The 461,373-nt window shown below is 50.4% G+C and carries 384 protein-coding genes, 2 pseudogenes and 2 riboswitches (1 of these 388 only partly in view); of the genes and pseudogenes, 81 read left to right on the forward strand and 305 right to left on the reverse strand.

Annotated features, from left to right (window positions below):
• Positions 1-321: 321 nt before the first annotated feature.
• From ligA to DCC85_RS19815, 17 genes are all read right to left on the reverse strand, one after another.
• Positions 322-2,334 (reverse strand): NAD-dependent DNA ligase LigA, encoded by a 2,013-nt coding sequence (gene ligA / locus DCC85_RS19735; RefSeq protein ID WP_108467087.1) that lies wholly within the window; start codon positions 2,332-2,334, stop codon positions 322-324.
• Between the two features lie 81 nt (positions 2,335-2,415).
• Entirely contained in the window at positions 2,416-4,719 is a 2,304-nt protein-coding gene (gene pcrA / locus DCC85_RS19740; protein WP_234414243.1) for a DNA helicase PcrA, read from the reverse strand.
• A gap of 62 nt (positions 4,720-4,781) precedes the next feature.
• Positions 4,782-5,474: a heptaprenylglyceryl phosphate synthase gene (locus tag DCC85_RS19745; RefSeq protein WP_442789552.1), complete on the reverse strand. Its 693-nt coding sequence runs from the start codon at positions 5,472-5,474 to the stop codon at positions 4,782-4,784.
• A gap of 299 nt (positions 5,475-5,773) precedes the next feature.
• A complete protein-coding gene (gene galU, locus DCC85_RS19750) occupies positions 5,774-6,649 on the reverse strand; it encodes a UTP--glucose-1-phosphate uridylyltransferase GalU (protein ID WP_108467089.1) in 876 nt (291 codons plus the stop codon).
• A 72-nt stretch (positions 6,650-6,721) separates the two neighbouring features.
• Entirely contained in the window at positions 6,722-7,456 is a 735-nt protein-coding gene (locus tag DCC85_RS19755) for a spore coat protein (protein WP_108467090.1), read from the reverse strand.
• Between the two features lie 159 nt (positions 7,457-7,615).
• Positions 7,616-7,801, reverse strand: coding sequence for a hypothetical protein (locus tag DCC85_RS19760; protein ID WP_108467091.1), 186 nt, complete (start codon positions 7,799-7,801; stop codon positions 7,616-7,618).
• Between the two features lie 199 nt (positions 7,802-8,000).
• Positions 8,001-9,407: an undecaprenyl-phosphate glucose phosphotransferase gene (locus tag DCC85_RS19765; RefSeq protein ID WP_108467092.1), complete on the reverse strand. Its 1,407-nt coding sequence runs from the start codon at positions 9,405-9,407 to the stop codon at positions 8,001-8,003.
• On the reverse strand, positions 9,404-10,336 hold the full coding sequence (locus tag DCC85_RS19770) for a glycosyltransferase family 2 protein (RefSeq protein ID WP_108467093.1): 933 nt from the start codon (positions 10,334-10,336) through the stop codon (positions 9,404-9,406). The genes DCC85_RS19765 and DCC85_RS19770 overlap by 4 nt, the downstream gene beginning before the upstream one ends.
• A gap of 76 nt (positions 10,337-10,412) precedes the next feature.
• A complete protein-coding gene (locus DCC85_RS19775) occupies positions 10,413-11,369 on the reverse strand; it encodes a glycosyltransferase family 2 protein (RefSeq protein WP_159081932.1) in 957 nt (318 codons plus the stop codon).
• A 93-nt stretch (positions 11,370-11,462) separates the two neighbouring features.
• A complete protein-coding gene (gene rfbD / locus DCC85_RS19780; protein WP_108467095.1) occupies positions 11,463-12,320 on the reverse strand; it encodes a dTDP-4-dehydrorhamnose reductase in 858 nt (285 codons plus the stop codon).
• The gene (rfbB, locus tag DCC85_RS19785; protein ID WP_108467096.1) at positions 12,317-13,339 is read right to left on the reverse strand and encodes a dTDP-glucose 4,6-dehydratase; all 1,023 of its coding nucleotides are present in this window, start codon (positions 13,337-13,339) and stop codon (positions 12,317-12,319) included. Before rfbB ends, rfbD begins: the two co-directional genes overlap by 4 nt.
• A gap of 34 nt (positions 13,340-13,373) precedes the next feature.
• On the reverse strand, positions 13,374-13,922 hold the full coding sequence (rfbC, locus tag DCC85_RS19790) for a dTDP-4-dehydrorhamnose 3,5-epimerase (protein ID WP_108467097.1): 549 nt from the start codon (positions 13,920-13,922) through the stop codon (positions 13,374-13,376).
• A gap of 17 nt (positions 13,923-13,939) precedes the next feature.
• Complete coding sequence (locus tag DCC85_RS19795; RefSeq protein ID WP_108467098.1) at positions 13,940-14,683, reverse strand: sugar phosphate nucleotidyltransferase; 744 nt, start codon at positions 14,681-14,683, stop codon at positions 13,940-13,942.
• Positions 14,684-14,724: 41 nt separating this feature from the next.
• A complete protein-coding gene (locus DCC85_RS19800) occupies positions 14,725-16,047 on the reverse strand; it encodes a glycosyltransferase family protein (RefSeq protein WP_108467099.1) in 1,323 nt (440 codons plus the stop codon).
• 46 nt (positions 16,048-16,093) lie between these two features.
• A complete protein-coding gene (locus DCC85_RS19805) occupies positions 16,094-19,480 on the reverse strand; it encodes an HAD family hydrolase (RefSeq protein ID WP_108467100.1) in 3,387 nt (1,128 codons plus the stop codon).
• 16 nt (positions 19,481-19,496) lie between these two features.
• A complete protein-coding gene (locus DCC85_RS19810; protein ID WP_108467101.1) occupies positions 19,497-20,732 on the reverse strand; it encodes an ABC transporter ATP-binding protein in 1,236 nt (411 codons plus the stop codon).
• 18 nt (positions 20,733-20,750) lie between these two features.
• Positions 20,751-21,530 carry an ABC transporter permease gene (locus tag DCC85_RS19815; RefSeq protein WP_108467102.1) on the reverse strand — a complete coding sequence of 260 codons (780 nt, stop codon included), beginning with the start codon at positions 21,528-21,530 and terminating at the stop codon, positions 20,751-20,753.
• A 467-nt stretch (positions 21,531-21,997) separates the two neighbouring features.
• Between DCC85_RS19815 and DCC85_RS19820 the strand changes: the two genes are divergently transcribed.
• Complete coding sequence (locus DCC85_RS19820) at positions 21,998-24,454, forward strand: O-antigen ligase family protein (protein ID WP_108467103.1); 2,457 nt, start codon at positions 21,998-22,000, stop codon at positions 24,452-24,454.
• A 60-nt stretch (positions 24,455-24,514) separates the two neighbouring features.
• On the opposite strand, the gene DCC85_RS19825 is transcribed toward DCC85_RS19820, so the two are convergent.
• The 3 genes from DCC85_RS19825 to DCC85_RS19835 form a co-directional block, all read right to left on the reverse strand.
• Positions 24,515-27,028, reverse strand: a complete 2,514-nt coding sequence (locus DCC85_RS19825) for a U32 family peptidase (protein ID WP_108467104.1) — start codon at positions 27,026-27,028, stop codon at positions 24,515-24,517.
• Positions 27,029-27,446: 418 nt separating this feature from the next.
• A complete protein-coding gene (locus DCC85_RS19830) occupies positions 27,447-29,426 on the reverse strand; it encodes a stalk domain-containing protein (protein ID WP_234414487.1) in 1,980 nt (659 codons plus the stop codon).
• 77 nt (positions 29,427-29,503) lie between these two features.
• On the reverse strand, positions 29,504-30,691 hold the full coding sequence (locus DCC85_RS19835; RefSeq protein ID WP_108467106.1) for a S1C family serine protease: 1,188 nt from the start codon (positions 30,689-30,691) through the stop codon (positions 29,504-29,506).
• A 294-nt stretch (positions 30,692-30,985) separates the two neighbouring features.
• Between DCC85_RS19835 and treR the strand changes: the two genes are divergently transcribed.
• Positions 30,986-31,702 (forward strand): trehalose operon repressor, encoded by a 717-nt coding sequence (gene treR / locus DCC85_RS19840; RefSeq protein WP_108467107.1) that lies wholly within the window; start codon positions 30,986-30,988, stop codon positions 31,700-31,702.
• Between the two features lie 129 nt (positions 31,703-31,831).
• Here the strand turns inward: treR and uvrA are convergent, their stop codons facing one another.
• Positions 31,832-34,687 carry an excinuclease ABC subunit UvrA gene (gene uvrA, locus DCC85_RS19845; RefSeq protein ID WP_108467108.1) on the reverse strand — a complete coding sequence of 952 codons (2,856 nt, stop codon included), beginning with the start codon at positions 34,685-34,687 and terminating at the stop codon, positions 31,832-31,834.
• A 12-nt stretch (positions 34,688-34,699) separates the two neighbouring features.
• Positions 34,700-36,694: an excinuclease ABC subunit UvrB gene (gene uvrB / locus DCC85_RS19850; RefSeq protein ID WP_108467109.1), complete on the reverse strand. Its 1,995-nt coding sequence runs from the start codon at positions 36,692-36,694 to the stop codon at positions 34,700-34,702.
• A gap of 230 nt (positions 36,695-36,924) precedes the next feature.
• Here uvrB and DCC85_RS19855 point away from each other — a divergent pair, with 230 nt between their 5' ends.
• Both DCC85_RS19855 and DCC85_RS19860 read left to right on the forward strand, forming a co-directional pair.
• Positions 36,925-37,707 (forward strand): flagellar motor protein, encoded by a 783-nt coding sequence (locus DCC85_RS19855; RefSeq protein ID WP_108467110.1) that lies wholly within the window; start codon positions 36,925-36,927, stop codon positions 37,705-37,707.
• Positions 37,704-38,501: a flagellar motor protein MotB gene (locus tag DCC85_RS19860; RefSeq protein WP_108467111.1), complete on the forward strand. Its 798-nt coding sequence runs from the start codon at positions 37,704-37,706 to the stop codon at positions 38,499-38,501. Before DCC85_RS19855 ends, DCC85_RS19860 begins: the two co-directional genes overlap by 4 nt.
• A gap of 71 nt (positions 38,502-38,572) precedes the next feature.
• Here the strand turns inward: DCC85_RS19860 and DCC85_RS19865 are convergent, their stop codons facing one another.
• From DCC85_RS19865 to ftsE, 6 genes are all read right to left on the reverse strand, one after another.
• Positions 38,573-39,202 (reverse strand): nitroreductase family protein, encoded by a 630-nt coding sequence (locus tag DCC85_RS19865; RefSeq protein ID WP_108467112.1) that lies wholly within the window; start codon positions 39,200-39,202, stop codon positions 38,573-38,575.
• Positions 39,203-39,498: 296 nt separating this feature from the next.
• Positions 39,499-40,827 carry a PDZ domain-containing protein gene (locus tag DCC85_RS19870; protein ID WP_159081961.1) on the reverse strand — a complete coding sequence of 443 codons (1,329 nt, stop codon included), beginning with the start codon at positions 40,825-40,827 and terminating at the stop codon, positions 39,499-39,501.
• Positions 40,828-40,925: 98 nt separating this feature from the next.
• Positions 40,926-42,398 (reverse strand): S41 family peptidase, encoded by a 1,473-nt coding sequence (locus DCC85_RS19875; protein WP_108467113.1) that lies wholly within the window; start codon positions 42,396-42,398, stop codon positions 40,926-40,928.
• Positions 42,399-42,580: 182 nt separating this feature from the next.
• Positions 42,581-43,858, reverse strand: a complete 1,278-nt coding sequence (locus DCC85_RS19880; RefSeq protein WP_108467974.1) for a murein hydrolase activator EnvC family protein — start codon at positions 43,856-43,858, stop codon at positions 42,581-42,583.
• 39 nt (positions 43,859-43,897) lie between these two features.
• Positions 43,898-44,812 (reverse strand): permease-like cell division protein FtsX, encoded by a 915-nt coding sequence (gene ftsX, locus DCC85_RS19885; RefSeq protein ID WP_108467114.1) that lies wholly within the window; start codon positions 44,810-44,812, stop codon positions 43,898-43,900.
• Positions 44,802-45,488, reverse strand: coding sequence for a cell division ATP-binding protein FtsE (gene ftsE, locus DCC85_RS19890; RefSeq protein WP_108467115.1), 687 nt, complete (start codon positions 45,486-45,488; stop codon positions 44,802-44,804). Before ftsE ends, ftsX begins: the two co-directional genes overlap by 11 nt.
• Before the next feature lie 228 nt (positions 45,489-45,716).
• Between ftsE and DCC85_RS19895 the strand changes: the two genes are divergently transcribed.
• The 3 genes from DCC85_RS19895 (at position 45,717) to DCC85_RS19905 (ending at position 49,248) form a co-directional block, all read left to right on the forward strand.
• Positions 45,717-47,147, forward strand: a complete 1,431-nt coding sequence (locus DCC85_RS19895) for a VanW family protein (RefSeq protein WP_108467116.1) — start codon at positions 45,717-45,719, stop codon at positions 47,145-47,147.
• A 154-nt stretch (positions 47,148-47,301) separates the two neighbouring features.
• Positions 47,302-48,000: a FadR/GntR family transcriptional regulator gene (locus DCC85_RS19900; RefSeq protein WP_108467117.1), complete on the forward strand. Its 699-nt coding sequence runs from the start codon at positions 47,302-47,304 to the stop codon at positions 47,998-48,000.
• Positions 48,001-48,033: 33 nt separating this feature from the next.
• The gene (locus tag DCC85_RS19905) at positions 48,034-49,248 is read left to right on the forward strand and encodes a CynX/NimT family MFS transporter (RefSeq protein WP_108467118.1); all 1,215 of its coding nucleotides are present in this window, start codon (positions 48,034-48,036) and stop codon (positions 49,246-49,248) included.
• 108 nt (positions 49,249-49,356) lie between these two features.
• Here the strand turns inward: DCC85_RS19905 and DCC85_RS19910 are convergent, their stop codons facing one another.
• The 10 genes from DCC85_RS19910 to DCC85_RS19955 form a co-directional block, all read right to left on the reverse strand.
• The gene (locus tag DCC85_RS19910) at positions 49,357-50,037 is read right to left on the reverse strand and encodes a hypothetical protein (RefSeq protein ID WP_108467119.1); all 681 of its coding nucleotides are present in this window, start codon (positions 50,035-50,037) and stop codon (positions 49,357-49,359) included.
• 41 nt (positions 50,038-50,078) lie between these two features.
• On the reverse strand, positions 50,079-50,804 hold the full coding sequence (locus DCC85_RS19915; protein ID WP_234414244.1) for a bactofilin family protein: 726 nt from the start codon (positions 50,802-50,804) through the stop codon (positions 50,079-50,081).
• A complete protein-coding gene (locus tag DCC85_RS19920; protein ID WP_108467121.1) occupies positions 50,804-51,442 on the reverse strand; it encodes a YhbD family protein in 639 nt (212 codons plus the stop codon). The genes DCC85_RS19915 and DCC85_RS19920 overlap by 1 nt, the downstream gene beginning before the upstream one ends.
• A 621-nt stretch (positions 51,443-52,063) precedes the next feature.
• Entirely contained in the window at positions 52,064-54,325 is a 2,262-nt protein-coding gene (locus DCC85_RS19925) for an alpha-glucuronidase family glycosyl hydrolase (protein ID WP_234414245.1), read from the reverse strand.
• Positions 54,322-55,332 carry an endo-1,4-beta-xylanase gene (locus DCC85_RS19930; protein WP_108467122.1) on the reverse strand — a complete coding sequence of 337 codons (1,011 nt, stop codon included), beginning with the start codon at positions 55,330-55,332 and terminating at the stop codon, positions 54,322-54,324. The genes DCC85_RS19925 and DCC85_RS19930 overlap by 4 nt, the downstream gene beginning before the upstream one ends.
• A 62-nt stretch (positions 55,333-55,394) precedes the next feature.
• On the reverse strand, positions 55,395-56,321 hold the full coding sequence (locus DCC85_RS19935) for a carbohydrate ABC transporter permease (protein ID WP_108467123.1): 927 nt from the start codon (positions 56,319-56,321) through the stop codon (positions 55,395-55,397).
• A gap of 40 nt (positions 56,322-56,361) precedes the next feature.
• A complete protein-coding gene (locus tag DCC85_RS19940) occupies positions 56,362-57,249 on the reverse strand; it encodes an ABC transporter permease (protein ID WP_108467976.1) in 888 nt (295 codons plus the stop codon).
• 171 nt (positions 57,250-57,420) lie between these two features.
• Positions 57,421-59,109, reverse strand: a complete 1,689-nt coding sequence (locus DCC85_RS19945; RefSeq protein WP_108467124.1) for an ABC transporter substrate-binding protein — start codon at positions 59,107-59,109, stop codon at positions 57,421-57,423.
• A gap of 113 nt (positions 59,110-59,222) precedes the next feature.
• On the reverse strand, positions 59,223-60,968 hold the full coding sequence (locus DCC85_RS19950) for a sensor histidine kinase (RefSeq protein ID WP_108467125.1): 1,746 nt from the start codon (positions 60,966-60,968) through the stop codon (positions 59,223-59,225).
• Positions 60,965-62,581: a response regulator transcription factor gene (locus DCC85_RS19955; protein WP_108467126.1), complete on the reverse strand. Its 1,617-nt coding sequence runs from the start codon at positions 62,579-62,581 to the stop codon at positions 60,965-60,967. The genes DCC85_RS19950 and DCC85_RS19955 overlap by 4 nt, the downstream gene beginning before the upstream one ends.
• 339 nt (positions 62,582-62,920) lie before the next feature.
• On the opposite strand from DCC85_RS19955, the gene DCC85_RS19960 reads away from it, so the two are divergent.
• From DCC85_RS19960 to DCC85_RS19970, 3 genes are all read left to right on the forward strand, one after another.
• Positions 62,921-63,613 (forward strand): GntR family transcriptional regulator, encoded by a 693-nt coding sequence (locus DCC85_RS19960; RefSeq protein ID WP_108467127.1) that lies wholly within the window; start codon positions 62,921-62,923, stop codon positions 63,611-63,613.
• Between the two features lie 66 nt (positions 63,614-63,679).
• The gene (gene uxuA, locus DCC85_RS19965) at positions 63,680-64,795 is read left to right on the forward strand and encodes a mannonate dehydratase (RefSeq protein WP_108467128.1); all 1,116 of its coding nucleotides are present in this window, start codon (positions 63,680-63,682) and stop codon (positions 64,793-64,795) included.
• Positions 64,773-65,627 carry an SDR family oxidoreductase gene (locus tag DCC85_RS19970; protein WP_108467129.1) on the forward strand — a complete coding sequence of 285 codons (855 nt, stop codon included), beginning with the start codon at positions 64,773-64,775 and terminating at the stop codon, positions 65,625-65,627. The genes uxuA and DCC85_RS19970 overlap by 23 nt, the downstream gene beginning before the upstream one ends.
• A gap of 100 nt (positions 65,628-65,727) precedes the next feature.
• Here the strand turns inward: DCC85_RS19970 and ltrA are convergent, their stop codons facing one another.
• The 59 genes from ltrA to spoIID all read right to left on the reverse strand — a co-directional run bounded on the left by ltrA (position 65,728) and on the right by spoIID (position 145,136).
• Positions 65,728-67,128 carry a group II intron reverse transcriptase/maturase gene (gene ltrA / locus DCC85_RS19975; protein WP_108467130.1) on the reverse strand — a complete coding sequence of 467 codons (1,401 nt, stop codon included), beginning with the start codon at positions 67,126-67,128 and terminating at the stop codon, positions 65,728-65,730.
• A gap of 570 nt (positions 67,129-67,698) precedes the next feature.
• On the reverse strand, positions 67,699-69,117 hold the full coding sequence (gene argH, locus DCC85_RS19980; protein ID WP_108467977.1) for an argininosuccinate lyase: 1,419 nt from the start codon (positions 69,115-69,117) through the stop codon (positions 67,699-67,701).
• A 163-nt stretch (positions 69,118-69,280) separates the two neighbouring features.
• Positions 69,281-70,516: an argininosuccinate synthase gene (locus tag DCC85_RS19985; RefSeq protein WP_108467131.1), complete on the reverse strand. Its 1,236-nt coding sequence runs from the start codon at positions 70,514-70,516 to the stop codon at positions 69,281-69,283.
• A gap of 54 nt (positions 70,517-70,570) precedes the next feature.
• On the reverse strand, positions 70,571-71,527 hold the full coding sequence (gene argF / locus DCC85_RS19990; protein WP_199909945.1) for an ornithine carbamoyltransferase: 957 nt from the start codon (positions 71,525-71,527) through the stop codon (positions 70,571-70,573).
• 4 nt (positions 71,528-71,531) lie between these two features.
• Positions 71,532-72,737, reverse strand: a complete 1,206-nt coding sequence (locus DCC85_RS19995; protein ID WP_108467979.1) for an acetylornithine transaminase — start codon at positions 72,735-72,737, stop codon at positions 71,532-71,534.
• Positions 72,738-72,910: 173 nt separating this feature from the next.
• Positions 72,911-73,756 carry an acetylglutamate kinase gene (argB, locus tag DCC85_RS20000; protein WP_108467980.1) on the reverse strand — a complete coding sequence of 282 codons (846 nt, stop codon included), beginning with the start codon at positions 73,754-73,756 and terminating at the stop codon, positions 72,911-72,913.
• 59 nt (positions 73,757-73,815) lie between these two features.
• Positions 73,816-75,045 carry a bifunctional glutamate N-acetyltransferase/amino-acid acetyltransferase ArgJ gene (gene argJ / locus DCC85_RS20005; RefSeq protein ID WP_108467132.1) on the reverse strand — a complete coding sequence of 410 codons (1,230 nt, stop codon included), beginning with the start codon at positions 75,043-75,045 and terminating at the stop codon, positions 73,816-73,818.
• Positions 75,046-75,063: 18 nt separating this feature from the next.
• Positions 75,064-76,116 (reverse strand): N-acetyl-gamma-glutamyl-phosphate reductase, encoded by a 1,053-nt coding sequence (gene argC / locus DCC85_RS20010; protein WP_108467133.1) that lies wholly within the window; start codon positions 76,114-76,116, stop codon positions 75,064-75,066.
• Positions 76,117-76,721: 605 nt separating this feature from the next.
• A complete protein-coding gene (locus DCC85_RS20015) occupies positions 76,722-77,609 on the reverse strand; it encodes a YitT family protein (protein ID WP_108467134.1) in 888 nt (295 codons plus the stop codon).
• 100 nt (positions 77,610-77,709) lie between these two features.
• Positions 77,710-78,826 (reverse strand): peptide chain release factor 2 gene (prfB, locus tag DCC85_RS20020; protein WP_108467135.1). Its coding sequence is split into 2 segments (ribosomal slippage): positions 77,710-78,750 and positions 78,752-78,826, totalling 1,116 coding nucleotides; the frame shifts between segments, so codons are not numbered across the junction.
• Positions 78,827-78,938: 112 nt separating this feature from the next.
• Complete coding sequence (gene secA, locus DCC85_RS20025; RefSeq protein WP_108467136.1) at positions 78,939-81,443, reverse strand: preprotein translocase subunit SecA; 2,505 nt, start codon at positions 81,441-81,443, stop codon at positions 78,939-78,941.
• 228 nt (positions 81,444-81,671) lie between these two features.
• Complete coding sequence (gene hpf, locus DCC85_RS20030; protein ID WP_108467137.1) at positions 81,672-82,238, reverse strand: ribosome hibernation-promoting factor, HPF/YfiA family; 567 nt, start codon at positions 82,236-82,238, stop codon at positions 81,672-81,674.
• 153 nt (positions 82,239-82,391) lie between these two features.
• Positions 82,392-82,589: a cold shock domain-containing protein gene (locus tag DCC85_RS20035; RefSeq protein ID WP_018887618.1), complete on the reverse strand. Its 198-nt coding sequence runs from the start codon at positions 82,587-82,589 to the stop codon at positions 82,392-82,394.
• 236 nt (positions 82,590-82,825) lie between these two features.
• Positions 82,826-83,611, reverse strand: coding sequence for an FkbM family methyltransferase (locus DCC85_RS20040; RefSeq protein WP_108467138.1), 786 nt, complete (start codon positions 83,609-83,611; stop codon positions 82,826-82,828).
• Positions 83,612-83,626: 15 nt separating this feature from the next.
• A complete protein-coding gene (locus tag DCC85_RS20045; protein WP_108467139.1) occupies positions 83,627-85,360 on the reverse strand; it encodes a glycosyltransferase family 4 protein in 1,734 nt (577 codons plus the stop codon).
• A gap of 919 nt (positions 85,361-86,279) precedes the next feature.
• Positions 86,280-88,130 (reverse strand): glycosyltransferase, encoded by a 1,851-nt coding sequence (locus DCC85_RS20050; protein ID WP_159081933.1) that lies wholly within the window; start codon positions 88,128-88,130, stop codon positions 86,280-86,282.
• Between the two features lie 38 nt (positions 88,131-88,168).
• Positions 88,169-89,266 (reverse strand): tetratricopeptide repeat-containing glycosyltransferase family 2 protein, encoded by a 1,098-nt coding sequence (locus tag DCC85_RS20055; protein WP_108467141.1) that lies wholly within the window; start codon positions 89,264-89,266, stop codon positions 88,169-88,171.
• A gap of 78 nt (positions 89,267-89,344) precedes the next feature.
• Positions 89,345-94,582, reverse strand: a complete 5,238-nt coding sequence (locus DCC85_RS20060) for an IPT/TIG domain-containing protein (RefSeq protein WP_234414246.1) — start codon at positions 94,580-94,582, stop codon at positions 89,345-89,347.
• Between the two features lie 86 nt (positions 94,583-94,668).
• Positions 94,669-95,007 (reverse strand): hypothetical protein, encoded by a 339-nt coding sequence (locus tag DCC85_RS20065; protein ID WP_108467143.1) that lies wholly within the window; start codon positions 95,005-95,007, stop codon positions 94,669-94,671.
• Positions 95,000-95,386 carry a flagellar export chaperone FliS gene (fliS, locus tag DCC85_RS20070; RefSeq protein ID WP_108467144.1) on the reverse strand — a complete coding sequence of 129 codons (387 nt, stop codon included), beginning with the start codon at positions 95,384-95,386 and terminating at the stop codon, positions 95,000-95,002. Before fliS ends, DCC85_RS20065 begins: the two co-directional genes overlap by 8 nt.
• Positions 95,387-95,450: 64 nt before the next feature.
• Positions 95,451-96,893, reverse strand: a complete 1,443-nt coding sequence (fliD, locus tag DCC85_RS20075; protein ID WP_108467145.1) for a flagellar filament capping protein FliD — start codon at positions 96,891-96,893, stop codon at positions 95,451-95,453.
• A gap of 12 nt (positions 96,894-96,905) precedes the next feature.
• Positions 96,906-97,247, reverse strand: a complete 342-nt coding sequence (locus DCC85_RS20080; protein ID WP_108467146.1) for a flagellar protein FlaG — start codon at positions 97,245-97,247, stop codon at positions 96,906-96,908.
• A gap of 72 nt (positions 97,248-97,319) precedes the next feature.
• Positions 97,320-98,165 (reverse strand): flagellin N-terminal helical domain-containing protein, encoded by an 846-nt coding sequence (locus DCC85_RS20085; RefSeq protein WP_108467147.1) that lies wholly within the window; start codon positions 98,163-98,165, stop codon positions 97,320-97,322.
• 168 nt (positions 98,166-98,333) lie between these two features.
• The gene (gene csrA, locus DCC85_RS20090) at positions 98,334-98,570 is read right to left on the reverse strand and encodes a carbon storage regulator CsrA (protein ID WP_108467148.1); all 237 of its coding nucleotides are present in this window, start codon (positions 98,568-98,570) and stop codon (positions 98,334-98,336) included.
• Position 98,571: 1 nt separating this feature from the next.
• A complete protein-coding gene (gene fliW, locus DCC85_RS20095) occupies positions 98,572-99,012 on the reverse strand; it encodes a flagellar assembly protein FliW (RefSeq protein WP_108467149.1) in 441 nt (146 codons plus the stop codon).
• Positions 99,013-99,086: 74 nt separating this feature from the next.
• Positions 99,087-99,662, reverse strand: a complete 576-nt coding sequence (locus DCC85_RS20100; protein WP_108467150.1) for a DUF6470 family protein — start codon at positions 99,660-99,662, stop codon at positions 99,087-99,089.
• A gap of 16 nt (positions 99,663-99,678) precedes the next feature.
• Positions 99,679-100,572 (reverse strand): flagellar hook-associated protein FlgL, encoded by an 894-nt coding sequence (gene flgL, locus DCC85_RS20105; RefSeq protein ID WP_108467151.1) that lies wholly within the window; start codon positions 100,570-100,572, stop codon positions 99,679-99,681.
• A gap of 13 nt (positions 100,573-100,585) precedes the next feature.
• Positions 100,586-102,160, reverse strand: a complete 1,575-nt coding sequence (gene flgK / locus DCC85_RS20110; RefSeq protein WP_108467152.1) for a flagellar hook-associated protein FlgK — start codon at positions 102,158-102,160, stop codon at positions 100,586-100,588.
• A 20-nt stretch (positions 102,161-102,180) separates the two neighbouring features.
• On the reverse strand, positions 102,181-102,681 hold the full coding sequence (locus tag DCC85_RS20115; RefSeq protein WP_108467153.1) for a flagellar protein FlgN: 501 nt from the start codon (positions 102,679-102,681) through the stop codon (positions 102,181-102,183).
• Complete coding sequence (locus DCC85_RS20120; RefSeq protein WP_108467154.1) at positions 102,678-102,968, reverse strand: flagellar biosynthesis anti-sigma factor FlgM; 291 nt, start codon at positions 102,966-102,968, stop codon at positions 102,678-102,680. Before DCC85_RS20120 ends, DCC85_RS20115 begins: the two co-directional genes overlap by 4 nt.
• A 111-nt stretch (positions 102,969-103,079) precedes the next feature.
• Positions 103,080-103,487: a TIGR03826 family flagellar region protein gene (locus DCC85_RS20125; RefSeq protein WP_108467155.1), complete on the reverse strand. Its 408-nt coding sequence runs from the start codon at positions 103,485-103,487 to the stop codon at positions 103,080-103,082.
• 78 nt (positions 103,488-103,565) lie between these two features.
• Positions 103,566-104,702 carry a hypothetical protein gene (locus DCC85_RS20130; protein ID WP_108467156.1) on the reverse strand — a complete coding sequence of 379 codons (1,137 nt, stop codon included), beginning with the start codon at positions 104,700-104,702 and terminating at the stop codon, positions 103,566-103,568.
• A 120-nt stretch (positions 104,703-104,822) separates the two neighbouring features.
• Entirely contained in the window at positions 104,823-105,674 is an 852-nt protein-coding gene (locus tag DCC85_RS20135) for a ComFC family protein (RefSeq protein ID WP_108467157.1), read from the reverse strand.
• Positions 105,671-107,863 carry an ATP-dependent helicase ComFA gene (locus DCC85_RS20140; protein WP_108467158.1) on the reverse strand — a complete coding sequence of 731 codons (2,193 nt, stop codon included), beginning with the start codon at positions 107,861-107,863 and terminating at the stop codon, positions 105,671-105,673. The genes DCC85_RS20135 and DCC85_RS20140 overlap by 4 nt, the downstream gene beginning before the upstream one ends.
• Before the next feature lie 327 nt (positions 107,864-108,190).
• Entirely contained in the window at positions 108,191-108,628 is a 438-nt protein-coding gene (locus tag DCC85_RS20145) for a hypothetical protein (RefSeq protein ID WP_108467159.1), read from the reverse strand.
• 245 nt (positions 108,629-108,873) lie between these two features.
• Entirely contained in the window at positions 108,874-109,599 is a 726-nt protein-coding gene (locus tag DCC85_RS20150) for a response regulator (protein WP_108467160.1), read from the reverse strand.
• 3 nt (positions 109,600-109,602) lie between these two features.
• The gene (locus tag DCC85_RS20155; RefSeq protein ID WP_108467161.1) at positions 109,603-110,766 is read right to left on the reverse strand and encodes a sensor histidine kinase; all 1,164 of its coding nucleotides are present in this window, start codon (positions 110,764-110,766) and stop codon (positions 109,603-109,605) included.
• Positions 110,767-110,816: 50 nt separating this feature from the next.
• Positions 110,817-113,510, reverse strand: coding sequence for a stalk domain-containing protein (locus DCC85_RS20160; RefSeq protein WP_108467162.1), 2,694 nt, complete (start codon positions 113,508-113,510; stop codon positions 110,817-110,819).
• Between the two features lie 258 nt (positions 113,511-113,768).
• Positions 113,769-117,782: an Ig-like domain-containing protein gene (locus DCC85_RS20165; RefSeq protein WP_108467163.1), complete on the reverse strand. Its 4,014-nt coding sequence runs from the start codon at positions 117,780-117,782 to the stop codon at positions 113,769-113,771.
• Between the two features lie 219 nt (positions 117,783-118,001).
• Complete coding sequence (gene metK, locus DCC85_RS20170) at positions 118,002-119,204, reverse strand: methionine adenosyltransferase (protein ID WP_108467164.1); 1,203 nt, start codon at positions 119,202-119,204, stop codon at positions 118,002-118,004.
• 191 nt (positions 119,205-119,395) lie between these two features.
• Entirely contained in the window at positions 119,396-119,665 is a 270-nt protein-coding gene (locus DCC85_RS20175; RefSeq protein WP_108467165.1) for an alpha/beta-type small acid-soluble spore protein, read from the reverse strand.
• Between the two features lie 118 nt (positions 119,666-119,783).
• Positions 119,784-120,314 (reverse strand): hypothetical protein, encoded by a 531-nt coding sequence (locus tag DCC85_RS20180; RefSeq protein ID WP_108467166.1) that lies wholly within the window; start codon positions 120,312-120,314, stop codon positions 119,784-119,786.
• 128 nt (positions 120,315-120,442) lie between these two features.
• A complete protein-coding gene (locus tag DCC85_RS20185; RefSeq protein ID WP_108467167.1) occupies positions 120,443-122,989 on the reverse strand; it encodes a hypothetical protein in 2,547 nt (848 codons plus the stop codon).
• Between the two features lie 142 nt (positions 122,990-123,131).
• Positions 123,132-126,170 carry an S-layer homology domain-containing protein gene (locus DCC85_RS20190; protein WP_108467168.1) on the reverse strand — a complete coding sequence of 1,013 codons (3,039 nt, stop codon included), beginning with the start codon at positions 126,168-126,170 and terminating at the stop codon, positions 123,132-123,134.
• Positions 126,171-126,672: 502 nt separating this feature from the next.
• On the reverse strand, positions 126,673-127,014 hold the full coding sequence (locus DCC85_RS20195; RefSeq protein WP_108467169.1) for a hypothetical protein: 342 nt from the start codon (positions 127,012-127,014) through the stop codon (positions 126,673-126,675).
• A 150-nt stretch (positions 127,015-127,164) separates the two neighbouring features.
• Positions 127,165-131,133 carry an S-layer homology domain-containing protein gene (locus tag DCC85_RS20200; protein ID WP_108467170.1) on the reverse strand — a complete coding sequence of 1,323 codons (3,969 nt, stop codon included), beginning with the start codon at positions 131,131-131,133 and terminating at the stop codon, positions 127,165-127,167.
• A 191-nt stretch (positions 131,134-131,324) separates the two neighbouring features.
• Positions 131,325-132,449: a glycosyltransferase family 4 protein gene (locus tag DCC85_RS20205; RefSeq protein ID WP_108467171.1), complete on the reverse strand. Its 1,125-nt coding sequence runs from the start codon at positions 132,447-132,449 to the stop codon at positions 131,325-131,327.
• Between the two features lie 121 nt (positions 132,450-132,570).
• Positions 132,571-133,329 (reverse strand): WecB/TagA/CpsF family glycosyltransferase, encoded by a 759-nt coding sequence (locus DCC85_RS20210; RefSeq protein WP_108467172.1) that lies wholly within the window; start codon positions 133,327-133,329, stop codon positions 132,571-132,573.
• Positions 133,326-134,486 (reverse strand): polysaccharide pyruvyl transferase CsaB, encoded by a 1,161-nt coding sequence (gene csaB, locus DCC85_RS20215; protein ID WP_108467173.1) that lies wholly within the window; start codon positions 134,484-134,486, stop codon positions 133,326-133,328. Before csaB ends, DCC85_RS20210 begins: the two co-directional genes overlap by 4 nt.
• The gene (locus tag DCC85_RS20220) at positions 134,459-136,477 is read right to left on the reverse strand and encodes a DUF5693 family protein (protein WP_108467174.1); all 2,019 of its coding nucleotides are present in this window, start codon (positions 136,475-136,477) and stop codon (positions 134,459-134,461) included. Before DCC85_RS20220 ends, csaB begins: the two co-directional genes overlap by 28 nt.
• A 35-nt stretch (positions 136,478-136,512) precedes the next feature.
• The gene (locus DCC85_RS20225) at positions 136,513-138,228 is read right to left on the reverse strand and encodes a phospho-sugar mutase (RefSeq protein ID WP_108467175.1); all 1,716 of its coding nucleotides are present in this window, start codon (positions 138,226-138,228) and stop codon (positions 136,513-136,515) included.
• A 78-nt stretch (positions 138,229-138,306) separates the two neighbouring features.
• Positions 138,307-138,729: a 3-hydroxyacyl-ACP dehydratase FabZ gene (gene fabZ, locus DCC85_RS20230; RefSeq protein WP_108467981.1), complete on the reverse strand. Its 423-nt coding sequence runs from the start codon at positions 138,727-138,729 to the stop codon at positions 138,307-138,309.
• 362 nt (positions 138,730-139,091) lie between these two features.
• Complete coding sequence (locus DCC85_RS20235; protein WP_108467176.1) at positions 139,092-139,301, reverse strand: DNA-directed RNA polymerase subunit beta; 210 nt, start codon at positions 139,299-139,301, stop codon at positions 139,092-139,094.
• 13 nt (positions 139,302-139,314) lie between these two features.
• Positions 139,315-140,139: a flagellar hook-basal body protein gene (locus DCC85_RS20240; protein WP_108467177.1), complete on the reverse strand. Its 825-nt coding sequence runs from the start codon at positions 140,137-140,139 to the stop codon at positions 139,315-139,317.
• A gap of 14 nt (positions 140,140-140,153) precedes the next feature.
• Positions 140,154-141,044 (reverse strand): flagellar hook-basal body protein, encoded by an 891-nt coding sequence (locus tag DCC85_RS20245; protein ID WP_108467178.1) that lies wholly within the window; start codon positions 141,042-141,044, stop codon positions 140,154-140,156.
• A 120-nt stretch (positions 141,045-141,164) separates the two neighbouring features.
• Positions 141,165-142,160: a rod shape-determining protein gene (locus tag DCC85_RS20250; protein ID WP_108467179.1), complete on the reverse strand. Its 996-nt coding sequence runs from the start codon at positions 142,158-142,160 to the stop codon at positions 141,165-141,167.
• A gap of 225 nt (positions 142,161-142,385) precedes the next feature.
• Complete coding sequence (gene spoIIID, locus DCC85_RS20255) at positions 142,386-142,670, reverse strand: sporulation transcriptional regulator SpoIIID (protein ID WP_108467180.1); 285 nt, start codon at positions 142,668-142,670, stop codon at positions 142,386-142,388.
• Between the two features lie 266 nt (positions 142,671-142,936).
• Complete coding sequence (locus tag DCC85_RS20260; RefSeq protein ID WP_108467181.1) at positions 142,937-143,686, reverse strand: M23 family metallopeptidase; 750 nt, start codon at positions 143,684-143,686, stop codon at positions 142,937-142,939.
• Positions 143,687-143,765: 79 nt separating this feature from the next.
• Entirely contained in the window at positions 143,766-145,136 is a 1,371-nt protein-coding gene (gene spoIID, locus DCC85_RS20265) for a stage II sporulation protein D (RefSeq protein ID WP_234414247.1), read from the reverse strand.
• 257 nt (positions 145,137-145,393) lie between these two features.
• Here spoIID and DCC85_RS20270 point away from each other — a divergent pair, with 257 nt between their 5' ends.
• On the forward strand, positions 145,394-145,780 hold the full coding sequence (locus tag DCC85_RS20270) for a DoxX family protein (RefSeq protein ID WP_108467183.1): 387 nt from the start codon (positions 145,394-145,396) through the stop codon (positions 145,778-145,780).
• Between the two features lie 91 nt (positions 145,781-145,871).
• On the opposite strand, the gene DCC85_RS20275 is transcribed toward DCC85_RS20270, so the two are convergent.
• From DCC85_RS20275 to cls, 30 genes and pseudogenes are all read right to left on the reverse strand, one after another.
• On the reverse strand, positions 145,872-146,660 hold the full coding sequence (locus tag DCC85_RS20275; RefSeq protein ID WP_108467184.1) for an alpha/beta hydrolase: 789 nt from the start codon (positions 146,658-146,660) through the stop codon (positions 145,872-145,874).
• Between the two features lie 221 nt (positions 146,661-146,881).
• Positions 146,882-148,222, reverse strand: a complete 1,341-nt coding sequence (gene murA, locus DCC85_RS20280; protein WP_108467185.1) for a UDP-N-acetylglucosamine 1-carboxyvinyltransferase — start codon at positions 148,220-148,222, stop codon at positions 146,882-146,884.
• A gap of 280 nt (positions 148,223-148,502) precedes the next feature.
• On the reverse strand, positions 148,503-148,736 hold the full coding sequence (locus tag DCC85_RS20285) for a DUF1146 family protein (RefSeq protein WP_199910031.1): 234 nt from the start codon (positions 148,734-148,736) through the stop codon (positions 148,503-148,505).
• A 346-nt stretch (positions 148,737-149,082) separates the two neighbouring features.
• Positions 149,083-149,496, reverse strand: a complete 414-nt coding sequence (locus tag DCC85_RS20290) for a F0F1 ATP synthase subunit epsilon (RefSeq protein ID WP_108467186.1) — start codon at positions 149,494-149,496, stop codon at positions 149,083-149,085.
• A gap of 58 nt (positions 149,497-149,554) precedes the next feature.
• The gene (gene atpD, locus DCC85_RS20295) at positions 149,555-150,955 is read right to left on the reverse strand and encodes a F0F1 ATP synthase subunit beta (RefSeq protein ID WP_108467187.1); all 1,401 of its coding nucleotides are present in this window, start codon (positions 150,953-150,955) and stop codon (positions 149,555-149,557) included.
• 145 nt (positions 150,956-151,100) lie between these two features.
• Positions 151,101-151,973, reverse strand: a complete 873-nt coding sequence (atpG, locus tag DCC85_RS20300) for an ATP synthase F1 subunit gamma (protein ID WP_108467188.1) — start codon at positions 151,971-151,973, stop codon at positions 151,101-151,103.
• Positions 151,974-152,123: 150 nt separating this feature from the next.
• Complete coding sequence (atpA, locus tag DCC85_RS20305) at positions 152,124-153,638, reverse strand: F0F1 ATP synthase subunit alpha (RefSeq protein WP_108467189.1); 1,515 nt, start codon at positions 153,636-153,638, stop codon at positions 152,124-152,126.
• Between the two features lie 15 nt (positions 153,639-153,653).
• Positions 153,654-154,202: a F0F1 ATP synthase subunit delta gene (locus DCC85_RS20310; RefSeq protein ID WP_108467190.1), complete on the reverse strand. Its 549-nt coding sequence runs from the start codon at positions 154,200-154,202 to the stop codon at positions 153,654-153,656.
• On the reverse strand, positions 154,199-154,687 hold the full coding sequence (gene atpF / locus DCC85_RS20315) for a F0F1 ATP synthase subunit B (RefSeq protein ID WP_108467191.1): 489 nt from the start codon (positions 154,685-154,687) through the stop codon (positions 154,199-154,201). The genes DCC85_RS20310 and atpF overlap by 4 nt, the downstream gene beginning before the upstream one ends.
• A gap of 128 nt (positions 154,688-154,815) precedes the next feature.
• A complete protein-coding gene (atpE, locus tag DCC85_RS20320; RefSeq protein WP_108467192.1) occupies positions 154,816-155,040 on the reverse strand; it encodes a F0F1 ATP synthase subunit C in 225 nt (74 codons plus the stop codon).
• 110 nt (positions 155,041-155,150) lie between these two features.
• Positions 155,151-155,984, reverse strand: coding sequence for a F0F1 ATP synthase subunit A (gene atpB, locus DCC85_RS20325; protein WP_108467193.1), 834 nt, complete (start codon positions 155,982-155,984; stop codon positions 155,151-155,153).
• Between the two features lie 7 nt (positions 155,985-155,991).
• On the reverse strand, positions 155,992-156,387 hold the full coding sequence (locus DCC85_RS20330; RefSeq protein ID WP_108467194.1) for an ATP synthase subunit I: 396 nt from the start codon (positions 156,385-156,387) through the stop codon (positions 155,992-155,994).
• Positions 156,380-156,643, reverse strand: coding sequence for an AtpZ/AtpI family protein (locus tag DCC85_RS20335; protein ID WP_108467195.1), 264 nt, complete (start codon positions 156,641-156,643; stop codon positions 156,380-156,382). The genes DCC85_RS20330 and DCC85_RS20335 overlap by 8 nt, the downstream gene beginning before the upstream one ends.
• 180 nt (positions 156,644-156,823) lie before the next feature.
• Positions 156,824-157,993, reverse strand: coding sequence for a non-hydrolyzing UDP-N-acetylglucosamine 2-epimerase (gene wecB / locus DCC85_RS20340; protein ID WP_108467196.1), 1,170 nt, complete (start codon positions 157,991-157,993; stop codon positions 156,824-156,826).
• A gap of 96 nt (positions 157,994-158,089) precedes the next feature.
• Positions 158,090-158,719 carry a uracil phosphoribosyltransferase gene (gene upp, locus DCC85_RS20345; protein WP_108467197.1) on the reverse strand — a complete coding sequence of 210 codons (630 nt, stop codon included), beginning with the start codon at positions 158,717-158,719 and terminating at the stop codon, positions 158,090-158,092.
• A 229-nt stretch (positions 158,720-158,948) separates the two neighbouring features.
• Entirely contained in the window at positions 158,949-160,199 is a 1,251-nt protein-coding gene (glyA, locus tag DCC85_RS20350; RefSeq protein ID WP_108467983.1) for a serine hydroxymethyltransferase, read from the reverse strand.
• A gap of 42 nt (positions 160,200-160,241) precedes the next feature.
• Positions 160,242-160,841 (reverse strand): TIGR01440 family protein, encoded by a 600-nt coding sequence (locus tag DCC85_RS20355; protein WP_108467198.1) that lies wholly within the window; start codon positions 160,839-160,841, stop codon positions 160,242-160,244.
• A 134-nt stretch (positions 160,842-160,975) separates the two neighbouring features.
• Positions 160,976-161,057, reverse strand: a riboswitch (ZMP/ZTP riboswitch).
• A 50-nt stretch (positions 161,058-161,107) separates the two neighbouring features.
• Positions 161,108-161,695 carry a low molecular weight protein arginine phosphatase gene (locus DCC85_RS20360; RefSeq protein ID WP_108467984.1) on the reverse strand — a complete coding sequence of 196 codons (588 nt, stop codon included), beginning with the start codon at positions 161,693-161,695 and terminating at the stop codon, positions 161,108-161,110.
• Between the two features lie 69 nt (positions 161,696-161,764).
• Positions 161,765-162,325 carry a manganese efflux pump MntP gene (locus DCC85_RS20365; RefSeq protein ID WP_108467199.1) on the reverse strand — a complete coding sequence of 187 codons (561 nt, stop codon included), beginning with the start codon at positions 162,323-162,325 and terminating at the stop codon, positions 161,765-161,767.
• A gap of 62 nt (positions 162,326-162,387) precedes the next feature.
• Positions 162,388-163,248: a DUF72 domain-containing protein gene (locus tag DCC85_RS20370; protein WP_108467200.1), complete on the reverse strand. Its 861-nt coding sequence runs from the start codon at positions 163,246-163,248 to the stop codon at positions 162,388-162,390.
• Positions 163,249-163,286: 38 nt separating this feature from the next.
• Positions 163,287-164,411, reverse strand: coding sequence for an L-threonylcarbamoyladenylate synthase (locus tag DCC85_RS20375; RefSeq protein ID WP_108467201.1), 1,125 nt, complete (start codon positions 164,409-164,411; stop codon positions 163,287-163,289).
• 134 nt (positions 164,412-164,545) lie between these two features.
• Positions 164,546-165,217, reverse strand: coding sequence for a stage II sporulation protein R (gene spoIIR / locus DCC85_RS20380; protein ID WP_234414249.1), 672 nt, complete (start codon positions 165,215-165,217; stop codon positions 164,546-164,548).
• A 133-nt stretch (positions 165,218-165,350) separates the two neighbouring features.
• A complete protein-coding gene (locus DCC85_RS20385; protein WP_108467202.1) occupies positions 165,351-166,511 on the reverse strand; it encodes an FtsW/RodA/SpoVE family cell cycle protein in 1,161 nt (386 codons plus the stop codon).
• A gap of 146 nt (positions 166,512-166,657) precedes the next feature.
• The gene (locus tag DCC85_RS20390) at positions 166,658-167,827 is read right to left on the reverse strand and encodes an FtsW/RodA/SpoVE family cell cycle protein (protein WP_108467203.1); all 1,170 of its coding nucleotides are present in this window, start codon (positions 167,825-167,827) and stop codon (positions 166,658-166,660) included.
• An 83-nt stretch (positions 167,828-167,910) separates the two neighbouring features.
• Positions 167,911-168,762, reverse strand: a complete 852-nt coding sequence (prmC, locus tag DCC85_RS20395) for a peptide chain release factor N(5)-glutamine methyltransferase (RefSeq protein ID WP_108467986.1) — start codon at positions 168,760-168,762, stop codon at positions 167,911-167,913.
• A 37-nt stretch (positions 168,763-168,799) separates the two neighbouring features.
• Positions 168,800-169,867, reverse strand: a complete 1,068-nt coding sequence (gene prfA / locus DCC85_RS20400; protein WP_108467204.1) for a peptide chain release factor 1 — start codon at positions 169,865-169,867, stop codon at positions 168,800-168,802.
• A 219-nt stretch (positions 169,868-170,086) separates the two neighbouring features.
• Positions 170,087-171,187, reverse strand: a complete 1,101-nt coding sequence (gene ychF / locus DCC85_RS20405) for a redox-regulated ATPase YchF (protein WP_108467205.1) — start codon at positions 171,185-171,187, stop codon at positions 170,087-170,089.
• 777 nt (positions 171,188-171,964) lie between these two features.
• Positions 171,965-172,288: pseudogene (locus tag DCC85_RS20410) on the reverse strand (AAA family ATPase); the annotation flags it as partial.
• Between the two features lie 48 nt (positions 172,289-172,336).
• On the reverse strand, positions 172,337-173,410 hold the full coding sequence (gene fni / locus DCC85_RS20415; protein WP_234414488.1) for a type 2 isopentenyl-diphosphate Delta-isomerase: 1,074 nt from the start codon (positions 173,408-173,410) through the stop codon (positions 172,337-172,339).
• 445 nt (positions 173,411-173,855) lie between these two features.
• On the reverse strand, positions 173,856-175,364 hold the full coding sequence (cls, locus tag DCC85_RS20420; RefSeq protein ID WP_108467208.1) for a cardiolipin synthase: 1,509 nt from the start codon (positions 175,362-175,364) through the stop codon (positions 173,856-173,858).
• Between the two features lie 181 nt (positions 175,365-175,545).
• On the opposite strand from cls, the gene DCC85_RS20425 reads away from it, so the two are divergent.
• The 5 genes from DCC85_RS20425 (at position 175,546) to DCC85_RS20445 (ending at position 181,046) form a co-directional block, all read left to right on the forward strand.
• On the forward strand, positions 175,546-176,127 hold the full coding sequence (locus DCC85_RS20425; RefSeq protein ID WP_108467209.1) for a TetR/AcrR family transcriptional regulator: 582 nt from the start codon (positions 175,546-175,548) through the stop codon (positions 176,125-176,127).
• Between the two features lie 35 nt (positions 176,128-176,162).
• Positions 176,163-176,501 (forward strand): DMT family transporter, encoded by a 339-nt coding sequence (locus tag DCC85_RS20430; protein WP_108467210.1) that lies wholly within the window; start codon positions 176,163-176,165, stop codon positions 176,499-176,501.
• Positions 176,501-176,815, forward strand: a complete 315-nt coding sequence (locus tag DCC85_RS20435) for a DMT family transporter (protein WP_108467211.1) — start codon at positions 176,501-176,503, stop codon at positions 176,813-176,815. The genes DCC85_RS20430 and DCC85_RS20435 overlap by 1 nt, the downstream gene beginning before the upstream one ends.
• Positions 176,816-176,931: 116 nt before the next feature.
• Positions 176,932-177,834 carry a TetR/AcrR family transcriptional regulator gene (locus DCC85_RS20440; RefSeq protein WP_108467212.1) on the forward strand — a complete coding sequence of 301 codons (903 nt, stop codon included), beginning with the start codon at positions 176,932-176,934 and terminating at the stop codon, positions 177,832-177,834.
• Between the two features lie 59 nt (positions 177,835-177,893).
• Complete coding sequence (locus DCC85_RS20445) at positions 177,894-181,046, forward strand: efflux RND transporter permease subunit (protein WP_108467213.1); 3,153 nt, start codon at positions 177,894-177,896, stop codon at positions 181,044-181,046.
• Positions 181,047-181,152: 106 nt separating this feature from the next.
• On the opposite strand, the gene DCC85_RS20450 is transcribed toward DCC85_RS20445, so the two are convergent.
• Together DCC85_RS20450 and mobA are read right to left on the reverse strand one after the other, a co-directional pair.
• Positions 181,153-181,842 carry a TorD/DmsD family molecular chaperone gene (locus DCC85_RS20450; protein WP_108467214.1) on the reverse strand — a complete coding sequence of 230 codons (690 nt, stop codon included), beginning with the start codon at positions 181,840-181,842 and terminating at the stop codon, positions 181,153-181,155.
• Positions 181,843-182,041: 199 nt separating this feature from the next.
• Positions 182,042-182,641 (reverse strand): molybdenum cofactor guanylyltransferase, encoded by a 600-nt coding sequence (gene mobA, locus DCC85_RS20455; protein ID WP_108467215.1) that lies wholly within the window; start codon positions 182,639-182,641, stop codon positions 182,042-182,044.
• 180 nt (positions 182,642-182,821) lie between these two features.
• Between mobA and DCC85_RS20460 the strand changes: the two genes are divergently transcribed.
• Positions 182,822-183,991, forward strand: a complete 1,170-nt coding sequence (locus DCC85_RS20460) for an MFS transporter (protein WP_108467216.1) — start codon at positions 182,822-182,824, stop codon at positions 183,989-183,991.
• A gap of 110 nt (positions 183,992-184,101) precedes the next feature.
• Here DCC85_RS20460 and DCC85_RS20465 read toward each other — a convergent pair whose 3' ends face one another.
• The 11 genes from DCC85_RS20465 to DCC85_RS20515 form a co-directional block, all read right to left on the reverse strand.
• Positions 184,102-184,803 carry an HAD family hydrolase gene (locus DCC85_RS20465; RefSeq protein ID WP_108467217.1) on the reverse strand — a complete coding sequence of 234 codons (702 nt, stop codon included), beginning with the start codon at positions 184,801-184,803 and terminating at the stop codon, positions 184,102-184,104.
• Entirely contained in the window at positions 184,804-185,322 is a 519-nt protein-coding gene (locus DCC85_RS20470) for a metallophosphoesterase family protein (RefSeq protein WP_108467218.1), read from the reverse strand.
• Between the two features lie 149 nt (positions 185,323-185,471).
• Complete coding sequence (locus DCC85_RS20475; RefSeq protein ID WP_108467219.1) at positions 185,472-187,148, reverse strand: glutamine--tRNA ligase/YqeY domain fusion protein; 1,677 nt, start codon at positions 187,146-187,148, stop codon at positions 185,472-185,474.
• Between the two features lie 245 nt (positions 187,149-187,393).
• Positions 187,394-188,179: an SDR family oxidoreductase gene (locus tag DCC85_RS20480; protein ID WP_108467220.1), complete on the reverse strand. Its 786-nt coding sequence runs from the start codon at positions 188,177-188,179 to the stop codon at positions 187,394-187,396.
• Between the two features lie 83 nt (positions 188,180-188,262).
• A complete protein-coding gene (locus tag DCC85_RS20485) occupies positions 188,263-188,640 on the reverse strand; it encodes a hypothetical protein (protein WP_108467221.1) in 378 nt (125 codons plus the stop codon).
• Positions 188,637-189,143 (reverse strand): GNAT family N-acetyltransferase, encoded by a 507-nt coding sequence (locus DCC85_RS20490; RefSeq protein WP_108467222.1) that lies wholly within the window; start codon positions 189,141-189,143, stop codon positions 188,637-188,639. The genes DCC85_RS20485 and DCC85_RS20490 overlap by 4 nt, the downstream gene beginning before the upstream one ends.
• A 45-nt stretch (positions 189,144-189,188) precedes the next feature.
• Positions 189,189-190,418 carry an MFS transporter gene (locus tag DCC85_RS20495; RefSeq protein ID WP_108467223.1) on the reverse strand — a complete coding sequence of 410 codons (1,230 nt, stop codon included), beginning with the start codon at positions 190,416-190,418 and terminating at the stop codon, positions 189,189-189,191.
• Between the two features lie 165 nt (positions 190,419-190,583).
• Entirely contained in the window at positions 190,584-192,650 is a 2,067-nt protein-coding gene (locus tag DCC85_RS20500; RefSeq protein WP_108467224.1) for a molybdopterin-containing oxidoreductase family protein, read from the reverse strand.
• Between the two features lie 341 nt (positions 192,651-192,991).
• Positions 192,992-193,819: a formate/nitrite transporter family protein gene (locus DCC85_RS20505; RefSeq protein ID WP_108467225.1), complete on the reverse strand. Its 828-nt coding sequence runs from the start codon at positions 193,817-193,819 to the stop codon at positions 192,992-192,994.
• Positions 193,820-193,975: 156 nt separating this feature from the next.
• A complete protein-coding gene (locus DCC85_RS20510; protein WP_442789503.1) occupies positions 193,976-194,632 on the reverse strand; it encodes a phosphatase PAP2 family protein in 657 nt (218 codons plus the stop codon).
• 175 nt (positions 194,633-194,807) lie between these two features.
• Positions 194,808-196,166, reverse strand: coding sequence for an FAD-dependent oxidoreductase (locus DCC85_RS20515; RefSeq protein WP_108467227.1), 1,359 nt, complete (start codon positions 196,164-196,166; stop codon positions 194,808-194,810).
• A gap of 328 nt (positions 196,167-196,494) precedes the next feature.
• Between DCC85_RS20515 and DCC85_RS20520 the strand changes: the two genes are divergently transcribed.
• Positions 196,495-197,133: an SDR family oxidoreductase gene (locus tag DCC85_RS20520; RefSeq protein WP_108467228.1), complete on the forward strand. Its 639-nt coding sequence runs from the start codon at positions 196,495-196,497 to the stop codon at positions 197,131-197,133.
• 147 nt (positions 197,134-197,280) lie between these two features.
• On the opposite strand, the gene DCC85_RS20525 is transcribed toward DCC85_RS20520, so the two are convergent.
• From DCC85_RS20525 to DCC85_RS20535, 3 genes are all read right to left on the reverse strand, one after another.
• Positions 197,281-197,697, reverse strand: a complete 417-nt coding sequence (locus tag DCC85_RS20525) for a YjdF family protein (protein ID WP_108467229.1) — start codon at positions 197,695-197,697, stop codon at positions 197,281-197,283.
• Positions 197,698-198,056: 359 nt separating this feature from the next.
• Positions 198,057-198,851, reverse strand: a complete 795-nt coding sequence (locus DCC85_RS20530; protein WP_108467230.1) for a (2Fe-2S)-binding protein — start codon at positions 198,849-198,851, stop codon at positions 198,057-198,059.
• A 58-nt stretch (positions 198,852-198,909) separates the two neighbouring features.
• Entirely contained in the window at positions 198,910-199,770 is an 861-nt protein-coding gene (locus DCC85_RS20535) for an ABC transporter ATP-binding protein (protein ID WP_108467231.1), read from the reverse strand.
• Positions 199,771-200,085: 315 nt separating this feature from the next.
• Here DCC85_RS20535 and DCC85_RS20540 point away from each other — a divergent pair, with 315 nt between their 5' ends.
• From DCC85_RS20540 to DCC85_RS20550, 3 genes are read left to right on the forward strand one after another with little or no spacing between them, the layout of a single operon-like run.
• Positions 200,086-201,786 carry a molecular chaperone HscC gene (locus DCC85_RS20540; RefSeq protein ID WP_108467232.1) on the forward strand — a complete coding sequence of 567 codons (1,701 nt, stop codon included), beginning with the start codon at positions 200,086-200,088 and terminating at the stop codon, positions 201,784-201,786.
• Positions 201,786-203,864: a tetratricopeptide repeat protein gene (locus tag DCC85_RS20545; protein WP_108467233.1), complete on the forward strand. Its 2,079-nt coding sequence runs from the start codon at positions 201,786-201,788 to the stop codon at positions 203,862-203,864. Before DCC85_RS20540 ends, DCC85_RS20545 begins: the two co-directional genes overlap by 1 nt.
• Positions 203,865-203,883: 19 nt before the next feature.
• Positions 203,884-204,516: a DUF1266 domain-containing protein gene (locus tag DCC85_RS20550; RefSeq protein WP_108467234.1), complete on the forward strand. Its 633-nt coding sequence runs from the start codon at positions 203,884-203,886 to the stop codon at positions 204,514-204,516.
• A 90-nt stretch (positions 204,517-204,606) separates the two neighbouring features.
• On the opposite strand, the gene DCC85_RS20555 is transcribed toward DCC85_RS20550, so the two are convergent.
• The 9 genes and pseudogenes from DCC85_RS20555 to DCC85_RS20595 all read right to left on the reverse strand — a co-directional run bounded on the left by DCC85_RS20555 (position 204,607) and on the right by DCC85_RS20595 (position 212,856).
• Positions 204,607-204,951: a DUF3243 domain-containing protein gene (locus DCC85_RS20555; RefSeq protein WP_108467235.1), complete on the reverse strand. Its 345-nt coding sequence runs from the start codon at positions 204,949-204,951 to the stop codon at positions 204,607-204,609.
• A gap of 220 nt (positions 204,952-205,171) precedes the next feature.
• Positions 205,172-206,092 (reverse strand): M15 family metallopeptidase, encoded by a 921-nt coding sequence (locus DCC85_RS20560; RefSeq protein WP_108467236.1) that lies wholly within the window; start codon positions 206,090-206,092, stop codon positions 205,172-205,174.
• A 111-nt stretch (positions 206,093-206,203) separates the two neighbouring features.
• Entirely contained in the window at positions 206,204-207,640 is a 1,437-nt protein-coding gene (locus DCC85_RS20565) for a DEAD/DEAH box helicase (RefSeq protein ID WP_108467237.1), read from the reverse strand.
• Positions 207,641-207,760: 120 nt separating this feature from the next.
• Positions 207,761-209,434, reverse strand: a complete 1,674-nt coding sequence (locus DCC85_RS20570; RefSeq protein WP_108467238.1) for an ABC1 kinase family protein — start codon at positions 209,432-209,434, stop codon at positions 207,761-207,763.
• Between the two features lie 3 nt (positions 209,435-209,437).
• A complete protein-coding gene (locus DCC85_RS20575; RefSeq protein ID WP_108467239.1) occupies positions 209,438-209,752 on the reverse strand; it encodes a phasin family protein in 315 nt (104 codons plus the stop codon).
• Positions 209,753-209,916: 164 nt separating this feature from the next.
• Positions 209,917-210,555, reverse strand: coding sequence for a ThuA domain-containing protein (locus DCC85_RS20580; protein ID WP_108467987.1), 639 nt, complete (start codon positions 210,553-210,555; stop codon positions 209,917-209,919).
• 75 nt (positions 210,556-210,630) lie between these two features.
• Positions 210,631-211,447 (reverse strand): annotated as a pseudogene (locus DCC85_RS20585) (uroporphyrinogen-III synthase).
• Between the two features lie 243 nt (positions 211,448-211,690).
• The gene (locus DCC85_RS20590; RefSeq protein WP_234414250.1) at positions 211,691-212,422 is read right to left on the reverse strand and encodes a winged helix-turn-helix transcriptional regulator; all 732 of its coding nucleotides are present in this window, start codon (positions 212,420-212,422) and stop codon (positions 211,691-211,693) included.
• A 44-nt stretch (positions 212,423-212,466) separates the two neighbouring features.
• On the reverse strand, positions 212,467-212,856 hold the full coding sequence (locus DCC85_RS20595; RefSeq protein WP_108467241.1) for a Fur family transcriptional regulator: 390 nt from the start codon (positions 212,854-212,856) through the stop codon (positions 212,467-212,469).
• Positions 212,857-213,037: 181 nt separating this feature from the next.
• Between DCC85_RS20595 and DCC85_RS20600 the strand changes: the two genes are divergently transcribed.
• On the forward strand, positions 213,038-213,271 hold the full coding sequence (locus tag DCC85_RS20600; RefSeq protein WP_108467242.1) for a hypothetical protein: 234 nt from the start codon (positions 213,038-213,040) through the stop codon (positions 213,269-213,271).
• Here the strand turns inward: DCC85_RS20600 and DCC85_RS20605 are convergent.
• The 3 genes from DCC85_RS20605 to DCC85_RS20615 are packed head-to-tail and all read right to left on the reverse strand — an operon-like array spanning position 213,257 to position 217,227.
• A complete protein-coding gene (locus DCC85_RS20605; protein ID WP_108467243.1) occupies positions 213,257-214,354 on the reverse strand; it encodes a GerAB/ArcD/ProY family transporter in 1,098 nt (365 codons plus the stop codon). The genes DCC85_RS20600 and DCC85_RS20605 overlap by 15 nt on opposite strands.
• A 32-nt stretch (positions 214,355-214,386) precedes the next feature.
• Positions 214,387-215,613 (reverse strand): Ger(x)C family spore germination protein, encoded by a 1,227-nt coding sequence (locus DCC85_RS20610; RefSeq protein ID WP_108467244.1) that lies wholly within the window; start codon positions 215,611-215,613, stop codon positions 214,387-214,389.
• 3 nt (positions 215,614-215,616) lie between these two features.
• Positions 215,617-217,227, reverse strand: coding sequence for a spore germination protein (locus DCC85_RS20615; protein ID WP_108467245.1), 1,611 nt, complete (start codon positions 217,225-217,227; stop codon positions 215,617-215,619).
• A gap of 182 nt (positions 217,228-217,409) precedes the next feature.
• On the opposite strand from DCC85_RS20615, the gene DCC85_RS20620 reads away from it, so the two are divergent.
• The 4 genes from DCC85_RS20620 to DCC85_RS20635 all read left to right on the forward strand — a co-directional run bounded on the left by DCC85_RS20620 (position 217,410) and on the right by DCC85_RS20635 (position 221,035).
• Positions 217,410-218,975: an FAD-dependent oxidoreductase gene (locus tag DCC85_RS20620; RefSeq protein WP_108467246.1), complete on the forward strand. Its 1,566-nt coding sequence runs from the start codon at positions 217,410-217,412 to the stop codon at positions 218,973-218,975.
• Between the two features lie 184 nt (positions 218,976-219,159).
• Positions 219,160-219,486: a PadR family transcriptional regulator gene (locus DCC85_RS20625; protein WP_108467247.1), complete on the forward strand. Its 327-nt coding sequence runs from the start codon at positions 219,160-219,162 to the stop codon at positions 219,484-219,486.
• Complete coding sequence (locus DCC85_RS20630) at positions 219,483-220,091, forward strand: DUF1700 domain-containing protein (RefSeq protein WP_108467248.1); 609 nt, start codon at positions 219,483-219,485, stop codon at positions 220,089-220,091. The genes DCC85_RS20625 and DCC85_RS20630 overlap by 4 nt, the downstream gene beginning before the upstream one ends.
• On the forward strand, positions 220,088-221,035 hold the full coding sequence (locus DCC85_RS20635; RefSeq protein WP_159081934.1) for a DUF4097 family beta strand repeat-containing protein: 948 nt from the start codon (positions 220,088-220,090) through the stop codon (positions 221,033-221,035). The genes DCC85_RS20630 and DCC85_RS20635 overlap by 4 nt, the downstream gene beginning before the upstream one ends.
• A gap of 70 nt (positions 221,036-221,105) precedes the next feature.
• Here DCC85_RS20635 and DCC85_RS20640 read toward each other — a convergent pair whose 3' ends face one another.
• From DCC85_RS20640 to cidR, 7 genes are all read right to left on the reverse strand, one after another.
• Entirely contained in the window at positions 221,106-221,558 is a 453-nt protein-coding gene (locus DCC85_RS20640; RefSeq protein ID WP_108467250.1) for a hypothetical protein, read from the reverse strand.
• A gap of 423 nt (positions 221,559-221,981) precedes the next feature.
• Positions 221,982-224,210 (reverse strand): MMPL family transporter, encoded by a 2,229-nt coding sequence (locus DCC85_RS20645; RefSeq protein WP_108467251.1) that lies wholly within the window; start codon positions 224,208-224,210, stop codon positions 221,982-221,984.
• A 268-nt stretch (positions 224,211-224,478) separates the two neighbouring features.
• Positions 224,479-226,353 (reverse strand): ABC transporter ATP-binding protein, encoded by a 1,875-nt coding sequence (locus tag DCC85_RS20650; RefSeq protein ID WP_108467252.1) that lies wholly within the window; start codon positions 226,351-226,353, stop codon positions 224,479-224,481.
• Positions 226,350-228,077, reverse strand: a complete 1,728-nt coding sequence (locus DCC85_RS20655; protein ID WP_108467253.1) for an ABC transporter ATP-binding protein — start codon at positions 228,075-228,077, stop codon at positions 226,350-226,352. The genes DCC85_RS20650 and DCC85_RS20655 overlap by 4 nt, the downstream gene beginning before the upstream one ends.
• Positions 228,078-228,098: 21 nt before the next feature.
• Complete coding sequence (locus tag DCC85_RS20660; RefSeq protein WP_108467254.1) at positions 228,099-228,566, reverse strand: MarR family winged helix-turn-helix transcriptional regulator; 468 nt, start codon at positions 228,564-228,566, stop codon at positions 228,099-228,101.
• Between the two features lie 253 nt (positions 228,567-228,819).
• Positions 228,820-229,638, reverse strand: coding sequence for a delta-lactam-biosynthetic de-N-acetylase (gene pdaA / locus DCC85_RS20665; protein ID WP_108467255.1), 819 nt, complete (start codon positions 229,636-229,638; stop codon positions 228,820-228,822).
• A 66-nt stretch (positions 229,639-229,704) separates the two neighbouring features.
• The gene (gene cidR, locus DCC85_RS20670; RefSeq protein ID WP_199909947.1) at positions 229,705-230,604 is read right to left on the reverse strand and encodes a cidABC operon transcriptional activator CidR; all 900 of its coding nucleotides are present in this window, start codon (positions 230,602-230,604) and stop codon (positions 229,705-229,707) included.
• Between the two features lie 154 nt (positions 230,605-230,758).
• Here cidR and DCC85_RS20675 point away from each other — a divergent pair, with 154 nt between their 5' ends.
• Together DCC85_RS20675 and DCC85_RS20680 are read left to right on the forward strand one after the other, a co-directional pair.
• Positions 230,759-231,130, forward strand: coding sequence for a CidA/LrgA family holin-like protein (locus tag DCC85_RS20675; protein WP_108467988.1), 372 nt, complete (start codon positions 230,759-230,761; stop codon positions 231,128-231,130).
• Positions 231,127-231,810, forward strand: coding sequence for a CidB/LrgB family autolysis modulator (locus DCC85_RS20680; protein ID WP_108467257.1), 684 nt, complete (start codon positions 231,127-231,129; stop codon positions 231,808-231,810). The genes DCC85_RS20675 and DCC85_RS20680 overlap by 4 nt, the downstream gene beginning before the upstream one ends.
• 56 nt (positions 231,811-231,866) lie before the next feature.
• On the opposite strand, the gene DCC85_RS20685 is transcribed toward DCC85_RS20680, so the two are convergent.
• From DCC85_RS20685 to DCC85_RS20695, 3 genes are all read right to left on the reverse strand, one after another.
• On the reverse strand, positions 231,867-232,043 hold the full coding sequence (locus tag DCC85_RS20685) for an aspartyl-phosphate phosphatase Spo0E family protein (protein WP_108467258.1): 177 nt from the start codon (positions 232,041-232,043) through the stop codon (positions 231,867-231,869).
• 266 nt (positions 232,044-232,309) lie between these two features.
• Positions 232,310-233,689: a helix-turn-helix domain-containing protein gene (locus DCC85_RS20690; RefSeq protein WP_234414251.1), complete on the reverse strand. Its 1,380-nt coding sequence runs from the start codon at positions 233,687-233,689 to the stop codon at positions 232,310-232,312.
• 116 nt (positions 233,690-233,805) lie between these two features.
• Positions 233,806-234,213, reverse strand: a complete 408-nt coding sequence (locus DCC85_RS20695; RefSeq protein ID WP_108467259.1) for an exosporium protein C — start codon at positions 234,211-234,213, stop codon at positions 233,806-233,808.
• Positions 234,214-234,398: 185 nt separating this feature from the next.
• Here DCC85_RS20695 and DCC85_RS20700 point away from each other — a divergent pair, with 185 nt between their 5' ends.
• The 5 genes from DCC85_RS20700 (at position 234,399) to DCC85_RS20720 (ending at position 240,761) form a co-directional block, all read left to right on the forward strand.
• Positions 234,399-235,352: a carbohydrate ABC transporter permease gene (locus DCC85_RS20700; protein WP_108467260.1), complete on the forward strand. Its 954-nt coding sequence runs from the start codon at positions 234,399-234,401 to the stop codon at positions 235,350-235,352.
• Positions 235,349-236,176, forward strand: coding sequence for a carbohydrate ABC transporter permease (locus DCC85_RS20705; protein ID WP_108467261.1), 828 nt, complete (start codon positions 235,349-235,351; stop codon positions 236,174-236,176). The genes DCC85_RS20700 and DCC85_RS20705 overlap by 4 nt, the downstream gene beginning before the upstream one ends.
• Before the next feature lie 103 nt (positions 236,177-236,279).
• The gene (locus DCC85_RS20710) at positions 236,280-237,656 is read left to right on the forward strand and encodes an ABC transporter substrate-binding protein (RefSeq protein ID WP_108467262.1); all 1,377 of its coding nucleotides are present in this window, start codon (positions 236,280-236,282) and stop codon (positions 237,654-237,656) included.
• Positions 237,657-237,896: 240 nt separating this feature from the next.
• Positions 237,897-239,291, forward strand: a complete 1,395-nt coding sequence (locus tag DCC85_RS20715) for an MBOAT family O-acyltransferase (RefSeq protein ID WP_108467263.1) — start codon at positions 237,897-237,899, stop codon at positions 239,289-239,291.
• A gap of 36 nt (positions 239,292-239,327) precedes the next feature.
• On the forward strand, positions 239,328-240,761 hold the full coding sequence (locus tag DCC85_RS20720) for a copper amine oxidase N-terminal domain-containing protein (protein WP_108467264.1): 1,434 nt from the start codon (positions 239,328-239,330) through the stop codon (positions 240,759-240,761).
• Positions 240,762-240,834: 73 nt separating this feature from the next.
• Here DCC85_RS20720 and DCC85_RS20725 read toward each other — a convergent pair whose 3' ends face one another.
• Both DCC85_RS20725 and DCC85_RS20730 read right to left on the reverse strand, forming a co-directional pair.
• Positions 240,835-241,344 (reverse strand): hypothetical protein, encoded by a 510-nt coding sequence (locus DCC85_RS20725; RefSeq protein WP_108467265.1) that lies wholly within the window; start codon positions 241,342-241,344, stop codon positions 240,835-240,837.
• 10 nt (positions 241,345-241,354) lie between these two features.
• Positions 241,355-241,903 carry an NAD(P)H-dependent oxidoreductase gene (locus tag DCC85_RS20730; RefSeq protein WP_108467266.1) on the reverse strand — a complete coding sequence of 183 codons (549 nt, stop codon included), beginning with the start codon at positions 241,901-241,903 and terminating at the stop codon, positions 241,355-241,357.
• Positions 241,904-242,052: 149 nt separating this feature from the next.
• Here DCC85_RS20730 and DCC85_RS20735 point away from each other — a divergent pair, with 149 nt between their 5' ends.
• From DCC85_RS20735 to DCC85_RS20775, 10 genes are all read left to right on the forward strand, one after another.
• Positions 242,053-242,688 carry an HlyD family secretion protein gene (locus DCC85_RS20735; RefSeq protein WP_108467267.1) on the forward strand — a complete coding sequence of 212 codons (636 nt, stop codon included), beginning with the start codon at positions 242,053-242,055 and terminating at the stop codon, positions 242,686-242,688.
• 9 nt (positions 242,689-242,697) lie between these two features.
• Positions 242,698-244,239 (forward strand): DHA2 family efflux MFS transporter permease subunit, encoded by a 1,542-nt coding sequence (locus DCC85_RS20740; protein ID WP_108467268.1) that lies wholly within the window; start codon positions 242,698-242,700, stop codon positions 244,237-244,239.
• Between the two features lie 98 nt (positions 244,240-244,337).
• Positions 244,338-244,766 (forward strand): Rrf2 family transcriptional regulator, encoded by a 429-nt coding sequence (locus DCC85_RS20745; RefSeq protein ID WP_108467990.1) that lies wholly within the window; start codon positions 244,338-244,340, stop codon positions 244,764-244,766.
• 72 nt (positions 244,767-244,838) lie between these two features.
• The gene (locus DCC85_RS20750) at positions 244,839-245,483 is read left to right on the forward strand and encodes a nitroreductase family protein (RefSeq protein ID WP_108467269.1); all 645 of its coding nucleotides are present in this window, start codon (positions 244,839-244,841) and stop codon (positions 245,481-245,483) included.
• Positions 245,484-245,736: 253 nt separating this feature from the next.
• Positions 245,737-246,099, forward strand: a complete 363-nt coding sequence (locus DCC85_RS20755) for a TM2 domain-containing protein (protein ID WP_325048393.1) — start codon at positions 245,737-245,739, stop codon at positions 246,097-246,099.
• Positions 246,086-246,508 (forward strand): TM2 domain-containing protein, encoded by a 423-nt coding sequence (locus DCC85_RS20760; protein ID WP_234414252.1) that lies wholly within the window; start codon positions 246,086-246,088, stop codon positions 246,506-246,508. The genes DCC85_RS20755 and DCC85_RS20760 overlap by 14 nt, the downstream gene beginning before the upstream one ends.
• 110 nt (positions 246,509-246,618) lie before the next feature.
• Complete coding sequence (locus DCC85_RS20765; protein WP_108467270.1) at positions 246,619-247,215, forward strand: DUF1349 domain-containing protein; 597 nt, start codon at positions 246,619-246,621, stop codon at positions 247,213-247,215.
• Positions 247,216-247,272: 57 nt separating this feature from the next.
• Positions 247,273-247,428, forward strand: a complete 156-nt coding sequence (locus DCC85_RS23205) for a hypothetical protein (RefSeq protein WP_199909948.1) — start codon at positions 247,273-247,275, stop codon at positions 247,426-247,428.
• A gap of 154 nt (positions 247,429-247,582) precedes the next feature.
• On the forward strand, positions 247,583-248,593 hold the full coding sequence (locus DCC85_RS20770; RefSeq protein ID WP_108467271.1) for an iron-hydroxamate ABC transporter substrate-binding protein: 1,011 nt from the start codon (positions 247,583-247,585) through the stop codon (positions 248,591-248,593).
• A 631-nt stretch (positions 248,594-249,224) separates the two neighbouring features.
• Positions 249,225-252,545, forward strand: a complete 3,321-nt coding sequence (locus DCC85_RS20775; protein WP_108467993.1) for a X2-like carbohydrate binding domain-containing protein — start codon at positions 249,225-249,227, stop codon at positions 252,543-252,545.
• Positions 252,546-252,894: 349 nt separating this feature from the next.
• Here the strand turns inward: DCC85_RS20775 and DCC85_RS20780 are convergent, their stop codons facing one another.
• From DCC85_RS20780 to DCC85_RS20835, 13 genes are all read right to left on the reverse strand, one after another.
• On the reverse strand, positions 252,895-253,479 hold the full coding sequence (locus DCC85_RS20780; protein ID WP_108467272.1) for a GNAT family N-acetyltransferase: 585 nt from the start codon (positions 253,477-253,479) through the stop codon (positions 252,895-252,897).
• A 3-nt stretch (positions 253,480-253,482) separates the two neighbouring features.
• A complete protein-coding gene (locus DCC85_RS20785) occupies positions 253,483-254,229 on the reverse strand; it encodes a spermidine synthase (RefSeq protein WP_108467273.1) in 747 nt (248 codons plus the stop codon).
• The gene (locus DCC85_RS23605) at positions 254,229-254,354 is read right to left on the reverse strand and encodes a hypothetical protein (RefSeq protein WP_267896065.1); all 126 of its coding nucleotides are present in this window, start codon (positions 254,352-254,354) and stop codon (positions 254,229-254,231) included. Before DCC85_RS23605 ends, DCC85_RS20785 begins: the two co-directional genes overlap by 1 nt.
• A gap of 85 nt (positions 254,355-254,439) precedes the next feature.
• On the reverse strand, positions 254,440-256,179 hold the full coding sequence (gene cydC, locus DCC85_RS20790; RefSeq protein WP_108467274.1) for a thiol reductant ABC exporter subunit CydC: 1,740 nt from the start codon (positions 256,177-256,179) through the stop codon (positions 254,440-254,442).
• Positions 256,176-257,915 (reverse strand): thiol reductant ABC exporter subunit CydD, encoded by a 1,740-nt coding sequence (cydD, locus tag DCC85_RS20795; protein WP_108467275.1) that lies wholly within the window; start codon positions 257,913-257,915, stop codon positions 256,176-256,178. The genes cydC and cydD overlap by 4 nt, the downstream gene beginning before the upstream one ends.
• Positions 257,915-258,931, reverse strand: a complete 1,017-nt coding sequence (cydB, locus tag DCC85_RS20800) for a cytochrome d ubiquinol oxidase subunit II (RefSeq protein WP_108467276.1) — start codon at positions 258,929-258,931, stop codon at positions 257,915-257,917. Before cydB ends, cydD begins: the two co-directional genes overlap by 1 nt.
• A complete protein-coding gene (locus DCC85_RS20805; RefSeq protein WP_108467277.1) occupies positions 258,918-260,321 on the reverse strand; it encodes a cytochrome ubiquinol oxidase subunit I in 1,404 nt (467 codons plus the stop codon). The genes cydB and DCC85_RS20805 overlap by 14 nt, the downstream gene beginning before the upstream one ends.
• Before the next feature lie 604 nt (positions 260,322-260,925).
• Positions 260,926-262,722 carry an adenine deaminase gene (ade, locus tag DCC85_RS20810; RefSeq protein WP_108467278.1) on the reverse strand — a complete coding sequence of 599 codons (1,797 nt, stop codon included), beginning with the start codon at positions 262,720-262,722 and terminating at the stop codon, positions 260,926-260,928.
• A gap of 178 nt (positions 262,723-262,900) precedes the next feature.
• Positions 262,901-263,002, reverse strand: a riboswitch (purine riboswitch).
• 53 nt (positions 263,003-263,055) lie between these two features.
• Positions 263,056-263,451, reverse strand: a complete 396-nt coding sequence (locus tag DCC85_RS20815) for a nitrous oxide-stimulated promoter family protein (protein WP_234414253.1) — start codon at positions 263,449-263,451, stop codon at positions 263,056-263,058.
• A gap of 171 nt (positions 263,452-263,622) precedes the next feature.
• Positions 263,623-265,605: a S9 family peptidase gene (locus tag DCC85_RS20820; protein WP_108467279.1), complete on the reverse strand. Its 1,983-nt coding sequence runs from the start codon at positions 265,603-265,605 to the stop codon at positions 263,623-263,625.
• Positions 265,606-265,777: 172 nt separating this feature from the next.
• Positions 265,778-267,508, reverse strand: a complete 1,731-nt coding sequence (locus tag DCC85_RS20825) for an ABC-2 family transporter permease (RefSeq protein ID WP_108467280.1) — start codon at positions 267,506-267,508, stop codon at positions 265,778-265,780.
• Positions 267,505-268,296 carry an ABC transporter ATP-binding protein gene (locus tag DCC85_RS20830; RefSeq protein WP_108467281.1) on the reverse strand — a complete coding sequence of 264 codons (792 nt, stop codon included), beginning with the start codon at positions 268,294-268,296 and terminating at the stop codon, positions 267,505-267,507. Before DCC85_RS20830 ends, DCC85_RS20825 begins: the two co-directional genes overlap by 4 nt.
• A 156-nt stretch (positions 268,297-268,452) precedes the next feature.
• Positions 268,453-269,898, reverse strand: a complete 1,446-nt coding sequence (locus tag DCC85_RS20835) for an alpha/beta hydrolase family protein (RefSeq protein ID WP_108467282.1) — start codon at positions 269,896-269,898, stop codon at positions 268,453-268,455.
• Positions 269,899-270,056: 158 nt separating this feature from the next.
• Here DCC85_RS20835 and DCC85_RS20840 point away from each other — a divergent pair, with 158 nt between their 5' ends.
• Both DCC85_RS20840 and DCC85_RS20845 read left to right on the forward strand, forming a co-directional pair.
• The gene (locus tag DCC85_RS20840; RefSeq protein ID WP_108467283.1) at positions 270,057-270,776 is read left to right on the forward strand and encodes a response regulator transcription factor; all 720 of its coding nucleotides are present in this window, start codon (positions 270,057-270,059) and stop codon (positions 270,774-270,776) included.
• Positions 270,773-272,185 carry a HAMP domain-containing sensor histidine kinase gene (locus tag DCC85_RS20845; RefSeq protein WP_108467284.1) on the forward strand — a complete coding sequence of 471 codons (1,413 nt, stop codon included), beginning with the start codon at positions 270,773-270,775 and terminating at the stop codon, positions 272,183-272,185. Before DCC85_RS20840 ends, DCC85_RS20845 begins: the two co-directional genes overlap by 4 nt.
• Before the next feature lie 124 nt (positions 272,186-272,309).
• Here DCC85_RS20845 and DCC85_RS20850 read toward each other — a convergent pair whose 3' ends face one another.
• Together DCC85_RS20850 and DCC85_RS20855 are read right to left on the reverse strand one after the other, a co-directional pair.
• Positions 272,310-273,773: a catalase gene (locus tag DCC85_RS20850; RefSeq protein ID WP_108467285.1), complete on the reverse strand. Its 1,464-nt coding sequence runs from the start codon at positions 273,771-273,773 to the stop codon at positions 272,310-272,312.
• 198 nt (positions 273,774-273,971) lie between these two features.
• Positions 273,972-274,841 carry a LysR family transcriptional regulator gene (locus DCC85_RS20855; RefSeq protein ID WP_108467286.1) on the reverse strand — a complete coding sequence of 290 codons (870 nt, stop codon included), beginning with the start codon at positions 274,839-274,841 and terminating at the stop codon, positions 273,972-273,974.
• Positions 274,842-274,983: 142 nt separating this feature from the next.
• Here DCC85_RS20855 and DCC85_RS20860 point away from each other — a divergent pair, with 142 nt between their 5' ends.
• Complete coding sequence (locus tag DCC85_RS20860) at positions 274,984-276,069, forward strand: YeiH family protein (RefSeq protein ID WP_108467287.1); 1,086 nt, start codon at positions 274,984-274,986, stop codon at positions 276,067-276,069.
• 66 nt (positions 276,070-276,135) lie between these two features.
• On the opposite strand, the gene DCC85_RS20865 is transcribed toward DCC85_RS20860, so the two are convergent.
• Genes DCC85_RS20865 through DCC85_RS20880 form a run of 4 tightly spaced genes read right to left on the reverse strand, consistent with a single transcriptional unit; the run spans position 276,136 to position 279,826 of the window.
• A complete protein-coding gene (locus DCC85_RS20865) occupies positions 276,136-277,104 on the reverse strand; it encodes a siderophore ABC transporter substrate-binding protein (RefSeq protein WP_199910034.1) in 969 nt (322 codons plus the stop codon).
• A 60-nt stretch (positions 277,105-277,164) separates the two neighbouring features.
• A complete protein-coding gene (locus tag DCC85_RS20870) occupies positions 277,165-277,923 on the reverse strand; it encodes an iron ABC transporter ATP-binding protein (protein ID WP_108467288.1) in 759 nt (252 codons plus the stop codon).
• On the reverse strand, positions 277,917-278,876 hold the full coding sequence (locus DCC85_RS20875; RefSeq protein ID WP_108467289.1) for an iron chelate uptake ABC transporter family permease subunit: 960 nt from the start codon (positions 278,874-278,876) through the stop codon (positions 277,917-277,919). Before DCC85_RS20875 ends, DCC85_RS20870 begins: the two co-directional genes overlap by 7 nt.
• Positions 278,873-279,826, reverse strand: coding sequence for an ABC transporter permease (locus tag DCC85_RS20880; RefSeq protein ID WP_108467290.1), 954 nt, complete (start codon positions 279,824-279,826; stop codon positions 278,873-278,875). Before DCC85_RS20880 ends, DCC85_RS20875 begins: the two co-directional genes overlap by 4 nt.
• Before the next feature lie 212 nt (positions 279,827-280,038).
• On the opposite strand from DCC85_RS20880, the gene DCC85_RS20885 reads away from it, so the two are divergent.
• Positions 280,039-280,170, forward strand: a complete 132-nt coding sequence (locus tag DCC85_RS20885) for a DUF4023 domain-containing protein (protein WP_108467291.1) — start codon at positions 280,039-280,041, stop codon at positions 280,168-280,170.
• Between the two features lie 56 nt (positions 280,171-280,226).
• On the opposite strand, the gene DCC85_RS20890 is transcribed toward DCC85_RS20885, so the two are convergent.
• The 7 genes from DCC85_RS20890 to DCC85_RS20920 form a co-directional block, all read right to left on the reverse strand.
• Entirely contained in the window at positions 280,227-280,409 is a 183-nt protein-coding gene (locus tag DCC85_RS20890; protein WP_108467292.1) for a hypothetical protein, read from the reverse strand.
• A gap of 87 nt (positions 280,410-280,496) precedes the next feature.
• Positions 280,497-282,059 (reverse strand): histidine kinase N-terminal 7TM domain-containing diguanylate cyclase, encoded by a 1,563-nt coding sequence (locus DCC85_RS20895; protein ID WP_108467293.1) that lies wholly within the window; start codon positions 282,057-282,059, stop codon positions 280,497-280,499.
• Between the two features lie 248 nt (positions 282,060-282,307).
• Positions 282,308-283,267 carry an acetylxylan esterase gene (locus DCC85_RS20900; protein WP_108467294.1) on the reverse strand — a complete coding sequence of 320 codons (960 nt, stop codon included), beginning with the start codon at positions 283,265-283,267 and terminating at the stop codon, positions 282,308-282,310.
• Positions 283,268-283,377: 110 nt separating this feature from the next.
• On the reverse strand, positions 283,378-284,400 hold the full coding sequence (locus DCC85_RS20905; RefSeq protein WP_108467295.1) for a glycoside hydrolase family 130 protein: 1,023 nt from the start codon (positions 284,398-284,400) through the stop codon (positions 283,378-283,380).
• Positions 284,401-284,511: 111 nt separating this feature from the next.
• Positions 284,512-285,345 (reverse strand): carbohydrate ABC transporter permease, encoded by an 834-nt coding sequence (locus DCC85_RS20910; RefSeq protein WP_108467296.1) that lies wholly within the window; start codon positions 285,343-285,345, stop codon positions 284,512-284,514.
• 2 nt (positions 285,346-285,347) lie between these two features.
• Positions 285,348-286,211, reverse strand: coding sequence for a carbohydrate ABC transporter permease (locus DCC85_RS20915; RefSeq protein WP_442789553.1), 864 nt, complete (start codon positions 286,209-286,211; stop codon positions 285,348-285,350).
• A 110-nt stretch (positions 286,212-286,321) separates the two neighbouring features.
• A complete protein-coding gene (locus tag DCC85_RS20920) occupies positions 286,322-287,644 on the reverse strand; it encodes an ABC transporter substrate-binding protein (protein WP_108467298.1) in 1,323 nt (440 codons plus the stop codon).
• 354 nt (positions 287,645-287,998) lie between these two features.
• Here DCC85_RS20920 and DCC85_RS20925 point away from each other — a divergent pair, with 354 nt between their 5' ends.
• Complete coding sequence (locus tag DCC85_RS20925; protein WP_108467299.1) at positions 287,999-289,177, forward strand: glycoside hydrolase family 130 protein; 1,179 nt, start codon at positions 287,999-288,001, stop codon at positions 289,175-289,177.
• 155 nt (positions 289,178-289,332) lie between these two features.
• Positions 289,333-290,370 (forward strand): LacI family DNA-binding transcriptional regulator, encoded by a 1,038-nt coding sequence (locus DCC85_RS20930; protein ID WP_108467300.1) that lies wholly within the window; start codon positions 289,333-289,335, stop codon positions 290,368-290,370.
• A 127-nt stretch (positions 290,371-290,497) separates the two neighbouring features.
• On the opposite strand, the gene DCC85_RS20935 is transcribed toward DCC85_RS20930, so the two are convergent.
• The 5 genes from DCC85_RS20935 to infC form a co-directional block, all read right to left on the reverse strand.
• Positions 290,498-291,454 (reverse strand): 1,4-dihydroxy-2-naphthoate polyprenyltransferase, encoded by a 957-nt coding sequence (locus tag DCC85_RS20935; protein ID WP_108467301.1) that lies wholly within the window; start codon positions 291,452-291,454, stop codon positions 290,498-290,500.
• Positions 291,455-291,622: 168 nt separating this feature from the next.
• Positions 291,623-292,213 (reverse strand): TetR/AcrR family transcriptional regulator, encoded by a 591-nt coding sequence (locus DCC85_RS20940; protein ID WP_108467302.1) that lies wholly within the window; start codon positions 292,211-292,213, stop codon positions 291,623-291,625.
• 176 nt (positions 292,214-292,389) lie between these two features.
• A complete protein-coding gene (locus DCC85_RS20945; protein ID WP_108467303.1) occupies positions 292,390-294,153 on the reverse strand; it encodes a methyl-accepting chemotaxis protein in 1,764 nt (587 codons plus the stop codon).
• A gap of 162 nt (positions 294,154-294,315) precedes the next feature.
• On the reverse strand, positions 294,316-295,464 hold the full coding sequence (locus DCC85_RS20950) for a PrsW family glutamic-type intramembrane protease (RefSeq protein WP_108467304.1): 1,149 nt from the start codon (positions 295,462-295,464) through the stop codon (positions 294,316-294,318).
• Positions 295,461-295,946, reverse strand: coding sequence for a translation initiation factor IF-3 (gene infC / locus DCC85_RS20955; RefSeq protein WP_108467996.1), 486 nt, complete (start codon positions 295,944-295,946; stop codon positions 295,461-295,463). The genes DCC85_RS20950 and infC overlap by 4 nt, the downstream gene beginning before the upstream one ends.
• Before the next feature lie 106 nt (positions 295,947-296,052).
• On the opposite strand from infC, the gene DCC85_RS20960 reads away from it, so the two are divergent.
• From DCC85_RS20960 to DCC85_RS20970, 3 genes are all read left to right on the forward strand, one after another.
• Positions 296,053-296,352 (forward strand): hypothetical protein, encoded by a 300-nt coding sequence (locus tag DCC85_RS20960; protein WP_108467305.1) that lies wholly within the window; start codon positions 296,053-296,055, stop codon positions 296,350-296,352.
• A 110-nt stretch (positions 296,353-296,462) separates the two neighbouring features.
• The gene (locus tag DCC85_RS20965; RefSeq protein WP_108467306.1) at positions 296,463-296,939 is read left to right on the forward strand and encodes a DsrE/DsrF/DrsH-like family protein; all 477 of its coding nucleotides are present in this window, start codon (positions 296,463-296,465) and stop codon (positions 296,937-296,939) included.
• Between the two features lie 95 nt (positions 296,940-297,034).
• Positions 297,035-298,561 (forward strand): aminotransferase class V-fold PLP-dependent enzyme, encoded by a 1,527-nt coding sequence (locus DCC85_RS20970; RefSeq protein WP_108467307.1) that lies wholly within the window; start codon positions 297,035-297,037, stop codon positions 298,559-298,561.
• Positions 298,562-298,563: 2 nt separating this feature from the next.
• Here the strand turns inward: DCC85_RS20970 and DCC85_RS20975 are convergent, their stop codons facing one another.
• From DCC85_RS20975 to DCC85_RS20990, 4 genes are all read right to left on the reverse strand, one after another.
• Positions 298,564-300,546: a GTP-binding protein gene (locus tag DCC85_RS20975; RefSeq protein ID WP_108467308.1), complete on the reverse strand. Its 1,983-nt coding sequence runs from the start codon at positions 300,544-300,546 to the stop codon at positions 298,564-298,566.
• A 135-nt stretch (positions 300,547-300,681) separates the two neighbouring features.
• Positions 300,682-301,863, reverse strand: coding sequence for an NAD(P)/FAD-dependent oxidoreductase (locus DCC85_RS20980; RefSeq protein ID WP_108467309.1), 1,182 nt, complete (start codon positions 301,861-301,863; stop codon positions 300,682-300,684).
• Positions 301,864-301,909: 46 nt separating this feature from the next.
• Positions 301,910-302,347 carry a DUF1641 domain-containing protein gene (locus tag DCC85_RS20985; protein WP_108467310.1) on the reverse strand — a complete coding sequence of 146 codons (438 nt, stop codon included), beginning with the start codon at positions 302,345-302,347 and terminating at the stop codon, positions 301,910-301,912.
• Positions 302,348-302,898: 551 nt separating this feature from the next.
• The gene (locus DCC85_RS20990; RefSeq protein ID WP_159081937.1) at positions 302,899-304,782 is read right to left on the reverse strand and encodes a tetratricopeptide repeat protein; all 1,884 of its coding nucleotides are present in this window, start codon (positions 304,780-304,782) and stop codon (positions 302,899-302,901) included.
• A 265-nt stretch (positions 304,783-305,047) separates the two neighbouring features.
• On the opposite strand from DCC85_RS20990, the gene DCC85_RS20995 reads away from it, so the two are divergent.
• On the forward strand, positions 305,048-305,374 hold the full coding sequence (locus DCC85_RS20995; protein ID WP_108467312.1) for a thioredoxin family protein: 327 nt from the start codon (positions 305,048-305,050) through the stop codon (positions 305,372-305,374).
• Positions 305,375-305,449: 75 nt separating this feature from the next.
• Here the strand turns inward: DCC85_RS20995 and DCC85_RS21000 are convergent, their stop codons facing one another.
• Positions 305,450-305,986 (reverse strand): hypothetical protein, encoded by a 537-nt coding sequence (locus DCC85_RS21000; protein ID WP_108467313.1) that lies wholly within the window; start codon positions 305,984-305,986, stop codon positions 305,450-305,452.
• A gap of 213 nt (positions 305,987-306,199) precedes the next feature.
• On the opposite strand from DCC85_RS21000, the gene DCC85_RS21005 reads away from it, so the two are divergent.
• Positions 306,200-306,709, forward strand: a complete 510-nt coding sequence (locus DCC85_RS21005) for a cupin domain-containing protein (RefSeq protein WP_234414254.1) — start codon at positions 306,200-306,202, stop codon at positions 306,707-306,709.
• A gap of 72 nt (positions 306,710-306,781) precedes the next feature.
• On the opposite strand, the gene DCC85_RS21010 is transcribed toward DCC85_RS21005, so the two are convergent.
• Both DCC85_RS21010 and DCC85_RS21015 read right to left on the reverse strand, forming a co-directional pair.
• Positions 306,782-307,615, reverse strand: a complete 834-nt coding sequence (locus tag DCC85_RS21010) for a DUF4362 domain-containing protein (protein ID WP_108467315.1) — start codon at positions 307,613-307,615, stop codon at positions 306,782-306,784.
• A 79-nt stretch (positions 307,616-307,694) separates the two neighbouring features.
• Positions 307,695-308,465, reverse strand: coding sequence for an HNH endonuclease (locus tag DCC85_RS21015; RefSeq protein ID WP_234414255.1), 771 nt, complete (start codon positions 308,463-308,465; stop codon positions 307,695-307,697).
• A gap of 351 nt (positions 308,466-308,816) precedes the next feature.
• On the opposite strand from DCC85_RS21015, the gene DCC85_RS21020 reads away from it, so the two are divergent.
• Positions 308,817-310,295, forward strand: coding sequence for an alpha-amylase (locus DCC85_RS21020; RefSeq protein ID WP_108467317.1), 1,479 nt, complete (start codon positions 308,817-308,819; stop codon positions 310,293-310,295).
• Here the strand turns inward: DCC85_RS21020 and DCC85_RS21025 are convergent.
• The 15 genes from DCC85_RS21025 to DCC85_RS23680 all read right to left on the reverse strand — a co-directional run bounded on the left by DCC85_RS21025 (position 310,190) and on the right by DCC85_RS23680 (position 327,997).
• A complete protein-coding gene (locus DCC85_RS21025) occupies positions 310,190-311,194 on the reverse strand; it encodes an NAD-dependent epimerase/dehydratase family protein (protein ID WP_108467318.1) in 1,005 nt (334 codons plus the stop codon). The two genes, DCC85_RS21020 and DCC85_RS21025, sit on opposite strands and share 106 nt — an antisense overlap.
• Positions 311,195-311,336: 142 nt before the next feature.
• Entirely contained in the window at positions 311,337-312,347 is a 1,011-nt protein-coding gene (locus DCC85_RS21030; RefSeq protein WP_108467319.1) for an LCP family protein, read from the reverse strand.
• On the reverse strand, positions 312,347-313,717 hold the full coding sequence (locus tag DCC85_RS21035) for a sugar transferase (RefSeq protein ID WP_108467320.1): 1,371 nt from the start codon (positions 313,715-313,717) through the stop codon (positions 312,347-312,349). Before DCC85_RS21035 ends, DCC85_RS21030 begins: the two co-directional genes overlap by 1 nt.
• The gene (locus DCC85_RS21040) at positions 313,714-314,871 is read right to left on the reverse strand and encodes a glycosyltransferase family 4 protein (RefSeq protein WP_108467321.1); all 1,158 of its coding nucleotides are present in this window, start codon (positions 314,869-314,871) and stop codon (positions 313,714-313,716) included. The genes DCC85_RS21035 and DCC85_RS21040 overlap by 4 nt, the downstream gene beginning before the upstream one ends.
• Positions 314,872-314,882: 11 nt before the next feature.
• The gene (locus DCC85_RS21045; protein WP_199909949.1) at positions 314,883-316,019 is read right to left on the reverse strand and encodes a glycosyltransferase; all 1,137 of its coding nucleotides are present in this window, start codon (positions 316,017-316,019) and stop codon (positions 314,883-314,885) included.
• Positions 315,931-317,649 (reverse strand): O-antigen ligase family protein, encoded by a 1,719-nt coding sequence (locus DCC85_RS21050; protein ID WP_108467322.1) that lies wholly within the window; start codon positions 317,647-317,649, stop codon positions 315,931-315,933. Before DCC85_RS21050 ends, DCC85_RS21045 begins: the two co-directional genes overlap by 89 nt.
• Entirely contained in the window at positions 317,643-318,791 is a 1,149-nt protein-coding gene (locus DCC85_RS21055; RefSeq protein WP_108467323.1) for a glycosyltransferase, read from the reverse strand. The genes DCC85_RS21050 and DCC85_RS21055 overlap by 7 nt, the downstream gene beginning before the upstream one ends.
• 50 nt (positions 318,792-318,841) lie before the next feature.
• Entirely contained in the window at positions 318,842-320,227 is a 1,386-nt protein-coding gene (locus DCC85_RS21060) for a polysaccharide deacetylase family protein (RefSeq protein WP_108467324.1), read from the reverse strand.
• Between the two features lie 5 nt (positions 320,228-320,232).
• A complete protein-coding gene (locus DCC85_RS21065) occupies positions 320,233-321,555 on the reverse strand; it encodes a lipopolysaccharide biosynthesis protein (protein ID WP_108467325.1) in 1,323 nt (440 codons plus the stop codon).
• 12 nt (positions 321,556-321,567) lie between these two features.
• The gene (locus tag DCC85_RS21070; protein WP_108467326.1) at positions 321,568-322,701 is read right to left on the reverse strand and encodes a DegT/DnrJ/EryC1/StrS family aminotransferase; all 1,134 of its coding nucleotides are present in this window, start codon (positions 322,699-322,701) and stop codon (positions 321,568-321,570) included.
• Positions 322,691-323,290 carry an acyltransferase gene (locus tag DCC85_RS21075; RefSeq protein ID WP_108467327.1) on the reverse strand — a complete coding sequence of 200 codons (600 nt, stop codon included), beginning with the start codon at positions 323,288-323,290 and terminating at the stop codon, positions 322,691-322,693. The genes DCC85_RS21070 and DCC85_RS21075 overlap by 11 nt, the downstream gene beginning before the upstream one ends.
• An 18-nt stretch (positions 323,291-323,308) precedes the next feature.
• Positions 323,309-324,655 carry a nucleotide sugar dehydrogenase gene (locus DCC85_RS21080; RefSeq protein ID WP_108467328.1) on the reverse strand — a complete coding sequence of 449 codons (1,347 nt, stop codon included), beginning with the start codon at positions 324,653-324,655 and terminating at the stop codon, positions 323,309-323,311.
• Positions 324,652-325,686, reverse strand: coding sequence for a Gfo/Idh/MocA family protein (locus DCC85_RS21085; RefSeq protein ID WP_108467329.1), 1,035 nt, complete (start codon positions 325,684-325,686; stop codon positions 324,652-324,654). The genes DCC85_RS21080 and DCC85_RS21085 overlap by 4 nt, the downstream gene beginning before the upstream one ends.
• On the reverse strand, positions 325,683-326,369 hold the full coding sequence (locus DCC85_RS21090; protein WP_108467330.1) for a YveK family protein: 687 nt from the start codon (positions 326,367-326,369) through the stop codon (positions 325,683-325,685). Before DCC85_RS21090 ends, DCC85_RS21085 begins: the two co-directional genes overlap by 4 nt.
• Positions 326,370-326,614: 245 nt before the next feature.
• Complete coding sequence (locus tag DCC85_RS23680; protein ID WP_108467331.1) at positions 326,615-327,997, reverse strand: glycosyl hydrolase family 28-related protein; 1,383 nt, start codon at positions 327,995-327,997, stop codon at positions 326,615-326,617.
• A gap of 172 nt (positions 327,998-328,169) precedes the next feature.
• Here DCC85_RS23680 and DCC85_RS21100 point away from each other — a divergent pair, with 172 nt between their 5' ends.
• A complete protein-coding gene (locus DCC85_RS21100; protein ID WP_108467332.1) occupies positions 328,170-329,093 on the forward strand; it encodes a GNAT family N-acetyltransferase in 924 nt (307 codons plus the stop codon).
• Positions 329,094-329,189: 96 nt separating this feature from the next.
• On the opposite strand, the gene DCC85_RS21105 is transcribed toward DCC85_RS21100, so the two are convergent.
• The 6 genes from DCC85_RS21105 to pcp form a co-directional block, all read right to left on the reverse strand.
• Complete coding sequence (locus DCC85_RS21105) at positions 329,190-329,861, reverse strand: NAD(P)H-dependent oxidoreductase (RefSeq protein WP_108467333.1); 672 nt, start codon at positions 329,859-329,861, stop codon at positions 329,190-329,192.
• Positions 329,862-329,989: 128 nt separating this feature from the next.
• Complete coding sequence (locus tag DCC85_RS21110) at positions 329,990-331,135, reverse strand: response regulator (protein ID WP_108467334.1); 1,146 nt, start codon at positions 331,133-331,135, stop codon at positions 329,990-329,992.
• Positions 331,136-331,150: 15 nt separating this feature from the next.
• On the reverse strand, positions 331,151-331,546 hold the full coding sequence (locus DCC85_RS21115) for a response regulator (RefSeq protein ID WP_159081938.1): 396 nt from the start codon (positions 331,544-331,546) through the stop codon (positions 331,151-331,153).
• 153 nt (positions 331,547-331,699) lie between these two features.
• Positions 331,700-334,759: an ATP-binding protein gene (locus DCC85_RS21120; RefSeq protein WP_234414256.1), complete on the reverse strand. Its 3,060-nt coding sequence runs from the start codon at positions 334,757-334,759 to the stop codon at positions 331,700-331,702.
• Positions 334,760-334,929: 170 nt separating this feature from the next.
• Positions 334,930-335,292: a FlxA-like family protein gene (locus DCC85_RS21125; protein WP_108467337.1), complete on the reverse strand. Its 363-nt coding sequence runs from the start codon at positions 335,290-335,292 to the stop codon at positions 334,930-334,932.
• A 111-nt stretch (positions 335,293-335,403) separates the two neighbouring features.
• Entirely contained in the window at positions 335,404-336,036 is a 633-nt protein-coding gene (pcp, locus tag DCC85_RS21130) for a pyroglutamyl-peptidase I (RefSeq protein ID WP_108467338.1), read from the reverse strand.
• Between the two features lie 442 nt (positions 336,037-336,478).
• Here pcp and DCC85_RS21135 point away from each other — a divergent pair, with 442 nt between their 5' ends.
• Complete coding sequence (locus DCC85_RS21135; protein ID WP_108467339.1) at positions 336,479-337,633, forward strand: aminotransferase A; 1,155 nt, start codon at positions 336,479-336,481, stop codon at positions 337,631-337,633.
• A 69-nt stretch (positions 337,634-337,702) separates the two neighbouring features.
• Here DCC85_RS21135 and DCC85_RS21140 read toward each other — a convergent pair whose 3' ends face one another.
• The 5 genes from DCC85_RS21140 to DCC85_RS21160 all read right to left on the reverse strand — a co-directional run bounded on the left by DCC85_RS21140 (position 337,703) and on the right by DCC85_RS21160 (position 342,464).
• Positions 337,703-338,839: an N-acetyldiaminopimelate deacetylase gene (locus DCC85_RS21140; RefSeq protein WP_108467340.1), complete on the reverse strand. Its 1,137-nt coding sequence runs from the start codon at positions 338,837-338,839 to the stop codon at positions 337,703-337,705.
• 128 nt (positions 338,840-338,967) lie between these two features.
• Positions 338,968-339,681 carry a 2,3,4,5-tetrahydropyridine-2,6-dicarboxylate N-acetyltransferase gene (dapD, locus tag DCC85_RS21145; RefSeq protein ID WP_108467341.1) on the reverse strand — a complete coding sequence of 238 codons (714 nt, stop codon included), beginning with the start codon at positions 339,679-339,681 and terminating at the stop codon, positions 338,968-338,970.
• A gap of 114 nt (positions 339,682-339,795) precedes the next feature.
• Complete coding sequence (locus tag DCC85_RS21150; RefSeq protein ID WP_159081939.1) at positions 339,796-340,497, reverse strand: glycosyltransferase; 702 nt, start codon at positions 340,495-340,497, stop codon at positions 339,796-339,798.
• Between the two features lie 123 nt (positions 340,498-340,620).
• Complete coding sequence (locus DCC85_RS21155; RefSeq protein ID WP_108467343.1) at positions 340,621-341,271, reverse strand: response regulator; 651 nt, start codon at positions 341,269-341,271, stop codon at positions 340,621-340,623.
• The gene (locus DCC85_RS21160) at positions 341,268-342,464 is read right to left on the reverse strand and encodes a sensor histidine kinase (protein WP_159081940.1); all 1,197 of its coding nucleotides are present in this window, start codon (positions 342,462-342,464) and stop codon (positions 341,268-341,270) included. Before DCC85_RS21160 ends, DCC85_RS21155 begins: the two co-directional genes overlap by 4 nt.
• Before the next feature lie 251 nt (positions 342,465-342,715).
• Here DCC85_RS21160 and DCC85_RS21165 point away from each other — a divergent pair, with 251 nt between their 5' ends.
• Complete coding sequence (locus DCC85_RS21165) at positions 342,716-344,938, forward strand: MMPL family transporter (RefSeq protein WP_108467345.1); 2,223 nt, start codon at positions 342,716-342,718, stop codon at positions 344,936-344,938.
• A gap of 554 nt (positions 344,939-345,492) precedes the next feature.
• Here the strand turns inward: DCC85_RS21165 and DCC85_RS21175 are convergent.
• From DCC85_RS21175 to DCC85_RS21185, 3 genes are all read right to left on the reverse strand, one after another.
• Complete coding sequence (locus DCC85_RS21175) at positions 345,493-346,908, reverse strand: helix-turn-helix domain-containing protein (RefSeq protein ID WP_108467347.1); 1,416 nt, start codon at positions 346,906-346,908, stop codon at positions 345,493-345,495.
• Positions 346,909-347,117: 209 nt separating this feature from the next.
• Positions 347,118-347,354, reverse strand: coding sequence for a hypothetical protein (locus tag DCC85_RS23500; RefSeq protein WP_234414257.1), 237 nt, complete (start codon positions 347,352-347,354; stop codon positions 347,118-347,120).
• A 158-nt stretch (positions 347,355-347,512) separates the two neighbouring features.
• Complete coding sequence (locus tag DCC85_RS21185; RefSeq protein WP_108467349.1) at positions 347,513-347,992, reverse strand: GyrI-like domain-containing protein; 480 nt, start codon at positions 347,990-347,992, stop codon at positions 347,513-347,515.
• Positions 347,993-348,307: 315 nt separating this feature from the next.
• Here DCC85_RS21185 and pepT point away from each other — a divergent pair, with 315 nt between their 5' ends.
• On the forward strand, positions 348,308-349,546 hold the full coding sequence (pepT, locus tag DCC85_RS21190) for a peptidase T (RefSeq protein WP_108467350.1): 1,239 nt from the start codon (positions 348,308-348,310) through the stop codon (positions 349,544-349,546).
• Between the two features lie 59 nt (positions 349,547-349,605).
• Here the strand turns inward: pepT and DCC85_RS21195 are convergent, their stop codons facing one another.
• Positions 349,606-350,067, reverse strand: a complete 462-nt coding sequence (locus tag DCC85_RS21195) for a DinB family protein (RefSeq protein ID WP_442789554.1) — start codon at positions 350,065-350,067, stop codon at positions 349,606-349,608.
• Positions 350,068-350,351: 284 nt separating this feature from the next.
• Here DCC85_RS21195 and DCC85_RS21200 point away from each other — a divergent pair, with 284 nt between their 5' ends.
• The 4 genes from DCC85_RS21200 (at position 350,352) to DCC85_RS21220 (ending at position 354,668) form a co-directional block, all read left to right on the forward strand.
• Entirely contained in the window at positions 350,352-351,290 is a 939-nt protein-coding gene (locus DCC85_RS21200; RefSeq protein ID WP_108467352.1) for an aldo/keto reductase, read from the forward strand.
• 230 nt (positions 351,291-351,520) lie between these two features.
• On the forward strand, positions 351,521-352,939 hold the full coding sequence (locus DCC85_RS21205) for an MATE family efflux transporter (RefSeq protein WP_108467998.1): 1,419 nt from the start codon (positions 351,521-351,523) through the stop codon (positions 352,937-352,939).
• A gap of 317 nt (positions 352,940-353,256) precedes the next feature.
• Positions 353,257-354,102 (forward strand): methyl-accepting chemotaxis protein, encoded by an 846-nt coding sequence (locus DCC85_RS21210; protein WP_108467353.1) that lies wholly within the window; start codon positions 353,257-353,259, stop codon positions 354,100-354,102.
• A gap of 275 nt (positions 354,103-354,377) precedes the next feature.
• Positions 354,378-354,668, forward strand: a complete 291-nt coding sequence (locus tag DCC85_RS21220; RefSeq protein WP_108467355.1) for a hypothetical protein — start codon at positions 354,378-354,380, stop codon at positions 354,666-354,668.
• Between the two features lie 128 nt (positions 354,669-354,796).
• On the opposite strand, the gene DCC85_RS21225 is transcribed toward DCC85_RS21220, so the two are convergent.
• From DCC85_RS21225 to DCC85_RS21240, 4 genes are all read right to left on the reverse strand, one after another.
• Positions 354,797-356,890 (reverse strand): alpha-galactosidase, encoded by a 2,094-nt coding sequence (locus DCC85_RS21225; protein ID WP_108467356.1) that lies wholly within the window; start codon positions 356,888-356,890, stop codon positions 354,797-354,799.
• Between the two features lie 106 nt (positions 356,891-356,996).
• Positions 356,997-358,307 (reverse strand): extracellular solute-binding protein, encoded by a 1,311-nt coding sequence (locus tag DCC85_RS21230; RefSeq protein ID WP_108467357.1) that lies wholly within the window; start codon positions 358,305-358,307, stop codon positions 356,997-356,999.
• A gap of 127 nt (positions 358,308-358,434) precedes the next feature.
• Positions 358,435-360,069, reverse strand: a complete 1,635-nt coding sequence (locus DCC85_RS21235) for a response regulator (RefSeq protein ID WP_108467358.1) — start codon at positions 360,067-360,069, stop codon at positions 358,435-358,437.
• Complete coding sequence (locus tag DCC85_RS21240) at positions 360,062-361,900, reverse strand: cache domain-containing sensor histidine kinase (protein WP_108467359.1); 1,839 nt, start codon at positions 361,898-361,900, stop codon at positions 360,062-360,064. The genes DCC85_RS21235 and DCC85_RS21240 overlap by 8 nt, the downstream gene beginning before the upstream one ends.
• A 178-nt stretch (positions 361,901-362,078) precedes the next feature.
• Here DCC85_RS21240 and DCC85_RS21245 point away from each other — a divergent pair, with 178 nt between their 5' ends.
• Both DCC85_RS21245 and DCC85_RS21250 read left to right on the forward strand, forming a co-directional pair.
• Entirely contained in the window at positions 362,079-362,966 is an 888-nt protein-coding gene (locus DCC85_RS21245; protein ID WP_108467360.1) for a carbohydrate ABC transporter permease, read from the forward strand.
• Positions 362,966-363,796 (forward strand): carbohydrate ABC transporter permease, encoded by an 831-nt coding sequence (locus tag DCC85_RS21250; RefSeq protein ID WP_108467361.1) that lies wholly within the window; start codon positions 362,966-362,968, stop codon positions 363,794-363,796. The genes DCC85_RS21245 and DCC85_RS21250 overlap by 1 nt, the downstream gene beginning before the upstream one ends.
• Positions 363,797-363,887: 91 nt before the next feature.
• On the opposite strand, the gene DCC85_RS21255 is transcribed toward DCC85_RS21250, so the two are convergent.
• From DCC85_RS21255 to DCC85_RS21310, 12 genes are all read right to left on the reverse strand, one after another.
• Positions 363,888-364,442 (reverse strand): DinB family protein, encoded by a 555-nt coding sequence (locus DCC85_RS21255; protein WP_325048394.1) that lies wholly within the window; start codon positions 364,440-364,442, stop codon positions 363,888-363,890.
• A 117-nt stretch (positions 364,443-364,559) separates the two neighbouring features.
• Positions 364,560-365,924 carry a serine hydrolase gene (locus DCC85_RS21260; protein ID WP_108467362.1) on the reverse strand — a complete coding sequence of 455 codons (1,365 nt, stop codon included), beginning with the start codon at positions 365,922-365,924 and terminating at the stop codon, positions 364,560-364,562.
• 75 nt (positions 365,925-365,999) lie between these two features.
• On the reverse strand, positions 366,000-367,160 hold the full coding sequence (locus tag DCC85_RS21265; RefSeq protein ID WP_108467363.1) for a GGDEF domain-containing protein: 1,161 nt from the start codon (positions 367,158-367,160) through the stop codon (positions 366,000-366,002).
• A gap of 161 nt (positions 367,161-367,321) precedes the next feature.
• Positions 367,322-368,713 (reverse strand): alanine/glycine:cation symporter family protein, encoded by a 1,392-nt coding sequence (locus tag DCC85_RS21270; RefSeq protein WP_108467364.1) that lies wholly within the window; start codon positions 368,711-368,713, stop codon positions 367,322-367,324.
• 195 nt (positions 368,714-368,908) lie between these two features.
• Positions 368,909-369,109, reverse strand: a complete 201-nt coding sequence (locus DCC85_RS21275; protein ID WP_108467365.1) for a cold-shock protein — start codon at positions 369,107-369,109, stop codon at positions 368,909-368,911.
• Positions 369,110-369,211: 102 nt separating this feature from the next.
• Positions 369,212-370,030 (reverse strand): GNAT family N-acetyltransferase, encoded by an 819-nt coding sequence (locus DCC85_RS21280; protein ID WP_108467366.1) that lies wholly within the window; start codon positions 370,028-370,030, stop codon positions 369,212-369,214.
• A 158-nt stretch (positions 370,031-370,188) separates the two neighbouring features.
• Positions 370,189-370,467 carry a hypothetical protein gene (locus tag DCC85_RS21285; RefSeq protein ID WP_108467367.1) on the reverse strand — a complete coding sequence of 93 codons (279 nt, stop codon included), beginning with the start codon at positions 370,465-370,467 and terminating at the stop codon, positions 370,189-370,191.
• Between the two features lie 101 nt (positions 370,468-370,568).
• Positions 370,569-373,238 carry an S-layer homology domain-containing protein gene (locus DCC85_RS21290; protein ID WP_234414258.1) on the reverse strand — a complete coding sequence of 890 codons (2,670 nt, stop codon included), beginning with the start codon at positions 373,236-373,238 and terminating at the stop codon, positions 370,569-370,571.
• A 533-nt stretch (positions 373,239-373,771) separates the two neighbouring features.
• Complete coding sequence (locus DCC85_RS21295; RefSeq protein WP_234414259.1) at positions 373,772-374,875, reverse strand: MBL fold metallo-hydrolase; 1,104 nt, start codon at positions 374,873-374,875, stop codon at positions 373,772-373,774.
• 50 nt (positions 374,876-374,925) lie between these two features.
• Positions 374,926-375,474, reverse strand: a complete 549-nt coding sequence (locus DCC85_RS21300) for a class I SAM-dependent methyltransferase (RefSeq protein WP_108467369.1) — start codon at positions 375,472-375,474, stop codon at positions 374,926-374,928.
• A 179-nt stretch (positions 375,475-375,653) separates the two neighbouring features.
• The gene (locus DCC85_RS21305) at positions 375,654-379,925 is read right to left on the reverse strand and encodes an InlB B-repeat-containing protein (protein ID WP_108467370.1); all 4,272 of its coding nucleotides are present in this window, start codon (positions 379,923-379,925) and stop codon (positions 375,654-375,656) included.
• Positions 379,926-380,292: 367 nt separating this feature from the next.
• Complete coding sequence (locus DCC85_RS21310; RefSeq protein ID WP_108467371.1) at positions 380,293-380,787, reverse strand: glutathione peroxidase; 495 nt, start codon at positions 380,785-380,787, stop codon at positions 380,293-380,295.
• 288 nt (positions 380,788-381,075) lie between these two features.
• Here DCC85_RS21310 and DCC85_RS21315 point away from each other — a divergent pair, with 288 nt between their 5' ends.
• On the forward strand, positions 381,076-381,645 hold the full coding sequence (locus DCC85_RS21315) for a hypothetical protein (RefSeq protein WP_325048424.1): 570 nt from the start codon (positions 381,076-381,078) through the stop codon (positions 381,643-381,645).
• A gap of 71 nt (positions 381,646-381,716) precedes the next feature.
• Positions 381,717-382,616, forward strand: a complete 900-nt coding sequence (locus tag DCC85_RS21320) for a hypothetical protein (RefSeq protein WP_159081942.1) — start codon at positions 381,717-381,719, stop codon at positions 382,614-382,616.
• Positions 382,617-382,712: 96 nt separating this feature from the next.
• On the opposite strand, the gene DCC85_RS21325 is transcribed toward DCC85_RS21320, so the two are convergent.
• The 12 genes from DCC85_RS21325 to DCC85_RS21380 all read right to left on the reverse strand — a co-directional run bounded on the left by DCC85_RS21325 (position 382,713) and on the right by DCC85_RS21380 (position 397,719).
• Entirely contained in the window at positions 382,713-383,567 is an 855-nt protein-coding gene (locus DCC85_RS21325) for a GGDEF domain-containing protein (protein ID WP_108467374.1), read from the reverse strand.
• On the reverse strand, positions 383,564-385,645 hold the full coding sequence (locus DCC85_RS21330) for a cellulose biosynthesis cyclic di-GMP-binding regulatory protein BcsB (RefSeq protein ID WP_159081943.1): 2,082 nt from the start codon (positions 385,643-385,645) through the stop codon (positions 383,564-383,566). The genes DCC85_RS21325 and DCC85_RS21330 overlap by 4 nt, the downstream gene beginning before the upstream one ends.
• A gap of 17 nt (positions 385,646-385,662) precedes the next feature.
• The gene (locus DCC85_RS21335) at positions 385,663-386,913 is read right to left on the reverse strand and encodes a glycosyltransferase family 2 protein (RefSeq protein WP_108467376.1); all 1,251 of its coding nucleotides are present in this window, start codon (positions 386,911-386,913) and stop codon (positions 385,663-385,665) included.
• A gap of 11 nt (positions 386,914-386,924) precedes the next feature.
• Positions 386,925-388,493, reverse strand: a complete 1,569-nt coding sequence (locus DCC85_RS21340; RefSeq protein ID WP_108467377.1) for a hypothetical protein — start codon at positions 388,491-388,493, stop codon at positions 386,925-386,927.
• Positions 388,490-389,998 carry a glycan biosynthesis hexose transferase WsfD gene (gene wsfD, locus DCC85_RS21345; RefSeq protein ID WP_108467378.1) on the reverse strand — a complete coding sequence of 503 codons (1,509 nt, stop codon included), beginning with the start codon at positions 389,996-389,998 and terminating at the stop codon, positions 388,490-388,492. Before wsfD ends, DCC85_RS21340 begins: the two co-directional genes overlap by 4 nt.
• Before the next feature lie 33 nt (positions 389,999-390,031).
• A complete protein-coding gene (locus tag DCC85_RS21350; RefSeq protein ID WP_108467379.1) occupies positions 390,032-391,159 on the reverse strand; it encodes a hypothetical protein in 1,128 nt (375 codons plus the stop codon).
• A 364-nt stretch (positions 391,160-391,523) separates the two neighbouring features.
• Positions 391,524-392,354 (reverse strand): energy-coupling factor transporter transmembrane component T family protein, encoded by an 831-nt coding sequence (locus DCC85_RS21355; protein ID WP_108467380.1) that lies wholly within the window; start codon positions 392,352-392,354, stop codon positions 391,524-391,526.
• Positions 392,351-394,057: an ABC transporter ATP-binding protein gene (locus DCC85_RS21360; protein ID WP_108467381.1), complete on the reverse strand. Its 1,707-nt coding sequence runs from the start codon at positions 394,055-394,057 to the stop codon at positions 392,351-392,353. The genes DCC85_RS21355 and DCC85_RS21360 overlap by 4 nt, the downstream gene beginning before the upstream one ends.
• Positions 394,058-394,158: 101 nt before the next feature.
• Complete coding sequence (locus DCC85_RS21365; protein WP_108467382.1) at positions 394,159-394,722, reverse strand: ECF-type riboflavin transporter substrate-binding protein; 564 nt, start codon at positions 394,720-394,722, stop codon at positions 394,159-394,161.
• Between the two features lie 161 nt (positions 394,723-394,883).
• On the reverse strand, positions 394,884-395,816 hold the full coding sequence (locus DCC85_RS21370) for a M23 family metallopeptidase (RefSeq protein ID WP_199910036.1): 933 nt from the start codon (positions 395,814-395,816) through the stop codon (positions 394,884-394,886).
• Positions 395,817-395,930: 114 nt separating this feature from the next.
• Positions 395,931-397,028 (reverse strand): sensor histidine kinase, encoded by a 1,098-nt coding sequence (locus DCC85_RS21375; protein ID WP_159081944.1) that lies wholly within the window; start codon positions 397,026-397,028, stop codon positions 395,931-395,933.
• A complete protein-coding gene (locus tag DCC85_RS21380; protein WP_108467385.1) occupies positions 397,000-397,719 on the reverse strand; it encodes a response regulator transcription factor in 720 nt (239 codons plus the stop codon). Before DCC85_RS21380 ends, DCC85_RS21375 begins: the two co-directional genes overlap by 29 nt.
• Before the next feature lie 183 nt (positions 397,720-397,902).
• Between DCC85_RS21380 and DCC85_RS21385 the strand changes: the two genes are divergently transcribed.
• Entirely contained in the window at positions 397,903-398,667 is a 765-nt protein-coding gene (locus DCC85_RS21385; RefSeq protein ID WP_108467386.1) for a nucleotidyltransferase family protein, read from the forward strand.
• An 80-nt stretch (positions 398,668-398,747) separates the two neighbouring features.
• Here the strand turns inward: DCC85_RS21385 and DCC85_RS21390 are convergent, their stop codons facing one another.
• The 9 genes from DCC85_RS21390 to DCC85_RS21430 all read right to left on the reverse strand — a co-directional run bounded on the left by DCC85_RS21390 (position 398,748) and on the right by DCC85_RS21430 (position 409,122).
• A complete protein-coding gene (locus DCC85_RS21390; RefSeq protein ID WP_108467387.1) occupies positions 398,748-401,294 on the reverse strand; it encodes an ABC transporter permease in 2,547 nt (848 codons plus the stop codon).
• Entirely contained in the window at positions 401,291-401,989 is a 699-nt protein-coding gene (locus DCC85_RS21395) for an ABC transporter ATP-binding protein (RefSeq protein ID WP_108467388.1), read from the reverse strand. The genes DCC85_RS21390 and DCC85_RS21395 overlap by 4 nt, the downstream gene beginning before the upstream one ends.
• Before the next feature lie 98 nt (positions 401,990-402,087).
• Positions 402,088-403,119 carry a sensor histidine kinase gene (locus tag DCC85_RS21400; protein WP_108467389.1) on the reverse strand — a complete coding sequence of 344 codons (1,032 nt, stop codon included), beginning with the start codon at positions 403,117-403,119 and terminating at the stop codon, positions 402,088-402,090.
• Positions 403,109-403,801 carry a response regulator transcription factor gene (locus DCC85_RS21405; RefSeq protein WP_108467390.1) on the reverse strand — a complete coding sequence of 231 codons (693 nt, stop codon included), beginning with the start codon at positions 403,799-403,801 and terminating at the stop codon, positions 403,109-403,111. Before DCC85_RS21405 ends, DCC85_RS21400 begins: the two co-directional genes overlap by 11 nt.
• 65 nt (positions 403,802-403,866) lie before the next feature.
• Positions 403,867-404,970, reverse strand: a complete 1,104-nt coding sequence (locus DCC85_RS21410; protein WP_159081945.1) for a GerAB/ArcD/ProY family transporter — start codon at positions 404,968-404,970, stop codon at positions 403,867-403,869.
• Positions 404,971-404,999: 29 nt separating this feature from the next.
• Positions 405,000-406,124: a GerAB/ArcD/ProY family transporter gene (locus tag DCC85_RS21415; protein WP_108467392.1), complete on the reverse strand. Its 1,125-nt coding sequence runs from the start codon at positions 406,122-406,124 to the stop codon at positions 405,000-405,002.
• On the reverse strand, positions 406,124-406,354 hold the full coding sequence (locus DCC85_RS21420) for a hypothetical protein (RefSeq protein WP_108467393.1): 231 nt from the start codon (positions 406,352-406,354) through the stop codon (positions 406,124-406,126). The genes DCC85_RS21415 and DCC85_RS21420 overlap by 1 nt, the downstream gene beginning before the upstream one ends.
• 6 nt (positions 406,355-406,360) lie before the next feature.
• The gene (locus tag DCC85_RS21425; protein ID WP_108467394.1) at positions 406,361-407,578 is read right to left on the reverse strand and encodes a Ger(x)C family spore germination protein; all 1,218 of its coding nucleotides are present in this window, start codon (positions 407,576-407,578) and stop codon (positions 406,361-406,363) included.
• Complete coding sequence (locus DCC85_RS21430; protein WP_234414260.1) at positions 407,575-409,122, reverse strand: spore germination protein; 1,548 nt, start codon at positions 409,120-409,122, stop codon at positions 407,575-407,577. Before DCC85_RS21430 ends, DCC85_RS21425 begins: the two co-directional genes overlap by 4 nt.
• A gap of 210 nt (positions 409,123-409,332) precedes the next feature.
• Between DCC85_RS21430 and DCC85_RS21435 the strand changes: the two genes are divergently transcribed.
• Positions 409,333-409,839: a hypothetical protein gene (locus DCC85_RS21435; RefSeq protein ID WP_108468002.1), complete on the forward strand. Its 507-nt coding sequence runs from the start codon at positions 409,333-409,335 to the stop codon at positions 409,837-409,839.
• 65 nt (positions 409,840-409,904) lie between these two features.
• Here the strand turns inward: DCC85_RS21435 and greA are convergent, their stop codons facing one another.
• From greA to rlmN, 6 genes are all read right to left on the reverse strand, one after another.
• The gene (gene greA / locus DCC85_RS21440) at positions 409,905-410,387 is read right to left on the reverse strand and encodes a transcription elongation factor GreA (protein ID WP_108467395.1); all 483 of its coding nucleotides are present in this window, start codon (positions 410,385-410,387) and stop codon (positions 409,905-409,907) included.
• A 353-nt stretch (positions 410,388-410,740) separates the two neighbouring features.
• Positions 410,741-412,135: a helix-turn-helix domain-containing protein gene (locus DCC85_RS21445; protein ID WP_234414261.1), complete on the reverse strand. Its 1,395-nt coding sequence runs from the start codon at positions 412,133-412,135 to the stop codon at positions 410,741-410,743.
• A 239-nt stretch (positions 412,136-412,374) separates the two neighbouring features.
• Positions 412,375-413,175 (reverse strand): S-layer homology domain-containing protein, encoded by an 801-nt coding sequence (locus tag DCC85_RS21450; protein WP_234414262.1) that lies wholly within the window; start codon positions 413,173-413,175, stop codon positions 412,375-412,377.
• Positions 413,176-413,212: 37 nt separating this feature from the next.
• Positions 413,213-413,629: a hypothetical protein gene (locus tag DCC85_RS21455; protein ID WP_159081947.1), complete on the reverse strand. Its 417-nt coding sequence runs from the start codon at positions 413,627-413,629 to the stop codon at positions 413,213-413,215.
• A gap of 101 nt (positions 413,630-413,730) precedes the next feature.
• Positions 413,731-414,021 carry a DUF6509 family protein gene (locus DCC85_RS21460; RefSeq protein ID WP_108467398.1) on the reverse strand — a complete coding sequence of 97 codons (291 nt, stop codon included), beginning with the start codon at positions 414,019-414,021 and terminating at the stop codon, positions 413,731-413,733.
• A gap of 5 nt (positions 414,022-414,026) precedes the next feature.
• The gene (gene rlmN / locus DCC85_RS21465) at positions 414,027-415,091 is read right to left on the reverse strand and encodes a dual-specificity RNA methyltransferase RlmN (protein WP_108467399.1); all 1,065 of its coding nucleotides are present in this window, start codon (positions 415,089-415,091) and stop codon (positions 414,027-414,029) included.
• Positions 415,092-415,335: 244 nt separating this feature from the next.
• On the opposite strand from rlmN, the gene DCC85_RS21470 reads away from it, so the two are divergent.
• Positions 415,336-416,247, forward strand: coding sequence for a YwqG family protein (locus tag DCC85_RS21470; protein ID WP_108467400.1), 912 nt, complete (start codon positions 415,336-415,338; stop codon positions 416,245-416,247).
• A 127-nt stretch (positions 416,248-416,374) separates the two neighbouring features.
• Here DCC85_RS21470 and fabZ (DCC85_RS21475) read toward each other — a convergent pair whose 3' ends face one another.
• Positions 416,375-416,815, reverse strand: a complete 441-nt coding sequence (gene fabZ, locus DCC85_RS21475; RefSeq protein ID WP_108467401.1) for a 3-hydroxyacyl-ACP dehydratase FabZ — start codon at positions 416,813-416,815, stop codon at positions 416,375-416,377.
• A 103-nt stretch (positions 416,816-416,918) separates the two neighbouring features.
• Positions 416,919-417,389: a 2-thiouracil desulfurase family protein gene (locus DCC85_RS21480; protein WP_108467402.1), complete on the reverse strand. Its 471-nt coding sequence runs from the start codon at positions 417,387-417,389 to the stop codon at positions 416,919-416,921.
• A gap of 333 nt (positions 417,390-417,722) precedes the next feature.
• On the opposite strand from DCC85_RS21480, the gene DCC85_RS21485 reads away from it, so the two are divergent.
• The 3 genes from DCC85_RS21485 (at position 417,723) to DCC85_RS21495 (ending at position 421,237) form a co-directional block, all read left to right on the forward strand.
• Positions 417,723-419,024 (forward strand): GntP family permease, encoded by a 1,302-nt coding sequence (locus tag DCC85_RS21485; RefSeq protein WP_108467403.1) that lies wholly within the window; start codon positions 417,723-417,725, stop codon positions 419,022-419,024.
• Between the two features lie 33 nt (positions 419,025-419,057).
• Entirely contained in the window at positions 419,058-420,209 is a 1,152-nt protein-coding gene (locus DCC85_RS21490) for a glycerate kinase family protein (protein WP_234414491.1), read from the forward strand.
• Positions 420,210-420,292: 83 nt separating this feature from the next.
• Complete coding sequence (locus tag DCC85_RS21495) at positions 420,293-421,237, forward strand: CdaR family transcriptional regulator (protein WP_234414263.1); 945 nt, start codon at positions 420,293-420,295, stop codon at positions 421,235-421,237.
• Positions 421,238-421,786: 549 nt separating this feature from the next.
• Here DCC85_RS21495 and DCC85_RS21500 read toward each other — a convergent pair.
• A complete protein-coding gene (locus DCC85_RS21500) occupies positions 421,787-422,395 on the reverse strand; it encodes an acyl-CoA-like ligand-binding transcription factor (protein ID WP_442789505.1) in 609 nt (202 codons plus the stop codon).
• A 267-nt stretch (positions 422,396-422,662) separates the two neighbouring features.
• Here DCC85_RS21500 and DCC85_RS23080 point away from each other — a divergent pair, with 267 nt between their 5' ends.
• Positions 422,663-422,833, forward strand: a complete 171-nt coding sequence (locus tag DCC85_RS23080; RefSeq protein WP_234414265.1) for a hypothetical protein — start codon at positions 422,663-422,665, stop codon at positions 422,831-422,833.
• 171 nt (positions 422,834-423,004) lie between these two features.
• A complete protein-coding gene (locus tag DCC85_RS21505; protein ID WP_108467405.1) occupies positions 423,005-423,919 on the forward strand; it encodes an SDR family NAD(P)-dependent oxidoreductase in 915 nt (304 codons plus the stop codon).
• A 6-nt stretch (positions 423,920-423,925) separates the two neighbouring features.
• Here DCC85_RS21505 and DCC85_RS21510 read toward each other — a convergent pair whose 3' ends face one another.
• Positions 423,926-426,322 carry a PEP/pyruvate-binding domain-containing protein gene (locus tag DCC85_RS21510; RefSeq protein ID WP_234414266.1) on the reverse strand — a complete coding sequence of 799 codons (2,397 nt, stop codon included), beginning with the start codon at positions 426,320-426,322 and terminating at the stop codon, positions 423,926-423,928.
• A 206-nt stretch (positions 426,323-426,528) separates the two neighbouring features.
• Entirely contained in the window at positions 426,529-427,722 is a 1,194-nt protein-coding gene (locus DCC85_RS21515; protein ID WP_234414267.1) for an MFS transporter, read from the reverse strand.
• Positions 427,723-427,987: 265 nt separating this feature from the next.
• On the opposite strand from DCC85_RS21515, the gene DCC85_RS21520 reads away from it, so the two are divergent.
• A complete protein-coding gene (locus DCC85_RS21520) occupies positions 427,988-430,111 on the forward strand; it encodes an S-layer homology domain-containing protein (protein WP_108467406.1) in 2,124 nt (707 codons plus the stop codon).
• 122 nt (positions 430,112-430,233) lie between these two features.
• On the opposite strand, the gene DCC85_RS21525 is transcribed toward DCC85_RS21520, so the two are convergent.
• Positions 430,234-430,992 (reverse strand): MBL fold metallo-hydrolase, encoded by a 759-nt coding sequence (locus DCC85_RS21525; protein WP_108467407.1) that lies wholly within the window; start codon positions 430,990-430,992, stop codon positions 430,234-430,236.
• Between the two features lie 142 nt (positions 430,993-431,134).
• Between DCC85_RS21525 and DCC85_RS21530 the strand changes: the two genes are divergently transcribed.
• Positions 431,135-431,545, forward strand: coding sequence for an Lrp/AsnC family transcriptional regulator (locus DCC85_RS21530; RefSeq protein ID WP_108467408.1), 411 nt, complete (start codon positions 431,135-431,137; stop codon positions 431,543-431,545).
• Between the two features lie 68 nt (positions 431,546-431,613).
• On the opposite strand, the gene DCC85_RS21535 is transcribed toward DCC85_RS21530, so the two are convergent.
• Positions 431,614-433,515 (reverse strand): amidase family protein, encoded by a 1,902-nt coding sequence (locus tag DCC85_RS21535; RefSeq protein WP_108467409.1) that lies wholly within the window; start codon positions 433,513-433,515, stop codon positions 431,614-431,616.
• 223 nt (positions 433,516-433,738) lie between these two features.
• Positions 433,739-434,629, reverse strand: a complete 891-nt coding sequence (locus DCC85_RS21540; protein ID WP_108467410.1) for a LysR family transcriptional regulator — start codon at positions 434,627-434,629, stop codon at positions 433,739-433,741.
• 172 nt (positions 434,630-434,801) lie between these two features.
• On the opposite strand from DCC85_RS21540, the gene DCC85_RS21545 reads away from it, so the two are divergent.
• Complete coding sequence (locus DCC85_RS21545; protein WP_108467411.1) at positions 434,802-435,542, forward strand: SDR family NAD(P)-dependent oxidoreductase; 741 nt, start codon at positions 434,802-434,804, stop codon at positions 435,540-435,542.
• 244 nt (positions 435,543-435,786) lie between these two features.
• Here DCC85_RS21545 and DCC85_RS21550 read toward each other — a convergent pair whose 3' ends face one another.
• A complete protein-coding gene (locus DCC85_RS21550) occupies positions 435,787-437,595 on the reverse strand; it encodes an LTA synthase family protein (RefSeq protein ID WP_108467412.1) in 1,809 nt (602 codons plus the stop codon).
• A gap of 295 nt (positions 437,596-437,890) precedes the next feature.
• Here DCC85_RS21550 and DCC85_RS21555 point away from each other — a divergent pair, with 295 nt between their 5' ends.
• On the forward strand, positions 437,891-439,921 hold the full coding sequence (locus tag DCC85_RS21555) for a methyl-accepting chemotaxis protein (RefSeq protein ID WP_108467413.1): 2,031 nt from the start codon (positions 437,891-437,893) through the stop codon (positions 439,919-439,921).
• A 108-nt stretch (positions 439,922-440,029) separates the two neighbouring features.
• Here DCC85_RS21555 and DCC85_RS21560 read toward each other — a convergent pair whose 3' ends face one another.
• Entirely contained in the window at positions 440,030-440,872 is an 843-nt protein-coding gene (locus DCC85_RS21560) for a CPBP family intramembrane glutamic endopeptidase (RefSeq protein WP_159081949.1), read from the reverse strand.
• Positions 440,873-441,045: 173 nt separating this feature from the next.
• On the opposite strand from DCC85_RS21560, the gene DCC85_RS21565 reads away from it, so the two are divergent.
• Positions 441,046-442,215 (forward strand): sensor histidine kinase, encoded by a 1,170-nt coding sequence (locus tag DCC85_RS21565; protein ID WP_108467415.1) that lies wholly within the window; start codon positions 441,046-441,048, stop codon positions 442,213-442,215.
• Positions 442,216-442,218: 3 nt separating this feature from the next.
• Positions 442,219-442,866: a response regulator transcription factor gene (locus DCC85_RS21570; RefSeq protein ID WP_199910037.1), complete on the forward strand. Its 648-nt coding sequence runs from the start codon at positions 442,219-442,221 to the stop codon at positions 442,864-442,866.
• 120 nt (positions 442,867-442,986) lie between these two features.
• On the opposite strand, the gene DCC85_RS21575 is transcribed toward DCC85_RS21570, so the two are convergent.
• From DCC85_RS21575 to DCC85_RS21655, 17 genes are all read right to left on the reverse strand, one after another.
• Entirely contained in the window at positions 442,987-444,399 is a 1,413-nt protein-coding gene (locus tag DCC85_RS21575) for a hypothetical protein (protein ID WP_108468007.1), read from the reverse strand.
• Between the two features lie 172 nt (positions 444,400-444,571).
• Positions 444,572-445,387 (reverse strand): TolB-like translocation protein, encoded by an 816-nt coding sequence (locus DCC85_RS21580; protein WP_108467417.1) that lies wholly within the window; start codon positions 445,385-445,387, stop codon positions 444,572-444,574.
• A 118-nt stretch (positions 445,388-445,505) separates the two neighbouring features.
• Positions 445,506-446,354 (reverse strand): KPN_02809 family neutral zinc metallopeptidase, encoded by an 849-nt coding sequence (gene ypfJ, locus DCC85_RS21585; protein WP_108467418.1) that lies wholly within the window; start codon positions 446,352-446,354, stop codon positions 445,506-445,508.
• A gap of 105 nt (positions 446,355-446,459) precedes the next feature.
• On the reverse strand, positions 446,460-447,635 hold the full coding sequence (locus DCC85_RS21590) for an MFS transporter (RefSeq protein ID WP_108467419.1): 1,176 nt from the start codon (positions 447,633-447,635) through the stop codon (positions 446,460-446,462).
• A 69-nt stretch (positions 447,636-447,704) separates the two neighbouring features.
• A complete protein-coding gene (locus DCC85_RS21595) occupies positions 447,705-447,983 on the reverse strand; it encodes an ArsR/SmtB family transcription factor (RefSeq protein ID WP_108467420.1) in 279 nt (92 codons plus the stop codon).
• A 587-nt stretch (positions 447,984-448,570) separates the two neighbouring features.
• Complete coding sequence (locus DCC85_RS21600) at positions 448,571-448,981, reverse strand: sensory rhodopsin transducer (RefSeq protein WP_108467421.1); 411 nt, start codon at positions 448,979-448,981, stop codon at positions 448,571-448,573.
• Positions 448,974-450,008, reverse strand: coding sequence for a glycoside hydrolase family 88/105 protein (locus DCC85_RS21605; RefSeq protein ID WP_108467422.1), 1,035 nt, complete (start codon positions 450,006-450,008; stop codon positions 448,974-448,976). Before DCC85_RS21605 ends, DCC85_RS21600 begins: the two co-directional genes overlap by 8 nt.
• Positions 449,989-451,287: a rhamnogalacturonan acetylesterase gene (locus DCC85_RS21610; protein ID WP_108467423.1), complete on the reverse strand. Its 1,299-nt coding sequence runs from the start codon at positions 451,285-451,287 to the stop codon at positions 449,989-449,991. Before DCC85_RS21610 ends, DCC85_RS21605 begins: the two co-directional genes overlap by 20 nt.
• 38 nt (positions 451,288-451,325) lie before the next feature.
• Positions 451,326-452,165 carry a carbohydrate ABC transporter permease gene (locus DCC85_RS21615; RefSeq protein ID WP_108467424.1) on the reverse strand — a complete coding sequence of 280 codons (840 nt, stop codon included), beginning with the start codon at positions 452,163-452,165 and terminating at the stop codon, positions 451,326-451,328.
• Positions 452,166-452,171: 6 nt separating this feature from the next.
• Positions 452,172-453,044: a carbohydrate ABC transporter permease gene (locus DCC85_RS21620; protein WP_108468008.1), complete on the reverse strand. Its 873-nt coding sequence runs from the start codon at positions 453,042-453,044 to the stop codon at positions 452,172-452,174.
• A 131-nt stretch (positions 453,045-453,175) separates the two neighbouring features.
• Positions 453,176-454,462, reverse strand: a complete 1,287-nt coding sequence (locus tag DCC85_RS21625; protein WP_108467425.1) for an ABC transporter substrate-binding protein — start codon at positions 454,460-454,462, stop codon at positions 453,176-453,178.
• Between the two features lie 181 nt (positions 454,463-454,643).
• Positions 454,644-456,209, reverse strand: a complete 1,566-nt coding sequence (locus tag DCC85_RS21630) for a response regulator transcription factor (protein ID WP_108467426.1) — start codon at positions 456,207-456,209, stop codon at positions 454,644-454,646.
• The gene (locus DCC85_RS21635; protein ID WP_108467427.1) at positions 456,187-457,974 is read right to left on the reverse strand and encodes a cache domain-containing sensor histidine kinase; all 1,788 of its coding nucleotides are present in this window, start codon (positions 457,972-457,974) and stop codon (positions 456,187-456,189) included. The genes DCC85_RS21630 and DCC85_RS21635 overlap by 23 nt, the downstream gene beginning before the upstream one ends.
• A gap of 197 nt (positions 457,975-458,171) precedes the next feature.
• The gene (locus DCC85_RS21640) at positions 458,172-458,441 is read right to left on the reverse strand and encodes a hypothetical protein (RefSeq protein ID WP_108467428.1); all 270 of its coding nucleotides are present in this window, start codon (positions 458,439-458,441) and stop codon (positions 458,172-458,174) included.
• 86 nt (positions 458,442-458,527) lie between these two features.
• Positions 458,528-458,971 carry a GNAT family N-acetyltransferase gene (locus tag DCC85_RS21645; RefSeq protein ID WP_108467429.1) on the reverse strand — a complete coding sequence of 148 codons (444 nt, stop codon included), beginning with the start codon at positions 458,969-458,971 and terminating at the stop codon, positions 458,528-458,530.
• A gap of 153 nt (positions 458,972-459,124) precedes the next feature.
• On the reverse strand, positions 459,125-461,074 hold the full coding sequence (locus DCC85_RS21650; protein ID WP_108467430.1) for a serine hydrolase domain-containing protein: 1,950 nt from the start codon (positions 461,072-461,074) through the stop codon (positions 459,125-459,127).
• 11 nt (positions 461,075-461,085) lie between these two features.
• Positions 461,086-461,373, reverse strand: partial view of an ABC transporter permease gene (locus DCC85_RS21655; protein WP_108468009.1) — the 3' end only. 2,049 nt of this gene lie beyond the right edge of the window; the window shows 288 of its 2,337 coding nt (coding positions 2,050-2,337); its start codon lies off the right edge, out of view — the gene reads right to left on this strand; its stop codon occupies positions 461,086-461,088.

Genomic DNA, 461,373 nt, shown 5'->3' on the forward strand with positions numbered 1-461,373 from the left:
GTCACATCGAAAAACTGGACAGGATGCCAAATGACCGAATAGGTGCTATTGGTTAGACTGTTGATTTGGGCATAGTATTTGCCATCGCTTGCAGCGGCATCCTATTCTGTTACTTAAAATTTATAATAAAAGAATCGTAGACTTGCGTAAAGTTACCAAATGCCGTTTTCTGTCGATTTTTATCGAAATATCTACCGAATACTCCCTTCATACAACTCTTCTAAAAGCCCACAAACAAAAACAACCTTCCAAACAGGCCGCCTAAGCCTAATTCGGAAGGTTATTCTAAATTAGTTCCCTACAATACTAAGGCAAGGAAGGTTACAGCTCAAGCAAGCGAATCAACTCATCCTCATCCTCAATAACATCGATACCCAGCTGCTGGGCTTTGGCGAGTTTACTGCCCGCTTTCTCGCCGGCAATGACCAGATCAGTCTTCTTGGATACACTGCCGGTCACCTTGGCGCCTAATGTCTCCAACCGAGCCGACGCTTCGTCACGCGTCAACTTATGCAGAGTTCCTGTAAGCACTACCGTCTTACCGCTGAAGAAGGAATCACTTCTTGCGGCCTCCTGCTTTTCCGGTGCTTTTGCCTGTACGCCTAGCTCAATCATTTTCTGGATCCCTGCACGATTAAACGGGTCTGCAAAGAAAGCAACAATGCTCTCGGCCACAATTCCGCCTACATCTGGCAGTGCCGTCAGCTCCTCCACCGTAGCATTCATCACAGCCTCCAGAGAGCCAAGCTCATCTGCGAGCATTTTGGTAGTCGATTTCCCTGTATTCGGAATCCCCAAAGCGAACAGGAAAGAGGCCAAGTCGCGAGACTTGCTGACTTCAATCGCATCGAGCAGATTCTTTGCTTTTTTCTCGCCAAAGCGCTCCAGCTTCACCAGACTCTCAAAACTCAGGCTATACAACTCAGCAGGCTCCCTTACACTCAGCTCATCATACAGCTGGCCTGCGGTCTTATCGCTAAAGGTCTCAATGTCCATGGCATCGCGAGAAGCAAAATGACTGATGCGCCCAATGATCTGAGGACGGCAGCCGAACCGGTTGTTGCAGAACAAATGCGCGCCGCGCTGTTCCAGAGGGAAGCCGCAGGCCGGGCACTTGTCAGGATACAGGATTTCATCCCCGTCGTTCTCCTCCGTCACTTTGCCCAGAATTTCCGGGATGACGTCATTGGAGCGGCGAATGAACACGCGAGTCCCTAATGCAAACTTTAAGTTCTTGCGTTCAATATCCCCCACGTTATTAAGCGTGCAATTCTGAACCGTCACTCCCGCCAGCTCTACAGGTTCAACCCGTGCAAGCGGGGTGATTTTGCCAGTACGGCCAACATTCCAGGTCACCGACTGGAGAACCGTCGTCGTCTCCTCGGCTTCAAACTTGAAGGCGACCGCCCAGCGCGGAAACTTATCGGTATAGCCCAGCACTTCGCGGGTGCGCATATCAGTGATTTTAATAACAGCCCCATCAATTAAATAATCAAGCGAGCTTCGTTGTTCCTGGATACGGCCCAGCTCCGCCATGACCTGACTGAAATCATCACAATACGAAATAAACGGGTTCACCTTGAAGCGGTTCTCCCTTAAGAAATCCATCATTTCTTGATGGCTCGTGAATGAAAGATTCTCCGCATAACCTACATTATAGAAAAAGGCATTCAGCTTGCGTTCCGCAGTCACCTTGGGATTCAAGTTACGCAGAGCTCCGGCAGCTGCATTGCGGGCATTCTTAAGCGGCTCGGCCGCTTTCTGGTTATAGGCTTCAAGGACAGATAAATTCATAATCCCTTCACCCTGAACCTCGATAGTCCCCTCCTGAAACGGAATGGTTAACGGCACGGATTTGATCGTCTTCACTTGAGCCAAAATTCCTTCACCAACCACACCGTTACCGCGTGTTGCCGCTTGAACCAGCTTGCCGTCCGTATAGGTCAAATTGAGCGTCAAGCCGTCAAACTTCAGTTCGATCGCATAAGTGGGGTCAGGCAGTGGTGTATCAGGATTTTTCGAGTTGTAGTCGGCTACCAGCTTGAGTACCCGGTTATTCCAGCTTGTGAGATGATCCTCATTCTGCGCCTTATCCAGACTCCACAGAGGGGTGAGGTGCCGGTGTGGGACGAAACCCTTCAGCAGCTCTCCCCCCACCCGCTGGGTCGGAGAATCGGGCAGAACTACACCAGTCTCTGCTTCAAGCGCTGTTAGCTGATCATAGAGCGCATCATACTCCTTGTCGCTCACCAAAGGCTGGTCCATCGTATAGTAATGGTAGTTGTACTTATTGAGCTCATCCACGAGCTGTCGCATGCTCTGCATCGGATCCATTCAGGGACAACCCTCCGTTTACGTAGTTTTCCTCTTCACATTGTAAGCGAAAAGAGAAGGGATTAGCCGCATTCGCAGCATTTACTCTTGAACCTTAGTAATAGGGGCGAAACCTGCTAGAAGCCGCTTAACCCCTACCGGTGCGGGAAAAGCAATCTGCAGCTCCGTATCGTTACCGGAGCCCTTGATGGACACAATGGTGCCTATGCCCCATTTGCCATGCGAAACCTTGTCGCCGGCCTTCAGTTCGCCAGGGGAAGAAATGGGAGCCGTTGCTGCCGCCGTCTTCGGCGCTCCAGCCGTGACGGTGACACGCCCGGCAGAGGGAGCCGAAGGCTCTCGCCGTGCGCCACCGAAGTTGCTGCCCCCGCCGCCAAAGCCGCGGCCTCCATAAGCGCCGCCATGACCTGATCCCCGGCGGTAACGATCGCGGGCAATATCCGTGTCCTCCTTCAGCTCGTCCGGAATCTCGCTAAGGAAGCGTGAAGGCGGGTTGGCTGTTGTGCGGCCAAACAAGGTACGCATTTGCGCACAGGTGAGGAACAGCTGCTCCTCCGCCCGCGTAATTCCCACGTAAGCCAGCCGGCGTTCCTCTTCAAGCTCCTCGTTGTCCAGAAAAGCACGGCTGTGCGGAAATACGCCCTCCTCCATGCCGATGATAAATACGACCGGGAATTCCAGACCCTTGGCACTGTGCATGGTCATCAAGATCACAGCATCCGACGGATCCTCATCCTCTTCATCGTTCATACTGTCGATATCCGCAATCAGGGCAAGATCCGTGAGGAAGGAAACAAGTGACTTATCCTCATTATTCTTCTCGAATTCCATCGTTACAGACAGAAATTCATCGATATTCTCCACCCTTGCTTTGGACTCAATCGTATTCTCACGTTCAAGCTCAAGACGGTAATGGGTCACCTCAAGCATCTTCTCCGTGAGCTCTGTCACCGACAAGAATTCCACCATACGATGAAGGCCTGCGATCATATCGTAGAACTCAACCAGACCGTTGCGGGTACGCGTGTTGAAGCCCAGATCGTCCACTACCTCAAGTACTCGAAAAATAGAGGTTCCCCGTTCTGCGGCGGCTGCCGCCAGCTTTGCAACGGTTGTATCCCCAAGTCCCCGCTTAGGCACATTGATAATCCGGGTCAGACTGATGTCATCATCCGGGTTAGATAACAGTCTCAGATAGGCCAGCAGGTCTTTGATTTCTTTGCGATCATAGAACTTAATGCCGCCAACAATCTGGTAAGGGATATCCGACTTAATCAGAATTTCCTCGATCACCCGGGACTGGGCATTCGTCCGGTACAAAATGGCATGATCCCGGTAAGACTTGCCCTCCTTGATGTTCTTGTGAATCTCCGAGGTTACAAAATACCCCTCGTCATGCTCCGAGTCGCCCCGGTAAACCTTGATCTTGTTACCTTCCCCTTTGTCCGTCCACAGCTTCTTAGCTTTACGCCCCGTGTTCTGGCCAATCACTTCATTCGCTGCATTCAGGATGGTTGAGGTCGAGCGATAGTTCTGCTCCAGCAGGATCGTCTTGGCCTCAGGGTAATCCTCTTCAAAATTCAAAATATTGCTGATATCCGCTCCGCGCCAGCGATAAATCGACTGGTCGCTATCCCCGACGACGCATAGGCGGCGGTGGCTGTCTGCAAGCATCTGACAAAGCATGTACTGCGCCCGGTTCGTATCCTGGTATTCATCAACATGGATATATTTGAATTTCTTTTGATAGAAATCGAGCACTTCAGGCACAGTCTTAAACAATTCAATCGTCTTCATAATCAAATCGTCAAAGTCAAGAGAGTTATTGTTTCTCAGCCGCTTCTGATACATGGTGTACACTTTGGCTGCAATGCCTTCAAAATAGTCCGCCGCCTTCTGTTCAAGCTGCTGGGGGGTAATCAGTTCGTTCTTAGCGTTGCTGATGATCGCTTGAACTGCCTTGGGTTCAAACTTCTTCGTATCGATATTAAGATCCTTCATACAGTTACGAACCACGGACAGCTGGTCGGTTGAATCAAGAATCGAGAAATTCGATGTAAACCCAATGCGTTCAATATCCTTACGAAGAATCCGCACACACATGGAGTGGAAAGTAGAAACCCAGATGTCCCTGCCTTCAGGTCCAACCAGACTCGACACCCGTTCCTGCATCTCGCGCGCAGCTTTATTCGTAAAGGTGATCGCCAGAATGCTCCATGGCGGCGCCTTGCGTGACGCGATAATATACGCGATCCGGTGAGTCAGCACCCGGGTCTTGCCGCTGCCCGCTCCGGCCATAATGAGCAAGGGGCCCTCTGTAGTCAGGGCTGCTTCTTTTTGCTGAGGGTTGAGCTTGTTAATCGCTAATTCTATGTCAACAGGCATGGTAAAATGCATGCTCCTTTCCTTGTTATAAATAGTTCGATACCTTCCTAATCTTTCGCGGCTTAAGCTAGCGCACGTCCTTTGACGGCCGCTACAGTCTTAAGGGCAGACTCTAGGTCCTGATACACGGCATTGCCTACAATCACTGTATCACTCACCTTCGCTGCCTTGAGCGCGGTCTCCTCATCGGTAATCCCTCCGCCATAGAACAGGCGGGCTTGTCCCAGCGAACGCTGTACCTGAGCAACCAGCTCCATGTCTCCAAAGCTTCCGCTGTATTCAATATAGATAATCGGCAGGGAGAGAAGACGCTCGGCGGTCTGCGCATAAGCAGCTGCCTCAGAGGCATCAAGCTTACTATTAGCTTCTGTCAGATGGCCAGCGGTGGAGTCAGGGTTCAGAATAATATACCCTTCCGGTACGACCAGCTCCCAAGGAATCATGTAGCCATATCGCTCTACCGCCTGTTGATGCCGGCCAATCAGCCACTGGGAATGCTCAGTATTCAGCACCATAGGAATCATGTAAAGATCAAATCCCGGAACCACAGCTTCGAGATCGGATACCTCAAGCACACATGGAAGCTCAAATTTGCGGATCCGCGACATCAAATCAACCGTATTCTCATAGGTAACCCCGCTGGAGCCTCCGACCATAATCGCATCGGTTCCGGACAGACAAACGGCTTCCAACGCTTCATCACTCAGCTCCCGGTCCGGGTCAAGCTTAAAAACATGTCTCCATGTCTCCATCATCCGCTTCACATGAATTCCTCCAAGTTCATGCAGGCTAAAGTGCAGCCCGATCAATTCAAAAAACGGGGCCATCCATGCCCCGCAATGTTCCTTATGCAAAATGCTCCATTTACGCTCTTCAGAAGCGTCAAAAAGCACTACTTTCTAGTCTATGTTACGCGCTAGAGAGTGTCAATGTTCGCATGAAAGGCGAACACAAAAAAACAGGCCAATATGGAAGCTAAATCCATAGCTGGCCTGTTAGGCAGCATCAAATATACATTTAAAGCCAAAAGCTACGTTCCACAGCAAAGTTTGAATTACTGCTGGTAGTCCGTAAGCATCCGCTTCATGGTGCGCAGCAAATCATCCCGAAGCTCTTCGTGCTGCAGCGCATAGTGCAGGGTTGTCTCAATAAAACCCAGCTTCTCTCCTACATCATGGCGGGAACCATCGAAATGGTAAGCCAAAATATTCTCGCTCTCCCCAAGGCGGGAAATAGCATCCGTTAATTGGATTTCACCGCCAACGCCTTCCTGCTGAGCCTCCAAGACATCAAAGATGCCTGGTGTTAATATGTACCGCCCCATGATCGCCAGATCCGACGGAGCCTCTTCCGGGCGGGGCTTCTCCACAAGCCGCTTAGCCCGATAAATCCGCTCCTCCAGCTTGTCTGCATCCACAATCCCATAGCGGGACACTTCCTCATGGCCTACCGGCTGAACCCCAACAATGGAGCGCCCATAACGTTCATAGACGTCAATCATTTGCTTCAGGCAAGGAACCTGTGCCTCGACAATATCGTCACCCAGCAGCACTGCAAACGGCTCGTTTCCGATAAATTTGCGGGCGCACCACACAGCATGGCCGAGCCCCTTAGGCTCTTTCTGACGGATATAGTGAATATCGGCCATTTCCGACGGACGACGAACTTCTTCGAGTAGCGACCATTTGCTCTTTTCCGAAAGGTGGTGCTCTAATTCAAAGGAATTGTCGAAGTGATCCTCAATAGCCCGTTTGCCCTTACCAGTTACAATGATGATATCTTCAATTCCCGAGGCGACTGCCTCTTCAATAATATATTGAATCGTAGGTTTATCTACGATAGGCAGCATTTCTTTAGGCATGGCTTTGGTCGCCGGCAGAAATCTAGTACCTAGGCCGGCTGCGGGAATAATGGCTTTGCGAATTTTCACGAAACAGCGCCTCCTTTCCTATTTTCTGTATACAAAAGTGATTTCTATTATAACACCCTATCCATGCTTAACCTAGGAAACATTTGCTCCGTATATAGAGAACCACTGCTGCACCATTGTCCATCCCGCACCGTTCCAACGCAGCACTGTGGTCATGTAGCCGAACCGGTCTGCCCGGTACCTCCCGCTGACAGCCTGCAGCAGCATAAGCTCATAAGTCCCGTCCCGCTCCAAATCGACTGGGAACAGGCCGCTCACCGGCTCAACCATCCCTTGGATCGGTTGCTTCAAGGTTCCATCCGGATTGTAAATTTCATTCAAATAGTCTGGGCCCCTTCCCGTAATATCTATTACAAATACCAATCCCGCATGCTCACTAGTTACCTTCAGCTTGTAATTGTCCAAATACTCCACTTGATAGTTCCACTGGCTGTTGAAATACTCTGAATCGAAAATAAGCCGCGCCTCACCGCCCGTAAACGTGTAGATATCATTATAAGTAATAGCCCCAGATCCTCCAGAATCAATGCTGACCAGCACGTCATCCACCTTGTCCCCTGTAAAATCCCCTATAAATAAAGTCGGGTGGTAGCCTGCATTCGTAGGAAGCGGAATCACATATCTGTCCGGCGTGGCACCAACTGTTACAATCAGCGTAATCTCGGTCAGAAAAGGACTATCCCCGCTTGGCGGATAACCTCGCAGAACGATCGTGTCGGCAATGCCGTCTCCAGTTACATCGGCCATGGCTTCTGCTAGAATCATCTCTGATCTATAGAGAGGCTGCGGTCTGAATAAAATATTCATAATTACCTCCTGGGCTGGTTATTTTACCTATACAATATGTGCGGGTGCCCTAGAGAGTGACGAACAGTGAAAAAGCCGCCTCATGGCAACCATGACTAGCGGCTTAAGTATATGAAGCTTATACAATTAAGATTCTATGTGTACAGCGACAATCTAACCTTAGTGGTTGAGCATGAACATCAGCCGGGCTGCTTCTTCCTCTTTCACACGGTTCATCAGCTCGGAAGTTTGGAGATGCCGCCCAGCGCTGTACTCAATTCTGCGGTACTCTTCATCCCCCACAAAGCCGATTCTTTCATTCGAGCGTGTAAATAGATTTTGCATTTCCCGGATTCCTTCCAACATCACATTCATCCTCCTTGGATGGACAAAAGTTTGATGAATCTCCTACCTTTGGTTACGCTTACATTATAGCATTGACAAGGATCTCTGGGAATAGTCAGCACCCTCAAAAAACATGCATTTGAGCATTGTTCATCAATTCTTAAGAATTTGTATTATCAAAAAAGAAGATTGTCTCCTAGAGAGAGACAATCTTCGGGAATTAATACGCATTCTTATTAATGAGGCCATTATGAATGGTCTTCATAATTATTTTTAGATCAAATAATAAAGTCCAGTTCTCAATATAGAAGATATCATGCTTGATCCGTTCCTCAATTGAAGTATCCCCGCGTAAGCCATTGCTCTGAGCCCAGCCGGTTATCCCAGGACGAACGTGGTGCTTCACCATGTACTTCGGAATTTCATCGCGAAATTGATCCACAAAGTAAGGTCGTTCAGGTCTCGGACCGACAACACTCATATCTCCCTTAAGCACATTGAAGAATTGGGGCAGTTCGTCCAGACTCGTCTTCCGGATAAAGGAGCCAAACTTGGTTTTACGCGGATCATTCTTCACCGTCCATCCGGTATCCACCGTCCCTTCCGGCAGCTCCTGCATGGAACGGAATTTGTACATGTGAAAATGGCGCCGATTCATGCCAACCCGTTCCTGCTTAAAGATAATCGGTCCCTTCGATGTAACCTTGACTCCTATTGCAATAATCAGCATGATTGGCGAAGTAAGCAGAATCGCAAACAGAGAAAACACGATATCAAATAGTCGTTTGAAGAACCGATTCCCCATCAAATCAAGGGGAACCTCACGAACATTAATCATGGGCATTCCCGCAAAATTGTCAAAGTAAGGACGAGCCGGCAAATAATCAAAGAAATCTGGAATGATCAGCGTCCTTACCCCTGCCTTCTCACAAGCAGCAATGATGGCCGGATATCGATGATGAGCGTCCAGAGGCAAAGCCAGGATCACTTCGTCAATCAGATACTCCTCTAGCTTCTCGGACAGCTTATTAATGGACCCTAGAATGGGTTTATAATGTTTGGCTTCATCAGAGTCCCACTTCTGTAAGTCGTCTAAGAATCCAATAACTTCATAACCCAGCTCAGGATATTGCTTAAGATTATTATAGAACCGCTTCCCTAACGTTCCTGCACCTAAGATCAGCACAAACTGACGATTGAAGCCCTTTTGCCGGATTCGCTTCAGCGACATTTTTAAAATGTAACGATAAAACAAAATAAACAGCAGATTGCCTATCATATAAATCGCAAGATAATACCGTGAAATATTGACCTCTTTCACAAAGAACATTAAACTCAGCAATACGAATAAACCTATAATATGTGTGTGGATAATTTTTAATAATTCATCAGCAAACCTTTTCTTCCGCTTAGGTGAATAAAGTGATAATAAAAATCCTACGATGACAGCAATGATGCCGTATACCAAGCTCCAGAAGGCATAAGTTTCAATAGGTAGCGGACGCTCATAAGGGATAAAGCCGCTTTCGAATTTCAGCCACCATGCGAAGAAGAAGGAAGCCTGAATAACAATAAAGTCAGCTGTTGCATATAGCTGGGTTAGAAACCGTTGGTTACTTCGTATCATAATCTCACCTCAGTGCCCGATTCTGTTGAAGATCCAGGTTTGGGACCAACCTGCGAAGGTGCCGGCCTAAGGGGTTTAACCCAATTTGTAATTAAGGATAATGTGAACTTGATCGCAATTCCCATATATACGGCTGTATTGATAGCCCAGTTGTACTGCTGCTGATAATGTTTGCGATGAAATAAAGCCATAGCTCTATGAAACTCGTACACAATCTTAAGCGGACGTCTTCTTGCACTTCCACCTTTGTAGTGAACGATATACGTATCACCCTTGTAATAAACGTTCCAACCAGCCTGTTTAATCCGGTAACACCAATCTATATCTTCACCGTACATGAAGTACTCTTCATCCAGTCCCCCAACTTGCTCAATGACTTCCTTGCGCACTATCATAAACGCGCCTACCAGACAGTCCACCGGATAGGAATCATTAGGGTCCAGATAGCCCAATTGATATTGATTGAACTTAGGAACCTTCGGGAACATCTTAGAGAATCCAAAGGCATAGTAAAACGAAGCCGATGGAGTAGGGTTCCCCCGCTTACACGCTCTATCAAGCGAACCGTCCGGCAAAATAACCTTGCAGCCCGCTGCCCCTACGTCAGGTGCGTTATCCATGAACCTAATCATGTTCTGAAAAGTATCCGGCTGGACGATGGTGTCGGAATTAAGCAGCAGTACATACCGGCCGCTAGCTATGCCCATCCCTTGATTGTTGGCTTTGGCAAATCCAAGATTATCCTTGTTCGCTATAAACTTCACTTGGGGATACTGCTTCGGAATCATTTCAGGAGAACCATCTGACGAATGATTATCGACTAAAATAACTTCGTAATTAAACTCTATCTTTGAGTTATAAACCGAGTTCAAACAATCCATGGTCATGTCACAGGTGTTAAAGTTGACGATTATAATGCTCAAATCCATTTTAAGACTCCTGACAAAATTAGTAATCTAATGACATTATAACAGGTTTAACCTTATATGGTTAACAAAAAGCTGCTCATACTCTTTTCAACAAGTACATGGCCTTAAGCAGGTAATTATCAATTATGGAATGTCTATAGATCGGCGATTTTTTAACAAAACGTATACGATGGACAATTCCTTTATTAATTCCTTCAATAAATTCTATGACCAATGATTCTTGATCCTCTTGGAGAAGCCCCTTATAGCAATTTAAAAACTCTATTGCTTGTCTGCTAAACTTATTGTTAATGACCTTGCCATTAATCATTTTATTAGTCCGTTGAACCCAGAACTTTAGACCACTATTTGCCTGCCCGCCTTGTACATTCTCTTGATGCTGACGATACAAAATGTGAGGCTCTGAATCAAACAGCACTTTTCCGAAAGCAGAAATGACAAGATAGACCCACCAATCGTGCATAATTACATGATCTAAGTTATTAGGCTGATGTTCCTTCATTAAATTCATTGCAGCTCGATTTATAACCATGGTACAACCAACGGCAATGTTCTCTACCAATGCATTGTGTATTGAAATCGGTAAACGAGGCGCCTTTGGCCATACCTGTAACGGCACTAGGTTAGAATCAACCATTTGCGTGGATGAGCAATACATAAGCGGTCTGTCTAAGTCACCTTCAGACTCCAGACATTGTATAGCACGTTGCAGCTTATCTTTGGCCCAAATATCGTCCTGATCGCAGAATGCATAATAATCCTTGTTTGGATTTGCCATTTGTATGAGTTTAAAAAAACTTCCTTTAGCCCCTAGGTTATCCCCTTCTATATAATGATATAGTTGAGGATATTGATCTGAATATTGCTTTAAAATAGAACTCGTAGCATCCTTGGATCCATCATCTCGAATAAGAACTGTAAGGTCTATATTGGTTAATCGCTGGCTTTCCAAACTATCTAATTGTTCGTGAATATATTTCTCACCATTATAAGAAGATAGAAGCACCTGTACCTCTTTGTTTTTAATCAACACCACTGCTCCCCTCCTTCTAACTCACCAATTCCATTATAAACGAAAAACTCCCAACCTTTGAATTTAGATTAGGAGTTAATCAAACGTTAAGTTTTAGTAAGAATTTAGAAAGTCTTCAAGTCCTTCCCGCCATGGCCTTAAATCCTTGAACCCATTACTTCGGATAGATAGATGGTCCAAAACCGAATTAGCGGGACGGAGAGCAGGACGAGGGAACTGAGCACTTGTACAAGGTTCAAGCCTAGCTAATGGCTTAATGCCCATAATATCTACCGCTTCTTGCAGAATAGCCTCTGTGAACTCATACCAGGTGCAGGCCCCTTGATTGGAAGCGTGATAAATTCCATACTTTTCTGTCATAGTTAACGACAACAAGAATTTGGCCAAATCTATGGTATATGTGGGAGAGCCCTTCTGATCATGTACTACTTGAAGCAAAGGTTTGTTTTGAATGAGCTGCAGCATGGTTTTGACAAAATTATTGCCATGCTTGCCATACACCCAGGAGGTTCTCACCACAAAATAGCGGGAAGACAGCGTTTGGGTCAGAACCTCTCCTGCCCGCTTAGACTTTCCATAAACAGTTTGTGGATTAGGCGTATCGTATTCCTGATAAGGAAGCTGAGAAGTCCCGTCAAATACATAATCCGTACTGATATATACAAGCTTAGCCCCACACTTTTCTGAGGCTACGGCCACATTTCGAGTACCTGATGCATTCACTTGAAAAGCACCATCTACATCCGTCTCCGCAGCATCCACAGCGGTATAAGCAGCACAATGTATCACAACGTCGGGAGCAGTAGCTCCTATCACATGGTCACATTGCTGCTGGTCTGTAATATCAAGCTCATTACGGCTATAAGAAAAAACTTGGTGCTCTGCGGCTTCAAATATACTAGCTACATCTCTACCCAGTTGGCCGCTCCCACCAGTAATTAATACCTTCACGGCTGACCACCTAACCGGTTCCCGTATTGACTGTTATAGTACTCCTGATAAGCACCAGACTGAATATGCTCCCACCATTCCTGGTGACCCAGATACCAGTCAATCGTAGTCTTTATTCCACGTTCAAAGTCATACTTAGGCTTCCAGCCTAACTGCTTGATCAACTTTGTTGGATCTATCCCGTATCTCCGGTCATGTCCAGGCCGATCCTCAACATAACTAATCAAGGAATGTGGCTTACCTAGCTGATCCAAGATGGTTCTAACAATCTCTAGGTTGGTTCTCTCGTTATTTCCACCGATATTATAAACTTCACCATTCCGGCCCTGGTGAATAACCAAATCGATGGCGCTGCAGTGATCCTCCACATAAAGCCAATCTCGGATATTGAGTCCATCTCCATAAACCGGCAGTTTCTGATCACTTAAGGCACGAGAAATCATGAGGGGAATGAGCTTTTCCGGGAATTGATAGGGGCCATAGTTATTGGAGCAGCGGGTTATATTAACTGGAAGTCCAAACGTTTCATGATAAGCGCGTACTAACAGATCTCCACCAGCTTTAGAAGCTGAATAAGGACTGTTTGGTGCCAGTGGAGTATCTTCTGTAAAGAGCCCTGTTTCCCCAAGCGATCCATATACCTCATCTGTTGAGACCTGAACAAACTTGCTTACCCCATATGTCTTAGCTGCATCTAGCAGTACCTGAGTCCCCATTACATTTGTTCGCACAAAAATACCAGGGTCTAGAATACTTCGATCTACATGAGATTCTGCAGCAAAATTAACGACGACATCAATGCCTTCTTGAAATACCCGCCCTATGGCGCTACTATCCTGGATATCTGCTTTAATAAATCTGTGTCGCGGCTCCCCTTCGATCGCCTTAAGGTTCTCCAGGTTGCCTGCATAAGTCAAATTGTCAATATTAACGATCGTGTATTCCGGGTGCCGATTCAACATATACAGCACAAAGTTGCTGCCTATGAACCCCGCTCCTCCGGTAACGAGCAGCTTCATATTAACTAAATCCCCCTATCTACGTGACTATAACCTACTCGAAGTTCATTTCTGCATGACGAAATTGAGGGTGTCCCTTATCCTTGTCCGATAGAATTGGATGGGAAGTAGGCCAGTCGATCTTAAGCTCAGGGTCATTCCAAAGTATTCCCCTGTCATTCTCAGGTGAGTAATACTCATCTACTTTATATAGAACTTGAGTATTCGGTACCAATGTACAGAAACCATGGGCAAAGCCCTTGGGCACAAGTAGCTGGCGATAATTAAACTCACTAAGAATAACCCCTTCCCATTGTCCAAAGGTCGGAGAACTCCGCCGAATATCTACAATTACATCGTAAATCGCTCCCGATATAACCCGAATGAGCTTGGTTTGAGCTTTGGGGGTTAACTGATAGTGGAGACCACGAATAACCCCAGCTTGGGCTGATAGCGATTGATTATCTTGAATAAAATGGTGATTCAGCCCAACCTGCTGCATAACGAGCTCATTATAACTTTCCATAAAAAAACCGCGATGGTCACCATGGACAACCGGTTCCAGTAAATTTGCTCCCTCTAGCTTCAAAGGAGTCACCTTCATGTATAGCTCCTCCTGACCTAAAGTTTCAACTTGCCGAACTCTTCACCAAACAGAATATCCTTTGCTAACTCATTAGCTCTAGCTAAAGAGGCATGCGTTCCTGCATCGGTCCACCAGCCTTGAAGAATATCATAAGTCAGTAAACCCCTCTTAATATATGCATTATTAACATCAGTGATTTCAAGCTCTCCGCGTGCGGATGGCTTAAGCGACTTAATAATTTCAAAAACTGTGTGGTCAAACATATATATGCCGGTTACCGCATAATTGCTTTTGGGCTGCTGCGGTTTTTCCTCAATGTAGATGATATGGTTGTCCTGTAATTCTGGAACACCAAATCGTGAGGGATCGGGAACCTCTTGGATAAGAAGCTTTGCTCCTTCTTTTTGGTTGATGAATTTGGCGACGTATGGAGAAATATCGTCAGCAAACACGTTATCACCCAGGATAACAACCATCTGATCTTCTCCCACAAATTGCTCGGCAAGACCCAAGGCTTGAGCAATGCCTCCTGCCTCATCTTGAACTTTAAAGGTGAACGACAATCCCATATCGCTCCCGCTCCCCAGCAGACTGACCACGTCTCCCATATGCTCTTTACCAGTAATTACGAGAATGTCAGTTAATCCCGCCTGCTTAAGCTTATGTATCGCGTGAAAAATCATAGGGTAGCGGCCTACGGGAAGCAAGTGCTTATTCGTAACCTTAGTTAAAGGAAAAAGGCGGGAGCCTGTCCCGCCTGCTAAAATGATGGCTTTCATAACCCTCTCAACCCTTCAAAATTATATAAATATAATTAACACTATTTTATTTTAGTAAATCTTCTCAACTTATTCATTAGTAAGCGGTATTGCTTAGATTTTATAAGCTGGAAAGTTTTATGAAAAACAAATGAAATTTTGGACATACGTTTTATCTTGAATATATTACGCTTGCCTGTTGAAAAACGAGGATTCATGCAATACTCAACTAGCGGCTTAACCGCCTCTTGCCATTGCAACTCCTTTTGTAAGGTACTAAAGCCAACTTCGTATTCGGTCTTACCGTCAAAACTTAAAATCGAATCAACCAACTCATTAACATTATTATGCTTTATAACTCTGCCAATGGAATGCTGTGTAATCAGATCTGCGAATATATCACCTTCTGTCGATATTACTGGCAACCCGCACCAAATATAATCGGTAATTCTAGTTCGGTAAGAAAATCGTGTTTCAATATGATTATGATGCAAACTAAGACCAATATCAGCTTCCAATAAATAATTATGTCTATCATTGAAATCCACCCAGTCGTTAAAAAACACCAGTTCATCAGTTATACCGTGTCTATTACTTAACTCCTGCATCATAGTTAAATTTTTCATACTTTGAAGGAGAGGGTTTGGAGATTTCACACCCATAAAGAACAATTTTACATAGTCAATACCGCGGCTCTTTAAAACGACCATAGCTTCAATTGCTGTAATTGGATCTAGCCAATCCCAAACACCACCACCCCAAATTATAAGAATATCGTCTTTGTGTATTGCAGGGTGCACTCCTTTTAAAACTTGCCGCGTCTTCTTCGGTCTTTCACCAGTTACACCAAAAGGTATGACCTGAATAAGATGATTAAGTGTCTCATCAATTTCATATTCCTTTGCATTCACTCGGTTCAAACTCGATAGCATTCCTAACCAAAAGTCCTTCTGCTTCTCAGACGCGCATAGAAAAAAGTCACCTACCTCCAGCTGTTCCAATAACATGGAAAGTGAAGCTTGATGTACCTTCTCATTATGAGCTTTATACTTGTTTAACTCCAAATTTTCAAATATAAACGGGTCATATAAATCAACAACAAGTGGTATACCGATTTTTTTAAGATAAGCGTTTTCCCAAATCGTTCTACCTTGTGTAATAAGTATTGCCTCTCTCTTAACATGCCTCATAACATTTTGCTTTGTAAAATGCACAACTTCGAAATTATAATTGTTTTTCAGTTCTAATTCCGGAATGTTCGGACTAAACAATATTACTTTAAAGCATTTGGCTAGTTCTATAGCAAAATTCAAATATCTTATCCCTGGTCCTGACATTCTTTTCCCAATCTCATCAGGTGATATAATTAATATCTTTGTCTCCATGTGCATTCACCTCAACTGGAAGAACAATCCACAAGTATCGAAGAGGTCATTTCTTTCTTTTTTTTCTCCAATAGTTATACAGATGTACTAGACCAGGTATTTTACTATTGACAAGAGATCCCTGTTTCCAGAAGGCCTGTCCCAACTTACTTTTCATTCTATTTTTACTAAATAGAGTTGTCCAACCTATGTTTTTAGCTACTAATTGCAGACTGTTGCTAGCCCCCCAATCCTCGCTATGGTTAAGTTGCTCAAAGATTCGAACTTCGGCCGGACGCGGATTCCGAATAAATCTCTCTACACTATCCAAAGCTGTTTTCTTAACAGCATTATAGTCGAGATAAACGCTATTATTTAATTCAACAAATTCATCTACGTAGTCTAAAATGCCCTTCTGAATTTGTTGAATAATATAATTTTGTTTTTCTTCAGTTTTTCTGTCCTCTCCCTCTTGCTTAAGAACAGGAATGATTCTCCCTTCTTTCTCCTCATAACCAATTGTAGAACCGTGAGGAGCGGTGGCAGCCTGCTCAAACAATTGAGGAAACTCGGTAATGAAATCAGTCTCTTTAAAGTGTTCAAAGTCATAAGAGTAGCCTGGTTCAAAGAGAAGCTTCGGGTGCATCAGATATCGTAAATGATAATCAAAGTTTCTCCCGAAATAGTACCCAAAAAGATGAGGAAAATACTCGTCGTCTATAAAAGCTCGTCCAATGTTATGCTGAATGGTCCCACTCCAGCCAATATCCACAAAAACGGCCTTTTTTCGCAAACCGAAAAATCCCAACTGCGTTAAGTACTTTTTCAGCAAATCTATTTCAGTCTCTTTTTGAGCTTCAATTAATTTTTGGACACGATAGTCATCGATAAAATTATGGAGCCGAATATCATTTAGAGGGTCATAAATTGGCTCCTGCATATGACCAAAGCCATATACCTTAGCGTACTCTTCAAAATCCTCGGGATTCAGATTAAACGTTTTTAAAATGGAGTACAGCCCTTTGGGGTCAATTTTCCAGAGTCCCATACGAATCTCCCGTATACCAAAGCGATACACTGAAGGTAACGAAGAAGACAGTCTACTAATGTACATGTAGGTTCCCTCTGGTAATTCATTCAAGGAGTATTTTTTTACTTTTTTTAATCTTTCATAAACTTGAATGAATAAATATCCTTCTCTTGCAAGAAAAAAAATATTCGTCATCTTCTTTTGAATAACCAGATTTATTAATCCATCAATATAGTTAGTAAATATAGGTCCTAAAATTTCAAAGCCCAGTTGATAAAACTCATTTAAATTTTCTTTATCCTTTGATGGATTTTTTTTTTGTCTCAAAAATTCTACTATGTTACCATTTTGTAGTTCTTTGGAAATACGATTTCTACGATTAAGATTTTCCTTCGAGTAGTACCATACTGCATCCACACCAATTTTTCTCGGCATCTTATAGTCCGAGACAAAATTATCCCCCGTATGAAGAATGTCTTCAAGTTGAATATGCTCCAACTCAGCAAGCTTTTGGAATAATCTCCCTGAGCCCTTACTTAGGTTGAATGTATTAGACACAAACAAATCGTCGATATGATTCAATAATCCGCAATTATCTAGGATTCGTTGTAACACATCTTTCTCAAGATACATGTCCGAAATCACTATTATTTTTTTGCCAAGTGCCTTAAGCTTTTCTAGCACTTCCAGAGCTTCTGGGTTAGTATACAAAACTGACAATTCACTATTCACTTCAAACTCTTTAACTTCTTTAATATATTTATCAGAAAACTCTTCCCCGTTTAAACGGTTAAGATACAATTCCATCAAATCGTTAAAACAACATTCAAGGTCAAGTCCCTTATTTAATTGTTCGGAGCGAAGTACCCACTCAAGCTCATATCTTGTATTCAAGATTTGATCGACGTTGAGATGATACACACCCTCTCTAACCAAAATATTATAAATAAATTCTGCTGTCAGCTTATGAACAAGTTCGGGAGGCTCTACCGTTCTAAAAACAAGAGTATCGAACATATCAAAGCTGATTGTCGAGTATTTATTCAAATCCATAGTTAATAGTTCAGTCAATTTATGAACCTTTTTAGCTTTTAAATGCTCCATCACTACTACGGCCTTTTTAGCTGCACGCTTTGGCACTTTTTTCACCAATTTAGCTTTAGCCCCCATATAGCGTAAAGGTCTTGTAATCTTCCACGAGGTCGATTGATCATACAGTTGCTGCGTATGTCTGAGATACTCAATATTTCTATCTCGTTCAATTAACTGTGCTCGTGTTCTTTCAAGCTCATCTTTAAGATCCGCAACTCTCTCATCTTTCTCCATTATTTCATCTTTTAGATGAGCAACTCTCTTATTTTTCTGCATCAATTCATCTTTAAGATCCGCAGTCTTCTCCTTTTCTTCCACCAATTCCTCTGCGATCTGATTCTTCTCTTCAAATTGTATCTTCAGTTGCTTTTTCATCCCTTCTAATTCAGCGGTGATACCTTTAATTTTCATTTGCATTTCTAACACATATTGATTTAATTTATTTTTCTCTTGTCTGTCTTCTAAATTTATTTGCTGTAGTTCCTGAGCTACGCTATCCTTCGCTATATTTAATTCAGTAATCAAGTCCCAATATAAATGAGAAAACTGACTCCAAACTTCAAGTGGAAGGTCTTTTATCGAATAGCATTCCTGCAACTCTGAAGGTATCTCAGCTTCTTTATAAATTGTTATTATCATTCTATAGCTTCCATCTTCCGATGGATTCCAATCATACTTAGAAATCTGCTGATTATAGAACTTATTCAGCTGATTAAAGCGTTTATATACATTTTCATATTTCCAGTTAAAAAAGACTATGTGGTGAGAAAGATTAAGCATGAAGTTCCATAATGGTAACCAGCCCATAAAAGTCATTTTATAGTTTAGGTTCCCTTTATTTAGAATATCCTCCATAGCCCGAGAAATAGGAAGCCCGTTTTCATTGTGCTCATCCAACCATCTATAGGATTCCCCACCGCTCATTTGTTTATATTTCTCTAATATATCTTTCTCTTCTAAAGAAGCCTGCTTACTATAATGTGGCGCGATAATCATAGAGGCTATTTTGGCACATCGTGCATGTTCAAGTATAAACTTCTCACGATCATTATTCTGAATATGTTCCAGAACATCTGCAGAAACAACAAAATCAAATTCATTATCCTCAAAAGGCATGTTAAGTGCGTTGCCAAGGATAAAGTTTTCACCTGAAAGAACTTCCGTATCAAGGCAGTAGACTGTATCAGAAGGAAGAAGCTTTGGAAGCCAGGAATCTCTTCCGCCTACCTCAAGAATTTTAAACGATTCCTTATGATGCCTGAAAGAGTTAACATAATCCTCAATAACTTTATATTTTTGGTATATATCAAAGCTAACTTCTTCAAAAATCAAAAAAAAGCAACTCCTCTCAAAAATCCCAATCACAATCAATGTGAACCAGACAAGGCATCTGCTCGCTATTGTTAATGATTTCTAGATGATAATATTGGTGCCTATGGTCATAAGGAATTTGACATGTCTCGTCATATAAAACAATACTTACCAAGTACTCTCCTGCGAGAAATGGTATGCTTTTAATCGTAAATGATACATTTGTAGTCTTATTTCCTGACATTTCAAGAACTTTCCCATCTAAATAACAGTTTCGATCTGCCAAATATACGGGTTCGCTACCAATACCCTTAGCGAAGACTGCAAACCCAAGAACGGCTTTATCTATATTGTCATTATTAACAATTGAGACTTCTACTAGAATATCATCGTTAGTTACAAACAAATTGCTTGTTCTTCCATCGGTAGGGTTAGTAAATGTGACACTTTCAATTTCCAGCGCCCTACTACCCCACCTTTGTGAATCATCAAAAATCACTACATTATTCTCTTCTCTTTGGTTAGATGATTGATAAACATTCGATAAATATAAATTAACCATCTTGTCAGGACTTCCGTATTCAATAGTTCCATCCTTTTTTAGATAAATGACATGGTCACATATTCTTCTTACAACATTTAAGTCATGAGAAACAAAGACTATGGTCTTCTTCTTTTTCCGAAGCTCTTCAATTTTATTCATACATTTTTTTTGAAATACTTCGTCTCCGACAGCGAGAACCTCATCTACCAAAAGAATGTCAGGATCAACGTGAATCGCTACAGAAAAAGCCAGTCTCATATACATCCCTGATGAATAATATTTAACGGCCGTGTCCATAAACTCCCCAATTTCGGAAAAGGCGACAATATCGTCGTATTTCTCTCTAATTTCCTGCTTCGATAAACCGAGAATTGAACCGTACAGAAAAACATTTTCTTTCCCAGTAAGATCGGCTTGAAATCCAACCCCAATCTCCAGTAACGAAGACACCTTCCCAGTTACTTGCACGGTACCTTTATCAGGAAGATAAATGTTTGAGATTATTTTCAGTATAGTACTCTTCCCATTACCGTTTTCGCCAATCACTCCTGTAGTAGTTCCCTCTTTAATAGAAAAACTAACATCGTTTAATATTTGAAACGTTCTCGACTCTCTCTTTACCTTATTCTTTCTAAACCATCCAATAACAATTTCTTTTAATGAACTAGCTGCATTAGCGTTTTCGTGGAAAGCCTTAGATACATTCTCAAATTTAATCACTTCAGTCACTTTATTTCACCTACACATTTATAATTTTTCCACAATTCCCATCTCACCCTTTTTGAACATTGTGTATCCAATTAAAAAGACAATTATTGATAAACATGTAAAAATGGATAATTGGTCCCAATGCAAATCTACTGTAGGCAAAAAAACAGCTCTGTGAAGATTAACCATTTCTGTTATTGGATTTCCATTTATAATACTTGCATACTCTTTAGGTACCAACTCATTACTGTAAACAATAGGTGTCAAATAAAACAAAAATAGAAGAATAACGTCCACCAGATAAGATATATCTCTAAATTTAACCGTCAAAATAGAAACAATGAATGAGATTCCTGTTGTAAACAAAACCGTAGTGACTAGCACCAAAGGGTACAAGTAGATATAAACTGACAATCCCCCTTCAACTATCACTGTAGCAACTACAATAATCACCGACATAATAAAGTAGTTCAACAAGTTAGATAATACGATACTTAACGGGATAATTTCTCTTGGAAAGTAAACCTTCTTCAATAAGTTTCCTTGGTAGATAAGAGAATTTGCAGACGTGTTAATTGAAATATTAAAGAAGTTCCATGCGAGCAGTCCTGCAAAAAGGAATAGTTCAAAGTTTTCTATTTGAAACTTAAGTATGTGCTTAAATACAAAAGTATAGATAAAAAGCATAATCAAAGGATTCATAAAGGACCAAATGAAACCAAGTACTGAATCCTTATACTTTAATTTTATTTCCTTCGACACAAAATTCATTAATAAAGAACGGTAGTTAAATAACTGAGTCATTTTATGAAAAATCATGAATAATTCGATACTCCTTTATTATATTTTGGAGGATTTTATTAAATTGGCTTTAACTAATCCATTTGAATTTAAGATTAAAATCAAGATGAATATTAACAACTGCAGAATAATAAGGATTCTTAGAGTTCTCTAAGTTATTACAAGACCTATTTTTTTATTGAAAAGATATTTGAAATAGTCTCGAAGATCTAATGGTAATTAATGCACTCCTCTAACTCCCCCTCATTTTCTATACCTCTAATATGAGATATGGAGGCAACTTCTATAATTGTTTTTTCACCCATAATACTTGATTAGAATAGCAGCTGTTTATGTCAACAGTTCGTCCAAGAGATACTATGGCACTATGTGTTAATCCAAATGCTTTCTATGTATGATATTATTGGGCGTGTATAGATTTAATTTATTACTCATAGTCTATATGCTAAAATATTGTCGTATCTACAAGAAAAGGAGATAAACAAGTGTCGAATCCAGTATACGGGAAAAGTATTGATACGTCGAGAAACCACGAGAAAACACCTGCCATGCTATGGCTGCTTTCAATAGGAATAATAGTATTTTTACTATGGTCTCCATTCCAAGCGGCTTTATTTAATGGTCAGCAATTAATCTTTGAGAGGCCTCTTTATTGGGCATTGTTGGCTTCCTGCTTACTAATGTTACTAGGAATTGCCTCATTATTCAAAATGTTTAAATTGGAAGATGCGCGGGATGGGTTAGCGTTTGCGGTTCTATTAATCCCTTTAACTTTCGTCCTTTCGCTAATTTCCGCAGCATCTAGTTATTATGCCCTTAATCAGGTGTTGATTCAATGCATTTACGCATTCCTGTTCATCATCTCGATTTATTTACTACGGGATCGTAAGGCGAATCGGATAATAGAAACGGCGATCATAACGGTAGCTTATATCATTGTCATGTTTGGTCTATTAAACTGGCTCGGTCAAACGAAATTCACCGGTGCATTGGTAGGCTGGTTCACCAAGACGGTTGTAAACGGCCAGTACGTACAGGCGGTATGGATTGATGCCAATGGTCCACGGCTTGCTTCTGTATTCCAATATCCGAATACCTATGCAGCATTTCTTATGGCCTTCTTCTTCGTTTCTGTCTTTGCGATTACCCGATCAAAGAAGGGATACGCCCAAGCCATCCATGCATTTATGCTGGTGCCTATGATCGTTTCGCTGCTGCTCACTCTATCGCGCGGCGGATTGGTATTTCTTCCGATCGTATTCATTGTGTTGCTGCTCTTCCTTAAGCCGGCTCAGCAGCTGCTATGGGCTTGCTACAGTCTAATCTCAGGAATTGCTGCTTTAGTGATTTCCAAGCCTGTGACCAACATCGGCCAACAATTCTACCAAGGCACAAACACAGAGCCCCCGGTGAAAGGGTGGATTTATGTACTAGCGGCTTCAGCAATAGTCGCTGTGATCATTTGGCTGATTCAATCCTATGTTGCTCCTAGATTAGAATCTGCTCTTGATAAATGGTCCCGACGCAAGCTCTCCAATCTCTGGCTTCCGCTAGGATCGGTTGTTGTCGTAGGAGTTCTAGCGGCGCTGTTCATCGGTACAAGCCTTCGCCATATTCTGCCGGGTAACATCGGGGAACGGCTTGAGACGATCAATCTGAAGCAGCATAGTGTGCTGGAGCGCTTTACCTTTTATAAGGATGCGCTAAAGGTGGTTAAGGATTACCCTGTGATTGGTGCCGGTGGTGGAGCGTGGGCATCGCTGTATGAAAAATATCAGAACAATCCTTATTCGAGCCGTCAGGCGCACAGCTTTTTAGCACAGTATCTTGTTGAGATTGGGATCCTTGGATTTATTATCTTCATGGCCTTTATCCTATACATTTTCTATAAATATATTAGAGGTTATATTCAATCCGACAAAGAAAAACGGGATTCCTATTTTGTTTACTTTATCCTAGCGTTATCTCTTCTGATTCACAGTACGATGGACTTTAACCTTAGCTTTGTATTCATCGGTATGCTTGTTTTCCTAGGGCTTGCCGGAATGGCCGCAAGTATGGAAGCCAAGCCATTTGCTAAAATAAATATAAAAGCTAATACAGTGCGGGCTTCTCTCAGTATTGTCCTTGGAATTGCATCCATCGTGTTGCTCGTAGTGGCTGGTCGATTCATCCAAGCTAACAGTGACATCCTCAAAGGCCAGGAATTGATGAGAAGCAGTACAAATTATAAAGAGATCAAAGAACCTATAGACAAGGGGCTTTCTATTCGGGGATCACATCCCGATGCGGCTATCTTCGAAACGTCTTTACTTCTTACAGCTTACCGGCAAACACAGAATGAGGAATTCTATACAGAGGCGCATAACCTTATCACCAAGGTGCTGAAGAAGGAACCCTATAACAAGGATCTATATAAACAACTGATCTCCGCCTATGAACTAAAAGGAGAACCCGCACAGGCCTATCAAGTCCTGGCTGATAACGCCGATAAATATGCTTGGGACATTGAATGGTATGAGAAGCTAATCTCTCAATCCTATGATCTTGGATACCAGGCACTAGGACAGGGAGATAGCGCGAAGAAAGAAGCCTACTTCAAAACAGGGCTCGCCGCCTATGAACATGTTGTAAAGGGAGTAGCCCATATCGCGACCTTGCCGCCAGGACAGCTACAAGGACGTCCTTTCTCCCTAACGCCAACCATTGCGCTAAATAGCGGCCGCATGCAGTTCTTGAATGGTGACACTAAGCAAGCCATCTCGACTTTAAAACAAGGTCTTACCCAAGACTTCTCAGAAGCGACCAATCAAGAGCTGGCCACTTGGTATCTTGCCATACTGAAGAAGACGGGCTCCTCTGATCAAACGATATATGATCAACTAATTGCAGCAAGCCCGACAGCTAAAGAACAAATTGAAAGAATCGCTCAAATCTTCTAAAGCATCTGACTAAAAAAGGTCTCCCATCCGTGTAGATGGGAGACCTTTTTTTACAGTTATTTATTTCACCAGCTGTCCGCGCGTCACGCCCAGCTGATTCGTCGCCTTCAGCGTCTTCCACACCTGGGTGCCGCTGATCTCCCCGCGGAGCGCGCGGGTGTACAGGTCAATGACCTCCAGCACCTGCTCCGGCGTCTCTTCCAGGAACTCTACCCGGTAGCTTGGGACGCCGAGCTCCAGGAAGTGGGTCAGGTACTCGGCACCCGACTGCTCGATGGCATTGTAGACCGTGTTGCGGCAGCCCTCATCCACCCGTACCGGGTGAGACATGCCGATCCGGTCCTGCAGGGAGGCCCGGTGCTCTTCGCACGGGCGGCCGCAGTTGGTGTAATCTGTACCTTCACTGAGGAAGGTACAGTACACGCAGTGCTCAGTATGGAACATCGGAAGATGCTGGTGGATCACAATCTCCATGTCCGCTGTACGGCTCTGGCCGAGTAGATCCACCATCTGCTGGATGTTCAGGTCATACGATGGAGTAACGACATCGCAGCCCGCTTCCAGGAACAGCTCCACGGCTTTGTGGTTGGCGATGTTCAGTGAGAAATCGCCAATCAGCTTCGGCTGGTGCGCGAGCGGGTTCTCCATGCGGTGGCGCAGGTAGAAGTACAGCGCCCCCGTGTTGCGCACCAAGACCGCGTCGGGCTTCAGACGCAGGATGTTGTTATGGTAGCCGTTCTCGCCCGGCATATGAATCCGCGGCGTAGCCAACGCGATCTGCTTGCCAGCGGCATGTACGGCTTCCACCGCTGCCGGGAACTGCTTGATGAATTCGAAGTCGGCGTAGATCAACTCCACGCCGGTCTTCACGGCAGCCTGCACCTGCTCCAGGCTGCGGCACAGCGCGGTGAGCTTCGCCGCGCCGCGCTCCACAGGCAGCGCGCGCTGCGCAGCCGCGTCGCCGAACACGTCTACATCACGCTTGATGTAGACGGGAGGCTTTGGCCGCTCGCCAGCGAGCAGTTCCACGGCGCGGCGGCGGATGCTGTTCAGCTCGCGCATCGGCACGATGACGTCGCCATGCAGCTCCGCCTCCAGACGCTCGAGCTGGAAGACGGTGCCGCCCAGGCGGCCGAACTGCTCCTCGAGCAGCGCATGGTCCATCGGCCGCTTCTGGGCGATGTCCAGCTCCAGCTCGGAGTCTACGCGCACCGTCGTGCCCTTCTGGACATCCGTCCAGAAGGTGATGAGCGGCTGCCCGGCATTCCCGACGGCGCGCACATGAACGGGGAATACCCGGTACGGCTTCTCCGTTTCATAGGTTTGACGCATCCGCTTGTCCAGTGCAGGATCATTCGTCTTCCAGATCCGGTCTCCGACATGCACCTTGCGCAAGTCTACGTCATTGCGGCCCGGCACGATGTCAACGATCCAGCTCTCGCCAGCTTCGCCCTCCAGTTTGACCCCTTTGCGGCGCAGGTCATATACACGGCCGCCCTCTTCCTTCTTCGTCGGGTCCCCGGCGTCGAATACAATACCATCCCCACGCTTAAGCGGAGCTTCCAGCTTACAGACTACCCCGTCACGCAAGACTTGCTCGACTCTGCCGAGATAGACGCCGCGGCTCTTAGGAAAAGTTCCTTCGACCAGCTTCTTATTGTTCGTACCCTCCAGAAACCCGTGCGTAAAGCCGCGTGAGAAGCTTTGTTGCAGCTCACGGATCTCCTCCTTGGAAGGACGCTCGTTGCTTCCTTCGAAGTACAGATCAATCGCTTTGCGGTATTTGCTGACCACGTTGGCTACATACTCCGGATTCTTCATCCGGCCTTCAATCTTGAAGGATGTTACCCCGGCCTCGATCAGCTCGGGCATAATATCAATGGCCGCTAGATCCTTAGGGGAGAGCAAATAGGCCACATCGCCCATCGGCTTCTGCTCCCCATCCACCATCAGGTCATACGGCAGGCGGCAGGCCTGCGCGCATTCGCCGCGGTTCGCCGAGCGTCCGCCCCACATTTCCGAGGTCAAGCATTGGCCGGAATAAGACACACACAGTGCGCCATGGACAAACACCTCCATCGGCAGCTTGGCCTGCTCCCCAATCGTCTTGATTTGCTTCAGATTGTTCTCCCGCCCAAGCACGACACGCTCCATGCCCCAAGGCTTGGTGAATTCCACAGCCTCTGGCGAAGTAATCGTCATCTGCGTCGATCCGTGGATCGGGAAATCCGGCGAAATCTCACGAATCATTTTTACCAATCCCAAATCCTGTACGATTACGGCATCTACACCTGCGTCGATACAAGCATCGATCAGTTCCTTGGCATCCCGCAGTTCGTCCTCGAACACAAGGATGTTGAAGGTCAGGAAGCCCTTAACGCCATAGCTGTGCAGAAAAGCCATAATCTCCGGCAGGTCGTCCATCCGGAAGTTGTTTGCCCGAGCGCGGGCATTAAATTTCTCGACACCAAAAAAGATCGCGTCCGCTCCATTCGCTACGGCCGCCCGCATGCAGTCCCAATCGCCCGCCGGTGCCAATAGCTCCACGTCTTGCCGCTGTATTGCCTTGCTCATATATAATAGATCCTCCTAATATCCGGCTTTATGCCAGGTTGCAATCCAAATGCTGAGTAATTCATTAAATTTTGAACTATACGTATCATAACTCATCTATTTTAGCAGACCTTGCCCAGCTACTCTAGCTTTTCCAGTCAATTCCGCATAATTTTTTTAGCAATAATGATTCGGGGTTATACGCAAATAAACAGGATCGATCAGCAGGAAAGGAGCCCTTCGCGAACCGGATGCTTGTGGAACACCCCAGATGGAGAAGCTCTAACATGATGTACTTATAAGAGTACGAAAGCGCCCATCACCATAATCACGCCTCTGATCAGCTTTTACTTCCCCACTGCTCCTCTATACCTCTACAACAAAAGAGGCCGCCCCTAGTTCATATCAAACTAGGAACAGCCTCCAGCTTTATAAGAAATCAATCCGTCCATTCAAAGGATTTGAGCACGCTGTCTATCGCCGCCTGCTGCTCTTCTGTCGCATTCGCATCATTCAGAGAAGCAGACAATAGATAGATCATACCCTCTTTATTAAAAATCAAGATCCGCTTGCTGAGCGGCACCCCATTCACCACCTGGTGAATCTGGAACTCTGTAGCATTTACAGAACCGATCTTCCGATCCTCACTGATCTTAAGCTTGAAGGTGCTGTCGCTCTTGGCTGCTTCAGCATAAATGCTGCGCAGCTGCCAGAGTGTTAGATCAGGATCCGTGCTCTGTTCTGCCGTCATGCGGAAGCTCCCTCCCGGGAAGGCATATTCCACAGCCGGCTGCTCGAATCTGTCTGCGACAGGCATCCAATAACGAGGAATGTTAAGCTTATATCCGTAAGTATAGGAAACTTTGCTGATCATCTTCGTCTTATCTGCAACCAGAGCGTTGTCCTCCAATGTACCATACGTGCTCTTCACCAGATCAAAATCAATTTCAATCGACCCTGCTATCTGATTAAAGCTCTCGAATGCAGAATTCGCTGACACAACGGCTGGCTTACCACTAGTCTCCCCTGTATTCGTATTCATAGCTGTAGGGTTCTTCTTAGAAATGTCTACATCTCCAGCTGAAGAGACAGCCTCTGTACCAGACTTGGCTTTATAGTCTATCAAATAGCGATAGCCGTTCTTGATGATCAGGCCTTGTTCATGGCGCATCCAGCCGCTGCCGTCATTTGTTTCATACTCTATGACCATTCCCGGTTCTCCCGAAATCTCAAGCTCTCTCGTTCCCAAGTAACGATATGCCTCTGGAATGAATAACTGCTTCAAATTCTGCTGCAGCTGTTCAGCCCATAACGTGAGAGTCTGTCCCTGCGGGACAGAGGATACGCTAAAGCGTAATGATTGATCCTCAGGTCCAGCATAAGCCGGCTGTCCGGTCACAGCGCTCCAGGATGCCGGAATGCGCAGCGTTAGGCCATATTTTGAAATATAGGATTCCTTAGTGCCTTCCTTAAGTGCAGATAGGTCCTGGGTGGATTTATCCTTCTGGTCAAAGCTAGGCTTAAAGGAGTTCAGAAGGTCAGCATGCTTGTCCAGGTCTTTATAATGAACAGCTTTCTCATCGGCCAGATACACCGCATAAATATGTCCGTTCGCATAGTAGATCCGTTCTTCCCACAAGACACCATCCCCATCTTCTGCCGCAATCTTCGCATAATCATAATCACCGCCGGTTACCGTCTCCTCATGCAGAACAGTCTCACCCTGTCCTTCTGCCTCACGAATTAGCGCATCGAGCAAAGACTCCGGATCCTGCTTGACCTTCTGCTTGACTGCATGAATTTCTAAGTAGAGCGCTCCTGTCGAATCCGAAAATGTGGCTACACTCTCATCATCTCCTCCTGCCCCTTGAATCCATCCTGCAGGATTGTTGATGCTCCATCCGAAATAGCTGTTGCCTATACGCTCCTTGGTGCTTGGGCCTTGAGACTCGCCGTTACTCCCTCCCTGATCAGGCAGCTTAATCACAAGCTCAGAGCCTTCCCAGCTTACCTGCGCACCTAGCCCTTTCGCTACCGGTCGAAGCGGAACCATCAGCGTACCTGCAACCATCACAGGCGCTGCCGGAGACTCAAGTTTGCCCTGCGGTGTCCAGATCACCTTGCTGCCTATAGTCAGCGTTACCGCACGCGAACCATAAGTGATCCGAACGGTATTGTCATCCCCCATGTTGGAAGAAGTCCCAAATGCCTTATAAAATGCGCTAAGCGGAACCATCAGCGTTCCACCGGATACATAAGGAGTTCTAGTGAGATTCCCCTTCTCCCCGTTCATCACAGCTTCCTTGCTGCCCATCTTAAGCCGAAGCTCCTGCATATCCGCTGCATGTGCAGGACTCCCCACAGCCGCCGCGCCCAGCGTTAGCATCGACGCCAGCAAAGCGGCACTTGTTACACGCATGATCTTCACGGTTATTGATCCTCTTTTCTATATTCAATAATTCAAATAAGTCCAATAAAGTCGATAAATGCCCTCACTTATCCTAAAGCTTCAGCCTCATCGCTAGTTGTATCCTGGGTCAGCTGAAGCGTTCGCTTCACAATGTCTCCTTCGGACTGCATCCACAAAACGACCTTCTCGCCAGGCTTATATTTCTTCAACAACTCGTTCACATCAACCAGAGAGGATACCCGGGTGTTATTAAGCCGGTACAGCACATCTCCTGCTTGAATTCCTGCCCGCTTTGCCGCATCAGAGTTCACTTCGGTCACTGTGAGCGGCTGAGCACTGGGTAATCCGATCATCGCGGAATGGCTCTCCTTCAAGGTTAAACCCAGCGATGGCCGCCGTACTTCACCATAAGCCAGAAGCTGATTAATCACATAATGCACCGTATCAATCGGGATGGAAAAGCCCATATTTTCCACGCCGATCGCCTCATACTTCATAGAATTAATGCCGATAACCTCGCCTTTCATGTTCAGCAGCGGCCCGCCGCTATTGCCTGGATTAATCGCTGCATCAGTCTGGATCAGCCGGTAAGACGCATTAATGGCCCGGTTCAGCCCACTTACAATCCCCTCGGTAGCCGACCCCCTCAGCGAGAAGGATACCGGTGTACCAAGCGCAATGACCCTCTCACCCACAACGGTGTTCTTCGAAGAAGCAGCCAGCTTCGCCGGCTTCAGGTCCTTAGCTTGAATTCGGATCAAGGCAAGATCGCTGACTTCGTCTATGTACGATTCTTCAATGGAGTATTGTTTGCCTGTGGAAGTCACTACTAAAGCATCCTCCAAGCTAAGAACCACATGCGCATTTGTGATAATCCATCCGTCCGAGCGCAGCACAACTCCTGTTCCATGGGCCATGGCGTCCTCATCCCCGCTTCCAGCGTCGCCGGAACCAGCCTCCTCCAGGCTCTCCTCCGTAGGCTTGCCGATAATGCCTACCACGGAAGGCGATACCTGCTTGATGATAGACGGCACTAGGCTGCTTGTCTCGCTTGATGTTGAGTTCGTCTTCTGCTGTGAGGCTTCAGCTGCAAGCTGGCTATGAAACGTCCCCTGTGCCTTAGCAGCCTCCGTTTGCTTCGTCCATGTACTTGCTGCTAAATATGCAGCTGCGGCTGTATTCGCTTTCTGCTGTGCCCCTGCCTCAAGACTAATGGCTGTTGACAGGACAGTTGCCACAAGTACAGCGGCACCTGCTTTCCCCTCCCATTTCATTCATATAACATCCTCTCTACTCTTTTTCTGTATTCTATAAGGCTTCTATAAGCCAGAATCCACCCTTCCTCCCATAATTCTCTATTTAGTAGACTCAATGTATCATAGATTTCCCTACCCGACAATTCGGCAAAAAGGCAGCTGCCAAGTCCCGACTTTCAAACAAGACTAAGGCAGCCTGTTACCCCATTCCCCTTAACTGAAAGCTTGAATCGCAGCCATCATTCATAGAAGAATAAGCCTTTTTAGATTCAGATTCCGTTCTATGCTACAATGAATCCGGTGATCAACAATATGCGAGAAAATATATACCTATCCATCTATAATCAGTTGACGAACGATATTCATGAAGGCACTCTGCAGCCAGGAGACAAGCTGGCTTCCGAACACGAGCTAGCCCTGCGCTTTGCGACAACCCGGGAGACAGTTCGAAAAGCGCTGGGGCTGCTGTCTCAGAACGGGTATATTCAGAAGGTTCGCGGCAAAGGCTCTTTTGTGCTGGACGTTAGCAAATTCGACTTCCCTGTATCTGGATTGGTCAGCTTCAAGGAAATTGCCGACAAGCTTGAACAGCCGACCCGTACCCTGGTGTATCAGCTGGAGCTCAAGCGGCCCAATGAATATGTTCGCAAACAGCTTGAGCTGGAACCAGCTGGCCTCGTCTGGGAAGTAGTTCGTGCAAGAGTAATGGACAAAGAGCGTATTATTCTGGACAAGGATTACTTTCGGAGTGATTTAGTTCCCGAGCTGACCCGTGAGATTTGCGAACATTCCATCTATGACTATCTGGAGCATGAGCTGAAGCTGAAGATCAGCTTTGCCAAAAAGGAAATTACCGTCGAGCCCTTAACTGAGGATGACCGACAATACCTGGATCTTCATCAGGATACGCATGTTGTGGTTGTACGCAATTATGTATATCTGGATGATGCCCAGTTGTTCGAATATACCGAATCCCGGCACCGGCTCGACAAATTCCGCTTTGTCGATTTTGCCCGACGTCAGAGCTGAGGACATCAGCATTCTGTCCTTGGTCCATCATTACAAAAGAAAGCAGCAGCCATCTTTAAGATGCTGCTGCTTTCTTGTTCTTAGATGTTGCTTCTACACAGCTTATGTCAGTTCCCTATCCATTGCTCATTACTGAGCCTGCAGCTCCAGACTACGCTTTGTATCCCGCTCAAGAATCGGCTTCAGGTAGCGGCCTGTATAAGAGAGGTCTACCTGCACGATCTCTTCTGGTGTGCCGGTTGCGATCACGGTTCCACCGCCGCTGCCGCCTTCCGGTCCTAAATCAATGATATAATCCGCCGTCTTGATGACGTCGAGGTTGTGCTCAATAACCAGCACCGATTCGCCTGAATCCACCAGACGATGAAGCACCTTGAGCAGCCGGTCAATATCATCCACATGCAGACCGGTCGTCGGCTCGTCCAAAATGTACATCGTCTTGCCCGTGCTGCGGCGGTACAGTTCGGAGGCAAGCTTCACCCGCTGGGCCTCACCGCCGGATAATGTGGTGGCCGGCTGTCCCAGCTTCACATAACCTAAGCCTACGTCCAGCAGGGTTTGCAGCTTCCGATGAATCTTCGGAATGTTCTGGAAGAACTCTGTGGCATCCTCCACGGTCATCTCCAGGACATCAGCGATGCTCTTGTTCTTGTATTTCACTTCAAGTGTCTCCCGGTTATAACGCTTGCCCTTGCATACTTCACAAGGTACATATATATCCGGCAGGAAGTGCATTTCAATCTTGATGATTCCGTCCCCCCGGCAGGCTTCACAGCGTCCGCCCTTGATATTGAAGCTGAAGCGGCCCTTCTTATAGCCTCTGACCTTTGCTTCATTCGTCTGGGAGAACAAATCGCGGATGTCATCGAATACCCCGGTATAGGTTGCCGGGTTGGAACGCGGCGTCCGCCCAATTGGAGACTGGTCAATATCAACGACCTTCTCCACGTGCTCCAAGCCGCGAATTTCCCGGTATTGTCCAGGGCGTACCTTCGCTCTGTTCAAATCCCGAGCTAGAGTCTTGTACAGAATTTCATTTACGAGCGTCGATTTACCCGATCCGGATACCCCTGTAACCGCCGTAAAGACACCGACAGGAATCTTGACATTGATATTCTTCAAATTATTCTCTTTCGCTCCGCGAATCTCCAGCCAGCGGTTGTCCGCCTTGCGCCGATCCGGATTCACAGGAATGAACTTGCGCCCGCTTAAGTATTGCCCTGTCAAGGAGTTCGGATCATCCATAACCTCCTGCGGGGTTCCCTGCGCTACCACCTGACCGCCATGAATCCCCGCACCTGGCCCAATATCAATGATATAGTCGCAGGCGAGCATCGTATCCTCGTCATGCTCTACGACAATCAGCGTATTGCCCAGATCACGCATATGGGCAAGCGTCGAGATCAGCTTGTCATTATCCCGCTGATGAAGCCCGATGCTGGGCTCGTCCAGGATGTAGAGGACCCCCATCAAGCTGGAGCCGATCTGAGTGGCCAGCCGGATTCGCTGAGCCTCCCCGCCGGACAGCGTTCCTGCCGCGCGGCTCATCGTTAAATAGTCCAAGCCTACGTTAACCAGGAAGCCCAAACGGCTGTTAATCTCTTTGAGGATCAGGTGGGCAATGGCCTTGTCCTTCTCGCTCAAGTCAAGTTGCCCGAAATAGCTCATCGCTTCCCCAATGGACAGATCCGTCACATGGGCGATGTTCTCACCACCAACGGTCACCGCCAGCACTTCCTTCTTCAGCCGGTGGCCGCGGCAGGTGCCGCAAGGCTTGGCGCCCATAAAACCTTCTATAAATTCACGAATGCCTTCTGATGCCGTCTCACGATAGCGCCGTTCCAGGTTGTTCACGATGCCCTCAAAGGTGACGTAGGCATCCTTCGTCTGGCCGAAATCATTCTGATAACGGAAGCGCACCTTCTGTTCCCCTGTACCATACAGCAGCACATTCATCTGCTCCTTGGTTAGTTCAGAGACGGGAACATCCTGCGGAATCTCATAATGCTCGGCGACCGATTTCAGGAACTGCGGATAATAGTTGGAATACCCGCCGGACCAAGCCTCGAACGCTCCACCCTCAATGCTCTTGCTCGGATCTGGAACCAGCAGCTCCGGATCAATGACCATCTTGGCGCCGAGGCCATCGCATTCCGGGCAAGCTCCGAACGGACTGTTGAACGAGAACATTCTCGGCGACAGCTCCTCCATGCTGAAGCCGCAGATCGGGCACGCATAGTTGGAGCTGAAGCGCAGCTCCTCCTGGCCGATGATGTCAACAAGCAGCTGGCCTCCGGACATTTTCAGAGCCGTCTCAATGGAATCGGCCAGCCGTGAGGCTACATCTTCCTTAATCACGATCCGGTCTACCACAACCTCAATGGAGTGCTTCTTGTTCTTCTCCAGCTCAATGTTCTCGGATAGATCACGCAATTCACCGTCGACCCGGACACGAACAAAGCCCTGTTTGGAAATCTCGCTGAACAAGCTCTTGTGCTCGCCCTTGCGGCCAGAAATCACTGGCGCGAGAATTTGCAGACGGGTCTTCTCAGGATACTGCATAATCCGGTCCACCATTTGCTCCACCGTCTGTGAAGTAATCTCAATACCGTGCTCAGGGCAGTGAGGCTTGCCGATACGTGCAAACAGCAGGCGGAGATAGTCATAAATCTCCGTAACCGTTCCTACTGTAGACCGGGGGTTCCGGCTCGTGGTCTTCTGGTCGATAGAGATGGCAGGAGACAGGCCATCGATGGAATCGACATCCGGCTTCTCCATCTGTCCCAGAAATTGACGGGCATAAGCCGATAGAGACTCCACATAACGGCGCTGGCCTTCGGCATAGATCGTATCAAATGCCAGTGAAGATTTACCCGAGCCGCTCAGGCCGGTCAGCACGACAAACTTGTCGCGCGGTATAGTAATATCAATGTTTTTTAAATTGTGGGCTCTGGCGCCCTTGATCGTAATATTCTCTATGGCCATATATACTCCCCCTTATTCCGCCTTCAGTTCCAGAACGGCGTCGCGCAGCTCTGCGGCCCGCTCGAACTGCAGATTCTTGGCGGCCTCCTTCATTTCTGCCTCAAGCCGCTGAATCAGCGACTGACGCTCTTTCTTAGACAGCTTCTTGTTCCCGCCGTCCGCCAAATAATCCGCTTTGCTCTCTGCGACCTTCGTCGCCTCAATCACATCACGGATCTTCTTGCGTATCGTCTGAGGTGTAATGCCATGCTTCTCATTATAGGCTATCTGGATGCTGCGTCGCCGTTCGGTCTCCTTGATCGCCTTATCCATCGACTCCGTGATCTGATCACCATACATCACCACCCGGCCATCTGCATTCCGGGCAGCCCGGCCGATGGTCTGGATCAGTGAACGCTCCGAGCGGAGGAAGCCTTCCTTATCGGCATCTAGAATAGCTACAAGTGAGACTTCTGGCAGATCGAGGCCTTCCCGCAGCAGGTTGATGCCGATGAGCACATGGAAGGTTCCGAGACGCAGATCCCGAAGAATCTGCATTCTCTCCAGGGTCTTGATATCCGAATGCAAATATCTGACCTTGATGCCAATCTCCTTGAGATAGTCGGTTAAATCTTCGGACATCTTCTTGGTCAAAGTGGTGACAAGCACCCGCTCGTCTCTGTCGATACGGTCTCGTATTTCTCCGATCAGATCATCAATCTGCCCCTCGGTTGGACGAACTTCAATAATCGGATCCAGCAGCCCTGTCGGCCGGATAATCTGTTCTACCATCTTGTCCGTATGCTCGATCTCGTAGGGGCCCGGTGTAGCAGAGACATAGATGACCTGGTTCACCTTATCTTCGAACTCTTCAAATTTAAGAGGCCGGTTATCCAGCGCTGAAGGCAGACGGAAGCCGTGATCCACCAGCACATTCTTCCGGGCCTGGTCCCCGTTATACATAGCCCGGATTTGTGGCAGCGTCACATGGGACTCGTCGATGACAACCAGCATATCGTCTGGAAAATAATCCAGCAGCGTATACGGCGTAGCGCCACGCTCACGGAAGGTCAGCGGCCCGGAATAGTTCTCAATCCCCGAACAGAAGCCCACTTCCTTCATCATCTCAATATCGTAACGCGTCCGCTGCTCCAGCCGCTGCGCTTCAAGCAGCTTACCTTGGGAGCGGAATTCCTCGAGGCGCTGCTCCAACTCCCGCTCAATATTAACGAGCGCCACCCTCATGGTCTCCTCTTGGGTGACAAAGTGGGAGGCCGGAAAGATCGCTACATGCTCCCGCTCGCCAACCAACTCGCCGGTCAGCACGTCGATCTCGGTAATCCGTTCAATCTCATCGCCGAAGAATTCGACCCGTACTGCATGTTCTCCCTTGGAAGCTGGGAAAATCTCAATCACATCGCCGCGAACCCGAAAGGTTCCCCGCACAAAATTGATGTCATTCCGCTGATACTGAATGTCCACCAGTCGGCTCAAGATCTGATTGCGCGGCTTCTCCATGCCAACTCGCAGAGACAGCAGCAGGTTGCCGTACTCCATCGGAGAACCCAAACCGTAAATGCAAGATACGCTAGCCACAATAATGACATCCCTGCGCTCGAACAGCGAGCTTGTCGCGGAGTGGCGAAGCTTATCGATCTCTTCATTAATGCTGGAGTCCTTCTCAATATAGGTATCTGAAGACGGAATATACGCTTCAGGCTGATAGTAATCATAGTAGCTCACGAAATAATCAACCGAGTTGTTCGGAAAAAAATCCTTAAACTCACTTGCCAGCTGCGCGGCCAACGTCTTATTATGGGCGATGACCAGCGTCGGACGGCCTAGCTTCTGAATCGTGTGGGCAATCGTAAATGTCTTGCCTGTCCCCGTTGCTCCTAACAGGGTCTGATGCTTCTTGCCCTGTCTGACCCCTTCAACCAGCTGTTCCACAGCTGCAGGCTGGTCGCCTTGCGGTTGAAATTCCGACACAATCTCAAATTTCTGGTTACTGACGACAATATCCGTCATTGTCCAACATCACCCTTATCGTCTAAAATGAAAATCGTGGTATATCAAAAAAGAGGCGCAAGAGCCCCATTGATGTTATCATTATTTACCCGTATCCATGGTTTGCATGACATAGGAATGCCTGTTCCCATTTATTATAATGGTTTCGACCTTTGTATGCAAACAAATTACTTACAAGAGCAGCCAAATGACAAGCTGTTTTTTTGTACGAAGGAGTGGTTTAGAAGGGCATGGAATTCATCACAATTATCGGCATCCTCATTGGGATCGCTGCACTGGTAGGGGGTTTTTTATGGGAAGGCGGCCATATGATCGGGCTGCTGCAATGGACATCTGCACTCATTGTATTCGGCGGAACGGCCGCAGCGGTTATTGTCAGCTTCTCGCGAGCGAAGCTCAAGACCTTTCCCAGAGCTATCGCTTACGCTTTCACCTCGCGCAAACAAGACAATGACCGTCTTATAGAAGACGTCGTTTCCATGGCAACGACGGCCCGTCGTAGCGGCGTGCTTGCCTTGGAGAAGCAGGGAGAAGATCACGATGATCCCTTCCTCAAGGAAGGCATCCAGCTCGTGGTCGATGGAACGGATCAGCAGCTCATCAAGCAGATTATGGAGCTGGAGATCGATGCGGTCGAGCAACGGCATGAAGGATATGCCAAGCTGTTTGAAGCTGCGGGCGGCTATGCGCCAACCATGGGGATTATCGGAACCGTCATGGGACTGATTCATGTTCTAGGCAGCCTGTCAGAGCCAACCAATCTCGGCCCTTCCATTGCGCTTGCTTTTACCGCAACGCTGTACGGAGTTGCCAGTGCGAACCTGCTCTTCCTGCCAATCGCCTCCAAGATTAAATCCCGTAATGAGGAGGATGTTCTGCGGATGGAAATGCTTCTCTTGGGTATCCTTTCCGTTCAGAATGGAGATCATCCGTCCCTTGTGCGCAAGAAGCTGGAATCCTTCGCCTCCCAGGAGAATAGGAGTATGCGTCCTTCCGTGGAGGAAGCGCTATGAGACAGCGAGGCCGCAAGCCGAAGCAGGCTTCAGGTGACTCCAAAGATCGCTGGATGATCACTTATGCGGATCTGATCACCCTGCTGCTGATCTTCTTCGTAATTATGTATGCCATGAGCCGCCTGGACACGGAGAAATATAAGGAAGTTACAGAATCGCTTCAGGCTACATTTAACAGCGGCGATTCTATACTTGACGGCAGTAAGGGCATCCAAGGCTCCATGAACCCCAGTGCTTCGAAGGCTACCAACCAGCAGGGGAAGAAAGACAGCTCTGGGACGAATAACGCTCAGGAGCTCAGTGAGCGGGAGCTGGCTTTCCGCAAGCAGGAGACTCAGCTGCAGGACCTTATGAAAGTGATTCAGCAATACGTTAAGGATAATAAACTGGAGGATCAGATCTTTGTCTCGGACGAGCCTAAAGGAATTGCAATTACGCTCAGCGACCGCTTCCTGTTCGATGTGGGCAAAGCGGATCTGAAGGGCGGCTCCGAGAAGACGCTGTCCAAGCTGGGAAGCCTGTTCGCTAAGCTGGATACTTCCATCAGCATTGAGGGGCACACGGACAACCAACCGATCGTGAACAGCTCCCGCTACAAAGACAACTGGGAATTGTCCGGGGCTCGTGCCTTGTCCGTGCTCCGTTATTTTCTTAGTCATACCAGCATGTCTGCAGACAGCTTCCAGTATGCCGGTTATGCAGATACTCGGCCTGCCGCCGACAACAGTACAGAGCAGGGCCGCCAGAAGAACCGGCGGGTAGAAATCACCGTCCTGCGCCAGCTGACACAATAGCATCCATCAAGTTAAAGAGAGCCGGACACCCTTTTCTTAGGAAGGTTGTCCGGCTTATTCTATAGTTTCTTTTAACAAAAGCGATCAAAGGTTACAAACTCGGCAACAGGCTTGCGGTAACCCCGCGGCCGCTGCTTAGAAGTATCCTCTTTGCCAAGTGTAATCATCATTACAGGAATCAGATGATCCGGGATATGAAGAAGCTCCCTCACCGCTTCCGGATCAAAGCCGATCATCGGACAAGTGTCCCATCCCTTGTCTTTAGCGTTCAACATGAACAGCATGGCAGACAGGGAAGCGTTGCGAATGGCCTCTTCTTTTTGAAATTCCGCACCTCTGGACTCATAAAGCCCGTTAATGGTATCCAGCATGAGATCATAATCCAGCTGGCTCATGATCCCAAGATCCCTCATGCCTCCGTATATCTGATCCGCCTTCTTGTAGGCATCCAGGTCGCCTAATACAACAATAGCAGCTGACGCCATAACAACCTTATGTTGTCCTCCTGCTGCCTGCTTGAGCTTCTCCTTCTCCTCGGGCTTGGTCACGGCAACGTAGTGCGTGTGCTGAAGATTATAGCAGGAAGGCGCTAAGGCAGCGGCATGGAACAGCTCGCTAAGCTCATGCTGGGATATCTGAACATCGGTCTGGAATTTCATAGCCGAACGGCGGGATTGGATCAACTCATCAAAAGCACTCATCTTAAAATCTCTCCTTACCTTACTTGGATAGAATGCGGCATGTTATGTACTACAAATAATAAATCAACTTTATTTTATTAAGTTAGCTTATTATAACTGCTAATCAGATCTTTGCCTAGACCCACGACCACTTTTATCCTTCAGAATTCATCTTTTACATGAATATTTCACTGGGATGCCACAACTGATTTAAGAGCTCCGATCTGACAAACCCTGTGAGCATAACATCCTTTTTATAAAAAATCCCCCTTATATCCACAAAGCAGCATCTGCCCGCGAATATAAAGGGGACCTCCTTACACTCCTGTCTCGTTGTGCAGCTCGTCCTGCCTTGGCCCTGCCGGGCGCTGCTTCCCGGAAGCTGCTTCCCGTCCCATCCGGCGAGTTCCCCGCCGCGGGGACAGCAGCTGAAGCAGCGACAGAGACTGCGGTCGCAGCACGGCCGGTGCATCTTCATCCGGCGCTAAAATGACGCCCAGCTGGTGATGTTCACCGGCGAAGATCGCCCGCTGCAGGAACTTGCTCTCCCCGCTGAGGTTGAGCACCTCCAGCTTGCAGAAGGCCGGATTCAGCCGGAGCGCGGCATGAAGATCTTCCTTCGTCGTGATCTTCATGCCGTTCACGCGGCTGATCACCTCGCCTGAGGCAATGCCCAGCTTCTCGGCCGGGCTGTCCGGCAGCACCGCGAGCACCTTAAGGCCTCGCGGCGAGTGCACGAAGATCGGGCTCCGGTTATGCTCTTCGAACCGGCTGTACCAGATGAGCCCTTCGTGCAGAAGGAAGGCCACCAGCGCCGCCACAGGCATCAGCGGGCTGTACCAGCGCGAGAACAGCGCCAAGGCTAGCAGCAGGAGCCCGTACGCCAGCAGGCGTCCGGAGGACAGGCGAGCCTTCGCCTTCGGCAGCGCGCTGCGGGTCATCTCGCTGAAGCCGATAATGACCGGCAGGCCCAGCAGGCTGAAGCCGCCCTGCCAGGCGTCGCCCCCGAACAGGGGCGTCCAGGGCAGCACACTGCCCGCCGTCTGCGCGGGCACTAACAGCAGCAGCGGCACTGGCCAGAAGCTCTGCATCTGAAAGCCGCCAACCGGCTTTCCCCGCTTCCCTTCGTAGAATAAGGGGCCTGCAAAGGAAGCCCCCTGCCACCGCACCAGCAGTGCTTCCGCAATATGCAGCAGCGCCGCAAGGGCCAGCAGCGCTGGAATATTCAGCTCACGCAGTGCGCTTAATACTTCTGCGCCCCACCCTGCTCCTGTCCAGGAAGGGAATCTGTTTACAACAAACTGGGCTATTCCAAGCACACCTACTGCATAGGCAAGGCATAAATACCTGATCTGCAGCAGCATCAGCACGATCGATACGGCCCACAGCATCAGAACGCCTTCCAAACTCAGCGTCATCCCGAACGCCAGCGACACAGCGGATACGCCAAGGCCGGCCAGAAGCCCCCCGAGCATCGTACGCAACGTTTGCATGACCCAGCTGTGCAGCCGCACATGGAACAGCCTGCGTTCCAGCAGCACTTGTCTGCGGTATTGCAGCGCAATCAACAGAATGGAAATATAGTAAAACGGCTGCGCAAGCAGCTGCACCAAGGCATCCGTCAAGGTCCATAGCCATTCCAACATCAAACCCACGTCTGGTCCACTCTCCTTAGATGCAATATGTAAGTCTATCAGGTTAATGTGAGTATAACAGAAAAAAAGAAGGCTGAGTTACAGCCTTCTTATCTTTTCGACGAAGCCCCAGCAATCTCCTGCCGGACTTCTTCAAATGCCCGGTTCAACTGGGCGTCATTTTGCGGGTCAGCAATTTTTTTAACCAGGTTCTCCTCCATGGCATCCGCGGTCTTGGCATCAATGTCCCCGCTAACCGGAAGGTTCTGATCTTCCTGGAACTTCCTAACTGCATCCCGCGTCCCAGCATCGAAATATCCGTCACGCCGTCCCGGCTTATACCCGAGGCCATTCAGCATAGTCTGCGCACTCTTCACATCGTCATTGTTATCATCAAATTTCAGAGTTTTCTCCTTATTGATAGGGGCAACTGAGAAATAATCCGGCTGGGCTACGGCAACATCCGGCTTGATGCCCTTCTTATGAATCCACTCCCCATCCGGTGTGAGCCATTTTGCCATCGTAATCTTCAGCAGACTGCCATCACCAAACGGCCGGTTATAGCTTTGCTGTACAGTGCCTTTACCGTAGGTATTCTCACCGATCAGCTTCGCTCCTGCCGACTCCTTCAAGGCACCGGCCAGAATCTCCGAGGCGCTCGCGCTGCCCTTGTTGGTCAGCAGGACCACCGGATAAGGCTTAACACTGCTTGGTCCAGTGGACACGGTCTTCTTCCGTTCCCCAGATTTATACTCCACCTGGACGATCAGCTTGCCCTTTGGCACAAACCGCTGAGCCATCTCCTCTACGGTGCCCAGCACGCCACCCGGGTTATTTCGGACGTCGAGCACGAGTCCCTTCATGCCCTGGCTTTCCAGCTTGGCAAGCTCGGATGCAAACCGTTCGGCCGTATTCTCCGAGAACTCCGTAATTTCGATATAACCGATCCCGCCCTGCTCCATTCTTGCATTCACAGTCTCCAGCGCGATATCATCCCGGTTAATGCTGAATTCCAGCGGATTGGGACTTCCCTCCCGCTTTACCTTCACCTTGGCCACCGTGCCCTTCGGCCCGCGAATCTTGGCTACAGCCTCATTCAGGGTTAATCCTTCAAAAGACTGCCCGTTCACAGACAGCAGGATATCCTTGGCCCGAATCCCTGCCTTCTCTGCAGGGGAACCCTTAATTGGCGATACGACAACAACGTTGCCGTTCTCCATCGAGACCTCGGCCCCAATGCCGGTAAAGGAGCCCTGAATTTGCTCCGTAAACTGCTTAGCTGTCTGTTTACCCATATAAGAGGAGAACGGATCATTAAGAGCATTCATCATCCCTTGAATGGCTCCATCCACCAGCTTGTCCGTATCTACATCCTGATAATAGTTCTGCTTCACTAGTTCCATAGCTGTCTTCACTTTATCCAGCTGGTCAGAACTTGGGCCTTGCTCCGAGCTTCTCAGCAAACCGCTCACCGGCGAACCGGCTCCCGCAAAGCTTAACGAGTCGGTAGCCAGCAGTGTCAGCAGGCTGCTTCCCAGGATCGACACCAGAATAAGCAGAATTGCCGTCTGCTTCTTAATCATAAATACTACACCGCCTTTACATATTCCCTCCGGCCTGCTTGGGGGGTCATGCTCTCCCTGAGCATACAAGCTTTTTAGAAGCAAATGCCCTTTCATCAGAGAAAGGGCATTTGCTTGATCCTATTAATTATAGTATATGTCCGGCTTGTCCGAAATATTTATATAATATTATATCATTTTAATTACAAGTAAGGTGCCGGATCAACCGGGTCTCCGTTCAACCGAACCTCAAAGTGCAGGTGAGGACCGGTAGACTGGCCTGTGCTGCCGGACTCTGCGATCACGTCCCCGCGCTTAACGGTATCTCCCTTGGATACCTTAAAGCCGCCGTTGCGAAGATGGCCGTACAGGGTCCACGTATTATCTCCATGATCAATGATTACACAATTCCCATAGCCGCTCCACCATTCAGCCACGATCACGACCCCGCCCTCGGCTGCGTGAACGCTTGTTCCCTGCGGCACCGCGAAGTCGATCCCGGAGTGAAGCTTCTTCTTGCCGGTAATCGGGTGAATCCGGTAACCGTAGTTTGAAGATATACGGGCATTACCTACCGGAAGTGAGAATGTGCCATTCCCCGATACATAAGAAGTACTGGAGGCTTTGGAGGTTGAAGAATTTCTGGAAGCAGCCGCCTTCTTCGCAGCTTCACGCTGCTTCTTCAATTTCTGCTGGTACGTATAGATTTGCTCTGCCTTAATCTTGTTCTTCTCCTTGGCCAAAGCGGACCGCTTAGAGGCCAATTGCACAAGCAGACGATCCTGCTCTTCGCTAATGCCGTCATTCTCCTCTACCTGATCGGAGTATTTGGCAATCAGCACCTGCTTCTCTTGTTCCTTCTCGGCAAGCAGCTGGCGATTGGCTTCTGCTTTCGCATAAAGAGTCTTGGCCTTCTCATACTGCTGCTCAAGTGCCTTCTTCTGCTCAAGCACTAGCGCCTTGTCCCGCTTATGCTCGTCCAGCAGCGTCTGATCCTGCTGAGCGATGGATTCGAGGGAATCCGCCCGGTTCAAGAAATCCGCAAAGCTTGTCGATGACAGCAGTACATCCAAATAGGACACCGCTCCATCCGTGTACATTAGCCTGACTCGCGAATCCAGCAGCTTGCTGCGCTCCTCAATGCGCTGCTCGGTCTGATCAAGCTTCACGGCTGTATTCCGCAAATCCTCTTCAGTCTGGTCAATGTCTGCCGAAATCTGTGCCAGCTCATTACCGACCGTCTCGATTTGCGCCATAATATCCTTCAAATAATTGACGTTCTTATTGACATAATGCTGAGCTTCCTGCTTCTTCTTCTCCGCCTGTCTCTGCTTCCACTCCGCAGACTTAGCTTGCTCTTGAAGCTGCTTAAGCTCTTTATCGATCTGATTGATCGTTCTCTTCTCGGCAAAACCGGCGGTAGGCTGAAATATACTAAAGGCCACAACGATCACGGCAACGACAGAAATCCATTTTTTCAACTTCATTTCCCCGTTCTTCATCAGTTTAATTAACTTCTCCTACACCTTAAGGAACTTGCGAATCGATACGGTGCTCCCCCATATGCCAATGAGCATGCCGAGCCCGATCAATAGAGCCGCCAGATAAAACCCGAACTGACTCATCGGAACTAGCTGGAAGCCAAGCGTCACATTATGCCCTATAGAGCTCATTAGGCCGTTATAACCTGTATATAAGACAACTACCGTAATCACGGAACCGATCAGGCCGATCAGCCCGCCCTCCACAAAAAAGGGCCATCGTATAAAATAGTTGGTAGCACCCACCAGCTTCATGATGCTGATCTCACGGCGCCGTGCAAGAATCGTAACCCGGATTGTATTGGAAATCAGGAACATTGCCATCAAACCTAAGCCTGCTACAAAGACAAAACCGATGTTGCGGATCATGCGGGTAACTTTAAACAACTTCTCAACCGTTCCTTTGCCATAATTGACTTTATAGATCGGCTGACTCTTGTATTTCTTGTTCAGATCATTGATCTTACTTGCCACAAAAGGGACGGTGGACGGTTCGATGACCTCCACCTTCAACGTATCCGGGATAGGGTTAGTCTCCTCCGTATACCCCTCCAACAGGTCCTTGCCATCCTTACCGAGCTTGTCCCGGAATTCCTTCAGTCCCTGTGACTTTGGCACAAAGGTAACCCGGCTCACTTCCGGCATCTGGCCAATTTCGCTTTGCAGCGTCTGGCGGGTGGTATCGTCCACCTTCGTATTTAGAAAGGCGCTGATTTGCACCTGACTGTCCGCATCATCAGCGAAGGAATTTACGTTAATAACTAGCAGTATAAATACGCCTAGAATAAACAAAGAGACAATAATAGAAGTTATGGATGCGACTGACATCCAGCCATTGCGGAAAATGTTCTTCGTCCCTTCCCGCAGGTGACGCAAGAAGGTCCTAAAACTCATATCCGTATTCTCCTCTCACCTGGTCTCTCACAATGTTGCCGTGCTCAATGGCAATAACCCGCTTGCGCATCGTATTAACAATGTCGCGGTTATGCGTGGCCATCACAATAGTCGTTCCGCGGAAATTGATCTCATCCAGCAGCTGCATGATACCCCATGAGGTTTCTGGGTCAAGGTTCCCTGTCGGCTCATCAGCAATGATGACCGACGGGTTATTCACGATTGCACGGGCAATCGCGATCCGCTGCTGCTCCCCCCCGGAGAGCTGGGATGGGGTCCGATTGGCCTTGTTCTTCAGCCCGACCAGATCGAGTACCTCCATGACGCGTTTCTTCATAACCTTCTTCGGCGCTTCAATTACCTCCAGCGCAAAAGCTACGTTCTCATAGGCAGTAAGCCTAGGCAACAGTCTGAAATCCTGGAAAATCACGCCGATATTCCGTCTGACATAAGGAATCTTCCTGGGCTTTAGCTTGCCGATATTAAATCCGTTGACGGAGATCTGCCCTTTGGTTGGAATCTCTTCTCTATAAATAAGCTTCATAAATGTCGATTTACCTGCACCGGACGGGCCGACGATATATACAAACTCATTCCGGTCGATCTTCACCGAAACCCCCTGCAGAGCATGGGTGCCGTTCGGATAGGTCTTCCAGACATCTTGCATTTCAATCACATCATCACTTCCTAAAACATGAGGTTAGGTCGAAACATAGCTTGGAACGTGTACATATTCGACACCTTCCAGCCAATTCCTGTAAAACTCGAGAAAAATCTTCAGCCTGTTTTTTATTGTAACAAATTTGTTACCTTTTGAGTACCGAAAGTTTTCTATTTTTATGCATATAAATGATAGGGACAGCCTAGAGAAGCTTGAAACGGGGATTTTTGGGAGGGGAAAATATTGAGAAAATGGCATTTGGGGCTTATTATACTGATCTCATTAATCTTATTCGCATCCCTGATTTTTGGGATACTTCATTTATATGCAGGCAAGCAAGAAATACCGGAGGGTGTAACACTGGGAGGGTATCCGGTAGGAAAGCTTAAGACGACAGATGTACTGGCGCAGCTGGATCAAGCCGCCAAGGATACGCTCCTTCAAGAGGTGGTCTTCACGACTGGAGGGACGGAGGTTCGCGGTACCTGGGAAGACATTGGTGTCCAATACAGCTTTGAGGAGTTTAGAACAGCACTGACGGATCTGACCCGGGGAAACCTGTGGGAAAGAGCCAAGCGACGGTATTACTTCAAGGAATTCTGGAAGCTGCAGGCGGTCTGGGAGCCGTCTCGGCTCAAACAGGCACTTAGCTCTGAATGGGAAATCCGGCAGTTCGGGGAAGCTGTGGATGCGCGGCGTCTGATCGGAGCAGACGACCAAATTCGTTATGAGCCTGAGCGCACCGTTCAGCGGATTGACTGGGAAGCGCTTGGTGAAGCCATCATGAAGCAGGTCCCCAAGCAGCTCGAATCGGGCGGCGCTTCTTCACTTAAGCCCGTATTTATCAAGCTCCCGCTCAAGGAACAAGCTCCACCGGTTACAGTGGACAGCTTGAAACAGCAGGGGATTCAGCGAAGAATCATTCAGTTCTCTACCGGGTTTAATACAAGCAGCGAGGGCAGAATCCATAATGTAGATTCAGCTGCCCGAGCTGTAGATGGTACGCTGCTGGCTCCAGGCGACATCTTCGACTATGAGAAAGCCATTGAAAAGGCCGAGCGTGAATATGGCTTTCGGGAAGCACCTGTCATTATTTCCGGGAAGTTTGTCCCCGGCGTGGGCGGCGGCATCTGCCAGGTATCGAGCACCCTATATGGAGCGGTAATCCGCGCCGGGCTCGGCATTGTAGAAAGGCGCAACCATTCGTTGCCGGTCAAATACCTACCCAAAGGCCAGGACGCAACCTTCTCGCGGGGATATATTAATTTCCGGTTCCAGAACACAACTTCGAGCTATCTGCTAATTTCAGCCAAGACCACCCCTGGAGGTCTGATTATCAAATTGTTCGGCAACGCTCCGCAGAACATCCGCTACAGTATCCATACCAAAATCACTGACACGATTCAACCGCCAATTCAATACATCAGCAACCCGTCACTGCCTCAAGGCAGCAGCCAGACAATTCGTGCCGGCCGGGTAGGCTACATTGTTGAGACCTACCGGACAAAATATATTGACGGTGTCGCCCAAAAGCCAGAGCTGCTCACCCGGGACACTTATCCCGCTCAATCCGCCATCATCGCCGTTCGCTCTGCCCAGACGGACCTCGGCAGCACCCCGGGACCGTCCCAGACCGAGCCGCTGATTATAGAAGACGGCATCTCGATACCCTGACCAAAGCTCATAAATAAAAAGAAGGCGGCCGCCTGCATGCATCGGCAGATGCAGCAGCGACCGCCCTCTTGACGTGAATCACCCTCTTGTCCTGATTCTGCGGCCTGTGCTATAGTACTTGAAGCAAAACATCAGATGTTTGGAGGTTTGGAGAGTGAATCTGCAGCATGCAAGCAAATATTCGCTCGTTGAACAAGCGGCCGGGCAGCTTCAAGCCCTAGTTGAATCCGGTGCCTGGCCGGTCGGTATGCGAATTCCGCCAGAGCCCGAGCTGGCTGCCCAGCTCTCGGTAAGCCGCGGCACGGTGCGGGAGGCTGTCCGCGCTTTGGCCCATGCCGGGCTGCTTCGGGTCCGGCAGGGCGATGGCACCTACGTCTGTGCCGATAGTACCCTCGGCTCTGCCCTTCGCCAGCGAATTACCCGGTCGGGGGCCGCCGAGACCTTCGAGGTGCGTTACGCCCTGGAACAAGAGGCGGCCAGGCTGGCGGCTATCCGCAAGTCTGCGGCAGACCTGGAGCTGATGCGTAGCTGCCTTGACCAGTGCCGCAAAGCCATTAGGGCAGAGGATAAGGCCGCCTATATAAGGGCCGACCTTGAGTTCCACCGCGCGCTGATCGCCGCGTCACACAACAGCTTGCTTGAGGAATTGTATCGTCACATGACAGAGGCCCTTCAGCAATTTATCGACGTTTCACTGGAAGAGAAAGGCGTGAACCTTGTGCTGCAAATGGAAGCACATGAGCAGCTGTATACGGCCATCCAGAACAAAGATAAAGAAGAGGCTGCCCGTGCGGTGCGTCTATATCTTCAGACTGCCTGGGCACAAATCCCTTCCCCTCCAGACACTATATAAAGAGAAACCTTTAGGAACTAAGGAGACAAAATAATGAGAAACCACACTGACAGCAACCCCCGGAAGTCAAACCGCTCTAATGTACCCGGCTGGCTGCTGGTCCTTGGCGTAATCCTCGTAGCGACCACGCTTCGTGCGCCGATCACGTCGGTAGGCCCGCTTGCCGATACCATCGGCGCAGAATCGGGGATCAGCCACACGATGACCGGTATGCTAACTACGCTCCCGCTGCTGGCGTTCGCCTTTTTCTCCCCGCTCGCTCCGCGGTTAGCCCGCCGTCTGGGCATGGAGCTTACGATGTTCTTCGGTTTGATTCTGCTGGTCGCCGGCATCCTGCTGCGCTATCTTCCGGCTGTATGGTGCCTGTTCGCAGGAACCGCCCTGCTAGGCGTTGCAATCGCTCTGAACAATGTACTGCTGCCGGGCCTGATTAAACGGGAATTTCCACACCGGGTAGGAATGATGACTGGCATTTATTCATTCTCTATGAATGCGCTGGCCGCTGTTGCCTCAGGGATCAGCATTCCCTTGGCCAACAATCCCAGCCTGGGCTGGCGCGGCGCCCTTGTGAGCTGGGTGGCACTCGCGGTGCTTGCAGTGCTGCTCTGGCTGCCCCAGCTGCGGATCAAGCATATCCCCGCTGAGGCTGCCCTGCATGGCGCGCGCAAGCAGAGCCTATGGACTGCACCGCTGGCCTGGGTAATCACCCTGGTGATGGGCCTTCAGTCCCTGACCTTCTACGTGGGCATTGCCTGGCTGCCCGAAATTCTACAGGGGCTTGGCCTAAGCGCAGCATCCGCAGGCTGGATGCTATCCCTGATGCAGTTTGCCAGCCTGCCTTTTTCCTTCATCCTGCCGCTCATCGCCGGCCGCCTTCGCAGCCAGCGCGGGCTGGCTCTCGGCGTAGGCCTGCTGTTCATCATCTCCTATGCAGGCTTGCTCTGGGGCAGTCCGTCGCTTGTCGGACTGTGGGTAGTCCTGCTCGGCATTGCAGGAGGAGCCAGCTTCAGCCTTGTAGTCATGCTGTTCGCACTGCGCTCCCGCACGGCTCAGCAGGCTGCGGAGCTGTCCGGCATGGCTCAATCCGTCGGCTATTTGCTGGCAGCAACAGGCCCGGCACTGTTCGGACTGATTCATGATGTAACCCGCAGCTGGACACTGCCGCTGCTGGCATTGCTCGTGACCTCTGTGCTTATTCTGCTGTTTGGACTTAAGGCAGGCAAGCCGGGATACGTCACCTCTGAATAATGTAAATATACCAAAACGGGTAGCCCTCTATATAAATGGAAGCTACCCGTTTATTAATGACTGCATGATCCTACCCATCTGCCTGAATCTTCGCCTAGGGGACGAATTTTATCCAAGCTTACGCTCCTGTCCGACAGAGGCCCCTTTTGCAAGCTCAAGGGTGTGCCGGTATTCCACCAGATCAACCCGGCATCCAGGTCCCAGGGACACATGTCCGCCTCGCACCACAGCTGCCTCCGTGTTCTCCAGATAGACTTTATCCCCCTCGATCAGCTCCGACTTCAGCTCGCGCCTTCCAGATGACACCATATCCACCAGTGGCACAGAGCTTCGGCTCTTCACCGTGATGTGGCTTCCGCCAATCTCCCTAACTTTACTTATTCCATGAAGACGAATATCAATCTCTTCCCCGCTCAGCATCCCGCTGATCTGCAAGGAGCCGCGTACACGCAGATCTTCAGCGTGACAGTCTCCAAGTACCTCCAGCTCTCCGGTGATCTTCACAGACTCACCCTTAAGCAGTGGGTGCTGCCCCATCTGTTCTGCGGCATTCTCGGGAATAGGCCAAGGAACAATCATTAGATCTCCCATTACCTTGATGTCCTCTGCGTTCAGAGATCCCTTAATCTCCATATCCCCCATGAGTTTCATCAGATCACAGATAACATCTCCCTGAATGACCGCATCTCCCATCACTTTAATATTTTTATAAACGCCGCCTGAAGCGCTGCCGCTGCCGGTAATTTTCAGGGACGGCTTTTCCTCCCCTGCTCTTGCATTGACTCCCATTGGTAAACCCTCCTCTTATGAGTCTAATTAGCTCTAATTCACTAAGCTTGGCTGCTGCTGCCCACACTCGCATCCGGGTCCTGCTCATAGGTCTCTGTGTACTCCACCTGACGTATCTTACAGCCCCGCCCTATATAAATCCGCGCTCCGCGCACTTTATCCGCATGGGTATTCTCTAGATACACTTCATCGCCTTCAATCACATCCGCTTTCATTCGCGGTACCCCCCCAAGGCCGAGTTGCTTCCAGAAGCGAACATGATCGGGGTTGCTAATCCGAATGTGTTCTCCCCCAATCTCCTTCACCTCTGAGGAACCGTTCAGACGGATCTCGACAGTTCCAGCATTAAGCAGGCCTTGAATGTTGATCGTACCAGCCGAGCCGAAAAGTTCGCATTCGACATCCCCCTCTACGACAGCACTCCCATCAATAGATAGCCGCTCCCCATGCACGTTCCCTTGGAACTTTCCCTTTCCGTTCACCTTAAGCTCGCTGCATTGCACCATCCCCTGAATGGTAGCCATCCCATCAATGCGAAGGGAATCACACTCCACCGTGCCTTCTACCGTGCCCATCCCGTTGATGGACACCTGCTCTCCTGTGATTCCCCCCTGCATCTTGAGCGTTCCATTTACGTCCATGGATACACAATTCAAATCGCCGTTGACTTTGCCCATACCATCAATCTTCACTACATTGAAACTGCCCCCGGCCGAGGTCGTCATCCCGGATACAATCAGGTCCGGCCTTACTTGCCAATCTTCCATCATGATTCCTCCCAATCCCCTATTTTGAGCTTCAGTTCCTCTGTACACTGCTGCATCCCTAGCTTAAAAACAACCTTGACACCACGATCAAAAAATACTTCATCCGCCTGCGACATGAGCATCAGGACGGGCACACCCATTTTGCGGATTAGCACCAGCTCACAAGCGTTGCCTGCAAAACGGGAATAATAGTCATTCATCACTCCGACCAGCATGATCCCCTCTTCACGGGTGATGGCACCGTCATGAAGCAGCTTTTCGAGTACATACATAGCCAGAATTTGTTCCCATTCATACTTTTCTTTGGCGGAAGCAGATTGTTCGTACAAATCCAATGTAATATTTGAAACAATGTTACGTTCCTTGAGCTGATCAGCCGACAGCTGCACCTCACCCAGACTAGGAGAGAACATATCAGCCAACTCGTCTAGAGACAAGCCTTCCTTCATATTCAGGATTTTGTCGATTCTCGGCAGAATCCGGTCCCGGGGAAAAAATGTTTCCTGTCCAGTAAAAGAAGACTTTCGAATAAACCAATCCTCCGGAATCAAGTTTTTTCGCTTCCAACGATACAGCTGTCCGTACGATATCCCTGTCAGGTCCAGCAGCTCTTTCTTCGAAATGAGACCCTCGCTCATGTGTACCGACCTCCTTACGTCGTTACCAGTGTAACATAACATTGTTACGTTGGAAATAGCCATTGTATAGAATGAACTAAAAAGATGAATGTTATAGAGCTCATTGCGCCGTTATAACAGGAAGTTCAACGCAAAACTTTAGTTCATCTATCCGGTAGATGATAAAAAAAGAAAAGCAGACCAAGAATAAATCTTGGCCTGCTTGCCTATGTTCTGGTCATCTCTTCGCATTGAATTCACGGAGCAGCAGTTTTTGGCCGGACATGTCTACTTCGGGTATTTGCGCTGTGTTCACTCCTTATCTTAAGGAAGCCGTGCCATAAGTCCTTCATAGAAAGACAAATCCTAGAAATGTCTTTTAAAAGGTGGACACCAGACTATATAGTGCCCCCCACCTTTTAAGTGGCTGAAGATAAGAGCGTGGCGTGAACCAAGCATAAAATTGAATTCTCGATAAAAGGTCCCTGAGATGAGGTCATGTAGATGCCCCCCCAAATCGACCAAGCGGCAAATACTGGAGAGCTGTATATCTTGTTTCAAAAAATGTGTCCACCTTTTAAAAGACAAACCACCGTAAAAGTCCGCGCTCAGAAGACAGCTGGTGAAGATTTGATAAACCTCCTAATAGATGTGCCTGCCATTGGCATCCGGAACACCTGATTTACGGTAGAAGTACGTATTGATGACATCACGCCAGTGCTGCGCATGCTCCGCCTGCTCGGCAAAACGCTTCTCAGCCGCCTCATGCAGCTGCGCATCCACCTTCCCCTTCAGCCTCGCCCACTCTTGCCACAGCCTTTGTGCCTCTTCAGCCCCTGTAAAATGAGAATCATAAATGTGCTGAATGACGCTTTTTCCCGAATGAAGGACATGGGAATAAGGAACATGATGGAAGAACAGCAGCAGCTCATCCGGGCAAGTTTCCAGTGATTCGTACTTTTCTGCATTCTGACGATGATACTGCCCCGAATAGCCAGTCCCCGTAGCAACTGTGCGGTCGACTCCTATTCCATCCCGGTCTGCGAAATGGTACGTGCCCCAGCGGGAATATTCATATCCATCCACATCAGGTCCATAATGGGTATGGGGCGTTACCATCCAGCCGACGCCAAGCGGGGCTGTATAGCTCTCATAAATGGCCCAGGAATCCAGCAGCAGGCCGCAAATGGTGCGAACGATGTCCTCACGATTTCCAAAGGTAAGCCGGACCCACTCCTCGGCAATTTCCTCTGCGGACAGGTCCGGGTTCCAGGCCAGCCTGCCATAGCCGTATAGGTTGGCTTGAGCAAGCGGATGCCCCGTCCAGCATACATCATCGCCAATGTTGGAGACAGCGGCGATCCCGCTATGCCTCATCTGAAACAGAGAGCCGTCTACAACGCTCTTTACAGAAGAACCTGTACCTGCCGCATAGGTGTCGAATTCCAGCACTTGCTTCCATTGCGGAACTAGATAACACAAATGTCGCTGCTGGCCCGTATATTCCTGGGCAATCTGAAACTCTATCATTTGATTCGTCTGCTTCATGGCCCCGAAGAGCGGTGATACAGGCTCGCGCACCTGAAAGTCCATGGGGCCGTTTTTAATCTGCAGAATGACATTCTTCTGAAACCGCCCGTCAAGCGGCATGAAGTGGTCATAGGCTGCCCGCGCCCGGTCGGTCGTCCGGTCCCGCCAGTCCTGCATGCAGTTATAGACAAAGCAGCGCCAAATCAACAGGCCTCCATACGGCTCCAGCGCCTCGGCCAGCATGTTGGCTCCATCGGCATGGTCCCGCCCGTAAGCAAACGGGCCAGGCCGGTGCTCGGAGTCCGCCTTGACCAGAAATCCGCCAAAGTCAGGGATATGGCGGTAAACAAGCTCCGCTGTCTCCCGCCACCAGCGTCGAACGGCCTCATCAAGCGGGTCGGCTGTCGGCAGCCCGCCTACCTCGATCGGGGCGGCGAAGCCAACGCTTAAGAACAGGCGGATGCCATAATCCCGGAAGATCGCTGCTACTCTGGCGATCTCGGGAAGAGCATCCTCCGATATAAACCGCATCTCAACCGCGTGAACATTCACGTTATTCATCGAAATGGCGTTTATACCTGTAGATGCTAGCAGACGGGCATAGTCGCGCACCCGCTTCAGGTCCTGTACGATCTGGCCGTCCTGGTAGAAGATCGAGCTTCCGGAGTATCCCCGCTCCACCGTACCATCTGCGTTGTCCCATTGATTGATCATCCGCAGGCGGTTCCGCGGCCGCTCAATCAGATGAAGCGCAGTCAGTTCTCTTCCCGTGGCAGCAAGGCGAAGCAGGTGGAACACCCCGTATAGGACCCCTGTCTCGGAACCGCCAGCCAAGTGCAGCAACGGATAACCTGCCTGCGCCGAGGAGTTCAGGCTGAAATCCTCCGGTCCAAGCGGATGCTCCTTGTTGGACTCCTGTTCCAAGTTCAAGTCCTGTTCTCGCTTCTGGTCCTGCTTCTGTTCTAACTTCAGCCCTAACCGCGCTTTTGGATCTGATTCTAGCCCCGGCCTTGAATCCGAATCCTGGTCCTGCTTCAAACCACACTCCGTGGCCTGCTCCGGATCAGAGTTCCTCTTCAACCTCCCTTCTACTTCTGCATGAGAACCCGATCCATTCTGCGAATCCTCCGGGCTCGTAATCTCGATGTACAGGCAGGCTCCTTCAGGTTCCAACCCTGCCTGAATCTCAGGAAGGATGCCGAACATGGAATGAACTCCCTCCTGCAGCTCTTTCAGGGCAGGGCCCAGCCTCCCCTGATCCTCGGCCTTGACGTAGACGCGAGAGAGCAGGCTCACAGCCTGCTCTCTGACCTCCCCCTTTTCCACCGGGGCATATTGCAACCAAGCTCTATAGGAGGAATTGTTCACCATCATCCCTCCCCTCCTGCAACCCTCCAGAAGGCTGGCTTGGGCTGATGCTTTTCATCGAAGAGGAAGGGCCAATTTTTGCGGCCGCGAACCGGAAAGTCGTTCAGCCAGGTATAATCATCCGCCGCCCCCCAGAATGTCACCGAGCTAATCACCTCTTGATACTCCCTGAGCAGCCCGAAGATAGCCTCATACCGCGCGGCCTGAAGCTCAAGCAGCTCCTCGGTGGGATGGAGCAAATCCGTGCGTCTGTCGTTGAATGCAAATACAGACATATCGAGCTCGGTCAGCTGCAGCTGCAGTCCGAGTGAAGCGTATTTCTCAATGGCCGCGCGGATATCGTCCAGAGAAGGATCATACAGATTCCAATGAGCCTGGAGGCCAACACCGTGAATAGGCACGCCCTGCTCCAGCAGTGATTTCACCAGAGCGTAGATTTTATCCCGCTTATGCGGATGAGATTCGTTGTAATCGTTGTAGAATAGCAACGCCTCTGGGTCTGCTTCATGCGCAAATTCGAAAGCCTTGCTTATAAAATCCGGGCCGGCGATCTCGAGCCAGGCTGAAGGGCGCAGCAGCTGGTCACCTTCATCGGCAATCACCTCGTTGACCACGTCCCAAGCATAGATGTCCTGCTTATACCGCCCCACAACCGTATGGATGTGGGATCGCATACGCTCAAGCAGGGTACTGCGATCGACGCGATTTCCGTCTTGGTCCTCGAACATCCACGCACTGGTCTGGTTATGCCAGACCAGCGTATGGCCCCGCAGCTTCAGCCCATTCTGCCTAGCAAAGTCGGCAATCTGGTCCGCGTCCTCGAACGTATAAGTATCCTCGGCAGGATGCAGGCGTTCGAATTTCATCTCGTTCTCTGCAGTGATGCTGTTATAATGATAAGTCAGCAGCTCACGCTGGCTCTCGATCGTAACAGGGTTCACCGCTGCCCCAATTAAAAACTGATTGGAGAACAGCTCTTTTAATGAAGGTTCTGTACGGTTTCCATGGATCATGTTAATAGCTCCCTTCGCGGCTTTATAAGTGACCTTTTTAAGTGGCTTATTAATATAAACGCTTAACCTTTGACGCCGCCCAGCGTCATGCCCTGTACAAAATATTTCTGAAGGAATGGATAAACCAGAATAATCGGCACACTGGCCACAATGGTCATCGTGGCGCGGATCGAAGTCGGAGTCACTAGATTGGCAGTGTTCTCCGAGCCTGCGAACATGCTGGCATAATCATTGCCACTGTTAAGAGAGGTATTGGAGTTCTGAAGAATCTTCATCAATTCATACTGCAGGGTGCTTAAATCTACATTTGAAGAGTTATAAAGAAATACATCGAACCAGGAATTCCACTGTGAGACTGCGGTGAACAAAGAGACTGTAGCGAGTACCGGCAAGCAAAGCGGCACCACCACGCGCAGAAAAGTCGTAAACTCACCGGCCCCATCGATTCGGGCAGATTCCAGAATTCCTTCCGGAAGACCCTCAATGAAAGAACGGATAATAATGACATTGAACACGCCGATCAATCCGGGAATGATGTACACCCAGAAGCTATCCATCAGTCCAAGCTCACGCACCAGCAGGAAATTCGGAATAAGACCACCGCTGAAGTACATCGTCAAGATGAAGGCAATGGATACAAATTTACGCAGCACATATTCAGGACGACTGATCGTGTAAGCTACCATAGAGCAGCAGAATACGGTTAAGATCGTGCCGATCACGGTACGAAGTATGGAGATCAGTGTGGCGTGAAAGATTGTAGCTTCCTTAAATACATAGGCATAATTATCCCAAGTAAATTCCCGCGGCAGCAGATAAATGCCGCCCTTGATCGAATCATTCGCCGTATTCAGCGAGACAGCCAACGTGTTGAGGAACGGATACAGTGTCACTACGGTCAAACAGAGCATGAAGATGATGTTGATCGTGTCAAAAATCCGGTCCCCGGGCGATTTGAACCGGCCGTAGGCAGCCGTTGATTTAGCCATAACGATCCTCCTTCTAATCGTTGAGTGGGGAGCTTTCGCTTTAGAACAGCCGGTCCTCGCCCAGACGCTTCGCTATATGGTTGGCGCTGAACAACAGGATGAAGCTGACTACGGTCTTGAACATCCCTGCGGCAATGGAGAGCGAGAAGTTCCCCATCTGAATCCCGTATTTCAGGACAAAGATATCCAGGTTCTCGGAGTAATCCACATTCATACCGTTACCAAGCAGGTACTGCGGCTCGAAGCCGGATTCCAGCAGGTTTCCGATATTCATAATGAGCAGAATAATGATGACCGGCTTGAGTCCCGGGAGAGTGATATTGCGGATCCGCTGAAAGCGGTTCGCCCCGTCGATCTCTGCAGCCTCATACTGGGCAGGATCAATGCTTGTCATGGCCGCCAGATAAATGATCGTGTTCCAGCCTACATTTTTCCAAACCTCCGAGAGTCCGAGAATGCCCCAGAAATATTTGCCTTCACCAAGCCACAGGATCGGCTCCTTAATGATCCCGAGCCACATCAGTAGCTCATTCACAATCCCGCCATCGGTCGCAAGAGCATTAGAAATAATACTTGCCGCGACTACCCAGGATATAAAATGCGGCAGATAGCTGATAGTCTGAACGGTTCGCTTGAACATCACCTTACGCAGCTCGTTCAGTAAAATAGCCAGCGTAATGGCTGTAACAAAGCCAAGCACCAGATTGATGAAGCTCATCGCCAGCGTATTTCTCATCACCTGGAGAAAATGTTCGTCCTGAAACAGGAATTTGAAATGCTTAAGACCTACCCATTCCTGCTTCAGCAGGCTCTGCGCCGGCTTGAAATCCTGGAAGGCAATGGTCCAGCCCCACAGGGGGAGGTACTTAAAGATAAACAGCCAGATCAGAAACGGAATCGACATGAATACAAGCACTTTCTGTTTCATCAGCCTCGCCCAAAAGCCCTTGGAACTTCCGGCAGACTTTCCGGGGGCAGGCAGCTTCTGCGGTGAAATCGGTGTGATGTCCACGGTTCCTACTCCTTCCTTGCCCAAAGTCCGGTAGAGACAAGGCCGGAATCCCTGAAGCGCAGTCAGTTCTCCGGCCTATACCCTCCTCTATTTTTTGCCTTGGACGATAGCGATTTTCTTGGCCACTTCTTTCGTGATCAGGTCTTCATAGCCTTTCACATCCAGCTTGTTGAACTCCTTCACGTATTCCTGCCATAGACCCTCGAACTCTGAAGGGGCTGCAAGCACCATCTTCGGGAAATATTTGCGCTGCAGATCCCCCTTCTTCTGGGTGAAAATTTGCGCCGGGGAGCCCTGCTCGATCTGAATGCTCCAGGCAGGATACCACGGCCGATCGTCTGGGTCCGAGAACAAGCCGGAGAACGATTTGGCACCATAAGCTTCTAACAGCTTCTTATCGCCTTCAGAGTAGGACATCTGCGCAACCTCAGGCTGACGTGACGCTCCAACCGAATTCCCGTCAGGAAGGGAAGATCCGCTGCCGTAGCGAGGCCAGCTGTACTCAAAATATTTAAACCCGAATGTCTCGCGGAATGATTCTGAACTCGTCTCTGCCACCTGTTCAGCTGTTCGATAGAAGCGACCCTTGTCATCCACCATATAGGTCTCACCCTTGATACCCCAGTTAGACAAAATCTGGTTCTCATCGGTCAGCAGGTTATCGAAGAATTTAATAATTCGTACAGGGTCCTTGGCACTGACGGAGATGCCAACACCCCGATTGTTGACAAAGGATGGTGGATCAAGGTATTGATCCTTGATATTGGCATCATAGACAATCGGTAATGCCAGATATTCCAGATCATCGTTCCCGGATTTCCGAGCCGCCTCTCGCAGATTTGCCATAGACTGACCTACCTGCCACTTGTAATCAAAAAATCCAAGCACCTTGCCGGAAGCAACTTTCGCCAAGTATTGGTCATAGTTATCCACAAACGAAGATTTGTCGAACAGTCCTTCTGCATTCAGCTTGTTGAGCTCCTGAAGATAACGCTTCGTATAATCGTCATCCGCATAATCATTAGCGACATGTGTTTTCATATCAATGATCACGCCGCCGTCATTAGGGTATCCAGCCAAATGCATAGGCGCATTGGTGAAGGAAAAGAATTTATCCTGAGTGGTTAGCGCCAAATATCCGGTCAGATTCTCATCCGCATGCTTCTTCACGTAATCCCGGATCAGGTTCAGGTATTCGTCGAAGGTCTTGATCTTCGGATACCCAGCTTCCTTAAGAACGCGACGCTGAATCCAGAAGGCTCCCTGCTCAATATCCGGTGCGGAGATGTAATCTCCGACCACAGCGCTCAAAGGAAGAAAATAAATGTTGCCGTCCTCCGCTTTCATCAAATTGTAATAGGGCTCATAGACGCGCTTGATATTAGGGCCATACTTATCGATTAGATCGTTAAGCGGAATGAACGCGCCGGCGCCCAGCAGCTTGTCGATAGAGCCCCCCGGAACGATAACATCCGGGTAATTATTGCTTGCAATGAAGGTACCAACCTTGGTATTCTCATCTCCCACCAGATGCTCCATTTTGAAATTAACCCCGGTCTGGTCCTCGAAAATTTTACCGATGCGGGTCTCATTCGTATTCTTGTCCCTGCCTGTTGCCGCATTAAAATACGTAAACGTCACTTTTTCCTTGCTGTCACCCGAGGATTGATCCTTATTCTTTTCCTGACCGCTCTCCTTGCTGCCAGAGCAAGCCGACAACATCGACAGCAGCAGGACCATGGTTAGACAGCTCAGCCAAAACCGCTTTTTTCCCATGTGCTTGACCTTCCCCTTTCGGCTCTCACATTATTTGTAAGCACTTTCATTATAGAAGAAGTTTAGCCCCAATTTTACCCATCAATCTTTAGGTCATCCTTAGAAAACTTTAGTTATTCTTCCAGGGGCAGGTTCAGGCGAATCATCGTTCCTTCACTAACAGAGCTTAAGATTTGAAGCTTGAACTGGCTCTCGTAATACATCTTCAGACGGTAAATCACATTCTGGATCCCGATTCTCTCCCCCATAGCTTCATCGGTGTCCAAATACCCGAGCAGCTTGCTGACCTTCTCTGGCGTCATACCTACCCCATTATCCTCTACTGTAATTGCTAGCTCTTGGCCTGTCCGAACGATCTTAACAGCAATAAAGCCGCCCTCCTTCAAAGGCTCGATGCCATGGATACTGGCATTCTCCACAAAGGTCACGATTGACATTTTAGGGATCAAACAGCCATGAAGCGCCTTATCCACCTCGATCCGGTAATCCAGCTTATCGCCAAAGCGATATTTCTGAATTTCGAGGAAGCCGAATATGAACTCCAGCTCCTCCTTCAGCGTAATCATGTCCTTACGCCAGACAAGCGAGTTGCGGAGAATTTTCGACATCTTGTGAATGATGCGTGCCGTCTCATCCTCATCCTTCATGACGCTGCGCATCCGAATCGTCTCCAGGGCATTGAAGAGGAAATGAGGATTGATCTGGCTTTGCAGGGCGTTGAGCTGAGCATGGCGCCGCTCAAGCTCCAAGCTCTTCTTCTGAATATCCGCCATGTACACGTTATCGATCAGGCTTTTGATCTGAAGGGTCATTCGGTTGAATTCGCCGGTCAGCTGACCGATTTCATCCCTGGCCCCCGCCTCCTTAATGGTCACAAAATGCTGATTCTTTACCTTTTTCATATGCTTCAATATACGAACCAGCCTTACGTTCAAGGAGCGGGTGATCCAGACAATGATGAGCGTGGGAAGAAGAATGTTCAGCAGGGTCAGCACGATCACAAAATTGCGTGACTGGCGCACCTCTCTGAATACCTCGTCCTCGTTAATCCTCCCCACCAGGCTCCAGCCGTCCAGAAAGCTGCCCTTGCTGTATCCCGTCGTGAATTCAAGCGTATGTTCAGGCTGAGGAATGCGGCCGAAGGAGAGCGGAGAACGGCCAAGCTCAAGACCCGGTTGAGTCGTAAATTCAATCTCTCCTTGTTTGTTCAGCAGATAGACATCGGCCTGGAGGTTCAGATTGCTGAAGATCTTGCGGATGTACGGCATCCTCAGATCAATCTTGAGGAACCTTCCATTCTCATCCTTGGAATAATAGAAGTAATCCATCCTGCGGATCACACTAAATGTGTTTTCGGTCTCTCCCTGCCCGGTTCGCAGAATCATCGGTGCTGACTGCCGGCTATCCGCCACTTTGCTGTACCAAGGCTCCTGCTTGACCGCATCATCGATATAGTAGACCCCTCCAGAGTACAGCAGGGTCGGATTATCCACATAGATAGAGATCCCCGCAACAGAGTTGTAGACCGGGCTGAAAGAATTCACAATTCGGCGCAAATAGCTGTCATAGGCTGCGACATAATCGGCGGGATTCTCATATTTCTTATCCAGAATCTCATTCAGCAGATGGTCCGTATAGTAGACCGAGGAAATTTCAACCGCATCCTCCACCTCTCGCAGGAACTCATTCTTGACCTGCTCCATCGCCCGGGTGATGTCCTCCATCCGTTTATCTTTGACACTGGTGGTTGTCACATGGTAAAAAATCAGATTGGTCACCAGGATCGGTACAAATACCGCCAGGAAGTACAGCAGCAGCATCTTATCACGCAGCCGGACATCATTCAGACTCAGCTTCATTTCTTCCGCCCTGGCGGCTTCCCTCCCTGTCTTAAGCGGTTGCGGTATTCCGTCGGCGTTACGCCCTCTGTCTTCTCGAACTGGGTAACAAAATAATCCGGGTTGACAAAGCCAACCCGTCCCGCAATTTCGTAGATCCGCATGTCGCTTTGCCGCAGCAGCCTCCTGGCCTCATCCATCCGCAGAGAAAGCAAATAATCGTTAAAGTACTTCCCATACGTCTTCTTAAATAATTGGCCTAAATATACCGGATTCATATAAAACTGTGCTGCGATCGTCTTCAGGTTCATATTCTCGTGATAATGCTGATCAATATAAGCCTTGACCTTCTGAATGCACCCGCCCTGCTGTTCCTGGCGCAGCTCTGCAATGTACCGCGAGCTAGCCTCGACAAACGCAGCAAAAAGGCGTGCAAGCTCTCGAAGCGACAGGTTCAGATCCTGCCAGCCCAGCAGCGGCGCGAGCTCCGCAATCTTCTCTGGATCGCCCTGCATATTCTGAACGATGGTCACTACGTCCAGCACACACTGTCCAATCGCAGCCTTGACAGCTTCAGGCGCAATCCGGTTCTCCCGGAATTGCCGGAACAGCTCGGATACCGTATCCTGCAGCAGTTCCCTTGCCCCCTCCTCTATTTGGCAGAGTAACTGCCGCTGCAAGCCCGGGCTAAGCCCAATGAATGCAAGAGGGGCTGTCTTAGATCCAGATTGAATAACCATCCCTGTGTCATCATGAATGTACTTATACTGTAATGCCTCCGTCGCACTCTCAAAGGAGGTGCGAATCGCAGCAAGCCCCTGCACAGGGCAGCCGGCATACATAAAAACCCGTCCCGCAGCTGTGGATTCAAGCCGCTGCTTCAGGCATTGTGCCCAGCCCCGTATCTCCCCGCCATAATGTGTGAGCATAGGAGGTGTCACAATTACCCCAATCCTGCTGCGGTGTTCATGCAAATGAAATGGAATGGCTGCCCCCTCCAACATCAGGTGCATCGCTTGCTTCACCTGATCCTTAAAACGGACAGAGGCCGTCTTAGCATCTTGCTGGCCCTCTCCCCAGAGATGAACATCATTCTGCTCGATAAAAACATAAGACAATTGATCCGTGGAGACTATGCCCAGCTGCTTCTCCCAGGCCCCAATCGAATCTTCAGCTGCTTCTCCCATAATGAGGGACTCAAGCAGGGTCTGGCTCTCCGCCCCGGCTTCCTTCACCTGCTTCAGCCGCTGCCGCTCAATCTTAGCGCTGAGCCCGCGTAAGGTCTCCGTGAATTCAGCTTCATCAATCGGCTTCAGCAGGAAATCATGAACTCCATAGCGAACAGCCTGCTGTGCATATTTGAAGTCGTCATAGCCGCTGATAATGATGAATGCCGGGCTTACTCCGGAGTGCGTCACCACCTGGCGGATGAGCTCAAGACCGTCAAGCTCTGGCATCCGGATATCTGTGATGACCAGCTCTGGCTGCAAGTTCTCAATAAGATGGAGGGCATCGGCTCCGTTGTCCGCCTCTTCGCGAATCCGAAATCCACAGGCCTCCCAATCAATCAGCTTCCTTAGCCCCTTCCGGGTAAACACCTCATCATCCACCAAGATGGCATTATGCAGGTGCATGATCGTTCGCCTCCTTTAACCTCTTCCACAGATGAACAACTTCAGCCGCCTTATCCAATTTATATGTTGGACAGCGCTTTCAATAAATCAGTTTGCAGCAATAATTTTAAAAGATCTACCCCATGCAAAATTCATTCATGTGGATATATATAGAATGAACTAAAGAAATGAACGTTCAATCTATATTTGGATAATTATGGTTCCATACTACCATACAAGTATGGTAGTATGGAACAAACTGGATAACATCCTAGTATTCTGAATTCTATCCAGAAGTCCAAATTTCCTGGGAGCAAGCTTTAACAGTTGTTATCCCAGCTGTCAGCAGGAGGTGAATTCATGAATTCTCGCCTTTCTCCAAGCGGCCATTCTGCCGGAAACCTAGTCTACTCCCAGTTGAAAGAACAAATTATGAGCCTTGAGCTTGTGCCTGGCACGAATTTGTCCGAGAAGGAAACGGCCCTTGCCTGTAAGGTGAGCCGGACGCCTGTGCGCGAAAGCTTTGTGAGGCTGGCCCAGGAGGGCCTTGTGGTTGTGCTTCCCCAGCGAGGCACCCAAGTCTCGCTCATTGATCCCGATCAGGTAGAGGAAGCCCGCTTCATGCGGGAGCAACTGGAAAGAGCTATTATCCGCCTGGCCTGTGAAGCTTTTCCCAAGGATCAGCTTATGGCTCTGGAGCACAACCTGGAACTGCAGCAGGAGTGCATCCGCCAGCATGACGGTCATGGCATGTTCAAGTTAGATGAAGCCTTCCATCGACTACTATTTGAAGGCTGCCGCAAGCTTGCCACCTGGTCTGTCCTTCAGCACATGAATGCCCATTTGAACCGAAGCCGTATGCTGTGGCTCACCACCGATCCGAGCTGGGAGCATCTTTACGAACAGCACTGTGAACTGATTGAAGCCATTCGACAACACGAGAGGCACCAGGCGGATTCCCTCATGCAGGAGCATTTAAGTTTGAGCATTTCTGACTTAAGCCTGCTCCGGGGTAAATATCCCGATTATTTTGCAGAACCCCGAGAACTGTAGGCAGCAGAGAGATTTTCTAACCCTTCATAGAGTCGGCATACAAATTCTATTAAGGCGGTGAAATGTATGCGCATGGTATTTCGCTGGTTTGGCGAAGACAATGATACTGTCTCGCTGGAACAGATCAAGCAAATTCCCGGTGTAGAGGGAATCGTATGGTCCCTCCACGATATTCCTGCGGGAGAAGAGTGGCCGCTGCCGCGCATTTTGGAGATGCAGAAGCTGGCTAGCCGTTCCGGCTTTCATCTTGACGTTGTGGAGAGTGTGAATGTGCACGAGGATATTAAGCTGGGGCTTCCAACCCGCGATCTCTACATCCAGAACTACATTCGAACCCTGGAGAAGCTGGCCCAGGTGGGCGTGAAGGTGGTCTGCTATAACTTCATGCCTGTCTTTGACTGGGTCCGGACCAGCCTGAACCACCCTTCCGGGGACGGCTCGACTGCATTATTTTTTGAAAAAGCCAAAATCGAAGGAATCGATCCCTTCAAGCTGGTGGAGCTGATTAATCGGGACAGCACCCTCACCATGCCCGGCTGGGAACCGGAGCGGCTGGGGCATCTCACCTCCCTGTTTCAGGCCTATCAAGGGGTGACCGAGGAGGAGCTGTGGGACAACCTCAAATACTTCCTGGATGCTGTCATTCCTGCCGCTGAGCGCAGCGGCATTGCTATGGCCATTCATCCGGATGACCCGCCGTGGCCGCTCTTTGGCCTACCCCGCATCTTGACCTGCCAGGCGAACCTGCGGAGATTCCTGCAGCTGCATGACAGTCCGGCCAGCGGAATCACCTTGTGCAGCGGCTCCCTTGGCGCTAACCCGGACAATGATCTCATCTCGATGATTCATGAGTTTAAAGACCGAATTCCTTTTGCCCATATTCGCAACGTGCGCGTTTTCGATAACGGAGATTTCATTGAAACCTCCCACCGGACCCAGGACGGAACCGTAGATATTGCAGGCATTGTTAAAGCCTATTATAACAGCGGTTTCAAGGGATATTGCAGACCTGATCACGGACGTCATCTCTGGGGGGAGATCTGCCGTCCAGGTTACGGCCTGTATGACCGCGCCCTCGGCATCATGTACCTGTGGGGGCTTTGGGATGCCTATCAAACAAGTAGCGAGCAGTCCATTTCCAGCAAAGTGAGGGAAGATGATGAACAACCTGCCGAAGCATGAAGCCTTGATGGGAAAAGTCGCTGTCATTACAGGCGGCTCCGGCGTCCTCTGCCGCGCCATGGCACTGGAGCTGGCCCATCAGGGCGCCAAGGTAGCCATTCTGGGCCGGACAGCGGAGAAATGTAAACAGGTGGCCGAAGAGATTCACGCTGCTGGCGGCACAGCCATCGCCGCTGTCTGTGATGTGACGGACGCGGATAGTGTGCGAGCTGCCGAAGCCAGCGTGCGGGAGCAGCTGGGCCCGTGCGATATCCTGATTAACGGTGCCGGAGGCAATCAGCCGGGAGCGAATACGACCCATGAACGATTCGATCCGGAGGATCTGAATCATCCAGAGGTCACCACCTTCTTCGATTTGGGTCTCAAGGACGTTCGCAAGGTGATGGATATCAATTTCACCGGCACCCTAATACCAACGCAAATCTTCGCCAAGGGCATGATCTCCCGTCCCGGCGCGGTGGTGATCAACATTTCCTCCATGAGTGCGCCCTGCCCGATGACCAAAGTGCCCGCATACAGCGCAGCCAAGGCCGCGATTAATAACTTCACCCAGTGGCTTGCCGTTCACCTGGCCGAGGCCGGAATCCGGGTCAACGCGATCGCCCCCGGCTTCTTCCTGACCGACCAGAACCGCAGCCTGCTAACCCATCCCGACGGATCCTTGACAGAACGGTCTCATAAAATTATCACCCATACCCCGATGAAGCGTTTTGGCGTACCGGAGGATCTCCTCGGTACCCTGCTCTGGCTCGTGGATGAGCGGTGTTCTGGCTTTGTAACCGGGATCGTAATCCCGGTCGATGGGGGATTTATGGCGTATTCGGGGGTATAGGTTCGCTAAAAAACAACAATTATAATCGAGTAGGAGGCTATTCATTAGATGAGTAGCCGACCTCTCACACCACCGTACGTACCGTTCGGTATACGGCGGTTCAACCGCATAAGTGCAATTTACGTACACGCTCGTATTGCGCAGGAAAGTCATAATATCCTGCCTGTACGAGCTTTTTGTTTGTTATGGAACGAGACAACACTGGACTTCCGGCGATGCGCCAGTACCCGAGACGGGAATTGCCCCACTGGTAAGCCTGCCATTCCGGTATCCCCAGCTTCCGCAGGTTTTGTACTTTTGTTCGCGGCTTTTTCCACTGTTTCCAGATGTACATCCGCAGTCGTCTTCGCAACCATTCGCTCCAGCTTTGCAGGATCCGTTTCATGTCGGCCACATAGTAGTAACCAATCCATCCCCGAATGTAGACTTTCACCTTTTCCATGACTTGGCGAACATTTCTGCCCTGGCTGCGACTTGTGAGTTCTTTCAACTTCTTCTTCGCTTTTGCGAGGGATTGTCCATGGGCACGGATATACATGCCGTTCTTGTTCTTTCCCAGGGCAAAGCCGAGAAATTTGAAGTGCTTTCGAGCCACTACGCTACCGACCTTACTTTTCTGCGTATTGATCTGGAGTCTCAGTTTGGTCTCCAGGTACTTTCCGCAGGATTCCAGTAGCCGCACCGCTGCCCGTTTGCTTTTGGCAAGCACCACAATATCGTCCGCATAGCGGATGACGTTCACTCCGCGGCCTTTCATCTCTTGGTCAAATTCGTTCAGGTAGATGTTCGCCAGAAGCGGCGACAGGGGGCCTCCCTGAGGGGAGCCTTCTTCTGTTTTGCAGTGCACCCCGTTCTCCATAACCCCACTTTTCAGGTATCTCTTAATCAGTTCGGTTACGCGTCTGTCCTGAATTTGTTTGCGCAAAAGATGCATAAGCAGCTCATGATTCAGCGTGTCGAAGTATTTGGAGAGGTCGATTTCTACTGCGTAGCCGTATCCCTGTTCTGCATAGTCTTTCACCTTGCGAATGGCCTGTTGTGCGCTCCGACCGGGGCGGTAGCCATAGCTTCCCTCCGAGAAGAGCGGCTCGAACAGGGGCTGGAGCTGCTGGGCGACTGCCTGCTGAATCACTCGGTCTACGACCGTGGGTATGCCAAGCTTCCGTACTCCGCTTCCATCTGCTTTGGGAATTTCCTTGCGCCGTACTGGGCTGGGCTTGTATCTGCCTTCCCGGATCTTTTGCAACAGCTCGTCTCTATGTTCCTGCAGCCAGGGTAGCGCGTCTTCTACGGTCATTCCGTCGATTCCTGGCGCTCCATGGTTGCGTTTGACCTGTTTGTAGGCTCTGTTCAAATTGTCTCTGTCCAGAATCTGCTCCAGCAGGTCTGTTGCACCGCCTCTTTCTTTACGTTCCCGAGTGCCGGCGCTCCGCACTCCCGCATGCTCTTCGCGTTCCACGCTATTCCTTTGCAGGTAGCCCTTTCGGTATTCTGCTTTCATCGCGTCAGCTCTCCTTTCGGTATGTACTCGAGACTTACGATTGTTCGGCCCTTCCCCGAAAAAAAAACCCTTCCGGGTACTATGGCCTCTGCTGACTTCTCACAGCAAGCTTTACTCCGTCTTTCGGTTTTTTTTTCCTACTTGTCGTCTGTGAGACCTCCCCGGGTAAGAGCGATAACCTTCCCCTCATCTATCTGCCACATTTACACCATGGGATTCGGGCAGTATTGGACTTTGCTTTGTAGTGCAAGCTCGTCCGTCCCATGATGCCTTCTATGTGATTTCTGTTCGTCAGACCGAGGGTTTGCCTCCGGCTTCCTTCAGATTCCGCCTCGCGGCGGACACCCTTGCCTTCAGCTAACAGTTCCTACTGCCAAGCCTGTAGCGGACTTTCACCGCCGAGTTATCGCCCATGCCGGGCGCACACTAAAAAACAACAGGCACCGCAAAGTCCGGCGGAACCTGTTGTTTTTTTACGATTAAAGCAGCCTAGTCACAATAGATGGTACAAGCAGCTGTAGGCTATCTTACTTATTGAGTGGCAGCCATGCCTAATGTCTCTCTTTTCAACTAGTTCTCATTTTTCGTCTCATGCGCCTGAAGCCACACTTGCGTCTCTGCAAGCTTGCTCTCCGCACGGGAGATGGCTGCTACGACCTGAGGAGTTGCTGTTCCGCCGTATACATTGCGAGCATTCACAACGGTCTCCGGCTGCAGCACGCCGTAGATGGTGTCGTCAAACAGTGGAGAGAACTGCTTAAACTCCTCCAGCGTAAGGTCCAGCAGGTACTTTCCGTTCTGAATACAGTACAGCACCGTCTTGCCGATCACCTCATGCGCCTGGCGGAACGGGAGCCCCTTGCCGACAAGGAAGTCCGCAATATCCGTTGCATTGGAGAAGTCCTGGTTCACCGCTTCGCGCATCCGTCCGGTGTTCACCTTCATCGTCGCGATCATCGGTGCGAACAGCTGCAGTGCCCCCTGCAAGGTGGCTACAGTATCGAACATGCCTTCCTTATCTTCCTGCATGTCCTTATTGTACGCCAGCGGCAGCGACTTCAGCACGGTCAACAGCCCGAAGAGATTGCCATAGACCCGGCCTGTCTTACCGCGCACCAGCTCAGCTACGTCAGGGTTTTTCTTCTGCGGCATGATGCTGCTGCCTGTACAGAAGGCATCATCCAGTTCAACGAAGCGGAACTCCGTGCTGCTCCATAGCACCAGCTCCTCGCACAGACGGGACAGGTGCATCATTATAATGGAGGCCCCGGATAAGAACTCCAGAATGAAATCCCGGTCGCTCACCGCATCCAGGCTGTTCTCATAGACGCTGTCAAAGCCCAGCTGCTCGGCCACAAAATGCCGATCAATCGGGAAGGTCGTTCCCGCCAGCGCGCCTGCTCCCAGCGGAAGCACGTTAATGCGTTTGTAGCTGTCCTGCAGCCGTTCAATATCCCGCTGGAACATGGACACGTAAGCCATCAGATGATGAGCGAACAGAATCGGCTGCGCCCGCTGCAGATGCGTATACCCCGGAATGATGGTCTCCGTATTAGCTTGAGCCTGACCGATTAGCGCCTCCTGCAATCCATGCAGCAGGCCCGTAATTTCCACAACGCGTGCACGCAGGTACAGATGCATATCCGTCGCAACCTGGTCGTTGCGGCTGCGCCCAGTGTGCAGCTTTCCGCCTACAGGCCCGATTTTCTCGATCAGATTCTTCTCGATATTCATATGAATATCTTCATCCGATACAGAATACTCCAGCTCCCCCCGGCGGATCTTGCCGAGCACAGCATTCAAGCCTTCCTTGATCTTCTCAACATCCTCTGCCGGAACAATCCCGCATTTGCCAAGCATCGTCACATGCGCCAGGCTTCCCTGCACATCCTCCTCCGCCAGTGCTTTATCAAAACCGATGGATGCAGTATATTCCTCCACCAGCCGATTGGTCTGCTTCGTAAACCGGCCACCCCACAGCTTGCTCACCTGGTCCAACTCCTTGTCATCTTGTTTTTGCAAAAATAGCAAGCCGCCTCTCGCCCATACTCCAGCGGAAAGCGGCTGCTGTCGGTCTATCGGTCTATCTTTCTAACTGTCTGGTTTGTTTTATTTGTGTTTATCTCAATAAGCCCCTAGGGCACTCCCTGTCTTAGCCTTTATTCTGTTCCACTCCGGAACCTACCTTCAGACGAAGGGCGTTCAGGCGGATAAAACCAGTAGCGTCCCCCTGATCATAAGCCTGCGTTGGGTCGGCCTCCATGGTCGCAATATTCGGGTTGTACAAGCTGACCGGACTTTTCACGCCAGCGCCGATGATGTTGCCTTTGTACAGCTTCAGCCGCACCGTTCCGGAGACATTCTTCTGGCTCTCCGTAACCAGTGCCTGGATGGCGATCCGCTCAGGAGCGAACCAGAAGCCGTTATAGACAAGCGTGCTGTAGCGGGTAAGCAAGCTGTCGCGGACATTCATCACTTCCCGGTCCATCGTCAAAGATTCCATTTTGCGGTGTGCGGTAAACAGAATCGAGCCCCCTGGCGTCTCATACACGCCCCGGCTCTTCATGCCGACAAAGCGGTTCTCAACCATATCGATCCGGCCGATGCCATGCTTGCCGCCAAGCTCGTTCAGCTTCTCCATCACGCCAAGCGGCTCCAGCTTCTCGCCATTGATGGCGACTACATTGCCCTGATCAAATTCTAGCTCCACATATTCCGCCTCATCCGGCGCATCCTCCGGATCGACGCTGAGCAGATACATATCCTTGCTCTCAGGAGCGCTCGCATCGAACCAAGGGTCCTCCAGCACGCCGCTCTCATAACTGATATGCAGCAAGTTGCGGTCGGTGGAGTAAGGCTTGGCCGCAGAGGCCGTTACCGGAATTCCATGCTCCTCTGCATAGGCAATCATCTCCGCACGTCCTGGGAAGCGCTCGCGGAACGCTGGCAGCCGCCAAGGCGCAATCACCTGAATCTCCGGCGCCAGTGCCGCCGCATTCAGCTCGAAGCGCACCTGGTCATTCCCTTTGCCTGTCGCCCCGTGAGCGATCGCTGTCGCGCCTTCGGCACGGGCAATCTCCACCATGCGCTTGGCAATCAGCGGGCGGGCGATACTGGTGCCGAGCAGGTACTGCCCTTCATACTGCGCACCCGCCTGGAACATCGGGAAGATGAAATCCTTGGCGAATTCTTCGCGAAGATCGTCAATATAAACCTTGGAAGCGCCTGTAGCGAGCGCCTTGGCTTCCAGGCCGTCCAGCTCCTCCCTCTGTCCGATGTCTGCCGTGAAGGCGATAATCTCTGCATCATAGGTTTCCTTGAGCCACTTCAGGATAATCGACGTATCCAGTCCCCCGGAATACGCAAGTACGATTTTTTCTTTTGCCATTGTAAAATATACCCCTTCCGATTCAGCATCTTACGCTTGAAATTCTACAGTCATTTATCCTATCAAAGCGGCCATCAGCGCCTTCTGCGCGTGCAGCCGGTTCTCCGCCTGATCAAAAATAATCGAGTGCTCGCCATCAATCACCCCGGCGCTGACTTCCTCACCGCGATGGGCAGGCAGACAGTGCAAGAACAGATAATCCGGCTTCGCATGACGCGCAAGCTCCTCATTAACCTGATAAGCTGCAAACGCCGCTTCTCTTGCTTTCTGCTCCTCTTCAAATCCCATGCTAGCCCAAACGTCCGTATAAATCACATCAGCATCTGTAACGGCCTTAACTGGGTCCTCCACAATCTCAATCTTCGCCCCGGTTGCCTGTGCGATCTCCTGAGCATCCGCTGTAATTTGCGCGTCCGGTTCATAACCCTTCGGACAAGCCACCGTTACGTCTACCCCAAGCTTGGCCCCGCCAATCATCAGGGAGTGCGCCATATTGTTGCCGTCGCCGATGTAGGCTAGCTTGAGCCCCTTCAGCTTGCCTTTATGTTCATAAATCGTCTGAAAATCCGCCAGCACCTGACAAGGATGGGCCAGATCACTAAGGCCGTTGATGACAGGAATCGTAGCATAGCGCGCCAAATCGACAACATTTTCATGCCCAAAGGTACGGATCATCAAGCCGTCCAGGTAACGGGACATCACGCCTGCAGTATCATGAATCGTCTCGCCACGGCCCAGCTGAATGTCATTCTTGCTGAGGAACAGCGCGTGCCCGCCAAGCTGGAATACCCCAACCTCGAAGGAGACCCGGGTTCTTGTGGACGATTTCTCGAAAATAAGACCCACCGTCTTCCCCTTCAACGGCTGATAAGTCTCCCCGGTCTTCTGCTTATGCTTGATCTCTATCGCCAGATCGATCAAATATTGAATCTCCTCGGTGGAATAGTCGGTTAGTTCGATGAAATCGCGTCCGCTGAGGTTGTGTACCTTGCCTGCTTCTGCCAAACTCATGATTTTACGCTTCCTCCTTTGCCGTGTGGCCCTCGATCAGTGAAGCAATCGTGGCCACAGCCTGGTCAATTTCTTCCTCGGTCACATACAAGTTCGGCAGCAAGCGAATCACATTCGGGCCTGCCGTCACAAACAGCAATCTTTGCTGTTGCCCCTCCAGCACCAGCTGTCCCACAGGGCCGGCACATTCGATGCCGATCAGAAGACCTTTGCCGCGAATCTCCAGGACAAAAGGCTGGTTCTCCAGCTTCTGCTTCAGCTGGTCCGTCAGGTAATGCCCCATCGCCTCGGCTCTGGCCGGAAGATCATCCTCCAGCATCGTCTCTACCGTGGCAATGATCGCTGACGTGGCAAGCGGCGTACCGCCAAAGGTCGAGCCGTGGCTGCCGGCCGAGAAGGCCTCGCGCAGGTACCCCTTAGCCAGCATAGCTCCTGCCGGGAAACCGCTGGCAATGCCCTTGGCGAGCGTGAAGATATCCGGCTCGATGCCGTAATGCTGATGCGCGAACCAGCGGCCGGTCCGGCCCATGCCAGTCTGCACCTCGTCCACGATCAGCAGCAGCCCCTGCTCCTTGCATAAGGCTTCGACTTCCTTCAGGAAGTCCGGATCGACTGGATGCACGCCGCCTTCGGCTTGAATCATCTCCAGCATCACTGCCGCTGTATGCGGGCCTATGGCTTCGCGCAACGCCTCAATATCATGCAGCGGCACACACTTGAAGCCTGCGGGAAGCGGGAGGAAGCCCTCCTGCACCTTGGCCTGCCCCGTGGCAGTCAGCGTAGCCAGCGTCCGTCCGTGGAACGATTGCTTGAAGGTAATGATCTCGTAGCGATCTGTCCCCTTGATCTTCTGATGATAGCGGCGCGCCAGCTTGATCGCGGCCTCATTCGCCTCTGCACCGCTGTTGCAAAAGAACACCGCATCGGCGCCGCCAAGCTGGGTCAGCAGCTTCGCCGCCTGCTCCTGCTGCGGAATGTGGAAGAGGTTCGAGACATGCCATAGCTGGTCCAGCTGGGCATGCAGCTTCGCCCGAATCTTCTCGGGCGTATGTCCCAGATTCGTGACCGCAAGCCCGCTCATAAAATCAAGGTAGCGGTTGCCCTTGTCATCCCACAGCCAGCTGCCATGCCCCTTCACGAGCGATAACGGGTAACGCGAATAGTTAGGAAATAATGCACTGCTCTCTTCGTCTGCCTGATCAGCCGGCATCGCTTCAGATAGATTCACATCAGACAGCTTCGCTTGTTCCAGATCCGTATGTGTCAAGGTCTCCAGCTCCTTTAAGATGAATTATACACCTGGCGGGCTGTGCGCCTCGCGCGGCCCGCTCTATCTATAACCTTCTTCTGCCTTCTTCGTCTTCCGCCTGCTCCAGCATCAAGCTACATGCGAACGATCCGCGTACCGATGGCCTCCCCGCGCAGAACGCGGCCCAGCACTTTTGGCTCGGTACCGTTCACAATCACCACTTCCTTCACCTTGCCGTGAATGCAGGCAATGGCTGCCCGCACCTTCGGAATCATCCCGCCATAAATTTCTCCGGTCTGAATCATATCCTCAATCTGCTGTACCGTTACACAGGGCAGCACTTTCTTCTCCCCTTTTACGGTCTTAAGAATCCCTGGCACGTCCGTAACCACAATCATCTGCTGGACGCCGAGGCTGGAAGCCACGGCTCCCGCCGCCGTATCGGCATTGACATTGTAGCGCTGCCCCTCGGGACTGATCCCTAGCGGGGCAACAATCGGCATGTATCCCATGCCGAGCACGCCCTCGACGAGCGAAGCATTCACCTGGCTCACCTCGCCTACCAGTCCCACCTTGGCGCTCGACGCCACAGGCTTAGCTTGCAGCAGCAATCCATCGATGCCGGAGAGTCCGAGCGCCCGGCCTCCTGCGCTGTGAATACGACGGACAATCTGCTTGTTGATGCTCCCCGACAGTACCATCTCCACCACATCCAGCACTTCCTCGGTCGTATAGCGGAGCCCGTTTACGAACTTCGTCTCGATTCCGAGCTTGGCCAGATTCTCCGAGATCGCCGGTCCTCCGCCATGCACGATGACCGGCTGGTAGCCGCCGCGCTGCAGCTCTGCCAGCTCTGCAAAAAAATCCTCCGGCAGCTCCGCCAAGGTGCTCCCGCCGCATTTCATTACAAAGGTCTGCTTCGAGATCTCGCCAGGCAGCTGCTCCTGCCCGGCAGCGTGATTCTCCACTGCCGTATTCATCATTTCATCCCCGCCTCTACTAGAGTTTTCTCGTTACTTGCCGCTGCTGCATCTATACGTTAAGTACGGTAAGCCGCATTGATTCTTACATAATCATAAGTCAGATCACAGCCCCAGGCCGTTGCCTGACCTAGACCGCCATGCAAATCCACCTGGATGTGCACCGTATCGCCCTTCAGATAGGCCAGTGCTTCCTCCTCATCGAAGGCCACCGGCTTCGAGCCGTTTAGCACAATAATGCTGCCAAGCCGGATATCTACCGTCCCTGGTTCCATCGGCTCCCCGGCACGCCCGGCCGCAGCGATAATCCGGCCCCAATTGGCATCTGCGCCGAACACGGCCGATTTAACCAGACTTGAGCCGACAATCGTCTTGGCGATTCTCTGTGCCGACAGGTCACTCACCGCACCTGTTACCCGCACCTCAATCAGCCGGGTGGCTCCTTCGCCGTCGCGAGCGATCTGCTTAGCGAGTGCTTCGCACACATGCCGGAAGGCCGCAGCGAACGCGTCCCAATCAGGATGCTGGCTCGTCAGCTGCTCGTTCTCCGCAAGGCCGCTCGCCATCACCAGCAGCATATCGTTCGTGCTGGTGTCCCCATCCACCGTGATCATGTTGAACGTGAGGTTGGTGGTGTCCATCAGCAGGCTTTGCAGCGCCTGCGACTCGACGTTCGCATCCGTCGTGACAAAAGCGAGCATCGTCGCCATGTTGGGGTGGATCATGCCCGAGCCCTTCGCGGCGCCGGCAATGGTCACTTCCCGGCCGCCGACCTCAAGCTTCACGCAGGCTTCCTTCTTGACGAGATCCGTCGTCAAGATCGCCTGCGTGAACTGCTCGGCACCCGCAGCGCCGCCGCCGAGTGCCTGCGGCAGCCCGGCGATGCCGCGGGCTACGCGGTCCATCGGCAGATTCTCGCCGATGACGCCGGTCGAGGCGACGGCTACGTCCGCCTCGCTGAGGCCCAGCACCTCTGCCGCCTGGCTGCGCATGGCGTAGGCATCTGCCTCGCCCTGCATGCCGGTGCAGGCGTTGGCATTGCCGCTGTTCACAACCACAGCGCGCAGCAGCCGGTTCGCCAGGCTCTCCCGCGTCACCTTCAGCGGCGCCGCCTGGAAAATATTCGTCGTATATACGGCCGCCGAGACGGCAGGCACCTCACAGAGGATGACGCCGAGGTCGTTGCGGGTTGTTTTTTTGAGGCCGCAGTGAAGCCCGCCTGCCTGAAACCCCCTCGGCGTTGTGAGCGACCCGCCTTCTACCACGCTAAACAATTGAACCACTCCCATGTTGATCTCCTTTCGCCCCTACGGGTACACCGGTGTATGACCAAGTCCCAAACTCTCGTCCCAGCCATGCATCAGATTCATATTCTGAATCGCCTGCCCAGCTGCCCCCTTCACTACGTTGTCAATAACAGAGATAATCGTAACGCGCCCTGTGCGCTCATCCACCGCAAAGCCTATATCGCAGAAGTTAGAGCCGAACACTTCCTTCGTTGCTGGCCAGACGCCTTTTTCACGAATGCGGACAAAGCGCCGGCCCTGATAGAACTCCCGGTAAAGCTCAATAAAATCCTCTTCCTTGTAGGTTCCGTTCAGCTGTGCATACATCGTAGACATAATCCCTCTGGTCATGGGCACCAAATGCGTGGTGAAGGTTATCGTAACCGGCTCGCCCGCCTGGAGTGCAAGCTCCTGTTCAATTTCAGGGATATGCTGATGCTTATTCACCTTATAGGCTTTCAAATTCTCATTAATTTCCGCATAGTGGGTCATCAGGCTTGCTTTGCGCCCCGCACCGGACACCCCTGATTTGGCATCAATAATAAGACTCCTCAGGTCTAATAGACCTGCCTGAACCGCCGGAATCAATCCCAGCAATGTTGCAGTCGGATAACATCCCGGATTGGAAATAAAACGTGCACCCGCCGCCTCTACGCCGTACACTTCACACAGCCCATACACCGCATCCTGAAGCAGCGCGTTGTCAGGCGCTTCATGCTTATACCAAGTCTCGTATACAGCGCCATCCTTGATCCGAAAATCACCTGACAAATCAATCGTCTTCAGTCCAGCCTGAAGCAGCTGGGGCACCAATTTGCCGCTCACCCCGGACGGCGTCGCCGTGAACACCAGGTCTGCCTTCGCCGCGATTCTCTCGGCATCTACTCGATCAAGAGGCATCGTAACAATTTCCGATAAGTGAGGAAAACCTTCTGTTAGTGGCGCGCCTGCACTAGAAGCAGAGATGACAGAGGCAATCTCCACGTTGGGATGCCCTGTCAGGAAACGAATCAGCTCCACGCCGCCATATCCGGTAGAACCCACAATAGCCACTTTTAGTTTGTCATTATTCAATGTATAGGCCCCCTCTATCGCCAACCCTCGTCTATTATTCGTACGAAGGAATCTATGAATATCCGAAGTAGAAAGTATGTATTATTATACATGTGAGTTAATATAAATACAATGTTAATATATGATAAACCTTCCGCAAAAGTACCTTGGAATGTGAATTAATTAAAACACAAAAAAACAGACCTTCCGGTCTGCCCTTCTTCAGAGTATAAGTTTAAATATTTGCCGATGATCCTGTCCTAAATGTTGCTTGGCTCATACTGGCTAGGGTTCTGCTGTATCCGATGTATCTAATGTATCTACTGTGATTATTTAAATTCCAAATGTTTATGGGCAAAAATATCTTCACCCGAGCTTCTAACCAGAATAAAGTGATCCACATTGTCCAACCCGTGCAGGCAGCCTAGGGAGGAGATTTGATAAAACTAAAATTCCGCACATTAAAAAAAAGAGCCCTCCTGTACCTTCCGCCTGCTTAGGAATCAGCTCAGCTTCATCGGTAGCAAAAAGGGCTCTGCCTGTATAACAGGAGGTTTATCGTGGTTAGTTGAAAATATCATCTGCTGCTTTTTTTGTGAGATTACTGTCCTGCTATCCTGTAATCGCTATTCATGCCGCTTAAAGCCTAAACCCAGCACCTCGTGAGCATTGGAAATGATCACAAAGGCCGAAGGCTCTGTGCGCTGCACTAGCGTCTTCAGCCGGCTTACCTCGCTCTGATTCACGACGACCATCAGCACCGTACGCGGATCTCCCGTATAGCCGCCCTGCGCATTCAGCTTGGTCAGCCCCCGGTCGAGCTCGTGAAGCACGGCTGTGGAGATTTCCTCCGTCTTATCTGCAATAATATAGGCGACCTTGGTATAGTTGAAGCCCAATTCCACGGTATCAATGATTTTCCCGGTAATATAGAGACCAATCAAAGCATACAGAGCCCGCTCCCAGGACAGCAGGAAGCCAGCGAGCGTGATGACGGTTCCATCCATCAGCACGACACACATGGACAAGCTGAGTCCGCTGTATTTCTGGATGATCTGTGCCAGAATCGATAAACCGCCCGTTGACCCGCGCCCTCGGAACACAATGCCGAGTCCCAGCCCTACCCCTATACCTCCATACAGTGAGGCCAGCAGCGGGTCCGTGGTTGGCGGCGCCCAGTCTTTGGTCAGGTAGACAAAGAGCGGCAGCACAATGGTGCCCAGCAGCGAGCGGATGGCGTAATTGCGGCCGAGCAGCAAATATCCAGCAGCAAACAGCGGGATGTTCAGCGCCCACTGTGTATAGGCAGGCTCAATGCCAAGCATGGATCTCACAATCACCGATATCCCGGATACACCGCCAGAGGCGATATGGTTAGGCAGCAGGAACAGATTGAATGCCAGCGCCGTGATGAATGAGCCGACCACGATCATGGCTGAATCCAGCGCATGCCGCCCAGGGCCGCTAATCGGCAATAATAGTTGAGATTTACGTCTGCGGCCTACTGGCGGCATAACTTCCACTCCTTCAGTCTAATGCACCTCAATGAATCGTATCTCCCTCTCACAAAAAACTCCTGCACCTGACGGAATCAAGTGCAGGAAGCAAAATGGCTTAGTTCGGCTCTACTTGAATCTGGCTTCGCAGATAGCCGTCAATAAAGGCATCCAGATCACCGTCCATCACCGCGCCGACATTTCCTGTCTCCACGCTCGTCCGGTGGTCTTTCACCATGCTGTACGGATGGAAGACATAAGAGCGGATCTGGCTGCCCCAGGCGATGTCAGATTGCTCACCACGGATCTCATCCAGCTCCTTCTGCTGCTCTTCCAGCTTGCGTTCATACAGCTTGGAGCGAAGCATCGTCATCGCGCGCTCCCGGTTCTTGATCTGGGAACGTTCATTCTGACAGGTGACCACAACTCCGGTCGGAATATGCGTAATCCGCACTGCAGAATCCGTCGTATTGATATGCTGACCGCCAGCACCGCTGGCACGGTACGTGTCAATCTTCAGATCCTCAGTCCGGATGTCCACTTCAACCTCATCCGTAATCTCCGGAACCACGTCGCAGGATACGAACGAGGTGTGGCGTCTGCCAGAGGCATCAAACGGGGAGATACGGACCAAACGATGAACACCCTTCTCCGCTTTCAGATAGCCATAGGCGTTATATCCCTTAATCAGCAGCGTTACGCTCTTAATCCCTGCTTCATCGCCCGGCAGATAATCCAGCGTCTCCACCTTGAAGCCGCGCTTCTCTGCCCAGCGGGTATACATCCGCAGCAGCATAGAGCCCCAGTCCTGGGACTCGGTGCCGCCTGCACCCGGGTGAAGCTCCAGAATCGCATTCATCTTGTCATATGGCTGGTTGAGCAGCAGCTGGAGCTCGAATTCATCCATCTTCTGCACCAGTGCACTCACGGATTCTGCAATCTCTGCTTCCAAAGATTCGTCCCCTTCTTCTTCAGCCAGCTCCAGCATCACGGAAATATCATCGTACTCCCCTTGAAGCTTGGTGTACTGATCCACGGAGGACTTTACCGCATTCATCTCACTTATGACCTGCTGGGCAGCATCATTGTCATCCCAGAAATCAGGCGCAGCCATCTTCTCCTCGAAGTTGGCGATCATCTCCTGCTTCAGATCTAAGTCAAAGAGACCCCCTAAGGTTTGATAACTTCTTGGCCATTTCACGCAGATCTTGCTTTATACTCGGGTCGATCAACATATTTATTCACCTCAGGTAAAAGTATGTGTACCTACCTAAACCCTCCCTGTATATTCGCAGGGAGGGTTTAGGGGTAGTCAAAGGCATAAAGCCCGATTATCTATAGATTAGATTATGCATTCTGTCCGTGGCAATGTTTGTACTTCTTGCCGCTGCCACATGGGCATGGATCGTTGCGTCCAATCTCTTCGCCGCGCTGTACCGGACGCTTCTCGGCCGGTTCGCCACTTGTGGAGATTTGATCCTCGTCTACCACCGCTTGACGCTCTTGGTTCGTCTCGATTTGAGCCTTCATAATGTAGGTCGCAACTTCTTCCTGAATCGCTGCAACCATCTGGTTGAACATCTCGAAGCCTTCAAATTGATATTCGCGCAGAGGATCGGTACCACCGTATGCACGGAGGTGAATCCCTTGACGAAGCTGATCCATCGCATCGATATGGTCCATCCACTTGCTGTCCACGGAGCGAAGCACGATGACCTTCTCGAATTCCCGTACCATTTCCTCACCAAGACGCTGTTCACGCTCTGTGTATTTATTCAGAACTCTATCGAAAATGAACTCAATCATCTCTTCCGGTTCCTTGCCCCAAAGCTCATCTTTGGTCAGTTCACCGTCGAGCAGCTTGCTGTTCACATATTCCGCAACTTCTTCAAGTTCCCAGTTCTCAGGAATGTCGTCACTGCAGTGTGCGGTAACCACCCGCTCAATCACCGGCTTGATCATATCCAGAACAACCTGCTTGATGTTATCGGACTCCAGCACTTCACGGCGCTGCTTGTAAATGATCTCACGCTGCTGGTTCATTACGTCATCATATTGAAGGACGACTTTACGTACGTCGAAGTTGTTACCTTCAACACGCTTCTGTGCAGATTCTACTGCACGTGTAATCATCTTACTCTCAATCGGTGAATCTTCGTCAAAGCCCAGACGGTCCATCATGTTCAGTACATTGTCCGTACCGAACCGTCTCATCAGCTCATCGCCCATCGAGAGGTAGAACTGAGTCGAACCTGGGTCACCCTGACGACCTGCACGACCGCGCAGCTGGTTATCAATCCGGCGCGATTCATGGCGCTCGGTCCCGATAATATGCAGACCGCCAAGTTCAGATACACCGTCACCCAGCAGGATGTCCGTACCGCGCCCCGCCATATTCGTGGCGATGGTTACCGCACCCGGCTCCCCTGCGCGGGAGATGATCTCAGCTTCTTCCGCATGGTACTTCGCATTCAGTACCTTATGCTTCACGCCTTTGCGCTTCAGCATTTCGGAGAGCAGCTCTGAATTCTCGATCGAGACCGTACCTACCAGCACGGGCTGGTTATTGGCATGACGCTTCGCAATTTCCTCCACGACCGCACGGAACTTGCCCTGCTCGCTCTTGTAGACGATGTCTGCCATGTCCACACGGCGGTTCGGACGGTTCGTAGGCACTTGAAGTACTTCAAGACCATAGATCTTCTTGAATTCCTCTTCCTCTGTCTTCGCCGTACCCGTCATACCAGCTAACTTGCGGTACATCCGAAAGTAGTTCTGAAACGTGATGGTTGCAAGCGTCATACTCTCGTTCTGAACCTCAATGCCTTCCTTTGCTTCAATGGCTTGATGAAGACCATCACTGTACCGACGTCCCGCCATCAGACGGCCTGTGAATTCGTCGACGATCACGACTTCATCTTCAGTAACCACATAATCCACGTCACGGCGCATAATCGCATTCGCCTTCAGCGCTTGGACAATGTGGTGGTTCAATGTAACATTGGAATGGTCATACAGGTTCTCAATGCCAAAAGCCTTCTCTGCCTTAGCTACACCCTTCTCGGTGAGCGAAACGGCTTTCACCTTAATATCTACTGTGAAATCCTCTTCTGCTGTCAGTCGCTTCACAAAACGGTCAGCCGCATAGTACAGCTCGGTTGACTTCTGAGCTTGTCCGGAAATAATCAGCGGGGTCCGTGCTTCGTCAATCAGAATAGAGTCCACTTCGTCAATGATACAGAAATAAAGCGGACGCTGTACCATTTGTTCCTTATACAGAACCATGTTATCGCGCAGATAGTCAAAACCAAACTCGTTGTTTGTACCATAAGTAATATCGCAAGCATAAGCCTCCTGTTTGTCGGCATGCTCCATTCCGCTCAAGTTCACGCCTACCGTAAGGCCAAGGAAGCTGTAGATCTGGCCCATTTCAGCGCTGTCACGCTGTGCCAGATAGTCGTTAACGGTAACGACATGGACGCCTTTACCGAGGAGTGCATTCAAATAAACCGGTAGAGTTCCGACCAGCGTCTTCCCTTCACCGGTTTTCATTTCTGCGATCCGGCCTTCATGCAGAGCCATCCCGCCGATCATTTGCACGTCATAATGACGCTTGCCAAGAACACGCTTGGACGCTTCACGTACCGTTGCAAACGCTTCAGGCAGCAGGTCGTCCAGCGTCTCACCCTTGTCGATCCGCTCCCGGAATTCTACTGTCTTTGCTTGCAGCTGCTCGTCCGACAGCGCAGTAAATTTGGGTTCCAATGTATTAATCAAGTCTACCGTCTTCATAAGACGTTTGACATCACGCTCGTTCGTGTCGCCAAAAATCTTCTTTACAAGTCCTAGCATGGTTTTCCCCTTTCACGCAAAACAGGTCATTTGCCTAAATTGTAACAGTTTGTAAGACATGCCGCAACACGGGCCTTCATTCTAAAGCAGCCTTATAATATCTATACGAATAAAGAGCCTTATCCGGTGCGGATAAAGCTCGTTTTTTTGATAAAACAATTTAATATTGCAGATAAAATTTCAAAATACTGTCACATTCCTTGCAGCAAATCAGTTCTGTTCAATGAGTTAATCCTGGGCAATCAGACCATATCTGCCGTCATTCCGCCGATACACAACATTGACATCCCGTGTGTCGATATTGGAGAAGACGAAGAACGTATGGCCTAATAAATCCATTTGCAAAATAGCCTCTTCCACATCCATCGGTTTCAAGGTAAACCGCTTGGTGCGAACCACTTCAAGCTTGTCATCATCAATCAACGATTCATCTTCGTCTACGATGAGAGCACCATCAACGGGCTCTTCGACAAACAAAGTCTTCAAGCTGCCTTCCTGACGAAATCTACGGTTCAGCTTGGTCTTATGTTTGCGGATCTGGCGTTCGAGCTTGTCCACAACGGCATCTACAGAAGCGTACATATCATCGCTCTTATCTTCAGCGCGGAGCAGAAGACCCGGAAGCGGAATCGTCACTTCGACCGTGTGAATTCCTCGTGCAACACTAAGTGTCACAGTACCATCAGAGGTGGGGGGTGCATCAAAGTACTTCTCTAGCCGGCTGAGCTTCTTGTCTACATAATCACGCAAAGCATCAGTCACTTCAATCTGTTGACCACGAATACTTAAATTCATAGGGCACTCCTCCTTTGCCCCTTCATTATACCACATTCATTAACCCAGTGTAAAAATTGTTAAATAAAAAAACCCCTCCTAAGAGGGGTCTTGCTAGCGATTCTCAATTGTTAACCATCATACCGTATATGTAGGTCGGCTGTGCCGGGATGATTATAATTTGATTACGTTAGCCGCTTGAGGTCCGCGTGCACCTTCGACGATGTCAAATTCTACGTCTTGTCCTTCTTCCAAAGTCTTGAAGCCTTCGGATTGGATTGCGGAGAAGTGTACGAATACGTCTCCACCTTCAGCAGTTTCGATGAAGCCGTAACCTTTTTCTGCGTTAAACCATTTAACTTTACCTTGCATGCACTAACATTCCCTTCGTCGTCAAATAAGGTGAGCCCGGCTCACATGTCTGACTATACCACCCGTATTTCCAAGTTGTCAATTGGGTAAGAAAATGTTTTCATGTTAAAAACTTGTAAATGCATGTCTAACCCCAAGAGACGAATGTGTATAGCAGACAAACAAAAACGGGCCTGTAAGAATACATAACCCGTTTTGGTGGTGGTGAAACATTATCTAATCAAATAGATATATTTTTAAAATTCAATTAAAACAAAAGGATAAAAATCAAGTTTAGCTATATCTTCGAGCTTTGCAGCATTGGGGTTCCCCTCATTATCTAAATAATACAAATATCCCCCAAAGCGATTCATCAAGTCGTCAATTAAACTTAAGAAGGAATCAGCATCACCAGCTAACATAGATCGATTCCACTCAAAGGAAATCTTCTTAATCCTTTTAGACTCTATTAAGGACTGCATCCCCTTGAATGCATGATACTCTCCGCCCTCAATATCAATTTTCAAAAGGTCGATTACACCCTCATAATTTGATAATTCGCGATCCAATGCCACAGCTTCAACCTTATGGGTAATGTAAGTATCAACTAGATTATCATCTGCTGGTTTATCATGAATGGATGAATATCCATGAAATTTCTCTGAGGTATTAAATTCAAGAAACTGGTTACAAGAGTAGCAAGCTTTGTTAATGACGCTCACATTTTCAGTAATCCAGTTCATAGCAAGATTATCTTTAATATAATCTACTAACTGTGAATTAGCTTCAAAAGCAATTACCTTTCCCTTCTCTCCGACAAGTTTTGCAGCCAACAGCGTAAAATATCCAACATTAGCCCCAATATCGACAATAGTCTCGCCTGGCTTAACATTATTAATAAAATACTTCGTTAAAGGAACTTCAAACACCCCGGTGCTAACTAAAGTAGGCATTAAACTTAAGTCTTGAGATGATATGGTCAAATAACCTCCATACCCTAAATTAACAAGCATTTTATTATTTCCAATATAGGTGCCGTACATGTGAACACTCCTCTTTTACTTAGATAATTGTTCTTCCACATTAAAGAACCATTCTGATTGACTCATACTATCGCCAATCAGCCTAATCGTATCTGCAATTTTGCCAGCTTCTCCATTGGAATTATTTAATTGTAACAACAAGTAATACAAATAATATACATCTGAGAAGTGCTCATAGACTTTTAACGTATCAAGAATCACATTTAAGGCATCTTTGTCTCTTTCTAACTCAATTAAGCAAAGGATAATCCATTTACTGCAAATTGGCTTCCATTCTTCATTCAGATTAGAGTATTCACTTACAAAATAATCGAGAGCTTCGTTATACTGCTCATTTTTTACTTTGTAAATCCCCTTGCCTAATATAGCAGACTCGGGGTCAAGATCATTCCCCCGCACCGGGAGGTTAATATATATATAGTTTTCCGATATCTGTGTTTTACGTATGGCTGCTACTTCCCATCTAGCAATTGAATGTTGATCAATCCAGTCGTATACTACAGGCAAATATACAAGGTCATCCGGGACAACTGTAAGTTTTTGTAGAAATTTATCCCAATCTGCTGTTTGGGAAAACATATCGGGTTTGATTTTGATATCCCATTCAGACAAACTTGTATACGGTTCGACAGAAAACTGTGCTGCGCGACTTAAATATTCCATTAATTCATCTATTGATTTGTTCCATGAGTAATTTGCAGCTGTTTTCAATCCATTTGAAGACAGTTTTTCTCTAAGCCCTTCATCCTTGAGTACTAACTTGATTTTGTTAATAAGATCATTGTCATTCCCTATTTCTACAAATACTACGTTAATATTGTCAATTCCATACTCCAGTACGCCAGTATTCTTAGTTGACACAACTGGACAACCCGAAGCCATTGCTTCAAGAACTGGTAAAGAAAATGATTCGTACTCTGAAGCTGACACAAATAGAACTGCACCACGATATAATTCAGCAATCTCTTTCTGAGGGGGATTTACAAAAACACGATCCGCAGCAGAAGCCCATGGCTCTGATGGTGAAATAGGACTAATCCAATATAGCTTGATTTCCGGAAACTGTAACTTAACTGTATTAACAGCTTTTATTATTCGCCTTATACCTTTAAAGAGAGTATTTTCGTTACCAATCATTAAAATATACGGTTCACCTGAATATTCTGGAAAGTCATCTTTTTCAAAAAACACTTCATGATCAATTGCATTTGGAACAACAGCAGAATCTACTTCAAAATTTTCTTTCAATAAAATACCTGCTTGGTTAGAGACTGTCATTATAAACTGAGGTAATTTTAGTTGACTGCTAACGAAAAACTTCATATCGTGTTGAAAACGCTCGGGATGGAAGAGATGTTCATCTCCTTGTTCAAAATACACAACAGGGGCAATTCCGGTTTCAATACATGCTTGTATATGATCCCAGTAAGTAGCAACAATCACATCACAATCGGGTATTCCCTGAGCAACCTCAATTCCAAATGGAACTTTAATATAATCTGCTTTAGTAGGAAACCAATTCGGACGTGGATAGTGAGAGACTAGAACAACCTCCCATCCCCGATTAATTAAACGGTTTGCTTGCTCTAATATAATTTTAACACCACCACCAACACTTACATGACTCAGAACATAAACTACCTTCAAAGTTGGCTTTAATCTTGGGCTTTGAGCCAGTTGCTGAGGCCTAGCTTGTACTAACCGATTATATCGTTTAGTAAATTCACGTTGTCTTAGATTTAAGAGCATTTGAGTCTCCTATGCATTTGATTTTTTTTAATTAATGAGCATTATTATTTTATGTCGAATATTAAAGTTGCCCTTGTTCGTTGTAACCTCTTTGGCTTCATACCACTATCTACTACGTACTATCCTTACCCAAGGATAGCTGAGCCTCAACTATCTTTAAATCCTCTATCTGATGACACTAAATAAATAGTTTAATAAGGAATTAAAATAATTCAGAGCATCCTTCACAGCAGTTGAAAATTGTTCTTAATCCGGTTGTTGCGCCTTGCTCCTTTCATTAATTTCATACTTTTTTCTTCAGATTCACCAAGGCTCAAACATTCTGATAAATTTCAAGTAACTATAGGAAACCAATCTGGGATTCCATACCTCAATAATTTTTGAAGCGTACATATAGTATAAATCGGTATAATCAGGATGATTTTCGAGAGCAAACTCAATAATATATAAAATTAATTCAAATCGTCTTTTTAATGTGACATTTTCAACAAATATGCGTATAACATCTTGAGCATGCTTCAGAGTAGCTGCAAGCCTCATCCCTTGCTGGGACTATGAATAACTATGAAATATAAAGATTAGTACCTAGTACCTTGATCCTGTTTTCAAACCTAAGTAAATCATATCATGTCCGGGGTTAAAGACATTATAAAACGTACATGACGTTTTTTCTTACTTGAGAATCACCCAAACAACTCACCACTCTCATCAACGATTGAATAGTATTGGTGTCGTAAGCTTGGCCAGCTAGCACATATTTCTCTTTAGATCTATCGCCTGAAGCACTGCCCTTCCCGGATCGTCCAATAACTTGCTTTGTTGACTTAAAAACACACCCTAGTTTATGATAAAATTGCGAATTCTTAAAACACAAACGTCCGAGCAGATTTACTGTTCGAACGTTCTCACATGGCATCTATTAACTTACTAATCCGTCAAGCCAACGAGATTTGATCCCATTAGTTTTTAGATTGTTCAACAAGGATTCCCCTCGATCTAAGCTCCCAGCTTTTTGAAGCAAAGACAAGAGTACATAGGCATTGTTATAACTATTTTCAATTTTGTACACTTGTTCTGCATAATATATCGCATCATCAAATTGACCTAATTGCATTAAAATGTGACTTACTAAAGTGTAAATCAACTTATTATCTTTTTGATGTTTGGATTCGACAATGATTTCAAGCGCAAGTTCTACGAAGCCACGATTCGACAGCTCTTTAGCTATTAAATAACGAAGTTTTGCGTTGTTGGTGTTATTTACGAGTTTCTCCAACCACTCAAATTCCTGAAGTTGAACTATATCTCCACAGAGCCAAGTCCATAACTCTTCTGAATCCCCGGAAAGTTCGGTTCCATCATCAATGCCCTGCTCAATAAATTTTTTCCACCATTTCCATTCCTTTTCCCTAAGCCCAAAATCACCTTTGAAGCGAGCAATAAGAAATTCATTTCGAATGAAACTCAACATTAATAGGTCTCTTTTGGCAAAAGGCTTCAATTCGGTGATCTGTTCCCACCTCTTTGCAGCTAAGTCATAGTTATGTTCAACCATATCAACCCAAGTTTGAATTTCAGGTTCTATGTTCACATGATAGCATTTGATCAGTTCGTAAGTTGCTATGTGCCTTCTATCATATAATACGGACATATACTGCCGAATCTTAATTGGATTAGAGAACGGGAATATTTTCAGCATTGAGGCTAAAAAGTCCTTTCCATTGACATTAGGGTTCAAATCTGCAAAAAGTTTGACCAAATATAGTAAATCGGGAGCTTCTTTTACAGCAGCAAGGAAATATTGCTGTGCCTTCTCCCGATCACCCTCCTCCAGGAAAACTTCACATAGCTTCGAGTTGGCAAGAAAAGAACCTGAACCCTCCTCATGATTATATTCCTGGACTCCCGCCTCTTCTCCAATTTCTAAACAGCGTTCAAAACATAATTTTGCGTCTTCAGCAAATCCCATTTTTTGATATACGTTGCCTAAGCCATACTCCATATTTGGACTATCAGGATACAATAGTGTGCTATCCGCAGCTACATCCATGGCTTGTTTATACTGCTTTAATTCAAGTAAAGAATTAAATAGTAAAATTAGCATTCTAGGTGTAAATGTTTGATTATTCGCAAGTGAAAAAGACTTTTTGAAAGCTTCTACGGCTTCTTTATAATTTTTCTCATGAACATATTGCAGACCTAAATTGTAATAATTAAAAGAGGTTGGACTGGTCTTAATAGCCGCTTTAATAATATCCATATTTCTTTTTGACTTGTTCTTATCTTTTACGACTTCATCCATATAGCCATCGTGATAAATCACACAGTCCATAAATCCAAATGGCAAGTGTCCATTCGTGTCAAGGTTGATTTGTTCGTGAAGTTTTCCTTCATATCTCATGGAAGGCTGGTTCCGGAATAATCGAACAAATAGATGTGTTTGTGCCCGTCCTTGTCCCAATTCATTTCTAATACGCAAGAAATAATAACTTTTGTCTAACTCCTCCTGCAAACACTCCGTTCCCTCATATAAGTATTCATCGGCATCCAGATGAAGAATATATTCCCCCGTTGCATGATCGAGAGCAAAGTTCCGCGCTGCTGAAAAATCGTTAATCCACTCAAAGGAGTAAATTTTGTCCGTAAACTGCTTGGCTATTTCGATCGTTCTATCTGTCGAACCCGTATCTACAATAATAATTTCACTCACTATATTTTGGACGCTGTTAAGACATCTTTCCAAGCAGCGTTCCTCATTTTTGACAATCATACACAGTGAAATGGATGGGGACTTCATCATTAAATTCCTCATTTCTTGTTGTAATTAAGAAGCTTTATTCTGTCTTTAGCCTGATCAAATCCTTGCTGACCACTCATCTCATAGTGATATAAAGCTTCAGATGTATTTCCGGTAAGCTCATAATATAAGCCTAAGTTATAGTGAGATCTATAAGAACCCACACCCTGAACCGATTCATATTTTCCCCGAGGTACTTCTCCAAGGTGAATGCAGTAAGAGAACACATCCGGGATTTGATCGAACCATTCAGGATTTTTGGCTTCAATTATTGCACTGCCATATATATAATATAAATCGGTATAATCCGGATAAATTTCAATAGCAACATTAATAATATTTGATAGTGACTCCCAATCTTTCAATTTCAACAATGTATGAGCATATTCCATAAATAATGCGCTATAAAAATGCGGGTAAGGCTTCTGACCGACTCCCAGAGCTCTTTCAAACCACACTTTAGACTCCAATAACTCATTCATTTTCCCATAAGTTTTACCTAATTGAAACATTAAATAAGGGTTCTCCGGATCTGATCCTTGATCCAACAATAATAATTCTAGATTTCTTTGATATTTATCCTTCTTTTTTATTTCTTCTGGACTGTATCCGTAGTGATTGAAGTTTAAAACCGTACTAACTAATTTAGGATATTGACTTTTGTAGTGTAGCTGCTCATGAATTCTCCCCTTGTACTTAAAGTCCGAATGATTAGGAAACAATCTAGTAATCCATGATTGTACCCATTGGCCATTACTTGTTAAACTTTGTATTCCTACACTGGCAGCAGTACCAGGCTCTGAACTCACTAATTGACTGGCATCCTGTAGAGCGAGACCATCATCCAAATATTCTTCATCTGCGTCCATCACTAAAATCAGTGGGCAAGACGCTTGTGAAATGCTAAAATTTCTAGATTCTGAGAAGTCACTATTCCAACTTTTTCGAAAAACTTTCGCCCCTAAACTTCTAGCGATTTCAAACGTTCTGTCCTCTGAATAATGATCAACTACAATAACTTCCTTAACATAAGGTGTAATTGAGCGAATTGCCCTCCCTATGTACTCTTCCTCATTTCGAGTAATGATGCATACTGAGATCTCATTCATTTCAATCTCCCCCAACCAACACTTAGTATAAAACACAACAGGCACCCTATGAAGGATACCTGTTGCTCTTTTGCTTTGTTACTTGTACATATAACCGTTCACCAACTCAGTAGTCTGACCATCAGCATTAACTACCTTAATAGTGACAGGACCCACAGATGGCCAGACAGGTGTAAGGGCCTTAATGGATGTCTTACTGTAGGTCGTTGATTGAATCAAAGTGTCATTGAAATATACCTTGGCCGCGTTATCAAAGTTTTGCCCCGTGAGAGTTATAAGGGTTCCCCCTTTTATTGGACCCTCTGCTGGAGTCACACTTGTAATAATAGGCGCTGGTGCTTTAGGTGGTGCTAAGTAATTATACCCTGCGGGTATAATCGTTGACTGACCGGTTGAATTTACGATCTTGATATCTACCGGTCCGATAACGTTCCACTTAGGCGTGGAAGCCTTAATTTGAGTAGAGCTATAAGTTGTTGAAGAAAGTAACGTGTCGTTAAAGTATACCTTAGCGCCGCTATCAAAATCGGTGCCTATTATGGTAATTACTAAACCTCCCGTTAATTCTCCTTGATTTGGAGTCACACTTGTAATCGTAGGCACTGGAGGTACCTTATAAGTAAATCCATCTGCTTTTTCAATAGATGATCCATCCGGATTTACTACCCTAATTGTTACCGGTCCATAACTAGCCCACTTAGGCGTACGCACCTTAATCTGAGTTGTACTATAAGTCGTTGATTGAAGCAGCGTGTCGTTGAAGTATACTTTAGAGCCGGTCTCAAAATTTTCCCCTGTAAGAGTAATTATTAAACCACCGGCCATCTCGCCTTCACTAGGGCTAACAGTTGCTATTGATAACGGTGGTGGAGGTGGCGGAGCTAGATATTTAAACCCATCTTCCAAAGTAGCTATCCGTCCGTCCCCATTTACTACTTTAATATTAACTGATTCGCTCGTCTTCCACGCTGGAGTTTTTGCTTTTATTTGTGTAGCACCATATACAGTTGATTGAATTAAAGTGTCATTGAAATATACTTTAGCACTATTATCAAAGTTTTTACCTGATATAGTGATAAGCAAACCTCCTGCCATCTCGCCTTCATTAGGAGTGACACTTGTCAATTCAATTGGCGGTGGCGGTGGTGGAGCTAAATAGGTGAACGCATTGCTTAGAACCGCTGTCTGGCCATCACCATTTACCACTTTAACATTAACTGGTCCGCTAGTAGTCCATACCGGAGTTTTTGCTTTTATTTGTGTAGCACCATATACAGTTGATTGAATTAAAGTGTCATTGAAATATACTTTAGCACCACTATCAAAATTGTTACCTGTTACAGTAATGAGCAAACCTCCTGCCATTTCACCTTCATTAGGACTGACACTCGTCAATTCCACTGGTGGTGGTGGTGGCGGTGTTTCAAACGTAAAGGCCTGCGCCAAAGATGCCGTCTGGCCATCTGGATTTGTTACTTGGATATCTACTTGTTCCGCAACACTCCATACTGGAGTTTTAAACTTCAACTGTGTTGCAGATACGAATGTAGTGGCTACCTGCTGATTACCAAATGTAAGTTTTGCCCCATTCACAAAATTCGTACCCTGTACAGTAACCTCTGTTCCACCAGTAATCATTCCCTTACTAGGTGACAAAGAGCTCAAGGTTGGAGCTGGTTCCTTTAAATAGTTAAAGCCGTTAGCCAACGTAACTGACTGTCCATCGCCATTCGTCACTTTAACGTCTACAGGGCCTGAATTCGTCCACTTTGGTGTCACAACCTTTATCTGACCAGATCCGTACACGGTTGCTTGGATTACACTGTCATTAAAATAAACCTTGGCTCCCGTATCGAAGTTTGAACCAGAAAGGGTAATCACCAGGCCTCCATTCAATTTACCTTCGTTCGGGCTAATGCTTGTAATTACTGGTGCTGGCGGTGTTTCAAAGGTATAACCTTTTTCCTTTATTGCAGTCTGGCCGTCTGGATTTGTCACGGAGACATTCACAACTTCCGCCGAGTTCCATGCTGGTGTTGTAATTTTCAGCTGAGTTGAGGATACAAATGTAGTTGCCAACTCTTGATCCTTCAACTTAACTTTTACCCCACTTACAAAGTTCGATCCCGTGATGACAACGCTCGTCCCCCCTGTCACTAAACCATGATCAGGAGCTACAGTTGTGATAACTGGAGCTGGTGGTGGCGGTGGCGGTGGTGGAGCTAAATAGGTGAACGCATTGCTTAGAACCGCTGTCTGGCCATCACCATTTACCACTTTAACATTAACTGGTCCGCTAGTAGTCCATACCGGAGTTTTTGCTTTTATTTGTGTAGCACCATATACAGTTGATTGAATTAAAGTGTCATTGAAATATACTTTAGCACCACTATCAAAATTGTTACCTGTTACAGTAATGAGCAAACCTCCTGCCATTTCACCTTCATTAGGACTGACACTCGTCAATTCCATTGGTGGTGGTGGTGGCGGTGTTTCAAACGTAAAGGCCTGCGCCAAAGATGCCGTCTGGCCATCTGGATTTGTTACTTGGATATCTACTTGTTCCGCAACACTCCATACTGGAGTTTTAAACTTCAACTGTGTTGCAGATACGAATGTAGTGGCTACCTGCTGATTACCAAATGTAAGTTTTGCCCCATTCACAAAATTCGTACCCTGTACAGTAACCTCTGTTCCACCAGTAATCATTCCCTTACTAGGTGACAAAGAGCTCAAGGTTGGAGCTGGTTCCTTTAAATAGTTAAAGCCGTTAGCCAACGTAACTGACTGTCCATCGCCATTCGTCACTTTAACGTCTACAGGGCCTGAATTCGTCCACTTTGGTGTCACAACCTTTATCTGACCAGATCCGTACACGGTTGCTTGGATTACACTGTCATTAAAATAAACCTTGGCTCCCGTATCGAAGTTTGAACCAGAAAGGGTAATCACCAGGCCTCCATTCAATTTACCTTCGTTCGGGCTAATGCTTGTAATTACTGGTGCTGGCGGTGTTTCAAAGGTATAACCTTTTTCCTTTATTGCAGTCTGGCCGTCTGGATTTGTCACGGAGACATTCACAACTTCCGCCGAGTTCCATGCTGGTGTTGTAATTTTCAGCTGAGTTGAGGATACAAATGTAGTTGCCAACTCTTGATCCTTCAACTTAACTTTTACCCCACTTACAAAGTTCGATCCCGTGATGACAACGCTCGTCCCCCCTGTCACTAAACCATGATCAGGAGCTACAGTTGTGATAACTGGAGCTGGTGGTGGCGGTGGCAAAAGGTAATTAAATCCCTTTTCAAGAGTTGCCGCTTGTCCGTCCGGATTTACTACTTTTACGGTTACGGCCTCGGCAGTATTCCATACAGGAGTCTGCAATTTGATTTGAGTGCTACTATAAAATGTTGCATTCGGCACTAACTGATCGTTAAAGTAAACTTTAACTCCACTCTGGAAGTCCCTACCAGTGATGGTAACCAGAGTCCCTCCTGTTGTTTCACCCTCATTCGGAAGGATTGATGTTAACATCGGTTGTGGCCAAGAATAGGTATAGCCTTGTGTCTTCTCAGCAAATTGTCCATCTGGATTTACTACTTTCACGGTTACGGATTCTGCTTTATTCCATGATGGAGAGGATACAGTCAATGTAGTACCGGATACGTAAGTAGCCGCTACTTCTTTATCATTGAAAAACACCTTAGCCCCTGACTTGAAACGGCTACCTGTAAGAGTGACTAGTTCTCCACCCTTTGTGGTACCTTTATTAGGTTCTACAATATTCAATTCAGGTCCTAAGACATAGCTATAAGCATTTGGCAACTCAGTGCTGTATCCATCAGGATTCGTAATACTAACAGCAACAAGGCCCGGATTAACTGCTGCTGGCGCCTTAACTATAATTTTTGTAGGCGTTGTAGAGACAACACTAGCTGCTTTATCTCCGAATTTAACCGTCGCACCCGTCATGAAGTAGTTTCCTTCAATGCTTACCTCGTTGTTTCCTGCAAGTGGTCCCTCTACAGGTGTGATTTTAGTAATTTCCGGGATAGCATAGTATGTGTATTTACCTGTTGCACTTTGATTATCATCATTTGTTACCTTTACATCGACATTCCCCTGTGTTCCTGCAGGAGTAATAACAATGATTTTAGTAGAATCAACAAATTGTACAGAGGTTGCAGGCTTAGTGCCAAATTGTACTTTTACGTTAGGCCTGAAGTGTTCCCCCGTAATCGTTACACTTTCCCCACCATTGATTAAACCATTATCTTTTACAATTGAAGTAATCGTCGGCGCAGCATATTTAACATTGATCTTAGGGTTAGGAACTGTAAACTCGTGAAGTGCACCTAAATAATCATCATACTTCACCTTGATATCTTGTGCCCCAACAGGAAGATCTCCAATCTTAGCTCCTGTTTTATGACGAATTTTGTAATTAAAAGTCAGAGTATCTCTTTTGAGCTCATTAAATTTCCAGGTTAAAGTGTTCCCAACCACCGTTGGTTGTGGTATGTTATCTTTGTAAGAATCAGGAACTATTTCAAATTCTGGAGAAACTGTGTCTGTTACTACGGCGTTATAAGCACTCGATAAGCCTATCTCATCAACAATTGCTGCGTAGATTTGAGCCAAACCGACAGACCCCAATACAAAATGGTGATGCTGTGCAGTAGTTGCCATAGCTTTCATTAACAAGTTAGGTGCACTTGTCTCAGGATTTTCAGATGGCAGCAGAAGAGCAATCGTATAAAATACCACGTCTTCAGCCTTTGCTGAATTAGCTTGATCTAATGCAACTTGACGTGCATATGACTCAGGCCCGGGTTCAGTAGCTTGTCCATCCGTCATAAGCAGGATTACTGGCTGAGCATCCGGTCTATGATTTTTCAACAGCTCTTGAGCCTTTGCAATGGCTGCTTTAGTTCCCGTTCCGCCTCCTGCTTGAATAGTGTCTACATAATTTTTCACTTCTGCCGGATTATCAGACAGCGCTTTATACTTAACATCGCTAGCGAAGTCCACAATACCAACACGATGCTTGCTAAAGTCTACTAAATCAATGAAGCCTTTAGCAGCATTTTTGGCATTTTTCATTTTGTCTTCGCCTTTATTAGGTGCATAGCTGGCTGCCATACTTCCAGATCGGTCTATAATTAATATAATGTCGTTAGGCTTAACAATACTGACATCAGGCGAGCCTTGTACATTCAATTGTACATTGGCCTCTCCCCCTTCTACAATTGCTGAGGGGTTTACTACTTTGGTTACCTGAACAGCCTCACTTGCTGCACGGGCCGTACTTCCCATAGGAAACGGCGCTACCAGTAGCAAAGTACTCAGTAAAATATACAAAATTTTAGTATACCTAGCCTTCACACTTCATTCCTCCCTTATCATTTTTTAAAATCCACAAAAAAAGCGCCGACATCATAGTTGTTAGACAACTTTCCATAATCCTGTGTCATGCGCTTTCTTTTCTCAAACATCACAATTTCTTGTGATAATTTCTCTTTTTCTAACATAATCAATTGAATGATTCGCTCATGCAACACTTTAATATCTTCTAGTATCAAGCTGTCTTCTTCAGACGGTTCCTTGCTCCCTACCTCAATATATAATTGATCTAATTCCTCCGAATATTTAGTGTACTCATCGAAGGTTGCAGACTCACTTAGGATCAATTTATATATTTCTAATATTCTTTGAAACGCACTAGGGTCATGATTAACCATGTTGCTCACCTGTTTTAAGAGAACTAATTGCTTTCTTCCACGTCTCAGCAAGTCCACGAGCAAATTCCAGAACGTCATCCAGCATGGATTCTTTTCTCTTAATCATAAACTCAGCAATGTATCTATTATAAAATTCATACAATTGACGCAGATCATTAGCAATAGGGTAATCCATATTTAGAGTAATAATCAGCTCACTAATAATTGCACGAACTTTATGCAAGGATTCATTCATTGCTTCAAAGTTACCTTGAGCAAATTGACTTTTTGCTAAAAGTAATGATTTAACCATTCCCTGATACAACAACAAAGTCAATTCACCAGGACTCGCTGTCTCAACTTGAACTTTTAGATATTGCTGCTGAATTGCATTTTGCATGTTACCTCGCTCCATCATTCATTTTATTGATCAGTCATTTCAAGTGCACGATAATTAATAAAGACTACATAGAGGAAAAGATCGAGCTTTTACTATTCAACTTTTGCAGGGCCTGTTCCATAGCCGAGAACTGTTTGTAGTACCTATTTTCAATATCTATCAGTTTAGCTTTCCAATCTGATTCTTGAGTACTCAGTTCTTTAAGTTCTTTCCCCATGATACTATCATCTTGAGCTTCTGCTAGACCAGTACTACCAATTTTTTTCTTCATAGCATCCAATTGCGTATTAATCGTATTATAGAGTCGGTCTGCTAGGCCTATATTACTTTTGCCTGGCACTTCAGCTGCTGACGAATTATCCATCAAAAACAACTGTTTAACCTGATCGAAGTTACTATTCACAGCTTCCGTTAATTTCTCTTCATCAATCTCTAGTTTTCCGTTTTCTTTATATGACGACATAACGGTAATCCCAATCTGAGATAACAGTGAAACTTGATCTTTTGGAACATTAAGCGGTTTGCTCATTCCTGTACGCATTGCACTCAAAGTATCTTTTAAGATGGAATCATTGTACAAAGTGCCTTGTCTTGCTTTCATTTCCCATTGCTCGATTTGCTTTTCGCTCATGGACTCTTTTTGTTCGTCCGTTAGAGGCGCATAATCTCGGTTCTTTCTCGTTGTAGTAGCCGTAGAGAACGTATCAATCAATTCATTATATTGCTCTACAAAAGCTTTTATTTTATCTACTACGCCACTACGATCGGTCACAGAACCAATAGTCGCTGTTCCGGATCCCTTTAAAGCTACCTGTGTGCCGTTAATTGTCACAGAATTTGTAGACGATGTTAGGGACACACCATTTACTAAATACTCAGCGTCAGCACCTTTTTTGCTAGTACTAGTAAGCCCCAAAATACCAACATCACCAGTCATTTCGACTAATGAAGTACTGCCCGATTCCATTGCAGTAAGATAGATTGATCCATTGTTGGTATCAAGGCTTGCACGCACTCCCGTTTTAGCCGAGTTACTATTAATATCTTTTACAACGGTCTCGAGTGTCGATTGCCCTGCTGTATAAGTAATATCGACGTTTCCTTTTGAACCTTTAATATTAAAAGTACCGCCTGTAGTAAGGGTGGCTGTAGGAGAAACTGTAGTTTTCCCTACAAGCATTGCTGAGGAAGCTAAACTTTTCACTTCCACACTGGTAGTCGCAGCTATAGTACCTGCTGATGTAACATCTAGAACAGATGTATTTGATGAACTAGCAGTAGTCTTCTCAAAGTTTTTTTCAAACCGCAAGTCATTCACTGTATTACGAAAAGAGAGAAGCTTCGTATTCATCGACAGATAATCTTCTCTTTTCCATACGTTCAATTGTTTCTTTTTAAGGATATTATCTAATGGCATTCTTTCGGTACTCATTAGCTTTTTGATAATAGATTCTGTATCCAGACTGCCACTGAACCCGGTCAAACGGGTAGGTGTAATACTTGCCATTGTATACCTCCTCTACATTTTCTCATCTAAAAATATTCCTACTTTTTGGCTAAGGTTATACATTACATCGAGCATCTTTTCACTCGGAATTTCTCGAACAACCTCGTTCGTATCGTCTTTCAGCACAACAACCATAATCGTGTTGGTTTTTTCGTGAACTTTCACTTGAATATGAGTTTCTGATTTCTCAAGAGCTTTGTTCACCTTATCTACAAGCTGTGGAATTGTATGTTTGCGCTGTTCCTTTAATAGAGAATCCGAATCAGCCATATTATCCATAAAATTCTCATTTGTGAGATTTTTAAACCATGGCATTAAGGACGTCGATGATGAATTGGAATCAATCTTCATCATTGTTCCTCCCAGAACGGTTATTGGCTTATATTAAAAAAACCGGCCGGTATCCCGGCCGGCTGTAAGGCGAAATTAACGAAGCAATTGCAGAACGCCTTGTGGCTGTTGATTTGCTTGAGCCAACATTGCTTGAGCAGCTTGTTGAAGAATACCATTCTTCGTGAACTCGGACATTTCTTTAGCCATGTCAACGTCACGAATACGGGATTCAGCAGCTTGAAGGTTCTCTGCAGTTGTTCCCAAGTTGTTGATTGTGTGTTCCAGACGGTTTTGAACAGCACCGAGGTCAGAACGCAGTGAAGATACAGCGTTGATAGCGGATTGAACCTTATCAAGGTTTTGGCTTGCTGTAGTATTCAATTCGTTAGCAGCAGAATTCCCGAGCTCTACAAGAGCTCCTGTGCCAAAGTTTACACCCAATGCAGTGTTAGTAGCAGACGAAAGGGAAAGAGCAATAGTTTCGCCGGAGTTAGCACCAACTTGGAAGGACAGAGTAGTTACAGATCCATCCAGCAATTTCTTAGTATTGAATTGAGTTTGGCCTGCGATGGAGCCGATTTGAGCAGAAAGCTGTTGAGCTTCTTTGTCAATTTTAGCAGCATCAGTAGTTGTCAAAGTTTCGTTCGCACCTTGTACATACAACTCAGCCATACGTTGCAGCATAGCATGAGTTTCGTTCAGTGCACCTTCAGCCGTTTGGATCAGGGAGATACCATCAAGGGAGTTCTTGTTAGCTTGCTCCAGACCACGGATTTGGTTACGCATTTTCTCGGAGATTGCCAGGCCAGCTGCATCGTCAGCTGCACGGTTAATTCTGTAACCGGAAGACAGCTTTTCCAAAGATTTGGATTGTGCACCGTTGTTGATAGACAGTTGACGTTGTGCATTGTAAGAAGAGATATTGTGGTTAATACGCATTGAAAATTCCTCCTTGGAATGTATCGGTGATTAGCATCCTTGCTTCACCCATGTATTAGGTTTATCATCCGTAGCTTACGGCCGTTATAGCTACTTCAGTAACCCTTAATTTATATATCGGACAAGTTGCTCTGATGTTTATAGCAATTTTGCATTTTATGAAAAAAATCAGTCTTTTTTTGAGGATATAATTCTGCTCAAAATATTTGCTACATCTTCATCCAAGTTAACAGCGGATTTGTTTTGATCTTGAATCGCAAGATAGATTTCCTCTCGATATATGCTTATATCAGGGGGAGCTTCAATCCCTATTCGCACCTGATCACCGACAACGTCAATGACGGTTATAGAAATGTTGTCTCCAATATTAATTTTTTGTCCCTTATGCCGTGATAGGATAAGCATGCTACTCGCCTCCTTCGTCCTTACTAGTGATGATAGAAAACCTAGTTGAATAACTAGCACTATCCATAATAATTTGAGCGGCCTTATTATTTTTCTCATTGATGATAATTGGAGCAGCTAAATTAATCGTAATATCTGTTGCTGATCTAACTGTTGTAATGGCCTTCACAGTAACATCTTCTTCACTGTTAATTTCCAACTCACGGATCCAATGTTCCTCAAGAACAAAGTCATACTCTTTGTTGAATTGAAAAGGATCAGCTAATACAAACGTCAAGTTAGGCTCCGTAACAGACTGCATATACTGGAACGAATTTTGTTCAAATTGATTTACAATAATATATTTTCTTTCTTCAGCGAAGCCTAATATAGGACTTATAAAATTCACTACATCCTTCTCTTCGATATCTATATCCCCAAATCTAGAAGTATTAACGAGCATGATGTTCCTCCTCCATATTTATAAAGAGGTAGCTAATGAAACAATGTTCATCCGCTACCTCTGCAACACCATATTTATACAGAACCATCCAAGTTAGAGCCGATTGCTGTAGAAAAATGTATATAATTTTTTTGGGCTACATATATATTGAGCTGCCTAGCCGTATACTCAATCTCGGGCTCATTCAATACAGGATCAAAGCTCACTCCCTTTGGAGTATAACTAATATCCATAGTGCCTGGCATATATTGAAATTGAACGTTATTAAAACTCGCCGGACCACGCAGTTCCATAGGATATTGTTTAAAGACAGCTTCTCTTGCAAGATCTGCAAAGACATTCCCTTTATTCTGGATCTGCATCATACGATCTCCCGCTTGGGCAATCTCTGCAATTCGCTGGCTCGCTATTGCGTGAGAGCTTTCTGCAATTCGATCCATCATTTCCAGCGAAGGTCCGTACCCTAAAGCAGACCAAGCTTTACTCTGATCAATCTGCATCTCTCCCGACGTTGTTCGGATCTGCATATCGCCAGGCTGTTGATGCATATTGAGCTCGGCTTTAGGCTGTTCTATACTTAGTTTTCCAGGGGCAACATCCATTCCAATCTTAGTATAGCCTTGTTGAATTCTAATCTGAGGGATCTGCATAGTCGCAAGTTCCTCCTTATCTCAGAAAATCAAGAAGGCTTGGCCGAATAATGCGAGCCATGGTATCTAAGGAAGCCTGATAGATACTCTCAGAAGTTTTAAGGTCTGTAATTGCTTTCGCCATATCAACGTCTTCAACTTTGCCTTGCAGATCGGTATAGTTAATACTCAGGTCATCTAAACGACTCATTGTAAAAGTCAGTCGGTTTTGTTTGCCGCCAACTTCTGACTGTCTTGTGGTTAAGTTCTGAAGATTATTCTGAAGCTTTGAAATAGCAGCTTGAATGTCACTAGTATTATCAGCCATTAATGACTTTTTAAGCCCATCCACTACTTTAAACAGGCCGTTCGGATCTGAAAATTCACCAAATACTTTTGTTCCACTAAGATTCACGGGAATAGTGATTCCCGCTCCAATCTGGTACTCAACTTCCCCTTCATCTAGCTCATAAGACACATTAGCAGGATCTGCAGAAAAAGGAGTCTCATCTACTCTTTCGCCATTAAAAATATATTTCCCTTTAAATTGAGAGTTTCCAAGAGAGACTAGTTGGTTGTACAACTGTCCAACTTCTGACGCTATATTTTCTCTGGCATCCTTTGGAACGGTATCCGTTCCCCCTTGAACCGCAAGCTCAGACAAACGCTGAACGATTTGAGTCGCTTCATTAATTACGCTATCCGTGAACTGCATCCAAGAATCAGCATCTTCTGCATTTTCCGAGAACTGGTTTGTGGATGAGATTTCCTGACGATAATGCAGCGCACTAGCCACTCCGACCGGGTTGTCCGAAGGACGATTCAATTGCCGATTCGTACTCAGCTGTTCCTGAGTTTTGTCCAACCTTTTATAGTTCCCTTGTAAATTAGTCATCAGATTCCGACTCATCATAGACTGAGTAATACGCATATTATTTCATCTCCTATCTACCGACAACACCCGTGCTGTTAATCAGCTTATCGAGCATTTCATCAACTGTAGTAATTAAACGTGCAGATGCGCTGTAAGCCTGTTGAAACTTAATCAAATTAGCCATTTCTTCATCCAGAGATACACTGCTTACGGATTGCCGTAAATTCTCCGCATGGTCCGCAAGCAAAGTTCCATTCTCAACCATTTTAGTCGCATGATCTGATTCAGACCCTAGCTGTGCAACAACGGATTGCATATAGCCTCCAAAAGTTGCCTCGTCTGTAATAGCCCCTTTGTTATTTAACGGGTCAAAGCTAAACTTTCGTTCCGCCAAACCAGCAATAAGTAAAGCCAGGTCTCCATTCCCTTGGAGAACTCTCTCTGTCGGAGTACCATTCACATTAATCTTCTCTGTCCGCATGGAGGCTGCAATGTTCGCAGCATCGTCCAGTATATTCTGATTCACCCGGATATTAGCCGCTGTAATCGTCGTGCTTCCATCAGAGGTTACGAAGAAATCTCCGCCAGTTTGTACTGGATTCTTCAAGGTATAACCTAATTTATGCAGTCCATTAAGCCCATTCACTTCATATTCCACCGATTGATCCAACATCTGTGGATTGTTAGCACTCATCACCGCATTTGGAATGATGACTCCGTTAGGAATAATCGTTCCCGCTGGAAGAGTAACCTTTACTTTCCCATTGGCAAGCGTATCAGCCATAATGTTCAGCTGTTTGGTGTACTCAGCAACATGAACATCCCGAGAGTCAATATAACCGCGAATTTCACCCTGTGTTAAACCCGCAGCATTTGCTAGTGTAAATGGCGTAGAATCCATGTTATCTACAACAACAACACCACCAAAAACAATTTGATAATCATTATCCGTGGTTTCAGAAACCTGCACATTGCCTAGTTCTGCGAGTTTATCAACAATCAAATCGCGCTGATCCCGAAGATCATTCGCATTATCCCCCAGCCCCTCAATTCGTCTGATCATCTGCGTTAACTCAGAGGCTTGAGTAATGTAATTATTTGCTTCAGAGATTTTCACGTTAACCCGTTCTGTCAAGTTATTCCCCAGTGTATCCAATTGGGTGGCCATGTGGTTAAACGTTTCTGTTAAAGCGAGCGCCTTTTGCTGGACAACCGTACGAGCGGACAAGTCTGTTGCACTCGGGTTTTTGCTTAGTTGCTGCCAAGCATTCCAAAACTCGGAGATGGTCGTAGATATGCTGTCCTCTGACGGTTCATTAATAATCCCTTCAATGTTCCCCAGTGTCTCCTGCTTCATCTTCCATGTAGACAGGTCGGACGCCTGATTGCGGTATTCAATATCAAGCAGAAAATCCCTTACGCGATTAATACTGGTTACTTCAACCCCCATGCCAAGCTGATTAGGGTTAGTAGACTTGGTAAGTCCCGGAAATTCAATTGGCCTTGCTGCTTCCATCTTAGCAACCTGCCGGGAATACCCCGGAGTATTTGCATTTGTTATGTTCTGACCAGTAGTGCTAATTGCCGTCTGTTGCGCAACAACACCACGCTTACCTATTTCAAGGTTATGAAAAGTAGAACGCATCTTATTATTCTCCTCGCCCTCTATGCCTTTGTGTCAAAATAGCTTCGATTTGGAACATCTTGCTTGGCTTTAGCCGGATTTTGATATAGCAAGCTGTCATCAGGATGACTAACAATTAAATTCAAAGAATAATCTATAAAGGAAATGGATTGTTCTGTCAGCTCTTTATTCATCGCGTTCAATTCCTTGAGAGCGAGCAATACATCCGATAATTCTCTCTGTTGTTCCAGGAGCTCCGCTTTCTCGTTCGTGTCAAAAACCAGTCTACTTAACTCTGTGACATTAAGCTTTAAAGCTGAGCGTATTCCCTTTTCTTTTAAAAAGTTATTAGAAGCCTTTACTCTGTACTCATCAGCTTCGGCAATTTTTCTAAGTACTTTAGTTTCTCGATGCAATATACCTTGTAAACTAGCTATATCATTAACAATGACGACCTGTTTCTTTTCTTCACCAAGATGAATCAACTCTTTGTGCAACTCTGTCAACTGCTTCAGTGAATCAATAATTTGTCGGAAGCTCACTTATTATCCTCCGAGGCATCCGATACCATCGATCGGAAGTAGGGAGCAAGCTTCTCAACCAGCTTTCCAGTCTCCACATGGTAAGTGCCTGTAGACACCTGTCTTTTCAGTTCGGATATACGCTGAGCGCGATCAGTGTTATTTGTTTCTTGAAGCATTTGCATGCCTTCCCGAGAAATGGATACTTCATCTTTACGGCGGCTCTTCTTCTCCTCCGCTTGATTGTTCTCATTAGTACGTTGATAAGAATTTATCGCTCCAATGCGGTTGGTCTCGTTAATTCTCATAACTTCACCTTCCTTGTTTCAAATAAGTAATACATTTAAGTAATACCGATATTCATTACTACGTTTATCGGTACAAATTCAAACATTTTTAATAGTGCTGTAGAAGCGGATTTAATCTCTGCGGAATTTATCGACCGCCCCATAGGTATTAGAAGAAGCGTCTTTCTTCCTATGTCCGTCATCTTCCTGCGAAGCCGCTAATAATTCACGAGTGAGTCTCGTGCGGCAGCCATCACACATTGTCCCCTCCCGAATGAGCACCCCGCAAACTTCACAAGGATACATCATATTCGGATTGTTTGCGATGGAAATCCGGCCTTCCTTGATGAACTTTGTAATTTGCTTTACTGATACTTCGGTAGCTTCCGATAGCTCGACAATAGTCGCGCCCTTTTGATCACGCAGGTATTTCTTACACTTCTCATATTCCAGCTCTATATCCTTAATGCAATTTCCACACAGCTCTTTAAAGTTTTTGGCATATAGTTTACCGCAGCGAGGACAATTATCTAAATTCATGTCTATACCTCCATTTTGTCCTGAACAATAAGAATCAATCTATACTCAGATTACCTGATAGCCCTTAGCGCGTCCACCTTAATTCTCATCAAGAAGCCCCCGCATTTCACGTGTCAAAATCAGCTCAAGGGGCTTCCGTTTAACGTATTCAATCCACCCTGTATGGAGGAGATCCTCAGAGGCTTTGCGGACAAAATAAGCCGTTTTACCCAAGAGTATCGTCAGCTCCTTTAGCGGCAATCCTCCTCCTTGAGCACTGTAAATATAATGCTGCCCAAGGATATAGGTAACGGCTCTGCCGTCCTCATCTTCAATCTGATTCAGCAGCTCTTGCAATTTCCACAGCTTCTTCTGCTTTGTCTTCAGATCGATTAACAGCTCCTGCTGCGCTATATATATCATATTAAAGAACATTTCACAAAAAAAGGTTAGCTCCCCGTGATTGCGAGCATCCCCGCAAATTACGTAACTCTCTTGATAGGAGGCCTTATTCTTATACATAGTAGCCGATAAAGCGATACCCGTTAAGGAGTCCAGCTCATGAATAAGATGCAGGCTGCTGAAATACCGGGAGACAAAATCATTTCCCTGACGATCTGAACTCGAATGTGACATAAAAAAATGAATAACCGCTATTTTATAAAGGACCGGGGCCGGATAGTCATTAAGATAAGCCATAATTCTTGACGTATAACCAGGATCGCGCTCATGCTCCAGCGCAGAGTGTCTAAAATTAAACTTGTGATAGATGGCTATAAGCACATCAACCGCTTCCTCGATATCATATACCTTGGCATCCAAAGCCTGATAATAGGCTTGAACAATCTCGAAGTACCCTGCCCGATTAGGCTTGACCCGGTAACCTTCCAATTGTTCAATTGACTCTAAAATATCTGCGGGCGAAGAGGGGACCCCTGCCAAAGCTAATGTCCCCAATACCTCCTCAATGAGTTTGGTGCTGGAGTAGGCCTTGAATGCGGGTGCTGGAAGCTCCTTGTACAAGCGCTTAATGATTTGGCTTCGATGTATAATTTGATCATGCAGCAAATCCAGAGCCGCATGATTGACATAAAAAGCTTCAAGCAGTTCTTCCCCAGAGTCGGCTTTAATCAGGAACGGTAATTTGACCGAGGAGTAACTATGGATTCTTCGGTTATATTCCTTCAAATATTCTTCATGACTGCGATTGTAATGTTCGAGCAGGGATTGATACAAATCTGTTCACCTCGCATAGGACCTTTCGGCTAAATATAATTCACTTTTCTATATCGGTTGGCCTAATAAAAACAATGAGAGTTTTAGCTAGCATCTATGTAAAAGATCACACATTAAGCTCTAAGATCGAGCCCAGGTTATACTATATACTTCAATGGAACAGCAGGCCTTCTCGCCCAGCTGCTGTAATACAGCCGAACAGGCACTGGCTGTACTGCCCGTCGTATAGATATCGTCAACCAAAACGATTCGCAAAGGAGCAGGCATAGATGGAACGGATAGGGGGTCACGCTGGCGGGACAAATACCTGCTCTGAACGAGTAAAGCCCTCATCATTCCCTCCGCATCTGCGCTTGCTCGAAAGGCAGCCTTCATATTTAACAGCCGTTCTCCCCGGCTTTTCATGCTCTGCTTCTCCGTATCCCGCGTGCGTTCCAGCAAAGCACACAGCGGGGCTTTGGCCCGAAGGGCTACCTCAGCCGCCATAGCCTCTGCTTGATTAAAGCCCCGTTCCAGAAGGCGTGAAGGGCTGACGGGCACGAAGGTTACTGCGTCTGCACTCCAACTGCTTCTCCGCCTGCCCTGTCCACCCCAGGTATACATTTCCTCAGCCAGCAGACCATAAGCCTCACCTGTCATCCGGGCTAAGAGCGGCGCCAAGGACTCCCGGCCACGATACTTATACTGGGCCAGCCATTCGCGCATGACCGGGGAATACATGACAGCACTGCGGCTGAGCGTAAAGGCCCTATGCTGCGCTGCGCTCGGCCGGCTGCAATCCGGGCAGCCTGTAGCCCGGCCGCACACCTTGCATCTCGGCTCTCTGATCCAAGGGATGGCGTGGTAGCAAGCTTCGCATAGCTCGGGGTAACGCCGATGGACAGCACGTGATCGCTTCCCGCAGGCAAGACAAGTGATCCCCGGAGGTGCAAGCAACCCGTTCAGCTTAGAGATCCAGCCACCGCCTATCACTTGGCTTCCCCCTTTCTAGTTCGCTCCGGCTTGGACAGCAGAAACCCCTTCTTGCGGGCCAGAGCGTTCATCCGCCGAATCTGCCGGATTGCCCCGCGCTGAGAACGAGTCCAGTCGGCAGAGAAGAAGATCACCCGCCCGGCCGGATCCTCCTTCGATCGCCCCGCACGACCGGCCATCTGCACCAGTGAGGCTTCGTCGAACAAATCGCTGTGCGCATCAAGAATATACACGTCGCTGCGCGGAACAGTAACTCCGCGCTCCAGAATAGTGGTCGTCACCAGGACCCGAATATCTCCGGCGCGGAAGGCGAGAACCTTCGTGGATCGCCCGTCATCTTCGGAAGACGTCCCTTCCACAGGAACGCCGGATAATTGTCTGCGCAGCAGCAGGACCAGCGGATGGATATGACGAATGCGCGAGACAAACACAAACACCTGCGCCCCGCGCTGAACAGACTGTCTCAGCTCCCGCAGCAGCCTCTGCGGCAGCCTGCCCTTGCTGAGACAATCCCCAACGGAAGTACCAGACAAGCGCGCAGGCACCGGGAGCGGATGACCATGAAAGCGTGCAGGCACCTTGGCATGCGGCAGCTTCCCCCTTGCACTCTCCCGCTGCAGAGCCGAAGGAGGCGTGGCGGACAGATAGATAAAGCGGCCGCTTGGCTTGCAGCAGGCCTCTGCGGCAAAGGCAAGCATAGGGTCATTATGGTAAGGAAACGCATCGAGTTCATCGATGATCACCAGATCGAACGCTTCGCAGAACCGCAGCAGCTGATGTGTGGTGGCCACAACAAGGTCGGCCGCCTCCCAGCGCTGCTCGCTGCCTCCGTAGAGAACAGCCTGCCTCTCGCCCGGAAAGGCCTTCGCGAGCCGTGGGGCAAGCTCAATCACCACGTCCCGTCGCGGCGTTGCGACAAGCGCCGTCCCTCCTCGATCCAGCACATAGCGCAGCAGCGGGAAGATCATCTCTGTCTTGCCTGCGCCGGTGACGGCCCAGAGCAGGAAGCGCCGCCCTGCAGCAGTGCTGGCCGGGGCTGCCAGGAACTGCAGGGCAGCCCCCGCCGCTTCGCGCTGCGCCGGGCTTAACCCCCACCGGTCCAGCCCTCCGGTGGGGCCCGGAGCGGCGGCATGCCCCTGTGCCGCCGCCGCATTCAGCGCGCTGCCCTGCACCAGCAGCGCGCAAGCCCGGCTGCGCCCGAGCGCGAGGCAGGCCTCGCAGCAGGCGCAGTGCATGCTCCCGCACGAGGCGCAAGGCGCCGTGCGGACCACAGCGCTGCCGCAGCGCCGGCAGCGGGGAGCCGCGGGCCGGCCGCGCAGCAGCCCCGCGCGCCGCTCCGCGGCAGGACCAACGGCCGCCGTCAACCGGAGGCGGCCGCACAGATGCGCAGCTTGAACCGCGCTGCGCCACACCGGGGCCAGCTGCGGCAGACGCTCGCGCAGCAGCTGGTCAAGCTCGGACGTGAGCAAGGAGCGTCCTGCCAGCACTGCCGCGAGCTGCTCTATCTCAGTCGCAGCGGGAAATCCAGCCGGTGCGCATGCTTCTCCCGCCGGAGCAGCATGCAGCAGACGCATCCCGGCAGAAGTTAACCCCTCCGGCATGCGAATTAGCCGGACAGGTGAAAGAGAGGGACCGCTGATTTCTACACCAGTAAAGTCATGCGGCACACTTCCAGTAATTACAATTCTCCCTCTCCCTGCCCTTGCCCTGCTAGCAGCATAAGGATAAGGCAATCTTTTCCCCACGAAGCCCCATTCCCTCCTCCTTGTTGGGTTCAATAGGCTTGCAGGCAAGACATCTCCCAAATTACTCAGGCTTTTTCTTCCGTTTTGTTGCTCTACTCGCTTGGTTCCTCTTGTCTGATCGTGTGCCCCTGTCTTCATCAGCTCCTTATCCAGCCAGTGTTGCCATGCTTCTTCGTCCCACTGGTTCATCTCAGGCTTTGATCGAAACGCGTCTCGGAACAATACTGCCTGTCCTAACGGCAGCTCCACGGAAAGCAGAAGTAGTGCATCTGCCTGGTTGTTCTGGTTGTTCTGGTTGTCATGCCTGTTCAGCGTGTTCTGCTTTCCGCCTGCCTGAGCTGTGCTAGTTCTCCCAGTCCACCACATGAGATCAACTCGAAGATCAAGGCTTACCGCAGCATGCCACCGCTGGCTTTGTCTGTATACATATAAAGCAACTCGCATGATATTTCCTCCTTGGCTATACCCTTCTTCAACAGTGGCGAAGGAGTCGAATTAGGGAGTTAAACTATAATTAACTTCGTTATTTCGCCAAATTACAGCAAACTGTGCTTGTTCCTGGAACAAAGGAGATATTTGTTGAAATTTCCCCGGAAATAACTGCCTACTTTAGCCTGAATACGACATGACTGAGAGGTTGAGTCCCCTTTATTTCTATGGAATAATCATCTAAATCTAAAAACACAAAAAAGCACACTCACCGGCGTTAATCGCCTTCGGAGTGTGCTTCACCCTGAGTGCTCTCTTTCGGATGAGAGCATATTCTTCTGTTTATCCAACATGTACATATGGAATTTTCGAGGCCTCCCCTGGCAGGCGGAGATCCACAAACCGTGCATTCTCCCCTTCGCCGGTCAGCTTGACCGGGTCCGAGTCCATATCCATGCTCCGCAGCCTTGAGAAACCGATTACGGATATATCCAGTTCCCCGGAACGTCTCATACACTCAGCAATTTCCCGGGTCTCATCCTCAGATCCGTCATCCATAATCGTAACTTGAAGCTGCATTCCTCTCAAATCCGCATACCAGCGAATGGCTCGCAGGTACCATTCCATCTGATGAGCATGGTTGCGGGTGATCAGCACATAGTGTACGGTACGCCTGCGATAAGCTTCACTACGATCAAACCGCACAAACGATAGATGTACACTCATTGCCGCCAGTCCGTACACGAACAGCACCCAAATGCCTAAAGGGATTGTAATCATCGTGCTACCCTCCTGTCCTGGGAACGAAGCCAGCCTCCTTCAGCAGAGCCTGCCCGCTATCCCAGTCCGGCCTTGGCCGGTTGTCTTTCACACCTTAGCTTCATTCGGTGTTATAGGGCAATATATGCCACAGGAAGGAATAGGGTTACTGGGCGGCAAAGGTGCTGCAGTAACCCCGCCTGAATCTCCCATTCCATTGACGCGTCAATAGACTAAACTTGAAAGCCAAGAGGGTATGTATGCTGTTAAAGTCTTACCCAGCCAAATTTAATCGCATTAATTACGGCCTGAGTACGATCATCTACTTCCATCTTTTGAAGAATACTGCTGACATGGTTTTTAACCGTCTTCTCACTGATGAACAGATGCTCGCCAATCATTTTGTTACTGCGGCCTTCTGCCATCAATCGGAGCACCTCAGCCTCGCGGCGGGTCAGCGGATTATCATCGCCGGCTACAAACTTAACGCCTGCCTCACGAATGGAGCCATCCTCCGCGATTGCACCGGTTTCATTCAAATATTCCATACGGCGCAGCTGCTGAATCAGCTTGCCGGTCACTTTAGGGTGAATAAAGGCATGTCCTTCGGCTACGGACCGAATCGCGTTAATCAGGGATTCAGCTTCCATGTCTTTAAGAAGATAACCTGTCGCTCCCTTGCGCAGGGTCTCAAACACATAGCTCTCATCATCATGTATGGAGAGAATAATCACCTTGATATCCGGCTTGATCTCGCGTAGTTCCTTAGTTGCATCAACGCCATTCAGCACCGGCATATTGATATCCATAAGAACGATTTCGGGTTCATACCTGTTGCAGCAGTCCAGCACCTGTGAACCGTCACTGCATTCACCTACAACCTCGATATCTTCCTCCATATTTAGAATTCGCTTCAGTCCCTCCCGAAACAGCTGGTGATCATCAGCCAAGAGAACTTTGATTGCTCGATTACTGGAATTTACGTGATCCATCTCCTATTGCTCCTTTCTCTTCTCTACGTTTGTCGGGATGTGGATAACGATTTTTGTCCCCTGGTTCTCGGCCGACTCGATCTCCATTCTGCCGTCTAGCAATTCGACTCTTTCCCGCATACCGATCAAACCGAAATGGGAATGCTCTTTCGTCTTTGCCTCCAGAAGCTCTACATTAAATCCAAGCCCATTATCCTGCACGACGATCTGAATCATTTGTGCCTGATACGTAATTACCACACCGACGAACGTAGGATACGCATGCTTCACTGCATTGGACAGCGCCTCCTGCACAAGACGGAATATCGCTGCTTCCATTGCAGAGGACAGCCGTTGTTCCTTACCCCTCGTCTCAAAGGTCGCACGAATCTTGGTCTTCTCTTCGTAGTCATGAACGTATTTGCGAAGTGTCGGTATCAGACCCAAGTCATCAAGCGCCATAGGCCGTAGATTGAATATAACCTTGCGCATCTCCTCAAGACTCGACCTTACCTGAGCTTTCAAGTCTACTATTTCGTCTTGGACCATCTTGAAATCCTGCTTAATTAACATCCTTTCTACAATTTCCGTCCTAAGAACCATATTAGCAAGAAGTTGGGCAGGACCATCATGGATTTCCCTGGAAATCCGCTTCCGCTCCTCTTCCTGAGCCAAAATAATCTTCAATCCAATCAGCTGACGGTTCTTCGCAGACTCCAAAATACGGGTCACTTGTCCTAGTTCTCCAGACAAATATTCTAGCACAACATTCATCTGTGTACCGATTGTTTCTGCACGTTCCACCGATTTTTCGACATTACGAGCACGCTTCTGCAGCTCATCCCGGCGCGCTTTCAGGTACATTTCCTTCTCACGGTAAATAAGCAGGTCCAGTTGAAGCTGTGTCGCTCGCTCGTAAGCCTGCTTAATGTCCTCTTCCTTATAACGCACAAAATCCCGGCTGACTTCTGTCAGCCGGATACGGGAACGTCTGTAATTTAATTCCAGTTGATCGACCTTCTCCACCGTCTCAGCGGTTTCCTTCATCACCTGCTGCAGCTCCGTATTAAGCGTTTTGAGCTCATTGCGGGCGGAGTCCAGGATTTCGATCATTTGTAGTTTGCTGTCTGTCATGACATTGATGGCATTCTTTATGACGCGGTCTATGGCATCGGCTTGAAAATCCACGTGAGCAATTCTCCATTTCTTTCTTCCGTGTTATGTCAAACCTTATCATATCATGATTGCAGCGTAATCGCCTTCGTTTTCTGTTCCCATTTTACGGAGATTCCGAGCTGTTCGGAGACCAAACGTAATGGGACTAGAGTCCTATTTTGTAAAATAAGAGGGGTAACTTCTGCCGTCTTGCGCTTTCCATTATATACATAATCCTTGCTTCCTACAGTCAGCTCCAGCAGCACACTGCCGCGTAAAGCCATGATTCGCTGATCTGCAGCCGACCAACCCGTCTGTCCGCCAAAATAATCAAGCACGTACCGGATCGGCACATAGGTCGTTTCATTGCGTACAACTGGTGCTACCTCAACCGCCCGCTTTTGACCATTAACCGTCACGGATTTCTGCCCAACCACCATCTGTACATTCGCGCTTGGGAGGCTTAATCCACCGCCAGATGGCACGGTAAACCGGATATTGTCAAAGGCCACACTTCCTGTCATAGAGCGCTCATCCCGGCCTTCGTCAACATTCACGATATACAGCCGCTTCAGCTTGGCCCCGGTCGTGATGCCGTAAGAGGACAAGTCGATATCTACCGTCTTCCAGCCGCTGAAATTGATCGGTCTCGCCAGGTCCACATAGACGGTCTTTCCGTTCACTTCAAACTCTGCCCGGGCCCAATTTAGACTTTGATCCCCTTTCACATCAATCGACATGGCCGTAGCTCCTGCCGGGATGCTCCGGCCGGTCGTACCGTTCAATTGCGCATAGGCATATTTGTTGCCGGTTCCTGCAGTTAGATCATAGTCGATTTTGAGAACTTTCTTATGCGCCGCGTTGTCTGTCGTCAACTGTACCTTACCCGTCACCTCGGCTGGACTTGGTGTAAAGGTAATGCCATAGTTTACATTCTCAAAATCTTCCCAAGACTGTTCGCCTGCGGCCGTGAACATGATCGGTGCACTGAATCCGTCATACCGGGCAATCGCATAACCCGTCTTCACTCCGGAATTTACAGACTGAACGGTGAGGACGCCATTCTGCACACTGCCTTTAATCCCAATGAACTCCCATTTCAAAGCACTAGCCGAAATATTCACCGTTCGCCCATCCTTTAGCTTCACGGAAGGCGTAATGGTGACCGTCGATCCCTGCTTCAAACTGCCAGTTTGCGCCCCCAGGCTTAACGTACTTATGCTATCCGCGCCCAGTACAGTGACCTTCTTCGTAGCTGTGGCCTGGCCGCTAACCGCTGTAATTTGCGCAGTCCCAGGCTTTACGGCCTTGAAGGCAGAGCCTGTCCATACAACATTGCCGTTGCTCGACTTCCAAGTCGGCTGAAGCGTTGAGGTATCGATCGGGTTATAGTAAGTATCATAGCCTTTGAGAGAGTACTTCGCTTCTTGCCCCATAACAAGGGTATCTGTACCATTCACCGTCAAGCCCTTGACCTGTCCCTGCGGCGCGGTTGTATACACGCCCACTCCATTGACAACCTGGCGCTGTACGGTACCGCCGTTGGATGTAGTGAAGGTCAAATCCGCTTCCGTCTCACCCAGAGGTCGGGTTACCATCGTCGTCGATCCGCCTCCATCAAGATCAAGCCCTTTCCATACACCAATAGAGGTCATGAAGTTCTGCAGCTCGGTCAGCTTCATGCCGCTGCTGCTACTGTTGTCCTGTGCGGTGATCAGATAAGCATAACGCCCGTCCTGGGAATAGCCGATGGCTGTCCGCGCCACCGCACTGCCTCCGCTGATTCCGCTGGTGGAACGCGTAAAGGAGGATGGCTTGCCGTCATTCACAAGCAAGGTATGGCCGCCTACCATCATTTGCAGGCTTGCCGGGTCTACCAGCTTCCCGCCGGAAACCGTACGCAGCTGATAATCCGCATTCACATGCTGGCCTACCGACAGATGGGTCAGAGCATAGTTCGCTGCCGTACCATGAGCCCGCAGGATATACCCATCCTCCGGTACCGGTCCTGAAATCGCGGACTTAGCGGAAATTTGCTCCACAACACCGTTGCGCACCAGAATTTCCGTCGGCGTGGTAGATCCGTCCTTCGGACGGCTGGTAGATGCCCATGCACTGGTATAGATATACATCGCGTTATAATGGCTGGCCGTGCCGTCAGGCTCGGTCTTGTAGGCTTCCTTGTTCATTCCCGCCAGCGGGAACGTGGAGCCGTCCTCGGCCTTTACGCTGCCCTCAAATGTGAAGCGGTCAATGGCCGGCTTGCCGTCCTTCGTCACATAGAATGCATACATCCCCTTCAGCTGGTTAGGGCTGGTTAGCAGGATCCCGCTCGCGACTGAAGCGCCCATGGCTACCCCCTGGCCGCTGGTGTTGAAGAAGTCCGCATTCACCCCGGCTACCGCTCCCGTCTCCTTAGCCATGCCTTCCACGGACTGGCGCGTGGTTACCTTGCCGCCTTTGCCTGTCATGACATCAAGCTTGACATAAGGGTTGTCCAAATCAATCCGTATCACATCAGCCAGTACCTTGACCGATTTGCCCGAACGAGTTGTTGTATATTGATACTTAAGGAGCTTAGCTCCTGACGTAATGATCTCTTCAGACAGTTTCTTGCTTGAGGCTGCATGCACGATTGCGGTTCCGCCAAAAATAGGCGTCTCACCAAGCGCAGGCCCGATCCATATTAATCCTGCGAGTGTCACAATCGCGAGTTTTCTCCCTTTGCTTCCCCAGCTCTTTCTCGGCTTACTGCCGTATCCGTACTCATCCTTCATAATTTATTACTACTCTCCCATCTGCTTTCATACACATTATTACGTCTTGTTCCCCGGAAAATATCAGCAGCTGCTAAAGCGCTAATATACTATTAATAGACTACAATTTACGAGAAAAGTTACGTCATTTCGAGAGAAAGGCGAAAATAGGCCCGAGGACACAAGTATATATGCCTAGTCTTACTTTTAATGAATATAAAAAAGGCGACCTCCCCCATGTATTCTGGATTGGAGATCGCCCTTCACTTCATTGGTTTTTTACTGTAAGTAATTCAACTTGTCCAGCACGCGTTTAATCATTACAGCGGCTTCTGCTCTTGATGCGGTTCCTTTTGGATTAAATGTCCCTTGACTCGTGCCTTGAATGATTCCTTCTTTTACTGCCTGAGCCACGGTATCTTTAGAGCCGATCTTTTTACTGTCTTTAAAAATGGATAAGGTCTGTGCCGGGGTTCCGCTAAGCGTGATATGATAGCCGGCTGCATTCATTGCACGTACCATCATCAACGCCATCTGCTCCCTTGTAATACTGCTGCCCGGCTGGAATCTTCCATCCGTTCCTCCGTTTACAATCCCCGCTTTAACGGCAGCGCCAATATAAGGGGCGATATTCGAACTTGTAGGAACATCACTAAACCGGCTAGCACTGCTCGCATCTGGAGCTAACCCTAGCCCCTTTGCAATAGCTGCTGCAAATTCAGATCTTGTGATATTTTGTTTGGGCTGGAACATGCCTGCTGAACGAGGCTCAAGAATGGCCTTGCTTGCCAGTTCAGTAATAGCTGCCTTTGCCCAATGGTCTGTTACATCGCTAAAATTCGCGAGCCCAGTAGTTGGACCTATAATTAGATTTCCTTTAGATGCGTTCCCGCTAAATACTGTATAAGAACCTGGTCTGCTGATTTGTGTCGGCAGGAAAGTGATGGTTCGCTGAGTATTATCAAATTTATTAAGAGAAGACTGACCTGCGTTAACAGATCCGCCTGTTCGAACATACAAAGAACCCTTCAAATCAAGCAAGGTTTGTGTAGATAATGAACTTGGACCTGTTGTGATATAGAGCTCTACCGGATCTACTATCGGCAGTAGATTAACACCCTTTTGGCTTAACGGCACACTCAGCTTATCCTTCGCTACTCTCTCCAGTTGAATCCACAAATTGTTTGAGGAGAACGAGGCGCCTTGTGTCCGAGATAAATCCGTAAATGGAATCTGATCCAATGCTACCACATAGAGGGCGTCTCCATAACGTACACCAATCTTCATGGAGTTATTTCGCATATAAGCTTCTTTCAGAGGCTGTAACGGCAAAGCTACAAAGGCAGCCTTCTCTGTAGCAGGAACCTCAAATATGAGATTTCGCTGATTTACATTAGCTGAGTTCATAACTTCATTCAATGCACTGGTTAGCTTCGTGCTATCCACAATATATTTATTTACAGACTGCCCTGCTCTGGACTGGGTACCTGAGGCTACAGCACTTGACGAAGGAATAATATATCCCGCCAGACCAAACTCACTAGTCGCTAGCTGCGTTAACCCTGCAGCCGATCCCGAACTGGTAGTGGTCCCTGTGTTAGTTACATTATTAACCGGCATCTTACTAATTGCCGCCACCGTCTTGCCAGAACTATCTGTCATTGGCGAAGTGTAATCAGGCATATAGGACAACTCTACCGTTTGCCCCTGACTTACCGCAGCAGCAAGTTTTAGCGTAACGGTATTTCCATTAACAGTTGCTGAGTTGAGCTCTTTGGCCACTTGGTTTACCGTTACATGGAACAGTCTGGTAGACAGTGCAGGTGAGCTGTAATTCAAATTATTATTGAATACTATGGTTAGGGTATCCCCGTTAATTGAGGCAGAACGAACACCTTGTGCAACCGCCGCGAAATTTACAGGCTGCAGGTTAATATAACCTGCAAGGTTGCCATTCAGATCCGCGACTCCCCCTGTACCTGAGACATAAGATACGGTAACTGTCTGAGCTGAAGTAAATGGTGTAGTCAATGTCAACGTGACTTGATTCATAGAAATATCTATGGCCGTTACATAGTTAGGCGTGTTATTGACCAACACAGAGTACTGACTCTTCATGGGCACACTTGTTGTACTTAATGCCTCGTTATAGATTAGAACAATTTTATTAGCCGATCCCTCAACCTTCTGTAACTCTGGAGGTTTGGTATCATTATAGTTTCTTACGAAGAAATCACTGAAACCAGCAATATTCTGTCCCCGATAGTCTTGCAGAGGAGAAGTCCCTGGCGTATAGGAAACCTTAACAACTGCTCCATTAGGTACGGAATTTGAGAGATATAGTGTCACAGATGATCCACTGAGGGTCATGCTGCTTATCCCTAAAGTAGCGTCATCAGCTGTTACGGTAAACTGGCTCGGCGCATAGCCCGAAGGGCTTTTTAGGCTCTCTTTAAAACGCAAGCTCAGTGTATTGCCGGATACATAGCCAGATTCAGGCTTCGGAAGAACAGAATCAATTCCATTGGTTACTTCCTTATTAGCAAAGCCAATAGCTTTATTAGAGGATGTATCTTGAATAGCCCCCGTGCTTCCAGGTGTATAACTGATACGTACAACCTGACCTACAGCCACTCCTAAATCCAAAACAACATATACGCTGTCTCCTGAAGTATATGCGTAGCTTAGTCTCCGTGTTTCACCGTTTACAGTCACGGTAAAGTTAGACGTGTACAAAGAAGTTGACTGACTTAGGATCTTGTCATATTGCAATCGTATCGTATTATTGCTATACATTTGGGCCTTCTGTAATACGGGAAGTGTCTTATCTAGAGATGGCGTGGAGAAGCTCCAGCTGCTGCTCCCATTGAGCCCTGTATATGGACTATTGGTAGTAGCATCAAGAATCACACCAGACGAAATATCCACGTAATAGGTCGACCCATTATCCAAAGATTGTCGCGGTGTGATGATCAACTTTGTTCCACTAATCGTCACCACTGCGGACGGAAGTGCTGAACTACCAGACTTTCGTAGAGTTACACCATTTGCTCCGTTCTCAAAGCTCGTTCCATTGTTTGCCCATTTAATTGAATTACTAAAGGTGAGCGTAGGTGCTGTAGACGTGTTAATATTTGTGCTTCGATGAGCTGGTGAATAATTAGTCACAGCCAGCTGTGTTGAAGTCTGTGTTGCGGTCGTAAAGTTCCACCCGCTAATAGCGTAGGTTGAGTTACCTTCAGTATCTTTAAAAGCTCCTTGAGGTACGTTAACAGTGTAAGTTTTGTTCGCCATCAGAGGTGTCTGCGGCTGAATCGTAATCTTGTTCGTACCTTCACCTGTAATGGATGTCGAGGTAGCAACATCTATCTTTTGTCCATCTGAGATTTGAATTTCTCCAGTATTGCGAACCACTGGTCGGCTAAATGTAATAATTAAGGGACTTCCAGGGGCAATTCCGGTTGCTCCCTTCGCAGGTGAAAGTTCAGGATTAGCTTGAACCGGCTCCCCCTTCATAGAAAAGGTCCAGCTCAGTCCATTGGAATGAGTTAAGCCTGCAAATGGAAAACCATCGGCGTCTTCAAAAGCACCTGTTTCAATCGTCACATAATAAGCTTCTCCGCGGTTTAACACCGCTGCAGGGACACTTAGATTAATACTCTGGCCAGTTAATGAGCCCGCATCCATAGAATGAACCTTCTGATTGTCGGCAACACGTATAATATCAATTTTCTTGCCAGCTACGCCGGCTACGGGTTTATCAAAATCAATCTTTAAGCCAAGGCTACCGCCTAAAGTTGCCAAATCAATGGGGCTTGCTACTGAAGTACTATAGTTTGTAGCTTGAGGCGCTTTGCTCCCCTTCGCAGTTAACGTCTTAAAGCTCCAAGAGTATGCCGGAGTCGTATTCACGACATTAAGATCCATGAACGATCCAGCCGCAATGTCAACACGATATTCCTTATTGTAATCCAAAGTAGCGCCGGTTAACTTCACCAAGCTGCCTGAAATATTAATGTCCGCTCCGGAATAAGTATAAATTGGAGCAGTTGGATTATCAGTTAAATTCGTTAAAGTAATATTAGCTGTTCCTAATGCCAAATCCCGATCATATTGCAGCTGAATTTGCAGCACGGCAGGATCCGGATCAACCCCTTTTACCTGGTTCATAGGCAAGGTATTAGCAGGAACAAATTTAGGGTCTTCTACCGAGCTTGCTGCATAGGCAAACACACCTAACATGAGTTCCAAAGTCAACATCAGCGCTAATAAGCAGGATATTTTCTTCTTCATCTTTATGCCCACTTCCTTTCTTATGTCTTGTTCTATGTACAAATGCCTGTCAAGAGACACTAAAGCACACACTCTCTTTTTTGTCGGCAAAATCCGCTTGAAAGTTTAGAAAGATGGCAACTTTTCCTATCTGTAAGAAGAATCACCCTTTCTCCATAAAAAAAGGATATCTCCCCTATTTTCAGGAGAGATATCCTTTCTTTTAAAAACCACCATTCCTTACAGGCCCGCTTGCTCCTTCAGTGCCTCAGCCTTGTCTACGCGCTCCCAAGGGAGATCCAGGTCGGTACGGCCGAAATGACCATAAGCCGCAGTCTGGCGGTAGATTGGACGACGCAGGTCAAGCATGCTAATAATGCCCGCAGGACGCAGATCGAAGTTGTTGCGAACGAGCTCAACCAGCTTCTCTTCTGCAATTTTGCCTGTTCCGTAAGTATCTACATTGATAGATACCGGATTAGCTACGCCGATCGCGTAAGCCAGCTGAATTTCCACTTTGTCTGCAAGGCCTGCAGCTACGAGGTTCTTGGCTACGTAACGTGCGGCATAGGCTGCAGAGCGGTCAACCTTTGTCGGATCCTTACCGGAGAATGCACCGCCGCCATGGCGTGCATAACCACCGTAGGTATCGACGATAATCTTGCGGCCCGTAAGGCCAGCATCCCCTTGTGGTCCGCCGATCACGAAGCGGCCTGTTGGGTTAATGAAATATTTGGTCTCCGCATCCAGCAGCTCGGCTGGAACAACTGGAAGAATAACCTTCTCTTTGATGTCAGCCTGGATTTGCTCCAGGGTTGCTTCTTCGGCATGCTGTGTAGATACAACGATCGTATCCACGCGCTTTGGCTTGCCGTCTACATATTCAATCGTAACTTGAGTCTTGCCGTCCGGGCGCAGGTAGTTCAGAGTACCATCCTTACGTACCTCGGAGAGGCGACGTGCAATGCGATGGGACAGTGCGATTGGAAGCGGCATGAGCTCAGGTGTCTCATTCGTCGCAAAACCAAACATCAGACCTTGGTCACCGGCACCGATGTTTGCAGTCTCTTCCGCTACTTGTGCAGGATCGCGATCCTCCAGGGCAGCGTTCACGCCTTGAGCGATGTCTGCAGACTGCTCATTCAGGGATGTAAGTACCGCGCATGTATTCGAGTCGAACCCGTATTTCGCACGGGTATAACCGATTTCTTTGATGGTATTGCGTACGATAGATGGAATATCCACATATTCCGACTTCGTGCTGATCTCACCGATCACCAGAACCAAACCGGTAGCTACAGATACCTCGCACGCTACCCGAGCATTCGGGTCGTTCGCCAAAAAGGCGTCAAGTACCGCATCAGAGATCTGGTCACAAATTTTATCCGGGTGTCCTTCGGTTACGGACTCGGAAGTAAACAGATGTCGCCCTTGGATGGACATGAATTCTCAACCTCCCATATGGATAGTATGGCAAATGCCTCACGATCCTACACAAAAAATGAACCTTTTCCGACAGGAAAAGGTTGAAGTACAAGCCTCAAAAGTCATATTAACTTATTTACAAACCCCTGTCAATCAAGGGATTCAGCAGTTCAGACAGTTGCTTTAGCTATACCTGTTCAAAGAATAAATTATAAGATAAATTGCTTCTCTGCATGCGCAACGAGCCGCTTGGTGATCTCTCCGCCGACAGAGCCATTCTCCCGCGAAGTCAGACGGCCCCAGCTGCTCGTATAAGAACCCGAAGACATAGTCCCCAGCTCACCGGCAAACTCCGTGTCCTGCATGCCCTGCATAGCACCGTAGCCAACCGGCAGTCCGAACTCTGCGGCGATCTCATACTTCATCTGCTTTAAGGCGTCACGACTCTCAGGGATTAGCTTACGATTATTTCTTGGCATCTCACCTTCACCTCCTGTAGGATTCATCCTGCAGGATTAGTATGGCACGTGCCTGCTGCTCTACCCGTATAAATGATTGTATCCTTGGGAAAAACATACCTAATAACCTATGCAGCTGCTACTTCAGTTGATACGCTCCGCGCACCATAACCGTCAGGCTGTACTTGTTGCCCGCTTCAACCTGAATACCGCGCCCGTCCCGTGGAAAAGATAACAGATGATCATTGCCCACCGGCTTGCCATCCAGGATGCTCACCCCATCCGTCAGATCGGCTACGCCGCTTGGGTCCGGGCTGTATACAACGGCCTTGCCGTTGCGGACGACAAACTCCGTCCCCGCCTTGGCCATTAGAATCTGGCCCGGCTTCACAGTCACTACTTCCACGGCATCGCCAGAGCTCGCCTCTGAGCCGCCAGTAGTGCTGCCGCCCGTAGTCGGCTGAGTTGTCGCTGGCGTCGTAGCAGCCCCGCCCTTCAGCGCCTGCTGGATCTGCTGATCTACATAGCTCTTCGTGACTACAGGATCATCCGTAGACCCCGGCTGACTCGTCACGCCCGCACCCTCGGCGTTCTTATTCAGCAGCGATCCGGCCCATAGGCCACCGCCAATCAATACGGCCGCCGCCGTCACTTTCCATACTCGGTTCATGTCGCTCCTCCTTGGATGTCTATTTCCTAGTAAATTACTCCATGTATTCAATGATAGAGGTTTTGAGAGGGGGAGACAAGACAAAATCCCCTTAAGCGGGGATTTTGTCTTAGGATATCTTGAATTATTTAATCAAATAAATGAGAGTTGTCATAGTAAGCCGCTTGAGATGCCAGCTTGATTTTCTCCCCTTGATACAGATCATAAATGGTAAACTGGAATGCTCCCGTACGACTCGTAGCGAAAATCGGATCCGAAATAGGGAATGTGAACGTCTTATCATCACCCAATACGAAATCCTTCTCCAGTTCAATTTCCTTCACAAAACTAGCCCCACTAGAATCTGTTACCTCAAGCAGGAACTTGTGCTTGAAAGCTCCCATATCATAATCAGCATCGCGCTTCAAATCATATTTCATTTGAACATTCAATCCGGAACTTGTCGTGCTCCCTTTGACGTTATCGACATTCAGCGTATAAGGAAACAGCTCAATATTCTTAAGATTGGTTTGTACAGTACGGTTAGTCAAGGCAAGTTCCATGGCTTGTGCATTAACATATCCATTGGATTTACCACCTAGATCTGTGAGCGCATTATCCGTAATGCTCTCACCAATGATCAGGCGACTATTCGAGATGATAACACTCTTTGGTATTTTTGCCGAGAAGGAGACAATGCTTTGGGTTTGAGGACCCACAGCATGATCGACCTGATTAACTTCTGCTTTGTAATATTGACCATCCTGGGTCTCAAAATAACCCGTCAACTGGGATAAGTTAACCTGAGTATTCTCTAGGTTCTTCATAATTACCTCGGTATTTACCAAATCCGCAGAAACCCCTGTATAAACCTGTGTGCTTCTAATTTTGACGTCTGCCTTACGTCCACTCGTTTCTAAATGAGCCAGCTCACCCATCTTAATTGTAGCAAAATCGTTAATGCTGCCAAGGCTTGTAAATTGCACCCAATTGCTTAACTTATCCGCTGCTAATTTTTGCTGAAGTATGATTTGAAGCTGAGAGAAGTCAAGGTTCGTCGGAACTTTGGTAACTACATATACATCAGAAGAAGCACCTGGCCCCAATATTTTAGTTGTGTTGCTGTTAATAAGCTGTGTCGTTGTGGCAACCGGTGAAGCATCCATCTTATAAGCTCCTGCAAAATCCGGCAATTGGACAGTTGCAGTCCCACGATTCGCAATAGAGATTTTCGTTACTAGCAATCTGCCATCCTCCCAAGGGAGACGTTGAACACTGCCCAATGTCACACCAAAAGTCCCTAAGGAGTTCTTAATGATACGCTCTTTGCCCATGGTGTTCTGCATAGCCGTTAGTTCCGGTACAGCATAGATCGCAACAGGATAGCTATAAGCTACGCCTCCACTAGGTACTGGGGCATTTTGTTGCTCGCCCGAAGATGGAGTGGATGGAGCACTTGTTGGTGTTTTCACGACCAACTCCAATTTCCCGAGAGCGGATTTAGAAGGAATATTCCCACTCAAGGAGATCGTCTGTTCCTCGTCCGGATCCAAGGACAGTCCGTCCATCCCTATGACTGATAGTGGATAGGATAGATTTCCGGCTTTAATCTCGAAAGTGTATGCCGGAATATTAACCTTCTGTGTTCCAGTATTGCGCAGGACGTATTGAATAGAGATATCACTTTTGTTAAAGCTCTGATTCACATAAGCATCCTGTATGTTCGTTGTTATCTTCTGATTTCCAACAGCTAGCACCTTAGTTTTGTTTATAGGTGTCTTAGAATTAGCAGAACTAATGGAGCCTAGATTAAGAGAAGCTACGGGAAGATCTGATTTCAAGGTCTCATCGTTCTGCAGGACAAGCAATTGTAATCCATTCAAGTTGACCTTGCTTGGAATTTTAGTGATTAAGTTTACAGTCCTGTTATCCTGTGATTGGATTGTGTAACTGCTGCCATCTGCATCAGCCAAAGTAAATACCGTTCCACTTTGCGTCTGAAGCACATACTTCATATTAGGGTTATCCAGCAACTTAGAACCTATGTTCTCGATGTTCAAACCTATATTTACATAATTATAGCCTCCAGTCCCCATAGCGCTGGCGCTCACTATTTTAGTTTTAACAGGGCTCTGATTGACCATCAGCTTTGCAGCATTACCATATGGGGTCGCGATCGTATAGTAAGCTGGAATTTTGAAGCCTCCCAAACTGCTTTCATAACCACTAGCAGAGAAATCCCATTTGATGATTTGGAAGTTTAGGTCACTGAATTTTAAACTTTTAGCTATTTTTGTGGTGTATGTAACCGACACAGATGCCCCAGGCACTACACTTTTCTTATCTTTGTCAATTGTCACTACAGTAGCATTATAAGTCGTACCTGAGCTGGTTTTCACCTTAGTCCAGTAATCAACCAAGGATAAGCTTCTGGCATCATTATTCTGGTAAGTGAGTGTATAAGTAAGTATATTTTGCTGATCTTGGGAAAGAATATTAACATCGCTAAGGCGTACAGTACTTTTTGAAGTTATTTTAATCGGGGCCAAATTATTCACAGTATGAACAATAGCTTTGGTTTGTGTGGTTTTAGTTTTTGAAGTAGTTTTGGTTGAAGCGGCATCTGCGCCCAAAGGAACATGACTCACTAACAAAGCTGCAACAGCTGTTACTGAAAGGAATTGAATCTTCTTCAAGGTTGAACCTCCTAGTGTTTGGTATATCCTCTATATTATATACGCAATTCGACTAGGAAAAGTTTTCAAATAAGTAACTTCCATTAATAATAAAACAAAGGGTCGGTCATATGACCAACCCTTTGAGATAATTAATTTAATCTTAGAAAGAACCTTGTTTGTTGATAGTTTCAACTGGTGTTTTAGGCTCTTCAGTGCTTGTAAGCACTTTGCTACCGTTAGTACCAGCGTTTGCAGTACCGTTGAAGTATACAGAGTAGAAGTCATTAGAAGCTACATCATTAGTAGTATCAACAGTCAATTGAATTTGGTTAGCTGTAACTCTAGAAACTGAGTCAACTGTACCGCGTTGGCTACCAAGATCTACACTGAAGAGGTTTTTAGCAGCAGGATCAAAATCAACATTTCTGTCGAATGTCAAAGTTACAGTGTGACGTTTTGCAGTAACAGCAGCAACTTTAACATCAGTTACAGAAGGAGCAATTTTGTTTACTACTGTAACATGTTGAGCATTGTTGTTGGTAGTATCTGGGTCAAGCGCTACAACATTGCCGTATGCATCACGGTTACCAGTTCCTACAGTTCTGATAGTACCACTAAAGTTAGCTGGAAGTTTTCTGTCAGAGAAATCCAAAGTCAAGGTTTCATTGTTATTGGACAGCTCATAGCCATTAGCAGTGTAAGTGCCACCTGTTGCAGTGTCACGCAATTCAAATTGGCTTGCAACAACTGTATTCAGTTGACCAGCGAAGTTGATCTCAACTTTGCTAGTGCTGTTTACATACACAGCACCTGTAACGCTAATTGCCCGGTTAGCATCATTTACTGTTTTGGACACTGTATAACCACCAGCAGAGTTACCCAAGATATTGCCATCAACATCTCTCAGGTAGCTTGCATCGACAACAGCATTATTCCAGCTAAAGTCAGTTGGAATATTACCAGTAACCTCGATCCGAACAACGTTAGCAGTGTTCAGTTGAACATCATCATTACTCTTCGCTGCTTGGAATTTCGCACCAGAAACACTGTCTCTTAAGAAATACTTAGTAGCATCCTGAGCATTACCTTGACCTTCTGTAGTCAAAGTTCTGTTGAATTGAATGTATAGAATGCGAGTTGCACCGCTAGTTTCAGTCCAAGCACGGGAAATTACACCTGTTTGAGCTTGAGCTACAGACAACGTAGTTGTGTATGGCAGAAGAACATTGCTTACATAAGCAGCGTCTTTCACACCAGAAGCAGTGAGAGTGTAGTTATCGTTCTTCAATGCAGAACCAAAGTTGATAGTTACAGTTCTCTTAACAGCGTCATACACTGGTTGACGAACAGGGTTTCCATCAACAGTGATTCCAGCAACGGCAGGAATTTTACCGTTAGAATCTTTCAGCACATAGTTCGAAGCTTTTTCAGCACTTTCTTTGTTAAGAGCTTTGCTGAAATGCAGAGTAGCTACATAGTCAGTACCCTTTTGTTCGAATTCAGTGTTAACTACAACCGGACGAACTACATCCAGAGTAGGAGTTACTTTCACATCAAGATCAGCGGAGTTATCGCTGTAATCCTTAACACCAGTCAAATGAATGTTGTTTTCAGAAGCATTCAATGGGCTGGAGAAGTTAAGAATAAGTTTGTTGTCCTTAATCACACGAGAAGATGTAGTGAAAGAGGAAACATTTGCATATGCTCCGGAAACGGATTTAATTGGCTCATCAAAAGTAATTTCTACTTGTGTCAAGTCGTTGGACTTCACAGAAGTTACAGTTGGAGCTGTAGTATCAACAGAAGCAGTGAACTCCTTGGAATCAGGAACAATGGTCAGACCGGAATAGTCTTTAACATTGCTCACACGAAGAGTGTGTGTTCCTTCAGTCAAAGAAGTAGTCAAGATTACAGTGTTAGGGTAAGTGTATTGAACGTTAGCTGCAATTGCTTTGTCATCAATACGGAAGTTGCTTGCAATCACGTCGGATTGTTGTACTGGCTCGCTGAATACGATCTTCACAGCTTTAGTACCCAGAGCTTTAACTTCTTGAACTGTAGGAATAGCTACATCAGAAGGAACAAAGCTTACAGTACCGCTCAAAGTCTTGGAACCATCTGAGTTCTTCACGTTGTTAACAACAACAGAAGTTTGCTTTTGGTTAACAAGTGCTGTGCTGGATTGGGAAAGAAGCAATGTTACGGACTTCTTGTCGTTTGCCAAAGTAGCACTTTCGATTGTTTTACCGCTGATGGAGTAGTTGCTAGCTACAGTTGCACTAGTTTCGTCTACAGTACCGTCGAAAGTAACAACTACTTCTTTCAGGTTAGTAGCGGCAGCAGATTGTACTTTAGTTGCGCTATCTACTTTCCAAGTAACCTTAGTAGCGATTTTTTGACCAGCTTTGTTTTGGAACTCAACTGGAGTTTCAACGTTAGCTACAAGAGCTTTGTCAAGTTTAACTGCAACTACTTCACCAGTAGACAGTGTGAACTCAACGTTGTTAGCGTCGATTACTTTGTAAGAAGCAACCGTTGGGATGGATACGAATTGGTCAACAGCGTAAGCTGCTACAATCGCTTGGGAGCGAGTTGCGTTAGCTGTCCAGTTCAGGTTAGCTTCAACCAGACCTTTGTTGATTGCTGCTTGAACTTCGCCTTGAGCCCAAGTTGCTGCAGTGTTGCTGATGCCAGTAGTAGGCACTTCAAGCTTCAGAGCACGAGTCAGAACGATAGCCAGTTCTTGAGCCGTTACATTAGCTGTAGGGTTGAACATTTGCTTACCGTTAACTGTAGTGCCTTTCATGATGTTAGCTGCAGTTACAGCTTCGATGTACGGAGCTGCCCAGTAGCCAGCAACATAGCCTTTGTCTTTGTAAGTATAAACGCCAGTAACCTCTTTCAGGTCCATAGCTTTTGCTACGATTTTAGCAAGCTCTGCACGGGACAGAGTTTTTTCCAGGTGAGCCAAACCATCTGGCAAACCGTTTACGATGCCTTTAGCTTTCAAAGCATCAAATTTTTGTTCTGGTGTAAGAGTCGTGGACTCAGCACCGAATGCTACAGAAGCAAACATGGAGAATGCCATTGCTGTAGACAGAGCTACGGATAAAATTTTCTTCATAACCTTTTTTTCTCCTCCTTGAATAACTTTCATGTCATGAGAATTTTCTTTAGTTGGATAGTCACTGATACTCATTGTGAATGCACCCCCTTTCCCGAGTTGAGCGAACTTCCTATGAATGATGTCTGTGAGATCATCACAGAAACTTGTAAACAATGGAACATGTAGAAATAGAGTAGTTTCCTAATCCTACCTAACACATTATACAATGTGACTCCTTAGCCGTAAAGCTAAATTTTCTAATAGATAGACAAGTTTCCCTAAAAGGGACGTATTGGATTGTCTAATTCAGTCACTGTACTTCTGTGTTCTACATCTTAAACGCAGCAGAATCTAAAAAGTTGCGGGTTTTTAAAAAAAATTACGGAAATGTTACCCTTTGCACGGTTACCCTGTTCTTCAACAATTTAGAAACAGTGGTTACTGACGGAAATTAGTATAACATCCCGGTTTCTCCCAGTCACCAAGCAACTTTTCCCATATCAATACCCTAAATATATACAGTTTAAACGCGAAAAAGACATCCTCTTTTGGAGGATGTCCTATAAATCTCTTCCTATATATAAGTACAGAATAATTAACGAACCTTCATCGCCAGCTGAATCAGCTGAGCGCGCATCTCTGGATTGGTACCCAAATTCGCATACATCCGGTCGATCGCCTCTTTATTGTCCTTATAATCCTTCTCATGCTTCATCGTGTTATGAGACCACTGGATCAGCTCATCTTCTGCACGGGTCAACGTTACATAGGCATCATGGAAGCCCGTCTCAACAACAAGTTCCTCCATTACCTCTTGGCTGATCTCCTTCAGCTTCTGCGTTCCTTCGATCTTCTTCTCCAAAACTTTCGCTCTATCCTCAAATTTCGTCTTAGCTTTCATATAATCCAGCTGCGGTTTTGATAAAATCGGTTTCATGTTCTGCTTCACCCTTTTGCAAAAAATGTCTTTCCTTCTGCTATTGTAGCGTAAACTATACCAAATTACAAAAAGATGTAACTGGTAATTCCCTTACAAATAGATACCGCCCGCGAAAAAAGGCTTCGCAGGCGGTATATAGACTATCGATTAGCTGAGGGTTTTAGGGAAAATCTTCGAGCTCTTCTTAAGAAGCTCAACCGCGATCTTACCAGCTTCAGCTCTAGTCATGCTGCTATCTGGATTAAAGTTGTATCCAGGCTTCTTCTGACCCGTTAGTGTTACGGCAGTGCCAGACATGATCTTAGCCTTAGTTACAGCTTGAATAGCAGGACGGGAATATCTCTCCATCTTTCCAGCATCCATAAATGATTTACTTAATGCTGAATAGAGTTTGTCATCATTCACGCTGAGCTTCAGCTTAAGTGCTCTAGCGATCATGACAGCCGCTTGTTCGCGGGTCACAGGGTCATCGGCACCAAAGTAGCCATCGCCAATACCTGTTACAATCCCTAGTTTAGATGCTGTTTCGATATATCTCCAATCCCAGGTTGCTGTCTTCGCCCCTGGTACCACATCAAAATAAGTTTGCTTGTTCGCACTGTAATTCAGCGGAAGACTCAAGCCTTTTACAAGCAAAGTTGCAAATTCGCCACGAGTCGTTAGATCATCTGCACCAAATGCATCGTTACGCATATTATTCATAATTCCCTTAGCGTATAGAGCATTTAGGATTTCACGTGCCCATGGATGCTGCGTAATGTCACTGTACCCTTTATCCTGCTTCATAACCATATAGTATCCGAAATCATCGAACGGCACCGTAATAGTATGAGCTTTGGTATCGACAGCTCCACCAACGTTCTCCCACTCATAATTATCATTTAAATGGAACACGGTAATAGTTGTTCCTGCTGCATCAACAACATTGGCGTCAAAGCCAAGCTTAAGCGTTCCGCGTTGTGAAGGAGCCAACTTACGTTGTGGCTGGTTCTCAATTAATTCCTTGTAATTTCCTTCAATAGAGTACGGCGCCAAGCCGTTGGTTGCAGGAATATTCCCCGCATCCCCTTTATACCCTACCTCACCAAGGCCGCCATTAACCCAGTACACGTTCGATACTCTGCTGAAATTATAATTATTAGCCGTAGAATTATACAATTCAGCTAAATATCTCGGAATTGTAACTGTGCTCTTACCTTCTGGTGTTCTTTCATCTTTATTCACGTTAATGATATTCCCATAATCATTCCGACGCTCCACAACCCCGTCTGATGGGTCTGCGATAGCAAACAGAATCTTGTTGTCTGGATAAAACTTAACTACACCATTATCTGCAACATTTGCAGACTGCAATACAGTCCCCTTAGGGAATGTGAGTTCAAGCGACTTATTGAATACACTGTACTTATTGCTGACCTTCTCAGGCATATACTGTGAATCAACAGCAACTGCGCTGGTGTAATAAACATCAATCGTATCATTTAGCGTTGTGTTAGCACGAACAATTTGAATTTTAATTTTGTTCGATTTATTTGGCTTCAGCCCAACATAATCGAAGAAAAAGCGGTTATTCATGTCAGAGCGTTTGGTAGCTTCCTCTTTGCCAATCAGGACTTTGGTTGCTCCCTCTGCCTCAATATCAAAACGAACAAAGTTCTTGTTTACAACAATTTGATCCCCGGAAGTAGGTTTAGGAGACAAAATACGGTAAGGAGACAGCTCCCGAGTAACTTCTAGTCTTTGACTTGTTCTGGCCCCTGTACTATTAATCAGCTCTAGGTTATAAACATGGCTTCCTGGCTGTTCAAACTCAACATCTTTAATGCGCAGCACAAAGTCCTTGCTTCCCCCAGCAAAATCATAATTATATTCCTTCTTGTCATACATGAACTTACCGGAGGTTACATAGTTACTTCCTTGCGTTAAGTCTAAGTTCAAGGTTTGTGAAGAGAAGAATGGCTGGGACCCAAAATTAACATTGATAATGGAGGCACCATTACCTCGAAGTACAAGGTCGTACTTCTGACTAGTCGTTATATACTTATCGTCCTTGTACTCAAATTCTGGTGATAACTTAAGAATGTTATCCAGCTTCGTATTTGGTGTTGTAGCCAAGTCCAGGCCAGAGAAAGGCTCCCGTTGATCACTGGCTAAAGCCGGGTGAAACTGATTAATATTTGAGATGTTTGAATCGATAATGTAAATACGAAGCTCTTTACGAATTTCACGAGTGTTACCAGCACCGTCACTTGATGTGCCTTTAAATACAATTCGGTTCTCACCGTAGTAAAGCGGGCCTGCAGCGTCTACCTTAAGGTTCAGGTCAAAAGTTTTATTAGTTGCTGTTACACCCAAAACCGTATCCGTTCCAGCACCGTTTGGAAGTGCATTTAATTGAGCTTCAGAGAGACCATTCACAAAATACTCGGCATGCTGTAGATCCTGGAAACCTCTATACTCCCCGTTAATTTTCATGGATTGGGCAGTGTTTGAGTTAAGTGTATAAGTTTGCCCATCATAGAGGTCAGCTACATAAATATATTCTTTGGACACATATGCAATGTTTGCAATATACGATGCCGCAGAGTTGCCATACCAAAATTTCACTTGCTGATTACCTGTTGAGAAGCCAGTTACATGGTACAAAACATTATTGCCGGAAGTAGTCACTGGACTGAGATTTAAGTTTACACTACTCAGCGGCAGATAGGTTCCGTTCAAATTACCATTTGGTGCATTATCGGAAGATGCGACGATATAAAAATCGGGCGAGCTAACTTCCGTGCCGTCCAGCTTAGGCAGCTTAGTTACATCTGGGAACGGATCTCCACTCTTATAATCCTTGGCATAGTACATATTGGAGATTGCCGTTTCACCTGGTAAATACTTAAACTTCGCAGTATATGTGCCTCCGAAGTTGCCGCCATAGTTGACGGTCACATCAACGGACTGATCTTTAACAGGCTGGTTGGTGCTTGGATCAAGAGCAAAGTTAAATGGAATTTTCAGAGTTACCATGCGGTAGGCGATTGTCTTACCATCAGGTCCTAGAATAGTTTCTTCTTGCAGAGTACTAGGATCGTAAGGGTTTGTAGCCGTTCCTCCAGTTACATTGGCATTTGCTGAGCCATTAGCCTGGAACGTGTTTCCGTTATTAGGCACTAGGAAGCGTACTTCCATATTTCCAGACGCTGGAGCGGTGGTGTTCGTCAAGATCGGTTCCGAACTGCTACTCTTGATTGGATACTTCTGAGACCCATGCTCTAAGTTAACATCAACAAATGGGTCTTTACTGCTGAAATAATATATTTCACGAGTAATATCAATGGAGTCAGAGGCATTCTTCACTTGAATCTTCAAAGTGTTGAGACCAGGCACAAGGTCCAATGAAGGTGAGAAGAACTTACCTGCTTGCGTTAAAGTAGCAACAAGGGCCTTCCGATTGTTTACAGCTACCGTAACATCAGTGGCATTCTGCACTTCACCTTGAAGCATTACAGTATCCTTATCGGATACAATTCTTGTCCCCTCATTCAGATAAATATTACCCAATGAACTTCCTGACAGAATTAAACTTTTTACATAAGGTACTTTATCATACAGGACATAAAATACATCTGAGCGAGTGATACTGCCTTGTTTACCGCTCAATGTAATTTTGTTAAAGCCTGAAAACAACTGCAAGCTACTTGTTTTAAACTTGTCATTAGTTGTGGAAGTATCTTTCGTTACAGTTCCAGACACGAAGTGAGTACTATCCGTAACCCACCGAACGAGGTCATTGCCGCTCGCGTCCTTCCCAGCACTTTGCGAGCTAAGCTGTTCTACTTTGACTGTCATGGTATCCGCAGTTACATAAGAGAATGTACCGGTGATATCAAATTTAGGGGTGTTTACCGATAGAACATTATCTCTTGATATTTGTACTGGGTCCCCCGGGTTAATTACAGGTTCTGTAGACAATAAAGCTGTCTCGCGTAACTTTTGGTCATCCGGAATAAAAAAGCTTGCCGCACTTGGTGCAGCCGACACTTTACTTACTAGTCCCGTAGGGATTACGGAAACTACAAGTGTTAAGAGTAGCAGCCATATAAATGGCTTTTTGATACTCCGCATATTATTGATCTCTCCTTTTGCATGTTCAGTTACCTACTATATCGGACAAACCACCATATTTTTGAAGAAATTTAGAAATAAAAAAAGGAATTTTAATAAAAACTTGTGAGTTCAGTACTATTCCTATGTAAAAAAGCCCGGCCGCCATAACAGGCTACCGGGCTTGTCCTATCAAATTGATGAGTTCAATCTTACTTTGATCCGCGCTCCGCGCTTACCTTCATGCGAAGCCGCGCCAGGAAGTTCAGCACAGGACGCTTGGTCTTGCCGATCAGTCCAATGATCTCCGCGCCAATCTGCAGGAAAAAGACCATGATGCAGATGACGACAAAGGTGACCCAGTTCGCATTGTACAGTGCTGCGGAAGATTGAATAACCGCCAGCACTCCGAAGAATGCGGCAATTCCATAGATAATCAGTACCGTCTGGCGATGGCTGAAGCCCAGTTCACGCAGACAGTGATGCAGGTGCCCTTTATCTGGAGAGAAGATAGGCTTCTTCTGCATCCAGCGGCGCACGATGGCGAACATCGTGTCCGAGAGAGGTACGCCGATCAGGATTAGCGGTGTCAGGAAGCCGACAATCGCTACCTGCTTGAATCCCAACAAGGACAGGAGCGCAAGGCTGAAGCCCAAGAAGAGTGAGCCAGAGTCTCCCATAAAGATCTTCGCAGGGTGGAAATTGAAATACAGGAAGCCGATAATGCTGCCCAAGAGGAGCATGCACATCACAGCTACAATCTCATTGCCCATGATGAAAGCCATCACGGAGATAGTTCCAATTGCAATTGCTGAGACCCCTGCAGCCAAGCCATCAAGCCCGTCAATTAGGTTGATTGCATTGGTTACGCCAACGATCCAGAGGATCGTGAATGGAATTGCAATCCAGCTCTCTATTGAAGAATAAGAATGAAAAGGAATATTAGCAAATTCAAGTCTGATATCAAAACCGAACACAACAACACAAGCCGTTGCGATTTGCACCAGGAACTTCAGCTTGGCCGACAGCTGGAATCGATCATCCAGTGCACCAAGCAGTACGATCATGGTACCGCCGACGATAAATGCTTTAACGAAGTTAGAGTCCCGAGCAGACAGGAAAGAATCCGGAATAAACGGGAGAATCGCAAGGAGTGCAATGATTGCAGATAAATATATCCCCAGCCCACCGAGCCTTGGCATTATTCTTGTATGCACCTTCCGCGCGTTAGGAACGTCTACTGCGCCTACCTTGTAAGCGAACTTCTTGACTAGTGGCGTAAGGCCCAGCGCTAGACCCAGCGCCAGCACAAACCCGATGATATAGATCATCAACATGTTGAATTCAACCCCCAATTGTTCTACCGGAATGAATTATACCCTGAAAGCTTCTAAAGACCAACCCTCCAATTTAGCATTTATACGCCGATATACCCGTGAATTCGCCCATTTTTCCAACTTACTTGCGGTTTTCTTTCTCCCGCGTCACTTTCACGACGAATTTCGGCAGCGCAAGCATTCTTCGGATCCGTGTTGGTTCTTTAACAAGCCGGTAAAACCATTCCAGGCGCATCCTCTGCATGAATTTCGGCGCCCGCTTACTCTTGCCTGAGATAATGTCAAAGCTGCCTCCAACGCCCATCATAACCGGGACGCCGAGCTGCTCTTTATATCGACCAATCCAAGGCTCCTGTGTATCCGCGCCGCGGGCAACGAACAGCAAATGCGGCTTCGCCTCCACAATCGTCTTAATCACTTCAGCGTCCTCGGTTGGTCCGAAGAAGCCGTCACGATACCCGACGATCTCTGTGCCAGGATACAGCTTTTGTAACCTGCCTGCTGTCTCCTGAATCACTTCCTGAGTGGAGCCGACCAGATAGACCCTCCATGATCGGCTCTGTCCGGCTCTCATTAATTCATGCAGCAGGTCGAAGCCCGCCACCCGCTCGGCTACCGGATGGCCAAGCTTGCCGGCAGCCCATACCACACCCGCCCCGTCAGGAACAATCAATTCGGCCTCGTCAAAGACTTTCTTATAATTGGAGTCCCCCAGTGCGGCCATCACCATGATCGGGTTCGCCGTAATGACTTGGTGCGGTCTGCCGGATTCGACGGCTTCAGTTAGGTAGTTTACCGTATCGGCCATTCCCCATTTGCATACGGAAATGCCGAGCACGTTCACTGTCGGAATTGCTTCGATCTGCTTCACTTCGTTCATCCTTTGCTCATTAAATAATCAACGATGCGCCGCGCAGGAATCCGCGCCTCTTGCTTCAGCATGTCAATGCTGTCCTGCTGGCGCGCCCGCCATTCGTCGCCGCTGCCAAGCAGATGCTGTGCCTGCGCGGCAAGCGTCTTCGGCTCCAGCTGCTCGCTCGTTCCGACCGGAACACTGCCGAGCCGGGCGAGGAAGTGGTCGATCTTCGGATCGTACGAGATGCCGAGCAGGGGCACGCGCTGCGAAGCCGCGTAAATCAGGCTGTGCAGCCGCATGCCGATGATCAGGCTGCAGCGGCTGACCTCCCGCAGCATCTCCTGCGGGTTGTCGAGCGCCTGCGCGATGGTTACGATGCTGCCGGTTCCGCTAAGATCCCCGATCCGCTCCATCACATAGCGGGAGGCTTCCTCATCCGTAGGGAGGTGGAACGGCAGGAACCGGAGGTGCACTTGACGCTGGCGGGCTAGGGCGGCGAGCCCCTCAGCCAGCGCGTTCAGTTCGGCCCGTTCGCTGTTCCAGAAGCGGACGGAGATGCCAACTACCGGGAGTTCCGAGGAGCTCTGTGCTCCATCCTGACTCACCGCGGCCATTCCATCCTCGCCAAGAGGCGAACATTCCGGCAGGGGCAGCCCCATAACCGGATCAGGTACGACCTCTATGGCATCTTTGCGAAGCCCCATCGTATGGAGAAGCTCCGCCGATTCCGTATCGCGTACGGAGACATAAGCGCATTTACGGAAGACCGAGGCGATCAGCGGGTGGAACATTCGGCGGTTAACCGGCCCCACCCCTTGGGCGTATACAAACGCAGGCTTCTTCATCCACTGAGCCAGCTTGATGATTCCCAAATAGTAGGGCACCGATGCCAGTCCTGTTGCATCCTGCAGCAGGCTCCCACCCCCGCTGATCAGCCCGTTACTGCTACGAATAGCTTTCCTGACTTCACCCAATTTCATCCGGGGAACGGCCTCTACACCATACATTTTCGTGGTCCATTCCGGATCAGCCGACAGCACGACAGGCTCGATGCGAACCCCCGCCCTGCGGCCCTCCTCTTCCAGTGCAGTCAAGATGGATTTAAGAACGGCCTCGTCACCGCTGTTGCGGAAGCCGTAGTACCCGGATAGAACTATTCTTTGAGCAGAAGCGGACTCCATTTCTTCCAGCACCTTTCAATAATTTGCCATACCCCGATGGCGATAATCCCGATAATGAGGCCAAAGCCCAGACCGAGCAGCCCGCGAATCAGCGAGATCAGGACCGGCGTATGAATATGCGCAAAGGTATCAACCATCGACAGCTGGCCAATGGCAGCAATGATCATAACATAGATAACTTTAGGGTAACGGAAAGCTACGAACACCCCTGCTATGAACAGCGGATGGGCAAACAGAAATTCCTTATTCCGGGGTCTTACACCGATGTTCTCTTCCAGGAAGGCACGGAAGGCGGCCTCGCCTGGCAGCAGCGTTCCGGCATTGCCAGTTCTGGACAAGTAATACACGCCAGCCGCACCAATGACAACCGCAACCGCAACCCACAACAGGGTAATCGGCATGCTCAGCCAGCGGCGGAGCTCATGGTATACGGATTTTCCTTGGTACAAGAACACATAGACAGCTACAAGCAGCATCGGTACAAAATGTAGCAGACTTACGCCGCGGAATTGGTCAAGTACCAAACTGTAAGTAATATTATTCAAGAGCGCAATGACGAATGGCACAGCACTCAAACTGATCAAGGAGGTCTTAATAAACAAAATCAGTGTATGCGACAGTCTTCTTGAACCGGATATATGGGGATGCTCCGCATGAACTTCCTTCACTTTCCGGGCAGCCATAAGGGTAGCTACCGTAGGAGCACTGATCGCTACAGCAAGCGAGAGCAAATGCTCCAGCATGCTAGGCTTTAGAACATACAACCCTAAGCAGCCCACAAACCCGATCAGCAGAACCAACAGAGTAACTGAAGGAAGGAAGTAAGAAATCAGCAGAGCCACAAAGGCAACTCCGCCCAGCACAACCCCTACCTTAATGATTTTCTCCCAGGAATAGTCCGTCACTTTGAACGGTTCAGCCTGTCCAAGGTGGTATCCGGCCTTCTTTATACGATCCAAGGCTTCACCCTTATCTTTAAGGGCATGAATGACATTGTCAATCGGGTCGGTAATCGCTGCCTTCACTACATCACGAGCCGGAGATGAATTGAAATAGATCATCCGAATCTTCCGGTCTTTTACGGCAAGAGCCAGTCGGTCAGCCAAGGCTTCCTGATCCATGGCTGCATCGGTGTCCCCAATGGAATGCAGGCGCACTACATTGTAGTCCAGCAGATGAGCCAGTCGGTTCAGACCCAGCTGAGGTTTCTTCAGCCCCTCAATAGCAGCAATACCGATATGACGCTCGTTCAGAGAGTCGGCAAAGGCCTGTAAGGAATGCTTCTCCGCATCGTCTCCATAGCCCTTAACGGCTTCACCATCAAATAGAATACGTGTGACGCCATACTTCACATATTGGTCCAGCAGCTCGTCTACAGCCTCTTGGTTATAGGTTCCGCTGTCCGATATGCGCGGCAAGATGTGCATGCCTTTATCATGGATCATCTCCATCACCTGCGGATCGGCCGGCATCGGTTTAAGCGCGGCATCCTCCGGCGAGGTATTCAGGCGCAGGCCTGAATGCCCGTTCCACGACCAAGGGGATACCTGGATATCAAACTGAGCAAAGGCATCCTTGATCATCGAAGCATAAATCTTCTCGTTATCGTCGTTTGTGAACAGGACATAGGTTCCGTTATCGGTTGCCGATAAAGGCTTCTTGTTCAGATTAGCTACGTCTGCAGCACTGTAGACCTGCAGACGGCGAGCCTTTTTCAGCTCATCCAGATTACTTTCGAACACGGCGATCGTGCTAAACCCAGCCTTCTTCAGCCGGTCCAGCCGATCAGACATAAATTGCTGCGGATTCCCCTGATAGGAGGAGATATCCAGCAGACTGCGATAATTATAAATCAGCTCTACATTTTTAGCGGTGGATTCTGTCTCCACCCTACCATAAATTAAGGGCAGAGACGCCACCAAACCAACCACAACTAGAATCCACAGCCATTTGCGGGTGGCAGTGTTCCACTGCTTCCATCTTTGAACCACGAAGCTACCTCCTCTTGATACTTACGCGCCAGGGCTTATTCTTCCACTTTTGCCAAAACGGTATCCTGCAGTGATTTCAGACGCGCTTTGGCATCTTCATTCGAGGTTCCTTTGACGGCAAAATAAAACTTAATTTTCGGTTCAGTGCCGGAAGGACGCAGGCAGAACCACGAGCCGTCCTCAAGAAGGAACTTAAGAACGTTCTCCTTCGGCAGACCGTCCAAACCTAAGGAATAATCAAGCATTTTGTCTACCCGAATGCCATTCAGCTCTTGCGGCGGATTCGTCCGCCAAGCTGTCATCAGACCGCTGATCTTGGCTACGCCATCCTTGCCCTTCATGGTCAAGGAGGACAAGGCTTCACGATAGTAACCGAATTCGCGATACAGTTCCTCCAGCACATCGATTAGTGTCTTACCCTGCTGCTTGTAATAAGCCGCAGCTTCCGCAATCAGCGTAGATGCTACAATGGCATCCTTATCCCGAGCATAGTTCCCGGCCAGATAGCCATAGCTTTCCTCATATCCGAATACATACGTATACTCACCCGACGCGGCGAACTCATTCATTTTCTCACCGATATATTTAAAGCCGGTCAGCGTATTGAACACAGTCAATCCGTAGTGACGGGCAATGTTCGCCCCCATCTCACTGGTCACAATTGTCTTCACCACTGCACCATTAGCCGGAAGCTTGCCTGTAGCCTTCAGCTGACTCAACAAATAATTAACGAGAATGGCCCCCGATTGGTTACCGGTAAGAATTTCATACTCCCCGTTCTTGTCGCGGACTACAGCACCCATCCGGTCCGCATCAGGGTCTGTACCGATCAGGATATCGGCACCTACCCTGCGGCCAAGTTCAATGGCCATGGTGAACGCTTCGCGTTCTTCCGGGTTCGGCGATTTCACGGTCGAGAACTCAGCATCAGGCTGTTCCTGTTCAGGCACAATATGCACCTGGGTGAAGCCCAGCTTATTCAGCACGCGGCGAACGGGCAGGTTCCCTGTACCATGAAGCGGCGTATAGACGATAACTACGTCCTTCGCAGCTCCCTCTTCCAGCAGTTTGCGGTTCGCACTTGTAGCCGCTACCGTCTCAGCAAAGGCTTCATCCACTTCTTCACCAAGCCATACCAGCAGCCCTTGAGCTTCTGCTTCTTCCTGGGTAAGACGCTTCACCTGGGAGAAAGACTGTACATCACGGATTTTGGCGATGACTTCCTCTGCTTCATGTGGCACAAGCTGTCCGCCCTCGGCATTATAAACCTTATATCCGTTATATTCCGGAGGATTGTGACTGGCTGTGATGACGATTCCTCCATCAGCATTCAAATGGCGAACTGCAAAAGAAAGCTGCGGGGTTGGACGAAGCGAAGGGAACAGCTTAGCTACAATGCCATTACCCGCCAGCACCAATGCAGACTCCAGCGCAAATTCCGGAGAGAAGTGCCGGGAATCATGGGCGATGACTACGGATTTGCGTCCTTCCCCCTTCTTGGAGTTCAGGATATACTCGGCAAAACCTTGGTTTGCCCGCCCGATGGTATATCGGTTCATGCGGTTGCTGCCCGCACCAATGACGCCGCGCAGGCCCCCTGTGCCGAACTCCAGCTCACGATAGAAGCGATCCTCCAGCTCAGCAGGGTTCTGCTCTAATGCGCGAAGCTCCTGCTTTGTCTCTTCATCAATAAAAGGATCTTCCAGCCAGCTTTGAACTTTATCCAATACAGACTTACTGATTTCGCTCATAGTCACAATTCCTCCATCTATTTGACAGTTATTAGAAAATACAGCGAATTAGCTGTTCTTCAAGGAATTAACCCAACTCTAGGACAAAGCAAACATGATCTCGCCTTCGGCGACCACTTTGTCTTCTACTTTAGCTGTGGCGCGGCCTTTTCCAATAGAGCCCTTCAGTCTTGTAATTTCCACCTCAAGACGAAGCGTATCTCCAGGCACAACCTGGCCCCGGAAGCGGAAGCCGTCAAGTCCGGCCAAGAAGCCGATCTTCCCTTTGTTCTCCTCCACCTGCAAAATTGCCGCTGCACCAACCTGCGCCAGCGCTTCTGTAATAAGTACTCCCGGCATCACCGGATATTCCGGGAAATGCCCGATGAAGAAGGGTTCGTTGATGGTCACATTCTTAATGCCGACCGCGCGTTTGCCCACCTCCATCTCTATAATCCGGTCCACCAGCAAAAATGGAGGACGGTGCGGAATAATCTCCTGAATTTGACGAACATCCATCATCATAAACTTGCTCCTTTCAATCGAACGGCCCGTATAGAATCAATCTCTCCGGGCCATAATGTAATTATCCTTCGCCCCTGCAGAAGCGAAGGTTAAGATAAGGGGCTTATCCGCATTCGAACGGCCTACAGCTGGATGCGGATAAGCCCTTTTGATTTCCGAGCCGTAGAGTCCCCCACCATTATACATTTTCCGCGGTTAAAAGGGAAACCTGTCTATCACGTTCCTCTTCCCCTAATCCAATTAAGTTCCTTCCATACTCACAGCAAAAAATCCTCCTTCCCGCCATAGGCAGGACAGGAGGACTTACTAATACAGACGGCGCTAGCCGATTCATCATTCTAAAATGATCATGCAGCTCCCTAAGGGGCAAAAATTAGATCAAACACATGCCGCCAGGTGCTCCACAAAAATATGTCACTCCACGGCTGCTTGCCAAGCACAACATAACCTATGGCCATCCCTGCATATCCGGCAAGCAGCAGGAAGAGCACGACAGAGATAACCTTTAAGGTTCGGCGTAAGCCGCGCCTGCTTGCGGTCGGCTTCGTCTCTTCTGTTGCTTCAGTCATTAGCTGATACCACCTATCCGCGCAAGTGATTCGCCATTCCCATCATCGTCTCGCTGGAGGAAAGCGCCCGAGCCGACAGCTGGTAAGCTCGCTGGACCTGAAGCATGTCTGTCATCTCTTGAGTCAAATCTACATTTGACTCCTCCAAAGCGCCCTGACGAAGGGTAGAGCGATTGGGGTCCCCCGGCAATAAGGCGTTCGCATTGCCAAGAACATCATTAGCATTCGCTCCCGGCAGTAAAGTATACAAGTTATTGTCTTTCTCCACAAGCCCTTCGGGACGGCGCGGAGTCACAAGCTTCAACTGGGCTACCGGTGTAATGGTCGAGCCGACTACGGAGCTGATTTTCCCTGAAGCATCGATTTGAAGAGAGCCGTTCGTCGGTACAGTAATCGGCTGATTATCCGTTCCCTGTACAAAGTATCCCTGGCTCGTGGTCAAGTATCCAATCTTCGGGTTCAGCGGGTCCGGGCTGATATGAAAGTTGCCGTCCCGAGTATAAGCCTGTACCCCGTCTGCTTGAACAGCAAACATGGCGTTGCCTTCAATAGCCAGATCGGTAGGCTTATTAGTCTGTTTGATCGGACCCTGGCTGAAGTTATAAGTGACGTTGGATAATCTCGCTCCAAACCCCAAATTGAACCCCATAGGCGTTGAGCGGCCTGTCTTGCGAAGGCCATCCGGCTGTTGCTGGACCCGCGTCAACGTATCCTCGAAGGAGGCTTCCTTCCGTTTATAGCCATTTGTACCCACGTTGGCGATATTATCCGCCAGCACATCCAGACGCTTCTGGATGCTGTTCATGGATACCATGGCGCTGATCATAGAATTATTCATTTAAGTCCCTCCTTCTAGACGCGACCAAGGTCGTTCACTGCTTTGTCCAAGCTTTTATCGTAATACTGAATGACTTGCTGGTTGGCTTCATACGCCTTCTGAGCAGCAAGCAGATCCACCATTGCCTGGGCTGTATCCACATTTGAAGTTTCCAATGAGCCTTGACGGACCTCTGCCGTAGCAAAGGCCGGATCGTTCGCAGCCAAGGCTCTTACGCCAGCCGCCTGGGCATCCTGTGCTTCGAATACGCCGTGACCGTCACGAACAAGCTGGTTCGGCAGGGTGACTTCACTGATTCGAAGCTGGCCGATGGCATTGCCATTTCGGCGAAGCACGCCTTGTCCATCCACCGATATCTGATCCATGGAAGTTCCGGCTGGCAATGTGATCGGATTGCCGTTCGCATCGAGCACTTCATAGCCCTGTGCGGTCAGCAGCTGACCGGCTGCATTAACGTGGAAGCTGCCGTCCCGCGTATATTTCTCCTTACCGTCCGCATCACGCACGGTGAAGAAGGCCTGAGGCTGATAGACGACCGTACCGTCATCGCCAACATATTTTCCATTCGCATCAAAAGTATAATTCTGGCCGGTGGCCGGATCTTGAAGCTCGAGATTGGAGACAAGCGCAAAGTCACTGCTGCGCCCTGTATCACGGACCACTCCTTGTGTAAAAGAGGACAAGCTCTCCTCAGCGAATACACCAGTGTTCAGCTTACCGATCCGTTTCACGCCCGGCTCATTACCTCCAACCATAGAAATCAGCATCTCCGGAAAAGACCGTGCGACACTATTCACCTGCTTATATCCGGTTGTGTTGATGTTGGAGATATTCTGAGTCACCGTGTCGTGCAGTCGCTGCTGGGTCATCATCCCTGCTGCAGCCGTATAAAGTCCTCTTAACATAGAAAGCCTCCGTTCATAGCATGAATTGCATGATCTTGCTAACAATTTATTAGAATTGCTCTGTTGTGAGCAATAATTATCTTAAGTCGCGTCTAAGAGCATATACCTTTATATCGGCAATTAGAATTTTTTCTTTATGACTTTATCTAAATTATCAAGCATAATCCCTGTGCCTTTAACTACACAGTGCATCGGATCCTCTGCTACGAGCACAGGCACCCGCAGCTCCTCGGCCAGAAGCTCGTCCAACCCGTTCAGCAGAGCGCCTCCCCCGGTCAGAATAACCCCGCGGTCGATAATATCCGCAGACAGCTCCGGTGGAGTGCGCTCCAGCACCGATTTGGCGGAAGCTACAATGGAGGATACGGAATCCCACAGAGCTTCCTGTACCTCAGTCGAAGAAATCGTAACCGTCAGAGGCAGTCCGGATACCATGTCACGGCCACGAATGTCCATCTCCGCCTTGCGACCATCCGGATGCACCGTGCCGATGCCTATCTTGATATCCTCTGCTGTTCGCTCCCCGATCAGGAGCTTGTACTTCGACTTGATATAGCGAATAATGGCAGCATCGAACTTGTCCCCCGCCATTTTAAGCGAAGAGGCTGTGACGATATCCCCCATGGAGAGCACTGCCACATCTGTCGTTCCTCCGCCAATATCTACAACCATATTGCCACTCGGCTCATAGATATTCATACCTGCCCCAATGGCTGCCGCTTTAGGCTCTTCTTCCAAAAATACATCCTTCGCTCCGCTGCGTTCGGCAGCCTCGCGAATCGCTTTCTGCTCCACCGAAGTGATATTCGTCGGCGCGCAGATCAAAATGCGTGGACGGCTGTACCAGTTCTTGCCGCCCACACGGTTAATGAAATATTTCAACATAGTTTCTGTAATATCAAAGTCAGCAATAACGCCGTCCTTAAGCGGACGAATCGCCACGATATTTCCCGGCGTCCGGCCAACCATACGTCTGGCGTCTTCACCTACAGCAAGCACGCGTTTGGTGTCGCTCTCAATAGTTACAACGGAAGGCTCGTCAAGCACAACGCCCCTTCCTTTTACATGAATGAGTACATTCGCCGTACCCAGGTCAATACCGATATCCTTGCTCATCGTCAAGTGTCCCCCAAAGCGTTATTTTAAATTGAAATTTATGGTAAAAGAGGCCACGCTGATCTTAGACGGATTGGTTTCGACATGATGATGTAGGATCTGCTAAAATTCGGGACCTATGGATAGAAATCCTCATTCTATTACCATATTTTAAAATATCATACTTCAGGGGACTTCTTCAATAATATTCAGTCCTATACGGTTGATAAACTTATTATTTACCCACTAAGGGGCAGACGTAATCACTTCAAGTTCGTCAGGATTCTCCTTTTTGTATTTGATTTTTGTCGCTTCTCCTCCGCGCAGATGCCGGATCGACTTATGGTACTCGAGAATGTGCTTGACCTGGTCAGCCAGATCTGGATTAATCTCCGGCAGCCGTTCGGTTAAATCTTTATGCACCGTGCTTTTTGAAACGCCGAATTCCTTGGCGATGGTCCGGACTGTATGCCTCGTCTCCACAATGCAGCGGCCTATCTTAATCGTACGTTCCTTGATGTAATCGTGCACGCTCCCGCCTCCCTACTCGAGATAGTTTGGTACATTATATGAGGGGCGTGACCATATATTCTTTGTTTCCAAGCCTGACAAGCCTTGAGGAAACCAATTATTTGCCGGTACAAGCCCTTGGAGGCTGCGGAACAAGGGTGATGAATCCCTTGCCTTGAAGGTGCAGGAAGCCATGCGAACACCAGCATCAAATCACGAAAAAACATAACAATAAAAGGCCAGGGAAGTCGCTCCTCCCAGGCCTTTGTATCCAGAAATTCTGATTGTTATTGCTGCGGAAGCAGTGAAGCCGGATTTACCGGAGCTCCATTCTCATATACCGCAAAGTGCAGATGGCTGCCCAAATCCTTGCCCAGCTCATTTTGGCCGGACTTGGCGATTGTATCGCCCTGCTTCACTTGATCATCCAGCTTGACTTTGACATCGGCCAAGCTCGCATATACCGTCTTCAGGTTATTGGCATTGGTCACTTCAACCAGGTTGCCCAGCAGCGGATGCTGCTCTACACGAGTGACCTTGCCGCCAAGCGAAGCCTTCACCTCGAAGCTTTGCTTGTCTGCGCGGGACAGATCAATTCCTGTGTTCGGTCTGAAGGTGTCCTTATACTCGATCATCGCAGCAACATGTTCCTCGGAAGTCCCGTCACTTTCATAGAAAGGCTTCACGATCTTCACCTCAGCCGCATTCGCAACCGGCCATGCCAAATCCTCTGTAGCTGCAGTGGTCTCAACGGCCTTCTCTTCTTCCTTCACATTCTGCTCTTGCTGCTCAGGAGTACTCATTTCTCCAGATACAGCGGCTGCAGAGGGCTTCTTGTCATCCAGCGGCTTGCGGCTGGTGTCCTGATAGACCCACACTAACGTTAGGATGATTGCCGCTGCGGCCACGTATGCTGCCGGGTAGATCCATCGTTTGGACAATAGTTTCTTCCAAGAGGATACCGGAGCGACCGGCTCTCCCATTACTTTTTTAGGAGATTCCTCTGGCAATTGCTGTTTGTTCTTTTGTTCATTCATATGGTTATCACCTCAGTAACCAGTGTTACCGGGCATAACTCTTTTATACTTGCTTTATAGCAATTTTTCTCAAAAAATCTTACAGAAACTCAGACACTCGCTGAAATTGAATTCCAGTATAATAGTGTTCCAGAATTTGCTTCACCTGATAGCCTTCGGCTGCCATCCCGTTAGCCCCCCATTGGCTCATGCCCACCCCATGTCCATAGCCGTATGTTGTAATAAGCGCCTTACCCTCCTTGACTTGAACCGTAAACTGGCTTGAACGCAGCCCCAGCTTCTCCCGCACCTCACGCCCGGTGAATTTATGACCGGCTATAGCAATCTCTTTGACACTGGCCCCTTTGGTCTTCGAGAGAATCTGAAAAATCCCTTCTGTTCTCACACGGCTCAATTTAGTCAGTCCTGACGCCGGAACAGCCGTCTCCTCCGGCAGATCCAGCTTGGTGAAGACCTCTTTCAATGAGAGACTCACAGTCTCTTTATATTTCGGGTCAATCTTCGCTTCCCAAGGGCTCGCTACACTGCGCAAATAGGGAATCTTCTGGCTCCAGTAATCTTCCGAATTCTCGGTTGAGCCGCCGCTCGCTGAAAAAAACGAGGCCGTGATCGGCTTCCCCTTGTAGGTCATGATTAACCCGCGAGTTTCCGCCACTGCCTTCTTCAGCTTGGCCAGCGCATCGCTGCGGCCTGCTTCTTCCCACTTAGCCAGCTTCGCCTTGGACAGATAGGCCTGATGCCGGACCGTATCCGTCACATCCGCGCCGCCGCCCGGTACGCCGCTGCGATCAGACGCGGCCAGGCGCCGTACGATGAAGGTCCGGGCGGCAATAGCCTGCGCCTTGAGCGCCTCCAGCTCAAAGTCTGCCGGCATCTCGGCGGCGATCACGCCGGTCACGTACTCCTCCAGCGGCAGCGTCTCCACCGCCCCGGTGCCCGTCAGGTATACGGACACCTCTTGGGCAGCCGCATCGTCCGTGACCGCGGGCAGCTCCGCGGCGGCAGCAGGCTGCGCCGCCGCCGGGCGGGACACCGCCGGAAGCGAGGCGGCATCCCGCGCCTGCTCGCTGCCGCGATCTACCAGCGCCGCGGGCAGCAGGATCGCAGCCGCAACCAGCGCGCATGCCCCAATGGCAATGCGGCGCCCGCCGAAGCGCGTACTACCGCCCCAGCGGAGGCGGAACTTCGCCGCAGGGGCTGCGGACTGCCGCCGCCCCGCCTTCAACACAGAAGAGACTGACTTCATTCTCTCTGAAGCGTAGGGCTCCCGCGCCTGCACAGATTCTCTTTTCCCTACTTCATTGGAATCTTCAAAGGCTATATGTAATTCTCTCTGGACCTTGTCCTCCTCTGGAACGATAGGTTTCGGCTCACTTTCAAAAGAAGCGGTTAAACCCTTGCCTTCTCTGGAAGTGACCCTAAGGTTCCAGGATGGTCTGCTATCTCTCATCTGCGCTTTCCTTCCCTTCATGTGTTCTAGTGATCTGCTAACTATCTCTATCTCGAACTTCTCTATGCCTTATAGTTATGAAACTCCTACGTTTACTAGAACCTCAAGGCTGACCATCCTATCATTGAACACTAAAACGCACATAACTAAATTTAATATAAAAAATATAGTAACATTATTATTGACAGTAACAAACTTTTACTGTAATCTTGGATCAACAAAACAAAATCATTTCAATCGTAAAGGGGATATAAATAATGGCTGCAGATTGGGGTTTGCTTATTATTCGCATCATCGTAGGTTTGGCTTTTGTAGGGCATGGTGCCCAGAAGTTGTTTGGCTGGTTCGGAGGCTATGGACTTAAGGGTACGGGCGGATGGTTCGAATCCATCGGGGTGCGTCCGGGTGTACTGATGGCGTTTGGAGTTGGCTTGTTTGAGCTGGCAGGAGGCCTTCTCTTTGCCCTAGGATTTTGGATGCCGCTGGCTGCAGTGCTTATTGTGCTTCCTATGATAGGAGCGATTGCAACCGTACATGGCAAGAATGGCTTCTGGGCTACGGCGAACGGATATGAATTGAATCTCGTATTCGCGATTGTCGCTATCGGCATAGCCTTGATCGGTCCAGGCTCTTACAGCCTATAATTTCTGAAATATGAACGAGAAAGAGCCGAAGTCTTTCCCTAAATGGGGTTGACTTCGGCTCTTGTTATGATGAAACCGTGCTGCGCGTTACTTACGAATTGCGGGTCTGTAAAGGCAGCCACTCAAGGACCTTCTGAATTTGCTCGTCCCAATACTCCCAGTTATGATCGCCTGGCCCGAACTCGGTCGTAATCTCGTAATTCACGCTTGCCGCCGTTTCCGCAAACTTGCGATTGTCCTCATACAGGAAATCCTCAGTTCCACAGCATTGATAAATGGCTGGCTTAGGCCCCTGGTTTCTTGCTGCCTGCTCCAGCAGCCATAGCACATCCTCCTCTGTACCTGCAATTTCCCGTTCTCCATATACAAACTTCAGCGTAGACTCCAGATGAACGTCAGCATGTCTCGCTCTCTCCGCAATATCTGTAACCCCTGATAGGCTGGCAGCTGCGGCAAAACGCTCTGGCTGGCGCAGCGCCCATTTCAGAGCACCGTATCCACCCATCGAGAGCCCCGCCACAAACTGATCTTCTCTCCGGTCAGATAGTGGGAAGAATTGCTGTGCCAGCTGCGGCAGCTCCTCCGACAAGAAGGTCCAGTAACGCCCTCCAAACTCCATGTCCGTATAGAAGCTTCGATGCACATTCGGCATCACCACGGCAATCCCTAAGGGAGCCACATAGCGTTCAATAGAGGTTCTGCGCATCCAGATAGATTCATCATCACTCAGACCATGCAGTAAATACAGCACAGGATGCTTCCCCGATATAGCCCTGCCTTCCATGCCGATCTGCTGACGCGTCTCCTGCGGAAGAATGACCTGCATGGATGTGCTTAACCCAAGCACCTCGGAGAAAAATTGGCAAGTTAAAAGAGCCATCAATCCTTCATCCTTTCATCGTTCTAGATTGGTACCGCTTTCAATAACTATGTAATACTTATTTCCGATCGCTTCCCTGGCAGGGGAGGCTCTTCGGATATGTTCAGTATATCACTTCCAGGCTTTCTTGGTGACATCCTTCCTATGTATAAAAAAATATAAAAAAGCCCTCCTAAGTAATTCTCATTACTTTCGGAAAGGCTTTAGGCATAACATCTATTTTACGCCAAAGTAGGCTGTACCTTAAGAACGGGTACGTCCTTCGACACTTTGTCTTGAGCTGCTGCGCGAGTCTCCTCGTTCAGTTCGACACGCCAAATATCTGCTCCTAGCCCAGACAGTTTCTCAGCTAAATTTACGTAGCCGCGATCAATGTGATGCGTACCGCTAACTTCAGTAGTACCTTCTGCTACCAGACCCGCGATAATGAGCGCTGCTCCTGCACGAAGATCTGTCGCGCATACCTTGGCACCTGTCAGTTTGGATCCACCTGTAACGATCGCTGTGCGGCCTTCTACCTTAATCTCGGCATTCATTAGGCCGAACTGCTCTACGTGCATAAAGCGGTTCTCAAACACCGTCTCCGTCACTACACTGGTTCCCTCTGCCTTCAGCAGCAAAGCCATCATCTGAGACTGCATATCTGTTGGGAAGCCTGGGTAGGGCAGGGTCTTAACATCTACCGATTTCAGTGGATGATCTGCCTTTACGCGAACCCCGTTCTCCTGAACATCAATGGTTACACCCATCTCTTCCAGCTTAGCAATGACCGGTCCCAAATGATCTGCGATAGCTCCCTCAACAAAGACGTCTCCGCCGGTAATGGCAGCAGCGATCATGTAGGTACCAGCTTCTACGCGGTCTGGAATTACAGTATGCTCTACACCATGCAGCTTCTCTACGCCCTCAATGCGGATGACGCCGGTGCCTGCTCCGCGGACAATAGCACCCATGCTGTTCAAGTAATTAGCCAAATCAACAATTTCCGGTTCTTTGGCAGCATTCTCGATAATCGTTGTACCGGAAGCCAGCGTTGCGGCCATCATGATATTCTCAGTTGCACCTACACTAGCAACATCAAGATAGATCTTCGCGCCGCGGAGTCTGCCTTCGCTCTTCGCCTCAATGTATCCTTGACCGAGATTGATTTCCGCACCCATCGCTTCAAAACCCTTTAAATGCTGATCAATCGGTCTTGTACCGATGGCACAGCCTCCAGGCAGCGAGATGCGTGTATGTCCCATACGGGTCAGTAAAGGTCCCATGACCAGAAACGAAGCCCGCATTTTGCGTACCCATTCATAGGGAGCTTCGCAGGATACAAGTTGACTGGCGTCAACCGTAATCACTTCCTCCTGATCATATGTAACTTTTGCCCCGAGTGACTCCAACACCCGGCTGATCGTCCTTACATCGTCCAGAGGTGGTGCATCGCGAATGATGCTTACCCCTTCTTCACCTAGCAAAGAAGCTGCGATAATCGGCAGCACTGAGTTTTTTGCTCCGCTAACTTTTACGTTCCCGGTCAACACGTTGCCGCCGCGGACGATAAATTTGCTCATTATGGTTCCCTCCGCGCGTTCATTTTCTCTTTTCTCACCATGTAAGATGCAACACACATTTTCAGATTGAACTAAATTTCATCATACCATTTTTAAAAAACACCGCACAAGTACAATTCACGGATTAAGTTCCAAAGCCCTAGCTCCGATAAACTGCGGCAGTTGGATAAACAATCGATTACTATAAGATTCTTATCCCCATTGTTGACACAATAATTTGATGTTATTCGACAAACACTGCTTAATTAGTCTATCACACATATAACCAAAGACCCCCGGCTTAAAACAGATAGCGCAGCATTTGCGTGTAACCCCAGTAATCCATGACGAACGCTGCGACAAATCTGCCCAGCACAATCGCCAGGAGCAAATGCAGCAGTTTTCCCTGTGGCCCCTTGGGCTGGCGGATGAACAGATCCAGCTTCAGGTTTTGCAGTGCCCACCATGACAGGACAACACAGACCAGAGACACAATGATGGATGTCAGGCCGTTTGCCGCAATTGATGTAGACATCTGATTCGTTATGGAATCAACCACGATTAACTTTCCTCCTGCACGAACCCGGATGGACTTACAGGCCGGTATGATGACCGCCCATCTTCGTACACGATAATACTATGCGGAAGAACCACATTCGGTTAATAAGTTCCATTTAGTATATCGGTATCCGGTTTGTAAAATTATAGACCTTCTATATCATACTTGCCAAGCACGGAATAATCCAGTTTTAATTTCCGGAAAAATTCGGCTTTTTTAGGAAATTGCCATGAAAATCGAAATGAAATTTCGCTTCACAGCTTGTTAACTTGTTCATATTAAAAAAGCCGGCACCCTTAAACAGAGTATCCGGCTTCTTTTACTATTCTTTGCGACTGGAAGACACGTTGATCCGAGTAACTGCTCTTTGCAGAGCCAGTTCAGCCCGGCGGTGATCAATATGATCCTGGCTTCCATGACTTGCCAGACGGCGTTCTGCACGCTCTCTGGCGGCCTTGGCACGCTCGACGTCAATATCCGAAGATAGCTCGGCGCTTTCAGCCAGAATAATCACCTTCTCCTTCTGCACTTCAATAAATCCTCCGTGGACGGCGATTGCCGCGCGTGCTCCCGCCATCTTTACATTGATAGGGGCTACTTGAAGCGGAGTCACCATAGGAATATGGCCGGCCATAATGCCAAATTCCCCTTCCGTGCCACGCACGGTGATGCTATCGACTTGCTGGGAGAAAACCACGTGCTCCGGTGTGACGATTTCCAACAAAAAGGTGTTCACAGCCATCACTCCTATACGTTTTCGGAGCGAATAACCAGCCTGCCAGACAAAAGCTGGCTTACAGGGTCTTCGCTTTCTCCACAGCTTCCTCGATTGTACCTACAAACAGGAAAGCCGCTTCCGGCAAATCATCATGCTTACCGTCCAGAATTTCTTTAAAGCTGCGCACGGTTTCGGCAATTGGAACATACTTGCCCTTAAATCCGGTGAACTGTTCTGCCACGTGGAAAGGCTGGGACAAGAAGCGTTCAACCTTACGGGCACGGGCTACGATCAGCTTGTCATCCTCAGACAACTCATCCATACCCAGGATGGCGATGATATCTTGAAGCTCTTTATAGCGGGCAAGCAGCTGCTTAACCCCTTGAGCTACATTATAATGCTCTTCGCCTACAATTTCTGGAGCTAGAATCCGCGAGCTGGAAGCCAGCGGATCCACCGCTGGGAAGATCCCTTTCTCAGAAATTTTACGCTCCAGGTTGGTTGTAGCGTCCAAGTGAGCAAATGTTGTCGCAGGAGCCGGGTCTGTATAGTCATCGGCTGGGACATAGATCGCTTGGATGGAAGTAACGGAACCCTTCTTGGTAGAAGTAATCCGTTCCTGCAGCTGACCCATTTCTGTAGCCAATGTCGGCTGGTAACCTACGGCGGAAGGCATACGTCCGAGCAGGGCGGATACCTCAGAACCCGCTTGAGTAAAGCGGAAGATATTATCGATAAAGAGCAGTACGTCACGGCCTTCCTGATCACGGAAGTATTCAGCCATGGTAAGTCCTGTTAGGGCTACACGTAGACGCGCGCCTGGCGGCTCGTTCATCTGACCGAATACCATCGCCGTTTTGTTGATAACGCCGGAGTCAGTCATTTCATGATACAAGTCGTTACCTTCACGAGTACGTTCGCCTACACCGGCGAATACAGAGATACCGCCGTGCTCTTGAGCAATGTTATTAATAAGCTCCTGAATAGTTACCGTCTTACCTACACCTGCACCGCCGAAGAGGCCGATTTTACCGCCTTTCGCATAAGGAGCAAGCAAATCGATAACCTTGATGCCGGTCTCCAGAATCTCGGATTGTGTGGAGAGCTCTTCAAAAGCTGGTGGTTCACGGTGAATTGGAAGCTTGGTAGTCTCTGCAATATCACCTTTATTATCGATAGTTTCACCCAGTACGTTAAATACACGACTTAGTGTAACTTCACCAACCGGTACGGAGATTGGAGCGCCGAGGTCTACGGCCTCCGTGCCGCGGACAAGTCCATCAGTGGAGGACATTGCAATACAGCGCACCACATTGTCACCCAAGTGGTTGGAAACTTCCAAAGTCAGTTCGCTAGAGCGTCCTGCTTGTTCATCACTGGCAATTTTAATAGCGTTGAAGATTTCCGGAAGTTGACCGCGTTCGAACTCGATATCGACAACCGGACCCATAATGCTGACAACGCGTCCTGTGTTCATCTTTGTTTCCCTCCTCAAGGTTTGCAGACAGCGGCTCTTGCCCTATTCATCCGGCTTATCCCTAAGCCCTTATGAGTAGGCAAGATTCGGAAGGTTCCGCTTAAGCCGCAAACTGTCATTATCCCTTAGCTAGCTATTTCAATAATTAAGATTGCGCGTTCGCACCTGCAACAATCTCTGTAATCTCCTGCGTAATGGCCGCTTGACGTGCACGGTTATAAGTCAGCGTCAGTTCGCCGATCATCTTCGTCGCATTCTTCGTCGCACTGCCCATTGCCGTCATCTTCGCGCCAAGCTCACTCGCCTTGCCTTCAAGCAAGGCACCGTAAATGAGCGTCTCTGCATATTTCGGAAGCAGTACTTCAAGCACGCCCTCAGGGGATGGTTCATATTCATAAGACGCTTTAATTGCGCCATCCACTTTATCGGTCTTCACCTGTTCGAATGGCAGCAGGCGATCAACGGTTGGCACTTGAGTAATCGCGTTCACGAACCGGTTATAACAGAGATAGATCTCATCGTACTGTTCTTCTTCAAAGCCGCGTACAGCTGCATTGGCCACCGCCTTGATGTCAGCAAACGAAGGCGTATCTGACAGCTCGGTAACTTCACCTACAACTGGAAGGTCGCGGCGGTTGAAATAATCGCGTCCTTTACGTCCTACTACGAACAGTCCGTATTCTTCACGGGATCTGTGGTTATTCGCAATTGTGTCCATCACTTTGCGAAGCACGTTGGCATTGTAGCCGCCAACGAGCCCCCCGTCGGAAGTGATGACAATGTAAGCCGTCTTCTTCACCGGGCGGGAGACCAGCATCGGATGAGATACCCCTTGTGTCCCGGCAGCAATGCTGGTGACAACCTCTTTCAGCTTCTCTTCATAAGGGCGCGCGGCTTGCGCTTTCTCCTGCGCCTTTCTCAGCTTGGCCGAGGCCACCATTTCCATTGCTTTCGTGATTTGGCGGGTATTCTGAATACTCTTGATCTGACGTTTGATCTCGCGGATTCCTTTTGCCATGATTTCACCACCTCAAAACTTTGAGCAAAGCTCAAAGTTACTTCGAAAGCATTCACTTAAAGTTTTGGCAAAGCCAAAACTCGCATCATACAACGTTCTATGACAAACCGAAGCTTTGGCGAAAGCCAAAGCCGGTTTTCACTATAAAAATTAAGCCTTAACAGCAAAGCCCTTCTTGAACTTCTCAATAACATCCTTAAGAAGTGTCTCGTTGTCCGAAGTCAAATCCTTCGTGTCACGGATCGACTGCAGCACTTCGTCATGCTGGCTTTCCACAAAAGACAGGAACTCTGCCTCAAAGCGGCGAACATCACCGAGTGGGATATCGTCGAGATAGCCCTTAACCGCTGTGTACAAGCTGATTACCTGCTTCTCAACAGGGAGCGGTTGGTGAACGCCTTGCTTCAGGATTTCCATCATACGCGCACCGCGGTTCAGGCGGGCTTGTGTAGATTTATCCAGGTCAGAGCCAAACTGCGAGAACGCTTGAAGCTCACGGTATTGGGCCAAGTCCAGACGGAGGGAACCCGCAACCTTCTTCATCGCCTTAATTTGTGCCGATCCGCCTACCCGGGATACGGAGATACCGACGTTGATCGCCGGACGCTGACCTGCATAGAACAGGTCGGATTCCAGGAAGATCTGACCATCCGTAATCGAGATTACGTTCGTAGGAATATATGCCGATACGTCGGACGCTTGGGTTTCGATGAACGGCAATGCGGTAATAGATCCGCCGCCAAGCTCATCGCTCAGCTTCGCCGCACGTTCCAGCAAGCGGGAATGCAGATAGAATACGTCACCAGGGAATGCCTCACGGCCTGGGGGACGACGAAGCAGCAAGGACAATTCGCGATAAGCCGCTGCCTGCTTCGACAAGTCATCATAAATAATAAGGACGTGTTCGCCTTTGTACATGAAGTACTCGGCCATGGATACGCCCGCATAAGGAGCAATATACAATAGTGGAGATGGCTCAGAAGCAGATGCAGTAACTACGATGGTGTAGTCCAATGCACCATGGCGGCGCAGCGTCTCAACCACATTAACTACTGTGGATTGCTTTTGGCCGATGGCAACATAGATACATTTCACGCCATTGCCCTTCTGGTTAATGATCGCATCGATAGCGATCGCTGTCTTACCGGTCTGACGGTCACCGATAATCAATTCCCGTTGGCCGCGTCCAATTGGAACCATCGAATCGATCGCCTTAATCCCGGTTTGCATCGGTTCATGAACCGATTTACGATCAATAACGCCTGGAGCATTATTCTCTACAGGACGGAATTCCGTAGTTGCGATAGGACCTTTGCCGTCAACCGGCTGTCCAAGCGGGTTCACAACACGGCCTAGCAGAGCATCCCCTACAGGAACCTGCATGATCTGTCCGGTACGCTTCACTTGGTCACCTTCACGGATTTCAGTGTAAGGTCCGAGGATAACGACACCGACATTGCTTTCTTCCAAGTTCAGAGCAAGACCTACGACGCCGTTCTCAAATTCAAGAAGCTCGTTAGCCATAGCGTTCTCAAGTCCGTGAACACGGGCGATCCCGTCGCCGACTTGAATAACGGTTCCGACCTCGGTCACTTCGATTTCGGTTTTATATTGTTCGATCTGACTTTTAATCAGTGTGCTGATTTCTTCAGGTCTGATACTCAAGTGTTTCACCCCTATCTACAGTGCTTGTCTTCGAAAAGACTTTTCAAGCCGTTCCAGCTTGCCCGCGAGACTGCCATCATACAGCTTGTCGCCAATGACAACCTTCATACCGCCAAGCAAACTGGTATCCACTACATTCTCAACGCGGATTTTCTTCTGAACCAAAGCTCCGAACTCTTCAGCTACTTGCTGCTTCTCTTGCTCATTCAGCGCGTAAGTGGTGTACACCACCGCGTTGGCAAGACCAAGAGCAGCACTGCTGATGTTGATATAACTGTCCAGCAGCTCGGATAAGATCTCCGTTCTACCGCGTGATACAAGCATTTTCAGCAGGGAGATAACCGGAGCGGACAGGCGTCCTTCCAGGCTCCCGCCAATAACCTGCCATTTGGCCGATTCCGCCACACTGGGTGAAGAGATGAAATTCAAGATACTCTTATCGGAAGTAAGCGCCTGAACAGCCGCTTTTAATTCCTGCTCCACCTCAAGCGTGCGTCCTTCCTGCGCAGCAATCTCATACAGCGCCTTGGCGTAACGTTTGGCTACGACCGTATCGCGGCTCATGATTTCCCACCGACCTCTTTGAGGTATTGGTCCACCAGCTCTTCCTGCACATGATCTTCCTTAACTTCTTTTTCAAGCAGCTTGGAAGCAATTTTGACAGAGGCTACACCAACTTCGGTACGCAGCTGCTCCACCGCTTTGTTCTTCTCGTTCTCGATATCGCGAACGGCTTCATCTTTCAGACGTACGGATTCTTCCTTAGCAAGTTCAATAATTTGAGCCGCTTGCTTGCTGCTCGTTTGTTTGGATTGTTCAATAATATCGTAAGCTTCTTTGCGCGCTTGCTGCAGAGCCTGCTTCTGTTCTTCTACATATACACTTGCCTGTTCCCGTGTCTGCTTGGCTTCTTCTACTTGCTGCAGCACCAGCTGACGACGTTTCTCCATGACGTTGAAGAGTGGACCGAAAGCATACTTATTCAACAGCCAATAAAGGATTAAAAAGGCAATCAGCGCAAATACTAGAGATGTCCAGTTAAAACTCAATCTCAGTCACTCCTTTCCGGTAAGGCGGTTCATTTCACCGATATCGGCCTCGCTCATCACTCAATTGAAGCCAAAAAGAGAAGGCGCGGACGGCAGTTGCCTTCCCCGCCAACCCTTTATCATTATGGTTAAGCACCTACATAGAAAATGAACGCAAGAACGACACCGATGATCGGAAGGGCTTCGACCAGACCTACACCGATAAACATAACTGTTTGAAGAGAAGACTTAGCTTCTGGTTGTCTAGCAATACCTTCTACTGTCTTACTTACGATCAAGCCGTTACCAATACCTGCGCCGAGGGCACCCAAACCTACTGCAATTGCCGCAGCAATATAAGCCATAACTCCCATTACAAAAAGCCTCCTTAAGAATGTGAATTAAATTTAGTATATTTACAGGCTAAGAATAAACAGGCTGTTAACCGGTTCATACTTAACAATGAAACACTTCGCCACCCACGCTAATGCTCTTCATGGGTATCAATAGCTTGAGAAATATAAACGAAAGTCAGAATCGTAAAGACAAACGCCTGAATGGAACCGACAAAGATACTGAACCCTTGCCATACCACAAGACCAGCAACGGAACCAACCCAGCCAACTGCACCCAGCTTCGTCATACTCAGGAGTACCGAGATCAGAACCTCACCGGCAAAGATGTTCCCGAATAGACGCATACCGTGAGTCAGCAATTTGGACAGCTGCTCTATAATATTAATTGGTAGGAAGAAGACAAATGGCTGGACGTAATGCTTTAAATACCCTTTTGTATTCCTCGTCAATCCTAGGAAATGCACCATCAGGAAGATCATAAGTGCAAGACCCATCGAGACCCCAGCATCAGCTGTAGGTGATTTCCACCACCCCACACCGACTTCAATCTCTTCATGCTCTCCAGATGCAGACTGTTCAGCTTGAAGCTTATCGATCTGCTCTGTTACAGTAACAAGCGGCTTCCCGAAAATCGCAGCATGCTCCTTGTCGTGATAGTCAGTAACAATCCCGAAAGGTAGTCCAAGCATATTGCTGACAAAAATGAACATGATTAAGGTCATGCCAAGAGATAAGAAGGCTTTGCCTTTCTTCATATCCATCGAGCTGGAAATGAGCCCCTTAACAAAATCCACAACCCACTCCATAAAGTTCTGAAGCTTGCCTGGATTCTCCACCGACAGATTTCGAGTCGCGAGGAAAGCAATCAGAAAAACGACGGCGCAGGAGACAACCAGCATGAGAATGACAGACAGGTCAATATTAATGCCATGCCATTCAATAATCGGTGATTCATGCAGCATGTTATTTTCACCCCTTTCCCGCTTTGCGTTCTTCTCTAAGTGAGTAGATAATTCCCAATATCAAAAGAAGAAATTGAGCAAAAACTAGGCTTGCCATCACCGCTACCTCATTAAAGTAATGCGGATATTCCAGCGGTAACAAGATGGCACAAATTGATGTGGCCAGCCGTGTCCCAAAACCTATTCCTCTGCCTGCTTTGCCTTTCCCTGCGGCAGCATTGGTAATCTTCCTGACCTTATAAGCCATATGCAGCACATTCAAGCAGCTTACAAAAGATCCAAGAATTAAACCATGGGCAATTGGACGGTGTGTTGGAAGGGCTGCGGATATCACAAGGCAAAAAGCGGCAAAAAATAGAACTACCCGGACAACAACTATTCGATATTTGGACAGTTCATTCATCGCTTTCCCTCATTATCCTTCGAATTACTCCTACTGCTCCTGCCACTCCGACGACCATTCCTGCGAGAACGCCTACCAGCACCCATACCTGCCGATTTCCCAGGTGGCTTCCCAGCCAAGTTCCCAAATAAAAACCGGCGATTGTACAAGCGGCAAATTCAATGCCGATTGCGCTCACGGTGCCTAGCATAATCCAGATGGAACGATCGTTTTTCGTGTTTTTCTCAGTGTTATCAGAATGTTCAGGTTTGTCCATTTCTGTCCCACCCTCGGAATTCTAGTTCATTTTACTTAATCAAAATAAACTTTGTCAATTGAGGGAACATCTGATCACAAGGCGCGAAAAGAAGCCTTGAAACCTGATTTTCATTTTCATTTCTACAAACCCCTACAAACCGTACAGTTTAACTGTATGCTGTACGTTCCAATCTTAAAACTACGCTTCGTTTTCATTTGTGAACTTTGTGTGAAATTGTTCAGGACGTTCGCTTATCAGGCCGAAATGATGAAGAATCGCATTGACAATTCTCTTCGATGCCTGCCCATCTCCGTACGGGTTGGCGGCCCGACTCATGGATTGATAAGCCTCTGGATCACTGAGTAATGCTTTTGTCCGCTCATACACCTTCTCTTCTTGGGTTCCGACTAACTCCAGCGTCCCCGCCTCAATTCCTTCAGGCCGCTCTGTCGTATCCCGCAGCACAAGTACCGGCACGCCAAAAGAAGGCGCTTCTTCCTGTAAACCGCCCGAATCCGTCAATATTAAATGGGTATGCGGGTAGAAGTTATGCAGGTCGACTACATCCAGCGGATCAATCAGCTTAATACGCGGATGGTTGCCAAGAATTTCGTATGCAGGCTCACGAACAGCCGGACTAAGGTGAACCGGATAGCAGATCGCCACATCCTCGAACTCATCGGCGATGCGTCTTACCGCACGGAAGATATTGCGATGCGGCTCCCCTTGGGATTCACGGCGGTGTGCTGTCATCAGTACCAGGCGCTTGCCCTCGGCCCAGGTCAGTACTGGATGGCTGTAGTCCGGTTTTACTGTATATTGAAACACATCTGTCACGGTATTGCCTGTGATATATATGGTTGACTCTGATTTATTCTCTTTGCGCAGGTTCCCTGCCGACCAATCTGTAGGCGCAAAATGCAGATCTGCGAGCACACCGGTCAGCTGGCGATTCATTTCCTCCGGATAAGGCGACATTTTGTTCCAAGTACGCAGTCCCGCTTCCACATGTCCTATCTTAATCTGCTGCATGAAAGCTGCATAGCTTGCCAGGAACGTGGTCAGCGTGTCCCCGTGCACAAGCACGATGTCTGGCTTCGCTTCCTTAAGAACACCTTCAAGGCCTTGCAGCACCCGAATGGAGATCTCATTCAAGCTTTGACGCTCCTTCATCACGTTCAAATCAAAGTTTGGCTCAATCTGGAACACCTCAAGCACTTGGTCCAGCATTTCGCGATGCTGCGCCGTTACACAGACAATGGATTCGATATGCTCCGGGTGCTTCTGCAGCTCCAGAATAAGCGGAGCCATCTTAATCGCTTCAGGTCTAACACCGAAGATTGTCATTACCTTGAGTTTGTTCTTCATCATTTGTCCCCCGTTTCTCTCTTGAAAAAAAGAGGGTGGCTTCCATACGCGTAACCGTCCCTCTCTTTAAGTCATATCTAAGCTTGTCCCAACGGATTATTTCGTTCCATACAGCCGGTCGCCGGCATCACCCAGGCCTGGAATAATATAACCATGCTCATCCAGACGCTCATCGAGTGCGGCAACATAAATGTCTATATCCGGGTGTGCCTCCTGCACAGCCTTAACGCCTTCTGGTGCCGCGATCAGATTCATCATCTTGATCTGCGTGCATCCACGCTTCTTAAGCGCATCGATCGCCGCAATGGCAGATCCGCCCGTAGCAAGCATTGGATCAATTACAATGAGTTCACGCTCTTGCACATCCGTCGGCAGCTTTATGTAGTATTCAACCGGCTGCAGTGTTTCCGGATCGCGGAACAAACCGACATGACCCACCTTGGCTGCCGGAAGCAGCTTCAGAATACCGTCTGTCATCCCTAATCCAGCGCGCAAGATTGGAATTAGCCCCAGCATCCGCCCGGAAATTACACGCGACTCGGCTTCCGCAACCGGTGTCTGCACCTTAATCGATTCCAAAGGAATATCTCTCGTAATTTCATAAGCCATCAATGTAGCAACCTCATCGACAAGCTCGCGAAAATCCTTCGTATTCGTCCGCATATCACGGATAAATGTTAGCTTGTGCTGAATCAACGGGTGGTCGCACACGATCAGTTTTCCCATTTTTCGTCCCTCCGGTATCATGCTCATTCTTCTCATCCTGACATCCGCTTTATTCCAGATTGTCCATAAATCTTGTCCATTATATCACTTGGGGATTCTCTTTTCACCTGTAGGGGATATCTTTCATGCAAAGAGAATTCAACAATTCCGTGAGGTGTCAAGGATATAAAAAAATCTCCCGCACCTCTCTAGGCGCAGGAGACCTTCATATCATAAGCTTCGCTTCCAATTAGTATTTCATGTTCGGATAAATCGGGAACCGATCTGTCAGCGCCGTAACCCGAGTACGAGCTTTGTCCAGCACTGCTTCATCCTTCGGAGACTTCAGCGTGTCGGCAATGATCTTGCCGATCTCTACCATCGCCTCTTCATCCATGCCCCGCGAAGTCGCTGCCGGTGTACCGATACGGATACCGCTGGTTACAAACGGGCTGGTTGGATCGAATGGAATCGAGTTCTTATTGACAGTAATTCCGATGGAATCCAGTACATGCTCGGCGTCTTTACCGGAAATGTTCAGATTGCGCGTATCAACCAGCATCAAGTGATTGTCGGTACCGCCGGATACCAGATTCAAGCCTTCAGCCAGCAGAGTTTCCGCCAGCTTCTTAGCATTCTTCACGATATTCTCAGCGTAGGTCTTGAAGGACGGCTGAAGAGCCTCCCCAAAAGCTACAGCCTTGGAAGCAATCACATGCATCAGCGGGCCGCCTTGGGTTCCCGGGAATACTGCCTTGTCAATCGCCTGGGCCCAAGACTTACGGGTCAGAATCATGCCGCCGCGCGGACCGCGCAGCGTCTTATGGGTCGTAGTCGTCACAAAGTGAGCATGAGGAACAGGGCTTGGATGAAGGCCGGCCGCAACCAGTCCTGCAATATGAGCCATATCCACCATGAACAATGCGCCTACGTCGTTGGCAATTGCGGCCATTTTCTCGAAATCAATGGTACGCGGATATGCGCTTGCACCTGCCACGATCAGACGAGGGCGATGTTTAAAAGCAGCTTTGCGCACTTCATCATAATCAATCAGGAAGGAATCCTCTTGTACACCATAAGCTACGAAGTTGTACAGCAGGCCGGAAGCATTGACCGGACTTCCGTGTGTCAGATGTCCGCCATGAGCAAGGTTCATGCCAAGCACGGTGTCGCCTGTCTTGAGAGCAGCCAGATACACGGCCAGGTTCGCCTGTGCTCCGGAGTGCGGCTGCACATTCGCGTGCTCGGAACCAAACAGCTCATTCGCACGGTCGCGGGCGATGTTCTCCACAATGTCCACATGCTCGCAGCCGCCATAGTAGCGTTTCCCAGGGTAGCCTTCTGCGTACTTGTTCGTCAGTACAGAACCCATAGCCTCCATAACAGCTTCACTCACGATGTTCTCGGAAGCAATCAGCTCAATGTTGTTGCGCTGACGCTTAAGTTCCAAATTCATGGCCTCTAAAACGGCCGGATCCTGCTTTCTCAAATGTTCCATAATGCTCATTGTCCTCCCTGCTTTATTATAAAATTTAGTGTATCTCTAATCACACAGCTCTGAACCCTCGGTCTGCGGCAAAGTATATACCGCCCGCTGCCCGCCGATCAGCTTCGGCCGCGTCCATGCTGCTGTAACGCGAGCCTGGCCAACGGAACGCCTGGCTGGTCTGTAGGGGACGGCAACGTGGCGCAGATGCATACCGATCAAGGTTTCGCCGATATCCAGTCCCGCATGGGCCTCGATCTCCTCGGCGAGGCATGGAGCCGTGAAGCGGCGGTATGCGCATGCCGCCATGGAGCCGCCCGCCGTGCGCACCGGAACGGCACTAACCTCTGTCAGCCGCCAAGCTTCAAGCACGCGGCGCTCCACCACAAGTGCCCGGTTAAGGTGCTCGCAGCATTGGAAGGCAAGATCAAATCCGTATTGGGACCTGACTCCCTCCAGCCCTGCATACAGGCTTTCTGCAATGTCTTCCGCCCCTGCGGTTCCAATATGCATGCCTGCCACTTCACTCGTGCTTACACCAATTACGACCAGCTTTCCGGGTCCAAGGGAAGCGGTCTTAGCAAGCTCCTCCAGGATTTCTGCAGCCTGTTTGCCTATAGCAGCTACAGAAGCAACATCCCCATCGTTGACATTCACAGCAAGGGTCCTCCTTTTCCTTAGTCGTACTTTTGTGCTCCTCCTTCTGCAAGGAGCGATTGTCTACATTATAACGGAAAGGGGAGGTAAAGACGAAAAAAAGAGCAGAACGCACGATAAATCTATGCGTCTTGCTCTTTTGCCCAGGCGACCGGCCGTATACTCCAGTGCTCCACCGTGGTTGATCCACATTTGTCGCCAGTTACACCGGATCTGCTATTGTCAGACTTAGCATAAATCATATAACGATGAAATGCAACCTGCAATTATTGCTTCCCCTCACGCTCCAGCTTGGAGAGCAGCTTATCGAGGGCATCCCGGATCTCTGCTGCAGTCCGGTCATAATCTTCCCGACTTCCGCCAAACGGATCGGAAATATCAAAGCTTGGAATCCGCTGCTGAAGCTCGATCATCCGCTGCTGATCCGCAGGCCTCGATTTCGAGCCAAGTGAAGCCTCCAAAGCCTGATTTGCCGCAAGTTCATGCAGCTCTTTCAAATCTTCCATAACCTCAGGGTCATCCAGAGCATATTCCTTCAGCGCAAAAGTCTTGGACGCGGTGAAAGGGAAAGCGTGAATGACTTGACGTTTGTGGCTCTGCGTCAAAGTTAGAATCAGATCGGCCCATTCCGCCAGCTCCTTACTCATAGAGCTCGAAGTCATGCTATCCTCAATCTGATGATCGCGAAGTACCGCTTCGGCATGGCGGGAGATCGACATCCCCTCCATCGCGGCAACCCCGGCTGAGCGAGCCTCGGCCTGAATACCTCTTTCCTTAGCCATCTGTCTAAACAACCCTTCTGCCATCGGACTGCGGCAGGTATTCCCAGTACACACAAACAGAATACGCATTATGCTTACCTCCAACACAGTAGGTCTGTCTTTTACTATCCAAGTATCACAAAGTTTCCTCATTAAATTGTATCAAAAGATAAACATCAAACCAAACACAAAGAGAACAGCTCCACCCGCAGCCTCTCCATAATCGCCAAGGCTTTGCCCAACCCGGCTGCCCAGCATCAGGCCCAGTACAGACATCAAGCCTCCGAAGAACCCAAAAGCCAGTACAGTAATCATCAAATGCGTGTTGAACATCCCCAGCGATACACCAACCGAGAAGGAATCTATGCTTACACTAAGCGCAAAAATGATGGCGCCCAGTAAATGACGATGATTCACAGGCTTAAAGCCTTCACCGCGAAAGGAGCTGTACATCATATGCCCGCCCAGCAGCACAAGGAGCCCTCCTGAGACATAGCGGGCCACGTCTCCCAGAAGATGCCCTACATACTGTCCTGTGAATATACCGAGGAGTGGCATGAGTATATGAAATAAAGCGATCAGACCGCTGATCTTTGCAATCTCCAGCTTGCGCACGCCCTTCATCCCAATGCCAATGCCGAGCGAGAACGCATCCATTCCCAGTGCGACTGCCATGACCAAAATCGTGGTATATTGCCCTAACTGGGCCGCTGCAGACAGCATAGTCTATTCCTCCAAGTCCAGGTGGTTTGTACCACCTTATGCGGACAAGTAGGAAAACATGTCTAGGAGGTTTCGCCGAACAGGTCCATCTGAAGAGGCGGAAGCGAAGGCGGATTCATCCCCAGCAGCCTCATCATCTGCTTGCCGTTGCCGGCCGCATGGCCGCCGGAATTATTGTTGAAGATCATGCATATATTCTGAGCTCCACGGTCTTGCAGCACCTGAAGCCGATCCTTCCATTCTGCAAGCTCGCTCTCACTGTAATCGTAGAGATAGCGCACCTCTCGCCAATTAGGCGCACCGCTCTGATTCCAGCCGGAGGTATTCCGCCCGTGCAGCCGGATGATCGTAAGCTCGGGCGCCGTGGGCTCCAGCACGGTAGGAACCGATCCTTGACCCGCCTGCGGCTCATCGCAGACGATATGAATCCAGTTCTCTTCACGCATAAACTCAAGCGTCTTCTCCTTCATATCTGGCGCATACCAGCTTTGATGGCGAAATTCAAGCGCAAGCGGCAGATTTCCCATCCATTTACGGACCGCCTTGAGCTGTCTGACACTATCCGGGCTGCAGTCGAACCACGGCGGGAATTGAAACATCACCGCCTTCAGCTTACCCGACTCTTGAACAGGCTGGATCGATCTTAGGTAGGCATCGAACATCTCACCCGGCCCGTCAAAAGGAACCTTGCCGCGGGCATGTCCCGTCATGCCTTGATAGGCCTTGAGTATAAATGAAAAGTTATCAGGGGTCTGGTTGATCCAGCGGCGGTACGTCTCCTGCCCCAGCACAGCATAGAAGGAGCTATCCACCTCGACCACGGGAAAATGCTGCGCATAAAGGCTCAGCTTCTCCTTGGCCGGCGTCTTAGCAGGATACAGCGCATCATGATCTCCCCAGCCCGTCAGTCCTATAGATATCATATGGAGGACACCGCCTTTTGGAATTGCTGCTTATCGTCTTATACGTATATAACCTCATGTCCCGCTGCCTTAAGCAGACGGTTCATGACCGCAGCGCCAAGCCCCTCCTCCGGACAGGCCTCGGCAAGCATATAGGTGGCTCCGGCCTCATCGAACTGCCGCAAGGCCGCGTACAGCCGCTGGGCGGCTGTCTCAGGCGCGGCCAAGCTGCCGAGCGAAAGCATCGTATGGGCGCCATGATATTTCGCGAGGTGCTCTTCAAAGGCGAGGATGCCTGTTACCTCGCCGCGCGCATTGGCCGCATCCAGCTCGGCCTGAATGCGGGCCGCCACCGCTTCCTGTGATGCCCCCATCACAATCCGCAGGCTGCCGCTCGGCGCATAATGCGTGTACTTCATCCCCGGCGCCTTCGGCCGCGCCGGGGCCTCCCCTCCCCCGCCGCTCTCCAGGGCGGGGTCGAGCTGCACGCTCGCCGCAACGCGGGCGAGCTCTTCTACCGTGATCCCGCCAGGGCGGAGCACGGTTACCATTCCATCGGCGCCGCATTCCACCACCGTCGATTCCAGGCCCACCCCTGTGGGCCCTCCGTCGACGATGCCGTCAATGGCGCCGTCCAGGTCCTCGCCCACGTGGCTGGCCAGCGTGGGGCTCGGTCTTCCCGACCGGTTGGCGCTGGGAGCCGCCACCGGACAGCCCGCTGCGGCAATGAGCCGCAGCGCAACGGCGTGGTCGGGCATGCGCACGCCCACGGTGGACAAGCCTGCCGTCACGCGGGGCGAGACGGCACCGGGCCGCACCGGCAGCACCAAGGTCAGCGGGCCGGGCCAGAATTCGGCCATCAAGCGCCGGGCCGTATCGTTCACCTCGGTCACAAGCTCCGCAAGCTGGCTTTCCTCCGCAATATGCACGATCAGCGGATTATCCGATGGCCGTCCTTTGGCTTTGAAGATATTTTCAACCGCCTCGGTGCTCCGGGCATCACCGCCCAGCCCGTACACCGTCTCCGTTGGGAAAGCTACGGTCCCTCCCCCGGCCAGGACTTGAGCGGCCTCGGCAATCGCCTCCTCTGCTTTGGCCTCTGCCAAACCGTCCGCGGACGGGGACACCCATGCTGTCGCATCCCAATAACGCGTATGCTTATCTCTTTGATCTTGATCTCTCATATCAGTTCATCTCAAACTTTCTATCTGTTTTCAGGTTGGCAACATGCATAATGCAATGACTTCTATTATAACTCGTTAGGGCCCCTAGGTTCATCCATCTCCAGAGATTTTGCAAAAAAGCTAAAGGGCGATCATCACGCGAACAATCCTACGAACCAATCCCACACATTCTCGAGCAGCTCCCATAGAAAAAAACGCACCTCCGTGTTTTCCTCTGACGCTTGAACCCGCTTCCCTTCTGTTCCTTCCGTATTCGAGCTTTGCGCCAGCGCCTCTCCGCTTCCCGCATCAATGAAGCAGAGCGGCGGAAACAGCACACACCACCAGTTCTTCCCTTCTCCGTCGCCAAGCGTCACCCGCAAAGCCTCGTAGTTCCCTGCAGGATAAAGCGTCCCGCCATACAGCTTTGCCGGAAAGGGGACCTGCCCCAGTTCAACCTTAAAACCATAACTCTTGCCATTCTCCTTCAAGGTGCGGGCCACCTGCGCTTCAACCTCCGGCAGCTTCGCCCGTACAATTTCGCGGGCTGCCTCTAGACTTTGCGGCTGTTCGAGCGACTCTACCCAAGTGTTCATCTGCTCGACAACCGCATCGCGCACCTTCCGTTTGACCAGCTGATCCGCAGGACGATCAGAATTAGCTAGGATGCGGAGCCGAATCGAATCCTGTGGAATTAGGGTGTTGATGGCCGAGGCATCCGTTTTTTGTCCTTCCCAAGACATCATCAGAATAAAAGTACTAAACATGATAAGTGCTAAACTTTTCATAAAGCTTGCTGCCCGGTTTATATGAGATCCCCTTTTCATCCGTTTACCCTCCCGTAATCTATCTTCTTTTCTATCAGACAGTATGTCCGGGCCGGCGAATCTCTAAACCTATTAAAAAAAGCTATCCTAGCTTAGGAATTTCTCCCTAGCCCTGGATAGCTATCCGATTCTATTAAGATGGCAATTCCTCTGGTTCTGTGTCTTTGCCGTGCAGCTTTACACTCATGACAATTCCCATACTCATCATATTGATCAGCAGCGAGGTTCCGCCATAACTGATGAAGGGCAGCGTGATCCCGGTCAGCGGCATCAGGCCGATAAACATGCCGATGTTCTCAAAGATTTGATACAGAAACATCGCCACGATCCCCACGATCAGGAACGGCCCTCGTCGGTCACGCGTCTCCAGAGAGATCAGGATCATACGGTGAATCAATATAAAATAAAGCAGCAGCAGCACCGAGGCGCCGATAAAGCCAAATTCCTCCCCGACCACGACAAAGATGGAATCAGAATACGTATAAGGTACGCGGGCATTCTGAACAGAATCCCCCTTCATATAGCCCTTACCCATCAAGCCGCCTGAAGCGATGGCAAGCTTGGCGTTTCTCGTATGATAGGCCGCATCCTTAGAAGCCTTCTCAGGCATGAGCCAGGGATCAATCCGCTGCAGCCAATGCTCCCGACTCGTTCCTTTTACAGCAGCCTCGATCTGATCATGGAATGTGACATAAGATTTGATGCCCACGATGATCGTGGCAGCCATCACTACAAGCAGGATCAGCGCATGGGAATACTTCAGATTCCCTACCCATAGCAGGCCGAGCAGAATAACCAGATACGAGAGGGCATTCCCCATATCGTTCTGGATCATAACCAGACCGAACGGAATCATCGTAGCTAACGTTAACGGTACAACATTTCTCCAGAATAAAAGGCGTGCATTATATTTACGCACCAAGAGTGAGGTCAGCGTAATAATCAAGATCAGCTTAAAAAGTTCCGCTGGCTGCAAACTTAGGCCGATAACCGGAACTTTAAGCCATCCCTGCGCACCATTCACTGTCCCCCCGATGAAAATAACCAGAACCAAGAGGGCCAGGCCGAAGCCCAGAATATAGAGATAGTATTTGAATAAGACACGGTAGTCGACGATCGCGACCCCGAAGAAGACAGCAAAGCCCAAAATGTAGTAATATAACATCCTCTTGTCCGCCCCTTTAAAAGACGGCCATGCGGCAATGCCGCTGTGCACAAGAAGAATGCTGAGGATCATAAACACAGCCAGGATAAAGACGATCGGCCAATCCATTTTCTTAAACTTAGGTATCATCAAGCGGCTCCTTCCAGAGATTACGTACGCCCAGAAGGCTTACATCTATCCATCATACAATGAATTTATAAACAAATTATAACGATTCACAAAAAATACCGCCATTTCCTCCCGAGCTTGGGATGAACAGCGGTATCCCCTCTTGGTCAACCGTGCGAGGCTGCAGCCGTCTTAGCCACCTCCAGCTGCTCGTCGTCCTCCTGTCCATACAGTCTGATACTCATGACCAGACCCAGGCTGGCCATATTAATCAGAATGGACGTTCCTCCGAAGCTGATAAAGGGAAGAGTAATTCCTGTCAGCGGCATCAAGCCGATAAACATACCGATATTTTCGAATATTTGATACAGCAGCATCGCTACGACTCCTACAATGATGTAGGGCCCGCTTCGTTCCTTAGCCTCCAGGGAGATTAAGATCATTCTATGAATCAATATAAAATATAAGAGCAGTAAAATCGATGAACCTATAAAACCGAATTCCTCTGCAATGACTACAAAAATGGAATCAGAATAAGTGAGCGGCACCCGCTGAGTTCCGTCCCCTTTCAGATAGCCCTTTCCTGTCATCCCGCCGGAAGCAATCGCAAGCTTACCGCTGCGCGTCTGATAGGCATCATCCTTGTTAGCTTGGTCCGGCATAAGCCAAGGATCGATCCGCTTCAGCCAGTGCTCACGGTGAATGCTCTTCATGAAGGCATAAGCTTCATCATGATAGTTCACATAGGCCTTGATGCCGCCGAAGACCGCACCGCCAATCAGAACAGCAGCAATGAGGGCATGGATGTACTTAATATTGCCTACCCATAGAATCCCCGCCAGGATGACCAAATAACTCAGCGCATTGCCCAAGTCATTCTGGCCCATAACCATAACAAAGGGCACTAAAGTCACCATTCCCAGCGGTACAACATCCCTCCAGAACTGGAGCTTGACCTTCCTCTTGCGCAGCAGCAAGGCCGCCAGGGCAATCGTCAGCACAAGCTTGAACAGCTCAGCCGGCTGAAAGCTGAAACCGCCGATACTCAGCCAGCCTGTGGCGTTGTAATACTCCCTACCGGCAACCATTACAATGATCAGCAAAGCTATACCGAACAAATAGACGTAAAGCGCGTATTTCACAATAAACCGATAATTCAGAAGCGACATTCCAAAAAAAGCTACAAATCCGAGTATATAATACCTCGCCATTCGGATGTGATACCCGTCATACTTGGTACCGTTCGTTGCACTGTAAATTACAGCAATACTAGCGCACATGAGCAGAACCAAAATAAATACAACGGTAAAATCGATCTTCTTGAATTTGGTTAGCATGAAGCCCTCTGCCCTTCCGGCCTACAGCGGCCTACTGAATCTCTTCCTCCATTTTAGAGGATATTCTGAGCAAAGCCAACTTTCTAAAGGTCTATTCCAATGACATGGCGTTCAATTCCTGCATAGTCCTTGATGATCTCAATCTCAGTCCAGTGTCCGGCCCGTCTCAACAGCTCGGCCACATCGCCCGCTTGGCCCATCCCAAGCTCAAAGCCGATGAGCCGGGGCGGTGCTTTGAGCAGCGGCAGCTGCTCCATCATCACCCGGTACGGGTCCAGGCCGTCCGCGCCGCCATCAAGTGCCGAGCGAGGCTCGTAATCCCGGACCTCGGTCTGCAGCCCTTCAATATCCCGTGCCGGGATATAGGGCGGGTTAGACACAATCAGGTCCGGCGCTTCGCCTGCCAGCGGTTCAAGCAGGTTCCCCTGCTTGAACGCAATGTCCAGCTCCAGGCGGCGCGCATTGTCCCGCGCCACCTCCAGCGCGGCCGGCGAGATATCCGTCGCCGTCACTTGCCAAGCGGGGCGCAGCGACTTCAGCGCCGCCGCAATAGCCCCGCTGCCGGTGCCGATATCGGCAGCAGCGGGAGATCCGCCCGGCCACAGCCGCTGTCCCAGCTCCGCGATGCGCTCGACGAGCAGCTCTGTCTCGGGACGCGGAATCAGCACAGTCGGGCTGACTTTGAAGGGGAGCCCATAAAACTCCTGCTCCCCGATAATATACTGCGCCGGTTCCCCCGCAGCCTTGCGGGTTACCGCTGCTTCCCAGGCGGCCTTGTGCTCCGCCGGGAACGGCTCTCGCTGGGCCGCCAGGAAGGCCGCCGGCGACTGGCCAAGCAAATTCCCGAGCAGCAACCGGGCATTGGATTCAGCCTCCCAGATGCCGGCCTCCGCCAAAAAAGAAGAAGCCTCCTTAAGGGCTTCTGATATATTCATCGCTGATGACATGACATATTTGTCTCTGTGCAAAGCGTTATTCTCCTTTGTCCATCATCTCAGACTGTTCTGCAATCGTCAGAGCAGACACAATTTCCTCAATCTCTCCGTTCATCACTTGATCCAGCTTATGCATCGTTAGACCAATGCGGTGATCGGTCACACGGCTCTGGGGGAAGTTGTAAGTCCGGATCCGTTCGCTTCGGTCGCCTGTTCCGACCTTGCTCTTCCGCTCACCAGCATACTTCGCTTCCTCTTCTTGACGCATCATGTCAAAGATCCGTGCTCTAAGCACCTGAAGCGCCTTCTCCTTATTGGAGTTCTGTGATTTGCCGTCCTGGCAGGTCGCCACAATTCCAGTCGGAATATGGGTTACCCGCACCGCGGATTTGGTCGTGTTGACAGACTGCCCGCCAGCGCCGCTGGAGCAGAACGTATCCACGCGGATGTCCTTATCAAGGATCTCGATATCCACTTCCTCAGCCTCAGGCATAACCGCTACGGTTGAAGTGGAGGTATGAATCCGTCCGCCGGATTCCGTTGCTGGAATCCGCTGCACCCGGTGAGCCCCACTTTCGTACTTCATCTTGCTGTAAGCGCCGCGGCCGTTGATCATGAAGATAACTTCTTTGAAGCCGCCGAGATCGCTCTCATTCACGTCCATCAGGTCTACCTTCCAGCCTTGACTATCCGCAAAGCGGGTATACATCCGGTACAAGTCCGCAGCAAACAAGGCAGCTTCATCTCCGCCCGCTGCACCACGGATTTCCACAATCACGTTTTTATCATCATTAGGATCCTTAGGCAGCAGTAGAATACGGATCTTCTCTTCGAGTTCCGTCTGCCGCTTGCTTAGATCTTCAATTTCCATCTTAACCATTTCGCGCATCTCGTCATCCAGCTTCTCGGCTTGCATCTCTTTAGCTGCAGCCAACTCTTCCATGACGGTTCTATATTCGGTGTACGCCTCATAAGCCGGCTGTAAATCCGATTGTTCTTTGGAATAATCCCGCAGCTTCTTCGTATCGCTCGCCACATCTGGATCGCAGAGCAGCTCGCTCAGCTTCTCATAGCGGTCGACCAGGGATTGAAGTCGGTCCAACAAGGGAAATCACCTCTCTTGTGTGAAAATTTCCTAAAAAAGTCACCTATCACCTGTCAAGCAAATGCAGGGTAGACGACTTTTTATTATAGCATAATCCTTGTATTTTGAATAGACAATCCGCCTACAGAAATTATGGGAGCTTTCTATTAAAAACTGCCCTCAGTATATCACTGGGGCAGTTCTGTGTTCATAACGATGCTATGATGAATTTCATATATATTACACGTTAAACCGGAAATGCATGACATCTCCATCTTGCACGACATAGTCTTTGCCTTCCAGACGAAGCTGGCCTCGTTCCTTCGCTGCATTCATGGAGCCTGCTGCCATCAAGTCGTCATAGGATACCACTTCGGCGCGGATAAAGCCGCGTTCAAAGTCACTGTGAATAACGCCAGCTGCACCCGGCGCCTTGGTTCCCTTGCGGATGGTCCAAGCACGAACTTCCTGCACGCCTGCAGTAAAGTAAGTGTACAAACCAAGAAGACGGTAGGCCGCCTTAATAAGGCGGTTCAGACCGGATTCTTCAAGACCCAGCTCTTCCAGGAACATCGCCTTGTCCTCACCTTCCAATTCGGCGATTTCCGCTTCCACCTTCGCACTGATCGGCACAACTTCCGCATTCTCAGCCTTGGCGAACTCTATTACCTGCTGCACATAAGGATTCTCATCCGCCGTGCTTACGCCGTCTTCACTGACGTTCGCAGCGTATAATACGGGCTTAAGTGTCAGAAGGTGCAGGTCGCGCACAATCGCCTTATCATCTTCTGAGAGCTCTACGCTGCGCGCTGGCTGGTCGTTGTAAAGGGCTTCCTTCACACGCTCCAGCACTTCCACTTCCTGCGCATACTGCTTATTGCCGCCCTTCATATTCTTCTTGGATCGCTCGATCCGCTTCTCTACGCTGTCCAAGTCGGCCAGGATCAGCTCGAGATTAATCGTCTGAATGTCGCTGACTGGATTTACTTTACCATCAACATGGGTAATGTTCTCGTCTTCAAAGCAGCGGACCACATGAACGATAGCGTCCACCTCTCGGATGTGGGCCAGGAACTTGTTCCCAAGGCCTTCCCCTTTGCTCGCTCCGCGCACGAGGCCTGCAATATCTACAAATTCAAAAGCGGTCGGTACGGTCTTGTTCGGCACAACCAGCTCGGTCAGCTTATCCAGACGCTCATCCGGCACTTCCACGACACCCACGTTCGGGTCGATCGTACAGAACGGATAGTTCGCGGATTCCGCACCCGCTTGTGTAATTGCGTTAAACAGTGTGGATTTGCCGACGTTCGGAAGACCCACGATACCTGCTTTCAAAGCCATTTATATGACAACTCCTTTTATTAACCAATCTCAGCATATTATATAGTAAAGGGCGTGAACCAACAAGCAAGTCCGCAGGAGGTTACAGCATCTTGGAAAAAATAAACGCATTCCTCCTGTTTGTCCCTTGAACAAGGACATTGCTTCGTTTTGTCTTTTAAAAGGTGGACACTGCAGGATAGGTATGCCCTCCCAATTCGGGCGGGAGATCGGCTTCAATTAATTTTTCATAATTTAAATTTAATAAACTAACCTGCCTGACCTTATATATCGGTGTCCATCTTTTAAAAGACAATCCTGAGTTTTGTCCGTAGTCACAGGACATCCCTGCCTAAAAGCCTTTTGCTCTAAGCGACAGCAAGACTTGAGAAGTTATTAAAGATGATCCCCGGCATGAACCTTTCCTGAATCTAATACAGGGCTAAAGTGAGGTTAGAACTTGGAAAGCAAGTTGCTCTAACATGCTCCTGCCTTGCTCTGGGTTCGCTCCGGGCCTGCTTTGGGTTCGCTCCGGGCCTTGCTCTGGGTTCGCTCCGGGCCTGCTCTGGGTTCGCTCCGGGCTTGTTCTGGGTGGTTCACCCCAAGCTTACTCTACGCATGCTCTTAGCATGCTCTTAGCTTGCTTTTGGCTTGCTTTTGGCTTGCTTCGTGCTTGCCCCATCTACGCTAAAACAGCTGCCTACCCCCGGCCTTTTTCAAAGGGCTCTTCACATCTTCTCACCCGGCAAGCAATCTCTTGTCTCCGCTTTATTCACCATAAAGCGGTCGTTAACATCGCTATTCATCCCCTTCGTCAAACAATTCCTGCAGCATCTTACTTCGGTTCTCCAGAAAACGCCGGGTTATAATATAGTGCATTGTATCCTCGTAACGGGTTTCACGGATGGGCCGAGCATCAAAGTCTATAATTTGCGCGTGCGGATACCCCAGCAGGATGGGAGAGTGCGTGGCAATAATGAATTGAGCCTCCTGCTCCAGCTCCTTGATAATTTGGAGAAACGCAAGTTGTCTTGCAGGAGACAAAGCCGCCTCGGGCTCATCGAGTAAATAGATGGCCTTTTTGCCGAAGCGGTTGCTGAACAGCGAAACAAGTCGCTCACCTCGTCCTTTCCAAGTACGATTTTCTCTCGTATGAGGCTCTTAATTCCTTTAACTCTCCCTTCGGATGAGCCGTGTTGTTCCGCGCAGCGCCGATATGCTTCCTGCGCCGATGCCGAACATTGCGATCCGCAGCTCCAGCTCAACGCGGGCAAGGCTCGCATCCACTTCGGCCTCGGAGCGGACGGCCGGGCCGAGCAGCGCGCGGCCGAACCCGGCAAGGTCGGCGCCCAGCGCCAAGGCCTTCGCCGCGTCAACGCCGGACTGAAGCCCGCCGCTGCCGATGATCGCGGCGCCCGGCAGCATTCCGCGCACCTCGCGGATGGAATCCGCGGTCGGAATGCCCCAGTCGGCGAATGCCGTGGCCGCTTCACGCCGCAGCGAATCCGCGCTGCGGTGCTTCTCGACCTGGCTCCAAGACGTGCCGCCCGCACCCGCCACGTCAATGAAGGCTACGCCGGCATTGGCCAGGCGCTTTGCCGTCTCGGCATCAATGCCCCAGCCCACTTCCTTCACACCGACCGGGACCTCCAGCTCACGGCACAGCCCTTCTATTCGCTTTAACAGCCCACCAAAGGCTGTATTTCCCTCCGGCTGAAAAACCTCCTGAAGGCTGTTCAGATGCAGCACCAGCATATCGGCCCCTGCAATATCCACAGCCCGCCGGCAGTCCTCAGCGCCAAATCCATAGTTTAGCTGGATCGCGCCAAGATTCGCGATAATGGGCACAGATGGCGCCAACTTCCGCACAGCAAAGGTACCGGCAAGCTCCTCCCGCTCGACAGCAGCCCGGATGGAACCAACCCCCATCGCCCAGCCTCTGCGCTCAGCAGCTTCTGCCAGCCGTTCATTGATCACAGCTGCTTCCGGGCTGCCCCCAGTCATGGAGCTGATTAAGAGCGGCGTACGTACTGAGCGTTGAAGGAAGGACGTCTCTAAGCAAATTCGGTCAAAATCCACCTCCGGTACAGCATTATGCTTAAAACGGTAATTCTCGAAGCCCGTGGTAATCCCCTGTCCTTCTACCTCTTCCTGTAAGCAGATCCGAATATGCTCTGTCTTCCGCTTCGAGGTAATCTTGCTGGATGCCTCTTGATGGCTTGAAGTCTCTGGTGGGGCAAGAATACTGGCTGAAGCCTCATGATCTATAAACTTCTGAGGAAGAGAGCCTAATGTCCCCTCCTGATATCCTTGAACCGCATCAGCGGTGAACAGTCCTAATTGTTTGCGCTCGCCGCGGTGCAGCGGTCCTCTTTTGCGGAAGCTTCCGCCTCCGGTCCGTCCGTAACGTTCTCTCAATTCTTGTTCGCTCCTTATGGCGGATTTCATCTATTTACAGCCTAAGTACAATCTAATCTCTTGGCCGATACAGCTTGTTCTTTACTTATTGTATTATAATGACTGCTTGTCTCCAAGTTGATCCCCCAATTCCCTGACACTGTAAAGGAACCATCCAATACAAGAAACGCCACTACCCCAAACATTGGAATAGCGGCGCTAATTATAGGGAATCAGCCGAAGTGGAACGCACCTCAGACGGTACATCAGAAGCCTGTAGCACCTGAGAAGCCTATAGCAGAGGAGACATCAGCCGTGCAGCAGATTCCATGATCCGGACAAAAATCTTTTTCTTCATAAAAGCCTTACGCTCAATCAGCTTGGTAGACAACAGGTCCCGCTCAAAATCCTGCACGATCTTCCGAATGCTGTCCGTTTGGACGAGGAGCGCATTCACCTCAAAATTCAAATGAAAGCTCCGCATATCCATGTTGGCAGTGCCTACTGTAGCTACCTCCCCGTCAGCAATCAGCAGCTTGGAATGCAGGAAGCCTTTTTCATATTCATAAATCTTAACCCCTGCATCCAGCAAAGAAGGAAAATAAGAATGCGATGCCAGGAAAGGGAGCCACTTATCCGGCTTTGCTGGGAACAGCACACGCACATCGAGCCCTGATAACGCAGCAACCTTAAGCGCCGTTAAAATATCATCATCCGGGATGAAGTAAGGCGTCGCCAGCCACACCGACTTTTTGGCCGACGTAATCATAGCGAAGATCACATTCTTCAGTGACCTTGTCTCGTTATCCGGTCCGCTTGGCAGAATTTGTACCGCACCGCTGCAGCCCCGTTCCAGCTCTGGAGACAAATATTCCTGGCCCATAATGGTTTTGCCGGTTACATATTTCCAGTCCTGCAGAAAAATAATTTGCAGCGAACGTACCGCTTCTCCCTTAAACAGCATATGCGTGTCCCGCCAGAAACCATAGGTTTTGCTGCGGCTCAAATATTCGTCCCCTACATTCAGGCCGCCAATAAAACCGGTATTACCGTCAATCACGACGATTTTCCGGTGGTTCCGATAGTTAACCCGGCTTGACAGCGATAGAAAACGCACGGCACCGAACACGCCGATCTCTACCCCTGCAGCACGCATTTCGTTAAGAAAAACGGGCGAGAGGCCAAGACTGCCCACTGCATCATACATAAATCTGACCTCAACACCGGCTTTGGCCTTCTCAATCAAGGTCTGCTGAATCTCGCGGCCAATCTCATCCGATCGGTAAATGTAATACTGCATATGGATATGATGCTTCGCCTTCTTGAGCTCATTAAGAAGAGAGCCGAAGGTCTCCTGTCCGTTGGTCAGCACACGGGTGCGGGTCGCCAGCGAGAATGGGGTTCGGGCGATCCGTTGGGACAGGCGCAGCAGCTGCTGTTGATCCTCTGTAAATTGGGACATATCCCCTGGGAGTACCAGCCCGTTATGATCTATCCGTTCATATGCCTGAAGGTCCTCTTGGAGCTTTTTGTCGTATTTTCTGCGTTTGAAATAATTTTGGCCGAACAGGAAATAAAAAACTAAACCGACGATCGGCAGAAGCGCCAGCACAAGAATCCAGGCCAGCGTGCTTGAGGGATTTCGATTCTCCATAAATATGGCTAAACCAATCGTAAGCACCGTCAAGGTCTGGAAGATACTAACCAGTGTTCCCCCGAATTTGCCGAAGATGTTGAACCCAAATAAATAGAATGCGATTAATATCGCTGCAATGAGGGCAATTTGTATTCCGCGTCTCATAGTCATCCCCTTTATATCTGTCTCTTCATTCGCATGTTCTGCCTTTATTCTACATGAAGCTGCAGGTTCTTCCTATCACCTTCCCTTAAAATATATCACTCCCGGCTTGCCCCATGCTTGACAGAGCTTAGGAAGCTGTGAAAGAATGACCTATCGATCGTTAGGTAAAGGAGGTTAGGAAATGGCAGTTGGCAAACAAGGACTGCTTCAGGCTGCACTCTGCCGGTTTGCTCTAGACGGCTATGCTGGAGCCTCTCTCAAAGATATCGCCGAGGAAGCTGGAATTAAGAAGCCCTCTATTTATGCTCACTTCCAAGGGAAGGATGACTTGTTCCTCCATGTGCTGGAGCATTGCGTCATCAAGGTGAAGCGCAAGATTAGGCGCTTCTATCTTCACCAGCTGGATGAACCGCTTTCCCAGCGGCTAAAGGGGCTACTCTCCTTCCTGCAGGACAGCTATCATCAGGACCGGGATACTCAGTTTCTGCTCCGCACCTTCTATTTCCCTCCGCAGGAGCTGTATGCCGAGGTGCTGAGCCGGGGAAATCCCTTTCTGGATGGAATGGAGCAGATGCTTACCCTAGAGCTGGGCAGAGAGATACAGAACCGGGGATCTTCATTAATCGAACCTGCCCATGCCGCAACCGCCTATATGACGCTCGCGGATGGCGTTCTGCTCGATATGCTGTATGAAATTCCTGAACGCTCGCGCCGAAGACTAGAATTGTCTTGGCCTGTATATTGGAAGGGAATTCAGCGCTAACCTTAAGTAAATTTCGAATTGGAGGATTATCGTTTATGAACCGCAATTGGCTTTATGTATTTATCGGCGGCCTGATTGAAATCGTCTGGGTATCAGGCCTTAAGCATGCCGATGTCTGGTGGGAGTGGGTCCTGACGGCCGCCGCGATCGCCACCAGCTTCTGGCTTATTATTGAAGCTTCCAAGCGTCTCCCTGTAGGGACGGTCTATGCCGTCTTTACCGGACTGGGGACGGCCGGAACGGTTGTAGCTGAAATGCTCTTCTTCGGCGAACCGTTCCGCTGGTCCAAGACGCTCCTGATTGCCCTGCTGCTTGGCGGCGTTGTCGGACTTAAGCTCATGACAGATCAAAGTGAAAAGGAGGTGACCTCATAATGGCCTGGTTAGCTCTTGTACTTGCAGGAGGCTGTGAGGTGCTCGGCGTAATTGGTATCAAGCGAGTGACGCTTCGGCGTGACCTGTTGTCCTATCTCCTATTGTTCGGTTCCTTCGTCGGCAGCTTCTCCCTGCTCTCCTTCGCCATGAAGACACTGCCGATGGGAACGGCCTATGCCGTATGGACAGGCATCGGAACCGTCGGCAGTACCCTTGTCGGCATGCTGCTCTTCGGCGAGCCTAAAGAAGCGCGCCGTCTGCTGTGCATCGCCTTGATTCTGGGAGCTGCCGTCGGGCTCAAGCTGATCTCTTAATAGAGCTGGGTCTTCCTAGCCTGCCCAAAATTTGTATCCGCCTATGCGATATCATATAATTATTTTGACTACGGAGTCATTCATAGAACCTATCGGTCGGGAAGGAGTTCAACTCGTTGGCAGACAAAGCTACAGACAGACGAAAACTCATTCTCCGAACAGCCATGCAGCTGTTCGCTGCCAAAGGCGCGTCAGCTACTTCAATGCAGGAAATTGCCGAGCTGTGCGGGATGTCCAAAGGAAGCCTATACCTGCATTTTAAGTCCAAGGAAGAGCTGGAGCAGAGCATTTACAATTACTGTTATCAGATGCTGGAAGACCGGCTCGCCCAGGTGGAACAGCAGAAGGATTCCTCGCCTCGCGACAAGCTTCGCATACAGATTCGCGTTCTGCTCGAGCAAGTGCTGGAGCTGCGTGAATTCCTGATGATGCAGCTCAGAGACTGGCTGGGCAGCGGGAAGATGCCCGTGGAACCGGGCTGTGTCCGCGAGAACAACCTGAGGCTGCTTCACTGGGGTGGCGCCAAGCTGGAGATCATCTATGGGGCTGGGATTAAGCCCTATATCGGGGAGCTGCTGTTCATCCTGAACGGCATGCTGGGCTCTTATATTCGGCTACTCTTCATGCCGAACCTACCCGTCAGCACGGAACAGATGGCGAAGCATCTGCTGACCATGCTGGATGAATCAGCTGCATTTATGCTGCGCAGCAAGGCGGCCCCGCTGATTCCCTTATCGTTCCTCGAAGCCTGGGGTCAGCATGGGCCGCGACTGGATGCTCAGCCGAACCGGCATCCGCTGTTCGTCATCCGGCAGATGAAGGATGAACTGAATGTAGCCGATGCAGACCCTGAGCTTCGTGAGGAGGCCGCAGAGTCGTTACGCATTCTGGAGAATGAGCTGATCGAGCTTCAGCCAAGAAAAGCCCTTCTGCTTGGTATGCTCCGCAATCTGCGGACGATTCCTGCTCTTGAGGAGCGCTGCAATGAGCTGGAGACTTTGATTCGCCTGTACCGGTAAACAACAAGAGACAAAAGCTTACAAAAAGAGATAGGACGAGAGGAGCAGAAGCCCTAATTATGAAAGGAATTATCAATTTCTCCTTACGCAACAAGTTCGCTGTCTGGCTGCTGACCATCATCGTAGTGGTCGCTGGACTTTACAGCGGCTTAACGATGAAGCAGGAGACCATCCCGAATATCAGCATCCCCTTCCTGAACGTTACCGCCGTCTATCCAGGCGCGGCTCCAGAAGGTGTGGAGAAGGACATTACGATCCCGCTGGAGCAGAAGCTTCGGAATGTGGACGGAGTGAAGACCATTACTTCAAGCTCTATGGAGAATGCAGCCAGCATCACCGTGGAGTACGATTATGGAACAGATCTGGATAATGCTTCGGCTGCGCTGCGCGAGGCGCTGAATGACGTGAAGCTTCCGGACGATGCTCAGAAGCCGACCATCACCCGTTTCAGCCTAAGCTCCATGCCGGTCGTTTCTCTCAGCTTGTCCAGCAGCAAAGCTAAAGACTTGGAGGAACTGACGCGCATTGCCGAGAACGATATCCAACCCGTGCTGGAAGACCTGGACGGCGTAGCCTCTGTGCAGGTTGCCGGACAATATGTTCGTGAGGTACAGCTCAAGTTCGACCAGGCAAAGCTCGCTAAGTATGGTCTGACTGAGGACACCGTAAAGGGAATCGTCCAAGGATCGGCAGTCCGGGTACCGCTTGGATTGTTCGAGATGGACAAATCCCAAAAGGCTGTCGTGGTAGACGGCCATATTACTACGGTGGATGAATTAAACAATGTAGAGATTCCCGTAACGGCTGCCGCCGGCGCATCTGGGGGACAGAGCCAGAGCTCCGCCGCAACTGGCGGAACCTCCCCGACTGCTGGAAGCGGACAAATGCCGTCAGGCAGCGGTATCCCTACCGTCAAACTGAGCGATCTTGCGAAGATTGAGGTTGTCGGTAAGGCCGAGTCCATTTCCCGGACTAACGGGCAGGAATCCATCGGGATTCAAATTGTGAAATCGAATGATGCGAACACCGTTGAAGTGGTCAACGCCGTCAAGGATGCCGCCGATAAGCTCAAGGAACAGTATCCAGATGTAAGCATGACGGTTCTGCTTGACCAGGGTAAGCCGATCGAGGATTCGGTCAACACCATGCTCGAAAAAGCGCTGTTCGGCGCATTGTTCGCTGTGCTGATCATCTTGATCTTCCTGCGCAACGTCCGCTCGACGATCATTTCCATTATCTCTATCCCGCTGTCGCTGTTGATTGCCATTCTGGCACTGCGACAAATGGATATTACATTGAATATGATGACGCTTGGCGCGATGACCGTGGCCATCGGCCGGGTTGTCGACGACTCTATCGTCGTCATCGAGAATATTTACCGCCGTCTGTCCCTGTCCGGCGAGAAGCTGAAAGGCCGCCAGCTGATCATGGAAGCGACCCGAGAGATGTTCGTTCCGATCATGTCCTCGACCATTGTCACCATCGCCGTTTTCCTGCCATTGGCCTTCGTAAGCGGCATGGTTGGCGAACTGTTCACGCCGTTTGCCCTGACCATGGTCTTCTCGCTGCTCGCCTCGCTCCTCGTGGCTATCACGCTGGTGCCGGCACTTGCCCATTCCCTATTCCGCAAGGGGCTTAAGGAGAAGCACAAGCATAATCATGACGAGAAGCCGGGACGGCTGGCTAAGGGCTATCAGCAGGTGTTGAACTGGTCCCTGTCCCACAAGCTGATTACATTCCTGCTTGCGGTCGTTCTACTTCTAGGCAGCGTATTCGGCATTACTCCGTTTATTGGTTCAAGCTTCCTTCCAGACCAGGAAGATAAGTATGTGATGATCACCTACTCTCCTGAGGCCGGAGACCGGCTTGAAGATGTCGAGAAGCGTGCGCTTACTGTAGAGAAATTTCTGCTAGAGCAGCCAGGTGTGGAGAATATGCAGTACTCAGTGGGCGGAAGCAATCCGATGAGTACCGGCCCTTCCAAATCCGCCCTGTTCTATGTACAGTACAAGAGCGATACCAAGAATTTTGAAGATGTAAAGGCTGATCTGCTTGAGGAGCTGCAGAAGAAAGTCCCTACAGGTAAATGGGGCGACATGTCTGCCGCAATGAGCGGTATGGGCGGCAGCAAGCTGACGATCAACGTGTTCGGCGACAATCTGGAACAGATCAAGCCGTTCTCGGATGAAATTCTGAAGCTCGTTCAACAGGATAAAGCCAACTTCGAGAAGGCTGAGACCAATCTTTCTGAAGCATACGAACAGTACACCCTGGTAGCCGACCAGCAGAAGCTCAGCAAGCTCGGGCTTACCGCAGGCCAGCTGGCCATGGTACTGAGCCCTGTACGCGAGCGCCCAGTACTGACCGAAGTTCAAATTGATGGTAAGAATTATAATGTATATATCGATGTAGACAGCAAGACTTATAGCAGCATTCAAGAAATTGAGAACACCAAAGTCACTTCGCCTCTCGGCATCCAGGTTGCAATCAAGGATGTGGCGAAGGTGGAGAAGGGAAACTCTCCGGACACCGTTACTCGAATGGACGGGAAGACGGTTGTGGAGATCACGGCCGATATTCTTAGCAGCGACGTCAGCGGTGCCTCCAGTGCGCTGCAGAAGAAGGTTGATGAACTGAAAAAGCCGGACGGTGTAACCGTCAAGTTCGGCGGCGTAACCAAGCAGATTAATGACACGTTCACTCAGCTTGGTCTGGCTATGGCCGCAGCCGTTGCCATCGTATATTTCGTACTCGTCGTTACCTTCGGCGGAGGACTGGCACCATTCGCCATTCTGTTCTCACTGCCGTTCATCGTGATCGGCGCTCTGGTTGCCTTGTTCCTGGCTGGTGAGACGCTGAATGTCTCCTCGCTGATGGGGGCCCTGATGCTGATCGGTATCGTCGTGACCAATGCGATCGTTCTGATCGACCGCGTTATCCATAAGGAACGCGAAGGTCTCTCCACTCGCGAAGCCCTGCTGGAAGCAGGAGCAACGCGTCTGCGTCCAATTCTGATGACCGCGCTTGCGACCATCGGTGCTCTCCTTCCGCTTGTCTTTGGCTGGGAGAACAGCGCAGGCATTATCTCCCGGGGACTGGGGGTTACGGTTATTGGCGGCCTGATCAGCTCTACGCTGCTCACCCTGGTTATCGTACCTGTCGTATATGAGTTCCTGATGAAATTCCGGCGTCGCCGGAACGCAGAGGAATAGGTCGGTAGCTTGTTCCCTGCAAATCACTAAATAGACACAGCAAAGAGGGCCATCCTAAGGTAGATATTAAATCTATCCTCAGGATGGCCCTTCTTAAATGTTGCTGCTATTTATACAGGGCCTGCCACTTCAGCAGCATGGCCTGATCCCGTTCCAGAAACTCCTTGAGAAGCATGGCAAGACCGCGATACATCGGGCTATTTGTAGCGGCATACAGCTCATCCGCGAATTTAACGGCCCATTTCATGAGATGACTCTCCATAAAAGCCGCCTGCAGCTCGATGTGACGAAGCCGAGACTCCGGCAAACCTTCGGCACACAAGGTTCGATCAGCCATCACCGCCATAAATTCCAATTCAAGTGCGATATGATCATCGCGTTCCCCATTTAATTTGTTAAAGGAAATTGCACAACCGCTGTAAAACTCGGAGATATCCGCCCTAATCCGAAATGCATCGATCCCCTCAGCTCTTTCGCGAACGAGCGCTTCACTCAGCGGCAGCTTAGGATCAGATCCTACGAACAGGCGCTGATATTCCTGTTGTTCCCGGGTGCATGCAGCTTGAAGCTCTTCCTTCTCCAGCCCTTCGAAATAAGCGGCCAGCTGCTGTCCGCCGCTGCTCGAAGGAATCAGTCCCTTCCGGTCTGCATAACTGCGGTACCGGGCGATAAGAGACAGCCGCGGCGGTCTGACCAGAAAGTCTACTAACAGCTGATATACCCATCCCCTATCTTCCATCCAGCGGGACAGCTTCTCGTCAGCTTCATTCTGAAATAGTACAGTTGGTATACTCATTCTTCATCCTCTCCCTTTGTCTCTGATCATGCGGCAAATCATAGGTGCTGTACCGCAGCAGCGGCACTTAACTTCAGTTATTGGCCGGCATTGCTCATTGCTCATAAAAGGGGCCTTATCATATAGCAGTTCTCTCACTCTATATTGTATCTCATTGTGAAAGCGCTTTATGACCGTTTGTTTGTCAATTTTCCGAAATCTAAATCTCTTCTTGCCCCCATATGCGGACGGCCTCGTGGTATTCCCTAGGATGATTCATGTTATAGATGGCCAAGCTCTCTTCTTGTTCTTCCGGCTGAAGATGGATGACCTCCAGAGTATCCACCCAAGCCATGACTTTGTATTTGCCCGCTTCAAGCGGTTCGCGGAGGCTGGAGGCTACACGCTTGCGGTATGCGCCCAGCAGCGGGTGAACTCTCCCACCAGCCAGCGTAAGCACCGCATCCACCTCAGGAGGAGCCTCCAGTGCCTTATCCGCCAGCTTCTTAAGCCAAGAAGCCTGAACAAAGGGCATGTCACAGGCGCTGACCAGACACCATGACGTTCCACAAGCAGATAACCCTGCATGGAGTCCCGCCAGCGGTCCGGCTCCAGGATACGCATCCAGAACCTGCGGGAGGCCGAGAAACCGATATGCCTCTCGCCCTTCACCGGCTGCGACTGTCACTTTCTGTACTGTCTTCCTCAGCTCATCCGCTAGGCGGGCGATCAGCGGACTGCCGGAGAATGGGAGCATCGCCTTATCTTCGCCCATTCGGGTCGACAAGCCCCCGGCAAGGATCAGACCCTCCATATCCATTTATCCACCTTCTTCCTGACTAAAAAATGGAGATTCCCATAAAAGCTGGTTTGTATCCCTTTCCAAGCCGTGATACATTGTAAGCAAGCACCCCTTTCGGGCAGCTTTGAACTTTGCTACACACAAGGAAAGGAATGTCGGCAATTGCGAAAAGCTAAGGGAGAACTCCCTCAAATACCAATGGCCTTGGAGCTGCTGCATTTCTTCATTAATGGCACCATGGTTATTTTCGCAGCATTTTTTCAATTGTACCTGCAGGATATCGGAATGGACACGGTGGAGATCGGCTGGCTGCTCGCCGCCGGACCTCTAATCTCACTGCTCGCCCATCCCTTTTGGAAATACTGGACAGACCGCAAGCAGAGCGCCAAGCCGGTGCTATTGCTAATGCTTGCTGGGCTGCTTGTATCCAGCTATCTCTTATTCTCGGTAAGCACCTACCGGATGCTCTACTGGTTCTTGATCCTGTTCTACTTCTTTCAGGTATCACTGCTCGCTCAGAACAATACGTTTACACTTGACTATACGTCTGCTAAAGGACAGGGGTTTCGCAAATTTCGGATCTGGGGCTCGATCGGCTGGGCGGTAACCGCTCTAGCGGCCGGACCTTTGATAGACTTAACCCAGCCTTGCGGCTTATCTGCCCTGCTTATCCCTCTGATCCTTCTGGCCCTTGGCGCTTGCGCCCTGATCCCTGCCCAGCGAAGAGAAGTCGGGACCCCCTGGCTGCATGCCAGGGAGCTTATTGCCGTAGTACGCAACAAGTACTTTATGACATTCCTGCTGCTGGGCCTGCTTGTGGCCATACCGAACACAATGAATGGCATGTTCATGCCCATCTTTATGCTCGATTTGGGAGGCTCCAAGCTGTATGTTGGACTGGCTGTCTTCTTGTCAACGATTTTTGAAGCGGCTGTGTTCGTCCTGCTGCGGCGTTTTCTTAGACGCAAGCTCACACATCTGCTGGCATGTCTAACCTTGGTCAGCCTGCTGTTCGCTCTGCGCTGGTATCTGATGTCTATCGCAACCGAGCCCCTGCAGATCATCTTGATTCAGCTCCTGCACTCTGTGACCTTCGGCGGATTTTTCTATGTAGGCTCACAGCTGACCGGCTTGTTCCTGCCCCGGCCTTATCGCTCCTCCGGTCAAGCGGTATACGCCTTGTTCTGGAGCGGACTATCCGGCGTTTTTGCAGGACTGCTCGGCGGTTGGCTGTTCCTGAACTTCGGGGGCATCACCTTGTACAAAATCTGCCTCATGTTCACCCTATGCGGTCTCATCGGCTTTGGCGTCATGTGGTACCATCTGCATCGCCATGGTTATTCACCGCTCCGCTCCTACGAGAACTAAGGATATGCATAAGCAGCTAAAAAGACGACTCCCTGCCGTGTGGCTTGCCCTTACCTGTATAGCAAGGGCAGGGCCGCTAAGGAAATCGTCTTTTTAGTTTTATCAGCTGGTTACAGCAATATTTCCCGCAAAGCAGCATAATCCCCCGATACATAATGCGGCTTATGTTCGCTCTCTGCGGAAGCGTTCCGAGGATTGAACCAAATGACGCTCCAGCTGGCTCCAAGCGCACCGATAACATCATTTTGCCAAGAGTCGCCAATATACCAGCTCCCCGTTGCTGTAGTTCCCGTCACACGGTTGACATGTTCAAAAAGCGCTGCATCCGGCTTTCCCATCCCCATGGCCTCAGAAATGAAGATACGCTCCTTAGGAATCAAGCGATCCAGCCCGAGTCCGCGGATCTTATTCCACTGATGGACTTCCGGCCCATTCGTAATGACTCCGACAACATGTCCGGCATGCTGCAGGTCGGAGATTAGCTCCACCGCACCTTTATGGGGATAAATTTGATACTGGTGCCCGATATAGGCCTCCTGTATGCGTGCTGCTCCCTTCTCATCCAGCTCAATCCCGAGCTCCCGGAACGTAAGCACCATCCGCAGCTCCCGCATCTTCTCCAGACTAATCTCACCGCTGGTCCACTGTGTCCACAGACTATCGCTGTGGAAGCGCAGCCGCCGGTACAGCTGCTCCATATCCCAGCCGTCCGCGCGTGCGCCGAACACCTCTTTAACTCCGTCGCGAAATGGAATCAGGTGATCATACAGCGTATCATCCAAATCAAAGAATACAGCCTTGGTTCCACTCATCTATCTAAATCCCCCTGCAAAAAAGATATGCTCCGCCTCGATTTGTCCACCCTCAATCCGAAGCAGACCCACCGAATAATGAGCTTCCCGCCGCTTATCCGTCGGTGAGCCCGGATTGAACAGCAGAATGCCTTCTCTTCGCTCCAGATAGGGCTGGTGAGAATGCCCGAACAGTACAGCCTGAACAGCCTCGCTGGCAAAAGCCTGAAAAGCCTTGTCTGGCGTGCTCATCCTCCCAAACGGCTCATGGCCGTGGACTAAGCCAAGCTTGACGCCTTCTACCTCAAGCACCTTCTTCATGCCAAAGCGGCTGATGATCTCTTCCCCGTCATTATTTCCCGCAATGCCCTCAACGGGGGCCAGCTTGAGCAGCTGCTCATAGACCTCCAGCGAAACCCAATCGCCCAGATGCAGGATGAGATCCACATTCCGAAAGGCCTCCACCAGCTTGGGCGGAAGAGCCGCTGCCATACGGGGCATATGTGTGTCGGATACTACACCGATACGCAAGCCTGCCATACTATCCCTCCTCCTCATGAAAAAGGAGCCGTCCCTAAAGTAGGGATCACCTACCTTTGGGACAGCTCCCCAACTGCTTTTATTCAATCTAGTCTGCTGTCCTAATAAGACGCTTTGAACTCACTTTAGGGCTATATAGCAGCAGAACCTTAAGAGTTCTTAGGCAGCTGGAAAGAGCTCTTCATGGACACAATCAGGTTAAACACAGGTGCCCCTGGCTTGGAATGCTTCATGTCGACATTGAAATACCCATGGCGGAAGAATTGGAACTTGTCCTCCGGTTTAGCCTCTTTCAGTCCTGGCTCGACAAAGCCTTGCACGACACGCAGAGAATTGGGATTAATCTGGTCAAGGAAGGTCTTCTCTTCCAGCGTTTCCTCGTCTGCTTCCTCATCAGCAATCAATGGCTCATACAGGCGGAACTCCGCCGGAACCGCTTGGCTTGCCTCTACCCAGTGAATCGTTCCCTTGACCTTGCGGCCTGTAAATCCGGTGCCGCTCTTGGTCTCCGGATCGTAGGTGCAGTGAATTTCTGTGACATTGCCTTCCGCATCTTTGATCACTTCATTGCACTTAATGAAGTAAGCATGCTTCAAGCGAACCTCATTGCCAGGGAATAGGCGGAAGTACTTGCTTGGCGGATTCTCCATGAAGTCTTCACGCTCAATGTAAATCTCCCTGGAGAACGGGATTTGGCGAGTGCCCATCTCTTCATTCTCACTGTTATTCTCTGCTTCCAGCATTTCGACCTGTCCTTCCGGATAGTTCGTAATGACAACCTTAAGCGGATCCAGCACTGCCATCGTCCGCGGCGCCTTCATCTTCAGATCCTCTCGAATGAAGTGCTCCAGCATCTTCAGGTCTACGATGCCCTGCGCTTTGGAGATCCCGGCCTCGAAGACGAAGTTCTTGATCGCTTCAGGCGTATATCCGCGGCGGCGAAGCCCGGAAATCGTCGGCATACGCGGATCATCCCAGCCGTCCACAATACCTTGATCCACCAGCATCTTCAGCTTCCGTTTGCTAGTTACCGTCTGTGCCAGATTCAGGCGTCCAAACTCGTACTGATGCGGAGTGCTCTCCATCTCAGTCTCTGCAATAACCCAATCATAGAAAGGGCGTTGATCTTCAAACTCGATTGTACACAGAGAGTGAGTTACCCCCTCGATCGCATCCTCCAGCGGATGAGCGAAGGTGTACATCGGGTAGATGCACCACGCATCTCCGGTGTTATGATGTGTAGCATGGGCGATCCGGTAGATGATCGGGTCCCGCAGATTGATGTTCGGAGAAGCCATATCAATCTTGGCCCGCAGCACCTTCTCGCCATCCTTGAATTCGCCGGCTCTCATCCGTTTGAACAGATCCTCGTTCTCTTCGGCTGAGCGGTCCCGGTAAGGGCTATTCTGACCAGGCTCGGTCAGCGTGCCGCGTGTCTCACGGATCTCGTCGGCGCTTTGATCGTCCACATAAGCCTTGCCCTTGCGAATCAAGAGCAGGGCACGCTTATACATCTCCTCAAAATAGTCGGAGGCAAAATGAAGCTCTTCCCACTCAAAGCCGAGCCATTTCACATCCTCCTTGATGGAGTTCACATACTCAACATCTTCCTTCAGCGGGTTAGTGTCGTCAAAACGAAGGTTCGTGCGGCCGCCGAATTCATCGGCAATCGTAAAGTTGATCCAGATCGCCTTGGCATGTCCGATATGTAGGTAGCCGTTGGGCTCCGGCGGAAACCGGGTAATCACCTTGCCTACCTTGCCGCTCTTCAAATCTTCCGTAATAATGTTCTTAATAAAATTGGGAGGCGTGCTTGCATGCGTCACAGTCAATCAACCTTTCTATGGGTTCCTTTATCTATTTGAAAATGAAGCCTACTCGTGAACTGAGCCTGAAGGCAGGACAGCCTGTGCTTCTCAGGGATTTTACTTCTTATAAATATAACGATAACCGCAAAATAGTTCAATGCCTAGAGCCTCACAGGGAGGATATTTATTCCTGCTGCACAGGCAAAGAGCGGTGCCTTCAGCTTCCTGAAATGCACCGCTTAATGATGATTTTCCCCAGAGAATCAGATCGCTTCAATGAGACCCCCGTCAACGACAAGTGTCGTACCTGTAATATAGGTGTTGGCGCCGGATAGGAGGAATAGAGCAGCACGTGCGAACTCTTCAGGTGTGCCGTAACGTCCAAGCGGAATTTTGCTCTGCTCCTGCTCCGAAATGCTCTCCACGGACTGCCCCGATTTCTCAGCCCGGCTCTGATTCAACTCCGCAATCCGGTCTGTCTCAATCTTCCCTGGCGCAATCGTGTTGACAAGAATGCTGTAAGGCGCCAGTTCCCGCGACAGCGTCTTCGTGAGCCCTACAATCCCCATCCGGAAGGTGTTTGAGAGAATAAGCCCTGGAATCGGCTGCTTCACGGAAATGCTGGCAAGGTTCACAATCCTTCCGCCAAGCCCCTTCATATAAGGAAGTACCGCCCGGGTTAATCTTACGTAGCTGAGCAGGTTCAGCTCGAAGGCCTTCTGCCAGGCCTCATCATCCAGCTCCTCGAAGGAAGCGGACGGCGGACCGCCGGCATTGTTCACCAGAATGTCAATCTTCCCGAAGGTTTCCCCCGTATGCTTCACCAAAGCATCAATCTCTTCCTTGCTCGTAATATCCGCCGGATAATAATGAATGGTGCCGGCTCCCAGCTGCTGAAGCTCTGCCTGTACTTCTTGGAGCTTATCCCCGCTGCGGCTTGACAGCATCACATCTGCCCCTTCGGCTGCCAGCTGGCCGGCAATGGCTTTGCCCAAGCCGCGGCTTGAGGCAATAACCAGCGCTTTTTTTCCTTGCAATCCCATATCCATGCTCTATCCATTCCTTTCTTCATCCTTGTAGTCGAGAGGACAACCATGAAGAACACCTTCACAAGGCACTGTCTGTCTCAAGCTTACTCAGGCGGAAGCCTCCTCTCCAGAAGAACCCAGGATGCCGCCCGCCGCAGCAGAGGGATCAGCAGAATAGCAGAAATCACCCATCGCAGAGGCCCAAAGCTGGTCAGCATTGCCAACACTACCGCAGCTACCCCGGCCAGAGCAGCCTTCGTGGTATAAATCGGGCCATTCAGCGGCTCGCTGCCCAGCGATACAGCCTTGAACTCCTTGGCTGCCTCCGCATAGCAGCGGACATGCATGGGCTCCATAGAGGAGAGCGTAAAGGTACGCCCCGCTACAGCCAGCTCATCCCTGGCTTCAATCGGCAGATCACAGTGCGCACAGCGGATTCCCTGCATCCCCTGCTCATGTCCCGTCTCCTTCTCCTGCTTCAACTTCTGTCCCCTCCTGTCTCCACAGGACACCACATGAGAATATCATCCACATAGCGCCCGCCTATATAAAACTCCTCTACCAGTCTCCCTTGCTCCACAAATCCACAGCTTTTGTAGAAGGCGATCGCCGGGCCATTCGTCTCCAGCACTCTTAAGGAGAGCTTCCGCTTCCCTTCAAGCTTGGCGAGATATTTGATCTCCTCAATCAGCCTCCGCCCGATCCCCTTATGCTGATGATCCGGATGCACAGCAATATTAATATCATACACATGAGCATTGCTCGGCAGTCCTGTCGGAGCACCAAATCCGACGTAACCGCATATCGCTTCTCCGATTCCGGCTACCAGCTGACTGCCTGGGGGACAGCTTTGCAGAAATTGCTCCCTGGAGCGCCAGTGGATCTTAGCCGGAGTCGTCATCTCCGTCCATACCAAAGCATCGATCTCCATGAGTGCCCCTGCATCCTTCATCGCGGATAGCCGAACCCAGATTTCGTCCTTCATGTCCGTAAGCCCCTCCTTATTCTTTAAACCTGTTAACAGGCAGCCTTAACCCATATGGATTTCAGAAGGCTCCTGCTGCCATTTGCCCCGGTTCACTACCCAGTGAACGGCAAAACCAGCCACAGACAGAATGGCTATCACCACCGAGAACCAGGCCACCGGGCTAATCCCGCCGTGATCATACAGAAGCCCCATCGCGTATGGTCCAACGACCCGCCCAGCTGCCCCCATGCCGCCTACCAGCCCCAAATAGAAGGGGGCCGTCTTCCCCGTACGATCTGAGATAAAGGCCGGAATCGCCGGATTGATCAGCATCTCGCCGAACGTAGCCAGCACCATGGCGAAGATCATGCCAGGATAGCTCTGGAATCCTACAATACATACGTAAGCCAGCAGATAGAAGAGGCCGCTGGCCATGAGCTGAGCCTCCGGAGAGCCCGCAATCGTTCTTTTTATCCACGAAATCAGCGGCTGACCCACAAAGATCAGCACCCCATTCAGTGTCCACAGCAGGCTGTAGGTCCATTCCGGCATCCCTTGATTAATGGTGAACGGCGACACCCCGTTGTTCCAAATGCAGTTCGCCAGCCAGAGGAAAAACGCCCCCGTACCCAAGAACAAGTAAATATGATACTGCCGCAGCAGCTCCGAGGGGCGGCGCCCATCCGCGGAATCACGCCGTTTCTGTACCTGAAGATCGCCTTGCTCCTGCTCTACCCTGCTTAAATAAATATAAAAGAAAACCGCAAATACTGCGGATGTAATCCCATTGCCTACAAAGCTCAAATCGTAGGATAACTTGGCCAGCACGCCGCTTAGCCCCGTCCCCAAGGCCACCCCGATATTGTTCGCCACATACACGATGTTGAACATCTCGCCGCGCCGCTCTGTAAACCGAAAGCCGATAAAGGCCTGAATCGCGGGCATGGACATGGCGTTGCTGAAGCCGACAATCAGCATTAAGAACATGAAGAAGTACCAATAGTCCGCCCCATACGGCAGTAGGAGTAGAGATATCGCATTCACTGCAAGTGAGCCCACAATCAGCCGTTTAACTCCAACCCGGTGATACAAAGCACCGCCCAAGACCTGACCTATGATGCCGCCCAGCGATTGAATCAGGATAACCAGGCCGGCCTCCGCCATGCTTCGGCCCAATTCCTTGTATACAAACATCGTAATTAGCGGCCACATTAAAGAACCGCCTGCGGAGTTGATCAGACTAGCAACCAGAAAGACCTTAACCTCACGCGGATAAGACTCCAACCATTTCATATGCAGGTCATGCTCCCATCTCATAAGCTAATAATCTAAGCAGCAGGGCGAAGCAAAAAAGGGAAGCCCGGATCGAAGCGGGCCTCCCCTTGCAGAATCACAACAAATTGTTCAACTAAACCCAGAGACCAGTATCTCTAAAAAAGATCCCTCCGGCAAGCACACTTATTGACGCTTCACCTCAACAACAGTCGAGAAAAAGGTGGCTCCTCCGCCCATATCGGCCAGCCGATCTGCGGTCAGCCTGTTGGCGCGCTGACGCCCGCCTTCGCCTTCCCACCATAATCCTTGGCTGACCACCACACCTGGCAAGGCCTTGTCCGTAACCTGCGCTTTGACTTCATAGCGACCTCTGTCGTTAAACACCGTGACAGGATCGCTGTCAGCTATTCCTCGCTGGACGGCATCCTCCGGATGGATTTGCAGCAGCGGCTCCTTCTCTACTCGTGTCAGCTTCTCCACATTGGAGAAGGTAGAGTTCAGGAAGCTGTGATTCGGCGGAGAGATGAACATGAGCGGATACTTAGCCAGAGGCCCGGGGCGCCGCTCTCCATCATATCCTTCCTTAAGCGGCACATAAGTAGGCAGCGCTGGAAGCCCGGCAGCAGCCATTCGCTCCGACAGCAGCTCAATCTTCCCGGATGGCGTGTTTAACCGACGCAAATATTGACGCTGCGGCTCCATATTCAGCTTAACGAACCGCTGCGCCTTCAGCGCTTCAAGCGACACGCCGTCCAGATAAGGATTGGCTTCATAATCCAGTGCCTGGCGGATCATATCTTCCTCTGTATCCTGGAAGGCATCCTCTTCGAATCCGAGCGCTTGTGCAAGCAGCTTGAACATCTCCACATTGCTCTTGCTCTCCCCCTGCGGAGGAATGACCGGCTCCTGAAGCTGGACGTAGTGATGCCAGTAGGAACTGTACAGGTCAGTATTCTCAAAGGAAGAGGTCGCCGGCAGCACGATATCCGCATATTTAGCCGTATCCGTTAAAAATAGATCATGTACGACCGTAAACAGGTCTTCCCGCATCAGCCCCTGCTCTACCTTGGTCGTGTCCGGGGCCACCACCGCCGGATTAGAGCAGTACACGAACAGGGAGCGGATCTTGGGCTCAAGCTCCAGCAAGGCCTCTCCCAGCTGATTCATGCTGACTAGACGAGCTCCGGGATTGGACCTAAGCTCCGGGCGCTCTAATGCATCCGCATTCATGTTGCCATAAGGCCCGTTCGTCTTGAATGCGCCTCCGCCTTCCACCAGCCATTGTCCGGTTAAGGCCGGCAGGCAGACAATGGTACGCACGGTCATTCCGCCGTTATCATGATGCTGCAGCCCGTTGCCGATATGAATATACGCCGGCGAAGTCGTGGCGTATAGCTCCGCCAGCTTGACAATGTCCTCTGCAGGGACGCCCGTAATTGCGGAGACGCGCTCTGGCGGATAAGCTTTGACATGCTCGCGCAGTTCTTCCGCTCCGACGGTATACTCCGCTAGGAAGGCTTCATCCGTCCAGCCGCGGCTGAACAGGACGTTCATCATCCCCAGCGCCAGCGCACTGTCCGTGCCTGGGTGTAGCGGGATGAACCAGTCTGCCCGCTGCGCCGTCCGGTTGCGGTGCACGTCAATGACGACCAGCTTGGCGCCGTCTTTGCGGGCCTGCTCTATCATGGTCAGCATATGCATATTTGTGCTGACAATATTGCCGCCCCACACGATGAACAGCTTCGCCTTGATTGCCGATTCCGGACTTGTCCCGCCGCCGAATCCCATCGTATACTTCCAGCCCGTATTGCCTGCAGCATTGCAAATGCCCTGTCCGAGACGGGAAGATCCCAGCCGGTTGAAGAACCGGCGATCCATACCGTCCACGCTAAGGATTCCCATATTTCCATAGAAGCTATATGGCAGAATGGACTCAGACCCATGCTCGTCTATGATCTGTCTGTACCGGCCCGCAATTTCATCAATCGCTTCCTCCCAGCTGATCCGCTCAAAGCGGCCCTCTCCCTTGGCGCCTACGCGCTTCATGGGGTAGAGAAGCCGCTCCGGATGATAGACCCGCTCTGTCATATTCCGAACCTTATTGCAAATGGCTCCCCGCGTGATCGGATGCTCTGGATTACCTGTGACCTTGACGATCCGCCCTTGCTCCTTATGCAGCAGCAAGCCGCAGGTATCCGGACAATCCAGCGGACATACCGCAGGGAATACCCCATTAAGCTCATCCTTCATCTCCATTCCCCCTAAGCAACACTTTGTTGTTATTGTAGGGAATCAGTGGGAAGAAGTCTAGAATTACTTCAAATTTGTCTCACCCGAATGATTCAATCCTGAGCTGTCAGGGTAATGGCTGTTGAATGCGTTTTTGCCTTTGCAAAAATGTCATAATCATGGACTACTCCCAAACGTGATCCGCCATGAACTTAGGTTAATTCCCCCTGACCTTTGTTTCATGGCGGATTCATTTTCATTTGGATAAATGTACGAAAACAAGCCCCTGCACCGATGCAAACCGGCGAGAGGCTTGAATTGAAAATAGCTTATACGCGAAAGCGGGTCACTGCAATTAAGGCCTATGCGTGCTTGCGAAATGACTCCTGAGCAGCCACAGGCTCGCGAACAGACTCCGTCTTGGAGGGACGCAAGTAAGCGGCCCAGTAAGCGGCGGCGACGAAGAGGGCCCCGCCCGTCAGGTTGCCGAGCCACACCGGGATGAAATTCATGAAGTATTCCCCCCAAGAGAAATGACCTTCAAAGATGGCGGCCGGGATGAGGAACATGTTAGCCACAACGTGCTGGAAGCCGATCGCTACAAATGCCATCGTTGGGAACCAAATACCTAGAATCTTACCGCTCATATTATCCGCTCCATAGGACAGCCATACGGCTAGCGCCACAAGCCAGTTACAGCCAATCCCGGAGATGAAGGCTTGAAGGAAGCTGTCATCCAGCTTATGCCCAGCCATCTCTACCAATTTGTCCAGATAAGGACCGCTGGAGGTCAAGCCGACTATGTGGCCGAAAAAGAACGCAACGAAAATCGCACCCACAAAGTTTGCGATCGTAATCAAAATGATATTCTTAATCACTTCACCCGTCGTGATTCGTTTGGCCATGCGCGCCAGCGGAACCGCCATCATGTTCCCGGTCAGCAGCTCGCCGCCTGCCAGCAGGACCAGCACCAGACCTACAGGGAAAAGAGCTGCACCTACGAATGTAGCAAAGCTTCCCCATTCTTTAGGGGCGCTGGCAATGACCCGAATATCGAGCAGAAACCCAAGCGCGATAAATGCCCCCGCCAGAAAACCCAAAATGAGCACCGCCACCAAAGGGTTATGCGCCTTCTTAACCCCGTTCTCCACCGTCGTTTCCGCGATTTGCTGAGGTTTATAGTAAGCCATAATCTAACGTCTCCTTTGCTTTCTTTCGTTCACTGCTTCTTCGTCTATCATTGTACCTGCAAGAATAGCTTCTAAATGTGAAAAAAATCACTACCCTGCATTTATAGTGAAACATTTCACATTACAAAGCAGGCAGGGGACTAAACCCTACCTTTATCATACATGCCCTCGTCCGCCATGAAGATACGGTCCGGCACACCAGATGGCTGCCGCCAGCAAGCAGCCGCTTGCCAAGTAGCCGCCCAGCACATCGCTTGGATAATGTACTCCCAGATAAATCCGGCTGATCCCGATGCCAAGAATAAGCAGAAGCGCGGCGGCGATCAGCAGAATCCGCCCAAGCAGGGCAGGGATATGTCTCCAGAGCAGATAAGCCAGAGCGCCGTACAGCGTGAAGGCGGCCATGGAATGGCCGCTCGGGAAGCTGTAGCCTGTCGCTTCAGCAATGCGGTGAATCGTTGGCCGCGCTCGTTGGAAGACTGCTTTAAGCAGCCCATTCAGCAGCGCAGAGCCAACGCACACCCCCACGAGAAAGATCAGTTCCCGGCGGTGACCCAGCACGCCATATAAGAACAGCATAACCAGCAGCGTCACTCCTACTACCGGCAGGCCCGTTCCAATCCAGCTAAGCCCCTTCATCCATTGAGTCAAGCCAGAGCTCTCCATCCCTTGCACCCAGCTGATGATCGTACTGTCAAAGTTATGTATCTTATTGTCCCGAATAGATAGCGCTATAAGGCCAAAAAAGACGGCACACAGTAAACTGATCAAGAACCCGCGGGATAATCCTCTTTTTAAACTCACGTTAACCAAGTCCTCCTATATTACGACAAATCCCTTCTTACTTTAGCCTATAATTTACACTTCATGCAAATAGCCGGGAATTTCGTATATACACGCTCTCTAATCCTGAATTCATCATTCTATACGTAAAAAGGCCAGCCAGATTACTCTGGCTGACCTTGAGCTTCAATCAGCTTAATACAAGTTAGTGAACCGTCTCCAGCGAAGGCACAGAAGGTAATGCTTCAAGCCCGGCTGTATTCAGGAAATTCCACGGCTTGTTGTAGTGTGGCTGGAAGAAGAAATCGATAAAGGCAAGCTGCTCCATCTTCATATTATTCTGGATACATACCGAAATCGTATTGATGGATTGAGTGAGCTCTGCCTTGGACATGAGCTGTGCACCTAAGATACGGCGCGACTCTTTCTCAAAAACCACCTTCAGCGTTACCGGCTCAAAGGTAGGCATAAATTCAGGACGATAATTCTCCGTAATGATAACCGAATCTGCGTCAATTCCCGCCTCTTTCGCGGATACCTCGGTGAGTCCGGTTGCGGCAATGTTATCCTCGTAGATTTTAATCCCTGATGTGCCCTGTGTACCCATATAGGATACCGTCGGTGCAATCAGATTGCGGGCCACCAGCGTGCCCATGCGAACCGCATTGGTAGCCAGGGGAATATAGGCGTGCTTCTGGGTTGGATTGTAGAAGACCGAACAGCTGTCCCCTGCCGCATATACGTCCTGTTTGCTTGTGCGCATGTATTCGTCCACTACGATCGCACCATTCTCCAGCATCTCAACCTGGCCTTTGAGCAGGTCCGTATTTGGACGGAACCCGATGCAGAGAATAACCAGATCAGCTTCATACTCTCCATGGGTAGTTACGACCTTGCGAACCTTGCCTTCGGATCCCTCAAACTTGGTTACCTTCTGTGAAAGTGCCAGCTTAATTCCGTGCTCTTTGAGTGAAGCTTCCGTCTTATCGGTAAATTCCGGATCAAGATATTTGCTTAAGATGCGCTCTTCGGCATCAATTAGGGTCACCTGCTTGCCGTTAAGCTGAAACGCCTCTACCAGTTCCACTCCAATGTATCCGGCGCCTACAACCACGATGTGGTTCGCTTGTTTAGCCCGCTCAATAATGGTATTAGAGTGATTGTAATTCTTCGAGAGCAGGATGTTTTCCAGCTCAATGCCTTCGAATTTTGGCACAATCGGCCAAGAACCTGTGGTCACAATCAGCTTGTCAAAAGTGTCTTCGAACTGTTCTCCTGTCTCCAGGTTACGTGCGGTAAGCCGTTTGGAGTCGGTATCGACAGCTATAACTTCATGACGCATCTTCGTAGTTACGCCAAGCTGATCAAGCTGCTCGGGGGAGGAATAGAACAGGCCGTGAGGATCCTTCACCATGCCCCCGACATAAAGCGCAATACCACAAGATAAGAAAGAGATGTTATCGTTACGTTCATACACCGTAATTTCCGCTTCAGGATAAAGCTTCGCCGTATTGACAATTGCTGCCGTTCCTGCGTGAGTACAACCGATAACTGCTACCTTCATGATGAGTTCCTCCTTAAGGAAATGAATAATATAATTTAAAAACCTGTGATTAAAGGTCTTAACATCTTTGTGAAATGAATCACCTTGTGACATTTATTATAGTGTGATGTTTTTCACAATTCAAGTACCTTTTTTCACATTCTTAAAATGTTCACATTTTCTTCGTTTTCCCTTTCGGATTAGGAAACATTTATCACAGCAATGCTGTTTTTGGTTTGCAATTATCGATTGCTATCAGTTTTCCCTGGCGAATTAAGCATTATGCCGTCCGGATTTATAAAAAGTCAGTATGGGGTAAAGATAAATAAGTGAAGAATGGAGGGATCTCATGGATACCGTATTTGTTGCAGGTGCCCACGGCAAAACAGGAAGATGGATCGTTGAAGAACTCAGCCAGGACGGTTATAACGTGCATGCCCTGGTGCGCTCCGAGGAACAGGCGAATACTCTGAGCAAGCTGGGAGCAGCCCCTTACATAGGCGACCTGTCGGGAACGTTCTCTGAAGGCATGAAGGGAGCTGCAGCGGTGATCTGCGCCGTGGGAGCCGGAGCCTCAGGCGATCCGGAAGAAGTTGACCATACAGGCACCATTCGTCTCATCGAACAATCTGGACTGCTCAGGATTCCCCGCTTCATCTTAATCAGCTCTATCGGAACACTGAATCCGGACGGCATGCCTGCCGCTCTGAAGCCTTATCTCCTTGCCAAACGCAGAGCCGAGAAGGCACTGGAGGAAAGCCTGCTCAACCACACGATTATCCGGCCCGGAGAGCTCACAGATGACCCTCCTAAGGGCCTTGTCTTGCTGGATGCTGCCGATGACAAGGCGGTCAGCCGCAGAATATCCCGGCAAGATGTAGCCAGAGCCGCTGTGCTTGCACTCAAGCACCCGCAGACAGAGAAGACCTCCTTTGATCTCATCGAGGGCCATATCCCGCTTGAAGAGGCCCTCCTCACTTTAGGCTGAGGCGCAGTATGTTCTCTGAATCGCTTCGCCGGTTAGACAGCTGCAAATAAAAAACAAGCGGCTCCCGAATTCTCCGGGAAGCCGCTTTGTTTCTTTGAAGAACGGCAGTCCTCCTTATGGGTCAAGGCTGCTAGACACAAGGGTGCTTCAGTGTCCGCGATGCTTGGCCTTGGCCTTCTGCCTGGCAAGCATAAACTTGCGCGCTTTCTGTTCCTCGCGCTGCTCCCGGTTAGCCGCTCGCTTCTCCAGCTTGCGCTCTTCCATCTGCAGCTTGATCGCCTGCTCCGCGTATGTTCCCGCGCCGCGAGAACGGCTCTCTTCTGCAGCGAGGCGCTGCAGCCGCTTCGGATTGATGCGCCGCTCCGGCATCGAGCTCTTGGCCGCCACTTCCACGGTCATGCGCTCTGCCAGCGCAGACAGTTGGCCGGAGAGCACAAATTCCAGCACCTCCGGGTCTGACGGCTCTGAACCGAACACATACCTAGCCGCCCGCACCTTTCCTGCTTCCCTGGTCTCGGCAATGCCGACCCAATGCGGATTCTCATAATACACCGTTAACTTCATTAGTTAACCCCCTCAATAAAATTACGGAAACGTTCGGACATCCCGAGGGGGGAAGGCTACTGATACCTAATTCTAACGGCGCCACGCTGTTTACCATGCCGTCACAAGCTAGAGGTATGCCCGGACTACCAACCGGACTGTGTTTTTAACGCTCCGTATTTATGATAAAAAAGTAACCCGCATTCGTCCACCCTTTCGTCCGTGCAAATTTGCCTATAGCCAAAAATGCCATGCCCTTAATAGAAGGACATGGCTAATCATAAGAGGCAGTAATATAAATTCACAACAAAAAAAGGCTAGAATTCCATTCTCCTAACCTTCTGAAAGATAAAGTTCTAACCTTGCCTCAGCAGCATAGATTACGCATTCAAAGATTGCGAGATCTCGGCATTCATTTTTGCCCGCTGTTCTTTGGTCAGCTTCGGACATGATTGACAATACCCGTACCCAGCATCAGTTCGGTACGCCAGGCAGCAAGTCGGCTTCATGACCGTCTTCTCCCCCGGGTGATACGGATCGTCAATGTAGACCCGCTTAAAGGCGAAGGGATTTTGCTTCAAACCAAACACCGATGGCGCTAATCCCTCTACAGTATATCTATAGCCTTCTTCAATCCGGCTTCGAGCCGATTCATCCTCCAGCATATCTGCTCCATGCTTTAAATAATACTCTATTCCAAGCGGCATCTGATACCACAGCTGTCCCAAGGTAACTCCCGCTTCCGCAGCAATCACCTCGAACATGGGTCTAAGGGTCTCCCCATAGAACCGGGTAAACATCAACTCTCTAACCGTCTCATGTGTTCCCGGCGGCCAAGGATGCCCGGCTGCATCCTCCAGCACGAACATCAGTTGATTATAGCCATTCGCTTCCGCTAAATGGAGTGTAAAGTTGCCTAGGGAGAAGTCCAGCATCTCTGAAGTTGTGGCCACCATAATCTGCATCGCTGCACAGACTCCCCGCCAATAAGCAGCGAAATAGGTAGCAGCAACCTGATGGTCCTTTCCTTGGATATGCTGACGATATGCCTCCAAAAAGTCCCTAGCGGTCTCCGGTTCTATAAGTGCAGTGGCCTTAACATTATACTTGGAACGGTCCGGAGCCTGGAGCATGACATTATAGTTTTGTCTCAGCCAATCATAATCAATGTTCAAGCCAGACCCCTCCCTTCCATATCAGATTCTACATCTACACTACTTGTTAAAGAATTGATTAACGGAAAGCCGCAGCTACCTTGGCCGCAGGCACCACATTCTGCTCTTTGGATCTCGCGCGGTCCACGGCAGGGCGGTTAGCCAGGTCATAAGGAATACACAGCGGCACGCCAGTGCGAGGATCGATGACGATGTCAGCCTCAATACCGAACACTTCGCGCAGCACTTCAGGCGTCATTACCTCAGCTGGGGCTCCTGCAGCCACAGCTTTACCGGTCTTAATCGCAATCATGTGCTGGGCATATCTTGAAGCATGGTTAAGATCATGCACTACCATAACAATGGTCCGGCCCTCTTCCCGGTTGAGACGTTCGAGCAAATACAGAACCTCGAGCTGGTGAGCCATATCGAGGAAGGTCGTCGGTTCATCCAGGAAGAGAATATCCGTCTCCTGAGCGAGAGCCATAGCAATCCAAGCACGCTGCCGCTGTCCCCCAGACAGCTGGTCAAGCGGACGGGCCGTGAACTCAGACATCCCTGTCACATCAATCGCCCATTCGATAATGCGGCGGTCTTCCGCATTCATGCTGCCAAATCCCTTCTGGTAAGGAAAACGACCATAGGATACCAGCTCATATACCGTCAGCCCTTCGGGTGCCGTTGGATTCTGAGGTAGTATGGCCATCTGTTTGGCTACTTCCCGTGTGGACTGCTTATGAATCGACTTGCCATTCAGCAGCACGCTTCCGCTCTTCGGCTGCATAATGCGGGCCATTGTTTTCAGAATGGTCGATTTTCCAGAGCCATTCGCACCCACAAGAGCCGTAATCTTGCCTTCAGGAATCTGAATGTTCAAATCCTCAACGATCAGCCGATCTTCATAAGCAATATTTAAATGGGAGGTTTGCAGGGTAACCATGTTATGACTTCCTTTCCAGAAGGGATATTTATCAAACATCAGCTTAGTGGCTGATAATCATTATCAATTGTCTACTTATAAGATACTGATAATCATTATCATTTGTCAACTGTTTTCTTATTTCTTTGATATTTGATATGCGAATCCATTTCATAATAATTTCAGTGGATTAAATCGTTTAATCCTTTATGAAATGGATTCACTCCCTTCTAAAATAAGGATAGAATTGTCACACGACCCTATGATAATATATGGAAATTGCCGATAAATACGTTGGGTTCTATTTAATTTACATACTGAAATGAGGTTATCCCTGTGACAATGATTGGCATTGATCTCGGAACTACGAACAGTCTGGCCGCCTATTGGACTGAAGATGGCCCCATCATCATCCCTAATGTCCTTGGAGAAGCATTAACTCCTTCTGTTGTCAGTGTAGATGATAATGGCGAAATTCTTGTAGGACAGGTAGCCAAAGAGCGGCTAATCACCCACCCACAGGTGACGGCGGCTACTTTCAAGCGCTATATGGGAACCGAGAAGGTGTACCGGCTCGGACGCTACTCCTTCTCTCCCGAAGAGCTCTCCTCCTTCATTATCCGCTCGCTGAAATCAGAGGTGGAAGCCTTCCTCGGCGAAGAGGTCAAAGAAGCTGTGATCAGTGTTCCGGCTTACTTCAACGACATTCAGCGCAAAGCGACCAAGCGCGCCGCAGAGCTCGCCGGGCTCAAGGTTGAACGACTGATCAGCGAGCCTACGGCCGCTGCCATCGCCTATGGTCTGCACACCCAGGAGAGCGATACGACATTCCTGGTATTCGACCTTGGCGGCGGTACCTTCGATGTATCCATCCTGGAATTCTTCGAAGGTGTCATGGAAGTTAAGTCCATCGCCGGAGACAACTACCTCGGCGGTGAAGACTTTAGCCAGCTGCTCGTATCCTACTTCATTGAGACGAAGGGAATCGATTATCAAGCGCTGGACTTCAAGCAGCGCTCTGCTCTGTTCAAACAGGCCGAAGTGTGCAAGCGTGCCATTGGTGTTGGAACCAAAGGCGAGATGACCTTCACACTTGGCGATGTGACGCATACGCTCAACCTGGACCGGGCGGAATTCGAGAAGATTGCCGGCCAGCTGATTCTGCGGCTGCGTCATCCGATCGAGCGGGCCCTGCGGGACGCCTCCCTCTCCCCAAGCGACCTCGATGCGGTCATTCTGATCGGAGGAGCCACCCGGATGCCTGTTGTCCGCTCTGTGGTCAGCAAAATTTTCGGACAAATGCCGTATACCCAGATTAATCCGGACGAAGCCGTAGCCTTAGGAGCTGCGATTCAAGTGGCGCTGAAGGAGCGCAATGAAGCCCTGAAAGAGGTAGTGCTTACCGATGTGTGCCCATACACACTGGGGATTGAGACCACGAAGGTGCTGGGGCGCGACCATTACGATTCCGGCCATTTCTCGCCGATTATCGAGCGCAATTCACCGATACCCATCAGCCGGGTGGAAAGCTATAGCACGATCCATGATCAGCAGGAGCAGATTCGTGTACATATCTACCAAGGGGAAAGCCGCAAGGTTGAGCACAATATTAAGCTCGGTGAGATGCTGATCCCGGTATCGCCTGCTCCGGCGGGAGAACAGTCTATTGATGTCCGGTTCACTTACGATATTAATGGCATTCTGGAGGTTGAAGTCACCACGGTCAGCACCGGCGTCAAACAGAAGGTGGTCATTGAGAAGAATCCGGGCAAGTTCACTCCCGAGGAGATTGAAGAACGGCTAAGAAAGCTCAAGGACATTAAGATTCATCCCCGTGAACGGACAGAGAACCGGCTGCTGCTGGCCAAAGGGGAGCGACTGTACGAAGAGGCGCTTGGCAAGCAGCGAGAGGAGATTGCTTTTCTACTTGAGCAATTCGAGCGCGTCTTAGCCTCACAGAATGAGCAGGAGGTCAAGAAGGCCGCCGCCGTGCTGCGGAAGCAGCTGGAGCACCTGGAGAGGTGGCGTGATTATTAATGAGCATATGGGCTACTCTCGGCATAGAACCTACTAATGATTCCCGCGAAATTAAGCGTGCTTATGCCCGGAAGCTGAAGCTGTTTCATCCCGAAAGTGACCCAGCAGGCTATCAGCGGCTGAGAGAAGCTTACGATGAAGCACTGCAGCTGGCGAAGCGGCAAGCAGCCATTCCTGATTGGGATGACGATGACGATAATGATTATGAAGAAGAGTGGCCTGATGCTATTGAAGAGCAGGAGCTTGAGGAACAGGAGCTTGGAGAGAATCAGGCCATCCCCCGCTCGCTGTTCATGAACGACAAAATACCGGAGGATGAAGAATCAGGAGACAGTACCTTGCGTCCATTCTCTCGCAATCTCTTCATTGAGGAGGAACCGCTGGAAGATGAAGAAGTAGGGGATACAATCATTCCCCCCCTCTCCCGCCCTCTCTTCTGGAATGATTCGAGGCCGGACCCTGAGTCAGAGCCGCATCCAGAAGAGTATAAGCTGAATCGCCGGAATCCCAATGATGCCGAAGAGTTCCTTTCACGCTTCGAAGCGCTGTATCACCATTTTCAGGAACGAATTAACAAAGAGGCTTGGCTGAATCTGCTCAACGATAATATTCTATGGGATCTGGAGCAGCAAGAACGCTTGTCGGAGCAGATGCTGGATTATCTAGACGAGCACCCTCATCTTCCCCCATCCATCTGGCAGCTGCTTGACAGCACCTTCCATTGGAGTACGCAGGCCAAGCAGCACCCTGAACAGTTCGGGGAACTGTATCCGGATGTCTATTCCCGGTTGAACGGGCAGCGGTTCGAAACCGATCAAGGCTATGTAGCACTAGGACTCGCAGGAGACATCGACCATGAGGAGTTTCTGTCTTACCGGGAGGAAGCCTGGCAGGCTTTGCTTCGCCTGAATTACGAAGAGGCTGGAGAGCACCTCAAGGCATGCGCCCGAATCTTCTCTAATGAGCCAGACCTGATTCGGCTGCAGATTCATTACCATCGGCAGGTTGGTGAGCATGAGCTGGCTATTCAGCTGTGCGGACTCAGTATTGAGCTCTATCCTGAGGTTAGGGACCCTTATCTTGTGCGAGCCTCCCTGCTTATTCAGGCAAGGCGTGCGCCTGAAGCTAAGGGGGACATTGAATACCTGCTGGAGTGGGAACCGGATCAGACAGATGTTCTGCACTGGGCTGGACAGTACCATATGCTTCAGGGCAGCTTCGATGAAGCACGTTCCATTTACCAGCGGCTTTTGGATCGTGACCCACGAGACACGCACGCTTTTGTAGCGTTATCCCATCTGGACGCTGACCGGCTTAAACAGGTTAAGAATGCAGAGGAACGGACGCGAATCCGGCAGCATCTGAACAAGCGCCCCTTGGCTGAGCGGATAAGAGACTTCTTCATCAGTCTGCTTGCCGCCAAATGGAAGGGGATCATTGTATTGGTTCTGCTGCACCTCTTCTTCTTCAACGCATTCACTGAACAAACTGGCTATAGCGTAGCAGGCTATATTCGGGAGCAGTTTAAAGAACCTGAAGTCCAACTCATTCATGATGCAGGTGAACTGGCAATCCTCGATTCCGAGCATAACTTCGTTCAACTAACACTGACAGATGCGCAATACATCGACCTTTATCAGGTAATTGACGAGGATGGAGTCACTGATTACTTGCCTCTGGCAGAAGCCCAGAAACGCGGATTATTCACCGGTAAGCCCGGATATATATGCATAGGCAGGGTCGCCGACTCATATGTCGTTGCCAGCTTAAGCTATGAGCAGGCCAAGGAGGTTAATAAACGGGGGACGATAACAGTGACTGGAAATGCCCATCCACTCAGTGCCAGTCAATTGGACACCAAACTGTCGGAATGGATGAAGGAGAGACCCATTCAATCCAAGTGGATTTCAGCTTATCCGCTGGCAAGCACCTATATTGATGCACAGGAAGATCCTAACCAACAATCCCTGCCAAAGGCGAACGGAATGGTCTGGATTTATGCTATTGCCGCCGTCATCTACTATATTCTGATCCTCCGGACCGCCCGAAGATTCTGGAGAGTCATGCGGTACAATTGAGAATAGGAGGTTAACTAAGGTGATTATACCCCAGCGTACTTTGCAGTATTGGGAGCATGCGCTGATTTCCATTGGCACGACCGGGAATCATGCTTACTTCTTTCAGCAAAATCCCGATCTGGCGTTTAGGAACGAGAAAGAGATTAAAGAGGAAATGATGCCTGCTTGGGATATCACCGACTCCGAATCTCTCAAGCATCATATCCAGTGGCTGCTCACGGAAGGACACCGTAAGGAATTCGAGTTAACCGCTGCACGGCTGGCTTGCCTTCCACAGGAAGCGCGGAACGATTATGTCCGAAATTTTTCCGAAAGTGAACAGGAGCTGGCCAGACTCTATGTAGTCCACAAATATTTCAGACGGCTTCCTCCGACGACCATTGCTGCCCACGATTTTCTATACGCCACCTACTACAGCTCGGCAGGCTGCAGAATCCGGTATTTAACGGAGTCTGAGAAATGGGGCTTCATCTCGCTGGCCGTGAGTGCAATCAAGAAACATTACAGAGGTTGGGATGAACTGATCAGCGCCTTCCATGTTGGTGTTATGTATGTTGCCGGACAACAGATCGTTGAGCCGCATCTAAAGGTGCAGGGAAAGCTGCTGACCTCCCGAAAAAGCCCTTTATACAAGATAAATTTCTGGTCTTAATTATCTATACAAGTAAGAGCGTCCAAGTGTGGACGCTCTTACTCATTCCAGCTGAAAAGCCAGCCCTAGGCTGCTCGCGGCTGCCGTATATTATTTAGAAGCTTGGGCCAGGCGAACCAGCATATGCGCCAGCGCATGCTGCTGCTCTTTGTCGCCAACCTTCCAAAGCTCCTGCAGAAGCTTCTCTTCCGAGTTCCGCGGCTCTTCCTTGGCGGCGAGATAACCGGCCACCTTCTCCGCAGCTTTGGCCATGACTTCCTCGTTCAAGCCAATATTTTTCGCCATCTCAATCTTGTTGCCTAAATAACTCTTAAATGCATCAAAGCTCTCCAGAATGCTGTCCTTTTTGCCATCGTCTATCCGATTCAGTGCGTCATCGACTCTGTTCAGCGCTACTTCGCCCTCCTTATTCACAACATGATTATGCTCTGCCATTTCTAACGCCTCCTCTGAATTGTGATGCACTTTATTTAGGACCTCTTTTAGGTACAGTAGTACTTACCCCGCCCAGTTGTAATGCAAACTCTCCCCTGAAAAACAAAGCTTCCCGCCCGCTATGTAAAAGAAAGCGTCCAAAGGCAAGAAAAGCAGGCTTAACCCTTGCCGCAACACGGCGGGGGTTAAGCCTGCTTTAGGTAAGCACTACACTACCGGATCATTTGGCGACCGGTACAGCATTATAGTATTCTTCAAGGGTGATACCCCGTTTGGCAATGTCGGCGGCAATCTCCTTGCCAACATAGCGAAGGTGCCAAGGCTCATACTTATAGCCGGTAATGGCGTCCTTCCCCTCCGGATAGCGAATGATAAATCCATACTCGCTGACATGATCAGCAAGCCATTTTGCCTCCTTCGTCTCTCCGAAGCAGTCCTCTGCGGCACATCTGCCGTCACTTGCCGATACGTCGATAGCTAGTCCCGTTTCGTGCTCACTGTGCCCGGGAACTGCGCTATAAGTCTTGGCCTTCTCCTCGCCATCCTTCTTCACGTATCGGTTAAACAGCGTCGTCTGCGTCTTATGTGACCGATAAGCGGAAACCCCTGCCAGATAAATGCCGTCTTTCTTAGCTCCAGCAAACATCTCCTCCAGCGCCGTCGCTGCTTCCTTACGCATCATCCGCTTCTCAATCTTGTCCTTGAAGGTGAACGGTACGTCAGGATAAACCAAATCCTGCGGCGTATAATCCTCGGGCAGCGCAAACTCCTTGTTTACAAGTACCGCCATGCTCTTTGGATTTGCTGCAGCCGCCTGGTCCGGCTCTGCCGCCGAGTCCTGGTGATCTCCTGTCTCGGTGACAGGCTCGGATACACGATTTTCGCTATTCGAAGTTGCATCCTCTCCGTCCTTGCCCGTATCCGCTGCAGGCGATTTCGCATCTCCTGACGCGTCGCCTTCGGCCGGAGCCGTCACAGGGTCCGTAATCCCTTCCTGAGTCTGACCATCACTACTATTCCCATTCGTGCTGGTATTGCCGTTGCCCTTGCCACAGGCCGCAAGCAGAGCTGCAGCCAGCAGCAGCACAACTAGAACGGCCACATAGGAACGGCTTCCCTTAGGCTTCTTACTTCTAATCATTGCTGACATCCTCCCTCTCTCACTCTCCGGGTGCCCGTTGTCTCTCTATACCTTAATTCGACTGCATCCAATCCAATCTATGCAGAATGAGCCACTATGCGGCCTTCCAGCTTAACGCCCCCGGCGGCCTCCGCCTCCTCGAGACCCGCTTCTGCCGCTGCCTCCACTGCCTCCGCTGCTCCCTCGGCTCTCACCGCGACGGCCCCGGCCGCCTTGACCCTCGCTGCCTTTGCCTCGATTACCGCGGCCGCCTTGCTGCTTGGAGCCGTCTTGACGGCCTTCTCCCCGGCGGCCTCCTGCATTGCGGCCCTCGCCGCGGCGGCCTCCGCTGCGCCCGCCTGCGGCAGTGTTCGGCTGCTTGGCACGCCCTTCACCCTGACCCTGCTTACGCCCGCTTCCTTCCGGCTGGCCTTCACGCTTCACCAAGCCGGAGGCTTCATAGCGCTGTCTTTCAATACGCTGAGAAATACCGCGCTCAATGTCCCGCAGCTCCGGCAGGTCTCTCGGCGCCACAAAGGTTACAGCGAGCCCTTTGCCCCCAGCCCGGCCCGTCCGGCCGATCCGATGCACATAGCTCTCCGCATCATGAGGAATATCGTAGTTGTAGACATGTGTCACGCCCTCTACGTCGATCCCCCGCGCCGCTACATCCGTGGCTACCAGCAGCTGAAGCTTGGCGTCGCGGAAAGCGCGCATCACCTGCTCACGCTTGGACTGCGACAGATCGCCGTGCAGCTCGTCTGAGGCATACCCTGCCTCCTGCAGAGCCTCATTCAGCGTCTTCGCCCGGCGCTTGGTGCGGCAGAAGATGACGGCCAGATAAGGACGATCGCGTTCAATCATCATCTGGAGTGCATCCTGCTTGGAGCGGTCGGTGCACTCAATGACAAGCTGGCGGATGTTGTCCAGCGGAATATCCGAGCCTGAAGAAATTCGAATGTCCTTAGGCGTCTTCATGTAGTTCCGGGCCAGACGCCGGATGCCGTCCGGCATGGTGGCAGAGAACAGCATCGTCTGCCTGCGCTTTGGCGTAGCATTGATCAGCTGCTCGACTTCATTGAGAAAGCCCATATGCAGCATCTGATCGGCCTCGTCAAGCACAAGCATCGTTACGCCGCCCAGCTGGAGCGAGCCGCGGCGCAGATGATCGAGCAGGCGCCCCGGCGTGCCGATCACGAGATGGCTCCCGCCTTCAAGCTTGCGCAGCTGGCGTTCCACGTCCTGACCGCCGTAAGCGGCCAGCAGATTTACCCCAGGCCGCCCGGCAGCCAGCTTGCGCGCCTCGGCCGTCACCTGAATCGCAAGCTCACGCGTCGGTGTAATAATCAGTGCCTGCGGCTGCGGCTTAGCTGGATTAATTCGTTCGAATATCGGTAAAAGGAAGGCAAGTGTCTTGCCAGTCCCCGTCTGGGCCTGGGCAATGACGTCTCCGCCCGCTAGCAGCTCAGGAAGCGCCGCTTCCTGCACAGGCGTAGGTTTAACAATCCCCTGACTTCTAAGAATATCATTCAAAGCTGGCAATATGCCGAATTGCTGAAATGTCGTCAATCCGTTCACCTCATTATTTATTGGGCCTGCTTACGACCCGCAGACTTATTGTAACAAGGATCGACACAAATCAAAAGTCCGGGCGGCATAAACAAATGCCGCCCGGACGAATATCAAACGCTAGAACCGCCCTGATTTGAAGATGGAGTACAGCAGCCAGATGAACATCAATGCAGCTATAATAAATCCAATCTCTATGGCTGGAATATCCCACAATACGGTAGGCTGACGGGACAAGGAGGAGCCGATGATCAAGCCGACCATAATAATACTGAAGGCAAGCAGCACAATGCTGAATGATAGACGATTGCTGATCTGATCCAGCTTGCGCAGAAATTTGTCCGCCTCGGGAAGGTCCATCTCAACCCTGACCTTCCCTTTACCGAGTAGAGCCGATAACCGCCGAGCCTGTCGCGGCAGCTCTGTGAGCGTATCGGCAACTTCAGCAGCACCCTCTGCCAGCTTGCCTCGAAGTCGGCTGGGACTGTATTTCTCCTTAAGCAGCCTTCGGCCAAAGGGCTCGGCCAAATCCAGAATACGGAGCGACGGCTCCAAATTCAGGGCCACACCTTCCATCGTAAGCAGAGCCTTGCCCAGTATGACCAGATCGGCTGGAAGAACAATCCGATGACGCTGGGCGGTAGCAAGCAGATCATTCAGGGCTTCCCCCAAACGAATCTCCGAGAAAGGAATGTCATAATACTGCTCTCTCATTCGGTCCAGCTCTCTGTACAGCCCGTCCTGGTCTGTCGAATCGTCCAGCAGTCCCATGCGAACGATCGCCCGCACCATACCGCTGGTATTGCGGCGCATCAGCGCAATGATAAGAGAGCTCAGCTGGTCCTTCATGTCAGAGCTGAGCCGCCCAACCATCCCAAAATCTATGAAAGCCAGGCTTCCATCCTCCCGAATCATCAGATTCCCGGGATGCGGGTCCGCATGGAAGAAGCCGCCGATGAAGATCTGATGCAGCATTGCGTTCACCAGATGTTCCGCAATCTGCCTTAGGTTCCGCCCCTGCAAAGCAAGTTCCGCGGTTCGGTTTAGATGCGTGCCCTCCACAAACTCCATGGTCAGCACTTTGGAGGTAGTATAATGCCAATATATTGCGGGAATATGTACGACCGGGTCCTCTTTGAACTGCAGCCCGATCTTCTCTGTGTTCCTGCCTTCCCTGCTGTAATCCAGCTCTGCCTTCATGGATTCGGAGAATTCATGAACCATCTGGGGAACTTGATATGGGTCCACCCAGCGCAAATGGCGGCGGGCCAGCTCGGTCAGATCATGCAGGATCTGCAGATCTCGTTCAACCATCGGCACAATGCCCGGACGCTGAACCTTGATCGCGACCTCCTCGCCGCTTAACAGTGTGGCCCGATGAACCTGTCCGATAGATGCAGCAGCGATCGGCTTCGTATCAAATCGGGCCAGCAGCTCTTTAACGGGAGCGCCCAGCTCATGCTCCAGAATCTCCTCTACCTCCTCTGCCGAGAAGGGAGGAACCTGATCCTGAAGCTTAACCAGCTCATGGATAAATTCTGGCGGCAGCAGATCCGATCTTGTGCTGGCCAGCTGACCCAGCTTCACAAAGGTTGGGCCCAGCTCCTCCAGCACCAGCCTAAGCCGCTCCGCAACTGTCCGGCTCTCCCTAGGCTCTTGGTGCAGGATCCATTTTCGCGGCAGTGAGAGGGCACGAATAAGGCCTAATTCCTCGACCATATAGCCAAAGCCATGGCGCATAAGCGCCATGGCGATCTCGCGATACCGGCCCGCGTGCCGGATTAGAATACCCATCGCTTAAGACTTGCTTCGCTCAAGCTCGGCAACCTTAAGCTCAAGCTCCGCCACCCGCTTGTGCAGCGACTCCAGCTCCTGACTGCTTGCGCTCCCCAAATCCTGAAGGGCACGCTTTACCTGCTCGGAGACAAGCTCTTTCAGGCGGATCTGTTCCTCTTCTCCGCGTTCAACCAGTCGGTTTATGAGCTCCTTGGACTCCGCGGGAGCAAGCTCTCCGCGCTTGACGAGATCATCGACGATCTTCTCCACTTTCTCTTTACTGACAATCGTCAGGCCTAAGCCCAAAGAGACGGCTTTCTTCAACAAATCACTCATCACAAACATCCTTCCTTCGGTTTATTGATATAGATTGAACCAAAGCTTTACATGAACTTTCGATATATAACGGCCTAATACGGCGCCCTATAACATTCAATTCTTTAGTTCATTCTATAGAGAAGCGCAAAATAACAAAGCAGTCATACAGCCTTAGCAAAAGTCTACCCCGGATAATGGCCGGCCCATTTGGCAGCCTGCAGCACAAGCTTGCGGTACTCCGGATGCTTAAAGGAGCCTTCATCATGGCCCGGCATCAAATACACAATCCGGCCAAGGCCGTAAGCATGCGCCCATGCTGCAGGATGCAGCTCCCCTTCTTCCTCGTATTCCATCAGGATCGTCTTCTCCGTGAAGGGATCAAATTCAAAGCGGTAAGGCTCCTCATCGATCTCAAACGGCTCTATCCCTTGCAGAATATCATGCTCCGGAGCGGATACTCTTAAAGACAGCTGCCGTCGGCTCGGATGTCCTGTAAACTTCGCACCCATCAATTGGGCCACCTCATAGCGGTCCTGAATCCCAATGCCCTGATGCAGCACCAACAGCCCCCCTCCCTGGCTTACAAAAGACAGTAAACCAGAGGTCTCTCTAAGGGACAGCTTATCGCTCCAGTTCTCAATATATGAAATGCACAGATCGTAGCCTGTAATATTCCCCGGCTCCAGCATCTGCTGATTCTCTGTACACTGCACACTAAAATGGTCCTGCAGGGTATGTGTAATTTCCCTGTCAACTCCCTGCAAGGGATGAAATTTAGGATGTGTATAATTACCGACCAGCAGTGCCTTCTTACGTATCATCATCTGTACTCCTCCTATTCCTTAGGTCAGCTGTGAGAGTCTTACCCTATCAGCACACCTTATCTCATGGCCCTTTTAGTCTCGCTGTGAGGCGTAATAACGAGCTAATTCCACCAACATACTGCCCATGCGCTCCTCAGCAGGAGCAATGACTCGCTGCAGACCGGCTTCCCGCAGCCCCTGTGCCGTCACTTTGCCGACAGCCACAGCCAGAACAGGCCCGCTAAGGGCGTCTACGAGTTCCTGCTTCCGGCCGCTCAACTCTGCATATTCAAGCAGGAAACGTACCTGCGAACTGCTGGTAAAAGTCACGGCATCAAGGTGGCCCAAGAGCATATCGCTGAGCAATCGCTCAATATCCTCCTCTGGAGGAGCAACATGGCGATAAGGCAGCAGCTCCTTATAACGCGCCCCCTGCTCGGTAAGCCACCCTGTAAGCCTTGGCGCAGGTTCCCCATGCAGCTGAATGATCATATGGCAGTCTTTTAAATCATATCCCGCAAAGGCACGAATCAGACCTTCCGTACTGCCATCATCGTCTCGGACAAGCGGCTTAAGTCCACAGTCCTTAAGGGCATTTACCGTCTTGTATCCCCTTGCTGCAATGCGGGTATGCCGGATCGAGTGCTCCAAAGTAGGGAGCCTGTTCATCTCCTCCGCCTTCTGAAACAGCGCGCTTTAGCCCCATCCCAGTCGTAAACACAGCCCAATCCGGAGATTGGGCCAGCCAATCCTCAATTCCATCCCGCAGCGCATCATCATCGACCATTACCGTGCCTTGAGCGGGGCGAAGAAGGGGAATCCCTCCCATATTCTCAACGAGCTTCGCAAGCTCCTGCCAGCGCCGCGTACCCGTTAAGGCCACTCTTTTGCCTTCCAGCCGTCTAGCCACCCTCAGACCTCCTTTCGCTCGTTCGTTTTCTATTTAGCTTATACGAGCTGGAGTGAGTTGTAAATCATCCCCCGGTCCATACTTGGGGCGAATTCGGAGCTATCTTTCGTCTATTTCTATATCAGGTATAATGTTCCAGCATAGGAAAACCTATGTAGAATTTTTCTTTACAGACCCAGATACAACAAAAAAACCGCCTTCCGGGTGGAACGACGGTTATAGCTAATGAGCCATTCTATGATATTAGTCGGCAAGCCGGTATCCCACACCACGAACGGTCGCGATATATACGGGGTCTGACGCCCGATCCCCCAGCTTCTTGCGAAGGCTCTTCACATGTACATCCACCACATTGCTGCCTCCCATAAAGGTGGTTCCCCACACCTCTTCCAGCAGACTCTCTCTAGAGAGAACGGCGCCTTCACTATCCAGCAGCTTCACCAGCAAGTCATACTCTGTCTTCGTAAGCTCAATCTTCACACCACTGCGAAATACAGACATCTTCTTCTTGTCGATCCACAGATCCTTGTAGATCGCAGGGGAGGTTCCCGCCTCTAAGCGGGAAGAGGCTGCCCGATTACCGGCCCCGCTGCGAATAATGCGCTGGGCATGGTATACAATCTCCTGCGGCCGCGCCGGCCAGACGAGCAGCTCCTGCTGAATCTGAGCTGTATCAATGAGGCCGAAGAGGCTTTCCTTGACCAGCAGCAGGGAAGGAATGCCTCCGGTCTCCTGGTGCTGAAGGGAATGAAGCATGGCCGCCCCTTCTTCCTCCCGGTAGGAGGTTAGATCGAAGATGAGCAGATCAGCGGATAGGGCATTGCGAAGTCCCTGTTCCAAATGGTGGAACACCAGAACATCGAAGCATCCATCCGACAGGTCCCGCACGACTTCGTGAATCCCTCTGGGGAACGGGCTTATAATGATCACCCGTTGGGTCACCGGGCATGCGACCATTTCAATTGATTCCTGCACAGGAAACTGCAAGTTCATCCTCATATTCATCCGATCTTGTAGCCTTACTTCTTCTGTCGACATTGCGGACACACCCCTCCAAATACGACATGGGCATGATGTACATCATAGCCGGTTTCCTTCGCTACAGCTTCACTCCAATCTGCTGGAACGATAGTCATAACCTCATCTACCCGGCCGCATACCTCGCATAAGATATGCTGGTGGTCATCCATCTTAGCATCATAACGACTGGCTGATTCCCCAAGCTTCAGCTCCCGGATCATTTCCTTCTCCGTCAAATAACGCAGTGAATTATATACGGTGCCATAGGCAAAATTATATCCCTGTTCTACCAAACGGTTCATCACTTCCGCAGCCGTTGGGTGATCATCAGCATTTCGAACAATGTCGTATACGGCTTTGCGTTGAGTTGTTAAATTTAATCCCTTCACGTATACTCATCCTTTAATTTGATTTTAGAATAAGTATAAATCTATTTCGTTACCGCGTCAATTCCTGTTTATTCCTTCCCTGATAAAGAATGAACCTCTATGCCATCATTCATACTAGCGAACATAGAGAACGCGTGCTTGAATGAACATCCATTAAAAAACAAGGAGCGTGAACCCTGCTGTGTTTAAAAAGTATGTGCTGACCGTCGTCGTCTTCATCTCCGCCTGCGGGTTAGCCTGGCTGATGGACATCATCACCGGTGTCAAGGACATCCCTTTTCTCAGTATTATTAGTTATTTATTCAGTTTTCCAGACTGGATTGTATTATTTATACTTTTTGCAGGGCTTATTGTACCGGATGTGCTTAGAGCCATCGCGAAGCATAGATCACAGTCCGGGTCACGCTCTTCCTGAGTGCGTCCTTTTGTAAACCCATGCGCCAATAGCCAGCACGATCGGAAGGACCACAAAGAATAAGGGGGAGACCCTGTAAATGTATTTCCCTCCCTCCTCCAAATGCTGTGTAATCCCTTTTGCCACCATAATTGAGAGCAGAAGCACCGCCAGCGCCATCGGGTAAACGAGCTTACGATAGGCGATCCCGAATACATCGGAGATCCCCAGTACGGCTGTATAGAAATATACGGCCACCTTAAAGAAATCACCGATGATCAGCACCATAACTACCAGAACATCCGCACGCTGAATAAAGTCCGAAATCGACCCTTTGCCAATCGTGGTAAGCAGCGGAAAAAAAGAGCGGTCCACGATATCGTCCCCCATCACAGCTATATTCATGAACATCGTGTAGCTCAGGATCAAGCCGCTGAAAATGATGCCGCCGTACCCAGCCTTAATTCCTTTGGACGGAGAACGCAAGTAAGGCAGCAGCATGGCAAAACATACGATTTCTCCAAAGGGAAAGCCGTAGTTCTGCCGCACCACAGCCATCAGGACAGGCTTGATGCCTTTTTCAAGGAGAGGCAGCACCCGGTTAATCTCAATGACATCAGAGAACAGGAGCAAAGCTGTACTGAACATACCGATCAGCAAAATGACATTCATAAAAACGAAAGCCGTTCGTGCCAGCACTTCAATCCCTTTATGCAGCGTATAGGCGATGGCCAGAATCATTAGTGTATTCACAATAAAAATCGGGGTGCTGGGCAGCGAAGATATCGTGATCAGAGCTCCCCCATCGCGCAGGTCTCTTGCCGCATTATATACGAAGAATACACAATACAGCAGGGCCATCAGAGTACCGATCACTTTGCCGAACATTTTGCGCGAGTAGGTGGTCGGCAGCACATCGGGAAATACCTTGAAGAGGTACGCATACACCGCGAACATCATGACCCCGCCGAGCATACCAAGGAGGATCGATAGCCAGGCATCCTTCCCTGCCTGGATACCGAGGTTTACCACCAGTGCTGTTCCCAGCAGAAATTGAACCATCAGCGCGAAAAACTGCAGCGAACTGATTCTGATCTTCTCCATGACTACCCTTCCTTTCCGGGGGCAGGTGGACCTTAAGCTCCACCTCCTTGTTCCATTCGCCACTGAATGGATCTGTCCCTCATCCCCAAATTTTTGATTAATGCCTTAACCTCATATTCCACCCGAATTGTCGGGAACACATCCTCCCAGTGATCCTTCACCTTCTTCCAAGCGCTGGGATGGGCCCGGTTAAATGTCTCTCCAAAGCCAAAAGCATCGCTTCGGCTGAGCTGGGCGACCTGTACAGCCCTCTTCATAAAGCCTTCGACTTGTTTGGACAACATGCGTTCAAGCGGGGGCAACGATTTAGAGGTTCGCAGGTCGATACGACAGTCAGCTTCGTTCACCACGGCCTGCAGTCGAACCTGCACCTTAAAGTGCGGATGCTCCGGATCGCTGTTCATCATCTTGATCTTCGTCTTGGATTTCTCCACAGACAAGCTAAGCTTTCCATATTCTCCTTCACAGGAGCCAACGACAACTGTCCTACTCATTTTGTCCGCAAGCCAGACAGCGCCTTTACTCTCATCCCGGTCCAGCCAGTTCACCAGCTTGTCCTCTTTGAATAAAGCCAAGTTGGTCAGCTCTACAAAGGCCTCAGGTCTGCTGGTTTCGGTATTGGACTTGAGCGGGGCCTCCTCAATCTTCCCGGTCACTTTCACACCATTGATCAGCGGCCCCCCTCCTTTCCGCTGCAGAGCGCGGATCAGGTCATCGATTTCGATTCTATAATTCGTCCCATACAGTAATGAGGTTGTGTCCGACTTCTCAAACAAATCGTTAGCAGGGATCTTGCCGACAGCAGTCAGCAGACCCATCACCTCTTCTGCCCGCTGTTCATGGGCGATAAACACCCTCGAGTTCATCCGAATTTCCGGATCCCGGTCCAGGTAGTCCATCAAATCCCTAATTCCTTTTCTCGCAAGCTCCTCAGAGATGACAATGGTCCGGATATGAGCAAGGGACGGAATACGCGGCACCTTCCGGGAAACTTCCCGGATAGCTTCATCCAGATTCTCGCCTTTTCCTGTAAACAGCACGACAGGTGCGCTCCCCCGGCTGTATTTGCCCGAGATTTCACTCGGAATAATAACTTGCAGGGAGGCCAGGACCCGCCGATCATCCTGCGGATCAAGGTCAATGCCCAGCCCCGCTATGATCGATCTGCGGTTCAGCTCTATACTGTCCCAGCATCCGGTCAATATCACCCCGCCAACCATAAAGATTACAATTAGCGTCATGAATCGAATTTTTGTCATGCCCTAACTTCCTTTTTTAGGAGACGGATCCGAAGAATCGCTCTTCTTAATCTCCTTATTGTTCAAATCACGCTCATCCCCACTGATGACTTGAGTGCGCTTATTCATGAACGGCATGGGAAAGCGCAGCAGTGTGTCCTTATTATCCCGAAGCATAAACGGAGTTAGCGGAGCAAGATAAGGCACTCCGAAGGAGCGGAGGCTAGCCATGTGCGCAACCAAGACAATCATCCCGAGCGTGATGCCGTATAGCCCGAACATTGCCGCAAGCACCATAAAGGAAAAGCGAATCAGGCGTCCGGCAATGGCCAGATTGTAGGCTGGAATCGCAAAGCTTGCGATCCCTGTTAACGCCACCACGATGACCATCACCGGCGTAATAATGCCGGCTTCTACGACCGCCTGTCCCAGGATGAGTGCGCCGACAATGGATACGGTCTGTCCCACAGCCCTTGGCATACGGACGCCCGCCTCCCGTAGGATTTCAAAGGCAACCTCCATCAGGACAGCCTCCACAAATGCGGGGAAGGGCACCCCTTCTCGCTGGGCCACCAGGCTGATCAGCAGCTGGGTCGGCAGCATTTGATAATGAAAGGTGGTCAACGCAATATAAATGGAAGGGCCAAGCAGGAGCACCAGAAAGCTAAGGTATCTTACAAACCTCATCAATATGCTGATATCAAACCGCTGGCTGTAATCCTCTGCTGATTGAAAGAACTGGGCCAGCACGGTCGGAAGGATGAGCACAAATGGAGTGCCCTCCACAAGGAGAACAACCCGGCCTTCCATCAGATTGCTCGCCGCCACATCGGGGCGTTCTGTATTAAAGATCGTAGGAAAAGGCGTAAAGACTTTGTCCTCAATAAACTCCTCGATATAGGCGGACTCTAAGACCCCGTTGGTTTTAATCGAGTGAAGACGCTCCTTAACCTCCGCAATCAGATCTTTATCTGCTACACCTTCCATATACATTAGGCCAATCTGCGTATGGGACAGTTCACCGATCCGAAGGGTCTCCAGGTGCAGCTTGGACGATTTGATCCGTCTGCGGATCAAAGAGATGTTCGTCGAGATGGATTCAATAAAGCAGTCCTTCGGCCCGCGCACTACCAGCTGCGAGGTGGGCTCGGATACGGACCTCCATGCTCCGCCCTGTGTGATACAGATAACGGCCTGCGTACTTCCCTCGACCAGAATAGCGGTATTCCCTGAGAGGATGGACAAAATGATCTCTTGCCATTTGTCCTCTGCAAAAGCGCCGCCTGTCTGAACGACTTGGTGAATGATCATGTCAACCCAGCTTCCGCCCTGCTCGGGATTCACGGGATTGCTTGCAAGCTTCAGCAGAGCGCCCGCGACATTCTCATTCACCTGCTGATTATCCACTAACCCATCGAGATAAATGATTGCTACTTCCTTATTCCCTTGCTTGCCGATATTCAGGCGGCGAATAATGATGTCCGGGCTGTCACCGGACTCGCTGCGAATGCGATCCAGCATTTGCTGCAAATCTCCGGATGGAGGCGCAGGAGCTGCCGGCTGTTCGGTCTGCTGCCCTCTACTCCGCCTGCCCAGCCTCCTGCCTCCGCGAATCGGGGTCCGGTTACGGCTCATAGTCCAATGCCCCCTTCCTGCTTAAAATCATGCTTCCATTATTTGCAGAACCCTATATGTTTTATGCGCAGACTTATAGGTCACTTGGATTTCATAGTTTTAGTTTCTATTCATTTCAAAGTGGTAATAATTGAACAGTAGAACCGGTACGAACCATTACTACTTTGCAGGAGGTAACATAAATGACCGAAAGCCGTATTCCTGACACTAGTGAGCTGCCGCAGTTTCCAGAATCCTTATGGCGAGAAACAACGAAGCTTCCTGAGTTCCCCAGCCTGAGCGGCCATATAGAAGCCGACGTGGCCGTTATTGGGGCCGGTATTACCGGTATCACGACCGCTTACCTATTGATTAAGGAAGGGCTAAAGGTTGTGCTGGTGGATGCAGGCCGTATTCTGAACGGAACAACCGGGCATACCACCGCCAAAATCACCGCCCAGCACGGCATGATCTATGACGAGCTCATTCAACATTTTGGCGAGAAGAACGCACGCCTCTATTATGATGCTAATACCGAAGCGCTCAGCTTTATCCGCCAGACTGTGAAGGAGCATCAGATCGACTGCGGTTTTAAAGAAGAAGATGCCTACCTGTATGCAGACACAGAAGAAGATCTGAAGCAGCTTCAGAAGGAGTGGACGGCCTATGAGAAGCTTGGGCTTCCTGGAGATTGGCTGAACTCTATCGCTCTTCCCATCATCGTGCAGGGCGCAATCCGCTTGCGGGAACAGGCTCAATTCCATCCGCTGCATTATTTGCAGTCCCTGCTCGAGTATTTCACCAAGCATGGAGGCACGGTCTATGAGAACACGACGTTCGGCGAGCAAGTGGAGGAGGAAAGCGGCCGCCTGGTGCTCAAGACCGAGCAGGGGAAGCACACCATCAAATGCAGCTATGCCGTATCAGCCTCGCATTATCCGTTCTACGATGGTGGAGCCATGTATTTCGCACGCCTCCATGCAGATCGTTCCTACATTGTAGCCATCGAACCGGAAACCACCTATGCCGGAGGCATGTACATCAATTGCGGCCAGCCTACCCGCTCGATCCGCTCAGCTCAGTGGGAGGGCAAAGAGCTGCTGCTCATCGGCGGAGAAGGCCATAAGACGGGCAAGAGTGAATGCACCATCAAGCATTATGAGGCGTTGGAGCAATTCGGAGCTTCGGTCTTTGGCGCCAAACAGATTCCGTTCCGGTGGTCTGCTCAGGATCTGGTTACCATCGACAAAGTCCCTTATATCGGACAGGTAACCAAGGACAAGCCTAACGTACTGATCGCCACCGGCTTTGCCAAATGGGGCATGACTTCGGGAACCCTATCCGCTCTAATGCTAAGGGACCGCATTATGAAGCGGGACAACCGCTATGCAGAGCTGTTCACCCCTCAGCGCTTCAAGGCTGATCCAGGCGTTAAGAACCTTGTGGTCCAGAATGCCCAAGTCGCCAAAGACCTGGTTGCGGGCAAGATCGAAATGGTTCATACCAAGCTGGATGAGGTCCGTCCGGACGAAGGAGCGGTAGTCCGCCATAACGGAAAAAGAGCCGGAGCCTACAAGGACAAGACCGGAAAAGTCCATCTGGTAGATACAACCTGCACCCATATGGGCTGTGAGCTTGAATGGAATGCAGGAGAACGATCCTGGGACTGCCCTTGCCATGGTTCACGCTTCAGCTATACAGGAGAAGTTATGGAAGGGCCTGCAACAAAACCTCTAAAGACGCTGAACCCCGAAGCGGAAGCCAAATGAAATAAAAGGACACAACCAGACCGGTTTGCCTTGAGGGCAAATCGGTCTTTTTTTGGGGCATGGGAGGAAAAAGCTGGGCAACACTACCTTGCATTGTTCAATAGTGCATGTTATTATGTGTTCAACAATACTGATTAATATTCAGTACCGTATTAACCAATATAATAAAAAAGAGGGATGACCCTTGGATATCAGCATCCAATTCAAGAAGGGCGCGCTGGAGCTCTGCGTGCTGGTGCTAATTTATCAGCAGGACCGCTACGGCTACGAGCTGGCCCAATCGGTATCCGAGCACATTGAAATAGCGGAAGGCGCCCTCTATCCACTGCTGCGTCGGCTAGTGAACGAGGGCTATTGCACCACCTATCTTCAAGAATCGACAGGCGGACCGCCACGCAAGTATTACCGAATCACCCCCAGCGGGAAGAGTCATATGAAGCTGCTGGTCATAGAGTGGAGAAAGTTCACGGACGGCGTGTCCAGATTAATTGAGAGAGGGACCGATTTATGACAAAGAACGAATTTCTGGCCATTTTGGAATCCCATTTGGCAGTTCTGCCGCCTGAGGAGCTGGCTGAACTGATGGAAGATTATGAAGCCCATTTCGCTTTTGCCTTAGCCAGCGGTAAATCGGAAGAAGAAGTCGTAACCGAGCTGGGCAACCCCGCGGAGCTGGCCAAGGAAGCGCTTGGGGACAGATACGTGGCTCCAAATCCAGTGTACTGGTATTACAACGGCGAACCGGAGCAAGCACCCGGCAGCGCAGAGACTGCTGGGGCCCCCCGCAAGCGCGGAGTCTGGGCTTCCACCGGCATCTATATCAGCCTGTTTTTTATCCATATCATTTCCGTTCCACTGCTGTTTGCCTTCTGGACGTTAGGAGCATCTATTGTAATCGGAGGCGCAGCTGGAATTATGAGCCCGGTGCTCGTTGGCTTGGATTATGTGTTGAGCGATTCATTCACTATGGCAAAGTTATATGCTTCCGTATCCATGATTGGGATTGGCATTCTGCTCATTATTGCTTCCAAGCACCTCCTCAGAGCAATGACCGTCACAACCATTAATTACTGGAGATGGACATTCCGTCTCGCGAAAGGAAATCAGGCAAAATGATAAAAAAGTGGACTTTTGTCGCGTTATTGCTAATTGTTCTGGGCGGAGCCGGGATGGCGGTGGAGGGCTTCAAATTCGGGGATGACTATCCCGCCTATACGCAGCGATGGGAATTCGATAACCAGGAACTCAAGAATCTGCTGATTGATTCCGATTATAGCCTGGACGTAGAGTTCGCTCCTGGGACTTCCAATACGAATGTGGTAGAAATTTCGGGAAACATGGATCAGAAGAGCATTGATCGTTTGAAGTCTATTCAGCTGCAAGATCACACTTTGAATCTGGAATTGAAGGAGAGAATGAGCCGACTCTTTAACATCTCTTTTCAGAATCAAACCCAGCATATGAAGGTGTCCTTATCCGATCCGGCCGCGCTGGAGCAATTCAAGGCCGTGCTGAATTCCAGCAACGGCACCTTTAGCGCAGTGGAAGCGAGACAGGGGGAAATCTCAGCAGACTCCGGCAATATCAAGCTGACGAATTCCAGGGTGGATGACCTGAAGCTGTCTACCCACTCGGGCTCTATAAGGGGCAGCCAGCACACCGGGAGCAGCCTGCATGTTGCGACGGTGTCAGGTAATATTTCATTCGAAGACTACAGTAGCGATACGATCATTGAAGGCCGTTCCGGCAATATTCGAGCCGAGCAAATGCAAGGAACAATGACGGTATCGAATAAGTCTGGCGATGTCACCGTTGAAGAATGGAAGGGTGACGGAACCTTCAAGCTATCCTCAGGGAACCTGCGAATTGAAGACCAGCGTTCTAACAACCTGGATATTACCGTGGGATCAGGCGATGCCAAGATCTCTGAGGACCCTGAATTTCGAGGCTTCTATGACTTGAAGGCAAAGTCTGGCGATGTGTCTGCCCCTGAAGCCCCGCAGCAGACCAAGGATGTCATCAAGATCCGCACAAGCTCAGGTGATATCAAGATTGATTAAGGAATCACAGAAAAGGGACTTGGATCATCCAAGTCCCTTTAGTATATATTTGGTGACAACATCCGTAACTTTAAGCAATTTCCTCAGCGATGGACTCGCGATAGGCCCTCAGGGAGAAATAGATCATCGTCTCTACCATGCCCGGATCAACCTCAGGTATAAGAGCACGCGCGTAGTCCCAGGCATTCTCTTCAATACGCAAGGCAATTCTCTTGCGCTCCTGTTCCTGCTCGCTGGCATATAAACGGTCGCTCAATTCCACTAGCAGCGGGTCCTCTGCATGGCCCAGTTCATGAGCGAACACAATTCTAAGTACGTCCTCTTCAAGCTCCTGTGAGCCGAAAATATCTGCAGCCTGCTTCCGGATCTCGCTCAGATACATCGTGATTGAATGAGAGTCCAAGCTGTATTTACCGCCAACGTTACGCCCTCCGGGAAACCGGGACCTCATTGTGACAGAGACCGTACTTCCGGAGCGTTCCACGAGTTCATCCAGTATATGCTTCGCTGTTCTTCTATTCAACTAAAGATCCCCTTATTTCTAATATAATTACCGCCTTGCCGCAAGTCCCGCCCCGATGGACAAACCGCGCGGTAGCGCCAATCATTCGTCCCCGAAGCTTATAAGCGGCACAGCTATATAGAATGAACTAAAGAAATGAATGTTATAGGGCCTGTATTAGGCCGTTATATATAGAAGGATCATTGTAAAACTTTAGTTCAATCTATATAAAAACTAATTATACTGGAAATCGGAGGACATTCAACCAACCAAAACTATTTATTACCCCATTTCTCACGCGTTAAAACAGTCATTGACTGCATAGGTATCGAGCCTATGAGCCGATATCCTAGTCTTAACTACTAGCAGCTATAAAAAAAAGAGGCCGCCCTCCGAGCATCAAGATGATGCAAGTGAGGACCGCCTCTTGTTGGGTATACCGGCTCATCCGTGGTTAGATGGAGCCGCTGTCTCTGACTCCTGCTTCATCTCCGCTTTGCCCGGCCAGAAGGCCCACCGGCCAAGCAGTACCGTAATGGCCGGAACGAGGAACGGCCTTACGAGGAAGGTATCGAGCAGCACACCCAGCGCTGTGATGATGCCGAACTGCACCAGCACTTGAATCGGCAGGCTGGCCAGAACGGCAAAGGTGCCGGCCAGTATAATGCCTGCAGAGGTAATGACAGCGCCTGTCTCGCTGACTCCTTCCTTGACCGCCTCCTTGAGCGGCATGTGCTTTCTTTTCTCCCAAATGCTTGAAATCATAAAGATATTATAGTCCTCACCCAGCGCAACCAGGAAGACGAACGCATAAAGCGGAATAGCCCCCTGAATGGCATCTGCTCCGAGCCCGTAGTGGATAATGAGCCAGCCTAAACCAAGCGCTGAGAAGTAAGAAAGGATGACCGTCGCAATTAAATAGACCGTGGCTACTACGGAGCGCAGATACACCAGCAGCAGCAATGTAATCAGTCCAATTACAACGGGGATAATTACAGAGGTATCACGATCCCCCGTTACCTTAGTATCGTACTGTGTCGCAGTCTGACCGCTGATCCACACGGCATCCTCCGGTGAAGCCACTCCCGCATCCTGCAAAGCTGCCTCTGCAGTCTTACGCAGGTCCGGAATATGGTCGATCGCTTCTATGGAATATGGGTTCATGCTGAACTCAATATCATAGGCTAGAATCTCAGGGTTCTCCTTGCCCTGCTGAGGTTCCGCCACTTTGTCCACATAATCCAAATCAGCCAGACGCTGCTTCAGATCCGTGTTCTTCCCTCTCGTATTCACCATCAGCTTTGCCGGAGCCAGCTCCCCGGGAGAGAACTGCTTCCCAATCAGATCATAGCCCTCTCTTGACTCCATATCCTTAGGGAAAGAAGAGAGAATGTCATACGTATATTTAATCTGCGGCGAAAAAGAGGCCAGCCCGCCCAAGAGGACAATGGCAGCGATACAAACTACAAGGGGACGCCGTACCACCAGGCTGCCGATTCGCTTCTTGGCCTCCTTGCGCTTGGGTGTAGACCGTCCTTTGTCACGGGCCCGCTGCTCTTCCATCTCCGGTGTCCGCGGGATGAACGGCCAGAAGGACGCTCTGCCGATAATAGACAACAGCGCGGGAACGAGGGTCAGGCTCGCTATGCCCATAATCAGAATCGATACGCCAAATGGCACGGCGAACCGGTGATAGGAACCGTACTCTGCCAGCAGCAGGCTGAACAGGGACAACACAACGGTAAATCCGCTCATAGCGATAGCCCCCGACGAGCTGGTGAGTGCGCGCAGCAGCGCATGACCCTTGCTCTCCTCCTCATGCAGCAGCTGTCTGAAGCGCGAGATCAGGAAGAGACAATAATCCGTCCCCGCCCCGAACAGCAGAACTGTCATGATCGAGATGGATTGGGAGTCTGCAATAATCCACCCTTCATGGGCCATGATCCCCAGAATGGGACTTACTACAAGGTATGCAAATCCTACCGCTACAATCGGAATCAAGGCCAGAATTGGCGAGCGGTAGATCAGCAGCAGAATGACCAATACCAGCACGACAGTGGAGAGCAGCAGTGAGAAGTCTGCATTCTTGAATAATCCCGTGGCATCTATAGAGATACCTACAGGTCCGGTAACACGGGCCGTCAGTTCTCCGCCATCGGCGTCCTTAATGCTGAAGGGATCGGCTCCTAACGTGGATTTAACCAGCTGCTTGAACTGTTCAAGACTGGTCTTCAGCTGATCGGTTTCAGCTGAAGAATTGAAGAGAATCGTAGATACAATCGTGCTTCCATCTTCGGACAGCTGGGCCTTTAAGGCCGGAAGAGGAATTTGGTCCAGCGGGACCACAAATTTCTGCTCGGGCAGAGGCTTCTCGCCAATGGCTCCTGCGAGCTGCTGAACCTGCTTCAGATCCTCATCCGTCAGCCCGCCGGAGCGATGCCAGACCACAAGAGCCGGCGTGCCCTGCCCGCCAGGGAACTCCTCAGCCGCGACAGCTCCGGCCTGAACGGATGGTTTATCCTCCTTCAGATTCGGTGAGTTGTTGATCTCCTCCTGGTTCACGCCAGGCCAAATCACATTCAGCAATACAGCGAGGACAACCCATACCGCCAGCGTGATCCATTTGCCCTTCGCACCGGTTAACCAGGCCGACTTGCTCTGCTTTGAACTCATCCATGCTCCTCCTCATTGAATTGAAATCTATCTTTGAAATTTATCCCGCCTTCATTTAGATCACCCTATTTTGGACAAAATGAACCGCGGGTCATTTTTATCACTGATTATTATATAGACCTGTGCCTAGGCATGCAAGCATGCTCTTCAAAGAGATAACTCTAAAGGCCGGAAGGCAAAAAAAGAACCGGCCCAGAGACGTTCTCTGCAACCGGCTTTAGCTTCTTTCTCCAAAATTCTGCTATAGCTTATAACTTATATCTTGATCTTAACCAGCGTCCTCCTGGCCTTCCTCGGAGAATTGGCTGTTGTAAAGGTCAGCGTAGAATCCGCCCTGTGCCATCAGCTCATCATGGCTGCCCTTCTCAATCACGGTTCCCTGATTCATCACAAGGATCAAATCAGCCCCCTTAATCGTAGACAGTCGGTGGGCAATGACGAAGCTGGTCCGGCCCTTCATAAGCTCATTCATCGCTTCCTGAATATGAACTTCTGTCCGGGTATCCACACTACTGGTTGCCTCATCAAGAATGAGGATGGCCGGATCGGCCAGGATAGCACGCGCAATGGTCAACAGCTGCTTCTGCCCTTGGGAGATATTCGATGCTTCTTCGTTAAGCACCGTATCATAGCCCTGCGGCAGTGTGCGGATGAAGTGATCGGCATGTGCCGTCTTGGCAGCCCGCACAATCTCGGTCTCAGAAGCGCCCTCCCGGCCGTAGCCGATGTTATCGCGGATCGTTCCGTTGAACAGCCACGTATCCTGCAGCACCATGCCGAAGAGGCTGTGCAAGTCACCGCGCTTCATCTCGGTGATATTCGTTCCGTCGATTGTAATCCGGCCGCCGCTGAGCTCATAGAAGCGCATCAGCAGATTTATGAGCGTGGTCTTCCCTGCCCCCGTAGGCCCGACAATAGCAACCGTCTGTCCCTGCTTCACATCGATATTCATATCCTCAATCAGGATATGGTTCTCGTCATAGCCAAACTTCACATGCTCGAAGGTAACATCGCCACGCGGCTGCTCCAGCTTCTTCGGCTGTGCTGTCTCTGGCACTTCCTCTTCCTCGTCCAGCACCTCGAAGACGCGTTCAGCTGAGGCAACAGTCGATTGAATCACGTTCGCGATGTTCGCGGTTTGCGTGATCGGCTGTGTAAATTGTCTCATATACTGGATGAACGCCTGTACGTCACCAATCGTGATGCGTCCGTTCGTGACGAAGATACCGCCTACTACGGAGACGAGGACATAGCCGATATTTCCGATAAAGTTCATAATCGGCATAATGACACCCGATAAGAACTGTGCCTTCCAGCCGGCATCATACAATTTCTCGTTCACTTGATTGAACTTATCAAGAGATTTGCTCTCCCGGCCGAACACTTTGATAATCTTATGACCGGTGTACATCTCTTCCACATGTCCATTAAGCTCTCCCAGTTCTTTCTGCTGCAGTGCGAACTGCTTCTGGGAGCGCTTTGCTACCATGGTGATGGCCAGCACACTAACCGGCAGGGTGACAATGGCAATCAGCGTCATCCATGGGCTGATCGTCAGCATCATAATGATAACTCCGATAATGGTCACGATGGAGGTGATCAGCTGCGTCAAGCTCTGCTGCAGCGTAGTGCTGATATTGTCCACATCATTCGTCACCCGGCTGAGAATCTCCCCATGCGTCCGGGAATCAAAATACTTCAGCGGCAGTCGGCTCAGCTTCCCGTTCACATCTTTGCGGAGCTGGTACACGGTAGTCTGAGCAACCCCTGCCATTAAATACTGCTGGGCGTAGGCAAACACAGCACTTACGACATAGAGAATAATCAGCTGTACGGCAATCTGCCAAATATATTCAAAATCAATATGCGCTCCTGGCACGTGGTTTATTTTGGCCATTACGCCTTCAAACAGCTTGGTTGTCGCACGGCCGAGCACTTTCGGGCTATAAATATTAAAAATAGTACTTAAAATAGCAGTAATAAAAACAATCAACAGCTTAAAACGGTGCGGCTTCAAATATTGCATGAGCCGCTTCAGTGTTCCCTTAAAGTCCTTGGCCTTCTGAACCGGCATTCCCATGCCCGGGCCCATGCCGCCATGACCTCTTCCTCCCTGGCGTCCGCCTTTACTGGATTCACTCATGCGATCTCCTCCTCCGACAGCTGCGAGCTCACAATTTCCCTATAAACATCGCAGGTCTCCATCAGCTCGCTGTGGGTGCCGATACCGGCAACTTCGCTTTCATTCATGACGATAATCCGGTCCGCATCCATGACGGTACTTACCCGCTGGGCCACAATGAGAAGAGTCGCTTCCTTCGTCTCTTCCCTGAGCGCTGCCCGCAGCTTGGCATCGGTCTTGAAGTCTAGCGCTGAGAAGCTGTCATCAAAAATGTAGATTTCCGGTCTGCGAACCAATGCTCTTGCTATCGACAAGCGCTGCTTCTGTCCACCCGATACGTTGGAGCCGCCTTGCGAAATTAAGGAGTCATAGCCGTTGCTCATCTTGGAAATAAAATCATCCGCTTGAGCAATCACCGCGGCATGTCGAACCTCCTCATCACTGGCTTCTTCAAGACCATAGCGGATATTCTCTGCAACCGTCCCTGTGAAGAGGACAGCCTTCTGGGGTACAAATCCAATTTTCTTCCGCAGCTCCGCCTGGGAAAGCTCCCTAATATCGGTACCGTTGATGCGAATAGCACCGCTCTCTACGTCATAGAATCTTGGAATCAGGTTCACCAGAGTCGATTTACCCGCTCCGGTGCCGCCGATGATGGCTGTTATTTCGCCCGGCTGTGCCCGGAATGATATGTCCTTAATGGCCGGCTGCTCTGCTCCAGGATAACTGAAGGTCACATGCTCGAATTCCAGATAACCATGGCGCTCGTCCGCTAAGCGGTCTGCATCCGGATCATTAATAACAGGTACCATATCGAGCACTTCATTAATCCGGTCTGCCGATGCTGACGCCCGGGGAATCATGATGAAGATCATGGTCACCATAAGCAGCGAGAACATGATTTGCATGGCATATTGGATAAAAGCCATCAGATCTCCGACCTGCATTTGATTGTTGTCGATCCGTAAGCCGCCGAACCAAACAATGGCCAGCGAGGTAAAGTTCATAAGAATCATCATTGCCGGCATCATGACAGCGAAGAGCTTGTTCACTCGAATCGACGTATCCGTCAAATCTTTATTCGCTTCATCAAAGCGCTTGTTCTCATGCTCTATGCGGTTAAAGGAGCGAACGACCCTGATCCCGGTCAAGCCCTCACGCAGAATAAGGTTTAATTTGTCTACCTTCTTCTGAATGGATTTAAACAACGGGAGCCCTTTACTTGCCAGAGCAACAATAATCCCTGCCATAACAGGGATGATGACAACAAATATCAGGCTAAGCCCCTTATCCTTGGACATGGCCATGATAATTCCGCCCACAGCCATCATAGGGGCCATCACCATAATGCGAAGCATCATGACCAGCACCTGCTGGAGCTGGGTAATATCATTCGTTGTCCGAGTGATGAGCGAAGCCGTTCCAATCTTGTCGAACTCCTCCAGTGAGAAATTCGTTACATGTTTGAACACCTTGCTCCGCAGCAGCTTTCCGAAGCCGGACGCCGCTTTTGAAGAGAAATAGCTGGCCAGAATAGAGGCGACCATGCTGCCTACAGCTACCAAGAGCATGAACATCCCAATTTTCCATATATAATTCGTGTCGCCCTTGACAACCCCGTCATTGACAATGTCGGACATCAGCGTCGGCATATACAGCTCTGCCAGCGCCTGAACGAACACAAGCACGAGGGTGATCAAGACCGGGATTCGATACGGCTTCAGCAGCCGGAATAACTTCAGCATCGCTTAAATCATCTCCACTCTTCATCTTTGTAACTTGTCTTGTCTATGCTTCTCCTCCAGATACTCATACACCTTGCCCAGCAAATCAGCCAACTGTGCACTCTGCTCTTCTCCCAAATGAGCATATAGACCGGTAAAGTTGCTGTAGAAGGCTTCTGTGGCTCGCTTCGAGAGCCTATTCCCTTCCTCAGTCAACCGGACGCGCACCACTCGCCGATCCTCAAGATCATTCCTGCGCTCTACCAGCCCTTCCGCCTCCAGAGATTTAATAAGCTGGGTTACGGTGGGAGAGGTGACCTCCAGCTTGCTGCTGATCTCAGACACCGTCATCCCTTTGCCATTCTTCTCAGTTCCTCTCTGGATGTGGAAAAGAACCCGCAGCTCGCTCGGCCGGTGTCCATCTATAGAAGGCTTTCGCCAGTCAGACTTCCGAAAGCGATCAAAGGCCTCAATCAGCTTTCGGGCCGTTGGGTTGCCTCCTACCTCCAAAACGATCCCTCCTAATTATTTAAACAGTTTAATATTTCTATATATAAATATGTTGTAAACCTAATTATATGAGCGTGGATATGCCGTGTCAAGCGCACAGAGCACACCCCCAAGAAGCCTGTTATCAGGAGCTGAATCCGGCATTTCCGCTTGGCCTCGATGAACCGCAAAAGGCTGCGTCCGGTTATGAGCTCATAACCAGCTGCAGCCTTTATATCATCGTGCTTCTCTTCCTTATCTCGTAAGCCTTAGATTAAGAGGTCCCATCCTTCTCCGCAGTTCCCCTACCCGCAGCAGGAAGCTCGGTTAACGCTTTAAAGGTATACCCTTGTCTGCGGGCCTCATCGATGATCCGTCCAAGAGCCTGTGCGTTATCGCTTGATACCGAGTGAAGCAGCAGCACTGCGCCTGGATGAAGCTGAGAGACCACCTTGCGGTATGCGTAATCGGCCCCCTTCTGATCCCGTGTATCCCAATCTTTATAAGCTATCGACCAGAAGATGCTGCGATAACCAGCCTCCCCTGAAGTTTCCAGCGTTCTGTCGCTAAAAATGCCCCGGGGCGGTCGAACATACTTCATCTCTTGAATGCCCGTCAGTTCTGCCACTGCAGCGCGTACCCGTTCAAGCTCCTCCTTGATCTTGGCATCCGAGATTGTGGTCATATCGGGGTGGCTCCACGAATGATTGCCGATAATATGCCCCTCTGCCGCCATTCGCTTAACCAGTTCGGGCTGGTCCTTCACATAATGACCTGTCACAAAAAAGACTGCCGGCACCTGCTTGGCCTTGAGCACGTCCAGAATAGGCGGAGTGTATCCATTCTCGTAGCCATTGTCAAAGGTAAGGTACAGTTCCTTTTTCGCGGTGTCTCCTAAAAAAACGGCACCATTGCGGTCTATAATCTCCTTGAAGCCTTCTTCATTAATTGATGGAAGCTGTCCATTCTCGCTGCGCTTAAAGCCGAAATGGAAGGGTCGATCCGAGGCAGACGTCTGCTTCGGCCAAGCTGCCGTTCCAAGCGGGACCAGGCCCAACAGCAGCGTGAGGATGATCAGAATCGATCGCTTCATACTTCTCCTCCTTCATGAATTATGCATCCATACTACTATCTGCATATCCATTCGGAGTTATACGCCTTAAATGTTGCCGTGAGCCAGCGGCAGAACCTCTCTCGCAAACCGAATCCATTCCCGCGCTGCAAAAGAAAGATAGCGATCCTCACGCCAGATCATGCCGAGCTTCCAAGGAATGACGGGGTCGACCAAGGGAATGATGCTCACCCGCTCCGGATCGACTTCACGGCAGATTGTCTCCGGCAAGAGGGCTACCCCCAGCCCGGCGCCTACCATTTCACTGATAAGGTCCCACTGGGAGCTCTCATATATCACCCTGGGCTGAAATCCTACCTTAGCACATTCGGTAATAATCCGGTCATGCAGCATGAAGTCCTCCCGGAATAAAACAAATGATTCCTGTACCAGCTCCGCAAGGCCTACCTCCCTTTGCTTAGCCAGCCAGTGGGATGGGTGTACCAGAAGCTTCAGCCTCTCTTCCACGAAAGGAAAACAGCCAAACCCCTCCCCAAGGGTTGGAAGCACGACTACTCCGACATCCAAAGTGCCGGCAGCAACATCCACCTCCACCTTCTTGGCTCCGTCTTCAAACAGCTGAATGGTGATATCCGGATACCGCTGATGGAATTGGCCGATGACCTTAGGAAAAAAACTGGAACCTACCATTGGCGGAAGACCGATGCGAATATGTCCCCGCTTCAAGTTCCGCAGATCATCAAGCTCTGCCGACAGGTTCTGAAAGGAGGTCAGAATCGTATGAGCCTGCTCCACAATGATTTTGCCGGCATCCGTCAGCTCAATCCGCTTCCCCAGCCGGTCAAAGAGCTGTACCCCAAGCTCTTCCTCCATAAGCCTGATCGTCTTGCTGATGGTCGGCTGGGTGATGAACAGCGATTCTGCCGCCTTGGTGAAGCTCTTGAGACGGGCTACTTCCACTAAATATTGCAATTGACGAATATCCAATTGAATGAAGCACCTCATTCTTGATGATATGCATAGATAAAAGTAATGCTATACATTCAGTATATTCATTTTACCCATGAAAAAATATGATGTAAAATTTTCAATGTTAAGAAAAAATGTAAACGCGAAAGGAGCTTGACCCGCTATGAGTAAGCTGAAAACCCTGCTGATCGGTATCGTGCAGGTGGCTGTCTTGTTCTTGCTTTCCATGGGCATGAATAAGCTTGCGGAGCTGCTCCATTTGAGAATCCCCGGAAGTATTCTGGGCATCATCCTCGTCTTTATTCTGCTTCAGACCAAGGTAATTAAGCTGGAATGGGTGGAAATCGGCGCCAGCTGGCTGCTTGCCGAGCTGCTGCTGTTCTTTGTTCCTTCTGCCGTCGGGGTGATGAAATATATTCCGCTGCTGGAGAATGAGGGGCTGCAAATTTTGCTGGTCGTTCTATTCAGTACGCTAACTGTGATGCTTAGCTCCGGGATGGTTGCTTCCCGTATTGCCAAACGAAAGGAGAACAAAACCTCATGATTATCGGGTTGATTTGCCTGCTATTTACACTGGCGGTCTACTGGACGTCCAAGAGGGTCTACCGGGCTAAGCCGCGGATCTATCTGTCGCCGCTGCTGGTTACTCCGCTGGTCTTGATTCTGTGCCTGCTGGCAGCAAAAATTCCGTTCGAATCCTATAACAAGGGCGGCAAACTGCTAACCGATCTGCTTCAGCCAGCGACCATTGCTTTTGCCATTCCGCTTTATAAGTATTTTAACGTACTAAAAAAGCACGCTGTCGTCATCTTTGTCAGTGTGCTGTCCGGCTCCATCGTAGCCATGATCACTTCGGCCTTCCTCGGCAAATGGATGCACATGGACACCTCTTTGGTTAACAGCCTGGTACCGCGTTCAGTAACCACGCCTATCGCCATGAATATTTCCCAAGTCATTGGCGGTGTTCCAAATATGACTGCCGTATTCGTCATTATTACAGGCCTCTTAGGAAGCCTGATAGGCCCGTCTGTGCTGAAGCTGTTCCGCATAGAGAATGAAATCGCAAGAGGCGTACTGCTGGGCACAAGTGCTCACGGGATGGGCACGTCCAAAGCGTTCGAGTTCAGTTCGCTGTCAGGAACCATCTCAAGCATCTCTATGATATTGTCCGCCTTGATCACTTTAGGAGTGGCTCCTTTATTTATCTCATTGCTTCTAGGGTGACTTCATACCGGGTTTTCGATTTATATTCCAATAAATTCTTCCAAGCTTGGCTTCGCTCAATGGGCGGAGCTCTTTTTATTTAACCTATAGTATTGATTTAGTAATTGATCTAATATTCTTGATTGTTCCAGAACTTTCGGATGGGAAAGCGCGCCAAACTGACGCTGAACCTGATATAGATCGTCTCTCGCTTTTTCGACACGAAGTAAAGTTACACCTTGATCGATCTGCATGACACAACCTCCTTGTGTCACATATTAGTATAAAAAGACAAAAATTGGGGTGCCCATATTTTGACCCATTTAAAAAAGGTATCCCCGAAATTATCGGGGATACCTTGGACTTACATATAGCTGAGTTTGAAAGTTGCTAGAGGTAGAGTCTTAACCTTCACCATGATTGTAAACAGTAGTTATTGCTGTTGTTCCTGTAGTGACCAGCAAGGCCGGCCCAACAAGGAAGCATGTAGCAGCAAGGAGCATAATAATTTTTTTCTTCATCATTCTTCTCCCCTTAAAAGTAATTTTTGATATCTATCTTGAGTATCTGGATGTGCAAAAGTTCGATGTTTTTCATATAGCTTCACACAATCTAACATATGTTTCTCATTCCTAATTATTACAGAACTTTGCAGCGAGTTCAACAAAAATTTGAAGCCGTTATCATATCTTTCTTTTGACAAATGATAATAAGCCAGTTCATACATTAAATGCGCTTGTCGATCCATGAATAGCTTTCGCGAATACCCACTTTTTATAGAAGTATCCATACCATACTCCGAGGGTACCTCAAGCTTCTGAAGAACCTTATCTACATTAAATTGATGTTTATTAGCTGCTCTCAAAATATATAAAAGCCCAATAGTCAATTCCTCTTTGTTCTCATTAATATAGGCAGTGTAACTCTCTATTACTGATAAATCACCGCTCAAAAGTTTTGTTATGCATATATTAGCCTCTGACCATTCTCTGAATTTATCTTTCCAGTAGTCTATGTCTTCTCCCTTTTCCTTAACCCAATCAAGATTAGCATAAGCATGTTTGTATGAAAGCGCCTGTTCGTAATCCCCCTGCTCATCACAAACATTACCTTTCAGCAAATTACTGTAAGCGATGTAGAAAAACAATGGCCTTGCTAATTTTTTATCGGGGTCTGATAAGATAGGTTTGTTTTGATCCTTTAAATTGTACAAAATTTGAGCTGTATAGCCCATCTTATGGGCCAATTCATTAACCTTATTCCATCGCTGTAGTGAGCGGTAAGTATTAATAAGCTCTTTGAGCGCATCCAATTGGTCTACTAGATCCAAGCGCTCTACAAATGGCTCAAATCGGATAGCCGCTTGGTAATTCTCCTCCTGATCATCCCCAAGCCGAAGTGTAAACAACCGGTACTGACAAAGGGCCAGGCGCTCGGAATGCTGAAATTTCTCCCCCTCCGCCACTGTCTCATACAGCAGCAGAGCAGCAGCCCGGTAACCCTGGGAGAACAGCTCCTCGGCCGTATCAAACAGCATGGGCGAGTACATCAATTTATCCATGACATGCTGAACCACGCGCTGTATCGCATCAAGCTTATGGAGCTCAGCACAGCGAATGATTAGCGGCCCCACCCGCCTCCAATCTGGAGAACGGTCAATAATGTAATTCTCTATGTATAAATCATAATAGTAGCCGTCAGGAAGCCCCATCCCTTTGGTGATCCGGTCAAGCTGTTGAACAGCGATCGGCCGGTGGCCAAGAATCAGGTTATTGAGTGTTCTGGGATGAATCTCCGAGGAAGCCGCAAACTGTGCCGAGGTCATTCCCTCTTGCCTGATATACGCTTCCAGTTCTGAAATAATGGTAGGCGCATGCTTCATTTTATAGCCTTCCCCCATACTAATTTACCTAAAAATAGAAGTTTATACCTGTTTATTATCGTTCTTTTAACAATCTGGGTCAATAGCTAGTATGAGAAAGGGCTGCTAAGGGGCAGCCCTTCCTAACATCTCCTCTACAAACCGTATACGGTTCCGCTCACCTGAATTGGCCCTACAACTCTTGCATTGGTTCCCGCACTAAGATTCTCTACGGAAATCGTATAATCATGCACTCCCGTCGGGGCGTTCGTGTCGATTGCTTGGAAAGAAACCAAATAGAACCCTTCGAAGGAAGCCTCAATGCCCTGGAGACCGTAAGAGATCTCCGTTGTATCACGAAATACACGGAACAGAACGCGACTGATTCCCGAAGTTCCCTGTAATCCTACTGTGGCCTTTATCTCCACCCTATTATTACTGCGGGGAACCGTCAACCTAATTTGTGAAATTCCCTGTCCAGCCGGTGTAATAGGAACCGGAATAGACGCTCCATTGGTGACTGGAGTAGGTACATTTGTTGCATAGTCCAGCAGTTCAACCACAATCTATCACTCCTTTCACTAAAGTTACTTCAGCTTATGAGTGCTAGAACTAGCAGTCTTGGACGAAGCTCATGCTCTTCTCATATATTTTACAGTTAACCCAATATTAACGCTGCGTTGATGCTGCCCGAACGAGCACCTCCTACACTGATAGGGATGACTCAGAAGGAGGCAACGAACTGAACATGAATGCACTGGAAAGAGAATTGCCCGGTTCCGCCCGTTCGGCGGAAGCAAGTATTCCCGTTAAGAAACGCTTGAATCTCTCCCGACTGAAGGAATCGGCACTGGCTTATTTTTTTCTGGCACCCTCGTTAGCGGTATTTGCAGTCTTTCTGCTGTATCCCATGATTAAATCCATCTACCTAAGCTTCCACCTCACCGATCCTCGGGGACGGATCGCCGCTTATGTAGGCTGGGAGAATTTCATGAATCTCTTCAAATCAGATGCTTTCTGGTCAAGCCTGACGGTTACGGGAAAATTCGCTCTGCTTACGGTGCCTACAGGCATCGCACTAGGGCTCCTTATGGCAGCCTTGGCGCATTCCCGGCTCAGAGGGATGAGGATCTTCCAATTTATCTTCTCGCTCCCGCTCGCGCTGTCGGTCAGCACGGCATCCGTGATTTGGATGATGCTGTTCCACCCGACTATGGGGATGTTCAACTATTTTTTGAGTCTGGTAGGTATAGAGCCCGTTCAGTGGCTTACAAGTTCCGGAACAGCGCTTCTGTCTATCGCGATCATGACGCTGTGGATGAACTCAGGCTTTAACTTTATCGTTCTGCTCAGCGGACTGCAGGGCATCTCTGAGGACATCTATGATAGCGCCAAAATTGATGGAGCCGGTCCCATTCGGACATTCGTGCGGCTGATTTTACCTTTGCTGTCACCTACTGTTTTCTTCCTCAGTGTGGTATCGCTAATCTCATCCCTTCAGTCGTTCGGGCAAATTCACCTGCTCACCAAGGGCGGGCCTGCCGGATCCACGGATGTGATTGTCTATTCTATTTATAATGAAGCTTTCGTCAATTACCAATTCGGCACAGGCAGTGCCATGGCCATTGTACTGTTTCTTATTATACTGGCACTTACTGTCTTTCAATTTACCGTCCTTGAGAAGAAGGTGCATTATCAATGATCTTGTCACGTACAGTCAAGCAGGGCTCTGTCTACTTGCTCCTATGTCTGCTCGCACTGTTCATCGCCTATCCGCTGTTCTATACGCTGTCCTCTTCCTTAATGACACCCGAGGAAGCGAGTCAGTATCCGCCTAAGATACTGCCTTCAGGCCTTTATCTGGACAGCTTCAAGACTGTTATTGAACTAATCCCGGTGGGACGCTTTATTCTGAACAGCTTCCTCGTAGCCGGTCTCATTATGCTTGGACAGGTGATCACCGGCGCTATGGCCGCCTATGCCTTTGCCTTCATCCGCTTCCGCGCTAAGGCGCTATGGTTCGCTGTCTTCCTGTCCACCATGATGATTCCATGGGAGGTCACCATGATCCCCAATTTCCTTACGGTAAAATCCTGGGGCTGGCTCGATTCCTATCCCGGCCTGATTGTGCCGTTCATGGCTTCCGCCTTCGGCGTCTTTCTTCTTCGCCAATTCTTCCTGCAGCTTCCAATTGAGCTGCACGAGGCTGCTAGGATGGATGGCTGCGGGCATATCCGCTACTTCCTGCGCATTGTGCTCCCGCTATCCCGTCCGGCCCTGGCTACACTGGCCGTCTACGTGTTCCTTAACAGCTGGAATATGTACTTGTGGCCGCTGCTGATTACGAACACGGACAAGATGCGAACCGTGCAGATTGGCATCAGCATGCTGCAATTTGAGGAGTTTACCGCTTGGAACCTTGTGCTGTGCGGGGTTGTGCTTGTCCTGCTGCCTTCCCTTCTCCTGCTCGTTCTAGGACTGAAACAGCTTGTACGAGGGCTTACCGCAGGTGCCATAAAGGGCTAAAAACTAAATACGCAGTAATTCCCGCCGAGTTCGGCGGATTACAGATACAGCTTATTTTTCGATCTACCAAATGAATCCAATGATAAGGGAGAGAGCGCACAAAATGAAAGTAACCAAGCTTAGAAGCCTGTTCATGATGACGGTGATTCTCATGATGGTTCTGGTATCCGCCTGCGGATCAGGGAACTCCAACTCATCCGAGGGGACAGCCGCAGCCAAAGGGAATAATAGCAATGCGGCAGCCAGCGGAAAGACCAAGGTAGTATGGTGGCATTCCATGGGCGGTGAGCTGGGCAAAGTGGCAGATAAGCTCGTATCGGACTTTAACGCATCCCATCAGGACATTGAAGTGGAAGCTGTCTACCAAGGAACGTATGACGAGAGCATCAATAAGATGAAGGCATCTATGGATTCCTCCAGCGGCCCTTCACTCATCCAAGTCTACGAAATCGGTTCCCGGTTCATGATCGACTCCGGCGCCGTAACTCCGGTACAGAACTTCATTGACCAGGACAAATACGATCTAAGCCAGCTGGAAGAGAATATTACAAATTACTATACCTTCGACGGTAAGCTGTATTCGATGCCGTTTAATACGTCAAATCCAATTCTGTATTATAACAAGGACCAGTTCAAAGCCGCAGGTCTGGACCCTGAGAAGCCGCCTGTGACCTATTCTGAAGTTAAAGCTGCCGCTGAGAAGCTGGCACAGAGCGGGCACCCGGCTTCCTTCGCAATCTACGGCTGGTTCATGGAGCAGTTCTTCGCGAACCAAGGTGCAGAATATCTGAACAATGGCAACGGCCGAACCGAGCCGGCAACCGAATCCCTGGTAAATGGTGATGCCGGTGTGAAAACTCTGGAATGGTGGAAGGATCTTATGGACAGCAAGGCCATGATCAATCTTGGCCGGAAAACGGATGACACCAAGAAGGCCTTCGCTTCCGGTCAAATTTCCATGACGCTGGATTCCACTGCTTCCCTCCGCGGTATTGTAGATGCTGTGGGCGGCAAATTTGAAGTCGGAACTGCCTTCCTGCCGAAGCCGGACGGAGCAGCAGACGGCGGTGTAGTTGTCGGCGGCGCAAGCTTGTGGATCCTCAATAACAAGCCGGAAGCTGAACAGAAAGCGGCCTGGGAGTTCATCAAGTATTTGGCCGAGCCGTCGACCCAGGCACAGTGGCACGTAAGTACCGGCTACTTCCCGATCACCAAGAAGGCCTATGACGAGCAAATTGTAAAGGACAACCTGGAGAAATATCCTCAGTTCAAAACAGCGGTCGATCAGCTTCACAGCACCAAGGCCAGCCAAGCGACCCAAGGCGCTGTGATGGGTGTATTCCCGGAAGCGCGTCAGACTGTTGAGGGAGCTATCGAGGCCGTGCTTGGCGGCTCGAAGGCGCCGAAGGATGCCCTTGATGAGGCAGCCAAGGATATTACAGGCAAGCTATCCAACTATAATAAGACTGTAAAGAAATAACATTGCCGCCTTTCGATCTTAGCCAAATATGCCGGTTCCCCCCATTACTGGAGAGAACCGGCTTTAATTTTCTTTCATGTTCTTTCTCTTTTCTTAACAATTGTTTAAATAGACTACAATTGGCAACATATTTGCCCGAAAATCCGTTATCTAGTATATTGAAATTTAGTAGAATAGACTTCATGCGGCCTGAACTACGGCCAATCTAGTGAAGCTAATTTAAAGAGGTGTATACAGGACGTGCTTTTCAACTCGTATGAATTTATTTTCGTTTTCATGCCGGTTACGGTGATTGTGTACTTTATCCTTAATCGGTTTCGGCTCATCTTTGCCAGCAAACTGTGGCTCGCGCTGAGCTCCCTGTTCTTCTATTGTTGGTGGGATATTCACTACCTGCCTCTGCTGCTCGGTTCCATTGCGTTTAACTATATTATGGGCCGGACGATTGGACATGTATCTCAAGATCAAGTGAAGAAGCGAAAGCTGCTGCTGACCCTTGCTATTGTTGGGGATGTGGCTCTGCTTGGCTATTACAAGTACGCAGACTTCTTCATCTCCAATGCAAACACGCTGCTGAATCAGAATTTCCAACTGCTGAGTATTGTTCTTCCGCTGGGAATCAGCTTCTTCACCTTTACCCAGATTGCGTATCTGGTGGATGCTTATCGCGGAACTGCTAAGGAGTACAATATTGTCAGTTACGTCCTATTCGTCACCTTCTACCCGCACTTGATCGCGGGCCCAATCCTGCACCACAAGGAAATGATGCCTCAGTTCGATCGGCTTCGCAACAAGCGTGCCAATTCGAGGAATATTGCTAAAGGCCTGTTTATTTTCTGTATCGGTCTATTCAAGAAAGTGGTCATTGCGGATACCTTCTCACCGATAGCAGCCAAAGGCTTCGACACCATGACCCAACTGAACTTTATCGAAGGCTGGACAACATCCTTAGCGTATACAATCCAGCTGTACTTTGACTTTAGCGGCTATTGCGACATGGCGATCGGGATCGCCTTGCTGTTCAATATCAAGCTGCCGATCAACTTTAATTCACCTTATAAAGCGGTCAGTATTCAAGACTTCTGGCGGCGCTGGCATATGACGCTAAGCCGATTCCTGCGTGATTATATTTACATTCCGCTAGGCGGCAGCCGCAAAGGTCCAACTCGGACCCACATCAACTCTATGGCGACAATGCTGATCGGGGGCTTCTGGCACGGAGCAGGCTGGACCTTCATCTTCTGGGGCTTCCTGCATGGGTTCGCACAGTTCATTCATCGGATCTGGCAGAAGACGGGAATTAAGATGCCTAAATGGTTCGCTTGGCTGATTACCTTCCTGTTCGTGAACTTAGCTTGGGTATTCTTCCGCGCGAAGACCTGGGACGATGCCATCAAGGTGCTTAAGGGCATGATCGGCCTGAACGGTCTGGGACTCTCCGGATTGTCCGGATATCTGCACAATCTGATGCTGATCGCGGTGTTCTTCCTGGTAGCTGTTCTGTTCAGGAACTCCAATGAAATGCTGGAACGCTTCAAGCCGGGCTGGAAAAGCGCCGCTTTTGCCGCATTCATCTTCGTATATGCTGTCGTGTATTTCAACAAGGTCAGTGAGTTCTTGTATTTTAGCTTTTAAATTTCCGGGTACGCCGATTAAAAGGAGTTTTCCGTTTTGAAGTACAATAAACGTAAATACAAAAAATTCATATGGCAGCTGCTCGCGATGATCTTCGTGTTCGCACTGCTTGTCGGCTCTTTCGTCTTTATCGTCGATCCGCTTCAGTTCTACCGCAAGGCAACCTTCTATACGCCGCAGTATTCCTGGCAGGAGCGCTATCAAGCCCCGGGCTTTGCGAAGAACTGGAAGTACGACACTATTATCGTCGGCACATCCATGACCGAGAACTTCCTGCCGTCAGAGGTAGGCGAGAAGTTGGGCGGCACGGTTGTGAAGCTATCGATGGAAGGATCGCTCGCTTGGCAGCATAACAAGATTGCCAAAGTAGCCTTCCGTACCGGACAGGTGAAGAAAGTGCTCTGGGGACTGGATTACTTCTCGCTCCGCAGCACTGGGGACAATCCCGATCTGGATGATTTCCCTGACTATATGTATGACACGAATCCGTTCAATGATTACAAGTACATCTTTAATGAATCCAATATCGAAACAGCCTTCCGGGTGTTAAGAACATCCAAGGAACGGGCCAAGTATAAATCTTCTCCCGAACGGCTGAATAACTGGGATAAGAATGTGACCTACGGCAAAGACAAGGTGCTTAAATCATGGGTTGCCGGGAAGTCCAAAGAAGGAGCCTTCGGCTCCAATGAGGACCCGCTGGAGTCCGTGAAGAAGGTGTTCAACGAGCAGATTCTCAGCCTGGTCAAAGCCCATCCTGAGACTGAATTCTATTTCTACTACCCGCCTTACTCCGTCCTGCGACAGCAGCTGTGGTATGTGACGAACCCGGCGCGGTATGAGAACCAGCTGGAGATGAAGCGCTATATGTATGAGCAATTCAGCGCCTATCCCAACGTGAAGGTCTTCGAATTCCAGACAGACAGCAGCATTACCTATGACCTTGATCAATACAAGGATCTCTCTCATCACTCCGGCCATATCAATTCGGTAATTATTGATGAGATTTCCAAAGGTACGCACCAAGTCACCAAGGATAATGTAGAGACTACAATTAACCTGCTTAGAAAGCAGGCTGAGAACGTTGTCGTGAACTCAGACACAGGAGCGATTTATTCCCTGGATCTGACCGTGAACGGCAAAGGGACCAGCTTCGGTACCATTCCGACGACCACAGGTGACACCATCATGGCTCCGCTCAAACGATACGCAACCATGCTTGGCATCTCCTTCGACTACGATACGACCTCTAAAAAGGTGACCATGGTCAAAGGCAAAAAAACAGCCGTCTTCACCGTAGGCTCTGACGTAGCTGATGTGAATGGCCAGAGCGTGAAGCTCGATGCTCCGATCGCCAACAAAGAAGGAGCCATGGCCGGTCCGCTGGTGTCCGTGACAGAGCTCTTCGGCGGAACGGTGACCATTACAGATGAAGACCAATATATGAAAAAAGTTGACGTGAAGCTGTAAGCCGCTTCATTGTCCATCAAGAAGGGCTGTCCGGAAAGATTCACTTCCGGACAGCCCTTCTTATGTGCGTCTGCTATTCATGGCTCTTGGAACTCTTGCTGACTTCTTCATCGCCTGACTTAATACGGGGATTGGCCGCGGCCCCCATCTCCTCCGAGGACATTTCCGGCTCATGAGGGTCAGCCAGCCGTCGCAGCGCCTCCCGGTAGGATTCATCCGGCGCTGAGTGCTGGTCGCCTAAGTGCTGCTGCCGGTAGGACTGCTCCTTCGGCTGGGCCGCCAGGCTTCGCAGCGCCTGCCGATACTCCTCGTCTCCCCCAGTTGACCGGAGCCTTGACGGAGGCTCTGCCGCAGGCTCAGAAGGCGGCGGGACTTCGACCTTTGCGGACCCAGACCGGGAGAGACCTTGTCCTGGCGTAAGAGCATTGCTATGAACTTCCCTGCGTGCTTCCTCATCCTGTGGGCCCGGAGACAGCTTTGTACGCTGCCGTGCTGACCGGGAGGATTTACGGGCGCCTCTCAGGTTATAAAAGATCAGGAACAAGATCCCTACAACAACAATAATAAACAATGAGTAGACCATATGCCGCCTCCTATTTCCTACTGTCACCGGCCATTTTCCCAGTCACTTCGGCTACCCGCTCTCCCAGCGCTCTTCCGAGAGAAAGGTCTCGTTCAGAGGGCAAATTAGGCGGATCAAGCGGAGATAGCTCTACAGGACAGGTTACGCCAACCCCGTAATACGACCCATAGAGCGCATTCTCCCGAATATTGCCCGGCAGACCGACAATAATCATGCCTTGATGCAACATAGGCACGATCAAATTCATCAACGTAGTCTCCAGTCCTCCGTGAACGGTTGCCGTTGTACAGAAGACAGCTCCAATTTTACCGATCAGCTTGCCCTGAGCCCACAGCCCACCCAGCTTATCAATCCAGGTCTTCAGCCCTCCGCTGATGCTGCCGAAATGGCCAGGACACCCCCATATAATCGCATCCATCTGTACCAAGTCCTCTACTCGTGCTTCCCGGACATGATGCAGCAGTACCTCTGCCCCGGGAACCTTAGCTCCTTCGGCAACCGATCTGGCAAGAGCTTCGGTGTGGCCGTTTTCACTGTCATAAACGACAAGTATCTTCATCTTTCTCCTCCTTTCATAAATCTCTGTATTTAGTTATGCTCCAATTCCACCTGAGATATTTAATGACTTTCCTTGTGCATACGCTGGATAATTTCGGGCAAAACTCCCCATAGATCAAAACCTGATAATAAAGGAGGCTCCCTATACACATGAGCGCAAGGGCCATATTGGTAAATATCCTGGTGATCGTCGTCATACTGGTTGGTGCCGGTGCAGGAATCTATTATTATAACCAGTCAAAGAGTTACGTCCGGACAGACAACGCCCAAATAACAGGTCAAGCTATCAACCTCGTAGCGCCGGCTGCCGGGCAGCTAACCCGATGGGATGGCGATACAGGGAAGGAGTTTGCTGCGGGCGGAAGAGTAGGTTCAATTACGGGCGGAGGCACTACCGTAGATATCAAGATGCCTACTGCTGGAACAATTGTTCAATCTTCTGCAGTGAAGAACGGCCTGGTGGCTGCCGGAACAGTGCTGGGCCGCGCCTATGATTTCAATAATCTTTGGGTTACCGCTAACATTGAAGAGACCGCAATTAACAATATTGAGGTAGGACAAACCGTCGATGTATATGTTGACGCTTATCCGAACACGACGCTGACCGGGAAGGTGGATTCAATCGGTCTGGCTACCGCCGGAACCTTCTCCCTGCTGCCAACCTCAAACAGCAATGCGAATTACACCAAAGTCACTCAGGTCATTCCTGTAGTAATCACTCTCGAGGGCTACAAAGGACTTGGAATTATCCCTGGAATGAATGCTTCCATCCGCGTCCACATTTAGGAGGTCTTCATGGAAAATATCTCGCTGGGCCGCACACTTACGGTGCTATTGCTGGGGGCTTTTGTATCTATTTTGAATCAAACTCTGCTAAATGTGGCCATCCCCCATCTGATGAATGATTTCAATGTTTCTGCGACCACCGTTCAATGGCTGTCCACCGCCTATATGCTGGTGAACGGCGTCTTAATTCCGATTACTGCCTTTCTGATCGAAAAGTTCGGAACTCGCAGCTTATTCATCTCGGCCATGGGGCTGTTCGGAATTGGATCGGTGATCTGTACGATCAGCCCTTCCTTCACCATCATGCTGCTGGGGCGTATTGTTCAAGCGAGCGGGGCCGGAATTATCATGCCGGTAGTGATGAATGTGTTCTTGACAGTCTTTCCGCCAGAACGAAGAGGAGCTGCCATGGGCACCATGGGCATTGCAATGATGTTTGCACCAGCGATTGGCCCCACACTGTCGGGGTGGATTGTCGAGCACTATACCTGGCGGATCCTGTTCATTATGGTCATTCCACTAGCTGTACTGGACATTCTCTTCGCCCTGCTGTGGCTGCGGAACATTTCCAAGCTAACCTCACCGAAGTTCGACTTGCCCGGCACTATTCTGTCCACGATTGGCTTTGGTGCGCTTCTATATGGATTCAGCTCTGCCGGAGACAAAGGGTGGACAAGCGCAACCGTCGTCATTTCCCTCGTGGCTGGAGTGCTATTCATCCTGTTCTTTGTCCTTAGAGAGCTGGGGATGGCCCAGCCTATGCTGGAATTTAGGGTATTTACCTACGATATCTTCACCATCTCGACCTTTGTCGGTGCCACTGTAAATATGGTCATGTTCGGAGGAATGCTGCTGCTGCCGATTTATCTGCAGAATATCCGCGGCTTCACCCCGCTGGAGTCAGGGCTGCTGCTCCTGCCGGGAGCGCTGCTGATGGGCGTCATGTCACCGATCTCCGGCAGCATCTTCGACCGGATCGGCGCTCGCCCGCTGGCCATCGTAGGCCTGCTCATTACAGCTATAACGACCTTTGAGTTCGGGAAGCTGACCTCGGACACTACCTATAACCATATTCTGCTCCTATACACCGTCCGGAGCTTCGGGATGTCTCTGCTGATGATGTCCGTGCAGACAGAGGGGCTTAACCAGTTGCCGCGGCACCTAGGCAGTCATGGTACGGCCATGTCCAATACCGTTCGCCAGATTGCCGGTTCTATCGGAACAGCCCTCTTGGTGACCATTATGACAACCCGTTCCACGACCCATTTAGCCAATTACAGCAATACGATAACCTACGCAAATGAGAGTGCAGTTCAGGGAATTGGAGCACTGGGCCAAACCATTTCAACCATGAGCAGCTTACCGGCAGAAACAGCCCAGGGTGTGGCACTGCAAACGGTATACGGCCTTGCTGTCAAGGAATCCACCATTTCCGGCATCAATGATGCCTTTATTGTGGCAACCTGGATTGCGATCATTGGCCTGATTCTATCCCTATTCTTGCGGAGAAGCATTAAGCGGGCGCCGAAGCCAAGCCGGCAGGAGAGCTGATATCTCCTGCTGGTTTAACTGTGCTTGAATTAACCACAGTTGAGTTGTATACTGATGAAGAAATAATTATCACCGTAGAAATGAGGGCCACATTCGTGATGGAATCTGAACATAATCTCTGTGGTGCTCCCAATTTCAAGTGGTTTGGCCTGGCTTTACAGGCTCTCGTCATTCTATCCAGTCGGCCGGAGCCCTATCCAAGCGGACAGCTCGCTCAGTGCCTTCAGTCCGAAGCCACCCTGCTGCGCCGTATTCTGTCACAGTTGGCCTGCCGCGGTATCGTAGAGACGCGGGAAGGACGGGATGGCGGGTACCAGCTCCTTAGGGATGCCGGAACTCTGACCTTGGCTGAGGTATACAATGCCTTAGAAGCCAAAGATCCCTGCTGGACCGGAATGTTGGAAAGCACGGGAGACCATCCGTTCGGCCAACAGATGAGACTTGCCTTGGAACCCGTGATCTCCGAGCTGAACGAACGCACGCTGAACCTGTTACAGCAGTACACCATTAAGGATTTGATGCCATAGGCGTCAAATTCCGAGCTTAACTGTGCTTTATTTTGCACAATTATAAATTAAATTTAGGAAGGAAGATGAACCATGAGCAATGAGTTAACTTTAACGTCCGATTTCGTAAAAGTTCTGAAGGAGCGCCGTTCTGTCCGCCACTATGATCCCCATGTGAAAATTTCCCGGGACGAATTGAAAGAGATGCTTGAGCTGGCGTTGACCGCCCCTTCCTCTTCCAACCTGCAACCATGGCGCTTTCTGATCATTGATGATCAGGAGCTTCAGGAGAAGCTGCTGCCCATTGCCAACAATCAGCAGCAGGTTCGCGATGCCTCTGCCGTCATAGCAGTGCTTGGTGACCTCAAATCCTATGAACAAGCTGAAAAGATTTATAACCGTACTGCTGAGGCTGGCTTTATGTCCGAAGAAATCAAGAACGCTATGATTCAGAACTCTGTCAGAATGTACGGTGGTTTAGCCCCTGAACGGCTTCATCGCATCAACCAGTTCGATGCCGGCCTGGTCTCGATGCAGCTGATGCTGGTAGCCCGTGCGAAAGGATATGACACGGTGCCTATGGGTGGATACAATGTTGAGAAGTTCAAGGAAGCTTTCAGTGTACCTGAGACTCTGGAGCCTGCGCTGCTGATTGCAATTGGCAAAGCCGCTCAGCCAGGCCACCCTTCCTCAAGGCTGACCGTAGATGAGGTCACTTATTGGAATGAATTTCATTAAATTGCTCAGATACAGACAAAAGCGCAGCCTGCACGCTGCGCTTTTGTTATGATCTCAACAAACTTTACACGTTATATAGAATGAACTAAAGAAATGAACGTTATAGGACCGTATTAGGCCGTGATAACAGAAAATTCAATGTAAAACTTTAGTTCAATCTATATAATACAAAATTCACCAAAACCTCCGTTGCTGTTTTTCCAAATAATCAGTATACTTGGAGCAATAATGTTTTAGGAGGATCATCCAATTTATGAGTATGGAATATAACATTTCCAGGAAGAGCCAGCTGGATGCCAGAGAGCTGCTCCTCTTAGACTCAGAGGTTAAGAATTACGGCAAGAACATGTTCGTGGCTTATATCCTCTGGTATTTCCTTGGCCTGTTTGGGGGACATCGCTTCTATACCGGGCGCACAGGAAGCGCTATCTTTCAGTTGATCCTGACGATCACCGTCATTGGCCTGGCCGTTAACTGGATCTGGTGGATCGTAGATGCTTTTCTTGTCCATAAATGGGTTAAAGAATACAACTACCAAATCGAGAACCGGATTCTTGACCAAATTCTGTACGACCGCGGTTACAATCCGTATTCAACTAATTATGGCTATTCTTAAGCGTGATTTATCAACCAATGAGCTGCTGATCTTAAACTCCGAACTTAGACATGCAGAGAAGTCGCAGGCCTTGGCCTATCTTATGCTGGTAGGCGGACATCTCGGCGTTCATCGCTTCTATTTGCGGAGAATTGGTACAGCGATTGCCCAATTGGTATTGTTCTTTACGGTAATCTTCTCCTACATCTTTATGTTGATATCTATTGGCTTGGGGGCTGAAGCCCTGTTCTTTATATTTATCGTTCTGCTGATTGGCAGCGCCGCCACCTTAACGATCTGGGTTATCGTCGATCTGTTCCTCATTCCCGGAATGGTCAAAGACTGGAATACCCGCGTAGAACAGCAGATTATGGAGCAAATTATTCGCCAGCGAAGCTACATGTCTCAAGGTTTGGATCATCCCCTGTAAATGCATAAATCATCAAGAACAAACATAAGCCCCCTCCATCCAACCTGGAGAGGGGCTTATGTGTCACCCTCGGCCAAGACTTATTCATATTTATATAAGGAGGATTTATCATGCAAAAGATTGACCTACGCAATTATCCCCCCGAAGGTTTTCATTGGCTTCATGAACCTGCAAGCTGCAAGGCCGGTGAGCACCTGCTCATTCGCACCCTGCCTGATACGGATCTCTGGCAGCGGACCCACTACGGTTTTAAGCGGGACAACGGTCACTGTCTGCTGACATCGATTCAAGGTGATTTCGCTATGGAGGCGGACCTGGAATACGAGCCCAATCAACTCTATGATCAGTGCGGAATCATAATTCGCGTGAACGAAGAGAACTGGATCAAGGCCTCTGTGGAATATGAGAATGAGGATTACAGCCGTCTGGGGTCCGTTGTCACCAACCTGGGGTATTCCGACTGGGCTACGACAGACATCTCATCCGCTTCCCGCAAGATGAGCTACAGGATCAGCCGCCGAGGCCATGATTTTCTAATTGAGCAAAGCTATGAAGGTACCGTATGGCATCAAATGCGTATCGCCCATCTTCACCACGCGCAAGATTCCTTGCTTGCCGGCATTTATGCGGCCAGTCCGCAAGGCAGCGGCTTTGAATGCCGGGTGACCCGGGTCGCCTTCGGCAAGAATACTTGGCTGCCGGAATAGAATGGGCCCCTCCAGGGTACATAATAGATATACAGACCTTAAAGAGGCGGTGCATGCATGAAAATTCTGATCACACAGCAGGAAGCGGTAGATAAAGGCATCTGGCCGCAAATTATGCAGTGGTTCGGCCGGGATGAGGAAGACGAAGTTTGGCCGGGAGAGGAATTTATTTTGACAGAAACACAGGCAAAGCAGGCCGGATTAATCCGGTAACAGCATTATCCAGCGGCAGGGGCGCCCTAAATGGACAGCTCCTGTCGTTTCTGTTTTAATCGGAGAATCATACAACTTTTAATTGACAACGATACTGATAATCATTATCATCAAATTCAGATCAAATAATATTACATTGTACGGGGGAGTATCCATGTTTCATTCTACTAGAGGAAAATTCAGCAAAGCCGGTTATGTGCTGGTCAGCCTGCTGCTGGCTGCGCTGGTTCTGGCCGCTTGCGGCAATCAAAGCAACAACACAAATTCGGCCGCAGAGCCGAAACAGGAGACTGCCTCCAAAAATAGCACGACAGGGGACCAAGCTTCTGACCGGGTTGTTAAGGACGCGATGGGTCATGAAGTTAAGATCCCGGCCAATCCACAGCGCATCCTGGCTTCTTACCTTGAAGATCCGCTCGTGACACTCGGTGTAACGCCTGTAGCCCAGTGGTCCGTTGCTGATGGCAAGAGCATTCAAGATTACCTGCAGAACAAGCTGCAAGGGGTCCCTACCATTGGGTATGATCTTCCGCCAGAACAGGTAGCCAGCTTTAAGCCTGATCTAATCCTGGTCGGTTCCGAATCTTCCGTTCAAAAAGGACTCTACGAGCAATATAACGCTATTGCTCCTACGTATGTCCTCGGCGATGCCGTGAACAAAGACTGGCGCGAGACGCTTAAGAAGATCGGTGAACTGCTGGGCAAGAGCGATGCAGCTGAGCAGGCCCTGAACACCTATGATCAGAAAGCTACAGAAACCAAAGAAAGGCTGGCTTCCTCGGTAGGCAAGCAGTCTGCTGCAATTATGTGGCTGACGCAAAAGCAATTCTATATCGTAGGTCCTAAAGTATCCAGCGGTGCAGTGGTTTACGGCGATCTGGGCATGACCGTGCCTAAGCTGGTATCGGAGCTTCCAGACGGTGCTGCAAGCTGGAATTCCATCTCTTTGGAGAAGCTGTCAGAGCTTGATGCCGACCATATCTTCCTGATCAATAGTGATAAAGGACAGGATGCTTCCACGCTGAACAATCCGATCTGGAAAGGCCTCAAGGCTGTAAAAGAAGGCCATGTCTATGAAATGGACACAAAGAGCAGCTGGCTTTACAGCGGCGCGCTAGCCGGTGAGCAGATGATGGATGATGTAACCAAGGCACTGGTGAAATAAATAGGTTCTATCTACGAGAACAGCCTCAATAACCCTTAAGTTATTGAGGCTGTTCTAATATTATCTAATAATGATTATGAAGCCGTGCGAGGCGCAAGAGGAACCTAATTATCATCAATAAGTCTATGAAACCTGGAGCAAGCTCGGATAATTAAAGCCTGAATTTCTATCATATGGTATATTGACTATTTATATTTAACAAGATAATATGATTGGTGTATAAGGAATATTATGTTATTTATACCAGCCCTTCATTCTTTAACCTGCTGTCCGCAATAACCACCTCTGCCTAAGCTTACCTCTAAAACTTCTAAGATTAACTCTCTTTTTTCATGACAAACCATTATCTATTTTACTGATACCTAATCCCATTCTACCACACTCGGTACATATTGCTCTCTATAAATTGTATACGCTTCCATAGCTATAGTCTAATTATAGTCTACTATTTCTATTAAAGGAGGTGAATGCCTGCAATCTCATACCGCCCACTTCTGCAAGAAGGATAGCCAAGCTATGAGCTCCATGATCTCTCCTAACGGTACTTGCCGCAAGACTGTATGACCTGTTTACCCATGCAAAATAATTTGTAGGGAGGTTTGATGAAGTGAGTAAAAAACGTTTTGGCAAAATGATGGGACTTGTGCTTGCCGCTGCAATGATCGGGACATCCTTTGTAGGCATGCCGACCGGCGCAAAGGCTGCACCAAGCGAGGCTTATACGTGGAGGAATGTGGTAACAGGAGGCGGTGGGGGCTTTGTTCCCGGAATTATTTTTAACACGTCCGAGAAGGACTTAGTCTATGCGAGAACGGATATCGGCGGTGCCTACCGCTGGAACCCTTCGAATAACAGCTGGATTCCGCTTACGGATTCCGTGGGCTTTGTGGACTGGAACAAGAATGGTGTGGATGCGCTGGCTACAGATGCCATAGACCCTAATCGGGTCTACATGGCTACCGGAACGTATACCAATGATTGGGACCCGGACAACGGTCAGATCATGCGCTCCACAGATCGAGGCAATACATGGGAGGTTACCAAGCTCCCCTTTAAGGTGGGGGGCAATATGCCCGGACGTTCTCTCGGCGAGCGGCTGATGATCGATCCTAACAAGAACAGCATTCTATACTTCGGAGCCCGCAGCGGCAACGGGCTATGGCGAAGCACGGACTACGGCGTAACCTGGAATAAGGTAACGAGTTTCCCCAACCCGGGAACCTATGTCGAGGACCCCTCTTACCCTTATACCAGCGATATTGTCGGACTAGCCTGGATCACCTTCGATCCCAGCACCGGCTCGCCGGGGCAGGCTACCCAGACCATTTACGTCGGCGTTGCGGACAAAAAGGAAAGCGTTTACCGGAGCACGGACGGTGGTGCGACCTGGTCCGCTGTACCTGGGCAGCCGACCGGCTTCGTTCCGCATCATGGGGTCTTATCCGCCAATGGGAATCTGTATATTTCCTACAGCGAGAAAGCCGGTCCGTATGATGGCCGGAAGGGCGAGGTCTGGAAGTTCAATACCGCTACCGGTAAATGGACCGATATCAGCCCGGTTCCCTCCAGCAGTGCGGATAATATCTTCGGCTATGGCGGCCTGGCTGTGGATGCCCAGCATCCGGATACGCTGATGGTAGCGACTATGAACGCCTGGTGGCCGGATGAGACGATTTACCGCAGTACAGACGGCGGAGCAACCTGGAGCCCCATCTGGGAATGGGATGGCTACCCCAGCCGCAAACTGCGCTATACGCTGGACATCTCGGGCGCCCCATGGCTTGATTTCAACACCCAGCCAGAGCCTCCTGAAGTCACTCCGAAGCTTGGCTGGATGATCGGGGACCTGGAGATTGATCCTTTTAACTCGGACAAAATGCTCTATGGGACCGGAGCAACCATTTATGGCACGAACAATCTGACCAACTGGGATAAGGGCGGCAAAATTAACATCGCCGTAGCGGCGAAGGGCGTGGAGGAAACCGCCGTAATAGACCTGATCAGCCCGCCTGCCGGCGCTCATCTGATCAGCGGTCTGGGGGACGTTACCGGCTTCCGCCACGACGATCTCACCAAAGCTCCCGCCAAGATGATGATCAATCCTAGAAGCACGACCGGGATGGACTATGCCGAGCTTGATCCAAGCTTCATTGTGCGTGTCGGTACGGCGGACAAGCAGAAGTATCCCAACTCCAAATCCATCGGCTTCTCCCGGGATGGCGGGTCCAACTGGTATGAGGCTAGCTCAGAGCCTGCCGGAACTACAGGCGGCGGCTATGTTGCTCTCTCAGCCGACGGCAATGCTGTTCTGTGGAGCACGTCCGATAAAGGTGTCTTCGTCTCCAAATCGAGCAACAGCTCGTGGACTGCCAGCACCGGCGTCCCTGCTGGAGCGAAGATTGCTTCGGACCGGGTCAACCCCAAGAAATTTTACGCTTCACTGAACGGTAAATTCTATGTAAGCACCGACGGCGGAGCTACATTCACAGCCTCAGCGGCAACCGGCTTGCCGACACAAGGAGACTTGAACTTCAAGGCCATGCCTGGCCGGGAGGGTGATATCTGGCTGGCCGGAGGCAGCACAAGCTCCGCTTATGGCCTGTGGCACTCCACCGATTCAGGGGCAACTTTCACGAAGCTTAGCAACGTGGAAGAAGCCAATGTGATCGGCTTCGGCAAGGCAGCGCCTGGCCAAAGCTACATGGCGCTCTACACCAGCGCCAAGATTGATGGCGTTCGCGGCATTTTCCGCTCCGATGATGCCGGCGCCTCCTGGGAGCGGATCAATGATGACCAGCACCAATACGCCTCGACCAACTCGGCCATTACCGGAGATCCGCGGATTTATGGACGCGTCTATCTGGGCACTAATGGTCGCGGCATCATCTACGCTGACCGGGAAGGCGGCCCGGTAGAGCCTGTACAGAACTCTACTATATCTCCGGCTGCTGCCTCCTTCGACAAGCAGGCAGGCAAGCAGGCCGACATTTCCGTCACTTTGACGCTGAACGGCAATACGCTGAAGGACATCCTGAACGGCTCTAAGCCGCTGACAGCCGGGACGAATTATACCCTGAGCGGCAGCTCCGTGACGCTGAGCAAGTCCTATCTTGCTCAGCTCCCGAACGGCTCCGCCACCTTGACGTTCCGCTTCAGCGCTGGAGCAGACGCGCTGCTCACGTTGTCCGTCAGCGACTCTACGGCGTCCCAGCAGCCGTCGATTAGCCCGGCAGCCGCCACCTTCGATAAGAAGGTGGAGAATCAGGCCGATATTCCGGTGGCCCTGAACTTACACGGCAGCAGCCTGACGGGCATTCTGAACGGGTCCAAACCGCTTGTCAGCGGGACGGACTATACCTTGAGCGGCAGCACCGTGACACTGAGCAAGTCTTATCTTGCTCAGCTTCCCGCGGGAGCAACGCAGCTTGCCTTTACCTTTAGCCAAGGAAGCCCGGCGATGCTGAGCTTAACCGTGAAGGATACGACGAATGCCCCTGCAGGCGCGTTCAAGGTGCAGACGTATAATGGAAGCACGGCTGCCACGGTCAACACGCTTAATCCGCGGATTAAGCTGACGAATACCGGAACGGAAAGCCTTAATCTGGCCGAAGTGAAGCTGCGCTATTACTATACGGCAGACAGCAGCAAGGCTCAGAATATATTCTTCGACTGGTCGACCGTCGGCAGCGCCAATCTGACCGGAATTTTCGGCTCCGTGAAGGCCCCGACGCCCCATGCGGATACTTATGCCGAAATTGGCTTTAAGGATAGCGCAGGCAGCCTCGCCCCCGGACAGAGCCTGGAGATTCAAGTCCGAATCTCCAAGGAGGACTGGAGCGACTATACACAAACCGAGGATTATTCCTTTGACGCTTCCGCTAGTTCCTACACGGACCGCACCACGGTCACGGGATTTGTAGGCGGAAACCTGGTTTGGGGAATAGAGCCCTAAGAACGGGGAGGTTAACTGACCCATGGCATCAAAGATAGCATCGCTGTCATAACAAGAGCCCCCTTATAGTGGCCATGGTCGCTATAAGGGGGCTTCTTTTTTTAAGATAGGCCCTCCATTATCTGAACTTTACTGCCGGTTCTTTAGATCTCCATACACTATAGGGGTTAACCGTCTTTACCCGGGAGATCAAGATAAATTGTCTGATCCTCAGTGACCAAGGACCGAGCGAGACAAATGCAAGGACTGATTTATCTCAAAGAGAGGATGCTATCCAGCAGCTGTCAGCTGTTTAGCTGATATACTTACTTCTGTTCATATTCCCCTGATCAGCTCCCGCTTCTTCCTCCTAAAGCTCGTATACTACCTGAACGAGCCCCGAATCTGAAGGCTGCGCGTTTAGCTCTTCGGCGGTTATCGCATACAGCACATGATCCGCCCAGCTTCCGTTAATCTTCAAATAGCGCTGTGCCAGCCCCTCTTCACGAAAGCCCGCCTTCCCCAGCACTCTTCGCGACGGCAGGTTATGCGGCATCACCGCCGCTTGAATCCGGTGCAGCCCCAACTGTTCGAAAGCAAACCCGACGCACCCACGCACCGCCAGCGACATGTATCCCTTACCATTATGATCCTTATCCATAAAATAACCCAAATTCGCATTCTGAAAGGGACCGCGCGCAATGCCCGAGAGTTCAATTCTGCCTATAAGCAGATCCGCCCTGCGTATAAAAATACCAAACACCTGCCCTAGTCCGCTTCTCGCAGCCTCATGGCTATGTCCAATCTGCTTCCGCTGTTCTTCCAGGGTCAAATAGCCTTCGGGCCGAATCGGTTCATACGGCTGCAAAAAAGCCCGGTTCCGCACTCGCAAGTCCAGCAGCTGCTCCGCATCTTCTTCCCGAAGCGGCCTTAATTCAATCTGTACATCCTGCATATATTAGGACCTCCTATCCCAAAGGGTATGGCCCGGGCCGAGATCAACTTCATGAAAGCCGGCCATCCGACGGGCCTGGTACCGCAGCGGGCTGCTGCTGCCCATAAGAAGGATGTTCTGCCGCTCACCAGCCGATCCCTGCGGCAGCGCAAAGGCCTTGATGTAAGGATACGTCTCGCTAAGCGTCGTATGGACGGCGAGCACCAACTGATCCTGCTTCCCCCGCCCCATAATATTGATCAGGATGGCGCCTCTCGAATCAAGACGCTCCTTCGCCATCTCGAAGAAGGGCTTCGTCACGAGATGCTGCGGTGTCCCGCTTGAAGTAAAGGCATCCAGAATCAGATAATCATAGCTTCCTGCAGGCTCGCGGGCCAGCAGCTCCCGCCCATCACCAACAAGCACATTCTGGTGGCGGTACCCAAAATACTCCCTGCTCAGCTCTACAACCTGAGGGTCCAGCTCGGCCACCTTAAATTGCTGTTCAGGGTACTGCCCCGGCAGTGTTCCCACGCCATGCCCGATCATAAACACAGCCTCGAATCCGGGAAGATTGTGCTCCATCAAATGCATCATAGCTCTTGGATACTCAAATAGGACCCGCTGCGGGTCCTTCAGATCCAGGGCCCCCTGCACCGCCTCACCCGAAAACTCCAGCAGCCTGAAGTTCCCCTTCCGACCGTCAAATTCCTCTGCATCATATACCGCTATATCATGGTGATCCGTGGCCGCTTGATAGAGCAGCTTCATCACGAATCGCCTCCTTCCACCATGCCTGTGCACTGCATTCTTGTCCAGGGCCAAAGCCGCTGATCTGCTGCATTCGCCTCCGGATGATTATTATATCTCTCGATCACGGCCAAGGCCAACCCCAAAAAAGCGTGTACGGCAAGAGCTTACCTGCTCCCGTACACGCTTATAAATTACATAGTTTAGCGCATGAGTCATCATCAGCCCTCTCTATGAGGGCCGATCCAGCGCATACAGTCTCCGGTAGCGCTCGGAGCTCTCAAGCAGCTCCGCATGCGTGCCCCGCATCTCAACACGGCCGCGATCCATGAAGATGATCTCATCCATTCGCTCGGCTGCTGCCAAATGGTGAGTCACCCATATCAAGGTCTTCCCTTCAACAGCGGAGAAAATCGTCGACAGCAGCTCACGCTCGGTATGAGGGTCCAGCCCTACAGTGGGTTCATCCAGAATCACCACAGGCGTATTCTGAAGCAGTATCCGGGCCAGAGCTACACGCTGTCGCTCTCCACCCGAGAAGCGCTGCCCCGTCTCGCGCATCGGCGTATCATAACCTTCAGGGAGAGAATCAATCAGCGTGCCGATTCGGGCGACCGCGGCGGCCTGTCTCAGCTCCTCCTCGCTTGCATCCAGCTTACCGAGGCGCATATTATTGGCAACGGTCGTATCGAACAGATGCGGCGACTGATTCAGCACGGCAATGATCCGGGCCATATCCTCGCCGTAGCGCATCGCGGACTGGCCGTTGAGATGAACTGCGCCCGTGCTGGGCACCAGGGCGCCTTGGATAAGCTTCAGCAGGGTGGACTTGCCTGCCCCGCTGCGTCCGATGATCGCCACCTTTTTCCCTTGCGGAATATCCAGGCTCACACCGTCAACCGACTTTTGCCCAGCTGCCCCGTAGGCAAAAGACACTTCCTCAAGGTGAATATGAACCTCGCGCTCTGCCTGCAACAGAGCCTCCTCTTGAATATGGCTGCCCTGAGGAATCCCTGCCGACGGATCGGTAATGCGATTCAGCCGCTCCAGTGAATCCTGGTACTGAGGAACACGCTCAACAGCCTCCGCGATGGGCAGGAATGCATCCATCAGTGGGAAGACGACGAGCACAAAAGCTGCGATCAGCGTGCCGTCAATCGAGCCGTCAGCATAGCTCTGTCCGGACCAATATATGGTCGTTACGACTACAGCGCCGACAATGAGCTGCGCGGCAAATGACCGCCACCGCACCCAGGTACGAAGGGACCGCTCGATGTCGGTCACACGGGCCTCATCAGCTTCATATGATTTCACAAACTGTGGCGCCCGGCCGCTGATGACATAATCGCTAATGCCCATAACGGCATCGGTCAGCCTCTGATACAATGCGCCGCGATCCTGCTTCAAACGGCGGTGCCTTGCCCGGGTAAGCCGCCAGGAAATCCAGGGCAGCACCGCAACGAGCACGAAAATATAACCCGCGGCAAACAGCGCAAATTGCCCATCGAATCTTCCGACAGCCACGATGGCCAGAATGTACAAGACTAGAGCGGTTATACCGGGAAAGACGGTGCGAATGTAGACATTTTGCAGGTTCTCAATATCCTCGGCCAGTACACCTAGAATGTCCCCCGTACGATACCGGGATTTAAGGAACAACGCCTGGGGCTCAAGGATTCGGTATAGGCGGACCCGCATTTTAGAGAGGATCCGGAGCACCGCATCGTGCCCTACGAGACGTTCTACATAATGCAGAACCGACCGGCTGATCCCAAAGGTCCGAACGCCGACGACCGGAATATAGACCATCAGAATATTTTCCGGGCGAAGTGATGCCTTGGAGATTAAATAGCCGGAGGTGAACATCAGCATCGCTGCAGAGAGAAGGGTGAGAATGCTCAGCAGCACGATGATGGCGAACCGCCAGAAATAGCTTTTGACATAAGGGCGGAACCACGATTGCCCGTTCATTCTACTCCCTCCCTTTCTGCTCGCAGCAGTCCATAATACGCTCCCTCACGGGCCAGCAGCTCTTCATGAGTGCCGATCTCAGCCACTTTGCCCTCTGAGAGAACAATAATGGTATCCATCTCCTTCATCCAGTGCATCCGGTGGGTGGCTAGCAGAATAAGCTTGTTCTGGAACAAAGGCAGCATAGTCTGCTTGAGCTCATATTCGGTCTCAATATCCAGATGCGCCGTCGGTTCGTCCAGCAGAATCACCGGGCGGTCGCTAAGAAAAGCCCGTGCCAATGCGACCCGCTGCTCCTGTCCGCCGCTGAGCGGTCGTCCCCCTCCGCCAATCTGCTCGTCCAGGCCGTCCGGAAGGCTTTGCACCAGCTCACTAAGCCCGGCGGCCTGAACTGCCTTCTGTACATCTGCAAGAGACGCATCCGGCGTATAGAAGCGGATATTCTCCGCCAGCGTACCGCTGAATAAGTACGGACTCTGGGGGATATAGGTGATCTGCTGTCTCCATACCTCAAGGGCCAGCGTATTCATGACGCTGCCGTTCAGAGATACCGTTCCGGACGTCGGGCTTAAGAAACCGCCCAGCACATCAATCAGCGTAGACTTGCCTGCACCGCTCTCTCCGATGATCCCGATGCGGGCGAGCCCCTGAATGTGGAAAGAGACCTCCTCCAGTGAGCTGCGGACTCCTTCGGCATGGCGAACGGACAGCGAGCTCAGAATCAGCTGGCTCTCTTCCGTCCAGTTCAGGCTAGAGGCATCGGCTTCTACGGAGCTTGCTTCTGCTTCTTCTTCCGAGGTGGTGGCCAGAATATGCTGTATCACTTCCCCGGCTTCCTTCCCATCCATCGTAGCGTGGAAATCAGCCCCCACCATCCTCACCGGAAGGAAATACTCAGGTGCCAGGATCAGCACCGTCAACGCGGGAAGCAGGTCAATATGGCCGTTGATTAGCCGCAGGCCCAAGCCCACGGCTACGACAGCCACTGACATCATCGTGAAGAAGTCAAGCGCAAAGGAGGACAAGAAGGCCACCCGCAGCGTCTTCATCGTTGCCGAGCGGTAGTCATCGCTCACCGTACCGATCGAGCGGGCATGGTCCTTACTCCGGCCCAGGTACTTGAGCGTCTCCAGTCCGCGCAGTGAATCCACAAAATGATTCGACAGCACGCGATAGCTCTTCATCTGGCGCTCTGTTTGGCGCCGGGCTGTAAGCCCAACCAGGATCAAGAAAATAATCAGTATAGGTAATGTGAGTGTCAGAATAATCCCTGACGTTAGATCCTTCATATACACAAACAAGAGAATCAGACCTGGCGTCAACCCTGTTGCCAGCATCCGTGGAAGGAAGAGTTCCAGATAGGCTTTGAACTTGGAGATCCCATCCAGCACCAGGGTTACCAGCTTGCCCGTTCCTTCCGTCTTGGCAAAGCGGGGCCCCAGCCGAAACAGCTTGTCCATCAGCTGCTGACGCAGAGCGCTACCCGTCCTCTCCCCGAACCGGTAAGCCGTTCTCTGCTGCAGCAGGACCGTCAGCTGACGGACTGTAAAAGCAAGCAGGAACAATACGGTCGTCCCGTATTGCTCCCGCAGCGGCTCACCGGCAAACAGGGCGGTAATAACCTCCGCCAGCCATTTTGCCTGCAGTATGATTGCAATGCTTTGAATCAGGGTCAGTCCGGCCATTGCCGCCATGACCGGTCTTATCCCTTTAAGCCTGAGTAAATCGCGACCCATTAATATTCCAGATGCTGTTTTTCGTGAACCCGCTTATGGAACACGAAATAGCTCCAGATTTGATAACCGAGCACAAACGGCAGCAGCGAAATCGCTACGATGCTCATGACTTTTAGAGAATAGTGCCCCGATGCTGCATTGTCGATCGTCAGGTTGAATGCCTGATCAATTGAACTGATCATCACGTTCGGGAATAAGCCTACAAACACGGCGCCGATTGCTAAAGCAATAACCGCCCCGGTCATCCCGAACGCCCAGCCATCCTTCCCTTTCGTCATGAAGTAGCCGGATAGCAGGAAGGCCACCAGGCCCAGAACGGCGAGCACGCTCAGTACAGCTCCATGAGCTTCGAACACATTGGTCTGATAATAAGTCATGACAGCAAACACCACCAGCAGCACTGCCAGCGGATACAGCAGCGTCTTCGCCAGCTTGCGAGCCCGTTCACGCAGTTCCCCTTCCGTACGGAGGGTTGTGAATACAAGGCCGTGAATCAGGCAGACCAGCGTTACCGTAATTCCGCCAAGAAGTGTATACAGGTTCACCATGTCGAACAGACCGGCCTTCATCTCCATCTGCCCGTCGATCGGCAGACCCTTCATAAAGCCTGCGAACACCACGCCGAGCAGGAACGGAGGCAGAAGACTGCCCAGGAAGATACATATATCCCATGTCTTCTTCCATCCTCCATGTTCGACCTTGCCCCGGAATTCAAAAGCCACACCGCGGGCGATCAGAGCGAGCAGCAGGACAACGAGCGGTGTGTAGTATCCGCTGAACATCGTCGCATACCAGTTCGGGAAGGCAGCGAAGATCGCCCCGCCGGCTGTCAACAGCCACACTTCGTTCCCGTCCCAGAAGGGCCCTATAGAATTAATGAGCACCCGGCGCTGGCTGTCATTCTTCGCCAGGATGCCCGTAGACATGCCGACCCCGAAGTCGAAGCCTTCCAGGAAAAAGAACCCGATAAACAGGACTGCCACCAAGATGAACCACAGCTCATTAAGAGACAGCATGATATCCCTCCTTGCCAAATGGGTCGCTGGACTTGTTGTCTGTCTTATCCAGCGCATTCGGACCTTTCTTAATTGTGCGTACGAACAAGTACACCAGAATAGCTCCAAGCACGGTATAAGCCGTACAGAAAGCAATCAGGGAGAACAGCACCTGACCGGCCGTAACGCTTGGGCTGACACTGTCAGCCGTGGTCATCAGACCAAATACCGTCCAAGGCTGACGGCCCATCTCTGTCATGATCCAGCCGGAAGTGTTCGCGATCACCGGCAGGGCAATCGCCCAAAGCATAAAGCGGTTAAACCATTTATTATTTCGTTCCAGCTTCTTGCGTGCAGCGAGGTAGGTGCCGTAAGCAGCCAGTACGATCATCAGGCAGCCAGCGGCCACCATGATACGGAAGCTCCAGAATGTAGTGCGGACTGGCGGAATATAGTCGCCCGGCCCATAGGTCTTGATGTATTCATCATTCAGCTCATTGATCCCTTTGACCTCCCCGGAGAACTTGCTGTAGGCCAAGAAACTCAGCAGATAAGGAATCTTAAGCTCATACTTGTTCTGCTTCGTATCCGGATCGATCGAGGCTATGACCGTCCAGCCAGCAGGGTCGCCACTCTTGCCCCATTGCCCTTCGGATGCCGCCATCTTCATTGGCTGAGTCCCAATCAAATACTGTGCCTGGCTGTGTCCGAAGATCGCTGTCAGGAAAGATGCAATCAGCGCAATGACGACTGCGATTTGGAAGGATTTTTTGAAAAATTGAATGTCCTGCTTCTTAAGCAGCTTATACGCACTCACTCCACAGACCAGGAATCCGCCGGTTGCTAGAGCCCCCAACACGGTATGCGGGAATTCAACCCAGAGTTGTCCGTTGCTCAGCAGGGCGAAGAAATCGTTCATCTCAGCCCGGCCATTGTTCACGGTGAAGCCTACTGGGTGCTGCATGAACGAGTTCGCGGCCAGAATCCACAGCGCGGAAAGCGTTGTGCCAACAACCACCAGCCAGATGCACAACAGGTGCACCTTCTTGGACAGACGGTCCCATCCGAAGATCCATAGACCGATAAAAGTAGATTCCAAGAAAAAGGCTAGCAGCGCTTCAATCGCCAGCGGCGCTCCGAACACATCCCCTACGAAGCGGGAATAATCGGACCAGTTCATCCCGAACTGGAATTCCTGCAAGATCCCGGTTACAACACCGACTGCAAAGTTAATCAGGAAGAGCTTGCCCCAGAACTTTGCCATCTTCTTATACTGTTCCTTGCCTTTGACAACATACATCGTTTCCATAATTGCAATCAGGAATACTAGCCCGATTGAAAGAGGAACGAAGAAAAAGTGGAATATCGTTGTCGCGGCGTACTGGATGCGTGCTAACAATAACGTATCCATGTGAAAATCTCTCCTTCTTTCTATTCAAATTTGATCGTAAAATAGGGTAGTTTTGTGATTCAGATCACTCTTCACTATATTGGCAGACATAAAAAGATTTCATTGTGATAAATATCACATAAATAGGAGTAAAAGTTTAAATTTTGTGACTGAAATCACATAATCGTAAAATTTGAACACAAAGAAAGCATATTTGAATGAGAAGTTTGTCATTTTTGGCCGCATATCTCATTGACAATCACAGTAGCTAAGCTGTATTTGTTACAGATTGTTCAATTTTGAACTTTGTCTATAGCCCTTATGGGTCATGCGAGGCACTAAGACGTTAAGATATCCTTTAATAAGAATTAGATTGCAGGAAAGGAGTGTGACTACGGGTTGACTTACATTATCATTTTAGCCCTTGCCGGCGTATCAGGATTTCTAGGCGTGTCATGGTTTACCGCTATGATCAGTAAGGAAGAGGCTGAAGCTGTTAAGCATTAATGTTGATATACGAAATCGAAGTCTAAGTGCTTTGAAAGTTGACTTCAGCCCATGAATATAGGACAAAATATAAACGCCGTACTCTTGTTACAGAGTACGGCGTTATTTTATTTCTCGTCTACATTTCGGTTTCTACCAGTTCAAATTTCGTCACATCGACCAATCCCCTGTTCGAGATCCGCAGATCCGGAATAACCGGCAGGGCGATCAGGGAGAAGGTCATGAACGGCGCGTTCAGCGGGCAGCCCAGCTGCTTCCATGCCGCTTCGAGCGCCTGCACCTGCTGAACAACTTCCTGAAGCGGCTTGTCGGACATTAAGCCGGCAATCGGCATCTCTACCCGGGCCAGCACCTGGCCATTCTCCACCGCGATCATCCCGCCGCCGCAAGCGGCCAGCTCATTCGCCGCCAGCGCCATGTCCTCGTCATTCACGCCCATTACCAGCAGATTATGGCTGTCATGGGCCACGGTTGAGGCGACTGCGCCGCGCTTCAGCTGGAAGCCGCTGGTGAAGCCAAGGCTGATCTGCCCGCTTGCCCGGTGCCGCTCAATACAGGCCAGCCGTACAATATCCTGGGCAGGATCCGGCTGGATGATGCCGTCCAACACCGGCAGCACGGCAGTTCTGCCCGTGGTGCGTGCGCTGTTCTCGATAGCCTGCACCACGCGCACCTTGGTCTCCTTTGCTTCCTTCCCAGCGCGGCTTGCCAGCTTGAAGTCATTCGGCGTCTGCGGCCGGGCCAGCCGGACCGAGCTGCGAGCCTTCGCCGGGTATTCGTAAGCGGGAAAGGATATGATGAGCTGCCCCTGCTCTGCAGCCAATAAGCCGTCTATGATCACGGCAGAAGGCTCCATTCGCTTCAGGTCATCCAGGAGCAGAATATCGGCGCACTTGCCGGGCGCAACTGCTCCCAGATCCTGCTCCAGCTTGAAGTAGCGGGCTACATTGAGGGTCGCCATCTGAATGGCGGTGACCGGATCTACGCCCTCCTCTATCGCGCGGCGCACCACATGGTTGAGATGCCCCAGCTCAACCAGCGTCTGCGGATAGACATCGTCCGTGACCAGTGAGATATTGCCTGTAGGCACTTTATCCTCGGTCACGACCTTAATCACTTCCTTCACATCATGCCAAGCCGAGCCTTCTCGGATCATCAAATGCATGCCCATCCGAACTTTCACCAGGCCCTGCTCCCGGGTAACCGTCTCATGGTCCGAGGTTACTCCTGATGCGATATAGGCTTGCAGCATATGCTCATCATCGCTAGGGAAATGGCCGGTCACAGTTTTCCCTGCCCGCTGTGTCGCCGCAATTTCTCCGTGCATCTTAGGATCGCCATAGATAACACCAGGGAAGTTCATCACCTCTCCCAGTCCCTCAACGCCTTCCCAGGTCAATCCCTCTTCAACATCCTTCACTTCAATGGAGGCGCCTGCATCTTCCAGGCCGTCGGTTGCAGGAACGCAAGAGGGATAGGTGGTGAACACCTTGAGCGGAAGCTGGCGCCCCTCTTCATGCATCCAGCGTACCCCTTCGGCCCCGAATACGTTAGCGATCTCGTGAGGGTCCATAAATACACCCGTTGTCCCTTTGACTAGTGCAGCCTTAGCAAACTCGGTGACAGTCATCATAGTGCTCTCCACATGCATGTGACCATCAAGCAAGCCAGGAGCGATATACCGGCCTGCAGCATCAATTACCCGAGTAGCCTCCCCAATCGTATAATCGGCATCTCCGACAAAGGCCACCCGCCCTGCAGAGATCGCCACATCTACTCCCTCCTGCAGCTCCCCGGAATACACATTAACCAAGGTTCCGTTCTTAATGACAAGCTCAGCCGGTTCCTCGCCAAGCGCTACCTTTGCTAGTCTTGCACTCACTTCATCCAGACGTTTTCTCCCATATGCATCCATTGCTTTTTGTCCCTCTTTCTATGTGATTCACGCTAGTTCCATTGCCTTCGGCAGCAAAAATTGCATTCCATAACAAACAGCCCGGCGGCATCGCTGCTTCCGGGCTGTTATGTCTGCATATAGGTAGAGGGGATACCCTTTGAAGCCGCGGCACACATGGAATGTGGCGGCGCTACAGGTATCCCGCTTCAATAAATGCAGTCAAGTCATTTAAGGTGACCCGGTAGAAACACCCGGGCCATATCCCCGGGCATATGCATTATTAAGCTTGTATTCAGGTACATTCATGAACCATTCGTGTTTTCAGCAATTATAACCGAAATTGCTGTGAAGTCAATGGGAAGTCTTCTTGGCTCCATCCCACAGGTGGCGAATCGCAAGTACCGGATGCCTGCTTAGCATCCGTGGCCCGGCGTACCGCATCACCTTGCGAATCTGCTCCTTCATGAGCGGCTGGTAGCAGTGAATGGAGCAGTTAACGCAGGTCGTCTTCTTCTCGCCAAACCGGCAGAGGGTAAGCCTCTGATTAGCATAGTCCAACAGTTTCATACAATCCGGACATAGCGCAGCCTGCCGGGTGCCAATCGTTGTAATGGCACGTGCCTCCTCCTGCCGATCGTTCCCATGATGGGCTTTGCAGTAGATGACGATCATCCAGGCTACCGTGATCTTCTCTCTTCGAATCCGCGGCCCGTCTACGGCGGGAGCCTTTGGTTCTACTAGACTCAAGCTTGATCTGTCCCTTCTCTATCGTGATTAGAATAGAAAAAGGCGATACTTCCCGATTTGGGCGTATCGCCTTGGCTTTGTCTATCATATCCTATTGTTCACAACATTAGCCTGGACAAACCTCACATTACAGGTGACCTATCCATCCAGCCACCTTGAACCCATCAGGTTTTAACGCTCCAAATAGCGGTTGAACCATCCTGCAATCCGGTTCAGGCGCTCGACTCTTAAGACAGGCCGCCCGGTACGGGACAGGTTGTGATTCGATCCAGGGAAGCGGACCAGCTGGGTCTCGCGTCCAAGCCGCTTAAGCGCTGTGTACATTTGCTCGCCCTGCTCAATGGGACAGCGCAGATCCTGCTCGCCATGCAGAATGAGCAGCGGGGTCTGTACGTTATGCACATAAGCGATCGGAGAGTGCTTCCATAGACGCTGTGTATGCTCCCACGGATTGCCGTCAATCTCCATCTCGGTAAAGAAGTAACCGATATCACTGACCCCGTAGAACGAGAGCCAGTTAGAGATCGAACGCTGTGTAACAGCCGCCTTAAAGCGATTCGTATGGCCGACGATCCAGTTGGTCATAAATCCGCCGTAGCTGCCGCCGGTCACAACCCAGCGATCATTGTCGATATAATCGAACCGGGCGGCCGCTTCGTCCACGGCTTCCATCAAATCTTGATAGTCGCGTCCGCCGTAGTCGCCGCGGCAGGCGTCCACGAACAGCTGGCCGTAACCATGGCTGCCGCGGGGATTCGTATAGACCACAGCATAGCCCTGTGCAGCGAGCAGCTGGAACTCATGCATAAAGGTGTTGCCGTACATGGCATGCGGCCCGCCGTGAATCTCAAGCACGGCTGGGTATTTCTTGCCTGGCTCCTGCCCTACCGGAGGCAGAATCCAGCCTTGAATCTTCTCACCGTCCGAAGCCTTGAACCAGAACTCCTCCGGCTCGCTGATCTCCAGCTCCTCTAGCAGCTCCAGATTACAGTAAGTCAGGCGGGACTCCTTGCCATCTGCCAGGCTGAACCGGTACACATCGCCCGGCTGAGAAGCATCAGCAGACGCATAAACGAAGCTGCCGTTTGTTTGATCCATAGCGAAACCATAAATTTCACGCGATCCATGCGTCAGCACTTCATATTCTCCGCTGCCATCCAGGGAGAAGCGGTAAATCTGAACACTGCCTTTCGCTGAAACCAAGGTATATACAGAGGAACCGTCTTTGCTAAATACCGGCTTATAGAAGCCGCCTGAACGCATATCGCTGATCGCCACAGCCTCAATGATCAGATCGAGCTTCGCTGTAAGGCATTTCACACTGCCTCCACAGGCGGGAATGCTGTATAGCCTAGTCAGTGTAGCGTTGCTGTAAGAGTGATCGCTTGCCAAGAAAATGATCTGCTGTCCATCCGGAGAGAACACCGGAGATGCAATGTCCAGATCAGAGGCCGTAAGCCTGCGGCTCTCTCCGCCTTCCCGAGGAACGAGGAACAGGTCATTGGTCATGATGAGATCCGGGTCTGCCGCTTCATCTTCGGGGCGATTAGCCACATACAGCAGCTCACGGCCATCTGGCGACCAGGTGAAGGAATAGACATCGAAGTCACCCTCAGTCACCTGCACGACTTTTCCTCCAGAGAGCTGAACCGTAAACAGATGAGAGCGTCTTCCATCCCATTCCCCGCTGCCATCGGATTTCGGCTTGGTCCGGTTCGAGACAATCACCTTGTTGGCTTTGTCTTCCTTATCATCTTCATCCGGGCCGCCTGTAGCCGCCTTATAGGCTAGACTTTTACCATCAGGTGACCAAGCAAAGTCCGAGACGCCATGCTCAGCAGAGGTGACTGGCACAGCTTCTCCACCATCTTGCGCTATGCTCCATACCTGCATCTTATCTTTATGCTTCCGCAGAAAGGCAAGCTTGGTGCCATCAGGGGACCAGGACGGGGCCGAATCCCGTTCGCCGGAAGTATACGGGCGGTCTTCCCCTGACGAATCCAATAGTCGAAGGCTCGACACATAACCTGTACGGTCTTCATTTACTTTTTTTACGACATATGCCACCGAACCGTTAGCCGGGCTGACATCAAGTCCGGTTACCCATGTAAATTGGTATAAATCCTCTGCGGTAATGCGCCGTCTCTTTCCCATGATCACGCTTCCTCTCTGTCTATAATCCATAGGGCTATCCTGTTTCGCTTTAATCAAGTACTGGGCGAAATCTTAACAACTATCTTAAGTCCACCCCTGGTGAACGTCAAGAAGTGAGGCAACTATGCCCACTAGGTTAGCATAACCGAAAATTAGACTTGACCGAAGAGGCTTAACTCCTAGCTTGTTGTGAAGAAGGGGTAAAAGAGGTGAAACCGTAGCGCCAAATCACCGCATTCGCTACTACCAGCAGTACGATATAACCATAAACCCCGTAGCTAATCAGAGTTGCCGCATAATGAACGCCTGCAAATGCCGCCAAAATAATCATTAGCCCAATCATCTTTACCGTCTCCGAGGATTGAACGGTTTGGAACGGCTGCGTGAACGGAAGCTCCTTGCTCAGCATCAAGTGCGAGACATAGGTGTACATGAACAAAGCCAGCAGCACAGCGATCAAGTCTGGGATGATATGCACGCCGAACAGGATCGCAAAGACCACCGACTCAATCAGGAACAAAGGTACCAGCAGCCGGGCAAGGAACGCTTTAAGCGTTCCCTTATAGATCGAGCCCATATCTTTGAGAGGAATCGTCCGGAAGACCCATGCGCCCTTATAATTGCCAGAGTAGCGAAGCATCAGGACCACCGAAGGAACCAGCAGCGCACAGAAATATACGAACAGATACATTCGGCCTGATGTAATTCCGCTTAACCCATTCTCACTTCTGGCCGCAAACAGAAATATAAACGGAAATATAATGGAAAACCCGAGGGTCGGGTATACTTTCAGCTTAAACTCTCGCTCCCTGCTCATCATAGTGGAAGCAAACCCAAAGAACACGGACTCTTCATGGGTTGAGGTAATGAGGCGGGAGAGCCATGTCCAGAAGCGGCTGCGTCCCTTCCCTTGCTTGCCGGCCTGCTCGGACAGCTTGGATAAATTCCGCTCAAAAGCAGGCATGAGCTTGATATAGATCATAATGGCAGCCAGTGGAATGGCGAGGGCCAGAAGGGCCAACATCACATAGTATGTACCGAGTTCCCTGTGCAGCAGAACCTCGAACGGCGCTGCGAACCACACGGGAGGAAGCAGAAACTGCCACCATCTCGGCTCAAACTGAAAAGAGAAGTTGACCACATCAAACAATCGCACAACCAGCTGGTAACCGACGGTGATTCCAATCGTAAGCCCGATTTGGACATAGTTGATAATGTCCTTAAGCTTTTCTCCATCAAAAAACTTCAGAATGACAAAGTAGAGCAGGGCCGTGAGCACGACGATCAGCAGGTCCATCAGTATAACCTCGGCCAGATAGATCAGGAAGAACCCAATTCCATGTCGTATCAGGCCGGCGACCAATGAAGGGATGGTGACCGCCCCCGTGATGAAGAACATATAGATCAAAATATGCAGGGCTTTCGCCATATTGACTGTTCGCCGGTCTACCGGCTTAGAGAACAGAATATTCTTGTCCCGGATGTCCAGCAGCACGGAAGAGAAATCGGACACGAGCGATGTTGAGATCATGAATATAATAATGCCGAATACGATGCTCATCTGGAACATGTAATTCTCCGGCATCAGCACAAAAGGAATCAGCACCAGCCCGATTAATGCGTACATCCACAGGGAGCGTAAAAAACGGTTCCCGTCCGCAGCCTGCTCCTCCATTCTCTCCGAAGGCGGCGCCGTATTCGCAGTCTTACCGCCAAGCAGGCTTCCTGTTTGCTTTTGCTTACTCTTACCGTAGCCTGAATTAGATGCAATGGTCGGCACCCGTCGACCGTCCATGGTCAGCTTGACCTGCAGAATTCTGCGCATCACGGGATACTGGATGCCCATTCGCTCGAATAGTCCCCGGAACCGGTCCAGAAGCTTCAGCGTTTGGAAATCCTTCATAGCCGCACCTCATTTACCACGGATACGAAGGCTTCTGCCATATCACGATGCTCATTGAACCCAGTGAGCTGATTAAAGATATCCTCCAGCGTTCCCTCGTGATTCTGCGCCTTCAGTTCGGCAAAGCTTCCATCGGCCACGATCCGTCCGCCATCAATCAGAATAATCCGGCTGCTGATCTTCTCAACCACATCCATAATGTGCGAGGAGTAAAAGATCGTCTTCCCCTGCGCTGCCAGCAGGGCCAGAATCTCCTTAACCACCATAACACTGTTGGCATCCAGCCCGCTAAGCGGTTCATCGAGAAACAGAATATCCGGATTATGCAGCAGGCTGCTGATAATCATCACCTTCTGTCTCATTCCCTTGGAATAAGAAGAGATCCGGGAGCGGTATACGTCCTGCAGGCCAAGGATCCCCATCAGGTGACGTCCGCGCCGTTCGGCATCCTCCGAACGGAGCCCGTACAGCTCGCCAATAAAGGTCAAATACTCCTCTGCCGTCAGCGTATCATAAATCTCCGCAATTTCCGGCACGTAACCGATCCGGCTCTTGTATTCCATACTGCCATCAGCAATATCGGTCCCCAAAATCTTGACATCGCCCGTATAGCCCTCGACGAGACCAAGCATAATTTTGACCGTTGTGCTTTTACCCGCTCCGTTGGGTCCGATATAACCGATAATTTGCCCTTGATAAACATCCAAATCAATTCCATTTAGTACAAATTTCTCGCTGTATCTCATTCTTAAGTCTCGAATCGTAATGACAGGCTCGGTAGAATTCATTCATAGGCTCCTCTCTTATTCCCCTGGCTGGTGCAAGGAGGCATCTTCTTGGCACATCCCCATATATTACCGATTGTACCAGTTGCTAATTATACCATATGAATCTAAGTCCATCCTACGTTATCTATCATCTAAGAGCCTCTCCCGAGGTAACTTTTAATGCTGTTTAAATCCAACCTCCGGATAGGCCGCAGCTGCTGCTTCGAGACCCCCGGTCTTTCCCTTTAAGTAGTTGTCAAAAAAGGCCAAGGTAAAAGCGTTAACGACCTGGTGCACATAGCGCGGATCTTCTCCCTTCAGCTTTAGCATAGGAGAGAATAAATGAAAGTCCGTATAGCTCATATGATCCGTATTCGGAATTAGCATGGAATATCCGCCTCCTGCGGTCGCAAGGGCGCGTCTGTGCTGCCCTTCCTCCCAGAACTCTTCATAGGAAGCGCGGCTTTTACCTGTAGTCTGAATGGCTTTGTCCAGATTCGCTTCAAAAATAGTTTTGTTCAGGCTCTTCTCCGCGTTCATCAGCAGGAATGGTTTGCCGATACCTCCAGCCGGAGCCGGCTTGCCGTACAATACGCCGTCCATGTCGACCGCCGCCTTGATTCGTGCGTCGTTCATCAGCATCTGTGCAGCAGCAGCACCTCCATAGGAGTGTCCGAACATCCCGATGCGGGTCATATCCATCCGGCCTTTGAACTGTGAAGCCTCCACTCCTGAATTCAGCCCAGTCAGTTGATCCAGCACAAAGCTCACATCTCCCGTCCAGAGCTTCATATGGTCGTCCAGCTTGTCAAATCCCGACAAGTTCTCAAAACGGATAATTGCCTCGCGCCCATCCGGGAAGACGGTAGCGGCAGCATCATAGGTGTGATCAATTGCTGCTACAATATAGCCATGGCTTGCAAGCTCCTCCAGCTCAAACGTGTTCTGGCTGCGGAAGCCTGTTAGCCCGTGGGAGAAGATGAGCAGCGGATACGGCTGATCTGTAACAGCCAGCTTAGCATCGATCAGCGCATGTGTCTGTATCTGCCCCAAATGACTCAAGGCAAAGGACGGAAGCGACAGCGCCTTGTTGAGTCCTTCGGCAATGGCAGAAGCTTGGTCGGTGTACGCAGCTGTACCTTTGCCGGATGAGGCTTCAGCTGGATACCACAGCTGGACCATCAATTCCCGCTGATCCGACGGGTCCTCAGTATATTCTTCTTTACGGCTCTGATCCACCCAATGATATACTGTAGTTCCAACCGCGTATTCTCCTGAAGGCTTCTTAAATGTAAACACGGGCATGAGGAGCGGGAGCACGATGGAGACCAGCAAATATACGGCCAGCAGCAGTGCCTTGCCGGTAATCCGCAGCACCCGATAGCGCTTCTCTACACTTTCCCGCGGCCTAATTGACGCTGCACGCTTCAGCAAGAACAGCGGTGAGAGATATGCCGGCACCATCTGCCAGCGCCAGCCTTCTCCTAGGCCCTGCACCAGTATAACCAGCAGGAACGTGGCCATCACGGCCCATACCCATTTCACCTTTAGCTTTGGCTGAAACCACACAAAGGCAAGTCCGGCGCCAATGATGATCAGCAGAATGATTTCCCAAATTCTCATCTATAAATCTACCCCCTAAGTAAACTGCTTCCCTTATGTTACGAATGGAACCTGTAGGCAAGCTGTCCCACGCCTTACATTAACCTTACAATGCAGGAATTCGCTGCACGGAAGAGAAGTCACAGAAGTAGAACCAGCGTTATAAAGGAGTGACATCCATGTTCAAACACACCATACTGATCGCGGATGACGAGCCAGAAATTGTCGAGCTGCTGCGCTTCTTCCTCGAACGGGAGAACTACCGGGTTCTTGAAGCACTGAACGGGCTGGAAGCCTGGGAAATCGTGCGGAGCCAGCAGGTGGATCTGGCCGTCGTTGACATTATGATGCCGCATATCGACGGCTTCCAGCTGATTCGGACCATACGCGGAATCAGCCGGATCCCGATCATTGTCTTATCCGCCAAGAACCAGGACACCGATAAAATAACCGGGTTGGGACTAGGGGCGGATGACTTTATCTCCAAGCCCTTCAGCCCTACTGAAGTCGTAGCGCGTATTCAAGCCCAATTGCGCAGGTCCTATGAATTTAATGAGGCTATGGGAAGTGAGGCTGGGACGCCGAAGGAGACCATTGTCGGTTATTTAAGACTGGACCATGAAGCATGCCTGCTATACAAGCATGGAATTCCCATCACGCTTAGCGCACTGGAGTACAAGCTGCTCAAGCTGTTTATGGATGCACCGGGCCGAGTCTTCACTAAGCATCAGCTGTTTGAAGCAGCTTGGGGTGATCCGTATCTGGATGATGACAACACCGTAATGGTACAGATCAGCCGCCTGCGGGATAAGATTGAAGACCAGCCCCGCACTCCCCAGCTCATCCTCACCATTAAAGGGCTCGGTTACAAATTTGCCCGCCAGGAAGATCTGGTATGAAGAGTACCGGCATCTATAAAGCTCTGGTCAGACACTATGTTATATTTTCCTTCATACTCGGCCTGGTCTTCACCCTGATTTACTTGCTGCTCTATTTGACGAGCAATGAGATCAAGACGAATGCCGTTGAGCATATTCAGGCCAGCTCACTTGTCCGGCCTGATTACCGTCAGATAGATGCTGCCGAGGTCAAAGCCTTCGGCGGATGGGTTGAGGTGCTGGATGAGTCGCACCGGGTCGTATTCACCTCGGGGCATAAGCAGGACGGACCTAACCAATATACAGACCCAGAACTGTACGAGCTGTTTTATGACAATGCTTCAGCAACCGAGAGCAAAGGGACGTACCGTTCATTAGCTCCACTGCGGACAGAGGACGGTCGCAGCTATCTGCTGCTCGTCCAGATTCCCGGCGGCTATTTCGAGAAAAGCCCGCAGCTGGTCGCGGCGAATGAGCAGCAGGTCTCAAGGCTTACGTCCCTTAGCCTGCGCGGCCTGCTCCTGTTCCTCCTGATCTTTGCGCTGAACGTCTGGCTGTACAGCCGCTGGACCGCCAAGAAGATCACCCGGCCGCTCGCAGAAATCTCGACCGGCATTCGTGAGGTTGCGCAGCGGAAATATCGCAAACGTCTGCATTTCAAATCCTACGTTGAATTCGAGCAGATTCAGCAGTCCTTCAATGAAATGGCAGAGCGCCTAGAGGCCTCCGAGGCGGCGAGGAAGGAATTGGAGCAGAGTCAGAAGCGGATGCTGCTGGATATCTCGCATGATCTGAAGACGCCGATTACTACGATTCAAGGCTATGCCGAAGCTCTCCAGCTTCAGCTGGTGGAGGATGAGCCTATGAGGGAACGATATATCCGGATGATTTATGACAAGTCACGGATCATCGCCCGGATGGTGAGTGCCTTCTTTGACTGGGCGAAGCTGGATAGCCCGGGCCTGACGCTGCGCAGCCAGCCCGGCGATATCGCTGAGTTCATGCGAGCCCTGGTGGCCGAATGGTATGAAGCCTTCGAGCAGAAGGGCTTAAGGCTCGATGTTAGCATCCCGGAGCAGAAGATCGAATTGCCCTTTGACCGAAACCTGCTGTACCGGGCGGTGGCCAATCTTCTGTCCAATGCCGTCCAATACAATTCCGCCGGAACCGAAGTCTCCGTCGGTCTCAGCAAAGAGCCGGACAGGCGCTGGGTCCGGCTGTGGGTCGCGGACCAGGGAAGCGGAATTCCCGAAGAGCTGCAGGCTACGATCTTCGAGCCCTTCGTGCGGGGGGATCTATCCCGCCGAAGCGATGGCGGTACCGGCCTGGGGCTGTCCATAGCCAGGCATATTGCCGAAGAGCATGGCGGAGAGCTACGGCTTGACACGGGCAAGGGCTGGACCCGGTTTGAGATCCTGCTACCTGAATAATCCCCATCTAAAAAGCCCACCAGAAAGGCGGCTAAAAGCCGCAGCTTCCCGGTGGGCTAAACGAAGTTACAAGAACGAACGGATCCGCTATGCATGCCAAGCGGATCCGTTCGTTCTATCTATATTAAAGGTTCGTTCCGGCCGGTACGAACCCGGAAATATCTACGCCCAAGGCTTGAGCTAGACGCATGCCATATTCCGCATCTGCACGGAAGAAATTGCAGATCGCGCGCAGCTGGATCTGCTCGTTCGTCTGGCTGAGGTCATTTACCAGATTGGCTATCAGATGAGCCTTCTCCTCTGCGGTGAAGCTGCGATACAGCTCGCCCGCCTGGGTGAAATCGTCCGTCTTCTCAATACGCTCCCGTCCGGCCTCACCTGCAAGCGGCATGACGCTGTCACGATAGGCTGGCGCTTCCTTGGGACTTGCCGAATCGCTGTTTGGCTCATAATTCACTGGCGATGGATCTTGATGAATATTCATCAATCCATCACGCTGATGGTTACGAACCGGCGCATACGGACAGTTAACCGGAATCTGCAAATAATTCGCGCCAAGCCGGTAACGCTGGGTGTCCGGGTAAGAGAACAGCCGGCCTTGCAGCAGCTTGTCTTCGGAAGGCTCAATGCCAGAAACTACGGCGCTTGGAGAGAATGCGGCCTGTTCCACCTCGGCAAAGACATTTTTCGGATTGCGGTTTAAGGTCATCGTGCCTACCTTGATCAGCGGATAATGCTCTTCTGACCATACCTTGGTTGGATCCAGCGGATCATAGCTCCACAGATCCAGATCCTGAACAGGCATCAGCTGAACATAGAGCTCCCATTCCGGGAAGTCGCCGTCTGCGATATGATGGAAGAGGTCGCGTGTCGCATGATTGAAATCGCGTCCTTGCACCTCCCGCACTTCGTCTGCAGTCAGATTGACAACTCCCTGTTTGGATTTCCACGTATATTTCACATACGTTACATCCCCAATCGCATTGATCCACTTGAAGGCATGAACGCCAAAGCCATCCATCTGCCGATAGTTCGCCGGAGTTCCGTTATCAGAGAATACCCAGGTCATCATATGTGTCGACTCGGGAGAAAGGGTCATAAAATCCCAATAGCGTGCAGGCTCTTGAATATTCGTCTCCGGAGATGGCTTCAGAGAATGCACCATGTCAGGAAATTTAATGGCATCTCGGATGAAGAAGACAGGCAAATGGTTGCCAACAAGGTCATAGTTGCCCTCCTCCGTATAGAACTTGACTGCGAATCCGCGGGGATCCCTGGCTGTCTCCGGGGAGCCGGTTCCGTGGATCACGGTAGAGAAGCGCACGAACACCGGCGTTTCCCGGCCGATTTCCTGCAGGAAATGCGCTTTGGTGTATTTCGTCACATCGGCATCTGTACGAAATACGCCATGGGCCCCCGCACCGCGGGCATGCACAACACGCTCAGGAATGCGTTCACGGTCGAAGTGAGCCAGCTTCTCCAGCAAATGATAGTCTTCCAGCAAAGCCGGGCCGCGTCTTCCGGCCGTGCGTGAATTTTGATTATCGCCAACAGGTGCGCCCTGATTTGTAGTCATTCTATGATCCATCTATATATCCACCTCATATTAATATATTTAGACTTGATCTAAGTTCTATAACTATTCTAGCATGAACTCTGTCCTACAATCATGAAGTTTGGATGATAAATAGATGATGATAAGGTGATAAGCAAATGATGATAAGCGGTTATTATGGCTATGACGATTAAGACTACAAAGAAGAGCCTGCTGTTTTCTGGGATGCCTTCAAGTAAGCATATCGATAAAAACCCGGACAGCCTTCGGCTCGGTATCGGAGTTGCGCTGAACCCAATAAAAGGGGCGGCGCACACAGGAATCGCCAATCCGAAGCATACGCATCGTCCCCAGTTTTAGCTCTTTGCTGACCGTGTGGCTGGACAGTAAAGCGATGCCTAAGCCAGCCTCTACAGATTCCTTAATGAGCTGGGTGCTCCCGAACTCCATCGTTCGCTTCGGCCGGCTCCCCAGCTCGCCAAATAACCGCTCCGCAGCCTCGCGGGTCCCCGAGCCGGGTTCACGTAGAATCCAGTTCTCCTCCGCCACCTCGGCAAAATCCACCCGCTCCCTAGTGGCAAGCGGATGGTCTGCGGCAACCATCAGATACATCTCATCTTCAGCAAAGGGCTCGACCTTCAGCCTGGCATCCCGGTACTCCCCTTCAACAATGCCGATATCCAGCCTGTGCTCCAGCACCGATTCGGCAATCTCCTGCGTATTTCCGATCGATATGAACGGCCTGATCCGCGGATACTCCTTCTGCAGCCTGCCGATCAGCCGCGGAAGCACATATTCGCCATAGGTGTAGCTTGCCCCAATGACAAGCGGGCCGCCAGCGGTATGCAGCAGATCATCGACCAGGCTCTGCATTCGCGTGTACAGGCTTAATATCTGCTTTGCATGGTCATACACGACCTTCCCAGCCGGATTGAGCTTCACATATTTGCTGGTTCGGTCCAGCAGCTTTGTTCCCACCGCCTGCTCCAGCGAACGAATATACTGGCTGACGGCCGGCTGTGTCATATGAAGCTCCTCTGCTGCGCGTGTAAAATTCCCCTTCTCTGCTGCTGTGACAAACACAAGCAGGGTTTGATCCATGGGCTGCCCCTCCTTTTAACGCTATATGTATGACACTATCATAACAATTTACTTATAGTCACTATGCTTATGATTTATTTCACTTATAGTTTAAGTCATCTTATGATGGACACATACTTTTGACACCAAGGGGTGCTTGTTCATGAATTCAGCTCCAACCCAACTGCCCAATCAGCACGCAGGCAGCAAGCCTGCCAAGCGGGGATCTCTTAAGACTTCTTCCCTGCTTCGCTGGGCTTGCGGCCTGCTGTTCACCTTCATTCTTGCCGAGCTTGGCAGCCTGCTTGCCGGCAGCGGCCTACCGGGCCTGCGCCAAGCCGGGCCGATGGCAATAGCGATGCTGTTCGCCATCATCTACAGGCAATGCTTCGACTATCCCGAACTGCTGCGGAGCGGCATCGAATTCTCTTCCAAAATACTGCTTCGCCTAGCGATTATTCTGTTCGGCTTCAAACTGAACATTGACGTCATACTTCGGCAAGGCTGGCAGCTCCTGCTGGCCGATGCCGCCGTTGTCCTCTTCGCGATTGCCGTGATGTGCTGGATCGCCAAGAAGCTTAAGGCGGACCCTTCCCTATCCCTGCTGCTCGCCATCGGGACCGGCGTTTGCGGTGCCGCCGCCATTGCGGCTGTATCCCCCATCCTGCAGAGCAAAGAGGAGGATACGGCAGCCAGCGTGGGCATCATCGCCCTGCTCGGCACCGTGTTCGCCTTGGGGCTCGCCTTCCTAGAGCCGATTGTCCCTCTATCGGCCACCGGATACGGCGTCTGGGCGGGCACTAGCTTGCATGAGATCGCCCAGGTCGTGCTGGCAGGGGCCCCAGCCGGGGCAGACGGGCTCGCTATGGCCTTGCTCGCCAAGCTTGGCCGGGTGCTGCTGCTCGTTCCGCTCTGCTTCATACTGATGGCCTGGAGACGCCAAGGACGCAGCCAGAATGGGCAGCAGGCCCGGGTTCCGTTCCCGTGGTTCCTGGTGGGCTTCATCCTCACCAGCCTGCTCGGAAGCTTCGTGCTTACGGACCGTGCGCCCAGCTCTGCTGCGGCAGCCCTGCTTCCAAGGCTGGACCACTTGGCATCCTTCCTGCTCATCATGGCCATGGTCGGCTTCGGCCTGAATGTGAACTTCCGCCAGCTGCGCAGCCGGGCCCTGCGCCCGCTGGCGGCTGTAGCCGTGACCTCGCTCATGCTGTCAGGGCTCAGCTTCCTGTTCGTCTATCTGCTCTACTGAGCCTTCTTCTCTCTAGCAACAGAAGCCCGCAATCTTCGGTACTCGAAGAATGCGGGCTTCTATAATTTATTTCACTCCTGCGTCGACTTCCTTGATCATTTCCGCTACAGACTCCAGTCCACCGCCGGACAGATACCAATAGTTTGGATCCAGATAGACGATATGTCCTTCTTTGAAGGCCTTCGTATTCTTCACCAGATCGTTCTCAATGACCTGCTTAGCCGGTGCGGCTTCGCCTTTTCCAGCAACTACCGCGCTGCGGTCAACGACAAACAGGTAATCCGGGTTCTTCTCCATCACATATTCAAAGGATACGCTTTGACCATGCGTGGACACTTCAATGTTAGGATCGACCGGCGTGAAGCCAAACAGATCATGAATCATGCCGAAGCGGGAACCTGTGCCGTAAGCGCTAAGCTTGCCTTCATTCGTCAGCACAATCAGCGCATTTTTGCCTGCAGCAGTTACCTTGTCATGCAACGCCTTGATTGAATCATTAATCGCGGCAAGCTCTTTGTCAGCCTCAGCCTCTTTTCCGAAAATCTCGCCAAGTGTCTTCACATTGCTGGTGAAGGAATTCAAATAGTCCTTGGTATCTACGCCCATATAGATGGTCGGGGCAATCTTGTTGAACTCATCATATGAATCCTGCTGGCGTCCAGAGATGACGATCAGATCAGGGTTAATTGCATTCACCTTCTCAAAGTCCGGCTCCTTCAGTCCTCCGACATTGGTATATTTGGAATCCTCGTATTTCTTCAAATAAGCAGGAAGATTGTCTTGGGGCACGCCTGTTACGTCTACGCCGAGCTTATCCAGCGTATCCAGCGCTCCAAAGTCAAATACTACGACTTTCTGAGGGTTCTTCTTCACCGGGGTTTCCCCCAGCTTATGCTTAACTACAATTTCTTCGCTAGCGGCAGCAGATGTTTGCTTATTGCCGGATTCGCTCTTACCGCTTCCGGCATTGCCGGCATTCTTATTCTCACCGCATGCAGCAAGCACTACGGACAGCACAAGCAGCATGAGCATCATTGACCAACCTTTTCTCTTCAATCTAATCACCTCTTAGATATATTTAAAAAATTTGATTCCTTAAGCAAAATACACACAGATCTTCCGCCCATCGATCCACTGCACAGGAATATCCATGTCATAGACCTCCTTGAGCACCGAGGTTTCTATAATCTCCTCTGCCGGTCCTTCCCGGACAACCTTGCCATCCTTCAGAGCCACAATGTAATCGGAATAGCAGGAAGCAAAATTGATGTCATGTATGACGATCACAATGGTCTTGCCCAGCTCATCAACCATTCTGCGCAGCACCTTCATAATCTGAACAGAATGCTTCATATCTAGATTATTAAGCGGCTCGTCGAGCAATATATATTCCGTATTCTGAGCGATGACCATGGCAATGTAGGCCCGCTGCCGCTGCCCTCCACTGAGCTCATCCAGGTACTTATGCTTGAAGTTCTCAAGTTCCATGTATTCAATCGCTTCCCGAATAAATCCCCGATCCTCCTCTGTCAACCTTCCTTGAGAATAGGGAAAGCGGCCGAAAGCGACCAAGTCCTCCACGGTTAAGCGAATATTAATGTGGTTCGACTGCTTGAGCACGGATATCTTCTTGGCGAGCTCCTGGCTCTTCCAGCTGCCGATTTCCTTGCCTTCGATGAACACCTCACCTTCATCCTTGGCGATGAGCCTTGTCATCATAGACAATAGGGTGCTCTTCCCTGCCCCGTTGGGCCCGATGAAGGACGTGATTGTGCCGGGCTTAATATTCAGCGACACCTTCTCGACAACATTTACGTCCCCATACCGCTTGGTAACATTTCTAACCTCTACCACGACTTATTCTCCTTTAGCAGCAAATAAATGAAGTAAACGCCGCCGATGAAATTCACAATCACGCTGACCGTTGTGGCGAACGTAAATACCCGCTCCACTATCAGCTGGCCGAAGACCAGTGCTACAATGCTGATCAGGACCGAGCCCCAGATCAAAATCTGATGGCGGTGTGTCCGGAACAATTGATGCGCCAGATTTACAACCAGCAGACCAAGGAACATGATTGGTCCGACCAGAGCGGTCGATATGGACACAAGCACCATCACGACAATCAGCAGTCGCTTGACGACATAGTTGTAATCAATCCCGAGGTTCAGCGCCTGATCCCTGCCTAGCGCAAGCACATCCAGATATTTGTGATACCTACTGGCATAGAGCGTAACCAGGGCAATAGCAACAGCGGACACAATAAGCAGGTCGGTGTTGACGTTATTAAAGCTGGCGAACATTTTCCCTTGCAATACCAGGAACTCGTTCGGATCAATCAGCACTTCCATGAAAGAGGACATGCTCTGGAACAGCGTTCCCAGAATCAGACCAACCAGCAGCAGCAAATATATATTCCGTCCTTCCCTACGGAACAGGAAGCGGTGCAGCACCAAAGCAAACAGGACCATGAGCCCTACGGAAATGGCAAAATTCAAGTTTTTGTTCATGAAGCTGACATGCGTAGTGCCAAATGCAAAGACCGCAAAGGTCTGGAACAGCATATAAAGGGAATCCATCCCCATGATCCCCGGTGTTAGGATCCGGTTGTTGGTAAGGGTCTGAAAGATGACTGTAGCATAGGCAATGCATCCGCCCGTAAGCGCAATGGCGAGGATTTTCTTGCCTCGCCTTTCAAGCACGTAATCCCAGTTGCCGCCGGACTGAATGACCATAAACAACGCAATTAACAGCACTGCCAGAGCGATCAGAATGGTGAATTTGAGAAGATTACCGGTTAATCTCATGACGCATACGCCTTTCTTCTAAGCAATAGGTACAGGAACAAGGCGCTGCCCACCACGCCGACAGTCAGACTGATCGACACCTGGTAGGGATAGATAATCAGCTGTCCTAGAATGTCGCAGACAAGCACGAAGATGGCTCCGAGCAGTGCCGTATGCGGCAGGGTGATCCGCAGATTATCCCCCCGGTACATCGTAACAATATTAGGCACAACCAGCCCGAGAAACGGAATTGTCCCGACCGTAATGATGACAACAGATGAGATCATAGCGACCAGAATGAGGCCGATATTCACCACTCGCCGATAGGACAGCCCCAGGTTCGTTGCGAACTCCTCTCCCATCCCTGCGAGGGTAAAGCGGCCTGCGAAGAGGTAAGCAATAATGACCAGCGGGATGCTGATATAGATCAGCTCATACCGCCCTTTGAGAATGGTGGAGAAATCGCCTTGAAGCCAGGAGGACATATTCTGAATCAGGTCATTTTTATAGGCAAAAAAAGTAGTGATCGAGCTGATAATGTTCCCGAACATCAAGCCCAGCAGGGCAATATAGATCGTGTCCTTGAATTTGACCTTCTCCAGAATCCTCATAAAGATCAGGGTACCCGCCAAGGCAAAAGCGAAGGCAATCAGCATCTTCTGCAGCGGCGCTGCCCCCGGGAACAGCATAAGAGCTACCAGAATTCCCAATCTGGCCGAATCAATGGTGCCTGCCGTCGTAGGTGACACGAAGCGATTGCGGGTGAGCTGCTGCATAATCAGACCAATTACACTCATGCTGACTCCTGCAACAACTATGCTGATAAGGCGTGGAATCCGGCTGACCTGAAGCACCTGGAGTTGTACCGGCGTCAGATGGAAAATATCCATTGGGGATATTTCCGAATTGCCTATGAACAAAGATGTAATAGATAAGACAATAAGGGCAACAAGCATATAGCCGATTTTCATTTGTTCTTACTCCCTATACAAGATCCAACGAACAATTATGTACTCTTTCACAAATGGTAATGATATTCATTATCAATTAGCACGATTATATCGTTAAAATTTTAACCTTGTCAACCGTTTCTGGATCTCTTCTAAGGATGATTCGATGATGATCCGAGCCTCTAAAGGGCATAGTAAACAGGATTCTAACTTGAAGGAGGGGAATAACGACCGTGGAATCTACCCATGATTTTGTGGAAAAGGTGCACGATACTCAGGACAAGGCAGCGCGCAACAAACGTCAGCATGGTAAAGGCACGCCCAGCGATAAACTGCCCACCAAGCAGCACGGAACTAAGAAATAAAGACACGAAAAAGCCGCAGGACGAAGTTACTAGACCTGCGGCTTCTTTTTGCTTGTTCACTCTTCCTCAGAGGATAAATATTCATTGGGCACGTTCGATAGGCCATCTACACCGAGGCGATGATTCTTGAACTGGCTCTTACGGCCTGAGCGCAGCTCTCCGCGGCCCCCTACCTCAGAGCCTTGGTTATTGCTGCTTGCCAATTGTCTTTCTCTTTTTTGCGTCTTGTCCTTGGTCATGCCTGCAATCCTCCTTTAGGATCTCCTTAAGATGACAGCTCTTCACAGCTTGACCTTAGTATGCCTGAGCCCCAGGCAAGCCATACCTTAGGCAAGAATAGACTTATCCGCACAGCTTGAGACGCATACCCGATTTCGTCCATCCTGCTTGGCCTCGTAAAGCGCCTCATCCGCCAAAAAGTACAGCCGCTCATAAGAGCTGTTCTCTTCACTGCGGATCGCAGCACCCACACTGACTGTAAAGCGGATGATATGTCCGCCGTGCCCTTGAACCTGCAATCTTTCAGCAGCCGCCCTTATTACTTCGGCCAGCTCCCAAGCCTCTTCTAGCGAAGTGTACGGCAAGGTCAAGGCGAATTCTTCTCCGCCTACCCTTCCAAATACGGCATTGGGGCCGATCAGATCTAACACCATGGACGAGAATGCTCTGATCGTGTCATCGCCTGACATATGGCCATATTGATCATTGATTTTCTTGAAATAGTCAATATCCATTAAGAGAAGCACTAAAGGCTGGTCCTCCTGATAAGGAAGCCAAAAATAACCTTCAGACTGCTCTATAAAGCCTGTCCGGTTATAAATGCCGGTCAGGCCATCCGTAACTGCCCGGATTCGAAGCTGCTGTTCAATCTGCTTGACTTCAGTCACATCTGTCAACACCGACATCGATCCGGCGAAGACGCCTTTGCCATAGATGATCGGCAGAACTCGAACTGAATAGTGACCTTCTGTATTCCGGTTCTGGAACGAGATCTCAAATTCCGTCTCGGCTTGCTTCCCGTGTGCTCCCATCCATGAATCCTGCCACTGCTTAGGCAGCAAGCTTGACAGCACCATGCCGTTAGCGGGCTTTGAGGCAGCCCCCATGCACTGCAGCATTCGTACCGCTGCCGAATTGACATCGACGATAACACCTCTGGCGTCGAGGACCACGATGCCCTCCCTCATGACATCAAACAGCTTGTCTCTGGCTAGTGGAACAATTCGAAACAGCTGATATTTGAAGACCCCCCAGAAAATACAGAAGCAGGACGGGATATAAGTAACCGCAATTGAAGCACCGTAGCCTTTAATCGGGAACAGCTCCATCCCCCGCAGCCAGGAAATAATCAGCGGCAGGGCTATGCCTATAGCCAAGGTGAGCAGCTGCCTTCGCTGCGTTCCCCTTGTAGATATCGCCGATTTTAATAGAAATACGATACCCAGAATGCTAAGTAGAAGGCCATATAGCAAAAATAGAGTTTCTAAAGGTGTAGACTTCACAACAAGCGTACCCGAATCATCAAGGCCCACCTGACTGCGCATGTAGTAGCCTGAATAGATTAATATGAGGGCCGCTGTAGGCACGGCCAGCAAAGCAGCAATCTTCCTCTTGGACAAGCTGGATGACTGCATGGCATAGGACCTGGCCAATAAATATATCAGTACCGGAGTATAGAAATAACCGGGCTGCTGCAAATTCCGCCATAATAATTTATCCGCCAGCCTCGTAGATACAATCTCCATATTGGACGTAAAAATGATCAGCTCGGCCAGCAGACAAAGAATAAACAAATAGTTTGCCCCAACAACGTTACGGTGTTTCCTTGCGAACAGGGCTCCCCAAAAAATGAGCAATCCTGCAAGCAGAAAAGCGAATGACAACAGCATGTTTCCCCTCCAGCATGACTCACAACGCGCAGCTTGTCTCTATATGCACCATTCGTGTTGCTACTGATTTCAAAGTACCATACTCCCGAATATCCTACCATACCCCAAAAAGAGGCTATGTCCTAGATCCGGATACCTTTCATTTCATTGTACGTTCGGAGCTAAGCAAATACAAATTCCTGTATACAACAAAACAACTGCCCTTCACAAGGAAGCAGCAGTTGCCTAGTTCTCACATGTTCTTTTACTTATAATTCCAGAAAATGCAGCAATGCGCGGTCTGCCAAATAAGGGTAGAACTCATGACCGTACTCATGGTAAACGATCAGTTCCTTCTCGGACGTAATCTTGTTATACGTTGCAAACTGGGTGGATGGCGGGCAAATGGTATCGGCCAGTCCTGTCGCGAACAGTACCTGAGCCCGAATTCGATCAGCCAGATTCTGGATGTCAATATACCCCAGCTTGTTAAAGATCTCTTCCTCCCTCAGATGATTCGGGTCAAAGGAGCGGAAGAAATACACCAGCTCTTCATAGGCGCTCGTTGTCACATTCATATCCCAAGCCCGTCTGTAATCGGTCAAGAACGGATGCACTGGCAGAATGGACTTCACTCGCGGCTCCAATGCCGCACAGGCTAACGTCAGTGCCCCGCCCTGGGATTGTCCGTACACGCCGATCCGGCCTTGATCCACCTGCGGCATGGACATCAGGATGCGGGCAGTCTGTACCGTATCAAGGAAGACATTGCGGTAATACAGCCGGTCAGGATTCGGATCATCCAGCCCGCGAATGATATGGCCGCGCAGCGTCGTGCCTTTCACAGACACCGTATCCTCTGACATACCGCCTTGACCGCGGCAGTCCATCGCCAGCACACTGATGCCGTGCGCTGCATACATCACCTTGTCGCTCCAGTCGCCGCAATCTACGGAATAGCCGTGAAAGATGGCCAGTCCCGGTCCCGGCTCCACTGCATTCTTCGCCTTCACATATTTACAGTGCACACGTGCTCCGCCTACCCCTGTAAAATATAAATCATAGCATTCTGCGAGCGGGGATTGGAACTTTGCAGGCACCAGCTCATAGTCCATGGACTGAGCGTCCAGCTCCTTCAGCGCTCGCTCCCAGTAGGCGTCAAAATCAGCTGGTTTCGGGCTGCTCCCTTGGTATTCAAGCAGCTGGTCCATTGGCATATCCACTAACATTGACAGTTCCTCCTTATGAAAGGCGCAGAAGAACGGCTTGCCTTTGAGGCAAAAGCCGCATTCTCCTGCGCCTTTCATTCCATATTCATTCAGCTCTCGGTCCTCTACAGTTAAATTCTTCCGATTTCCGCGTCGTCCGCTACGGTCTCTGTAGTTTCCTTAACATAATTCACGATTTCTTCAACAGTCGTATACGCTACACCAACATAAGTATCAGCGGCGCCATAGTAGATCGCGATGCGGCCTGTCTCGGCATCATGCAATGTAGCACACGGGAACACTACATTGTCTACGAAGCCTCTTTCTTCATACCATTCTTCCGGTGTCAACACATAGTTCTGGGAGCGGTATTTCACCTTGGACGGCTCATCTTTATCAAGGATCACCGCGCCCATGCTGTATACCAAGCCATTGCAGGTGCCGGTTACGCCATGATAGAACATCAGCCAGCCTTCTGTAGTTTCGATTGGAGCAGGGCCTCCGCCAATCTTCACAGCTTGCCACCAGCCTTGACCGCCCTTGGTCATGACATGACGGTGTTTGCCCCAGTATACGAAGTCAGGGCTTTCGCTGAGGAACACGTCTCCGAATGGAGTGTGGCCGCTGTCGCTTGGACGGGACAGCATCACAAAGTTTCCGTTGATTTTTCTAGGGAACAGTACGCCATTACGGTTAAATGGAAGGAACGGGTTCTCCAGACGAACAAAGGTCTTGAAGTCTGTCGTCTTGGCAACACCAATTGCTGCACCGTAGAAATCTGTACACCAAATAATGTAGTAAGTATCTTCCACTTTAACCAGACGAGGGTCATAAGCATAATTCGGCTGGAATGGCTTGCCTTCTTCATCTACAAAGTTAATGCGCTCCTCTTCGATCTTCCAGTTCAGCGCATCATCACTCCACCCCATATGAAGGTGTGGACCGCCGTTGATGGTCTCCGCGCGGAAGACACCGACAAAGCGTCCGTCATAAGCAGCTACAGCGCTATTGAAAATACGTGCGATTCCTTTTGCTGGGTTGCGTTTGACTACCGGGTTCTCGGAATGTCTCCACACCGGACCTACAGCATCGGCTGGTTTGTCCTGCCAAGGCATATTTGGAATGTTATCGCCAATAATACGAACGTCGCTCATTTGAATTAACTCCTTCTATTTGGAGCAGCCTTGGGGGGCCGCTCGCTAGTATTTAGTATGGTTTCTCTCTATGTGGTGTTCCTTTGCAAAAATCAAGCCTATGAACAGAAATTATTTTTCGGAACCTTGTGCAAAGCCGTTGTAAATATACTTTTGCAGGGACAGGAATATGATAAGAATCGGAATGATGGTTATAATAATTGCCGCACTGATGACTTCCCATTGTGCGCCATAAGGACCTTTAAATTTGAACAAGGCCGTCGAGAGCACTTGCAAATGGTCACTTGGCATGTACAGGAATGGAGTATAGAAATCGTTATACACCCCAACGCCCTTCAGAATAATTACGGTCACAATCGCCGGTGCAAGCAGCGGGAAGATGATTCTTCCAAAGATTGTAAAGTAGGAAGCACCGTCCAGCATAGCCGACTCATCCAGCGAAACCGAGATATTATCCAGGAACTGAATAAAGATATATACGGCGATGATATCTGTACCCAGATAGAGAATGATCGGAGCCCCTGGGGTATCTACCAGATGCAAGGCGTTTACGATTTTGTAGGTAGCTACCTGGGTCGTAACGCTTGGAATTAAGGTAGCAAGCAGGAAGGCCCCCATCAGAATTTTGCTGCCACGGAAGTTGAAGCGGTTCAGCACGAATGCGATCATAGCGCCAATCAGAACCGCACCTACGACGGAGATGGCCAGAATATAGAAGGTGTTCCAGAAGCCCAATAACATTTTCCCGTTTACAAAGGCCTTCTGGTAGTTATCAAAGTGCAGCCAATTTGTCGGAGGAGCAAGCGGGCTGCTATTCGCATATTCGGTCTTGTCTTTGAGTGAAGCAAAGAATACGACTAGAATCGGAATAATCGCCGCAAGCGCAGCCAGTACTAAAGTGAGATACTTAAATACGGTTGCGGAGGTATATTTCAGCTTATACATATTTAGTCATCCCCCTTAATCACAAGCCGCTGCACCAAGGTTACAATAATTACGATGATCAGGAGCACTACCGCCATGGCGGAGGCCAGACCGTATTTACCGTACTTGAAGGCCAAGTCCACGGTTTGGATAACGAAGGTGTTACTGCCGTTAGAACCGCCCAGCATGATATATGGAATATCGAACACGCTAATCGCGCCGCTGATTGCCAAAATTAAGTTCAATTGAACGATTTTCTTAATGCTTGGCAGGATAATGTGACGGAATTGATGCCATTTATTAGCCCCGTCAATATCCGCCGCTTCATAAACGTCTTTACCGATGGAGGAAATAGCACCCAGGAAAATAATGAAGTTGGAGCCCATATATCTCCATACGGAGGTTCCAGCCAAAGCAACATTGACTGTACTGGTGTCCAGAAGCCACTTATGTGACAAATTGCCGAGTCCAACAAGGTCAAGCAGTGTGTTTAACGTGCCATCCGGTCTGAAGAAGAACAAGAAGATAAAGCCGATGGCTACCCCGTTAAGCAGGTAAGGGAAAAATAGAATACCTTTGAAGAAGTTCTTAAGCCGCAGCTTATAGCTCAGAATGGTAGCAAAATAGAGAGCTAAGCCCATTTGAACAAACGTAGCTACAAAATAGTACAAACTGACTTTAAATACAGAGAAGTATTTAGGATCTGTAAAGATTGCTTTGTAGTTGTCAAATCCGATGTATTCCTTATGTTTGCTAAGACCGTCCCAGTTCGTAAAGCTATACTTGATCATGTTGAATACCGGGAGGTATGCAAATGTAAACAGCAGAATGACCGGAATAGCCGAGAAGGCGAAAATGATGACCTTCCGCTGCGTTTTATAGCTCATATTCTTAAACACCACTCACACCTCCAATAATCGCGCCTTATGTCTGTATGGAAGAGAGGAAAACGCACCCTCAGTGCGTTTTCCCTAGTCAACTTAACCTCTATCTTTGCTTATTTAGCAAATTTGGCGCGGGATTTCACCCATGCATCATTCAGATCCTTCATAATGTCATCAAAGGACTCGTTGGTGTTGCCGATTGCAGCTTCAATAATGCGTTTCTTAAAGTCAGGCTGCCACAAACCGATTTCGGAGTCCTTGTCGATCTTATCTAAAAGACCTTCTTGGCCTGCTTTGGCAGGAGTTTGCATTTCGAACGCAATGTCAGAGCCTTCGAACTGTTTCAAAGTTGCAGGAAGCTCAGCGCCAATTACAGGGCTCATACCGCCGCCTTCAGTTGTTGGGTAGCCGGATTTGTTAATGAACCAGTCAACCCAAGCGTGTGCAGCTTCTTTGTTCTTGCTCTTGGAGCTTACGCCGATGGTGTAGTCATCAGCAAGAGGAACGATGACTTTCTCAGCATTCGTTGGGAATGGCATAAAGCCGATATCTTCAGGCGTAGAAGTCAAAGCCTGAACTTGTCCAAGTGCCCAGGAGCCGAGTACCATCGTACCGATCTTGCCGTTAGCCAGGTCTGCTTTGGAAGTTTCCCAGTCCGTTGTCGTTGGGTCTTCTTCGATCAAGCCTTGTTTGACAGCATCGTACATGACTTTGTACAGCTCATAGTGAGGTTGGCCCTTCACAAAGTTGTCGTCTGTACTAGGCTGAGTGACGTTGACATAATCTACATTACCAGCGACTGTAGTCAGGTCAGATTCCCATTGAGTAAGCGCCCAGCCGGAAGCATAGTTGGTGTAGAGCGGAACAGCTTCTGTCTTATCTTTAATCGCTTTCAAAGCAGCCATGAACTCATCGATAGTTCTAGGAACCTTCGTGATGCCTGCTTGCTCAAATACTTTCTTATTGTAGAGAAGTCCGGAATAGTTAATGGTGATCGGAATACCGTATACCTTGCCGTCTACCGAACGTTCTTCCAGACCCTTGTACTGCTTGCTCAATTCGCTTAAGTCCCCAAGCGGTTCGAAGAAGTCTGGTGTATCCTCCAACTTAATGCTGGTAGGCAGAAGAAGAACATCGCCATAGTCATTGGAGTTCATCCGAATCTTAATTTGATCTTCATAAGGTGTAATAGCCTGGAACTTCACGTTTACATTTGGATATTCTTTGTTGAATTCTTCAGCGTACTTCTTGAACACTGTATCCACAATATCTGTTCTTTGAGTGATTACAGTGATGTCGCCTTTCGGGCCTCCGCTAGAACCGGTGTTGCCTCCGGTATTGCTTGCTGCGTTATTGTTATTGCTGCCGCAGCCTGTGATCATGGAGAATGCCAACACAGAAGCCATAACTCCCATGAGCGCCTTTCTTTTTTTCATTTGTTGCAACCCCTTTCACGCTATCAAATTAAGTTATCGGTAAGTCACGATTTGATTGTACAATGATACCGCTTTCTCGTCAATCCTCTACAAAAAATTAATTTTGTTGTACTTTTTGAAAGCGCAACCTATACTGTTACTGTAGGATTTTTCTGTAACTTAATCGCAATTAACTTCTTTCTTTTTATAGCGCTAGGTAAGTTAAGTTACAAAACCATGAAAGCGATTGACAACTATCGAGTTAAGTAAGTAATATGGATTTTGTTAGGTTATCGGTAAACTTAAGTTATTTTATTAGGTTTAACTTTAACTTTAATCGCAGTAAACCAACTATAACTAAAAGGGTGATACCGCATGATCCACGAAAAATACAAACAGCTGCTTGAGCAGCAAGAACAACTCATAACTCGCCAAAATGAAGTCAACACCGAATTCTACAACGGTGTGTATGATCGCTATCAGTATCCGGTAATTACACGTCACCATGTGCCGATCCACTGGAGATTTGACCTCAATGCACAGAGCAATCCGCATTTTATGGAGCGGCTTGGAATCAACGCTACATTGAATCCCGGCGCCATTTATTTTGAAGGCAAATATTATATTGTAGTACGGACTGAAGGCCTTGACCGCAAATCCTTCTTCGCCCTTGCTGTCAGCGACAACGGCATCGACAACTTCCGCTTCATTGATACTCCATTAACCTGGGACGATGCGGACCCGGAAGAGACGAACATGTACGATATGCGCTTAGTGAAGCATGAAGACGGTTATATTTACGGTATTTACTGCTCCGAGAAGCATGATCCAGAAGCGCCAGCCTTCGATACCTCCAGCGCCGTAGCCCAAGCCGGTCTGGTTCGCACCAAGGATCTGAAGACCTGGGAGCGCATGCCTAATATTGAGACCAAGTCACCACAGCAGCGGAATGTAGTGCTTCATCCCGAATTTGTAGACGGCAAATATGCCTTCTACACCCGTCCTCAGGACGGCTTCATCTCCACTGGCAGCGGCGGCGGCATTGCCTTTGGAACCTGCGACAACATCGAGCGCCCATTCATTGAGCATGAAGAGGTCATTGATGAGAGAAGATACCATACCGTCTACGAAGTGAAGAACGGTCAAGGTCCCGCTCCGCTCAAGACAGACAAAGGCTGGATTCACATCGCACACGGGGTGCGCAACACGGCTGCCGGACTCCGTTATGTCCTGTACACCTTTGCTACTAGCCTGGAGGATCCAACCAAGGTCATTGCGAAGCCGGGTGGACATTTCATCGCTCCTTATGATGATGAGCGTGTCGGGGATGTATCCAACGTTATCTTCTGTAACGGCGCTGTCGTCAATGAGAAAAATGAAGTGTTCATCTACTACGCATCCAGTGACACGCGTGTGCATGTAGCGACAACTACATTGGAGAAGCTGGTAGACTACACCTTCAACACGCCGGAAGATACCTTCCGCTCTCTTGGAAGCGCAGCTCAGCGCAAAGCTCTGATTGAAGCGAACGAACAGCTGCTGCAAGGCAAGTAAGATCAACAACAAAGGCTCGTTTTGTTGAAGGCATTCTTACAAAAATGTTTGTAAAACCAGCTTCTTTATATTTCCAAACTAAAAATGTATACTGTTTAACAGTAATTAACTCAGGAAAATGCCAGACAGATTGCTTGTTGAAGGTGGTGATCCAAGTGAAAAACAATGTAACGATGCGAGATATCGCGGAGAAGTTGGGTGTCAGCAGTGTAACGGTCTCCAAAGCTCTCAACGATAAGGAAGGAGTAAGCGAGGAGCTCAAGCTCAGAATTAAAAACCTGGCCTCTGAAATGGGGTATCGTTATAATACCGCCGCCAAATCAATCAAAGAAGGCCTTTCCTACAATATCGGCGTAATTATCCCAGAGCGGTTTACAGGGCTTGCGCAATCCTTCTATTTAAGGGTATACCACAGCATCTCCCGCGTTCTGGAGCATTACGGCTATTACGGCATCCTTAATATTCTGACCAATGAAGATGAAGAACAGCTTAACCTGCCTCGCATTTACTATGAGAAGAAGGTAGACGGTATTATCATATTGGGTCAGGTATCGAAGAACTATATCGAGATTGTGGAGAACATGGATCTGCCTAAGATTTTCATGGATTTCTATGATGAGCATGCGGATATTGATTCTGTTGTCACAGACAACTTCTATGCAGCGTATGAGCTGACGAATTACCTGATCCGCCAAGGACACCGCAATATTGCCTATGTTGGGAACCTGTATTCCACCAGCAGTATTCAGGACCGGTTCCTGGGCTATTACAAGTCACTGCTTGAGCACTGCATCCCATTAAATCAGAGCTACATTCTGAATGACCGGGATGAGAAGGGTAAGTATGTGGATATTGATCTTCCCGAGGAATTGCCTACGGCCTTTGTGTGTAACTGCGATCAGGTGGCTTACAATCTGACGCATAAACTTAAAGAGCTGGGACTGGACATCCCTCAAGATTGTTCAGTGGTCGGCTTCGATAACGATATCTATGCCACATTGACCTCACCAAACTTAACGACCGTAGAGGTTGATGTAGAGCAGATGGCAAGAACCTGTGTCAAATCGATTATGGATAAGATCGCAAATCCAAATCGGCGATTCGGCAGAGTGCTGGTGCAGGGCAAGATCATATACCGAGACTCTGTAAGTCAAGCTAAGACCCACACCAAGTCATTTCCCGCCACTTCATAAACGAATGATCTTAACAACAAAAGGCTGCCTGATCTCCAAAGATCAAGCAGCCTTTTGTTCATGGAAGCAGGTTGACAGCCCCATAAGACCTACTCTTGCCGGCATAAAGCCCCTTTCCAAGACTCTCCTAGAAACGGATGGTTAGCAGCAGACACAGTCCAAAAGCAGCTAATCTGGCCGTATTTATAATCATAAAGTTACGCACGGACAGCTTGAAGGTATCCTTCTTCGTCGGATGGGCCTCGAACCTCCGGATATTTTTATGCACTGGGATCAGCGTCAGAAGCATCGGCAGCACCAGGTATATAGGAACCCGCAGGAAGAGCAGCACGAACAGGTCAAGGTAGGCCATATAATATAGCACTCTAAACAGCATGAGGGCTTTACGTTTCCCAATATACACCGGAAGAGTGTATCTGCGGTTCTCCCGATCCTCCTCCATATCACAAATATTGTTCGCCAGCATAATGTTGGCAATGCCGAACACGGCCGGAAGACAGGTGAGGAAGAGCAGCACAAGCTCATCCAGCTGCAGCCGAAGCTGCACTTCCCCACCCTGGAGGCTAAGGGCAGCCAGCTGCCCTTCGTCTGCATGAATGTACACGGCGATGAACACGATAACAAACCCCATGAACAAACCAGAGAACAACTCTCCCAGCGGCATACGTGAGATCGGAATCGGCCCGAAAGAATACAGAATGCCTACAAGGAACGATAATCCTCCGAGCAGCAGCACAAGCAGATCTGTCCGCACATAAAGTGCGATGCCTCCGCCTATTGCAAGGATCAGCAGCCCGAACAGCACGCAGAGGACAGCAGACTCTCTTAGCTTCCCTTGGACAATCGGGTTATGCACTTCATAGCCATAGCCTCTCCTGCTCTCTGCCTTCTTGAAGTCAAAATAGTTATTCAACACCGTTGTTGCCATATCAAACGCAAGCAGCGAGCACAGCATAATCATAAAGTTAATCCAGCCAAAGGCCTGAAATCGAAACGCAGCGTATAAAGAGCCCATAAGAAAAGGAATAAGGCTCGCCAGCTTGGTCCGCAGCTCCACCAATTGTACAAAGCGGCTGAGGGTCATCTTCATCTCCATCCTTGCTCGGGTCTATTTTTGTTAAAAACATGATATCTTAACTTTAAAAAAATATCGCCGATATTGTTCATTGACATCCCGCTTCAGTGTCTATATAAACAAAGCACCAGTATGCGGAAGGGACTCCCTTCCGCATACTGGTGCTATCTCTGCTTGCTATTCATCTGTCGCCATCATGCCGTTGAAGAAGATCTCCACGACTTGCCCTGCCAAGCTAGAGGCATCCTTATACCCCGTTAGCAAATAAGTAAAGGTCAGCTGCTCGATCACACCCATGAGAGCCGCAGAGGCAATCTCCATATCCAGATCGTTCCTGAAGTAGCCGGCCTCTTGTTCAACAATAAGATTCTCCTGCATCATCTCTGCAATTTCGGCCTTAATCTCGTCCGCTTCACCAGCTGCCCTCAGCCCGATTCTTGTCAAATCCCCATGCAGGATGAAGAATGAGAATATCCGTTCCAATCCGGCCTTAATGCGAGCAGGCAAGTGTTCGGTTTGAATTCCCGCCTCAAGCCGGCTGCGGGTAATCAGTTCCTTGAACCGGCTGCGAAACTCGCCAACGAGCTCTTCATAGATCGCCTCTTTGCTCGCAAAGTAAAGATAGAAGGAAGGCTGTGTCAAGCCTGCTTGGGCAACGATGGAGCTGATCTTGGTTCCGTGAAATCCTTGGAGCGCAAATTCGCTTGCCGCTGCACGCAGAAGACGTTCTTTGCTTCTTCTGCCCTTTTCCCCTCTGGCCTTATCCATAGTTCCCTTCACACCTCTTCCAAGTATCCTTAAGTTCGTTCTTGTCACATCCTTGTATTATGCAAGTTATATATGGATTAGGTCAAGCTTGGAAGGTGATAACCGCTTTAGACAAATAGCCGGTAAAGTACCTTGATAACCAAGGAACTCTACCGGCCGCACTTTTAACCATGGACTTATAATTTAAAGCGGCTGACCGTCTCACGAAGCTGCTGTGCCATTTCGTTGAGCGAAGCAACCGAGAAGGCCATCTCTTCCATCGAAGCCTGCTGTTCCTCCGCGGACGACGCCACATTCTGCGTGAAATCAGAGGTTTGCTTCGAAATACTGGACAGCTCGTGCAAGGAGGCCGTCACTTCCTCGGAGCCAGCAGACATTTGTTCGGAGGAAGCGGATACCTCCATAATTTGCCGTGTTACTTCTTCCACGGATTTCACAATGGAAGTGAAGGCCGAGTTCACAGCGGTTACCGTCTCCGACATGCCATCCACTTCTGTGGCACCCTTCTTCATCGCCTTCACAGCTTGTTCCGTTTCCGCTTGAATGACCTGGATCAGCTCATAAATCTTCTCCGTGGAATTCCGGGACTGTTCAGCCAATCCGCGAATCGAATCAGCCACCACCGAGAAACCGCGGCCATGCTCACCCGCCCGCGCCGCTTCAATCGCTGCATTCAGGGCGAGCAGATTCGTCTGCTGTGCAATTTCCGAGATCATACCGGTGATGTTACCAATCTCTTTGGAGAGCTCTCCAAGGTGAAGAATCGTTCCCGAAGCATCGTTAACCGCTTCACGGATTAGTCCCATCTGCTGCAGGTTGCGCTCCACTTGCTCGCCGCCCCGCTCAGCCAGCTGCAGGGCACTCGATGAGGATTCTACCGCAGCGGAAGCCGATTCAGCAATGCGCTGAATCCCCACAGTCATTTCTTCCATGCCTCTTCCGCTCTCCTCCGTGCTTCGCAGCTGGCGTTCACTGCCTGCCGCCACATCCGTAATGGATCTGGTGATGGCTTGAGAAGCCTCCGATGTCTGACGCGAGCCCATCTCAACTGCCTGTGAGGTTCTTGCCATCTCTTCAGAGGAATGATGAATATGCTGTATCATCTCACGGATATTCTCAATCATGAGACCGAAATAGCTAGACAGCTGACCAATTTCATCCTTACGCTTAATATTCGGCGTCTCAGTCAGGTCCCCGGACGCCACCTTTTGCGTTATCCGTGTCAACTGACCAATCGGACGAAGCAGCCAATAGATCAATAAGGTAAGCAGCACAGTGGCAAACAGAGCTACAACAAGGCCAATTACCAGTGCCGACCCAAGTCTTCCCTTTAAATCTGAGAGAATTGTGTTGTAATCGAAATCAAGCCCGACCAGTGCGATCATTTTCCCGGACTCATTCTTCACCGGAGCAATGACACTGATCCATTTCCCTGCTTTGTCCGTATACACCGAAGTGCGGCCAAACCCCGACTTCTTGGCTTTATCTACAGCCTGCTTAAAAGTCTCGCTCATCTCATAAGACGTATAAGGCTTCTGTCCCGTTTTGTAAAGCGCCTGATTTGCCATCAGCAGGGTGAGAGAAGACTTGCCGTCCTTATCTGAAGCTTCTGGGGATAGAAGATATGTATTGGCGATCAGCCCAGTACCGCTGAACATGTCCAGCTTCTGCTGAACCTCTCTGTACCAAATTTGGTTCAAGTCCGCATTGGAATCCGTCTTCAGGCGCATAAGCGTCTGCTCTAGTGTGCTCGCCTGCTGCTCTAACGGCTTCTGAATAAGCACCAGGTCGGATTTCAATTGGGAGTAATATAAAGTCCTCTGCTGATTATAGGACAGTATGACTAGCACGATAATCACTAGAATAATGCTGATAATGGTCAAACCGCTTAATCTGGTGATCATACTTCCTTGAAGCCGTTTTAGCTTTTGTTGTAGCATTATTTCACTTCCACCCTTTCTCTCTTAATTCCCTCTTCCTATTATTGTCGTCATTCCAATTGGAAAAGTTTAGATTTTCTTTAAGAGTTTTCTGTAAAAATACGAAAAAAACCGGGATATAGATCCCGGATTCCTTACAATTAATAGGACTTTTGAAGCTTTTTACAGTGAAGGGTTTACAGTTGAATCTGCAGACCCCCCTGTATAATAACGAGTAGTCCTCTCACGTTTGAGGTTGGAGATTTCCTTCAGCCCCGCCCCCATGACAGCAAAAGCGATGACCCAAGAAATTAGCATAAGCAGCAGCTGCAAGAAGGGAATCTCGGTTGAAGTGAACCAAGGCATATCCCAGAGCGCATGCAGCAGGGCCACAATGCCGAACATACGCAGGAAGCGCAGATCCTTCAGCATAGACCAGGCAAAGGGCTGATCTCCCTTCACCATGCACAGAGCAGCACCGGACAAAGCTGCCCAGACAATATGTCCGCCTGGAGCCAGAACCCCTCGCCAGAAGATGGTGGTGTACATCGTATGCATGTCCCCGTACAGTGCCATCCTCAGCGCGTATCCGGCCGATTCAAACGCTGCAAACCCTGCGCCGATCGCTGAGCCGATGAGCAGCCCGTTCAGTATGTAAGGATACTTTTGCTTGCGGAGAAACCAGAGGATCACCAGCACCTTGGCCGCTTCCTCCACAAGCCCGATGATAACGACACTTCCCTGATTGCCAATCTGGTCGAAAATAAAGACCGCAGCGACCAGCGACAACACGCCACCGACAAAAAGCATCTTGATCACCTGGTAGATCGAGATATTGCGTGGAGCGTTCATCTCCCAGAAGAAGATCAAAATGGTAAAGGGAACAGCAAAGGACCCCATAGTGATTAGGCCCGGCAGAAAATTAATGTTATGGAACTGTTCCACCCCTATGTATAGGCCGAAATACAAAAGGGCTACCAGCGCAAAGACACGGGCAAACAGCCAGGGCTTGGGCCACGTCTCCGCCACCTCCCAAATTCCCGGCGTAGTTCGCGTCGTGCCAACGAAGAACAGCCTTTCTGCTTCCTCTTCCGTATGCTTTGCGAATACGCGGGAGAATACCTCTCTAAGCTTCAGCTCAGTAGGTGTGCTAACACCAGCAGCCCGGTTGATCTGGTCCGCAATATTCCCCATGACTCCGCGGAGCGAAGGCTCGGATGCCTCAGGCCCCCTTGCCTCCTGCCCGGAGGTTTCTAGATTTAACCGCGCTCCGCATGAGGAGCAGAAATTGGCCCCTTCCATACGGTAATGATCGCACTGCGGACAGCTCATTGGCCCCCTCCTAACGGAACAACCTCTACCTGGGCCTGCTTGCCGCTCACTGCAATGCCTGTCTTGGCCCATCCTGCCTCCTTAAGATCGCGAAGCAGCTCCTCCAGCAGGGCTTTGGCGCGCGCTCCCTCTTTGCCTGTGAGCTTCACATTCAACAGCACGCGATCCCCGCCTTGAAGCAGCTTCAGCGCCTGATTGCGCTTCGTCTCATAATCATGGTCCTCAATGGACGGCGTAAGCCGAATCTCCTTCAGCTTTGATTCTCGGCCTTCGCGGCGCGCCTGCTGTGCTTCCTGTCTCACGGCTCCCGCTCCAATCAGCCGGCAGGGCGGCGGACTCTGCATCAGAGAATCGCACACCAGATCCACCCGAAGCTGCTTCGCCAGCGCCAGTGCTTCCACTGTGGGGACGATCCCCAAGTCCTCTCCGTTAATTCCGGTTAATCGTACCTCCGAAGCTTTGATCTTCTCGTTCTTGATCATTTGTGATTCACCGAGCCTTTCGTTATATTTAAGGATATCATCCGGACCCGGATGACAGTTCACCTGAAAATTAAGACCTTTCATTATCTCATAAGGAGACTATATTATGAATTCAAAAGAAAGAGAAGAACGTATTATTCAAAGCTACCGTGAAGATGAGCAGATGATGATCCTTGTATTTGCCCAGTGGTGCGTCAATCATGATCTAGATCCGGCCGAGCTGTACAGAAGAGCCTATCCCCAGCAGGAGGAGAACACCGCATTGCAGCAAGCTATAGAGCTTACCGTTCCGAAGGAAGAAGCCGGGGAGATCGGCGATCAGACGCTGCTAGACGTGCTGTCCATGTACGAGAACGAAGACCTTGCTATTGTCGTTACAGAGGAAATTTCCAAGCGGCCTAAATAATATGTACCCAAGGCAGCCCCGTTGAATTTTGTGTGAACCGGGAATATCCCTTATCCTGCCAAGCGATACTAAGCCCATCTCCTATTGAATAATGGAAGGGGGCCTAGTCCATGGATAAACGCTTGAGCCTGCTGATGTTCAGCGGGGATTATGACAAAGCGATGGCCGGACTGATTCTGGCGAATACCGCACGGGATATGGGGATGGAGGTTACCATGTTCTTTGCCTTCTGGGGTCTGTCCCTGATCAGAGACCCGGACAAGATGACCTTGGAGGATAAGACAGCCTATGAGAAGATGCTGGATCTGTTCACACCCAAAGGACCGGAGGCTCTGCCGATGTCCCGCATGAACTTTAGCGGGCTTGGAAAGTGGATGCTGGAAGAAATGATGGAGGAGCAGGATGCGCCGCGGCTGATTCATTTTCTGAAAGGAGCCCGCAAGAAGCAGGTCAAGTTCTATGCCTGCAAGCTGTCTGTCGACATCATGGGCTTTAAGCAGGAGGAATTTCTGCCGGAGACAGAAATTGTCGAGGCCAAGGTTTACCTGGAGGACGCCCTGACCTCGGACATTCAGCTGTTCATTTAACATGGATAAGCCTAGAAACATAGGCTTTAACCCAGATCCCTGCCGCCGCATACACTGTAGCAAATCAGTAGAACACGGCAGGGGGAAAATCAAGCATGCCTACCCAGAATCATCACCAGCATCTCAGCCCGGAAAACTTAGAACAGCACTTCGCTGCTTACCGGCAGCAAATTATCGGGATTGATCAAGCCTTCGCCACACCCTACGGCGACCGCAAAATTCTATATGCCGATTGGGCGGCTTCAGGCCGCCTGTATACACCGATCGAGCACAAGCTGTCCGAATGGCTCGGTCCCTTCGCCGCGAATCCGCACACCGAGTCCAACCTGACCGGCTCGATCATGACCCAGGCCTACGAGGAGGCAAAGCGGATCATCAAGCGCCATGTGCACGCTGCCGAGGATGATATCGTTCTGTTCACCGGAGCAGGCATGACGGGGGCCGTGAACAAGCTTCAGCGCCTGCTCGGCCTGAAGGTTCCCACCTGGATCAGCCGGACCCTCAAGCTCCCAGAGGAGGACAGACCGATCGTGTTCGTCACCCATATGGAGCATCACTCCAACCAGCTGTCCTGGGCGGAGAGCATTGCTGATGTGGCCCTGCTGGAGCCGGGCGGAGACGGGCTTGTCGATCCTGAGCAGCTGGAACAGCTGCTCAGGCAGCATCGGCACCGTCGCTGCAAGATCGGCGCCTTCACCGCCGGCTCCAACGTCACCGGCCTGCGCACGCCCTACCGCGCGCTAGCCCGCAAGATGCATGAGCATGGCGGCTTGTGCTTTGTCGATTTTGCCGCCAGTGCGCCCTATGATCCGATCGACATGCACCCAGAGGGTGCGCCGCTTGAGGATCTGGACGGGATCTTCTTCTCGCCGCACAAATTTCTGGGCGGGCCAGGGGGCGCCGGCGTCCTCGTCGTGAACAGCCGGCTGTGCCCCGGGCCCGTGCCTGATAGCCCGGGCGGCGGCACCGTCCTCTGGACGGATCTCTGGGGCGGGCGGGATTATGTGCCTCGCGCCGAGGTGCGCGAAGACGGCGGCACGCCCGGCGTACTCCAGGCGGCGAAGGCCGCCCTGGCCGTCCAGCTGAAAGAGTCGATGGGGCTAAGCCAGATCCGCCAGCGCGAACAGCAGCTGACAACACAGCTGCTGGAGGGACTGATGAATATTCCCCAGGTTTATGTACTGGAGGGGGAGAAGCAGGACCGGCTTGGCGTCGTGTCCATTCTGTTTAGAGACATTCACTACAACCTCGCTGTCAAGCTGCTGAACGACCACTACGGCATCCAGGCCCGCGGAGGCTGTTCCTGCGCCGGGCCTTACGGGCATTACCTGCTGGGGCTGACTCCTGCGGAGTCACAGCGAATTCGCAAAGCTGTCATAGCCGGAGATCTATCCGCCAAGCCCGGATGGGTCCGGTTCTCTCTTCATCCCTCTATGACTTCGGCCGAGATCCACAGCTTGATCCGGGCCGTGCAGGCCATCGCGCTGGAAGGCCATAAATGGATGACCGATTATACCTACAATCCGGCTGCCAATGAGTGGCGCCATGTCCGATTTGCCCCGGCTGCCGACCAGGAATACCGCAGCCTCACACCTGGCCTCCCGGGGTTATTTCAACTGTAAGCTTATCCTTGCAGCGCCTTGCGCACAGTCAGAATATACTTCGACTGATCGAGCGGGTTCACTCCCCGGCGGGGACGCTCTGCCTTCACGTCCTCCGGACATTCTTCGTACCCTGCAAAGAAGGTAGCCATCGTCCCTCTCCCCTTGGTCAGGGATCCAAGCTCCACCGGATATTCCATTGATGTGGCCAAAGGAACGCGCCCTTCGATCATCATGCGATCTCCCAGCAGCTGTGGCGGCTCAAAGGTGCCCCGCATTTGAATCAGGTCATTCATGACACGTCCCCCATTCTCTTCCGGCACCGTAATGCGAAAATTTAGGATCGGCTCAAGCAGCCGGGTCCCGATCCGCGCCAGGCCATCCATAATGCCCATAGGGGTAGCTACCGCGAAATCCAAAGGGTGCGTGTGCCACACATGATGCTCTCCCTCGGTCAGGGTGATCTTCACATCTACCACTTCCCAGCCGTACAGACCTTGCTGCAGCGCCTCAGGGACACGGCGGGCCACCTCATTCTGATATTGCGGGAGAAGGTCCTCTGCCCGAACTCGGGCTTCGTAAGCAATCCCGCTGCCACGAGGCCCCGGCTCCATGGCAAATCGCAGAATAGCCCAGCAAGGCTTCGGCATCGTATAGGCAATAAATCCTTCTCCGGCTCCCTTCAGGGTCTCCTTATAAATAACGGAAGGCTGACCAAAGCGCACCTTAAGCTGATACCTGCTCTCCAGCACACTGATTAGCATCTCCAGCTGGATCGGGCCCATGACCTTCACATGCAGCTCACGCTCGTCCTGCATCCACTGCACATCCAGAAGCGGATCTTCATCGGATAACTCCTGAAGCGCCTGCACCAGCTTGGGGTAATCCGCTTCATTTAGCCAGTGCGCCTGCACAGTCAACAGCGGCACAGCCAGCCGCGCTTCCTCCGGAATACCGTGAGGGTCGCCGAGAATATCGCCAATGCGCACATTCGCCATCCCGCAGACGGCGGCAATGTCCCCGGCTTCAAGGCATCCGGCATCCTCTGAGCGTCCGCCCTCAACCCTTCGAATTTGCGTAACCTTCTCTTCAATATTTTGCGTATGATTGCGGATGCTGTCCCGGTTACGAATGGTGCCCGCATACAGCCGGACAAAGGCCATCCGGCCCATCGCCTTGTCCCGCTCAATCTTGAAGACGATGCCGGAGACCGGAGCATCGGCTGCGCCCTTAGGCTCCGGCAAATACTCCAGCATGGCATCCATAAGCTGGGTAATGCCGATTCCCTTGCCGGAGGCTCCATAGAGGAGCGGATACCATTCCGCTTTGCGCGTAAGCCGCGCAGCCTCTTCCCTCCACTTTGCCGCAGAAATGTGCTCGCCTTCCAGGTACCGTGCAAGCAACTCTTCATTTGGCTCAGCGATGCTCTCTAGCAGGGAAGTAGGCTCCTTGCCGGAGGCAGCGTCCACGTCTTCCCATAAATCTTCAATCCCGCGAAAATCCTGAGCCTCTCCCAGCGGACGCTGAATAGGCGTCACGGCAGAGGATAAATATTTGTGAATATCCTCAAGCACGGCAGCTGCGCGAACTCCAGTGCGGTCCATTTTGTTGACATACACAATGGTGGGGATCTTCAGCTTGCAGAGCGCATTCCAAATCAATTCCGTCTGGGCCTGCACTCCCTCTGCGGCAGATACAATTAACACCGCTCCATCCATCACCCTTAATGAACGTTCTACTTCGGATAGAAAGTCAACGTGTCCCGGAGTATCGACCAGGTTCACCTGAACCCCCTTCCATGTGAAGGAGGTGGTGGCTGCCCTTACGGAGATGCCGCGTTCTTTTTCAATATCCAGCCAGTCCGTCACCGCCGTCCCCGAGTCCACACTCCCCAAGGTCCGCGTCCGGCCGCTTTCGTATAAAATATGCTCTGTCGTTGTCGTCTTTCCGGCATCGACATGCGCAAAAATTCCTATATTTCGCTTCAGCTTTCCTGGATGGGTCATGGTGAGTTTCTCCTATAAATGAAAAGGTTTTCTCCCCCTATTGTATTACAATCGCTGCCGGTTGAAAAAGAGAGGACAGCAAAAAGACCGCCTCCTGCCTAGGGGCAGGAAAGCGGTCTGAATTCGCGTATGCGATTAGTAAGCCAGTGCGAACAGGCCTTTGATATGTGCCAGATAGCGCATATTACTTGCTTCTTTCATCAGGGAAGCCGGCATCCCTTTCAGACGGGTAGAGCTTCCGCCTACCATTGCGATTCCGTCTTTACGTCCAAGGCTTCCGAGTGTACCGGAGCTTACATAATGGAAGGATTCCATGGTGCCGCCCTTGAGGAATGCAGACAGATTATAACCTACAGTTTCACCCATGTGCCAAGCGATTTGCGCTGTTGGCGGGTAAGGGCGCTCAGCGCCAGGAGCAAAGACAACTGCGCTGTCGCCTGCAAGGAAGATATCCTTGTGGGAAGTCGATTGAAGAGTCTCCGTAACGGTCGCACGGCCACGGTTCACTTCAATGCCGCACTCGGCAACGATCGAGTTGCCTTGCACGCCGCCGGTCCATACCAGCGTGGAAGTCTCGATGGAACGTCCGTCCTTCAGGAAGACTTCCTTCTCTTTCATTTCGGTAATTGGCACGCCCGTCACGAATTTCACGCCGCGCTTCTCAAGGCTAGTCGTAGCACGCTCTACAAGCTCAGCAGGGAATCCAGCCAGAATGGTTGGTCCAGCTTCTACACAGTAGAGAGAAACTTCGTTGAAGTCGATGCCTCTTTTACGGCACATTTCCGGAAGTTCGTCCGCAAATTCACCGACAAGCTCTACACCTGTCAAGCCTCCGCCGCCAATTACAATGGTAGCGTCCGCTTTGTTCTTGGATACCTTGTAAGCATCCAGGCGCTCTTCAACCTGTCTGAAGACGCGATGCGCCTCGTCAACAGATTTCAGTGTCAAGCTGTACTCCTTCAGTCCTGGAATTCCGAAGAATGCTGTTTCACTTCCAAGAGCGATAACCAAGGCGTCATAGCTGTATGTAGCTCCGCCAGCAAGCTGAACCTTCTTCTCATCCGGCTTAATGGATTGAACCGAGTCAACCACGAGGTTGATATTCTTTCCGCGGAAGAGCTTCTCCAGAGGTAGAGCTACTGCCTTCTCGTTGATGTTACCTGCCGCCAAACGGTGGAGCTCTGTAATAATCTGATGGGTCGGAAAACGGTTCACAACTGTGATTGTCGCCTCGTCTGCACTTAGGTATTCCCGAGCCGTCAATGCGCTCAGCAATCCGCCGTATCCGCCGCCCAAAATCAAAATTTGCTTCGACATATCCATCCTCCATTCTGTATTCTGCCTGTATCGTAACGTTCAATAATTAACGCTGTTGTTTGTTGCGATCGGACAAGATGTCCAGGTAAGCCTGGCCAAAGCGCAGAGCCTTCTGTACATTAGGGTCTTTCAGCATCTTGAGCATTCCGAACAAGCCGATTGAAGACTGATCATTCTGTGCGCGGTCATTGGCTTCAATCGCTGCAGAAGCAGCACCTTTGACTTTACCAATCACAGGACCAGCAACGCCGCTAAAGCCTGCCTTGATATCATCAACGAACACCTTGTCACCGGCAAGACTATTTGCAACATCATAGAACTTGGTCAGGACAGTAACCATCTCAGTAAGCTTAGGCAAATTCTCCACGAGGGTTGTCAACGATTGCTGCACCTCGGGCTTCATCAATTGGTCAAGCACATCATTGGTTTCCGGCGCAGCCGCTGGAACTTGCGCAGACTCATTTTGATTCATAGTTTGTGACATTTGGAACGTCCTCCTTTGCAATGAAATAATAGTCCGTTAAACTGGGGCACCTTGTAAATAAGGATATTCCCTAAATGAATACCTGCCTGCTTCTGCGGAAGGATTAGTAACCCCCGCTCTCGTAAGTCAATTACCCATAAAAAAGAGCCCTTACGCTTGGGCTTGCCAAAAAACGGACGGCCGCTAACGGTTCTTTATTCTGGGTTCATATCTGACAAATTTGTGAATAGTCACAGGCCGAACGGAACTCTATATCCTTATATTACACCTTTTAAATATCAAGATAAATTATTTTTTTTACTTTTCACCATTTTTCACAAACAAAATATGCGCTTTAGCCTTGCATTTTCTGAATATACCCGACTTATTCTCTGTATTTCATACATTTTCCACAAATTTCAACCCCATCGGTCACTTTGTTAACTTGTTGTAACAGATGGCCTATATGTAATATACGCCAAAGCATTAGAAATTATTTTTAGCACTTCATACTTTTTCGAAATCCGGCGGCAGACCATTGGTTTCCCCCATCTGGCCACCGCCCAGGACAATTAAGACAATAGCGGCCGGTTGCCGTAGAATTCACTAAGCTCAGCAGCCGCTTTACCGAGGATGTCGCTGCTGAACCCTGGCAGCTGCTCAATGCTGTGAATACGTTCTTCCAGGGTCAGCTCTGCTTTGCCTCCAATGAATAAGCCCCACTGCACCAGCTGAGCAACGCAGAGATCAAACTGCATTTGGCTATAGTAAATTTGCGCTTTGCGGTAATGGCTGCCTGCATGCCCCATATCCAAACTCAAAGCACGGTCGTACTCCTGAAGGGCCAGCTCCTCCCTGTCCATCTCCTGATAAATGACGCCCAGGTTGTAATATTTGATCGCCTGCTCCGGCATATCCTCGTTAAAACGTCTGATATCTTTCAAAGCCGCCTCGTAATCGCCCAGCCTGTAGCTGGCCTGCCCGCGCAGATAGATAAGATCCCGGTTCCCCGGATCCTTCTCCATTCCGAGCGTAGCCATTCGCACCGCACTGTCCCACTGCTCCAGCTCCATGTAGCATTCCCCCATGGTCTCATACAGCTCAGCATCGGATTCCAGGCTGATTCCGAGCGCCCGGCTGAGGCTCGAAATAGCCAACTCCCATTGATGCAGACCTTTAAGAACATAGCCTGCGGCCTTGTGATAGTACGGCGTCTGCGCAAAGGCTTGATCCAGCGCAGGAATGACTTCGAGATCCTTCCAAGCTTCTTCAAATCGGTGCTGAACAAAATAGATAAAGCTGCGCTTGAGTCGGAAATCCGGAATGTCTTCAAGCTCGATCGCTCTGGTATAGGCCTGTTCCGCTTCTTCAGCTTGGTACATTTGCTTGTAGATTTCACCTTGCTGAATATAATTCAGCGGATCATCCTCTTCGATTGCAATGAGCTGCAGATTGGCTTGCAGGGCCTGTTCAGCCTTCTCCTCTCTTAAGTATGACTCCGCAAGAAGATAATAAGGAATCGCGAGGTCAGGCTGAATCGCAATCAGCGCCTCCAGCTCGGCACGAGCCTGTTCCTCCAGCCCTTGATCACGATACAAAGCTGAGTGTTCAAGATACACCTTAGGCAATGCCGGGTGCTGTCTCTTCGCTGCATCCAAATCCAGCTTAGCCTCCGCATATTGACCGTTCTCACGGTACAATTCCGCCCGCCGCAGCAGCAGGTCGGCCGCTTCCGGATACAGCTCCAGGCCACTGGTCAATGCGGCAATAGCCTCGTCCACCTGATTCTCTTCCGCGTAAATGTTCGCGAGCAGAAGTCGGAACCCGTACCAGCTCTCCATTTGCTTCTGAAAGGTTTCAAAGGCCCCATAGCTGTAGGACAGCCGGACCGTAATCTGCAGTCCTTGATCAGGCATAAATTGAAAATCATTCAAACGGTCAATGGCCTTAAGCGTGTAATCAATAGCCGCCTGATTCTGATCCAGCTGATAATAGGATAAAGCCGTATAGTAGTAAAATATCGGGATCACCCGATCAGGATCGGAGGACGCTTGCAGGAAGCACTCGAGAGCGCTCTTGAAATCCCGCATTTCATAGTAAATGCTCCCCAGCTCATAGTATGTAGTGATCGCGCTATGCTCATCCTCGTGAAGAATGCAGGCACGAAGGTCTGCTGCAGCTTCCTCCAGCCTATCCAGCCTCCGGTAAGTAATGCCGCGTGTGTACCAGACCATAGGATTCTCCGGCAGCAGTTCGGCCGCCCGGTCCAAATCCGGCAGCGCCTCCTCATACCGTCCCGCCTCCCTAAGCAAATGAGCCCGCCGCTCATAAAGGTACCCTGACGGCTCTGCAGCAATCGCCTCTGACAGCAGCCGAATCGCCTTCTCTTCGTCCCCGGTGGCCACTAGAATTTCCGAATAATCAACGATTGCCGGAAAATAACGCCGTCTAATCATATAATTCTCTGCTTTGGATAGACACGATTTTGCGCGTTGTATATTTCTTTTCTTATACTCATTTCGACCTTTACGAATAAGTAATTCAAATAGTGGATTCATCGTAACCTCTGTTTCGTATAGATTTTTGTGATACATCTTCGATTTCAGTCTAGCAGCTATCAAAGCTTCCGAGTGTTGCAGCGGCTTCAGCTCTCCCGCTATAATATGGATTAACCCGTAAAGGGGCTATAACTCACCTGCAAGGAAGGAGAACGACAAGATCATGGAGAGAATTGAATCCGAAGAACAATATAAGAGCCTTATTCAGACTGATGGATATACCGTTATAAAATATGATACCAGCTGGTGCCCGGACTGCAAAAACCTGGACCGCTTCATGGGCCCCATTATCGAGGAGAACCAAGACAAGGCGTTCTATGCCATGGATGCTGAGAAGTTCCAACATATCGCCGAAGAGAATGAGGTTCGCGGCATTCCAAGCCTTCTTGTCTACCAGAACGGCCAGAAGGTCGCTCATCTTCACAGCAAGTTTGCCAAGACCCCTAACGAAATCCGGGAATATCTGCAAACTCTCGAATCCAAAAAATAACCTGTTTCTTATCACAAAAAAGGCAGCCTTCATCAAATAGGAAGGCTGCCTTTTTGTGCGCCTTGTTCATTCTACTTAAGGCACATACTGTTGTACAATTTTGATCACTTTGCCATCCTTAATGGTCAGGTGATAAGGGAAGCTTGCCGTGTCAATCAAACCGTCATGATTATAAATGGCTGTGAATTTGTTCAGACTGACCGGCTCATTCCACACAACCTCCGCATCCAAGGGGTTGCCTGTATGATCGTACAGCTGCATCAGCACTTCTGCCTGGCTGTCTACATTATACGGAATAGCTTCTTCTGTATTATTGACAATATAATAACCGTCCGGAGTTCCCCCAAGCTCGGCATAGCCTTCCGGCTCAAGCTGGCGGAAGACTTCATTTGCCGCCTCGCCTTGATACCAGCTGATCGGGTCAACGGTAATCGTAACTTCCCCATTCTGCTGCTGTAATCCGTTTATATAAGCTGTGATCACCTTCTCCTCACCCGCTGCCGGACTAGCTGCCGGTGTGGTGCTCTCCCCTACCGCGTTCGGAGAAGTCTGGATGGACGTAATTGCAAACAAAGTGAACATAAGCAGCAGTGTAATAGATTTCTTGATCATGTGGGATTCCCCCTTGTTCGCCTTAAATTTATAATCGTAAAACTGTATATAAGATTGAATAACCGTCTGAACCATTTTCAAACGTTTTTGGATCATTTTCTTTAATCATAATTCTTTATCAGGCAAAAAGGATTTCAAACCCGTTTAAAAGTGATGACAAAATGTTTATTTCTTTGCCATGGCTAGGGATAAAGTTTCTTTAAGGAGGAATCAATGATGAAGATAGAAGATCACACTATACAAACCTTGATGCTGAAGGATGGAGAAACCATCCCCAACAATCCCCGCCTGCCGGTCATTCTCTATCAGGGAGCACTTGAGCACAGCCCGGAGGATACCGAGGCCGTATTTAACAAAAACGGCTGGCTGAACAGCTGGAGAAATGGAGTATTTCACTATCACCACTTCCACAGCAATGCCCATGAGGCACTTGGCGTGATCCGTGGAGTAGCCCGGCTCCAGCTTGGCGGGGAACATGGAGAAGAGATTTCAGTACGTGCAGGAGATTGCCTCGTGCTGCCAGCAGGCACAGGTCACAGGCGCCTCAGATCAAGCCCGGATTTTCTCATCGCCGGTGCCTACCCAAACGGGGCCAGCTATAATACGCGTATCGGAAAGCCAGAAGAACGAGCCGAGGCTCTACAGGAAATTCGCGCCGTTCCTATTCCTAATACAGATCCGGTCTTTGGAGCCGAAGGACCTTTACTCCAGCTGTGGAAATAGCGCACTTCGCATTCAATACGACATATTGTTCCACGTGGAATCGATTATAGAGGGATTTTGTCGAAATACCTGTTATCCCCCTTGGTTGATCTCCAATCTGAACGAAGCCGTACACCCGCCAAGCTCATAGACTGCCCGATCTTCGGCCTCCTTCTTCTCTACTCGTTTGCAGAATTCCGCATACTTCTCGGAAGCACCAAAGCTGTCCCAGGTGCTGTCATGCTGGAAAAGAAGGTCACTGCCGTTAAACTCCAGGTTGTCAAAGATCGGCTCGCCTTCTGTGGTATATCTCGTCACCTGTACTTTGGCCTTCTCGCCCGATGACACCTTCTGGTAAAACTCCGACCACACCTTTACATTGCGCATGCCGGTACTGGTGATGACAACATCCCCGTTCTCTTCTGCCTGAGCAGGCGTATAGGTGATGCGGCCGAGAATCTCTGCTAGCCGCCGCGCCGAGGCCTCAGTCAGCTTATAGCCTGTTCCGGTATCCGATACATTCATATACAGTCCGCTCCCGCTGCTCGAATCGAGCCAAAGATGGCCTTTCCTGGACTGCCCACCGTCTGCGGGCTCCAGAATGAAGTCATAGTCTGAGACGCGAATATCCAGCTGGCCCTCCATTCGCTCTGCGGTCTTCAGGGCTGCTGTAAAAGCAGCAAGGGTCTCGGGATCTGTATAGGTCTTAAGGAACTGCGGATTCGCACTACCGAAGCCCAGCGATCGGCTGATCGAAAGCTGTTTGGCATCCAAAATATCTGTATACTCTATATCCTTAGAGGGAGTAGGCTGCTCTCCTGCCTGAACCATGGAATTTACAGAGGTACTCCCTTCCTTGAGACCGCAGCTGGCCACAAGGAGCAATGCACCCAGAATGAACAGGTAGTTCCGAATATATCCTAGCATCCTTCATCACCTCTTAACTTCAGACGGGAGCACGGCTTGCAAAGGTTGCATATGACATAAATTCTAAATTAAAAAAGGGCTATTCGCGCCCTTGATCTGTTCTCTCCCCTTCTCCGTCTTCCCGGATAAATTCCTCTACATCACGATCAGCCTTAGCCTGGTTGCACAAATGACATGCACACACGCAATTATCCGGCGTCGTGTGTCCGCCTTTGGCCCTTGGGAGCAGATGGTCGATCGTATCGCCATATCCGCCGCAGTAACGGCACGTATAATGATCCCGCTGCAAAATAAACAAACGGAAATCCTTATTCGTGAACAACCGCCGGATCGTATGCGGGTTCACCACCACGGCGGCATGCTCCTCTACTAAGGTAACTGCCAGCTCAAGCTCAATCTCCTGTTGCCAGCGGCGCCCTTTATCCGTCCTGCCGCGCATGCGAATAAAGCCGGAGCGCAGCGGCTTCAAGGCCGAAGCATCTCCGGGATGGAGCGCTCTTGGTCCCGCCTGCTGCTGTGTGCCCGCCGCTGTCAGGACAGTTGCACGCTGCCGCTTACTGGTCTGGCTGGCAGAAGAACGGCTGCCGCCGCGGGGTTTCCGGCGTGATTCTGACACCGCCGAGACGAGCTTAGGCGTATCGCCGCCTGCTCCTTGAACGGAGGCTGCCTGCAAGGACCTCTTCTTCCGGCATTCCCGGCAGGTTCCCCGGCGAGCCGCTGCCCCTGCCCGCTTTCCGCTTCGCCGCGGAAAGGCAGAGAGCGGCTTGTCGCACTGACAAGCTGCGCATATTTTTGTAGTCATCGGTTCGGTATCTTTCATGATGCATTCGGGTACAGCTAGCAAGCTCATCCCTTTGGTCACCTCATATCTGCTTGAGTTCATCTATTGTTCTATATTATACCGGAATCTTGTCCCTGCTCATCCGGAATATACTGCAATGTATTGGAATAAAAGATGAAGAAGCTTCCCCTTCCTCACAAGTTCACTTTTAGAGATTATTAACCTAATTTCAGCAAATAGTAACACAGGAAGCATCGCAGAACGATGTTGGTGTAGATTTGGTGAGACCCTTAGGCTCTCTGTTTTGGCGGATTTCATGTCGGTTTGTTCCAGGTTTTATAAGTGGTGAACTAAATACGTTTAGCTGGTGGCATCCCATGGGTAACTTGTGGATAGAACCCAAAGGAGGAGAGACCTGACGTGAACAGAAATCATACCCTGATGCAGTTTTTTGAATGGTATTTAGAGCCAGATGGATCCCACTGGAGACGGCTAGCCCGGCTCGCGCCCGAACTAAAGCAAGCGGGGATTGACTCGGTATGGATTCCTCCGGTAACCAAGGGACAATCTCCTGAAGATACAGGCTATGGCGTATATGACCTTTACGATTTAGGAGAATTCGAGCAAAAAGGCGCAAGGCGCACGAAATACGGCACCAAGGAAGAACTTGTCGAGGCCATTGCCGCCTGCCAAAAGAATGGAATTGTAGTGTATGTCGACCTCGTCATGAACCACAAAGCAGGGGCGGATGAGACGGAGCGCTTCCAAGTAGTCGAGGTCAACCCCGAGAACCGGAACGAGGAAATTTCCGAACCGTTCGAGATTGAGGGCTGGACTAAGTTCACCTTTCCCGGCAGAAAAGGCAAGTACTCTTCCTTTGTGTGGAACCATGAGTATTTCAATGGCACAGACTATGATGCTAGCCGGAAGAAGACCGGCATTTACCGCATTCTTGGCGAGAATAAGGGCTGGAACAAGAACGTGGATGACGAGTTCGGCAATTACGATTATTTGATGTTCGCCAATATCGACTACGGCCACCCCGCCGTGCGCCAAGAGATGATTCGCTGGGGCAAGTGGCTTGTCGATACGCTCCAGTGCGGAGGCTACCGTCTGGATGCCATCAAGCATATCAACCATGAATTCATCAAAGAATTCGCGCTTGCCATGAAGAAGAAGCGCGGCGAAGACTTCTATATCGTCGGCGAATTTTGGAATCCTGAGCTTGCCGCCTGCCAGCAGTTTCTGGACACCATCGACTACAAAATTGATCTGTTCGATGTCTCCTTGCACTATAAGCTACAAGCGGCCGCTCAAGCTGGCAGATCATTCGATCTTCGGACGATCTTTGACGATACCCTGGTCAAATCCCATCCCTTAAATGCAGTTACGTTCGTGGACAACCATGACTCCCAGCCAAATGAGTCTCTCGAATCCTGGGTGCAGGACTGGTTCAAGCCAAGCGCCTATGCGCTGATCCTTCTTCGCAAGGATGGCTACCCGGCCGTGTTCTACGGCGACTACTACGGTATTGGCGGCAAAGAGCCGATTCCAGGCAAGAAGGACGCCATCGACTCTCTGCTGTATGCACGCTATCACAAAGCCTACGGAGCCCAAGAAGATTACTTCGATCATCCCAATACCATCGGCTGGGTTCGGCGCGGAGTATCCGAGTTCAAAGGGTCGGGCTGTGCCGTCATTATTGCAAATGGAGACCATGGAGAGAAGCACATGTTTGTAGGTCAGGAACGCGCAGGCGAGACTTGGATCGACCTAACGGGAAACCGCAAGGATCAGATTCGGATCGAAGAGGATGGATCGGCGGTCTTCCCCGTGAACGGCGGCAGCGTGTCTGTCTGGGCTCTTCCGACCGAAGACAACAAGCAGGAAGCCTCATAATGCACGGTCTCCTGGAGCCCGTCAGACAGCGAATAGACCGGCTCCCAGTCCAGCAGCCGCCGGGCTTTGCGATTATCCAGCAGGCTGTGGACGATATCCCCTTCCACCGCACGCTCATAGAGTAGCTGGCGGTGTGGAGGGGTAAGTCCTTCAAGCAGATGCAGCAAGGCAGCAATCGATACCGGCTGACGGCTGCTGATATTCATGACCTCCCGGTCCCCCCGGGTAAGTGCGGCGATATTGGCCTCAGCGACGTCCTTCACATAAATGAAATCCCGGGTCTGTGTCCCATCCCCTCGGATGGTCACGGGCAGCTTATGCAGCAGCCGATCGATAAATATGGCCACTACGCCGCCTTCTCCCCCGGAGGTTTGCCGCATGCCATATACATTGGCATACCGCAGTATTCCATAGTTGAGGCCATATCGCTCCGCAAAGGTCTGTATGTACATTTCCGAGACCCGCTTTGACATACCGTAGAACGACAAAGGCGAGGTTTCGTGATCCTCCCCGATCGGCAGCTCTATGGGATTGCCGTACACGGCGGCAGATGAGGAGAAAATCACCTTCTTCACTTCATAGCGGACGCATTGCCGAAGCAGATGAATCGTGCCCATAATATTCGTCTTCGCATCGACGAAGGGGTCCTGCAAAGAGCGCTTCACGCTGATTTGGCCTGCCAGGTGAATGCAGTAATCCGGACGCTCTTGTTCAAATATATCTGCCAGCTGCTCTGACCCTATATCCAAGTCGTAGTAGTTCACCTGGCCCTTAAGACCAAGCTGCTCCTTCCCCCCTGGCGCATAGTCGATGACAGCAACTTCATAGCCGCGGGCAACCAGCAGTTCAACAGTATGGCGGCCAATAAATCCGGCTCCACCAGTAACGAGTACCTTCATCGTTCCTCCGACTCTCCATTCTTCTATACATAGTTATCAATCAATGTATGACTTGGCCTATCCAAATATACCGTAAGATGTAAGCTAGCGCCCTGATCAAGATCCCATGTACAGTAAGATGAACGAAGGCAGCATGCGGCAATCAGCGCACGGAATAGGCCTTCCGAAGCTTCTCCCACTCCGTCATATCGGGAACCCAGTAGTAGAGCTCTGCCTTCACCATGGGGTCCCATGCGCGCTTGCCTTCACCCGGAAGCTGGTCATAGCTCAGGTGGTTCCCCTTCAGATCTTTGGCCAGCCAAGCAAGGCTCACCAAATCTCCATCCTCCAGATTGGTATCCACCAAGTCCTCACGAATTTCCTCAATCAGCGGCTTGATCCGGAGCAAATTTCTGGGCTCAAGCAGCTTGTTAATCAACGCCTTCAACGCCTGAGCTTGATGCTCTTGGCGTCCTTGATCCCCTCCCGGGAGAGAACGGCGCTCACGGACGAAATGAAGGGCGGTCTCTCCATTCAAATGAACTTCCCCTTTAGGCAGGGTCTGCTGTGCATAAGTTAGCGTAACCGGCTCATCCAGCTCTAAGTCCAGTCCGCCAATCTTATCGACAAATCGTTCAAAGCCGGCAAAATCGGTTTTGACATAATAATTGATCTTACAGCTGCACAAATTACTGACAGCCTGTAGAGCCGCCTCTGTCCCCGCATGGCTTCCGCTCTTGCGCTCGCCCAGGATGTGAGCATGGTTGATCTTCGTATAGCCAATCCCCGGAAGCTGCACTCTCGTATCGCGCGGAATCGACAGCAGCCGGACCTTCCGCAATTCAGGATCGACATGAATCAGCATCAGCACATCGGTTCGGGAGCTTTCCGCCCCCCTTGCATCAATCCCGAGCAGAAGCAGGTTGAAGCCATCGAGCTTTAGCGATTCTGCTTGAGAGGGTGCGCTTGGTTCAGCGGCTGAGTTTGCCTGTTCTCCCAGAGGGCTCCCTGCCTGGAGCATTCCTACTGCCTTCTGGGGAGCGACCAGCACCGGGAGCTGCTGCGGACGGAAGTGGCGGCCAGGCTCCCACTCTAAGTAGGCGAAGATGCCAAAAAAAATAAGCAGCACTAAAGTCGAAGCCGCTGCGATCAGCCACTTGGTTCGGCGTCTCATCAGGCTTCCTCCCTGATGAGGGGAGCATCCTTCTGGACTACGCCCCTAGCAGGCTCCCGGTGCACCATAACCCGCAAGGTCTGGAGCATAATCTGCAGATCCAGCAGAGGGGAGTAGCTGTTGATATACATCAGATCAAACCGCAGCTTATCGGAGGGGTCAGTAGTATAGTTGCCCATCACCTGGGCGAGCCCTGTCAGTCCAGGCTTCACCATGAACCGCTGGGAATAATGCGGCAGCTCTTCCTTAAAGCGCTCGGTAAAAAAGGCGCGTTCCGGACGGGGACCGACCAGACTCATATGCCCTAGCAGCACATTGATGAGCTGGGGCAGCTCATCCAGCCGCGTGGCCCGAATCCACTGACCAAGCCGGGTGATGCGGGCATCTGCAGCTCCGGCCAACACCGGGCCCGTGGCCGCCTCCGCATTCTCCACCATGCTGCGAAATTTATACAGCAGGAAAGGCCTCTCATAACGGCCCAAGCGCTCCTGCACAAAGAAGGCGGAGCCTTTGGAGGTCAGAGGGATCAGAACGCACAACAACAGCATGACCGGAGAGGCCAAGATGAGCAGCGCCAGGGAGAAGATGACATCGGCCGCTCTTTTGACCAGCCGCTCCCAGGGGTCAAGCTGAGGGGGAAGCAAAGAGTACAGCAAAAGATCATCCAGCTGCTGCGTTTCAGCCTTCTGCAGGGTTAGTTCATAAAAATCGGGGACCAGGAGCACCTCAATGCGCCGCTCTCCTGCCATGCGGATCAGCCGGTTCCTTAAGGAAGGGGCCACGCCCTGCCCGATCATCAGCACATCAACCTGGTCCCATATGCCTTCCTGCAGTCTGCTCGAGGCCTCCTGACCGCGCAGGACACGGATGATATCAAACCAGGCGGAGCCTGCATGGTTCACGCGGTCCAACAAGGCGCTCGCAGAAGGCTCCGTTCCCGTGACGACCAGTGCGCGGCGTCTGGCATGAAGTGCGCGCTGCAGCAGAAATAACAACAGCCTCACCCCGAACGTCAGGGCGATTTGAATGAGAAAGGCCATGAAAACAACGGTGCGCGGCAGACTGAAGGTCTTCAGCCAATAATTCAGCACAATGAGAAAGACAGCAATGAATGCATGGGCCAGCACCAGATTGTACAGCAGCTTGCCCGGCTGCTGTCTTCCGGCAAAGTCATACAGGTGAAACAAGTAATAAGCCGAGACGGTAAGCACGCCCAGCCAAGGGGCGTATTGCAGGAACGAAGTCCATTCCGCCACCGGAATGCCGGATGGGAATTTCAGCCCGTAGGCCAGCAGATACACTCCATAAACAAACAATATATCAAGCAGCAGTACAGCCGCCTTCAAGCTGCTCCAGCGGAACAACCTCATGCCTGACTTCCTCCCTTTCTCTCTCCCGGATCAAGCAAGGCGGCATAAACCTCCTCCAGCCTGGCTCGAACCGGATCCAGTGCATATTTTGCAGCCTTGCGCTGGCTGCTTGCGCCCATCTGCGTGCGCAGTAAAGGATCATCATACAGCCTGCGCAGGGCCCCAGCAGTCGCCCGGTAGTCCCCAACCGGGACGACAAAGCCATTCTCCTCCGGCTGCACCAGCTCCCGGCTGCCCCGGACATCGGTGACAACGAGCGGCTTGCCTGCGGCCAAACCCTCCAGCAGCACCTTGGGCAGACCCTCCCGCCGCGAGACCAGCGCCACGACGTCGGCAGCCTGCATCCACTGCGCGATATCGCGGCGGTAACCGAGAAAGCGCACAGCCTGCTCCAGCTGGAGGCGGGAGACCAGCTCCCGGCAGCGAAGCTCCCAACCTCCGGCTCCGGCGAGCAGAAGGATAACCGGTATGCCCTCCCGGATCAGCTCATGAACAGCCCGAATCAGCTGCTCCTGATTCTTGTTGCGGTTCAGCTCGGCCGCGCAGAGCACGATCATCGGCCTGGCCGCTGAAGCCTGCAGTCCCAGTCCGCTGAGCAGCTGCTCCTCTGCCGGGCCCTCAATCGGCTCCAGCTGGACGCCGACCCCGGGAAGCTGCAGCGCATGGCGGCGTACCGGGAAGTGCGCGGCACGGCGATAATCCTCCTCATTCAAGGTAATGAGCACATCGGTCCAGCGAGCCATGAGCCGCTCCAGCGGATAATAGAGCAGCCAGTTCAGCAGCGGAGCGCCTCGGTAAAAGTGAAAGCCGTGCGCGGTGTACACCACATTCCTCAGGCCAGCGCAGGCTGCCGCCAGGCGGGTAATCAGCGCGGCATTCGGGGTATGGGTATGAATGAATTCATACCGCTCCTGCCGAAAGCAGCCAAGAAGCTGGCGCAGCGCCGCCCAGTTCCCTAGAGACAGCGGGCTGCGGCTGAAGGGAACATCCACGCAGCGCACTCCCGCCTGCTCCACCTCATCCCGCAGGGCATCGGCTCCGGCATACGCATGCACCTCGTAGCCCTTTTCCCGAAGATCGCGGAGAAAGGGGAGGTGAAAGTGGGCCAGATGAGAATATACAGTGGCCGTATAAGCGATCTTTTTTGTTTCCAACAGACTTCCTCCTATCCCTCCACCAGCGGCCTCTGAGACTCGCTTCGGCCCTGTTCGAGATACATGCCGACCCAGCGCTCCACAACCTTATTGAGTTCATAGCCTTCAAGCACATGAGCCCTGGCGTTTCTCCCCATCTCCTGTCTCTCGCTTAAGGAGGTAAGCCTCATTCGCAGCATCGCTTCCGCCAGCGCATCCGGGTTGGACGGCTCGACCAGCCAGCCGCCGCCTCCATCCTGCACAATCTCTGCATTGCCTCCGACATCTGTGGCCACCATCGGGAGCTCGCAGGCGGACGCTTCAAGCAGCACCATGGGGAGCCCCTCCCAGCGTGAGGACATCACGAAGGCATCTGCGGCATTCATGAGTCCCGTCATATCGCTCTGTAGGCCGAGAAAATGAACCTGGGAGGCGATGCCAAGCTCTCGGGCAAGCTGCTCTGCGGCTGGACGGCAGGGACCATCCCCGGCCAAAAGGAGATGGCTTGAAGGGGCCTCAGGCAGCGTGCGGGCATAAGCCTTCAGCAGGCTGGTGTGATCCTTCTCTGGAACGAACCGGCCGGCTGCAAGCCAAATGAATTCTCCCCCGACCCCAAGCTCCTTACGCTTTGCAGCCCTCAGCTTCTCATCCCGGGCATACCGCGACAGGTCCACCCCATTGGGCATCCGGCTAATCTTGGAAGCAGGCGCCGCCTTGATGTCCACATACCGCTGAACGGCCCGTTCGCTTACATTCGTCGTCCAGTCGCACAGCGGATCGGTCAGACGATACAGCCATTCCCGAAGCCTGCCGCCCTCCTGCATATTGTGCGCCGTACAGATGAGCCGCGGCATGCGGCAGATCAAACGGGTCAGCCGAACTAACAGATTGGCATGAACCATATGACTGTGAATGACATCCGGACGGAAGCTGCGGATATAACCAGCCAGCCTGAATATGGCGCGTGGATCAGGCAGGCCTCTCTTCATGCCGAGGGAGAGCACGCTCGCCCCCTCCTGCTCCAGTTCCTGTACAAAACCCTCTGGCTTAAGCAGGCTGATGACCTGCACCTCCCAGCCCCTACGGCGAAGTCCCCGGCACAGCTGCACGACCTGATTCTCCGCCCCGCCGCAGGAAAGCCCCGTTAGGATGAACATGATCTTGTTCAACTTGGCTTTCTCCTTTCCTTTCCGCACTGCGGTAGAATGCCAAGGCCATTACCGCGAGCAGCACATATTCATAGTTGTAGCCGAAGTCCCCGCTGATCATCGCGTATCCCAGGGCCTGCATCAGCAGAGCACAGACCACTGGGCTCTTTCTGGCTGCCCAAAGACCCGTGCCTACGGCCAGTAACCACAGCACAAGCCCGGTAAGTCCCTGCTCCCCGGCGATCTCCAGCGCAACATTGTGGGGGAAATCCCGGGCCACCGGAGGGGACAAAGCTCCGAGTCCGGCACCGAACATCGGATGCTCCTCCAGCAGCCTTATTGCTCCTTCCTGAAGAACCATCCGGCCGATAAAATTGTTATCTCCCTCCAAGCTGTTCTTATCGAACAGCACGGTGAAGCGGCTGCCTTGGATTTGCTCTGCAAGCGAATCACCGTACAGCGAAAGCCCGGCCGTAGAGAGAACGAGTAAACCTATGCCGCAAGCCGCAAGCCGTCTTAGCATCCGCTGGCTACAAGCATGCCTTTTCTTCCAGGAGATGTAGATCAGCACCAGCACATTAGCAATGACAAAGGCGGCCAGCGGGCCCCGTGACTGCGTGCTGAGCGCAGACGCCCCGGCAGCTAAAAGTGCTACCAGCCTTAGCGGCAGCGGGATTCGCCTCCCCCAGAGACATACCGCCACCGTGAGGAGTGAGATTCGGGCGTTGAAGATCGGATTGCTGCCCGGGAGCGTAAGCCGGCCTGGATACTCTTCCATATAAACGCCAAAGCTTAAGTGCACGATGGCATACACCAGTCCGAAAAAAGCTACGATGCTCCAGGAGAACTTCCCATATTTCCTATATAGGATGTATGTATATAAAGCCGGGATCATTCCCCGGATCAGCAGAATTTGTTCCTTCTTCAGTCCTGCGCTGTCGACAGGGGACCAGGCCAGCGTAAATAAGCTGTAGATAAAGAAAACCGCCCATAGTCCAAGCCCCACCCAGGAAAGCTCCTTGCTGATGTGGCCTAGCGCAAGCTGGCCGCTGCGGGACTCTCTGCTGCACGGCTCTTCGCTGCGGGACTCTCCACTGCCTGACCCAACACTGCCCGTCTCCACGCCGCCCGCCCCTCTGCAGCCTGACTCTCCGCTGCTGGGCTCCCCACTGCCTGACCCTCCGCTGCTCGACCTTCTACTGCCTGACCTTCTGCTGCCAGGCCCAACACTGCCAGAATCTCTGCCACTCGGCTCTCTGCTGCTGGACTCTCCGTTGCCTGAACCACCACTCCCACCACTGCCCGTCTCCACGCTCCTTCTCACCTGTACAGTACCGGATTCTAGCGGCGCCCCCGGTTCATAGGCGGCAGCGCCTCGCTCCCCTCTTGAGACCGGCCTAGGCAGCAAGCTGCTTCCCGGCTTCCAAAGCAAGGCCAACATAACAGGCAGCAGGGGCAAGGCAACGAGCAGCAGCAAAGCATCACCGGGAAGAAACTGCTTGTAAAAGTAACCGAACATGTCGAAATACACCGTAAATGCAAACAAATATGCTGCATTCAGCTTGGCGCCCAGCTGAATGACACACTGGGTATAGAACAAAGCCGCAATGAGCAGCAGCATAAGAATCAAGCCCGTCTCCACGCTCACCATGATCGCCTTCTATCTGCAATCTGCTGCATATAGACTGTTCTTGCCGCCTCTTTGACTGAAGTATCCAAATGCTGAACCTCCTCTGGCTCAATTCGCCGGCCGCGCCAAGCCTCAACAAAGGCATCGATCTCCCGGAGGCAGCGTCCTGTGCTGCCTGGCTCATTGGGCAGCTCCAGCAGGAAGGGAACCGGGACGGCGAAGTCGGTCTCCTGGTAGGCGGCTATAACCGGCAGCCCGTTCGCCAGATACTCGCGAACCTTCAAGGGAGAGGCCTCCTTCATATGCTTGCGATATAGAGCAAGCGTTCCTACCGCCACATCGGCCTGGTCCAATAAAGGCTGGTACTCGGTCCGGGAGAGCACTCCATGGAACACCATATTGGCCGGTGCTGGATGGCCGAGCTCCTCAGGCCCAACGCCGACAATATCGAACTGCCAGTCCGGTCTCGCCTTTGCTAGGGCCGCCAATTCATCGACTCCATGCCAGGACTGCCCAGGCGAACCGAGAAAGATCAGCCGTACAGGAGAGGCAAAGAGAGCCGCCGCCGCCATACCGCTCTGCCCAGCTGCCGCCATGGCAGACTGCGCCTTCGGCAGCAATCCCCGATTGTACCGGGCAAGCTCGATTCCATTGCCGATAATCATCTTGTCCTTTGCATACCGCTCGAAATGGCGCTCCCCGGCCAGCTCTGCACTAACGAATACAAAACCCCCAGCAGCTCTGAGCACAGCACTTCGGGTCAGCCGGTGGTAGATATATCGGAGGGTGCTGCGCTTAGACATCCTCAGCTCGGACACATCATTCGTATTGATCTCAAGAACCGACGGATAACGGCCTAACAGCCGCGGCAAAGAGCAGTAATACATGTCGAACCGATGGTAGACACAATCGGGCTGCCAGTGGCGGATTTTGCGGGTAAGCCTGCAGAAATCCGCCACTCTCCGGATTCCTCCGCGATAAGTCTGGACGATCACCGGATAATCCGCTATTTTCTCGGTCCAGCCCACATCCGTGCAGCGTGTGAACAGAAACAGGGACGGCTCATGCCCGAGCCGCTTCCAAGCGATCAGCTGGTCGGCCACCTTCTTGATTACACCGCTCTCCGGCCCATCGTTCCAATGCATAAGATAGGCGATCTTCAAGCCTTAAGCCCCTCCTCTCCACTTCAATTACATAAACGTGCTGCCTCTAGCTAACGAAGCTGAAGAATATCCATATACAGCTTCCGGTCAGCTGTCGCTGTGAGCTGACTGTTATGCCACAGTAAGGTGAAATCCCCGTTGTACCTCATACAGCTGTCATAGCAGCGGCGGATTTCCGATAGAGCCTCCTCCCCCTGAAGCCCCATGTAAGACGGGTGGATCACCGATTGATCCATGACCAGGAGCGGGCGTTCTCTCAAGCGAAGGGCCCTTCGGTTAAGAAGATGGAATACCGGGTATTCGTAGCAGGCGCCTGCTCTAAAGCCGATCTGCTCCGGGTATCCCAGGCTGCTGTCATAGGTGAGTCCGGCATCCTCCCACTGCTGCCACGTATCCGGCCCATTCCAGCGCAGATAGTGCTGGCGCCCGCCGTAAGATGGCTGCTTGATCCCCACAGACTCCGCAGCCGCCAGCAACCGGTTGAACTGCTCGCGGATCATCCCCTCCTGGCGGCTGCTGTCATAGGAGGGGTGCAGGCCTATTTCATGGCCCCGCGCAGCAATGCTCTGTAGAAGCCTTATCAGCCGGGGATTCTTCAGCGTATAATTGCCATCCCAGCGCGGGTCGGTCTGATCGGTCATGAAGTAGAAGGAGCTCTTTAGGCCTTGGCGTTCGCTCTGCTCCATCAGCCAGTCGTATGTATCGAACGGGTCATGGGCCCGTGTCCACAGCCCTGGAGGCAGCATCGTAAGCTTCAGCAGACCCGAGCGCAGATCCTTGCGCCGGAGAATATCCCCTAGCGCTTCACGCGCTGCGTCCCGGCGCCTTCGGCCCGTTCTGTAGTAGGCAAAATCAACATCATGGCTCACCATCCGGCGCGCCTTCCGCGGCGGACGCTGCAGACCAGGCCATAGAGCCGACATCCGCAACCACAACAGCTCCGCATATTCGTTCACAAGCGGGCGATTCAGGAATCCCTCCTTCGCCGCCAGCGATGCCGAGGCAGGAAAGCGTCCATGCCTGTCCCTAAGCGGCACGACCACCTCTTCGTACCGGGTCAGCAGAAAAAAGGCTCCCCCGAACACATCCACGCCGCAGTAGTCCTGATCTTGTGCTTTGGAGAAGTAGCTCCCATCAGCAGACGGCTCCCCGTATAGGACAGGCAAGGACGGCAGCAAACCGTGTCCCGGATCAATGCGGTCCAACGGGCAAGAGGGCAGAGAAGATGCCCCCAGCCAGCTTGAGTCTGGCATCCGCAGCAGAACATCCGCCACCCGCAGCCTGCTTGCTTCTCCCCCCTCGTCAAGCTCAATCTCTACGTCCGGATATTCCCCGAATTCAACGCGGCAGGAAAGCCCTAAAAATTCTTCAAGCATAACCCGGTAAATATATTCCCGTTCCGGGATGCGGACAGCGGGCGAATAGACAACAAGCATCCCGCTTACCCCCTTTCCGCCGTAGAAGCCGGCAGCTCGGCAGACTCCGTCTGGCGGTATTTGCGGACAGACCACCAGGACAGTCCCAAATGCAGCACATAGCCCAATGTGGAAGCTGCACTGTAGAGCCAGAGCGCAGTTTCCGCAGACTGATGCGTATAACAGGCGGCTAGAAGCGCACCCAGCACTAGAATCGTCCGCACAATCTCCCGGTACAGGTGCAGATCCTGCCGTTCCATGACATCAATGGTGGTGCCGACCGAATTGGCGACGAACTGGCTCAGATACATCAGCGACAGAATCCGAATGAATTCACCGGACTCCCGCCATTCATTTCCGAATAGATAAGAGAAGGCATAGGGGGCGACAAATACAAACAGCAGAACCATAGCCAGGCCCATGATGAACATATGCAGCACGGTCTTTCGAAAGAGCGGGTACAGCTTCCCCGGGTCCTTCACCATATACTCGGAGGAATCGGCCAGATAAACGCTTTTTACCGACGACATAATCAGCGTCATAGGCGAACCCAAAATCCGCTGCCCGAGCGCGAACCAACCCGCCACCTGCGGTCCGTAGAAGGAGGCGAACAGAACGGTCGGCAGATATAAACCGAGGCCGTTCAGCATGTTCGAAGCCGTAGACAGCAGGGGGAACCTGCGGTAGCGGTAGGCGGTCTCCTTGAGATCCGCCCATCCAGGCTTCTCCTCATGGCGCCGGGCATCCCTGCGCCACAGCCTCCACTGCGGAATCAGACCGCCGAACCTTCCCGCGATGTCGCCCAAGATCAAGCCCAGCGGCCCCCAGTGCATAAGGCTAAGCCCCATCTGGGCGGAAACCTGGCTCAGGCTTTGCGTATATTTGGTGCGGGACAGCTGTTTGAAGTATTTTTTACGGATGGACCAGTAATTCAGAATTTGATAGAAGCCCGCTCCGAACAGGCTGATAATGAAGAAAAAATAGTAATGGGGCAGATAGGACTCATGAAGCCAGGATCCGAGCGGCTCTCTTAGGATATAAATTCCGATGCCGCTGGCCAGGCTGACGCCCACACATATGCTGAGGGATAAACGGATGACGCTGAAGGCCGTCTTGTCATCTTCAGGAAGAGTGATGGCATTCTCATAGGAGAAGGAGACCAGCATCAGCAGAATGCCGATGATGGACAGGTACATGGAGTAGGTGCCATATTCGGTAGGACTGTACAGCCGTGTAATGACCGGCAGCGTAACCAGGATAATCAGCTGGCTTGCCAGCGTCCCGCCTGCCAGAACAAAGACACTGCGCAGAAATTTATCAAGAGCAAGCTTCTTCAAATATGCAAGCATGAGCCCTCCACCTCAGATTTGCAGCGCGTGTTGAACCTGACCTGCAACATAGGCTTGGACGGCCTCCTCCATATGCGGCCAGATCGGGATCGACAGCACCTCCTGTGACAGCTGCTCCGCCACGGGAAGATGCAGCTGCAGATGGCGGTAGACCGGAAGCTGGTGCACAGGCAGCGGATAATAGATCATACTGCCGATCCCTGCCTCGTCCAGACGCGCCTTCAGCTCATCGCGTTTGCCTCCCTGGACCCGCAGGGTGAATTGATGGTAGACATGCTCCGCCTCTTCCCGGACACTCGGGAGAAGGACCCCCTCCACATCCTGTAGAAGCTCCCGGTAGAGACCGGCCGCCTCTCGCCGGGCTTGGTTCCACTCGTCGAGGTAAGGCAGCTTGATGCGCAGAATCGCGGCCTGCAGCTCATCCAGCCGAGAATTGTAGCCAAGGCTCTCATTCATATATTTCTTCTTGGAGCCGTGGGTTCGCAGCATGGCGGCCCGCTCCGCAAGTTCCTCCTGATCCGTAACGAGCAGGCCTCCGTCTCCGAATGCCCCTAAATTTTTGGATGGAAAAAAGGAAAAGCATCCCGCATCTCCAAAGGAGCCGGCCATGCGGCCCTGCCATCTGGCGCCGAAAGCCTGGGCCGCATCCTCAATGAGCCGGAGCCCATGCTCCTCTGCCAGATCCGTCAGGCGGTTCATATCCGCCGGTTGGCCGAACAGGTGCACGGGCAGAATCGCTTTGGTCCGAGGAGTAATCGCCTCCTCCACCCGCTGCGGGTTCAGATTGAACGAATCCGGTTCCACGTCGACGAAGACGGGAACAGCTCCGACCTGACTGACCGCTTCTGCAGTAGCAAAGAAGGTGAAGGGAGACGTAATCACCTCATCCCCCGGCCCAATGCCGGACGCCAAGAGGGCGATGACCAGCGCGTCGGTCCCCGAATTCATGCTGACAGCATAGCGCACACCGAGATAATCGGCGGCCTCCTGTTCAAATGCCTTCACATTAGGCCCCATAATAAAGGTTCCGCGATCCAGCACCTCTTCGATGGCCGCCATCAGCTGCGGCTTCAGCCGCTGCGTTTCAGCGGTCAGGTCAAGCGCCGGAATTCGTCCCGGATAAGAGCTCAGTACACTAGGTTCCATGGTTACCCTCGCCTTCTTGAATTTTGCTTACCTGGTCATGCTCCATTTGATAGGCCCTTGCGCAGTCCCCGCAGACGGCCTGATGCTGAACAAAAGCTAGTGTGCTGCCGCATTCGCAGACCCAGCCTGTTCGCTTGGCGGGAACGCCCGCATAGAGGGCATAGGGCGGAACATCCCTCGTAACGACAGCCCCCGCAGCAACTAGCGCCCATTCTCCAATCGTGATTCCGCAGACAATCGTGGCGTTAGCTCCGATAGAGGCTCCCCGCTTGACCCGTGTCTGCAGGTAGTCAGATGGCGTATTGCGCGGGAAGGCCGACCTTGGTGTTGCCACATTGGTGAACACCATGCTCGGACCGCAGAAGACGTAGTCCTCCAGCTCCACGCCTTCATAGACGGACACGTTGTTCTGAATTTTGACGCCGCGGCCAATCTGAACTCTTGATGCGATATAGACGTTCTGCCCGAGCGTACAATTCTGACCGATCACAGCCTCCGGCGAAATATGTGAGTAGTGCCAGATACGGGTACCCTCGCCGATCTCGGCTCCCTGATCGATGATAGCTGTTGGATGTGCGAAATAGTTCATAGGCTTCTAAGCTCCTTGTTATAACAAATAGTAAGCCTCCGGCTTCAGACCTTTCCGGCTGCGCAGCGCGCCGCGGGTATCGAAGAGAATCCGGCTTTCCTTAGCAATCAGCTCATAATCAAAACCGGAATGATCGGTTGTGATGACAGCAATATCTGCGGATGCAAGCAGCTGGGGTGTCATTTCCTCGCAGGCATACTCCCGCTGGCGGTGCCGGATACTCCGGATATGCGTATCGCTGATGATCACCTTTGCACCTTTGCTTTCCAGCAGTTCTATCATTTTCAGTACCGGCGACTCCCGGTAATCATCAATGTCTTTCTTATAAGCAGCACCCAGCAGATAAACGGTGGAGCCGCTCACCGCCTTCCGGTGCTCGTTCAGAACGTCCCCGATCCGCTGAACGACAAACTCCGGCATGGCATTGTTGATCTCTCCTGCCAGCTCGATCAGCCGCGTATGATAGTTATACTCTTTGGCCTTCCAAGTAAGGTAGAACGGGTCCACCGGAATACAGTGTCCGCCAAGGCCCGGTCCCGGATAGAAGGCCATGAAGCCATAAGGCTTCGTGCCTGCTGCCTCAATGACCTCCCAGACGTCAATATTCATCCGGCTGCACAGCAGCGCCATCTCATTGGCAAGGGCAATATTGATGTGGCGGAAGGTGTTCTCATAGATCTTCTCCATCTCAGCCACTGCCGGACTTGAAACCACCTTCACTTCCCCCTCCAGCACCTGCCGGTATAAGGCTGCGGCAATCTGAGAGCATGCAGGCGTTATACCTCCTACAACCTTAGGGGTGTTCTTCGTGTTGTAGGACTTGTTGCCTGGATCGACCCGCTCCGGGGAATAGGCCAGAAAGAAATCCCGGCCGCATACTAGACCTGTCGCTTCCAGAATGGGACGGATCAGCTCTTCGGTCGTTCCGGGGTAGGTCGTGCTCTCCAGCACGACCAGCATTCCCGGATGAAGCTCCTTGGCAATCTCCCGGACCGAATTCTCCACATAGCTCGTATCCGGCTGCCGGTAAAGATCCAGCGGGGTAGGGACGCAGATCGCCACCGCATCCACTTCCCGCAGGAACGCATAATCGGCGGTGGCCCGCAGCCTCCCGCTCTCTACCATCAGGCGAAGATCCTCATCGACGACATCTCCGATGTAGTTATAGCCGGCGTTCACCATATCAATCTTCCCGGCCTGCACATCGAATCCAATCACATGGTAGCCGGCCTTGGCTTTCTCTACCGAGAGTGGCAGCCCCACATAGCCAAGTCCGATCACCCCGATCACGGCGGTTCTGTCGTTCAGCCGCTGCAGCAGACTCTCCTGCAGCAGCGAGTCAGCTGTTTCCTTAGGCGTGTTCATCGTGTTCCTCCCATTTCCGCATATATACCGCGCTGTGCCTCGGCATCCGCAAGCAGATCCAGGACCAGCTTGATTGCACGCCGTCCATCCTCCAGCGTAATCGCAGGGGGGCGGTCTTCTGCGATAGCTTGAACCATATCGCGGATAAGTTCGGCATGGCCTCCCGCGCCCTGAGGATTGCTGTTGATCTCCTGCTTCAGAGCCTCCTGCTGCTCTGCGCTCATGGAATCGCATTCCCAATGAACAATTCGGTTCGCCACCGGGCCGCCAATCACGGCATACCCCCGCTCCCCGAACACGCTGATGGATTCCTCCAGGCTGTGATCATAGATCGTGGTGGCCGCTTCCAGCACCCCGAGGGCTCCCTGCTCGAAGCGCAGAGCCGCTACAGCCACATCCTCGGCTTCCATGCTTCTAAGCCGGGTAGCAGCCAGCCCCTTCACCTCAGTGACAGGGCCAAACAGCCACTGCAGCAGGTCGATGCTGTGGATGGCCTGATTCATCAGCACCCCGCCATCCATCAGCCGGGTGCCTCGCCAGGCCGCCTGATCATAATACTGCTGGCTGCGGTTCCACCGGATGGTGGCATTGACGTGACTAAGCCGTCCGAATACTCCCCTTTCCAGCGCCGTCTTAAGCGCCATCATCGCAGGACGGTAGCGGTTCGGATGCACTACCGCGGCCTTCACCCCTGCCCGGTGCACCGCCTCTGCCACCTCATCCGCTGCGTTAAGGGTCAAGGCGAGCGGCTTCTCGATCAGGAGGTGCTTCCCGGCCGCAGCCGCCGCAACCGCTAACCCGGCATGCAGGCCGCTTGGCGTACAGATACATACCGCCATAATTTCCGGCGCTTCTCTCAGCATATCCTCCATGCTCCTGAACCGTTTGACCGCAAGCCCCTGTCCGGCACGCTCCAATTGCCCGAGGTCCGGATCGCACAAGGCGGCAAGCCTTGCGCCAGGGACCTCTTGGATCGCCTGTATATGCTTGCTGGCAATATGGCCGCAGCCGACCACTGCGAATTCAATCATGCTTGTGTCACTCCTTCATGGTTAGGTCCTCTGCTCTCTGCAGGGCCGGGATATGCATCTTCACGAATTCCGCTCTCCACAGGACGCTTGCGCCTGCGACTCGCCCGCCGCTTCTCCAGCAGCAGCGAGATACATAGCGCCGCTCCAATTCCAATGAACAGCGACAGCGCCAGATTCAGCTTCTTCTTCGGACTGACCGGGACCGCAGTCTCCTCCGGATCAGCGTAGTCGAGCACGCGAATGTTCGCGTTATGTACAATCTCCTTGGACTTCAGAATAAACGCATCCGCAAAGGCGTTCGCAAGCCTCAGCGCCTGCTTGGGGTTGTCATCCACGGCCTGCAGAAGAATGACCAACGTGCCGGGATCTGTCCGCGCTTCAATCTTGGCAAGGAGCTGGAAGACCGATTCCTTCAGGTTCAGCCTCTGCTTTACCTCGTTGGCAATATAGCGGCTCTGAATGGCATCCTCGTACGTCTTGGTCAGCATCTGACTGGCCAAGAACTCATTGTAGGTGCCCGACTCGCTGTCTCCGGGAAGATTGGCCACCAAGCTGGCCTGAGCCCTGTACTGGGGCTGAATCAGCTGGTTTATTAAGAACCCCGCACCCACACATAATCCCAAGGTTATCAGGCAGGCCAAATAGTGGCGCCTGACTGCGGTGAACAACAGGCCTACATCCAAATGTACTCACCTCATCTTTTTTGAAGAACAAAAGCCGAGTCTGCACAGCCCACGCACTCTTGTCCGCTCGTTATATGTCATCGTATGAGCGGCTCGCTCCGCTTAGAAGCTTTTTTCTAAAATTTCAGTGACAGTCCAGCCGAGTTCTCTGATATGCCACAAAAAAAGGTTCTATACCGGACTTCTCTACCGGCATAGAACCTTACGGGAGCGCGTATATTTAGATTGCATAGAGGTGACAAGCCTTATTTAACCACAACATTGCAATTTGTAGGACCAAGCTGAACGCGGAAGTTTCTGGCGGAGATCCGGTTGCCCAGCACTTGTATATCCTGCTGAAAGTATCCAGGCAGATAAGTCGTAAGATCAATGCCTCCGCCCTGGCTCATCTGAATATCGTTGCTTTGAATCAGGCCGTCCTTGGCGTTCTGCCAGGTCCAAATACCGCGCTCTCCATGGCGGAGTGTGTTATTTGCTATCGTAAATTCTTCAATGTTGCCAAGCCGAATGGAGGTTGTTCCCTGAATGGAGCTGCGGGCTCCCATCACCACCGTATTGCCTTTGATGGATATGTCCCGCACAGTCTCACCGTCGCCGACCTCGATCGCCGCATAGAAGCTGCCCTTTCCTTCAATGATGTTATTCATCACGGAATTGCTGCTTCCATATACGCTGATGGCCGCATACATATCCGGTGCCAGCTTGCCCTTCTGTGTTCCTTGGAAATAGTTATCGTTCAAATAGGAGTTGATAATCCGGTTACCTTCGACCTCGATCCCTTCCGCATAGATCTTAATCGCTCGCTTGGCACAATGATCGAAGGTGTTGTTGATGATTCTAACCTCCATATCATGCCCATTGCCGCTATCCATGTGAGGGTCCTCTACATACAGGCCGTCCCCATCATCCGCGGGCCCAATATGGTGTATATGCGAATCGCGAATCTCTACGTCATGTGCCGGCAGCTCCCTCGATCCCCAGGTGGTGGTCACGTAAATGCCGCGGGCGACCATGCTTCCTTCGGAAAGATTACGGGCAACGACATTCTTCACTTCTATATCGGAAATCCGGATTGTCTGGGTATCTCCATAGACTACGATTCCGGCTATAACCCCCGAATAATAGTCGCTGTTCTTGTCCTTGCTTTGTGCTGCATTGGACACTACCAGACGGGTTAGGGTAATCCGGCTGCTTCCTCCGCCAATGACCAGCACGCGGTTCACCTGCTGATTACCATCGAGAGCCAGGTTCCGAATCTCGATATCATGGCCGGAGAGCCTCATCATCTCCCATCCGAAGGTGCGGGGCGATGCCTTAATTACGGATGCACTTCCCTCACCATAGAGCGTAGTACCGCTGCTAACACGGAGCGTTTTGCTCCCCTGAACCAGATAGGTTCCCTTCGGAAAATAAACAGATGCACCTCCAAGCTTGGCGGCGGCATCCAGAGCCTTCTGTATGGCTGCCGTATCATCCCACAGCCCATTACCGCGGGCCCCGTAATCCCTTACATTGATCAGATTGGCAGAGATGTGGACCTTGCCGCCGGAAGAATCCCGAGAACAGAGCGTGCTCACGGCCACCAGCAGCGTACCCAGCGTAACACCTTTGACGATGCGCTTTACCATGATTTATCCCTCCGATGTCATACATGATTCACAATCTATTAAAATAGGTAAATATGGTAAATTATGTATATATTATATCGTGGAAAATGTTCTTCTGGCAAACCCATTTTCATATCTATGGAATAAACAAGTATAAGATGATGGTATAGAAAGGAGATTTCCTCAATCAATCATGATGGATTCGGAATTCCTGCGGGCATGGGCTGAATTTAACCGTATCAAATGGAACTGCCGGGTATTGTCCGCCCGGTTCGAAGCCTCTTCCTCCGATGCGTATGCAGAAAGCATGTTCTTCTTAAACGATCAAGGCAAGCTGTATTTGCCGCCGCTCAACCCCTATCATCCTACCCTATTTAAGCCGACTCCAACCTCTAGAAATTACCGGATCGAACGGCAGTGGCATGAGGCTGCGGATGCGCTGTGCAGCGAGCTGCTTAAGGTCGGCGGCTATGCCAGCTTCTGTCTGCCGCCTGAATTTACAGATATTCGCCCTTTCCTCTGGAGGGGCTTTAAAGTGGATGTGAAGTATACGTATTACATAGATCTCCCCTGCACACCTGAAATGATCAGCCAGTCGGCACGCGGCAGGCTCAAAAAAGCCGTAAAAGCCGGCTACCGCGCAGCCCGAACCTACAATATGCAGGAGGTGCATGCCTGTCTTGCCGGAACCGAGCAGCGCAAGGGCTTCAGTCATCAGCTTCAGACAGCGGACTTGGAGCTGGCCCGAAGCCTGCTTGGCGACGACACGTTCCGCTGCTATGCTTGTTATTCGCCCGAAGGCGAGGCTGTCAGTGCCAATATCTCGATCCTGCTCGGAGGATCCCGCGCGCTCGGCTGGATCGCCTCCAGCAAGAGCGAGCATCTATCCAGCGGGGCTGCCCAGCTCCTTCAGTATGCTGAGCTGGAGGACTTGCACCTGAGCGGCATCACCTCCTTTGACTTTGGCGGTGCGAACCTGGCTTCCGTCTCGGAAGCCAAAGCTCAGTGGGGCGGCAGGCTGGTGCCCTATTATGTCATTAAGAACCCGGGGCTCAAGGAGGTGCTCCGCTCCGGGTGGGACTGGCTGCAGTTCAACAGCGGAAAGGGACAGAAGTGAAAGCTTTCTATAGCGGATGAAGCTTAAAAAGAAAGGGCCGGCCTAATCGATCAATTGCAAATGATCAAAGGCCAGCCCTTTTTTGCTTTTTGTTGTTTATAGAATCCACTTCACTACATCTTCTGTGGCTCTTCTTGTCTTAGGACGAGGCTCCTTGGCCCGATGTCCAAAGGCAACCATCACGCTAACGCCATAGTGCCCATCTTCGAGCAGACCTTCGCTTTCCAGCAGCTGGTTCAACTTGTCCTGATCGAATCCTTCTATTGGACAGGAGTCAATTCCGATCTGAGCCGCAGCAGTCATCATATTCGCCAGCACGATGTACGTTTGCTTGGAAGCCCAATCGAAGAGACTGCGCTCGCTCTCCAGCAGATGGAAGTCTGATTCCATAAAGGTCTTGTAACGCTCTTGGGTGATCTTCGCTACCAGCTCCTCCGGCATCTGTTTGACCTTGGTCATCTGATGATACAAATACTCGGAATCATAGCGTACATCCTTCCGGGCCAAGATGATCACAAAGTGGCTGGCTGTCGGCAGCTGCCCTTGCGCTCCCCAGGACACTTCCCGAATCTTCTCCCTGAGCTGCGGATTCTGAACGACGAGGAACTTCCATGGCTCAAGACCAATCGAGCTTGGTGAGAGACGTCCTGTCTCTAAAATGAAGTTGAAATCCTCGTCAGAGATTTTACGCTCCGGATCAAAAGACTTGGTAGCATGTCTAAAGCGAAAAGCCTCCAGAATTTCTTCTTTTTTATCTGAATGACTCATGGCACTCTCTCCTTTATACAGCTTGGTTAAAGAGACCTCCTAAGGTCATCTCCCTATCAAGGATACTCTTTTTGCGGGATGTAATTCAAGCAGCGGCAAGCTTCCCTTTAGTCCCCAGCCCAAAGCCTTCAGTTCACCATATACCGAAGATAGCACTCCCTTATATACGGGCCTGGCTCAACCCCCAGTTCCTCACGGATCAGGCGGGTATAGCTGTCATAATAATGCTCCATCCCTGCAAAATCTTTGAGCCCGGCTAGAGTCTCCAGCATAAGCTGGCATATTTCCTCCGAATAAGGCTCTCTCTCGCCCAGCTCCTTCAGCCTGTCCAGAATCGCCCGGTAATCCGGCAGCTCCTGGCGAAGCTCATACTGCGACAGCCGCAGGATCAGGCTAAAGTAACGCCCATAGAGCCTCCGCTGGGCTGCTTGCGCCCAAGCATAGTCCTGCTCCTCATAATAGTCTCCACGGTATAGAGCAGCGACCTGCTTAGCTCCCCCATAATTGTCTTGATTCAGTCTAGCCCTCAAATTCGTCTGCGTCTCAAAACACTCCGCATCGGTCTTAATGCCTGGACGCAGCAGCCGGTACCGGTCCAGACTATATTCGAGGGCCATGGCTGGACCCGCATCTTTCAGCATCTTCCGAATCTGATACACCGAAGTATGCAGATGCGTTAACGCCTTGTCCACGGTGAGCCGGGGCCAAAGCTCCTCCAGCAGCACCTCCTTGTGCACCCAAGCTTCTTGATGGTGCAGCAGGTAAGCAAACAGTTCCCGGGACTTCAGCGTTCTCCACTTCAAAGTGCGTATTGGAGCCGCAGCGGTTCCAGTTCCCACCTCGACCTCAAGCCGCTTGAAGCATCTGATCCGGGGAGGGTCAGTCTGTTGTTCCTTCGAGGGCTGCGGCCTACTCTTCCGAGAGGCAAGCATCCGATCAATGGATTTGCCCAGCCGTGCCGGACTGATCGGCTTCAGCAAATAATCCAGCGCCTCCAGTTCAAAGGCTTCTACCGCATACTCTGCATAAGCCGTAGCAAAGACAATCTCAATCCCTTTATTCTTCTGCTGAATATACTCAGCCGCTTCCAGACCGTTCATTTCAGGCATGCCAATGTCTAAGAATACCACGTCAGCCTGTTCAAGCTCCGAAGCTGCCAAGGCGGCGCCAGCAGAAGTATAACGTGCCAAACAATCTATACGTCCGTCGGCCTTCAGCAGCCTTTCCAGATGAAGCAGGGCCGGATTCTCATCGTCTATCAATACTGCCTTCATTCCTTCATCTCCCCGTCATTCTGTGCAAAATGGATGTCCGCCCTTTCCTGGGGCTCTTCCGGAGAGACGGGACAACACCCGGTCCAGCCTCTTGCGGGTCGGCGGCTTCAGAATATAGTCAAAAGCCTTCTGTTCAAAAGCGGATAATGCGTGTACCCGCTGTGACGTTATATAAACAACTTTTAGGTTATTGGCAATTTGCAAAGCTCGTTCTGCAGCCTCAACCCCGAGTGAACCCGGCAGCTGCGTATCTACAAAGAGCACTTGGGGCTGAAGGCGTCCGATCTGCTCCAGTGCCGCAGCCGCCTGAGAGGACGAGCCGACCACCTTAACCCGGCCGGACTGCTCAAGCAGCTGCTTCAGCTCCTCTCTAGCCAATCGGTCCGCATCAAGCAAATAAGCATGTATCAACCTTGTTCCCTCATTTCTGGGCGGAACACCAGCCCTGCCGCCTGTCGGCGATAGAGATAGTCCGCTCTTGCAGTACAACCTGCGGTAGATTGAACCGCAAGTTTACGCCCAGTATAAGTGCTCTTCCTGAACCAATTCTGAACAGGCTGACTGCTAGATCGACTTTGGAATGTCAAAGCTGACCTCGGTTCCATGACCAGGGTGGCTTGTGATCTCAAGCCCCTTGCCGTACAGCGACATCAGCCTGCGGTGAATGTTAAGCAGGCCTACTCCGCCTAGGCCGCGGCCAGAAAGCACCCGCTGCACCTGTTCCTGCGTCATGCCCACACCGTTATCGCTTACCCGCACTTCTATAGATGCTGCTTTCTCGCGAATAGCTACTTTTACTTTGCCGCCCTCAGCCCGCTGCATAATGCCGTGGCGAATCGCATTTTCTACGATAGGCTGAATGGAGAGCGGGGGCAGCCAGTTGCGGATGCTCTCATCAGTCTCGAACTCCACATCAACCCGCTCCTCAAATCTCGCTTTCTCCAGCACGACATAGGAATGGACCAGCTCCAGCTCCTTCTGGAGCGGCACCATCTGGTCCCTATTCTGAAAGTCAAAGCTGCCGCGCAAATATTGGCTGAGCTCTATCAGCAGGTCTGTTGCCAGATCCGGATTAACCGGACAGGTAGCGATAATGACATTCAGCGCATTATACAAAAAGTGAGGCTTGATCTGCGCCTGCAAAAAAGCCATTTCAGTACGAATCTCCGCCTGTACCGAGCGCCTCATCTCAATCAGCGTCCGCACCCTAGCCCGCAGCTCGCTGGCTGCTACAGGCTTGCTGAGGAAGTCGTTGATGCCTGCCCGGAAGGCATTCTCTATGTCCTCTGGCAGGTTCCGTGCCGTGAGCATCAGCACCGGAAGCTCGGACAGCGTATAACGCTCACGGAGCTTGCGGCACAGCTCAATCCCGGACATGCCAGGCATCATCCAGTCCGCAATTACAAGGCTGAACTGCAGCTGAAGCGCCAGCTCGTCCAGTGCCTCCTGTCCGCCAGGAACGGCCACTATAGAATAGCCTTCTGTCGATAGCAGATTGATCAGCACCTGCCGGTTGATCGGATCGTCATCTACGACCAGAATAGCGTCCCTGCCACTGTCAGACTGTTCTCCGGCACTGACCTCCCGCGCCGCTGTCCAGGCGCTTCCTGTCTCGGAATTCTGACTTCTGGTTCCATGAACCACCTGTCTGGCCTGTGCAGGAATCTGCTCAAGCTGTGCAGCAGGCAGTGTAAAGTGGAGAACGGCTCCATGAACGGAGGCTTCGATCCACAGATTTCCTCCGCTAAGCTCAATCAGCTGTTTGGCCGTAACTAGGCCGAGCCAGCCGCTGCTGTCCAGACGGGAATCGAAGCCACCTGCTTCCACTAGGTTACGAAGCAGTTCACTCAGCTGATCAGCCGCCCCAGGCCCACTGCTGTCTGCAATCGACACCGTTACTACAGATTTACCCGGCTTCGCCCAGATCCTCACTTCTCCTTCCGCCGTCTCCTTGACGGCATGAGCTAGAAGATTGTAGATGATTTGCCGCAGCCTGTCCTCATCGGCTTCCACATAGAGCAGCTCTTCGGGCCACTGCTGGATCAGCTGGATATTCTTACGTCCGATCAGGTAGAGGATCAGTTCCACGACCGAACGGGCCGCCCCGGCCAGCTCTACGGTCTGGCGGCGCAGCACAACCTCGCCGCTCTTCAGCTTCGCGAAATCGAGAATATCATTAACCAAGAGCGTAAGACGCTGGCCTGTAGACATAATCATAGACAGATTGGAGGCCTGCTTCGGGCTAAGCTCCCCGGCGGCCCCGTCCAGCATAGACTGTGCGATGTTGATCATGCCGTGCAGCGGCGTGCGCAGCTCATGGGAGGTATTCGCCATAAATTCATCCTTCAGGCCATCCAGTGTCAGGAGCCTCTTCGACAAACTCTCCACTTCGTGAAAGGACCGGGCGAACCTGCGGGCAAGCATCAGCGCCTGGGCTGCCACGAAGAAGATCATCTCATAGAGAGCCAGGAACTGAATATCCAGAATCCCAAACACGGACATCAGATTCAGAAAGATGACCATAATGACGCTGATGGCACTAATCAGCATGAAGTCTACATCTTCTGGCCACTTAACGATCCATTTTCCCATAATAAAGACAATGTAACCTATAATAGCAAACGCACTAAACATCATCACCGGCTCCAGCCGGGAGAACTCTGCGGGGGACAGCAATGTTCCCATCAGAAGCTGAAGCAAGGTCAAGACAGCGGCAAGCTTAGCCGCCCATTTGTGCATCACGCCCGGAACAAGCGCATCAATGTATCTCATTAAGTAGAAGTACACCAGGGCCGATGAGATCAGCTGAACCCGCATCACCAGTTCGTAAGGAAGACCTGGGAGAAGGCTTCCGATCATCTTCTCGCCGTGAGTCAGCACAAAAACCGCTGCACAAAAACAGAACATCCCCAAGTACAGCAGGGCTCGCTCCTGCCTGCGCAGCCGGAAGAGGAACAGAAAGAAAACTGCCGGAATTAGGAACCCGGCAAGCGTTCCTATATCGCGCATCCAGGCCAGCTCCTGGCTCTTTCGGATCGAGTCTTCATTGCCGAATTGAATGGAATTAACAATTCCTCCAGAGGAATAGCTGTAATTGGATACTTGTACTATAAGCTCAACCTCAGGTCCAGAGATCCCCGTTACGCCCGCAAAGGGGATGTTACCAGACACCGTATCCTTAGGGGTTACTCCCGGTCTCCCGCTTGCTCCAAGCTCGCTCCCCCCTAGAAAGGCTCGGCTTGCCATACGAATATTGGTCACCCGAATACCATAATCGTCAGAAGTCCGAGCCCCTAAGCGAATATGAAGCCGATAAGTCGCATAGCCGTGAGCCTCTTGTGACATCAGTTCGTTCCATTTGCCCGGGACATGAATCCGCTCGGGCTTAGGGAGCAAGCCATCAGCACCAACGAAATCCATCGGGGTGAGCAGCTGATTCGGATATATCTCCCATTCCCCATCCAAAGGCACCGTTCCCTCCCGGTCAAAGTCCCAGCCCCTCAGGTCAATAATTCCGTTTTGGGCCTTCGGATGCTCTTCCTTCAAAATATAAAAAACCCCATATAAGGGCAGCACAATAACAACAAAGAAGCTTATCAACAATATGATCCAGCGCTTAACCACAACAGGGTCCATCCTTTTACCGTATATTCCAGGTTATCCTGTTCTTATTATGTCGGCTGGCTCAAGGCTTTCTGTTACAGAGGATAGCGAATACTCGAAAAAAAAGACAGGCGATCCGCCGGGAGGATTCCCTTTAGCGACCACCTGCTCAACAATCTACTGTACTCTTCTTAAATATGGATATCAATAGAGCCTGCTGCTGCAGCCATATTCACCCCAAGCTGAGACTTCACAAGGCTAGTCTGTGAACTTGCTTCAGCCTCCTGCCCACTGCCGCCATCCGCAGCCGCTTGCTTGCTCCGGGCAATCTGCAGCTCGATCTGCTGAATTTGCTGCTGAAGCTGCTGCACCTTCTGCGCTTTGGTCTTCTCATCCTCCTGGCTGGCCGTCTCTTTGGCCAGCTCCGCCTCAAGCTTGGCCTTCTGCCGCTCCAGCTCAGCCGAGCTTGTGGTGCTGGAAAGGCCTGCACGCTTCGTGGCGGATGATGAATAACTGGCGCTGGAACTGCTGCCAGCAATGGACGAAATGTTCATAACGATCTTCCCTTCAGGATTATGTAACTTAGGATACACCTATCCTACAACGCCAACCTGAAAGTACACTGAGCGCCACCTGAAAATTTCGCTAATCCCTAAAAGCTCCCTTTAGCCTCGCTTATTCAGAACATCCAACGTGGTCTGCACCATGATCCGCAGCCCCTTTAGGAGTATGCTTTGCGGCAGGCTCGGCACGGACGGGCTCTGGATGGCCATCTCCGAGGATGCCGGGAAGTGCACAAAACCGGCAAGCGTAGGCAGCTTCCGGGTACCGATATAGTCAAGAACACGGTACATCGTATTATTGCAGATAAAAGTCCCGGCCGTATTGGACAGGGTGGCAGGAATGTCCTGCTCTATGAGCCTTGTTACCATGTCGCGAATCGGCAGTGTTGCGAACAGCCCGTCCGGCCCGCCTTCACGGATCGGCAGATCAACGGGTCTGCCGCCACTGTTGTCCGCATAAGAGCTCGCTGGGATGTCCTTCACATTAATGGCGATCCGCTCAGGAGTAATCGCGGTTCGGCCCTTGGCCAAACCGCAACAGATGACGGCATCCGGGCGAACCTCCTCCATGACCTGGATCAGCTTGTCCGCACATTCATCAAAGGTTACGGGCAGCAGGACGGTATGAACCTCCCCTCCCGCAAAGGATTCCTCCGCAAGTGCGGCAACCAGCTGCTCCGTCGGATTAACCGGATCTCCGCCAAAGGGTTCAAAGCCAGAAACTAGTATCTTCATAGATGATTCGTCACTCCTTCAATCGTATTCTGTCCCCCAAGTATACAACACTAGGCTAACGATCAAGCAGCATTAAGCCAATATTCAGTTAGGCCAGCTATTAATGGGGCATATGATCTGGCCTGATGGCCTTCATCGAGTTCCGCGGGTCGGCGGCTCCTGTGGACGGCGCTGGGATTCAGCCTGACCATTTCCAGCGATTCGTTCAACATTTTTTATCATCAGACTGCGGGCAGAACTTCCTACAGTATCCCCCTATTCCTTACATCCTTGCTGAATGTGCTGCTCTGTATCTATCTAATTGTGGTTTTGCGGGGCCTGAGCACACATAGAAAAGCACTTCAGGCAAGCGAAGCTCAACCCGAGGCTTAAGCTTTATGATCAAAGCGCAGTGGTGTACACTGTTCTAAACAGAACCTAGATGAAGGCAGGTACAGACGCGATGGAACATCTGATTAACACCCAGGTTAAAAATATTCAAATCAGCGGAATCCGCAAAATTGCCAACCAGGTCGCGAACTATCCGAATGCCGTCTCTCTGACGATCGGACAGCCGGATTTCCCGACCCCAACCCACATTCTGGAGGCCGCTCACCGCGCTATTGATGCAGGCCGGACCGTCTATACGCCCAACGCGGGTCTTCCTGAGCTGCGTAAGGCCGCAGCAGCGTTCATCTCCCGCAAGTATGGGCTGCATTATAACGGACTGGATGAGGTTATCATCACGAATGGAGCCAGCGAGGCGCTGGATATCACGCTAAGAACCATCCTGACTCCAGGCGACGAGGTCATTCTGCCAGGACCGATCTATCCTGGTTACGAGCCGCTGATTCGGCTGGCAGGTGCCAAGCCTGTGCTGGTCGATACGCGCTCCAGCGGCTTCAAGCTGACGGCCGAACTGATAGCGCCGCATTTGAACGAACGGACCAAGGCCGTCATCCTGGGCTATCCCTCCAATCCGACCGGCAGGGTCATGAATGCAGTAGAGCTTCAGGACGTCGCCAAGCTGCTGGCAGCGCGGGAGATCTTCGTCATTTCGGACGAAATCTACAGCGAGCTGATCTATGACGCGCCGCATGCATCCATTGCCAGCCAGAACGGCATGCGGGAGCGGACTATCATCATCAACGGATTGTCCAAATCCCATTCGATGACAGGCTGGCGCATCGGCTTCACGCTCGCTCCTGCGAGTCTTACCCAGCACATGGTGAAGGTGCATCAATATAATGTTACATGCGCCAGCTCCATCAGCCAGTATGCGGCTATCGAGGCGCTGACGGAAGGCTTTGACGATGCCCTGCCGATGAAGGAAGCTTACCGTAAGCGGCGCGACTATGTTCATGCCCGGCTTACCGCCATGGGCCTGCCATTGGAGAAGCCTGAAGGAGCGTTCTACATGTTCCCTTCGATCGAACGCTTCGGCATCCCTTCCATGGAGTTCGCCTTAAGGCTGCTGGATGAGGCCGGGGTCGCTGTAGTGCCAGGCGATGCCTTCTCCGTGTATGGAGAGGGCCATATCCGGATCTCCTATGCGTACAGCCAGGAAGTGTTGGAACAAGGGCTGGATCGTCTGGAAGGCTTCATTAACAAGCTATAACAACAAGGGGATGTCCTTTAAGATCACGCTGTGACTCTAAAGGCATCCCCTATTTATGTTCCGATATCTTTACTTTCCCATCTCTGATTTCCAGGTAAAGTAGTCTGTCATAACACGCACAGCCAGCTTCATGGCGTCTTCATTCGGAGCAAGCTTCGCATGGTGCAGTCCATAGGGCGTATCTACGCCAAGCCAGAACATGAAGCCCGGAATCCGCTCCAGGAAATAACCGAAGTCCTCTCCCGTCATCGCCTCTGTACACTCCACCAGGTTCACATCGCTGCGCTCGCGCAAGAATGACATCAGCTCGCCCGTCACTTCGGCTTCGTTATAAACCTGCCGGTAGTTGGCGCCGTAGTCGATCTCCGCCTTACAGTCAAATCCCATCTCAATGCCCTTCACGAGAGCCTCGATGCGCGATTTCACCTTGCGCATGGATTCGGCGGACAAAGTGCGGATAGTCCCTTCCAAGCGGGCTCGTTCGGCAATGATGTTTTGCTTTGTTCCGCCCTCCACTTTGCCGATGGTTACCACCGCCGAGTCCAGCGGGTCAACGTTGCGGGACACAATCGTCTGAAGCTGGCCGACCAGCTGGCAGCCGGCCACTACCATATCGTTCGCCTTATGCGGATAGGCTGCATGGCCGCCGGTGCCGATCAGATCGATGAACAGCTCTGAGGTGTTGGCGAACAGGATGCCCGGGCGCGTAGCGATCGTGCCGACCGGATACTCAGGCGCTACATGCAGCGCCGCGATCTGTTCCGGCATCCAGTCTGCCAGCTCCGCGCTCTCCAGCATCGGCTGGGCTCCGCCCGGACCCTCCTCTGCCGGCTGAAATAGCACGATGAGGTCATCCTGCATCGGCTGCCGGGCAAAGTGAGAGACGATGCCGAGGCCGATCGTCATATGCATATCATGGCCGCAGGCATGCATATACCCTTCATGCTGGGAGCGAAATTCATAGCCGGTCTCCTCTGTGATCGGAAGTCCGTCCATATCCGCCCGATAACCGAAGCGGCGCCGGGGCGCGGTGCCTTTGATTTTCACAAGTATGCCTGTACGCCAAGTTCGAACTTCCAGTCTCTCCTGCGGAAGCTTAGCGATGTAATCCAGAAGATAGCGCTGGGTCTTGAATTCCTGAAATCCCGGCTCAGGAATTTGATGCAGCTCGCGGCGGACGCGAATCAGCTCATTCGGTTCAATCATGCTCACTTCTCCTCAACCTTTCTGTGAATCGAATATATCCCTGCCGCTTCTTGGCAGATCAGCTTTAACAAAAAGACCCGGCTCTTAGGCTGCCGGGCCTTCTTCTGTAGCGCAAACCGCTTCTCCCCTTACAGGGAGCGCAGCTCCTGCAAAATCTCAGTCTTGGACTTGGTCTTGTCATCTACCTGCTTGATCACGCGCGCCGGCGTACCCGCCACCACGGAGAACGGAGGAACATCCTCGGTAACTACAGCGCCTGCAGCAACTACAGAGCCTTGTCCGATACGCACGCCTTCAAGCACAACCGCGTTTGCGCCTACCAGCACATCATCTTCCAGCACTACCGGCTGAGCAGAAGGCGGTTCAATGACGCCAGCCAGGACAGAGCCTGCGCCTACGTGGCACATTTTGCCGACCTTAACGCGGCCGCCGAGAACAGCACCCATGTCGATCATGGTGCCTTCACCGATTTCCACGCCGATATTGATGACAGCGCCCATCATGATCACAGCGTTATCACCGATTCCCACCATATCGCGAATGATAGCGCCCGGCTCAATGCGGGCATTGATATTTTTGGTGTCGAGCAGCGGCACAGCCGAATTGCGGCGGTCGTTCTCAACGACATAATCTTCAATTTTACTGCTGTTCGCATCCAGAACACTCTTGATTTCGGCCCAGTCGCCGAATACTACACCGCTTCCGCCGGAGATGAAGCTTTGGGAGCCTTCGCCGAAGGACACGGAGTCTAAGTCGCCTTTGACATATACTTTAACAGGCGTCTTCTTCTTGCTGGTTTTGATCAGGTTGATAACGTCTTCCGTATTCATTTCAATAGACATAAGGGTAACAGCTCCTTCACAGCCTTATTCATACGCCGGACCCTCGCGGACAGGCATAAACTACATCCTTTATAGCATAAAAGCAAGGTAGCCGCAATTCATAGCCCTGGATTACTAGCAGTTATCTCCTATAACTTTATACTTTGGAGCCCGCTTTTTTATACAGCGCATAAGCATAGCATCCCGGATCCCCGTGCAAAGATTGTGTATCCCTCTTCTTTGACTGGAACTTGCGCACGTCACTGAAACCTCGATAATCGAGAAGCCGCTCATCATAGCCATGGTGGGTAAGAAGCGATGCATGCCATTAAAATAAAAAAAGTGGTCTGCCACTTCGCGCTTAAATAATTTCATCGGACAATCCGTATCCCGAAGCCGATCCCCTGTAATCCAATTTCGAATGCGATTTCCAAGCTGCAGAGTTAATAGGCTTCTTAGACTGCTTTTGTAATATATGCGTCTTCCGTTCACAAAGTCCACCTTCGCCATGAAAGGCATGAACTTCAATAAATCCCTGGGCTCGATCTGATTATCGGTATCCATGAGCGAAATGAGCTCCGAAGTGGACTTATGGATTCCAACCTTAATCGCAGCTGTTTTCCCATAATTGCGGGCCAGATGAACCACCTTGACCTGAAGGTCATTCAGAGAAATCTCCTCTAGCACCCGCGCGCTCTGATCTTTACTTCCGTTATTTATAAATATGATTTCATAATTATCTATTTTATCTTGGAACGCCTCCGTCATACGGAGATAAAGGTCTAATATCTCATTTTCACCATTGAAAATGGGTACGATCACTGAAAGACGAGTCATTTGATAATCCCCTCCCATGCTGCTAGCATACTGCTAAACAAAATTAGCCGCATCGTCCAAAGGGGCGGAGTAGCCTGCCCTTTCGGGCAGTAAAAAGGACAGGCGAACTGTCGCATGTCCCGTCTACATATTCAGTATACGCTGTTCCATCGCTACAGCTACCGCTTGTGAACGACTATCCACCCCAAGCTTGTTATAAATGTTCGTCAAATGGGATTTGACGGTTCGTTCAGATATGCCTAAATCATGAGCGATTTCTTTGTTCCTAAACCCTTTCACAACACACTGTAAAATATATGTTTCTTTGTCACTCAGCAGATTTACCTCAGGGCTTGGCGAGCCCTGGGCCTGTCTCTCTCTGGCGCTCATTACCTTCTCCATGATGTCGGCTGAGAGCAGAGCTTCCCCTCTAACCGCTGATTCTATGTTCCTAAATAGGTTCTCCCGGCTTGTATCCTTGAGCAAATAACCTTTGGCGCCCAAGGCCAGCCCATTAATCATAAGCTCATCCTCGTTATAAGTCGTTAAAATGATGACAGGTATAGCGGAGCCTTCTCTCTTTAGAACCTTCATCGTTTCCAGACCGCTCATAACCGGCATATTCAGATCCATCAGAATGACGTCCGGCAGAACTTTGTCAATCATGGCCAAAGCCTCCTGACCATCCTTAGCTTCACCCACTACCTGAAACTGCTCCCCTGTCTCCAAAATCATCTTCAGACCCTCACGAACAACGAAGTGATCGTCTACAATTAATACTTTGATAACGCTCATGTCATTTCTCCCTCTACGAATGGCACATCCACCGTAATTGTTGTTCCCTCGGAGCTGCTGGTCACGCTCACCTCACCGCCAATGAGTCTAGCCCTTTCCTGAATGCCGAGCAGCCCATAGTGACCTACATCTTTGCCAATATCATCTATATTAAATCCAATTCCATCGTCGATCACTTGAATGAACAACCGTTCCTTCTCGTTAAACAGCCTTAGCCTCACCGCGTTGGCCTGTGCATGCCGTGCAATATTCGTCAGGCTCTCCTTAATGATATGCAAGCTATGTTCCATAATCAGCCTGGATGAACGCTTCGTGAGTTGAATGTCTGTAAAGACAGGAATCCCTGTGGAATCCTTGAAATGTTGAACCTCGTCCTGAATCGCTTCTTTGAAGTCGATCTCGGAAGACGACTTGAGCCGCAGATTATCGATAGCTTTCCTGGCATCCGCCAGTGTCCGACGAGCTTGCTGCATGGATAGCTTAATGATGCTCTGAGCCCTGTCCAGGTTGCCTTGGGTCATATGAGCATCTACAGCTTCCAATTGCATCGTTATTCCAGCGACTCCTTGCGCTAACGTATCATGCAAATCCCGGGCCATTCTCTGCCTTTCATTGGATAACGTCAGCTCCTCCACTTTTTTATGCGCCTCCTGCAAGTCATGAAGGAAGCTCTGTATTCTAAGGCGTTCCTGCACTTGCCGAAAAAACAGCACCGCATAGGCCATAACCACAATCAGCATTAATGTGAAAAATGGAAACAGCAGGTGAAGTTCCTCTCGCTCTCCCACAGTTAGAGCCGCATCAAAAAAGACAATAAGACTAGCGAGTGAGACAAACAATATTCTTTTAATCCGAAAGGAGATGCTCAAACTCTGTGCGATTAAAACAGGAAGCAAACCGATGAGCACAGGTTGATAAGCTTCTCTCATTAGAATAGCACATAAGTAAATGAGGATTTCCTGAACTAGAATATAGATCCAAAAGTACTTGCGGCTAATTCTAAAGGAATTCCAATGCAGCGCGCCATGAATGATGAATAGTCCCGTGAAAACAGCGCTTTGAAAAATCAATGGATCTATAAGGAACTGCATAATTACAGTCGCGATATATACAATGGAAACCCAAATTAAAACGGGAAGCCTGGAGGCAAGTAATTCATCAATATGTTCTGCTTTAAATCCCTTATCGTTCAACTTCAAGCCCCCTTCATTCCTCGCCATCTAATTGCATTACAGCGTCTCACGGTGGATCGATATCATACTTACTTAAACTGAAACTTCTATAGTTATCTTTATTGTAAGGGCTGCAGCATTTCTAAGTCATCGTCCAAAGGTGCAGACCCCATCTGCCCAAAAGGGCATGCCCTCTTGGACGTTATCCTCTCCAGCAATCTACGGTACCATGAGATTCATCTTACAGAAAAAATACTGGAGGGAAACCTAGCATGGCAAAGTGGTTATATCATATCGGAAAATGGTCTTTCCGTAAAAGAAAGACCGTGCTAATCGCATCCTTAGGCTTACTTATCGTTGCTATAGCGGCAGGATTAGGCCTGGGCTCTGCGTTCAGCGGAGGGATTAGCATCCCTGGTACTAAATCAGAGAAGGCGATGACCGTGATGAAGGAAGCCTTCGGGTCAAAGTCCGAAGGGGGCGGCACCATCCGGCTCATCTACAAAGCTCCCCTTAACCAGACATTAGAAACTAGTTCCGTAAAACAACTGATTCAAGCCACGGAACAAGAAGTCAAGAAAGATCCGGAAGTCGCATCCATTCAGACGGTATATGACGCCAAAACCATAGGGAAAGGCGGCCAGATCGGATATTCTACAGTCACCTATAAAGCTGCTGCAGACGACGTCGCGCAAACATCGATTGATCATGTGCTGAAAGCCATAGAGGCTCCTAATTCCAAAGGCCTTCAGACCGAACTAGGCGGGACTGTAGCCTTGTCCAAAGTAGAAGCTGGCGGCCCGGCAGAAATGGTCGGTGTTGTCGCTGCATTTGTCATTCTGCTGCTTACATTCGGTTCCGTTGTCGCAGCAGGCCTCCCAATTTTAACCGCAGTAATTGCCCTAGGAATCGGGATTATGCTCATCCTCATTGGGTCTAACTATATCGAAATCCCATCCTTCTCCTTGTCCCTTGCCGGCATGTTGGGACTCGCGGTGGGTATAGACTATGGACTGTTCATCATCTCACGCTTCCGTCAAAACCTAAAACAGGGGATGGAGCGGGAAGAAGCAGCGGGAATAGCCAATGCTACGGCGGGAAGCGCGGTCGTATTTGCCGGACTTACTGTATTCATTGCACTTGCCGGACTCACTGTGACCGGAATCCCCTTCCTGGGATCTATGGGGATTTCTGCAGCCGTAACTGTATGTATGGCTGTGCTGGTCTCCCTGTTCTGTATCCCGGCATTTCTCGGCTGTTCCAAGAAGCTATTTATGCCTAAGAAGTCTAAAAAGGCTCTGCCGAATCCTAATCTTAGTGCCAAGGAATCAAAGGCTGATTCGAACTGGTGGGGACGCTTCGTAACCAAGCACCCGCTCCCTGTCCTGATTGTGTCTGTTCTGCTGCTTGTCGTCATTAGTCTGCCCGTTATTCATATCCATACCGGACTCCCAGATAGCTCTTCTAAGTCTGTAGATACTACGGAACGGCGGGGATACGACCTCTTGGCTGAAGGGTTTGGTCCCGGCTTTAACGGTCCACTAGTGGTCGTAGCTCAAGCAGAGGATTCTGCAAGCGATAAAGCAGCGGCGATCTCTGAAGCAACGAAGGGTCTTGGCGATCTGAGCAACGTCGCTTCTGTCACACCACCGCAAATGAATGCGGCTGGCGATACGGCCATGCTTACCATATTACCGAAGACAGGACCGCAAGAGACGGAGACGAGCGATCTGGTCAAGACGATCCGTGAACAGGCGGAGAACATCAAGGCTGAAGCTCACGTAGAGCTGATGGTAACAGGAGCAACCGCCGTCAATATTGATATGTCGGACAAACTTAACGAGGCGTTACCGGAATTTGCAGGGTTGATCGTGGGGCTGGCCTTCATCCTTCTGGCCATCGTATTCCGCTCCATTCTAATTCCAATCAAGGCTGTTGTCGGCTACTTGCTGACGCTGACAGCCACCCTCGGAGCCGTTGTCTATGTCGTTCAAGACGGGAATTTCATTAGCTTCTTAGGCATTCCTGAGCCTGCCCCTGTGCTCAACTTCCTGCCTGTCCTTGTCGCAGGGATCCTGTTCGGACTAGCCATGGACTATGAAGTGTTCCTGGTCAGCGGAATGCGAGAGAAGTATGTGCATGAACAGCAGCCCAAAAAGGCGATTCTCTTCGGAATGAAGCATAGCGGGAAAATTGTACTTGTCGCAGGCTTGATTATGGTCTCCGTGTTTACCAGCTTTATCTTCGGGGATGACACGATGGTCAAATCCATGGGGCTTGCGCTCGCACTAGGCATTGTATTCGACGCCTTCATCGTGCGGCTCACCATCGTTCCTGCCGCCATGGCCTTGCTCGGCAAATCCGCTTGGTATTTCCCGAAATGGCTCGACCGCATTCTGCCTAAGCTTGATATTGAGGGGGAGGCTTTTCAGAAAAAAGAGCCTAAAGAGGAAGAAGTCCATTATCTTCAACAAGACAAAAGCTATATACAGTAAAAGAAATTAGCTCAAGCACATTTCTGTTATTGTCCGTGTCACAGCAGCAAGCTCCCGGTACTAAGAGGAATAAACCTCTCTTAGCTCCGGGAGCTTGTTTGTGTCGAATCTATGATCAAGCAGCTTCATATGCCTGACGCGGCACTCTTGCCCAATTTGCACCTGGCAGACCCAAAGGCCGCTGAGGGGATTCTAGTCAAAGACTTGCTTCACCATTATTCTAGTCTAAGGCTGTCTCAGGCCAATCTTATGCTGAATATGTACAAGAGCATGTTTCTAATACTGCAAATAAAGAATAGCTTTACCTCCGTACCTGAAGCGCAGCAAAACAGATTAGCCAGAGGGTACCCCTCCATTTTTAGCTTTATGCTGCCTACAGACTCTCCCAACATTCCGTCCATCTGGCTTCGGCATATATCATTTCCAATGCTGAGGATATGAAGGGTAGCTGGGCTTTTTTGTTACTATCCGTTTACATTCCTCCAACGGTATCCTGGAGTTGAATAATCTGATGACTATGCGATTGAGCTGGCACAGTAGCAATAAACAAAAAGCTAGCTGCGGTGAGTAGTAGTATCATTTTCTTTAACATTGTCTAACCACACCTTTTCAATGAATTTTGAGAACTTTTCCTTCGTTTCTTGAACCGCATACGTGCGGAAATGCTCAAATAGCCCTAGACAGTTTATATAATAAGTCTCGTTATTTATTGTATGATAACTTGCCATTGAATACATCAAATATTTAAAACCATCAGCGTAATAGTCTCCATGTAAATAATAATACGCTAACTCATAACTCAATCGTGCAATCTGTTCTGGTATTACTTGCTTAGTATACATGTCTGATGATTGGGACCCCTGTGTAACAAAAGAGTCAATAATCGTTTCAAAACGTTCAAGTATATGATTCACATCTAAATGATATCGGTTGGCTGCAAACATTAAGTTTAACAGCTTAGTTATCATTTCTTTATCAACTTTTGACGCAGCGATGTATTCGACATAATCCGGAAGTACGCTTGTATCTCCAGAAAGGAGTTTATATACGTAAATATTACATTGCGACCAATCTTGATATCGTCTGATCCAATTCATCGTATCCTCGTCCGTCTCTATTACCCAATCCAAATTAGCGTAGGCGTATGTATATTGTAGAGCTTGTTGATAATCGCCTTGGGCTTCATAAACGCTTGCACACAATAAATCGGCATAGGTAATATACGCAAACAGAGGGCGAGTTGGCTTCTTAGTAAATTCAGTACGTTCGCGGCCATTCTGTTGATGTTTTAGTGTATATTGTACTTCCGCTTTAACTTTCATTTTCTTTGCCATTTCCTCAACCTTGTCCCATTTACGTAAAGATCTATACACGTTTGCCAAATCCTTTAATGCGTCAAGCTGATCTATTTCGTCCAGACGTTCGACGAAAGCTTCAAAGACGGCCGCCGTTCTAACATTTTGACTTTGATTATCACCAATTTGGATTGTGAACATGCGGTACTGACAAATCGCCAAACGCTCTGAGTGCTGATATTTCTCCACTTCCGCCACATTCTCATATAGTATCAGCGCCGTTTCGTATTGACCGCGTTCGAATAGATTTTCAGCAATCTCAAATAATTTTGATGAATAGATTCGATTATCCATGATGGTTTCTACTACTTGTCGGAACATGTCTAGCTTGTTCAGCTCAACGCATCGATATAAAAACGGCTCGATTCGTCTCATATTCAAGGGTACGCCTAAGATGTAGTTTTCTATAAACAAATCGTAAAAATGGCCTTCCGGTAAACCCATAACCTCAGTAATGCGGTCCAGCTGATTAATGGACATAGGTTTATTTCCTGACACAATGGCACTTATCGATCCCCTATTAATGCCTGTTAGCTTTCCCAATCGTGCCAAGTTTAAACCCTCTTGTTGGAGGTAGCTGTCCAATTCTGCTCGTATCGTAGGTGTATGCTTCAAGTCATAACCACCTTTCTTACAGAAATTACAAACACATTTTATTTTATTATATTCTATTTTTGCCCATAATTTAATATATGGAGTAAAAAAATCCCATAAAGCCAGCACACCATCGAACATTCCACCGATTACAGCTGGCGAGTAGTTTTCATCTGCATTGTATGAGTCTCTATCTTCATAACTATATTCAACTAAGCCGTGCTTCTCGTCTACTTTGATTCGGAAATATCGACTTTAATACATTCCATTATTGATTTGATCTGAATGTTAACACTAATAAATCTATTTATATTCAACATTATCCTTCCAGCCGGAATATTAATCTTGGTCGGTAATAAGGTTACTTGGAGCCTCATCTTTGCATTTCTCCCTGGAGTCGGGCATTTTATGTTCATTGCTAGTATTCTCCTGTTAGGCATTGGAGCAGTTAAGAGCTTTTTGCTCATTCGAAGCTGGATCTCTAGAACAACTGAACGAAGTGCTTTGGCTATCAAATGAGTAGAGGAATAACTCGCCATTGAAGTCTTGGAGGATACGTAGCGCACCCGAGTTACAATTCTGGCGATGAGGCCCGCCTTGCAGAGGGCGATCCTGCCATTCTCTCTTAAGCTTTAACCATAGGAATCAGAATTGTGAACTCCGGCTGTGGGTCATAGGTGTCCTGGCTCATTGGATACTCCTCATAATGAGTCAGCCCCTCCCCCTGCGGACGATAGCCCTGCTGCTCTATCCAGGCGTAAAGGTTCTGATAGGAAGCATCGATGTCCTGTCCTTTGGCATGCTTGCAGCGGGCGTAGTCAGCGGCAGGTACGGTCAGGCTGACCATTCCTTCAGGGATCTCTCCAAGTTCCTTCACCTCTACAGCAGTTAAATGGGTGAAGCCCTGTTCCGTCATATCATAAGACAAGCCAAGCAGAGCATCCGGGTTCACCAAGTTCGAAATTTCCTGCAGGCGCTGCTTAAATTGCTGCTGCACCTCACGAATCCCACCTGCACCGGCTTCAGCAAAGCTCCCCTGCCACTTCATACCGATCACATGGAGCGACTCTCTATGTACTGCCTCAGGGCCTACTGGAAAACTCATCGTTATCATCCTCCTATAGATTGTCTTTAGAGATATGTACATTTTATACGGATACCAATAATTGTAACAATAACCACAAAAATTAATAGGCTTCATGACAAAATACAGCGGCTCATGGAGCTGATGGTGCGAGTATATGAGAAGAAGCGATTTACCGCCAGAGGAGCTTGCCGAGGAATTCCATGTCACCTACCGCGTCGTGAGGCCGAAATTCTAATTCCGCTTCTATAACGCCCTAATATCCAGCTAATCCCTTCGAATTTGGTATATACTAAGAAACAATGAAACCAACCCATGCTAAGGAGCTGAAAATCGATGAAGGAAGAACTCATTACAAGGTTTGTTAAATATGCCAAGGTAAATACCCAATCGAATGATGACAACGAGACCTGCCCTTCTACTCCGGGCCAGCTGGAGCTCGCTAACCTGCTGGTTGACGAGCTCAAAGAGCTGGGACTTGAGGAAGTCACCATGGATGAGCACGGCTATGTGATGGCTACGCTCCCTTCCAATACAGACAAGGAGGTGCCGGTGATCGGCTTCCTGGCGCATCTGGATACGGCCACAGAAGTCACTGGCGAAGGCGTTAATCCCCAGCGGGTTGAATCCTATGACGGCGGCGATATTGTGCTAAGCGAAGCTCATAAAGTGGTGCTGTCCCCCAAGGAGTTCCCCGAGCTTGGCGAATACATAGGCCACACCCTCATTACGACCGACGGAACAACCCTGCTTGGTGCCGATGATAAAGCAGGTATTGCCGAGATCATTACCGCGATGGACTATTTGATCCAGCATCCTGAGGTCAAACATGGCAAGATTCGCGTTGCCTTTACCCCGGATGAGGAAATCGGCAGAGGACCTTCACGGTTCGATGTTGCCAAATTTGGCGCAAAATATGCCTACACCATGGACGGCGGGCCAATCGGAGAGCTGGAGTATGAGAGCTTTAACGCAGCGTCGGCCAAAATAAAGATTAAAGGTACCAACGTGCACCCCGGAACGGCTAAGGGCAAAATGGTCCACTCCATAAAAATTGCAATGGAACTGCAGCACAAACTCCCGGCCAGTGAAGCACCGGAATTCACGAGCGGTTATGACGGCTTCTATCATCTGCTCTCCCTGAACGGCAATGTGGAGGAGACGGAGATGCACTACATTATCCGCGAGTTCAACCGAGAGAAGTTCGAGGCGAAGAAGACCTACCTGTGCCAGTGCGTTGACGAGCTGAAGGATGCCTATGGTGAAGAGCGGATTGTGCTTAACTTGAGGGATGAATACTACAATATGAAGGACAAGATTGAACCGGTGAAGCATATTGTAGATATTGCCCAGCAAGCCATGGAGGATCTGGAGATCAAGCCTGTGATCAAGTCCATCCGCGGCGGTACCGACGGCTCCCAGCTCTCCTACATGGGCATGCCTACGCCGAATATTTTTGCCGGGGGCGAGAACTTCCACAGCAAGTTCGAATATGTCTCCGCAGACAATATGGTCAAAGCCGTGCAAGTGATCGTACGAATCGCGCAGCTCTTTGAAGAGAAGGATGCCGAGTAACCTTGAATACTGTAAAATAATTAAAGCTGCAGCCTTATTTAGAAGGACTGCAGCTTTTTTTATATCAAGCCATTACATTCTCTCCCTATTACATTGGCCGATACCGGCTCAAAACCAAGCTCTCTGGCCCATAGAGACATCTGGCCCATATGGTGAATCTCATGGGCGATGACATGTCGCAATATTTCACCCTGGGTATAGCGTTCTTCCGACCAGGGAACCGTGACTATGATCTCCTCATCCTCAGGATTCCAGGATTTCAAGAATTCCCTGACCTCGGCCTTCCAGCCGTCAGAAAGCTGCTTAAGCCGGGCAAGGTCCTTATAATGCTCATAATCAACCTCTATATCCGGTTTGCCTTGAACGGCCCGGACCCAGCTGTATTCCACATCCGCGATGTGAAATAGTGTATACAGCATGCTGCCCGCCCCACCTACTCGCCTGCGTACCAGCTCCTCAGCAGGAATTTGCTTGCACAGCTCAAACCATTCTTCCCTTACCTTCCAGTTATACTGAAACATCTTGATCAACCCAAGATCTCCCCTCTCCATAAATCGTGCAGAGATGTTGGACTAAGCAAGACATCTCTGCATTTATATATATAGATTGAACTAAAGTTTTACATTGAACTTTCTGTTATCACGGCCTAATACGGTCCTATAACGTTCATTTCTTTAGTTCATTCTATATAGCTCTTTCAATTATATAGCATTTGCTACATACCTTCCTTCTTTGAAATGCTGTATCCGGTTTTGTTACAATGTGGTTGTACTCTACCCATCGTTAAAAAGGAGGAAATCAGCGAATGGCAGAACAAACGACTCGGCTGGGCCGCACCGATCTGCTGATAGGCCGGATTGGCCTAGGCACGAACGCAGTTGGGGGGCACAACATTTATCCGAATCTTAATGAAGAGACCGGGAAAGAGGTGGTGCGCACGGCCATGGCCAACGGCATCAACTTCTTAGATACCGCCTTTTTTTACGGACCGGAGCGCTCTGAGCAGCTTATTGGCGAGGTACTTAAGGAAAAGGGAAACCGCAAGGACATCGTCATCGCAACCAAAGGCGCTCATAAATTTGTAGATGGCAAGGTTGTCTTCGACAACTCGCCAGCCTTCCTGAAGGAGTCGGTTGAAGGCAGCCTCAAACGGTTACAGACGGACTACATCGACTTGTTCTATATTCATTTCCCGGACGAGCAGACGCCAAAGGATGAAGCCGTAGGTGCACTTCAGCAGTTGAAGGAAGAAGGCAAGATCCGTGCGATTGGTGTATCCAACTTCTCCCCCGAGCAGCTGCGCGAAGCCAACAAGGATGGCTATGTAGATGTGCTGCAATCCGAATACAATCTGTTCAAGCGTGGAGCGGAAGCGGAGCTGCTTCCTTACTGTGAACAGCATCATATCTCTTTTGTCCCCTACTTCCCGCTCGCAGCAGGTCTGCTTGGCGGCAAGTACAACAAGAACACCACTTTCAATGATGGACGGGCCAAGAACCCGCTGTTCCAGGGCAAAGCCTTCGTACGGAATTTGGACAAAGTGGACCAAGTTCGTAAGATTGCCGAAGCGAAGGGCGCCGAAGTTGCACATGTTGTGCTGGCCTGGTATTTGACTGTCCCCGGTATTGACGCACTGATTCCAGGTGCGAAGAAGCCTGAACAGGTGCTGAACAACTTGAAGACACTGGACGTTAAGCTGACGAAGGAAGAGGTTGAACAGATCAGCCAAATTTTCAAAGTTTAAGGGAAACTTCCTTCCGTATAGAATTGAGCCGCAGGCAAAGAGCCTGCGGTTTTTCTTTGCCCATAGAGGGAAAGCGCTGACATAAAATAAGTTAATGTTCCTTCTGAAAACGATAAATCAATTCAATGTAAGTTTTCTGGACTATTTCATAAATGTTGCTGTTTTTTCTAACAGACTATGCTAACATACCCTATGTTTTAGAAAATATCTCTACGATGAAAGGTGACATTATGACGGCAAATGCAGAACAAACAGGGGCTGTACAGTCGGAGAGAAAGAAATTAAGCATGTTCCATCTGACCTGGCCCATCTTTCTGGAGTTGTTTTTGTTCATGCTGATGGGCAGTGTGGATACCTTTATGCTCAGTTCGGTGTCCGATGACGCGGTTTCAGGAGTTGGCGCAGCCAACCAAATTATATCGATAGCTATTCTGGTCCTGGAAGTCATCGGGAATGGCGCGGCCATTGTCGTGGCCCAGTACCTTGGCTCCAAGAAGCTGAGCGAAGCTGCTCAGGTTACAGGCAATGCCATTACGTTAAATCTGGCCGTAGGCCTCATTCTAAGCGGGGTGTTCCTACTGTTCGGACAGCATATGCTGCAGCTGCTCAATGTACAGGGTGACATTTACGCTTATGCAAAGTCCTATATGCACATTGTCGGCGGAGGGATCTTCCTTCAAGCCTTGATCAATGCGCTGGCCGCTACCATCCGGACGCACGGCTTTACCAAGGAGACGATGGTTGTCTCCTTCCTGATGAACATCATTCACGTCGCAGGCAACTATATCTTAATCTTCGGCCACTTCGGTCTTCCCGCCATGGGCGTGGAAGGTGCGGCGATTTCAACCGTAGGCAGCCGTCTCATCTGTCTTCTGATCTTCTTCTGGCTGCTCTACAAAGTTATGGATGTACGGGTACAATGGAATTATTACGTCAATCTGTCCAAGAAATTTATCTTCAAAATTCTGAAGATCGGGGTGCCTTCTGCTCTCGAATCCATCACTTATCAGTCCTGTCAGCTGGTCTTTACGATGTACGTGACCTACTTGGGCGCAGAAGCGATGGCTACCCGCCAATATGCCGTGAATATATCAAGCTATATTTACCTGTTCAGCATGGCGATCGGCATGGGCACGGCGATCGTTGTCGGGCATCTCGTCGGGTCCCGGGAGAAGGACAGCGCCTATACCCGGGTGTTTACCAGTGTGAAATGGGCGCTGATCGCCACCGTCATTATCGACGCGATCATCATCCTGTTCCGGGTGCCGCTGATGGGCCTGTTCACCGAGAATCAGACCATCATTGCGATGGGAGCCCAGGTCATCCTGCTCAGCATTCTGCTGGAGACGGGGCGGACCTGCAACATCGTCATAATCAACTCGCTGCGGGCTGCCGGTGATGCGAAATTCCCGGTATTCATGGGCCTGCTGTCCATGGTATGCATGAGCTTGCCGCTCGGCTACCTGCTCGTGTTCAAGCTGCATCTCGGCCTTACCGGGGTCTGGCTCGCCATCGCTGCCGATGAATGGACGCGGGCCGTCATCATGTTCTTCCGCTGGCGCAGCCGAGCTTGGGAGAAGCACTCGCTGGTCGAGCAGGATGCGCCGGAGCCAGCTCTTACAAGAAGCGAGCCTGTCATCGCTGGGTAATCTATAGCTTTTGCACCACAGCAAATACCCCCGAGTCATCTTTTACGATGATACGGGGGTGTTTTTTCATGAATTTCACTTAATAGTATCATGATTTATGTAAACGAGGCCGACATATAAATAATGCTGGTTAATTCCCTAGCTATTATATGTATTCAGCATAAGGATAGAGAAGCTTCCGTCTCCTTGCATGCACACCATGAACAAATGCAGCTTGCCGGGATAAGAAGCAATCTGGTCTGTTCTTTTGTCATGCCCAAATCCGGTGGAGCAAGAAGCTGCATCCTGCAAACTACTACATAGAAGGACTGATCATAATGAATATCACAGAAGCTTTAGTTCGTTCCATCCCTTATTTCGCACAAATTATGCGTGAGCCCGTATCCTTTAACCTTTTAGGACGAACCCATGTCCTCGAATACTATCCCGTTGGCGATGCGATCGATATCGGCTTTAAGCCAGGCGATCCGCTTGATGAGGGTTACACAGACTTTAGCATGCTGAAGAACGGTCGCGAGCCTCAGATCATTACGATACCGGAAGAAGCCTATGGCGTGCCCATGGAAATGATCTCGATTCCGATCTTTAATGAAGATGGCGAAGTCGAAGCTGTTCTATCTGCAGCCTATCAACAGACCAACCAGACAAAGCTTCAGACCGTCATTCAAGAGACGAGCTCAATCTCCGATCATCTAGTGGACATGGCTCAGCATGTAGCGGCCCATGCCGAAGAACTTCAAGCAACGGCCGAACAGATCATGCAGAACACTCAAGTTACTGTTCATAATTCCAGCAAGATCAATACCGTAGCCAGTGTGATCAAGGAGATCTCCGATCAGACGAACCTGCTCGGCCTCAACGCAGCTATTGAAGCCGCCCGCGTAGGCGAGGCCGGCGCCGGCTTCGGCGTCGTAGCCAGCGAGGTGCGCAAGCTGTCCGTCGGCGCCAAACAAGCGACAGGCGACATTGAAGCCGCCCTGCTGGATGTACAGCGCTCCATTCGTGATATGGAGCGTGAGATTAGCCAGATTGTGGCCTCATCGCAGGAACAAGCTGGCCTTGTTACTTCGTTTACAGAAGCCATTGAACGTATGCAGCAGACAGGGGAGTCTCTGAAGCATGTAGCAGATCACCTCGTTAAATATCAAATCGCCAGAGAATAGGTTTTTAGTGAATAAATATTTGAATTTTATGAGGCAGCCTGTCTGTAGTTAGCCAACAGACAGGCTGCCTTTCTATCATCAACAGCTTAGGTCCATTCTCCAAATCATGGGAAGAACACCCATTATCCCTAGGGGCATACAACTCAGGCATGAATTGATCCACAATGCAAAATTTGCTATTATTTTCCATATGAAACTCTGCGGACGAACCCTGCTTAGGTCTCCCCAGTAAAGTCCTCCGTATTCTCCATAGATTCACAGAAAGGAGTCCACCCATGCGCAGACGAATCGCATACATTCTCCCCATCCTGATCTGCTTGGTTGCAGCCGTTATTGCCGCCGCGATCCCCGCTGTTACCAGCGCAGAGGGAAGCTCCCCCGATATCGGACGGGCAGCCGAGCTTAGCGAAATTTACGGCTTAGATACTCCTGACAGCAGCGCATCGCCTCCCGCGGCCGCTTCTCTCAGAGGGGATATTGGAATGAGTTACAGCTCCAGCCTGCTCTATCTTCTACTGAACCCTCTTACAGCCATCCTTCATTTCGTGGTTGAGTTCATTCGCTAGAGCAACCCCGGGAACGACAAAGGCTTCAGGCAGGCCCCTTAAGAAGGGCGCCAGCCTGAAGCCTTGTCTTTGCTGTCTTTGCCGCTCGTGCTGCTGGTGCGGCCGCTGCCGCTAAGAGGCAGCGGCGGCTAAAGCTGGAGCTCGAACAGCCGCGCGGTCTGCGGCTGCGGAAGCTCCACGCGCAGCACGCCTTCGGCGCTGCTCCAGCAGCAAAGGCTGCCCGCTTCCTGCGGATAGGCGCAGCGAGCGCTCAGCTCGCGGCCCCGCAGCTGCGGAAGCGGCATATCCGCGGCGGGCTCATCGCCGCGCACATGCCAGACCGCCAGGTAGAGGCGGTCCTCATGGCGCAGGCCGAGGGCGAGCCAGTCGGCCTGCTGGGTGGGCAGCCCGAGCGGCCAGAACGGCTGCGCCTCCTTGATATCCGCCCGGATCGCCTTGTAGTAGTCCAGGGCCTCCTTCACAAGCTCCCGGCGGCGGGGGCTCAGCTCTGCCAGATGGCCGCTCTGATGAACCCGCAGCAGCAGCGCGTTAACCATGTTGAAGATGACCTCTTCATCATCGCCCTCGCGCAGCGGATAAGACCAGACCGCAGCCTGCTCCGGCGTCAGCGCGGCTGGGGCGGAGGCGGCAATCGCCGCATAGTTCACATAGTTCTCCTGGTCACTGGTGGACTGGATGCTGTGCCGGCTGAGCTGCGCATAATCCATGCGCATGCCGCCGCTGGAGCAGTTCTCGATCACGAGCTCCGGATAGCGGGCGAAGATACTGTCCAGCCATGCCAAATATGCCCGGTTATGGCCCAGCAACCCGTCGCCTGCGCTATCCGCATCAAGTTCGGTACCGATGCCCGCATTGATGTTGTAATCCATCTTGATATAGCCTACACCATAATCCTCGACCAGACGGCGGATCACCTCATCCGCATAATCCCGGACCTTAGGATTCCGGTAGTCCAGCTGATACCGGCTCCGGTCCTTCACCCGCTGGCCATGGCGCATAAAAAACCAGCTGTCATCGGTATCCGCAAGCTTCGGACTGTGAATCCCCATAACCTCCAGCTCCAGCCACAGGCCGGGAACCATGCCCTTGTCTCTAATATAGTTCAGGACATAAGGCAGACCTTCCGGGAACCTCTTCTCGGAGGGCAGCCACTCTCCAACACCGTCCCACCACTCGCCGTCCGCATACCAGCCTGCATCAACACAGAAGTACTCACAGCCCATCTCGGATGCGGCGTCAATCAGCGGGAGCAGCTTGGCCGTGGTCGGCTGGCCCCACAGACAGTTCATATAATCATTGAAAATAATCGGCAGCATGCGGTTATCCTCATTCGGCCTCCGTATGCGGCGCCTGTATGTCGTCAGCTCTGCAATTGCCTGCTCGAACCCGCCGGGTGCAGCTCCCACCGCTACGGGAACCGAGGTGAATTCCTCGCCAGGGGCAAGCGACAGCCACCAATGATTGTCATGCTCATTCGGGCCGCCCAGCAGCAGGGTGAGCTGATCGTACTGCTCGAAGATCTCCCAATGCCAAGAGCCGTTATGCTCAACTTGCCAGAAGAGGCTTGCCTGTGTCTCGTGATCGGTCAGCATCGCCATGGGGATATACTCTGCCGCTGACCAGGAACCGGTATTGCTGCAGGCAATCCGTTTGGAGCCGCGGTCAATGACATGGGACAGCCCCAGCTCCGGCAATGTGTAGGCTCTCCACTGCAGCTCGCTTTGCCACCCGTTATGAGCCAGGAACAGCTCCATCTTCTCATCCCGGCTCTGTATGCCTCCCTTGGCAAGGCCCGTTAAGGCAAAGGAGGAGAGATATTCCAGTCCTACAGCAGCCTTCCCTTCATTCCGCACGGTAGTCCAAGCACGAACAACCGGGATTTCCTTATAGAATTGCAAATGCTGAACCGCATTAAGCCCGGTTGCGGGATCGCGCAGTTCAATCTCCAGCAGACGGCCTGCCTGACTGTACGTATCCGTATGACCTTCATACTGCAGGCGAAGCCCCGGATAGGTTGCCCTGTGAACCCGTCCATGGTATTCCTCCCGGTCCTCACCGGTCAGCTGCAGCTCCAGCAGGCGAAAGCCCGGCTTCTGCGCCTCCGAAATCGCATCCTCTTGCAGCGGCTGTGAACCAAAATGAAGAAAGCGCACATCCTTCGTCTTGGTGACTTCAAATACCAGAAACAGACCATTCTCTTCTACTTGAATTCTCTTCTCCAATTGTTCTCCTCCTTTGATCCCTGCCCAAGAGTTCAATGCCTAAAATACAGTTTAACCCAGCGCCACAAGGACGCTGAGTTAAACGGATCACAAGTGAAATTGTCTATTACTGTGCGGAGCCGAACTGAGTCCAAGCCTGCTCGATTTCCTGTACAGCTTGATCTTTCGTTTTGCTGCCGCCGATATAAGCCTGCATGATTTCACCGAACTTCTGATGGAAGGTATCCAGCGAGTAGTTGACGGACAGGTCACCGGATTTCTGTGTCTTCAGAATCTCATCCATTTCCTTCGGCATCGTCAGATCAGGAAGCGGCGCATCTTTGATTGGCGGAATCACCTTGGCCACTTGGGAGAACCAGTTCTTACCGTAGTCGGAGGTATACAGCCAGTTAAAGAATTCAATCGTTTCCTTGGCTACTTTGGAATCCTTGTTAATCCGCAGCGCCTGGTCGGCTCCTGTAATAATTACCGCTTGCTCTGGCTTGTCACTAACCGGATAACCCATGATGCCGATTTCCAGATTCGGGTTGATCTTCTTGATCGCTTCTTCATCCCATGCGCCTTTACCGCTCAAGAATGCAGCTTTGCCGGAAGCAAAGTCACTAACCTGGGCGTTGCTGTCCCGCTCCAGCGGCTTATCTGTTCCATGCTTAACCGTTAGATCAATAAAGTTGAAGAAGTTGTTGTATAGAGCAGGATATTCCTTGATCGTCGTCTTGCCCTCGATGAACTTGTTCACCAGGTCCTTCGCACTTTGGCCGGAGTCCTCAGCGGCCGCATCTACATAATGCTGGAAGATATGCTTCCATACCCACCACTCTTTGTAAGCGTTAGCAAAAGGAGTGGTGCCTTTGGCTTCCAGCTTCTTCACAGCATCATCCAACTGTGCAGTTGTCTTCGGCACTTCCGTAATGCCCGCATCTGCCAGCAGCTTCTTATTGTAGATCAGGGTGAACAGATTCCCCTTGATTGGCAGGCCAAGCACTTTACCGTCAGAAGAGGTCATGTTGGCACGAACCGCATCCGTCATCGCTGCTGCCAGCGGCTCATTCGTCAGGTCTGCACTGTAGTCGGCGAAAGTATCAATATCACCGCCAGCTGTTGTCTGGAATACATCCGGTGTGCTGCCTGCTGCGATTCTGGATTTTAATACCGTATTATAGTCGGATTGCATGATTTCAAGGTTGATGGTTACGTTAGGCTTAACCTTCTTATACTCCTCAATATAGGCATTAAATGCGTCGGTGTACTCCGGTGAAGCTGTGAACATATTAATTGTAACCGGTTTCGAAGAATTGCTTGCGTCGTTCGTGGCAGCTCCGTCGTTCCCGGCCGCATTGTTGTTCCCGCCGCAGCCTGCGAGCAGACCGCCCATCAGCACCAGACTGGCCGATGCCGCCATCAATTTCTTCAACATAGGTACGCCCCCATTTTCTTTGTGAGATTTGCTTTCTTGTTCGTTATTTTATAGAAAAGAGGTCTGCTGCAAAATGTAGATAAGTGAAGTATTAAGGGTAAAAAAGTGATAATTCGAAAGGTTAGCCTCAATTCAGATTGGCACGATATTCGGATGGGGACATTCCGTAGTAATTACGGTAAGCCTTGCTGAAATAGTTCTTGTCCTTATACCCCAGCATTTCTGAGATATCCTGTATTTTCAGGGCAGGGTCGCCAAGCAGCTGCTGTGCCTTGTCCATGCGGACCTTCTGAACATATTCATGGATGCCGAATCCGAACTGCTGCTTGAACCGCTTCATCAAATACTCACGGCTTAAATAGTATTTCTCCGTGAACATCGCAATCTTGAAATCTTCAAAATAATGCTTGTCGATATATTCCTTGATATCTCCGGCATCGAACGGACGCTGTGCGGCTGTAGACTCGCGAACCCTCTCTGCGTACAGCTCCAGCAGTGCTAACATCAGCCGCTCATACTGGGTAAAATCAGCCGTATCCATCGAGAAGCCCTCTTCGCGCCAATCTCCTCTTCCGCTCCTCTGCAGCCGATCGCCAGACACGCCCAGCGCCTTAGCAACATCATGGAGCAGGAACAAATATTCCTGCAGCAGCCAGTCAGCATCGCCCAGGCGGAAGACTTCTTGTCCGCCCAGCATTCTCAGGAATTCGGCCAGCACCGTGCGGGCGTGATTCAGATTGCCCGATTCGAGGGCGCTGCGAATCAGCGGCATGCGGCTGACGATGGAAGGAGGCGGCTCCTGTCCTGCCGGCTGTTCCGGCTTGGTGCTGACGGCTCCGCCCTTAAGCGTGAGGAAGTTCACGCTAAGCATCGCCGCCCTCGCCGCCTCATAGGCTTCGGCAATCTCCGGCAGCTCCCGGCACACCGGTGCCGTCCCTGCCACGGATACGATGCCGAAGAGATCCCTTAACGAGACCGCAGCCTTCTTAATCAGAAGCTCGAGCTTGAAGGCGGTATCGAATGAGGAGGTTTGCTTCAAGGTAAAGACCGTCACGATTTCACGCTCCTGCTTCGGATCAGCAAAGCTGAACCCGCGAATCCCTTCTTCGGACATCCCGTCAATCATATTGGCTACGGCAAAATGAAGCAGCTGCTGGTCCTGATGGAACCGTTCCTTCGTCACCGCATCCATATTAAGCATGCGGAACACGGCAATACCAAACCGGTGGTTCGGATTATCAGCTCCAATCAGGGGCAGGAATGCCTCATTCGTCTTGCGGTTAAAGCTGCGGTCGAGGATGGACTGATACACCTTCTCCTTGAGCTTCGGCAGAGACATATTCAGCGTAATATTGCGGGAGATGAATTCGCTCTCCGTCTGCCGCTTGGCCTCAAGTACACCTACCGCCTTGGAGAGCGCCTGGTTCAGGTCGTGCCGGTTCACCGGCTTCAGCAAATAGTCCACAACTCTGGAGTGAATGGCCTGACGTGTAAACTCAAAGTCATTGTAGCCGCTAATGACAATCGTGAGTAAGTCTGGGTATTCACGCTCTACGACCTGCAGAAATTCCACCCCACCAAGCTCGGGCATCTTCATATCGACCATCACAATATCGATCTTGTGGCTAGCAAGCAGCTCCAGCCCGCTTCGGCCGTTCGTCGCCTCCAGCACCTTCTCAATCCCAAGCCCCTTCCAATCTCCAAGAATGCGGATCGCTTCGCGCAGCGGCTCCTCATCATCAATGATTAACACCTTATACATGGCTGTTCCCTCCCTGCGGTATAATCATACGCAGCTCCGTTCCGGGGCTGGCAGCCGTAATCAAGAGCCCGGCCTGCTCCCCGTACAGCAGCTTCAATCGGGTATTCAGATTCTTAAGACCGATGCTGCTCCCGCCGCCATCTCGCTCTTCCCAATCTTCCTCGAAGGAGATCAGTACCTCGCGAAGCCGCTCGGACGTGAAGCCCGGCCCGTTATCAGTCACCGAGATGATGGCCTGATCTTCATCTAAGCTTGCCCGGATCACAATCAGGACGTCGGTGGATACCTTCTCAAGCCCATGCTTGATGGAGTTCTCCACCAAGGACTGAAGCGACAGCTTCGGCAGCTCCAGCTGCTTCAGCGATTCATCCCACTCAATCTCCACCTGCAGCCTGGAGCCGAATCTGGCCTTCTGCAGCGATAAATAACGGCCTACATGTTCAAGCTCCTCCCTGGCTAGAACCCTATCCTTACCACTGATACAGTACCTGAGCGTAAGCGCCAGCGCATCGACCATGTCGGCAATATCAAAGCGCTCATGCTTTAGCGCCTTGGTGGAAATCGCCTGAAGCGCGTTATAGAGAAAGTGAGGATTGATCTCTGCTTCAAGCGCCTTTAGAATTGCATTTTTCTCCACAAGCTTCATTTTGTAGCGTTCATTAATCAAGTCATTGGTCCGGCGGACCATCTGATTGAATTGACGGTTGAGATAAGCGATCTCGTCCCGCCCATTCACGGCTGCCTCGGCATCAAAGGTCCCTTCGCTAAACCGCCGCATCTGATGGGAGAGCTTCTTCAACGGCTTGGTAATCGCATTTGCCGTAAGGCTCACCAGCACCACGGCTACCAGAAGCAGAAGCAGGCCGATAAGAATGCTGAGATTCCGAGTCCGGGTCGCCGTCTCATAAATGCTTGAATAGGGGAGCGTCTTCACCAGCTTCCAGCCCGACCTCTCCCCTTCGTTGAACACGACCAGATATCGCTTCCCGTCATCTGTCCAGGTTAAACGCCCCTTAGGACTTTCAGATAGGTGGCTCAGCAGCTTCTCCTGCCGGATCTTCTGATAATAGCCCAGGTCATCCACATGAAAAGGGATATAATTCGGGTCAAGGAACATCACATGATCCCCTGCCGCGAACGGCACATCCTTCATAATTTTATCCTTCACCGAGGCATTGAAGTAGAACGAGAGAACCGCCTGCGGCTCCCGGGAGGCAATAGACCGCAGCACCCGGTGATAGGCCATAAAGCTGTTCTTCGTATCCACCGGATAACCGGTGCTCTGCTCCCCCGGCTGTACGAAGGATTGGAAGGCCCGGTTCTTATCGCTGGAGAGGGCCTCTTGGTACCAAGGCTGCTGCGGAATATCTGTCAGCACAGCCGAACGCACTTTGCTGTCGTAAGCCTCACGGGTAATCGAATAGTATTTGTGCTCATCTACCAAATATAAATAGATCGCCTCCATATCACCGCGTGAGAAATACAGACTGCGCAAATACTGTTCGAGATACATCCGCGAGGCATAGTTCGAAGGCTCCGTTAGAATCGCCTGAATAATCTCATCATACCTAAGCTGCGGCAGAGACAGCTGCTCGATGCCATCCAGGAAGTCCTCCAAATTGCGATTGACGAGCAGCAGGTTGTTGCTTGTGCTGGCCACACTGTTAGATACCGACTCTTTTTGAAACATTTGATAAGAAATGACTGTAATCGACACCACAATCAGAAGAATAATAGATGTAAACAGCAAGATCAGCTTGTTGACTAGTCTTCGTGAAATGCGATCCTGCAGCATATAAAGCGGCTTAAACAACCTGTTAAACGCTTTCATTTCTCCTCCCTGCTCTCTCTTTACAGTTCACCTTTTTACCCCTAACTGTACTCTTAAATCCATTTCTGAGGGGGACTCGCTAAATTATAATCATTATATCCGATACGGAGAGCTTGTGAAGATAGTCCAAATATTCCCTCAGGTCCCTGAGGGCTGCAAAAGAAAAAGGGGTGTTACGATGCGAAGACTAGGGAGAAAGTGGTCGGAGAAGCTGGAATTCGGATTCTTTACTTTACCGGTTCTAATTTGTATTGCCGTGGTGTTCTATATTCCGTTTGCAATGACGATTCGTTATTCACTGACCAAATGGAATGGCATTTCCAAGCATCCGAAGTTTGTCGGTCTCGACAATTTCCAACAGATTTTTACGGGGGATGCGAACTTTACGAACGCCGCCTGGTTTACGGTAAAATACGCCATTCTGTATATCGTGCTGGTCAACGTGCTGGCCATTCTGCTGGCCGTGGTGCTGGATATGAAGCTTAAGACTTCTGCCTGGCTGCGTGCCGCCTTCTTCATACCTTATATTCTGAGCCTTGTCATTGTCGGATTCATCTGGAAGTTCATCTTCATGCAAGGCTTCCAATCGTTCGGCGAAAGCACCGGCTGGGGCGTCTTCGGCCTAAGCTGGCTCGGTGAACCGGGACTGGCCTTCATCTCTATTCTCGGCGTATCCATCTGGCAGTCCATCGGATTCTACATGGTGATCTACATTGCGGGCCTTCAGTCCGTTCCTGATGACCTCAAGGAAGCGGCAACCGTCGATGGGGCCGGCCCGATCCGTAGATTTGTCAGCATCACCCTGCCGCTGCTGGCGCCATCCATCACCATCTCGGTGTTCATGGCACTCACGAACTCTATCAAGGTGTTCGACGTTATCCTGTCCTTGACCGCTGGCGGACCTGGCGGAACCACTTACAGTATCGCCTATGATATTTATCGGGACACGTTCCAGAACAACCTGTACGGTTATGGTACAGCCAAAGCACTAATTCTGTTCGTAGCTGTCCTGATTATTACCGCACTGCAGCTTACGATCTTCAAACGCAGGGAGGTTGAAGCCTAATGACACAGCGCAAGACAGGCAAGATCGTACTAGAAGTCGTCATGGTTCTGCTCTCGCTGATCTTTCTGTACCCACTATTTCTAGCCTTGATTAATTCCCTGAAGAGCTTCTCGGAGGTCATGACTGATGTCATCGCCCTTCCTAAGCACTTGGCCTTCGAGAACTATTCTTATGTATGGAAGTACATTAACTATCCGCGCCTGTTCGTGAACAACATAGTTATTACTGTGCTGGGACTGGTCGGCATTATCCTGGTCTCCTCTATCGGCGCTTACAAGCTGGCGCGGACCAAGTCCAAGCTTAGCGGAATTATTTACTTCCTGTGTATCATGCCAATGCTGATTCCGTTCCAGTCCATCATGCTGACCGTGCTGCAGATGGCGAAGGACTTTCACTTGTCCGAGAGCACCTGGGGACTCGGCCTTATGTACTGGGGCTTTGGCGCACCGCTTGCCCTGTTCATCTATCATGGGTTCGTGAAGAGCATTCCGAAGGAGATTGATGAGAGCGCCACCATTGACGGCGCATCGGGATTCCGGCTGTTCTTCTCGGTCATCTTCCCACTGCTCAAGTCCGTAACGACCACCGTAATCATTATCGATGTCATGTGGATCTGGAATGACTTCCTGCTTCCACTGCTCATGGTGAACGGCTCGCCGGACACCAAGACGCTGACTTTGGCTGCTTATACATTCGTCGGCCAGTATACCTCAGACTGGCAGTATGCAATGACCGCCATGGTTATGGCCGTCCTGCCATCCATCATCGTATTTATCTTCCTGCAAAAATATATCGTAAAAGGCGTTGTTGCCGGAGCCGTAAAAGGCTAATCGGCCGCAGCATCTCATATTTAAGAGGGGCTCGTGACTGGATTGTCACGAGCCCCTCTTGCTGGTCTCATTCTCATCATATTTATCTGCTTCAATCCCTGTTTCCCAAAAACTGAACCAGCCGCTCCTCTTGCAGCAGATGATGCCTGTAGTGCATCTCCACGAGAGCGAACCATTCCCTTGCGTTCAGGCCGCCAAACCGCGGATGCTCAACCGTCCGCTGATCATCCGATTCCGGCAGCAGCGCCATGACCTCCTTCATTAGGCCGCTCACAGCCTCAAGGCCTTCACGCAGCTGCTCATGGCTCTCCGGCTGCTGCGGCGTGTACTGCGGAGAAGGCGGTACATGAACGCGCTGCGGCGGAAAGGCGCCGCTTGCATAGATCATTTCCCCAAGCGCAGACTTGCCCGTCGTACCTGCCGGTCCTTGTCCTGATGCATCAGGGCTCATCAGCTTCATTGCATTCCCCAATTGCATGTGCCTGGCAGACTGAATTAAATGGGCATACATCTGACCCAAGGACCACTCGTCTGCTGCCGGCTTCCTCCTGAGCTCTTCAAGGGTATAACCCGCAAGTGTCTCCATACAGTGATTGTTAAGCTCTTCAAAGCTGTTTAGAATTTCCTCGTTATTCATCGCTTTCATGGCTAGCATCCTCCTAGGCTTATCAAGAATATAACTCTACTATATCCTCCCCCTCCTGACAGCTGTATGTCAGTAGTGCCTTAGTGCCTAGCAGGCTGCTCCAATCTTGGCCTGCATTTATTCCGGTGCGATACGTACCGCAATATCCCGTTCGTCCCCGCTATAAATGACTAATTGATCCGCCTGTACCCCTTCCCCGGTCACGAACTCCAGCTCTACCGGCAGAGAAGGGAGAAAATATCGCGTTTCTGAAGAAGGATAGATCGGCAATCGGACTTGGCCAGTGATCTGAATGAACAGCTGCCCGCTCTCTGTACTGATCTCTGCCACCAGATCCTCTGCTAAGCGGTACTGCCCCGTGTAACGGTCATATAGGGCCGGATTCACACTGACGGCCTGCCGCTCCCTCGGGGGCTCGGGCAGCCGGTCATAATCCTCCCCGAACAGCACCTGTTCCGCGCATTTCAGCACATCTACCTCGAAACCAAGATCCTGTTCCCGATTGTTCAAGTAAATCAGCGTCTTGTGCTCATCGACGAAGCGCATCAGCGAGGTAGAATATCCCGGCCAACCGCCATTGTGGAACACAATCCGCCCACGCTTCGGATCGTCTTTAATAATCCAGCCGAACCCGTAATCAAAGGTCTCCCCGTTATTCAGCTTCACCGGGCGGAAGGCTTCATTCAAGGCCTCCTTGCTAAGCAGACGGTCCGAGTACAAAGCTTGATCGAATATCAGCAAGTCGCCTGCGGTAGAGTTCACTGTACCATCTCCTTGAATGCCATCCAGATACTTCACATAATCCAGCTCAGGCAGCTCATCGGGCAGCTTGTACTCCCCTGTCTTCACATCCAGCACATAGCCATAGGCGTAATCATCCAGTTCACGCGGCCGATGCCTGCGGTTGTGAATCAGAGTTCGGCTCATACCTAAGGGTTCGAACATATGCTGCTGCATATAATCCGGGAAATTCATTCCCGAGATTTGTTCAATTAAACAAGCTAATAAGACATACCCTGTGTTGCTGTATTCCCAGCGGTCTCCCGGAGCGAACAGCAGCCCCGGCTTATCCTGAACGAGCATATCCAGCACATCCTGGTTCACTGCAATGCGGGAATGATCCCAGTTCATCAAGAAGTGGGTCATATAATCGGGTACACCTGAGGTATGTGTCAGCAGATGCCGAACGGTAATCTCCGCATAGGGAAGCGCCGGGATATACTGCTGAACAAGGTCATCATACCCCAGTCTTCCTTGGTCAGCCAGCAGCATTATACCTGCCGCGGTAAATGGTTTGGATACCGATGCCAGTTCGAAGATGGAGCGGCTTGTCAGTGGCAGCCCCTCTTCCCTATTGGCCTGTCCAAAGGCCCCTTCATAGATGATCTGCCCCTGTTCTGCCGCCAGAACCACCCCGTGAATATGGTTCTTCCGATAAAGGCCGCTAAACATGTTCTCCAACTTATTTCCTATGGCCTGCATTCGCCCTCATCCCTCCAAGTCATGTCTTGTTCTTATCAACAATACGAATAAACTTGGAAAAAAGTATCATTTTGCTCAAGAAACGGATGCTCTAGCCACGCAATTCCTTCCTTTACGCTTGGCTTCATACAGCACTTCATCACTTAACTGGTAAAGCCTATCCAGACCTGTCCTTGGCTCGGCCTCTACGGTTACAACTCCCATGCTGACCGTATATTTCACAGCTGCCTGCAGCGGGTATGCCTGCTCCAGACGCATTCTCAGCCGCTTGGTAATCTCATCCGACTCCGCTTCCCCCATCCCGGGGAGCAGAATAGCGAACTCATCTCCGCCGTACCGTCCAAATATGCCTGTATCCTTAAGCTCGCTATCAAACACATGGGTTATTTCCTTCAGGACCTTATCGCCAATATCGTGGCCATGGGTGTCGTTAATCAACTTGTAGTGATCAATATCAAACAGGATAAAGGTCACGGGCTGTCGATTCGTTAATCTTGCGATAGCCTGTTCCGCCTGCTCCATGAATCCCCGCCGGTTCAGAACGCCTGTCAGATCATCATAGTTCGCAAGGTAAAGCAAGCGCTCATCCGCGCGCTGCTTGGACAGCAAGATGAAGCCTGTGTTGCCCAGAATCATAATTAAATACAAAGACAGGAACGAGAGGGTCTGATATATGCTTGGCGAGAACAGGCTCATGGCCCGCTCCATTTGCAATGCGGTAAAGGCTCGTCCAGCAAGGCCAATAACTACGCTCATATACAGGTATCCCATCGTAGTCTGAAGCCTGCTGGCTTTAGGGGCGGTAATCATCCGATAGGCAGGGTATACAATGAAGCCCGCCGTGGCAAGGGAGGCATAGGCGATCCGCACACTCTCCACATTGTGAACAATAAAGATCAGGTTAAATCCGGCGATGGCTGCAAGTGTGTAGGCCAAATACAACCTTAGCAGCCGCTTTCCAACATGAACCTGAAGCATAAGTAAAGAAAAGGTCTCCAGGGCAGCTCCCGTCAGCAAAATGGAATTCGCGACCGATATGCTGATGACATCCGGCAGCAGGCTGCGGAATATTAATAGCCCCCATGCTAGAGACTGTACCCATTTCGACATGTAAAAAGTGTTTGCAGCCTTGTCATCCGTATGCTTATTTCTATAGGCGCTGATTAGAATGACCGTGAATAAATGCCCAACAACAAGGGACGCGAATACCGTCTTCATATCCAGATTAAATGTCATTCCTGCAAGCTCACCAACTTTTTCTCAGGTAATGATGCGCATAATGCATGATTATAGCAAATAATGGGGGCAACCCATAACCCATACAAAAAAGCTGCCCCAAGGCACTGATCATGACCTTGGGACAGCCGTGTCCTTAAGCGAATCTCCTATGCAGCGACTCAAGGCTTCCAGCATTCAACGTTCTCAAGCCCCGGCTTGCCTGCCTTGTTGAATACAGGATCTTTGCCCTGCTTCTTCTGGTTAATGTAATCAGCCAGCGCCATAAAGGCTACTCTGGACAGTAAAGTTATTGCGGTTAGATTGACTATGACCATCAGACCCATGAACAGGTCCGCCAGATCCCATACCAGTTGAACCTTGGCTAGTGCGCCGAAGAGAATCATTCCCAGGACCGCTACGCGGTAAGTCCACAGCCAAATTTTGCTCGATTTCAGGAACTCGATGTTGGTTTCCCCATAGTAATAGTTCCCAATAAGTGTACTGAAGGCGAACAAGAAAACCATGACCGCTAAGGCGCCGGATGCCCAAGAGCCCAGATGCACACTAAGCGCAGCTTGGGTCAGAACAATTCCGTCAAGTCCCGGCTGGTTATAAACTCCGGACAGCAAAATAATAAAGGCCGTGCTTGTACAAATGACAAGTGTGTCGGTCAGCACACCAAAGGCCTGAATGAGCCCCTGCTTGACCGGATGACTTGTTTCGGCCGAGGCTGCAGCATTGGGGGCACTGCCCATGCCCGCCTCATTAGAGAAGAGGCCGCGCTTAATGCCGTTCATCAGGGCCGCACCGAGAGAGCCTCCGGCAACTTGATCGAAGCCGAATGCGTTTTTGACAATCAATGCAATAACATGCGGCATCTCTGTAATGTTAATTAATACAATAATTGCTGCAATACCGATATAGAGGACAGCCATGATGATAACAATATACTCTGACATACGGGCGATCCGCCTGACCCCTCCAATAATAATTCCGGCAAAAACGAACACCATTACGATTCCCACCATCCATTTTGGGGCACCGAATGAATTTTGGAAAGCCTGTGTAATAGTGTTGGACTGCACAGCGTTAAAGACTAAGCCGAAGCAAAGGGTTATCAGAATCGCAAAGAGCACCCCCATCCAGCGCTTTTTGAGACCTAACTCCATATAATAAGCCGGGCCGCCCCGGTAGCCTATCTTATCCCGCACCTTGTATATTTGAGCAAGCGTACTCTCAATAAAGCTGGAAGCAGAACCGATAATGGCAATAACCCACATCCAGAACACCGCGCCCGGGCCGCCCAGTGCTATAGCTATGGCGATCCCCGTAATGTTCCCTGTGCCTACACGGGCCGCCATACTGATGCAGAAGGCTTGAAACGGAGAAATTTGGCCCGGATGACGTTCCCGGGATTCAAAGAGGACCCGCACCATTTCCCGCAGCATGCGAACTTGAAGGAATTTTGTCCGGAAGGTAAAATAGACCCCTCCAGCTACAAGTAGTAAAATAAGTAATTTGGACCATAGAAAGTCATTCGTTACAGTAATGATATCTTGCAGAAGATTCATGTTGGCAATTCCTCGCTGTCTATTAGTAATATCGCATGGTTTTACTGAGAATATTGCACCTAGTATACCAACTCCGGTAAATTAAGCAAAGCACTTTCATGTGTTTTCAGGAAATGGAAGATGATGCCGGCGAATATGGGCATAAAAAAACTGCCCTTAATTCTACATTAAGAGCAGTTTGCTAAATTCGCCTGGTTACAGCTTAACTACGTTCTCAGCTTGTGGCCCGCGGCTGCCTTGAGTAATGTTAAACTCAACGCGCTGGCCTTCATCCAAGGTCTTAAAGCCTTCACCCGTAATGGCGCTGAAGTGCACGAACACATCGTCTCCGCCTTCAACCTCAATGAAGCCAAATCCTTTGTCCGCGTTAAACCATTTCACTGTTCCTTGCTGCATAAACTTAACTACCTCCGAAATTGTTTGATATTAGCATGCTTTTGTTATTGTTGCCCATATTGCGGAGAAAATACTCTAGAAGCCCTTCCTGAATTAACAAATTCATGACCGGGAGGAGAACTTAAGCTCCGCGATCTGTCCGCAAGGCTGAAATCCGATATTCTGATAAACCTTATTCGAAGTGGGATTCGACAAGTCTGCATACAGCAGCGGGAGCAGTCCTTCGCCAAGCAGCAAGGTGCAGAGCCTTGCAACCAGCATGCTGGCAAAACCGTTCTTACGAAACTCAGCAGGGGTATACACGGCGTTAATCCGCCCATGTCTGGCCGAACGATGGGAGATTTGCGCCATGGATACCGGTTCGTCCCCTTTCATCCACAAATATAAATTTCCGTTGCCAATCATTCGCTCCGCCGCCGGAATCTGGCTGGCCGCATCAACCATACGATCGAATGCATTCTCTACGAACCCGGCAAGAAATGCAGCAACGCGGCTAACGTCCTTATCTTCGGCCTGTCTGATCTCCCCGCCTGGTCTTACTGGAGGCACAACCTGAGGGCAGATATAAGCTGCCATGACCATCTGGGCATGGAAGGTCATATGGTGACGCTGGGTATAACGCTCCGCAAAATCCATGACGATCTGGGAATCGCCCGTTATCCCAGGCAGTAAAGAAGCTGCCAGAAATTCGACCATCTCCTGCAATCTTTGTCCCCTCTCGCACTCAGCCAGTTCCTCCGCGAGCCACAGCCAGCCGTTATGCCCTGGCGAGCCGGCAAAAATGAGCTGTCCGTCGGGCGATTTCACGCATAGAGATTGCTCCGACGCATTAATCGTATGAAGAAGGTTGTACCTCGCTTCGTCCTTCACAAATGAAGGGCTGTTAAGCATCTCATCCCCCTGCTTCATTCTCTCAAGCATATGTATCCTCTCCTCCTTAACGCAAAGCCATATACAAAACTCCGCCCCTAAAGGACGGAGTTCATATCAAGTCATTTTTTCCGAAGTGAATTGGATAAAGTATACGCGGGAAGAGAATTAACCGTCAATCCTGCAATCTGACTAGTTCATCCAGAAGCTTAATCTGCGTACCCGGCTAAGCCTTTGTCCATTAAGTAGTCCATCTCCGCATCCAGAATGCGTTCCACTGTCAATTCATCCAGCTTCACATCACGCCGGGACAATACGTAATCCACCAGGTCGTCGCTGTCGATATCGATATCCCCTTTGCTATTCTTGTGGGCCTTATCAATGAAGTCCTGTTCATGCTTCAGAATTAGACGAATATCCAGCGGGTCGGCCTGCGTACGTCCGGCTATATATTGAACCAGCTCTTGTTCATTGAGGGTATCTGCCATGCATATCTGCTCCTTATCCGTCGTTATTTCCTTGCCTATCTGAATATATAGTGTGCCCGTTAAGAATGCAATCTTGATCCCAGCCTTTTCGCTATTCTCTACTAAAGCTGGTAGGGGTCCTGAAAGCCGATCTCAGCCAATCTCTCTGCAATTCTTAACTTCTCCGCTTCTGTTAGAACCCCGTTCGGATTAAGCTTGAAGTTTCTGCCCGGCTTAAAGCTGATATCTTCATCTTTCCCCCGGGTTGTATAGGGCAGTGCAGGTATAGGTCCCGTGTAGTTCGTGAAATCAATCACTCTCCAGGCGGCTTCATGATCGGCTTTGCTAAGAATCAGTCGTTCGGTACGAGTCTCTGTCCACAGATACTGAAGACTAGGATCGGAGACCTGGTAACCGGAAGAAACCCCCGAGCCTCTGAACTGGAGCGTAAAGGTATTCCCTTCATTATGAGCACCGGACAACATTCCAAACCTCTGTGCAAAATCAGTCAGCCCAATCATTTCTACACTGCCGCTCCGCCAATGTTGAACCGTGTATTCCCATGCAGCTTTCAGATCTGGCGTCCGGTATACCCAGTTCGGCTCAAAAATCAGCGATAAATAATTGATTGTATTATGATTTCGATAGGGATTATCAAGGTACTGTTCTAAGATGTGGACCTGCTCTTGCCCTCCGCTCAGCGGATCTGCCGGATGAAGAGTCCATCTCGATTGATCCTGAGTATACGTGCTGCCGATAGGGTCAATGGTAATGGTATTCATAAATAAATTGCCGCTGTCTGTAGATTGATCCTGTGCCGGGACAAGGACATTGCTCCGGTGGCTAACATACGGCATCAGCTCTGACCCCTCACCGGAAAGCTGGTCAACATTGTACTGGGTAGCTGTCCACCCCATGAAGGTGTGAATTCCATAATGCTCCTGTACCCAGGCTGCTTGCTCAGGGTTAATGCTGTACGTCACAAAGGATTTCGGCTTAAACTCTTCAGGAATGGACTGCCATACACTAGGTTGCCCTAGTGTATTTCCTTCATGCTTGTTTGGAAGGGCATTGTACCGATACATATAAGCCCATTCCTGCATTTTATATATAAAAAGATCGCGATCCGCCTGATTATTAGGGAAGCCAAAAGCGATAGCAATTTCGTCACCGTAACTGAGAACATACTGCTTAATGAGCTCAAGCTGATTACGATGGTCTTCATAAAATACAAAATCATTATCCAGCGCCCAGGTTACTCTGGCATTCGGATCGATTCGCTTCACCTGTTCCCGGATTTCCCGGATCTCATCTACACTCGTAGCTTTATCCCTAATGCCTTCACATAAGACAGCAAATGTGAAATACATCTCCTTAGCCGGGGACACAGTAAGAGGGAGGTCATAGGAGAACTGGTCGTATACGGCGGTTACCGTTGTCGCGCCCGCCCCCTTGGCTGTAATCCTCCCACTCGAATCAATAGAGGCAACGGACGGATTGCTGATGGAATACTGAGCGGAAGCCGTCAAGTCTTGATAGGACCCGTCTGTGTAAATCCCTTTCACCTGAGTAGGAAGCCTGTCATTAACTTGAAGAGAAGATCGGGGCGCCTCAAGCCTGATGGATTGCAATGCAGCCAGGTTAGATTTGACCTCGAGATCAAAGCCAAGGCTTTTCCCTCCGTAAAGAATAGTGATATGAGCCTTGCCTGGAAGGTTGCCTAGAAGTTCCCCTTTTGAGACAACCTTCACAATATCTTCGTCACTGCTCTGGAAATCAGACATCTCGGTTACCTTTGCTTGACTAGCATCTGTGAAATGAGCTATTACTTCAGTGCTGTACAGCTCACCTGAATTTACGGAATAGGTATCATTCGTTACCGATATGGACTCCAGAAGCCGCACCGGAATAGGCTTCGAGGGAACCGTTGGCGAATTTGAATCATGATTTGGTATTGGAATTGGTGACGTTGGTTTTGGTGTAGGTTTCGGTGTAGGCGTCGGTTTCGGTGTAGGTTTCGGTATCGGCGTCGGTACCGGTGTTGGTGCCGGTGTCGGTGTGAGCGCCGGTGTCGGTGCCGATGTCGGAATTGGCCAAGAACTACTTGAGCTCCCTGCTGAAGTCGGCTCCCTGCCATCTTGGACAAGGCTCGGGCTATTAGCACTAGTGCTCAGCTGTTTTTTAAAATATTCCTCGGCCTTAGCTGTGTAAAAATCACGATTGTACTTTAATTCATACAACAGCTTGGCAATAACTTCGCGGGGAATGGAGGCTCTATAATCAATCTCGCCTTCCGTAAAAGCGAGCAATCCCATGGCTCTTGTCAGCTCTACTGCCGGACGGGCATAATCAGAGACACCGGGCAGATCAGCCTGCTTGGCATCCTTTAAACGGGCAACCTGTTCGTCATATTGGAGCAGATGTGTAAGAATCAACAGAATTTGCTCGTAGGAGAGCTCCGCCCTCCCGCTAAATTTGCGTTCACTGATACCATACATCAGACCGGACTCATGAATAGCTGCAACATAAGGCTCGGCCCAATCAGACACATCTACAAATTCAGTCTTAGCTTGTGGGTTCACAGCAAGCGCTTCATATCGGACTAGCAAAGCGGCAAACTGTTCCCGCGTAAGCATGGCTTTCGGATGATAGCGCTGAGCTCCGTCCCCAGTTATAATCCCTTCCTGCTGAAGGGCCGTAATTTCTTTTCGGTAAGCCGAGTCGGCTATATCCTTAAACTCTACAGCAGCCCCAGCTATCGAATACGGGATAAGGATAGGTACTAAGAACAAAACAATGAGACAACTAATCAAACACTTTTTAAAATTCATATAGCAACGAGCACCAGCCTTCCTCATCTACAACAGAAAAACTGCCCAAATTCAGGATCGTCTACTGTTGTCAGATTGGCGGCAGTCTCTCTAACTTTGATATCGGAGGTGCATGGGCACAAATAAATAGTCTATAAGTTCCTAATTTTCAGCGGACAGATTCCATTTATGTAAAAATATATAAGTTTAATCTCTAGGAAGAAGGACATGGCCGTTATCTATATACCCCACAGGGTATGTTAAACTTAACTACATTTTTTATAGGGGGACAACCAAGTGAATATCGAGCTGCTAAAGGATTTGATCAAAGACGAGCGGGGGAATTACTATGTTGCCGTACAGCTATATTGATATGATTGAATTCTATCGTTATCCCAAGCTGCACCGTTAGTTCCTGATTCCCAAACACCAGAGCCGGTTAACCGGCTCTGATCGATCCACGGGCATACAGATGGTGATATGAGGTAGATGGTGGATTCACAAATGAATAGAATCTACTGCCGCCACCAGGCACTTACAGGGTAGGGTGCTTCACCTAGGATAACCTTCTCACCTATTTCTGGGGTAGTTATCGTTACGCCCTTCTGCTTTGCAGCTTGAATGGCGCGCTCCACGGGTTCGGTCCAAGGATGTAGTGCCAGCGTAAAGGCTGCCCAATGTACAGGAAGCAAAAGTCCGCCCCGCACATCAAGATGCGCCTGTATTGTCTGCTCGGGAGTCATATGAACAGCAGACCACCTTCTATCATATTGCCCGCATTCCATCAGAGCTGCATCGAAGGGCCCGTATTTACGGCCAATTTCCGCAAAATGCTTGTCGTATCCACTGTCCCCGCTGAAAAAAATCCTGCGGGACTCGCCCTGAATAGCCCACGAGCACCAGAGCGTGGTATCCCGGTCACGCAGCCTTCTTCCTGAGGAGTGCCGGGCTGGCGTACAAGCAAGCTTCAACCCATCATATTCGGATTCCTCCCACCAATCAAGCTCTTCAATCTGAGATGAATCAATTCCCCACCGCTGCAAATGTGCCCCGACACCCAGCGGGACCAGGAAGCAGCCAACCTTGTCTTTTAGCTTCCGGATCGTTCTATAGTCCAGGTGATCATAATGATCGTGAGACATCAGCACTAGGTCGATCAAAGGCATTTCCTCTGGGGCAACTGGCAGACCTCCATACCGCTTGCCTCCAATAAAAGGAATAGAAGAAGGATAACGACCCAGCATCGGGTCGAGCAGCAAAAGCTTACCATCCATCTCCAGAATTGAAGCGGAATGCCCCAGCCAGGTGATTGCAGTGCGTTCCCGCTCTGAATACGCTAGCGGTGCCCAGGTTCGTACCTGCAGCTGCCCCTGGGGTCTGCGCAGCGGATCGCGCTTGATGAAGTCCCAAAGCAGCAACATTGACGAACCGAAACCGCTAGCCTCTGGGGGTGGCATAGGATTGGTAAATTTGCCGTCTATGTAGGGAAGCGACTTCGCTGCCTGCTCCATCCTTTCTTGATCAGGCTTCCCTCCAAAGGGGGGATACAGTACCATGGCGGCATAGCCTACTCCCCAGAGCGCAGCAAGAATGAGAGTTACGACAATTGCAGTATTCACCTTCGTCCCCTCCTATCTTAATGAACAAGCAGCCCTGCGAATAATGCTCACTATCTAGCATAGACATATATTTTAGTTTGATAAGTATCCCGGCAGGTAATGATGCGCTCCGGCGTCCAGCCGGGAAGCGCGAAGCAGACGCTGATCACCTTGGCTCCGGGCGAAAGACGTGTTCGCAGCAGTTTACTCAGACGGGTCATCGCACCGGGAAAAAGATAACACACGACCACATCCACATCCTCGTAAGGAAAGGTATATAAATCTCCCCGCAGGAAGCGAACATTCCTAAGTCTGCGCAGTCTAGCAGCAAGCTGGGAGACCCCAAGCGGGATTTGCGAATTCTCAATTCCTACGATGCTCCATCCGCTACAGTGCGCCCCAATCTCCAGAGCAAGATGCCCCCAACCCGATCCAGCCTCGACCAGATTCCCCCGCGTTCCAATTTGCTTAAGCTCCCTCGTCACGACGCGCCGGGCGTAGGCTGAGGATGGCATAGGGGTAATGCCGTTCTTCCAGCTGATGAGCACAATGGATAAGGCACCGAATAGGATGACTGCCGCCAGCACGCCTGAAATTACTTGATAGATTAACCCTGCCATAGCCTCACCTCCATTCCCACAATAGCACCTGTGAAATACGTTGTATATGCTTGTTATGTAAGAAAGTAAGCTAGTCCTTGTAAAAAAAACGTGATGGCCAAAAAATGATGCTAGACAAAGAAAGAGGCTGCCCGGTCACTCATGTGACTTCCGGGACACCCCCTTCTTCGTAAAGATGCTTATTTAATAAACTGAAGATATTGCAGCAGGCGCTTCACCATCACTACAGCTTGAGCTCGTGTAGCAGGGTCATGAGCGAAGAGCATGCCATCCGCCGTTCCCTGAAGGATGCCTGCAGCTGCAGCCTTAGCCAGGGCCTCTTTGGACCAAGAAGCTGCGGTACCTGCATCCTTGAATCTGCTCAAGACTTCAACATCTGCCTGCACATCTGCTCCTGCGGCCGCCAGTGCACGGGCGACCATCTCTGCCATTTGCTCCCGGGTTACCTTCTCCTGAGGCAAGAAGCTCCCTTCGCCGGTACCGAAAATCAGCTGGAGACGCTGAGCAGCTCCAATGGCTCCATAGTACCAATCGCCTGGCCGTACATCGTTATAAGCTGCGACAGGCGCCTGCTCGGCATAACCTAGGGCACGAACCAGAAGTGCTGCGAACTCTGCACGGGTCACATCACTGCCCGGTGCGAAGCTCTGGGCGGCCCTGCCATTCACAATCAGTTTACTCGCGAGAAGCTCAGCATCCGACTTAGCCCAGTGCTTTTCCATATCGGCAAAAGTCCTGTTCACCTGAATAACCAAAAACGTTCCATTATAAGGGGAGAACAGTTCCAATTGAGCTGTGCCCTTCTCTGTGGTAAGCCTCGAAGGCACATAATGAAGCTTGTTCGCAGCATCTGCCCATACCGCTGTCACTTCGGACGGTTCAGTGCCGCTAGGTAGTGATAAGGTCCTCTCAATATAACCTCCGTTGAAATCCCGAATCTCTTCCCCGTTCACCTTCAGACCAAACTGCACCGCGTGCTTCAGCATGACTTGAGCCCCCAATGCAGCAGCCGCTTGTTGAAGCGTCCCATCGTCAGCCTGACTGCCTTCTGCAAGAGTGACTACTACAGCTTCGGACGGGGTTAAGTCCGGCAGGGCGGATATGGGAAGCAGATAACTCACTGCCCCACGGGTGCTTATCTTTACAGCCGCAGATGAATTCTGCTTGGCTGCGCTTAGCAAAGGCTGACCCGGCAGCTTCACCTCAATGATCGGCGCCTTGCTGCTGACCTCAATTGTGACCAGCTTAGAACTGGAAGTGAACGCTTGATGCAGAGTAGACTCATCAATGCTGGCCGTTGCGATCGTTCGGCCGTCTTCAGCTTTCCGTTCTGTAAGTTTAAGCTTGATGCCTGCTCCGTTAATCGTAACCTCGATGGGTACCTCAGGGGACGGTGATGGTGTTGGTGACGGAGTCGGGGCTGCGGGTGCAGCCGATACTCCACCGCCCGAGCTTGAAGGAGGAGCAGGGGCTGGCGGCGTACTCGGTACCGGCTCCGAAACTTTGGTCCACTTCGCATACAGCGTGAGGTTCGCCGTCACGGGTGTGCTGAAATCATACGGCGCGGTTAAGCCGCTGTCCGTGTACCAGCCGCCGAATGTGTAGCCGCTGCGTGTCGGCGCTGGCGTTGGCTCAACAGCCTTCTCGCCCTCCTTCAACGTCTGGCTCGCCACAGCCGAGCCGCCGCTGCTCTCAAAGCTCACCGTGTACTCCTTCTCCGTCCACTTCGCATACAGCGTGAGGTCCGCCGTCACGGGTGTGCTGAAGTCATACGGCGTAGTTTGGCCGCTGTCTGTATACCAGCCGCCAAATGTGTAGCCGCCGCGCGTCGGCGCTGGCGTTGGTTCAACAGCTTTCCCGCCTTCCTTCAACGTCTGAGTCGCCACAGCCGAGCCGCCATTGCTCTCAAAACCCACCGTGTACTCCTTCTCCGTCCACTTCGCATACAGCGTGAGGTTCGCCGTCACGGGTGTGCTGAAGTCATACGGCGCGGTTAAGCCACTGTCTGTATACCAGCCGCCGAATGTATAGCCGCTGCGCGTTGGCGCTGGCGTGGGCTCAACAGCTTTCTCGCCTTCCTTCAACGTCTGAGTCGCCACAGCCGAGCCGCCGCTGCTCTCAAAGCTCACCGTGTACTCCTTCTCCGTCCACTTCGCATACAGCGTGAGGTTCCCCGTCACTGGCGTGTTGAAGTCATACGGCGCGGTTAAGCCGCTGTCTGTATACCAACCGCCGAATGTGTAGCCGCCGCGCGTCGGCGCTGGCGTGGGTTCAACAGCCTTCTCGCCTTCCTTCAACGTCTGGCTCGCCACCGCCGAGCCGCCGCTAGTCTCAAAGCTCACGCTGTACTCCTTCTCCGTCCACTTCGCATACAGCGTGAGGTCCGCCGTCACGGGTGTGCTGAAATCATACGGCGTGGTTTGGCCGCTGTCTGTATACCAACCGCCGAATGTGTAGCCGCCGCGCGTCGGTGCTGGCGTTGGCTCAACAGCCTTCTCGCCCTCCTTCAACGTCTGGCTCGCCACCGCCGAGCCGCCGCTGCTCTCAAAGCTCACCGTGTACTCCTTCTCCGTCCACTTCGCATACAGCGTGAGGTCCGCCGTCACGGGTGTGCTGAAATCATACGGCGTGGTTTGGCCGCTGTCTGTATACCAACCGCCGAATGTGTAGCCGCCGCGCGTCGGCGCTGGCGTTGGTTCAACAGCTTTCCCGCCTTCCTTCAACGTCTGGCTCGCCACCGCCGAGCCGCCGCTGCTCTCAAAGCTCACCGTGTACTCCTTCTCCGTCCACTTCGCATACAGCGCGAGGTCCGCCGCCACGGGTGTGCTGAAGTCATACGGCGTAGTTTGGCCGCTGTCTGTATACCAGCCGCCGAATGTGTAGCCGCTGCGCGTTGGGACTGGCGTTGGCTCAACAGCCTTCTCGCCTTCCTTCAACGTCTGGCTCGCCACGGCCGAGCCGCCATTGCTCTCAAAACCCACCGTGTACTCCTTCTCCGTCCACTTCGCATACAGCGTGAGGTTCGCCGTCACGGGTGTGCTGAAATCATACGGCGTGGTTTGGCCGCTGTCTGTATACCAACCGCCGAATGTGTAGCCGCCGCGCGTCGGCGCTGGCGTGGGTTCAACAGCCTTCTCGCCTTCCTTCAACGTCTGAGTCGCCACGGCCGAGCCGCCGCTAGTCTCAAAGCTCACGCTGTACTCCTTCTCTGTCCACTTCGCATACAGCGTGAGGTTCGCCGTCACGGGTGTGCTGAAATCATACGACGTGGTTTGGCCGCTGTCTGTATACCAACCGCCGAATGTGTAGCCGCTGCGCGTTGGCGCTGGCGTGGGCTCAACAGCCTTCTCGCCCTCCTTTACCGTCTGGTCCGCCACGGCCGAGCCGCCGCTGCTGTCAAAGCTCACCGTGTGAACAACCGGAACCGGAGTCGTTCCTCTTTCAAATGTTAGTGTAACACTCACTTTTTCGCTGCTCTTATTATTATTGCTTGCTACATAAGTAAAGCTGTCCTCCCCACCGGTATAATCGGGGTAAGGGTAGTAAGCAAAGGCTCCATCCCGCTCAAGGGTCAACATACCATGCGATGGCTGATCTACCACTTTAGCCGTAAGAGCATTAGAATCATTGCGAAGCACTCCTTCGGCAGGCAGAACCTCCAACATAGGCCCTTTTACAATATAACTGTCCGATTGTGCCCTAGGCAGCGGATCATCAGGCAGCAAGGGATAGCTTCCACTAAGCTGGATGTAGTAGTAGAGGTTTGAATCATACAGCGAGATTAAGTTAGGAAGAAAAAATACCGTACGTCCATCCCCACCATATATCTCCCCTATTCTCGAGTACAACACCTGATTTTCCCGGATCCCCACAGCCGAACCATCCGCCAAGGTCCAATTAGAATAAGGCATCTCTTTGGGAAAAAGAATCAGTTCCCCTGTGTATTCACTTCCTGTAGTGCTAGAGCTCGGGGGATATAATCCTTGAGTTGACACATAATACTTAATGCCTGAGTACTGAAAGCTCAGACCAGGGAGATTAAACTTCTCCAAATTCCCCCCATTCGCAGTGAAACTATCCCCATAGACACCAAACAGATTAGGATAGGCCGCCGTAACCAGGGATCTTCCATCCGCTGGCAGCCAGCCCCCAGGTGTAAAATCAAACGGAAACAAACGGACTTCCCCTGTAAAGGTATCGTCTGCAACTTGATCTACAGTCGGATATTGCCCCTCTGCAGCAATATAGTAGCCTGTGCCCTGCAAAGGTTCCAAACCTCTTAAATCCGGAAGCGCAAAGTCTGTAACTCCGTCTCCCCCAAATTTATTGCCGATTAACTGATATAAGGCTGGATGCTCAGAGATGTTCAGCTTCTGGCCCGCACAAAAAAGCCAGCCCTGAACTCCCCTAGCATAAGGAAATAGACGAATTTCACCTGTGATGGGATTCATCCCAGCCGCAGCGGCCCTTTTATCGGGTCCAATCCCTCCTAAGATTCCTGAAACTACCAGGACTACCGCTAATAAGCCTTGTATCCACCTTTTCCATGAATTACGCACCTGCTTACTCCTTTCATTCCAAATTGGATTATCCCTCCAATTAGAATGTATTTATATAGAATCTACCATATTACTCACGAGTAACATGTAGTGATTATATTAAATTTAATCTATTGAATACAAGAAATATTTTCTTGCAGCTACCCTCGCTGATTCTGTCGATAAAAAATCCCCTTCTGGGATAAAAGAAAGCAGGGCTGACCCGGACAGCTCACTCTTGTCTCAAAAGGGGAGAATTAACATATAACTACTCTATGAATCAAGCATCCGCTAGTGGCTTCAGCAAACTCTGAATTTGCTGTTCCAGCTTGGCAGGCTCTTCAGTAGGTGCAAACCGCTTCACCACATGGCCATTGCGGTCCACCAGGAACTTGGTGAAGTTCCACTTGATCGCTTTGGACCCCAGCACACCCCTGGCTTCCTCGGTCAATTGCTTAAACAGCGGGTGGGCTTCGCTCCCATTCACATCAATCTTAGAGAAGAGCGGGAAGTTCACACCGAAGTTCAGCTCGCAAGCCTCAGCAATCTGGGCATCATCACCCGGCTCTTGATTGGCGAATTGTCCGCAGGGGAAGCCCAGCACAGCAAATCCCTGATCTTTGTAAGTGTCATACAGCTTCTGCAGCCCTTTGAATTGAGGAGCAAACCCGCACTTGGTTGCTGTATTAACAATGAGCAGGACTTGGCCCTTATAAGACTCCAGCGTAGTTTCTTCTCCCTTGATGGTCCTTACGGGAATACTGAATATTGACATTGCTCACAACCTCCCTAAGTCAATTATTGGTTTTATGCAATTTAATTTTAGAAAATTAATATGACAAAGTCAATGCCCGCCGCCCCTTTGATCGGTCTATTTATCTAGTCTATAGAAGTCCATTTTCGATCCATAGATATGAATCCACCCAAGGAAGAATAGAGACATAAGCTTCTTTTCTTCAAGGCCGTTCTTCCGCCCTCACCCTTTGTCCTCTGTTTTACTACTAATACAGTAGCTCAAATATGAAAGGAGAGGAACGAAATGAGAAACAGGCTTCTAGTTATTATGGAAAAGGGACGGAAGCGGATTATTACTCAAACTCCGCTAAAAGGTATAGGCAAGATCACCGTGGTGGTCAACCACCAGTTCACCAATGCTCCCAACACGACACAAATTGCCAGTGGAGCAGGCAGAAGCAGCGCAGCGGGCAACAATGCGGCTATTGATTCGCCTGACACCCGCCAACAGCAAAGCGTAGGCGCCGGAGGCGAAGCGATTAACAAGGGAATCTGTGGGCCGTCCTCCAGTCGTGGACATTCAAAGAAGAAGCAGAGACGGAAAAAGAGACGGGGTAAAGAAATCACCATTGTACTCAACCATCAGAAGGTTAAGCTGCCTCCGAACAGCCCTGAGGCAGCAGCTACCCAAGTAGCCAGCGGAAGCGGGCTAAGCAGTACAGCGGGCACCAATTCGGCGATCGATAGTCCGCGCACTCGCCAGCAGCACGCTGTCGGAGGCGGCGGGGTAGCACGCAACAAGGCTCATGGCAAAAAGTTCAAACATGCGCATATCCGCCGGAAGCATCGGAAGCACCGCCATATGTCCCACAGGGCTTTCGACCACCTAGTCATTTGACTCCAGGATTTATTTTCTTCATAGTAGGGTAATAGTGTGTTTAGATGATTCTTACTATGGAGGAACAGACCATGCAAAGTAAATTACTTAAGATTACATTACCTACAATTCTCTTGCTGTCATTGGCATTGGCCGGATGCAGCTCCAATAGCAGCAGTCCAAGCGAGAGTGCCCCTCCTTCCAGCAACACCGGAGCCAATGCAGCCGAGACAACGAACCCGCCAGCCAACACGGGCACGCAAGACACTTCGGCGGTAGATAACAATACAGCCAGCCCCAACGAGACGACCACGACTCCTCCTTCGGAAGGAACAAATACGAGCTCGTCCTCTGACCAGAGCTCCACAACCTCTCCGGCAGCGGTCATCCAAAAGGTTCAGAGCCAGCTGAAGATGAAGCAGGCGCTGCTGCCTAGAGAGTTCCCTCTGGAGAAGGGCCAATATCTAGGCGCAACCATTCAGAATAACGAGGCTGACGCTTACAAGGTTGTCTTCTATCAGACGGACCAACCCGTACCGGTCAACGACGCTTCTCTAGCACAGAAGAACACTCCCGTACTGGCCACCATGGAGGCCAAAACCTATAGCGACCCCAAAAAAATAGCCAATCTCTTCCCAGACTATGGCGAAGGGGCAGACCATGTCGATTTAGGCCACGGCATTAAGGGAACCGCGGACGCTGGTGCAGGCAACCGGTACTTGAACTGGAGCGAGGGACGCTGGAACCTGCTGATCCATTCCCTGGGTGAGGATAATATGGATAACCCGGACATTGCCAAGAAGATGGTTGATTATCTGGAGACACACACCCTCCCTATTCCCAAGGACAAAGGCCAGGTCAATGTAGATTACAAACTGGGGGGCAAGGATGTGGAAGTTACTGTCTCCTGGCAGGACGGCAGCGTAGTCTACCAGCTAACCACCTCACAGGTTCCGAACAATGCACTGATGATGGCAACCTCCATGAAATAATCCGCCTTCTTAGTGCAAGAAGACCTGTACAGTCTGTTCCCCTTCGGAACAGACTGTACAGGTCTTTCTCATTTCAAGGCCGCCCGTCAGCAAGAATTAGACGTCATATTCCAGCTGCTTTTTGGCCTGAAGCATGAAGTCCATCGGGGTGGGCATCAGCTCCCGGCTGTATTCGACCGCACCGATTTTGAGCTGAAGGTCAACCCTGTATTTCCTTGCGGCATCAGATGTGTTGAGTTCGGCCATTTTCTCCCGAAGGCGCTCGATTACAACCTCAGCCCCCTGGCGCTCCGTAAACAGCAGGAGCCCCCAGGTCGGATGATCCGGCGTCCCCAGCATATACAGCGAATCATTCGATCTGATGCTGGTCTGACTGAGCTCGGATACATCATAGATGACGGCGGTTATTTGCTCCGCACTAATCATCCGCTTCAGCTCATCCCAGTACTTCACATGAATGACGAGCAGGGTCAGCGGAATTTGATAACGGGTGGACAGCGCCATGAAGGTGGCGGCATCCTTTTGGAATAAGCGATTATTCTTAAGATTCGTATGCTCATCCAATGTGGCCAGTGAGCTGTTCACACGCTGCAGCTGACCATTCTCCTCCTGAAGCTGCTTCGTCCCAAGGGTAAGCAGCCATGTGACGAAGGTGAGCAGCGGTGTCATCACCAGCCAGAAATAATTTCCCGTACCCATCGCGTCTCCTACAACTACGGTCTGATACAGTGTATACGTCCCATAGCCGAAGATGAACAGAATGTTCAAGATAAGTCCTGCAGTCACCTGCGTAAAATACGTCACTATAGCTATCAAAAAGGCCACATTCAGAAAGATCATATTCTGGATATACTGGCTCTGGTCACCGGCCATAAATACAATGGCTATAAAGCACCAGATAAACAACAGAAGAAGAGCTCCGTCGGAGATCAGACTTGCGTTTCTTCTCATCGCTCTTCCCTCCGTCCCTTACGATATTTACGAATCATGAAGATCAGGGAGATTAGAACAAGGGCCAGCACCAGAACAGCAGCTACCGCAAATCCCAGCACATCCTTGCGATCAAGTATCTGGCTCACGATCCCTTCCGAGTTATCCTCCGTCTCCTTCTTGAACCGGTAAGCCTGCACATTGCCATCTTTATCTGTTACGACAGCATCCCCATATACCTTGTATTTAGCGGCTTCACTGGCTAGCAGCTTGGATGCCAAATCATAGGCCTCGGAGCTGGCTCCGGTTACCGCCAGGAGGCCATGTCCGGCTCCATACGGAGATTCAATCAGCTGGAGCGCCCCGATCCGCTTGCCATATTCGCCCTCTATACTCATCTTCTCATTAGACCGGATGCTAGACCCGCTATCATCGTACTGAAAATAGAGCTTATCGTTGCTGTCCCGAATCACTTTGTTGTCCTTGTAACTGCCAATTGCGATAATTTGACGGTCCTCAAGCTCCTTCGCTGCGGCGTCGTCCCGGTAGAACTTGACCTCACCGCTGTTGGACTCCGCATACTGGCCGAGCAGATTGAACAGATTGGACAACGTATAGAACGTATGGCTGTCCAATGATTTTGGCAGCACTACCGCAACCTGATTGAAGCTTCCGTCTCTAAGAAACGGATAGGGATAGTTATTGAACAACAGCTCGGTCCGATCCTGCGTATTTAACTGAAGCACGGAATCAGAGGTAACATAGGCCCACGGCTGCTGAACAGAGTTCGGCGTGCAGTAAGCATCCTGCATCTCCAGGTCGAAAGCCGCCGTTACCGAGAAGTTCCCGGCGACCTGCAGGTTTTTTGGAATCGGCACCGTTAAGGTGTCTCCGTCCGCCAGCTCGGCCGTTAGCTTCTTGCTGCCTATAGGCGTATTGTTAACCAGGAGGGTCACCATGGAACGATTGAAATCCAGGTTCTTGGCGTAGCGAAAGTCCAGCTTGATCTTGCTCGTATCGGCAATCGTACGGTTCGCCGGCAGTGAGATGAAATAGGATTGCTCCCGATGACCCTGCCCTGTTAGCGAATCGCCGGTCTCTGTCAGGCTGATAGTTCTGCCTATGCTTAACTCAGGCGCCGCTACCTCTGTACTGCCATCCACTTGCTTGACGCCAGCGTTCAGCTGCTCCACGAGCTCCTGGTTAGCCATCAAGCGTCCGGCTTTAACCAGCATTTCCTCGCTCGCCGAGGTAATGACGAGCACTTTCTGCTGCTTCCAATCGACCAATTGGATCAGCGCCTTATTGGCTAAATCCTGAGTGCTCAGCTTAGACTTGAGCTCTGCGGGCAGGTTGTTCAGCATCGCGACAAATACCAATGCTTTCTTACCGCTCACCTGCTCCTGCCCATAGCCTGCAAGGGGGATCGCCTTCTCCTTAAGAGAATTAGCCTTGGCGAAGCCGGATAAGGCATAGACTGCCGTTTCCAGCTCAGCCGGCTCCCCGGCTTCAGGAACAACGATGGTCCCATCCCCCCTGCTCACCATATCCAAGCCTATAAAGTGACGGTTAAAATCGCTGATGCTGTTTGTAATCGGTGCAGAGTGGTATTCCACGGCAACCGATGAGGTATTAAACAGCTGGAGCCAATTGTCCCGTGGCTGTTCAGCAGGACAGCGCTCAGACGCCTCCAGGGTCCGGATATTGCCCTCAATGGACAAGGTATTCGTTCCCTTCACCACCAGAGCCTTAGGCACAGTCACGCTGACTTGCTGCAGCTGCTGATCGCTGACCACCGGCCGGAAGGAATAGAACGGCCTGCCGTTCAACCGCAGTGTCACGCTCGACTCCTCATTGCTGGCAAGCGGGGACGCCTTATAATCCAGCCGCACCCTGACCTGCTCTATATTCCAGTAATCCATAATCTGAAAATACTCCTGCTCGGAAGCGGATACGCCGGATAAGGCCGTATCCGTATTCGCGAACGAAGTCTCGTAGACCGATCCCGCGGGCGCTGCCGCTCCCGCCTGCGGCATCAGGCCCAGGCTGCCCAGGATCAAGCAAAACGTGCACATCCAGGCTGTTATTTTTCTGCTCATTCTGCCTGCCTCCCTTTTTAAAAGCGTTCGGTTTTGTACCATTTCGCCTCTCTTTTAAACAGTAAATCCTTGATATAGTTGTAAAGGCCGTAGGCTGCTACAACCATCCACATTTGACAATAAGATACGTACATCAGCATGATGACCCATATATTCGAGAGCCTCATTTCCCCTTTCTCCGTGACTAGGGTAATGAAGGTGCCGACCACAAACAGAATGACGGCAAGCAGCCACAAGAAGGAGCTGAAGCCTGCGATCGTGGTCCTTACATAGCCCACTGCATGCAGAATGAGCAGCAGATCGGACATGATCAGGGAGGTCAATAAGAGGAAATAGATCGATAGAAAATATAGAATATCAAAGCGGATATTTCTGGCCGAGCGGTCGAACAGCAGCCGGGTATTTTTGACAATCACATAGATATTGCCCTTCGCCCAGCGCGTCCGCTGCTTGAACCAGACCCGAACCGTCTGGGGCTCCTGTTCCCAGGTGACCGCCTTCGGCTGGAACTTGATCTTGTAGCCCATCATATAGATGCGGAAGCTGATCTCCGTATCCTCGGCAATCGCCTTTACATCCCAGCCGCCGATGCTCTCCACAATATGACGGCGCATAATAAAGTTGGTGCCGGGAATTGTACAGAGCTTGAACAGCTTCCATCTGCCCGCCTGGGCCATCCACTGAAAGGACAGCGTCTCAATATTAATAAACCGCGTAAGCAGGTTGGTATCCCGGTTGCGGGTGCGGAACTTGCCGATAACCGCCCCCAGCTTATCGTCATTCATGATCTCTGCGACCAGGTAACGCAGTGCTGTCTTCTCCGGGGTATTGTCGGCATCATAGATCGCAATCAGCTCGCCCCGGCTTTGAGCGAACCCGATATTGAGGGCATTGGATTTCCCCTTCCCTCCGGTGACTGCATCCGTATTGATAATGATCAGATTCCTCCCCGGATGCCGGACTTGCAGGTTCCCCAGCAGCTCCGCACTGTTGTCGGACGAGTTATCATTAATGACAATAATCTCGTACCGGTCCCTCGGATAATCAAGGCCTAACAGAGACTCGACAGTCTTGGTGATCACTATGCCCTCGTTATGGGCCGGCACCATGATCGTGACGAACGGGGCCTCGCCCTGGATAGCTGGCACAGGCTCCCTCTCAAGCTGGATGTAATAGAGATAACCGCCAATAATGAGGACCACGTTAACCAGCAGAAGCGACCAAATACACAGCACCGCAATCAGCATGAGGATATCTGCTACAGTCATACCGTCACCTCCTATTTGTAATACTTGCGCTTGTACAGACGGTATCCGATGATCAGGAACAGGGTAAACACTACTAATGCCGTGGCGATAATCACGACCAGAATATAATTTTGCACTCTAAACAGCCCGCTAAAGCTCTGCACCGCCTTCTGCGTATAAGCATAGTCTTCAGTCACGCGGCCTGTACTTCCCGTCAGGTCCACGGCTTGACCGTCGATCTGGAGGGTGCCGTTCTGAGAGGCCGAGGTATGCGAGGATGTCTTCACCTGATGATCGGCCTGCTTATAGTCATCGAAGACGAGCCAGCTGTCCTTCAGCTGCTGCAGCAGCTGCTCCTGTGCCGCTTCATTCTCTGGAAAGTTGACAGTCAGGGCCGTGTCCATCGGCAGCAGCGCCGGCGCTTCCTCCTTCTGCTCCAGCTGCTGAAGCTTGTCCATATCCAAGCTATAAGCCGAAGAGGCAAAGCTCATGGAAGTATTCATCTGCTGACTATATAGCACCTGCCGGTTTGGCAGCAGCACGGACGAATCGAAGAAGCCCATTCCTTGTGCTGCATACATCTTATCGTATGACCAGTACATTTCCCCCACTACGCCAAGCGGGGCTATTCCGTGCTCGGCCAGCACATCGATAAATCCAGCCATGTTCTGCTTCAGTACATCAGCCCCCTGGCTGATGGCTTCAGCGACGACCGGCACCTGCACCAATATGCTGCCGTTACGGGTCTGCACGTACTCCAGTGCCTGCAAGTACCGCTGCATAGCCGGGTAGTCCGTGTTGCTGAAGACCGGCCTTACACTGACCGCAAAGGGAACCCCGGAAGTGTACAGCCGATCGGCCAGTTCCGTCAGCCGCGCCAAATCAGAGAAGGGGTAAACCTCCTGGATTAGCAGGTACTGATGCCCTTTCTCCTTAATCTGAAGCCAGTCTTTCAGGACATAGGCAAGCGCGAATTCACTTAGATTCCCCTGCTGAAAATAGGGAATGAACCCGGAGCCTCCTTGAAGCACGGCATATGGCGAATTAATTCCCAAGGACTGCGAAGACAAGCTGCCGTACGCACGGCCCTCATAGTGCGTCATGTAGAGAAGATGGGTCACCTTGACGGAAGGTTCAATCAAGGAGCCTGCCTGCAGGCGCATTACTGCCTCTGGAGCCACAGCCGTCTTCAGGCTCAGCTTACGCTGAAGCTGACCTGGAATATGGTTCCCAATATGGAGATACTCGCCCTGGTAACGAGCCATGTCCTGTTCGTAATCCTTATTGGCCATTTGCAGATCAGGGGCGCTACGAACAGCGATAACTCCGTTATAGCGGGACAGCGTTCCCGGCTCATAGCTGTCAAAGTCTGTTAAGACGACCTTCACCTTGAAGGCCGCCAGCAGCCGCTGCAGGGCCTCAACATTCCCCTCGCTCGGAGTTCCTTTGGCCAAGCTGTCATAGATCAGCAAGATCGACATGGGCTGAGGAACTGCAGCTTGAGCAGCGCCCTTAGACAGAGATGCCAGAGAGAGCAGGCATATTGCTAACAGCAGTATTAGGCTGCGCCTCGCCAGCGTATAGGCTGCTTGGATCCTCATGCCTGTACACCCCCTCCTGTCTCTGTCTCAGGGCTGCTGTTCCATAAGCGGCGGCGAATCGCATCAGCTATCACCACAAAGGTCACTAAATCGAAGGCCGCCGTGAACAGAAATTCATGCTTAGCCAGATCCGCATCCCCGGCTCCGATGATGGACACAGCGATGCCGGTAAGGCCCAGAGCGATCATCATCCCCAGCATCGGCAGGCGAAGCATTCCTCGCATCTGCCTTGCACGCAGAGCAGCCAGGAAGGAAGGCATATAGAGCCCGATGATCAGCAAGGCCCAAATCATAATGAAGCCGAAGGTCTTCGGCGCAAGCGCCGCCTTCATCGTGCTGTAGCCAGTGAAGAAATGCGTCTGCGCTCCGGACGGGTGTCCTCCCGCCGACTTCTCATAATTTCCGAGACCTGTCGGGCGAATTTGAAAGGCGTTCTTAGCCGCTGTATTGAGCATGCGGCTTGCTTGATCTGGGTGAGCGGCATAATAGGCAAGAATGGAGCCAAAACCATAGTGCCGATAGAATTGATTCTCCAGAACCGGCGAATCGACATCCACGGTGGTGAATGGCTCATAATATATGCTCCCATTCAAGACGGCGTACTGTGGATCAATGCCAAAGGCCTTCAAAGCCGCCTCCGGGTCACTTGAACTTTGCAGCACTCCCCGCGTCATGGCATGGTATTTGTTAATGTTCACAAACTCCTTGGGAATCAGGGCATAGGCAGCCACACCGGTCAATAAGACCAGAACCAGCAGCGAAGCCATAGAGACGCGAAAGGTCTTGGTCCGTCGCGCGAAGATGAGCAGGATGCCCAGCAGGCCGACAATGATGCCCGCCGGCGCATTCTGCGGCTTGCTTGTCGTCAGCAGCAGTGCGCTGATCCCGAAGCAAGCCATTATCACATAATCATTGTACCGATGGCGATAGAGCAGCAGCCCCGAGGCCAGCAGGAACAAGAGTGCGATCAGCACGACACTTTCACTATAGAAAGAGTTGAAATAAGCGGTGTATGCCGTGTCTCCGAACATAAAGATGGCGAGCAAGGCGATGATATAGCCATGGACCGCCTTCACCCTCCAGGTCAGGCTCTCCACCAACAGATAGACACCGGCCGCATACAGCAGCGTATATATTGCAGCTTGAACGCGAAGATCGAAGTGAAGAGGATCAAACCAGCTGTTCACCCAGATCGCAAACTGGATGAACAACGATTGGGAGGAAAACAAAGGAGCCTCGTTCTCGTTGTAATACTGATAGATTCCGTAGTCCTTAACAAAATAGCCGAGATACCTGCTATGATCTGAATCCGCAGGGTACAATCCATTTCCATGGATTACTCTAAAAAAATCCCCATTATCAGCCATACCGATATACGGAGGCGTAAACAAGGCTATTCCGGTAATCAGCAGAACACCGGCTGCTGCGATCCAGGCCGGAGAGATATAGCGGCTCAACTGAATTAAAATGTGATGTGCACGGGTTAAGGAATTTTTGGCATTCATGTTGCACACCCCCTTGTTGGTCGCTTGTATTCCTTAATAGGTATAAGCCAGTAATGCCATCAAATTGTCGAAGGAATAGGCCTGCTGCGTCTTCCCATCCGCAAAGGCTCCATCCAAAGGGCTGCCCATATCCTGAAGCTGATAAGCGGACATGCGCCTAATGCTGTCCTCGTACAGCTCCTGGTCTGAAAGCACAGAGCCGATCATGGCTGCAATAGCGTAGATCGCCGTTGACTGAACGTCTGTTGTCGGCTGCCCCTTCTTGGTGTATTCCCCATAAAGCGCGCCCGATTTGACCTGCTCCTTAATGAAGCTGATGCTCGCCTCCTGCTGCTGCCCAACCTCAGCTAGTGCAAGAATCGTAAGCATGGACTCCACGGTATGTATATGGTCCGAGCTGTAGGCCTTTGCATCATAGTTATATCGGGTCTCGTAAAGGGGAAAGGCATCCGACAAATAGCCTCCGCGAACGATATTCAGCATATTGGAGTACAGCTTGTCTTTCGCGTCCTGCTCCAGATCCAGCATGCCTAGCGTCCTTAAATCGATATAACACAGCGTGATAGAAGGGCCTGTCATCCGATATTGATCATCGTAGAAGTCGTACATATAGCTATCTTTAACGTTATGCTCATAGAATCGCTTGCCATAGCCATCCGCTTCATTGCCATAACCCGCTTTAGGCCACACATAATCAGCCTCATACAGCGCACGAATGATGCGCAGATCATCTACAGCTGCATTAACGGTGTATCGCTTATCCTGCTTAGGGCTGTATCTATAGCTGAAGCCCGTATTCTGATCAAAGGTCTTCCGGGCGAGGGCCCAGTCTTTGCCGAAAGCTTCTCTACGCCCCGCGAGGACATCGTAGCGCATGAGAAGGCCGGCCGATTCACTAAGCACCTCATGGCCTGTAGCGGCTGCCGAGGTTTGATCTGTGTCCAGATAATTGGTATAGACCCCATGCTCCCCTGACATTCGCCTCGCTATGAACTGCTCTACTGCATTTCTCGGCGCAATATAGCCCAGCGTCTTCCCGTAGCGGTTCGGCGGGAGATCTATCCCAACTGGCGCTTTGGCATTCGTATCGGATTTGGAACAGGTGCTGAGCAGCAGCGGTAGACATACGAGAATGGTATACAGCAGCGCCTTCTTCTTCATAATCATGCTCCCCCGAATGAAAATTCCTTAGATAAATCAGATATAGCTGATTCTCGCCTATAAGCGCCTTGTCATTCATTAAACGCATTTCCCATTCCATAAAATGGACCTTTAGAAGCAATATTGACGTTAAAAAGAAGCAAATGCATAGCTCCACTCCGAAGACAGGCTCCTCCCTTGTCCGCCTGCCTGCCATTCCTGAACAGAAGCAGATCAACCCAGTGACGTTATCATAAAGCGACGTAAGGAAAAGTCCTACTAGTAATTTATGGTATGTACGAGGATAAAAAACAAGCAGGGCCCTCACTGCACAAGGAATCAGTGTGAGTCCTGCTCTAAGAAAATAACGCTTTAAATCAGACCGCTATTTAAATATGTTGTAGAACCTCGAGCCGTTAGAGAAGGTGAGTCCCATTGAGGCCACGGCAATCCCCAGAATGAGCGCAAGGGCGACATAGTCTCCCCGTGAAAAGCGGCGAAAGCTGTACCAGGTCCGCTTGCGGCCATGCCCGAAGCCGCGAAGCTCCATGGCCGCACTGATTTTCTCGATCCGGTCAACGCTCGTCAGAATGAGCGGCATGAGGATCGAGACAATATTCTTCAGCCGCTTCGGCAGCTTCTCCTTCCGGGAGATATCAATCCCGCGAGCCTGGGCCGAGAAGGAGATGTTCTGAAAGTCACGCTGCACATCCGGAATATAGCGCATCGCCAGCGAGACAGAGTAGGCGATCTTGTAGCTGACACCGATCTTGTTCAAGGAGGCGGCGAACTCGCTCGGATCGGTCGTCAGGATGAACAGCAGAGCCATTGGAATGACAACGATGTATTTCAGCGTGATGTTCAGCTGATAGAAGAGCTGCTCCCAGGTCACATCATACCAGCCCACAATATGGAACAGCTCATGGCGGGTTCCGTAAATTTGTACGCCTTCATGCGGGGAGAAGAGATAGATTGCAATGTGATTCAGTAAGAAGAAGAACAGAATGACATAGAGTATGAATGAATAGTCGCTGAACTTCACTTTAGATACTTTTAGGATAATCAGGCTGATGACCAGCATGACAGCCAAGCTGCGGGTATCATACGTAATCATAGCTGTCACCGACCAGATGATGAAGAACAGCAGCTTTGTTACCCCTGTCAGACGATGTACAGGAGAGTCGAGATCCGAGTACGTCAACATATTTACCTTCATGAGCTGCGAACCCTCCTGTCCTGATCGATGAACCTGTGCATCAATTGCTGAGCATCGCCGATGCCGACCCGCTGAGCCAGCCTGGCGATGGAAGTTTCCTTCAGATTAGCCGCCTCCATCACCTCCGGCAGAGTAAGGACCTTTGCCGGGTGAGCATCCGCAAGCTTGCGGCCTTCAGACAGCACGATCGTCCGGCGGGTATATTCCAACATGAGATGCATGTCATGGGTGATGATGATCACGGTCATGCCCTGGCAGTTCAGCTCCCGCAGGAACTCCATCATATCATTGTAATGCTTGAAATCCTGTCCCGCCGTCGGTTCATCCAAGATGATCACCTCGGGGCGCAATACGAGAATAGAGGCAATCGTCACCCGTTTCTTCTGCCCGAAGCTGAGTGCGGAAATGGGCCAATTGCGCATAGCATAAAGTCCACAGACTCGAAGGACTTCATGTACCCGCTCCTGAACCTCCTCCTCACTCACTCCGCGTACACGCAGTCCAAGAGCGATCTCGTCGAAGATCATCGTCTTGGAGATCATATGATTCGGGTTCTGCATCACAAAGCCGATGCGTTCTGCCCGCTGCTTAATCGTATCGCCCTTCAGGTCCTTATCTTTATAAAGCATGCGCCCAGATGTAGGGCGATAAAACCCGCAGATCAGCTTGGAAATCGTTGATTTACCTGCTCCATTCCGTCCGACAATACTCACCATCTCGCCCTGGCGAATCTGAAAGCCAATATCCCGAAGAATCGGGTGCCCCTTCTCATAGCTGAAGGAGACATCCTCAAGCTCCAGAATCGGCGGCTGCTCAGATTCAGCTTCTAGTACCGGCGTCTCTTCAAGCCATTCGTACAGCCGATCTTTACAGCCCTCAAGCTCAATCGTATCCACATGTCCCGGATGCATATCGGGAGTTATCGTACAGCCTGCATACTTCAATGCCGTGATATACAGCGGCTCCCGAATCCCTGTCTCGCTTAGAATTTCCGTAACTAGCAGCTCATCCGCAGACATGTCGGCTACAATTCGCCCATGCTTCACCACCACAATCCGGTCCACATGCTGCTGCAGCACATCTTCAAGTCGGTGTTCAATTATAACGATGGTCTTCCCCGTCTCCTCATGTACCTGGTCGATCAGCTCGATAGCCTTCTTCCCTGCAGCCGGGTCCAGATTAGCCAGCGGCTCATCGAACAACAGAATATCCACGTCATTCACAAGCACTCCGCCAAGCGTCGTTTTCTGCTTTTGCCCGCCGGACAAGGCATGCGGAGACGCCCCCAAATATTGCTGGATGTCCACTGCATGGGCTGCCTCTGCAACCCGCCGCTTCATCTCCTCCTGGGAAATCGCGTCATTCTCCAGCTTGAAGGCAATGTCCTCTGCCACCGTTAAGCCGACGAATTGACCATCCGGATCCTGCAGCACGGTACCCACCTTCTCCGACAACCGGGAAATGCTTGAATCCTTAAGCTCTTCACCCAGAATCTTAAGAGAACCCGTGATCTCCCCAGGGTAATAAAATGGAATCAGACCGTTCAAGCTGTGTGCAAGCGTGCTCTTGCCCGATCCTGACGGCCCGACGATCAGCACCTTCTCCCCTTCATACAGCGTCAGCTCAATATCGTGAAGCGTCGGCTCTGACTGGGCCCGGTACTGAAACCCGAAGTGATTAAATTCGATGACAGCCTTCTTCATAGTTGAATCTTCCTTATTCATGGTTTGTTGGATAAAAAAAAAGAGAAAGCCGGTGGGACCCACCGACTTTTTTTGCATGCATAACAACATTCCCCAAGACCCTAGTTCAGCTCCCGCTTCAAGCTGCCGCGCTTCGTTCTTGTCTTGGAATAAGCAAGGGCAAGCAGGGTTCCTAGAATGGCCACCGTAACCATGTTAGATATTCCGGCGATCAGCCCCTGAGTATAGACTTTGTTGACCGGCTCCGCATAGATCAGGATATCGAACGTTGGCGCGATTAGGAACCACGCTAGAGCATTAGCTACAATCTGCCCGAGATTAAATCGGATGATTTCCTTGTTCCCGAACTCCCCATCATGAATGCGGATTCTGCTTGAGAACAACCCGACGATCAGTCCCACTGCTGCCGATGCGATCACCCAGCTGAACCAGGGCGACCCATAAAAAATAGCATCCTTCAGCGTATGCCCGATCAGCCCGATTAACAGCCCGGTAACCGGACCATACAGCAGAGCGAACAGCGCAAGCACCGCATAGGTTGTCTCAATGTTCGTATTCGGAATACCGGAGGGAATAGAGCCGAACCTCCCCAATATTACGAATAATGCTGATCCAATCCCGATAGCAACCACCTTTTTGATGGATAACGATTGATCCTTTGCCAATGTCCTCTCCCCCTGATATGCGAATAATAAACCCAAATTAATAGCGTACCGTTCGTATTAACATGTGATTACCTCAATTATACATGGGGGAAGTTGGATATACAAAGCTAAATTCAAATTTTAATGAAAAAAATTCGGGCGCGCCTTTTAAGGGGAACCTGCTAATGCTTGGACCAAGGCAAAGTGTTATAAATTTTATCCCCAGCCGGAACCTCTTTGCCATGTTCTAACCGCATCCCGCCTTTTGGCATAGACGGCCCTTCAATGTCACGGAAATATAGAGGCAGCCCTTCTGACAAGAACATACTTGTGCTGGACGGGTCCTGCCGCTGATGATGGATATGCAGGTGCGGTTCGCTGGAGCTTCCGGAGTTACCGACCTTAGCCAACAAGTCACCCTCTGCTACATGGTCGCCCACCTGTACTTTAATCGAGCCCTTCATAAGGTGAGCTAAGACCAAATAGGTCCCTGTCTCATCGAGACGAATATAAATATGATTGCCTGGCATAGAATCATGCTCATCCGTTCCGGGTCTGTGATCCTCCTCTTTATCAGAGGCTCCCACAATAGTCCCGGACGCTGGTGCGAACACCTCTGCGCCATAAATGCCATAGTCCTCTAGCCGCTGACTCCCCGTTCCGGCTGGCTGCACCAGCAGATCATAAGCCCAGCGTTCGCTCGGAACTACCACATGCGGATAGTTCGACTTCAGCGTGTCTCCGCCCCATCCAACCAGTACATGCTCGTCCAGCGGCAGACGGACCGATACGGCCGGGCTCATCTTGCTTAAGTCAGCCGGATAGGCTATTTGCCAAAGGCCGAGCAGCCAAAAGAGCGGCCACGCAGCAACCAAGGATAAGATCAGCACCGCAGACCAGATCGGCGCCAGCCGTTTTCTTATATAAGCCGTCCGAATCAAGGCACACACAGCAATGATGGCAGACAGCAGCCCGAAGGCGCCGAAGGCCATGAGGAACCACCAGCTGGCAACGCCCCATGCGCCCTTTACAACGTAAATGTTGCCCCACCCTACGATCAATACTACAGCCAGGATCAGCAATAGCAGCCGAGATCCTCTCCATTTCCTCCAAATCCGCAGCATACAAAAAAACCCCTTCCTCTACAAATCTGCCCTTAGTGTAGAAGAAGGAGCTTACAGCTTACTCGAGAAATACTTACAACTTACTAAAGATTTAAAGAGCGGAGCTTACCCTTCTAAACTCCCATCTGTTCCATCCGCTTGTGTCCTTGGCAGGGATAACGTAAACACCGTTTCTTCCGCGCTGCTTCTCACCGAAATGCGGCCATGATGCAGCTCCATAATCCGCTTGGCAATCGAAAGCCCCATGCCCTTGCCCCCCGTATCGCTGCTCCTTGATCTCTCGGCACGGTACAGCTCCTCAAATAAAAAAGGCAGGTCTTCAGGGGATATAGGCTCGCCGTAATTTTTAATATCTATATGAAGATACATCCCCTCGCTATAAATTCGAAGACTTAAGCGACCACCTGTACTGCCGTAAGCGATGCTGTTGCGGATGATATTTTGCAGGCAGCGCACCAGCAGCGAAATATCCGCTTCTAGACCCCGGTTCTCCGCAGTACACTCCAGATCAAAGCGCATCCCCGCCGCCTCCAGCTGAGGCACAAAGTCGATCAGCACCTGCCGGATTAGCGCCTCGGCATCCACTTGCCCCAAACTTAGCTTGATATCACTAAAGTGCAAGTGGCAGTATTCCAGCATACTCTCAACCTGGCTCTTCAGCTCTTCGCCCTTGCGCTGCGCGATCTGCACATACCGTGCAGCAGTCTGGGCGTCTCCCCCGGAAGCCTCCAGCAGATCAAGATAGCCCAGCAGTGAGGTCAGCGGGGTCCGAAGGTCATGGGAGATATGAGTAATCATCTCATGCTTCATCCGTTCGGCCCGCTTCTGGCTGTCCAGCGTCTCCCGCATCTGCTGCACGATCTGATTCACGCTTGTGGTCAGCTCCCCAATCTCATCCTGAACCGGATCGAACAACTTGACGTCAAAGTCTCCGCTGCCCGCTTGGCTGGCCGCCTGATTTACAGCTGTGATCCGGCGGATGATACGGCGCGACAGCAGCATGAAGATCAGCACGGTCATTCCAAGGAATACAACAGAGTACAGGAAGGCGTAAGTCTCTTCCAGCTGGCTTAACCGCTCGCGCGATAGCCCCGCAAGCGGCAGCAGCACCATCTGTACGATCATGATAAAGGCAGCCGTGCAGAAGATGGAGGCCATCAGCATGAGCAGCAGCTTAAATCCGATGCTTGTTGTCTTTTTCAACCTTGTAGCCAACCCCCCACACATTCAAGATCACCTTCGGATTTCTGGAGTCTTCTTCAATCTTCTCGCGCAGCCTGGCAATGTGAACCATGACTGTGCTTGCGCTGCCTTCCAGGGATCGTTCTCCCCATACCCGCTCGAAGATTTCCTCCAGCGAAAACACCCTGCCGGCATTCTTCACAAGCAGCAGCAGAATATCATACTCTGTCCGAGTCAGCTTAATCTTCCGATCATACAGAAATACATTTCGAGCCGCCTCTTCAATCCGAAGGCCATGATAATGTATAGTCTCTGCCTGCTGCTGCGTGTGTCGGTCCGTCATATAGCTGTATCTTCTTAACTGGGCTTCAACCCGCGCCGCCAATTCAATCAGGCTGAAGGGCTTCACGATGTAATCGTCCGCCCCTGTCCGCAGTCCTACCACTTTATCCATATCCGTAGATTTAGCGCTTAACAGCAGAATGGGAATGTCCTTGCTCTCCCGAATTCTTCGGCAGACCTCGAAGCCATCCATTCGGGGCATCATAAGATCGAGAACCACTAGGTCAACTGCACGGGTATTCAGCAGCTCCAGAGCTTCTTGCCCGCTGAGGGCTGTAAGCACAGCATAACCCTCCAGACTTAAATACTCCCCGATCAAATTAACAATATCCCGATCATCATCCACGATTAATACCTGCTGCACACCCATTCACCAGCGCCCCCGATATCCTTTAGTTCTTGTATAACAGTTCCATTATGTCATGTTTTTCCAACCTGGGTCTAGGCTATATCCCCTTCCTGGACTGGCAGCCTACAATATTAGAAGGGAATACGCTATACTACAACTAAAAAAACCTATGTCACTCCAAGAAACAGAACAGGAGGCGTCCTTATGAAAGCCTTGATTCTTGCCGCAGGCTACGCAACGAGACTATATCCCCTAACCCTGAACCAGCCCAAAGCGCTGCTTCCGGTTCATCAAGGCAAAGCCGTGCTGGACTATATCATAGATCGGCTGGAAGAGGTCGATGGCATCACAGGAATCGTACTGGTAACAAACCATAAGTATTATGGAGCCTTCGTCGATTGGGCTGACCGCAGGCAGATGGGCAAAGACCTCAAAATTATAGATGACGGCACCCAATCTGTAGACGATAAGCTGGGGGCCATCGGAGATATTCAGTATGTTCTGGAACAGGAGCAGCTGCAGCTGCAAGACGATCTGTTGGTAATGGCAGCAGATAACTTGTTTACGTTCGGACTAAGCGGATTCATTGAATATTTCTATAAAATGAACAGAGACTGCATTCTGGTGAAGGTCACAGAGGATGAGCAGGAGCTGCAGAGCATCGGCGTAGCCGAGCTGGATGAGAAGAGCCGCGTCATCTCCTTCGAAGAGAAGCCGGCTGTTCCGAAGTCCAATCTGGGCGTATATGCCTTGTATTTATATAAAAAAGAAACCCTCCCGCTGTTTCGAACCTACCTGGCCGAGGGGCATTCTGCCGATTCGCCGAGCCGCTTCCCCGAATGGCTATACCGCCGCCAGGAAGTTATGGCTTATAGGGCAGAGGGAGAAATCTACGATATAGGCACCCCGGAGGCCTACGAGGAGATTCAGCGGTTATTTGCAAGCGGCCAGCTTCCTCACAGCAAATAACAGCTCCCGATGCTATGGGAGCTGTTATTCTTCCCCTGACTACGATTCTGTCTATCCCCCTACATGGACCAGCCTTGCCGCTATTCCACTTCTCTTAATCTCTCGACAATCGTAGACTTGGTCAGCATTCTGTAAGCCCCTGTAGTTACCACGTAAGCAATAATGATCAGAACGGGAATAACTGCTACAAAAGGTATTGCGCTCATATGGAACACGGTAAAAGCCATATTCTCCGCCAGCATCTTGGCGATGCTGTAAGTGATCAGAACGCCGAGCGTTGAGACGATCAGCATGGTGAACAGCACATTATAGAGTCCCTCATAGACCAGCATTCGCTTCAGCTGCGCCTTGGTCATGCCGATGCTCTCCAAGATGGAGAACTCACTGCGGCGGGAGATTACGCCGGTAAGAACGGTATTGATGTAGTTCAGCACCCCGATGAGAGCGATGACCAAGCTAAGGCCATAGCCTACTGTCTGAAAAATACGGATAAAGCCCCCCAGCTCCTCTCTGTACTCCTCCCTAGATTTCAAGGTCCAGTCATCTATCCCATGCGTGACCGACCGCAGCTTCTGGTTCACGGCATCCAGCTTAGCCGGATCGGCTTGAATGGTAGAGGACAGAATCCATGGAGCCTGATCCCCTGACAGTGAAGGATTCTGACGGAGCTCTGATGCAGGAAGAAAGGCGTTGTATCCTGTAGCCGAGAACCTATGTGTCGTTGCAGCATAGAAAGCGTTGTATTTCACGACAGCCATGACCTCATAGCTTGTTCCCAGGAATGGGTACGTGATTTTGTCCCCCGGGTGGTAATACCTGGTGTACTGATCCTCTTTTCCCAAGAGGGATTCCGCAATCAGAACATAGCGGCCGGAGGCAAACTTCTGCTTATCGAAGGAACCCTCTACAATGTCATCAGGCTGAAGCATCTCATACCAGCCGGGGTCGATGCCATACAAATCCACATCCACCTTTCCCTTAGCGAGGAACTCCTTCATATAGGGGTCATTTAAACTGTTAATTTCAGCCTCAAGCGGCTTTAAGGCAGCCCGGACCTTCTCGTCCATCGGGTAAATTGTCGGTTTGAAGTACACATTGTCCACACTGCGGACTCCGTCAATCTCGCTCAATTGATCCGTAAAAGTTTCGGACAACTGACGGGGATCACCCGCTCGCTCTCCTTGCTCTAAGACCACCGAATTATTCTTAATCAGAAAGTCTCCGGCGATATAGGAGTTTAAATATTTATTAACGTTCAGTGAAGATATGACGGTATAGATCAAAGTGAATAATATAATGCTCAAGCTCAGTGAAGACAGCATCAGCACAAGCTTCTTCTTGCTGCGAAGCAGGTTCACCAAGGACATGCGGTATAGCTTCGCGCCATGCTCCGAGCGCTTCGCGCGCTTCTTCCCGCCCTGAACCCCGGCGAATTTGACCGCTTCTACAGGGGCAATACGTCCAGCGATTCTGCCCGGCTTGCGGGCAGCAATCCAGACGGTAAGGTAAGAGAACAAGGCTGCGCCGATGAAGATTAGCGGGCTCACCGAGTAGACAGGCTCCGCAGAGCCGCCAAGAAAGCCATCGTTAATCATGGGTGTAATCCAGCGGCCGATTGCATATCCCAGGAGAAGCCCGACGGGAAGGCCCACAGCATAGAGCAGTCTTGCCTGGATCATGATGATCCTGCGCAGCTGACGGGGTGTCGTGCCGATCGTCTTGAGCAGCCCGTAGAATTTGACATCCCTCACCACAGATATATAGAAGATGTTATAGATTAACAAGTATCCGCTCAGCATGATAATTAGAATGATAGCCATATAAGGCAGCAAATCGAGCAGACGATCAGAGAACTTATTCGCTGTATAGGCCCAGTTCACCCCAATCTCAGCCTTGAGCTCCGTATCGGTCAGTATCTTGTTCAGCTTCTCCTCAATATGGAGAGGGCTGTCAAGCATAACGCTTAGCTGGGAGGTGTTCACATAGGAATTTTGCGCCTTGGATACAGCCGGATCGATATGCGAGATGTATTTCTTGGCAAAAGGCTCTGAGACGTAAGCTAAGCCGGACATGGACAAATTTTCGTCTGACTCATAATACCCGGACAGAACAAATTCATAGGAGATGACCTGCTCATCTGTATCGACGTTCAGCTTTACCGGCTCGCCAAGCTTAGCCTGAACGCCGAGCTTATCCAGTACCCAGGTACTGAGAACGACCTCGTTCTCAGCCTTGGGCAACCCGCCTTGAATAAAATGAACAAAGCTATGCTTGGCTTGATTCTCATCAACATGAAGCACTTCCATGGGCTGGTGCTTGAACTTTCCGTCATGCACCCTGCCTACCATAGTGGATACCCCATATTCTCGGATGGACGGGTGCTTCTTCAGCTTCTCTACCTCTGACGGAGATAAATATTTATATGCTCCATGAAAATCCGACCCGATCGTCTTCATCTGTGCATATTCCATAGACTTGTTAATGCTGAGGGCCATGGTAAATACAGAGGTGATCAGCAGCGTGGTCAGCACCACGGCGCAGATGATCATCACGCTGCGCAGGCGGCCTGCCTTCAGACTCTTCCCAGCCAGCCGGAAGATCGCCTTACGATTGTTGGTCTTAATCATTGGCTCCTACCTCCGGCCCCCAGCTTCCCGGACGAGGCGATCCGGCCGTCCTCAATCCGGATGATCCGGTCAGCCGTCTGGGCAATCTCCTCATTATGCGTGATCATCACAATGGTCTGGTGGAACCGCTCGCTCATCTGCTTCAGCAGGATGAGCACCTCTTGGCTTGTCCTGCTGTCCAGGTTGCCTGTCGGCTCATCCGCCAGAATGATCGAAGGCTTGGTTGCCAGCGCTCGCGCAATGGCCACGCGCTGCTGCTGGCCGCCGGACAGATTAGAGGGCAGGCTGTGGAGCTTTCCCTGCAGACCCAAAGCCTGAATAATCGTATCCAGGTATTTCTTATCCAGCGTGCCGCCGTCCAGCTCAATCGGCAACACGATATTCTCCAGCACATTCAAGATCGGTACCAGATTGTAATGCTGGAAGACAAAGCCCACCGACCTGCGCCGAAAGATCGTCAGCTTATCGTCATTCATAGCAAAGATATCATGGTCATCCACATAAACCTTGCCCTCTGTCGCGCGATCCAGCCCGCCCAGCATATGCAGGAGCGTAGACTTGCCGCTGCCGCTGGTACCTACGATGGCTACGAACTCGCCCTGCTCCACCTCCAGCGACACATCATCCAGCGCCTTGACCATCTGCTCGCCGTTTCCATAGTATTTCTTCAAATGCTCCATCTTCAAAATAGGCAACTTTCGCTTCCCCCCGGCTCTTAAGTAATGGTTACTTCTTCAAAAGTAACAAACAAATCTAACTGAGCCCTGTCCCAAAACTAACGGATTAGACATAATCAGATTTGCGGGAGGAAAACGGAGAACTTGGTTCCCTGACCCAGCTTGGAGAACACCTTGATATGTCCCCCTTGGGTCATCACAATCTCCCTGGCCAGGAACAGGCCGATGCCTACGCCTTCCCGGTCCAAAGCATTCTGGCCCCGGTAGAATCTCTTGAAGATATAAGGAAGCTCCTCTTCGCCGATTCCGATGCCTGTATCTTCTACGTCAATGCGTGTAAACATCTCGTTGCTGAACGTCGAGACTCGAATAACGCCCCCCTGATCCGTGTACTTCACCGCATTCTCCAGGAGGTTGAACAGGGCCTCGCCAGTCCACTTCACATCGTGCAGCGCCTGGATTCCTGGATCACAAATAACCTCCACCTGGATCTCTTTGCTCTCCGCCATAGAGTACATCGCAGATACCGCTTGCTGAACCGTCCGAATCACAGGTGCGGCCTCCAAATGAAGCGAGATAATGCCCGCTTCAAGCCTCGATAGCTTAATCAAGGATTCAATCAGCCATTTCAGCTTGTCCGATTGAGATTGAATGCTCGACACCAGCTCCTGCGCTTCCAGGTCCAGACGGGGAAGCTCTGCAAGCAGCTGACTGTACAGCATGATATTGGACAGCGGTGTCTTAGTCTGGTGGGAAATATCCGAGATGAGCTCCTTAATCCGGTCCTTCTCCTGCTGCAAGGTCTGCCCGTTCGCCTGTGAAAGGCGAATATACCGGGTCAGCTTATGCTGCAATGAGGACAGACGGTTCTCCTCATAAGTAGCAGCCAGCTCTCTCCCGTCCATAGCCAAGGTTACGATGCTCTCTATACTGTCGAAGACCACTGACATGCTCTGCTTCAGGCGGCTGAACAGCCATCCGCCTAGCAGGAGCACCGCAAGCATATAGGCGCAGGAAATCCACAGCAGGGCTGGATCAAAGCCCCTCAGCCAATATACAACCGCTATAAATGCGCTGGTCAAGATCAGCAGAGCCACTGCTGAAATGATGACCGCCCGTGTAAGCTTGCGATCCTGTTCAATTTTCATGATTATTTCCTTCCGCCCACATATAGCCCAGGCCATATATGGTCTTAATATACTTCGGGGAGGATGGCTTGTCCTCCAGCTTGGCCCGCAGACGCTTAATCGCCATTGTCAGGGCATTCTCGTCCACGAACTCTGCGTCTTGGGTCCAGACCTTGTCCATCAGCTGCTCTCTGGACAGAATATTTCCCGCATGACTTACCAGCATTCGAAGCAGTTTCTGTTCCGTGCGGCTTAATACGAGCTGTTCCCCATCCTTGCAGAACTCCATCTTCGCAAAATCAAAGCTCAGACGGTCTATCGCATACTGATGCTCTCCGCCCGAATCCGTCCTCCGCAGGACGGCCATGACCCTGGCGCGAAGCACCATTAAGCTGAACGGCTTGGTGATGTAGTCATCACCGCCAAGTTCGAAGCCGCTCACAATATCTGCCTCCATATCGTTGGCGGTGAGAAAAATGATCGGCACCCTGGAGCCCCTCCGAATCCTCTCGCAATAATCCAGGCCGCTTCCATCCGGCAAATGTACATCCAGTAGGATGAGGTCAATCCTCAGGTCATTCCGCAGCTGCTCTGCCTCAGCGATACTGTAAGCCTGCCAGGTATGCAGGCCGCTCTGTGCAAGGGTTAAGGCGATTCCTCTATTCAAACTGCGGTCATCTTCAACGATGAGCAGATTTTTCATAGCAAGCGCGCTCCTCCTTCTAAATGGAATTATGATTCCATTTTATAGGAGATGGAGCAGCCAGGCTATAAAGAATGTGACTGGGTCCATTTTTTGCGAACGCCGTAGACAATCAGAAGAAGAAGCGGAAGAATGATCCCGTTCGTCGTGTCCCAGCCGATCCAGTAGGGCAGAATCGTCTTTAAGTAATACTCCACATTCGGGGAGACCTCCATAGCCAGACCGAACAGCAGCAACCCCGCAGGAAGGATTAAGGAATGGAAGTTTCGCAAGCCGAAAGTTTGGGCACAGCCCTTCGTAAATGCATACATATAAATAACCGTCTTGAAAAAGATTGTCAGCAGCCAGGCCGTAGCCATAATCGCCTCAATCCGCTGAACAAAGTTCCCAATGTTAATCAACTGGGCAAGAAAATAGGTGGGGTACACGGTGAGCTTAGTCAGTGAAGCCCCCATCACCGACAAGGACATAAACACAATCAAACAAAGCAGAAGACTTGAGAGTCCTGTAATTAAGAGAATCTCCCGATTCATATGGGGCTTCCTGCGTACAGAGGGAAGAATCATGAGGAATACACACATCTCCCCAAACGAGTAGCCGGTAGTAAACAGGAGCCCATAAAGAGTGGACCGCATTCCGCCTTCCCCAAATGGCCTAAGATGGTGAAGATCCACCTTAGGAGCCAAGCAAACAATGAGAATGGCAGCAAACAGTATAAACAGAGGGAGAGCGATCTCACTGCTGCGGCCTATGCTCTCCAGACCCACAAGCAGTGCCAGCACAATAACTAGCACGAACAGCAGATGGATGACAGGAAGTGGGGTTTGGATATAAATCATGGTCGTCATGAAATCACCCATCTCCCGTACCAAATAGGCAGAGCTTATGAGGAAATAATACATATACCATAGCGATACGGCGGTTCCCAGCCATTTCCCCATAGTGCTGCGGCTCATCTCCACTAAAGACATTTCAGGATAGAGCGAGCTTACTTTGAGCAGCAGCCAAATTACAGCAAGTCCGCCCGGAATCCCCAGCAAGCAGGAGATCCACGCATTCTGCTCTGCCATTCCCGCGATGGTAGAAGGGAACAACAAGATCATATCTCCGATATAACATAAGAAGATAAGGCTTCCGAGCTGCCTTACCGATATGTTGCCATCTGTCACCTTCCCGCCTCCTAATCCTGCTATTCCTTTCAAGCTTGCCGTTTCCTCCAGCGTTTTCTCACGGCATAAGCCCCCAATAACAAGAGGGGAAGAAGTACGCCGTTGGTCAGATCCCAATACGCCCAGGGCATTACGATGGTTTTGAGATAATAAATGACATCAGGCGCAATCAGAACCGCCATACCGAACACCAGCATACCGGCCGGAAGTACCAGCTTTCTATATTGATCCAACCCACAGAGCTCGGCAGCCCCTTTGACAAAGGCATAACAAAAGATCACCGACTTCAGATAACTCGCCGTGAGATAGGCAATAGCCATGATCGCCTCAATCCGCTGTACAAAGTTACCGATGTTAATAATTTGGGACAAAACGTAGGTAGGATAGACACTCACCTCTGTCATCTGCGTCCCCATAACGAGCAGAGAAATGACCAGTAAGCAGAACAGCAGGCTTCCCACACAGGCCGCTGCCAACAGGGTATCCCTCTTGTATTTAGACTTCCAGTTCACATTCGGCAGGACCATAAGAAATGCGGACATTTGGGCAAATGGATACATGGAAGCCAGCAGGCTGCCTTGAATAATGGATCCGAGCGGATTTTCCCCCATGGGACGCAGATGCTTGAATTCCAATTTGGGGAGCAGACACACCATTAGAATCAGGACAAACAGAAGAAATATCGGCAGAATGATCTCGCTGCTTCGCCCCACCGCCTCAAGCCCTGCGATTAAGGCCCCTACAATGAGTAGGATAAACAGCAGATGGATGACCTGCAGCGGTGTCTTCAAGAAGATCTGTGTCGTCAGGAAATCGCCCATCTCCCGAAGCAGATAGGACGAGACCATTAGAAAATAGAATAAATACCAGAGGGACACCACTCCGCCAAGCCATCTCCCCAAAATATGCTTGGATAGTCCGATCAAGGACAGCTCCGGATGAGCAGCATGCACTTGCAGCAGAATCCATACCGTTAACACCCCGCAAGGAATGCTGATCAAAGAAGCGATCCAGCTGTCCTGGTGAGCAATCGGGGTAATCGCGCCCGGAAACAGCTGAAACATATCGCCCATTCCGCATAGGAAAATAAGCGTTGCCAGCTGCCTGGCACTGATTTTCTCCTTCTCCAGCATCACTTCAGCCCCTTCTCCCATCAGCCAAACCACTTGGTGAACAAGCCGTTTATTGGGCCGTAGATGATTTCAATGATTTTGAGCGGACTGGTCATCCGCTTCATCTGGACTGCCATGCTGCTGAATATGGTTCCCCCTGTAAGCATCACCAAGAAGACCGCAATATCCCTCCATTTTCTTGTCCGAAATAAGGAAGGCACCTCCTTAATCGCAATAGCTAGGGCAACGATAATCACCAAGGCCGTTATCATGTTCAATTACTCCTTCATTTTCTCCTGATACGTATCCAGCATCGTGCCCACTTTATCGACCTTTGTCCGGGCCGTATATTCAACAGGCACTTCCAAGAACATCTTGTCCCAATTGGGGGCCAGCTTCTTCCAAACCTTCGGATTCGTCTGGTAAATCTGATTGCCGAATCCAAAAATATCGACCTTGAATTTATCGCGGACGGTCTGTACGGCCTCCTGCAAAATTTCGATTTGCCGTTCATTATTGGCGGCTTCAATCCTGCGGATATCTTCAGAGCTTCCGAGCTTCACCTTGGGAGAACGGATCTCTGACAGCACAGCTTTATTGGATACGCTGATTTTGATTTTGGGAGCACCATCTTCTATAAGAGCCTTTAACTGGGTAGAGCTATCCAAGATGCGCAGCGTCACTCTTCCCTCAGGCAAATCCGCATAGCCAACGGTCGTATCCACATGGTTGCGGATGTAATTAACTCCCTTGCTCTCCTCCTCATCTAGCCAGCCTATGAGCTTGTCGTTCTTAAAGACGCCAAGGCTGTTGTACTGCAGCCTGGCCAGAGGTACAGCCGGCTTAATATTATCCTCTCCTATCCCCTCGGCTGTCTTGGCATTACCGTGTAATTCAATTCCTGTTAAGACCGGATGAATCCCCTCATCCAGCAGGATATCCATCAGCTCATCTGCAGTTACCTTGGTTGTTGGAGCCCAGATTGCAGAAGATTCACTTAGCGAGAAGAATAGTTTATTGGCTGGAATCCGCTCAATTGGCGTCATAATTTTAAGGATCTCTTCAGCCCTGCATCCTTTGGCAATGACAATATAAAAGTCTGAACGAACAGAGGGTTCTCGGATTAATGTCTCTACGATCTCGGCGATGCCCTTACGCGCGAACTCTTCACTGATGACGAGCATACGAATATGCGATAGGTATATGCGGCGCGGGCTGTCCACGGTCATTTTCTGTACAGCTTCCAACAAGGTCGGCGCCTTCGCTTCGAAGACAACAGCCGCTGCCCCTCCTTTACCTGATGTTGACTTAGAGGCTACCTCCGACGGTACCACGATTTGCGTTGAAGCTCGGATGTCCTCCCCGTCCATGTCGATCCCTAGAGCGACAGCAATCCCTAACTCATTCAACTCTTTGCGGTCCCAGCAGCCGGACAGCGTGATGGACAACAGGCCCATTACAATAACCAATCGAATGATGCACAACTTTGATTTCATCTGCCGCTGTCTCCCTTTTTTGAGCGCTTCGGAATTACCCGTTTGCGGGGCTGTTGCCTTACTGTGTCGGCCACATACTTAGGGTTCGGCCGGGTTTTCAGCTTCGGCCAAGGAAGGCGAAAAAGACTATCCTTAATATCTGGTGCAATAAATGGCCCGAAAGGGCTCATATAAGGTACACCGAATGAACATAAAGTTGTTAAATGAAGCAGTATGGCAAGCAGCCCCAGCAGAATGCCCAGAAGTCCAAACGAACCTGCCAGAAACATGAAACCAAATCTTAAGATCCGTACGGCAACCGTCAGATCATTCTCTGGAATGACGTAACTCGATATGGCCGTGATCGACACGATAATGACCATTGCCGCCGAGACGACTCCCGCCTCTACGGCTGCTTGCCCGATAACCAGTGTGCCGACAATCGAGACGGCTTGGCCAATCGTCTTCGGAATCCGCACCCCTGCTTCGCGCAAAATCTCATAGGTAACCTCCATCAGAAGCGCTTCGATAAAGGCGGGAAAAGGGACCCCTTCCCTCTGGGAAGCGATGCTGATTAGGAGGTTCGTCGGTAGCATTTCCTGATGAAAGGTTGAGACAGCAATGTAAAGCGCAGGTGCCAGCATTGCAATAAAAAAGCCAAGGTAACGCAGAAGGCGTAATAAACTGCTGATATAGGTTCGCTGATAATAATCATCGGCAGCCTGAAGGAACTGTACAAACAAGGCCGGGATCAACATCACAAAGGGCGTCCCATCCACCAGTATGGCAATTCTGCCTTCAAGCAGCCCTGAAGCTATCGTGTCTGGACGTTCCGAATTATAAACCGTGGGAAATAAAGTCCTTTGCCCATCCTGAATCTGTTCTTCGATATAACCGCCCTCCAGGATACCGTCCATGTCAATCCGGTCAAGTCTTGAATGTAATTCCTTTACAATGCCTTCATCCGCTGTTCCCTTGATGTACATAATGGCTACATTCGTCTGCGTCATTTGCCCGATCTTACGGGTTTCTATCCACAGATGAGGATCGCGGATTCGCTTGCGAAGCAGCGAGGTGTTCTTGCGCAGATTCTCTGTGAATCCTTCCATCGGCCCACGCACCACCGTCTGGGTTTGCGGCTCACTTACACTCCGATCTTCCCATCCCGCCGCACCGATCCACAGCCCCTTATCCATCCCTTCTAGAAGAAGAATGATATGGCCTGAGAGAAGGCGGTTGAACAGCTCCTCCATGGAAGTGAAGCTGCCCGTATCTGCAGCTACAAGCACCTGCTCCTGCAAGCAAACCAGCCGCTGCTCACCGTCCCCGCAGCTGCCTGGCGGCTCGCTCGTCATTAAGGAATGCAAGATCGAGCCATGAAGCAGCTGATTGTCGATCAGCCCATCCAGATATATAAGCGCAGAGGGCCACTGCTGCAGGCTTTTGAGCTCCTTGATCATCAGATCACTGCTATTGCCCAACTGATTGCGGATATGGCCGAGATTCGTCCCCAGTTCTGACACAAGATGCTTCTGCTCTTCCGAGGCTTCCACGGGTCTATGCACCCTAACCCCTCCTAGATTGGATGATTATGGGTTAGTATGACTTGGAAACCAGAAATTATTCCTGCCGTGCCGCCCAGCATATTACAGCCGGTATGCCATCGGTCTGGAGACTGATCTTGAAGCCACTTCCTGCGGATGAAGACATTTCCTGTGGGGCGTGGTATGCTGAAGGAAATTTGAACGTGAACATGAGGAGTGAGCATGTTGAGAGTGAATCGAAACATCCTAATCGGTCCTATTCTGATTCTTTTAGGTGCTTTTTTGTTTATCAGAGGGGATTTACACTTCAGCACTGGCAGTATCTTCGTTTACTTCTGGCCAAGCTTGTTTATACTGCCGGTGAGTATCTTCTTTCATTGGTTGTACTTTGGGGTTCTTGGACGGCGCGGGGTAGGTGTACTAGTTCCGGGAGGGGTGCTGCTTGCTGTAGCGATTGTGTGTCAGATCGCCATGCTGTTTGACAGCTGGGGCATCATGTGGCCCGGATTTATTTTTGCTCCGGCAGCAGGCTTGTTCGAACTGTACTGGTTCGGCGGACGCAACAAATGGCTGCTGATTCCCATTAACATTCTGACAGGACTATCCTTGTTATTCTTCGCAATCTTCTCCATCGGAGCGGTCTTTGGCAGCCTTGCTGGCAGCCAGCCTGTCATTGCTTCTATACTGATCATCGCGGGGGCATTTCTGATCCTTACCCGTAGGAAGAGCTCAATCTAACAGTCAAACATAAGAAATCCCCTTACACCAATTCATGTAAGGGGATTTCTTATGTTTATGGAATTCTAGAGCGACTTGATCTCCAACAGCTCATATTTAATAATTCCTGCCGGAGCCTCAACCTCGATCTTACTGCCGACTTCTTTGCCGAGCAGCTCCTTGCCCAGCGGACTCTCATAAGACAGCTTATTGTTGGCTACATCTGCTTCAGCCGGTCCTACAATCTGATACTCTACCTTCTCGGCAAACTCAATGTCGTTCAGCACGACTACAGAGCCTACGCTTACTTTATTGAGATTCAGGCTGCCCGCATCCACAACCTTAGCGTTGCGGAGCATCTTCTCCAGCTGCAGAATCCGCGTCTCCATGAAGGCCTGATCATCCTTCGCAGAATGATACTCACTGTTCTCCTTCAAATCGCCATAACTGATGGCTACCTTAAGACGCTCTGCCAACTCTTTGCGCTTCACCGTCTTCAGCTCTTTGAGCTCTTCCTCGATCTTGGCCAAGCCTTCCTTGGTTAACAGTACTTCTTCTTCATTTGCCATATTTACACTCCCACTCTGCTTCTTTCTTTACTTATATTCTAACCTATATTCACAGCTAATGCCTAATAACCAGTAAAAAGGGAGCGATAAGCCCGGCTAGCATCCCCTTTAGCCTCACCCGGATTACTTCATTCCATGCAGTATATACGTGGTCTCTTAACTGACACAAAAAAAGCCAGCACTATAGGCTGGCTAATGCAATTGATCTAGATTCATTTCAACATTAAAATCAACTGGACACTGAAAACTAATAGCATTAATCTTCCCCTGTCCCCCAACCATGACTCATAACGCTTATTAGTTGTCCAGAATGATTTGTAACTGTTAATGGTACATTAATAGCAAGAATAAAACTAAATAGAGCTAACAAAGAAATTATTTTTTTCCTCATTTAATCTTTCCACCTCATTTACTAAGCTTTTGAATTTTTCTTTTTCCTTATCCTCCGAGATACCTCTATACTTTTCAAATAATGCCATACATCTAATAATATTCTTTTCACTGTTGATTTTGATGGATAAATCTAATCCCTGTAAAATTAAACTTATGCCTTCATGACGATTATTATGTAATTGATAAGCTGCCAAGTCACTTAGGAATTGTGCAGTTTGGTCCATGATAATAGGTTTACTATATCCACCAAATTCACTTTGGTGAATTGAATATGGAACAAAGGATGAAAAACGCTCTAAAATGTCATCAATGTTGTGCCCATAGAGATTAGCGGCTTGGACAATGCTACAAAGTCCTGTAAACACCTCTTCCTCATGGCAGTTAAGATAATTAACATATTCAGTGAGCATTTTCATATCTCCTGCTAATAGTCGATAAATATAGGTATTTGCAACAGCCCACTCCTGAAACTGTCTGATAATTTGCTTCGATTCTTCTGTATCTTCACGCACCCAGCTGGAATCAGCGTACAATGCAGCATAATGCATTGCCTGCTCATATTGACCGCATTCTTCACATACTACAGAAAGGGTAAGCAGCGCATAGAAGATATAATAATATACTGGTTTCTTAGGTCGCCGTTCCCCTTGATTACCCGCACCTGAGTTAACCTCATATTTATACTGTATGGTTGCAATTTTATGTAATTTCCGAGCAAGTTGTTCTACCTTTTTCCATTTGTGTGCGGCCCCAAACACGTGGGCTAACCGCCTGAGTGCTTCCAATTGATCTAATTCATCAAGCCGATCCACATAGGCTTCAAACAAAATGGCCGCTTCCAAGTTGGCATCCAAGTCGCCGCCCAATGTAGTAACAAACAATCGATACTGACACAGAGCCAGCCTCTCCGAATGCTGGTATTTCTCACTGGCGCTCACCCCCTTATAGAGTAGGGCCGCCGCTTCGTATTTCTTCTGTTCAAATAACTCCTCTGCAACTTCGAATAAGGACGGAGCATAAGCTAAATTATCCAGCAGGTTATCTACAACCTGCTCAATGCAGTCCAGCCGGTTCAGTTCAGCGCATCTTAATAAAAACGGCCTGAGTCTTCTCCAATTGGGTGCAGAAAATGAGAAGCACTCATCAATGTAACTGCTGAAAAAATGCGATTCTTCCAAACCCATAGCGAAGGTAATCCGCTCAAGCTGCTCCATTGAGATCGGCTTGCTCCCGCTTAAAATACGGCTTAGGGTACCGGAATTTATGCCTGAAATCTTAGAGAATTGAGTAATCGTTAATCTGTGAGTTCTCAAATAATCTGTCATTTCTTCACGTATTGTGAGTATAGAAATCAAATTCAGGCACCACCTTTTCCATATCCTATCGGAAGATAATGTTACATATAATTTAATAATATGGGTTAAAATTACAATCGTCAACATTCAGAACAAATCTTAGTGATATATAAATACACAAAGAAATCCCCTCTCAGCAGAGGGGACAGCTGTAGGTTAAAACCTCATGAATTTTAACCGTGATTTTGTCTACAAAATTGAGGCTTATGTACTTTAGTTTAGCATGGATAATCATCTAATTACTTCTTTGGTTTTGTCCAGTTGATGTTATATAGAATTTGAGAGATCTCTGCACGGGTAATTTTACTCTTGGGGTTAAATGTCCCATCTTCGTTTCCCCTAACAATTCCTGCATTATATGCGAAACGAATCATTTCTCTCATTCTAGAGTCAATGCTGTTCCAGTCCTTAATGCTGTCGCTTTTGATGGTATCATTTACTTCCTTCTTATCTAAATTATTTGCAGCCACTGCAAGAGCATAAACTGCTTGCTCCCTTGTTGCTGGAGTGTCCCAGTATTTTGATGTTTCCTCTACATCTGAAAGAACAAGCCCGTTAGCTTTAGCGAATGCAACGTAGCCCGCAGCCCAATATACAGGATGGTTGGAGTTTAACTCTCCTGATCCAATGGCAATAACCTTAAATAATTCTGCAAGGCTCATGGCCTTGTCGGGTTTGAATGCACCATCAGAAAATCCGCTAAACATTCCGCCTTCTGAAACTGCATTAACAGCCTTCGAATACCAGGAATTGCTTTTAACATCAGAGAATGAGAATTTACCCCCATTTTTTAATGATTCAAATTTCCACTCACGGCCGCCTGACTTGATCATCTTCAGATAGTCAAGATGGATTGATTTTCCCTTTACAGTTACTCCAGTGCTGCCTCCAGCAATTTGCTTTACGTCATATGGCATATTAAATATTGCCTTGAGTGATAACCCTTTTACGTCCTGAGCAATTAGGTCACGAAGTGTCATTCCTTGTAACGTTTTGTCAGACAAATTTTTAAATTCAGGAAACTTATGCTCATATTTCATGTCTTTGCTGACAGAGTCCCAAAGTTTTAATTCTAGGTTAAAATCCACCCTTAACTGGAACAAGACTAACTGGGCCTATTTCTTGTGAGATGACACCTACGCCTGAGTCGTTCATATCATCTGGACCTCGAAATGCATCCTCCCATGTCTCACCAAGATACTTTTTACCACCAGACGCGAACTCGTAGTATTTATTGCTATGGCTAGAAAAATCCTGTGGTGTTTTCCCCAGCTTGTTTAAAATTTCCTTGGAGTAACCACCTACAAGCTTTACATTACCAGAACCATCAGAGTGTACCGTTACTGTATTCTCTGCATAAATGCATCCGGTTAGCAAAGTTGGTACTAATGCAAGTGCAAAAACGGCTTTTAGAACTTTCCTCATCGCTAAGCATCTCTCCATAAAATCCATTATGTGAATGAATAAAAAATATAAAATGATTAATTTATCCATTCACATAATTTAGGTTAATTATTTAGGTTTATTTTTTATTGCATTTAATTTAACTTACTAACTTTCCAGTTCCCCAAACTCCCTCATGTTCCGTGACTGCTTTACGCCCCGGGAAGATGCTCTTTGCAAAATGCCTCAAGCGCCGACTCTTCCTCTTCTTCCAAGTCAAAATCCAGCATCTTATCGGTCGAACGCTCCATCAGATCATATTTAATAATGCTGATCCCGCCTTCATCCTCCTTCACAACGACCCTCGCATATACTCCGTTCTCCATATAAAGCTCATCTTCCTCTGGAATGTCCAGATCAATGATAAATTCATATCTTTGGCCCGAGAGGATCCCGAAGGGGTCTTTTACCAACTCAGCGCTATAACTCTTGAAGGTTATCATGTTATCTATGCCTCTTTTCTCATTTGCTTGCTGCGGAGCTGCCCGCAGGCCGCATCAATATCCGCCCCGTGCTCAAGCCGGACACTGACGCTGATTCCCTGCTTCTTCAGCACATCGTAGAAGGCGAGCACGGAAGCCTGTTCACTTCGCTGATATTGACTATGCTCATCCACCGGGTTATAAGGAATCAAGTTCACGTTCACGAGCGGACGCCGGAGCGTCCCCAGCAGCTGTGCAAGCTCCAGGGCATGCTCTGTACGATCATTGACATCCTTCAGAAGGATGTATTCAATCGTCACCCGCTGATTGGTCTTCTCCAGATAATAATCAAGCGCATCCATCAGCTTCTCAATTGGGAGCGCCCGATTGATCTTCATAATACTTGTGCGCAGCTCATTATTTGGGGCATGCAGGGAGATGGCCAGGTTCACCCGCAGGTTGAGATCCCCGAACTCCTTGATCTTATTCACCAGCCCGCTGGTTGAGACAGTGATATGCCTTGGCCCGATCGCGAGGCCTTTATGATCTTTAACAATCTGAAGGAAGCTGATCAGGTTCTCAAAATTATCAAACGGCTCGCCAATCCCCATAACAACAATATGGCTTACCAGCTTGCCCGGCTGAGCCTGGTCCAGATGCAGCTGTACCTTCATGATCTGCTCAACGATCTCACTGCTCGTCAAGTCACGGCTCTTGGCCAGCAGTCCGCTTGCACAGAAGCTGCAGCCGATATTGCAGCCCACCTGGGTCGTTACACAGACCGATAAGCCGAACTTATGACGCATCAGCACCGTCTCGATCAAATGCCCATCGTGCAGCCGGAACAGAAATTTAATGGTGCCGTCCGCCGATTCCTGTCTTAAATGCTCGCCCAGCGTCTGAATCACAAAGTGATCTGAGAGCAGCTGAATACACTCGGGTTGAAGGTCTATCATTTCCTGCCAGGCCGTCACCCGTCTCCGGTACAGATAGTCCCACACCAATAGTGCCCGAGATTTCTTCTCTCCCCGTTCCTGCAGCCATGCTGTTAATTGATCTAAGGTTAATCCATAAATGGATGTTTTATTCATAGTTGCCCTCTTTCTAAGAACTTTAAAATTCAATGTTATTATTGTCCCAAAGATTAGAGGGGAACACAAGAGGGTTCATGTCTCTTCCTCATCAAGTAATATCTCTCATTTCCCGCTTAGACTCGGCGCTCGGCTTTATGGCAGATCATCTATCAACCCTACTTGAAAATTCTGCCTGATGGTCACACAATGATAGTCATAGGCTCAAGGGCCAATACATATTCGGAAAGGCGGGACATCTTAGATGGAGAACTCCTACAAATATAACGATGATTATGTACGCAGCCTGCTGGCTGAATATGAAATTACAGAGCTGGAAGACTACCTGCTTCAGCATCGCCGTCCGGTAGTGAAGCTTGAACGGGGGCAAGCCGGGGCCTCCTCTATAGGAAAGTCGCGAATCGGCGGGTATCCTGATCTGCCGCCAGAAATAGAGTGGCCTAAGACGTCTGACGGCAAGCTTATGACTTTGCTCGCCCAGCTGAACTTCGCACAGATGGTGGAAGAGGCGGGAGCGGAGACGCTGCCGGAGTTTTTTCCAAAGCGAGGACTTCTCTACATCTTCGCAGGGCTCGATGAGCCTGCATACGATGTGGAGCATAAGGTGATTTACATTCCTCAGCCCGAGACAGCTGAGCTTGTCTACCGCAAGCCCGAGCAGAAGACGATCCTTGAGGAGACTCAAGAAATGGAGTCAAGCCCGTTCGAGGTTCATGCTATAGGGCAGATTGAATTTCCTAACTATGCGTATGAGGATGTGGATGAGCTGGAAGCTACCGAAACTTCCATGGAGAACTATGAAGCGATGGCTGAGGATATGCGGTTCAAGCCGGACGATGTTCTTGGCCGCATGTTCGGCTATCCGGAGGGGCAGCATGGGGATGATGAATATGAAGCTGCGCTCGTAATCCATACCGGTAAGAAATACGGGTACGATACTGGAGAGGCACGCAAACAGCTGATAAAGCATTTTAACGGAGACGAACAGAAGGCCGATCAGGAAATCCAGGATATGCTGATGCTGCTTGAGCTGGATAGCGATGATGACGTAGGCTTCAGATGGTGGGACAGCGGCGTAATCCATCTATTTATTCGCAAGGAAGATCTCATCAACTTGAACTTTGACCGTATGTACTGCTCTATCTACTCCAGTTAATAACCTGCCTTATAAAACAAACCAGGCTGGCTGCACTTTGGATGCGGCCAGCCTTTGCTATGATCATACCAATGGGGCTAATTCTAATCAACTACCGCGGTGTTCTTCTATTAACACTCGTTTCCCGTTAGTTTATGGCCTCAATAGAATTAAATGCAAACATTATTTCTGCTTCACAAACCAATTCATTGTTTACCTTGGCAATGCCTGTTCCTTTGACTATTTGTCCCTTGGTTCGGGTCACTTCGAATTCAAGAAGGAGTTGATCCCCTGGTTTTACTTGCTTCTTAAACCGACAATTATCAATACCCGTCAGTAATCCTATCTTATGGTTATTGCTCTCTGTGTTGGACATAGCGATACCACCCACCTGTGCCAGTGCTTCTACAATCAAAATTCCAGGCATGACGGGATAATCGGGAAAGTGGCCCAGGAAATAAGGTTCATTGAAAGTCACATTTTTAATTCCAACAGCTCTCTTTCCCTCAACAATTTCTAAGATTCTATCGACCAAAAGAAAGGGATATCTATGGGGAATAAGCTTTTTAATTTGATTAATATCAAGCATGGATTGCCTCCTCTGATATTGGCTTATAACCATTCTAACGTCATTTGGAGAAATCATCCATTCCCATACTAATCTGCCTGTCCGTTATCTTAATGAAGCAACGTTACACCCTGCCCTCTGCGAGCCAAGCCGCAAGATCGTTCTCGGATATGACCTGAATCCCGTTCCTTTGCAGCAATGCTGTCGTCACTCCGCGCCCGATCACTTTCTTATTCCTAAATTCCCCGTTGTACACCATAGAGCTGCCGCACGAGGGGCTGTATTCCTTAAGCACCACGATTGTAGCTTGAATGGAACGGGCCATCTCAAGAGTCTCATAAGCCCCTTTGATATACAGTTCAGTAACATCCCGACCTGATCTCTCTACAACTCTAGCCCGGCCCTCCAGCACATCCACCCCGTCGCCCCCGACAATCTCGGCAGGCTCTCTGGGCGTGGAGAAGCCTCCCAGGAGCTCAGGGCATACCATAACCGCCCTCTTCTCGCGGACAAGCGTCTGAATGCGCTCATCCAGACTATGGGTGCCATTGTATCTTACCTCCGACCCTGCCAAGCAAGAACTCACTAGAATCAACCTTCCCACCTCTTTCACAGCTAATATTTCGGCGAAGTACCTACCCACATATTATCATGTCTTACACTTCGTTCCCGGTTATAATCCGTATTCACTCAAGTTCTTAATTTCACAAGTACGACAAATTTCCGCAAAATTCTGCTTACTTAGGCACCCTGCCCCCTATCCCTTGCCACCACAGCATTTGTAGACCCTTTACTGCCCCTGATTGTGCATTTGCATAAAAAAATAGGTTATCCAGTCAATAGGCTTCACGAGTTCTGCCCGATATACTAGGCATCGTAAGCGCTAACAAAATATCTGCAGAGAGATTCCTGTTAGGAGGCAGCATGTATGGAAGGAACAGTCATCCACTGGATCGGGGCCGTCATCGGTCTGATTCTAGCCATTGTCTTGATATTTAAAAAGGTAAATCCGGTGTACGCCCTGTTCGGCGGCGCCGTTGTCGGCGGTCTGCTTGGCGGAGCTTCGCTTACAGAGACCGTTCAATATGTCATTGATGGAACCAACAGCGTCATGGGTGCTGTAGTTCGTGTACTGGCCGCTGGGGTGCTGGCCGGGGTTCTGATTGAATCCGGCGCGGCCGAGCGGATCGCCGAGACGATCGTAGCCAAGCTCGGCGAGAAGAAAGCCTTGCTCTCCATCGCACTCGCTACCATGATCATTACAGCTGTCGGCGTGTTTATTACGGTAGCCATCATTATCGTCGCCCCGATCGCCCTGTCGGTCGGCAAGAAGATCGGCATTTCCAAGACCGCCCTGCTCCTCGCCCTAGTCGGCGGCGGCAAGGCCGGTAACATTATCTCGCCGAATCCCAACACCATTGCAGTGGCCAAAGGCTTCAACGTAGACCTGTCTCAGGTCATGATCAACGGATTCTTCCCGGCCCTGGCCGGACTTATCGTAACCGTCCTCGTAGCAAGCCTGTTAATGAACAAAGGAACACCCATCGCAGAAGGCGATGTTCCAAGCGAGGAGGGTGCTTCCTCTCGGAAGGACAAGCCTAGCTTCGGACGCGCCATTGTCGCTCCGGTCATTGCCATTGTCCTCCTGGCCATCAATCCGATCGGCAGCATCCTTCATATCGAAGCGCTGCAGTCGTTCAAGATCGATTCCATGATCATTCTGCCGCTGGCGGGAATTATAGGCCTCATTGCGATGAAGCAGACCAAGAACATCATTGCCTTTACAACCTCAGGCCTGAATAAAATGACCGGGACGGCGATCATTCTGATCGGCGCCGGAGCGATTGCCGGCATCATCTCCAAGTCCGATCTCAGTTCTACTGTCGTCGATGCCATCTCAGCCATGGGCATCTCCGGGACATTCCTGGCTCCGATCGCCGGTATTCTGATGGGGGCGGCCACTGCCTCGACTTCAACGGCATCCATTGTAGCGGCCGGCTCATTCGGTGAAGCCATCCTCTCCATGGGAACCTCGCCGCTGAATGCAGCGGTCATGGTGCACAGCGGAGCTGTGGTTATCGACCATCTGCCGCACGGCAACTTCTTCCACGTAACGGCAGACGCCGTGAAGATGGACATCAAGAACCGGATGAAGCTGATTCCCTATGAGAGTATTGTCGGCCTCACCATGACGATTGTCGCCACGATCCTGTACGGCTTTATATTCTAACGATCTGTTCATGAAAGGGTGAACTTTATGAATATCCAACAACCTATTTTTCTGCTGGCACCCGACTCCTTCAAAGAAAGCATGACCGCCAAAGAGGCCTGCGAAGCGATGGAACGCGGCATCCGCAAGGCCATACCTCAGGCAGTGTGCCTTCATGTACCGATGGCGGACGGTGGCGAAGGCACCATGCAATCGCTGGTGGATGCCACCGCCGGCACGATCTACCCGATGAAGGTGAAAGGACCGCTGGGCAATGAGGTAGAGGCGCATTACGGCATCACCGGTGACGGTCAGACAGGCGTGCTGGAAATGGCCAGTGCCAGCGGCATCCATCTGGTGCCCGCCCAGGAGCGCAACCCGCTCATCACCACCACTTACGGCACCGGACAGCTCATTCAGGCCTGCCTGGACCACGGCGTGAAGAAGCTGCTGATCGGTATCGGCGGGAGCGCCACGAATGACGGAGGCGCGGGGATGGTTCAAGCGCTCGGCGGCAGGCTCCTCGATGAAGCTGGTGAAGAGCTGGAGTTCGGCGGAGGTGCCCTTGGCAGGCTCGCAAGCTTTGACTTGTCTGGCCTCGATGCCCGGCTGCAGGACGTCAGGGTCGAAGTCGCCTGTGACGTAACCAACCCGCTGTGCGGTCAGACCGGAGCCTCACATGTCTTCGGGCCGCAGAAAGGGGCTACCCCGGACATGATTGAGCAGCTGGACCATAGCCTTCACCATTATGCGACCGTAATCCAAAGCCAGCTGGGCAAGACCATCGCAGAGATGCCCGGAGCGGGCGCGGCCGGAGGGCTTGGCGCAGGACTGGTTGTCTTCTTGAACGGCGTGCTGAAGAAAGGAATTGAGCTGGTGATTGACTACACTGGCCTTGAAGATAAAGTACGGCAGGCTGATTTAGTGTGGACCGGCGAAGGAAGCATGGACTTTCAGACCCAATACGGGAAAACGCCTTACGGAGTAGCTCAGGTTGCCAAGAAGCACGGCAAGCCTGTCATCGCTCTGGCGGGGCGGATTGGGGATCAGACCGAAGTGTTGTATGATAAAGGCATTGATGCCATCTTCGGCATCCTTCAGGGAGCCTCAGCACTGGAAGATGCCTTAAGAGATGGGCAGACCAATATAGAGCGAACCGCAGAGAATGTAACGCGGCTGATCGGAACGATAATTGGACGGAAATAAGGAAGCATCAAACATACAGAGCAATGGGCTGATAGAGGCTGCCGAACTGGCTGCCTCTGTTTGGCTTAAGGAGGGGATATCAAGTGAAGATAGCCGGACAACTCGCCAAACAGATCGTTCGGGAGATGATGAATGTTGTTCCCTATAACATTAACGTCATGGATGAGAACGGAATCATCGTCGGAAGTGGGGATTTAAGCCGGATAGGAACACTCCATGAAGGGGCGCGTATTGCGATTCAGTCAGGACAAGTGAACGAGGTGTACGAAGATGGCATCGGCATGAAGCCGGGGATCAATGAACCTATCATTGTGAACAAGCAAGTGATCGGTGTCGTCGGAATTACCGGACATCCCGATGCAATCAGGCCGTTCAGCAGGCTGGTCAGGGTCACCACCGTCTTGCTGATTGAACAAGAGGAGCGGAACAAGCAGGAGCAGGACGAGCGGGTCAAGCGGGTCAAGTTCTTTCACGAGCTGGCTTACCGCAAGAACCTCTACGATCCGGAATTTTTGCAGCGCGCAGCGAGCTACGGCCTGGATCTGACCAAGAAATGCTGGGCGATGACTGCCGAAGGGAAGGTGAATGCTGAGGGCTTTAAGCAGGACTTTAGACAGTACCCCCATTACTGGAACTTGGAGAATGACCATGCTGTCTTCTTTGTCACCGACCCTGCACAGTATCGCGAGCTGCTGGACAGGCTCTGCAAATCCAGCCATGTCGATCAGATTGGCGCTGGAGGCGAGGCCAGCCTGGCTGCACATTCCCTGGAGCAAGCAACCGCCGCTCTGCATACGGGAAAAAGCCTCAATCCCTACAAGAAGCTGTACTTGTATGACGAACTGTCCTTTATGATCGGTCTCTCCCACGAGGGCAAGGATGCTTCCGCGAGTCTGTACACCCTGCTCGATCAAGCGGGAGACAAGACAGATCTCATTAAGACACTGCAAATCTTCATCGCTGAAAATGGTGATCAGAGCGAGACCGTGAAGCGGCTGAATATTCACCGCAACACGCTCAGGTTATAGGCTGAACCGGATTGCCCAGCTGACCGGCAAGAATCCGCGTATTTACCCGGAGCTATTCGAGCTGATGTGCGGCCTGATGTGGGGAAAGCCCTTAAAAGGGTGAAGGAATTCAATCTCCGAAAACCCGGTGCTTTGTCTTGCACAGTTCGATACCCAAAAATACAGTGGAGATGCAGCCAGGGTAAGAGGAATGAAATCCCCCTTGTCCTGGCTGCATCTCCCTTTTCCTCAGGCGCCCTCTAAAACCTCTTTAATCATTTTTTAAAACAAGAGGTTCTGAGCAAGTGAAATAGTTATAACTAATGTTGATAAGGTACCAAACGATGTTAAAGTTATAATTTTTCGGCTATTTTGCCTCTTAGAAGATTTACTTAGTTCATGGATCACTGCGCCCCATACGAGCATGGATGCTAGAACAATAATTCCCATAGACATGTTTCATCCACCTCTCTGGCAATTTTTTATAATCTTAACACCAATATCATGGTCACACAAACCTTCGGGAACCGGATATTCATCATTTCAGCCGCGACAAAGCTGCAAAGCGGACTACAGATCAAACCCCTGATCCAGCTGGCTTAGGCTCTCGTTCAGGAGTGCGGCAAAGTCCGCCTCCGGGTGCTGGGCATAATATTCCATCACCGAGATGTTAATTCCCATTACCGCCCCGGCCAGGCTGCGCACCGTTATATCACTTGCGTCGCGGCCTGTCCGTTTGGATATCATCTCGGACAGAAGCTGAATCATCTGGGTCATATTATTCATACTCGAAGCCCGCAGCTCTGGAACAGACATAATGAGCTCATTGCGCTCGCGCATAGTGACCAGCTCCTCGTCAGACATCTCCGCCAGCCCTGCAACCATAGCGTTCTTCAAAGCCTGAACGGGGTGCAGAGAGGGAGGCTGCTCCTCAAATGCTGCAATCAGCACAGGATCGTAGTTATCCACCATAAGGACGTCCTCTTTACTGGTGAAATAACGAAAGAAAGTGCTGTAAGAAATTTCAGCGGCCTCTGCAATCTGCTCGACCGTGGTTGCCTTGTAGCCCTGTTCCCGGAAAAGCCGTAGCGCATGCTTCTGCACCTCCGCCATGGCTTTGGCCTTTTTCCTCTCACGGAGCCCTTTGCGCTGCTTATCATCTGATGCCAACCTGCTCACTCCTCTTAAAAATTAGCTGAGCCTCTTCTCAAATCCATTCATGGAATTGTCACTCCTGCAACAGCCATTTATTGAAATTATGAAATCATGCAACAACCATAATTCATAAAATTGTTGGCGCTTCAGTTCAACTGGACCTATTATAACATGCAAAAAACCGGAGGATATCTTCATGAATTTTTATGACCGGAAGGGGACGATCGGAGGATGAATGTCGCGCTGTATCAACAAATGCTCAAGATGCGCACGCTAGAGAAATATTAAGTTATGAGGGCCGGGAGTGCAGATGCCTTCGTGGCAGGAGAATACCTGCGGACTGATGATGATCATCATTCTGACAATTCACTGTGTGCTGGCAGCCACCCAGCTGTGGCTAAGCTGGTCGGGCAGGGCTCGATGGCTTATATTTTATCTACGCCACTACCCAAGCCAAAGTAGCCTTCACCCAAGCCGCTGTAATGATATTTGGAATTCGGTATGCTGCATTAGCATCAGTATCCTATCGATCAAAAGACGATTCCTTCCCTTATAGCTCCAGCTTGTTTAAAAAAGCCTCATCAGGGTATCTCTATATCTAGTGAAATCGTAAAGCGATTAGGAGGTGCCATTATGAATTCCAGTAACTATCCAGCACAAAAGGCAAAAACGGTAGTCATTACCGGCGCATCCAGCGGTTTTGGGAAGGGCGTTGCCCTGAAGCTGGCCCGCCAAGGCTTCAACCTTGTGCTCGCTGCCCGGCGGACAGCGCTCCTTGAGGAGCTTGCCCAGGAATGCGGGAGCGCGGTAGCTGTGACCACCGATGTCAGTAAACCGGAGGAGGTAGCGCGCTTGGCGCAGACGGCCATTGACAGTTTCGGCGGAATCGACGTTTGGATTAACAATGCGGGAATTGGAGCCATCGGCTCCTTCACAGATATCCCGCTGGAGGATCATATCCGCATTGCCGAAATCAATGTAATCGGCGTGATAAACGGCAGCCATTATGCCCTGCGTCAGTTCAAGCAGCAGAAGTTTGGTACGCTGATCAACCTGGCCTCCATTGCCGGCAAAATTCCGTTCCCCTTCTACCCCTCTTACAGCGCATCCAAATTTGCGGTGCTCGGCCTCAGTGGAGCACTCCACCAGAAGATGGAGCTTGAAGGCTATGACGATATCCATGTATGCAGTGTGTCGCCATGGGCTACAGATACCCCTTGGTTCGACCATGCCGGCAATTACAGTGGCCACGAGGCTCAAATGAAGCCGCTGGATGACCCCGAAGACGTTATTGATGCCATAGTGAAGCTGATCGACGAGCCTAAGGAGAGTATCGAAGTTGGCGCCTTAACGAAGGGCTCCTTCCTCTCCAGCAACCTTGCACCCGGTCTTACAGAGAATTTCAATGCCAAGTATATTTATAAGGTCATCCAGGAGGCCCCGCCTGCTCCGCCGACATCCGGCAGCCTTCACAAGCCTATGGCCAGCGGAACCGATATTTCAGCAGGTCTTAAGCAGCGAATCGAAGCCCAAAAAGAAGACAAATAGCGTCCATCAGCTCCGTAGAATCTGTATGCTCCCTTGGCCTCCATCGATGATGACCCGATCCCCCGTCTTCAGCCTTGCTGTAGCATTCCCGCAGCCAACGACCGCAGGAATCCCGAGTTCCCTAGCGACAATCGCCGCATGGGATAAAGGAGCGCCGACATCGGTAATAATAGCGGCAGCTTTGGGGAAGAGGGGGGTCCACCCTATATTCGTTGTAGAGGCTACCAGAATCTCCCCTGTCTTCAGAAGTTCTCCGTCTTCCGGCTTGGCAAGCACGCGCACACTTCCTTCAACTCGGCCGGATGCGCCGGCAAAGCCAGTCAGCACCTCGGAGGCCGCGGAATCCCTCGAAGGCTGGGTGGGATCATAAAGGTCAATTCTCCGATTCGGGTCTTTACTCCAGAGCACAGGTTCAAATCTTCCCCGGATCACAGAGGGGAAGGGCGGCAAGGATTGATATTTAGCGTAAGTCTGTTTGCGGGCAGGAATATGAGCGTCAGCCAAAGCCCCTCCTTCCAGCCAGTGCAAAATTTCTTGGATATAAAGAAAGAAAATGTCCTCTCCGAGCCCTGTTAGTTCACCGGCCTTAAGCGCAAATGCCCGGTTGACACGGAATACTCTCGTCCATTCAGACCTGGCCGCCTCACGTATTTGCGGTCCCCTGATGGCCCGTTCTGCCTGCTTCCTAATCTTCTTGACCTTACCGGGGAATCTCGACTTTACCTGCGACCACACCTCTTCATTCTGGACTTGCTGTTTATGAAGCAAATTCTCCGGATCTATATCCGATGCCTCAAAGTCCTTGATCTGCTGCTCCAACCAATCGCCATTTTCATAAGGAGCAGGAATAGACAGCTCATGCTCGTGGGGACCCCGGTGACCATACTTGAACATGTATTCCTCTCTGCTAATCTCCCCTCTTGCAAGCTGAGGAATGCCTCGCAGTGGCCCCAGACTCTCAAGCCCCGAGCCCTCGCCGCTGCTGGAAAGAAGCCTATAGGCGGCCTCTTCGCCCAGCAGTCTGCCAAGCTTCTGTCTGAGCTTCACATAACGCTGCATCTCCCCACTAGTTCCTTCAAATGCCGTCCATAAGGCCTGTACACTCCTTGGCCAAAGCTCCCGATTCCATAAATCCAGCAGTTCTTCCCGGCTGCAGGCGCTTTGAATGCGATCTGTCAGAATTCTGCAATCTTCCGGTGCCCCCTTCAGAAATTCATCCATTTCCTTAATCGTTTGTCTTGTCTTCCTTGCACTATAGATCATCCTTGGGACTACAGCCTTCACAAGCTCCAGCTTGCCGAAGGGGTGGCGGGGAATCTCTATCCCTTCGGGCAGCCTGCCAAATACGTTGCTCATCTTGCTCCAGAGTGCCCCCGTACCGATTCCAAAGGCTCGGAAAGCGGACAAAGGTACACTGATATTGGAGTAGATTCTCCCGCAGATATTGCCGGATAACAGGTAATGTCCTGGAATGACCCTCTGCTCTTCATCGAGCTTGCGCAGCACCGACCAACTAAGCGGTGTAACGACGTCGGGAATGGATTCCCCGATATTCGTGTTGGTCCACAAATCATCACCGGCCCGTGAATCGTTCCATTCAAAGGTGTCCGGATTACCGGGATTCAGCGTAGTTACAGGCCGCGCTTGAAGCAAATATAATTTCCCATCCGCTACTGCCCACTCCAGGTCCAGAGCTATCCCCTGTTCCTTCTCCAGCGCCGAGGCGTAACGGTAGAGCTTAGACGCATACCTCCGAAAGGCATCCGGGCCCTCGTATTTCCCTTTAGGTCTAACTAGAGAAAAAGAAAACGCATTAGCCTCGCCTGATACAAGCTGCTCTCCAAGCCCATACACATAGTTGCCTGTCATTATCGCGCGGCTGCCGGTTACAGGATCAGCTGTGAAGAGTACTCCGGCCATCTCGGAAGGAACCATCCGCTGAATGACAATGGCGACCTGATGGGACTGCTCCATGGCCTGCACCGAGCTGTAGACCTGTACTCGGTCTGCATACTGGGATTGATGCACCTTGTATAAAGCTTGCTCGATCTCTTCATCCGTCTTTACATTCAGAACCGTATCGAACTCTCCGGCAAATGAGGCAGCTGCCGAATCTTCACTCAAAGCCGAGGATCGGACAGCAAATAGCACATGCGGGGAAGCAAGACGAATCGCCTGCAGATGCTGCCGAATATCGTGCCAAGCGGCAGAGCTAAGCTGCCCCCTCTCGAATGCTCCCGGAAGCACAACAAATCCTTCGGGAACAGGGTATCGCTTTTGAATCATTCTGGCCAAACTGCTGCCCTTCCCTCCTGCTAACGACTGAAGATGTGCGGGCAATGTCTTAAGGCTATAAACCATCCGATCCACAGAATTCACTCCTTTAACCTGCAATATCGTCATGAGACGAAACTGCAGGTTATCTTGATATATAGTATCTTTTGATACTTTATTTCACTTTATACTTTTCGTCAACCTTCATTTATCTCATGAATCGCCTTAGTCTTATTGCTTGGCTCTCCTGAACAAACATAAAAGGCTCTTGAACCATGAGGTTCAAGAGCCTTCTGTGCATCAGCTATGATATATAGATATATTAATGGGACATGCTATGCTGCCTTACGTTCTGCTATATAGCTGGCGAGAGCAATGACCAGGCCAACTCCCACCAGAACGGCCCCCACCCAAGGCAGCGAAGTAATTCCTAGGTGTGTAATTACCAAGCCACCGATAAAGGCGCCGCCTGCATTACCTAGATTACCTGCAGAATGGTTAGAAGTAGAGGCAAGCGCGGGCGCTGCTCCGGCTAAATTCATAATTCTCACCTGCAGCCCTGGCATCACAGCAAAAGCTGCCGCACCCCAGAAGAAGATGGTGATCACCGAGAGCATCGGACTTTGCACGGTCCAAGTGAACAAGGTCAGGATTACACAAATGACAAAGAGCAAGCCTAGGATTGCTGGCATCAGCTTCCAATCGGCCAGCTTTCCGCCTACCATATTCCCCAGCGTTACCCCGCATCCGAACAGCACCAGAATTAGGGTCACACTGTGTTCACCAAACCCTGTCACCTGCTCCAGCAGAGGGGTGATATAGGTAAACACCGTGAAGAGACCCGCATTGCCAAGCCCGCCGATGAGCAGGAAGAGCAGCAGCTTCGGCTGGGCCAGTGACCGCACCTGCTGAGCTAGACCGGCCTGCTTCTCCTTAGCGAGTCTAGGAATAAACACCAGGATGCCAATCAGAGCAAGCACACCCATCAGAACAATGGCCCCGAAGGAAGCCCGCCAACCAAGGTGTTGGCCGACAAAGGTGCCCAGCGGAACCCCGATAATGTTTGCGATTGTCAGCCCTGCCATCATAATCGAGACAGCCCCGGCCCTGCGCTCTGGACGTACCAGATTCGAAGCGATCACCGCACCCGCCCCGAAGAAGGTTCCATGGGCGAGAGCCGTAAGCATCCGTGCCCCCATAAGAATTGCATAATTCGGCGCGAACACGGAGATGGCATTTCCTGCAATAAATATTGCCATTAGTAGGCAAAGCAGCAGCTTCTGTGGCAGGCGTATCGTCAGCATAGTTAGAATGGGTGCCCCAAACGCCACACCCAGCGCATAGCCCGTAATCAGCTGACCAGCAGTGGAGATACTTACGCTTAAGTCCTCTGCGATATTCGGCAACAGCCCCATAATTACAAATTCAGTCATTCCGATGGCAAAGGCCCCCACCGTTAGCGATAGAAGCGACACCGGAAATTTCTTCTGCGCCGGTGCGCCTTCTGCAGATGATGTAATAGAGTTCATTTGAATTCTGTTCAACCTTTCTACCATATACATAAACAACAACTTATCTATTATAGAGGAATTTAAGCGGGCGACCAACAAAAATATCACAACCGCCCCTCCCTGTCAGAGGCTAAAGAGCCCGTGACACACCAGCATTCTATTATTCTTTTAAATTTAAAATATTTATATTGCAAGAAAATATCCCCAGACTTTATGATATAGCTACTCATCAGGATGAGTATGGTTTTTACGACTCTATCAACCCACAACAGGAGGCACCAACTTGAACAAGAGAACTCTTATCAAAGCCATGACTGCCGCAGCATTGCTCGGCACCATTGCCCTGCCAGCCCAAGCTGCAACGAACTTCAACGATATTGACGGATCCTTTGCTAAGGATGCGATCAATAAGCTGGTAGAGTCGGGAATTATCAACGGTACTGGGAACGGGAAATTCTCGCCCCAAGGGCAAATTACAAGACAGGATTTCGCCATTATTCTAGCCAAGGCACTGAAGCTGGATGTGGATCACGCTCCTGCAACAGCCTCATTTTCAGATATTCCAACAACCCATTACGCCTTCAAATATGTAGAAGCCGCTGTCCAAGCAGGGCTGATCAAGGGCGAGGGGAACGGTCAGTTCGGTCTCGGACAGAACCTGAGCAGACAGGATATGGCTGTCCTCTTCACCCGAGCTCTGGGCACTGACGTTACCGGATATGGGGCAAACTTAAAATTTTCGGATTCTTCATCGATTGCTGACTATGCGAAAGACGCCGTTGGGGCCGCCGTACAATTAGGGTTGCTTAACGGTGTAGGCAACAATACATTTAATCCAACCGGCTCAGCCGATCGAGCCTCCGTAGCTGCCGTGGCCAGCAAATTTCTGGATACCTATAAAGCCAAGCAAGAGCAAAACACAAGCAGCAACCCGCCAGCGGCCGAGCAGCAACCGCAGACAACCACGCCTGCTCCCGCACCGTCTGCACCGGCCAGTACTGCAACTAGCTCAAGCAGTTCAAACGGTTCGAGCAGCGAAAGCTACACTCCGGTCTATAATGACACTCCAAGCTATAACGACATTCCAAGCTCTGAGGCAGACAGAGTGGCGCCTACAGTCCGCCTCTTGTCGGTGCCTACCATCACGTTAGGGCAATTTGTAACTGTAAGCAGCAATGAGCTCGGCACGGTCTATCTGGTTCCCTTCGCCCAGGAGCCTTCCTCTAAGTCAGCTCTGGATGAGCTGGTGAGCAGCAACCAGGCTAAAAAAGCAGCAGTAGCAACGGTTAATGCGGAAACCCTCCTGTCCACGGAAGGTCTACCGGCAGGGAACTATAAAGTGTATGCACTTGATGCATCCGGCAATGTGTCCGCTTCTACCAGCAAGATTGAGCTCAAACTGGCCGAGCTAAACAGCCCAACTGTCTCTTTTGCGGAAGGGGACTTGATTACACTCGCCTATGACGAGCCCCTGGATCTGAATTTCGTACCCACCGCTGAAGATCTAACCGTTACTGTAAAGGACGGGGATGTTCTGCCTCTGACCCATGAAGACATCACCGTGGATCCCGAAAGAGTCGAGATCAAGCTGCCGCAGCTCATGCAGCCTGGCCAGACGGTGATCGTGACCTACAGTCCTAAGCAGGCTGACAACCAAATTCGGGGAATCTCTGGCAGATTAGCTCCATCCTTCACCGGAAAGCAGCTTACCTACGGATTTACTGAGAAGCAATCAGAACTGCAGGAGAAATTAACAAGCGCTAAGTCCACTCTCGATTCGGCCCCAATTGGCACGACAACCGGCAAATACCCGCAGGATGCCGCAGATACGCTGAATACAGCTATTGAACATGCTCAAAACCTGCTAAGCGGCACGGAAACGACTTATGCTGAACTGGACAGCACCATTCAGGAGCTAGATGCAGCGCTGATCACGTTCCAAGCTGCTGAAATTAAGCCGCTTCAACCTTCGCTTGTAACCAATGACGCCTTCGAGATGAAGACTAAAGGAATCGACACGGAAAGCGATGTGCAAATCCTTGACTCCGAGGGCATGGATGGAACCTCCGATTCTTATAACACGCGGAATATCGATAACCTTCTGCAAATATCCCGCGGCGGGGTGAATGAGAGCCTCCGTTATAATGACGCGGAGGGTGCGCATTACTTCGAAATCGTCGACGAGAACGACGCCGTGCTGGGCACGGTCTCCATTTCGGTTGAAGTGGAAACGCCTTTCGCCTTCCTGCAAGCAACAGGACCGCACGGGATGGTCGTCATCCCGACCAGCAGAGTCACGGTAAACACCCAGGCTGCCTTGGTCTTCACCATTAAGGAAGAAGGCCGGGAGGACGTCAAGGTTAACCTGCCTATGATCATACAGCCTGCCGTACAACCCCAGCCATAAATCTAATCTACATTCATGCACAGCAGATAGCAGACAGGCAGGCCCCATCAGGGAGCCTGCCTGTCTGCTATCTGCGTTATAATCATCTTAAAAGTTCAGCGTATAGGTATACGCAGCTTCGCTTAAAAGGCGTAGGCTTCGCCGTCTTCCGGCACGAGGACATTTGAAGAGATACCTCGTGCACTCAGGAAGCTCCTCAATTCATCTCTGGATAATGTCCAATGGTTTACAGCCTCCATATGAACTGAAATCACCTGGGCTTCAGGGGCGGCTTTGCACACTTCATGAATATCGTCTTTGCCCATCACCAGAGAACCTCCTTCAAGGAATTGATTATCTCCGCCGTTCACAACAATGACTGCAGATTTGTGCATGTTAATAACATCGTGAACAGCTTCAATCCATACGGTGTCCCCTGCTACATACAGAGTTTTTTCCGCCGAATGTTTGAAGACAACGCCGGATACCCTGCCTGTTATCTTCAGTATCTCTCCCCGGCCGTGCTCGCCTTTTGTTTTGATCAATTGGATGCCCTCATACACGGTATCCTCCTGTAGAACTTCAACATTGGAGAATCCAGCCTGCTTGACTACCTGAGCATCTTCCTCATTTTGTACAAACATCTTAAGGTCCTTAGGCAAGATCTCCTTGGCCGCCTCGTCGAAGTGATCCAAGTGCAAATGGGTGACAATTACAGCATCTACATTGATAATATCATCAATGGGTATCGACAGACCGACTAGAGGATTATTCTGATCCTGTCTTACGGAATTTTTAAAGGGAGGGTAGGTTCCTTTTTCCGCCAGCATAGGATCTATCAAAAACCGCCTGCCCGCAAATTCCACAACCAGTGTGGCATTCCGAATGAGTTGTATGTTCAAGTGGATTCACTCCTATTCTGCAATATAGGTTTAGTGTATACTCTGTCAAAGCACCAATACATACAAGAAATCAAGTCTTTGGGCCGTTTGGCTTGAACTTTGAAAAAGTCAGCGCATTTTGCATGGAAGGGATGGAGCTCTGATGCTGGATCACACCGACAAGCTAATCTTAGAAGAGCTGTCTAAGAACAGCCGCATAACCATGAAGGAATTAGGGGAGAAAGTCCATTTAACAGGCCAAGCCGCCGCGACCCGGGTAGCGAAATTAGAAGACAGCGGAGTGATTGAGGGCTATACCGTTCAAGTCAATCAAGCCAAGCTAGGCTTCTCCATTCATGCTTTGATTAATATCTGGACGAAGAACATTCATCACGACCCTTATCTCTCTTTTATAAAAACGCAGGAAGAATACGTCATCAACAACTATAAAATCAGCGGGGACAGCTGTTATATGCTTGAATGCAGATTCCCCTCAAACCAAGTGTTAGATGAGTTTCTGATCGGCCTAAACCAATATGTGAACTACAAACTGTCCATTGTCATCAATAAATAGCGTAAAAAAACATACCACACACGGGGGTGGTATGTTTTGTCTTCATGATCAGCTCCGGTTAAGCTTCATTATGGCAGCAGTGCCGGCGGCTTACGATGGTGCGTTCCCTGCTCATAAGCATAGGCGAACTTAATGAGTGTCGGTTCATCATAGGAACGGCCGAGGAATTCGATGCCTGCGGCAAGCCCATCCGGTGTGAAGCCCGCCGGAACAGAGATGGCCGGGAAGCCGGAGAATGGGCTTAGCCGATTATTGTTCCCCGCCTTGGAGGATTCGCCAATAGGCAAGCTTGCTTGGACCGTCGAAGGATACACAATGGCGTCCAGGTTATGGTCGGCCATCACCTTTAACAGGGCATCTCTGGTCAGCTTTGTTCGCTTAAGGACAATGTCCTTGTACTCTTCAGAGCCAAGGTCACGGGCATCCCTGGCTTTAAGCGAACTTTCAAGCGGCTTGTAGAACTGGCCGGAATTAATAATTTCGGTAAGCGAATGGTAAGGCGCATCGGGTTCATACTTTGCCAAATAGTCGTTAAGCTGGAACTTAAATTCGTAGTTGCTAAGGCTAGGATAAGCCATGATCTCATCGAGATTAGGGATCGCAATGGGCACCGTAGTCGCTCCAAGCTTCGACAGGTCCTTCACCGCGGCATTCACCAGATCGGTTACCGGCTGAGCCCCGCTGTCTGTTCCAAACAGCTCAGTGGCCACCCCAATTCTCGCTCCCTTCAGCCCATCCTTATCGAGGTAGGTCGTATAGCTCGCAGGCCGGTGCCCTATGCCGTAGGCCGTGGCAACATCTTCGGGGTCATATCCGGCTGTCGCATCGAGCAGTATAGCGGCATCCGTCACGGTGCGAGACATGGGACCGCCGGTATCCTGCGTCAGAGCCAGCGGAATGATCCCGTCACGGCTGGTCAAGCCAACAGTTGGCCGAATACCAACCAAGCTGTTATAGGAGGACGGGATACGGATCGATCCCCCGGTATCGGTCCCAAAGCCGCCAAGGGCGAAATTGGAGGCAATGGCCGCACCGGTTCCGGCACTGGAGCCGCCAGGACTATGGTCAAGCGCATAGGGATTCAGCGTCTGTCCGCCGAGTGAGCTGGCTCCGTCAATTCCGGAAGCGAACTCATCCAGATTGGTCTTCCCCAGAATAATCGCCCCGGCTTCCTTCAGCTTGCGGATCATCTCCGCATCCTGACTAGGGACAGAGTCTTTCAGACACAGACACCCCGCCGTAGTCGGCATATCTGCAGTAGCGTAATTATCCTTAACGAGAATAGGAATTCCGTGAAGCGGACCGCGCACACCGTTCTCTTTGCGCTCTTGATCCTTCTTCTCCGCCTCCTCCAGCGCCTTCGGGTTGAGACTGATGACCGCACTGAGCTTGACGCCTTGATCATCATACTTGCTGATCCGATCGAGGTACATCTGCGTCAGCTCCTTATAAGTGAGCTTCCCTTGGCTAACCGCCTGCTGAATATCCGCGATCGTCGCTTCATTCAGCTCGAAAGGCTTCAAATACTCGTACACACGCTCAGCGATGAGAGCCGTCTGCTGCTGAGTTACATTCGCCGCCGGGGCGAACAATGTATCGCTGATGCCCTTCATAATTTGCTTCTCATACAGAGCGCCGATAGCTCCAGCTGCGGCATTATGGTCCGGCACATCGGTGAAGGGTTCCTTGACATCAGGCAGACCGAGCGATTTCCCCAGCATCACGGCCAGGTTCTCACGTGTAACAGGGTTCGCAGCATCCAGACTAAACCTTACCTTGCTCCCCGCAAGCTCGCTCGCTTCATTCATCAGCGTGACCGCTTGCTTGACGGTGACAGGGCTTTCGGGCTGAGCAGCCGGAGCCTCCCAAGGCAGCGACGCTGCATATGTAGTGAAAGGAACAGATAGAAGCAAAGCACCTGTCATGAGCGTAGAGCATATGAATTTAAGTTTCAGCGGCTTTCCAACCATTGGCGTTCTCTCCTTCATCCTGTATTTGGCTTGAGGAGATTATATTTAATGTTAACTTATCTAACAAACAATAAAACCAACCTGTAAAGCGTATACAATGAGCATATACTCGCCTTTATTTCAAATATCTCTTAAATTCTAACTATATATTTACCGCTTTAAAGCAGGATTTAAATAAATGATTTTCTATATCAACAAAAATAGTGTAAGGATATATTACATGCTACTCCGGTTTCTGCTGCAGCTCTTGCTTCAAATGCTGGTATAATCGCGTGCAGGCGGGGTTCATCGCTTCCCTTGTCTGAGTAAGCAGGCCGAATGCCATATCCACAAGGGAACCGCTAAGCGGCCTTGTTAGCGTTCCTGCCGGAAGAGGGTCCAGTAAAATTCGGGGTACCAGTGCAATGCCCAGCCCATGTTCTACATAGTGTTTTAATGCGGTCATACTGCCAATTTCCATCGTATTCAGCCCGGCATGCTCTGTCTCCTGCATCACCATCTCCAGCTTCCTGCGATAAGGGCAATGCCCCGCTGTGATCAGCAGCCGCTCTGTGCTCAGATCTACAGGATGAATCACCGGCTGATCCCCGAGGGGATGACCGGACGGCAGAAGGACCGCGAACTCTTCCCTAAACAGGATTTCGAAATGGAGGGAGGTTCCAAGATCAGGCGCGGAGCACAGGGCGAGGTCGAGTTCACCGGCCTCAACCCGCTGTGCCAGGACCTTTGAACTCGCGAATTCCAGCGACACCCGCACCCCGGGAAAGTCTGCAAGAAAGCGGCTTAATACGGGTGGCAGACGATAGCTGCCCGTCGGCTCTGTAACCCCTAACCGGATATCACCGGAGATACCTGTCTGAAGCTCCTGAATGCTCTGCGTAAGCTTCGTAACCTCCTTGGCAATCTGGAGGCTTTGAGTATAGAACAGCCTGCCGGCCTCCGTCAGCCGAAGCTGCTGCTTCCCCCTTTCAAGCAGGACGGCGCCTAGCTCCGACTCTAGCTTCTGGATCTGCATAGTGACCGTAGACTGGGCATAATTCAAATCGTCCGCCGCCCGCATAAAACTGCCGGTTTCTACAATCCGCTGAAAAGTTCTAATTGCCCTTAAGTCCATGTCCTTATCTCCTTATTAAATTGAATTCATTATTTTTGAACCAAACAATCACTTTATTCAATTATACAGAACATCCTCTTTCTCCTACAATAATAGAAGAAAGGTGGCACCGCCTTTTACATCGTCAGAATACACGAGCGAATAAGCTATCCTGAATAGGAGTGGGATCTAAATGGACCTTAAACACAAGATTGCTCTGGTGACCGGTGGAGGAACTGGAATCGGCCAAGCTGCAGCCTATGCTTTGGCTGAGCGGGGCGCTACTGTCATCGTCAACTATTCGCGCTCGGCTGCCGAAGCCGAGCACACTGTGAATCACATTACGGAATGCGGAGGCACCGCCATGTCCATTCAGGCCGACGTCTCGGTGGATGTACAGGTCCGCGCCATGGTGAGCCGAATTACTGAGCGATTCGGCGGGCTGGACCTATTGGTCAATAATGCCAGTATCACTAGGCATATTCCCCTCGAAGATCTTGATGCCGTGACGGATGAGGATTGGGATGAGCTATACGATGTGAACGTCAAAGGCATGTTTTACTGCGCAAGGGCTGCGGCCGCCAGCATGAAGAGAGCCCAACAGGGCGCCATCGTCAACTTGGGCAGCATCGCCGGACAGACCGGACGCGGGTCCTCACTGCCCTATGCCGTCTCCAAAGCTGCGGTCCATGGCCTTACCAAGTCCTTAGCCCTGGCGCTGGCGCCTAAGATTCGAGTGAACTGCATTGTCCCCGGCGCAGTGGCAACAAGATGGTGGGCCGGCAGGGAAGAACAAATGAAGCGCCTCGCCCCGAACCTGCCTTTGCAGCACATCTCGACACCAGAGGATATCGCGTCGATGATCTGTGCCGTGCTGGAGCAGGAGGCCATTACCGGGCAGATCATCACCGTGGACAGCGGTCAGACCTTGTAGGCCATAACTTGTAATAAACATATCCCGCTAGATAAATTGAACTAAAGTTTTACATTGAATTTTCTGTTATCACGGCCTAATACGGTCCTATAACGTTCATCTCTTTAGTTCATTCTATATAATCTGCGAAAATCCGCCCCCACGCTTTTATATGCAGCAAAAAAACAGGCAGCCCCTACGCTATAGGTAGGTGGCTGCCTGTTTGGCTGTCATATATTCAACTGCTTTCTCTAGCCTGCTTAGACTAGAACATTAAGCTCTTCGAGTAATTCTGACCCGCAAGTATATCATACACAACCAGCCGGTAATCGTTCAGAAGCGCCTGCTGCTGCTCCGTAAGCTTTGGCAGAACACCGGACTCATTCACGAGCACATTCTTGCTGAGACCCGGAATTTCCTCCTTCACCTTGGCCAGCAGCTTATAATAAGTCGGAAGATCCTGCCCTGTCAGCTGGAATACCGATGGCCCAAGGAAAGCCGGACTGACCGTTCCAAGCGGATCCTTGCCGATATCGAAGTTAGCCATATACAGCAGCTTGGTCTCATGCTTCAATCTCGGGTTAGTATCCCAGCCTGCCTTCGTATAAATACCGCCCGACAGTGCCGGCAGATGGTCTCCCCAGAACACTACGATCGTGGGACGCTTCAAGCTCTTCAGCTCTTCGCTCAAATAAGCCAGCGCCTGATCGGTCAGCTTCGTATCTTGTACGTAGGTCTCCAGCTCATTCTTATACTGGGCATCTACGCCCTCCGCTGTGACCGTGTTCGGTCCATTTACCCCTTTCGTGAAAGGGAAGTGATTCTGCATCGTCACCAGATGCAGGAAAGTCGGCTTCTCCGACTCCTTCAGTTCTTTCAGAACTTCTTTCACCGCAGACATATCCGAGACATAAGCATCCGGACTCATCCGTTCAATCTGCTTCATATCCTTCTCACCCGTAAACCGGTCAAATCCCATGATCGGATAGACTTGATTGCGGTTATAGAAAGTCTTATCAAAAGGGTGCAATGCCAGCGCTTGATATCCTCTATCCTTCAGAATGCTAGCAATGGATGGCAGCGAAGACATCTTTACGATCCGCTGCTGATAAGGAATCGATCCGCCATTCAAGAAATACATCGACATCCCGGTTAATGCCTCAAACTCCACGTTGGCCGTATTTCCTCCGAACTCCGGAGATAACAGGAATCCGCCCGGCGAGCTCTTCTCCTTCTCATGGATAAAGGAAAGCGGATCCTCACTAAGCTTGATCCCCGTCAATCTCGTAGGATCGAAGAAGGCCTCGTCCATCATAAAGACAATGTTTGGCTGCTCCGCAGGCGACTTGGTCGCTGCAGGATCAGGCAAAGCCGCGTACTTCTTCGCAATCTCTTCAATAGCCGATTTGCTGTAGCCCTCCGGCTTCTCCATTAAATTCTGCCGGAGGTTACCCGTAAAGGCGAAGAGAAGCCCATTATTCGCATAGTTGACCTTCTGATTCCAATAGACAGGCTGATACTGAATCTTCTTAATGATCTTGTGCTGTGTAGTCAGCATCTGTACAAACAAGAACGTCAAAATCAGCGAGACGGCGATGAAGATCCCCCGCAGAGGAAGCGAAATTCGAATCTTAGGAAGCTTTAAGATCAAATAAATCAGCCCGATAATAATGAGCACCGAAATCACAATCGCAAGCGGGGAGATCATCCCCTTCGTAATCCGGCTCATTTCCTGAGCATTCTTTAGCTGCATTAAATCCCAGGGAAACAGAGGCTCTCCTGTTGTAGACAGCTTCTTATAATCGGCAATTCCCAGAAGCACACACACCAGGAAGGCTATCACTGCTCCTGTATACACATTTGGCAGAAGTGATGCAAACAGCAGTAAGACACAGAAAAAAAACACCCCGCCAAACACATAAAGCCAGGCGTGCTCGGAAATCCAGTTGAACACACTGGTAACATTCATATCAAGTGAAGCGGCCTGCATAATAAAATTCAGGACAAATCCGCCGAAGAGCAGGGAGAGCAGGAGTATCCCTGTCCGCTTCGTCGGTATAAATAATTGGCGCACACTTATCCTCTCCTATCTTCTAGACGAATAGTATACGCTATCTTTCTTAAGAAAAGCTTAATATTTACACTATTTTAATAAAAAAATAGAACTCTTTTAATGGATGGCCTTCCACTGAAGAACTCACTCTAGCGGTATTTAACAAATGCAGGACTCCTGCCGATATAAGTCTTTGTGTCAATTTTGTTAAATCGCAAAGAAACAGACACCAAAGAAGCAGCATACCTAAGGCAGAACTTAAAAAATCCATACACTGCCCTGCTGTACATCACATTCAACAAGGGGGAATTTCACCGTGGGCAAAATAAGCAGTGCAAAGAAGAAAAACAGGAAGGAGCTGGGGAAATGGACCGTCAAGATTCGTCTGATCGTCTCATTCCTGGCTATTCTTCTGATTCCCAGTATGGTCATAGGCTTCTCCTCCTATGACCAAGCCAAGAAGAGAGTCCAGGAGCAAATGATCGAGAAGGCGGAGAGCAGCATATCTCTGCTGAATGATGTCATTACACAATTCGTGCAATCCAAAGTTCAGGAAGTAGACAATCTGGCCCAATCCGTACAGGCCGGGGACGTAAAAGCCCAGGAAGGCTCCAATCTGGGAGTTAGCTCAGATGTATCTGCAAGCCTGGAGCTTTTCAAGAAAACCCATCCCGAAGTAGAGCTCGCATATATTGGAACAGATCAGGGAGCTTCTATTAATGCCCCGGCAGCCAAACGTAACCCTGCGGGCTTTGATCCAAGAACACGGCCTTGGTACAAAAAAGCCATGGAGAATAAAGGAAAGGTTGTCGTAAACTCGGTCTTCACCTCAGCATCGACAGGCAATCTCGTACTAGCTATCTCCAGAACGACTCCGGATCTCCGGGGCGTAGTCTCGATTAATGTGAACTTGAATAAGATCAACGATATTACCAAGGCGATCACGATCGGAAAGAACGGCTATGTCTATATTCTGGATGCTAATTATACGATGCTGTCCCATCCTACAAACAAGCTAGGGGTTCCCGCACCTAAGAACATCCAGAACGATAACCTGTACAAGCAGGAATCCGGCGAGTTCAAATACTTGTACCAAGGCAAAGATCCGAAGGAAATGGTCTACATCACCAATAAACTGACCGGATGGAAGCTAGCTGGGACTTTCTATACCGCCGAATTTGCGGAAACTTCGGCACCCGTCCTGAATACAACAATCCTTGTCATTATCATCTCCGTCGTCTTGAGCGGCGTGCTCATCTACTTCATTATCCGCTCCATTACCAAGCAGCTGAGCATACTTGTCACGACCGCCAAACGAATCGGCAGCGGAGATCTGACCGAGCAAGTTAAGCACATAGGCCGGGATGAGATCGGAGTTCTCGGCAAAAGCTTCAATGATATGGCAGCCTCCCTGCGGGAGATCATCTCCAATGTCAAGGATACGACGAACCAGGTAGCAGCCTCATCGGAAGAGCTAACAGCCAGTGCCGATCAGACGACCAAGGCGACCGAGCAAATTGCGGGCTACGCTCAAACGATGGCGGAGGGTGCGCAAACCCAAGTGAAGCACATTGAGGACTCGACGCATACCACCCAACAAATAGCAGCGGGTATCCAGGAGATTGCATCTAGTGCTCAGACCCTGCATTCCACTGCTGTTCAGGCTTCTTCCAAATCGGAAGAAGGAGAACAGGCGGTAGAGACGGCAATTTCGCAGATGAAATCTATTCACGCCACCGTTAATTCACTAGCCGAAGTCATTCACGTGCTGGGTGAGCGCTCTGCGCAAATCGGCAACATTATCGGCGTTATCCAGGATATCTCTAATCAGACCAATTTGTTGGCACTGAATGCAGCGATCGAGGCGTCACGTGCCGGTGAGCATGGGCGTGGCTTTGCGGTCGTGGCAGGCGAAGTCCGCAAGCTGGCAGAGCAGTCGGCCGAGTCTACCAAGCAGATTGAAGCGCTGATCCGCAGCATTCAGGAGGAGACTCAGAGCGTTATCGTGTCTACAGAATCGGCCACCCGTGAGGTTCATGACGGCATAGGCTCCATTACTCATACGGGGGCGATCTTCGCCGAGATCCGGACGTCCATCTTGCAGATTACCGAACATCTTCAATCGGCATCCGAGCAGTCCCAGACGATCTCTGAAGGCACTGTCACCATGGTCCACGCCATAGAGAATATAGCTTCGGTATCCGAGGAAGCCTCTTCTTCCACACAGAATGTGGCTGCTGCCGCAGAGGAAACCCTTGCCTCCATGGAGGAGATTGCTTCTTCATCGAACGCCTTGTCCAAAATGGCGGAAGAACTGCAGAGCTTAACCAGCAAATTCAAGCTGTAAGCCTTTAGCTCAGCCTGATAGGGCCCGGCAGCAAGCTTGCTATAGATTACATAGAAAAAGGAGAACAGCTTCTGCTTATAGAGCCGTTCTCCTTTTTTTATAGCATATCTACTGCTGCTTCCCTGCCAGCGGCCTCCTGATTACCGCCTTTATGCGGAACATGCAGTACAATAATAGGACAACCAATCCCAGTACAAGTCCTAACAGTCCCTCTCCGTTAATCGTCAGCAGATCGCCATGCATGATCCCCTGAGTGTTCTTATAGATATCACCGAGAACCGTTGTGTTCACCACGTTCCACACCGAGTGGAAGAACAGCACAGGAATCAAATTACCCGACAGATAGAAGCAGTAGGCAAACGGGATGTTGAGCACAAAGACACCGGCTGACTGAACAGCTGTGACTAGTAACGGGTGCTCCATGCCCGTTGCTTTAGCTAAGAGGTATACCACCGGGGCATGATACAACGCCCAGATGATGCCCACCATGAGGACGGCCTTAACTTTGCCATAATCCGCTGTCAGCTTCGGCAGCAGGTAGCCGCGCCAGCCGTATTCTTCGCCAAGCACGGTGAACAGGTTAACAAATATGGTCACGATCATCGCAACCACATGGTTCACAGAGAACCACTGGGCAGCGTGAGACTGTGCCATGCCGCTCATTCCGGCGATCACAGCAGATAACACTATAAATAGAAGCGGGAATAGAATCCCGAAGGCTAGAGCCTTAGCGTTCATACGCTGGCTGAAGCAGGCCATTCCGGTACCGTATTTCTTGTTAAAGTAAAGGGCGGTAAGAGCCGGTACGGCCATCACTACTGCAAAATAGCGCATCCCTTTTTCGGGATCTATAAATAGAATAGAGGCAATCGCCCAAGTGATAATAAGGACAGTTAGTGCATAAAGAAATGGAACTTTGCCATACGTTCGGGTTTGCGGTGAATCATTCAATGGAATTCCTCTCCTGTCTTCATCGATTTGCTTGAATTCCATTGTAAATTCATCCGCCCGCCGTGCCTACAAACCTTAGTCATCATTGCACCCGTTACTTTCGTCATCTATGCCGGGGGTACCCTGCACTTGTATACTACTAGAATAAGAAACTTAAAAAAGGATGACCTCTCATGAATCTGGCAAACACAAATATGGCCATCTGGATGCTACGGATTGTCATGGTGCTGACCATAGCCACCGACGTACTGACCTATGGACATTTCTCCCTAATCCAACGGATAGGGCTGCTGCTAGGCCTCCTTCTGATCCAGCTGAACGATCTGCTGCGGGTATGCTTCCTCAGAAGCCGAAAGAACAGTATGCTGGATCAGCTGTCGCTTGCGGTCAGTATTTTATCTATTGGTGCATACATCTACGCACTGGACACCTTTGCCACGAATGTCTATTATATCTTTCCTATCTTTGAAATGTTTATGGGCGCCGCCTCGATCAGGCTGTGGCTGCTCGCCCTTCATGCCTTGGTCTATCTCGGGCTTGGCTACTCATTAAATGCCAGCCTTCAGGACATGCCGCTTTCCTATCTGGCCACCCTGCTCGTCGTCTTCCTCTTCCGGCAGAACCAGCTGGAGAAGAACAAGGTCAAGATACTAAATGAGGAGCTGCTCACCGCAAACACGAAGCTCTTGGAGAATGCTAAGCAGCTGAAGGAAATCACCATCGTCAAGGAACGGACGAATATCGCTCAAGAGCTTCATGACAATCTTGGCCATTCTCTTGTAGCGCTGCGGATGCATTTGGAATTCGCAGGCCAGGTGCTAGACAACCGGCCGGACCGCTCAGCCGAGGCTATTGATAAAGCGCTGGATATATCGCAGTCTGCCATGTCTTCACTGCGCAAGGCCGTTTCCGCTCTGAAGGAAGATGCTCACAGCCGCAGCATGCAGCTGCAGGAGGCCTTAAATGAACTGATCCAGAGCATGAAGACGGTCAGCAACCTGAAGTTCGACCTGAAGTTTGACCCTGCCTGCGAAGAGGCCCTTCCCGACCTCAAGGATGGAATCTACAAGACGGTACAGGAAGCGGTGACGAACGGGCTGAAGCACGGACAGGCCGAGCAGTTCAATATTAGGATCGAAGCCAGCGAGGAGAGTTCCATGTTGAAGGTCACCGTGGAGAATGACGGTGCGGGCTGTACCCGGATCGTCAAATCCCACGGCCTAAGCGGGATTGAGGATCGAATCCGGCTGCTTCAAGGCACGGTGCAGTTCAGCTCCGGGCAAAGCGGCGGCTTTATCGTTGCCGCAGAGCTTCCGTATGTTACAGGAAAGGAGAAGATATGAATGATAGATATCATCATTGCAGATGATCAGGAAATGGTGCGGGACGGTTTAAAGATGATATTGAGCTTATATGAGGATATCCGTGTGGTGGGCGAGACATCACATGGGCAGGAGCTGCTGGAGCTGCTGAAGACGGCAAGTGCGGATGTGATTCTGATGGACATCCGCATGCCCGTCATGGACGGCATCGAGGCGACGAGGGCCGTAAAGGAGCAGTACCCGGATATCAAAGTGATCATTCTGACCACCTTTGATGAGGATGAGTATATTTTCAACGGTCTGAAAGGCGGCGCCTCCGGCTACATCCTGAAGGATTCCAGCTCCAAAGAGATTATAAAATCCATTCTCGCTGCCCGGGATGGGAATCTGCTGCTCAATCCGCAGGTCTCCTCCAAGGTAGTTCATGCGCTGCACAGGATGAGCACAGAGAGCGCAAGCCCGCCGTCCCCGCGTCAAGACCTCTCCGAGCTCTTGACCCCAAGAGAACTTGAGGTCGCCAGAGAGGTCCAGCAGGGCAAGAGCAACAAGGCCATCGGCGAAGCTTTATACTTGACCGAGGGAACCGTGAAGAACTATGTGTCGCATATTCTGGACAAGCTGGAGCTCAGCAGCCGTACCGAGCTGATCGTATTTCTGCAGCAGGAGCCATGAGAGCCGTGAGGGCTGATCTGAAGCATGGCGTCTGATTCTCCTGCCGCCTGCCGCCCGCTGCCCACGGTCCGCTGCCTTCTGCTGCCCGCTGTCTACTGTGTTGCCTTCTGCCTGCCGCTTTTAGAGCAGAAGAATGGCCGTGAGTGTCGTCACCGCGAGGCCGATCAGCACTGGCTTCAGGTTGCGGCGGGCCAGCTCGAACGGGCTGACCCCGCAGATCGCCGCGGCCGGGATGAGCGCCCAGGGGATCAGTGTGCCGCCGCCAACCCAGATGGCGGCCACCTGCCCCAGCGCGGTGAGCGTCGCCGCGTCCGAATGCGTTGCGGCCGCGAACAGCTGCCCGATGGAGCCGGCCAGCGAGATGCCCGAGAAGCCGGAGCCGTCGAGCCCGGTTATCGCTCCGGTGGCCGTAGCGGTCACGGCTCCCACGGTGCTGTTCAGCGGCACATGGTGCGCGAGGGCAATGCCCAAGTCATTTACTATGCCTTGGGAGCCTTCAGGCAGCACCTTGCCGAACAGCTCTGCAAAGGCTGCATCACCAAGATAAAAGAAGGCCGCAATCGGAATAACCGGGCCGAACACCTTGAAGCCAAACATCAGGCCGTCGATCAGGTAAGAAGTCACCTTCTCGAACTTATGCTTAGGGTGTGAGAGAAGCGTGACCGCAATCAGAATGAGGATGGCGGTTCCGCCTACCAGGGCCGTGGCATCGCCGCCTTGCAGGCTCAGTGCGAACATGGCCGCCACATCTGCGAGGAACAGCAGCGGAATGAGAATGGCCAGGGTCAGTCTGACCCGGGGATTCAGATATACCTTATGTCCCGCTTCCTCCTTCGCCATAGCGGTCCTGCCTGCTGCATCTCCTGCCACCCGCCCATCCCTCCAAGTGCCCCGCTTCATGTCTCTGCGCATCATCCAGAAGGCGACCAAGGTAGAGACCAGTCCCATCACGGCGACCAAAGGTACGCTTGCCTCCATCACACTTGCAACCGGAAGCCCCGCCGCATCAGCCGTCAGCTTCGGAGCACCCTGGATAATATAGTCTCCTGACAGGGCAATGCCATGTCCGAACAAGTTCATAGCCATCGCTGCTCCTAAGGCCGGCAGCCCGGCGCGAAGCGCCACCGGCAGCAGGACGGCTCCAATCAGAGCCACCGCGGGAGAAGGCCAGAAGAACAAAGAAGTCACCAGCATAATAAATCCGATACCCCAATAAGCAATCCCCGGGCTGCGAATGTACCGGGTCAGGGGTGCAACCATTCTCTCGTTAATCCCGGTCGCAATCAACACCCGGCTCATCGCCACGATGATGGAGATAATTAGAATCGTCCCCATAAGCTCTTTGGTCGCATAAATAAAAGAATTAAAAACGCCGGATACCGACCCGCTAATCGTCTGCGTTGCAAGCAGGCCCAAAGTGAAGATGCCTGCCACGCAGATTACCGTGGTATCCCGGCGCATGATCAGGAACGCTAAGATCAGCCCGATAAACGCCAAGTAGACGTAATGAATGGCTGTGAGTTCGATCTCCAGCATTATGATTCCCCGCCCTTCTTCTGCTGCAAAGTTGGTATATGCTATGCGGGTGCCCAGATAAAGGTTCAGACATCCTTCCCTAAGCGGCAAGGACAAAAAAGCAGCCCCGCGGTTTTCGGAGCTGCTTCACTCATTTACTTGATTCCTCTAACTACTCCCTAAGCAGAGCTTAGGCTTGTTTGGAATCGAATTTCAGCCATTTGGCCATGTCGTTCCTCTCAATCGTCTTCACTGCCTTGATGGCGCCGCCCACAGAATACCTGTACAGCTTGAAGCGGTCGGACGGCGACTCGCTGATAAAGTCGAAGCCCTTGCCGTTCTTATGCCACAAGACCGCAGCTGTGCTGATGTACTTGACTTTGGAATAGATAGAGGTCAGCTTCCCAGTCTTGGCATCGTATAGAGCGGGATAGCTCTCGGAAGTATCCCCGTAGGCGAAGGCCAGCTGGCTGCCGGAAGGGGCCCAGTTAAACGCACTGACGGACTCCACAAATCCCTTACCTTTAGCCTCCAGAACGTCATTCAGGATGACAAACTTGCCGGTGCTTAAGTTCACAATGTACAGCTTGCTGCCCGCACTATATTCCGCACTCACGGCCAAATAATCCTTGGAGGCAGACAAGGACAGGCTGCGGATGTCCACTGGCCTTTCACTGAATGGAATGGTGAATTTCTTGTCCCCATAAGTCAAGTTCATAGAGCCCAGAACCTTCTGCTCCGGATTCACCACTTCCTCGGAGTTGGCCACCGTCTTCAGGGCCATTAGAGTAAGCTGGTTGCCCTTCCAGGTTACCGCGCTTTGGGATACAGCCTTGGTGAATTTATATTTTACAGGTTGATACAGCGCCGTATTCGGCACACTGCCCGTTATGGCAGCCGATATGCGGGGCGAGGGATTCGGCGAGCTTTGGGCTGCGGCGGCGGAGGAATAACCCATGCTGCCCACCAGTAAAGCACCCGCCAGTAAAGCGGCAGTCTTCTTCATTGAAAACATTCTCCTTCTCAAAAGGTATACTCATCTTGAAAATAACCCTTATATTTCCATTCCAGTATATTGAACGCGCCTTGCCGCTGTTTTGTTTCGCTACCCGCCAATTTTCGGATTACAAGCCGGAAGCATTAAACGTATCCCCGCCTTCGATCGTGCCATTCTCGAATCCTTTGTAGAACCACCGCTTCCGCTGTTCCGACGATCCATGAGTGAAGCTCTCGGGCACGACATACCCTCGAGCCTTCTTCTGAATATTGTCATCGCCGACCGCACTGGCAGCGGTCAATGCTTCATCTATATCGCCCTCGTCAAGCAGGTTCTGCTCCTTCGTATAATGCGCCCATACGCCGGCCAAATAATCGGCTTGCAGTTCAAAGCGTACTTGGAACTTATTATATTCCGTCTGACTCAGCTGCTGCCGAAGCTGTGCAAGACGATCCGATGTGCCAAGCAAGGTCTGTACGTGATGCCCCACCTCATGCGCGATGACATACGCCATCGCGAAGTCTCCCGGTGCCTGGAACTCCTGCTGAAGCTCATCATAGAAGCTGAGGTCAATATACAGCTTACGATCTCCGGGACAATAGAAGGGACCCGCTGCTGCACCCGATACCCCGCACGCGGACTGTACGGTGTCCGTATAGAGGACAAGTGTAGGCTTCTCGTAGGTCATTCCTCTCTCCTGAAACACCTTGGTCCAGACATCCTCGGTATCCGCAAGCACTACGGAGACGAACTGCGCCAGCTCCTTCTCCTGCGCCGTCTCGGTGTAAGATGCAGAGCCGCCTGAATTCGTCCCAGTCAGACCCCTCATCAGGTCTCCAGCATTGCCGCCGAGCAGGGTCACGATCAGGTAGATAATGACCCCGCCAACTCCCAATCCGCCACCAATCAGGGCTTTGCCGCCCATTCCCCGCCGATCTTCAACATTCGAGCTTCCCCTTCTTCCCTTCCACTGCATGCTGCCATCCTCCCTGGTGTCTAATGGAATTACCCATTAAGGTAATCTCTGTTCTAGCTCTACTGGTGATATACCCGGAACGGAGCAACGGCAATCCTGGAGCGATTAAGCTGTTTCCATAGCAGCCTTACGGGACTTGGACTTGGCCTTGAACATGAACATAACCGCTAGCACGGCAATGAATACCCCGGCAACACCAAACCAGGTGATGGAGCCCAGAGAGACATGAGTGACAGCAATCCCGCCAACTCCGGCCCCTGCAGCCATGGAGAGCTGCATGGTGGACTGATTCAGGCTGAGCATGACCCCGGAAGACTCCGGCATCACGGTGACCAGATTGTACTGCTGAGTCGGGCCGGTGCTCCAAGCGGCAAAGGACCACAGAATCAAAAATACAAATAACAACGGAATGGAATGGGCAACAAACGGCAGCGCAGCCAGTGCAACGATATGCAGCCCCATGCCCCCAAGCAGGGTCGCAGCTATGCCCCGTTTGTCAGCAGTGTAGCCCCCTACCTTCGATCCAAACAAGCTGGCGATCCCGAAGGCAAGCAGTGCTGCGCTTAGCAAATCCTCCGGAATTTTGGCGTAGTCGAGCAAATAAGGCGAAATATACGTATAAGCAATCGAGTACCCCCCAAGCCAGAAGAAGGTGATGATAAGACCAAGCGCCACTTTAGGATTTTTTAAAAGGGCAAACTGCTTAAGCAGAGGCACCGGCGCATCTCCCTGCACAGAAGGAATAGCTACAGCAAGGATAACCATGGCTAGAAGTCCGGCCAATCCGATCCCAAGGAACACTGCCTTCCAGTCCAAGGCGGAGGCGATGACCCGGCCAAGCGGAACGCCAATAATCAGCGAAGCTGTAAATCCCATGGTGACCGTTGCAATCGAGCTGGCCTGTTTGCCGGAAGGAGCAATTTTTGCAGCAATGCTGAGCGCAGTGACGACCACGGTTCCTGCTCCAAGCGCCATGACAATCCGCGCAGCTAAGAAGAGCTCAAAGCTAGGCAGAGCAAAGGACAATAGATTGCCTAAAATAAATAGTCCGAGCGCATACAGCATGAGCTTACGTCTATCCAGCTTTGCTGTAGCAGCCATGATGATCGGTGTGCCGATCGCATAGGCTAATGAAAATACCGTAATCAGCTGGCCTGCGGCGGCAACGCTAACTCCCATCGCAGCGGCAATCTGGTCCAGGATACCAGAAATGATATATTCCGAAGTACCTACCAGAAAGCTGACCAGTGCTAACACATACACTTTCCATACGCTTGTCATGAATCAAAACCTCTTTCCTTTAATTTTTATACTTCTACAAATATCGAAATTAAAGGCAAAAAAAAGATGTTATTTAAGCAGATAAGGGGCGTATTTCTCTGCAACTTCGCGATCCAGGCTGTAGTAAATAAACGTTCCCTCTTTCCGTGAAGTCAGCAGTCCGGACTCTGCCATTTGCTTCAGGTGATGGGAAAGCGTCGATATAGCCACCGACTTCAATTTGTCACCCAGCACAGAACAGCATTGGTCGCTTTCTTCTTGCAGCAGCAGAGCGATCTTTAACCGGGTAGGTTCTCCAAGTGCCTTATAGATCTTAACGGCTTGCTGTATATCGGCTTGTTCGTTCATCTTGGGTGCGCTCCTTTCTGCACGGCTTTAATTTCGATATTTATCGAAATTAATGTAGCATAACCGAATAGGAAAGTAAAGCCGTTTTATTTCATTTTTTTTGCTGTTGAAGGAGGCCTAGGGGCAAGCTTAGCAAACAGTCTTGCCTCTCTTCCCGTCGCCTATAAACAGGCACGGGATGCTGCCCGGGTTGCCCGCATGGGATATTGCCCGGAGTTCCTAACAGGGGGGCTCGCCTGATTGACTCACGAGATACTGCAGAGACTGACCGCATCGAATACTGCGCAGGCTTCAACAGGTTGCCTCGCCGGTTGTTGCGCAAGTTGCCTCAAGCAGAGTACTGTGCGGCTTGCCTCACTAGGTGCTGCAGCATGGCTTGCGTCAACGAAATACTGAACAGCCTGCCGAACGGGGGCTGTAAGGTTGATCACATGGATAGCTGCATGGGGTACTGCATGGGTACTGCACGGCTTGCCGCATAGCTTGCCGCACGCCAAACAGCCCGCGAGAGGGGATCACCGATCCCTCCCTGTCACGGGCTGTTCTTGTCCTGCTGTAAGCGCAGGAGCCCCTTTAGCGGCTGCGCGTTATAAGGGATGAGCCATGACGCTCATCAAAGCAAGCTCCGGCTGTGTCGTATCCAGCCGGCTGTACTGCACGATCACTGGCTCGTCACTCTCGACCGTGATGGCGTAGGGAACCCCCGCCGGGATGCTCTCTCCATCCTTCACAAGCTGTGAAGTCCGCAGATGCCGGGTTCTGCGGCTCTCCACCACCGCCTCAATTCCCTCCAGCGGCTCGCGGTCCTCAAAGTAGATATCCATCCGCAAGCGGACATCATTGGGCCCGCAGTTCAGGACACAGATGCTCTCGTGACTCGCAAGCTTGCCCGAGCTCTCCGGCGGGATATATCCGTCCGGAATGACCCAGCAGCAGCTGCCCTTGGACACAGGCGGCCTTGAGTCCCCCACCTTCTGCAATTCCTCCCGCTTATCCAAAGGGATTCTCCTTCGTCCGCAACAGCTCGGCCAGGAACGTCAGCGCCAGACCCTGCCCCCATCCCTGAATCCGCTTATAGGGGACATTGCGATAACCCTCAATATCCTTCATAATGGCCGTTCCGGCAGACACATCTGTCACCGTGCCATCCTCCTTAATCCGGGAAAGGATGCCGTCGATTGTTTTTTGCGAATACTTATTGTACAGGCGCCCCTGCATCAGAAGTGCTGCTCCGATCCCGGCAGACCCGGATACTTCCAGATACGAGGACTCGTCGTTCAACACGGTATGCCATAACCCCTCCGGTGACTGCAGCCTTACCAGGGCACTCAGCTGATCTCGCAGTGAGCCGTCAATAATCATATAAGAAGGATGCTGCACCTCGATGAACTTCAGCGCCTTCGCCATCGTCAAGGCCGCCCAGGAATTGCCCCGCGCCCAATAAATGCCGGATAGATGGTTCTGACTCCCATGGTCCCATCCATGGTAATACAGATTGGTATCCGGGTCCTGAAGGAACTCCTCGTGTCCATGATATTGCTTCAAGCCATCCTCGAAATACTCCTTGTTCCCCAGCAGATGACCGATCCGCAGCAGGTAATATCCGGCCATGAACATCGTATCCACCCAAGCCTGCTGTGGAAATACATCATGCAGCGAGTTCACCGTATGCTGAAAAATCCCATCCGCAAACCGCTCGGCCTTGCTTGCCAGAAAATCCGCCATCTCCTTGGCGATATCCAGGTACTTCTCTTCCCCGGTCGCCTGATACAGTGTCAGCAGACTGTGTCCGATGGACACGCCGTTCACGGACAAGCGCGGCAGGCCGTCCTCCATGTTATCGTCTACCCATTCCTTCAGCTTGACCAGATAGTCCTCATTGCCTGTCGCTTCATAAGCTTCACATACCCCGTAAAAGGCTACACCTCCGGGCCAATCCCAGCTGAAGTCCATGTTGAACGTCCGCTCCACGACCCGGTCAATCACCTTTCGGACCTGTTCCTCATCAAATACCAGCTTTGGCATCGTCATCTCGACTCCTTTCCCCTGCTTCATTGACTCGCAAATACATCCACAGCGGCTGCAGCTCAAGCCTCCGAATCGATGCAGCCACCAGTTCCGCTACTTTAGCGGCACCTGAGGCCTGAAAATGAGTGTTATCCTGGACACCGGATGGGAAGCTGCGATACTCTCCCGGATATACCCACATATACAAGTTCCTGCTGCCCTCTACGCCTTCCTGTTGAACGAGCGCATGTGTCAGCTCCGCCAGATCGATCAGCGGCACTTGGCAGGCCTCACTCAGCTCGCGAACCGCTGCGGTATAAGCTTCGTGCGTATCAGTCAGCTTCCCTTCCTCGTCAAAATACCGCCGCACTACCGGTGTAACCAGCACCGGTTGCGCTCCGCAGTCCTTTGCCCCATCCACATAGCGCTGCAAATACTCCTTGTATGTAGTGGAAGGATCGGTCCTGCGGGCTGTATCGCTCTTCTCATCATTATGCCCGAACTGGATGAACAAGAAGTCCCCGGCCTTCAGCTCACGCAGCATGGCGTCGAGCCGTCCTTCATCTATGAAGCTCTTCGAGCTTCTGCCGGAGACGGCGTGATTATCCACGCACACGTCATGCTTGAACAAGGCGGGCAGCATCTGCCCCCAGCCGGCATAGGGGTAGCCGGCCTCGGGCTGATCGGCAACGGTGGAGTCTCCGGCCAGCATAAGCCTCAGCGTCTCCGGAGCCTCCGTCACCTCGATCGCATTCAGCCGCGGCGCTTCCCCGGATACGATGATCCGCAGCCTTCCGCCGCGGACAGCCAGGGAGAACCGCTCCTCTGCCCATTGGCCCGGCAAGGTCCGGAGCTCGGGCAGCACCTGCTTCCCTTCCCCGGCCCGGATCAGGGTATGGGTCTCCGCTAGCCTGTCGCCCAGGCAGATGGCTACCTGATAGACCCCATCCGGGACATCAATGACAAAGGCCGTGCCCAGCGGAATGCAGAAGCTGCGCCGAAGGCGGTCCTGGATCGGGGAGGTGCCGGCCGCTCCTGCTGCTCCAGCCGCTCCAGCCACCCCGCCACCCTCGCCCAGGCTGCCGCCGGCTGCTGTGCCTGGCCGGTGAGTGCGCTCCCGGCCATAGACGCGGGTGATATCTTCGAAGCCATAGCCCCGCGCTGCATCATACTGGCAGTCCGGGGCTACCCCCGTGTAGCCGGGGGCCGCTTCGCCCGGCCCGAAGTCAAACCTTCTGACGACGGGCTGCCTGGGGCTGCCGGGCACTGCCTGGGCTTGCTTTTCCTTTTTCGCCATGGTCGCTTTCCCTCCATTTGCTGTGAATCCAATACACGCTAGCCCTTGAGGCCGCTGGTACTCATCCCTTCAACAATCTGCTTCTGGAAGAGGAAGAAGACCAAGATGACAGGAACCAGGCTGACAATGGACATCGCGAACATTCCGCCCCAGTTGGACGTGGATTCGCTGTCGAGGAACATCTTAAGCGCCATGGACACCGTATATTTCTCAGGTGAGTTCAGATACAGCACCGGACCGAGCAGATCCTCCCATCTCCAGTAGAAGGAGAATATTGCAGCCGTAGCCAGCGATGATTTAAGCAGGGGCATAATGATCTGCAAATACAGACGGAATTTGCCGCACCCGTCAATCGTTGCCGCCTCATCCAGCTCGGACGGAATGGTCCGGATGAATTGAATCATCAGGAAGATGAAGAAGGGCATCCCGAAGAAGGCAGGCACCACAATCGGGAGGATGGTGTTCAGCCAGCCCAGCTTAGTGAAGATGATGTACTGCGGAACCAGCACTACATCATGCGGCAGCATCAGGGTCACCATCATCAAGGCGAACCAGAGATTGCGGCCGACGAACTTCAAGCGGGCAAAGCCAAAGGCTACCAACGAAGAGGAGATCACCGCTCCGATGGTCGCAATCACCACCAGCACAAGGGAGTTATAAATATATCTTCCGAAGCTGTAGCCGGATATCCCCTGCCAGCCCGTTACATAGTTGTTCCAGATCCATTCGGCGGGAAAGAGGCGGCCCGAGGTGGAGAAGATCGTCCGGCTTTCCTTGAAGGAGCTGAACAGCATCCACAGCACCGGGTATAACATCAGGATGGCCAGTGCGGCCACGCACAAGTGATAGACCGGCCATTTAACCCATTTCCATGTCATAGGCCATCAGCGCCCCCTTTCCGTCTCATAGAACACCCAGAACTTCGAGGTCATGAATAGCACGGCCGTCAAGATTGCAATCATGATCAGCATCACCCACGCCATCGCAGAAGCATAGCCCATGTTGTTGAACATAAATGCCTGTCTGAACAGGTACAGGGAATACAGCATCGTCCCGTCCATCGGTCCGCCCTCGCCCTTGGAAATAATGTAGGCCGGAACAAAGGTCATGAATGCGCTGATCGTCTGCATGATCAGGTTAAACAGAATGATCGGGCTGAGCAGCGGCAGCGTAATGCTGAAAAATTTGCGGACCGGGCCTGCCCCGTCTACGCTGGAAGCCTCGTACATCTCATAAGGAATATTCTTCAGCCCGGCGAGGAAGATCAGCATGGAGGAACCGAATTGCCAGACAGAGAGAGCAATCAACATCACCAGAGCAGCGTTGGGGTCGCCGAACCACTGCACCGGCTGCGCACCCAGCGCACCGAGCAGCGTATTGATGACGCCTTCGTTGCTGAAGATATTGCGCCACATGATGGAGACCGCCACGCTGCCCCCGATAATGGAGGGCAGGTAATAAAGCGTGCGGTAGGTCCCGACCATGCGAGATTTTGTATTCAGCAGCATGGCGATGAAGAGGGCGAACATGAGCCGGAACGGCACCCCGATCACCACATAGAGGAAGGTGACTTTTACAGAGTTCCAATACTTGGGGTCAGCAGTGAACATTTTCTCAAAGTTATCTAGTCCTACCCAGCGGGGAGGCGTAAACAGGTTGTAGCTGGTGAAGGACAAATACAGAGACACAAACATAGGGATCAAGGTAAAGGCCAGAAATCCGATAATAAACGGACTAATGAACGCATAGCCGGTCATGTTGGCCCGCAGGGAATACTTGTGTCGCAAGATGCCTCATGCCTCCTTAGATGAAGGCTGCCCGGCTTAGCTTGAACTTTTGCCGGGTCAGCTTCCTTACAGGATTTGTAGTGCATTGGCGGTGCCTAAAGTCACTTATTGTTGGAGAGGATGCTGTTCGCATCGCTTCGGAATTTAGCGGCTCCGTCCTGCGGGGTCATCTTCCCGAAGTTAATCTGTTCGACATAGTCGGTTAGCGTAGCGATCACTTCTGGTGAACCAACTGGAGGCGGCGGGCTCATTGGCGAGGCCTTCGGCTCCATCTCCGCGACAAAATCAAACACCTGCTTGGTCGCCTCGTTCAGCTCAGAGGCCACAGCATCCTTGATCTTCGCGGAAATCGGCACTCCGCGCTCTCCCTTAATCAGCTTGTTAGCTTCCACATTGTTCGTGTAGAAATCAATGAACTTCGCGGCTTCTTCCTTCACCTTGGAGCTTGAAGCGACCGACCAGTACATCGTAGGCTGCATGTAAATGCCCTTCTCCATATCCGGCCCGAACATGGCCGCCATCTTCATCGGCTTGTTCACAACCTGCTGCAGAGCCACATACTGGTTGGACCACTGCCATTCTCCCACCTGCTTGCCCTTTACAATCTGGGATTCTTCCAGAATCCCCTTGGTCTGGCTGTTCACATCAGGCGTAGGCGCACCGCCTGCCTTCATGACATCGGCAAGCCCGCCGAAGAAGTCAATGAACAGCTGGTCGTCATCATATCCGAGCGCCGTGCCCTCCTTGTTATACAGGGAGAGTCCCTTCGTCCGGAGGTAGTAGTTGAAGAAGATATCAGCCGCCATCGAACTGTCAAAGTAGAATCCGTTGCCTCCAGCCTTCTTCGCAATTTCCTTATATTCATCCCAGGTCCAGCTGGCCGGAATCTCTACCCCGGCTTTCTGAGCCATTTCCGGAACGTATTGATAGCCAAGCACATTTACCCCTGTAGGAATGCCGTATTGTTTTTCCTGAATGACACCCGTCTTCAGCACGCTTTCCGCCACATCTCCAACCTGAATCGTACTGTTCAAAAGGGAGGTGAGGTCGGCGAGCTGGCCGTTCTGAGCGTATTGGCTGATATAAGAGATATCCATCTGCATAATGTCTGGCAGCTGGTTAGCCGCAGCCTGCGGGGCAAGCTTCTTCCAATAATCATCAAAGGAGGCGTATTCTACGTCGATCTTGACGTTAGGATGGTCCTTCTTATACAGGTCAATGACCTGCTGTGTGTATTCGTGACGTTTGTCGGATCCCCACCAAGCAATGCGCAGCGTGACGGGTTCATCACCCGAGCCCTTGGCCGATTCTCCGCCGCCGGATCCTCCGCAAGCCGTCGTGAGCAGCAATAACAAGGCAACTATGATCAGTAGTCCTTTTCTCTTCACACCGTTCTCCCCTTTTCACTGTTCTTGAGATGGAGCAGAGCAGGCTGTGGTTAAGGCTTATATCATTGTTGTTAACGCTTCCATTAGCTCCTGGCTTTATTGTCGCAAATCCCCTTTGGCATTTGAATACACAAATCCGGCTTCCTTCCTCCAAAAATCAGAGGGGGGACATGGGCCTAGCTTAGGAATGGGACTTAATATAATCGGAGGGCGTGACCCCCGTCCATTTTTTGAATACTTGGCTGAAATACTGCGCATTGCCGCCGAACCCGAACAGGTCCGCCAGCTCGAACACCTTCACATCCCCGCTGAGCCGGATATGCTCCGCCGCCTGCTGAACCCGGTACCTGTTCACATAATGCGAGAAGCTTTCGCCCGTCACCTTCTTGAAGATCTTGCCTAAATAATCGGCGTTCATATACAGCATTTGACCTGCCACTCCGCTAAGGGACAGTTCAGGATTGCTGTAATTCTCCTCAATGATGGCCAGCATCTTGTTCACCGTGGAGGACTGCCGGCTCATGTTGTTCTTGTAATAAGCCAAAGTTAGTGATTCGGCGGCCTCCTTGACTGCGGTCTCCAGCTCAGCCAGCGTCTGCATCCGGGCAAGCTCGCCCATCCGGGAAGTAAAGCCAGCCTGCTCCTCCTCCGGGCAAATCCGGATCATAGCCGCATACAGCTGCAGCACATACGAGCGGGTGACGGCAATATCAAGCCTGTGCTGTCCGAGCAGACCGAACAGCCGCTCGACCTCTTCCCTGGCCTCCTCCCTGTTCCCTGATTTGACGAGAAGGCACAGTTTATCCTCATCCAGATCCAAGTCGGTCCCATTCTTCTGGAGATCTATTGCGACCAGGTCCTCCTTGGTAATCAAGCTGCCCTCGCCGGTATAAAAACGGTGGCTCATATATTGCAGCGTCTCACGGTAAAGGCTGCGCAGCCTGATCATCTTGTCCTGTTCGCTCACGGCAGCAGTGACTTCCAGCCTGTAGAATTTATGAAATGCAGCCCGAACCTGATGAATGCTGCTGATCACTTCGGCTGAATCCTGACCGCCTGACTCATCCGAAACCACCAGCAGCACCTGCCCTTGTATTGTTGTGCTTAGAAGCACCGCTGGCAGCAGGTCGGCGGCAATATTCTGGAGGGCGAACAGATGCTCAGGCTCATACGGCTCCTCCACCCGCATTAAGAGCACCCGGACCGGCTTGTGCTGAAGCGTAAGGCCGAACAGCTGCTGGTAATATTCCAAGTCACGGCTGCCATAGGTTTTGTTGGTGATGAACTCCTTCAGGAACTGCGCCTTCACATGGGGCAGCATTCTCTCGAAGTCCTGCTTCATCCTGCGCACAAATTGCTCGCGCTCCTGCTGTTCCCCCTTCTCGGCAGCCAGCTCTGTCAAAGCATCAAGTATCTGCTCTTCATTGCAGGGCTTCAGCAAATAATGCTTGACGCCATATTGCATAGCCTGGCGGGCATAGTCAAAGTCCTTATAGCCTGACAGCATAATAAACCGGATCTCCGGATAGCATTCATGCGTTCTGGCGACAAGCCCAATCCCGTCAAGCCCCGGCATGGCAATATCGCTGATCACAATATCCGGGGGACACCCGGTAATCTGTTCATAGGCATCCAGCCCATTGCGAGCTGTACCCGCCAGCTCACAGCCCGCCCTGCTCCAATCCACTACCTTCGAAATTCCGTCCAGGATCATGCGTTCATCATCAACCAGCAGCACTTTGTACATCCTTTGTCTCCTCCTTCTCCTTCTCCTTCGTATAGGGAAGCCTGATCTCCACTGCCGTCCCCTGATTGGGAACGCTCGTAAGCTCCAAGCCCCATGCCAGGCCATAGGTTAACTGGATTCGTTCCTTAATGTTGGCCAGGCCAATGCCTTGGCCCCGGGTCTGGATGGTCCCTGCCGCAAGCTGCTCAAGGAACTCAGGAGTCATGCCCGGTCCATCGTCTTCCACCCGAATCTCCAGAACGCCTTGAACACAGCGAACGTGGATAAAGATTCGGCAAGGCTCAATGCGCGGCTCCAATGCATAATGAATCGCATTCTCCACCAGCGGCTGCAGCGTAAGCTTTGGAATCAGCGCCTCCTCGGTCCCCTCCTCAATCTCCAGATGGAACAGCAGGCGCTCTTCAAACCGGGTCTGCTGGATGGTAACATAGCTCCGCACGATTTCCAGCTCCCGTGATAACGGAATAAGCTGCTCCTGAAAGTTGACCGCACTACGCAGCAGGAAGGCCAGCGCCTCGACCATCTCCGAAATTTTATGCTGCTTGTTCATTTTGGCGAGCCAGTTCACGGATTCCAGCGTGTTATATAGAAAATGGGGGTTGATCTGCGCCTGAAGGGCTTTGAGCTCGGTCTCTCTCAGCAGCAGCTGCTTCGTATAGTTCTCGTCAATGAGTTCCCTGATTCTTCGGATCATCATCTTATACGTTCGATGAAGAAGCCCTACTTCATTCTGTGTAGAGGGCGGCACACGGCCAAGCGACTCCTCCTCCAGCCTGTCCAGATTCCCCTGTTCAATCATGCGCATCTTGCCGATCAGACGCTGAATCGGCCTAGTAATGCTCAGGGACAGCTTCACTCCCAGCACAACGGCCACCAGCAGCATGACGATGAAGATGAATGTCACCAGCTGCTTGATCAGCATGATGCTGTGGAACATTGCGTCAAAGGGAGTTGCGTGCAGGTAGGTCCAGCTCGTATATCCTGAACGCACCTGGGTAGTAAAATAACTCCCTTGCTCATAAGAGGAGATACCGTACGGCTTGCCGCGCAGCAGCTCGGCTTGAATCTCCGAACGCTTCAGCAGCGGAGCTTCGGGATAAATGATCTTATATCCGTCCGTAATCATCAGCTGGCCGCTGTCCTGATCCTTCACACGGTCGTTCACAATACGGTCTATTCTAATCTTGACCATGAGCGTTCCCAGCCCATCCAGTGTAAAGGTAGATCCCGTATAGGACTTGACCTGGCGGGCGGCTAGCAGCGAGGAGTCTCCTGGCGCATACCAGACATTGGAGCCGCTCTTCGCCTCGGCTAACCCTATGAGATCCGCACGAAGCTTCTGCGGTATGCCTTCCCGGTTGCCTGCTGCCATGACGTTCCCTTGATTGTCCAGCAGCATCATGGTGTATACATATTTCTCCGATCCGGCCAGGGCGATCAGCCTATTGGTGATCTTCTTCTGAAGAATCATCCGGACATAGGGCGAGGTCTCCTTCTGCAGTCCCCGCAAATTGCTCTGCAGCTGCTCATCGGACGCGACCTTGAAGGTGAGGACCTCCAAATCCCTCAGCTGATTCTCAATCCCGATGGAGGACATATTCAGCACCTCTGAAGTTCTCCTGTAGATTTGGTCGTCATAGATTCGAAAGACATAGCTTAACACTGCCGCAAAAATAAGGAAGCTCGCCAGCATCAGCAAAGAAATTAACAGCAGCGTTTTGTAGTGGATGCCTAAGTTTCTGAAAGCGCTTTTAAAAATTTGCATTTTAAGAACTCCCCCTGTGCTTGTCCTTTACCTTCCAACAAGACGAAAGACTGCTGTAATCAGAATTCACAAGATAAACAATTGCCATTTTCTATGATATGTATAATCAGGCGGAAAAATCAAAAGGTAATTCCGCTTCACAGCACAAAAAAGGCCGCCCAGGCGGGCAGCCTCCTAACAGAAACCGATCAGAAGCATTAATATCTCTTGTACGGATTCAGCTTCACAAACCGGTGCTTCTCCTCCACCAGCATCTCTTCAGCCAATTCTACACCTTGGCCGCCCAGGGACTTGGCAGCCTGGTCTACCGCCTGCTCGGTGTGCATCAGACTGTTCTCCGCCTGACGCCGAGTTTTCTCGGTCGGATGACTGAGAGCTTGGGAGATAGCATTATGAAGCTTGTTCACTGAATTTTGTGCCTGAGCTATTGTGCTGCCTGCTTGCAGACTGGAATCGTAACGTTTCATGAACGATAACTCTCCCTTCTGAAGTGGTCCTGTCTTCCATAGGATGGTTCAGAACGGGAAAATTATGCATGGGAAGCTGCTTAGCATTATACTAGCCTCTTCAACATTCTCTGATGACGGATGCCTACCTCCATAAACATCTCGCCTTCTGGCTCATAGCCCAGCTTGCTGTAGAACGGCACCGCCGCTTCCCGGGCATGCAGCATGATGCTGTGATAGCCTCGGGCGGCCCCCAGCTCTTCGGAGAACCGGACTAGCTGCTTGCCTACACCCTGTCCTCTGCTGAACTCGGCAACAGCAACCTGCTTCATCTGCAGCGTGTATTCATCCACCCGCCGCAGCAGTAAAACACCTAGTGTGGCTTGGCTCGCCCCAATCGCCCGGATATGAATGTCCCTTGCTTCGCCTTGCAGGTCGTCATCCTCAATCGCCAAGCCCAGCGGCCGTCTGAGTACAGCATCCCTAAGCTGTAGTCCTGCTTCATAAGCTGGCGTCCCCCAAGGGATCTGCTCGATCTTCAGCGATTCCATGTGTTTCCCTCCGCATTTTTCGCATGTTGGTTAGTGTCTCCTAGTATAGAACACTAGGCGGCTCTTGGATATGCTAAGGCCACTAAAACGATATGCCGAGGCAGCACACACAACAGTGTCCAAGGGGACCTACGAGAGACCTGCTAGCAGATTTTATACAATGAGATGAAAGAAGTGCCAATCAGCTATCAGCACGACAAAACCACCAAGCAAAAGAACGGCTGCAATCCGAAATACTTTATGAGCCATAGATAGCTTGACCTGGCTTCGGATAAGCAAAGAGCCGATCCACAATAGCCCTGCTAGAACAACTAAAATCCAGTTCAATATGATCTCAAAGTTTAACTGTCCAATGCTGAATTCCGGGTTGCTCTTGAGGCGCGATAGCATTAGCAGCACATTTAATATAAGCGCCGAAGCACATAGAACTCCGCCGGCAAACAACCCGCTTGATGCCCTTGAAACTGCTGCTCCTTTCCGCTTGCGAACCAACCAGCTAAGAGGCATTCCCAATAAAGCTAGACCAAAGAACACGGCAGTCACACCAGCGCCCACTTTGTAAGCGGTAAGGGCCCCTGATGAGCGGCTGGGCTTCACCGGCAGTAAGTCCGTCGCCTTGCCTTTGCTGAGCCTAACTACTTTGTCATTCGCCATTTCAGCATACAGAATGGGTGCCAGCTTCTGAAACACGGGGCTCGTGCTGCTGTCCGGCATGAATATCGAGGGGCTGACCTGCTTGTAATCTCCCGTTAATTCCATATAAGACAGAGTCAGATCATGTTCTCCCTTAGCCTGTATTGTAATCGCATCCTTATAGTTCAGAAATTCATGAACTGTTGAATAAGTGCTCTGGGCAAGGACATAATCCCCTGCTATTTGACTGGATGGTACCATGCCCGAAGCCGGCGGCTGTGCTCCCGGCTCCTTAGCTTGGCTGCCCAGCATCAGGTTCATGACTCCTGCTGTAATCACCGGCTCCACTTCAGTGTTAGTTAAAACAATAATTCCAAGCCGCTCTTCAGGTACAACGGCAAAGTCGCCAGAGAAGCCCATGACATTACCGCCGTGTCCAACAGCATAGGGCTTGGCGCTATACTGCCAGAAGCCGTGTGCATTGGAAGGAACATCTTCATGCACAGTGTAACTTGGCTTTAGAAAAGTCTGCAGCGTCTGCGGCTTAGCAAACAGCGGGCTATCCGGAGCGGTTAGCGCCATGGCAAACCGTGCCAGGTCCTCCGCCGTCCCTCTCATCCCTCCCGCTGGATATAGAGGGGTATAATACTTCTCCCTTGTATCAAACCCGCCTTCTTCTGCCATAGCGTAACCCGTCGCTTCCGCGCTCAGCAACTCCGGACGATCGGCCGATGCTGGATGGCCGGAGGTGTGATTCATCCCCAGCGGAAGAAGGATCTGGTTCATTTCGTATTCGGAAAAAGGCTGACCGCTTAACGATTCCACTACATAGCCCGCTAAGGCTGTACCAAAATTGGAGTAAGCTATCACTTTACCAGGCTCGTAGATTTGCTTTGGCTGCGAGGACAGCAGCGCCTGTTCCAAAGATTCGAGATGCTCCGGAGACTTGATGAACAAAGGAGAAGGATGCTGCTCAAATCCGGCCGTATGGCTCATTAAATCAAGCATGGTAATCGGCTTATCATAACGCAGCTTCTTCACAAACGGATCCGGCAAGTATTCACGGATGTCCTCGTCCAGCTTGATCTTCCCTTCTTCAACCAGCTGCATCACCGAGGTCCAGACAAACAGCTTGTTAATCGAACCATATTCGAATATTGTGGCTCCTGGGTCTACAGGTGTCTTTTTCTCCACATTAGCAAAGCCATAGCCCTTGGAGAAGATGATCTTGTCGCCCCGGGTTATTACGACTGCCGCCCCCGGACTTGATTTGGCAATATAGGTGCCCACTAGCGCATCAATCTGCTGCCCAAGCTCTGTGTAAGGGATACCTGATGGCGTAAGCTCCCCATCCTGAGAGGAGCCCGCCGTCTTCGCACTGACCGGCAGTGCAGCAGGGACAGTGAAGAGTGTTAGCAGGAGAATACTCATAACAGCAACTGCTAGTTTATAATAGCGTTTCATATTCATCCGATAGCCCCCTATTCTGTGATCAAGCCATACGGGGTAATCCGCTTAATTCTGCGGGATACCAGCATGGATACAAGATAGGCAAGAATAAGGATTCCAGTACATAGCATGGCAATGAACGGTGGCTTAACAATAAATTCCGTCTTGGATGCACCTGCATCAAAGAGCAGCATTCTGAGAATCGGGCTCGTATACAAGCCGCCCAATACACCGCCAACAAGGACACCTGTCAAGATAATAGGGAGAAAGCTCAGCGTAATTTGGGTCATCAGCTGGAATGTTGTATAACCGAGCGCTTT

Origin of the sequence: Paenibacillus sp. CAA11, assembly GCF_003060825.1 — a bacterium.
In the GTDB taxonomy this organism is placed as follows: domain Bacteria; phylum Bacillota; class Bacilli; order Paenibacillales; family Paenibacillaceae; genus Fontibacillus.

Coding starts and splice junctions, on each gene's coding strand:
- ligA (WP_108467087.1), bottom strand. CDS start 2,334: ATGGATCCGATGCAGAGCATGCGACAGCTCGTGGATGAGCTCAATAAG.
- pcrA (WP_234414243.1), bottom strand. CDS start 4,719: ATGCCTGTTGACATAGAATTAGCGATTAACAAGCTCAACCCTCAGCAA.
- DCC85_RS19745 (WP_442789552.1), bottom strand. CDS start 5,474: ATGATGGAGACATGGAGACATGTTTTTAAGCTTGACCCGGACCGGGAG.
- DCC85_RS19755 (WP_108467090.1), bottom strand. CDS start 7,456: ATGAATATTTTATTCAGACCGCAGCCTCTCTATAGATCAGAGATGATT.
- DCC85_RS19760 (WP_108467091.1), bottom strand. CDS start 7,801: ATGTTGGAAGGAATCCGGGAAATGCAAAATCTATTTACACGCTCGAAT.
- DCC85_RS19765 (WP_108467092.1), bottom strand. CDS start 9,407: ATGATACGAAGTAACCAACGGTTTCTAACCCAGCTATATGCAACAGCT.
- DCC85_RS19770 (WP_108467093.1), bottom strand. CDS start 10,336: ATGGATTTGAGCATTATAATCGTCAACTTTAACACCTGTGACATGACC.
- rfbB (WP_108467096.1), bottom strand. CDS start 13,339: ATGAAGCTGCTCGTTACCGGAGGAGCGGGGTTCATAGGCAGCAACTTT.
- rfbC (WP_108467097.1), bottom strand. CDS start 13,922: ATGAAGGTGACTCCTTTGAAGCTAGAGGGAGCAAATTTACTGGAACCG.
- DCC85_RS19795 (WP_108467098.1), bottom strand. CDS start 14,683: ATGAAAGCCATCATTTTAGCAGGCGGGACAGGCTCCCGCCTTTTTCCT.
- DCC85_RS19800 (WP_108467099.1), bottom strand. CDS start 16,047: ATGGAGACAAAGATATTAATTATATCACCTGATGAGATTGGGAAAAGA.
- DCC85_RS19815 (WP_108467102.1), bottom strand. CDS start 21,530: ATGATTTTTCATAAAATGACTCAGTTATTTAACTACCGTTCTTTATTA.
- DCC85_RS19825 (WP_108467104.1), bottom strand. CDS start 27,028: ATGAGCAAGGCAATACAGCGGCAAGACGTGGAGCTATTGGCACCGGCG.
- DCC85_RS19830 (WP_234414487.1), bottom strand. CDS start 29,426: ATGCGTGTAACAAGTGCCGCTTTGCTGGCGTCGATGCTAACGCTGGGC.
- DCC85_RS19835 (WP_108467106.1), bottom strand. CDS start 30,691: ATGAAATGGGAGGGGAAAGCAGGTGCCGCTGTACTTGTGGCAACTGTC.
- treR (WP_108467107.1), top strand. CDS start 30,986: ATGCGAGAAAATATATACCTATCCATCTATAATCAGTTGACGAACGAT.
- uvrA (WP_108467108.1), bottom strand. CDS start 34,687: ATGGCCATAGAGAATATTACGATCAAGGGCGCCAGAGCCCACAATTTA.
- uvrB (WP_108467109.1), bottom strand. CDS start 36,694: ATGACGGATATTGTCGTCAGTAACCAGAAATTTGAGATTGTGTCGGAA.
- DCC85_RS19855 (WP_108467110.1), top strand. CDS start 36,925: ATGGAATTCATCACAATTATCGGCATCCTCATTGGGATCGCTGCACTG.
- DCC85_RS19860 (WP_108467111.1), top strand. CDS start 37,704: ATGAGACAGCGAGGCCGCAAGCCGAAGCAGGCTTCAGGTGACTCCAAA.
- DCC85_RS19865 (WP_108467112.1), bottom strand. CDS start 39,202: ATGAGTGCTTTTGATGAGTTGATCCAATCCCGCCGTTCGGCTATGAAA.
- DCC85_RS19870 (WP_159081961.1), bottom strand. CDS start 40,827: ATGTTGGAATGGCTATGGACCTTGACGGATGCCTTGGTGCAGCTGCTT.
- DCC85_RS19875 (WP_108467113.1), bottom strand. CDS start 42,398: ATGATTAAGAAGCAGACGGCAATTCTGCTTATTCTGGTGTCGATCCTG.
- ftsX (WP_108467114.1), bottom strand. CDS start 44,812: ATGAGTTTTAGGACCTTCTTGCGTCACCTGCGGGAAGGGACGAAGAAC.
- DCC85_RS19905 (WP_108467118.1), top strand. CDS start 48,034: ATGAGAAACCACACTGACAGCAACCCCCGGAAGTCAAACCGCTCTAAT.
- DCC85_RS19910 (WP_108467119.1), bottom strand. CDS start 50,037: ATGGGAGTCAATGCAAGAGCAGGGGAGGAAAAGCCGTCCCTGAAAATT.
- DCC85_RS19915 (WP_234414244.1), bottom strand. CDS start 50,804: ATGGAAGATTGGCAAGTAAGGCCGGACCTGATTGTATCCGGGATGACG.
- DCC85_RS19920 (WP_108467121.1), bottom strand. CDS start 51,442: ATGAGCGAGGGTCTCATTTCGAAGAAAGAGCTGCTGGACCTGACAGGG.
- DCC85_RS19925 (WP_234414245.1), bottom strand. CDS start 54,325: ATGATGGTGAACAATTCCTCCTATAGAGCTTGGTTGCAATATGCCCCG.
- DCC85_RS19930 (WP_108467122.1), bottom strand. CDS start 55,332: ATGATCCATGGAAACCGTACAGAACCTTCATTAAAAGAGCTGTTCTCC.
- DCC85_RS19935 (WP_108467123.1), bottom strand. CDS start 56,321: ATGGCTAAATCAACGGCTGCCTACGGCCGGTTCAAATCGCCCGGGGAC.
- DCC85_RS19940 (WP_108467976.1), bottom strand. CDS start 57,249: ATGAAACAGAAAGTGCTTGTATTCATGTCGATTCCGTTTCTGATCTGG.
- DCC85_RS19945 (WP_108467124.1), bottom strand. CDS start 59,109: ATGGGAAAAAAGCGGTTTTGGCTGAGCTGTCTAACCATGGTCCTGCTG.
- DCC85_RS19950 (WP_108467125.1), bottom strand. CDS start 60,968: ATGAAGCTGAGTCTGAATGATGTCCGGCTGCGTGATAAGATGCTGCTG.
- DCC85_RS19955 (WP_108467126.1), bottom strand. CDS start 62,581: ATGCACCTGCATAATGCCATCTTGGTGGATGATGAGGTGTTTACCCGG.
- DCC85_RS19960 (WP_108467127.1), top strand. CDS start 62,921: ATGAATTCTCGCCTTTCTCCAAGCGGCCATTCTGCCGGAAACCTAGTC.
- uxuA (WP_108467128.1), top strand. CDS start 63,680: ATGCGCATGGTATTTCGCTGGTTTGGCGAAGACAATGATACTGTCTCG.
- DCC85_RS19970 (WP_108467129.1), top strand. CDS start 64,773: ATGAACAACCTGCCGAAGCATGAAGCCTTGATGGGAAAAGTCGCTGTC.
- ltrA (WP_108467130.1), bottom strand. CDS start 67,128: ATGAAAGCAGAATACCGAAAGGGCTACCTGCAAAGGAATAGCGTGGAA.
- DCC85_RS19985 (WP_108467131.1), bottom strand. CDS start 70,516: ATGGCAAAAGAAAAAATCGTACTTGCGTATTCCGGGGGACTGGATACG.
- argF (WP_199909945.1), bottom strand. CDS start 71,527: ATGAGTTTGGCAGAAGCAGGCAAGGTACACAACCTCAGCGGACGCGAT.
- DCC85_RS19995 (WP_108467979.1), bottom strand. CDS start 72,737: ATGCCGGCTGATCAGGCAGACGAAGAGAGCAGTGCATTATTTCCTAAC.
- argB (WP_108467980.1), bottom strand. CDS start 73,756: ATGAATACGGCAGTGGAGAATCACGCTGCCGGGCAGGAGCAGCTGCCT.
- argJ (WP_108467132.1), bottom strand. CDS start 75,045: ATGGGAGTGGTTCAATTGTTTAGCGTGGTAGAAGGCGGGTCGCTCACA.
- DCC85_RS20015 (WP_108467134.1), bottom strand. CDS start 77,609: ATGCCGCCAGTAGGCCGCAGACGTAAATCTCAACTATTATTGCCGATT.
- secA (WP_108467136.1), bottom strand. CDS start 81,443: ATGCTAGGACTTGTAAAGAAGATTTTTGGCGACACGAACGAGCGTGAT.
- hpf (WP_108467137.1), bottom strand. CDS start 82,238: ATGAATTTAAGTATTCGTGGTCAACAGATTGAAGTGACTGATGCTTTG.
- DCC85_RS20035 (WP_018887618.1), bottom strand. CDS start 82,589: ATGCAAGGTAAAGTTAAATGGTTTAACGCAGAAAAAGGTTACGGCTTC.
- DCC85_RS20040 (WP_108467138.1), bottom strand. CDS start 83,611: ATGTACGGCACCTATATTGGAAATAATAAAATGCTTGTTAATTTAGGG.
- DCC85_RS20045 (WP_108467139.1), bottom strand. CDS start 85,360: ATGCTCTTAAATCTAAGACAACGTGAATTTACTAAACGATATAATCGG.
- DCC85_RS20050 (WP_159081933.1), bottom strand. CDS start 88,130: ATGATTGTCAAAAATGAGGAACGCTGCTTGGAAAGATGTCTTAACAGC.
- DCC85_RS20055 (WP_108467141.1), bottom strand. CDS start 89,266: ATGAATGAGATCTCAGTATGCATCATTACTCGAAATGAGGAAGAGTAC.
- DCC85_RS20060 (WP_234414246.1), bottom strand. CDS start 94,582: ATGGGAAGTACGGCCCGTGCAGCAAGTGAGGCTGTTCAGGTAACCAAA.
- DCC85_RS20065 (WP_108467143.1), bottom strand. CDS start 95,007: ATGGTTAATCATGACCCTAGTGCGTTTCAAAGAATATTAGAAATATAT.
- fliS (WP_108467144.1), bottom strand. CDS start 95,386: ATGCAAAATGCAATTCAGCAGCAATATCTAAAAGTTCAAGTTGAGACA.
- fliD (WP_108467145.1), bottom strand. CDS start 96,893: ATGGCAAGTATTACACCTACCCGTTTGACCGGGTTCAGTGGCAGTCTG.
- DCC85_RS20080 (WP_108467146.1), bottom strand. CDS start 97,247: ATGATGAAGATTGATTCCAATTCATCATCGACGTCCTTAATGCCATGG.
- DCC85_RS20085 (WP_108467147.1), bottom strand. CDS start 98,165: ATGCGTATTAACCACAATATCTCTTCTTACAATGCACAACGTCAACTG.
- csrA (WP_108467148.1), bottom strand. CDS start 98,570: ATGCTTATCCTATCACGGCATAAGGGACAAAAAATTAATATTGGAGAC.
- fliW (WP_108467149.1), bottom strand. CDS start 99,012: ATGCTCGTTAATACTTCTAGATTTGGGGATATAGATATCGAAGAGAAG.
- DCC85_RS20100 (WP_108467150.1), bottom strand. CDS start 99,662: ATGCAGATCCCTCAGATTAGAATTCAACAAGGCTATACTAAGATTGGA.
- flgL (WP_108467151.1), bottom strand. CDS start 100,572: ATGCGTATTACTCAGTCTATGATGAGTCGGAATCTGATGACTAATTTA.
- flgK (WP_108467152.1), bottom strand. CDS start 102,160: ATGCGTTCTACTTTTCATAACCTTGAAATAGGTAAGCGTGGTGTTGTT.
- DCC85_RS20120 (WP_108467154.1), bottom strand. CDS start 102,968: ATGAGAATTAACGAGACCAACCGCATTGGAGCGATAAATTCTTATCAA.
- DCC85_RS20125 (WP_108467155.1), bottom strand. CDS start 103,487: ATGAATTTAGATAATTGTCCTCGCTGCGGTAAACTATATGCCAAAAAC.
- DCC85_RS20140 (WP_108467158.1), bottom strand. CDS start 107,863: ATGCGAGTTGCTTTATATGTATACAGACAAAGCCAGCGGTGGCATGCT.
- DCC85_RS20145 (WP_108467159.1), bottom strand. CDS start 108,628: ATGATTACAATCCCTTTAGGCATTTGGGTGCTGTTCGTGTACGGACTG.
- DCC85_RS20150 (WP_108467160.1), bottom strand. CDS start 109,599: ATGGATCACGTAAATTCCAGTAATCGAGCAATCAAAGTTCTCTTGGCT.
- DCC85_RS20160 (WP_108467162.1), bottom strand. CDS start 113,510: ATGAAGGATGAGTACGGATACGGCAGTAAGCCGAGAAAGAGCTGGGGA.
- DCC85_RS20165 (WP_108467163.1), bottom strand. CDS start 117,782: ATGAAGAAGAAAATATCCTGCTTATTAGCGCTGATGTTGACTTTGGAA.
- metK (WP_108467164.1), bottom strand. CDS start 119,204: ATGTCCATCCAAGGGCGACATCTGTTTACTTCCGAGTCCGTAACCGAA.
- DCC85_RS20175 (WP_108467165.1), bottom strand. CDS start 119,665: ATGCCAAGAAATAATCGTAAGCTAATCCCTGAGAGTCGTGACGCCTTA.
- DCC85_RS20180 (WP_108467166.1), bottom strand. CDS start 120,314: ATGAACCGAGTATGGAAAGTGACGGCGGCGGCCGTATTGATTGGCGGT.
- DCC85_RS20190 (WP_108467168.1), bottom strand. CDS start 126,170: ATGAGTATCAGTGACTATCCAACTAAAGAAAATTCTCATGACATGAAA.
- DCC85_RS20195 (WP_108467169.1), bottom strand. CDS start 127,014: ATGAAACCGATTTTATCAAAACCGCAGCTGGATTATATGAAAGCTAAG.
- DCC85_RS20200 (WP_108467170.1), bottom strand. CDS start 131,133: ATGCGGAGTATCAAAAAGCCATTTATATGGCTGCTACTCTTAACACTT.
- DCC85_RS20205 (WP_108467171.1), bottom strand. CDS start 132,449: ATGTTGATGATCTATATCATCGGGTTTGTGCTGGCGCTGGGTCTAGCG.
- DCC85_RS20210 (WP_108467172.1), bottom strand. CDS start 133,329: ATGAACGAAGTGAAGCAGATCGAAGCAATTCCGACAGTGAACGTGCTC.
- csaB (WP_108467173.1), bottom strand. CDS start 134,486: ATGGAGTCCGCTTCTGCTCAAAGAATAGTTCTATCCGGGTACTACGGC.
- DCC85_RS20225 (WP_108467175.1), bottom strand. CDS start 138,228: ATGAGCGAAATCAGTAAGTCTGTATTGGATAAAGTTCAAAGCTGGCTG.
- fabZ (WP_108467981.1), bottom strand. CDS start 138,729: ATGATGGATGTTCGTCAAATTCAGGAGATTATTCCGCACCGTCCTCCA.
- DCC85_RS20235 (WP_108467176.1), bottom strand. CDS start 139,301: ATGACTGAAGCAACAGAAGAGACGAAGCCGACCGCAAGCAGGCGCGGC.
- DCC85_RS20240 (WP_108467177.1), bottom strand. CDS start 140,139: ATGAATAATTCTATGATCAGCGCCATGGTATCCATGAACAGCATCCAG.
- DCC85_RS20245 (WP_108467178.1), bottom strand. CDS start 141,044: ATGTTAAGAGGACTTTATACGGCTGCAGCAGGGATGATGACCCAGCAG.
- DCC85_RS20250 (WP_108467179.1), bottom strand. CDS start 142,160: ATGAGCAAGGATATCGGTATTGACCTGGGTACGGCGAATGTACTCATT.
- DCC85_RS20260 (WP_108467181.1), bottom strand. CDS start 143,686: ATGAATGAACAAAAGAACAAACAGCAATTGCCAGAGGAATCTCCTAAA.
- spoIID (WP_234414247.1), bottom strand. CDS start 145,136: ATGAGAGATAGCAGACCATCCTGGAACCTTAGGGTCACTTCCAGAGAA.
- DCC85_RS20270 (WP_108467183.1), top strand. CDS start 145,394: ATGGCTGCAGATTGGGGTTTGCTTATTATTCGCATCATCGTAGGTTTG.
- DCC85_RS20275 (WP_108467184.1), bottom strand. CDS start 146,660: ATGGCTCTTTTAACTTGCCAATTTTTCTCCGAGGTGCTTGGGTTAAGC.
- murA (WP_108467185.1), bottom strand. CDS start 148,222: ATGAGCAAATTTATCGTCCGCGGCGGCAACGTGTTGACCGGGAACGTA.
- DCC85_RS20285 (WP_199910031.1), bottom strand. CDS start 148,736: ATGTCTACATCAATTGCGGCAAACGGCCTGACATCCATCATTGTGTCT.
- atpD (WP_108467187.1), bottom strand. CDS start 150,955: ATGAACACAGGACGCGTTGTCAGCATTATGGGTCCGGTTGTCGATATC.
- atpG (WP_108467188.1), bottom strand. CDS start 151,973: ATGGCAAAAGGAATCCGCGAGATCAAACGTCAGATCAAGAGTATTCAG.
- DCC85_RS20310 (WP_108467190.1), bottom strand. CDS start 154,202: ATGAGCCGCGATACGGTCGTAGCCAAACGTTACGCCAAGGCGCTGTAT.
- atpE (WP_108467192.1), bottom strand. CDS start 155,040: ATGGGAGTTATGGCTTATATTGCTGCGGCAATTGCAGTAGGTTTGGGT.
- atpB (WP_108467193.1), bottom strand. CDS start 155,984: ATGCTGCATGAATCACCGATTATTGAATGGCATGGCATTAATATTGAC.
- DCC85_RS20330 (WP_108467194.1), bottom strand. CDS start 156,387: ATGAATGAACTGTCCAAATATCGAATAGTTGTTGTCCGGGTAGTTCTA.
- DCC85_RS20335 (WP_108467195.1), bottom strand. CDS start 156,643: ATGGACAAACCTGAACATTCTGATAACACTGAGAAAAACACGAAAAAC.
- wecB (WP_108467196.1), bottom strand. CDS start 157,993: ATGAAGAACAAACTCAAGGTAATGACAATCTTCGGTGTTAGACCTGAA.
- upp (WP_108467197.1), bottom strand. CDS start 158,719: ATGGGAAAACTGATCGTGTGCGACCACCCGTTGATTCAGCACAAGCTA.
- DCC85_RS20365 (WP_108467199.1), bottom strand. CDS start 162,325: ATGCTGTCTGCAGCGGCCCAGTTAGGGCAATATACCACGATTTTGGTC.
- DCC85_RS20370 (WP_108467200.1), bottom strand. CDS start 163,248: ATGATATCTATAGGACTGACGGGCTGGGGAGATCATGATGCGCTGTAT.
- DCC85_RS20375 (WP_108467201.1), bottom strand. CDS start 164,411: ATGAGAGATCAAGATCAAAGAGATAAGCATACGCGTTATTGGGATGCG.
- spoIIR (WP_234414249.1), bottom strand. CDS start 165,217: ATGAAAAGGGGATCTCATATAAACCGGGCAGCAAGCTTTATGAAAAGT.
- DCC85_RS20385 (WP_108467202.1), bottom strand. CDS start 166,511: ATGATACCTAAGTTTAAGAAAATGGATTGGCCGATCGTCTTTATCCTG.
- DCC85_RS20390 (WP_108467203.1), bottom strand. CDS start 167,827: ATGCTAACCAAATTCAAGAAGATCGATTTTACCGTTGTATTTATTTTG.
- prmC (WP_108467986.1), bottom strand. CDS start 168,762: ATGAATATATCAGAAGCCCTTAAGGAGGCTTCTTCTTTTTTGGCGGAG.
- ychF (WP_108467205.1), bottom strand. CDS start 171,187: ATGGCTTTGAAAGCAGGTATCGTGGGTCTTCCGAACGTCGGCAAATCC.
- cls (WP_108467208.1), bottom strand. CDS start 175,364: ATGAGACGCGGAATACAAATTGCCCTCATTGCAGCGATATTAATCGCA.
- DCC85_RS20425 (WP_108467209.1), top strand. CDS start 175,546: ATGGCAGTTGGCAAACAAGGACTGCTTCAGGCTGCACTCTGCCGGTTT.
- DCC85_RS20430 (WP_108467210.1), top strand. CDS start 176,163: ATGAACCGCAATTGGCTTTATGTATTTATCGGCGGCCTGATTGAAATC.
- DCC85_RS20435 (WP_108467211.1), top strand. CDS start 176,501: ATGGCCTGGTTAGCTCTTGTACTTGCAGGAGGCTGTGAGGTGCTCGGC.
- DCC85_RS20445 (WP_108467213.1), top strand. CDS start 177,894: ATGAAAGGAATTATCAATTTCTCCTTACGCAACAAGTTCGCTGTCTGG.
- DCC85_RS20450 (WP_108467214.1), bottom strand. CDS start 181,842: ATGAGTATACCAACTGTACTATTTCAGAATGAAGCTGACGAGAAGCTG.
- mobA (WP_108467215.1), bottom strand. CDS start 182,641: ATGGATATGGAGGGTCTGATCCTTGCCGGGGGCTTGTCGACCCGAATG.
- DCC85_RS20460 (WP_108467216.1), top strand. CDS start 182,822: ATGGCCTTGGAGCTGCTGCATTTCTTCATTAATGGCACCATGGTTATT.
- DCC85_RS20465 (WP_108467217.1), bottom strand. CDS start 184,803: ATGAGTGGAACCAAGGCTGTATTCTTTGATTTGGATGATACGCTGTAT.
- DCC85_RS20470 (WP_108467218.1), bottom strand. CDS start 185,322: ATGGCAGGCTTGCGTATCGGTGTAGTATCCGACACACATATGCCCCGT.
- DCC85_RS20480 (WP_108467220.1), bottom strand. CDS start 188,179: ATGGATATGGGATTGCAAGGAAAAAAAGCGCTGGTTATTGCCTCAAGC.
- DCC85_RS20490 (WP_108467222.1), bottom strand. CDS start 189,143: ATGAAGGACGAAATCTGGGTTCGGCTATCCGCGATGAAGGATGCAGGG.
- DCC85_RS20495 (WP_108467223.1), bottom strand. CDS start 190,418: ATGAAATGGTTGGAGTCTTATCCGCGTGAGGTTAAGGTCTTTCTGGTT.
- DCC85_RS20500 (WP_108467224.1), bottom strand. CDS start 192,650: ATGAAGGATGAGCTTAATGGGGTATTCCCTGCGGTATGTCCGCTGGAT.
- DCC85_RS20505 (WP_108467225.1), bottom strand. CDS start 193,819: ATGGCTTACTATAAACCTCAGCAAATCGCGGAAACGACGGTGGAGAAC.
- DCC85_RS20515 (WP_108467227.1), bottom strand. CDS start 196,166: ATGAAGGTAGCAGTTATCGGTTGTACTCACGCAGGAACGGCAGCAATT.
- DCC85_RS20520 (WP_108467228.1), top strand. CDS start 196,495: ATGGATACCGTATTTGTTGCAGGTGCCCACGGCAAAACAGGAAGATGG.
- DCC85_RS20525 (WP_108467229.1), bottom strand. CDS start 197,697: ATGAAGTTAACGGTGTATTATGAGAATCCGCATTGGGTCGGCATTGCC.
- DCC85_RS20535 (WP_108467231.1), bottom strand. CDS start 199,770: ATGGTTACCCTGCAAACCTCCCATTTAAATATTGCTTATGAAGATCGG.
- DCC85_RS20545 (WP_108467233.1), top strand. CDS start 201,786: ATGAGCATATGGGCTACTCTCGGCATAGAACCTACTAATGATTCCCGC.
- DCC85_RS20555 (WP_108467235.1), bottom strand. CDS start 204,951: ATGGCAGAGCATAATCATGTTGTGAATAAGGAGGGCGAAGTAGCGCTG.
- DCC85_RS20560 (WP_108467236.1), bottom strand. CDS start 206,092: ATGATTAGAAGTAAGAAGCCTAAGGGAAGCCGTTCCTATGTGGCCGTT.
- DCC85_RS20570 (WP_108467238.1), bottom strand. CDS start 209,434: ATGGGTATTCTAATCCGGCACGCGGGCCGGTATCGCGAGATCGCCATG.
- DCC85_RS20575 (WP_108467239.1), bottom strand. CDS start 209,752: ATGAGTGATTTGTTGAAGAAAGCCGTCTCTTTGGGCTTAGGCCTGACG.
- DCC85_RS20580 (WP_108467987.1), bottom strand. CDS start 210,555: ATGATACGTAAGAAGGCACTGCTGGTCGGTAATTATACACATCCTAAA.
- DCC85_RS20605 (WP_108467243.1), bottom strand. CDS start 214,354: ATGGAGAAGATCAGAATCAGTTCGCTGCAGTTTTTCGCGCTGATGGTT.
- DCC85_RS20610 (WP_108467244.1), bottom strand. CDS start 215,613: ATGACAAAAATTCGATTCATGACGCTAATTGTAATCTTTATGGTTGGC.
- DCC85_RS20615 (WP_108467245.1), bottom strand. CDS start 217,227: ATGAGCCGTAACCGGACCCCGATTCGCGGAGGCAGGAGGCTGGGCAGG.
- DCC85_RS20620 (WP_108467246.1), top strand. CDS start 217,410: ATGACCGAAAGCCGTATTCCTGACACTAGTGAGCTGCCGCAGTTTCCA.
- DCC85_RS20630 (WP_108467248.1), top strand. CDS start 219,483: ATGACAAAGAACGAATTTCTGGCCATTTTGGAATCCCATTTGGCAGTT.
- DCC85_RS20635 (WP_159081934.1), top strand. CDS start 220,088: ATGATAAAAAAGTGGACTTTTGTCGCGTTATTGCTAATTGTTCTGGGC.
- DCC85_RS20645 (WP_108467251.1), bottom strand. CDS start 224,210: ATGAGTTCAAAGCAGAGCAAGTCGGCCTGGTTAACCGGTGCGAAGGGC.
- DCC85_RS20650 (WP_108467252.1), bottom strand. CDS start 226,353: ATGAGTGAATCCAGTAAAGGCGGACGCCAGGGAGGAAGAGGTCATGGC.
- DCC85_RS20655 (WP_108467253.1), bottom strand. CDS start 228,077: ATGCTGAAGTTATTCCGGCTGCTGAAGCCGTATCGAATCCCGGTCTTG.
- pdaA (WP_108467255.1), bottom strand. CDS start 229,638: ATGAAGCGATCGATTCTGATCATCCTCACGCTGCTGTTGGGCCTGGTC.
- DCC85_RS20680 (WP_108467257.1), top strand. CDS start 231,127: ATGATTATCGGGTTGATTTGCCTGCTATTTACACTGGCGGTCTACTGG.
- DCC85_RS20685 (WP_108467258.1), bottom strand. CDS start 232,043: ATGCAGATCGATCAAGGTGTAACTTTACTTCGTGTCGAAAAAGCGAGA.
- DCC85_RS20690 (WP_234414251.1), bottom strand. CDS start 233,689: ATGGGGGAAGGCTATAAAATGAAGCATGCGCCTACCATTATTTCAGAA.
- DCC85_RS20700 (WP_108467260.1), top strand. CDS start 234,399: ATGAATGCACTGGAAAGAGAATTGCCCGGTTCCGCCCGTTCGGCGGAA.
- DCC85_RS20705 (WP_108467261.1), top strand. CDS start 235,349: ATGATCTTGTCACGTACAGTCAAGCAGGGCTCTGTCTACTTGCTCCTA.
- DCC85_RS20710 (WP_108467262.1), top strand. CDS start 236,280: ATGAAAGTAACCAAGCTTAGAAGCCTGTTCATGATGACGGTGATTCTC.
- DCC85_RS20725 (WP_108467265.1), bottom strand. CDS start 241,344: ATGGTCTACTCATTGTTTATTATTGTTGTTGTAGGGATCTTGTTCCTG.
- DCC85_RS20730 (WP_108467266.1), bottom strand. CDS start 241,903: ATGAAGATACTTGTCGTTTATGACAGTGAAAACGGCCACACCGAAGCT.
- DCC85_RS20735 (WP_108467267.1), top strand. CDS start 242,053: ATGAGCGCAAGGGCCATATTGGTAAATATCCTGGTGATCGTCGTCATA.
- DCC85_RS20740 (WP_108467268.1), top strand. CDS start 242,698: ATGGAAAATATCTCGCTGGGCCGCACACTTACGGTGCTATTGCTGGGG.
- DCC85_RS20745 (WP_108467990.1), top strand. CDS start 244,338: ATGGAATCTGAACATAATCTCTGTGGTGCTCCCAATTTCAAGTGGTTT.
- DCC85_RS20750 (WP_108467269.1), top strand. CDS start 244,839: ATGAGCAATGAGTTAACTTTAACGTCCGATTTCGTAAAAGTTCTGAAG.
- DCC85_RS20755 (WP_325048393.1), top strand. CDS start 245,737: ATGAGTATGGAATATAACATTTCCAGGAAGAGCCAGCTGGATGCCAGA.
- DCC85_RS20760 (WP_234414252.1), top strand. CDS start 246,086: ATGGCTATTCTTAAGCGTGATTTATCAACCAATGAGCTGCTGATCTTA.
- DCC85_RS20765 (WP_108467270.1), top strand. CDS start 246,619: ATGCAAAAGATTGACCTACGCAATTATCCCCCCGAAGGTTTTCATTGG.
- DCC85_RS23205 (WP_199909948.1), top strand. CDS start 247,273: ATGAAAATTCTGATCACACAGCAGGAAGCGGTAGATAAAGGCATCTGG.
- DCC85_RS20770 (WP_108467271.1), top strand. CDS start 247,583: ATGTTTCATTCTACTAGAGGAAAATTCAGCAAAGCCGGTTATGTGCTG.
- DCC85_RS20775 (WP_108467993.1), top strand. CDS start 249,225: ATGATGGGACTTGTGCTTGCCGCTGCAATGATCGGGACATCCTTTGTA.
- DCC85_RS20780 (WP_108467272.1), bottom strand. CDS start 253,479: ATGCAGGATGTACAGATTGAATTAAGGCCGCTTCGGGAAGAAGATGCG.
- DCC85_RS20785 (WP_108467273.1), bottom strand. CDS start 254,229: ATGAAGCTGCTCTATCAAGCGGCCACGGATCACCATGATATAGCGGTA.
- cydC (WP_108467274.1), bottom strand. CDS start 256,179: ATGAACGGGCAATCGTGGTTCCGCCCTTATGTCAAAAGCTATTTCTGG.
- cydD (WP_108467275.1), bottom strand. CDS start 257,915: ATGGGTCGCGATTTACTCAGGCTTAAAGGGATAAGACCGGTCATGGCG.
- cydB (WP_108467276.1), bottom strand. CDS start 258,931: ATGCTGTCTCTTAATGAGCTGTGGTTCATCTTGGTGGCAGTCCTGTTT.
- DCC85_RS20805 (WP_108467277.1), bottom strand. CDS start 260,321: ATGGATACGTTATTGTTAGCACGCATCCAGTACGCCGCGACAACGATA.
- ade (WP_108467278.1), bottom strand. CDS start 262,722: ATGGATGCATATGGGAGAAAACGTCTGGATGAAGTGAGTGCAAGACTA.
- DCC85_RS20820 (WP_108467279.1), bottom strand. CDS start 265,605: ATGGGAAAGAGACGGCGCATTACCGCAGAGGATTTATACCAATTTACA.
- DCC85_RS20825 (WP_108467280.1), bottom strand. CDS start 267,508: ATGAAGGATTTCCAAACGCTGAAGCTTCTGGACCGGTTCCGGGGACTA.
- DCC85_RS20830 (WP_108467281.1), bottom strand. CDS start 268,296: ATGAATTCTACCGAGCCTGTCATTACGATTCGAGACTTAAGAATGAGA.
- DCC85_RS20835 (WP_108467282.1), bottom strand. CDS start 269,898: ATGAGAATTTGGGAAATCATTCTGCTGATCATCATTGGCGCCGGACTT.
- DCC85_RS20840 (WP_108467283.1), top strand. CDS start 270,057: ATGTTCAAACACACCATACTGATCGCGGATGACGAGCCAGAAATTGTC.
- DCC85_RS20845 (WP_108467284.1), top strand. CDS start 270,773: ATGAAGAGTACCGGCATCTATAAAGCTCTGGTCAGACACTATGTTATA.
- DCC85_RS20850 (WP_108467285.1), bottom strand. CDS start 273,773: ATGGATCATAGAATGACTACAAATCAGGGCGCACCTGTTGGCGATAAT.
- DCC85_RS20855 (WP_108467286.1), bottom strand. CDS start 274,841: ATGGATCAAACCCTGCTTGTGTTTGTCACAGCAGCAGAGAAGGGGAAT.
- DCC85_RS20860 (WP_108467287.1), top strand. CDS start 274,984: ATGAATTCAGCTCCAACCCAACTGCCCAATCAGCACGCAGGCAGCAAG.
- DCC85_RS20865 (WP_199910034.1), bottom strand. CDS start 277,104: ATGATGCTCATGCTGCTTGTGCTGTCCGTAGTGCTTGCTGCATGCGGT.
- DCC85_RS20875 (WP_108467289.1), bottom strand. CDS start 278,876: ATGAGATTAACCGGTAATCTTCTCAAATTCACCATTCTGATCGCTCTG.
- DCC85_RS20880 (WP_108467290.1), bottom strand. CDS start 279,826: ATGAAAATCGGCTATATGCTTGTTGCCCTTATTGTCTTATCTATTACA.
- DCC85_RS20890 (WP_108467292.1), bottom strand. CDS start 280,409: ATGACCAAGGACAAGACGCAAAAAAGAGAAAGACAATTGGCAAGCAGC.
- DCC85_RS20895 (WP_108467293.1), bottom strand. CDS start 282,059: ATGCTGTTGTCATTCGCTTTTCTGCTTGCAGGATTGCTCATTTTTTGG.
- DCC85_RS20900 (WP_108467294.1), bottom strand. CDS start 283,267: ATGTTAGTGGATATGCCAATGGACCAGCTGCTTGAATACCAAGGGAGC.
- DCC85_RS20905 (WP_108467295.1), bottom strand. CDS start 284,400: ATGAGCGACGTTCGTATTATTGGCGATAACATTCCAAATATGCCTTGG.
- DCC85_RS20910 (WP_108467296.1), bottom strand. CDS start 285,345: ATGTATAAGCTGAAATATACCTCCGCAACCGTATTTAAGTATCTCACT.
- DCC85_RS20915 (WP_442789553.1), bottom strand. CDS start 286,211: ATGAGCTATAAAACGCAGCGGAAGGTCATCATTTTCGCCTTCTCGGCT.
- DCC85_RS20920 (WP_108467298.1), bottom strand. CDS start 287,644: ATGAAAAAAAGAAAGGCGCTCATGGGAGTTATGGCTTCTGTGTTGGCA.
- DCC85_RS20925 (WP_108467299.1), top strand. CDS start 287,999: ATGATCCACGAAAAATACAAACAGCTGCTTGAGCAGCAAGAACAACTC.
- DCC85_RS20935 (WP_108467301.1), bottom strand. CDS start 291,454: ATGACCCTCAGCCGCTTTGTACAATTGGTGGAGCTGCGGACCAAGCTG.
- DCC85_RS20940 (WP_108467302.1), bottom strand. CDS start 292,213: ATGGATAAGGCCAGAGGGGAAAAGGGCAGAAGAAGCAAAGAACGTCTT.
- DCC85_RS20945 (WP_108467303.1), bottom strand. CDS start 294,153: ATGCTACAACAAAAGCTAAAACGGCTTCAAGGAAGTATGATCACCAGA.
- DCC85_RS20950 (WP_108467304.1), bottom strand. CDS start 295,464: ATGAGCTGTCCGCAGTGCGATCATTACCGTATGGAAGGGGCCAATTTC.
- infC (WP_108467996.1), bottom strand. CDS start 295,946: ATGATCAAGAACGAGAAGATCAAAGCTTCGGAGGTACGATTAACCGGA.
- DCC85_RS20960 (WP_108467305.1), top strand. CDS start 296,053: ATGAATTCAAAAGAAAGAGAAGAACGTATTATTCAAAGCTACCGTGAA.
- DCC85_RS20965 (WP_108467306.1), top strand. CDS start 296,463: ATGGATAAACGCTTGAGCCTGCTGATGTTCAGCGGGGATTATGACAAA.
- DCC85_RS20970 (WP_108467307.1), top strand. CDS start 297,035: ATGCCTACCCAGAATCATCACCAGCATCTCAGCCCGGAAAACTTAGAA.
- DCC85_RS20975 (WP_108467308.1), bottom strand. CDS start 300,546: ATGACCCATCCAGGAAAGCTGAAGCGAAATATAGGAATTTTTGCGCAT.
- DCC85_RS20980 (WP_108467309.1), bottom strand. CDS start 301,863: ATGTCGAAGCAAATTTTGATTTTGGGCGGCGGATACGGCGGATTGCTG.
- DCC85_RS20985 (WP_108467310.1), bottom strand. CDS start 302,347: ATGTCACAAACTATGAATCAAAATGAGTCTGCGCAAGTTCCAGCGGCT.
- DCC85_RS20990 (WP_159081937.1), bottom strand. CDS start 304,782: ATGATTAGACGGCGTTATTTTCCGGCAATCGTTGATTATTCGGAAATT.
- DCC85_RS20995 (WP_108467312.1), top strand. CDS start 305,048: ATGGAGAGAATTGAATCCGAAGAACAATATAAGAGCCTTATTCAGACT.
- DCC85_RS21000 (WP_108467313.1), bottom strand. CDS start 305,986: ATGATCAAGAAATCTATTACACTGCTGCTTATGTTCACTTTGTTTGCA.
- DCC85_RS21005 (WP_234414254.1), top strand. CDS start 306,200: ATGATGAAGATAGAAGATCACACTATACAAACCTTGATGCTGAAGGAT.
- DCC85_RS21010 (WP_108467315.1), bottom strand. CDS start 307,615: ATGCTAGGATATATTCGGAACTACCTGTTCATTCTGGGTGCATTGCTC.
- DCC85_RS21015 (WP_234414255.1), bottom strand. CDS start 308,465: ATGAGCTTGCTAGCTGTACCCGAATGCATCATGAAAGATACCGAACCG.
- DCC85_RS21025 (WP_108467318.1), bottom strand. CDS start 311,194: ATGAAGGTACTCGTTACTGGTGGAGCCGGATTTATTGGCCGCCATACT.
- DCC85_RS21030 (WP_108467319.1), bottom strand. CDS start 312,347: ATGAGACGCCGAACCAAGTGGCTGATCGCAGCGGCTTCGACTTTAGTG.
- DCC85_RS21035 (WP_108467320.1), bottom strand. CDS start 313,717: ATGAGGTTGTTCCGCTGGAGCAGCTTGAAGGCGGCTGTACTGCTGCTT.
- DCC85_RS21050 (WP_108467322.1), bottom strand. CDS start 317,649: ATGGTGAGCGTGGAGACGGGCTTGATTCTTATGCTGCTGCTCATTGCG.
- DCC85_RS21060 (WP_108467324.1), bottom strand. CDS start 320,227: ATGCTTGTTGTCTATTCGCCCGCTGTCCGCATCCCGGAACGGGAATAT.
- DCC85_RS21065 (WP_108467325.1), bottom strand. CDS start 321,555: ATGCTTGCATATTTGAAGAAGCTTGCTCTTGATAAATTTCTGCGCAGT.
- DCC85_RS21070 (WP_108467326.1), bottom strand. CDS start 322,701: ATGGAACCTAGTGTACTGAGCTCTTATCCGGGACGAATTCCGGCGCTT.
- DCC85_RS21075 (WP_108467327.1), bottom strand. CDS start 323,290: ATGAACTATTTCGCACATCCAACAGCTATCATCGATCAGGGAGCCGAG.
- DCC85_RS21080 (WP_108467328.1), bottom strand. CDS start 324,655: ATGAACACGCCTAAGGAAACAGCTGACTCGCTGCTGCAGGAGAGTCTG.
- DCC85_RS21085 (WP_108467329.1), bottom strand. CDS start 325,686: ATGATTGAATTCGCAGTGGTCGGCTGCGGCCATATTGCCAGCAAGCAT.
- DCC85_RS23680 (WP_108467331.1), bottom strand. CDS start 327,997: ATGGTAAAGCGCATCGTCAAAGGTGTTACGCTGGGTACGCTGCTGGTG.
- DCC85_RS21100 (WP_108467332.1), top strand. CDS start 328,170: ATGATGGATTCGGAATTCCTGCGGGCATGGGCTGAATTTAACCGTATC.
- DCC85_RS21105 (WP_108467333.1), bottom strand. CDS start 329,861: ATGAGTCATTCAGATAAAAAAGAAGAAATTCTGGAGGCTTTTCGCTTT.
- DCC85_RS21110 (WP_108467334.1), bottom strand. CDS start 331,135: ATGAAGGCAGTATTGATAGACGATGAGAATCCGGCCCTGCTTCATCTG.
- DCC85_RS21125 (WP_108467337.1), bottom strand. CDS start 335,292: ATGAACATTTCGTCCATTGCTGGCAGCAGTTCCAGCGCCAGTTATTCA.
- pcp (WP_108467338.1), bottom strand. CDS start 336,036: ATGAAGATACTAGTTTCTGGCTTTGAACCCTTTGGCGGAGATCCGGTT.
- DCC85_RS21135 (WP_108467339.1), top strand. CDS start 336,479: ATGGAACATCTGATTAACACCCAGGTTAAAAATATTCAAATCAGCGGA.
- DCC85_RS21140 (WP_108467340.1), bottom strand. CDS start 338,839: ATGATTGAACCGAATGAGCTGATTCGCGTCCGCCGCGAGCTGCATCAA.
- dapD (WP_108467341.1), bottom strand. CDS start 339,681: ATGTCTATTGAAATGAATACGGAAGACGTTATCAACCTGATCAAAACC.
- DCC85_RS21150 (WP_159081939.1), bottom strand. CDS start 340,497: ATGACTCGTCTTTCAGTGATCGTACCCATTTTCAATGGTGAAAATGAG.
- DCC85_RS21155 (WP_108467343.1), bottom strand. CDS start 341,271: ATGAGCGTTATCAAAGTATTAATTGTAGACGATCACTTCGTTGTTCGT.
- DCC85_RS21165 (WP_108467345.1), top strand. CDS start 342,716: ATGGCAAAGTGGTTATATCATATCGGAAAATGGTCTTTCCGTAAAAGA.
- DCC85_RS23500 (WP_234414257.1), bottom strand. CDS start 347,354: ATGAGCAAAAAGCTCTTAACTGCTCCAATGCCTAACAGGAGAATACTA.
- DCC85_RS21185 (WP_108467349.1), bottom strand. CDS start 347,992: ATGAGTTTTCCAGTAGGCCCTGAGGCAGTACATAGAGAGTCGCTCCAT.
- pepT (WP_108467350.1), top strand. CDS start 348,308: ATGAAGGAAGAACTCATTACAAGGTTTGTTAAATATGCCAAGGTAAAT.
- DCC85_RS21195 (WP_442789554.1), bottom strand. CDS start 350,067: ATGTTTCAGTATAACTGGAAGGTAAGGGAAGAATGGTTTGAGCTGTGC.
- DCC85_RS21200 (WP_108467352.1), top strand. CDS start 350,352: ATGGCAGAACAAACGACTCGGCTGGGCCGCACCGATCTGCTGATAGGC.
- DCC85_RS21205 (WP_108467998.1), top strand. CDS start 351,521: ATGACGGCAAATGCAGAACAAACAGGGGCTGTACAGTCGGAGAGAAAG.
- DCC85_RS21210 (WP_108467353.1), top strand. CDS start 353,257: ATGAATATCACAGAAGCTTTAGTTCGTTCCATCCCTTATTTCGCACAA.
- DCC85_RS21220 (WP_108467355.1), top strand. CDS start 354,378: ATGCGCAGACGAATCGCATACATTCTCCCCATCCTGATCTGCTTGGTT.
- DCC85_RS21230 (WP_108467357.1), bottom strand. CDS start 358,307: ATGTTGAAGAAATTGATGGCGGCATCGGCCAGTCTGGTGCTGATGGGC.
- DCC85_RS21235 (WP_108467358.1), bottom strand. CDS start 360,069: ATGTATAAGGTGTTAATCATTGATGATGAGGAGCCGCTGCGCGAAGCG.
- DCC85_RS21240 (WP_108467359.1), bottom strand. CDS start 361,900: ATGAAAGCGTTTAACAGGTTGTTTAAGCCGCTTTATATGCTGCAGGAT.
- DCC85_RS21245 (WP_108467360.1), top strand. CDS start 362,079: ATGCGAAGACTAGGGAGAAAGTGGTCGGAGAAGCTGGAATTCGGATTC.
- DCC85_RS21250 (WP_108467361.1), top strand. CDS start 362,966: ATGACACAGCGCAAGACAGGCAAGATCGTACTAGAAGTCGTCATGGTT.
- DCC85_RS21255 (WP_325048394.1), bottom strand. CDS start 364,442: ATGAAAGCGATGAATAACGAGGAAATTCTAAACAGCTTTGAAGAGCTT.
- DCC85_RS21260 (WP_108467362.1), bottom strand. CDS start 365,924: ATGCAGGCCATAGGAAATAAGTTGGAGAACATGTTTAGCGGCCTTTAT.
- DCC85_RS21265 (WP_108467363.1), bottom strand. CDS start 367,160: ATGACATTTAATCTGGATATGAAGACGGTATTCGCGTCCCTTGTTGTT.
- DCC85_RS21270 (WP_108467364.1), bottom strand. CDS start 368,713: ATGAATCTTCTGCAAGATATCATTACTGTAACGAATGACTTTCTATGG.
- DCC85_RS21275 (WP_108467365.1), bottom strand. CDS start 369,109: ATGCAGCAAGGAACAGTGAAATGGTTTAACGCGGACAAAGGATTTGGC.
- DCC85_RS21280 (WP_108467366.1), bottom strand. CDS start 370,030: ATGCTTGAGAGAATGAAGCAGGGGGATGAGATGCTTAACAGCCCTTCA.
- DCC85_RS21285 (WP_108467367.1), bottom strand. CDS start 370,467: ATGGCAGATACCCTCAATGAACAAGAGCTGGTTCAATATATAGCCGGA.
- DCC85_RS21300 (WP_108467369.1), bottom strand. CDS start 375,474: ATGGCAGGGTTAATCTATCAAGTAATTTCAGGCGTGCTGGCGGCAGTC.
- DCC85_RS21305 (WP_108467370.1), bottom strand. CDS start 379,925: ATGAATCCCATCACAGGTGAAATTCGTCTATTTCCTTATGCTAGGGGA.
- DCC85_RS21310 (WP_108467371.1), bottom strand. CDS start 380,787: ATGTCAATATTCAGTATTCCCGTAAGGACCATCAAGGGAGAAGAAACT.
- DCC85_RS21315 (WP_325048424.1), top strand. CDS start 381,076: ATGGAAAAGGGACGGAAGCGGATTATTACTCAAACTCCGCTAAAAGGT.
- DCC85_RS21320 (WP_159081942.1), top strand. CDS start 381,717: ATGCAAAGTAAATTACTTAAGATTACATTACCTACAATTCTCTTGCTG.
- DCC85_RS21325 (WP_108467374.1), bottom strand. CDS start 383,567: ATGAGAAGAAACGCAAGTCTGATCTCCGACGGAGCTCTTCTTCTGTTG.
- DCC85_RS21330 (WP_159081943.1), bottom strand. CDS start 385,645: ATGAGCAGAAAAATAACAGCCTGGATGTGCACGTTTTGCTTGATCCTG.
- DCC85_RS21335 (WP_108467376.1), bottom strand. CDS start 386,913: ATGACTGTAGCAGATATCCTCATGCTGATTGCGGTGCTGTGTATTTGG.
- DCC85_RS21340 (WP_108467377.1), bottom strand. CDS start 388,493: ATGAGGATCCAAGCAGCCTATACGCTGGCGAGGCGCAGCCTAATACTG.
- wsfD (WP_108467378.1), bottom strand. CDS start 389,998: ATGAATGCCAAAAATTCCTTAACCCGTGCACATCACATTTTAATTCAG.
- DCC85_RS21350 (WP_108467379.1), bottom strand. CDS start 391,159: ATGAAGAAGAAGGCGCTGCTGTATACCATTCTCGTATGTCTACCGCTG.
- DCC85_RS21355 (WP_108467380.1), bottom strand. CDS start 392,354: ATGAAGGTAAATATGTTGACGTACTCGGATCTCGACTCTCCTGTACAT.
- DCC85_RS21360 (WP_108467381.1), bottom strand. CDS start 394,057: ATGAAGAAGGCTGTCATCGAATTTAATCACTTCGGGTTTCAGTACCGG.
- DCC85_RS21380 (WP_108467385.1), bottom strand. CDS start 397,719: ATGGGTGTGCAGCAGGTATTAATCGTGGATGATGATCGGGATATTGTT.
- DCC85_RS21385 (WP_108467386.1), top strand. CDS start 397,903: ATGAAAGCCTTGATTCTTGCCGCAGGCTACGCAACGAGACTATATCCC.
- DCC85_RS21390 (WP_108467387.1), bottom strand. CDS start 401,294: ATGATTAAGACCAACAATCGTAAGGCGATCTTCCGGCTGGCTGGGAAG.
- DCC85_RS21400 (WP_108467389.1), bottom strand. CDS start 403,119: ATGAAAATTGAACAGGATCGCAAGCTTACACGGGCGGTCATCATTTCA.
- DCC85_RS21405 (WP_108467390.1), bottom strand. CDS start 403,801: ATGAAAAATCTGCTCATCGTTGAAGATGACCGCAGTTTGAATAGAGGA.
- DCC85_RS21415 (WP_108467392.1), bottom strand. CDS start 406,124: ATGGGAGAAGGGGCTGAAGTGATGCTGGAGAAGGAGAAAATCAGTGCC.
- DCC85_RS21420 (WP_108467393.1), bottom strand. CDS start 406,354: ATGATAACGGCCTTGGTGATTATCGTTGCCCTAGCTATTGCGATTAAG.
- DCC85_RS21425 (WP_108467394.1), bottom strand. CDS start 407,578: ATGAAATCAAAGTTGTGCATCATTCGATTGGTTATTGTAATGGGCCTG.
- greA (WP_108467395.1), bottom strand. CDS start 410,387: ATGGCAAATGAAGAAGAAGTACTGTTAACCAAGGAAGGCTTGGCCAAG.
- DCC85_RS21450 (WP_234414262.1), bottom strand. CDS start 413,175: ATGAAATATGAGCATAAGTTTCCTGAATTTAAAAATTTGTCTGACAAA.
- DCC85_RS21455 (WP_159081947.1), bottom strand. CDS start 413,629: ATGGATAAATTAATCATTTTATATTTTTTATTCATTCACATAATGGAT.
- DCC85_RS21460 (WP_108467398.1), bottom strand. CDS start 414,021: ATGATAACCTTCAAGAGTTATAGCGCTGAGTTGGTAAAAGACCCCTTC.
- rlmN (WP_108467399.1), bottom strand. CDS start 415,091: ATGAATAAAACATCCATTTATGGATTAACCTTAGATCAATTAACAGCA.
- DCC85_RS21470 (WP_108467400.1), top strand. CDS start 415,336: ATGGAGAACTCCTACAAATATAACGATGATTATGTACGCAGCCTGCTG.
- fabZ (WP_108467401.1), bottom strand. CDS start 416,815: ATGCTTGATATTAATCAAATTAAAAAGCTTATTCCCCATAGATATCCC.
- DCC85_RS21485 (WP_108467403.1), top strand. CDS start 417,723: ATGGAAGGAACAGTCATCCACTGGATCGGGGCCGTCATCGGTCTGATT.
- DCC85_RS23080 (WP_234414265.1), top strand. CDS start 422,663: ATGAGGGCCGGGAGTGCAGATGCCTTCGTGGCAGGAGAATACCTGCGG.
- DCC85_RS21505 (WP_108467405.1), top strand. CDS start 423,005: ATGAATTCCAGTAACTATCCAGCACAAAAGGCAAAAACGGTAGTCATT.
- DCC85_RS21510 (WP_234414266.1), bottom strand. CDS start 426,322: ATGACGATATTGCAGGTTAAAGGAGTGAATTCTGTGGATCGGATGGTT.
- DCC85_RS21515 (WP_234414267.1), bottom strand. CDS start 427,722: ATGAACTCTATTACATCATCTGCAGAAGGCGCACCGGCGCAGAAGAAA.
- DCC85_RS21530 (WP_108467408.1), top strand. CDS start 431,135: ATGCTGGATCACACCGACAAGCTAATCTTAGAAGAGCTGTCTAAGAAC.
- DCC85_RS21535 (WP_108467409.1), bottom strand. CDS start 433,515: ATGGTTGGAAAGCCGCTGAAACTTAAATTCATATGCTCTACGCTCATG.
- DCC85_RS21540 (WP_108467410.1), bottom strand. CDS start 434,629: ATGGACTTAAGGGCAATTAGAACTTTTCAGCGGATTGTAGAAACCGGC.
- DCC85_RS21545 (WP_108467411.1), top strand. CDS start 434,802: ATGGACCTTAAACACAAGATTGCTCTGGTGACCGGTGGAGGAACTGGA.
- DCC85_RS21565 (WP_108467415.1), top strand. CDS start 441,046: ATGAATCTGGCAAACACAAATATGGCCATCTGGATGCTACGGATTGTC.
- DCC85_RS21580 (WP_108467417.1), bottom strand. CDS start 445,387: ATGAAGAAGACTGCCGCTTTACTGGCGGGTGCTTTACTGGTGGGCAGC.
- ypfJ (WP_108467418.1), bottom strand. CDS start 446,354: ATGCAGTGGAAGGGAAGAAGGGGAAGCTCGAATGTTGAAGATCGGCGG.
- DCC85_RS21590 (WP_108467419.1), bottom strand. CDS start 447,635: ATGACAAGCGTATGGAAAGTGTATGTGTTAGCACTGGTCAGCTTTCTG.
- DCC85_RS21595 (WP_108467420.1), bottom strand. CDS start 447,983: ATGAACGAACAAGCCGATATACAGCAAGCCGTTAAGATCTATAAGGCA.
- DCC85_RS21605 (WP_108467422.1), bottom strand. CDS start 450,008: ATGCCAAAGCTGGTATTTGATGAGGAACAGGTCCGAAAGGTGATTGAC.
- DCC85_RS21610 (WP_108467423.1), bottom strand. CDS start 451,287: ATGGCGAAAAAGGAAAAGCAAGCCCAGGCAGTGCCCGGCAGCCCCAGG.
- DCC85_RS21615 (WP_108467424.1), bottom strand. CDS start 452,165: ATGACATGGAAATGGGTTAAATGGCCGGTCTATCACTTGTGCGTGGCC.
- DCC85_RS21620 (WP_108468008.1), bottom strand. CDS start 453,044: ATGACCGGCTATGCGTTCATTAGTCCGTTTATTATCGGATTTCTGGCC.
- DCC85_RS21630 (WP_108467426.1), bottom strand. CDS start 456,209: ATGTACAAAGTGCTGCTGGTTGATGATGAACGCATGATCCTGGACGGA.
- DCC85_RS21635 (WP_108467427.1), bottom strand. CDS start 457,974: ATGCAAATTTTTAAAAGCGCTTTCAGAAACTTAGGCATCCACTACAAA.
- DCC85_RS21640 (WP_108467428.1), bottom strand. CDS start 458,441: ATGAAACGTTACGATTCCAGTCTGCAAGCAGGCAGCACAATAGCTCAG.
- DCC85_RS21645 (WP_108467429.1), bottom strand. CDS start 458,971: ATGGAATCGCTGAAGATCGAGCAGATCCCTTGGGGGACGCCAGCTTAT.
- DCC85_RS21650 (WP_108467430.1), bottom strand. CDS start 461,074: ATGAATATGAAACGCTATTATAAACTAGCAGTTGCTGTTATGAGTATT.